The organism is Alkalihalophilus lindianensis, assembly GCF_032843265.1.
Classification (GTDB): Bacteria; Bacillota; Bacilli; order Bacillales; family Bacillaceae_D; genus Alkalihalophilus; species Alkalihalophilus lindianensis.
On sequence record NZ_JAWJBA010000001.1, the window covers coordinates 228,181 to 689,553 of the forward strand.

500 protein-coding genes, 5 tRNA genes, 1 other RNA gene, 3 pseudogenes, 7 riboswitches and 2 other annotated features (2 of these 518 cut by a window edge) are annotated in these 461,373 nt (G+C 39.2%); of the genes and pseudogenes, 391 read left to right on the plus strand and 118 right to left on the minus strand.

Annotated elements, in window-relative coordinates:
* Positions 1–672, minus strand: partial view of an MFS transporter gene (locus RYX56_RS01280; protein ID WP_317120330.1) — the 5' portion only. It extends 570 nt beyond the left edge of the window; 672 of the gene's 1,242 nt are visible here — the first part of the coding sequence; its start codon is at positions 670–672; its stop codon lies off the left edge, out of view.
* A gap of 60 nt (positions 673–732) precedes the next feature.
* Positions 733–1,866, minus strand: coding sequence for a winged helix-turn-helix domain-containing protein (locus RYX56_RS01285; protein WP_317120331.1), 1,134 nt, complete (start codon positions 1,864–1,866; stop codon positions 733–735).
* 242 nt (positions 1,867–2,108) lie between these two features.
* Here RYX56_RS01285 and RYX56_RS01290 point away from each other — a divergent pair, with 242 nt between their 5' ends.
* From RYX56_RS01290 to RYX56_RS01300, 3 genes are all read left to right on the plus strand, one after another.
* The gene (locus tag RYX56_RS01290; RefSeq protein ID WP_317120332.1) at positions 2,109–3,251 is read left to right on the plus strand and encodes a M20 family metallopeptidase; all 1,143 of its coding nucleotides are present in this window, start codon (positions 2,109–2,111) and stop codon (positions 3,249–3,251) included.
* Between the two features lie 124 nt (positions 3,252–3,375).
* Positions 3,376–3,885: a YtxH domain-containing protein gene (locus tag RYX56_RS01295; protein ID WP_317120333.1), complete on the plus strand. Its 510-nt coding sequence runs from the start codon at positions 3,376–3,378 to the stop codon at positions 3,883–3,885.
* A 137-nt stretch (positions 3,886–4,022) separates the two neighbouring features.
* Positions 4,023–4,412 (plus strand): DUF302 domain-containing protein, encoded by a 390-nt coding sequence (locus RYX56_RS01300; RefSeq protein ID WP_317120334.1) that lies wholly within the window; start codon positions 4,023–4,025, stop codon positions 4,410–4,412.
* Between the two features lie 49 nt (positions 4,413–4,461).
* Here RYX56_RS01300 and RYX56_RS01305 read toward each other — a convergent pair whose 3' ends face one another.
* A complete protein-coding gene (locus RYX56_RS01305) occupies positions 4,462–4,815 on the minus strand; it encodes a hypothetical protein (RefSeq protein WP_317120335.1) in 354 nt (117 codons plus the stop codon).
* Between the two features lie 192 nt (positions 4,816–5,007).
* Here RYX56_RS01305 and sigK point away from each other — a divergent pair, with 192 nt between their 5' ends.
* From sigK to RYX56_RS01330, 5 genes are all read left to right on the plus strand, one after another.
* Positions 5,008–5,715: an RNA polymerase sporulation sigma factor SigK gene (sigK, locus tag RYX56_RS01310; RefSeq protein WP_317120336.1), complete on the plus strand. Its 708-nt coding sequence runs from the start codon at positions 5,008–5,010 to the stop codon at positions 5,713–5,715.
* 192 nt (positions 5,716–5,907) lie between these two features.
* Complete coding sequence (locus RYX56_RS01315; protein ID WP_317120337.1) at positions 5,908–6,975, plus strand: acyltransferase family protein; 1,068 nt, start codon at positions 5,908–5,910, stop codon at positions 6,973–6,975.
* A 109-nt stretch (positions 6,976–7,084) separates the two neighbouring features.
* On the plus strand, positions 7,085–7,687 hold the full coding sequence (locus RYX56_RS01320; RefSeq protein ID WP_317120338.1) for a YdhK family protein: 603 nt from the start codon (positions 7,085–7,087) through the stop codon (positions 7,685–7,687).
* Positions 7,688–8,028: 341 nt separating this feature from the next.
* The gene (locus RYX56_RS01325; protein ID WP_317120339.1) at positions 8,029–8,826 is read left to right on the plus strand and encodes an alpha/beta fold hydrolase; all 798 of its coding nucleotides are present in this window, start codon (positions 8,029–8,031) and stop codon (positions 8,824–8,826) included.
* A gap of 29 nt (positions 8,827–8,855) precedes the next feature.
* Positions 8,856–9,923 (plus strand): SDR family oxidoreductase, encoded by a 1,068-nt coding sequence (locus tag RYX56_RS01330; RefSeq protein ID WP_317120340.1) that lies wholly within the window; start codon positions 8,856–8,858, stop codon positions 9,921–9,923.
* 676 nt (positions 9,924–10,599) lie between these two features.
* Here RYX56_RS01330 and RYX56_RS01335 read toward each other — a convergent pair.
* A complete protein-coding gene (locus RYX56_RS01335) occupies positions 10,600–10,839 on the minus strand; it encodes a hypothetical protein (protein ID WP_317120341.1) in 240 nt (79 codons plus the stop codon).
* Positions 10,840–11,117: 278 nt separating this feature from the next.
* Between RYX56_RS01335 and RYX56_RS01340 the strand changes: the two genes are divergently transcribed.
* Positions 11,118–11,759, plus strand: coding sequence for a phosphatase PAP2 family protein (locus RYX56_RS01340; protein ID WP_317120342.1), 642 nt, complete (start codon positions 11,118–11,120; stop codon positions 11,757–11,759).
* A gap of 203 nt (positions 11,760–11,962) precedes the next feature.
* Here the strand turns inward: RYX56_RS01340 and RYX56_RS25795 are convergent.
* Together RYX56_RS25795 and RYX56_RS01345 are read right to left on the minus strand one after the other, a co-directional pair.
* Positions 11,963–12,184 (minus strand): annotated as a pseudogene (locus tag RYX56_RS25795) (YusW family protein); the annotation flags it as partial.
* Between the two features lie 12 nt (positions 12,185–12,196).
* On the minus strand, positions 12,197–12,337 hold the full coding sequence (locus tag RYX56_RS01345; protein ID WP_317120343.1) for a hypothetical protein: 141 nt from the start codon (positions 12,335–12,337) through the stop codon (positions 12,197–12,199).
* Positions 12,338–12,485: 148 nt separating this feature from the next.
* Between RYX56_RS01345 and RYX56_RS01350 the strand changes: the two genes are divergently transcribed.
* The 3 genes from RYX56_RS01350 to RYX56_RS01360 all read left to right on the plus strand — a co-directional run bounded on the left by RYX56_RS01350 (position 12,486) and on the right by RYX56_RS01360 (position 13,645).
* Positions 12,486–12,893 carry a fluoride efflux transporter FluC gene (locus RYX56_RS01350; protein WP_317120344.1) on the plus strand — a complete coding sequence of 136 codons (408 nt, stop codon included), beginning with the start codon at positions 12,486–12,488 and terminating at the stop codon, positions 12,891–12,893.
* A gap of 3 nt (positions 12,894–12,896) precedes the next feature.
* Entirely contained in the window at positions 12,897–13,286 is a 390-nt protein-coding gene (crcB, locus tag RYX56_RS01355; RefSeq protein ID WP_317120345.1) for a fluoride efflux transporter CrcB, read from the plus strand.
* Positions 13,287–13,429: 143 nt separating this feature from the next.
* On the plus strand, positions 13,430–13,645 hold the full coding sequence (locus tag RYX56_RS01360; RefSeq protein ID WP_317120346.1) for a WYL domain-containing protein: 216 nt from the start codon (positions 13,430–13,432) through the stop codon (positions 13,643–13,645).
* A gap of 48 nt (positions 13,646–13,693) precedes the next feature.
* On the opposite strand, the gene RYX56_RS01365 is transcribed toward RYX56_RS01360, so the two are convergent.
* Positions 13,694–14,626, minus strand: a complete 933-nt coding sequence (locus tag RYX56_RS01365; protein ID WP_317120347.1) for a manganese-dependent inorganic pyrophosphatase — start codon at positions 14,624–14,626, stop codon at positions 13,694–13,696.
* Positions 14,627–14,841: 215 nt separating this feature from the next.
* On the opposite strand from RYX56_RS01365, the gene RYX56_RS01370 reads away from it, so the two are divergent.
* The 8 genes from RYX56_RS01370 to RYX56_RS01405 all read left to right on the plus strand — a co-directional run bounded on the left by RYX56_RS01370 (position 14,842) and on the right by RYX56_RS01405 (position 19,948).
* Positions 14,842–15,315, plus strand: a complete 474-nt coding sequence (locus tag RYX56_RS01370) for an RDD family protein (RefSeq protein WP_317120348.1) — start codon at positions 14,842–14,844, stop codon at positions 15,313–15,315.
* Between the two features lie 36 nt (positions 15,316–15,351).
* Complete coding sequence (locus RYX56_RS01375; protein WP_317120349.1) at positions 15,352–17,124, plus strand: M3 family oligoendopeptidase; 1,773 nt, start codon at positions 15,352–15,354, stop codon at positions 17,122–17,124.
* Positions 17,125–17,229: 105 nt separating this feature from the next.
* Positions 17,230–18,060 carry a glyoxal/methylglyoxal reductase gene (gene pgoN / locus RYX56_RS01380; RefSeq protein WP_317120350.1) on the plus strand — a complete coding sequence of 277 codons (831 nt, stop codon included), beginning with the start codon at positions 17,230–17,232 and terminating at the stop codon, positions 18,058–18,060.
* 96 nt (positions 18,061–18,156) lie between these two features.
* Positions 18,157–18,465, plus strand: a complete 309-nt coding sequence (locus tag RYX56_RS01385) for a hypothetical protein (RefSeq protein WP_317120351.1) — start codon at positions 18,157–18,159, stop codon at positions 18,463–18,465.
* A 5-nt stretch (positions 18,466–18,470) separates the two neighbouring features.
* A complete protein-coding gene (locus RYX56_RS01390) occupies positions 18,471–18,605 on the plus strand; it encodes a hypothetical protein (protein WP_317121321.1) in 135 nt (44 codons plus the stop codon).
* A 196-nt stretch (positions 18,606–18,801) separates the two neighbouring features.
* On the plus strand, positions 18,802–19,248 hold the full coding sequence (locus RYX56_RS01395; protein ID WP_317120352.1) for a pyridoxamine 5'-phosphate oxidase family protein: 447 nt from the start codon (positions 18,802–18,804) through the stop codon (positions 19,246–19,248).
* Positions 19,249–19,425: 177 nt separating this feature from the next.
* Positions 19,426–19,626, plus strand: a complete 201-nt coding sequence (locus RYX56_RS01400; RefSeq protein WP_317120353.1) for a hypothetical protein — start codon at positions 19,426–19,428, stop codon at positions 19,624–19,626.
* Positions 19,577–19,948, plus strand: coding sequence for an MFS transporter (locus tag RYX56_RS01405; RefSeq protein WP_317120354.1), 372 nt, complete (start codon positions 19,577–19,579; stop codon positions 19,946–19,948). Before RYX56_RS01400 ends, RYX56_RS01405 begins: the two co-directional genes overlap by 50 nt.
* Before the next feature lie 59 nt (positions 19,949–20,007).
* Here the strand turns inward: RYX56_RS01405 and RYX56_RS01410 are convergent, their stop codons facing one another.
* From RYX56_RS01410 to pssA, 8 genes are all read right to left on the minus strand, one after another.
* Positions 20,008–20,349: a zinc ribbon domain-containing protein YjdM gene (locus tag RYX56_RS01410; protein WP_317120355.1), complete on the minus strand. Its 342-nt coding sequence runs from the start codon at positions 20,347–20,349 to the stop codon at positions 20,008–20,010.
* 150 nt (positions 20,350–20,499) lie between these two features.
* Positions 20,500–21,456: an ABC transporter substrate-binding protein gene (locus tag RYX56_RS01415; protein ID WP_317120356.1), complete on the minus strand. Its 957-nt coding sequence runs from the start codon at positions 21,454–21,456 to the stop codon at positions 20,500–20,502.
* Positions 21,449–22,198 carry an ABC transporter permease gene (locus RYX56_RS01420; RefSeq protein ID WP_317120357.1) on the minus strand — a complete coding sequence of 250 codons (750 nt, stop codon included), beginning with the start codon at positions 22,196–22,198 and terminating at the stop codon, positions 21,449–21,451. Before RYX56_RS01420 ends, RYX56_RS01415 begins: the two co-directional genes overlap by 8 nt.
* Before the next feature lies 1 nt (position 22,199).
* Positions 22,200–22,937 carry an ABC transporter ATP-binding protein gene (locus tag RYX56_RS01425; protein ID WP_317120358.1) on the minus strand — a complete coding sequence of 246 codons (738 nt, stop codon included), beginning with the start codon at positions 22,935–22,937 and terminating at the stop codon, positions 22,200–22,202.
* On the minus strand, positions 22,927–23,604 hold the full coding sequence (tenA, locus tag RYX56_RS01430; RefSeq protein ID WP_317120359.1) for a thiaminase II: 678 nt from the start codon (positions 23,602–23,604) through the stop codon (positions 22,927–22,929). The genes RYX56_RS01425 and tenA overlap by 11 nt, the downstream gene beginning before the upstream one ends.
* Before the next feature lie 254 nt (positions 23,605–23,858).
* Entirely contained in the window at positions 23,859–25,136 is a 1,278-nt protein-coding gene (locus RYX56_RS01435; RefSeq protein WP_317120360.1) for an acetylornithine deacetylase, read from the minus strand.
* A gap of 129 nt (positions 25,137–25,265) precedes the next feature.
* Positions 25,266–25,367, minus strand: a riboswitch (TPP riboswitch).
* A 129-nt stretch (positions 25,368–25,496) separates the two neighbouring features.
* Positions 25,497–25,769 carry a non-specific DNA-binding protein Hbs gene (gene hbs / locus RYX56_RS01440; RefSeq protein WP_317120361.1) on the minus strand — a complete coding sequence of 91 codons (273 nt, stop codon included), beginning with the start codon at positions 25,767–25,769 and terminating at the stop codon, positions 25,497–25,499.
* 288 nt (positions 25,770–26,057) lie between these two features.
* A complete protein-coding gene (gene pssA, locus RYX56_RS01445; protein WP_317120362.1) occupies positions 26,058–26,597 on the minus strand; it encodes a CDP-diacylglycerol--serine O-phosphatidyltransferase in 540 nt (179 codons plus the stop codon).
* 148 nt (positions 26,598–26,745) lie between these two features.
* Between pssA and RYX56_RS01450 the strand changes: the two genes are divergently transcribed.
* Positions 26,746–27,528 carry a phosphatidylserine decarboxylase gene (locus tag RYX56_RS01450; protein WP_317120363.1) on the plus strand — a complete coding sequence of 261 codons (783 nt, stop codon included), beginning with the start codon at positions 26,746–26,748 and terminating at the stop codon, positions 27,526–27,528.
* A gap of 72 nt (positions 27,529–27,600) precedes the next feature.
* On the opposite strand, the gene RYX56_RS01455 is transcribed toward RYX56_RS01450, so the two are convergent.
* The 8 genes from RYX56_RS01455 to RYX56_RS01490 all read right to left on the minus strand — a co-directional run bounded on the left by RYX56_RS01455 (position 27,601) and on the right by RYX56_RS01490 (position 33,954).
* Positions 27,601–28,062, minus strand: a complete 462-nt coding sequence (locus RYX56_RS01455) for a small multi-drug export protein (protein ID WP_317120364.1) — start codon at positions 28,060–28,062, stop codon at positions 27,601–27,603.
* 126 nt (positions 28,063–28,188) lie between these two features.
* The gene (gene mnhG / locus RYX56_RS01460) at positions 28,189–28,548 is read right to left on the minus strand and encodes a monovalent cation/H(+) antiporter subunit G (protein ID WP_317120365.1); all 360 of its coding nucleotides are present in this window, start codon (positions 28,546–28,548) and stop codon (positions 28,189–28,191) included.
* Positions 28,535–28,810 (minus strand): Na(+)/H(+) antiporter subunit F1, encoded by a 276-nt coding sequence (locus RYX56_RS01465; protein WP_317120366.1) that lies wholly within the window; start codon positions 28,808–28,810, stop codon positions 28,535–28,537. Before RYX56_RS01465 ends, mnhG begins: the two co-directional genes overlap by 14 nt.
* A gap of 1 nt (position 28,811) precedes the next feature.
* Complete coding sequence (locus RYX56_RS01470; RefSeq protein WP_317120367.1) at positions 28,812–29,288, minus strand: Na+/H+ antiporter subunit E; 477 nt, start codon at positions 29,286–29,288, stop codon at positions 28,812–28,814.
* A 5-nt stretch (positions 29,289–29,293) separates the two neighbouring features.
* The gene (locus RYX56_RS01475; RefSeq protein ID WP_317120368.1) at positions 29,294–30,775 is read right to left on the minus strand and encodes a Na+/H+ antiporter subunit D; all 1,482 of its coding nucleotides are present in this window, start codon (positions 30,773–30,775) and stop codon (positions 29,294–29,296) included.
* On the minus strand, positions 30,768–31,106 hold the full coding sequence (locus RYX56_RS01480) for a Na(+)/H(+) antiporter subunit C (protein WP_317120369.1): 339 nt from the start codon (positions 31,104–31,106) through the stop codon (positions 30,768–30,770). The genes RYX56_RS01475 and RYX56_RS01480 overlap by 8 nt, the downstream gene beginning before the upstream one ends.
* Positions 31,106–31,540 (minus strand): Na(+)/H(+) antiporter subunit B, encoded by a 435-nt coding sequence (locus RYX56_RS01485; RefSeq protein WP_317120370.1) that lies wholly within the window; start codon positions 31,538–31,540, stop codon positions 31,106–31,108. Before RYX56_RS01485 ends, RYX56_RS01480 begins: the two co-directional genes overlap by 1 nt.
* Positions 31,537–33,954, minus strand: coding sequence for a Na+/H+ antiporter subunit A (locus RYX56_RS01490; protein ID WP_317120371.1), 2,418 nt, complete (start codon positions 33,952–33,954; stop codon positions 31,537–31,539). The genes RYX56_RS01485 and RYX56_RS01490 overlap by 4 nt, the downstream gene beginning before the upstream one ends.
* Before the next feature lie 334 nt (positions 33,955–34,288).
* On the opposite strand from RYX56_RS01490, the gene RYX56_RS01495 reads away from it, so the two are divergent.
* A complete protein-coding gene (locus tag RYX56_RS01495) occupies positions 34,289–34,528 on the plus strand; it encodes a hypothetical protein (RefSeq protein WP_317120372.1) in 240 nt (79 codons plus the stop codon).
* A gap of 72 nt (positions 34,529–34,600) precedes the next feature.
* Here RYX56_RS01495 and RYX56_RS01500 read toward each other — a convergent pair whose 3' ends face one another.
* Positions 34,601–34,741 carry a sporulation histidine kinase inhibitor Sda gene (locus RYX56_RS01500; protein ID WP_317121288.1) on the minus strand — a complete coding sequence of 47 codons (141 nt, stop codon included), beginning with the start codon at positions 34,739–34,741 and terminating at the stop codon, positions 34,601–34,603.
* A 480-nt stretch (positions 34,742–35,221) separates the two neighbouring features.
* Between RYX56_RS01500 and RYX56_RS01505 the strand changes: the two genes are divergently transcribed.
* Genes RYX56_RS01505 through RYX56_RS01545 form a run of 9 tightly spaced genes read left to right on the plus strand, consistent with a single transcriptional unit; the run spans position 35,222 to position 41,131 of the window.
* Entirely contained in the window at positions 35,222–35,737 is a 516-nt protein-coding gene (locus tag RYX56_RS01505) for a YqeG family HAD IIIA-type phosphatase (RefSeq protein ID WP_317120373.1), read from the plus strand.
* A 2-nt stretch (positions 35,738–35,739) separates the two neighbouring features.
* On the plus strand, positions 35,740–36,852 hold the full coding sequence (gene yqeH, locus RYX56_RS01510; RefSeq protein ID WP_317120374.1) for a ribosome biogenesis GTPase YqeH: 1,113 nt from the start codon (positions 35,740–35,742) through the stop codon (positions 36,850–36,852).
* A 22-nt stretch (positions 36,853–36,874) separates the two neighbouring features.
* Positions 36,875–37,711: a shikimate dehydrogenase gene (gene aroE / locus RYX56_RS01515; RefSeq protein WP_317120375.1), complete on the plus strand. Its 837-nt coding sequence runs from the start codon at positions 36,875–36,877 to the stop codon at positions 37,709–37,711.
* Positions 37,712–37,717: 6 nt separating this feature from the next.
* A complete protein-coding gene (gene yhbY, locus RYX56_RS01520; protein ID WP_317120376.1) occupies positions 37,718–38,008 on the plus strand; it encodes a ribosome assembly RNA-binding protein YhbY in 291 nt (96 codons plus the stop codon).
* Positions 38,009–38,039: 31 nt separating this feature from the next.
* Entirely contained in the window at positions 38,040–38,636 is a 597-nt protein-coding gene (locus tag RYX56_RS01525) for a nicotinate-nucleotide adenylyltransferase (RefSeq protein WP_317120377.1), read from the plus strand.
* Complete coding sequence (gene yqeK / locus RYX56_RS01530; RefSeq protein ID WP_317120378.1) at positions 38,605–39,177, plus strand: bis(5'-nucleosyl)-tetraphosphatase (symmetrical) YqeK; 573 nt, start codon at positions 38,605–38,607, stop codon at positions 39,175–39,177. Before RYX56_RS01525 ends, yqeK begins: the two co-directional genes overlap by 32 nt.
* Positions 39,178–39,531, plus strand: a complete 354-nt coding sequence (gene rsfS / locus RYX56_RS01535; RefSeq protein ID WP_317120379.1) for a ribosome silencing factor — start codon at positions 39,178–39,180, stop codon at positions 39,529–39,531.
* A complete protein-coding gene (locus RYX56_RS01540; protein ID WP_317120380.1) occupies positions 39,531–40,391 on the plus strand; it encodes a CvfB family protein in 861 nt (286 codons plus the stop codon). The genes rsfS and RYX56_RS01540 overlap by 1 nt, the downstream gene beginning before the upstream one ends.
* Entirely contained in the window at positions 40,388–41,131 is a 744-nt protein-coding gene (locus RYX56_RS01545; RefSeq protein WP_317120381.1) for a class I SAM-dependent DNA methyltransferase, read from the plus strand. The genes RYX56_RS01540 and RYX56_RS01545 overlap by 4 nt, the downstream gene beginning before the upstream one ends.
* A 64-nt stretch (positions 41,132–41,195) precedes the next feature.
* Here RYX56_RS01545 and comER read toward each other — a convergent pair whose 3' ends face one another.
* Positions 41,196–42,032: a late competence protein ComER gene (gene comER / locus RYX56_RS01550; RefSeq protein WP_317120382.1), complete on the minus strand. Its 837-nt coding sequence runs from the start codon at positions 42,030–42,032 to the stop codon at positions 41,196–41,198.
* Between the two features lie 85 nt (positions 42,033–42,117).
* The gene (locus tag RYX56_RS01555; RefSeq protein ID WP_317120383.1) at positions 42,118–42,375 is read right to left on the minus strand and encodes a DUF2533 family protein; all 258 of its coding nucleotides are present in this window, start codon (positions 42,373–42,375) and stop codon (positions 42,118–42,120) included.
* Between the two features lie 35 nt (positions 42,376–42,410).
* Between RYX56_RS01555 and RYX56_RS01560 the strand changes: the two genes are divergently transcribed.
* The 3 genes from RYX56_RS01560 to RYX56_RS01570 all read left to right on the plus strand — a co-directional run bounded on the left by RYX56_RS01560 (position 42,411) and on the right by RYX56_RS01570 (position 46,006).
* Positions 42,411–43,034, plus strand: coding sequence for a helix-hairpin-helix domain-containing protein (locus RYX56_RS01560; RefSeq protein WP_317120384.1), 624 nt, complete (start codon positions 42,411–42,413; stop codon positions 43,032–43,034).
* Between the two features lie 67 nt (positions 43,035–43,101).
* Positions 43,102–43,671, plus strand: coding sequence for a ComE operon protein 2 (locus RYX56_RS01565; RefSeq protein WP_317120385.1), 570 nt, complete (start codon positions 43,102–43,104; stop codon positions 43,669–43,671).
* A 13-nt stretch (positions 43,672–43,684) separates the two neighbouring features.
* Complete coding sequence (locus RYX56_RS01570; RefSeq protein WP_317120386.1) at positions 43,685–46,006, plus strand: DNA internalization-related competence protein ComEC/Rec2; 2,322 nt, start codon at positions 43,685–43,687, stop codon at positions 46,004–46,006.
* A gap of 65 nt (positions 46,007–46,071) precedes the next feature.
* Here the strand turns inward: RYX56_RS01570 and RYX56_RS01575 are convergent, their stop codons facing one another.
* Positions 46,072–46,209 (minus strand): YqzM family protein, encoded by a 138-nt coding sequence (locus RYX56_RS01575; protein ID WP_317120387.1) that lies wholly within the window; start codon positions 46,207–46,209, stop codon positions 46,072–46,074.
* Positions 46,210–46,627: 418 nt separating this feature from the next.
* Here RYX56_RS01575 and holA point away from each other — a divergent pair, with 418 nt between their 5' ends.
* Entirely contained in the window at positions 46,628–47,659 is a 1,032-nt protein-coding gene (holA, locus tag RYX56_RS01580; RefSeq protein ID WP_317120388.1) for a DNA polymerase III subunit delta, read from the plus strand.
* A 35-nt stretch (positions 47,660–47,694) separates the two neighbouring features.
* Here the strand turns inward: holA and rpsT are convergent, their stop codons facing one another.
* Positions 47,695–47,961: a 30S ribosomal protein S20 gene (rpsT, locus tag RYX56_RS01585; RefSeq protein WP_317120389.1), complete on the minus strand. Its 267-nt coding sequence runs from the start codon at positions 47,959–47,961 to the stop codon at positions 47,695–47,697.
* Between the two features lie 229 nt (positions 47,962–48,190).
* Here rpsT and gpr point away from each other — a divergent pair, with 229 nt between their 5' ends.
* From gpr to RYX56_RS01600, 3 genes are all read left to right on the plus strand, one after another.
* Positions 48,191–49,315, plus strand: coding sequence for a GPR endopeptidase (gene gpr / locus RYX56_RS01590; RefSeq protein ID WP_317120390.1), 1,125 nt, complete (start codon positions 48,191–48,193; stop codon positions 49,313–49,315).
* Positions 49,316–49,683: 368 nt separating this feature from the next.
* Positions 49,684–50,910, plus strand: coding sequence for a stage II sporulation protein P (spoIIP, locus tag RYX56_RS01595; protein ID WP_317120391.1), 1,227 nt, complete (start codon positions 49,684–49,686; stop codon positions 50,908–50,910).
* Complete coding sequence (locus RYX56_RS01600; RefSeq protein WP_317120392.1) at positions 50,907–51,278, plus strand: DUF3679 domain-containing protein; 372 nt, start codon at positions 50,907–50,909, stop codon at positions 51,276–51,278. The genes spoIIP and RYX56_RS01600 overlap by 4 nt, the downstream gene beginning before the upstream one ends.
* A gap of 5 nt (positions 51,279–51,283) precedes the next feature.
* On the opposite strand, the gene RYX56_RS01605 is transcribed toward RYX56_RS01600, so the two are convergent.
* Complete coding sequence (locus RYX56_RS01605) at positions 51,284–51,460, minus strand: hypothetical protein (RefSeq protein WP_317120393.1); 177 nt, start codon at positions 51,458–51,460, stop codon at positions 51,284–51,286.
* A gap of 194 nt (positions 51,461–51,654) precedes the next feature.
* Here RYX56_RS01605 and lepA point away from each other — a divergent pair, with 194 nt between their 5' ends.
* The 25 genes from lepA (at position 51,655) to RYX56_RS01730 (ending at position 75,348) form a co-directional block, all read left to right on the plus strand.
* Positions 51,655–53,475, plus strand: coding sequence for a translation elongation factor 4 (gene lepA, locus RYX56_RS01610; RefSeq protein WP_047973861.1), 1,821 nt, complete (start codon positions 51,655–51,657; stop codon positions 53,473–53,475).
* A 63-nt stretch (positions 53,476–53,538) separates the two neighbouring features.
* Entirely contained in the window at positions 53,539–54,705 is a 1,167-nt protein-coding gene (hemW, locus tag RYX56_RS01615; RefSeq protein WP_317120394.1) for a radical SAM family heme chaperone HemW, read from the plus strand.
* A 108-nt stretch (positions 54,706–54,813) separates the two neighbouring features.
* Positions 54,814–55,845: a heat-inducible transcriptional repressor HrcA gene (gene hrcA / locus RYX56_RS01620; RefSeq protein ID WP_317120395.1), complete on the plus strand. Its 1,032-nt coding sequence runs from the start codon at positions 54,814–54,816 to the stop codon at positions 55,843–55,845.
* A 128-nt stretch (positions 55,846–55,973) separates the two neighbouring features.
* A complete protein-coding gene (gene grpE / locus RYX56_RS01625; protein WP_317120396.1) occupies positions 55,974–56,537 on the plus strand; it encodes a nucleotide exchange factor GrpE in 564 nt (187 codons plus the stop codon).
* Positions 56,538–56,573: 36 nt separating this feature from the next.
* The gene (gene dnaK / locus RYX56_RS01630; protein WP_317120397.1) at positions 56,574–58,409 is read left to right on the plus strand and encodes a molecular chaperone DnaK; all 1,836 of its coding nucleotides are present in this window, start codon (positions 56,574–56,576) and stop codon (positions 58,407–58,409) included.
* Positions 58,410–58,553: 144 nt separating this feature from the next.
* Positions 58,554–59,669: a molecular chaperone DnaJ gene (dnaJ, locus tag RYX56_RS01635; protein ID WP_317120398.1), complete on the plus strand. Its 1,116-nt coding sequence runs from the start codon at positions 58,554–58,556 to the stop codon at positions 59,667–59,669.
* Positions 59,670–59,796: 127 nt separating this feature from the next.
* Positions 59,797–60,729: a 50S ribosomal protein L11 methyltransferase gene (gene prmA, locus RYX56_RS01640; RefSeq protein WP_317120399.1), complete on the plus strand. Its 933-nt coding sequence runs from the start codon at positions 59,797–59,799 to the stop codon at positions 60,727–60,729.
* A 31-nt stretch (positions 60,730–60,760) separates the two neighbouring features.
* A complete protein-coding gene (locus tag RYX56_RS01645; RefSeq protein ID WP_317120400.1) occupies positions 60,761–61,513 on the plus strand; it encodes a 16S rRNA (uracil(1498)-N(3))-methyltransferase in 753 nt (250 codons plus the stop codon).
* A gap of 5 nt (positions 61,514–61,518) precedes the next feature.
* Positions 61,519–62,868 carry a tRNA (N(6)-L-threonylcarbamoyladenosine(37)-C(2))-methylthiotransferase MtaB gene (gene mtaB, locus RYX56_RS01650; RefSeq protein ID WP_317120401.1) on the plus strand — a complete coding sequence of 450 codons (1,350 nt, stop codon included), beginning with the start codon at positions 61,519–61,521 and terminating at the stop codon, positions 62,866–62,868.
* Positions 62,869–63,114: 246 nt separating this feature from the next.
* The gene (gene deoC, locus RYX56_RS01655) at positions 63,115–63,789 is read left to right on the plus strand and encodes a deoxyribose-phosphate aldolase (RefSeq protein ID WP_317120402.1); all 675 of its coding nucleotides are present in this window, start codon (positions 63,115–63,117) and stop codon (positions 63,787–63,789) included.
* Positions 63,790–63,962: 173 nt separating this feature from the next.
* Positions 63,963–64,694, plus strand: a complete 732-nt coding sequence (locus RYX56_RS01660) for a TspO/MBR family protein (protein ID WP_317120403.1) — start codon at positions 63,963–63,965, stop codon at positions 64,692–64,694.
* Between the two features lie 158 nt (positions 64,695–64,852).
* Positions 64,853–65,827: a DMT family transporter gene (locus RYX56_RS01665; RefSeq protein WP_317120404.1), complete on the plus strand. Its 975-nt coding sequence runs from the start codon at positions 64,853–64,855 to the stop codon at positions 65,825–65,827.
* An 84-nt stretch (positions 65,828–65,911) separates the two neighbouring features.
* Positions 65,912–66,589 (plus strand): hypothetical protein, encoded by a 678-nt coding sequence (locus tag RYX56_RS01670; RefSeq protein ID WP_317120405.1) that lies wholly within the window; start codon positions 65,912–65,914, stop codon positions 66,587–66,589.
* A gap of 1 nt (position 66,590) precedes the next feature.
* Positions 66,591–67,106: a TlpA family protein disulfide reductase gene (locus RYX56_RS01675; RefSeq protein WP_317120406.1), complete on the plus strand. Its 516-nt coding sequence runs from the start codon at positions 66,591–66,593 to the stop codon at positions 67,104–67,106.
* A gap of 97 nt (positions 67,107–67,203) precedes the next feature.
* A complete protein-coding gene (locus RYX56_RS01680; RefSeq protein ID WP_317120407.1) occupies positions 67,204–67,464 on the plus strand; it encodes a metal-sensitive transcriptional regulator in 261 nt (86 codons plus the stop codon).
* A gap of 169 nt (positions 67,465–67,633) precedes the next feature.
* Positions 67,634–68,335: an MgtC/SapB family protein gene (locus RYX56_RS01685; RefSeq protein ID WP_317120408.1), complete on the plus strand. Its 702-nt coding sequence runs from the start codon at positions 67,634–67,636 to the stop codon at positions 68,333–68,335.
* 165 nt (positions 68,336–68,500) lie between these two features.
* Positions 68,501–68,761 (plus strand): metal-sensitive transcriptional regulator, encoded by a 261-nt coding sequence (locus RYX56_RS01690; protein ID WP_317120409.1) that lies wholly within the window; start codon positions 68,501–68,503, stop codon positions 68,759–68,761.
* 119 nt (positions 68,762–68,880) lie between these two features.
* Entirely contained in the window at positions 68,881–69,447 is a 567-nt protein-coding gene (locus RYX56_RS01695) for a sulfurtransferase TusA family protein (protein WP_317120410.1), read from the plus strand.
* Between the two features lie 54 nt (positions 69,448–69,501).
* Positions 69,502–70,632: an MBL fold metallo-hydrolase gene (locus RYX56_RS01700; protein WP_317120411.1), complete on the plus strand. Its 1,131-nt coding sequence runs from the start codon at positions 69,502–69,504 to the stop codon at positions 70,630–70,632.
* 61 nt (positions 70,633–70,693) lie between these two features.
* Positions 70,694–70,921, plus strand: a complete 228-nt coding sequence (locus RYX56_RS01705) for a sulfurtransferase TusA family protein (protein ID WP_317120412.1) — start codon at positions 70,694–70,696, stop codon at positions 70,919–70,921.
* An 81-nt stretch (positions 70,922–71,002) separates the two neighbouring features.
* Positions 71,003–72,667: a SulP family inorganic anion transporter gene (locus RYX56_RS01710; protein ID WP_317121289.1), complete on the plus strand. Its 1,665-nt coding sequence runs from the start codon at positions 71,003–71,005 to the stop codon at positions 72,665–72,667.
* The gene (locus RYX56_RS01715; protein WP_317120413.1) at positions 72,664–73,218 is read left to right on the plus strand and encodes a carbonic anhydrase; all 555 of its coding nucleotides are present in this window, start codon (positions 72,664–72,666) and stop codon (positions 73,216–73,218) included. Before RYX56_RS01710 ends, RYX56_RS01715 begins: the two co-directional genes overlap by 4 nt.
* Positions 73,219–73,307: 89 nt before the next feature.
* Complete coding sequence (locus RYX56_RS01720) at positions 73,308–73,784, plus strand: DsrE/DsrF/DrsH-like family protein (protein ID WP_317120414.1); 477 nt, start codon at positions 73,308–73,310, stop codon at positions 73,782–73,784.
* A gap of 24 nt (positions 73,785–73,808) precedes the next feature.
* Positions 73,809–74,189: a rhodanese-like domain-containing protein gene (locus RYX56_RS01725; protein WP_317120415.1), complete on the plus strand. Its 381-nt coding sequence runs from the start codon at positions 73,809–73,811 to the stop codon at positions 74,187–74,189.
* Between the two features lie 196 nt (positions 74,190–74,385).
* Complete coding sequence (locus tag RYX56_RS01730; protein ID WP_317120416.1) at positions 74,386–75,348, plus strand: LLM class flavin-dependent oxidoreductase; 963 nt, start codon at positions 74,386–74,388, stop codon at positions 75,346–75,348.
* A gap of 114 nt (positions 75,349–75,462) precedes the next feature.
* Here RYX56_RS01730 and RYX56_RS01735 read toward each other — a convergent pair whose 3' ends face one another.
* Positions 75,463–75,720, minus strand: a complete 258-nt coding sequence (locus RYX56_RS01735; RefSeq protein WP_317120417.1) for a hypothetical protein — start codon at positions 75,718–75,720, stop codon at positions 75,463–75,465.
* Positions 75,721–75,914: 194 nt separating this feature from the next.
* Here RYX56_RS01735 and RYX56_RS01740 point away from each other — a divergent pair, with 194 nt between their 5' ends.
* From RYX56_RS01740 to RYX56_RS01750, 3 genes are all read left to right on the plus strand, one after another.
* The gene (locus RYX56_RS01740) at positions 75,915–77,051 is read left to right on the plus strand and encodes a YheC/YheD family endospore coat-associated protein (protein WP_317120418.1); all 1,137 of its coding nucleotides are present in this window, start codon (positions 75,915–75,917) and stop codon (positions 77,049–77,051) included.
* 109 nt (positions 77,052–77,160) lie between these two features.
* Positions 77,161–78,483, plus strand: a complete 1,323-nt coding sequence (locus RYX56_RS01745) for a YheC/YheD family endospore coat-associated protein (RefSeq protein WP_317120419.1) — start codon at positions 77,161–77,163, stop codon at positions 78,481–78,483.
* A gap of 101 nt (positions 78,484–78,584) precedes the next feature.
* On the plus strand, positions 78,585–78,824 hold the full coding sequence (locus RYX56_RS01750) for a glutaredoxin family protein (RefSeq protein ID WP_317120420.1): 240 nt from the start codon (positions 78,585–78,587) through the stop codon (positions 78,822–78,824).
* A 279-nt stretch (positions 78,825–79,103) separates the two neighbouring features.
* Here RYX56_RS01750 and RYX56_RS01755 read toward each other — a convergent pair whose 3' ends face one another.
* Positions 79,104–80,042 (minus strand): Na/Pi symporter, encoded by a 939-nt coding sequence (locus RYX56_RS01755; protein ID WP_317120421.1) that lies wholly within the window; start codon positions 80,040–80,042, stop codon positions 79,104–79,106.
* A gap of 216 nt (positions 80,043–80,258) precedes the next feature.
* Between RYX56_RS01755 and RYX56_RS01760 the strand changes: the two genes are divergently transcribed.
* From RYX56_RS01760 to RYX56_RS01980, 45 genes are all read left to right on the plus strand, one after another.
* Positions 80,259–81,494, plus strand: coding sequence for an acyl-CoA dehydrogenase (locus RYX56_RS01760; protein WP_317120422.1), 1,236 nt, complete (start codon positions 80,259–80,261; stop codon positions 81,492–81,494).
* Between the two features lie 3 nt (positions 81,495–81,497).
* Positions 81,498–83,141: a long-chain-fatty-acid--CoA ligase gene (locus tag RYX56_RS01765; RefSeq protein WP_317120423.1), complete on the plus strand. Its 1,644-nt coding sequence runs from the start codon at positions 81,498–81,500 to the stop codon at positions 83,139–83,141.
* Positions 83,142–83,206: 65 nt separating this feature from the next.
* Positions 83,207–83,980, plus strand: a complete 774-nt coding sequence (locus RYX56_RS01770) for an SDR family oxidoreductase (protein WP_317120424.1) — start codon at positions 83,207–83,209, stop codon at positions 83,978–83,980.
* A 14-nt stretch (positions 83,981–83,994) separates the two neighbouring features.
* Positions 83,995–84,741, plus strand: a complete 747-nt coding sequence (locus RYX56_RS01775; protein WP_317120425.1) for an SDR family NAD(P)-dependent oxidoreductase — start codon at positions 83,995–83,997, stop codon at positions 84,739–84,741.
* A 128-nt stretch (positions 84,742–84,869) separates the two neighbouring features.
* Positions 84,870–85,433 carry a TetR/AcrR family transcriptional regulator gene (locus RYX56_RS01780; RefSeq protein WP_317120426.1) on the plus strand — a complete coding sequence of 188 codons (564 nt, stop codon included), beginning with the start codon at positions 84,870–84,872 and terminating at the stop codon, positions 85,431–85,433.
* A 67-nt stretch (positions 85,434–85,500) separates the two neighbouring features.
* Positions 85,501–86,388, plus strand: coding sequence for a 3-hydroxyacyl-CoA dehydrogenase family protein (locus RYX56_RS01785; protein ID WP_317120427.1), 888 nt, complete (start codon positions 85,501–85,503; stop codon positions 86,386–86,388).
* Positions 86,385–87,164, plus strand: a complete 780-nt coding sequence (locus RYX56_RS01790; RefSeq protein WP_317120428.1) for an enoyl-CoA hydratase — start codon at positions 86,385–86,387, stop codon at positions 87,162–87,164. Before RYX56_RS01785 ends, RYX56_RS01790 begins: the two co-directional genes overlap by 4 nt.
* A gap of 12 nt (positions 87,165–87,176) precedes the next feature.
* Positions 87,177–88,238, plus strand: coding sequence for a phosphotransferase family protein (locus RYX56_RS01795; RefSeq protein WP_317120429.1), 1,062 nt, complete (start codon positions 87,177–87,179; stop codon positions 88,236–88,238).
* A 27-nt stretch (positions 88,239–88,265) separates the two neighbouring features.
* Positions 88,266–89,021: a 2-phosphosulfolactate phosphatase gene (locus tag RYX56_RS01800; RefSeq protein WP_317120430.1), complete on the plus strand. Its 756-nt coding sequence runs from the start codon at positions 88,266–88,268 to the stop codon at positions 89,019–89,021.
* A complete protein-coding gene (locus tag RYX56_RS01805) occupies positions 89,002–90,762 on the plus strand; it encodes an acyl-CoA dehydrogenase FadE (RefSeq protein ID WP_439108447.1) in 1,761 nt (586 codons plus the stop codon). The genes RYX56_RS01800 and RYX56_RS01805 overlap by 20 nt, the downstream gene beginning before the upstream one ends.
* 36 nt (positions 90,763–90,798) lie before the next feature.
* Positions 90,799–91,563, plus strand: a complete 765-nt coding sequence (locus RYX56_RS01810; RefSeq protein WP_317120431.1) for an SDR family NAD(P)-dependent oxidoreductase — start codon at positions 90,799–90,801, stop codon at positions 91,561–91,563.
* Positions 91,564–91,579: 16 nt separating this feature from the next.
* Positions 91,580–92,386 (plus strand): enoyl-CoA hydratase/isomerase family protein, encoded by an 807-nt coding sequence (locus RYX56_RS01815; protein WP_317120432.1) that lies wholly within the window; start codon positions 91,580–91,582, stop codon positions 92,384–92,386.
* A 15-nt stretch (positions 92,387–92,401) separates the two neighbouring features.
* A complete protein-coding gene (locus RYX56_RS01820; protein ID WP_317120433.1) occupies positions 92,402–93,385 on the plus strand; it encodes a quinone oxidoreductase family protein in 984 nt (327 codons plus the stop codon).
* A gap of 154 nt (positions 93,386–93,539) precedes the next feature.
* Complete coding sequence (locus RYX56_RS01825; RefSeq protein ID WP_317120434.1) at positions 93,540–94,403, plus strand: branched-chain amino acid ABC transporter permease; 864 nt, start codon at positions 93,540–93,542, stop codon at positions 94,401–94,403.
* 3 nt (positions 94,404–94,406) lie between these two features.
* Positions 94,407–95,408 (plus strand): branched-chain amino acid ABC transporter permease, encoded by a 1,002-nt coding sequence (locus tag RYX56_RS01830; protein WP_317120435.1) that lies wholly within the window; start codon positions 94,407–94,409, stop codon positions 95,406–95,408.
* Positions 95,392–96,162 (plus strand): ABC transporter ATP-binding protein, encoded by a 771-nt coding sequence (locus tag RYX56_RS01835; RefSeq protein WP_317120436.1) that lies wholly within the window; start codon positions 95,392–95,394, stop codon positions 96,160–96,162. The genes RYX56_RS01830 and RYX56_RS01835 overlap by 17 nt, the downstream gene beginning before the upstream one ends.
* Positions 96,149–96,856, plus strand: coding sequence for an ABC transporter ATP-binding protein (locus RYX56_RS01840; RefSeq protein WP_317120437.1), 708 nt, complete (start codon positions 96,149–96,151; stop codon positions 96,854–96,856). The genes RYX56_RS01835 and RYX56_RS01840 overlap by 14 nt, the downstream gene beginning before the upstream one ends.
* Before the next feature lie 35 nt (positions 96,857–96,891).
* Complete coding sequence (locus RYX56_RS01845; protein ID WP_317120438.1) at positions 96,892–98,097, plus strand: ABC transporter substrate-binding protein; 1,206 nt, start codon at positions 96,892–96,894, stop codon at positions 98,095–98,097.
* Between the two features lie 221 nt (positions 98,098–98,318).
* On the plus strand, positions 98,319–98,492 hold the full coding sequence (gene rpsU, locus RYX56_RS01850; RefSeq protein ID WP_003323311.1) for a 30S ribosomal protein S21: 174 nt from the start codon (positions 98,319–98,321) through the stop codon (positions 98,490–98,492).
* A 21-nt stretch (positions 98,493–98,513) separates the two neighbouring features.
* Positions 98,514–98,957 (plus strand): GatB/YqeY domain-containing protein, encoded by a 444-nt coding sequence (locus RYX56_RS01855; RefSeq protein WP_317120439.1) that lies wholly within the window; start codon positions 98,514–98,516, stop codon positions 98,955–98,957.
* A 184-nt stretch (positions 98,958–99,141) separates the two neighbouring features.
* Positions 99,142–100,482, plus strand: coding sequence for an NfeD family protein (locus tag RYX56_RS01860; protein ID WP_317120440.1), 1,341 nt, complete (start codon positions 99,142–99,144; stop codon positions 100,480–100,482).
* Positions 100,483–100,500: 18 nt separating this feature from the next.
* Positions 100,501–101,505, plus strand: coding sequence for a flotillin-like protein FloA (floA, locus tag RYX56_RS01865; RefSeq protein WP_317120441.1), 1,005 nt, complete (start codon positions 100,501–100,503; stop codon positions 101,503–101,505).
* A gap of 37 nt (positions 101,506–101,542) precedes the next feature.
* Entirely contained in the window at positions 101,543–102,097 is a 555-nt protein-coding gene (locus tag RYX56_RS01870) for a YqfB family membrane protein (protein WP_317120442.1), read from the plus strand.
* Between the two features lie 132 nt (positions 102,098–102,229).
* Positions 102,230–102,511 (plus strand): sporulation protein YqfC, encoded by a 282-nt coding sequence (yqfC, locus tag RYX56_RS01875; protein ID WP_317120443.1) that lies wholly within the window; start codon positions 102,230–102,232, stop codon positions 102,509–102,511.
* A gap of 32 nt (positions 102,512–102,543) precedes the next feature.
* On the plus strand, positions 102,544–103,731 hold the full coding sequence (yqfD, locus tag RYX56_RS01880) for a sporulation protein YqfD (protein WP_317120444.1): 1,188 nt from the start codon (positions 102,544–102,546) through the stop codon (positions 103,729–103,731).
* Positions 103,731–104,705 (plus strand): PhoH family protein, encoded by a 975-nt coding sequence (locus RYX56_RS01885; RefSeq protein WP_439108448.1) that lies wholly within the window; start codon positions 103,731–103,733, stop codon positions 104,703–104,705. The genes yqfD and RYX56_RS01885 overlap by 1 nt, the downstream gene beginning before the upstream one ends.
* A gap of 148 nt (positions 104,706–104,853) precedes the next feature.
* Positions 104,854–107,025, plus strand: coding sequence for an HD family phosphohydrolase (locus tag RYX56_RS01890; protein WP_317120446.1), 2,172 nt, complete (start codon positions 104,854–104,856; stop codon positions 107,023–107,025).
* Positions 107,022–107,492, plus strand: coding sequence for an rRNA maturation RNase YbeY (ybeY, locus tag RYX56_RS01895; protein ID WP_317120447.1), 471 nt, complete (start codon positions 107,022–107,024; stop codon positions 107,490–107,492). The genes RYX56_RS01890 and ybeY overlap by 4 nt, the downstream gene beginning before the upstream one ends.
* Complete coding sequence (locus RYX56_RS01900; RefSeq protein ID WP_317120448.1) at positions 107,476–107,865, plus strand: diacylglycerol kinase family protein; 390 nt, start codon at positions 107,476–107,478, stop codon at positions 107,863–107,865. Before ybeY ends, RYX56_RS01900 begins: the two co-directional genes overlap by 17 nt.
* A 41-nt stretch (positions 107,866–107,906) precedes the next feature.
* Positions 107,907–108,653 carry a DUF502 domain-containing protein gene (locus RYX56_RS01905; RefSeq protein ID WP_317120449.1) on the plus strand — a complete coding sequence of 249 codons (747 nt, stop codon included), beginning with the start codon at positions 107,907–107,909 and terminating at the stop codon, positions 108,651–108,653.
* Complete coding sequence (locus RYX56_RS01910; RefSeq protein WP_317120450.1) at positions 108,646–109,044, plus strand: cytidine deaminase; 399 nt, start codon at positions 108,646–108,648, stop codon at positions 109,042–109,044. The genes RYX56_RS01905 and RYX56_RS01910 overlap by 8 nt, the downstream gene beginning before the upstream one ends.
* Entirely contained in the window at positions 109,037–109,948 is a 912-nt protein-coding gene (gene era, locus RYX56_RS01915) for a GTPase Era (protein ID WP_317120451.1), read from the plus strand. Before RYX56_RS01910 ends, era begins: the two co-directional genes overlap by 8 nt.
* Positions 109,949–110,407: 459 nt before the next feature.
* Entirely contained in the window at positions 110,408–110,554 is a 147-nt protein-coding gene (locus RYX56_RS01920; protein ID WP_317120452.1) for a YqzL family protein, read from the plus strand.
* 40 nt (positions 110,555–110,594) lie between these two features.
* Entirely contained in the window at positions 110,595–111,353 is a 759-nt protein-coding gene (gene recO, locus RYX56_RS01925; RefSeq protein ID WP_317120453.1) for a DNA repair protein RecO, read from the plus strand.
* 346 nt (positions 111,354–111,699) lie between these two features.
* Positions 111,700–112,587, plus strand: a complete 888-nt coding sequence (gene glyQ, locus RYX56_RS01930; RefSeq protein WP_012958153.1) for a glycine--tRNA ligase subunit alpha — start codon at positions 111,700–111,702, stop codon at positions 112,585–112,587.
* On the plus strand, positions 112,580–114,661 hold the full coding sequence (gene glyS, locus RYX56_RS01935; RefSeq protein ID WP_317120454.1) for a glycine--tRNA ligase subunit beta: 2,082 nt from the start codon (positions 112,580–112,582) through the stop codon (positions 114,659–114,661). Before glyQ ends, glyS begins: the two co-directional genes overlap by 8 nt.
* 104 nt (positions 114,662–114,765) lie before the next feature.
* The gene (ccpN, locus tag RYX56_RS01940) at positions 114,766–115,410 is read left to right on the plus strand and encodes a transcriptional regulator CcpN (protein WP_317120455.1); all 645 of its coding nucleotides are present in this window, start codon (positions 114,766–114,768) and stop codon (positions 115,408–115,410) included.
* A 26-nt stretch (positions 115,411–115,436) separates the two neighbouring features.
* A complete protein-coding gene (locus RYX56_RS01945; protein WP_317121291.1) occupies positions 115,437–116,252 on the plus strand; it encodes a pyruvate, water dikinase regulatory protein in 816 nt (271 codons plus the stop codon).
* A gap of 354 nt (positions 116,253–116,606) precedes the next feature.
* Positions 116,607–117,056 carry a YaiI/YqxD family protein gene (locus RYX56_RS01950; protein WP_317120456.1) on the plus strand — a complete coding sequence of 150 codons (450 nt, stop codon included), beginning with the start codon at positions 116,607–116,609 and terminating at the stop codon, positions 117,054–117,056.
* 69 nt (positions 117,057–117,125) lie between these two features.
* The gene (dnaG, locus tag RYX56_RS01955) at positions 117,126–118,919 is read left to right on the plus strand and encodes a DNA primase (RefSeq protein WP_317120457.1); all 1,794 of its coding nucleotides are present in this window, start codon (positions 117,126–117,128) and stop codon (positions 118,917–118,919) included.
* A gap of 57 nt (positions 118,920–118,976) precedes the next feature.
* The gene (rpoD, locus tag RYX56_RS01960) at positions 118,977–120,095 is read left to right on the plus strand and encodes an RNA polymerase sigma factor RpoD (protein WP_317120458.1); all 1,119 of its coding nucleotides are present in this window, start codon (positions 118,977–118,979) and stop codon (positions 120,093–120,095) included.
* Between the two features lie 96 nt (positions 120,096–120,191).
* Positions 120,192–120,731 (plus strand): LTA synthase family protein, encoded by a 540-nt coding sequence (locus RYX56_RS01965; RefSeq protein WP_317120459.1) that lies wholly within the window; start codon positions 120,192–120,194, stop codon positions 120,729–120,731.
* Positions 120,732–120,864: 133 nt separating this feature from the next.
* Positions 120,865–121,239 carry a cytochrome c550 gene (gene cccA, locus RYX56_RS01970; protein ID WP_317120460.1) on the plus strand — a complete coding sequence of 125 codons (375 nt, stop codon included), beginning with the start codon at positions 120,865–120,867 and terminating at the stop codon, positions 121,237–121,239.
* 132 nt (positions 121,240–121,371) lie between these two features.
* Positions 121,372–122,082: a tRNA (adenine(22)-N(1))-methyltransferase gene (locus RYX56_RS01975; RefSeq protein WP_317120461.1), complete on the plus strand. Its 711-nt coding sequence runs from the start codon at positions 121,372–121,374 to the stop codon at positions 122,080–122,082.
* Entirely contained in the window at positions 122,079–123,200 is a 1,122-nt protein-coding gene (locus RYX56_RS01980) for a Nif3-like dinuclear metal center hexameric protein (RefSeq protein ID WP_317120462.1), read from the plus strand. Before RYX56_RS01975 ends, RYX56_RS01980 begins: the two co-directional genes overlap by 4 nt.
* 84 nt (positions 123,201–123,284) lie before the next feature.
* On the opposite strand, the gene RYX56_RS01985 is transcribed toward RYX56_RS01980, so the two are convergent.
* The 3 genes from RYX56_RS01985 to vrrA form a co-directional block, all read right to left on the minus strand.
* On the minus strand, positions 123,285–124,229 hold the full coding sequence (locus RYX56_RS01985; protein WP_317120463.1) for a 4-hydroxy-3-methylbut-2-enyl diphosphate reductase: 945 nt from the start codon (positions 124,227–124,229) through the stop codon (positions 123,285–123,287).
* Between the two features lie 105 nt (positions 124,230–124,334).
* Positions 124,335–124,823: a CarD family transcriptional regulator gene (locus RYX56_RS01990; RefSeq protein ID WP_317120464.1), complete on the minus strand. Its 489-nt coding sequence runs from the start codon at positions 124,821–124,823 to the stop codon at positions 124,335–124,337.
* Positions 124,824–124,927: 104 nt separating this feature from the next.
* Positions 124,928–125,512, minus strand: coding sequence for a VrrA/YqfQ family protein (gene vrrA, locus RYX56_RS01995; RefSeq protein WP_317120465.1), 585 nt, complete (start codon positions 125,510–125,512; stop codon positions 124,928–124,930).
* Positions 125,513–125,696: 184 nt separating this feature from the next.
* Here vrrA and RYX56_RS02000 point away from each other — a divergent pair, with 184 nt between their 5' ends.
* Both RYX56_RS02000 and RYX56_RS02005 read left to right on the plus strand, forming a co-directional pair.
* The gene (locus tag RYX56_RS02000) at positions 125,697–127,055 is read left to right on the plus strand and encodes a DEAD/DEAH box helicase (RefSeq protein ID WP_317120466.1); all 1,359 of its coding nucleotides are present in this window, start codon (positions 125,697–125,699) and stop codon (positions 127,053–127,055) included.
* Between the two features lie 15 nt (positions 127,056–127,070).
* Positions 127,071–127,964, plus strand: coding sequence for a deoxyribonuclease IV (locus RYX56_RS02005; RefSeq protein WP_317120467.1), 894 nt, complete (start codon positions 127,071–127,073; stop codon positions 127,962–127,964).
* Between the two features lie 46 nt (positions 127,965–128,010).
* Here the strand turns inward: RYX56_RS02005 and RYX56_RS02010 are convergent, their stop codons facing one another.
* On the minus strand, positions 128,011–128,277 hold the full coding sequence (locus tag RYX56_RS02010; RefSeq protein WP_317120468.1) for a DUF2624 domain-containing protein: 267 nt from the start codon (positions 128,275–128,277) through the stop codon (positions 128,011–128,013).
* 243 nt (positions 128,278–128,520) lie between these two features.
* On the opposite strand from RYX56_RS02010, the gene RYX56_RS02015 reads away from it, so the two are divergent.
* The 4 genes from RYX56_RS02015 (at position 128,521) to RYX56_RS02030 (ending at position 132,562) form a co-directional block, all read left to right on the plus strand.
* Positions 128,521–129,657, plus strand: a complete 1,137-nt coding sequence (locus RYX56_RS02015) for a two-component system sensor histidine kinase NtrB (RefSeq protein WP_317120469.1) — start codon at positions 128,521–128,523, stop codon at positions 129,655–129,657.
* 227 nt (positions 129,658–129,884) lie between these two features.
* Complete coding sequence (locus tag RYX56_RS02020; RefSeq protein WP_317120470.1) at positions 129,885–130,640, plus strand: metal ABC transporter ATP-binding protein; 756 nt, start codon at positions 129,885–129,887, stop codon at positions 130,638–130,640.
* On the plus strand, positions 130,637–131,515 hold the full coding sequence (locus tag RYX56_RS02025; protein WP_317120471.1) for a metal ABC transporter permease: 879 nt from the start codon (positions 130,637–130,639) through the stop codon (positions 131,513–131,515). Before RYX56_RS02020 ends, RYX56_RS02025 begins: the two co-directional genes overlap by 4 nt.
* Before the next feature lie 336 nt (positions 131,516–131,851).
* On the plus strand, positions 131,852–132,562 hold the full coding sequence (locus RYX56_RS02030) for a lytic transglycosylase domain-containing protein (RefSeq protein ID WP_317120472.1): 711 nt from the start codon (positions 131,852–131,854) through the stop codon (positions 132,560–132,562).
* 149 nt (positions 132,563–132,711) lie between these two features.
* On the opposite strand, the gene RYX56_RS02035 is transcribed toward RYX56_RS02030, so the two are convergent.
* Positions 132,712–134,823, minus strand: a complete 2,112-nt coding sequence (locus RYX56_RS02035; protein ID WP_317120473.1) for an RNA degradosome polyphosphate kinase — start codon at positions 134,821–134,823, stop codon at positions 132,712–132,714.
* A gap of 91 nt (positions 134,824–134,914) precedes the next feature.
* Positions 134,915–136,471: an exopolyphosphatase gene (gene ppx / locus RYX56_RS02040; RefSeq protein ID WP_317120474.1), complete on the minus strand. Its 1,557-nt coding sequence runs from the start codon at positions 136,469–136,471 to the stop codon at positions 134,915–134,917.
* Positions 136,472–136,708: 237 nt separating this feature from the next.
* Here ppx and RYX56_RS02045 point away from each other — a divergent pair, with 237 nt between their 5' ends.
* The 5 genes from RYX56_RS02045 to RYX56_RS02065 all read left to right on the plus strand — a co-directional run bounded on the left by RYX56_RS02045 (position 136,709) and on the right by RYX56_RS02065 (position 140,056).
* The gene (locus RYX56_RS02045; protein WP_317120475.1) at positions 136,709–137,491 is read left to right on the plus strand and encodes a metal ABC transporter ATP-binding protein; all 783 of its coding nucleotides are present in this window, start codon (positions 136,709–136,711) and stop codon (positions 137,489–137,491) included.
* Positions 137,492–137,494: 3 nt separating this feature from the next.
* Positions 137,495–138,370, plus strand: a complete 876-nt coding sequence (locus RYX56_RS02050) for a metal ABC transporter permease (RefSeq protein WP_317120476.1) — start codon at positions 137,495–137,497, stop codon at positions 138,368–138,370.
* A 70-nt stretch (positions 138,371–138,440) separates the two neighbouring features.
* A complete protein-coding gene (locus tag RYX56_RS02055; RefSeq protein WP_317120477.1) occupies positions 138,441–139,301 on the plus strand; it encodes a metal ABC transporter permease in 861 nt (286 codons plus the stop codon).
* Complete coding sequence (locus tag RYX56_RS02060) at positions 139,291–139,704, plus strand: Fur family transcriptional regulator (protein WP_317120478.1); 414 nt, start codon at positions 139,291–139,293, stop codon at positions 139,702–139,704. Before RYX56_RS02055 ends, RYX56_RS02060 begins: the two co-directional genes overlap by 11 nt.
* A gap of 133 nt (positions 139,705–139,837) precedes the next feature.
* On the plus strand, positions 139,838–140,056 hold the full coding sequence (locus tag RYX56_RS02065) for a DUF1540 domain-containing protein (protein WP_317120479.1): 219 nt from the start codon (positions 139,838–139,840) through the stop codon (positions 140,054–140,056).
* A gap of 54 nt (positions 140,057–140,110) precedes the next feature.
* Here RYX56_RS02065 and RYX56_RS02070 read toward each other — a convergent pair whose 3' ends face one another.
* Positions 140,111–140,695, minus strand: a complete 585-nt coding sequence (locus RYX56_RS02070; RefSeq protein WP_317120480.1) for a hypothetical protein — start codon at positions 140,693–140,695, stop codon at positions 140,111–140,113.
* 177 nt (positions 140,696–140,872) lie between these two features.
* On the opposite strand from RYX56_RS02070, the gene RYX56_RS02075 reads away from it, so the two are divergent.
* On the plus strand, positions 140,873–141,409 hold the full coding sequence (locus tag RYX56_RS02075) for a DUF4190 domain-containing protein (RefSeq protein WP_317120481.1): 537 nt from the start codon (positions 140,873–140,875) through the stop codon (positions 141,407–141,409).
* A 70-nt stretch (positions 141,410–141,479) separates the two neighbouring features.
* Here RYX56_RS02075 and ispG read toward each other — a convergent pair whose 3' ends face one another.
* Entirely contained in the window at positions 141,480–142,583 is a 1,104-nt protein-coding gene (ispG, locus tag RYX56_RS02080; RefSeq protein WP_317120482.1) for a flavodoxin-dependent (E)-4-hydroxy-3-methylbut-2-enyl-diphosphate synthase, read from the minus strand.
* Between the two features lie 108 nt (positions 142,584–142,691).
* Positions 142,692–143,069, minus strand: a complete 378-nt coding sequence (yqfZ, locus tag RYX56_RS02085) for a protein YqfZ (RefSeq protein ID WP_317120483.1) — start codon at positions 143,067–143,069, stop codon at positions 142,692–142,694.
* A gap of 122 nt (positions 143,070–143,191) precedes the next feature.
* Between yqfZ and RYX56_RS02090 the strand changes: the two genes are divergently transcribed.
* The 3 genes from RYX56_RS02090 (at position 143,192) to RYX56_RS02100 (ending at position 146,356) form a co-directional block, all read left to right on the plus strand.
* Positions 143,192–144,409, plus strand: coding sequence for an MFS transporter (locus RYX56_RS02090; RefSeq protein WP_317120484.1), 1,218 nt, complete (start codon positions 143,192–143,194; stop codon positions 144,407–144,409).
* Positions 144,410–144,541: 132 nt separating this feature from the next.
* Positions 144,542–145,435 (plus strand): DUF1002 domain-containing protein, encoded by an 894-nt coding sequence (locus tag RYX56_RS02095; protein ID WP_317120485.1) that lies wholly within the window; start codon positions 144,542–144,544, stop codon positions 145,433–145,435.
* Between the two features lie 273 nt (positions 145,436–145,708).
* Entirely contained in the window at positions 145,709–146,356 is a 648-nt protein-coding gene (locus RYX56_RS02100) for an NfeD family protein (protein WP_317120486.1), read from the plus strand.
* Between the two features lie 5 nt (positions 146,357–146,361).
* On the opposite strand, the gene RYX56_RS02105 is transcribed toward RYX56_RS02100, so the two are convergent.
* Positions 146,362–147,141 carry a DUF1189 domain-containing protein gene (locus RYX56_RS02105; RefSeq protein ID WP_317120487.1) on the minus strand — a complete coding sequence of 260 codons (780 nt, stop codon included), beginning with the start codon at positions 147,139–147,141 and terminating at the stop codon, positions 146,362–146,364.
* 236 nt (positions 147,142–147,377) lie between these two features.
* Here RYX56_RS02105 and RYX56_RS02110 point away from each other — a divergent pair, with 236 nt between their 5' ends.
* The 6 genes from RYX56_RS02110 to RYX56_RS02135 all read left to right on the plus strand — a co-directional run bounded on the left by RYX56_RS02110 (position 147,378) and on the right by RYX56_RS02135 (position 149,626).
* On the plus strand, positions 147,378–149,003 hold the full coding sequence (locus RYX56_RS02110) for a Na/Pi cotransporter family protein (RefSeq protein WP_317120488.1): 1,626 nt from the start codon (positions 147,378–147,380) through the stop codon (positions 149,001–149,003).
* 167 nt (positions 149,004–149,170) lie between these two features.
* Positions 149,171–149,245 (plus strand) — tRNA-Asn (locus RYX56_RS02115).
* Between the two features lie 5 nt (positions 149,246–149,250).
* Positions 149,251–149,324, plus strand: a tRNA-Met gene (locus tag RYX56_RS02120).
* Between the two features lie 37 nt (positions 149,325–149,361).
* Positions 149,362–149,437 (plus strand) — tRNA-His (locus tag RYX56_RS02125).
* A 5-nt stretch (positions 149,438–149,442) separates the two neighbouring features.
* Positions 149,443–149,519, plus strand: a tRNA-Ile gene (locus tag RYX56_RS02130).
* Positions 149,520–149,533: 14 nt separating this feature from the next.
* Positions 149,534–149,626 (plus strand) — tRNA-Ser (locus tag RYX56_RS02135).
* Positions 149,627–149,685: 59 nt separating this feature from the next.
* On the opposite strand, the gene uppP is transcribed toward RYX56_RS02135, so the two are convergent.
* The gene (uppP, locus tag RYX56_RS02140; protein WP_317120489.1) at positions 149,686–150,498 is read right to left on the minus strand and encodes an undecaprenyl-diphosphatase UppP; all 813 of its coding nucleotides are present in this window, start codon (positions 150,496–150,498) and stop codon (positions 149,686–149,688) included.
* Positions 150,499–150,767: 269 nt separating this feature from the next.
* Between uppP and RYX56_RS02145 the strand changes: the two genes are divergently transcribed.
* From RYX56_RS02145 to RYX56_RS02160, 4 genes are all read left to right on the plus strand, one after another.
* On the plus strand, positions 150,768–151,376 hold the full coding sequence (locus RYX56_RS02145; protein ID WP_317120490.1) for a superoxide dismutase: 609 nt from the start codon (positions 150,768–150,770) through the stop codon (positions 151,374–151,376).
* Between the two features lie 448 nt (positions 151,377–151,824).
* Positions 151,825–153,120, plus strand: coding sequence for an MFS transporter (locus RYX56_RS02150; RefSeq protein WP_317120491.1), 1,296 nt, complete (start codon positions 151,825–151,827; stop codon positions 153,118–153,120).
* An 80-nt stretch (positions 153,121–153,200) separates the two neighbouring features.
* Positions 153,201–153,381, plus strand: a non-coding RNA gene (gene ssrS, locus RYX56_RS02155) — 6S RNA.
* 75 nt (positions 153,382–153,456) lie between these two features.
* Entirely contained in the window at positions 153,457–155,529 is a 2,073-nt protein-coding gene (locus RYX56_RS02160; RefSeq protein ID WP_317120492.1) for a penicillin-binding transpeptidase domain-containing protein, read from the plus strand.
* 38 nt (positions 155,530–155,567) lie between these two features.
* Here RYX56_RS02160 and RYX56_RS02165 read toward each other — a convergent pair whose 3' ends face one another.
* Both RYX56_RS02165 and RYX56_RS02170 read right to left on the minus strand, forming a co-directional pair.
* Positions 155,568–156,071, minus strand: coding sequence for a hypothetical protein (locus tag RYX56_RS02165; protein WP_317120493.1), 504 nt, complete (start codon positions 156,069–156,071; stop codon positions 155,568–155,570).
* A gap of 2 nt (positions 156,072–156,073) precedes the next feature.
* Positions 156,074–156,439 carry a hypothetical protein gene (locus tag RYX56_RS02170; protein ID WP_317120494.1) on the minus strand — a complete coding sequence of 122 codons (366 nt, stop codon included), beginning with the start codon at positions 156,437–156,439 and terminating at the stop codon, positions 156,074–156,076.
* Between the two features lie 353 nt (positions 156,440–156,792).
* Between RYX56_RS02170 and RYX56_RS02175 the strand changes: the two genes are divergently transcribed.
* From RYX56_RS02175 to RYX56_RS02230, 12 genes are all read left to right on the plus strand, one after another.
* A complete protein-coding gene (locus RYX56_RS02175) occupies positions 156,793–157,455 on the plus strand; it encodes a DUF4912 domain-containing protein (protein ID WP_317120495.1) in 663 nt (220 codons plus the stop codon).
* A 14-nt stretch (positions 157,456–157,469) separates the two neighbouring features.
* A complete protein-coding gene (locus tag RYX56_RS02180) occupies positions 157,470–160,259 on the plus strand; it encodes a 1,4-alpha-glucan branching protein domain-containing protein (protein ID WP_317120496.1) in 2,790 nt (929 codons plus the stop codon).
* Positions 160,260–160,275: 16 nt separating this feature from the next.
* Positions 160,276–162,702, plus strand: a complete 2,427-nt coding sequence (locus RYX56_RS02185) for a sugar phosphate nucleotidyltransferase (RefSeq protein WP_317120497.1) — start codon at positions 160,276–160,278, stop codon at positions 162,700–162,702.
* The gene (locus tag RYX56_RS02190; RefSeq protein ID WP_317120498.1) at positions 162,635–163,303 is read left to right on the plus strand and encodes a hypothetical protein; all 669 of its coding nucleotides are present in this window, start codon (positions 162,635–162,637) and stop codon (positions 163,301–163,303) included. Before RYX56_RS02185 ends, RYX56_RS02190 begins: the two co-directional genes overlap by 68 nt.
* A gap of 113 nt (positions 163,304–163,416) precedes the next feature.
* A complete protein-coding gene (rpmG, locus tag RYX56_RS02195) occupies positions 163,417–163,566 on the plus strand; it encodes a 50S ribosomal protein L33 (RefSeq protein ID WP_317120499.1) in 150 nt (49 codons plus the stop codon).
* A 189-nt stretch (positions 163,567–163,755) separates the two neighbouring features.
* Complete coding sequence (locus RYX56_RS02200; protein WP_317120500.1) at positions 163,756–164,316, plus strand: 5-formyltetrahydrofolate cyclo-ligase; 561 nt, start codon at positions 163,756–163,758, stop codon at positions 164,314–164,316.
* A complete protein-coding gene (locus RYX56_RS02205; protein ID WP_317120501.1) occupies positions 164,316–165,101 on the plus strand; it encodes a DUF92 domain-containing protein in 786 nt (261 codons plus the stop codon). Before RYX56_RS02200 ends, RYX56_RS02205 begins: the two co-directional genes overlap by 1 nt.
* Positions 165,102–165,114: 13 nt before the next feature.
* Positions 165,115–166,131 (plus strand): ThiF family adenylyltransferase, encoded by a 1,017-nt coding sequence (locus RYX56_RS02210; RefSeq protein WP_317120502.1) that lies wholly within the window; start codon positions 165,115–165,117, stop codon positions 166,129–166,131.
* Between the two features lie 455 nt (positions 166,132–166,586).
* On the plus strand, positions 166,587–167,966 hold the full coding sequence (gene nhaC / locus RYX56_RS02215) for a Na+/H+ antiporter NhaC (RefSeq protein WP_317120503.1): 1,380 nt from the start codon (positions 166,587–166,589) through the stop codon (positions 167,964–167,966).
* A 53-nt stretch (positions 167,967–168,019) separates the two neighbouring features.
* Positions 168,020–168,220 carry a protein YqgO gene (gene yqgO / locus RYX56_RS02220; RefSeq protein WP_317120504.1) on the plus strand — a complete coding sequence of 67 codons (201 nt, stop codon included), beginning with the start codon at positions 168,020–168,022 and terminating at the stop codon, positions 168,218–168,220.
* A gap of 145 nt (positions 168,221–168,365) precedes the next feature.
* Positions 168,366–169,109 carry an HAD family hydrolase gene (locus tag RYX56_RS02225; RefSeq protein WP_317120505.1) on the plus strand — a complete coding sequence of 248 codons (744 nt, stop codon included), beginning with the start codon at positions 168,366–168,368 and terminating at the stop codon, positions 169,107–169,109.
* An 11-nt stretch (positions 169,110–169,120) separates the two neighbouring features.
* Positions 169,121–170,662, plus strand: a complete 1,542-nt coding sequence (locus RYX56_RS02230) for a rhomboid family intramembrane serine protease (protein WP_317120506.1) — start codon at positions 169,121–169,123, stop codon at positions 170,660–170,662.
* Here RYX56_RS02230 and RYX56_RS02235 read toward each other — a convergent pair.
* A complete protein-coding gene (locus RYX56_RS02235; protein WP_317120507.1) occupies positions 170,659–171,537 on the minus strand; it encodes a hypothetical protein in 879 nt (292 codons plus the stop codon). The two genes, RYX56_RS02230 and RYX56_RS02235, sit on opposite strands and share 4 nt — an antisense overlap.
* 123 nt (positions 171,538–171,660) lie before the next feature.
* Here RYX56_RS02235 and RYX56_RS02240 point away from each other — a divergent pair, with 123 nt between their 5' ends.
* On the plus strand, positions 171,661–173,124 hold the full coding sequence (locus RYX56_RS02240; protein WP_317120508.1) for a spore germination protein: 1,464 nt from the start codon (positions 171,661–171,663) through the stop codon (positions 173,122–173,124).
* Positions 173,125–173,174: 50 nt separating this feature from the next.
* Here the strand turns inward: RYX56_RS02240 and RYX56_RS02245 are convergent, their stop codons facing one another.
* Positions 173,175–173,570 (minus strand): YueI family protein, encoded by a 396-nt coding sequence (locus tag RYX56_RS02245; protein ID WP_317120509.1) that lies wholly within the window; start codon positions 173,568–173,570, stop codon positions 173,175–173,177.
* Between the two features lie 173 nt (positions 173,571–173,743).
* Between RYX56_RS02245 and RYX56_RS02250 the strand changes: the two genes are divergently transcribed.
* From RYX56_RS02250 to RYX56_RS02320, 15 genes and pseudogenes are all read left to right on the plus strand, one after another.
* Entirely contained in the window at positions 173,744–174,244 is a 501-nt protein-coding gene (locus RYX56_RS02250; protein ID WP_317120510.1) for a hypothetical protein, read from the plus strand.
* 19 nt (positions 174,245–174,263) lie between these two features.
* On the plus strand, positions 174,264–174,455 hold the full coding sequence (locus tag RYX56_RS02255) for a YqgQ family protein (protein ID WP_317120511.1): 192 nt from the start codon (positions 174,264–174,266) through the stop codon (positions 174,453–174,455).
* Positions 174,456–174,471: 16 nt separating this feature from the next.
* Entirely contained in the window at positions 174,472–175,440 is a 969-nt protein-coding gene (locus RYX56_RS02260) for an ROK family glucokinase (protein ID WP_317120512.1), read from the plus strand.
* Between the two features lie 130 nt (positions 175,441–175,570).
* Positions 175,571–176,986 (plus strand): aspartate ammonia-lyase, encoded by a 1,416-nt coding sequence (gene aspA / locus RYX56_RS02265; RefSeq protein WP_317120513.1) that lies wholly within the window; start codon positions 175,571–175,573, stop codon positions 176,984–176,986.
* A 242-nt stretch (positions 176,987–177,228) separates the two neighbouring features.
* Positions 177,229–178,350 (plus strand): YqgU-like beta propeller domain-containing protein, encoded by a 1,122-nt coding sequence (locus RYX56_RS02270; RefSeq protein ID WP_317120514.1) that lies wholly within the window; start codon positions 177,229–177,231, stop codon positions 178,348–178,350.
* A 69-nt stretch (positions 178,351–178,419) separates the two neighbouring features.
* A riboswitch (TPP riboswitch) is annotated at positions 178,420–178,528 on the plus strand.
* 79 nt (positions 178,529–178,607) lie between these two features.
* Positions 178,608–179,228 carry a thiamine phosphate synthase gene (gene thiE / locus RYX56_RS02275; protein WP_317120515.1) on the plus strand — a complete coding sequence of 207 codons (621 nt, stop codon included), beginning with the start codon at positions 178,608–178,610 and terminating at the stop codon, positions 179,226–179,228.
* A 12-nt stretch (positions 179,229–179,240) separates the two neighbouring features.
* Entirely contained in the window at positions 179,241–179,438 is a 198-nt protein-coding gene (gene thiS / locus RYX56_RS02280; RefSeq protein ID WP_317120516.1) for a sulfur carrier protein ThiS, read from the plus strand.
* A 5-nt stretch (positions 179,439–179,443) separates the two neighbouring features.
* Positions 179,444–180,223, plus strand: coding sequence for a thiazole synthase (locus RYX56_RS02285; RefSeq protein ID WP_317120517.1), 780 nt, complete (start codon positions 179,444–179,446; stop codon positions 180,221–180,223).
* 24 nt (positions 180,224–180,247) lie between these two features.
* Positions 180,248–181,360, plus strand: coding sequence for a glycine oxidase ThiO (gene thiO / locus RYX56_RS02290; RefSeq protein WP_317120518.1), 1,113 nt, complete (start codon positions 180,248–180,250; stop codon positions 181,358–181,360).
* A 27-nt stretch (positions 181,361–181,387) separates the two neighbouring features.
* A complete protein-coding gene (gene thiD, locus RYX56_RS02295; RefSeq protein ID WP_317120519.1) occupies positions 181,388–182,188 on the plus strand; it encodes a bifunctional hydroxymethylpyrimidine kinase/phosphomethylpyrimidine kinase in 801 nt (266 codons plus the stop codon).
* Between the two features lie 101 nt (positions 182,189–182,289).
* Positions 182,290–183,003, plus strand: a complete 714-nt coding sequence (locus RYX56_RS02300) for an ABC transporter ATP-binding protein (RefSeq protein WP_317120520.1) — start codon at positions 182,290–182,292, stop codon at positions 183,001–183,003.
* Positions 183,003–183,782 (plus strand): ABC transporter permease, encoded by a 780-nt coding sequence (locus RYX56_RS02305; protein WP_317120521.1) that lies wholly within the window; start codon positions 183,003–183,005, stop codon positions 183,780–183,782. The genes RYX56_RS02300 and RYX56_RS02305 overlap by 1 nt, the downstream gene beginning before the upstream one ends.
* A 31-nt stretch (positions 183,783–183,813) precedes the next feature.
* Complete coding sequence (locus RYX56_RS02310) at positions 183,814–184,401, plus strand: hypothetical protein (protein ID WP_317120522.1); 588 nt, start codon at positions 183,814–183,816, stop codon at positions 184,399–184,401.
* A 36-nt stretch (positions 184,402–184,437) separates the two neighbouring features.
* Positions 184,438–185,115 (plus strand): annotated as a pseudogene (locus RYX56_RS02315) (DUF1385 domain-containing protein); the annotation flags it as partial.
* 75 nt (positions 185,116–185,190) lie between these two features.
* Positions 185,191–185,511 carry an MTH1187 family thiamine-binding protein gene (locus RYX56_RS02320; protein ID WP_317121292.1) on the plus strand — a complete coding sequence of 107 codons (321 nt, stop codon included), beginning with the start codon at positions 185,191–185,193 and terminating at the stop codon, positions 185,509–185,511.
* A 37-nt stretch (positions 185,512–185,548) separates the two neighbouring features.
* On the opposite strand, the gene RYX56_RS02325 is transcribed toward RYX56_RS02320, so the two are convergent.
* The 3 genes from RYX56_RS02325 to RYX56_RS02335 form a co-directional block, all read right to left on the minus strand.
* A complete protein-coding gene (locus RYX56_RS02325) occupies positions 185,549–185,971 on the minus strand; it encodes a GNAT family N-acetyltransferase (RefSeq protein ID WP_317120523.1) in 423 nt (140 codons plus the stop codon).
* Positions 185,972–185,980: 9 nt separating this feature from the next.
* A complete protein-coding gene (locus RYX56_RS02330) occupies positions 185,981–186,490 on the minus strand; it encodes a YjcG family protein (RefSeq protein ID WP_317120524.1) in 510 nt (169 codons plus the stop codon).
* Positions 186,491–186,594: 104 nt separating this feature from the next.
* Positions 186,595–187,329 carry an esterase family protein gene (locus RYX56_RS02335; RefSeq protein WP_317120525.1) on the minus strand — a complete coding sequence of 245 codons (735 nt, stop codon included), beginning with the start codon at positions 187,327–187,329 and terminating at the stop codon, positions 186,595–186,597.
* A gap of 158 nt (positions 187,330–187,487) precedes the next feature.
* On the opposite strand from RYX56_RS02335, the gene RYX56_RS02340 reads away from it, so the two are divergent.
* Together RYX56_RS02340 and RYX56_RS02345 are read left to right on the plus strand one after the other, a co-directional pair.
* Positions 187,488–188,039 (plus strand): phosphatidylglycerophosphatase A family protein, encoded by a 552-nt coding sequence (locus RYX56_RS02340; RefSeq protein ID WP_317120526.1) that lies wholly within the window; start codon positions 187,488–187,490, stop codon positions 188,037–188,039.
* Positions 188,040–188,160: 121 nt separating this feature from the next.
* Entirely contained in the window at positions 188,161–188,346 is a 186-nt protein-coding gene (locus RYX56_RS02345; RefSeq protein WP_317120527.1) for a hypothetical protein, read from the plus strand.
* Between the two features lie 42 nt (positions 188,347–188,388).
* Here RYX56_RS02345 and fumC read toward each other — a convergent pair whose 3' ends face one another.
* Positions 188,389–189,771 carry a class II fumarate hydratase gene (gene fumC / locus RYX56_RS02350; protein ID WP_317120528.1) on the minus strand — a complete coding sequence of 461 codons (1,383 nt, stop codon included), beginning with the start codon at positions 189,769–189,771 and terminating at the stop codon, positions 188,389–188,391.
* Positions 189,772–190,165: 394 nt separating this feature from the next.
* Here fumC and RYX56_RS02355 point away from each other — a divergent pair, with 394 nt between their 5' ends.
* The 4 genes from RYX56_RS02355 to RYX56_RS02370 all read left to right on the plus strand — a co-directional run bounded on the left by RYX56_RS02355 (position 190,166) and on the right by RYX56_RS02370 (position 193,824).
* Positions 190,166–191,383 carry a NupC/NupG family nucleoside CNT transporter gene (locus tag RYX56_RS02355; RefSeq protein ID WP_317120529.1) on the plus strand — a complete coding sequence of 406 codons (1,218 nt, stop codon included), beginning with the start codon at positions 190,166–190,168 and terminating at the stop codon, positions 191,381–191,383.
* Between the two features lie 156 nt (positions 191,384–191,539).
* Entirely contained in the window at positions 191,540–191,935 is a 396-nt protein-coding gene (locus RYX56_RS02360) for a GntR family transcriptional regulator (RefSeq protein ID WP_317120530.1), read from the plus strand.
* Positions 191,925–192,800 carry an ABC transporter ATP-binding protein gene (locus RYX56_RS02365; RefSeq protein WP_317120531.1) on the plus strand — a complete coding sequence of 292 codons (876 nt, stop codon included), beginning with the start codon at positions 191,925–191,927 and terminating at the stop codon, positions 192,798–192,800. The genes RYX56_RS02360 and RYX56_RS02365 overlap by 11 nt, the downstream gene beginning before the upstream one ends.
* The gene (locus RYX56_RS02370; protein ID WP_317120532.1) at positions 192,790–193,824 is read left to right on the plus strand and encodes a hypothetical protein; all 1,035 of its coding nucleotides are present in this window, start codon (positions 192,790–192,792) and stop codon (positions 193,822–193,824) included. Before RYX56_RS02365 ends, RYX56_RS02370 begins: the two co-directional genes overlap by 11 nt.
* Positions 193,825–193,862: 38 nt before the next feature.
* On the opposite strand, the gene msrB is transcribed toward RYX56_RS02370, so the two are convergent.
* Entirely contained in the window at positions 193,863–194,297 is a 435-nt protein-coding gene (gene msrB, locus RYX56_RS02375; protein WP_317120533.1) for a peptide-methionine (R)-S-oxide reductase MsrB, read from the minus strand.
* Position 194,298: 1 nt separating this feature from the next.
* On the minus strand, positions 194,299–194,832 hold the full coding sequence (msrA, locus tag RYX56_RS02380) for a peptide-methionine (S)-S-oxide reductase MsrA (RefSeq protein ID WP_317120534.1): 534 nt from the start codon (positions 194,830–194,832) through the stop codon (positions 194,299–194,301).
* 249 nt (positions 194,833–195,081) lie between these two features.
* Here msrA and RYX56_RS02385 point away from each other — a divergent pair, with 249 nt between their 5' ends.
* Both RYX56_RS02385 and RYX56_RS02390 read left to right on the plus strand, forming a co-directional pair.
* Complete coding sequence (locus tag RYX56_RS02385) at positions 195,082–196,377, plus strand: NCS2 family permease (RefSeq protein WP_317120535.1); 1,296 nt, start codon at positions 195,082–195,084, stop codon at positions 196,375–196,377.
* Between the two features lie 89 nt (positions 196,378–196,466).
* A complete protein-coding gene (locus RYX56_RS02390) occupies positions 196,467–196,964 on the plus strand; it encodes a DNA-3-methyladenine glycosylase I (protein WP_317120536.1) in 498 nt (165 codons plus the stop codon).
* Between the two features lie 40 nt (positions 196,965–197,004).
* On the opposite strand, the gene RYX56_RS02395 is transcribed toward RYX56_RS02390, so the two are convergent.
* From RYX56_RS02395 to RYX56_RS02425, 7 genes are all read right to left on the minus strand, one after another.
* The gene (locus RYX56_RS02395; RefSeq protein ID WP_317120537.1) at positions 197,005–198,081 is read right to left on the minus strand and encodes a Ger(x)C family spore germination protein; all 1,077 of its coding nucleotides are present in this window, start codon (positions 198,079–198,081) and stop codon (positions 197,005–197,007) included.
* A complete protein-coding gene (locus RYX56_RS02400; RefSeq protein ID WP_317120538.1) occupies positions 198,078–199,178 on the minus strand; it encodes a GerAB/ArcD/ProY family transporter in 1,101 nt (366 codons plus the stop codon). The genes RYX56_RS02395 and RYX56_RS02400 overlap by 4 nt, the downstream gene beginning before the upstream one ends.
* 17 nt (positions 199,179–199,195) lie before the next feature.
* On the minus strand, positions 199,196–200,710 hold the full coding sequence (locus RYX56_RS02405) for a spore germination protein (protein WP_317120539.1): 1,515 nt from the start codon (positions 200,708–200,710) through the stop codon (positions 199,196–199,198).
* Between the two features lie 42 nt (positions 200,711–200,752).
* Complete coding sequence (locus RYX56_RS02410) at positions 200,753–201,232, minus strand: hypothetical protein (RefSeq protein ID WP_317120540.1); 480 nt, start codon at positions 201,230–201,232, stop codon at positions 200,753–200,755.
* 271 nt (positions 201,233–201,503) lie between these two features.
* Positions 201,504–201,677, minus strand: coding sequence for a YvrJ family protein (locus RYX56_RS02415; RefSeq protein WP_317120541.1), 174 nt, complete (start codon positions 201,675–201,677; stop codon positions 201,504–201,506).
* A gap of 11 nt (positions 201,678–201,688) precedes the next feature.
* On the minus strand, positions 201,689–201,913 hold the full coding sequence (locus RYX56_RS02420; RefSeq protein ID WP_317120542.1) for a DUF2922 domain-containing protein: 225 nt from the start codon (positions 201,911–201,913) through the stop codon (positions 201,689–201,691).
* A 21-nt stretch (positions 201,914–201,934) separates the two neighbouring features.
* Complete coding sequence (locus RYX56_RS02425; RefSeq protein WP_317120543.1) at positions 201,935–202,138, minus strand: DUF1659 domain-containing protein; 204 nt, start codon at positions 202,136–202,138, stop codon at positions 201,935–201,937.
* A gap of 245 nt (positions 202,139–202,383) precedes the next feature.
* Between RYX56_RS02425 and RYX56_RS02430 the strand changes: the two genes are divergently transcribed.
* Together RYX56_RS02430 and RYX56_RS02435 are read left to right on the plus strand one after the other, a co-directional pair.
* Entirely contained in the window at positions 202,384–204,099 is a 1,716-nt protein-coding gene (locus RYX56_RS02430; protein ID WP_317120544.1) for a BCCT family transporter, read from the plus strand.
* Positions 204,100–204,461: 362 nt separating this feature from the next.
* Positions 204,462–205,220: a FixH family protein gene (locus RYX56_RS02435; protein ID WP_317120545.1), complete on the plus strand. Its 759-nt coding sequence runs from the start codon at positions 204,462–204,464 to the stop codon at positions 205,218–205,220.
* Between the two features lie 28 nt (positions 205,221–205,248).
* Here RYX56_RS02435 and RYX56_RS02440 read toward each other — a convergent pair whose 3' ends face one another.
* The 6 genes from RYX56_RS02440 to RYX56_RS02465 all read right to left on the minus strand — a co-directional run bounded on the left by RYX56_RS02440 (position 205,249) and on the right by RYX56_RS02465 (position 212,178).
* Positions 205,249–206,652 (minus strand): sensor histidine kinase, encoded by a 1,404-nt coding sequence (locus RYX56_RS02440; RefSeq protein ID WP_317120546.1) that lies wholly within the window; start codon positions 206,650–206,652, stop codon positions 205,249–205,251.
* On the minus strand, positions 206,649–207,308 hold the full coding sequence (locus tag RYX56_RS02445; protein ID WP_500660126.1) for a response regulator transcription factor: 660 nt from the start codon (positions 207,306–207,308) through the stop codon (positions 206,649–206,651). The genes RYX56_RS02440 and RYX56_RS02445 overlap by 4 nt, the downstream gene beginning before the upstream one ends.
* A 35-nt stretch (positions 207,309–207,343) precedes the next feature.
* Positions 207,344–208,315, minus strand: coding sequence for a YncE family protein (locus RYX56_RS02450; RefSeq protein ID WP_317120547.1), 972 nt, complete (start codon positions 208,313–208,315; stop codon positions 207,344–207,346).
* Between the two features lie 100 nt (positions 208,316–208,415).
* The gene (locus RYX56_RS02455) at positions 208,416–209,531 is read right to left on the minus strand and encodes a Ger(x)C family spore germination protein (protein WP_317120548.1); all 1,116 of its coding nucleotides are present in this window, start codon (positions 209,529–209,531) and stop codon (positions 208,416–208,418) included.
* Positions 209,528–210,655, minus strand: coding sequence for a GerAB/ArcD/ProY family transporter (locus tag RYX56_RS02460; RefSeq protein WP_317120549.1), 1,128 nt, complete (start codon positions 210,653–210,655; stop codon positions 209,528–209,530). The genes RYX56_RS02455 and RYX56_RS02460 overlap by 4 nt, the downstream gene beginning before the upstream one ends.
* Positions 210,652–212,178 (minus strand): spore germination protein, encoded by a 1,527-nt coding sequence (locus RYX56_RS02465; RefSeq protein ID WP_317120550.1) that lies wholly within the window; start codon positions 212,176–212,178, stop codon positions 210,652–210,654. The genes RYX56_RS02460 and RYX56_RS02465 overlap by 4 nt, the downstream gene beginning before the upstream one ends.
* Positions 212,179–212,503: 325 nt before the next feature.
* Here RYX56_RS02465 and RYX56_RS02470 point away from each other — a divergent pair, with 325 nt between their 5' ends.
* Positions 212,504–213,958, plus strand: coding sequence for a SulP family inorganic anion transporter (locus RYX56_RS02470; RefSeq protein ID WP_317120551.1), 1,455 nt, complete (start codon positions 212,504–212,506; stop codon positions 213,956–213,958).
* Positions 213,959–213,984: 26 nt separating this feature from the next.
* Here RYX56_RS02470 and RYX56_RS02475 read toward each other — a convergent pair whose 3' ends face one another.
* On the minus strand, positions 213,985–214,854 hold the full coding sequence (locus RYX56_RS02475; protein WP_317120552.1) for a sulfite exporter TauE/SafE family protein: 870 nt from the start codon (positions 214,852–214,854) through the stop codon (positions 213,985–213,987).
* 181 nt (positions 214,855–215,035) lie between these two features.
* On the opposite strand from RYX56_RS02475, the gene RYX56_RS02480 reads away from it, so the two are divergent.
* Positions 215,036–216,817, plus strand: a complete 1,782-nt coding sequence (locus tag RYX56_RS02480; RefSeq protein WP_317120553.1) for an ATP-binding protein — start codon at positions 215,036–215,038, stop codon at positions 216,815–216,817.
* Positions 216,818–216,850: 33 nt separating this feature from the next.
* On the opposite strand, the gene RYX56_RS02485 is transcribed toward RYX56_RS02480, so the two are convergent.
* Positions 216,851–217,231, minus strand: coding sequence for a PilZ domain-containing protein (locus tag RYX56_RS02485; RefSeq protein WP_317120554.1), 381 nt, complete (start codon positions 217,229–217,231; stop codon positions 216,851–216,853).
* Between the two features lie 77 nt (positions 217,232–217,308).
* Entirely contained in the window at positions 217,309–217,959 is a 651-nt protein-coding gene (locus RYX56_RS02490) for a LysE family transporter (RefSeq protein WP_317120555.1), read from the minus strand.
* A gap of 143 nt (positions 217,960–218,102) precedes the next feature.
* On the opposite strand from RYX56_RS02490, the gene RYX56_RS02495 reads away from it, so the two are divergent.
* From RYX56_RS02495 to RYX56_RS02535, 9 genes are all read left to right on the plus strand, one after another.
* A complete protein-coding gene (locus tag RYX56_RS02495) occupies positions 218,103–218,846 on the plus strand; it encodes a YqcI/YcgG family protein (RefSeq protein ID WP_317120556.1) in 744 nt (247 codons plus the stop codon).
* A 114-nt stretch (positions 218,847–218,960) separates the two neighbouring features.
* Entirely contained in the window at positions 218,961–219,407 is a 447-nt protein-coding gene (locus tag RYX56_RS02500) for a universal stress protein (protein WP_317120557.1), read from the plus strand.
* 33 nt (positions 219,408–219,440) lie between these two features.
* A complete protein-coding gene (locus RYX56_RS02505; RefSeq protein ID WP_317120558.1) occupies positions 219,441–219,854 on the plus strand; it encodes a universal stress protein in 414 nt (137 codons plus the stop codon).
* 186 nt (positions 219,855–220,040) lie between these two features.
* Positions 220,041–220,196, plus strand: coding sequence for a hypothetical protein (locus RYX56_RS02510; RefSeq protein ID WP_317120559.1), 156 nt, complete (start codon positions 220,041–220,043; stop codon positions 220,194–220,196).
* Positions 220,197–220,404: 208 nt separating this feature from the next.
* The gene (locus tag RYX56_RS02515) at positions 220,405–221,238 is read left to right on the plus strand and encodes a transporter substrate-binding domain-containing protein (RefSeq protein ID WP_317120560.1); all 834 of its coding nucleotides are present in this window, start codon (positions 220,405–220,407) and stop codon (positions 221,236–221,238) included.
* A gap of 33 nt (positions 221,239–221,271) precedes the next feature.
* Complete coding sequence (locus RYX56_RS02520; protein WP_317120561.1) at positions 221,272–221,928, plus strand: amino acid ABC transporter permease; 657 nt, start codon at positions 221,272–221,274, stop codon at positions 221,926–221,928.
* A complete protein-coding gene (locus tag RYX56_RS02525; RefSeq protein WP_317120562.1) occupies positions 221,921–222,643 on the plus strand; it encodes an amino acid ABC transporter ATP-binding protein in 723 nt (240 codons plus the stop codon). The genes RYX56_RS02520 and RYX56_RS02525 overlap by 8 nt, the downstream gene beginning before the upstream one ends.
* Before the next feature lie 105 nt (positions 222,644–222,748).
* A complete protein-coding gene (locus tag RYX56_RS02530) occupies positions 222,749–223,717 on the plus strand; it encodes an aromatic acid exporter family protein (protein ID WP_317120563.1) in 969 nt (322 codons plus the stop codon).
* A 39-nt stretch (positions 223,718–223,756) separates the two neighbouring features.
* The gene (locus RYX56_RS02535; RefSeq protein WP_317120564.1) at positions 223,757–224,263 is read left to right on the plus strand and encodes a L,D-transpeptidase; all 507 of its coding nucleotides are present in this window, start codon (positions 223,757–223,759) and stop codon (positions 224,261–224,263) included.
* 37 nt (positions 224,264–224,300) lie between these two features.
* Here the strand turns inward: RYX56_RS02535 and prli42 are convergent, their stop codons facing one another.
* Complete coding sequence (gene prli42, locus RYX56_RS02540) at positions 224,301–224,390, minus strand: stressosome-associated protein Prli42 (protein WP_022626944.1); 90 nt, start codon at positions 224,388–224,390, stop codon at positions 224,301–224,303.
* Positions 224,391–224,555: 165 nt separating this feature from the next.
* Here prli42 and mce point away from each other — a divergent pair, with 165 nt between their 5' ends.
* Both mce and RYX56_RS02550 read left to right on the plus strand, forming a co-directional pair.
* The gene (gene mce / locus RYX56_RS02545; protein ID WP_317120565.1) at positions 224,556–224,990 is read left to right on the plus strand and encodes a methylmalonyl-CoA epimerase; all 435 of its coding nucleotides are present in this window, start codon (positions 224,556–224,558) and stop codon (positions 224,988–224,990) included.
* A 162-nt stretch (positions 224,991–225,152) separates the two neighbouring features.
* Positions 225,153–226,271, plus strand: coding sequence for a tripeptidase T (locus RYX56_RS02550; protein WP_317120566.1), 1,119 nt, complete (start codon positions 225,153–225,155; stop codon positions 226,269–226,271).
* 352 nt (positions 226,272–226,623) lie between these two features.
* Here the strand turns inward: RYX56_RS02550 and RYX56_RS02555 are convergent, their stop codons facing one another.
* Positions 226,624–226,830, minus strand: coding sequence for a hypothetical protein (locus RYX56_RS02555; RefSeq protein WP_317120567.1), 207 nt, complete (start codon positions 226,828–226,830; stop codon positions 226,624–226,626).
* 242 nt (positions 226,831–227,072) lie between these two features.
* On the opposite strand from RYX56_RS02555, the gene RYX56_RS02560 reads away from it, so the two are divergent.
* From RYX56_RS02560 to RYX56_RS02585, 6 genes are all read left to right on the plus strand, one after another.
* Positions 227,073–228,317: a DNA polymerase IV gene (locus tag RYX56_RS02560; RefSeq protein ID WP_317120568.1), complete on the plus strand. Its 1,245-nt coding sequence runs from the start codon at positions 227,073–227,075 to the stop codon at positions 228,315–228,317.
* Positions 228,271–231,063 carry a hypothetical protein gene (locus RYX56_RS02565; protein ID WP_317120569.1) on the plus strand — a complete coding sequence of 931 codons (2,793 nt, stop codon included), beginning with the start codon at positions 228,271–228,273 and terminating at the stop codon, positions 231,061–231,063. Before RYX56_RS02560 ends, RYX56_RS02565 begins: the two co-directional genes overlap by 47 nt.
* Positions 231,060–231,359 carry an EscU/YscU/HrcU family type III secretion system export apparatus switch protein gene (locus RYX56_RS02570; protein WP_317120570.1) on the plus strand — a complete coding sequence of 100 codons (300 nt, stop codon included), beginning with the start codon at positions 231,060–231,062 and terminating at the stop codon, positions 231,357–231,359. Before RYX56_RS02565 ends, RYX56_RS02570 begins: the two co-directional genes overlap by 4 nt.
* Before the next feature lie 64 nt (positions 231,360–231,423).
* Positions 231,424–231,849, plus strand: a complete 426-nt coding sequence (gene fliS / locus RYX56_RS02575) for a flagellar export chaperone FliS (RefSeq protein WP_317120571.1) — start codon at positions 231,424–231,426, stop codon at positions 231,847–231,849.
* A 15-nt stretch (positions 231,850–231,864) separates the two neighbouring features.
* Positions 231,865–233,268 carry a flagellin N-terminal helical domain-containing protein gene (locus RYX56_RS02580; protein WP_317120572.1) on the plus strand — a complete coding sequence of 468 codons (1,404 nt, stop codon included), beginning with the start codon at positions 231,865–231,867 and terminating at the stop codon, positions 233,266–233,268.
* A gap of 108 nt (positions 233,269–233,376) precedes the next feature.
* On the plus strand, positions 233,377–233,814 hold the full coding sequence (locus RYX56_RS02585; RefSeq protein ID WP_317120573.1) for a YaaR family protein: 438 nt from the start codon (positions 233,377–233,379) through the stop codon (positions 233,812–233,814).
* A gap of 35 nt (positions 233,815–233,849) precedes the next feature.
* On the opposite strand, the gene RYX56_RS02590 is transcribed toward RYX56_RS02585, so the two are convergent.
* The gene (locus RYX56_RS02590) at positions 233,850–234,455 is read right to left on the minus strand and encodes a CPBP family intramembrane glutamic endopeptidase (protein ID WP_317120574.1); all 606 of its coding nucleotides are present in this window, start codon (positions 234,453–234,455) and stop codon (positions 233,850–233,852) included.
* A gap of 95 nt (positions 234,456–234,550) precedes the next feature.
* On the opposite strand from RYX56_RS02590, the gene RYX56_RS02595 reads away from it, so the two are divergent.
* Positions 234,551–234,754, plus strand: a complete 204-nt coding sequence (locus RYX56_RS02595; RefSeq protein ID WP_317120575.1) for a hypothetical protein — start codon at positions 234,551–234,553, stop codon at positions 234,752–234,754.
* Positions 234,755–235,021: 267 nt separating this feature from the next.
* Here the strand turns inward: RYX56_RS02595 and namA are convergent, their stop codons facing one another.
* Both namA and cbpB read right to left on the minus strand, forming a co-directional pair.
* Positions 235,022–236,041 carry an NADPH dehydrogenase NamA gene (gene namA, locus RYX56_RS02600; RefSeq protein WP_317120576.1) on the minus strand — a complete coding sequence of 340 codons (1,020 nt, stop codon included), beginning with the start codon at positions 236,039–236,041 and terminating at the stop codon, positions 235,022–235,024.
* A gap of 38 nt (positions 236,042–236,079) precedes the next feature.
* Positions 236,080–236,532 (minus strand): cyclic-di-AMP-binding protein CbpB, encoded by a 453-nt coding sequence (gene cbpB / locus RYX56_RS02605; RefSeq protein WP_317120577.1) that lies wholly within the window; start codon positions 236,530–236,532, stop codon positions 236,080–236,082.
* Between the two features lie 160 nt (positions 236,533–236,692).
* Between cbpB and RYX56_RS02610 the strand changes: the two genes are divergently transcribed.
* The 9 genes from RYX56_RS02610 (at position 236,693) to RYX56_RS02650 (ending at position 243,857) form a co-directional block, all read left to right on the plus strand.
* The gene (locus RYX56_RS02610) at positions 236,693–236,944 is read left to right on the plus strand and encodes a hypothetical protein (RefSeq protein WP_317120578.1); all 252 of its coding nucleotides are present in this window, start codon (positions 236,693–236,695) and stop codon (positions 236,942–236,944) included.
* Between the two features lie 96 nt (positions 236,945–237,040).
* A complete protein-coding gene (locus RYX56_RS02615; protein ID WP_317120579.1) occupies positions 237,041–237,811 on the plus strand; it encodes a DUF4097 family beta strand repeat-containing protein in 771 nt (256 codons plus the stop codon).
* Positions 237,812–238,036: 225 nt separating this feature from the next.
* The gene (locus RYX56_RS02620) at positions 238,037–238,180 is read left to right on the plus strand and encodes a YezD family protein (RefSeq protein ID WP_317120580.1); all 144 of its coding nucleotides are present in this window, start codon (positions 238,037–238,039) and stop codon (positions 238,178–238,180) included.
* 88 nt (positions 238,181–238,268) lie between these two features.
* A complete protein-coding gene (locus tag RYX56_RS02625) occupies positions 238,269–238,994 on the plus strand; it encodes a phosphoadenylyl-sulfate reductase (protein ID WP_317120581.1) in 726 nt (241 codons plus the stop codon).
* A 26-nt stretch (positions 238,995–239,020) separates the two neighbouring features.
* Positions 239,021–240,166 carry a sulfate adenylyltransferase gene (gene sat, locus RYX56_RS02630; RefSeq protein WP_317120582.1) on the plus strand — a complete coding sequence of 382 codons (1,146 nt, stop codon included), beginning with the start codon at positions 239,021–239,023 and terminating at the stop codon, positions 240,164–240,166.
* Between the two features lie 96 nt (positions 240,167–240,262).
* Positions 240,263–241,339, plus strand: a complete 1,077-nt coding sequence (gene cysP, locus RYX56_RS02635; RefSeq protein ID WP_317120583.1) for a sulfate permease — start codon at positions 240,263–240,265, stop codon at positions 241,337–241,339.
* Positions 241,340–241,423: 84 nt separating this feature from the next.
* Positions 241,424–242,029, plus strand: coding sequence for an adenylyl-sulfate kinase (gene cysC, locus RYX56_RS02640; RefSeq protein WP_317120584.1), 606 nt, complete (start codon positions 241,424–241,426; stop codon positions 242,027–242,029).
* An 11-nt stretch (positions 242,030–242,040) separates the two neighbouring features.
* On the plus strand, positions 242,041–243,660 hold the full coding sequence (locus tag RYX56_RS02645) for a nitrite/sulfite reductase (RefSeq protein WP_317120585.1): 1,620 nt from the start codon (positions 242,041–242,043) through the stop codon (positions 243,658–243,660).
* Entirely contained in the window at positions 243,660–243,857 is a 198-nt protein-coding gene (locus RYX56_RS02650; protein ID WP_317120586.1) for a DUF3906 family protein, read from the plus strand. The genes RYX56_RS02645 and RYX56_RS02650 overlap by 1 nt, the downstream gene beginning before the upstream one ends.
* Positions 243,858–243,904: 47 nt before the next feature.
* Here the strand turns inward: RYX56_RS02650 and RYX56_RS02655 are convergent, their stop codons facing one another.
* The 4 genes from RYX56_RS02655 to RYX56_RS02670 form a co-directional block, all read right to left on the minus strand.
* Positions 243,905–245,680, minus strand: coding sequence for a S8 family peptidase (locus RYX56_RS02655; protein ID WP_317120587.1), 1,776 nt, complete (start codon positions 245,678–245,680; stop codon positions 243,905–243,907).
* Positions 245,680–246,249, minus strand: coding sequence for a GNAT family N-acetyltransferase (locus RYX56_RS02660; RefSeq protein WP_317120588.1), 570 nt, complete (start codon positions 246,247–246,249; stop codon positions 245,680–245,682). The genes RYX56_RS02655 and RYX56_RS02660 overlap by 1 nt, the downstream gene beginning before the upstream one ends.
* Positions 246,249–247,070, minus strand: a complete 822-nt coding sequence (locus RYX56_RS02665) for a divergent polysaccharide deacetylase family protein (protein ID WP_317120589.1) — start codon at positions 247,068–247,070, stop codon at positions 246,249–246,251. Before RYX56_RS02665 ends, RYX56_RS02660 begins: the two co-directional genes overlap by 1 nt.
* Before the next feature lie 114 nt (positions 247,071–247,184).
* Complete coding sequence (locus tag RYX56_RS02670) at positions 247,185–247,487, minus strand: MerR family transcriptional regulator (RefSeq protein WP_317120590.1); 303 nt, start codon at positions 247,485–247,487, stop codon at positions 247,185–247,187.
* Between the two features lie 241 nt (positions 247,488–247,728).
* Here RYX56_RS02670 and cobA point away from each other — a divergent pair, with 241 nt between their 5' ends.
* Genes cobA through RYX56_RS02685 form a run of 3 tightly spaced genes read left to right on the plus strand, consistent with a single transcriptional unit; the run spans position 247,729 to position 250,657 of the window.
* Positions 247,729–249,207: a uroporphyrinogen-III C-methyltransferase gene (gene cobA, locus RYX56_RS02675; RefSeq protein WP_317120591.1), complete on the plus strand. Its 1,479-nt coding sequence runs from the start codon at positions 247,729–247,731 to the stop codon at positions 249,205–249,207.
* Positions 249,204–250,040: a sirohydrochlorin chelatase gene (locus RYX56_RS02680; RefSeq protein ID WP_317120592.1), complete on the plus strand. Its 837-nt coding sequence runs from the start codon at positions 249,204–249,206 to the stop codon at positions 250,038–250,040. The genes cobA and RYX56_RS02680 overlap by 4 nt, the downstream gene beginning before the upstream one ends.
* Positions 250,037–250,657, plus strand: coding sequence for an NAD(P)-dependent oxidoreductase (locus RYX56_RS02685; protein ID WP_317120593.1), 621 nt, complete (start codon positions 250,037–250,039; stop codon positions 250,655–250,657). Before RYX56_RS02680 ends, RYX56_RS02685 begins: the two co-directional genes overlap by 4 nt.
* Positions 250,658–250,694: 37 nt before the next feature.
* On the opposite strand, the gene folE2 is transcribed toward RYX56_RS02685, so the two are convergent.
* Positions 250,695–251,585, minus strand: coding sequence for a GTP cyclohydrolase FolE2 (gene folE2, locus RYX56_RS02690; protein ID WP_317120594.1), 891 nt, complete (start codon positions 251,583–251,585; stop codon positions 250,695–250,697).
* Positions 251,586–251,796: 211 nt separating this feature from the next.
* Between folE2 and RYX56_RS02695 the strand changes: the two genes are divergently transcribed.
* Positions 251,797–252,081, plus strand: coding sequence for a hypothetical protein (locus RYX56_RS02695; RefSeq protein ID WP_317120595.1), 285 nt, complete (start codon positions 251,797–251,799; stop codon positions 252,079–252,081).
* A 301-nt stretch (positions 252,082–252,382) separates the two neighbouring features.
* On the plus strand, positions 252,383–253,753 hold the full coding sequence (locus tag RYX56_RS02700) for an aspartate kinase (protein ID WP_317120596.1): 1,371 nt from the start codon (positions 252,383–252,385) through the stop codon (positions 253,751–253,753).
* Positions 253,754–253,787: 34 nt separating this feature from the next.
* Here the strand turns inward: RYX56_RS02700 and RYX56_RS02705 are convergent, their stop codons facing one another.
* Positions 253,788–254,642 carry an ion transporter gene (locus RYX56_RS02705; protein ID WP_317120597.1) on the minus strand — a complete coding sequence of 285 codons (855 nt, stop codon included), beginning with the start codon at positions 254,640–254,642 and terminating at the stop codon, positions 253,788–253,790.
* 168 nt (positions 254,643–254,810) lie between these two features.
* Between RYX56_RS02705 and RYX56_RS02710 the strand changes: the two genes are divergently transcribed.
* Positions 254,811–255,821, plus strand: a complete 1,011-nt coding sequence (locus tag RYX56_RS02710) for an NAD(P)/FAD-dependent oxidoreductase (RefSeq protein WP_317120598.1) — start codon at positions 254,811–254,813, stop codon at positions 255,819–255,821.
* Between the two features lie 31 nt (positions 255,822–255,852).
* Here RYX56_RS02710 and proC read toward each other — a convergent pair whose 3' ends face one another.
* Genes proC through proB form a run of 3 tightly spaced genes read right to left on the minus strand, consistent with a single transcriptional unit; the run spans position 255,853 to position 259,065 of the window.
* Positions 255,853–256,689, minus strand: a complete 837-nt coding sequence (gene proC / locus RYX56_RS02715; RefSeq protein WP_317120599.1) for a pyrroline-5-carboxylate reductase — start codon at positions 256,687–256,689, stop codon at positions 255,853–255,855.
* A 5-nt stretch (positions 256,690–256,694) separates the two neighbouring features.
* On the minus strand, positions 256,695–257,942 hold the full coding sequence (locus RYX56_RS02720) for a glutamate-5-semialdehyde dehydrogenase (RefSeq protein WP_317120600.1): 1,248 nt from the start codon (positions 257,940–257,942) through the stop codon (positions 256,695–256,697).
* A 1-nt stretch (position 257,943) separates the two neighbouring features.
* On the minus strand, positions 257,944–259,065 hold the full coding sequence (gene proB / locus RYX56_RS02725) for a glutamate 5-kinase (protein WP_317120601.1): 1,122 nt from the start codon (positions 259,063–259,065) through the stop codon (positions 257,944–257,946).
* 82 nt (positions 259,066–259,147) lie between these two features.
* Positions 259,148–259,355, minus strand: a binding site (T-box leader).
* Positions 259,356–259,535: 180 nt separating this feature from the next.
* Here proB and RYX56_RS02730 point away from each other — a divergent pair.
* Positions 259,536–260,303 (plus strand): SDR family NAD(P)-dependent oxidoreductase, encoded by a 768-nt coding sequence (locus RYX56_RS02730; RefSeq protein ID WP_317121294.1) that lies wholly within the window; start codon positions 259,536–259,538, stop codon positions 260,301–260,303.
* Positions 260,304–260,313: 10 nt separating this feature from the next.
* Positions 260,314–260,496 (plus strand): hypothetical protein, encoded by a 183-nt coding sequence (locus RYX56_RS02735; protein WP_047974083.1) that lies wholly within the window; start codon positions 260,314–260,316, stop codon positions 260,494–260,496.
* Here RYX56_RS02735 and RYX56_RS02740 read toward each other — a convergent pair.
* Both RYX56_RS02740 and RYX56_RS02745 read right to left on the minus strand, forming a co-directional pair.
* Complete coding sequence (locus RYX56_RS02740; protein WP_317120602.1) at positions 260,481–260,684, minus strand: YqzH family protein; 204 nt, start codon at positions 260,682–260,684, stop codon at positions 260,481–260,483. The two genes, RYX56_RS02735 and RYX56_RS02740, sit on opposite strands and share 16 nt — an antisense overlap.
* Before the next feature lie 94 nt (positions 260,685–260,778).
* Positions 260,779–260,937 (minus strand): hypothetical protein, encoded by a 159-nt coding sequence (locus tag RYX56_RS02745; protein ID WP_317120603.1) that lies wholly within the window; start codon positions 260,935–260,937, stop codon positions 260,779–260,781.
* 224 nt (positions 260,938–261,161) lie between these two features.
* Here RYX56_RS02745 and asnB point away from each other — a divergent pair, with 224 nt between their 5' ends.
* The 3 genes from asnB to RYX56_RS02760 all read left to right on the plus strand — a co-directional run bounded on the left by asnB (position 261,162) and on the right by RYX56_RS02760 (position 266,277).
* Positions 261,162–263,009, plus strand: coding sequence for an asparagine synthase (glutamine-hydrolyzing) (asnB, locus tag RYX56_RS02750; protein ID WP_317120604.1), 1,848 nt, complete (start codon positions 261,162–261,164; stop codon positions 263,007–263,009).
* A 135-nt stretch (positions 263,010–263,144) separates the two neighbouring features.
* Positions 263,145–263,717 carry a TetR/AcrR family transcriptional regulator gene (locus tag RYX56_RS02755; protein ID WP_317120605.1) on the plus strand — a complete coding sequence of 191 codons (573 nt, stop codon included), beginning with the start codon at positions 263,145–263,147 and terminating at the stop codon, positions 263,715–263,717.
* Between the two features lie 70 nt (positions 263,718–263,787).
* Complete coding sequence (locus RYX56_RS02760) at positions 263,788–266,277, plus strand: YhgE/Pip family protein (protein WP_317120606.1); 2,490 nt, start codon at positions 263,788–263,790, stop codon at positions 266,275–266,277.
* Between the two features lie 136 nt (positions 266,278–266,413).
* Here RYX56_RS02760 and RYX56_RS02765 read toward each other — a convergent pair whose 3' ends face one another.
* Positions 266,414–266,833 carry an AhpC/TSA family protein gene (locus RYX56_RS02765; protein ID WP_317120607.1) on the minus strand — a complete coding sequence of 140 codons (420 nt, stop codon included), beginning with the start codon at positions 266,831–266,833 and terminating at the stop codon, positions 266,414–266,416.
* A 339-nt stretch (positions 266,834–267,172) separates the two neighbouring features.
* Here RYX56_RS02765 and RYX56_RS02770 point away from each other — a divergent pair, with 339 nt between their 5' ends.
* The 6 genes from RYX56_RS02770 to RYX56_RS02795 all read left to right on the plus strand — a co-directional run bounded on the left by RYX56_RS02770 (position 267,173) and on the right by RYX56_RS02795 (position 276,152).
* The gene (locus RYX56_RS02770; protein ID WP_317120608.1) at positions 267,173–268,780 is read left to right on the plus strand and encodes a GGDEF domain-containing response regulator; all 1,608 of its coding nucleotides are present in this window, start codon (positions 267,173–267,175) and stop codon (positions 268,778–268,780) included.
* A 13-nt stretch (positions 268,781–268,793) separates the two neighbouring features.
* The gene (locus tag RYX56_RS02775) at positions 268,794–269,849 is read left to right on the plus strand and encodes a HEAT repeat domain-containing protein (protein WP_317120609.1); all 1,056 of its coding nucleotides are present in this window, start codon (positions 268,794–268,796) and stop codon (positions 269,847–269,849) included.
* Between the two features lie 49 nt (positions 269,850–269,898).
* Positions 269,899–271,251 carry a glycosyltransferase family 2 protein gene (locus RYX56_RS02780; protein WP_317121295.1) on the plus strand — a complete coding sequence of 451 codons (1,353 nt, stop codon included), beginning with the start codon at positions 269,899–269,901 and terminating at the stop codon, positions 271,249–271,251.
* Between the two features lie 28 nt (positions 271,252–271,279).
* Positions 271,280–271,642, plus strand: coding sequence for a response regulator transcription factor (locus RYX56_RS02785; RefSeq protein ID WP_317120610.1), 363 nt, complete (start codon positions 271,280–271,282; stop codon positions 271,640–271,642).
* Complete coding sequence (locus RYX56_RS02790) at positions 271,635–274,514, plus strand: ATP-binding protein (RefSeq protein WP_317120611.1); 2,880 nt, start codon at positions 271,635–271,637, stop codon at positions 274,512–274,514. The genes RYX56_RS02785 and RYX56_RS02790 overlap by 8 nt, the downstream gene beginning before the upstream one ends.
* A gap of 153 nt (positions 274,515–274,667) precedes the next feature.
* Complete coding sequence (locus RYX56_RS02795; RefSeq protein WP_317120612.1) at positions 274,668–276,152, plus strand: methyl-accepting chemotaxis protein; 1,485 nt, start codon at positions 274,668–274,670, stop codon at positions 276,150–276,152.
* 6 nt (positions 276,153–276,158) lie between these two features.
* Here RYX56_RS02795 and RYX56_RS02800 read toward each other — a convergent pair whose 3' ends face one another.
* Positions 276,159–276,707, minus strand: a complete 549-nt coding sequence (locus RYX56_RS02800; protein WP_317120613.1) for a glycosyltransferase family 2 protein — start codon at positions 276,705–276,707, stop codon at positions 276,159–276,161.
* 457 nt (positions 276,708–277,164) lie between these two features.
* Between RYX56_RS02800 and RYX56_RS02805 the strand changes: the two genes are divergently transcribed.
* The 3 genes from RYX56_RS02805 to RYX56_RS02815 all read left to right on the plus strand — a co-directional run bounded on the left by RYX56_RS02805 (position 277,165) and on the right by RYX56_RS02815 (position 279,059).
* Positions 277,165–277,914: an SDR family NAD(P)-dependent oxidoreductase gene (locus tag RYX56_RS02805; RefSeq protein WP_317120614.1), complete on the plus strand. Its 750-nt coding sequence runs from the start codon at positions 277,165–277,167 to the stop codon at positions 277,912–277,914.
* Between the two features lie 70 nt (positions 277,915–277,984).
* Complete coding sequence (locus RYX56_RS02810; RefSeq protein WP_317120615.1) at positions 277,985–278,851, plus strand: SDR family oxidoreductase; 867 nt, start codon at positions 277,985–277,987, stop codon at positions 278,849–278,851.
* A 64-nt stretch (positions 278,852–278,915) separates the two neighbouring features.
* Entirely contained in the window at positions 278,916–279,059 is a 144-nt protein-coding gene (locus RYX56_RS02815; protein ID WP_317120616.1) for a YycC family protein, read from the plus strand.
* A gap of 47 nt (positions 279,060–279,106) precedes the next feature.
* Here RYX56_RS02815 and RYX56_RS02820 read toward each other — a convergent pair whose 3' ends face one another.
* Both RYX56_RS02820 and RYX56_RS02825 read right to left on the minus strand, forming a co-directional pair.
* On the minus strand, positions 279,107–280,636 hold the full coding sequence (locus RYX56_RS02820; protein WP_317120617.1) for an NCS2 family permease: 1,530 nt from the start codon (positions 280,634–280,636) through the stop codon (positions 279,107–279,109).
* 12 nt (positions 280,637–280,648) lie between these two features.
* Entirely contained in the window at positions 280,649–281,242 is a 594-nt protein-coding gene (locus RYX56_RS02825; protein ID WP_317120618.1) for a xanthine phosphoribosyltransferase, read from the minus strand.
* A 139-nt stretch (positions 281,243–281,381) separates the two neighbouring features.
* Positions 281,382–281,483: riboswitch (purine riboswitch) on the minus strand.
* Positions 281,484–281,738: 255 nt separating this feature from the next.
* Between RYX56_RS02825 and RYX56_RS02830 the strand changes: the two genes are divergently transcribed.
* Positions 281,739–283,316 carry a glutathione ABC transporter substrate-binding protein gene (locus RYX56_RS02830; RefSeq protein ID WP_317121296.1) on the plus strand — a complete coding sequence of 526 codons (1,578 nt, stop codon included), beginning with the start codon at positions 281,739–281,741 and terminating at the stop codon, positions 283,314–283,316.
* An 87-nt stretch (positions 283,317–283,403) separates the two neighbouring features.
* Here RYX56_RS02830 and RYX56_RS02835 read toward each other — a convergent pair whose 3' ends face one another.
* Positions 283,404–283,520 carry a YjcZ family sporulation protein gene (locus tag RYX56_RS02835; RefSeq protein ID WP_317120619.1) on the minus strand — a complete coding sequence of 39 codons (117 nt, stop codon included), beginning with the start codon at positions 283,518–283,520 and terminating at the stop codon, positions 283,404–283,406.
* 348 nt (positions 283,521–283,868) lie between these two features.
* Here RYX56_RS02835 and RYX56_RS02840 point away from each other — a divergent pair, with 348 nt between their 5' ends.
* The 6 genes from RYX56_RS02840 (at position 283,869) to RYX56_RS02865 (ending at position 289,051) form a co-directional block, all read left to right on the plus strand.
* Positions 283,869–284,387, plus strand: coding sequence for a PTS sugar transporter subunit IIA (locus tag RYX56_RS02840; RefSeq protein ID WP_317120620.1), 519 nt, complete (start codon positions 283,869–283,871; stop codon positions 284,385–284,387).
* A 147-nt stretch (positions 284,388–284,534) separates the two neighbouring features.
* A complete protein-coding gene (gene licT, locus RYX56_RS02845) occupies positions 284,535–285,380 on the plus strand; it encodes a BglG family transcription antiterminator LicT (RefSeq protein WP_317120621.1) in 846 nt (281 codons plus the stop codon).
* 5 nt (positions 285,381–285,385) lie between these two features.
* On the plus strand, positions 285,386–286,324 hold the full coding sequence (locus RYX56_RS02850) for a carbohydrate kinase family protein (RefSeq protein ID WP_317120622.1): 939 nt from the start codon (positions 285,386–285,388) through the stop codon (positions 286,322–286,324).
* 254 nt (positions 286,325–286,578) lie between these two features.
* Complete coding sequence (locus RYX56_RS02855; protein WP_317120623.1) at positions 286,579–286,881, plus strand: CC/Se motif family (seleno)protein; 303 nt, start codon at positions 286,579–286,581, stop codon at positions 286,879–286,881.
* 14 nt (positions 286,882–286,895) lie between these two features.
* The gene (locus RYX56_RS02860; protein WP_317120624.1) at positions 286,896–287,435 is read left to right on the plus strand and encodes a DUF8052 family protein; all 540 of its coding nucleotides are present in this window, start codon (positions 286,896–286,898) and stop codon (positions 287,433–287,435) included.
* Entirely contained in the window at positions 287,432–289,051 is a 1,620-nt protein-coding gene (locus tag RYX56_RS02865) for a carbon starvation CstA family protein (protein ID WP_317120625.1), read from the plus strand. The genes RYX56_RS02860 and RYX56_RS02865 overlap by 4 nt, the downstream gene beginning before the upstream one ends.
* 44 nt (positions 289,052–289,095) lie before the next feature.
* Here RYX56_RS02865 and RYX56_RS02870 read toward each other — a convergent pair whose 3' ends face one another.
* Together RYX56_RS02870 and RYX56_RS02875 are read right to left on the minus strand one after the other, a co-directional pair.
* The gene (locus tag RYX56_RS02870) at positions 289,096–290,055 is read right to left on the minus strand and encodes a TIGR03943 family putative permease subunit (RefSeq protein WP_317120626.1); all 960 of its coding nucleotides are present in this window, start codon (positions 290,053–290,055) and stop codon (positions 289,096–289,098) included.
* A gap of 30 nt (positions 290,056–290,085) precedes the next feature.
* Positions 290,086–291,114: a permease gene (locus tag RYX56_RS02875; RefSeq protein ID WP_317120627.1), complete on the minus strand. Its 1,029-nt coding sequence runs from the start codon at positions 291,112–291,114 to the stop codon at positions 290,086–290,088.
* Between the two features lie 242 nt (positions 291,115–291,356).
* Here RYX56_RS02875 and RYX56_RS02880 point away from each other — a divergent pair, with 242 nt between their 5' ends.
* Positions 291,357–291,905, plus strand: a complete 549-nt coding sequence (locus RYX56_RS02880) for a DUF2179 domain-containing protein (protein ID WP_317120628.1) — start codon at positions 291,357–291,359, stop codon at positions 291,903–291,905.
* Positions 291,906–292,031: 126 nt separating this feature from the next.
* Positions 292,032–292,988: a CobW family GTP-binding protein gene (locus RYX56_RS02885; RefSeq protein ID WP_317120629.1), complete on the plus strand. Its 957-nt coding sequence runs from the start codon at positions 292,032–292,034 to the stop codon at positions 292,986–292,988.
* Positions 292,989–293,050: 62 nt separating this feature from the next.
* Here RYX56_RS02885 and RYX56_RS02890 read toward each other — a convergent pair whose 3' ends face one another.
* Both RYX56_RS02890 and RYX56_RS02895 read right to left on the minus strand, forming a co-directional pair.
* Positions 293,051–293,461, minus strand: a complete 411-nt coding sequence (locus RYX56_RS02890) for a hypothetical protein (protein WP_317120630.1) — start codon at positions 293,459–293,461, stop codon at positions 293,051–293,053.
* Between the two features lie 48 nt (positions 293,462–293,509).
* A complete protein-coding gene (locus RYX56_RS02895) occupies positions 293,510–294,136 on the minus strand; it encodes a pyridoxamine 5'-phosphate oxidase family protein (protein ID WP_317120631.1) in 627 nt (208 codons plus the stop codon).
* 147 nt (positions 294,137–294,283) lie between these two features.
* Between RYX56_RS02895 and RYX56_RS02900 the strand changes: the two genes are divergently transcribed.
* Both RYX56_RS02900 and RYX56_RS02905 read left to right on the plus strand, forming a co-directional pair.
* The gene (locus tag RYX56_RS02900) at positions 294,284–294,922 is read left to right on the plus strand and encodes an SDR family oxidoreductase (protein WP_317120632.1); all 639 of its coding nucleotides are present in this window, start codon (positions 294,284–294,286) and stop codon (positions 294,920–294,922) included.
* Positions 294,923–295,001: 79 nt separating this feature from the next.
* Positions 295,002–295,937, plus strand: coding sequence for an AEC family transporter (locus tag RYX56_RS02905; RefSeq protein ID WP_317120633.1), 936 nt, complete (start codon positions 295,002–295,004; stop codon positions 295,935–295,937).
* A 29-nt stretch (positions 295,938–295,966) separates the two neighbouring features.
* Here the strand turns inward: RYX56_RS02905 and RYX56_RS02910 are convergent, their stop codons facing one another.
* Positions 295,967–296,803: an undecaprenyl-diphosphate phosphatase gene (locus RYX56_RS02910; RefSeq protein ID WP_317120634.1), complete on the minus strand. Its 837-nt coding sequence runs from the start codon at positions 296,801–296,803 to the stop codon at positions 295,967–295,969.
* A 218-nt stretch (positions 296,804–297,021) separates the two neighbouring features.
* On the opposite strand from RYX56_RS02910, the gene RYX56_RS02915 reads away from it, so the two are divergent.
* Positions 297,022–297,537 carry a TlpA disulfide reductase family protein gene (locus RYX56_RS02915; protein ID WP_317120635.1) on the plus strand — a complete coding sequence of 172 codons (516 nt, stop codon included), beginning with the start codon at positions 297,022–297,024 and terminating at the stop codon, positions 297,535–297,537.
* A gap of 59 nt (positions 297,538–297,596) precedes the next feature.
* Here the strand turns inward: RYX56_RS02915 and RYX56_RS02920 are convergent, their stop codons facing one another.
* Entirely contained in the window at positions 297,597–298,292 is a 696-nt protein-coding gene (locus RYX56_RS02920; RefSeq protein ID WP_317120636.1) for a YqjF family protein, read from the minus strand.
* 205 nt (positions 298,293–298,497) lie between these two features.
* Here RYX56_RS02920 and RYX56_RS02925 point away from each other — a divergent pair, with 205 nt between their 5' ends.
* Positions 298,498–299,592 carry a DUF3866 family protein gene (locus RYX56_RS02925; protein ID WP_317120637.1) on the plus strand — a complete coding sequence of 365 codons (1,095 nt, stop codon included), beginning with the start codon at positions 298,498–298,500 and terminating at the stop codon, positions 299,590–299,592.
* A gap of 8 nt (positions 299,593–299,600) precedes the next feature.
* Here RYX56_RS02925 and mciZ read toward each other — a convergent pair.
* A pseudogene (gene mciZ, locus RYX56_RS02930) lies at positions 299,601–299,711 on the minus strand (Z-ring formation inhibitor MciZ); the annotation flags it as partial.
* Positions 299,712–299,791: 80 nt separating this feature from the next.
* On the opposite strand from mciZ, the gene RYX56_RS02935 reads away from it, so the two are divergent.
* Entirely contained in the window at positions 299,792–300,343 is a 552-nt protein-coding gene (locus RYX56_RS02935) for an NUDIX domain-containing protein (protein ID WP_317120638.1), read from the plus strand.
* A 46-nt stretch (positions 300,344–300,389) separates the two neighbouring features.
* On the opposite strand, the gene megL is transcribed toward RYX56_RS02935, so the two are convergent.
* On the minus strand, positions 300,390–301,580 hold the full coding sequence (gene megL, locus RYX56_RS02940) for a methionine gamma-lyase (RefSeq protein WP_317120639.1): 1,191 nt from the start codon (positions 301,578–301,580) through the stop codon (positions 300,390–300,392).
* 204 nt (positions 301,581–301,784) lie between these two features.
* Here megL and spoIIM point away from each other — a divergent pair, with 204 nt between their 5' ends.
* The 9 genes from spoIIM to RYX56_RS02985 all read left to right on the plus strand — a co-directional run bounded on the left by spoIIM (position 301,785) and on the right by RYX56_RS02985 (position 309,199).
* Positions 301,785–302,423, plus strand: a complete 639-nt coding sequence (spoIIM, locus tag RYX56_RS02945) for a stage II sporulation protein M (RefSeq protein ID WP_317120640.1) — start codon at positions 301,785–301,787, stop codon at positions 302,421–302,423.
* A gap of 120 nt (positions 302,424–302,543) precedes the next feature.
* Positions 302,544–303,002 carry a ferric iron uptake transcriptional regulator gene (gene fur / locus RYX56_RS02950; RefSeq protein ID WP_317120641.1) on the plus strand — a complete coding sequence of 153 codons (459 nt, stop codon included), beginning with the start codon at positions 302,544–302,546 and terminating at the stop codon, positions 303,000–303,002.
* Positions 303,003–303,146: 144 nt separating this feature from the next.
* Positions 303,147–303,377, plus strand: coding sequence for a YqzK family protein (locus tag RYX56_RS02955; RefSeq protein ID WP_317120642.1), 231 nt, complete (start codon positions 303,147–303,149; stop codon positions 303,375–303,377).
* A gap of 35 nt (positions 303,378–303,412) precedes the next feature.
* Positions 303,413–304,300: a site-specific tyrosine recombinase XerD gene (gene xerD, locus RYX56_RS02960; protein ID WP_317120643.1), complete on the plus strand. Its 888-nt coding sequence runs from the start codon at positions 303,413–303,415 to the stop codon at positions 304,298–304,300.
* A gap of 108 nt (positions 304,301–304,408) precedes the next feature.
* Positions 304,409–305,587 carry a phosphopentomutase gene (gene deoB / locus RYX56_RS02965; protein WP_439108449.1) on the plus strand — a complete coding sequence of 393 codons (1,179 nt, stop codon included), beginning with the start codon at positions 304,409–304,411 and terminating at the stop codon, positions 305,585–305,587.
* Positions 305,588–305,609: 22 nt separating this feature from the next.
* A complete protein-coding gene (locus tag RYX56_RS02970; protein WP_317120644.1) occupies positions 305,610–306,428 on the plus strand; it encodes a purine-nucleoside phosphorylase in 819 nt (272 codons plus the stop codon).
* Positions 306,429–306,515: 87 nt separating this feature from the next.
* Positions 306,516–307,343, plus strand: coding sequence for a purine-nucleoside phosphorylase (locus RYX56_RS02975; protein WP_317120645.1), 828 nt, complete (start codon positions 306,516–306,518; stop codon positions 307,341–307,343).
* Between the two features lie 20 nt (positions 307,344–307,363).
* The gene (locus tag RYX56_RS02980) at positions 307,364–308,665 is read left to right on the plus strand and encodes a pyrimidine-nucleoside phosphorylase (RefSeq protein ID WP_317120646.1); all 1,302 of its coding nucleotides are present in this window, start codon (positions 307,364–307,366) and stop codon (positions 308,663–308,665) included.
* 111 nt (positions 308,666–308,776) lie between these two features.
* Complete coding sequence (locus RYX56_RS02985; RefSeq protein WP_317120647.1) at positions 308,777–309,199, plus strand: organic hydroperoxide resistance protein; 423 nt, start codon at positions 308,777–308,779, stop codon at positions 309,197–309,199.
* A gap of 43 nt (positions 309,200–309,242) precedes the next feature.
* Here the strand turns inward: RYX56_RS02985 and RYX56_RS02990 are convergent, their stop codons facing one another.
* Positions 309,243–310,142 carry a hypothetical protein gene (locus RYX56_RS02990; RefSeq protein ID WP_317120648.1) on the minus strand — a complete coding sequence of 300 codons (900 nt, stop codon included), beginning with the start codon at positions 310,140–310,142 and terminating at the stop codon, positions 309,243–309,245.
* 114 nt (positions 310,143–310,256) lie between these two features.
* Here RYX56_RS02990 and RYX56_RS02995 point away from each other — a divergent pair, with 114 nt between their 5' ends.
* The 6 genes from RYX56_RS02995 (at position 310,257) to RYX56_RS03020 (ending at position 315,340) form a co-directional block, all read left to right on the plus strand.
* Entirely contained in the window at positions 310,257–311,108 is an 852-nt protein-coding gene (locus RYX56_RS02995; protein ID WP_317120649.1) for a patatin-like phospholipase family protein, read from the plus strand.
* A 153-nt stretch (positions 311,109–311,261) separates the two neighbouring features.
* Complete coding sequence (locus RYX56_RS03000; protein WP_317120650.1) at positions 311,262–311,750, plus strand: metal-dependent hydrolase; 489 nt, start codon at positions 311,262–311,264, stop codon at positions 311,748–311,750.
* Between the two features lie 95 nt (positions 311,751–311,845).
* Positions 311,846–312,274, plus strand: a complete 429-nt coding sequence (locus tag RYX56_RS03005; protein ID WP_317120651.1) for a disulfide oxidoreductase — start codon at positions 311,846–311,848, stop codon at positions 312,272–312,274.
* The gene (locus RYX56_RS03010) at positions 312,271–312,741 is read left to right on the plus strand and encodes a thioredoxin family protein (protein ID WP_317120652.1); all 471 of its coding nucleotides are present in this window, start codon (positions 312,271–312,273) and stop codon (positions 312,739–312,741) included. Before RYX56_RS03005 ends, RYX56_RS03010 begins: the two co-directional genes overlap by 4 nt.
* Before the next feature lie 155 nt (positions 312,742–312,896).
* Entirely contained in the window at positions 312,897–314,105 is a 1,209-nt protein-coding gene (locus RYX56_RS03015) for a threonine synthase (protein WP_317120653.1), read from the plus strand.
* 11 nt (positions 314,106–314,116) lie between these two features.
* The gene (locus RYX56_RS03020; RefSeq protein WP_317120654.1) at positions 314,117–315,340 is read left to right on the plus strand and encodes a dicarboxylate/amino acid:cation symporter; all 1,224 of its coding nucleotides are present in this window, start codon (positions 314,117–314,119) and stop codon (positions 315,338–315,340) included.
* 47 nt (positions 315,341–315,387) lie between these two features.
* Here the strand turns inward: RYX56_RS03020 and RYX56_RS03025 are convergent, their stop codons facing one another.
* Positions 315,388–316,176, minus strand: a complete 789-nt coding sequence (locus RYX56_RS03025) for an alpha/beta hydrolase (protein ID WP_317120655.1) — start codon at positions 316,174–316,176, stop codon at positions 315,388–315,390.
* Positions 316,177–316,488: 312 nt separating this feature from the next.
* Here RYX56_RS03025 and RYX56_RS03030 point away from each other — a divergent pair, with 312 nt between their 5' ends.
* The 13 genes from RYX56_RS03030 (at position 316,489) to RYX56_RS03090 (ending at position 326,711) form a co-directional block, all read left to right on the plus strand.
* Positions 316,489–317,649, plus strand: coding sequence for a D-alanyl-D-alanine carboxypeptidase family protein (locus RYX56_RS03030; protein ID WP_317120656.1), 1,161 nt, complete (start codon positions 316,489–316,491; stop codon positions 317,647–317,649).
* A 135-nt stretch (positions 317,650–317,784) separates the two neighbouring features.
* A complete protein-coding gene (gene spoIIAA, locus RYX56_RS03035) occupies positions 317,785–318,135 on the plus strand; it encodes an anti-sigma F factor antagonist (protein ID WP_317120657.1) in 351 nt (116 codons plus the stop codon).
* Positions 318,136–318,138: 3 nt separating this feature from the next.
* Entirely contained in the window at positions 318,139–318,579 is a 441-nt protein-coding gene (spoIIAB, locus tag RYX56_RS03040; RefSeq protein WP_317120658.1) for an anti-sigma F factor, read from the plus strand.
* Between the two features lie 12 nt (positions 318,580–318,591).
* Entirely contained in the window at positions 318,592–319,362 is a 771-nt protein-coding gene (gene sigF / locus RYX56_RS03045; protein WP_317120659.1) for an RNA polymerase sporulation sigma factor SigF, read from the plus strand.
* 132 nt (positions 319,363–319,494) lie between these two features.
* Positions 319,495–320,139: a stage V sporulation protein AA gene (locus RYX56_RS03050; RefSeq protein WP_439108450.1), complete on the plus strand. Its 645-nt coding sequence runs from the start codon at positions 319,495–319,497 to the stop codon at positions 320,137–320,139.
* Positions 320,129–320,542 carry a stage V sporulation protein AB gene (locus tag RYX56_RS03055; protein ID WP_317120660.1) on the plus strand — a complete coding sequence of 138 codons (414 nt, stop codon included), beginning with the start codon at positions 320,129–320,131 and terminating at the stop codon, positions 320,540–320,542. The genes RYX56_RS03050 and RYX56_RS03055 overlap by 11 nt, the downstream gene beginning before the upstream one ends.
* A gap of 12 nt (positions 320,543–320,554) precedes the next feature.
* Complete coding sequence (spoVAC, locus tag RYX56_RS03060; protein WP_317120661.1) at positions 320,555–321,010, plus strand: stage V sporulation protein AC; 456 nt, start codon at positions 320,555–320,557, stop codon at positions 321,008–321,010.
* A 14-nt stretch (positions 321,011–321,024) separates the two neighbouring features.
* A complete protein-coding gene (gene spoVAD / locus RYX56_RS03065; RefSeq protein WP_317120662.1) occupies positions 321,025–322,035 on the plus strand; it encodes a stage V sporulation protein AD in 1,011 nt (336 codons plus the stop codon).
* Positions 322,035–322,385: a stage V sporulation protein AE gene (spoVAE, locus tag RYX56_RS03070; protein ID WP_317120663.1), complete on the plus strand. Its 351-nt coding sequence runs from the start codon at positions 322,035–322,037 to the stop codon at positions 322,383–322,385. Before spoVAD (RYX56_RS03065) ends, spoVAE (RYX56_RS03070) begins: the two co-directional genes overlap by 1 nt.
* A gap of 4 nt (positions 322,386–322,389) precedes the next feature.
* On the plus strand, positions 322,390–322,965 hold the full coding sequence (gene spoVAEA, locus RYX56_RS03075) for a stage V sporulation protein SpoVABEA (RefSeq protein ID WP_317120664.1): 576 nt from the start codon (positions 322,390–322,392) through the stop codon (positions 322,963–322,965).
* On the plus strand, positions 322,952–324,439 hold the full coding sequence (locus RYX56_RS03080) for a spore germination protein (protein ID WP_317120665.1): 1,488 nt from the start codon (positions 322,952–322,954) through the stop codon (positions 324,437–324,439). The genes spoVAEA and RYX56_RS03080 overlap by 14 nt, the downstream gene beginning before the upstream one ends.
* A gap of 111 nt (positions 324,440–324,550) precedes the next feature.
* A riboswitch (Lysine riboswitch) is annotated at positions 324,551–324,727 on the plus strand.
* A gap of 92 nt (positions 324,728–324,819) precedes the next feature.
* A complete protein-coding gene (gene lysA, locus RYX56_RS03085) occupies positions 324,820–326,142 on the plus strand; it encodes a diaminopimelate decarboxylase (protein ID WP_317120666.1) in 1,323 nt (440 codons plus the stop codon).
* A 134-nt stretch (positions 326,143–326,276) separates the two neighbouring features.
* The gene (locus RYX56_RS03090) at positions 326,277–326,711 is read left to right on the plus strand and encodes a peptidylprolyl isomerase (protein WP_317120667.1); all 435 of its coding nucleotides are present in this window, start codon (positions 326,277–326,279) and stop codon (positions 326,709–326,711) included.
* Between the two features lie 103 nt (positions 326,712–326,814).
* Here the strand turns inward: RYX56_RS03090 and RYX56_RS03095 are convergent, their stop codons facing one another.
* Positions 326,815–327,915 (minus strand): M24 family metallopeptidase, encoded by a 1,101-nt coding sequence (locus RYX56_RS03095; RefSeq protein WP_317120668.1) that lies wholly within the window; start codon positions 327,913–327,915, stop codon positions 326,815–326,817.
* A gap of 235 nt (positions 327,916–328,150) precedes the next feature.
* Between RYX56_RS03095 and RYX56_RS03100 the strand changes: the two genes are divergently transcribed.
* A complete protein-coding gene (locus RYX56_RS03100) occupies positions 328,151–328,771 on the plus strand; it encodes an SIMPL domain-containing protein (protein ID WP_317120669.1) in 621 nt (206 codons plus the stop codon).
* Between the two features lie 53 nt (positions 328,772–328,824).
* On the opposite strand, the gene RYX56_RS03105 is transcribed toward RYX56_RS03100, so the two are convergent.
* The 3 genes from RYX56_RS03105 to RYX56_RS03115 are packed head-to-tail and all read right to left on the minus strand — an operon-like array spanning position 328,825 to position 330,707.
* Positions 328,825–329,517: an ATP-binding cassette domain-containing protein gene (locus RYX56_RS03105; RefSeq protein ID WP_317120670.1), complete on the minus strand. Its 693-nt coding sequence runs from the start codon at positions 329,515–329,517 to the stop codon at positions 328,825–328,827.
* Complete coding sequence (locus tag RYX56_RS03110; protein ID WP_317120671.1) at positions 329,514–329,897, minus strand: GntR family transcriptional regulator; 384 nt, start codon at positions 329,895–329,897, stop codon at positions 329,514–329,516. The genes RYX56_RS03105 and RYX56_RS03110 overlap by 4 nt, the downstream gene beginning before the upstream one ends.
* 3 nt (positions 329,898–329,900) lie before the next feature.
* Positions 329,901–330,707, minus strand: coding sequence for a hypothetical protein (locus tag RYX56_RS03115; protein ID WP_317120672.1), 807 nt, complete (start codon positions 330,705–330,707; stop codon positions 329,901–329,903).
* A gap of 172 nt (positions 330,708–330,879) precedes the next feature.
* On the opposite strand from RYX56_RS03115, the gene RYX56_RS03120 reads away from it, so the two are divergent.
* The gene (locus RYX56_RS03120) at positions 330,880–331,338 is read left to right on the plus strand and encodes an SMI1/KNR4 family protein (protein ID WP_317120673.1); all 459 of its coding nucleotides are present in this window, start codon (positions 330,880–330,882) and stop codon (positions 331,336–331,338) included.
* Positions 331,339–331,413: 75 nt separating this feature from the next.
* On the opposite strand, the gene RYX56_RS03125 is transcribed toward RYX56_RS03120, so the two are convergent.
* Complete coding sequence (locus RYX56_RS03125; RefSeq protein WP_317120674.1) at positions 331,414–332,904, minus strand: potassium/proton antiporter; 1,491 nt, start codon at positions 332,902–332,904, stop codon at positions 331,414–331,416.
* Between the two features lie 196 nt (positions 332,905–333,100).
* Positions 333,101–333,272: riboswitch (FMN riboswitch) on the plus strand.
* 250 nt (positions 333,273–333,522) lie between these two features.
* Between RYX56_RS03125 and ribD the strand changes: the two genes are divergently transcribed.
* The 5 genes from ribD (at position 333,523) to RYX56_RS03150 (ending at position 337,577) form a co-directional block, all read left to right on the plus strand.
* The gene (ribD, locus tag RYX56_RS03130; RefSeq protein WP_317120675.1) at positions 333,523–334,605 is read left to right on the plus strand and encodes a bifunctional diaminohydroxyphosphoribosylaminopyrimidine deaminase/5-amino-6-(5-phosphoribosylamino)uracil reductase RibD; all 1,083 of its coding nucleotides are present in this window, start codon (positions 333,523–333,525) and stop codon (positions 334,603–334,605) included.
* A 1-nt stretch (position 334,606) separates the two neighbouring features.
* Positions 334,607–335,266, plus strand: coding sequence for a riboflavin synthase (gene ribE / locus RYX56_RS03135; protein ID WP_317120676.1), 660 nt, complete (start codon positions 334,607–334,609; stop codon positions 335,264–335,266).
* Between the two features lie 26 nt (positions 335,267–335,292).
* Complete coding sequence (locus RYX56_RS03140; protein WP_317120677.1) at positions 335,293–336,498, plus strand: bifunctional 3,4-dihydroxy-2-butanone-4-phosphate synthase/GTP cyclohydrolase II; 1,206 nt, start codon at positions 335,293–335,295, stop codon at positions 336,496–336,498.
* 93 nt (positions 336,499–336,591) lie between these two features.
* Positions 336,592–337,059: a 6,7-dimethyl-8-ribityllumazine synthase gene (ribH, locus tag RYX56_RS03145; RefSeq protein ID WP_317120678.1), complete on the plus strand. Its 468-nt coding sequence runs from the start codon at positions 336,592–336,594 to the stop codon at positions 337,057–337,059.
* Positions 337,060–337,223: 164 nt separating this feature from the next.
* Entirely contained in the window at positions 337,224–337,577 is a 354-nt protein-coding gene (locus RYX56_RS03150) for a GNAT family N-acetyltransferase (RefSeq protein ID WP_317120679.1), read from the plus strand.
* Between the two features lie 34 nt (positions 337,578–337,611).
* On the opposite strand, the gene RYX56_RS03155 is transcribed toward RYX56_RS03150, so the two are convergent.
* A complete protein-coding gene (locus RYX56_RS03155; protein WP_317120680.1) occupies positions 337,612–338,124 on the minus strand; it encodes a DUF309 domain-containing protein in 513 nt (170 codons plus the stop codon).
* A 235-nt stretch (positions 338,125–338,359) separates the two neighbouring features.
* Here RYX56_RS03155 and RYX56_RS03160 point away from each other — a divergent pair, with 235 nt between their 5' ends.
* The 3 genes from RYX56_RS03160 (at position 338,360) to RYX56_RS03170 (ending at position 340,693) form a co-directional block, all read left to right on the plus strand.
* On the plus strand, positions 338,360–339,121 hold the full coding sequence (locus RYX56_RS03160) for a segregation/condensation protein A (protein WP_317121299.1): 762 nt from the start codon (positions 338,360–338,362) through the stop codon (positions 339,119–339,121).
* A complete protein-coding gene (scpB, locus tag RYX56_RS03165; protein WP_317120681.1) occupies positions 339,118–339,693 on the plus strand; it encodes an SMC-Scp complex subunit ScpB in 576 nt (191 codons plus the stop codon). Before RYX56_RS03160 ends, scpB begins: the two co-directional genes overlap by 4 nt.
* A gap of 112 nt (positions 339,694–339,805) precedes the next feature.
* Positions 339,806–340,693: a superoxide dismutase gene (locus tag RYX56_RS03170; RefSeq protein ID WP_317120682.1), complete on the plus strand. Its 888-nt coding sequence runs from the start codon at positions 339,806–339,808 to the stop codon at positions 340,691–340,693.
* A gap of 41 nt (positions 340,694–340,734) precedes the next feature.
* Here the strand turns inward: RYX56_RS03170 and RYX56_RS03175 are convergent, their stop codons facing one another.
* From RYX56_RS03175 to RYX56_RS03185, 3 genes are all read right to left on the minus strand, one after another.
* On the minus strand, positions 340,735–342,321 hold the full coding sequence (locus RYX56_RS03175; RefSeq protein WP_317120683.1) for an alkaline phosphatase family protein: 1,587 nt from the start codon (positions 342,319–342,321) through the stop codon (positions 340,735–340,737).
* Positions 342,318–343,019 (minus strand): DUF421 domain-containing protein, encoded by a 702-nt coding sequence (locus RYX56_RS03180; protein ID WP_317120684.1) that lies wholly within the window; start codon positions 343,017–343,019, stop codon positions 342,318–342,320. The genes RYX56_RS03175 and RYX56_RS03180 overlap by 4 nt, the downstream gene beginning before the upstream one ends.
* Before the next feature lie 118 nt (positions 343,020–343,137).
* Complete coding sequence (locus RYX56_RS03185; RefSeq protein ID WP_317120685.1) at positions 343,138–343,656, minus strand: hypothetical protein; 519 nt, start codon at positions 343,654–343,656, stop codon at positions 343,138–343,140.
* 113 nt (positions 343,657–343,769) lie between these two features.
* Here RYX56_RS03185 and RYX56_RS03190 point away from each other — a divergent pair, with 113 nt between their 5' ends.
* From RYX56_RS03190 to RYX56_RS03220, 7 genes are all read left to right on the plus strand, one after another.
* A complete protein-coding gene (locus RYX56_RS03190; RefSeq protein ID WP_012958408.1) occupies positions 343,770–343,973 on the plus strand; it encodes a DUF1657 domain-containing protein in 204 nt (67 codons plus the stop codon).
* A gap of 82 nt (positions 343,974–344,055) precedes the next feature.
* The gene (locus tag RYX56_RS03195) at positions 344,056–344,481 is read left to right on the plus strand and encodes a YhcN/YlaJ family sporulation lipoprotein (protein WP_317120686.1); all 426 of its coding nucleotides are present in this window, start codon (positions 344,056–344,058) and stop codon (positions 344,479–344,481) included.
* A gap of 11 nt (positions 344,482–344,492) precedes the next feature.
* Positions 344,493–344,972, plus strand: a complete 480-nt coding sequence (gene spoVAC, locus RYX56_RS03200) for a stage V sporulation protein AC (protein WP_317120687.1) — start codon at positions 344,493–344,495, stop codon at positions 344,970–344,972.
* 1 nt (position 344,973) lies between these two features.
* The gene (spoVAD, locus tag RYX56_RS03205; RefSeq protein WP_317120688.1) at positions 344,974–345,990 is read left to right on the plus strand and encodes a stage V sporulation protein AD; all 1,017 of its coding nucleotides are present in this window, start codon (positions 344,974–344,976) and stop codon (positions 345,988–345,990) included.
* Entirely contained in the window at positions 345,987–346,337 is a 351-nt protein-coding gene (spoVAE, locus tag RYX56_RS03210) for a stage V sporulation protein AE (RefSeq protein ID WP_317120689.1), read from the plus strand. Before spoVAD (RYX56_RS03205) ends, spoVAE (RYX56_RS03210) begins: the two co-directional genes overlap by 4 nt.
* Positions 346,338–346,348: 11 nt before the next feature.
* Complete coding sequence (locus RYX56_RS03215; protein ID WP_317120690.1) at positions 346,349–346,555, plus strand: DUF1657 domain-containing protein; 207 nt, start codon at positions 346,349–346,351, stop codon at positions 346,553–346,555.
* An 11-nt stretch (positions 346,556–346,566) separates the two neighbouring features.
* Positions 346,567–347,424, plus strand: coding sequence for a DUF421 domain-containing protein (locus RYX56_RS03220; RefSeq protein ID WP_317120691.1), 858 nt, complete (start codon positions 346,567–346,569; stop codon positions 347,422–347,424).
* Here the strand turns inward: RYX56_RS03220 and RYX56_RS03225 are convergent.
* A complete protein-coding gene (locus tag RYX56_RS03225) occupies positions 347,421–348,137 on the minus strand; it encodes a DUF421 domain-containing protein (protein WP_317120692.1) in 717 nt (238 codons plus the stop codon). The genes RYX56_RS03220 and RYX56_RS03225 overlap by 4 nt on opposite strands.
* A 219-nt stretch (positions 348,138–348,356) precedes the next feature.
* Here RYX56_RS03225 and RYX56_RS03230 point away from each other — a divergent pair, with 219 nt between their 5' ends.
* The 11 genes from RYX56_RS03230 (at position 348,357) to RYX56_RS03280 (ending at position 359,708) form a co-directional block, all read left to right on the plus strand.
* On the plus strand, positions 348,357–349,508 hold the full coding sequence (locus RYX56_RS03230) for a D-alanyl-D-alanine carboxypeptidase family protein (protein ID WP_317120693.1): 1,152 nt from the start codon (positions 348,357–348,359) through the stop codon (positions 349,506–349,508).
* Positions 349,498–350,091 (plus strand): nucleoside recognition domain-containing protein, encoded by a 594-nt coding sequence (locus tag RYX56_RS03235; protein ID WP_317120694.1) that lies wholly within the window; start codon positions 349,498–349,500, stop codon positions 350,089–350,091. The genes RYX56_RS03230 and RYX56_RS03235 overlap by 11 nt, the downstream gene beginning before the upstream one ends.
* On the plus strand, positions 350,091–350,624 hold the full coding sequence (locus tag RYX56_RS03240) for a spore maturation protein (protein ID WP_317120695.1): 534 nt from the start codon (positions 350,091–350,093) through the stop codon (positions 350,622–350,624). Before RYX56_RS03235 ends, RYX56_RS03240 begins: the two co-directional genes overlap by 1 nt.
* A 171-nt stretch (positions 350,625–350,795) precedes the next feature.
* Entirely contained in the window at positions 350,796–351,524 is a 729-nt protein-coding gene (locus RYX56_RS03245) for a pseudouridine synthase (protein WP_317120696.1), read from the plus strand.
* An 83-nt stretch (positions 351,525–351,607) separates the two neighbouring features.
* The gene (gene resA / locus RYX56_RS03250; protein ID WP_317120697.1) at positions 351,608–352,135 is read left to right on the plus strand and encodes a thiol-disulfide oxidoreductase ResA; all 528 of its coding nucleotides are present in this window, start codon (positions 351,608–351,610) and stop codon (positions 352,133–352,135) included.
* Positions 352,136–352,149: 14 nt separating this feature from the next.
* Positions 352,150–353,814 (plus strand): cytochrome c biogenesis protein ResB, encoded by a 1,665-nt coding sequence (resB, locus tag RYX56_RS03255; RefSeq protein WP_317120698.1) that lies wholly within the window; start codon positions 352,150–352,152, stop codon positions 353,812–353,814.
* 15 nt (positions 353,815–353,829) lie between these two features.
* A complete protein-coding gene (ccsB, locus tag RYX56_RS03260; protein WP_317120699.1) occupies positions 353,830–355,017 on the plus strand; it encodes a c-type cytochrome biogenesis protein CcsB in 1,188 nt (395 codons plus the stop codon).
* A 138-nt stretch (positions 355,018–355,155) separates the two neighbouring features.
* The gene (locus RYX56_RS03265) at positions 355,156–355,872 is read left to right on the plus strand and encodes a response regulator (protein ID WP_047974002.1); all 717 of its coding nucleotides are present in this window, start codon (positions 355,156–355,158) and stop codon (positions 355,870–355,872) included.
* Entirely contained in the window at positions 355,872–357,671 is a 1,800-nt protein-coding gene (locus RYX56_RS03270; RefSeq protein WP_317120700.1) for an ATP-binding protein, read from the plus strand. The genes RYX56_RS03265 and RYX56_RS03270 overlap by 1 nt, the downstream gene beginning before the upstream one ends.
* Before the next feature lie 175 nt (positions 357,672–357,846).
* Complete coding sequence (locus tag RYX56_RS03275; RefSeq protein WP_317120701.1) at positions 357,847–358,314, plus strand: MarR family winged helix-turn-helix transcriptional regulator; 468 nt, start codon at positions 357,847–357,849, stop codon at positions 358,312–358,314.
* A gap of 2 nt (positions 358,315–358,316) precedes the next feature.
* Complete coding sequence (locus RYX56_RS03280; RefSeq protein WP_317120702.1) at positions 358,317–359,708, plus strand: MATE family efflux transporter; 1,392 nt, start codon at positions 358,317–358,319, stop codon at positions 359,706–359,708.
* Between the two features lie 155 nt (positions 359,709–359,863).
* Here RYX56_RS03280 and RYX56_RS03285 read toward each other — a convergent pair whose 3' ends face one another.
* Positions 359,864–360,166, minus strand: a complete 303-nt coding sequence (locus tag RYX56_RS03285; RefSeq protein ID WP_317120703.1) for a spore coat protein — start codon at positions 360,164–360,166, stop codon at positions 359,864–359,866.
* 14 nt (positions 360,167–360,180) lie between these two features.
* Positions 360,181–360,381: a hypothetical protein gene (locus RYX56_RS03290; protein ID WP_317120704.1), complete on the minus strand. Its 201-nt coding sequence runs from the start codon at positions 360,379–360,381 to the stop codon at positions 360,181–360,183.
* 207 nt (positions 360,382–360,588) lie between these two features.
* Positions 360,589–360,771, plus strand: a riboswitch (cobalamin riboswitch).
* 195 nt (positions 360,772–360,966) lie between these two features.
* Here RYX56_RS03290 and RYX56_RS03295 point away from each other — a divergent pair.
* The 18 genes from RYX56_RS03295 to RYX56_RS03380 all read left to right on the plus strand — a co-directional run bounded on the left by RYX56_RS03295 (position 360,967) and on the right by RYX56_RS03380 (position 378,218).
* A complete protein-coding gene (locus RYX56_RS03295; RefSeq protein WP_317120705.1) occupies positions 360,967–361,971 on the plus strand; it encodes an ABC transporter substrate-binding protein in 1,005 nt (334 codons plus the stop codon).
* On the plus strand, positions 361,934–362,992 hold the full coding sequence (locus tag RYX56_RS03300; protein WP_317120706.1) for a FecCD family ABC transporter permease: 1,059 nt from the start codon (positions 361,934–361,936) through the stop codon (positions 362,990–362,992). The genes RYX56_RS03295 and RYX56_RS03300 overlap by 38 nt, the downstream gene beginning before the upstream one ends.
* A gap of 14 nt (positions 362,993–363,006) precedes the next feature.
* A complete protein-coding gene (locus tag RYX56_RS03305; protein WP_317120707.1) occupies positions 363,007–364,476 on the plus strand; it encodes an adenosylcobinamide amidohydrolase in 1,470 nt (489 codons plus the stop codon).
* Positions 364,473–365,435, plus strand: coding sequence for an adenosylcobinamide-phosphate synthase CbiB (gene cbiB / locus RYX56_RS03310; RefSeq protein ID WP_317120708.1), 963 nt, complete (start codon positions 364,473–364,475; stop codon positions 365,433–365,435). Before RYX56_RS03305 ends, cbiB begins: the two co-directional genes overlap by 4 nt.
* Positions 365,422–366,495, plus strand: coding sequence for a threonine-phosphate decarboxylase CobD (gene cobD, locus RYX56_RS03315; protein ID WP_317120709.1), 1,074 nt, complete (start codon positions 365,422–365,424; stop codon positions 366,493–366,495). Before cbiB ends, cobD begins: the two co-directional genes overlap by 14 nt.
* Positions 366,489–367,064, plus strand: coding sequence for a bifunctional adenosylcobinamide kinase/adenosylcobinamide-phosphate guanylyltransferase (locus tag RYX56_RS03320; protein ID WP_317120710.1), 576 nt, complete (start codon positions 366,489–366,491; stop codon positions 367,062–367,064). Before cobD ends, RYX56_RS03320 begins: the two co-directional genes overlap by 7 nt.
* Positions 367,061–368,587 carry a cobyric acid synthase gene (locus RYX56_RS03325; protein WP_317120711.1) on the plus strand — a complete coding sequence of 509 codons (1,527 nt, stop codon included), beginning with the start codon at positions 367,061–367,063 and terminating at the stop codon, positions 368,585–368,587. Before RYX56_RS03320 ends, RYX56_RS03325 begins: the two co-directional genes overlap by 4 nt.
* Entirely contained in the window at positions 368,568–369,359 is a 792-nt protein-coding gene (locus RYX56_RS03330) for an adenosylcobinamide-GDP ribazoletransferase (protein ID WP_317120712.1), read from the plus strand. The genes RYX56_RS03325 and RYX56_RS03330 overlap by 20 nt, the downstream gene beginning before the upstream one ends.
* Entirely contained in the window at positions 369,317–369,961 is a 645-nt protein-coding gene (locus RYX56_RS03335) for a histidine phosphatase family protein (protein WP_317120713.1), read from the plus strand. Before RYX56_RS03330 ends, RYX56_RS03335 begins: the two co-directional genes overlap by 43 nt.
* Positions 369,958–370,356, plus strand: a complete 399-nt coding sequence (locus RYX56_RS03340; protein ID WP_317120714.1) for a bifunctional adenosylcobinamide kinase/adenosylcobinamide-phosphate guanylyltransferase — start codon at positions 369,958–369,960, stop codon at positions 370,354–370,356. Before RYX56_RS03335 ends, RYX56_RS03340 begins: the two co-directional genes overlap by 4 nt.
* A complete protein-coding gene (locus RYX56_RS03345; protein WP_317120715.1) occupies positions 370,353–370,940 on the plus strand; it encodes a cob(I)yrinic acid a,c-diamide adenosyltransferase in 588 nt (195 codons plus the stop codon). The genes RYX56_RS03340 and RYX56_RS03345 overlap by 4 nt, the downstream gene beginning before the upstream one ends.
* Positions 370,941–371,065: 125 nt before the next feature.
* Positions 371,066–372,001, plus strand: coding sequence for a VanW family protein (locus RYX56_RS03350; RefSeq protein WP_317120716.1), 936 nt, complete (start codon positions 371,066–371,068; stop codon positions 371,999–372,001).
* Positions 372,002–372,126: 125 nt separating this feature from the next.
* Positions 372,127–373,620 carry a spore germination protein gene (locus RYX56_RS03355; protein ID WP_439108462.1) on the plus strand — a complete coding sequence of 498 codons (1,494 nt, stop codon included), beginning with the start codon at positions 372,127–372,129 and terminating at the stop codon, positions 373,618–373,620.
* Between the two features lie 13 nt (positions 373,621–373,633).
* Positions 373,634–374,752 (plus strand): spore germination protein, encoded by a 1,119-nt coding sequence (locus tag RYX56_RS03360; RefSeq protein WP_317120718.1) that lies wholly within the window; start codon positions 373,634–373,636, stop codon positions 374,750–374,752.
* Positions 374,730–375,836 (plus strand): Ger(x)C family spore germination protein, encoded by a 1,107-nt coding sequence (locus tag RYX56_RS03365; protein WP_317120719.1) that lies wholly within the window; start codon positions 374,730–374,732, stop codon positions 375,834–375,836. The genes RYX56_RS03360 and RYX56_RS03365 overlap by 23 nt, the downstream gene beginning before the upstream one ends.
* Before the next feature lie 137 nt (positions 375,837–375,973).
* Positions 375,974–376,804 carry a peptidoglycan DD-metalloendopeptidase family protein gene (locus RYX56_RS03370; protein WP_317120720.1) on the plus strand — a complete coding sequence of 277 codons (831 nt, stop codon included), beginning with the start codon at positions 375,974–375,976 and terminating at the stop codon, positions 376,802–376,804.
* A 134-nt stretch (positions 376,805–376,938) separates the two neighbouring features.
* Positions 376,939–377,322: a hypothetical protein gene (locus tag RYX56_RS03375; protein WP_317120721.1), complete on the plus strand. Its 384-nt coding sequence runs from the start codon at positions 376,939–376,941 to the stop codon at positions 377,320–377,322.
* Positions 377,323–377,405: 83 nt separating this feature from the next.
* Complete coding sequence (locus RYX56_RS03380; protein ID WP_317120722.1) at positions 377,406–378,218, plus strand: histidinol-phosphatase; 813 nt, start codon at positions 377,406–377,408, stop codon at positions 378,216–378,218.
* 47 nt (positions 378,219–378,265) lie between these two features.
* On the opposite strand, the gene serA is transcribed toward RYX56_RS03380, so the two are convergent.
* On the minus strand, positions 378,266–379,888 hold the full coding sequence (gene serA / locus RYX56_RS03385) for a phosphoglycerate dehydrogenase (RefSeq protein ID WP_317120723.1): 1,623 nt from the start codon (positions 379,886–379,888) through the stop codon (positions 378,266–378,268).
* 109 nt (positions 379,889–379,997) lie between these two features.
* Positions 379,998–380,229, minus strand: a binding site (T-box leader).
* 137 nt (positions 380,230–380,366) lie between these two features.
* Here serA and RYX56_RS03390 point away from each other — a divergent pair.
* Positions 380,367–381,422 (plus strand): M14 family zinc carboxypeptidase, encoded by a 1,056-nt coding sequence (locus tag RYX56_RS03390; protein ID WP_317120724.1) that lies wholly within the window; start codon positions 380,367–380,369, stop codon positions 381,420–381,422.
* A 47-nt stretch (positions 381,423–381,469) separates the two neighbouring features.
* Here the strand turns inward: RYX56_RS03390 and RYX56_RS03395 are convergent, their stop codons facing one another.
* Entirely contained in the window at positions 381,470–381,718 is a 249-nt protein-coding gene (locus tag RYX56_RS03395; protein WP_317120725.1) for a ferredoxin, read from the minus strand.
* Positions 381,719–382,011: 293 nt separating this feature from the next.
* Here RYX56_RS03395 and RYX56_RS03400 point away from each other — a divergent pair, with 293 nt between their 5' ends.
* The 5 genes from RYX56_RS03400 to RYX56_RS03420 all read left to right on the plus strand — a co-directional run bounded on the left by RYX56_RS03400 (position 382,012) and on the right by RYX56_RS03420 (position 386,001).
* A complete protein-coding gene (locus RYX56_RS03400; RefSeq protein WP_317120726.1) occupies positions 382,012–383,058 on the plus strand; it encodes a YpbB family protein in 1,047 nt (348 codons plus the stop codon).
* A gap of 2 nt (positions 383,059–383,060) precedes the next feature.
* On the plus strand, positions 383,061–384,584 hold the full coding sequence (locus tag RYX56_RS03405) for a RecQ family ATP-dependent DNA helicase (RefSeq protein WP_317120727.1): 1,524 nt from the start codon (positions 383,061–383,063) through the stop codon (positions 384,582–384,584).
* A 5-nt stretch (positions 384,585–384,589) separates the two neighbouring features.
* Positions 384,590–385,174, plus strand: coding sequence for a CPBP family intramembrane glutamic endopeptidase (locus tag RYX56_RS03410; RefSeq protein WP_317120728.1), 585 nt, complete (start codon positions 384,590–384,592; stop codon positions 385,172–385,174).
* Positions 385,175–385,238: 64 nt separating this feature from the next.
* On the plus strand, positions 385,239–385,484 hold the full coding sequence (locus RYX56_RS03415) for a hypothetical protein (protein ID WP_317120729.1): 246 nt from the start codon (positions 385,239–385,241) through the stop codon (positions 385,482–385,484).
* A 55-nt stretch (positions 385,485–385,539) separates the two neighbouring features.
* Entirely contained in the window at positions 385,540–386,001 is a 462-nt protein-coding gene (locus tag RYX56_RS03420; protein ID WP_317120730.1) for a DUF2663 family protein, read from the plus strand.
* 54 nt (positions 386,002–386,055) lie between these two features.
* Here the strand turns inward: RYX56_RS03420 and RYX56_RS03425 are convergent, their stop codons facing one another.
* On the minus strand, positions 386,056–386,277 hold the full coding sequence (locus RYX56_RS03425) for a hypothetical protein (protein WP_317120731.1): 222 nt from the start codon (positions 386,275–386,277) through the stop codon (positions 386,056–386,058).
* A gap of 604 nt (positions 386,278–386,881) precedes the next feature.
* Here RYX56_RS03425 and RYX56_RS03430 point away from each other — a divergent pair.
* From RYX56_RS03430 to RYX56_RS03475, 10 genes are all read left to right on the plus strand, one after another.
* On the plus strand, positions 386,882–388,096 hold the full coding sequence (locus RYX56_RS03430) for a M20 family metallopeptidase (RefSeq protein WP_317120732.1): 1,215 nt from the start codon (positions 386,882–386,884) through the stop codon (positions 388,094–388,096).
* A gap of 154 nt (positions 388,097–388,250) precedes the next feature.
* Positions 388,251–388,781: an RNA polymerase sigma factor gene (locus RYX56_RS03435; protein ID WP_317120733.1), complete on the plus strand. Its 531-nt coding sequence runs from the start codon at positions 388,251–388,253 to the stop codon at positions 388,779–388,781.
* Complete coding sequence (locus RYX56_RS03440) at positions 388,778–389,674, plus strand: hypothetical protein (protein WP_317120734.1); 897 nt, start codon at positions 388,778–388,780, stop codon at positions 389,672–389,674. Before RYX56_RS03435 ends, RYX56_RS03440 begins: the two co-directional genes overlap by 4 nt.
* A 100-nt stretch (positions 389,675–389,774) precedes the next feature.
* Positions 389,775–390,167 (plus strand): hypothetical protein, encoded by a 393-nt coding sequence (locus RYX56_RS03445; protein WP_317120735.1) that lies wholly within the window; start codon positions 389,775–389,777, stop codon positions 390,165–390,167.
* Positions 390,168–390,202: 35 nt separating this feature from the next.
* Positions 390,203–390,961, plus strand: a complete 759-nt coding sequence (locus RYX56_RS03450) for a metallophosphoesterase (RefSeq protein ID WP_317121300.1) — start codon at positions 390,203–390,205, stop codon at positions 390,959–390,961.
* 191 nt (positions 390,962–391,152) lie between these two features.
* Positions 391,153–392,058, plus strand: coding sequence for a MerR family transcriptional regulator (locus tag RYX56_RS03455; RefSeq protein ID WP_317120736.1), 906 nt, complete (start codon positions 391,153–391,155; stop codon positions 392,056–392,058).
* 126 nt (positions 392,059–392,184) lie between these two features.
* On the plus strand, positions 392,185–392,784 hold the full coding sequence (locus RYX56_RS03460; RefSeq protein ID WP_317120737.1) for a genetic competence negative regulator: 600 nt from the start codon (positions 392,185–392,187) through the stop codon (positions 392,782–392,784).
* 157 nt (positions 392,785–392,941) lie between these two features.
* Positions 392,942–393,859 carry a D-alanine--D-alanine ligase family protein gene (locus tag RYX56_RS03465; protein ID WP_317120738.1) on the plus strand — a complete coding sequence of 306 codons (918 nt, stop codon included), beginning with the start codon at positions 392,942–392,944 and terminating at the stop codon, positions 393,857–393,859.
* 226 nt (positions 393,860–394,085) lie between these two features.
* Positions 394,086–395,348 carry a Glu/Leu/Phe/Val family dehydrogenase gene (locus tag RYX56_RS03470; RefSeq protein ID WP_317120739.1) on the plus strand — a complete coding sequence of 421 codons (1,263 nt, stop codon included), beginning with the start codon at positions 394,086–394,088 and terminating at the stop codon, positions 395,346–395,348.
* 90 nt (positions 395,349–395,438) lie between these two features.
* Entirely contained in the window at positions 395,439–396,425 is a 987-nt protein-coding gene (locus RYX56_RS03475; RefSeq protein WP_317120740.1) for a YpdA family putative bacillithiol disulfide reductase, read from the plus strand.
* A gap of 37 nt (positions 396,426–396,462) precedes the next feature.
* Here RYX56_RS03475 and RYX56_RS03480 read toward each other — a convergent pair whose 3' ends face one another.
* Complete coding sequence (locus RYX56_RS03480; RefSeq protein WP_317120741.1) at positions 396,463–397,431, minus strand: asparaginase; 969 nt, start codon at positions 397,429–397,431, stop codon at positions 396,463–396,465.
* A 163-nt stretch (positions 397,432–397,594) separates the two neighbouring features.
* On the opposite strand from RYX56_RS03480, the gene prsW reads away from it, so the two are divergent.
* From prsW to fni, 12 genes are all read left to right on the plus strand, one after another.
* Positions 397,595–398,242 (plus strand): glutamic-type intramembrane protease PrsW, encoded by a 648-nt coding sequence (gene prsW / locus RYX56_RS03485; protein WP_317120742.1) that lies wholly within the window; start codon positions 397,595–397,597, stop codon positions 398,240–398,242.
* Positions 398,243–398,262: 20 nt separating this feature from the next.
* A complete protein-coding gene (locus RYX56_RS03490; protein WP_317120743.1) occupies positions 398,263–398,427 on the plus strand; it encodes a hypothetical protein in 165 nt (54 codons plus the stop codon).
* An 82-nt stretch (positions 398,428–398,509) separates the two neighbouring features.
* Positions 398,510–398,616: riboswitch (SAM riboswitch) on the plus strand.
* Between the two features lie 87 nt (positions 398,617–398,703).
* Complete coding sequence (locus RYX56_RS03495; RefSeq protein ID WP_317120744.1) at positions 398,704–399,837, plus strand: methionine biosynthesis PLP-dependent protein; 1,134 nt, start codon at positions 398,704–398,706, stop codon at positions 399,835–399,837.
* A gap of 2 nt (positions 399,838–399,839) precedes the next feature.
* Positions 399,840–401,669 (plus strand): bifunctional homocysteine S-methyltransferase/methylenetetrahydrofolate reductase, encoded by a 1,830-nt coding sequence (locus RYX56_RS03500; RefSeq protein ID WP_317120745.1) that lies wholly within the window; start codon positions 399,840–399,842, stop codon positions 401,667–401,669.
* Positions 401,670–401,708: 39 nt separating this feature from the next.
* Positions 401,709–405,155 carry a methionine synthase gene (gene metH / locus RYX56_RS03505; protein WP_317120746.1) on the plus strand — a complete coding sequence of 1,149 codons (3,447 nt, stop codon included), beginning with the start codon at positions 401,709–401,711 and terminating at the stop codon, positions 405,153–405,155.
* A 237-nt stretch (positions 405,156–405,392) separates the two neighbouring features.
* Positions 405,393–406,412, plus strand: coding sequence for a cell wall hydrolase (locus tag RYX56_RS03510; protein WP_317120747.1), 1,020 nt, complete (start codon positions 405,393–405,395; stop codon positions 406,410–406,412).
* Positions 406,413–406,430: 18 nt separating this feature from the next.
* Entirely contained in the window at positions 406,431–407,789 is a 1,359-nt protein-coding gene (ypeB, locus tag RYX56_RS03515) for a germination protein YpeB (RefSeq protein ID WP_317120748.1), read from the plus strand.
* A 111-nt stretch (positions 407,790–407,900) separates the two neighbouring features.
* On the plus strand, positions 407,901–408,569 hold the full coding sequence (locus RYX56_RS03520) for a flagellar brake protein (RefSeq protein ID WP_317120749.1): 669 nt from the start codon (positions 407,901–407,903) through the stop codon (positions 408,567–408,569).
* A 124-nt stretch (positions 408,570–408,693) separates the two neighbouring features.
* Complete coding sequence (gene cmk / locus RYX56_RS03525; protein ID WP_317120750.1) at positions 408,694–409,368, plus strand: (d)CMP kinase; 675 nt, start codon at positions 408,694–408,696, stop codon at positions 409,366–409,368.
* A complete protein-coding gene (locus tag RYX56_RS03530; protein ID WP_317120751.1) occupies positions 409,368–409,958 on the plus strand; it encodes a lysophospholipid acyltransferase family protein in 591 nt (196 codons plus the stop codon). The genes cmk and RYX56_RS03530 overlap by 1 nt, the downstream gene beginning before the upstream one ends.
* 89 nt (positions 409,959–410,047) lie before the next feature.
* The gene (gene rpsA, locus RYX56_RS03535; RefSeq protein ID WP_317120752.1) at positions 410,048–411,199 is read left to right on the plus strand and encodes a 30S ribosomal protein S1; all 1,152 of its coding nucleotides are present in this window, start codon (positions 410,048–410,050) and stop codon (positions 411,197–411,199) included.
* Between the two features lie 22 nt (positions 411,200–411,221).
* A complete protein-coding gene (gene fni / locus RYX56_RS03540) occupies positions 411,222–412,271 on the plus strand; it encodes a type 2 isopentenyl-diphosphate Delta-isomerase (protein WP_317120753.1) in 1,050 nt (349 codons plus the stop codon).
* Between the two features lie 49 nt (positions 412,272–412,320).
* Here the strand turns inward: fni and RYX56_RS03545 are convergent, their stop codons facing one another.
* Positions 412,321–412,455, minus strand: a complete 135-nt coding sequence (locus RYX56_RS03545; RefSeq protein ID WP_317120754.1) for a YpzI family protein — start codon at positions 412,453–412,455, stop codon at positions 412,321–412,323.
* A gap of 122 nt (positions 412,456–412,577) precedes the next feature.
* Here RYX56_RS03545 and RYX56_RS03550 point away from each other — a divergent pair, with 122 nt between their 5' ends.
* From RYX56_RS03550 to RYX56_RS03630, 17 genes are all read left to right on the plus strand, one after another.
* Positions 412,578–413,201, plus strand: coding sequence for a YphA family membrane protein (locus RYX56_RS03550; RefSeq protein WP_317120755.1), 624 nt, complete (start codon positions 412,578–412,580; stop codon positions 413,199–413,201).
* A gap of 165 nt (positions 413,202–413,366) precedes the next feature.
* Positions 413,367–414,680 carry a ribosome biogenesis GTPase Der gene (der, locus tag RYX56_RS03555; RefSeq protein WP_317120756.1) on the plus strand — a complete coding sequence of 438 codons (1,314 nt, stop codon included), beginning with the start codon at positions 413,367–413,369 and terminating at the stop codon, positions 414,678–414,680.
* Between the two features lie 24 nt (positions 414,681–414,704).
* A complete protein-coding gene (gene plsY, locus RYX56_RS03560; RefSeq protein ID WP_317120757.1) occupies positions 414,705–415,331 on the plus strand; it encodes a glycerol-3-phosphate 1-O-acyltransferase PlsY in 627 nt (208 codons plus the stop codon).
* A gap of 26 nt (positions 415,332–415,357) precedes the next feature.
* Positions 415,358–416,392 carry an NAD(P)H-dependent glycerol-3-phosphate dehydrogenase gene (locus RYX56_RS03565; protein WP_317120758.1) on the plus strand — a complete coding sequence of 345 codons (1,035 nt, stop codon included), beginning with the start codon at positions 415,358–415,360 and terminating at the stop codon, positions 416,390–416,392.
* Between the two features lie 95 nt (positions 416,393–416,487).
* The gene (locus tag RYX56_RS03570; protein WP_317120759.1) at positions 416,488–416,754 is read left to right on the plus strand and encodes a stage VI sporulation protein F; all 267 of its coding nucleotides are present in this window, start codon (positions 416,488–416,490) and stop codon (positions 416,752–416,754) included.
* A 272-nt stretch (positions 416,755–417,026) separates the two neighbouring features.
* Entirely contained in the window at positions 417,027–417,230 is a 204-nt protein-coding gene (locus tag RYX56_RS03575) for a DUF2768 domain-containing protein (RefSeq protein WP_317120760.1), read from the plus strand.
* A 52-nt stretch (positions 417,231–417,282) separates the two neighbouring features.
* Positions 417,283–418,008 (plus strand): YphF family lipoprotein, encoded by a 726-nt coding sequence (locus tag RYX56_RS03580; protein WP_317120761.1) that lies wholly within the window; start codon positions 417,283–417,285, stop codon positions 418,006–418,008.
* A gap of 313 nt (positions 418,009–418,321) precedes the next feature.
* A complete protein-coding gene (spoIVA, locus tag RYX56_RS03585) occupies positions 418,322–419,800 on the plus strand; it encodes a stage IV sporulation protein A (protein WP_317120762.1) in 1,479 nt (492 codons plus the stop codon).
* 184 nt (positions 419,801–419,984) lie between these two features.
* Complete coding sequence (gene mtrB / locus RYX56_RS03590) at positions 419,985–420,203, plus strand: trp RNA-binding attenuation protein MtrB (protein ID WP_317120763.1); 219 nt, start codon at positions 419,985–419,987, stop codon at positions 420,201–420,203.
* A 193-nt stretch (positions 420,204–420,396) separates the two neighbouring features.
* Positions 420,397–421,185 carry a heptaprenyl diphosphate synthase component 1 gene (locus RYX56_RS03595; RefSeq protein ID WP_317120764.1) on the plus strand — a complete coding sequence of 263 codons (789 nt, stop codon included), beginning with the start codon at positions 420,397–420,399 and terminating at the stop codon, positions 421,183–421,185.
* 5 nt (positions 421,186–421,190) lie between these two features.
* On the plus strand, positions 421,191–421,901 hold the full coding sequence (locus RYX56_RS03600; protein ID WP_317120765.1) for a demethylmenaquinone methyltransferase: 711 nt from the start codon (positions 421,191–421,193) through the stop codon (positions 421,899–421,901).
* A gap of 24 nt (positions 421,902–421,925) precedes the next feature.
* Positions 421,926–422,801 (plus strand): UbiA-like polyprenyltransferase, encoded by an 876-nt coding sequence (locus tag RYX56_RS03605; protein WP_439108451.1) that lies wholly within the window; start codon positions 421,926–421,928, stop codon positions 422,799–422,801.
* The gene (locus RYX56_RS03610; RefSeq protein WP_317120766.1) at positions 422,786–423,388 is read left to right on the plus strand and encodes a UbiX family flavin prenyltransferase; all 603 of its coding nucleotides are present in this window, start codon (positions 422,786–422,788) and stop codon (positions 423,386–423,388) included. The genes RYX56_RS03605 and RYX56_RS03610 overlap by 16 nt, the downstream gene beginning before the upstream one ends.
* A 2-nt stretch (positions 423,389–423,390) precedes the next feature.
* On the plus strand, positions 423,391–424,236 hold the full coding sequence (locus tag RYX56_RS03615) for a menaquinone biosynthesis protein (RefSeq protein WP_317120767.1): 846 nt from the start codon (positions 423,391–423,393) through the stop codon (positions 424,234–424,236).
* A gap of 23 nt (positions 424,237–424,259) precedes the next feature.
* Positions 424,260–425,231 carry a heptaprenyl diphosphate synthase component II gene (gene hepT / locus RYX56_RS03620; RefSeq protein ID WP_317120768.1) on the plus strand — a complete coding sequence of 324 codons (972 nt, stop codon included), beginning with the start codon at positions 424,260–424,262 and terminating at the stop codon, positions 425,229–425,231.
* A 163-nt stretch (positions 425,232–425,394) separates the two neighbouring features.
* A complete protein-coding gene (gene ndk, locus RYX56_RS03625; RefSeq protein ID WP_317120769.1) occupies positions 425,395–425,838 on the plus strand; it encodes a nucleoside-diphosphate kinase in 444 nt (147 codons plus the stop codon).
* Between the two features lie 121 nt (positions 425,839–425,959).
* Positions 425,960–426,748, plus strand: a complete 789-nt coding sequence (locus RYX56_RS03630) for a CheR family methyltransferase (RefSeq protein WP_317120770.1) — start codon at positions 425,960–425,962, stop codon at positions 426,746–426,748.
* A 33-nt stretch (positions 426,749–426,781) separates the two neighbouring features.
* Here RYX56_RS03630 and RYX56_RS03635 read toward each other — a convergent pair whose 3' ends face one another.
* A complete protein-coding gene (locus RYX56_RS03635) occupies positions 426,782–426,916 on the minus strand; it encodes a hypothetical protein (RefSeq protein ID WP_317120771.1) in 135 nt (44 codons plus the stop codon).
* Between the two features lie 256 nt (positions 426,917–427,172).
* On the opposite strand from RYX56_RS03635, the gene aroC reads away from it, so the two are divergent.
* The 22 genes from aroC (at position 427,173) to RYX56_RS03745 (ending at position 448,247) form a co-directional block, all read left to right on the plus strand.
* On the plus strand, positions 427,173–428,345 hold the full coding sequence (aroC, locus tag RYX56_RS03640) for a chorismate synthase (protein ID WP_317120772.1): 1,173 nt from the start codon (positions 427,173–427,175) through the stop codon (positions 428,343–428,345).
* A 1-nt stretch (position 428,346) separates the two neighbouring features.
* On the plus strand, positions 428,347–429,453 hold the full coding sequence (gene aroB, locus RYX56_RS03645; RefSeq protein WP_317120773.1) for a 3-dehydroquinate synthase: 1,107 nt from the start codon (positions 428,347–428,349) through the stop codon (positions 429,451–429,453).
* A complete protein-coding gene (aroH, locus tag RYX56_RS03650) occupies positions 429,437–429,817 on the plus strand; it encodes a chorismate mutase (RefSeq protein WP_317120774.1) in 381 nt (126 codons plus the stop codon). Before aroB ends, aroH begins: the two co-directional genes overlap by 17 nt.
* A gap of 378 nt (positions 429,818–430,195) precedes the next feature.
* Entirely contained in the window at positions 430,196–431,710 is a 1,515-nt protein-coding gene (gene trpE / locus RYX56_RS03655; RefSeq protein WP_317120775.1) for an anthranilate synthase component I, read from the plus strand.
* Positions 431,703–432,728, plus strand: a complete 1,026-nt coding sequence (gene trpD / locus RYX56_RS03660) for an anthranilate phosphoribosyltransferase (RefSeq protein WP_317120776.1) — start codon at positions 431,703–431,705, stop codon at positions 432,726–432,728. The genes trpE and trpD overlap by 8 nt, the downstream gene beginning before the upstream one ends.
* Positions 432,721–433,494 (plus strand): indole-3-glycerol phosphate synthase TrpC, encoded by a 774-nt coding sequence (trpC, locus tag RYX56_RS03665; RefSeq protein WP_317120777.1) that lies wholly within the window; start codon positions 432,721–432,723, stop codon positions 433,492–433,494. Before trpD ends, trpC begins: the two co-directional genes overlap by 8 nt.
* The gene (locus RYX56_RS03670) at positions 433,478–434,116 is read left to right on the plus strand and encodes a phosphoribosylanthranilate isomerase (RefSeq protein WP_317120778.1); all 639 of its coding nucleotides are present in this window, start codon (positions 433,478–433,480) and stop codon (positions 434,114–434,116) included. The genes trpC and RYX56_RS03670 overlap by 17 nt, the downstream gene beginning before the upstream one ends.
* Entirely contained in the window at positions 434,113–435,321 is a 1,209-nt protein-coding gene (gene trpB / locus RYX56_RS03675) for a tryptophan synthase subunit beta (RefSeq protein ID WP_317120779.1), read from the plus strand. Before RYX56_RS03670 ends, trpB begins: the two co-directional genes overlap by 4 nt.
* The gene (gene trpA, locus RYX56_RS03680) at positions 435,318–436,118 is read left to right on the plus strand and encodes a tryptophan synthase subunit alpha (RefSeq protein WP_317120780.1); all 801 of its coding nucleotides are present in this window, start codon (positions 435,318–435,320) and stop codon (positions 436,116–436,118) included. Before trpB ends, trpA begins: the two co-directional genes overlap by 4 nt.
* Before the next feature lie 39 nt (positions 436,119–436,157).
* The gene (gene hisC, locus RYX56_RS03685) at positions 436,158–437,267 is read left to right on the plus strand and encodes a histidinol-phosphate transaminase (RefSeq protein WP_317120781.1); all 1,110 of its coding nucleotides are present in this window, start codon (positions 436,158–436,160) and stop codon (positions 437,265–437,267) included.
* A 100-nt stretch (positions 437,268–437,367) separates the two neighbouring features.
* Positions 437,368–438,465 (plus strand): prephenate dehydrogenase, encoded by a 1,098-nt coding sequence (locus tag RYX56_RS03690; RefSeq protein WP_317120782.1) that lies wholly within the window; start codon positions 437,368–437,370, stop codon positions 438,463–438,465.
* 11 nt (positions 438,466–438,476) lie between these two features.
* On the plus strand, positions 438,477–439,766 hold the full coding sequence (gene aroA, locus RYX56_RS03695) for a 3-phosphoshikimate 1-carboxyvinyltransferase (RefSeq protein ID WP_317120783.1): 1,290 nt from the start codon (positions 438,477–438,479) through the stop codon (positions 439,764–439,766).
* Positions 439,767–440,210: 444 nt separating this feature from the next.
* The gene (locus RYX56_RS03700) at positions 440,211–440,969 is read left to right on the plus strand and encodes a hypothetical protein (protein ID WP_317120784.1); all 759 of its coding nucleotides are present in this window, start codon (positions 440,211–440,213) and stop codon (positions 440,967–440,969) included.
* Positions 440,970–441,138: 169 nt separating this feature from the next.
* Complete coding sequence (locus tag RYX56_RS03705; RefSeq protein WP_317120785.1) at positions 441,139–442,398, plus strand: tetratricopeptide repeat protein; 1,260 nt, start codon at positions 441,139–441,141, stop codon at positions 442,396–442,398.
* Between the two features lie 141 nt (positions 442,399–442,539).
* The gene (locus RYX56_RS03710) at positions 442,540–443,088 is read left to right on the plus strand and encodes a ReoY family proteolytic degradation factor (RefSeq protein WP_317120786.1); all 549 of its coding nucleotides are present in this window, start codon (positions 442,540–442,542) and stop codon (positions 443,086–443,088) included.
* Positions 443,089–443,218: 130 nt separating this feature from the next.
* Positions 443,219–443,680, plus strand: a complete 462-nt coding sequence (locus tag RYX56_RS03715) for a YpiF family protein (protein ID WP_317120787.1) — start codon at positions 443,219–443,221, stop codon at positions 443,678–443,680.
* A 141-nt stretch (positions 443,681–443,821) separates the two neighbouring features.
* Positions 443,822–444,322 carry a Rieske (2Fe-2S) protein gene (locus RYX56_RS03720; protein WP_317120788.1) on the plus strand — a complete coding sequence of 167 codons (501 nt, stop codon included), beginning with the start codon at positions 443,822–443,824 and terminating at the stop codon, positions 444,320–444,322.
* A 15-nt stretch (positions 444,323–444,337) separates the two neighbouring features.
* Positions 444,338–445,009, plus strand: a complete 672-nt coding sequence (gene qcrB, locus RYX56_RS03725) for a menaquinol-cytochrome c reductase cytochrome b subunit (protein WP_012958517.1) — start codon at positions 444,338–444,340, stop codon at positions 445,007–445,009.
* A gap of 86 nt (positions 445,010–445,095) precedes the next feature.
* Entirely contained in the window at positions 445,096–445,878 is a 783-nt protein-coding gene (locus tag RYX56_RS03730; RefSeq protein ID WP_317120789.1) for a menaquinol-cytochrome c reductase cytochrome b/c subunit, read from the plus strand.
* Positions 445,879–445,969: 91 nt separating this feature from the next.
* Positions 445,970–446,569, plus strand: coding sequence for a lipoprotein heptaprenylglyceryl N-acetyltransferase LhaT (gene lhaT, locus RYX56_RS03735; protein ID WP_317120790.1), 600 nt, complete (start codon positions 445,970–445,972; stop codon positions 446,567–446,569).
* A gap of 78 nt (positions 446,570–446,647) precedes the next feature.
* Positions 446,648–447,439, plus strand: a complete 792-nt coding sequence (gene ypjB, locus RYX56_RS03740) for a sporulation protein YpjB (protein WP_317120791.1) — start codon at positions 446,648–446,650, stop codon at positions 447,437–447,439.
* Positions 447,440–447,569: 130 nt separating this feature from the next.
* Positions 447,570–448,247, plus strand: a complete 678-nt coding sequence (locus tag RYX56_RS03745; RefSeq protein ID WP_317120792.1) for a zinc metallopeptidase — start codon at positions 447,570–447,572, stop codon at positions 448,245–448,247.
* 40 nt (positions 448,248–448,287) lie between these two features.
* Here the strand turns inward: RYX56_RS03745 and RYX56_RS03750 are convergent, their stop codons facing one another.
* The gene (locus RYX56_RS03750) at positions 448,288–449,160 is read right to left on the minus strand and encodes a YitT family protein (protein WP_317120793.1); all 873 of its coding nucleotides are present in this window, start codon (positions 449,158–449,160) and stop codon (positions 448,288–448,290) included.
* A gap of 157 nt (positions 449,161–449,317) precedes the next feature.
* On the opposite strand from RYX56_RS03750, the gene RYX56_RS03755 reads away from it, so the two are divergent.
* The 13 genes from RYX56_RS03755 to RYX56_RS03815 form a co-directional block, all read left to right on the plus strand.
* Complete coding sequence (locus RYX56_RS03755) at positions 449,318–449,668, plus strand: nucleotide pyrophosphohydrolase (RefSeq protein ID WP_317120794.1); 351 nt, start codon at positions 449,318–449,320, stop codon at positions 449,666–449,668.
* 1 nt (position 449,669) lies between these two features.
* The gene (gene dapB / locus RYX56_RS03760) at positions 449,670–450,470 is read left to right on the plus strand and encodes a 4-hydroxy-tetrahydrodipicolinate reductase (RefSeq protein ID WP_317121302.1); all 801 of its coding nucleotides are present in this window, start codon (positions 449,670–449,672) and stop codon (positions 450,468–450,470) included.
* 14 nt (positions 450,471–450,484) lie between these two features.
* A complete protein-coding gene (locus tag RYX56_RS03765) occupies positions 450,485–450,901 on the plus strand; it encodes a methylglyoxal synthase (RefSeq protein ID WP_317120795.1) in 417 nt (138 codons plus the stop codon).
* Entirely contained in the window at positions 450,894–451,607 is a 714-nt protein-coding gene (bshB1, locus tag RYX56_RS03770) for a bacillithiol biosynthesis deacetylase BshB1 (RefSeq protein ID WP_317120796.1), read from the plus strand. The genes RYX56_RS03765 and bshB1 overlap by 8 nt, the downstream gene beginning before the upstream one ends.
* Before the next feature lie 2 nt (positions 451,608–451,609).
* Complete coding sequence (bshA, locus tag RYX56_RS03775; RefSeq protein ID WP_317120797.1) at positions 451,610–452,743, plus strand: N-acetyl-alpha-D-glucosaminyl L-malate synthase BshA; 1,134 nt, start codon at positions 451,610–451,612, stop codon at positions 452,741–452,743.
* Between the two features lies 1 nt (position 452,744).
* Positions 452,745–453,938 (plus strand): CCA tRNA nucleotidyltransferase, encoded by a 1,194-nt coding sequence (locus RYX56_RS03780; RefSeq protein WP_317120798.1) that lies wholly within the window; start codon positions 452,745–452,747, stop codon positions 453,936–453,938.
* Entirely contained in the window at positions 453,907–454,884 is a 978-nt protein-coding gene (locus RYX56_RS03785; RefSeq protein ID WP_317120799.1) for a biotin--[acetyl-CoA-carboxylase] ligase, read from the plus strand. Before RYX56_RS03780 ends, RYX56_RS03785 begins: the two co-directional genes overlap by 32 nt.
* A 255-nt stretch (positions 454,885–455,139) precedes the next feature.
* Positions 455,140–455,979: a 3-methyl-2-oxobutanoate hydroxymethyltransferase gene (gene panB / locus RYX56_RS03790; RefSeq protein WP_317120800.1), complete on the plus strand. Its 840-nt coding sequence runs from the start codon at positions 455,140–455,142 to the stop codon at positions 455,977–455,979.
* On the plus strand, positions 455,976–456,827 hold the full coding sequence (gene panC / locus RYX56_RS03795; RefSeq protein WP_317120801.1) for a pantoate--beta-alanine ligase: 852 nt from the start codon (positions 455,976–455,978) through the stop codon (positions 456,825–456,827). Before panB ends, panC begins: the two co-directional genes overlap by 4 nt.
* Positions 456,828–456,830: 3 nt before the next feature.
* Entirely contained in the window at positions 456,831–457,214 is a 384-nt protein-coding gene (panD, locus tag RYX56_RS03800; protein ID WP_317120802.1) for an aspartate 1-decarboxylase, read from the plus strand.
* A gap of 69 nt (positions 457,215–457,283) precedes the next feature.
* Positions 457,284–458,282, plus strand: a complete 999-nt coding sequence (locus tag RYX56_RS03805; protein ID WP_317120803.1) for a tetratricopeptide repeat protein — start codon at positions 457,284–457,286, stop codon at positions 458,280–458,282.
* Between the two features lie 38 nt (positions 458,283–458,320).
* Positions 458,321–461,140, plus strand: coding sequence for an ATP-dependent DNA helicase DinG (dinG, locus tag RYX56_RS03810; RefSeq protein WP_317120804.1), 2,820 nt, complete (start codon positions 458,321–458,323; stop codon positions 461,138–461,140).
* A 99-nt stretch (positions 461,141–461,239) separates the two neighbouring features.
* Positions 461,240–461,373: the beginning of a ComEC/Rec2 family competence protein gene (locus RYX56_RS03815; protein WP_317120805.1), read on the plus strand. It continues 718 nt past the right edge of the window; only the first 134 of its 852 coding nucleotides appear in the window; its start codon is at positions 461,240–461,242; its stop codon lies off the right edge, out of view.

Below are 461,373 nucleotides of genomic sequence, written 5' to 3' on the forward strand. Positions count from 1 at the left end.
GAAACAAAACAGAAGCGTTCTCGTCTTTAAAATGATCCGCCACCCTTCGCGCCAATCACCCCAAAAACTATTTTTCTTTTTAGTCTTACTAGAAGAGGTCGTTTTTCCTTCCTGTAGGACGCTTAATAGTAACAAGCTTGAAAGGATCAAAGTGACGCCATTTATAAAAATACATAAAAGAGGAGAATACAAGGCAGCAAGTGTGGCCCCAACCACAGGACCTATTATTCTAGAAGTTTGAGCAGATAACCCATTTAAGCTCACTGCCCTCATCACGAGTGATTCAGGTACAATTTGCTTAATAATCGCTTGTTCGGCTGGGAAATGAATGGTCGCAATCGTAGAGCGGAGGGAGAGAATGACTAAAAAGAACCAAGTGTTCGAGATGAACAATAATGAAAAGGTGAGAAGAGCCGTACTCACATCAGCAAGCAGCATGATTTTGATTTTATTTTTATTTTCAATAAACACACCTGTAAATTGACTGATTAGCGTTTGCGGTAGAGCGATGGCTACAGCAATGAGTGCAAGCATAAGAGGACGTTCCTGCCATACATAAGCAAACAATAAAAAGATGGCAACGCGGTCAAAATAGATTCCGAGCATAGAGAGACTGTATGAAGTAAACACCCTCATAAATACTTTGTTTGAGAGTAGTGAGTGGGCAGTCATAGTGACATACCTCCTTATCTTTGATGCTTCTTATGATAAAGGAGGTATGTCAGAGGAATATCAGAGGTGAGTTTGAAAAAGAGATTTTAATTGCTCGCGAAGTACTTCTACTTTATAAGGTTTGACGAACTCTTCATAATAAGTGTCTCTTTGCTTTAAAAGGTGTTTGTCCTTGCATTCCTTCTCTAAGTAAAAGGTAAGGATGGCAATGGATAAGCCAATATGGGAGTTGAAGTGGGATCGCTTTAGCGTATCCATTCCTTCTTGAATGTGGTTGAGTCCATCTGTTTTCTTTCCGTCGATTATCTCCATGATTCCTTTAAGTACAGTGAAAATCCCTTTCTCTCTCTGATAAGGGCGTTTTTGAAAAAAATCCTCTAGAAGTTTTTTTTCTGCTAACGTTTGTTGTTTGTTCCCATTGCAAATGGCATACATCATCTTTGTCAGTCTGAAAAATGGATAGAAGCTTTGATCAGGTGAGATTATTTTCGTTTCAGTATAGGCGATGGTCTCAGACGTTTCTTTGATATTTCGACTCAGCAAATTAAAAAGAATGGTGCTAAGTGTTTCGACTTCAAGCTGCTGTTCTGAAGGGAAGAGGTTCTTTTTCCGGGCTTGATTAAAATAATGAACTGTATGCGGAGCGCCCTCAATCAAGAGGTGAATCCACAGTAAAAATAAAGCTTTTTCATGAAAAGAAATGGAAGAATCATTTACGATGGCATGATACTCTCCCGACATAAACGCAAGTGGAATCCGTAAATTTTGAGGTGGTTCGATCCCAAATGCGGGATTATCTAACAAAGATTTGATAGCTAGACCATTCCCGTATAAATGGTAGGTATGCAAGAGTTCTGTGCTAGAAGCAAGAAATGTTGGATCTGTGATGATTGGTTTCACTTCTGAACGTGGAAGGACGGTCAGTTGGTACCCAAGGCCTCTTATGGTTTCAATTTTCACCATATTACTTAGAGGCTGAAGCTTCTTTCTTAGGCGGTAAATATGATCATCTACTGTGCGATCAGTAGGGTAGGCATCACTCCACACAGCCTCAAGAAGAGCATCTCTGCTAAAAACATGATTAGGGTGCAGGTATAAATACTGACATAATTCAAATTCCTTACGCAAAAGCTGAATGCTTTGATCAAAATAACGAATGGTATAGTTAGAAAGTTGAAAGGAAAGGGTGTCCATATGCTCACCTCAAAAAGTATATTCTCTTTCATAGTATAAGATGTGTGCGAGGAAAAATATAGAAAATAATGATTGGTACATTCATTTACATATCAAATTTTAGTCGCATAGGCACTCATGGAATTTGTCATTTTTTACTTTCATACTTGCGAAAAGGGCGCACATCAACGAAAATATAAGGAATAGGTAGCATATAATAGAATGAACGTAAATGTGTAGGAGAAGAAAGAAGGTACGTTAGTATGATCGAGATCCATTCCAAAGAAAGTGAAATGCTTCAATTACTTGAGAAACTGGTCAATATTGATAGTGGTTCAACAAATAAAGCTGGAGTAGATAAAATTGGTGAGATTGTAGCAGCAGAGTTTAAGTCGCTAGGCTATGATGTACGTGTGATTGGAAATAATGAGGTTGGCAACCATTTGGTTATCAATCACCCAGAGGCCGAGCACACAGATATTTTAATTGTTGCCCATATGGATACGGTTTTTGAAGATGGCACCGCGAGCGCTAGGCCGTTTCGAATTGATGAAGAGAAAGGACGTGCCTATGGTCCTGGCGTCATAGATATGAAAGCCAGTCTCGTTTCTGTTCTCTATGCGCTTCGTGCGTTGAAAAATGAGAATGATAAGGCGTATAAAAATGTTCGGATTGTCTTAAATAGTGATGAAGAAATCGGATCGAGAACGTCTCGCTCTTTAATCGAACAAGAAACAAAAGGGATTGCTTATGCGCTCATAATGGAACCTGCTAGAAAAGATGGTTCACTTGTAACGGAACGACGTGGCAGTGGGCGATACAAAATAGAAGTACAAGGCCTCGCTGCTCATTCAGGGATTGAACCGGAAAAAGGCAGAAGTGCGATTGAAGAACTCGCTCATAAAATTGTGAAACTTCATGAATTAAATGATCATGAACATGGGATTTCAGTAAATGTCGGCATCATTGAAGGGGGAAATGCAGTGAATACCATCTCTTCCTCAGCTATAGGACATGTTGATGTACGTGTGGCAACACCTGAGCAAGCAAGTGAGATGGAGTATAAGATTGAAGAGGTATGTGCTTCAACCGATGTACGAGGAACCACGATCGCCTTAACGGGTGATATTAGTCGCCCGCCGATGCTTAAAAATGAAAAGATAGCCAAGTTGTTTCAAATCGTACAAGATGTCGGTCGAGAGCTTGGCATGGAGATTAAAGATACAAAGACGGGCGGCGGGTCAGATGCTTCATTTACGGCTGCGATGGGAATCCCCACCATTGACGGACTTGGGCCGATCGGTGGGAATGCGCATAGTGAAGATGAGTATTTGGAGATAGCATCCTTAACAGAACGAACAAGATTGCTGGCCAAAATTATTCAAAGACTACATGTAGATAAATAGAGTGATCAACTTAAGAAAGAACTTGCCAATTGCTGGTAGGTTCTTTCTTCATGTTTAGAGATCATAAAACAGGGTATTTTTCTATTAACAAACATTAATTTAACTATAACAGGAGGTTCTATCAATGGCACAGTCAAAAGTAACTCATACACCATATGCACAAGCACCCTCAGCTAAAAATGAAAAAGGTGGAAGTTTAGTGAAGGGGATCGTAATCGGAGCAGCAGTCGGAGCAGCTGTCGCAATGTTAGACCCTAAAACAAGAAACCGTATCACAACAGCAACGAGTGACATGAAAGACCAAACGATGGATATGTACACAAAAGTAAAAGAAAACCCTGAAGAAGTGAAAACAGATGTTCAAGCAAGAATTCAATCTGCTTCCGCTGTCTTAAAGGAAGCGATTACAGAGGCAAAGGATTTATATGAACGTGTAAATGGTGACATCAAAGAACAAATCAATGACGTTAAGGAAGACTCAATGGATATTGTAAACCAAGCACAAGAATTAAAAGATGATGTGAAAGATATCGGCGGGAAAGTAGCTCAAGTAAAAGACGAGATCAACCCAGACGCCACACAATCAACTAACACAAGCAATATTCCCGGTGAAGTTGGAAAAGATAAATTTTAATGAAGAAAAAGCGAAGCTGCGTGCTTCGCCTTTTTTTGATTAATTGAACAGTTAGTTGCTTAAAATGTTTAAACGTTCGCACAGTGGGTTATATAGATATAGGGGTATTAATCACCTATAAATAAGGAGGCTTTCAAATGTTCCATGTAACAGTAAAATCACCTGATTCCATTGATGTAGCAGTTGAAAAATTAGTAACAAACTTAAAAGAGCAAGAATTTGGTGTGCTATGGGATTTTGATTTACGTTCCAAGTTAGAAGAAAAGGGACAAACGTTCGATGAGGACTTCCGTGTTCTTGAGGTTTGTAACCCGAAAGTGGCGAAGGATGTTCTTTCAAGGAACTTACTTGCTGGATATTTCCTTCCATGTAAAATGGTTGTCTATGTAGACCAGGGTGTGACGAAGATTGGAATGCCTAAACCAACTCATTTAATCTCAGCACTAGAAGATAAGGAATTAACAAGTCATGCAAAAGACGTTGAAGAGCGTTTAACGATTGCGATGAATCAGACAATAAGTGGATAAATATGGAAGTTGAAGCGACAAGGAATGAAACTTGTCGCTCTTTATCATGTTAATCGTTATGGATCCATTTTCGCACATCAACTTGTAGAAGCTCTTCTAAGTCATCAATCAGTATAACGAAATGCTCGATATTTTCTATTTGTTGATCGCTTCCGTATCGTTGTGTTAAGAATCTACGCACAGAGGGGATATGGACCGAGAAAGATGTCTCGTGATCGGCTACTCGCATCAATTCTCCAAGGGTGACCGTCAAACCTTTAAACTCCTCGTGAAAATCTTCCGCATGAAACCGTTCAAAAGGAACGTCTAGTTGATAGGTAGGTTTCAGCTGATCAGTGGTGGCTGGCACTATGAGCAGCTTAGGGTAAAGATGGCCATCGATTTCATCGTAATACACACGCATGTTTTACACCTCTTTAAATGTATGAATGCTACTATACTATCATCTAACAAGCTACTTATCAGCTCCAGCATATTATCGTGAAACGAGAAGGTGTGACCTCAATAAATTACATAATTCATTTCTGTGTGTACAGACACGGCCAAGCCCAATTCGACATATGAATAAAGAAACGACATATCAGGGGGTGAGGTCGTGTCTGGAATGCTAGCGGCACTTTCTTATTTTATTAAAGAAGTGATTGTGTTTGTTTCCTATGTAAAAAACAACGCGTTTCCGCAGCCATTAAAAAAAGATGAGGAACGGAAATACTTAAAGCTGATGCAAGAAGGGGACGCAGAAGCACGAAATCTGCTTATAGAACATAACTTAAGACTTGTTGCCCATATTGTTAAGAAGTTTGAAAACACGAGAGAAGACACAGAAGATTTGATTTCAATTGGGACGATTGGTCTAATTAAAGCAATTGAGAGCTATTCAGATGGAAAAGGGACGAAGCTTGCAACCTATGCAGCGAGGTGTATTGAAAATGAAATTCTCATGCACCTACGCGCACTAAAGAAAGTCAAAAAAGACGTCTCTCTACATGACCCTATTGGAACGGATAAGGAAGGCAATGAAATCTCTCTTATTGATGTCTTACAAGAAGACGCCGATGATATTGTCGATGTGATCCAAACGAAAATGGAGAAATTGCAAATTTACGAATATATTCATGTGCTCGATGATCGTGAGAAAGAAGTGATCGTTGGCCGCTTCGGACTTGATATGGAAGAAGAACGGACGCAACGTGAGATCGCTAAGGAACTTGGAATATCCCGGAGCTATGTTTCTAGGATTGAAAAGCGGGCATTAATGAAGTTATTTCATGAGTTTTATAAGCATAGTCAAGGAAAAGGTTAGAAGGAACAGCTGGCGTGTGCCGGCTGTTTTTGCTATGTTCGAGACTTGTTACGGATGGTTTTCCAATTAAAAACCAGGGTAATCCTCAACTCATTTGGGTATGAGGATAAAGGCTACCTTATATCTTCTTTCATTTAAGGGAAGAATAATTTCAAGCAAATTTGGTATAGAAATTCCTGGGAGTGTTCCTAATTGAGTAAACAATTTATCAATGAAGCATTTTGGATTAGAGCGATCGCATGTTTAGCTGTAGCAACCACTCACGCAGTTGACACAACGCTTGCTAATTATGAATATAGCGCCAATCAACTAGAAGAGCATCTGTTGATCTTAATTCGATTCATGGCGTATTTTGGTACACCTGCATTTGTTTTCTTATCAGAACTTTTGTTAGCAAGGTCTTATCCAAACTATGTACCACAAGGCTTTTTCAAAAAAAGAATCAAGTTCTTGCTTATCCCTTTTATCTCCATTGGTATCCTATTTGCTTTTCTCATCTCGCATTCCTGGCAAGAAGGCTTACGTCAAGCCTTTGTGCACATCTTTCTAGGAGGATATTATGGGTATTTTATTTTAATCATTTTTCAATTTTATATTTTGCACGTTTTACTGCAAAAGTATTTAAGAAACTGGTCTCCAAAAATAGCTTTAAGTATTGCTTTTGCTATAAATGTATTGTACTTAAGTTTCTTTAATTTTACCGAACCTATGAATAATGCAGCAGCCGAATATATATGGTTAAGAGGCTATTGGGTTCCCTTTCTAGGATGGATCTTCTATTTTGTCCTAGGGTACTATTGTGGCAAAAACTTCGAGATATTAAAGGAGAAGCTTTTTGAAAATAAGAAGAAAATCTTACTTCTTCCGTTTCTATCAATTGCGCTCATTGTCGTATTAGTCCTTACAGAAATTTTGCACGTCGTCTCATCCAAACGAGTGGACATGCTCCTCTACACGATGAGTATGATCTTTGCGATTATTGCTATTACAATGACAATTGACAGGGTTCCTGTTTTTATAAAAATCATTAGTAAATATTCGTTTAATATTTATCTCATACACAAGTTTATTTTATACTTGATGCCAACGATTGATTTTCTAAACCCGCTCCTCTATTTCGTTTTCGTCTATATGGTAGCTGTAGGAGGATCCATCATACTAGCTAAGCTCTTATCTAAGGTGAAATTCAGCCAGTATCTTATTGGAAAGCAATTGGTGGTACCAAACGACTCAGATTTATCACGAGGAAAGGGTAGTTAGTTTAATTCATCAGATAAAAAGGAATAGGAAGATTGAATCTGTTAGAAGAAAGCTTTCGGTGTAAACTTAAATGGTATCTAAGAACTTAGAAAGGTAGAGGTGGTAAGGGATGAAGAAAGCAAAAATAGTAATAGGAAGCATGACCTTAGCAACTGCATTGGCACTGTCTGCTTGTGGTGACACCGAGGATATTAATCCAGATGAGAAAATGAATGCGGATTCGGAGGAAAGTGCTGAGATGGACCATTCTGAAATGGATGAACATGCTCATATGGATCACTCTAGTTCAGGAGAAGTGCCTGATGGTTTAGAAGAAGCAGAGAATCCAACATTTGAAGTTGGGAGCCAAGCCATGATCACAGATGGACATATGCCAGGAATGGAAGGTGCTGAGGCAACAATTGTTGGGGCATATAACACGATGGTATATGCCGTTTCCTACGATCCAACTGATGGTGGACCAAGAGAAGAAAATCATAAATGGGTCATTCATGAAGAGCTTGAAGAAGCACAAGAGGAACCATTTGAAGCAGGAGATGAGGTCACTCTAGAGGCAGACCATATGGAGGGCATGCAAGGAGCAATGGCAGTCATCGATTCCGCTGAAGATACAACCGTATATATGGTTGATTTCACATTGACTGATAGTAGAGAAGAAGTTGAAAATCATAAGTGGGTCACAGAAGAGGAATTATCAGAGATAGATGAGTGATAGAAAAGAAAGAGATAGCCGCAGTGATGCGGCTATCTCTTTCTTTGTATGGGGTTTTAAAATGAAATACTAATATGATCGTTACCTGTCGAATAGTAGATATTAGTAAATGTTTACATTATGAATGTAAGAGTTTGGAAAACAACACAGAGCAAATGGATGTAGCTGAGACCCATAGTAAAAAATAACAAGTTTTCACACAATGTTCTTAATTTAACTCGAACGCATAGCTACACTCATCGTTCGTCACCTTCTACATTCGTTCGACAGGTATCGACGTGACAGACTCTCTGAATGCCTTTATAATAGGGGAACGTATGAGGAAGCAGGTGTTTTAAAAAGTGTTAGATTATACCATTCATAAAAAAGATAGTAGTTTAGAAGATGTTGTTTTCATTCATGGATTTGGTGGGAACTCAAAAATTTTCAATCTACAACTTAAATCATATAAAGAACATTTTAATGTTATTACCATTGAATTACCTGGACACGGGGAGTCAGCTGATGTTGATTCCTATAAGGAGTCATTTTCATGGCAACTCGCTGCGCGGGAAGTGGTGAAAACACTCGAACAATTAGGTGTGAAAAAAGCCCACTTTGTTGGGGTTTCTCTAGGTACGATTATTATTCATCAAATTTTACAAGACACTCCTGCTCGTGTGAAAAGTGTCGTGATGGCTGGTACGGTAACAAGATTTAATTTGACCTCAAAAGCGTTGCTTACATTTGGTAAGCTCATCAAACCTTTCACACCGCATTTATGGATCTACAAGCTTTTTGCCCAGATTATGATGCCAAAAGCAAATCACAAAAAATCAAGAGATAGCTTCATTCGCGAAGCTGTGAAAATGAAGAGGAAGAACTTTATGGGTTGGTATGATGCGGTACAAACGATTGAAACAACCTATACGAAGGTTCAAGAAAAAGCCTCGCATATAAAGAAACTATACATTTCCGGAAGCGAAGATCACTTTTTTATTGATACGCTAAAAGATGATATTAAAACCGATCCCAATGCGCAAATGATTATATTTGAAAAATGTGGTCACCTTTGTAACATTGAAAAGTACCGAAAGTTTAACGAGGTTTCCGTATCGTTTCTACTTGATCAAGTAGAAAAGGTCAGGAAGATTTCTTAATGACAAACACAAATGGAGTGAATAGATAAATGAACATTTTTTTAACGGGTTCTACAGGCTTTCTAGGTGGTAAGCTCATAAAGAATCTAGTAAGCAACTCCTCACATAGCGTATATGTCCTTGTACGGAATGTTGAAAAAGGAGAGCGTATCAAATCGACTTTTACACCTGAAGAACAAGGCCGTATCCATCTCATAAAAGGCGACATTACGCTGCCATCTTGTGGGTTGTCATCTAAAGATTTATTAACAGTGATGAATAAGGTGGATACATTCTACCATTTAGCTGCGCTTGTGAAATTTGATTTGGATTTACGAGAAGAGCTATTTGCGGTTAACTATGAGGGAACGAAGCATGCACTTGAGTTAGCGACTGAAATCGGAGCAAAAGCATTTCATTATGTCAGCACGGCCTATACAGTCGGAAAACGAACTAGAGGTGTTGAAGAATTATACGATCCAGACGTCGCCTACAATAACCCGTACGAAGAAAGTAAAGTAAAATCCGAGCATCTCGTATTCTCTTATGCTGATAAGATGGATGTTTCCATATTCAGACCTTCTATTATCGTCGGTGATTCGAAGACTGGAGAAGCTGATTCGGAATTTACTTTATATGGCTTCATGCGTGCCCTTGATCTTTTCAAACGAAAGGTTAACAGACGGCAAGCAGGTCAAGAGATGACGTATCGCTTAGTTGCGAATAAAGAAGGGACATCAAACTTAGTGCCGGTTGATTATGTAGCTGATATTTTAGCACTTGCAGCAACAGAAGCTGAGCGAAACCATATTTATAATATTACAAATCCTTATCCGCCAAAAAATATCGATCTCCTTAACATGCTTAAGCAAGCATTGCAATTTGATAATTTATCAGTGGTGGAGGATGCTTCCAACTATGAACTCAATCCTGCTGAAGAGAAATTGAATTGTATGGTCGATGTATTTAATGATTACTTAGCAGGAGCGATCCAGTTTGAAGATACTAATACACAAAAGCTCATTAAGCACTCACCTTTAGAGCATTTAAATATGTCTGAAGTAACAGTTAAAATGATTATGAACGCTTATTTTGAAACCCAATTAGTAAAAGGGTAGCACTTAACTTAACTGTATTAATACTTGAAACACCGGCAAATTGCCGGTGTTTTTTGTCGGTGTTGGAGATCTTTATACAAGCCTCAGAAGTTTGAAGACTATAGAACATCAGCTCAACAGCAAAATGCATCAACGGAAGAACTCTCTCAACAGTGAAGTGAGAATTTATTTACAAAATGATATATCAAGTTATTTTATAAAGTAGGAGCAAGAGATAGAGAGCCTCTCTAATTTTTACTAGATAGGAGAGGGTGAAGTTATGACCACCAAATAAAAAAGAGTTTTTCTTATTTATCAGGAATCTACTTTTCGAACGTATATTGCTAAGTAAAGGATATAGTTATGTACACACCCTAGATAAAATCACTCAGTTACTAATTATGTTTCATACATTAAAGCCAGATATCATTTATTTGAAATTGATTCCTACTATCAAATGAAATAAATATATGAGATAGTGAATGATCCAAATATGATTCTATCAAATGCAGATCGTTTGTGGTGTTGTGGTTGGTTAGGGTGAAGACATCCGCTTAACTAGAATTGCGTACATATGTATATAGCAAAACCTTACGATATCAACTATATAACGTAAAAATTTTTAAAAAGATTATTTGGAATGTTGGAAGGAAGGAGTGTTGAAGTCGTTCCGAATTAGTAGGGAATGGGTAGGAGGTTATTTCAAGGATGTGGTTGAGATGTTGCAAATTCCAGAGATCATGGAAAAAGATATCTTTTCAAAATAAAAATAATTAGTAATGTGATTGATACGAACTGTTTTCAACAGAACAGCACTTAATTGAATAATTTCTTCTTTAATTTGTTGCTTAAGTTGATCATTAGGGCAGGCTAAATATTCCTCAGATAATTTTTCGATTTCTCTTTTAAAAATTGCCTGTTCTATCATCGATAACATAGTTAAGCACCTCTTGCATAATAGTTTAGTGTCTGTAAATTAGTACCCTGCTAGCAAAAAGGTTAAACCTATATATGGGCATAAAGTCTGGTTTCTTTTGTGATGAAGTGGTTTTTTATTTAAATATTTTTGAAGAAAATAGGAGAATGAACATTATTTAGCGTTTGAGGACAATGTTCATAGCCCATGTTCAACTTTACACCTTATTGGGTATAGTAGGAGTGAAGTGAAAATGTATTACTCTAACTGTGGCTATTATTCAAAATCGAGGTGTAAACATGCAAGCACATTCACATAAGCATTTTATGGTTGTTTTTTTTCTCATCCTACTTAGTTTTTCGGTGACCACTTATGTTGTCATAATGGGGTATACAGCCACGATTGATCGGTATGTAATAGAAAAGATCATTCCAACTCATACCGAATCATTAACAGCTGCGATGCAATTTTTTAGTTTTATTGGGGATATTGTTCCCGCGGTTATTATTTCACTTATATGTATCATGATCATTTACTTAACCTATAAAAAATGGCAAGAGGTGTTTCTCTTTATTGCGGTTATGATTGGGTCGACAGCTCTTAATACTTTCACGAAGTGGATGATTAAAAGGGAGAGGCCCGAATCAACGTTTGTGTATGAAGCGGGCTTTAGTTATCCGAGCGGACACACGATGGCTGCCATGTCATTATATGGGATTATTATCTTTTTGTTTTGGAAGCATACAAGACATGCAGTTGCACGCGTAAGTATTCTAGTATTTGGTATAACAATGATTGTAACGATTGCATTTAGCCGCCTTTATCTAGGAGTTCATTATATCAGTGATATCATTGGGGGAGTTCTGCTAAGTGGATTATGGTTGTATGTAACGATTTATGTGTATCAATATTTGATCGAAAAACAGTCGGAAGAGTCGTAACAAATGAAGAGGCTGGGAAAAAAGCATTTTAACTAATGGAAAATCGAACATTACTGATGCGGTCTGTATCACCTCTGCTTTTTATCCCGCAGGAGGTCTGCGCATATTTCATCCGCTCATTTAGCGCTTCGTTCGTATCCTGAGTTAAACCTCTTAGATATGTCCTAGCCCCTCAGTATGTCTTTAACCTTTAAACTCAATGTCTAACTCTTGACCATTATCAAAGTCCACTTCAAGCTCAAATTTTTTACGTCATCTTTGTTTAAACCAAGCTGTGATAAAGTAGTGTTAATTACTTCATCACGGTTAGATGATGGGGTTAGAGCTAGCTTAGACATAAAATCTTGTACTTTAGTTGCGGCATCTTGCCCATAGACGACAGGTTCACCAGGAACTTGATACTTAGCTTCAATGGAACTACCTTTTACTTCATACTCTTAATCATATTTGTTGCCATCTTTAAGATCAATTTCTAATTCAAAATCAATAATGCTTGGTACTGCATATCCAACGTTGGTCATAACTCCTGTTACTAAGCCGACAATTAATAATGAGCACAGTAAAAATCGTAACTTCATCGAAAACCCTCTTCAAGCTAAATTTTTTTCATATTTAAGATGCACATTGACTGGGAGATTATGCTGTTTTAATGAAATAGCTTCTTTTTTTATTTCATAACAACTTACGCTACAATAAGGTTTAATTTAAAGAGAGGAGAGTCAACGATTGAACAATACATATAAAAACATACTTGCTATTGGAGTAGGTGGAGCAATTGGGACGTTTCTACGCTATTTCTTTAACGTATTAACATTAGAATTGGGTTATCCTCTTGGGACCATTATTGAGAATCTTGGTGGAAGCTTATTATTAGGCTTTCTAACTGCATGGTTTATCGTCTTTATACCAAGAGAGTGGATAAAAGTAGGGTTAGGTGTAGGTCTTTGTGGCGGTTTTACGACGATGTCAACGTTCGCAGCTGATTCGATTTTCCTTTACAGTCGTACTCCTATAGATGCGATTTTCTATATCGTTCTATCGCTTTTTGGAGGCATCTTATTTGCTCTTGGAGGCTATTTAGTAGCAACTAGATTGGCAACAAAGACGCGACAGAAAATGGAAGGGGGCCGTTAGTTAATGAATGTACTTTTACTTGCACTAGGCGGTGGAATTGGTGCGATTGCTAGGTATCTCGTTGGCTTAGCAATGATGAAACGATATCTAGATCCTCCATTTCCAGTCGCTATGCTCGTGGTTAATCTCATTGGATCCTTTGGCCTCGGAGCATTTTTTGGTGGTTATTTTCAAGAAATTCCTCTAGGAGCTTATGAAGACCCTTTATTCTTAACAGTAGGGATTGGTTTTTTCGGGGCTTTTACCACCTATTCCACTTTTAGTGTTGAAGCATCTATGCTGCTCAAAGCCAAACAGTGGAGAAAATTAAGTCTATACATAGGGTTTAGTATCATTGGATCTATTCTCTTCTTTTTGCTCGGTTTTTCGATGTTGGTCGCATTTACAAGCTAAGAACAGTTCATTTATTGGCTGTTCTTTTTGTCATTATTTCCCTATATTTGCATAAAATAAATACGAACGTGCATTCCTTTTTTGGTTGATTAAAGAACGTTTGTTCGTTTATAATGATGACAAATATATGTGAGGTGCAGACCATGCAAGGGCTATTAATGAGAGCGATGGAACGAAAGGAAAAGGTAGAGATGATTTATCTATCAGCTAATGGAGAACTGACACAGCGAGTGATTGATGTTGTCAACTTGAATGACCAGCATGTTATTGCGTATTGTTATACGAGGAAAGAACGTCGATTATTCAAATTAGACAATATTCTATCTTTAAGTAACAAAGTCAGGCGATTTGCTCAGTAAAAAGAACCTTGCTCCAGGTTCTACGGAGCAAGGTTCATCTAAGATCTATTAACCGATTGCTTTTGTTAAGGCAGGAATGATTTGTTTCTTTCTTGATACAACACCTTTAAGCAGGGCAGTGTTTTCTGTAACAGCAACGTCAAAAGCTTCTTCTACTTTTGCAACGCCATTGCCATACGTTAAAATGGTAGAGTCGCCTTCTAAAATATCTGTAATCGCAAGAACGAATACTTCTAAGTTTTTAGATTCAATCGTCGCATTGATTTCCTCAGCAATTTCTTCTTTTCGTGCTAAGACTTCAGCTACATCCACTGTATTTACTTGTGCAACTTCCACTAACTTTTCACCCATTGGAAATTCTTTACTATCAATGGAGATGATTTGCTTTGCTGAGCGATTTTCAAGCTTTGTACCAGCTTTCAGCATATCAAGGCCATACTCATCAAGGTTAATTTCAGCAATCTCAGCCAGACTCTTTGCAGCTTCTACATCTTCATCCGTGCATGTTGGTGATTTAAATAATAATGAATCAGAAATAATAGCTGATACCATTAAACCTGCCATTTGCTTTGTGATCTCAACATTGTTTTCACGATACATTTTATGAAGAATTGTTGTCGTACATCCAACAGGTTCAACACGGAAGTTAAGAGGTTCTTTTGTTTGGAAGTTAGCGATACGGTGGTGATCAATTACTTCGATAATCTTCACGCTCTCAATATCACTCACACTTTGTTGGAACTCATTGTGATCAACAAGAGCTACTTGCTCCACTTCATTTGACACATTTTCGACTAGACGAGGCTTTTCAGCTTGAAAGAAATTAAGGGCGAAAGCAGTTTCTTCATTGATTTCTCCTAAACGAACTGGTTCGACGTTCATCCCTAATTTACTTTTTAAATCTGCATAAACAAGAGCAGAACAGATCGTATCCGTATCTGGATTCTTATGTCCGAACACTAAAACTTTTTCGTTACTCATTAGTAAGGCACCTCTTTATCAAGTTTTTGTATGTAATTGCCATCCATTCTCACTGATTCATTTTACATGAAAGGTGCTGATTCTTCAATCCTCTCATGGGCTTAAGCATGATCTTTTAAAAATATGAAACCTTTTAAAGCGAGCGACGTAGAAGGGTAAAGTGATTATTTAGAAAATTGTGTTATTGTAAGAAGGATTAGTAAGGGGGGATGTGTATGGCCATTGATTGGAAAGAGAGAATGCTTAATAAAAATGAATGGGCAAATGGTTGGTACAGGTTACTTGCTGCGTTTTATGACTTTTTATTTTTGTCATTAGTGATGATCCTAGCAGCTGCTGGTACGACTTCTTGGTTAATGGTGAAGTCGCAATCTCCATATGATGATGCAGCTGGTTTCTCGTATTATGTGTGGCAAAATGAATTTGATTTGCTTCTGATTAATTGGGGAATATTGGCGATCGTCTTTATTGGTGTGCATCTACTCTATGTCATTCGGGCACGTCGTTCTTTTGGAATGATGATTGTTGACCTACATGTTTACGATGAAAAAGCAGAAAAGCCAAGCGTATGGCGCTTACTGTACCGTGAGCTTTTGAAGTATATCCTTTTTCCGTTTATGATTGTGTCCTTTTTCAAAAAAGAACGACCTATATACGAAAAAATCACCAAAACCTATTTAGTGAAATAGACATTAAAATGATGGTCATAATGGAGGTTTGAGTGAATGAAGTGGGATTTAGATAGGATCAAGCCAAAGGGTCTTCCAGAAATAGAAGTTAAGAAGGCACTAAACGAGGTAGACCAGCGACTGGCAACGTTTGTGGTTGATAGAAATACAGCGAAAGAAGAAGGTATTATCCAAAATGTGCTTGAGGCGCAAGACATCTATCAAGAGTGGTATCAACTCTTTGAATACGTCATCTGCTTACATTCGATTGATACGACCAATGATGATGCAGCAGTTTGGCTTCATTCTGTAAATGAAGTGTATAGCCGTTATCAGATGCTTGAGACGACGTTAGACCAACTGTTTGCCAGTGCTTCAGAAAGAGATTGGGGAGCCGTCCTTCAAGATAGACGAGTAAGAGATATTGAAGTGCTCCTAGATCGCAGACGTCATCAGCAATTACAGTTGAATAATGACTCGATTGAAGCAGCGATGAAGTCCTTGCAAGCAGATGGCCTGCATGCATGGGGAGAGATGAATCAGCTAGCTGCTAGTAAGGTTTCCATTACATTGAATGAAAAGGAAGTCAAGGCACAAAATGTTCCTGCTCTCATTTACTATGGGGCGGACAGGGAGATTCGCCTAAAAGGATTTGAACAGTGGAAAACGGCTTGGGAGAGAGAAGCTCCAATCTGTGCAAAAGCGATGAATCATATTGCGGGATTTCGATTGAGTCAGTACAAAGCACGTGGTTGGGATTCCTATTTAAAAGAATCATTAGATGCTAATCGATTAACAGAGGAGACTTTAGATGCGATGTGGCAAGCGGTACTGGAAAATAGACAGCCATTCTATGATTATATTAAGCAAAAGAAAGATTTGTTTCAGGCAACGGAATTATCTTGGACAGATCAATTTGCTCCTCTAGCATTAGAGCAACAAGGAAAAGTTGTCCCCTTTAAAGAAGGCGTCGCTTTTATTGAGAATCATCTACATTCCTTTGACCCTAAGCTAGCTGAATTTACACGACAAATCATTAAGGACCACTGGGTTGACTCACAACCTAGTGAGCTTAAAAGTCCAGGCGCATTTTGTGCACCGATGCCTATTAATAAAGAATCAAGGATTTTCATGCACTATCATGAGAACCTTGAAAGTGTTGGCGTGTTGGCACATGAAATCGGACATGCCTATCATTACCGATTATTGCAGGAGCTACCTATGTATCGACAGGATTGTCCGATAGTCATGGCTGAGCTTGCTTCTACATTGACAGAGACGATCGTGATGCGAGCAGCGATTGAGGCAGCAACCGATCCAATGGAAAAACTCAACTTGTTAAATCAGCAACTTGTAAGAGACTTAGTTACCATCTTAAATAGCTATATTCGTCACCAGTTTGAAGTCAAACTCTATGAGAAACGAAAGAGTGGCTTTGTGAAAGCGAGTGAGTTGAATCAGTTGATGGAAGATGTCCAAAAAGAGGTAATGGGTGATCTCTTTAATACTTACGATCCAACGTTTTGGGCGTCGTTACGTCATTTTTACTTCACTCATAAGCCATTTGGTCATTATCCGTACACGATTGCCCATTTATTAAGCATCGGTTTTTATACAGTTCTCGAAAAAACTGATCGGCCAGGAGTGTTATTTGACGAAATATTAATCGATGCATCTATTCTTTCAGTTGAAGAGCTTGTAGAAAAGCATACGGGGATGGATCCAACAAGCTCTGAGTTTTGGGCATTGAGTTTAGAGAAAGTGTTTGATGATATCAAATTATTTATTGAAATTAGCGATGGAGTAAAAAAAGGAGAAGCGAATAAATAAGCTTCTCTTTTTTTATTTTTAAATGAATGGAAAATTAAGCTTGTCATTATTGACCGAATTATAGGAAAATAGAAGAGTTCTATTAAATATGAAGGAGATGGCATAATGGTAACGAGCATAAAAGAGACAACGACATTACATAACGGTGTGAAGATGCCTTGGTTTGGTCTTGGCGTATATAAAGTGAAAGATGGCTCTGAGGCTGCTGATTCTGTTCAAACTGCAATGAAAAATGGCTATCGCAGCATTGATACAGCTGCAATTTATAAAAATGAAGAAGGGGTTGGCAAAGGGATTAAAGAAGCTGGTGTTTCCCGAGACGAACTATTTATTACATCGAAAGTGTGGAATGCTGATCAAGGATATGATACGACTCTTGCTGCATTTGACGCTAGTTTAAAAAGGTTAGACCTCGATTATCTTGATTTGTATCTTATTCATTGGCCGGTTGAGGGGAAATTTGTTGAGACATGGAAGGCACTAGAGAAGCTATACAAGGAAGGGCGAGTAAGGGCAATTGGTGTTAGTAACTTCCATATCCATCACTTAGAAGAATTATTGAAAGAAGCTGAGATCAAGCCAATGATTAATCAAGTTGAATATCATCCACACCTCACACAAGTAGAGCTTCGTGAGTTTTGTGAAAAAGAAGGCATTCAGCTTGAAGCTTGGTCACCATTAAAGCAAGGTGAATTATTAGAGGACGAAACGATTAAGCAAATCGCCGAGTCTTATCGAAAGTCACCTGCTCAAATTATTTTACGTTGGGACCTTCAAAATAAAGTTATTACGATTCCAAAATCAATAAAGGATTACAGAATTGCTGCTAATGCTGACATCTTTGACTTTGAGTTAAATGCAGAAGATATGGAACGTATCAATGCCTTAAATAAAAATGAGCGTTGTGGTCCAGATCCAGATCATTTCGATTTTTAATTGATAAAGAGACACCATTCCTTTGGGGTAGGTGTCTTTTTGTTAAATTAATTAACACATCCGCCCATGGGCTCATATAGTGAATATGGGGGTGTGATGATGAATTACTACGGATCGAATCAACAACCTTTTAATCACGCATATACTTTAAATGATTTATTGAAGGGTAAAAACCTAGACTTTATTGCAGCGGCTCTACTCGTAAGTGGGAAATTAAAAGTCGATTCGGTTGAGTTGTTTAGAGGATCCCCGGTCATTGTTGTTTCTTTACTTGGAGCTTATCAGACCTTAGCTGATACAAAGGCTGGGGAGATGGAAGAATTCCTAAAAGAAAATGGTGACGTCACCCTTGATGAACTTTATGAGGGTATGAAAAAGAGAATGCCTAAAAATAGGAAGGGGTAAACCAAGTGATGAAGCCTCCTTGCAATCAACCTCAATTTGATGGAGCCAGTTTTCCAGGATTAATTATTGTTGGCGTATTAATTGCTTTATTGGTGTTTGGTTCGACTGACATTCGAGATTTAACGGATGCTCCAGAATGATAGGGAAATGGGGATTTCATTTGGAGATAATGTCATTCCCCATATTGTTCTCTTTGTATTGAAGGAAATAAACGGAATATGTCGAATACACAGTTTGTGGAAGTATGTGGATAGAATCATAGACGGGTGTAGCACCCAGCATCAAAACAGGTTTTAGTTTGGACAAGTTATCAGTGATTAAGGAGTGTTAAGCTTTATGAAAGTGATACGTAATCAGGGCTCGGTTGATATGGAACAAATGCTATCTAAGCCATTGTTTGCCCACCTTGCAACTGTAGAGGAGGGGGTACCTAAAGATTCTCCGGTCTGGTTTTTATGGGAAGAAGAACACATTTGGATACTTGGCAGTACGTCTGCGGATCGTTTCCCTCATAGACTGAAACAAAACCCTACATGTGCTATCGGCATCATCGATTATGAAAAGGCGACTGGAAAGGTCATACATATCGGTTTCAGAGGGGAAGCAAGCGTTGAACCATTTGACTCTGAAAGGGCTAATCGGTTGTTAAGGCGTTATTTAGGTCCAAATACAGATACTTGGGATTCTCGTTTTACAACTTTTGATGAGCAAACCATCCTCGTTCGAGTGAAGCCTGAGACGGTGGTGGTAAGAGATCAGTCCTACAAAGTGCAAATTACATAGGCTACTAACAGTTTAAAGAGCGTATTCAATACCCCTATCCCAACAAGATAATTTTAAATGTTTTGCTTGGACTTGTTTCTGTTTTTAAAGAGGTGAGGTGATTAAATGTAGGTTTTCTCCTTTATGTCATACCAAGTTTTATAAATACTGGTTCGTACATGTAAAGGGGATAGGGGAATGAAACACAGCTCGTCTTTTCGATTTCTTTGGTTAGGGCAATCGTTTGCTAACCTTGGAGACGTATTATATATTGTAGCGTTGATTACATTAATTTATCAGTTGACCGGTTCTGCTACTTACATGGCGTTGATTACGAAGCAGCAAGCTTTTGAACCGTCGGTTGCCATCTATTATTGTATGGGGGACGTTATCTACTAGTCTACTTACGTTCCTTTTCGCATTGAATACGATCACTTGGGTGGCCCTCTTTCTCTCATTAGTCATTGGGTTGACGGAGCAAGTAAAGGGGATCGCTCAACAAACGACGATTCAAAAAAGTATACAGGATCATCAGTTGCCAAAGGTTTACTCCGCTCAATATGCCGTTGAGTTGCTCACTTTTGGTGTATCGGTTTTGTTATTAGGAGTATTAACGGATGTGTGGGGAGTCAGGATGGCCTTTATATTGGCTTCCTGTTTTCTCTTCCTATCGTTTAGCTTCTCTATTCTAAATCAGAAGCATTTAAAAGGAGCGAATTAAAATAAGAGGTGACATCTCAAAAAGATGTCGCCTCTTTGTTAATCGTCTGAAAATAGAAATTAAATCTTTTTTACAAATTGGGATTTTAATTTCATAGCGCCAAATCCATCAATTTTGCAATCAATGTCATGATCACCATCAACTAAGCGAATCCCCTTTACTCTAGTGCCGATTTTGATAACAGAAGATGTTCCTTTTACTTTAAGGTCTTTAATGACGGAAACGGTATCCCCGTCAGTTAACACATTCCCGTTCGTATCTTTGGTAACTTTATTCTCTTCAACCTTTTCAGGCTCAGCTTCTAACGTCCACTCATGTGCGCATTCTGGACATACAAAAAGGTTTCCATCTTCATATGTATATTCTGAATGACACTTTGGACAGCTTGGTGCATTTGACATATTTTCACTTCCTCCAACTCTATGGGCATCTGTTGTACAATTTAATTGATTATAGCAGAGATAGTCGGAGCTATGAAGATAGGGTTACCCTCCTCGGCTCTTACTCATCGTGGAAGTGGAATGGTAAATGATACATGATACATGATACATCTATTCCTTTGTTTCTTCTAACCATTCTGTAATGGAACTCCAGTGTTCATCACTTTGTTCACCGAATGCTTCATTATCTGTTTCCATTTTTTCAAGCAAGATCGAAAGACTTTCTTCCTCTACTGTTTCTATGAGAGGGAAGTTTGCTTGTTCTTGATTCGCTAAAAGAAGGCCAAGGCTCTCCTCGGGGTCCTCTTTCATGGTTTGATACCCTTTTTCGGCTGCCCGCCAGAACGCTTCCACGGTTTCAGCTTGCTCATTTTTCATTTGTTCATTCGTAATGAGGACCAATTCATAGTAAGGCGGAACGCCATAATCAGTAGGGTTCAAATAATTGATGTCATACCCCTCGTGCTTTAAGACAGGGTACTCATGGTTAATATAGGCGCCAATAATAGCATCTGTTCGCTCGGTCATAATCGCAGGACCAAGCTCAAAGCCGATATCGACCATTTTTACTTTTGAGAAGTCTCCGCCATCCGTTTCAACCATTGTTTTTAAAATTTGTTCATTTAACGGAATGCCAGGATATCCGACCGTCTTTCCTTCAAGATCACGCGGACTCTTAAAGTCTTTATCTGCCAAGAACATCACATGATTCAATGGACTGCGGACAATCGGTGCCACTGCTTCAATAGGGAGACCTGCCTGTTGCGAGGTGATAATATCAGGCTGATAACTTAGCGCAAAATCAAGCTCACCTGCTGCGGTAAGATTAATGGGATCAGTTGGATTGGCTGGGAAGATAATGTTAACGTCAAGTCCTTCTTCCTCAAAGTAGCCATTTTCCATCGCAACATATAAAAAGGTATGAACAGCATTTGGATACCAATCGAGCATAATGTTTACTTCATCTAGTGAGTCTGAATCACTTGCATTTGTTTCATTGGAAGCCCCGCAGCCTGTGAGCAAAACAGCGCTTAAAAGAAAGAAAGCAAGTCCTTTTAATTTAGTCATGTTGATTCCTCCATCGTAATAAATATCGTTCAAGTAGTGTAATCAGTAAAAAACCAGTCATGCCTATTAAAGAGAGCCAGACAATCGGAGCAAATACACCTGGCCCATCAAATTGGGTCATCATCCGTCTGCTGAAATAACCAAGTCCAGCTTCAGCGCCAAGCCACTCTCCAATAGCTGCTCCGACAACGCTTAACGGGATCGCAACTTTCATTCCTGATAAAAAGGATGGCATGCTAGAAGGGACATAGAGCTTAAAGAACATGGCAACCGGACTGGCCTTCATCGTCAAAAATAATTCTCGTAATTCTTTTGGCGTTGATTTAAGGCCATCAAAAGTATTGACTGTAATCGGAAAGAACGTAATTAAGACCGTCACGAATACCTTACTCCAGATCGAATAGCCAAACCAAAGCACAAAGATAGGAGCAAGTGCAATGATTGGGATCGTTTGTGAAACGACTAACAGGGGATAGAGCGCTTTTTCGACGACTTTAAAACGATGCATCAAGATTGCCACGCTCACACCTCCCACAGTAGAGATCATTAGTCCTATGAGAACGACCTCTAAAGTGGCAGGGAGGTGAATAAACATTAGCGTGGAGTTAAGCTCTATCAATTTATGAAAAATTGCCACTGGACCTGGAATGAGATAAGGTTTAGCGATTAGGGCTGCAATCATCTCCCACATCCCCAAAAGAAGGAGCAGGAGGAGAGTAGGGGCTAAGGATTTTTTTACCATATTACCTAGCCTCCATGAAGAGCGTTTGCAGGATTCGTTGTTTATGATCGACTAACACTTTGGATTCTCTTCTAGGGTGAGGTTCTGCAAGGGTAATTTCCTCATATTCTGCAAGTGGAGTGGACGGAAAGACAAAAATACGATCACTTAATCTAAGAGCCTCGTCGATATCATGTGTGACTAGAATGGTCGTTAATTCGAGCTTCTGACACATCTCTTGCAACCAATCTTGCATATGAAGTCTTGTAATCGCATCTAGAGCGCTAAATGGCTCATCTAAAAGCAACACGCGACAACCACCAATGATCGCTCTTAAAAAGGAGACACGCTGCCTCATGCCTCCTGAGAGCTCGTTTGGGTAATGCTCTTGTGTACCTTCTAAACCGAAGTCGGAGAAATAGGGTGCGGCTAACCCTCTAGCCTTCTTCTTTTGGACACCTTTTAATTCAAGAGGGAGAGTGACGTTATCTAAAACAGTCCTCCATTCAAGCAAAAGGTCCCGTTGCGGCATGTAGCCGATCTGAATGTCTTGATTGAGTTCATAAAGGATTTGTCCTTGCTGTGGCCTTTCTAATTCTGTTAATAGGCGAAAAATCGTACTTTTTCCAGCCCCACTTGGAGCAAGGATCGAGAGGAAATCTCCTTCTCTGACAACCATATTTAGTCGTTGAATGGTTGGGATCTCTTTTTTGGGATACGTAAACGTCAGGTCCCGTATTTCAAGTAGATTAACGGACATGTGCTGGCCAAGTCTCCTCGTTATAGGACATCTCCCAGAACATGTACTCAAAGCGACTCGTATGAAGGAAGATCTCTTCAAGTCGTGTAAGTTCATTATCTGGTAAGCCTTCTGCTAGTTGATCAATCAATTTGATTAACCAATCAGCAATCTCGCCAAATTCTTCAGACTGATACATCGTGACCCATTCACCGTAAAATTCATGCTCCATCGCACCAGGGATCTCAGCAAGCTTCTTGCCAATTTCATAATAGCTCCATGCACAAGGAAGAATCGCTGTGACGAGGTCGATTAACGAGCCGCGCTCAGAAACGCTTAGCATATAACTGCTATAAGCAAGAGCCATAGGAGCAGGTTGAGTGTCTTCTAATTCACCATTTGAGATTCCTAGTTTTGCAGCATATTGACGGTGTAGGTCCATTTCGACATTAAGTGTCGCATCGAGCATTTTAGCAAACATCGACATATGTTCAAGTGAGGTCGCTTTCATGCTTGCAAGAGCGAATAGCCTTGCATAATCGATGAGATACACATAATCTTGCTTCATAAAAAATTTAAACTTCTCAAGATTAAGACTGCCATCACCAATCCCTTGTACGAAAGGGTGGTTATGACTGGCCTCCCAAATAGGTTGTGCTTTATCGTGTAAACGTTGTGAAAATGACATGTAGATGTCCTCCTTGTATGTGTAATAGCTTGGGCTAGCTTATGGGTGTTCGCACATAAATTGGGTGTTCGCACATAAATCGGGTGTTCGCTCATAAACCGTAGTAGATCGCACCTATATCGAAAATCTCGCTCATAAGTTGGTTGCTTTCGCGCATAACCCCGTTTATTCGCTCATGAAGGGCCTTTCCTAGCACATAAAAGCAAAATAGCGCACATAACTCTCGTGACATATAAAGTGATTCTATGTGTGATCTATGGCCTTTTCGTACTGCACCACTCGTAGATGAATGTAAGTAAGGTTTTTGTGTAGCTAACTAGTTGATCAATGGATACTTGCTCATCTACTGCATGAGCGTGGGTTAGTTCCCCTGGACCATAGATGACGGTAGGAATCTTAGCTTCGCCTAACCACCCACCGTCTGTAACTGTTGAAGACATCCCAACTGAAGTGGGAGAGCCGAATCTCTTTGTATGTGCTCGCTGCAACTGCTTGAGACCATCCCAATTTCGGTCGATTTTTAATGCTGGGAAAATCTCCCCACGATCTTCAATCATTGACGTGCCACCCCAACGAAAAAGTGGGGGGTGTTCTTTAAGCCAGGGATCAGCAGATGCAACGGCTAGAAGATGCTCTTCAATTTCACGAGTGACCTCCTGATACGTTTCATTTGGATAATAGTGAACAGTGATCCATAGCGAACATTCATCGGCAATAAACGCAGCATGACGTCCGCCTTCAATGACGGCTGGATTAATTGTATTCATCCCAGCAGGGAAGCCTGGATAAGTCTTTGTGACTGCCCAATGACGCTCAAGCTCCGCAAGTCCTGTAATCATTTTTGTCATTTTTTCAATCGCGCTAGCCGCGTGTAATCCACCACCGGCATGAATCATATTCCGTCGTAAGCCATCATGATAGGTTTTGGGACTCTTTAGCGTGACCCACCCTGTGATCACGCCTCCTTGTCCATGAATCTCACAATTACTTGTATCAGCGACAATGGCAAAGTCAGCGCTGTAGCCACGATCGCAGCATTCTTTTGTACCAGCTTCACCAACCTCTTCACCGATGACTGATTGCACGAGTAAGTCTCCAGGCAATTGAATCCCAGCCTCATCTAATAGCTTCACAGCAAACAGACAAGCTGCTAATCCACCTTTCATATCGGCAACTCCACGACCAAAAACAGTTCTGTCTATGGTAGTCGTGGTAAATGGAGGGTAGGTCCAATTTTCATCTTCTGCGACTGAAGCCACATCAATATGCCCGTTTAACAGTAAGCTCCGATGTTGGTTGGTTGCACTCCCGTTTTTTATAGCTACGACATTAGGGTCATTCGGGTACACATCCCACTGATCAATCTCAAAGCCTGCGTCTGCTAAATAATGAGCAATGAATTGTTGTGCTTCTTTTGTGTTTCTAGCAGGAGGGCTCTCTGTTTGGTATTCTACCAGTCTCTTAAGTAAGCTAAGTAATTCTTCTTCCCGTTCGTCAACGAGGTCTACTAATTGATCAAGATCATTCAACAAAGGACACTCCTTTCGATTTTCCACACAAAAAAACCACTTCTATCGATAGAAGTGGTTGATAAACGTCGTATGTACATGAGTGAATAATTGTCTAAGGACATACTAAACAATTAATTAGTCACAAGAGACTGAACGCTCTCACCACTTCCCTACGCTAGTATTATCTAGATCAGGTAAATAGGGTTAAGGTATCAAACCTCTCTCAGCAATTCTGCACCCCTAGTGGTCGATCTATGCAGTTTTTAACACATTCTTGATAGTTAAAACTATTACCAAAATATCATACTTTTCAAAAGGATACAACAGCCGTTTCATGAAAAAAGCGAAGAGAGCTTGTCTCTTCGCTTTTATGGACTGTTCTTAGTTAACAGCGTCTTTCAGTTGTTTACCTGGCTTGAATGCTGGGTTCTTAGTTGCTGGGATTTCGATTTCTTCACCAGTTTGTGGGTTACGGCCTTTACGAGCAGAACGCTCACGTACTTCAAAGCTTCCGAAACCAACTAGCTGAACTTTACCACCTTCAACAAGTGCATTAGTGATGCTGTCAAATACAGCGTCTACTGCTTTAGAAGCATCTTTCTTAGAAAGGTCTGCTTGCTCTGATACTGAATTAATTAGATCTGTTTTGTTCATGAAAAAAACTCCCTTTCATACCTTGTTTTGAAAAACGAATGAAGAAATGAATGATTGCTTCTTCGTTTGTTCGATTGGATTTATTAAGTCTCCCAACAAGCTAAAATAACCTGCCACTCAAATTTACTCATGAAACCCCAATGGTGTCAATACTTTGAGGGTAAATTAAAGCATTAAAAGGCAATTTTTCCACTCTTTTTGACAATTCGACAACAAAATCGACAAGAAATCGAGACTTTTGACGTGGAGGGATCAAAAAAAGCCCGAGCAGCTAGCTTGGGCTTCGTTCTACATTTTTCTTACTTTAAATGAACTTACCATCATTAATGCTAGAATAACTGTTATAAACATAAAGCTATATGCTTCGAGCATTGGTACGAGTAATGAAGAGAAGGTAAGAATACATCCTGCTGCAGTGATTGGTAGACCAACAAAGAATCCATGACTTTCCATCACATTAAATCGAGCTAAGCGAATGGCTCCACAAATTATAAAAATAATCGCAAAAATTGCCCCAACCGAGCCAAATTCGTGTAAAATAGCTTGATGAATCAATAATGCAGGTGCAACCCCAAAGGAAACAATGTCACTTAAAGAATCAAGTTGCTTTCCAAATTCAGACGTACATTGAAAACGTCTCGCTGCTGCCCCGTCTAGTCGGTCACAAACTGCTGCAATGGTAATAAATAACAAACCCATACGTAATTCATTTTGCAAGACAAAAATGATCGATAACGCACCTAGACCGAGGTTCATCAGGGTTAGTATATTTGCAATTTGGCCTTTGGCTTTTTTGATCGTTTGATCGAGATGTTCTAAAAGGAACATTCATTTCACTCCTTAACGCTAGTGGTGGTGAATCGTAACACCACGCTAACGCCCTTTATAAATAAATATCATATCACATAAGACGGGTTTTCACTAGGGAAGGAAGTCGTTAAAACCGCACTATTTTTGTCATAATTTGGAGGGTCTCATGGTAAAGAAATCATTATTTCGTCTGTTTGTAGAATTATCAAATCATAAATTCAATTCATATTTGTTACGGAGGTTTGCTTCAGCGCCTATAAGTAAAAGGCTTAATCGTTCATTTACATCCACTTTTGGTTTAAATGAACAAGAGATGAAAGAGCCAATTGAATCCTATAAAAGCTTGCATGAATTGTTCATACGTGAGTTGAAATCAACTAGTCGACCAATCGATGAGTCACCTAATAGCTTGGTTAGTCCCGTTGATGGCATTCTTGCTGAACAGCATATATTATCACCGGGGGTCACTTTTTCAGTAAAAGGGCAAGATTATACGATTGAAGAGATGCTTGGATCAAAAGAGGCAGCGGCAAAGTATGATGGGGGAGTCGTAATGGTGCTTTATTTAAGTCCAAGCCATTATCATCGTATTCATAGTCCCATCTCAGGAGAAATTCTGAAACAATGGACGCTCGGTGGCAGGTCTTATCCAGTGAACAACTGGGGATTAAAGTACGGTAAAAAGCCTTTATCAAGAAACTACCGCGTGATCACCGAAATTGGTGTAGAAGGCAGACGTCTTGCAGTTGTCAAAGTAGGGGCAATGAACATTAACACAGTAGAGCTTACTCATTCACGACAATCAGTGAAACGAGGCGAAGAACTGGGATACTTCTCTTTTGGTTCTACGGTCGTCTTAGTGGCTGAAAAAAATATGATTGACCTTGCAGATAAGGAAACACCTTCTGAGGTGAAAATGGGAGAGAAGTTAGTTCAGGTGAATCGTTAGTGTAGGTGACATGTCCTTAATAAGAAGAGCCCCTTTGGTTAACAAGGGGCTCTTCTTAATGCTTATTTCACGTTAACTTGTAAACCAACTAAATCCAAAATAAGTGCCCACTGCAAAAACGACAATCCAAGCAACGAGGCTAATCGTCATCCACCATGTGGCAGCTTGTTTTTTGGCCCCTAATGCAAGAGCCATGAGAATCGTTAAATGCGTGCCTAAAATGAGTGGTCCACCAAGCGATAACCCAGGTAGACCATAACGATTCCACACTCGTTTAGCGCGTTCCTGACGCTTTGTAGCGGGCTGCTCTTCGATGCCTTTCTTCTCGCGACGTCGTTTTCTCCATTCTTCAAACTTTTCATAAAAGATAACAACGAGTAAAACCGTTAACATATTTCCAACGAATCCAACAATTGAAACGAGAATAGGATTTAAGCCGCGGATGATCCCGATTGGAATGACCACAATAGCTTCAAGCCAAGGGGTAGCTGCTGCTAAGAAAATCAATATGTACTCTAAAAGTAATTGAACCATAATCCCTCCATAAACTTCCATTTACTAATGTGTATTCTAGCATGTTTTGTTCTATTCATCCATGCTAAAAAGGAAGAGCCCCACCATGTTTAAATGGGGGACTCAGTTAAGTCTGAAGCAATCTACTTAATTGCTTCCTTTCATTTTTTTCTCATACATCTTCTTTAAATCATCTTGTGAGCTCTTCTCCCATAACGGCACTCCCACTCGGTAAGCAGAGCGGCCCATCATCATTCCAGCTACCGGAGCTGTTAAGAACACGAATAGAATTGTTAAGAGTAACTTGCCTACAAATTCACCTTGGACAAGTAAGAAAAACAAGAATGTAGCAAACATGATCGAAATTACGCCGAGTGTTGCGCTCTTTGTCGCAGCATGTAAGCGTCCGTATACATCTGGAAAGCGAATGATCCCGATCGAACCTAGAAGGCTTAGAAAGCCACCTAAAAGGACGAAGAGGCTAATGATGATCTCAACCGCGGTCAAAGACAACACCCCTTTCAATAAATTTAGAAAGCGCAATCGAACCAATGAAGGCTAGAATACTGATGACAAGAACAACTTCTGAATAGGCTAATGTTTCTTGCAGCATCATAATGATTCCAATAAAGCCGATCAAGTTAATGCCGAACGTATCAAGCGCTACGATGCGGTCAGACATCGTAGGGCCGATTAATGTACGAACAAAGCAAATGAATAAAGAGATAGACATGACCACTAATACAATCATTAATAAGGATTGAAACATATTATTTGGTCACCTCCAAAATTGCACGCTCAAACGTATTGTGAATTTCTTTAATCATTGCTTCTTTGTTTGGAACGTCAATCGCATGAATGTAAATATACTTATTATCATCTGAGAAATCCATCGAAAGCGTACCAGGTGTAAGAGAGATGAGAGAAGCTAGTAAGCTTAACTCCCAATCTGTTTTTAACTTGGTAGGAACAGCTACAATTCCTGGTTGGATATTCATCTTAGGGCTTAAAACGATTTTAATAACGTCAATGTTGGCAAGAATCAGCTCTTTAAAGAACAAGCCGATCAGCTTAATAATGGCCCATACACGACGCATGTAAAAATCAAATCGTAAGAAGCGACGAAGAACGAATAAAATAAAGATCCCAACAACATACCCAATGAAGAAGTCTACACCTGTATAGCTATTTTGAAAGTTGACCCAGATGATCGCAATGACAATATTTAATAGGATTTGAAAAGCCATAGCAACTACTCCTTAAGTACAGATTCGATATAAATCGTTGGGTCTAAAATTTGTTCTGCAACTTGCAATGAATATTGGAAAATTGGCTCTGCTGCAAAACCTAGAATGATCGTTAATGCGACAAGTGGAACGATTGGCAACAAGAGCTTTCCAACTTTATAATTTGCTTGTTCTTCTGTATGTTTCTGCTCCCCCCAGAACGCATAGATGAAAATCTTCATCATCGAGAAGAGAGTGAGGAGACCAACTGCTAGTGCCACCGCAGCAATGATGTAGTTCTCTTCTAAGAATGCGGCTAGAATGAGCGCAAACTTACTAAAGAATCCACTTAGAGGCGGGATACCGGCAAGAGAGATGGCTGATATAAAGAACATCCACGCAAGCCAAGGGTGCGTTTTAAGTAAGCCACCCATTTTCTTTAAATCGGTTGTACCTGTAATCTTTTGTGTTGCCCCAGCAAATAAGAACAGGGCTGCTTTTACGATAATGTGATGGGCAATGTAGTAAATTGCACCAGCGATCGCAAGTTGTGTGTAAATACCAAGCCCCATCACCATGTAACCAACCTGACTAATGATGTGATAAGAAAGGATTCGTTTGAAGTCAAATTGTGAAACGGCTCCAAGAACCCCAAAGAACATGGTCAGACCAGCTAAGATCAAGATAAGGGTGTGAGTAAATCCTGGGTCATGTGTGAAGATTAGGGTGAATGTACGCATAATCGCATAAATACCAACCTTCGTTAACAAGCCCCCAAATAATGCGGCAATGGCAGCTGGCGGACCATAGTATGAACGTGGTAGCCAGAAGTAAAGAGGGAATAAACCACCCTTCATTGCAAAGACAAGTAAGAAAATGACCGCAATGACGTTTAATACACCTGTCTGCTCAAGCTGTCCGACTTTAACAGCTAGATCAGCCATATTTAATGTTCCCGTTATAGAGTAGATGTACGCGACTCCGACGAGGAACAAGATTGAAGCAAAAACATTGATAATCACGTATTTTAAAGACTCTCGCAATTGATACTTTGTTCCACCAAGTACGATTAAGATGTAAGAAGAAATGAGCATTACTTCGAAGAAAACAAATAGATTAAATAAGTCTCCTGTAAGAAATGCTCCGTTAACCCCTGCAAGTAAGAAGAAGTAGAACGGATAGAAATAGAACTTCTCACGCTCAGATGAGATTGTCTGAAAAGCAAAGAACAAACAGACAACCCCAACAATACTTGAGAGAATGACCATCATCGTTGCGAACATATCAGCAACTAAGACAATACCAAATGGTGCTTGCCAGTTACCAAGTTCAAGCACGCCAATGCCTTCTTGATACACATGTATGGCAAGATAGACCGATACCAATAACATGGCAATTACAGTAAATCCACTAATCACACGCTGTAAGCTATGATTTTTAGCGAATAAAATGAGAAACGTACCTACAATAAATGGGATTAGAATCGGTAGTATGATTAAGTTATTCATCTGCAGATCCCCTTAATTGGTCTAAATCATCCGTCTTGTGTTCCTTGTACGTACGGTACGCAAGAACAAGTAAGAATGATGTGACCCCAAAACTAATAACAATCGCTGTTAAAATTAATGCTTGTGGCAAAGGATCACTATATGTGCTTGCCTCAAGACCAAGTAGTGGTGGTGCACCTCTTTGTAAACCGGCCATCGTCAATAGTAATAGATGGGCGCCGTGTGAAAGTAAAATCAATCCTACAATCACTCGGAGTATACTTTTTGTAAGAATTAAATACGTTCCGACCATAAAGAGGACACCAACAGTGATGGACATTAATATTTCCATTACATATCATCCTCCGCAATCGTAAGAATTATCGTAAGCGCAATACCAACAACAACTAAGTAGATACCTAAATCAAAAGGCAGAGCTGTTGTTAATTCGGTTTCACCTAAAATCGGTATTTGATAGTACTCAAAGTATTGCGTTAAAAATGGATCTCCTACTAAAAGACCACCAAATCCTGTAAAAATCGCAAGAAGCAATCCTAATGCGATCATTTTTGTGAAATCAAACGGGATTGCTTTTTTAATGCTCTTCATATCAAAACCTAGATACATCAAAAGAAGGGCACTTGCCGTCATTAATCCTCCGATAAACCCTCCGCCGGGGTTGTTATGTCCGGCGAAAAAGAGGTATACGGAAAATGCAAGGATGATGAATGTCACCACGCGAGTGACTGAATGAAGAAGGACATCATTTGAGTTTATTTTCTTCACACATCTTCCCTCCCTGTCATTCGTAACTTAATTAAAGCAATAACACCTAATGCTGCAATTCCAAGAACAAGAACCTCAAGCAAGGTATCGAGTCCACGGAAATCAACTAGGATCACGTTAACCATGTTGTAACCACCAGCAAGTTCTTTCGAGTTCTCAACAAAGAATTGAGAAATTGGCTCAATTCCAGCTTCATTTCCAAGTGCTAAAGAACTTAGCGCAATCGCAGTGACAAGGAAACCGACTCCAATAGAAATCACAAGGTTTACAATATTAAATCGTGGCTTGAATTCTTCTTTACGCAATTCAGGTAAATGGTAGAACGCAAGCATTAATAACAATACGGTTACTGTTTCAACTAGTAATTGCGTTAAGGCAAGGTCTGGCGCTCGGAACACAACAAATAATAAAGCTAGTAAGAAACCGATAACCCCCACGACCACAACAGCGGTAATACGCTTGTTGATGAACGGGATTGAAATCGTTGCTGCAATAAAGACGATCGTTAATACCCAAATATAAGGGGCGATTTCTGATACATTCGTCGTATCAATGGCAAATGCATCGTAACGAATCATCGTATAGGTGAGTAAAAGAATCATGAACACCGTCATATAGGCGAAATAATCGCGTAATAGACCTGTCATTTGAATTCTTGTTACGGCTTGTGAACCAGTAATAACACCACTAAGGGCATTGTCATAAAACCAGTTTAATGGGTCGCGTTCTTTCAAATAGAAAGCAGTCTTTGCCCAGTTTTTCATCAGCAAGAATAAGATGATCCCAAGAGCAACAACACCCATTGTCATAAATAGTTCAGGATTAAACCCATGCCACATATAAATGTCGACATCAAACACCTCACCAGGGCCTAATAATGTTGGTAAGATCGCTTGCATAGCAGGTTGAATAATCGTGTAAGCCAAGATGTTCGGGAAGAAACCGAAGACGATAACAAGTGATCCTAAAATTACCGGACTAATAAGCAGCCCAATAGGAGCTTCATGCACTTTCACATCATAGTTTTCTGGCTTGAATTTCCCTGTAAATGTTTTAAAGAACATAATTAAACAGTACAAGAAGGTAAATACACTAGCAATCCAAGCGACAACGACAATGATGATACCGAATGTTTCCATATTAAAGGCATTCATCTCGGTTGCACGAAGAAGCGCTGTGAAGAACATTTCCTTACTCAAGAACCCGTTAAATGGAGGAAGGCCTGCCATTGATGCTAGTCCTATTAAGGAAACAGTAAAGGTTACTGGCATAATCGCCATCAATCCACCGAGCTTGCGAATATCGCGTGTGCCGGTTTCATGATCAATAATCCCAGCGGTCATAAAGAGACTTCCTTTGAATGTTGCATGGTTAATCAAGTGGAAGATCGCAGCCATAATCGCAAAGGAATAGAATGCAGGATCGACACTATCTCCGAAGTGAATCGAAGCTGAACCTAGACCAAGTAAAGTCATAATTAACCCAAGCTGGCTGACTGTTGAAAAGGCAAGGATTCCTTTTAAGTCCTTTTGTCTTACAGCAGATGTAGATCCCCATAAGAGGGTGACGACACCAAACCCAGTTAGAAGCCAGAACCATTCAGGGGCACCGCCAAATACAGGCGTTAGACGTGCTACAAGGTAGATCCCTGCTTTAACCATCGTTGCTGAGTGTAAGTACGCACTAACAGGCGTTGGTGCTTCCATTGCATCTGGTAACCAGATATGGAATGGGAATTGTGCAGATTTTGTAAATGCACCAAGTAGTACAAGAATCATTGCTGGTAAGAACAATGTACTAGACGTTACTAGATCAACATTCTCGATAATGCCACGAATACTGAATGTGCCAGTCATTACATATAGCAATGAAAAACCACCAAGCATCGCAAATCCACCAAATACAGTGATCAGCATTGATTTTTGTGCACCGTATGTAGATTTTTCACGGTGGTACCAATAACTAATTAATAGCGATGATGCTAAACTAGTTAATTCCCAAAATACATAAAGGACAATAAGGTTATCGGATAAGACAACCCCAAGCATAGCCCCCATGAACATGAGAAGGTACACATAAAAATTGTTCAGGCTTTCGGTCTTCTTTGATAAGTAGAAGATCGAATAGAGGATAACAAGTGTTCCAATACCGGTAATGAGTAGGGCAAATAAAAGACTTAAACCGTCTACGAAGACAGTAAAGTTTATTCCAAGGGATGGTACCCAAGGAACGGTGTGCTCAATGACGCCACCAGATGAGGTCATTGAAAGGTATTGAATGAAATAGATAAATAGTACAAGTGGGAGTACTAATACAAACCAACCTGTATGAATCCGTCTAGCGTATTTGTACAGAAATGGGATCAAAATAGCTAATAGAAAAGGCGAAATCGTAGCCCAATGTAATACGGTCAAATCACATACCTCCTTAAATAGTTACTAGTAGAATTGGTTGGGCCCTATAGTATTTATCCTCTTATCCGTATTTGAAAACCGAACAATTCTTAGACTATGTAGAATTATAACCTAATTTAAATCAGCGTGCATCCTTGCAGCCCTTAGTGTCACCTGCTTTTATAGAATTTATTAAATATGAAGAAAGGCGAAAAATTTAAGCGAATTTTTTTTGGATTGATCGTATTTTTAAGCGTTTACGTAAATGTGGAATTTCCAAAATTCGTGATGGATGTATATTTTTTGGTAGATAACGACACCCTATTAAAAAAGATGAATAGGGAATGGTGGTTAGATGTCTACTAAAAGAAAAAGCATCATAAGTGGGCTCATCTTTGCGTTTATTTTGGTAGCTGGAATTTTAGCGAATGGATTCAATGAAGAAATGACGGAAGAGCGAATCAAAAATATCCCAGGACAAGTGGGAGTACAGCAATATAGAGAAGGCTCTCCTAGATTTGGACCAAGAGAGTATTTACGTATAATTGAAACAAAAGGCTGGCTACACGAAGAAGAAGGAGAGCAACCTAATTAGGGTGCTCTCCTTCTTCACTATGGTAACAACATTTACTTAGTCTGTCTTGTCTTGGGGTGAGTCTTCAAGAAGTCATGAAGAGATTTTAATTTTGTCTGAAAGTGAACGTCTACTAATTTCCATACGGATCAGTTCAATAAAATCAGGGCTCAAGTCAAGCTCGATTGCTTTGTAATACGTTTCAATTAAAAGTTCATCGGATAAATTGTTCATCATCTCTCACTACGAAAGCAGTGAGCTCACCTCCTTAGACATTCAAATTAGGAAAAATTCTTGTTCTATTTGAGTTCTTATATTCATATCATGTAGGTTGCCTTGTCTGTACCTAAATATTACCACGTCTCCTAAAAGAGAACAATCGTTCTTATTATCCACATTTATACGTGGATAACTTGTGGGTTAATTGTTTATTGATGGAAAAAACCCTTATAAATAGAAGTGTAATAAGTGTATAACGTTATCCACAGTGTAGAGGGGTGGCAGAATTTGTCGAAAAGTATTTTAAGGTTTTTTAAACCCTATTCAAGAGGGTTATTTAATTAAATGAAGGAAATGCGTTGAAAATTTTTAAATGTGACGGTATAGTTATGGTTTGACTACGTTTATTAATGGAAACATTTGCCCACCAAATTATTTTACAGTGGGTTCCAATAAAATAATGACAGCGAAGTTGGTTGTTAATGAGGTGAACTGATGATTAAAAACCTGTTGCCAAATAAGTATGTGAAAAGTATTTTTGAAATTAATCTAGAAGAATTAAAAGAGATGGGCATTAAAGGTGTCATTACCGACTTAGACAATACACTTGTAGAATGGGATCGTCCAGAAGCAACGCCAGAGGTTCGTGAATGGTTTAAAAAGCTTCAAGAATATGGCATGAAGGTGACGATTGTCTCCAATAATAGTAGAAGAAGAGTACAAGCCTTTTCTGACCCTGAGAAAGTGGTTTTTATTCATAATGCAAGAAAACCGATGCGAAGAGCATTTAGACAAGCATGTCGTCAAATGGAAACTGTACCGGATGAAACGGTCGTTGTCGGAGATCAAATTTTCACAGATGTGCTAGGTGGAAATCGTGCAGGCCTGCAAACGATTCTGGTCGTACCGGTAGCTAAAACAGATGGGATCGCCACAAAGCTCAATCGCCGCATGGAACGTGTCGTTCTAAACTGGATGAGAAAACGTGGATTGATCCAATGGGAGGAGTAGAGATGGAAGAAACAGTCATTACATGTGCTGGTTGTGGAGTTGAGATCCAAACCGAAGATAAACAGGCATTAGGCTATGCTCCAAAGTCAGCCTTAGAAAGAGATGTGATCATTTGCCAACGTTGCTTTCGTTTAACTCATTATAATGAGGTGCAAGATGTATCATTAACAGATGATGACTTCTTGAAATTATTAAACACATTAGGTCATACCGATTCTCTCATTGTGAAAGTCGTAGATATTTTTGACTTTAATGGCAGCTGGTTACCTGGTTTGCATCGATTTGTAGGAAACAATGATGTTTTGCTAGTCGGAAATAAAGTCGACTTATTGCCTAAATCATTAAAACGCAATCGTCTCATTAACTGGATGAAAAAATCAGCAAAAGAAAACGGCTTAAAGCCAGTTGATGTTCTTCTAATGAGCGCCGACAAAGGAGAAGGTGTTCTTGAGATCGCCTCGGAGATTGATCGTTTGCGTGATGGTCGTGATGTTTATGTCGTGGGTTGTACAAATGTAGGGAAATCAACGTTTATTAACCGAATTATAAAGGAATTTGGTGGAGACACAGAACAGTTGATCACGACATCTCATTTTCCTGGAACTACATTAGATATGATAGATATTCCACTTGATGATGGCTCAGCCCTTTACGATACACCTGGCATCATCAATCATCATCAGATGGCCCATTATGTAGATAAAAAAGAATTGAAAGAAATCACGCCTAAAAAAGAAATTAAACCAATGGTCTTTCAATTAAATGAGGGACAAACCCTATACTTTGGGGGGATGGCTCGCTTTGATTTCGTTTCTGGTGATCGTTCCTCTTTCACATGCTTTACTTCTAACGATCTTAAGATTCACCGTACAAAGCGTGAAAAAGCGGACGAGCTATATAAAAACCATCTAGGAGAGCTTTTAACTCCTCCTGGTAAGGAAAGCGTACTTGATTTTCCGCCACTTGTTAAACACGAGTTTACCATTAAAGAAGTAAAGAGTGATATTGTTATTTCAGGACTTGGGTGGATTACCATCAATGATCGCAATGTGAAAGTGGAAGCCTATGCACCTAAGGGTGTTGGAGTGTCCATTCGTGAATCGATTATCTCGTAAAAGATAGAGGGGAGCGGTTAACATGGGGAAGCGTTTTGGATTGATCGGGCATCCGGTTGAGCATTCGATGTCGCCAGTAATGCATAATGATGCCTTTCGTTCATGTCAAATTGATGCAACGTACGAGGCGTTTGATGTTGGAGCAGGTGATTTAGAAGAAGTAGCAGAGAAGCTACGGAGTGGGGAGTTAGATGGTGTCAATGTAACGATTCCGCATAAAGTGGCGATTATGAACTTTCTTGATGAAATCGATAGAGATGCCGAAGTGATCGGAGCGGTTAATACGATTGTACGCAGAGGTGAGAAGCTGATTGGCTATAATACTGATGGTGCAGGGTATTGGGAGTCACTCGTCTCTTATTTGCCGCATGATACAAGTGCCTTAAATGTACTTGTGATCGGGGCAGGAGGAGCATCTCGTGCTGTATGTGCAGCCTTTTTAAATGCGGGGGTCGCTCATTTAGTTGTAGCGAATCGTACCGAAGAAAAGGCAGCTACTCTTTTAAACCTTATCAATACGAAGCAACAATCAACAGAGGCTTGTTCATTGGCTGAAGCTAAAACAAAGTTAAACCAGTTTGATGTGGTCATAAACACGAGCTCTGTTGGAATGAGTCCTCATACAGACCAACTGCCGCTCTCGCTTGATAACCTAAAAAAAGATGCCGTTGTCAGTGATTTAATTTATAATCCGATGGAGACCGCTTTTTTAAAAGAAGCAAAGGCCAAAGGAGCAATAACAGTAAATGGGGTCGGGATGTTTGTTAATCAAGGTGCATTGTCTTTTGAGCATTGGACAGGGGTAAAGCCGGATCGCTCACGGATGACAAACATTGTGACCAATAAACTTGGAGGGTAACACATTATGTTAACAGGTAAACAAAAACGTTTCTTACGATCAAAAGCACATCACTTAACACCGATTTTTCAAGTTGGTAAAGGTGGAGTGAATGAGAACATGATCGCACAGATCGATGATGTTCTAGAATCAAGAGAATTAATTAAAATAAGCATTCTGCAAAATTGCGAATTCGATAAAGATAAAGTAGCGACTGAATTATCGAAAGGCGCAAAAGCTGAGCTTGTACAAGTAATCGGGAACACGATTGTTCTTTATAAGGAATCAAAAGAAAATAAAGAAATCGTTCTTCCTTAGTTCATAATATGGATGAAAGGAGTGTGTAGATGTGAAGCGAATTGGACTTTTCGGAGGAACCTTTGATCCTCCTCACCTAGGTCATATGATGCTTGCTGAAGAAGTGCGGGTCGCATGCGGGCTTGATGAGGTCTGGTTCATACCGGCATCTACTCCTCCACATAAAAAACGGCCTGACATGTCCTCGATTGATGACCGTCTTGAAATGGTCTCACTCGCGACAAGAAGCAATCCGTTTTTTTTCGTCTCTTCTATTGAAAAAGATAGAGGTGGGCGTTCTTATACGATTGATACAGTTAAGCAATTAAAAGAAGAACATCCAAGTGTGGAATTTTTTTTTATCATAGGTGGAGATATGGTAGAATCACTTTCAAGTTGGGTAGGCATTGATGAGCTCGTTCGCTTGATTACATTTATTGGTGTGAATAGGCCAGGTGCTAAGCGGTCTGCTGCATACAATGAACGTGTTCAACATGTGGATTTTGCCCAGGTTGATCTATCCTCTACAGCCATTAGAGAAAGAGTACGAGAAGGAAAGTCGATTCGCTATATGGTGCAAGATGAAGTGGCGACGATGATAAGGGAGAGTGGGTTATATGGAGAGGGAACTGGCACTTCTGACCGTTAAACCTCACTTAACAGAGCACAGATATCAGCATACACTCGGTGTTGTCGATACGGCTGTAGAATTAGCGAAACGGTTTGGGGCAAATGTAGAAAAAGCAGAGCTTGCTGCTATTTTTCATGATTACGCTAAATTTCGTGATAAATTAGAAATGCGTGCTCTAGTAATATCGACTTTAAACGAGAAAGATATTCTTCACTACGGGGATGAATTACTTCATGCGCCTTGTGGGGCATACTATGTAAAAGAAGAAGTGGGCATTACAGATGACGAGGTACTAAGTGCCATCCGTTATCATACAACTGGTCGTCCGGATATGACATTGCTTGAAAAAGTCGTTTTCCTTGCAGATTATATTGAACCTGGGCGACAATTTAGAGGTGTGGAAGAGGTAAGAGAGGTGGCTCGACTAGATCTAGATGAAGCGATTATTCAATCACTTGAGAATACCATTTCTTTTTTAATGAAGCGACGCCAGCCTGTATACCCGGACACGCTAAACACATATAATAAACTAATTATAACAAGAAGGAGTCATGCATAAATGAATGAATCAAAATTATTAACGCTTGCAATCAATGCAATTGATGATAAGCGTGCTGAGAATATCGTGGGACTAAATATGAAGGGGATTTCTTTAATTGCTGATTATTTTGTCATTTGCCACGGTAATTCTGAAAAGCAAGTACAAGCAATCGCGCATGAGTTAAAGAAGGTTGCTCAAGAAGAGGGGATTGAAATTAAACGACTTGAAGGCTTTGATCAAGCTCGTTGGGTACTTGTTGATCTTGGCGATGTTGTTGTACACGTTTTCCATAAAGATGAGCGTACGTACTATAACCTTGAGAAGCTTTGGGGAGATGCACCTACAATTGAAATTGAAGGGGTTCTAAATTAATGGAATTAAAACCTGGCTATACAGTGACTCTTGAAGTAGCTCGTAAGGCGAAGTTTGGTTATTTTCTAAGCGATGGTAAGACGGATATTCTTATGCATGAAAATGATGTAGAAGAAGAAGTTGAGACTGGAAGCCATATTGAGGTGTTCTTGTACCATGACCACCAAAACAGGTTATCAGCAACGACGAAAAAGCCTCTTATACAAGGTGAAGGATTCGCTTGGCTTGAAGTCGTCTCTGTAAAAACAGGTCATGGTCTTTTCTTATTCAACGGTATCTCGCGTGATTTATTCTTATCAATGGACGAGTTACCAAGTGATCGAAACCTTTGGCCGAAGCCTGGTGATAAACTGCCAGTATCCTATACTTGGGATAAAAAAGGCCGTCTCATGTCACGTCTTGTTAAAGGGCAACCGATTGAAGAGCAATCCGTCCGTGCAACTGAGGACATGATGAGTAAAGAAGTAAAGGGCCATGTCTATCATTATTTAGATGAAGGGGCTGCTATTTTTACAGAAGAAGGGTATTTAGCGTACCTTCATGATAATGAAATGATAAAAGAGCCTCGTTACGGGGAAGAAGTGACGGTCCGTGTCATTTACGTTCGTGAAGACGGTCGTATTAACGTGACGATGCATCCACTTCGCTCAGAGCGTCAAGAAGATGATGCGGAGAAGCTAGTGCGTTATATGGAAGAGAGAGGCGGTCAAATGCCTTACTGGGATAAATCGCAACCAGAAGACATTAAACATCGTTTTAATCTTAGTAAAGCAGCCTTTAAGCGTGCATTAGGTAAATTGCTGAAAGAGAAGAAAATTGAGCAGCGCGAAGGCTGGACATACTTAAAGGAGAAAAAATGAATTATCAAGCCTTTGCAACACTGTACGACCACTTGATGGCAGAGGCTCCCTACGATGAGTGGGTTGCTTTTACAAAACGGTCATTAGGAGTGGATTCCTTACAAGGGTTGTCCGTCTTAGATGTCGGTTGTGGCACCGGTGAGCTGTTGATTCGTTTACTTCAAGAAGGGGCAGATGTCACTGGAGTGGACCTCTCAAGTGAAATGCTTGTTGTCGCTCGTGATAAATGTGCAGCGATAAAAAAGCAGCCACTCCTCTTACATCAGGATATGCGGAATTTAGAGGAGCTTGGGCAGTTTGATATTGTCACCATTTATTGTGACTCGCTTAACTATTTAGAGACGCCAGAAGACGTAATGGTCACCTTTGCATCTGTGTATAACCAATTGCCAGAAGGTGGACTGTTGTTATTTGATGTCCATTCGACCACAAAAGTAGAAGAGGGCTTCATTGGTCAGACCTTTGCTGATGCAGATGACGAAGTTTCCTATATCTGGCATTCGTTTGCAGGGGAGCACGAAGCAAGTGTTGAACATGAATTAACGTTTTTTGTTCAAGATGACAATGGCTCGTACAATCGCTATGATGAGCTCCATAAACAGCGAACGTATTCGATCAGTGACTACACGTCATGGTTAGAGGGAGCTGGATTCACAGTTGAGGGGATATCATCTGATTTCAATGAAAATCCTCCAACGGATGAAAGTGAGCGAATTTTTTTTGTGGCTCGAAAAAAATAAAAAGGATATCGTAGCTTCATGTCGAAATAAAAGCAGGGTAGACATCAGTCTTCCCTGCTTTTTGCTATTTCTTTGTCGGTTGATTTGAAAACGCTTCTGTAATTTTCTTTTGCTCATGGTAATATTTTGCATGTGTTTGTTGAAATAAATGATCGAACATATGCCCAACCTCTTGCTCTAACACCTTAATTCCCTCACCTGTAATACCTCCGGGAACACATACTCGCTTCTGTAAAGTAGGTAAGGTGTAATGCCCCTGCTCAAGTAAACGCCCCATCCCAATGATCATATTTGTCGCTAGAAAGGTTGCATCTTCTTTCGTGATTTCCGTTTGCCGAACAGCTCCATCAATAAATTGTTGAAGTAAATAACTAAAAAAGGCCGGTCCACAGCTGACGATATCAGATGATACGCGCGTAATATTCTCATCGATTTCAAGTGGTTCAGAAAAGTGATTCATAAACGCATGAATCTGAGCTCGATCCCCTTCATTGCAACGTTCTCCATAGCTTATTAAGGTTGAACCGGCAAGTGCACGATTTAATATGGTTGGAATGATTCGTGCTACTTTACAATCAAGCTTAGCTTCAATTTGTTTAACAGATATGGGACTTGTAATGGAAATGAATAGTTGGTCTTGCGTACAGATAGGTTCCATTTCGTCTATCACATCTGCAAATTGAAGAGGCTTTACACAGACAAAGATATAATCAGAGTGCTTAACCACATCTGAGATGGTCTCGGCTACATTGATTTTTGTAAATCGTTTCTTGGCATCTAATACTTTTTCTTTCGATCGATTAACGACCGTGATCTGATCTTGAGTGACCGCACCAGATTCGAGAAATGATTCAAGTAGAATCTCTCCCATGCTACCAAGTCCAATGATGCCAATCCTCATTAAGAATCCCTCCTTCTCCAAAACATCCTGCAAGATTATCGTTATCACAAGCGTATGAAGAAGGAGTCCAAAGTATGTGTGATTATTATTCGGACTTTGTTAAGTAGTCTCGTACCATGTCAATTGTAACTTCCTTACGAGGAGGAAAATGATACGTAGATGCAATGTTGTTCATTTCTTTTGTAATGGAATTAATTTCATGAACGGAAACATGCAGCCCTTTTTTTGCATCTTCTAACACGCGATCGATCGCTTTTTCTCTCTTCTTATCAAGTGCTAGAAATTCTTTTTGAGCTTTGCGGTGATTAGATACTTGCTTAGCAATTTGTAAATGAACGCTCATCTTTGGTGTCGTCCTTTCTATTGGAGGTTGATCAATTGAAAACAAATTGGCAAAATCATTCACTTGTTGTGATTTTAACCATTATTGCTCTTATTGTAAGTGTAGTGTTATTTCTCCATTTTCGCAATACAGGTATGGAAGAAACTGAGCTCGAGTGGAGTTTTGCAAATGATGATACTGAAGAACAAGAAACACAAAATGAGGTGACCGAACCTCAATCCGTTACAATTGATGTAAAAGGAGCTGTTCACTCGCCTGGAGTGTATCAATTAGATGCAGGAAGTCGTGTCCATCAAGCTATTGATGTTGCTGGTGGTCTGACGATAAATGCTTATGGTGATGGAATTAATCTTGCTCAAATTTTATTTGATGAAATGGTTGTCTACGTCCCGGAAATAGGGGAGGCGGAGGATGGTGGGACGATTGAGGTGGTAGGGCCTGCTATAGGGAGTGTGGGAGGTGATGGGAAGATCTCCTTAAATAAAGCGACACAATCTGAATTTGAAACGCTGCCTGGTATTGGACCTGCTAAAGCTGAAGCGATTATTCAATATCGGGAGGAGCAAGGTCGCTTTGACAGTGTTGAGGAGTTAATGAATGTTTCTGGCATTGGCCCAAAGTCGTTTGAAAAACTTCAAGATCAAGTAACCGTTCAATAAGTAATTGACGCGGCTTGTCTTTTTTCTCTACACTAGTAGTTATGAATAACTGTTGGGAGTGGAGAGAATGGAACGTATTTCGTGGGATCAGTATTTTATGGCGCAAAGTCACCTGTTAGCTCTGAGAAGCACATGTACCCGTTTAATGGTAGGTGCAACAATCGTCAGAGAGAAGCGAATTATTGCAGGGGGGTACAACGGCTCTGTTTCAGGAAGCGATCACTGCATTGATAAAGGTTGCTATGTGGTGGATCATCATTGCATCAGAACCATTCATGCGGAAGTGAATGCACTCTTACAATGTGCAAAATTTGGCGTTCCGACTGAAGGAGCCGAGCTTTATGTGACTCATTTTCCGTGTGTACATTGCACGAAATCGATCATTCAAGCGGGAATTAAAAAAGTCTTTTATGCGACTGATTACAAAAATCATCCGTATGCCCTTGATTTATTGAAAGAAGCTGGGATTGAGGTGGCTCAGGTAGTTCTAGATCAGCCAGTTCTTGATATCCATCAACAAGAGAAGCAAGCGTTAACAGAACAATTACTAACGAAATTAAAAGATAGTGGCATTGATGAAGCTGAATTTGAAGACCTACAAGGTCAGGTGACTTCCTTATACCGTACAAAGCCGTAAGGGAGAGGTGCTCATGCTCTACAGTGTAATCGTAGTCATGTCTGCGATGCTCGGTCTCGTATTTATCTTAAGAGGGCCGAGCTTCTTTTTTTATGTAGCCATTATTTTATTGTTGATCTATCTCCTCGTTCATGCAAAGCATTTTAGGGTCAATGGGATGATCGCCGTGTTGGTGTTTTCTCTATATGCAGGGTTTGCCTGGATCGCTGAATCTAGCAATACAACGCACTTAAAAGCGGGAGAACAACAAATCGAAGGTCATATTCACTCTCTTGTGAAAATAGATGGAGATGCGATTGCGCTGAAAGTAAAAAGTGTACATGGTGAAATACTTCAATTGCATGGCTTTATCGAAAGTGAACAACAGCAAGCTCAACTTAAACAACTCCTACCTGGAGATCGATGTATCTTTACGGCTACGCTTTCCCCTCCGTCCTCTCCTACCAATTTCTATCAATTTAACTACAAACAATATCTTTATCAGCAACAAATTCATTGGGTCCTCACCCCTGAATTACAGAAGCTGAACTGTGTGCGAAGTGAGAAGTCCCTTTTCTATCGTCTCCAAACCTTTAGAGCGCATCAAATAAAACGAATAGAAGAGCTCGTGCATCCTGATGCGTCTGGCATCATCATCGCCTTAGTGTTCGGGGAGAGGATGTATGTAGAACAAGATGTTCTCGAAGCTTATCAACGGTTAGGGATCATTCATCTCCTTGCGGTATCAGGGCTTCACGTTGGTCTTATTATTGCGGCAATGTACGGCCTCTTTATTCGAATAGGTCTTACCCGAGAGAGAACGCTTGAGAGTCTTTGTCTGTTCTTACCTCTATACATCATCATCGCTGGAGCGGCACCCTCGGTGATCCGAGCTTCATTAATGACTCTTATTGTGATGGTGTTTCTTCGCTTCAAATGGAATATTCCGCCGTTATTTGCTATTGCTATCGTATTTTTAGTTTATTTAGCGCTCAATCCCTACGCGCTCTTTCAACTAGGTTTTCAATTATCCTTTCTTGTCTCCTTTTCTCTGCTAGTCTCGGCTGAGGTGATTAATAAACGCTATTCTAGCTGGCTGGCTAAGTTAGTTGCTGTTACAATCCTTGCGCAACTTGTCTCCCTTCCACTATTGCTCAACCACTTTTATCAATTTTCTCTCCTCACTTTATTAGTGAATATCCTCTATATTCCGTTTATCTCGTTTATTGTCTTACCACTAAGCTTTTTAGGGGTACTCATGCAAAATGTAATCCCTATTGAATTAAATCTTCCTATTCAGTTAGTAACAGTTCTCATTCCCCCAGTCCATCATGGCTTGGTGCAGCTTGATGCGATCGAACTGTTTAACCTCATTACAGGGAAACCACATTCGATTCCGTTCATTCTATATTTTCTTGTTACGTTAATTGGATTGTTGGTAGGGGAAAGCGGGAAGGACAGGTGGTGGATTGTTCCGCTTGTTGGATATGCAATGGTAGCAGGTGTGCAGTGGACTGTACCTATATGGACAAAAGAGGCTATTGTGACGATGCTGGATGTCGGGCAAGGGGATAGCTTTGTTATTGAGCTCCCGAGGCGTGGTGAGGTGTATGTGATTGATACAGGTGGTACTATTCGTTTTAATCAAGGGGAGGAATGGCGTTTGCGGCAATCAAATTACGATGTTGGACGAGAGGTCGTATTGAGTTATTTAAAAGCCAAGGGGATCCGTCGAATTGATAAGCTCATTCTTACACATGGACATATGGATCATATAGGTGGAGCAATAGCATTGGTAGGAGAAGTGGCGATTGATCAGCTTTTATATAGCGCAGGAGAAGTAGAAGGAGAGTTTGAAAAGCTATTATTAAGGGAATTACAGCATAAAGGGACTGAAATTATATTTGTAAAAAAAGGCAATCGTTGGACCAGTTATGGTTCACAATTTGCTGTCCTCTCTCCACAAGGTCATGAGCAAGGCTTAAATGATCGATCGATTGTGCTCTATGCTGACATTGAAGGCGTAAGCTTTTTATTTACAGGTGACCTTGAAGAAGAGGGGGAGCGACGTTTGCTCAACACATACCCTGATTTATCAGTCGATGTGTTGAAAATAGCTCATCATGGTAGTAAAACATCCACTACTGATAACTTCCTCCTACAGCTTCAACCCTCATTTGGTTTGATTTCGGCAGGACGAAACAACCGCTTTAATCACCCTCATATTGAAGTGACCGAGCGTTTAGATGAACAACATGTGAAGATAATACGTACTGATAAACATGGAGCCATTCAGCTTTATGTAAAGAATGGTTCAATGAAGATGCATGCGACAGAATATAAAAAAGCAGAGTAGCAAGAATCCTTGCCCTCTGCTTATGTACCAATGGTTGGTACGGTTCATGCCTGTTCTTCTTCGGCTTAAAATGCTGAGAATACATCCACAATTGAAGCGATGATAAAAATCGTTGCAAAAAAGCCAAAAGAAACAACAAAGGCAACACCAGAATCGATCGCATCATTACGTTTACTTTGTACGTCTTTTTCAAAATGATTCATCTGGCACCCCTCCTTTATTCAACTTTTAGTATAAGCCAAGCTGTAAAAAAAAGCTATACGGATTCCTCAAACATTTATCCTGAATTACGAAATGTTCAATAATTTGTTTAAGTTCGGAGTGATCTACCTTCATTGTAAAGAGTTGTCACCTATAGTTTCCGTTTGCATAGGATATCATAACTAGTGAAAGCGGTCATGATTATCGTCATGAACGAGGCTTCCCGGGATCTTGGATCATGACGTTTATCATAAATGGGGGTTTGGCACTTGGGGGCTAAACCCCTTTCTCTATTTTCACTTGCTAAAGACGGCTTTTTTTTCTAAGCTAAAGACAGGCATGGAGATGGTTGTCGTATCTCACTAGATAGAATATCCAATAATGGATGAGAATATTGCATGAAAATAGGGGAATGAGCGCATGAATTATTTGCAAGCAAAAAAAGAATTGAAGCAAGGGAAGGTCTCGCCGGTATATTTTATTTACGGCACTCAAGCCTTTTTGATTGAAGATTTCACCCAACATCTTTTAAATCAAGTGATTGGTCAAGATGGGTCTGATATGAACGTGATTACATATACTTTTTCTGAAACGCCGATTGAACTTGCTGTACAAGAAGCAGAGACGATGCCATTTCTAGGGACTAATAAAGTCGTGATTGTAAAAGATTTCCACGCTGTCACCAGTCAGAAAACAGATTCGAAAATTGAGCACGACTTAGATGTGCTCACTCAATATATTGAGAACCCATCTCCTGAGTCTACATTGGTTTTAGTTGCCCCTTATGAAAAATTGGACGAGCGTAAAAGGGTGACAAAACGTTTAAAAAAGGAAGCTACCGTTATTGAAGCGATGCCTTTTGATGATCGTATGATGAAGCAATGGATTGAGGAACAAGCTACTACAAAAGGAATACAAATTACAAAAGAGGCATCTGAAAGACTTGTCGAAAGGCTAGGGTTTGATCTGCTTATGCTTGCAGGTGAACTTGAGAAAATGGCTTTATATGTTGGGGAAGAAGAAATTACAGTGGATGTCGTTGAATTACTTGTAGCGAGAACGCTAGAACAAGATGTGTTTGCGCTAATCGACTTTGCTGTGAAAAAGCGTTTAGACGAGGCACTTGTCATTTATCATGATTTGTTAAAACAAAAAGAGGATCCGTTAAAATTATTAGCGTTACTTGCCCGTCAGTTTCGAATTTACTATCAAGTAAAAGGATTAAGTAAACAAGCTTATTCACAAAAACAAATTGCTACACAATTGAAATTGCATCCCTATGTTGTAAAGCTAGCAAGTGCAAAAGTGAATCAATTTAATGAGCGGACATTGCTGACATTCTTAGAAGCGTGTGCCGATACGGATTATGCGATTAAGTCGGGGAAAATTGATAAAGTACTAGCCCTCGAATTGCTACTGATGAAGATGACTCAAAAAACAGAAACCAAATAAAAAAACGACTCCGAGGAGTCGTTTTTTTACTTCAATTATGCAGAAAGACCGTTAAGCTTTTTAGCTAGACGAGACTTTTGACGTGAAGCTGCATTTTTATGAATAAGACCTTTGTTTGCTGCTTTGTCAAGCTTTTTAGAAGCATCAACGAATGCTGCTTCAGCGTTTTCTTTCTCACCAGCTTCAACTTTAGTTTCAAAGTTTTTGATAGCAGTACGTAGAGCAGATTTCACAGCGATGTTTTGCGCACGACGTTTGTCGTTTGTTTTCACACGTTTGATTGCAGATTTAATATTTGGCATATCTTTCACCTCCTGGTTAAACAACGATTGTCCTCTTTTGTAACCAGTCCATCTTCTATGTTATGAACGGTTTCGCATCCTTTATTCAAGGCAGTGACGACACCCGTTGGTATCATCAATACAACAATCTGCATTCTATCAAAAACAACGGATAAATGCAATAGAAAGAATGAAAACAAAACGCAAGGGAAACACTGAGGATAAGAGTTGAAAGAGGAGAGTGATTCGTTTGTCTGAGGAATTAAACCTTGAAAAGTATCAAATTCGCACTGATTTAGCGATTGAAGCTCATCAATTAGCGGTAGAGGAAGAAGAGAGAAAAGCTCCTGAAGAGGAAGAAGCAAAAAATGTTAGTGGAGTTCAAATTGAAGAAGAAACCATTGATGAAGTAAAAGTGACAAAAGTGATTATTGATGAAGTCGGAGCAAAACGTCTTGGCAAAAAACAAGGCTCTTATTTGACATTTGAATCGCAAGGTATCCGTCGAAAGGATACAGACATTCAAGAAAAGATGGAACGAGTTTTCGCCAATCAATTTCACCAATTCATGACTGATATTGGCATCAAAGAAGAAGATACATGCCTTGTTGTAGGACTTGGAAACTGGAATGTGACACCTGATGCGCTTGGCCCTATTGCTGCTGAGAATCTGCTTGTCACTCGCCATTTGTTTGAGCTAGCACCAGAGCAAGTGCAAGATGGTTATCGTCCAGTCAGTGCTGTCACACCTGGCGTAATGGGTCTAACAGGAATTGAAACGAGTGATGTGATCTTCGGAATTATAGAAAAAACAAAGCCAGACTTTGTGATTGCCATTGATGCACTTGCTTCACGATCTATCGAGCGAGTCAATGCAACAATTCAAGTATCAGATACCGGTATTCATCCAGGAAGCGGTGTCGGTAACAAGCGTAAAGATTTGAGTAAAGACACATTAGGAATTCCAGTGATCGCGGTGGGCATTCCGACAGTGGTGGATGCTGTTTCGATCACGAGCGATACGATTGATTATGTGCTGAAACATTTCGGGCGTGAAATGAGAGAAGGGAATGCACCTTCACGCTCACTTGCACCTGCTGGCATGACATTTGGAGAAAAGCGCGTCTTAACAGAGGAGGATCTCCCCTCTGATGAAAAAAAACAGACGATTATGGGGATGATTGGCACACTTCCAGAAGAAGAGAAGCGACAATTAATTCGAGAGGTGCTATCGCCGCTTGGACATAATTTAATGGTGACCCCAAAAGAAGTTGATGTGTTTATTGATGATATGGCAAACGTCATCGCCGCAGGGTTAAATGCTGCCCTTCATCGTAAAGTAAACCAGGATAACGTCGGTGCCTATACGCATTAATAAGAGAACCCTTCCGCTATGTGTGGAAGGGTTCTGTTGTGTTGATCGACATGGGATGAGGGTGAAGCGCGCTCATATATAAGTCCTATCGCACATAAAAAAATGCGTTCGCACATATTCACGAAATGGCGCACATAAATCACAAGAATTCGCACCGATATCAGTTATCTCGCACATACCCCCGGAAAAAGCGCTCATATAACAAAAATCCCGCACATAACGAACCCAAACTCCAATCTCCTTTCTTAAGCAAATCCCTCCAGCTAACATATGGTTCTAAACATCCCGCTCGCCGCATAAACCTCCACTATCAGGACTTATTTCTAACGCAAAGTCGCATGGACAAGCAAAAGGGAAAGGATGAGAGGATGCGTAGACGGGGATTTCATGGTTTTACCGTTAAGATGAATCGGACGAGCTTAAAGCGTCTAGCAGCGCTAATCATAGTAGGTGTGATGTCCCTTTTTATATTTACTGGTGTGCTTACATCATTTGAACCGGGTTATGGAATGGCCTCATCGTCGGTTAATCAATGGGCAAATGGACTAGAGGGGGCAGATTTTGTTCATCTCCTCGGTATGGAGAATCAATATTTCAAGCAAGCACTGCCACCAGATGCTGAGGCGATGAGTGTTTCAGGTGTCGTATTTCAGGTCGCAACAAGCATCAATCCAGATGATCCGCGGAGTCTTCTTGGGAGGGAGCTGCCTGGGTTTTCCTTATTTGATGGCCAAATTATCGTTGCGGGTGAGGGGACTGATTATACGAACTTGCCATTTGAATCTGCCCCACCCTTAGAAGTGATTATGGCTGAGCGTGAAGCAACAAAGGAAAGTCTCGCAAAACTTGAAGAGTTAAAACAAGCTGGAGATGAATTGCAGGGGTCGACAAATGGAAAAAAAGTCGCGCATATTATTCACTCGCATAATACTGAATCCTTTTTACCGGAGCTGAAAACAAATGTCGTAAATGAAGCCTTCCATGGTGAGGTGAATATTACGCTTGTTGGTGAGAAGCTCTCGCAAGAACTTGAAAAACGTGGAATCGGGACCCAGATCGAGACGCGTGATGTCCAAGGTGAGCTCAAAAATCGTGGATGGCAATATGCACAGTCCTATGATGCTTCAAGAGAATATGTAAAAGAAGCGATTGCTCAAAATGATGACTTACATTTTTTCTTTGATCTACACCGTGATACATTATCTCGTGAAAAGACAACGGTTACGATCAACGGGGTAGAGTATGGCCGTACAGTCTTTGTCGTTGGAGGAGATCATTCTAATTATGAACATAATCTTCGCTTAGCAGAGGATCTTCATGACATGCTAGAAGAAAAATATCCAGGCTTAAGCCGTGGGGTTATTTTAAAAGCCGGAAGAGGAACAAATGGAAAGTTCAATCAAGATTTATCAAAGCAATCGATGCTAGTAGAATTTGGAGGAGTTCATAACTCACTTGATGAGGTGTATCGCTCAGCGGAAGCTTTGGCGGATGTCTTTTCTGAGTATTACTGGAACGCAGAAGCAGTTGATGGTGAGGAGACGGTCACATCAGAAGAAGCGGTTGAGACAAGTAAGGTAGAGGAGGAAAAATGATGATAAAAAAGCTGGCTCTTGTGATGACTCTGATAGTAGGTACCCTATTACTTGGTTCGTTGTTCGGTGTGCAACATATGAACGAAGAATTAGGCATTACAAAGCCAGTTCCTCTTGAAATCAAAACGGATCAATCCGATGATAGTGTAAAACCAGTGGTGCAGAGTGGTGCAACGAAGACTCAAGTGGATGCAAAGAGCGAGCTGATTGATAAGAGACAAAAGGCGGAAGATGTGGGGCGGTTTAACTTTTTTTCAGAGCTGGGATCAAATATGGCAGAAGGGGCCAATCGGTTAAGTCGTCTTGCGCTAAGTCAAGTGATGGCGTTTGTGCATGAAGTACTTAACGGAGAGAGTAGGAGCGAGTAGAGCTTCTACTCTTCCTGTTTGTCGATCAAACTTTTGTTGGTGCTTACATCAGCATACGTTCGAATGATGTGGTAGCGATCGCGGTTCACCCCGTCTATGACGTTAGCTAACATCTCTTTTGATCCTACCTCAAGGAGCGAATCTAAGACGAGCATTAATCGTTCAAATTCTTGTTTCGTCACGTATCCACCTCCTTTCCTTTTTCTTATCAGATTATGCAGCAAAAGGGAGACATGCTTGTGAGAATCCCCCTATTTTTGTAAAAAGAATGAGCGCTTGATTTTTAGCTAACTCTAATCTTGTATTGAAGACGGCCAAAACGATTGGTATAATGAGAAATAGTGTATATGGCACGATTTAGTAGGAGTGATCACTTATGAATAATAAAGACCGTTTAGCGCGTCAACAAAAAATCCGTAACTTCTCGATCATTGCTCACATTGACCATGGTAAGTCAACGTTAGCAGATCGTATTTTGGAAAAAACCGGCGCTCTAACAGACCGTGAAATGAAAGATCAAACGCTTGATGCAATGGATCTTGAGCGTGAGCGTGGGATTACAATTAAGTTAAATGCTGTTCAATTAACATATACAGCAAAAGATGGCGAAGAATACATTTTCCATTTAATTGATACTCCAGGACATGTGGATTTTACATATGAGGTGTCAAGAAGTTTAGCAGCGTGTGAGGGTGCTTTATTAATTGTCGATGCTGCACAAGGAATCGAAGCTCAGACCCTTGCGAATGTATATCTAGCCCTAGATAATGACCTTGAAATTCTACCGGTTATTAATAAAATTGACTTGCCGAGTGCTGAGCCTGAACGCGTGAAAAAAGAAGTAGAAGACGTCATTGGTCTTGATGCTTCAGATGCTGTTCTTGCCTCTGCAAAGAACGGGATTGGAATTGAGGATATTTTAGAGCAGGTCGTAGAGAAGGTCCCTGCACCAACAGGAGATCCGGATGCGCCACTAAAAGCGCTGATTTTTGATTCGCTCTATGATTCTTATCGTGGAGTTGTAGCTTACATTCGTATCATTGATGGTACGGTGAAGCCTGGTCAGAAAATCAAAATGATGGCAACAGGGAAAGAATTTGAAGTCACAGAGATTGGTGTCTTTACACCGAAACCAGCAAAGCGTGATGAATTAACCGTCGGAGATGTTGGATTTTTAACAGCGGCGATTAAAAATGTTGGAGATACACGTGTGGGTGACACGATTACAAATGCGGTTAACCCTTCAACGGAGCCGCTTCCAGGGTACCGTCGCATGAACCCGATGGTGTATTGTGGCTTATATCCAATTGATACAAACGACTACAATGATTTACGTGAAGCATTAGAGCGTCTAGAGTTAAATGATGCATCTCTGCAGTATGAGCCAGAGACCTCTCAAGCATTAGGCTTTGGATTCCGTTGTGGTTTCTTAGGACTATTACACATGGAAATCATTCAAGAGCGTATTGAACGTGAATTTGGCATTTCGCTCATTACGACGGCGCCAAGTGTAATTTACAAAGTTCAACTAACAAACGGGGATGATCTTCAAATTGATAACCCGTCTAATATGCCAGATGCACAGAAGGTCGATTTCGTCGAAGAACCTTATGTAAAAGCAAAAGTGATGGTTCCTAATGATTATGTAGGATCAGTCATGGAGCTTTGCCAAGGCAAGCGTGGTATCTTCATCGATATGCAGTATTTAGATGAAAATCGCGTACAGATTGTCTATGAGATTCCGCTTTCTGAAATCGTCTATGACTTCTTTGATCAATTAAAATCGAATACAAAAGGGTACGCATCATTTGATTATGAGTTGATTGGTTACAAGCAATCAAATCTTGTCAAAATGGATATTCTTTTAAATGGTGAGAAGGTTGATGCCTTATCAGTCATTGTTCACCGTGACTCAGCTTATGAGCGTGGGAAGATTATCGTTGAAAAGTTAAAAGAGCTTATTCCTCGTCAACATTTTGAGGTGCCAGTTCAAGCGAGTATTGGACAAAAAGTTATCTCTCGTTCGACGATTAAAGCAATGCGTAAAAACGTATTAGCAAAATGTTACGGTGGAGATATTTCTCGTAAACGTAAACTTCTTGAAAAGCAAAAAGAAGGTAAAAAACGTATGAAGTCTGTAGGTAACGTTGAAGTGCCACAAGAAGCCTTCATGGCTGTTCTTCGTATGGATGAATAAACGAAACAATAACCGCAGGGATTCCTGCGGTTTTGCTTTTACTAGCGAGAGAGGAGGATACATGTGAGAAATGCAGCTTATATTCACATTCCCTTTTGTGAGCATATTTGTCACTATTGTGACTTTAATAAAGTGTTTTTAAAGAACCAACCAGTAAATGAATACATTGAAGCATTACTTGAGGAAATGCGTTTAACAATGAAACAGTCCCCAATCGAGCAGCTACGCACGATCTACATTGGAGGCGGAACCCCAACTGCCTTGTCTGCCGAACAATTGAAGCGCTTGTTCACTGGGATGAGAGAGATTTTGCCGATGGAAGAACTACTTGAATTCACGGTTGAAGTCAATCCAGATAGCAGTGAGGAAGAGAAGTTAGCTGTGATGAGGGAAGCTGGGGTCAATCGTCTTAGTATCGGTGTGCAGTCATTTGAGAAGGATCTTCTAGACCATATCGGGAGAACTCATTCCAGTGATAGTGTGTATGATGCCGTAACAAGAAGTAGACAAGCTGGATTTAACAATATCTCGCTTGATTTAATGTTTGGCTTGCCGCATCAATCTGTGGACCAGTTTATCGACACGATTGAAAAGGCTTGTGTTTTAGGTGTGGAGCATATCTCTGCTTATTCGTTAAAGGTCGAGGAGAAGACGGTGTTTTTTAATCGACAACGAAAGGGCAAGTTAAGCCTACCTCCAGAAGAAGATGAGGTCAGAATGTATGAAGAGTTACAAGAACGTTCGAAGGCCCACGGATTCACCCAATACGAGATCAGTAATTTTGCAAAAACTGGCTATGAAAGTAATCATAATCTCGTTTATTGGAAGAACGAAGAATATTTCGGGTTTGGCGCTGGGGCTCACGGGTATGTAAATGGAGTCCGCCATCAAAATATCGGAACTGTTCCAAAATATATTGATTCCCTCACTAAAGGGGAGCTTCCCTATCTTAGAGAACATATCGTCACCAAAGTAGAGCAAATTGAAGAAGCGATGTTTATGGGGCTAAGAAAATTAGATGGCGTGGACCTTGGTGACCTCTCGACTCGATACGGTGTCGATCTTACGAAACTATATGCTCGCCAGTTAAACGACTTAAGTGAACGTGGTCTACTATCGTATGAAGATAACCGTGTGAAGCTTACAAATGAAGGGCTCCTCTTAGCCAATGAAGTGTTTGAACAGTTTTTAGCGGTCTTAGATGAGCACATGGTAAAAAAAGAAAGTTGATTTTGTGCGTTTTTTGACGTTTTGAAGTTGACAAATCTTGACCTATTTGATAATTTATCATTAGATTTAGCACTCGTTCATGTTGAGTGCTAACAGAGGTGATGAGAGATGTTAACAGATAGACAGTTGTTAATTCTGCACGCCATTGTTGATGATTATATCCGGTCGGCAGAGCCAGTCGGTTCTCGCAGCATCTCTAAGCGAGAAGACATCACATTTAGTCCAGCGACGATTCGAAATGATATGGCGGACCTTGAGGAGTTAGGGTTCTTAGAAAAGCCTCATAGCTCAGCAGGACGTATTCCGTCGCAAAAAGGGTATCGGTATTATGTGGACCATATGCTTATGCCTCATGATCTGACTGATGATGAGCAAGCGGATATTCGGACGATCTTTTCGGATCGGATGCAAGAGATTGAACAAGTGATTCAGCAGTCAGCAAGATTACTATCGAATATGACAAGTTATATATCGATTGTGCTTGGTCCTGAAATGTTTGAGGCGAGGTTACGCTCTATTCAAATTATTCCACTTGCCAAAGGGTCAGCCATTCTCATTTTAGTCACGGATACTGGTCATGTTGAAAACCAAACGATTCAACTTCCTGAATCGATTGATGCTTCAGATATTGAACGTGTAGTCAATATTTTAAATGATCGCTTAATGGGTGTGCCTTTGTTTAAGCTTCGTCAAAAGCTGAATACAGAGGTTAGTAAAGTGATGCGTGCGCATGTAACCAATTATGAGCAAGTCCTTCAATCGCTTCAAACGACCCTAACGACCGATCGCCCTGAGAAAGTGTTTTACAGTGGGAAAACGAACCTCTTGTCGCAACCGGAGTTTCGTGACGTAGATAAGGTGAGAATGCTTTTGAATATGCTTGAAGAAGATCAGATGATGCAACAGATCTTACGAGCACCCCATCAAGGTATTCAAGTGAAGATTGGGCAAGAGAATAACCTTGAGGCCTTTGATTCCTGTAGTATGATTACAGCGACGTACTCAATAGGTGGGAAGCATATGGGGACGATTGGCATATTAGGTCCGACACGAATGGAATATCGACGTGTCATCGGTGTGGTTGACTCTGTTTCAAAAGACTTAACGAAGCTTTTAACGAACTTGTATCAGGAACGTTAATAGTGGTAATATTGTTTTTTAGTGGAAATGATTTTTGTTAAAAGAACAGTTACGTTTTTCGTAGCGTTTTTTAAATAATTAACTGCGACTATAAGCAGGCGACTTGATTTCGGTAGGAGGTGAAACAGATGACTGAAAAAGACACTCACACTTTAGAAGATGAGAAAACAGTTGAAGATACTGAGCAAGATGTGATAGATACTGAAAATGATCAATCATCAGCATCTGAGGAAACAGTAGTAGAAGAGAATGCAAATCCTCTTGAAGCACAAGTAGTTGAACTTAATAATCGTGTGCTACGCCTTCAAGCAGATTATGATAACTTCCGTCGCCGTTCTCGTGAAGAAAAAGAGGCAGCTGCAAAATATCGCTCTCAATCATTGGTCGAAGGATTACTTCCAGTCGTTGATAGCTTTGAGCGTGCGCTTCTTGTTAAACCAGAAGCAGAGGAAACTCAATCGCTTTTAAGTGGGATCGAGATGGTGTATCGCCAATTACAAGAAACACTGAAAAATGAAGGTGTGGAAGTAATTGAAACTGTAGGGCAATCCTTTGATCCTCATTTACATCAAGCTGTAATGCAAGTGACTGAGGAAGGGTTTGAATCCAATCAAATCGTGGAAGAATTGCAAAAGGGTTATAAATTAAAGGATCGCGTCCTACGACCTTCCATGGTCAAAGTAAACGCGTAATCCTTACATAGAGATATTAACTAGGAGGCATATAAAATGAGTAAAATTATTGGTATTGACCTTGGTACAACAAACTCATGTGTGGCAGTAATGGAGGGGGGAGAAGCAACTGTAATCCCTAACCCAGAAGGTAACCGTACAACGCCATCTGTTGTGGCATTTAAAGATGGTGAACGTCAAGTAGGGGAAGTTGCAAAGCGTCAAGCAATCACGAACCCTAACACAATCATGTCGATTAAGCGTCACATGGGTACTGACTATAAAGAAACAATCGAAGGAAAAGAGTTTTCTCCACAAGAGATCTCTGCAATCATCTTACAAAAATTAAAGTCTGATGCAGAAGCATACCTTGGTGAAACAGTTACAAAAGCTGTTATCACAGTTCCTGCTTATTTCAATGACTCACAACGTCAAGCTACTAAAGATGCTGGTAAAATTGCTGGTCTTGAAGTAGAGCGTATTGTCAACGAGCCAACGGCGGCAGCTCTTGCTTATGGTCTTGAAAAAGAAGAAGATCAAACAATCCTTGTATATGACCTTGGTGGCGGTACATTTGACGTTTCAATCCTTGAGCTTGGTGATGGTTTCTTCGAAGTTAAAGCAACTTCTGGTGACAACAAGCTTGGTGGAGACGACTTTGACCAAGTCATCATCGATCACTTAGTAGAGCAATTCAAAAAAGATAACGGTATTGATCTTTCTCAAGATAAAATGGCGATGCAACGCTTGAAAGACGCTGCTGAAAAAGCGAAGAAAGACCTTTCAGGCGTTACACAAACTCAAATTTCATTACCATTCATCACAGCTGATGCAACTGGTCCTAAGCACTTAGAGTTAAGCTTAAGCCGTGCTAAATTTGAAGAGTTATCTTCTGACTTAGTTGAGCGTACATTAGGCCCGACTCGACGTGCAATGCAAGATGCTGGCCTTTCAGCTAGTGAAATCGATAAAATTGTATTAGTTGGTGGATCTACTCGTATCCCTGCTGTACAAGAATCAATTAAAAAGCTTACGGGTAAAGACCCTCACAAAGGTGTGAACCCAGATGAAGTTGTAGCTCTTGGTGCAGCTGTACAAGCTGGTGTTTTAACTGGTGATGTTAAAGATGTTGTTCTTCTAGACGTTACACCACTATCACTTGGTATTGAGACTATGGGTGGCGTGTTCACAAAGCAAATTGAACGTAACACAACAATCCCAACATCTAAATCTCAAGTATTCTCAACGGCAGCAGATAACCAACCATCTGTAGACATCCATGTTCTACAAGGTGAGCGTGAAATGGCTGCTTACAATAAAACATTAGGTCGTTTCCAATTAACAGATATTCCACCAGCACCACGTGGTGTTCCTCAAATCGAAGTTACTTTCGATATTGATGCGAATGGTATCGTTAATGTTAAAGCAAAAGACCTTGGAACAAACAAAGAGCAATCTATCACGATTACTTCTTCATCAGGTCTTTCTGACGATGAGATCGAAAAAATGGTTAAAGATGCAGAAGCGAACGCTGAGGAAGACAAAAAGCGTCGTGAAGAAGTTGAACTTCGCAACGAAGCAGATCAATTAGTGTTCACAACTGAGAAGACACTGAAAGATCTTGGCGATAACGTTGAACAAGAAGAGAAAGACAAAGCTGAAGCAGCGAAAGATAAGCTAAAAGCGGCAATCGAAGCTGACAATCTTGAAGAAATCAAGACAGCGAAAGATGAGCTTCAAGAAATCGTTATGGCTTTATCTACAAAGCTATATGAGCAAGCGGCACAAGCGGCACAACAAGCAGAAGGCGCTGAAGGTGCAGATGCAAATGGACAAGACGATAACGTAGTCGATGCTGATTACGAAGAAGTAAAAGAAGAAGAGAAGAAGTAAGACACGCAGAAAAGTCAAAGTCAGCTCGTATGACTTTGACTTTTTCTACGAGAAGGCATATATTGCTTGGTCTTTAAAGTTCTTGCGCATCTTAAACAGGTAATGATATGATGAACGTTATGGAATAGAATCGGGAGTGTTGACATGAGTAAACGTGATTTTTATGAAGTTCTCGGTGTCGATCAAAATGCATCGGTTGATGAAGTGAAGAAGGCATATCGTAAGCTTGCTCGCAAATATCATCCAGATGTAAACAAAGCACCAGACGCTGAAGACAAATTTAAAGAAGTAAAAGCAGCATACGATACATTGAGTGACCCACAAAAGAAATCTCATTATGATCAGTTTGGTCACACCGATCCAAACCAAGGCTTTGGAGGCGGTGGAGCAGGTGGATTTGATGGTTTCGGTGATATTTTTGACATGTTCTTTGGTGGCGGCGGTGGTCGTCGTAATCCAAACGCACCTCGTCAAGGGGCCGATCTTCAATACACAATGACGCTTGAGTTTAAAGAAGCTGTTTTTGGTAAAGACACTGAAATTGAGATTCCGCGTGAAGAGACATGTCAAACATGTACCGGATCAGGTGCTAAGCCTGGTACGAAACCAGAGACATGTTCACACTGTGGTGGTGCTGGTCAATTAAACGTTGAGCAAAACACACCATTTGGCCGTGTCGTCAATCGTCGAGTTTGTCATCACTGTGAAGGTACTGGTAAATTCATTAAAGACAAATGTTCAACATGTGCTGGTAAAGGGAAAGTCCGCAAACGCAAGAAAATCAGTGTGAAGGTTCCTGCAGGTATTGATCATGGTCAACAATTGCGTGTGTCTGGTCAAGGTGAAGCTGGCGTAAATGGCGGCCCTGCTGGTGACTTGTTTGTTGTTTTCAATGTGAAGCCTCATGAGTTCTTTGAGCGTGATGGCGATGACATCTATTGTGAGATGCCATTAACGTTTGCACAAGTGGCTTTAGGTGATGAAATTGAAGTTCCAACATTAAACGGAAAAGTGAAATTAAAAGTTCCAGCTGGTACACAAACAGGTACAAACTTCCGCTTACGAGGAAAAGGTGTTCCGAATGTACATGGTCGTGGTCAAGGAGATCAGCATGTTCAAATTCGAGTGGTAACACCGAAGAACTTAACGGAAAAAGAAAAAGAGATGATTCGTGAATTTGCCAAAATGTCTGGTGGACAACCAGATGAGCAAAATGATAATTTCTTTGCGAAAGTTAGGCGTGCCTTTAAAGGCGATTAATTGTTATCAATTAATAAGCTAATAGAAGCAGCAAAGGACTTAAAGCCTTTGCTGCTTTCTCCCTGTTATGTGACGTCTTGATTTAGGAAATAACTAGGAAAAAAGATGAGGATGGAGTTGGAGAAGTATGAAATGGTCGGAATTTAGTATCCATACGACAGAGGAAGCAGTAGAACCAGTTTGTAATATTTTGCATGAAGCAGGTGCAAGCGGGGTTGTGATTGAAGATCCAATCGACCTTATTAAAGACTGGGGTGTACACTACGGCGAAATTTATCAACTTTCTCCTGATGATTACCCTGAAGATGGCGTCATTGTTAAGGCATATTTTCTAGTGAATAGCTTTTTGCTTGAGACAATTGATGAGGTGAAAGAATCAATCAATAACTTAACAACGTATCAGATTGATCTTGGGCATAACAGCGTTCAGTTAGCAGAAGTGAATGAAGAAGACTGGGCAACGGCTTGGAAGAAATATTATAAGCCGGTGAAAATTTCAAAATCGATTACGATCACTCCTACCTGGGAAGAGTATGAGCCAACAGAAGAAGAGATGGTGATTGAGCTAGACCCTGGCATGGCCTTTGGTACAGGGACCCATCCAACTACTGTTCTCTGTATCCAAGCACTTGAGAGTGTGGTAAAAGGTGATGAAGACGTAGTGGATGTAGGAACAGGTTCTGGTGTATTAAGTATCGCTGCGGCAAAGCTAGGTGCTAAAAGCGTCCTTGGCTTAGACTTAGATGAAGTGGCGGTAGAAAGTGCTGCGTTAAATGTTAAACTAAATAACGTAAGTGATGTCGTAAGTGTTCGTCAAAATAATTTACTTGAGCAAGTTGATGGAAAGTATGAGGTCATTGTAGCTAATATTTTGGCAGAAGTCATCGTGCAATTTGTTCAAGATGCGGCAGCGATTCTTAAACCAGGTGGTGCGTTTATCACATCAGGGATCATTAAACGTAAAAAGCAAGAAGTAAAAGATGCTTTAGTAGCTGCTGGCTTTACAATTGAGGAAGTTGTAGAAATGGATGATTGGGTAGCGATCATTTCTAGAGTGTAAGGCAATTTGCTATTAAAGTGAGGACGATAAGATGCAACGTTATTTTGTATCAGAACATGACATGAAAGCAACTGTTATAGAAATTACAGGGGATGATGTGAAACATATCTCGCGTGTCATGCGTATGCAAGCCGGTGATGAAATTATTTGTTCGAATAATGCAGGCCGTACCGTACAAGTATCAATTGAACAAATTGCTGACGATAAGGTAGTCGGTTCGATTAAAGCTGAGTTAGAGCCACAAACAGAATTACCCATTCAGGTAACGATTGCGCAAGGCCTACCAAAAGGTGATAAACTAGAGTTAATCGTTCAAAAGGGAACAGAACTTGGCGTCAGTCACTTCCAACCATATGCAGCTGCCCGTTCGATTGTAAAATGGGAAGCTAAAAAGGCGAAGAAGAAAGTCGAACGCCTAGAGAAAATCGCAAAAGAAGCCGCCGAGCAATCGTATCGAGAGCGTATTCCGACTGTTGGTGAGTCTATTTCTTTTGGACAATTACTTAAAGATGCTAAGGGCTATACGCATGTTATTGTTGCATACGAAGAAGCAGCAAAGTCTGGTGAGGCAAGTGCACTAACTAAAGTATTGAATGGTGTGAAAAAAGAAGACTCGCTACTTGTTGTGATTGGACCCGAAGGCGGCCTTGCCGCTTCGGAGGTAGGGGAACTTGAAGAGGCTGGCGCTATCTTATGCGGGCTTGGTCCAAGAATTATTAGAACAGAAACCGCGCCACTATATGTGATGGCCGCGATTTCCTATCATTTAGAATTAATGAGGTGAAGAAGATGCCTACTGTGGCTTTTCATACATTAGGTTGTAAAGTGAATCATTACGAAACAGAAGCAATTTGGCAGCTGTTTAAAGAAGAAGGATACGAGAAAGTGGAGTACGAACAAACATCTGACGTCTATGTTATTAACACTTGTACCGTAACAAATACAGGTGATAAAAAAAGTCGGCAAGTGATTCGTAGGGCAATTCGGAAGAACCCTGATGCCGTTATTTGTGTAACAGGCTGTTACGCACAAACTTCTCCTGCAGAGATCATGGCGATCCCTGGTGTTGATATTGTTGTAGGCACACAAGATCGTACAAAGATGATTGGTTATATCGAGCAGTTTAAAAAAGAACGCGAGCCGATTAATGGAGTAGGAAACATTATGAAGTCCCGTGTTTATGAAGAGCTTGACGTGCCTGCATTCACAGACCGTACTCGTGCCTCTCTTAAAATTCAAGAAGGCTGTAATAACTTCTGTACATTTTGTATCATCCCGTGGGCTCGTGGCCTCATGCGTTCACGTGATCCAGAAGAAGTAATCAAGCAAGCTACACAATTAGTGGAAGCTGGGTACAAAGAAATCGTTCTTACAGGTATTCACACAGGTGGATATGGTGAGGACTTAAAAGATTACAGCTTGGCTCGCCTCTTGTTAGACCTTGAGCAAGTAGAAGGTTTAAAACGAATTCGTATATCGTCGATTGAAGCGAGTCAGTTAACTGATGAAGTAATTGATGTGATCGATCGTTCTGAGAAAGTCGTGCGTCACTTGCATATTCCGCTTCAGTCTGGTTCAAACACAGTCCTAAAGCGTATGCGTCGTAAGTATACAATGGAATTCTTTGCAGAGCGCCTTGACCGTCTGAAAGAAGCGTTACCTGGACTTGCGGTGACATCTGATGTAATCGTAGGGTTCCCTGGTGAGACTGAAGAAGAATTCCAAGAAACCTTTGATTTCATTGCGAACCATAAATTTAGTGAGCTTCATGTTTTCCCTTATTCAAAACGTACTGGTACACCTGCAGCCCGCATGGATGACCAAGTGGATGAAGAAGTGAAAAATAAGCGAGTTCATCGTTTAATTGAACTATCAAATCAGCTAGCAAAAGAGTATGCGTCACAATTTGAAGGCGAAGTTCTAGAAGTGATTCCGGAAGAGCGCGACAAAGAAAACCCTGATAGTGGCATGTACATTGGATACACAGATAATTATTTAAAAGTAAAAGTGAAAGCTACTGAAGAGATGATTGGTAAGATCGTTAAAGTGAAAATTGCAAAAGCAGGTTACCCATATAATGAGGGTGAATTTGTTCGTGTTGTTGAAGACGAAGCAATGAAACAAGTAGTGAATGGGTAACAGGTAATGGGCCATGAGTAATCATGGCCTTTTTATTATGCAAGAGCATATACACCTTAACATAACGCAATCGCTTTCAATAGCGTGTATGATTCAAGCTCATCAAGGCGATTATTGGAGTGTTTAAGGAGATTTGGGATACATATTTATCATTTGAGTAAAAATAAGCTCGTCTATTAGCCGAATGTATGCTACGATAATAGAGAGGTACGGACAACTTATAAAACGAAATGAGGAGTTGTAATAATGAGTCAATCAATCGCTAATTTAATCGATCACACTGCTTTAAAAGCGGATACAACAAAGGAACAAATTTTAACCCTTTGTGCTGAAGCAAAAGAATATAAGTTTGCATCTGTATGTGTGAACCCAACGTGGGTCAAACTTGCAGCAGAACAATTGAAGGATGCTGAAGGTGTAGAAGTATGTACGGTTATTGGTTTCCCACTAGGTGCTAATACACCGGAAGTAAAAGCATTTGAAGTGAAAAATGCGATTGAAAACGGGGCGACTGAAGTTGATATGGTTATCAATATTGCAGCGCTTAAAGATAAAGATAATGAGCTTGTAGAACGTGACATTCGTGCCGTTGTGGAAGCTGCCAAGGGTAAAGCCTTAACTAAAGTTATCATTGAATCTTGCCTACTAACAGATGAAGAAAAAGTACGCGCTTGTGAATTATCTGTTAAAGCAGGAGCTGACTTTGTAAAGACATCTACCGGTTTCTCAACAGGTGGAGCAACAGTAGAAGATATTGCATTAATGCGTAAAACAGTTGGACCAGAGCTTGGTGTAAAAGCTTCTGGTGGTGTTCGCGATCTTGAGGGAGCTCGTGCAATGGTTGATGCAGGAGCAACAAGAATCGGAGCAAGTGCTGGTGTATCAATTGTAAATGGTGAGAAGTCGGATTCTGACTACTAAAACCACTTAAAGAAAGCAGGTGGAGAGCATCTTATGACATGCTCTCATCTGCTTTTTATTATGCTTCATTATGCGGTATTCCAAGGAAGTTCAAATCGATAACATAATCTCCCAGCTTATCGGGTATATGTATGACATGACGTATTATTCGAATCATAAAAGGAGTGTCCATCATGAGTCGTCGTTTCGCTATCATTAATACCATCGCACTTGTTGCAGTATTAATTGTGAATTATTTATCGAACTCACTACCAATCAATGGCCAAACAGCTGGAGAGATTTCGAATCGTCTTGGCGTGTTATTTACACCGGCCGGATATGTTTTTTCTATTTGGGGTTTAATTTATCTCTTGTTGATCATTTGGGTAGGTGCACAATTTATTCCTAGGACAAAAAACAACCCCGTTTATGAGCGGGTCGGATATTGGTTTGCTATTAGTAGTATCCTTAACATTGCTTGGCTTCTCTTATTCCATTACGAGTTTTTCAATTTAACACTTATCGCAATGGTTGGACTATTACTGAGCTTAATTGTCATTTTTCTACGAATTGAGAAAGTGACAGGTCCATCACTATTCAGAACTCCTTTCTCTGTTTATCTTGGATGGGTGTCAGTCGCAACGATCGTTAATGTCGGTATTGTTTTAACGGTGAATGAGGTTAGTACATTTGGTATTGCACCAGAAGTATGGACGGCCTTACTGTTAGTGGTTGGGGCGGCACTGGCGATTTGGTTTATGATGTATAACCGCGACTTGATCTACCCACTAGTATTCATATGGGCCTTTATCGGCATTGCAGCGGAGCGTTCAGAGTATCCGATCATCGTCTATACAGCTTGGACAATGGTTGCGTTGATCGCGATTGTATGGGTTGTCCAGTTTATTAGAAAACGAGTCGCATAAGGTGAAAAGTGATTCAATAGGTTGCTTCATGCAGCTAGTTTGAATCACTTTTTTTATATGGTAGTTATCTTAGCAAACAAAAGGATCAAATCCTTATTTACATCTGCATATACTTACGTTAAAATAGAAAAAATTTCAAATAAAAAGAGGCGTTTAGTATGAAGGCTATATTGATAGGTTGTCTTGCATCGATTTTTTTCTCTCTTACATTCATTTTAAATCGGTCAATGGAGCTTGAAGGTGGAAGTTGGTATTGGAGCGCATCCTTGCGTTTCTTTTTTATGGTGCCCTTTTTAGTGCTTATTGTGTGGATGAGAGGCGGGTTAGCAGATCTCTTTGTTAAAATGAGACAACATCCAAAAGAATGGTTTATTTGGAGCTTTGTGGGCTTTGTTGTCTTTTATGCACCGATTACATATGCGGCAGGCTTTGGACCAGGGTGGTTAATTGCAGGAACGTGGCAAACGACGATTGTAGCAGGATTACTATTAGCTCCGCTTTTTTATGAGTCAATACGAACGACAGATGGGGTAGTGAAAAAAAGACAGCGGATTTTACTCCATTCCTTATGGCCATCGATGATCATTTTAGGAGGGGTCTTTCTCGTGCAGCTTGAAGCAAGCACCGGGGTAACGATGTTGATCCTACTTGGCAGTGTCGTCCCTGTAGTTGTGGCTGCGTTTGCTTATCCACTAGGAAACAGAAAGATGTTAGAACTTGTAGATGGTTCGCTTGATACCTTTCAACGGGTGCTAGGGATGACATTAATGAGTTTACCATGGTGGTTTGTGCTAGCGGGATATGGATTTGTTGTAGATGGTTTGCCTGAGACTAATCAAGTCGCTCAAGCTTTCATCGTTGCGCTTTCATCTGGTATTATAGCAACGGTATTGTTTTTCTTTGCTACAAATCTCGTCCGTCATCAACCTCAAAAATTAGCGGCAGTAGAGGCTACTCAGTCAGGTGCTGTTGTTTTCGCTTTATTAGGTGAGCTAATATTCTTAGGAGGAGCCTTTCCCTCGTTTATTGGATTGTTCGGGTTACTAACGATAGTAGGAGGAATGGTAATCCATAGCTTTCATTCAACAAAAGTCCCTAGCAGTGAAAAGAGTACAACCAAACAAATCAGTTAAAAAGGCTCGGACCTTCTTTACAAGTGCAAAAGAGCTAGCTATGATACCCCTATAGCTATATAATTGTGTAAAGGTGGAAGTGCAATGAATGAAGTATGGTCAATTGGCCCTTTGTTAGTTAGACAATCATGGGTCGTCTTAATATTAATCGTTTTGATCGGATATTTCTTAAGTGTACAATTTTTCTTTGACATCTTAAAGCGGAAAAAAGAAGAGTCAGAGATGTTTTGGAATGGATTCTTTGCCTTTTTTGTCACATTTCAGTTTTCAAAATTAGTATTAAATCCTTCAGTTGCTCTAAGTGATCCAATTGCCGTATTAGCAACCCCAAGTGGTGCAAATGAATGGATGGTTGCCTGGGTTATAATGAGTATTTATCTATGGTGGAGCACAAGAGTAGATATCACACAGCGTCTTAATCTTTTTACCCATATAACAGGGGCATTCCTTCTTATTGAAACAATGTATTATGCGTTTTTTCCGTTCACTACAATATCAGGAAGCATTCGGACGAGTGTCGTCTTAATGATGATGAACACACTCATTCTTGGATTGATTTATTTTCAACATAGACGTAATGAACAGGTACAACGGGTGCTTGGCCAAGTTCTTGTCTTTTATGGGGGGATCAAAGGGGTATTGTCGTTATTTATTTCAGTTCGAATGCTTGATTATTCGCTTCCGAACTGGTTTTATTTTATGATTTTTATAGCGGGTTTAATTACCTTGTCATCCCAAACGAAGAACAAGGAGGCCTCTTAACATGCGTGCAAAGCTTGTATTATTCATTGTCGCAGGTTTCTTATTATGGGGGATTGTTGATTCGGTAACGAGTGAGACATCTGTAACTGATGAGGCCAATCAACTCGAACAAACTGATCTTGCCCCTAATTTCACCTTGGATAGTTTAACTGGTGAGAGAATGTCACTTACTGATTTTAAAGGAACGCCTGTGATGATTAATTTTTGGGCATCATGGTGTCCACCTTGCCGGGCTGAAATGCCTGATATGGAGTCTTTTTATCAAGAAGCAGATGTCGTGATACTAGCTGTTAATCAAACGGGCTCAGAATCCTCTGTACAGGCGGTCGAATCATTTACAGAAGAACTAGGTCTTACTTTTCCTATCTTACTGGATGAAAAAGGGGAAGCGGCAGCACTATACAATGTGCAACCATTGCCAACTTCTGTTTTTGTTAATCGAGAAGGAGAAGTGCATCATGTGCAAGTGGGTGCAATGAATAAAGAAATGATGAGGCGTGTCCTCGAAGAACTATAGTCAAATTGGGTGTTCATGTACAATTTTTCTCGAATCGGTTAGAATAGAATAAAGAAACTAACGACATAAATCCTTTAGTGGAAAGGGGTTGTAATAGATGGAATACACACAAGAAATGAAAAATCGTCTGAAGCGTATTGAAGGACAAGTTCGTGGTGTTTTGAGATTAATGGAAGAAGAAAAAGATTGTAAGTCGGTCATCACTCAAATGTCTGCAACGAAGTCAGCGATGGATCGTGCAATGGCATTTGTGATTGCGAAAAATATGCAACAATGCATTCTTGATCAAGTTGAAAAAGGTGAAGACGCTGATCAAGTGGTAGAAGAAGCGATTCAATTACTAGTAAAAAGTCGATAAAGTTAAAGAAGAATACCGTTGCGGTATTCTTCTTTTTTGCGGGATTAACTTTTGAAAAACGGGGAACATAAAAAGTGGATGATAAACCATAGGAGGTATAGCTAGAGCGCCTTCATCTTACTTCATGTATAATAAAAATAATTATCTAAGGAAAGGAGTAGGTGGTAATATGGAAGATTTGGTTTCAATGGTTATACATAACCCAGCTCTACACAAATTATCGTTAGCGGCATTAGCAGGTTTGATAATTGGTCTTGAGCGTGAATTAAAAGGGAAGCCGCTTGGGCTTAAAACCTGCCTCATTATTGCGGTGACGGCTTGTTTGCTTACAATTGTTTCGTATGAATCGGCCTTTTTATTTTCAGAAGCCTACTCGCGCCCAATGGACCCAGGTCGAATTCCGTCCTATGTAATTAGTGGAATTGGCTTTTTAGGGGCAGGGGTTATTTTAAGAAGAAACAATGATGCGATCTCAGGACTAACAACAGCTTCACTCGTTTTAGCCTCTGCGGGAATTGGGATTACAATTGGTGTCGGTTTTTATGTTGAAGCGTTCCTTGGTATCTTCTTTATGATTCTTGGAGTGCGGATTATTCCTGATTTAATCAGTTGGATTGGCCCTAAGAAACTAATGGATATTGAGGTCCGAGCAAAAGTATACATTAAAAAAGATACCGACTTAACGAGCTTCTTAAAAGAAGTGAAGAGCAAAAACTTTGGCATTCGTCGCGTGAAAGTTAAAGAAGAAGCGGATGATATCGTCTTAACATGTATTGTTGTGACGAACAAAAAAGTATATACAACGGATGTATTCTATGCGCTGAAATCATCAGAGAATGTCTTACAAGTTGAAGTTGAAAATATTACGTAATGCCAGCCACTATGAAAAGTAGTGGCTTTCAAATTATGAATTATACCCCCTTGTGTATAATAACCCGATATGCTAATATAGGTAATAGGGTATCCGCTATTGGTTATCCGTTACTAATATAGTTTATGAATGACTAATTAAATATAAATAAGAGAGGGGATTTATATGGATTACTCACAAGATATGAAAAATCGCCTTAAACGTATTGAAGGTCAAGTTCGTGGAATTCTCCGCTTGATGGAAGAAGAGAAAGATTGTAAGACGGTTATTACACAAATGTCGGCAGTAAAATCAGCAACTGATCGAGCAATGGCTTACATTATTGCAAAGAACATGCAGCAATGTATTCTTGATGAAGTAGAAAAAGGCGAGCAGGCAGATCAAGTAGTAGAAGAAGCGATCCAGTTACTTGTTAAATCAAGATAAATTTTTTGGTTTTCAATATACCTAAACGGGTATGAGTAAATTATGTGTTGACTTGCAAAAAAATCAATGTGTATAATATAGTCATACGGGTAATGGTATATAAAGAGGAGGCAAACACAATGTCAATTAAAGTAGATCACGTATTAGATGCAAAAGGATTATCATGTCCAATGCCAATCGTAAAAACGAAAAAAACGTTAGATGGAATTGAGCCAGGTCAAGTATTAGAAATTCAAGCAACAGATAAAGGGTCACTCGCTGACCTTAAAGCGTGGGCAGGTTCAACTGGTCACCATTACTTAGGAACAATAGAAGAAGGGGATACATTAATCCACTACATTCGTAAGGCGAGCGCAAGTGAGGAAAAAGAAGAAGTAGATTATCCACATGTGATTGATAATGAGGAACTTGAAGCAAAAATCGGGGAAGACAATGTCACGATCCTTGATGTGCGTGAACCTGCTGAATATGCTTTCTCGCATATTCCAACAGCAACTTCAATCCCACTTGGGGAACTTGAAACTCGTCTAAGTGAGCTAAATCAAAATCATCAAGTATACGTTGTATGCCGTACGGGTTCTCGTAGTGCAATGGCTGCAAAAACACTTGAGGACAATGGATTTTCAAATGTTGTAAATGTGAAGCCTGGTATGACGGCTTGGAATGGTAAAGCAGAAAGTAAATAACGATTAAATAAACCAAATCAAGTAAAATGATCACAATATATGGAGGTGTTTTTCATGGCTGTTAAAGCGATGAAAGCTGGAGAATTAGCGAAAACAGTAATCAATAAAGAAGAGTTATTCATTTTAGATGTTCGTAACACGGATCAATACGATGATTGGAAGGTTGAAGGTGAAGGAATCGTCACAATGAATAAGCCATACTTCGATTTAATCGAGGGAGTGGATGAGATTCTTGAACAAATACCAGCTGACAAAGAGATCCTTGTTGTATGTGCAAAAGAAGGGTCATCCATTTTCGTTGCTGAGCAATTAGCAGAAGCTACTTCACGCGATATCCATTACCTAGAAGGTGGAATGAAAGCGTGGAGTGAACATCTTGAACCAATTAAAGTTGGAGATCTAGAGGGCGGCGGAAGCCTGTATCAATTTGTTCGCTTAGGGAAAGGTTGCTTATCGTACATGATTGTATCGGGTAATGAAGGTGCGATGATTGACCCATTACGCTTAGTTGATCAATATGAAGCGTTTGCCGATAAGCTGGGTATTAAAGTGTTACACATGTTTGATACACACTTACACGCTGATCATATTTCTGGTGGACGTCGCTTAGCAGAGTCAACAGGTGGAACGTACTACCTGCCTCCAAAAGATGCTGGCGAAGTAACATTTAAATTTGAACCACTAGAGGATGGAATGGAAGTAACATTTGGTGAAGCTAATGTACGAGTGAAGGCTGTTTACTCACCAGGTCACACAATCGGAAGTACGTCCCTAATTGTAAATGATACGTACTTGTTCACAGGAGATATTCTATTTCTTGATTCAATTGGACGCCCTGACCTTGCAGGTAAGGCAGAAGATTGGGTAGCTGATTTACGTGAGTCCTTGTATGTACGTTATAAAGCACTGAATCAAGACTTACTTGTCCTACCAGCTCATTTTGCGAAATTAAAAGAATTAGATGATCAAGGGCGTGTATTCGCTCGCCTAGGTGATCTGTATCAAGAAAACCATGGCCTAATGATTGAAGATGAAGAGGAGTTCCGTCGGGTTGTATCTGAAAATTTACCACCGCAACCTAACTCTTATCAAGAGATTAGAAAGACAAATATGGGTATTTTAACACCCAACAAAGAAGAAGAAACAGAGATGGAGATCGGTCCTAATCGTTGTGCTGTATCTTAATCAATAAAATGAAACAAAGAAATAAACAATATTATTAACCAATCTGAGGAGATGATTTTTAATGAATAGTAATAAAATATTAAACGCACAAGGTCTAGCTTGTCCAATGCCAGTAGTAAAGACGAAAAAGGAAATGGATACACTTGAGTCAGGTCAAGTTTTAGAAATTCATGCAACAGACAAAGGTTCACAAGCTGACATGGCTGCATGGTCTAAGGCTAGTGGTCATGAGTTAATTCACCAAGAACAAGATGGTGACGTGTTTAAGTTCTGGATTAAAAAAGGATAATAAAAATAATTGCTTGTGAGTGGGTAAGGTCTAATGAGGGTTAGACCTACTCACTCATTTTAAATGAAAGGGGGCCAAATGATGTTAAAGAAATTGTTCCCGGGTCTTGAATGGATGTTATCGTATCAAAAACATGATTTACGTGGTGATTTATCTGCCGGTTTGATTGTGGCAATCATGCTGATACCTCAAGGGATGGCGTATGCAATGCTAGCGGGGTTACCACCTATTATTGGGTTGTATGCTTCAACGATTCCGCTCTTGATCTATGCACTATTTGGATCATCGCGACAATTGGCTGTTGGACCGGTTGCGATGGTTTCACTACTTGTTCTAACAGGTGTTCAAGGATTGGCAGAACCAGGCTCGTCTGAATATATCTCACTTGTATTATTACTTGCCCTAATGGTCGGGGTTATTCAACTTAGTTTAGGATTATTACGACTAGGATTTATCACTGATTTCATTTCCCATGCTGTGATTAGTGGCTTCACCTCTGCAGCGGCGATTGTGATTGGTTTTAGTCAATTGAAGCATCTGCTTGGCATTCCTTTGCCTTCAACTGAAAATGTATTTGAATTACTTCTTGAGGCTTCAAGACAAATTGGCTCGATCAATTTATACTCTTTTTTTATTGGGGTTACGAGTATTGCTATTTTAGTTTTATTGAAAAAATTCGCACCAAAAATTCCAGCACCATTAGTTGTTGTCGTCTATAGTACAGCGCTTGTGTATCTTTTTAACTTACATGAAAAAGGTGTCAGCATTATCGGTGAAGTACCCGATGGCTTACCATCGCTCTCATTCCCTGTATGGAGTACAGAAGCAATCAGTGCCTTAATGCCAGTAGCAATCACGATCGCGATTATCGGGTTTGTAGAGAGTTTTGCAATGGCTAAAGTTATTGCCACAAAGGAAAAGTATAAAGTAGATGCCAATCGTGAATTAGTTGGTCTTGGTCTTGCCAATGTTTCTGCTTCAACATTTTCTGGTTACCCAGTAACTGGTGGATTTTCTCGATCTGCTGTAAACTACGGAGCTGGAGCTAGAACAGGACTTGCGGCAATTATTACAGCTATTTTAATTGTCTTAACCTTGCTTTTCTTTACATCATGGTTCTACTATATGCCAAACGCTGTTTTAGCAGCGATTATTATGGTGGCTGTATATGGGTTAATTGATGTCAAAGAAGCCAAACATCTATTTAAAATTAAGAAGATCGATGGCTTTACTTTACTTGTGACTTTCATCGCCACTTTAACGCTTGGTGTTGAAATGGGGATCTTCATTGGAGTAATATTCTCCCTTGTTATTTTCTTATGGAGAAGCGCGAATCCTCATATGGCCGAGCTTGGATATGTAGGGAAGTTAGATGCTTATCGTAATACAAAGCGTTTTAATGATGCAAAAACTTATGAACATCTTTCATTTTTACGTATTGATTCACCGTTGTATTTTGCGAATATCCAACGAGTCGAAGCACGCATTCAACAAGCTTTTCTTAAGTCTGATAAGATCAATACGTTAGTGATTGATTTCTCAGGTGTAAATGATGTAGATGCTGTTGCTGTAGATCATTTAGAAGAGTTAATGAATACGTATCGTGATTTAGATAAACGAATTTATCTGTGTGATGTGAAAGGACCAGTTCGAGACACGTTAAAAGAAGCAGGATGGTATGAGACGTTTAAAGGACAGATTGAGTATCAAGATCTAGAGAATGTGCTAGATCACTTGAAGAGGTGATTCTTTTGGAAAAGAAACAACTTCAACAACAGAATGAAGCCTTCTTAAATGAGATGAGGAAGCAAGATCCTCATTTCTTTGAGAGACTAAAAGTAGGTCAGCGACCAGAGATGTTTATCTTAGCATGCAGTGACTCAAGAGTAAGTCCTTCAGTAATCACACAAATGCCGCTTGGTCAGTTGTTTATTCATCGTAATATTGCTAACCAAGTGAATAAGACTGATGAGAGCTTCACAGCAAGTCTTTACTATGCACTTAAACATCTTAAGGTGAAAGATGTTCTAATTCTCGGTCACACGAGCTGTGGTGGTGTGAAAGCTGCGGCTGAGGGGAACCAGGAAGCGGAACTCATTCCATGGTTACAATCAGTCCGTCAGTCAATTGAAGGGGTAGAGTGTACGGATTTATGCGAAAATGGTTCACGCCAAAATGTAAAAACACAAATGGAGCGACTTAAGAAGCATCCGGTGTATGAACAGTACGGAGATGGCGTTGGCGTACTGGGAGCTATTTTTCATGTCGAGAGTGGCGAGTTTGAATGGAGTAACTAAAAAATTTAGTTGACATTATACCTAACCGGGTATAGTATATAAAGTATAAGAAATACCTACGTGAGTATAAAAATAGGAGGAGATTATAAATGGAACAAAAGAAAGCAACAATGATCGTATTTGACGGGGATTTAGATAAAGCCATTGCAAGCTTTATTATCGCAACAGGGGCTGCAGCGATGGGGAAACCGGTAACGATGTTTTTCACATTTTGGGGTTTAAATGTACTTCGTAAGGAGCAATATGTTAAAGTAGAAAAGAATTTCCTTGAAAAAATGTTTGGAAAAATGATGCCACGTGGTCCAGGGAAATTAGGTTTATCTAAAATGAACTACGGTGGAATTGGCCCAATCTTAATGAAAAAAATGATGAGAAAACATAATGTTGTCTCGTTAAATGAATTAATTGAAATGGCTCAAGACCTTGATATCAAAATGGTTGCATGTACAATGTCTATGGATGTTATGGGGATTCATAAAGAAGAGCTAATCGATGGCGTTGAATATGCAGGTGTAGCAACTTATCTTGCAGAAGCTGAAGATGGTAATGTAAACTTATTTATCTAAGGACTGTAAATAAGGGTGTTGCTGATGAAGTATGTAACGGTTACAGTTTTGATTATAATCATTGGAATAGGAGTGTTCTCTTTGTTTAATCAATCATCAAATCCAGTAAAAGAGATAACTACAACTGAACTAAAAGAGCAAATGAAGGCTGATCAAACGGCAGTGTATGTCGATGTTCGCGAGGTTGATGAATTTGAAGACGGGCATGTAGAAGGTATGAAAAATATGCCGCTAAGCAGTTTTGCCGAAACACATGAAGAACTACCAAAAGATAAAGAAATTGTTCTAATGTGTCGTAGTGGGAATCGTAGTATGCAAGCAGCAGATTTCCTTACGCAACAAGGTTATAGTATTGTGACCAATGTTGCAGGTGGCATGCTCTCATGGGATGGTCCAGTTAAATAGTCTCAACGTCAAAGAAGCCCTAATCACCTGCTAATAGGTGGTTAGGGCTTTTGTGTAAGCTAATGCTATTTCTAAAAAGAGAGAGGAATGGTAGTCAAACACAAACACTGGTTTGTCTCTCGATTATGTATAATTATCCCTAGAAATTATGTTGTAAAGTTCTCAGAAAAGTATCTCTATGGAAAGAAGGGTATTTATGAAATTGAGTATATTAGACCAAGCACCGATCTCAGCTGGAAAGGCCCCTAGAGATGCATTAGTGGCCTCATTGAACCTTGCACAAACAGCAGAAAAACTAGGGTATGAGCGGTACTGGATTGCTGAGCATCATGATTTTCCCGCTTTAGCATGTCCAGCTCCTGAGGTGATGCTTAGCTACATTGGTGCACAGACTTCAAAAATTCGCATCGGTTCCGGGGCGGTGCTTCTTCCTCACTATAAACCATATAAAATTGCTGAGACATACAATCTGCTTGCTACGCTATTCCCTGACCGTATTGACCTAGGTATTGGCAGAGCTCCTGGTGGTTCTGCGGAAGCAACAATGGCTTTGTCGGATAACTATTTAGCAGGAGTAAACAAGATGCCTGAAGCCACAAAAGAACTATTGCAGTTTTTACGAAATGACATTTCCTCTGATCCTATGTATTCAAAAGTTTTGGCATCACCGCTCCCCCCTATTGCCCCTTTACCGTGGATACTAGGAACAAGTGAAAAAAGTGCCATTCTCGCTGCAGAGAATGGTACGCCTTATGCCTTTGGACATTTCATGAGTGAAAAAGACGGAGTAAGCATTATGGAGAAATACGTGGAAGAATTTAAAGGAAGCGATCATTCTCAAAAACCTCAATCGATCCTTTGTATATCAGTTATTTGTGCAGAAACCACTGAAAAAGCAGAGGAACTGGCCTTAAGTAATGCTCTTTGGAAAATCAAACTTAATAATGGAGAAGGTAGAGACGGAATACCGTCCAAAGAAGAGGCAAGACAATATTCATTTATTCAAGATGAAAACAATAAATTGAGTCGTAAAATGATTATTGGCAATCCAAAAGAAGTAAAAGAAGAGCTATTAACTTTGCAAACCCAATATAAAGCGGATGAAATGATGATTGTAACAATTACACATCGCTATGAAGACCGAGCTCCTATGAACTAATAGCAGAAGCCTTTTCTAATTAAAGAGGATAATGAATATGCTCTTAGCGTTCCACCTTCTACAGTGAAAGTAAAGAAGCCCTTGACACAAAAGTCAAGGGCCAATTTCATTTAACTACTCTTCTCCTTCTAAAATACCACCAGCACCACCTAAGTTACCAAGTGCAGCAAGGATTCCTTGAAGAACATCAAGTAATTGTTGAATCTGAGCTTCTGTTAACGGACCAGGGGATGTTAATCTTACGCATGGTAACTCAACTTGAAGTTCAATTCCTAAAAGCACAATATCAATTGGGCAAGGAATTCCAATACATAAAATCTCATCTCCCGTACAACAGCTGTCAGGGCAAACGTTGTTGTTGTTGTTTCCCATCTTCTCACCTCCTTTGCATCAAGATAATTCTATCTATATGTTTACTCTTCGATCGTGCTTGTTCTTTCACCTAATCTTCTAATTAATATGCTATAAAACGAAAGTAATAGATTAAAAGGTTTACTGTCCGTTTCCATAAGAAGAAAAGTACATATAATATAACAATTAAAGAAATGTTACCTGGAGGGGAAAATATGAGATTAGGTGAAGATAAGAAGTTATATGAAGATAGGGTTAATAGTCTACTAGATGATCGGAAGGAGGTAGAAAGTAAGGATGTAATCATTGGTATCTTAGTATCTAAATCAACTAAAAAGCTGAAAAGGTTTCTTCCTCATTTAGTAGATCTAGAAATGAACTGTAAGAGTGGAGGTCTTTTTGCTTTTTCTCTTAATGGGATAGATAAAGAAAACCTTAGTATCAAAGGTTATAGCTACTGTAGAGAAAGTAAGAAATGGAATCAATTAATTGTTTCCATGCCTACTGTTATTATTAATCGAATTTCTTTAAATCATAACTGGGAAAGCTTCTTCAAAGAAACAACCGGTTGCAAAACGATAAACAATTTCACTTTTAATAAATGGGAAATGTATGAATGGCTCTCGAAGAAACCGGAGCTAAAAAAACATTTGCCGCTAACTGAGTTATTTAATAATGCACAAGATTTGCCTGGTCTTATCGGAAAATATAAAGAAGGTTATGTTAAACCTATTAGTGGGAGTTATGGAAAAGGAATTTATAAAATTTCTAAACAAGCTGAATCCTTCAAAGTAGCTACAAATAAAGATTTATTTTATCTCAATGAGGAAGAGTTAGTAATGTACTTTAAAGAAAAGTGTAAAAAAAGAACGTACATTTTCCAAGAAGTGATTGACTTGTATATTGGAGGACGTCCAGTAGATATGAGGTTTATTTTGATGAAAAATGAATCAATGGAGTGGCAGGGAGTTGGGTTACTAGCACGAAAAGGCTTGAAAGGTGGAATTGTTAGTAATGAAGGGGTAACAAAGCATGGCAATTCGGCGTTACAAAATTTATTTTCACTCCCCAAGCAGAAAGCTATTGAACTAAGAAAAAAGATAACTGAGATCTCTATAGAGGCTGCTTCAGCAATGGAAGAATTAGGGGGGATTAATAGCAACTTAGGGAACGTAGGAATTGATTTTGGTATAGATAAGAACCAACATCTTTGGATTATCGAAATCAACCATCGAAATCCGAGGCACCGGATGGCGATAGACGCAGGACAAGAGGGGATTTATTTTTATTCTAATAAACTTTTGATTGACTATGCATATAAGTTAGCAGGCTTTTCAACTAGTTCTCAATAAAATCCCTCCTGATTCACGATAAAAGGCAAAACCCCTCATCTATTAGTCTATTTAGGCTACACCTCTTTTTCATATAGTGAAAAGAAGATTAAGAAAAGGAGGAATAGCCTTGTATATTAAATGGATATCCACGGAGGAGGTGGATAGGATTTATCTTCCGAATACAAGCCAAATGAAAGATATTGAATCTGAAGATAAAATCTACTTTCACTTCGGCACATCTACTAGAGAACTATCAGTAAGAAAGACTGATAATCTACCAAGGCAAACAATTGGTTTATCAGAGAATATAAAAAGTGAGGTCTTCATTCCTGAGGACCTATTCTATGATATAAACATAACAGAAAATAGTATAAGTTTAGGGCCCGTTATTTTGTATTTAATTTCAAAGCGATTTTTAACTCGTTTAGATAAAGTGAAAGATCGTCTTGAAAAGTTTGTTCCGGTAAATGGATTGATCATGATCAGTGAGCCCTCGGGAATTAACACAGAGGAACAGTTAATTAAGGGGTATTATTTTCGACCAAGTAATCAAGAAAGGGAAGCTACTTTAAAGGAAGGTGTATTTCAATATCCAGGAGCCATTTTTAAACGAGTACCCTTATCACTTTCGTTAAATGAGCACTTAAAAGAGAGGACGAATGGGTTTATCTTTAATTCTAAATTCTTTAATAAATGGGATATGTGGAAGTGGTTATCCCCTGATCAATCTGTTAGAGGTCATTTGCCTGATACTAAAGAGTTATCAACACTCGAGGAAATTGAAGAAATGGTAAGCCACTTTCAAACCATTTATTTGAAACCTAAAAGTGGTTCACGAGGGAAAGGAATCATTCAGATTAGAGATGAGGGAGGTTCTTATCACATCATTGATGATAAGAATAAAAAGTGGGTTGTGGAGTGTTTAGAACAGCAGCCAGTCATTGATCGGATTTTGAAAAAGAAAGGTGAATATATGATCCAACAAGGGGTCCCTTTAGTGCATGATTCAAGAAATGTTGATTTTCGTATTTACATGCAAAAAGATCAAACAAAAGATTGGAAGTGTACAGGACTCATTGCTCGAGTTGCTAAACCAGGGAGTATCACGACTAATTTAAGTCATGTAGATTATTTACTTAAGGGCAAAGAGGCTTTTAATCCTATCTATGGATTAGACGAAAGGGAAGGAGAGCTCCTTTTTCAAGAGATTGAAGCTACTTGTAAAAAGGCCTGTCAGCTACTAGATCAACAAGGTCATTTTGCTGATATTGCGATTGATTTTATCCTAGACAAAGAGTTACATGTCTGGATTCTAGAAATGAATAAAAGATATGGATATAAAAGCTTCTCAATTATTGAGGACTCTCATTTATTTGGTGACATTATTTCTAATCCATTCTTTTACGCTAGTGCTCTTACGGGTTTTAAAAATGCAAGAAGAAGTGAGTGAAGTAGATTTTAACTTTGGATCTTTTTCTTAGTTAAGAAATGGATTCACTTATAAGTTGATTGAAACGTACGTAATGCAGACAATTTCTCGAGGAGTGGTTAATGGTGGGTAAAAGAGTGATCATCTATTCTAAAGATACGTGTTATTACTGTACAAAGGCGAAAAAATTTTTAGAGGAACTTGGGGTGGAGTACACAGAGATTAATGTAAATCAACATCCTAAGGCATATAAGGAAATAAGAAGTAAAACAGGTACTAAAGGAGTGCCTCAGTTGGTAATTGGAGAGGAAACGGTCGTTGGCTTTAACCCAGATCTAATACGAGAAAAATTAGAAGGCTAAAATTAAAAATAGAGCTATCAGAAGCAAAAAGGATTTAATAACAGGTTAGGAGTTAATTACTGTAACTCTATCGTGCTTCTTTCTATCCCTTAGATCTAGGAGAAAGTGTGACAGGATTTTAAATAAATTTAATCAAAGAAAAGCGCTGGTACATGCCAGCGCGGAATTTCTATTTACTTTTCTGTATAGTAAAGCCGATATATTTTAAAGCGGTCTCAGGGTTTGAGACCGTTTTGACGTTCAAGTGTTTAAGTGGTTGATTGTCAACTAATAATACGATTAGTTTTTAGAATGCAACCACTCGACTCCTCTAGCAAACAATTTGGCAAATGGAAGCATAACAACTGAGCAAAGAGTATTAAAAAGCACACTCGAATGAGCAAGTTGCTGCATCGTATCATCCGTCATCGCTGTAACAATTTGTACTAAAATATCCATTAAAGGTAAAAATACAATGACACCGAGGAGATTTAGCCATATGTTAGCAAAAGCAACTAGCTTAGCATGTTTACTCGCTCCGATGGTAGCGATGAATGCTGTGATGCATGTTCCAATGTTGGCTCCAAGCATTATCGCAATTCCCGCTTTTAATGTAAGGAGGTGATCGCTCATAAACCCCATTGCTATCGCTGTTGTGGCCGTACTCGATTGAACGAGCCCAGTTAGAGCAGCACCAATAGCAACACCTGTAAGTGAATGGGTATTTGTAAATTCAAATAACGTATGCACAGAGGGCAGGCTAGCTAGAGGATAAGCAAGCGATTCAAGCCCATCCATCGCTATAAAAATACAAGCAAGTCCAAAGGTGAAACAGCCAATACTGAATGCCTTCTTCTTTGGGATAAATAAAGCAATCAATCCAGTTAGCAGTAAAGGAATAATAATATGAGAAAGGTCAAATGTAAGGATTTCTGTCGTAATGGTTGTGCCGATATTAGCCCCAAGGATGATGCCAATTGATTGCCTGAAGGTTAATAAATTCGCTGCCACAAGGCCAACCGTCATGACAAGTACAGCTGAGCTACTCTGAAGCATAGCTGTAGCAATTGTTCCAATTAACATTCCTTTCCATGCTTTATCTGTAAAGCGATGAACATTTCGTTGAAAAATTTCTCCACCAAGTGGTAATAATCCAGCGCGCATAATCACCATGCCAAAGAGAAAAAGAGCAATGAAAACGGCGAATAAGGAGAATAGTTCTTTGAACAAATAAATCACCTCTTTCTCACTTTATGGACAAACAACTCTAGTCATGACAGAAAAAAAGTAGATTTAATGATTGAATGTTCAGATATTTTTAGGTATAGTTAGTAATAAGACCAACTCTATGCTACATAGGTAGGTGATTCAGTAGATTGCAAGTTGCCCTTTTTTTTGAATGTAACATACTGACTAGTTAGTAAGTTTGTCGAATCGCAGGGAGGAATGATGGATATGGGATTTTTTTATAGTGAAAAAGTGAAGCGCTTACAACATGATTTGACTGTATTTATGGAAGAACATATTTATCCAAACGAGAAACTATTTGAAGATCAATTGAATCAAATGCCTGATCGATTTGCAGGAAACCCCGAAATTATGGAGGAATTAAAAGCAAAAGCAAAGGAAGCAGGCTTGTGGAATTTATTCTTGCCCGATGCAAAAGAAGGTGCTGGGCTAACGAATTTAGAATATGCTCCGCTATGCGAGATCATGGGACGTTCGTTTATTGCACCCGAAGTTTTTAATTGTAATGCACCAGATACAGGGAATATGGAAGTTCTTGTTCGTTACGGGACTAAGGAGCATAAAGAAAAATGGTTGCGACCTTTGCTTGAAGGGGAGATTCGCTCCGCTTTTGCGATGACTGAACCAGATGTGGCTTCTTCTGATGCAACGAATATATCAATAGACATACAACGCGATGGCGATGAATATGTAATCAATGGTCGCAAATGGTGGTCATCAGGTGCCGGAGATCCAAGATGTAAATTGCTCATATTAATGGGGAAGACCAACCCAACCGCCGATAGGCATAACCAACAATCGATGATTATCGTTCCAATGGACACAAAAGGAGTACAAATCAAGCGAATGCTGCCTGTGTTCGGTTATGATCATGCTCCCCATGGCCACGCAGAAATTGAATTTACGAATGTGAGAGTTCCTGTTTCGAATTTACTATTAGGTGAGGGACGTGGATTCGAGATTGCTCAAGGGCGACTTGGACCTGGTCGAATTCATCATTGTATGCGAACTATCGGTGCAGCTGAGCGAGCGCTTGAACTAATGTGCGAGCGAGCAACTGAGCGTGCTCCATTTGGCAAACCATTAACAAAACAAGGAGTCGTTCAAGAGTGGATTGCAACATCTCGTATAGAAATTGAACAAGCGAGGCTTCTTACATTAAAGGCTGCAGCGATGATGGATACCGTTGGAAACAAAGTAGCTAAAAAAGAGATTGCGATGATTAAAGTCATTGCTCCTCAAATGGCACTTCGAGTGATTGATCGTGCTATTCAAGCATTTGGGGCGGCGGGTGTAAGTGAAGATGTTCCACTTGCAGCCATGTATGCCAATATACGTACATTACGCATTGCAGATGGTCCAGATGAGGTTCATCTTGCTGCGATTGCCAAACAAGAATTGAAGCCGTACGCACGATCACCTATTACTGTTGGGGAGGAATAATAGATGGAAAAACGTTGGTTACCTTTATATGGAAATAATCTTGAAGCGCATTCGACAATAGAAAATCGTTCGTTAACAGATCTCTTAAACGACACGACTGCAAAATATAGTGATAATACAGCAATCACATTTTACGGAAAGACTTGGACGTATAAGGAATTACAAAAGTTTAGTGAAGCATTGGCAGCTTCTCTAAATGGAGATCAATTCAAAAAAGGCGATCGACTTGCCATTATGTTGCCAAACTGTCCTCACTATCTATTCTCTTTATTTGGGACATTTCGTGCAGGTGGGGTTGTGGTTCAAGTCAACCCGATGTATGTCGCACGTGAACTTGAATATATTTTAAATGATTCAGAAGCAACACATATAGTGATTCTTTCAGATTTATATCCTCTATTTAAGTCAGTAAGAGATAAAGTGCCAACAAAAAAAGCCATTGTGGTAGCTTTAAAGCCAGGTGCAGAGATAGAGCTCGAAGCGAACGACTGCTTATTTGAATCGTATTTAAAACAAGCAACGGCGCCAGCTCCAGCAATTACCATTGAGGCTGAGAATGATCTTGCAGTCCTGCAATATACAGGCGGGACTACGGGTGTATCTAAAGGGGTTATGCTTACTCATTTGAATCTTGTATCGAACACCGAACAAACGTATGACTTCATGTTTAGTGGAGAAGTATCGCCACCTCCTAATGCAAGAATAGTTAATGTCTTACCTTTATTTCATATTTTTAGCTTAACTTGCTGTAACTTTGTAACGATTCGTCATGGTGGGAATCAAATTTTAATCCCACGTTTTGATATGCCTGAAGTACTTGAGACAATCAAGAAAGAAAAGCCTTTTCAACTTGGCGGGGTCCCAACCATGTATGTGGGCTTTAATCAAGTAGGAAAGTATAAAGAATTCGGACTAGATCTTGTAGAAAGCTATGTAAGCGGTGGGTCCTCGTTACCAGTAGAGGCGCTAGAAGCATTTGAAAGAGGAACGGACCGCAAGCTTTGCGAAGGGTATGGCTTATCTGAAGCAGCTCCCGTGACTCATTTCAACCCCTCATTCCAGGAAAGAAAAGCCGGTAGTGTAGGCATACCTCTTCCAAATACAGATGCAAAAGTTGTCGTTGAAACAGATGCAGGTTGGGAAGAAGTAGCAGTTGGTGAAGTTGGTGAAATGATCATCAAAGGACCTCAAGTGATGAAGGGATATTGGAGAAAGCCTGAGGAAACAGAGAGAACGTTACGTGATGGCTGGCTCTTTACAGGGGATTTAGCGAAAATGGATGAGCAAGGGTATTTTTATATTGTAGACCGCAAAAAAGACATGATTCTAGCAAGTGGTTACAATGTGTATCCTCGTGAAATTGAAGAAGTTCTCTATCAACATGAAGGGGTGCAGGAAGTGATCGTGTTAGGCATACCTGACCCTTATCGGGGAGAAACGGTAAAGGCTTATATTACGCCAAAGCCAAATAGTACATTAACAAGTCAAGAGATCATCGAATTTAGCCGTAAACAATTGGCAGCCTATAAAGTGCCAAAAGCGATTGAATTCCGTGAAGAACTGCCAAAGTCAGCTGTTGGTAAGCTATTAAAGCGTAAACTTCGCGATGAAGAACTAGCTAAAGTAGAAGCTGAGCAGTCGTCTTAATCTTAACGGGGGCTCCTACCTGAGTTGGTAAGAAGCCCTCGTAACTTAAATGAAGAGGTGATTCAATGAATGCTTTATCCTTATTCGATTTAAAAGGTAAAACGGCGATCGTTACAGGAGGCGGGCGCGGTCTTGGTCGACAAATGGCACATGCTTTCGCTGATGCAGGAGCGAACCTCGTTTTATGCTCTAGAAAAGTGGAAGCGTGTGTGGAAGTAGCAGAAGAATTAAAGCAAAAGGGTGTTGAAGCCATTGCTCTATCTTGTGATGTAACGAATCAAGAAGAGGTTGAAAACGTAGTTAAAAAAACGGTCGATACATTCGGCACCATCGATATCCTAGTGAATAATAGTGGAGCCACATGGGGAGCTCCGGCTACTGATATGCCGCTTGAAGCATGGAATAAGGTAATGAATGTTAATGTGACGGGAACCTTTTTAATGGCACAAGCTGCAGGGAAAGTTATGAAGCAACAGAAGTCAGGGAAAATCATAAACATTGCTTCAGTTGCTGGATTAGGTGGCGCTGATCCAAGGTTTATGGATACGATCGGATACAACACTAGTAAAGGGGCAGTCATTACATTTACCAAAGATCTCGCTACTAAATGGGGACAGTTTGGGATTAATGTTAACGCCATTGCTCCAGGCTTTTTTCCAACGAAAATGTCGAAGGGGTTACTAGAAAAAGGAGAATCTTTTGTTCTTGATCGCACACCTCTTAAGCGTTTAGGAGGAGAGCATGACTTACAAGGTGCAGCATTATTTTTAGCGTCAGGGGCCTCAAATTTTGTGACTGGTGATGTCTTGGTTGTTGATGGTGGTATGCACGCTATGTAAGGGGGAGTCAACAGATGAAAAAAGTAGCCTTAGTAACAGGTGCCACTGGTGGAATAGGCCTTGCCACTGCTAAACGTTTCATCGATAGAGAGATGGCAATCGTATTATGTGATATTGATGAAGAAAAAGGAACTTCCGTAACAGAAACCTTAGTAAACGATGGTGCAGAAGCGATGTTCGTTCGCTGTGATGTCTCAAATGAAGAAGATGTTAGGGATGCATGTCAAAAGGCAGTCGATCAATATGGACGACTGGATGTGTTAGTGAATAATGCTGGAATTGGGAATAGAGAAACGACATTAACAGAGTTGACTTTATCAGAATGGCAAAAAGTCATTGATGTCAATTTAACAGGGGTTTATCTTGGCATGAAGTATGCCATTCCCTTTATGAAAGAAAGTGACGGGGGAGGAGCGATTGTAAACGTTTCTAGCTTACTTGGATTTAAAGGGAAGAAGTTTGTTGCCCCTTATAATGCTTCAAAAGCTGGTGTCATCACGTTAACAAAAAATGCGGCCTTAGAGTTTGGACGCGATCAAATTCGAGTGAACGCTGTAGCTCCTGGTGTGATTGATACGCCAATCGTTGATGGTTGGAGAGAGCAAGAGCAGAAGTGGAAAATAATGAGTTCTGCGAATGCGCTCAAGCGAGTAGGGCAACCAGAAGAAGTAGCGAATGCCATCTCTTTTCTTGCATCAGATGAAGCCTCGTATATTACAGGAACCACATTGATGGTCGACGGCGGGGGATTAACATACTAACGATCTGCATATTAGTAGAACCTCTTTGGCTCACTATGACCAGTTAAAGCTAACCATATCCTGCTAGGTTTTGGCTCGAATTGTGGTATACTAAACGGATCAGTTTAGATAGATAGTGGGGCGTTCGTATGAAAGAGAAAATTATTGAAGTGAGTATTGATCTATTTGGAAAAAATGGATTCACCGAAACATCTATTCAAGATATCGTCGAGGCACTTGGTGTAACGAAAGGAACATTCTATTATTACTTTAAAAGTAAAGAAGAATTATTAATGGAAATTCACCTACGATACATTGAAGATATTTTATCGAGTCAGCGTGAGATTTTAGAGAAATCTAAAACGGCTGAAGCAAGACTTTTTGATATGGTATATATGCTGATGAAGCATATTGAAGGTCAAGGACAAAGTGCGCGTGTGTTCTTTCGAGAAATGCAGCATTTAAGTGAAGCTCACCTAGAAGATATTTTTAAAAAGCGTGATGCTTTTCGAATGAACATGAAAAAAGTCATTGCTGATGGAATTAATTCTGGAGAGTTCCGTCAAGACTTAGACGTCAATATCGTAACATTGGCTATTTTAGGAGCAGTCAACTGGAGTTATCACTGGTTCGATCCAAAAGGCGAGCTTGATGAAAAAGCAGTGTCTACGATCTATATTGATTTCATGTTAAATGGCTTAAAGAAAGCGTAAGAGTCCTAGATAAGGACTTTTTCCACGATTATAATACTAACTGGTTAGTATATAGGAGGAATTCATTATGACATTAGAGAATATTAATCGTATTGCCGTAATTGGTGCAGGTTCAATGGGACATCAGATTGCGATGTTATCTGCTTTAGGAGGCTTTGAAACCTACTTACAGGATATTGAGCAGTCCTCTTTGGATAAGGCAAAAGAAAGCCTTCAATTTCAAATGAATAAATGGGTGACAAAAGGAAAGATCGATCAACCATCCCTTGATGCAGCTTTTTCTCGCCTACATGCTACAACCGACTTACAAACAGCTGTGAGCGAAGCCGATTTTGTGATCGAAGCAGTGGTTGAGAAGCTAGATGTTAAACGAGATCTATTTGCAAAATTGGATCAATTTGCACCTCCTCATGCTATTCTTGCGACGAATTCCTCAACAATCGTGAATTCAAAAATTGCAGAAGTTACTTCAAGACCTGAAAAAGTGTGCAATATGCATTTCTTTTTTCCGCCACTTGTGATGGATTGCGTCGAAGTGGTAAAAAGTGAACAAACATCAGATGAAGCGGCTGATCTTGCAATGGCTGTTAGTAAAAAAATGAACCGTACAGCAGTGTTGCTGCATAAAGAGATCTCAGGATTTATAGCGAATCGTATTTTAGGGGCCTTAACAAAGGAAGCAGTAGAACTGTATGAAGAAGGATATGCAAGTTTTGAAGACATAGATCTTATCTGCAAAAAAGCGTTAAACCACCCGATCGGACCCTTTGCATTGATGGATTTATCAGGAATTGATGTAGCGTACTTTGTTAATCAACAGCGCTATGCTGAAACAAATGACCCAGCTGATCGTCCTGCAGCTTGCATTGAAGAAAAGGTGAAGGCAGGAGAACTGGGCCGTAAAACAGGAAAAGGTTGGTATGATTACTCAAAAAAAGAGGTGAAGCAGTCATGAGCTCAAAAGTAGAGGTTCAAAAAGAGAAAGGGATTGCGGTCATTACGATTAATAATCCACCTTTAAATGTGATGGACAAAGATGTGATCAATGGCCTAAGACAAACATTTCAACAACTTAACGATGATTCAGAAACAGTTGTTGTCATCCTCACGGGAGCTGGTGAAAAAGCCTTTATGGCAGGAGCAGATATTAAAGAGTTTCCCCAATTGATGGATCATCCGAATATGAAAGAGCCAGTTATGGAAACTCATGCGGTGCTTAATCAGATTGATTTCTTTGAAAAGCCGACAATTGCCGTCTTAAATGGTCTGACATTCGGTGGAGGGTGTGAGCTGGCTTTAACATGTGATATCCGAATTGCTGAAGCACATGCCCAGATCGGGTTACCTGAAATAAAGCTTGGTTTATTCCCAGGAGGTGGCGGAACACAACGATTACCTCGCCTTGTTGGCGAAGCAAAAGCAAAAGAACTCATGTTTACAGGAGAGCCGATTGATGCGAAAACGGCCGGTACGATCGGATTAGTCAACCACGTGACGGATCGTGGTGCAGGAATGGGTAAGGCAATGGAGATTGCTCAGCAAATTAGACGCCACTCCTTACCGGCGCTACATTGTATCAAAAAGGCGGTGGACGAAGGCTTGGATATGAGTTTTCCTCAAGCGATTGAGCATGAAGCCGAACTTTTTGCGAAAGTATTTCAGACAGAGGATATTAGAGAAGGTGTGACAGCCTTTTTTGAAAAACGCAAGCCTGAGTTTAAGCATAGATAAGGTGGTGTCGGCATGGAACAAACAAAAACCGTACGTCCAGGTGAAGAGTTAAATACGGAGTCTCTTTTATCGTATCTAAACGAACAGATGGAAGACCTTCCTGATGAGGAGCTTGTTGTACGGCAGTTCCAAGCAGGTCATTCCAATTTAACGTACTTACTTAAAATAGGGAACTGGGAAGCTGTACTTAGAAGACCACCGCTTGGCCCAGTAGCTGCTCGTGCTCATGATATGGCAAGAGAATCAACTGTGATGGCCACATTAGCACCGCATTTATCCATTATCCCAGAGCCGCTCCATTTTTGTTCGGATCAAGGGATCATTGGAGCCCCTTTTTTCCTAATGGAAAGAAAAAAAGGGATCGTTCTAGATACGGAGTTTCCAGAAGACTTAGAAGCAACTCCACAGCTTGCTAGAACGATCTCTGAACAAATGGTTAATCGCTTAGTAGACTTACATGCGATTAACTATGAAAAAACGAAACTTGTTGAATTGACAAAGCCTGAAGGTTTCCTAGAGCGTCAAGTTCATGGATGGATCAAGCGTTATCACCAAGCGAAAACTCATGACCACAAAGGGTTAGAGGAACTAACGACCTTTTTGAGTGATCGAATTCCGACATCTCAAGATGCAACCGTTATCCATTATGATTACAAGCTAAATAATGCGATGTTTTCAAAGGACGGTCAGGAAATGGTTGGGTTGTTTGATTGGGAGATGACCACAGTAGGTGATCCTTTATGTGACGTTGGCGTGGCCTTGAGCTATTGGATTGAGCCCAATGATCCGACCTTATTAAAAAGAGGTTTTGGCAAGCCGCCAGTAACTGTGCAAGAAGGCTTTTTCTCAAGAAGAGACTGGGTAGAGTTGTATGCAAAAAAGAGTGGTCGTCATGTCGATCATATCGAATATTACTTAACCTTTGCTTATTTTAAATTGGCTGTAATTGCTCAGCAAATTTATTATCGCTATCACAAAGGTCAGACAAATGATACGCGTTTTGCACAGTTCGATCAAACGGTAGCAGCCCTTATCCACCATGGAAGAGAAACGGCAACAACAGAGTTAACATAAGGTTTTGTGTGAGAGGACGTGAGGAGTTTGACTCATGTACATGTTCTATTAAAGAAGGAAGAAATTGAGCCGGAAAAGCTTGCGGGAGAGATTGTCATCGTACTCGATGTCTTATTAGCGACTTCAACGATTGCTTTTGCCTTATCATACGGAGCTAAAGCAGTGATCCCCGTCTCTAGTGAAGAAGAAGCGATAAAGCTCTCTACCAACTATCACCCTGATGATTTCATCTTAGTTGGAGAGAAGGAGGGAAGGGTGATAGATGGTTTTCTATCACCCAATCCTTCTCTTTTAAAATCGTTTGTACAAGGCAAGGTGGTTATTTTAGCGACAACAAATGGTACCGTCGCTCTTAATCGATCAGAAGGTGCAGAGATGATCTATCCAGCTTGTTTACGAAATGGAGAAGCAGTGATAGAAGACATTACTACTCATCTTAATCCAGGACAAAAAATCATTATTGTCTGTTCCGGTTCTTCTAATCAGTTCTGCTTAGAAGATTTTTATGGAGCTGGTTATCTTGTTTCGTGCTTAAGAGAAAAATTAGGTGTGATCTCTATAAATGATGCAGGTATAGCAGCAGAAGCTCTGTTTTTAACAGATAAGCAGGGTGGCTATGATTTATTAATCGAGTCTGCTGTTGGAAGATTTATAATCGATCATGGTTTTGAAGAAGATGTGAGGGAAGTTGTTCAAGTAGGGGTCGATTTAGATGTCCCTATTTATCAGAATAAAAAGATTTTTAGAAAAGGAGTTGTTGGTAGTGAAACAAACCAAACGTGAGTTGATGGGCGGTCACTTTCTTGTCAGGAGTGTTGAGGCAAGTGACGTATTTACTCCAGAAGATCTGAATGATGAACAGAAGATGATTGCTCAAACAGCTAAGCAGTTTATAGAAAAAGAAGTGATGCCTAAAAGAGAAGCGATTGAAGACCAAGACTTTGAGGCCATAGTTGGTTTATTGAGAAAAGCAGGTACCCTGGGGCTCCTTGCTCATAGCATTCCTGAAGCATACGGTGGGCTAGGTCTTGATAAAGTAAGCAAAGGAATTGTGGGGGAAGAGCTTGGTGGCTCAAGTGGCTACGGTGTTGCTCATTCGAATCATACTTGTATTGCAACCTTACCAATCACTTACTTTGGAAGTAAGGAACAAAAAGAACATTACTTACCGAAACTTGCCTCTGGCGAATACTTAGGTGCTTATTGTTTAACGGAACCCTCTTCCGGCTCAGATGCACTAGCTGCCAAAACAACTGCTACATTAAATGAAGAAAAAACACATTACCTGTTAAACGGTACAAAGCTCTATATTACGAATGCTGTTTTCTCCGATACTTTTATTGTTTATGCAAAAGTAGACGGGACGAAGTTTACAGCATTTATCGTCGAAAAAGATTTTACAGGCCTCTCACTTGGTCCTGAAGAACAGAAGATGGGCATTAAAGGATCTTCGACAAGAAGTGTAATCCTAGAAGATTGCGAGGTGCCAGTTGAAAATGTTCTCGGAGAAGTAGGCAAAGGTCATGTAATAGCGTTTAATGTGCTAAATTTAGGTCGCTTCAATTTGGGGTCTGCTTGTATGGGGGCTGCAAAAAGCGCACTTCGTCTAGGGATTCAGCATACAAACGAACGCAAACAATTTAAAAAGCGAATAAGCGAGTTTGGCATTACAAAGGAAAAAGTAGCCTTGATGGCTGCTCGTATTTTTGCAGCTGAGTCACTCCAATATCGAACGGCCGATTTGATTGAAGGGGCGCTAGGTGATTTAGATGAGACTGATACCGATGGAACCGTTGGAAAACGAATGATGGAATATGCCCTTGAATGTGCCATCTGTAAAGTGTATGGGTCTGAAACACTTGATTATGTGGTGGATGAATCGTTGCAATTACATGGTGGAGCAGGGTTTATAAAGGAATACCCAATCGAGCAAATGTATCGTGATTCTAGAATTAATCGCATTTTTGAAGGAACAAATGAAATTAATCGATTACTTGTGCCAGGACTCTTCTTTAAAAAAGGAGCTAAGGGTGAGTTACCTGTTCAAGATGCCATTAACGAGGCCATTGACCGTTTGAAAAATGGGGAGGAGGCAACGTATTCAGGTGACCTGGCAGGTGAACGTACGGCTATAGACCATATCCGTACCGTTTACTTGGCATTCTCTGGTCTAGCGTTTCAACAATTTGGTCAAGAACTTGATGATGCACAGGAAACACTTATTAAGTTAGCCGATATCGGTATTGAGCTCTATGCTGCTGAGTCTGCAGTACTAAGAGCTTATAAGAGTAAAAATTCTTTACAGCATCTACTTGCTAAGACAGTCGTTGAATCTTCCTTTAGCCATGTGAAGAGTGTAGCAGGGGAGCTTCTTGGTGGATTTGCACCTACTCCTGAAGTAGAAGGCTTACGTCGTTTAATAGCTCGTGCCCAAGAGGCAGTCGTTTTCTCAGATCGTATTTCACGAAATAGAGAAATTGCAAGTGTTGTAAATGAAAATGGACAATATGTTCGCTTATCTTAGTATGAGTAATGATCTAGTAGAAAGTGAGGGACATCTATGAATCGTTTTCAAGAACAAATCGTCCTTATCTCAGGAGCTGGCAGTGGGATTGGTGCAGCGACAGCTAAGCAGCTTGCTAGTGAAGGAGCGACTTTAATTCTTGTTGGCCGTAGAAAAGAAAAGCTTGAAGAGGTAGCTGAAGAGATTAATAGTGAAATGAATGTGGAGAGTGCCTATGTTTATTCCGCTGATGTGACGATTGAAGAAGAAGTTGAGCTTTTAGCCAATTATATTGAAAGTAACTTTGGACGACTTGACGTATTGATCAATAATGCAGGCACATCTTCTGGAGGTCCTATTCTTTCATTGGAAAAAGAGGAATGGGAGCGAGTTCAAACGACAAATGTCACAAGTGTGTATTTAATGGCAAAGTACTTGGGTGCTTTAATGACCCAGTCAGATTCTTTAAATAAATCGATCGTAAATGTTGCTTCTCTTTCCGGGCATAAAGCAGGAGCAAAAATCCCTAGCTATAGTACAGCTAAAGCTGCGGTTATTCATTTAACCAAATCACTTGCTGGTGAATTAGCTCCTTATCAAGTGAGGGTTAATTCCGTATCACCAGGCTTTGTCGAAACCCCTATGACCGAAGATGGATTAAAAAACCCTAAATTCAGTCAGGCGATTGAACGTCATACCCTACTCGGACGGGTTGGGAGACCGGAAGAAGTTGCGAAGGCGATCGCATTTATTTCTTCTAGTGATGCAAGTTATATCACAGGTACAGATTTATTAATTGATGGTGGATGGCTCACAGTTTAAAAAAGGAGATGAGGACATGAATGTAGAAAGTAGTAAAACAGTAGAAGGAACGAAAGATTTACTTGTACAAATTGATAATGGTGTCATGCTCCTAACACTTGATAGACCAAATGCCTTGAATGCCTTCAGCCCTGATATGATGATGGGCTTACAACAATCAATAAAAGAGGCAGAGACGAATGATGATGTGAAAGTGCTTGTCTTGCGTGGGAATGGGCGTGCCTTTAGTGCTGGCGGAGACGTGAAGACGATGGGAGAAGCTGCTCCTGTAGATGTATACAACCACATCGGACATCTTAATCAATTAATCGAGCAAATGCGTACCCTTGAAAAACCAATAATTGCAGCTGTACATGGGTTTGCAGCAGGGGCTGGGTTTAATTTGGCCCTTGCATGTGATTTGATTGTGGCAGCTGAGGACACATCCTTTATATTAAGTTTTGCCCAAGTAGGACTTGTTTCAGATGGTGGAGGTCATTACTTCCTGCCACGATCACTCACTCCATATCAAGCAAAAGAGCTGCTGTTTAGAGCAGAACCACTTGATGCGAAGACGGCACAACAATGGGGGCTTGTAAATCATATTTACCCATTGGCTGAAATGGAAGAAAAAGTGAAAGAATATGCTGCCTCCTTTACAGTACGCCCGACAAAAGCGATTGGGTTAATGAAGCGATTAACGAATCTCGCAGATACAGCGACCCTTAATGATATTTTAGAAGCGGAGCGTACAACCCAAGCGATGATGGTCACAACAGAAGATCATCTGGAAGGCGTAGCCGCATTTAAAGAGAAACGAAGACCACAATTTAAAGGGAAATAAGGAGGATATGAAGATATGAGAGCTATTCAATTTACGACTTACGGTGGACCTGAAGTATTAAAAATGGTGGATTTAGAGCTACCAAAACCAGAAGCAAATGAAGTCATTATCAAGATTGAAGCAATAGGGGTTAACTACGCAGATACTGCAAGGCGTGAGGGTCAATACGTTGTACCGACACCTCTACCGTTTGTTCCAGGAGCAGAAGTGGCTGGTGTGGTAGATGAAATAGGGAGCGATGTTTCCACTGTTAAAGTGGGCGACCGTGTAGTGACACTTCTTGGCTCAAAAAAAGCGACTGGTTATGCAGAATACTCAATTGCTGATGATAGAGGCTTAATGCCGATTCCAGAAGGGGTAAGTTTTGAGCAAGCCGTTGCTTTGCCATTGCAAGGCTTAAGTGCTTATCATATTTTAAAGACGATGGGTCAGCTTGAAGAAGGCGATACGGTACTCGTACATGCGGCTGCGGGGGGTGTTGGGACGATTGCTGTTCAACTCGCGAAATTAATGGGCGCTGGTAAGGTCATTGCAACAGCAAGCTCTCCTGAAAAATTAGAATTAGCTAGTGAGCTTGGAGCGGATGTTTTAATCAATTACACAGAAGACAACTGGTACGAGCAAGTACTCGATGCAACGAATGGTCGAGGAGTCAACGTTGCTCTAGAGATGGCTGGGGGACGTGTGTTTATTGATACTCTAAAGTGTTTAGCTACATTTGGAAGACTTGTTGTCTACGGGGTAGCAAGTGGAGAACAAAGTCCGTTTAACCCTTCGTCTCTAATGGCGCGTAATCAATCTGTTATCGGCTTTTTCCTCCCGCAGATCATGAGAAAGCCACGACTCTTGCAATCTAGTATGAAAGAGTTACTAGGTTATGTCGGGAGTGGTCAGCTTAAGCTCCAAATAGGTGGAACGTATCCACTTGAGGAAGCAGCTGAAGTTCATAGCTTAATGCAAGGTAGAAAAACTACAGGTAAGCTCATATTAAAGCCATAACACCTAGAGAGCCAGACTTCAACGCGTAAGTCTGGCTTTTTTATGTAGTGTTTTCGGTATAGTTCTTTGGACATGAGCATACATCACTTATATAGATACTATCTAGTAGGTATGTTAATTAAGGTCAGGCAGTTTAACTAAAGGAGGAGAAGAAGTGGAGCTCTTTTTTCAACAAATTTTAAATGGGCTTACTGTTGGAAGCGTTTACAGCCTTGTGGCTCTAGGGTTAACGCTAGTATTTGGGATCTTGCATGTACCTAATTTTGCTCACGGGGCATTGTACATGGTGGGGGCTTATATCGCTTTAACTGTTATGACTGCTTTAGGTATGCATTATTGGATTGGACTCCTCATCGCTGTGTTGATTGTGGCTTTATTATCTGTGGTGATGGAGAGACTAGTGTTTAGTCGCCTTGATTCAAAAGATCCACTGCCTATCATGATTGCCTCAATTGGTATTTTATTTTTTCTGGAATCGTTTGCTCAGTACATGTGGGGGAGTCAGTACCAGAGAATGGTGACTCCATACGGGGATACGATTCAACTATTCGGACTGACGGTTACAATGCAACGCTTACTCGTTTTAGTGGCTGCTGTTTTCTTAATGGTTTTATTGCATTTATTTTTAACGAGAACAATGACGGGAGCAGCAATTGTTGCCATGTCTCAAAGTCGCAATGGAGCCTTCCTAGTAGGGATTAATGCGACTCGAGTATCAATGCTCACCTTTGCCATTGCTGGCGGATTAGCTGCTGCGGCTGCCACTTTAGCCGCACCTATTAATCTCGTTTTTCCTAGTATGGGGAATCTGGTAATCATGAAAGCCTTTGTTATTATCATCATCGGTGGAATGGGGAGTATTCCAGGTGCGATCATTGGAGGTTATATCTTAGGGATGGCAGAGAGTCTTGGAGCTACTTATATCTCTGGTGATTATAAAGATTTAATTGCTTTTGTGCTTCTCGTACTTATTTTAACGATGAAACCGAATGGATTATTTGCTAAGGGGGTCAGGTAAGGAATGAAACGATCTAAAAAAACTTATCTTCTCCTAGCCTTACTTTTAATCGCTATTCTTTTTCCGATTCTAATGCCAAATCAATATTATCTACAAATTTTAATTCTCGTTTTTATTTGGACGATTGCTGTATATGGATTAAACACGATTACGGGGCTCACCGGGCAACTCTCGCTTGCTCATGCTGGATTCTTTGCAATTGGTGCATATGGGCTAGGCTTGTTAACAACTAAAGGAGGCGTACCTTTTTGGTTAGCTTTCGTTTTAGCCATCGCTCTCACTGTTTTCATTAGTTTCTTTATTGGTCTAATCGCACTAAGAACAAAATCTCATTTCTTTGCCATTTATACAATGTCAGTCGGTTTTCTGATCTATCTCTTGATCTATAAATCAGACTTAACAGGAGGTGTGAGGGGATTAATTGGAATTCCGAATCCGGCACCTATTGGCCCACTAACATTTGAATCCATAACTTCCTATTATTACTTGATGTTGTTTTTCTTACTGCTGACGATTTTCTTTATGTATCGCTTATTCCATTCCTTGCTCGGAAAGACGTTTGTAGCCATTCGTAATAGCGAAGAGCTAGCTGAAACATTAGGAATTTCCGTGATGAGAAATAAATTGCTAGCCTTTGTAATCTCTGCAGGACTTGCCGCTCTCGCTGGGGCGTTGTATGCGTCTTACGTGCGATTTATTGGTCCGCAAATGGCTGACATACATGTAGCATTTGAGATTTTACTTTACTTGCTTGTCGGTGGGATTGGTACATTAGCCGGCCCTTTAATTGGTACGTTCATTGTTGTTCTTCTCACGCAAATGCTTCAGTTTTTAGAAGAATTTCGAATGCTTGTATTTGGTCCAATTGTTGTTCTCTTAATCTTATTTTACCCAAGAGGAATTGTTGGAGGGTACTTGATGTGGAAGGCCAAAAGAGCAAAGAAAAAGCAGATACTCCAAGCTCAACATGCCAAAGGAGGAAAAGAGCATGCTGTTAACGATTGACCGTCTAACCAAGAAATTTGGCGGACTTGCGGCTGTTCAAGACGTAAGTGCCAATATTGAACAAGGAAAGATCACAGCCATTATCGGACCAAATGGAGCAGGCAAGTCAACCTTCTTTAACTTGATTAGTGGTTTTCATCAACCAACCACTGGCCAAATTGAGTTTTTAGGGCACGATATTTCAACGATGCGAGCTGATCGAGTTGCCAGGCTTGGAGTAGGACGTACCTTTCAAACCACTCATTTATTCGAACAAGCAACCATTCTTGAAAATGTACTCATCGGTCATAGGCTGCGAACAAAATCAGGTTTATTTGATGCCATTTTTAGAACAAAGAGGGAGAAAGAAGAAGAGAAACGTTGCTTAGAAAAGGCAGAAGATGCTCTTGATTTTGTGGAGTTATCTTCCCTTGCCTATGAATCAGTTGCCCAAATTACTCAAGAACAACAAAAAAGAGTCGCATTTGCCCTAGCACTGGCGACTGACCCTACGCTTATCCTGCTTGATGAGCCAGCTGCAGGTGTTAATCCTGATGAAACTGACGGTCTAGCAGAATTAATGAAAAAAATGGTGAAGCATGGAAAAACGGTTTGCTTAATTGAACATAAAATGCCGATGGTTATGTCCCTTGCTGATCATATCATTGTACTAAATCACGGTGAGCTGATCGCGGAAGGTACACCTAAAGAAATACAAGGAAATGAACGAGTGATTGAAGCGTACTTAGGGGGGAATAGTCATGTTAGTGCTTAAGGATCTTACCGTTTTTCATGGTCCCGAGCGTGTGCTACAGTCGATTAATCTCACAGTAGAAGCCGGGGAGTTGGTCGTACTGCTTGGGGCTAACGGAGCTGGTAAAAGCACGCTTTTTCATACAGTTAGTGGCTTAGTGAAACCTGCTGAGGGTCAATTGCATTTTAATGGGAAGTCACTCATTGGTAAGTCACCTGCTCAAGTTGTAGCAGGTGGGGTGGTTCAATGTGCTGAAGGGCGGATGCTTTTCTCTCAAATGACCGTTCAAGACAATTTAAAAATGGGGGCTTATTCTTATAAACGAAATAAAAAAGCCATCGCAACTCAATTGGATTACGTTTATGAACTTTTTCCTGATTTAGTACAAAAGCGCAACGCATCTGCAGGGAGTTTAAGTGGTGGTCAGCAACAAATGGTGGCGATTGGTCGGGCGCTAATGTCTAAACCGAAACTTCTCTTGTTAGATGAGCCATCGCTTGGGCTTGCACCATTAATCGTTGAGCAAATGTTCTCCATTATAAAAGAAGTGAATAAAGAAGGGGTTACTGTATTACTAGCTGAGCAAAATGCGTATGCAGCACTATCGATCTCGACACGAGGCTATGTATTAGAAAATGGTCGCCTTAGTGTTGAAGGGACCAAAGAGGATTTACTTGAAAATGAAGAAATTCGCAAAGCGTATATTGGCGCCTAGGGTTTCGATAAATTAAAAAAATGGGGGAATTGAGAATGAAGAGAAGTTGGCTGATTTCTGGTGCGGTTGTTGTGTCAATGTTACTAGGTGCTTGTGCGAGTGGAACAACAGGAGGCGATGGGGAGGCTGCTCCTGAAGGCGAGGAAGAGCTACCCGAAGTAAGTGGAGGAGAAGAAATTTTAAACATTGGCTATACTGGTCCATTAAGCGGTCCAGCGGCATTTTATGGTGAGAATACTGTCAGTGGAGTTAGAATGGCGGCTGATGAGATTAATGAGGCTGGGGGATTTGAAGTAGAAGGTACGACATATAAATTAAACCTAGTGACTTATGATGATATGTATCTTCCAAATGAAGCAGCAACGAATGCGCGACGACTGGTGCAAGAGCATGATACCCCAATTGTATTTGTGCCACACAGTGGTGGAGTCTTTGCAACACAAGTCTTTAATGAACAAGAAGACTTTTTAATTGCAGCGTACACAAGTGAACCTGATATTCTTACTCAAGGTAATGAACTAACATTACGTATTCCACCAGCTTATGATCAATACCCAGAACCTTTTGTGAAATACCAACAAGAGCGTTTTGGTAAAAAATTAGCCTTACTTCCGACGGCCACTCAATACGGCAAAGATTGGACGGAAGAATTAGTTCCAGTTTGGGAAGAGCATGGTGGGGAAGTAGTGTATGATGGTGAAGTTGATTTTGGAAAAGACACAGATTTTTTCCCGATTGTGACAAATGCATTGAATCAAAATCCTGATGTCATTTTTGTCGGGGGGCCGTCTGAGCCAACGGCCTTATTAATGAAAGCTGCAAGGGACCTTGGATTTGAAGGTGGATTTATGGTGATGGATCAAGCGAAATTCGAAGAAATGGACGGGGTTCTTGGAAACTATGACGATATTGAGGGTGCAATTGGAATGTTGCCTATTTTAAATAGTGATGCTCTAGGGGCTGAGAGTTTCATTTCCTCCTTTGAAGAGCAAGTAGACCGTGTACCTACTGCAGAATCTGCTTTTAACTACCAAGCTATGTACGTTATTGTGGAAGCTATGAAGTTGGCAGGAACAGTAGAGGACCCGCAAGCGATCATGGCACAAATGGATGCTGGTGTAAAAGCTCTAGATGAAGACAAGTTTGTTTGGCACTTAACAGGTGTAGAAAATAACGGCTTTGATTGGATGGCATCAATTGCTGCAATAGAAGATGGTGAGATTGTCTTAATAGAAGAATAAGTTTTAAAAGGGGAGCCAACTTCATTTCATATGAGGTTGGCTTTTAAATAAGTAATTATTTTTTTAAAAATAGCTAAAAAGTATCGCATAATCCTACTTTAACGCGGAATTAAGTAAATTTTGGGTTGACCTATTAAAAATGCTATATTATAATTTAAAAAGACGTGCACTTCGGATGGATGTGCCGTTTGAGTTGGTTGTTTCGGAGGGAGGGAAATATAATGGCAGAAACTCGTGTTCGCAAAAACGAATCGATTGATGCTGCACTTCGTCGCTTCAAGAGATCACTCTCTAAAGAAGGAACGTTGGCTGAGGTTAAAAAGCGTAAGCACTACGAAAAACCTAGTGTTAAGCGTAAGAAGAAATCTGAAGCAGCAAGAAAACGTAAGTTCTAAAGAAGTGAGAGGGTGTATTCATTGAATCTTCTTGAACGGTTGAACGTAGATATGAAGAATGCGATGAAGAATAAAGACAAGCAAAAACTCTCTGTCATCCGTATGGTAAAGTCGTCGTTGCAAAACGAGCAGATTAAGCTCGGACGTGAGTTGACGGACGATGATAGCCTTACGGTGCTGAATCGCGAACTGAAACAACGCAAGGATTCCCTCCATGAGTTTGAACAAGCAAACCGTGAAGATTTAGCTTCCAAGCTACGTGATGAAATTACTGTGCTTGAAGACTATATGCCAGAACAGCTTTCTGAAGAAGAAGTTTCTGAGATCGTCAAAGAGACGATTGAAGAAGTTGGTGCTTCCACCAAAGCAGATATGGGTAAGGTCATGGGAGCTATCATGCCTAAGGTTAAAGGTAAAGCTGATGGTGGTCTTGTGAATCGTCTTGTGCAACAACACTTATCATAATTAATGACACAAACGCCTCGTTTCTATCTATATAGAAGCGAGGCGTTTTTTGATGAATCATGCTGTAAGTGGAAGTCAACTGTTTATTCGTGTTAAAATGACGTTACATTTTAAAAAAAGTTGAAACTTTTTAGGGATGGCTACGTAGAGGGAGTATGACTAAAAAAGAAAGGAGGTTAGCGTGATGAATACGTTTCGATTAAGAATGTCTCTTCTACTCATTGTGGTGGCCCTGCTTTTAGTTCCCCTACAATCATTCGTTTATAGTGAAACGTCTCCAACCAATGATCCGGTCGTCTATTACATACCTGTTGAACAAACAGTCGAAAGAGGGCTTGCTGCTTTTATGCAACGGTCTTTTCAAGCGGCTGCTGATGAAGGGGCTGACTATATTGTCCTAGAAATCCATACCCCTGGTGGTGCGGTTGACGCGGCTGGTGATATTGCGAGACTCATGCAAAATACGGAAATTCCTATTATTGCTTTTGTTACAAAAGAGGCTATATCAGCAGGTGCTTATATCGCCTTAAATGCTGATGAAATTGTGATGGCTCCAGGTACGACTATGGGTGCTGCTGGTGTCATTGATGGGGCAGGAAATGCAGCCGATGAAAAAGCACAATCGTATTGGCTTGCTGAAATGCGTGCTGCCGCAGAATTAAATGACCGGGATCCTCTGTATGCACTTGCTATGGCTGATCGCTCCGTTGAAATTCCTGAACTTGGAGTAACTGATGAGCGCTTCTTAACTCTATCACCAAGTGAGGCATTAGAAGTTGGTTATGCTGAAGCGGTTGCTTCAAATCGTGCGGAATTAATGGAGCACCTTGATTTAGACCAAGTAACAGAGCGAGAGATGGAAGTCAGTTTTGCTGAACAAATTGCAAGATTTGTGACGCATCCGATCGTTATTCCAATTTTGCTTTCAATCGGGAGTTTAGGGCTTGTTCTTGAATTATACTCACCAGGTTTTGGAGTCCCTGGCTTTATGGGGTTAGCTGCACTGGGGTTGTTTTTCTTTGGACATCTTTTTGCAGGGTTTGCCGGATGGGAATCGATTTTGTTATTTGGAATAGGCTTTTTACTTATTATGATTGAAATCTTTATCCCTGGATTTGGAATCTTCGGGGTCCTTGGGATAGGGGCGGTTATTGGAGGGATGCTCCTAGCATCGTTTTCAATGTCCTCCATGGTTATCTCGATTTTTATTGCCGTTATTTTAACCGCAATTGGAACCGTCTTTATCTTTAGGTATTTCGGAAACCGAGGCCCGTGGAAAAAATTAATTCTCACAGACTCTACAAGCAGCGAGAAGGGGTATATCACAAACCACACCAGAGCGGAATTACTGGAGATGGAAGGGGAAACCTTAACACCTCTAAGGCCATCAGGATCCGCTGTTTTTGATGGAGAACGCCTTGACGTTGTATCTGAGGGAGGATATATTGAACAGGGTAGGAAAATCCAGGTTGTGTATACATCTGGTTCACGGATTGTCGTTCGTGAGGTAAAAGAGAACTTATAATTTAAAGGAGGAAACAAAATGGTATTAGATCCAGGTAGTATTGGTTTATTAATTGGACTAGGGGTTTTAATTATTTTCCTAGCGGTACTTTTTACTTTTGTACCAGTCATGCTGTGGATTTCTGCATTAGCTGCAGGAGTCAAAATTGGTATTTTTGAATTAGTGGGGATGCGTTTACGTCGAGTGATCCCAGCACGTGTTGTTAACCCGTTAATTAAAGCGGTGAAAGCAGGTCTTGACCTAAGCACATCTAAGCTTGAAGGTCACTACTTAGCAGGTGGTAATGTTGACCGTGTTGTTAATGCATTGATTGCAGCTCAACGTGCAAACATTGACTTAAGTTTCGAGCGAGCGGCTGCAATTGATCTTGCTGGACGTGACGTATTAGAAGCGGTTCAAATGAGTGTTAACCCGAAAGTAATTGAAACTCCATTCATTGCCGGTGTAGCGATGGACGGGATTGAAGTGAAAGCGAAAGCGCGTATTACGGTTCGTGCAAACATCGACCGCCTAGTCGGGGGTGCTGGTGAAGATACAGTAATCGCCCGTGTTGGTGAGGGGATTGTTTCGACGATCGGCTCTGCTCACAACCACAAAAAAGTTCTTGAAAATCCAGATATGATCTCGCAAACAGTTTTATCAAAAGGATTGGATGCAGGTACAGCATTTGAAATTTTATCGATTGATATCGCAGACATTGATATCGGCAAAAACATTGGTGCGGAACTACAAACGGACCAAGCGGAAGCTGATAAGAAGATTGCTCAAGCGAAAGCCGAAGAGCGTCGTGCAATGGCTGTAGCGCAAGAACAAGAGATGAAAGCAAGAGTCGAAGAGATGCGCGCGAAGGTCGTCGAAGCCGAAGCGGAAGTACCAATGGCGCTATCAGATGCATTGCGTAAAGGGCACATGGGTGTAATGGATTACATGAATTACCAAAATGTGATGGCTGATACAGACATGCGTGGTTCGATCAGTAAAGCTACAGGAGAAGATGACTCAAACGAGAAGCGTGGGCAATAATGCACCTCTCTTCTAATGGTGGAAGGAGGAGAACATAGTGGAATCTCTGTTTGAATTGATTATGTCAAATCTTTTCTTCGTCATCATTGTCATCGGCGGGCTCATTAGTTTCTTCAACCGAATGTCTAATGGTGGTGAGTCAGACGAACGCCCACAACGACATGAGAGACCAGCTCAACGTGGTCAGCACCCAACAGGACAACGTCAACAAGAAGAGACGGTTGATTGGAGAGAAATCTTCAAACAAGAGCAACCATCTCAACCTGAGGCAACTAATCAGGAAACTGTTAGACCTGTTTCGTTTGAACCTGTTTCTGATGCACGTGAGGAAGTCTCTAAAGGTATCGATCGTCAGCAAGAGTTGTATGATCGCTATGAGCGTTTGAAAGACAAAAAGCGTGATGCAGTGAAGCGATTTGAAAAAACGGTTAAGCCGGACTCAGGGGAGACGAGCCAAAATCGTTCGAAACTTGATTTGCAATTAAATCGACTTTCGAATCAAGAAGCAATGAAAGCAGTTGTTTGGGCAGAGGTGTTAGGTAAACCAAGAGGGAAAAATCCTCATCAAGCATTTATGCAATCAAAACGTTAAAAGAACCATCTAACCCGTACAGAATCTTTTCTGTACGGGTTTTTTTGTGAGCGATTTTTCGCTTATTCACAAGATTTGAGTGATAACCTACCTTTCTCTGACATAAAAATGAGAGAAGGAGGAGGGTCGCCCATGAAAAAAATCAAACAGCAGATGAGAGTATGGATGACTAAGAACATGCAGCTGCCGGCAGATGTAATGATGGACCTGCCACGGATTACCATGATCGGTCAACTACATATTTATATAGAAAATCACCGCGGGGTATTACGCTTCTCCAATCAAGAATTAAGGTTATTACTTAAACAGGGACAGCTCCTAATAAAAGGGGATCAATTTGTCATTAAGACGATCCTACCCGAGGAGTTACTGCTTGAAGGACGTATTGACCAAGTTATTTATTTAAATGAGTGACCATATAACAAAGATGGTAAGGAGGGGCCAGAATGCGGAATAATTGGGTGCAAGCTTTTAAGGGCTATGTTCGAGTGAGGGTAGACGGGGCCTATCCAGAGAGGTTTTTAAATCGTTGTATTGAACAAAGATTATCAATTTGGAAGATAAAAAGAGTCGGGGATGAGCGTATTGTTTTCTACATGGATATTGAAGATGCCAAAAAGATTCGTCCTCTGCTACGGACAACAGATTGCAAAGTGACATTTGCTGAACGAAAGGGCACACCTGCACTGATGAGAAAAATAAGCCTTAGAGCAGGTTTTGTCGTTGGGCTTGCTACCTGCTTAGCGATTGTCCTCGTGTTCTCAAATATGGTGTGGAAAGTAGAAGTGGAGGGAGCCTCACCACATGTCGAGCATGAATTACGGCAAGTAGTAACGGAAATGGGCATTAAGCCATGGACCTTTCAATTCTCTCTACCGAGTGTCGAGCAAATACAGCGGGAGGTAACAGAGCAGGTCAGTGGGGCTACTTGGGTAGGGGTGCGACAAAAAGGGACGACCTATCAATTTGAAGTAGTCGAACAAAAATTACCTGATGAAGCGACACGTGTGAGTCCGAGAAATTTAGTGGCTAAAAAGAAAGCAATCATTCATGATATATTTGTGGAACATGGTCAAGCAGAAGTGAAGCCCAATGATTTTGTTGAAAAAGGAGACATGCTTGTAAAAGGGGAAATTGGAAAAGAGGGCAAAACAGAAATTGTCGCAGCTATTGCTGATGTTAGAGGGGAAATCTGGTATAAATCTGAAGCGTCTATACCACTTGAGCGCTTATTTACAACGTTAACTGGAGAGTCCAAAAACCGTCATTATGTATCTTTTTTTGATTTGGATGTCCCTTTTTGGGGACTTAGGTCTCATGATTTTGAGCAAGTGCAAGAATTTAATGAACAAAAAGAGTTCCACTTTCTCAAATGGGCATTGCCAATTAAGTATATAAGAAAAGAATTTCGTGAAACCTCTTCGTATAACCGAACGTATACAGAAGAAGAAGCGGTTGAAGAAGCAAAAAGGATGGCGCGTGTTGAGCTTGTCCATCGTTTGCCAGAAGATGCAGAGATCCTGGGCGAAAAAGTTTTGCACGAAGCCCTTGAGAATGGTAAAGTAAAATTAAAGATTCACTACCAAGTACTAGAAGATATCACATCGGCACAACCGATCATTCAAGGGGATTGATGTTATTGTCAGACATGAAGTCGATTCAGCTAGAAGTGAAAAACACAAATGAGACACAAGCACTACTCGGACCAAATGACCGACACTTAAAGCGTATTGAAGATTTACTTGAAGTGTCAATTGTCACAAGAGGTGAAGAGGTATCCGTTAGTGGAGATCTCTCTAGGATAATAGTAGTTGAAAAGGTATTAGCTAGTTTGGTCAAGTTAATTCGAAAAGGTATCTCTATATCTGAACGAGATGTAGTGTATGCGGTTGAATTAGCTAAACGCGATCAACTTGATGAGTTACATGAACTTTATGAAGAAAAAGTGGCTACGAATGCAAAAGGTAAAGTCATCATTGCCAAAACTCTCGGTCAACGCCATTATGTCTCAGCGATACGAAAGCGAGACATGGTGTTTGGTATAGGTCCTGCAGGCACAGGGAAGACCTATTTGGCAGTGGTTTTAGCTGTGGCGGCCCTTAAAGACGGACATGTTAAGCGTATTGTCTTAACAAGACCGGCTGTTGAAGCAGGTGAAAGTTTAGGCTTTTTACCAGGTGATTTAAAAGAAAAAGTCGATCCGTATCTTCGTCCGATCTACGACGCGCTGCATGACGTGCTGGGAGTAGAAGCAACAACGCGCTTAATGGAACGTGGAACGATTGAAGTAGCTCCACTTGCCTATATGCGTGGCCGTACTCTAGATGATGCCTTTGTTATTTTAGATGAAGCGCAAAACACAACCCAAGAGCAAATGAAAATGTTCATTACTCGTCTTGGGTTTGGATCGAAAATGGTCATCAATGGGGATTTGACTCAGATTGACCTACCGAAAGGGAAAAAGTCTGGTTTAAAAGTAGCAATTGAGTATTTGAAACCTGTGGGTGACATCGGGTTTATTTACTTGCAAGCAACCGATGTTGTCAGACATACATTGGTGCAGAAGATTTTAGAAGCGTATGAAAAAGAGACCGGGAAAGTTGAATAGCAAGCAGTAGTGGTCACACAACCTTTAGTGAACGCTTCAATAAGACCCTCGCTTGACGGGGGTCTTCTCTGTTCTATAGGAGGCTTACGTGATTCAGGCGCCGTACATATATGAAGGTATCTATTAAGAGAAAGAGAGGTGAGACAATTTGAGAAAGCGCTTTTCGATTGATCATATTTCTTGGTGGAAACGTGTGCGTAATCATAGGTACATACGAACAATTTTATTTATCATTCTTGCGCTTTTCCTCTATCTTTCGATGCTTGGAAATATTATCCCAGAAACGTTAGACGTGCGCTTGTCACAAATAGCAGATAGAGACATACGCTCTCCTATTACGACTGAAAATCGGATCGAAACAGAAGAGCGAAGAAGTGATGCCACAGAAGCCATTAACCCAGTTTATGAGTTGAAACGTGATTATGCAGAGAATCAAGTGGTGAAAGCGAACGATATATTTGAATTAGTTAGGCGGGTTGTTTTTGAAGAGGGAGAGTCCATTGAAGGTATGGGAGAAGGGAAAGATGAAGAAGATATTAGATCTGAACAACTAGCCTATATTAAAGAAGTACTCTCTTCTGGGACAAGCAATGATTTGTCAGATGATACGTTGGTTACGTTAATTGAAGCGACCGAATCTCAACTGCAAATCGCACAAGAAGCGACCGCTAATGCTGTGTTTGAGGCCATGACAGAGCAACAAATCTCCATTCGCAATTTATCAGAGGTGAAAGATTCAGTTGATGAGCAATTTGCGATCTCAACAGTGAGCAATAGGTTACTTGAGGCGATGATTGAGATTGCTCAATTTGCGATCATACCGAATTATATTTACGATATGGAGGCAACAGAGAGGTTACGTCAAGAAGCAAGTGATGCAGTCGAGCCTGTCATGATTCGTGAGGGGCAGCTCTTGGTGAAAGAAGGCGAGATCATTGATTATGAGATCTATGAGCAACTTCGATTAGTTGGGTTGCTTGATGATTCGTTTAACCCCTACCCATACATAGGGCTAGCTCTCCTAGTTTTATTAATAGTTGGTATACTTGCCTATTATTTAAAAGAAGCTAAGACCACAGTCCAACACAATAATAGTCATCTCGTATTGTTTTTGCTTATTTTTGTCGTCACCTTGCTATTTATTAAAATGGCAAGCTTATTAGAGAATTTAGATGTCGTTGGTATCGGTTTTATTGTTCCTGTTGCGATTGGGGCAATGTTGTTAACGTTATTAATCCACCCTAGAGTTTCATTGTTCTCAAGTGTATTATTGGCGGTTATTGGAAGCATTTATTTTAACAATGAATCAGTTGGGACATTTAATTTTACTTACGGGGCTTATATGCTATTGAGTTCGTTTGCCGGAACGTTTTATTTAAGCCAATCCACGCGTGTGTCACGAATTTTAAGAGCAGGCTTCTTTGTTTCCTTGATTAACATAGTGGCGATTATTTCTTTATTATTTATGAGAACGGTTCAAAGTGGTTGGTTTGATATCGGACTTCATGTTGGGTTTGCTTTTCTCTCAGGATTCCTTGCAGCTGTTCTTACCATTGGCCTTATGCCATTCTTTGAAGCTGGCTTTGGGATTTTATCTACATCTCGCTTAATCGAACTCTCTAGCCCTAACCAACCTTTGCTTAGAAAGATATTAACTGAAACACCAGGAACGTATCACCATAGTGTTGTGGTTGGTAACTTAGCGGAAGCGGCTTGTGAAGTAGTAGGGGAAAATGGGCTTTTAGCTCGTGTTGGGGCTTATTATCATGACCTTGGTAAAACAAAGAGACCCCACTACTTTATTGAAAATCAACAAAAGATGGCGAATCCGCATGATCAGCTTTCGCCCCTTAAAAGTACAAACATTATTGTGGCACATCCTTATGACGGGGCAGACCTGCTGCGAGCGCATAAAATGCCAAAAGAAATTATTGATATAGCTGAACAACATCATGGTACAAGCTTATTAAAATTCTTCTATCATAAAGCTAGTCAAGAAACGGATGAAGAACTAGAAGAGGCGCAATTTAGATATCCTGGTCCAAAGCCACAAACAAAAGTATCAGCCATTGTCATGATAGCTGATAGTGTAGAAGCGGCTGTGAGATCGATGCCTAGTCCTACTCCGGAAAAGATTGAGAATTTAGTGAAAAAGATCATTACAGACAAACTTGAAGATGGTCAATTTGATGAATCAGATATTACCTTAAAAGAATTAAGCCAAATTGCAGTCACAATTTGCGAAACATTAAATGGCACATTTCATCAACGAATTGAATATCCAGATGACTCGAAAGAAAAAGGAGAGAAAAAAGCATGAATTTGACGATTGATCTACATGATGAAACGGGTACACTTACTAGTGAACAGGAAAATCTTATTACAAATTTAATAACGAGTGCAGCAGATTACGAAAAGTTAGAGGGAGAAATCGAGCTTTCTATTACCTTTGTAGATGAAAAGCGTATTCAAGAAATTAATAAAGAATATCGTGAAAAGGATGCACCGACGGATGTTATATCTTTTGCACTGAATGATGAAGTCGATGGCGAAATGGATCTTGTGATGGAGGGGATGCCGAATGCCTTAGGGGACATTATCATCTCTGTTGCCCATATTTCAAGACAAGCTGAAGAGTATGGTCATTCTTTTGATAGGGAATTAGGCTTTTTAGCGGTTCACGGATTTTTACATTTGCTTGGATATGACCATATGAGTGAAGAGGATGAAAAAGCGATGTTCTCACGTCAAGAGGAGATCTTAAGCGCATATGGGCTTACAAGATAGAAATAAACGTGGTTTCACACGCTTGTTACGTTCGTTTGGGTATGCCTTTCAAGGATTAAAACATGTCTTTATAAATGAACAAAACATGCAAGTGCATTTTTGTCTAGCTATTATCGTCTTTGCCTTAGCGGTGTGGCTTGATGTTACTCGTATTGAATGGCTGATACTACTTGTAGTTGTCAGTGGGATTTTTGCCCTGGAAATTATGAACACAGCGATCGAGAGGACAGTTGATTTAGTTACGGAGGAATATCATCCGATTGCTAAAAGAGCAAAAGACGTTGCCGCATCAGCAGTATTCGTGTATAGTGTTTTTGCCGTCATCATCGGTTTGGTTTTGTTTATCCCTTATTTACTTGAGATGTTTCTATAATACGTAATCTGTATGCGAACTGAGAGGAGATTCTCTTTACTATGTGGAAGAGATTTCAAAAAAACATTATAGCAGGAATCATCTATTTATTACCGGCCATTGCAACCATCTATGTCATTCAATTACTCTTTACTCTCGTTGACTCGTTTTTAGGTTCATTTATTACCGGGATCTTAAAAGCGATGAATGTGATTTCGAGTGAGGAGGGAAGAATTTACTTTCTCGGAGTGTACACACCATTCTCAGAACGATTGCTGGGGATTGGTTTTGTTTTAACCATCTTACTTCTCACTTGGGTTGGTGCGATGCGATTAAAGGGTCGTGGTGTGAAAGTACTTGATTCAATTGATCAGACGTTTAGAAAAATTCCAATTGCTAATTCAATCTATACGTCCGTTGAACAAATCATTCATGCCTTTGCCCAAGAAAGATCGTCCTTTCAAAATGTAGTTCTAGTTGAATACCCTAGAAAAGGCTTATATACCGTAGGATTTCAAACAGGTGAATCAAAGGGGGAAGTTCAACGAGTTACGTCTAGGGCATGCATCAATGTGTTTTTGCCTACAACACCAAATCCGACATCTGGATGGCTCATCCTCGTGCCTCAAGAGGATGTTATAGAATTAGATATGACAGTTGAACAAGGGCTCAAATTTATTATTTCAGGAGGCGTTGTTGTGCCGCCTGATAAAGAAAGTGACTATGACGCGGAAACAGAAGCAATAGTAGACAAGGAAAAAATGCTAGTACAACTTCGTTCTAAAAGAAAGGAAGATCCTAATGGATAAAAAACAATTAATTGAAAAAGCAATTGAAGCACGCGAGCAAGCATATGTTCCTTACTCAAAATTTCAAGTAGGAGCAGCTTTATTAATGGAAGATGGTACAGTTTTTAAAGGTGCGAACATTGAAAATGCTTCTTATGGATTAACTAATTGTGCTGAAAGAACAGCACTGTACAAAGCATATTCAGAAGGAAACCGACAAGTGAAGGCGATTGCGGTGGTGGCAGATACAGATCGACCTGTCCCTCCATGCGGAGCATGTCGTCAAGTAATGGTCGAATTAATCCCACCACAAGCCCCTGTTTACCTTACGAACTTAAAAGGGGAAATTCAAGAAATGACTGTATCAGAATTATTGCCAGGGGCATTTACAGCGGAGGATATGAATGAATAATACACCTAAAGGATTTAAATCAGGATTTGTTTCAATCATCGGTAGACCTAATGTTGGGAAGTCAACATTATTAAATTATGTAATCGGCCAAAAGATTGCAATTATGTCTGATAAGCCTCAAACGACACGTAATAAAATTCAAGGAGTTTATACGAGTAATGAATCTCAAGTCGTTTTTATCGACACCCCAGGTATTCACAAGCCTAAGCATAAATTAGGCGATTTTATGATGAAAGTTGCTCAAAACACATTGCGTGAGGTGGATTTGATTCTTTACGTTGTGGAGGCAGGCGAAGCCTTTGGACCGGGAGAAGAGTTCATCATTGAACGTTTAAAAGAAACATCAACACCGGTTTTTCTTGTCATCAATAAAATCGATAAAGTGCAGCCGGACGATTTATTGGGCATCATTGAAACCTATCGTACGAAACTTGACTTTGCTGAAGTGGTTCCAGTTTCAGCTCTACAAGGAAGCAATATTCCAACTTTGATGGATCAAATTGTAGGGCATCTTGATGAAGGTCCACAATATTACCCAAGTGACCAAATCACCGATCACCCGGAGCGCTTTGTTGTAGCAGAATTGATTCGTGAAAAGGTACTCCACCTTACACGCGAAGAAATCCCACACTCTGTAGCTGTTGTCATTGATCAAATGAAACGCCGTGATAATGAAATGATCTATATTGGAGCAACGGTCATTGTTGAGCGAACGTCTCAAAAAGGAATTGTGATCGGAAAACAAGGCGGTATGCTAAGAGAAGTAGGGAAACGAGCACGTGGAGATATTGAGGCATTACTAGGCTCAAAAGTCTTCTTAGAGCTATGGGTCAAAGTCCAAAAAGACTGGCGCAATAAACCAACTCACTTAAGAGACTACGGCTTTAAGGAGGATGAATATTAAAAATAAGTTTGAGCAAGGTGAAGGAGAGACATAAACCATTTTATGAGCGTAAATTAAGTAGATATGAGCGTATGCAGGTTACATTTGTGCGCTATCCTGAGCATATGTGCGACCTTAGACTGTTTAAGAGCGCTATATTCAATATAGGTGCGATCGCTATCAAAAAAAGCGATTTCAGCCTATATTTGAGCGAACACCATGACTACTTAAAAGCGGAAAAATCTCCTTGAAACAACTTTGTAACACAATTACCAAAATACTTTCACAATGGCTGGGCGTCTGGCCATTGTGTTTTTGTTTTGAAACGATTATGATGAGGACAAATGAATTTTGAAAAAAATAACAACTCTATTTGTCAAGGCGATTAAATTAACAATTTTTCCTTGACATGATTCCTGCAAACAAGGTCAACCTAGTAACACAGAGCGTTTAAGTCTTGAGAGAAAGGTGGAATCTGAGATGCTCGATTTTTCCTGGAAGGTTTTTTCAATGACCGGCAACTTAGACACGTATTTGTTAATGAAAGAGCTTGAGCGGGATTCGAATGATGAATCTAGCCAAGAAGACGTTGATGCGATTGACACTTTAGACGCTCCGACACATTGACCTTGTTTGCACCTCACAATGAATATGTGGTGATGTAAGCATGATGCAAAAAGTAGAAGCAATCGTGATCAGAACAAATGATTACGGCGAATCCAATAAAATTGTCACATTGTATACGAGAGAGAATGGTAAGGTTGGTGTAATGGCGCGAGGGGCTAAGAAGCCAAAAAGTCGACTTGCGGCCGTTTCGCAACTGTTCATTCATGGTCTTTATTTGTTCCAAAGAAGCAACGGACTCGGTACGTTAAATCAAGCAGAAATGATTCATTCCTTTAAAGAAGTGAGAAATGATTTATTTCTTGCATCTTATGCAACTTACATGGTTGAGTTAACGGATCGATTAACGGATGAAAAAGAACCAAATGAGCCGTTATTTAATTTACTTCAACAAACGTTGCAGTATTTAGATGAGGGCATTGATCCTGATGTTTTGTTACGAATTTTCGAAATGAAAATGATGGCTGTTGCTGGGATTTCGCCCGAGCTTGACCAATGTGCTAGCTGTGGAAGTACAGAACTACCAAGTGGATTTTCAATATCAGAAGCAGGTTTTTTGTGCAGGCGGTGTATGCATAAAGATGAGCGAGCTTTTCCTATTACGCCACATACGGCGAGACTCTTGCGATTATTTTACTACATCGACTTAAATCGTTTAGGGCAAATCTCATTAAAAGATGAAACAAAAAAAGAGATTAAATTGATTATCTCAACGTACTATGATGAGTATTCTGGTGTCACTTTGCGTTCAAAGCGTTTTCTTGAGCAATTAGAGCGAATGGGTGACCTTAGAGGCGAATGATATTGACACCGCCATTGAAATTCAGTATGATGCTAGTATTATCATATGGTGCATTGACGGAAAGAAGTACAATTAAGTCCTGTTGAAAGCGAACCTAGGGTGGTGTGAGCTAGGGCAACAGTTTAATTGGAAGGCATTCCTGAGCATAAACGGTGAAAGTGATTCGTGTTGCAGCTTTGCTGGCGAATAAGTAGGGTGGAACCGCGGGAGAAACTCTCGTCCCTATGTCGATTATATCGGCATAAGGACGAGAGTTTTTTGTTTGTTCCGATCCAACACTTTTAAACGATGCAGTGTGTACCGATGTGTGTAGAATCTTTATTGGAACTTTGAAGGAGGAGTCAAAATGAATGTTCAAACGATGATTTTGACATTACAAGAATTTTGGTCAAAACAAAACTGTATGATCATGCAAGCGTATGACACAGAAAAAGGAGCAGGTACGATGAGTCCTTTTACACTGTTGCGTACAATTGGTCCTGAGCCTTGGAATGTTGCTTATGTTGAGCCATCCCGCCGTCCTGCAGATGGAAGATATGGAGAAAATCCAAACCGCCTTTATCAACATCATCAATTTCAAGTAATTATGAAACCATCTCCAACAAATATTCAAGAGCTGTACCTAGATAGCTTAAAAGCACTTGGTATCGATCCTCTAAAGCATGATATTCGTTTTGTAGAAGATAACTGGGAAAACCCGACACTCGGTTGTGCTGGTTTAGGCTGGGAAGTTTGGTTAGATGGAATGGAGATTACTCAGTTCACCTATTTCCAACAAGTAGGTGGAATTGAGGCAAACCCAGTGTCTGCTGAAATTACATATGGTCTTGAGCGTCTGGCGTCCTATATTCAAGATAAAGAAAACGTATTTGATCTTGAGTGGGTGGAAGGTTTCACGTATGGTGACATCTTTAAACAACCTGAATATGAGCATTCAAAATACACTTTTGAAGTATCAGATAGCCAAATGCTCTTTTCACTATTTGGCACATATGAGCAAGAAGCAAAACGTGCGTTAGATGAAAACCTAGTCTTCCCGGCTTATGATTACATTTTAAAATGTTCGCACACGTTTAACTTGCTTGATGCACGTGGAGCGATTTCAGTTACAGAGAGAACTGGTTATATTGGACGCGTCAGAAACCTAGCTCGTACGGCAGCGAAATTATATTATGATGAGCGTGAGCGTTTAGGGTTTCCAATGTTAAAGAAGGGGGATGCAGAGAATGAGTAAACGTGATTTCTTATTTGAGCTAGGACTTGAAGAACTTCCAGCTCGTTTTGTTACCGATTCAATGAATCAATTAAAAGATAAGGTAGAAGCTTGGTTGAAAGAAGAGCGTTTAACGTATGATGCGGTTGAAGCTTTCTCTACCCCTCGTCGTCTTGCGTTATATGTTACTGGCTTAGTTGAAAAACAACCAGATGTTGAAGCTGAAGCAAAGGGACCTGCTAAAAAAATCGCTCAAGATGAAGAGGGAAACTGGTCTAAAGCGGCTCTAGGCTTTGCTCGCGGGCAAGGTGTGGCAGCTGAAGAACTATTCTTCAAGGAATTAAAAGGTGTAGAGTACGTGTATGCCAAAACCTTCTCAGCTGGTAAGCAAACAGTTGAGTTGTTACCGGAATTAAAATCGCTTGTGACATCACTGCACTTCCCTAAAAACATGCGTTGGAACCAATATGACTTACGTTTTGCACGCCCGATCCAATGGATGGTAGCCTTATTTGGTGAAGAAATCATACCGTTTGAGATTACAGATGTAAAAACGAGCAATGTTACTCGTGGACACCGTTTCCTAGGCGAAGAAGTGAAGCTTGCCTCACCTAGTGATTATGAGACAGCTCTATTAGGTCAATACGTGATTGCGCGTCCGGATGAACGTAAACGGGCGATTCGTAATCAATTAGAATCAATGACTGAGGGCAATGGTTGGGTGATTCCAATTGATGAAGATTTACTTGAAGAAGTAACCAATCTTGTTGAATATCCAACCGCTCTATCAGGTTCATATGATCAAGCATTTTTAGAGATACCAAAGGAAGTACTGATCACTTCAATGCGCGAACATCAACGTTATTTCCCTGTAGAAGATGTGGAAGGTAATCTCTTACCACATTTTGTCACAGTTCGTAATGGAGATCATCAGCACTTAGAAAACGTAGCAAAAGGAAACGAGAAAGTACTTCGTGCGCGCCTTTCTGATGCGGCATTCTTCTATGCTGAAGATCAAAAGCTAAAAATCAGCGATGCACTTACACGCTTAGAAAACATTGTGTATCATGAGGACCTTGGTTCTATCGCTGACAAAGTTCGTCGTGTACGTAAAGCGACTCAATCCATTAGTGAGTTAGTTGTTTTAGATGCTAAAGAACGAGAAGTAGCTGATCGTATCGCAGAAATCAACAAGTTTGATCTAGTTACACAAATGGTTTATGAATTTCCTGAACTTCAAGGCCGTATGGGAGAGGTCTATGCCGAGTTAAGTGGTGAGCCTAAGGAAGTAACAACGGGCATTAAAGAACATTATATGCCTAAGTTTGCAGGAGATAAGAGCCCTTCTTCAAAAGCAGCAACGGTTGTCAGCTTAGCAGATAAGTTAGATACGATTGTTACGTGTTTTGCGATTGGCCTGATTCCTACAGGTTCACAAGATCCATACGCGCTTCGTAGACAAGCAGCGGGAATCGTTCAAATGATTGCTGACTATGACTTTGATGTTGTGATTGATGAGTTAGTTTCAGCTAGTCTAGATGTAGCAGAGGAGCGCGGCTTATTAAAGCGTGACCGCAATGATATTACGAAGGAAGTTATTGAATTTTTTAATATGCGAGTAAAAAATGCTCTCCAAGAAAAAGGTGCTCGTTATGATGTCATTGATGCCGTGATCACAAGTAAGGCGATTCATGTTCCTACAGCGATCAAAAAAGCGGATCTTCTGATGAAGCAAGTGAGTGAACCTACGTTTAAGAAAACGGTTGAGGCATTAAGTCGTGTCACAAACATCGCTAAAAAAGCAGAATCGGATGCAGATATTAACCCAGATTTATTTGAAAAAGAAGAAGAGCACGAGCTATATAAACACTATCAACAATCACAAAAAGAAGTGCATGTAGCGCTTGCTAATGGTGATGTTGAACGTGCATTTACTAGCCTTCAAACGATTGAACCTGCTATCCATGCTTATTTTGATGATATTATGGTCATGGCAGAACAAGAGAATGTTAAACGGAATCGTCTTGCCCAAATGCAGGAGTTGTCAGCCGTGATTTCCGCTTTTGCAAACTTCCAATCAATTGTGTTTAGCTAAAAAATAAATGACTAATAACTACTTTGAGCGATTTTTGTGCAAAAAGTGAACTATTAGTATATAATATTGAGGATAAAGCATAACACATTTGTGTGTTGAAGGCGGTGGAAACAATCGAACTCACAAATCGGCAAGAACATATTGTAGAAATTGTGAAGCAAAATGGACCTATAACAGGTGAACAAATCGCAGAACGTCTTTCATTAACGAGAGCGACATTGCGTCCGGATTTAGCCATTTTAACGATGGCTGGTTATTTAGATGCCAGACCACGAGTAGGATATTTCTATACAGGTAAGACAGGATCTGAATTACTTGGAGAAAAAGTAAAGAACATCACCGTGAGCCACTATCAATCACGCCCGATTGTTGTGCAAGAGTCATCCTCTGTATATGATGCTATTTGCACAATGTTTCTTGAAGATGTTGGTACCTTGTTTGTAACAGACAAACAAACAACGCTCGTTGGAGTACTATCAAGAAAAGATTTATTACGTGCTAGTTTGGGTAAACAAGCACTAGAGTCCATTCCAGTCAGTATTATTATGACGAGAATGCCTAATATCACAGTATGTAGGCAAGATGATCTCATTATAGAAGTAGCTAAGAAGTTAATTAATAAACAAATAGATGGACTACCTATTGTTCAGGATGTTGATTTTGGCTCTGGCTATGAAGTGGTTGGTAGAATTACGAAAACAAATATAACTTCGTTGCTCGTAGATTTAGCGAACGAAGAAACGATCTAGGAAGCAACCGATGTGAGGAGGTCATGATGGTAGAAATGAAGCAGCGTCCTGTTGTATACGTCGTCTCAGATTCTGTAGGAGAAACCGCCGAGTTAGTGGTAAAAGCTGCTGCGAGCCAATTTAATGGTGCAGGTGTAGAAGTTCGTCGCATTCCTTATGTAGAAGATGAGGGAACGATTGATGAAATTATTTATTTAGCTTCACAAGCAAATGCATTAATTGCCTTCACATTAGTTGTGCCGGAAATTAAAAATTATTTGATTGAGCGCGCTGCACTAAGAGGGGTAGAGACGGTCGATATTATCGGACCGATGTTAAATAAGATTGAAACCTTAACAGGGAAAGAACCAAGATATGAACCAGGGCTCGTGTATCGACTTGATGAAGATTATTTTCGTAAAGTTGAAGCAATAGAGTTTGCGGTTAAATATGATGATGGGCGTGACCCAAGAGGGATCATGAGAGCGGATGTTGTATTAATTGGTGTATCTAGAACATCAAAAACACCACTTTCTCAATATTTAGCTCATAAACGACTAAAAGTAGCGAATGTCCCACTCGTTCCTGAAGTGGAACCGCCTCAAGAGTTATTTAAGATCTCAGCTAAAAAGTGTATCGGTCTTAAAATTAGTCCTGAAAAATTAAATGATATTCGGGCAGAGCGCTTGAAAGCATTAGGTTTAAAAGCGCAAGCAAATTATGCGAATATTGAACGAATCAAAGAAGAGCTCGTGTATGCTGAGGATGTAATGAACAGAATCGGTTGCCCGGTGATCGATGTTTCAAACAAAGCAGTAGAGGAAACGGCTAATTTAATTTCTAGTATGTTTCAGCGGAAGTAGGCTATAAGAAGGCACCTTTTGATTAGAAGGTGCCTTTCCTACGTAATAGCCTTACTACAAATGATGTTTAATTGGAATCTTTATAAAATAATACTAGTCAAACCATTTAAAGTTCCGTATAATAAAGAATTGTGTTCTTATTAGTATTGTAAAATGATCATAGTTTAGAAAAAGAACGATTAAATTTTAAAAGTCAAGACTTTTTCTTGTTTTTTTGGTAATGATAGTAAAGGAGAATGTGTATAATTAGTTTGTTGGTGAAAAAAAGTGATACAATTTGTAACATTCGACAAAAAACAGCGAAATTCTTTAAAATGTTTGCAGGAATCTATAAGGGGATGTTGAATTCAAGTTATGAGCGAACAAATAGCACGCGTTTATGTAGATGCAGATTCATGTCCAGTTAAAAACGAGATTGTGTCGATATGTCAAGAGCTTAATCTAAGTGCTGTATTTGTGTCTTCGATTGCTCATCATATCTCCGTTCCAGAAGGTTTTTCTCATGTGACGGTTGATTCTGACAAAGAGGCAGCGGATATGTATATTCTTAATCATACAAGGCGTGGAGATTGCTGTGTGACTCAAGATCATGCGCTTGCTTCAATCCTGCTTCCAAAGGGTGTCAATGTCCTTTCACCGCGCGGATATGTATATCGTGAAGAAACGATCATGCAAATGCTCGATGCTCGTTACTTTTCTCAGAAAGAACGTAGAGGTGGTGGCAAGACAAAAGGCCCAAAAGCATTCACTGAGGAAGATCGTTCACAATTTTGCTATCAATTTACAACAATTTTATCAAAATAAGCAGGAAAATAGCAAAAAAACTCGAACATATATTACACTCATCAGGAAAGAAAAATGGTGATGCAAAGTATGAGTAGTCGCATACCAGAAGAGAAAATTGAGCAAATTCGCAAAACGACGGATATTGTTGAAGTGATTAGTGATTATGTTCAATTAAAGAAACAAGGTAGGCAATACACTGGATTATGCCCCTTCCATGGAGAAAAGACTCCTTCATTTTCCGTTTCACAAGATAAGCAACTGTATCATTGTTTTGGATGCGGAGCAGGTGGGAATGTCTTTTCCTTTTTGATGGAGCATGAAGGATATAGCTTTGTGGACGCAGCTAAACAATTAGCAGATCGAGCCAATATCGAACTGCCTGTTTCAAACCAAAGAGAAGCCAACCCCAATTCTCCTCAGAAGATGATGATGGATGGACACGAGCTTGCAGCTAAACTCTATCATCATGTTTTGACCTTAACTGAGGAAGGATCAGGTGGCAGAGAGTATGCGAAGGCTAGAGCTTTTCAAAAAGAACAGCTTGAACACTTTCAAATAGGATTTGCACCTAATCGTTGGGACTCTCTTAAGATCATATTTGAAAAAAGAGAATTCAATTTAGACGTGATGGCGAACGCTGGTCTACTTGGTACTAGAGAGTCTGATCAAGGGCATTATGATCGGTTTAGAAATCGTCTCATGTTTCCGATTTGGGATGGCCAAGGGAAGGTAATTGCTTTTGGTGGAAGAAGCATAGGGGATGAGAAGCCGAAATATTTAAACAGTGCAGAAACTCCGATTTTCCATAAGAGTAAAACCCTTTATGCGATTCATTTAGCTAGGCCGTCCATTCGCAAAGAAAATGCAGCTATATTATTTGAGGGATATGTCGATGTGGTAGCAGCTTGGGGTGCGGGAGTAAAGAATGGTGTCGCAACACTTGGTACAGCTCTGACTGAAGAGCAGGCTAAGTTGTTAAGGCGCAATGCTGAAACTGTCACCCTTTGTTATGATTCCGACCGAGCTGGTATAGAGGCAGCCTTCAGATCTGCAGGCATCTTAGAGCAAGTTGGATGTCATGTAAAAATTGCCTTAATGCCAGAGGGTCTTGATCCCGATGACTTCATTCGGAAATTTGGAGCTGATCGCTTTAAAACGGATGTAATAGGGGCAAGCTTATCATTAATGGCATTTAAGATGCGTTTCTTGCGAAAGGGAAAAAATCTTCAAGATGAAGGAGAACGCCTCCGTTATATCGAAGAAGTGCTTACAGAGATTGCCTCCTTGCCACGAGCTGTAGAACGCGATCATTATTTAAGGCAAGTTGCTGAAGAGTTTTCGCTTTCACTTGATGCTCTAAAGCAAGAACAATTTCAAATTTACCGTGCTAAAAAGCAACAAAAACGCTCCGATAAAGAGCAACCGATAAAGCGCACGACAACCAAAGCGTTAAGTCAAAAGAAACTTCTCCCTGCATATAAAAATGCAGAACGGTTATTGCTTGCTCACATGATGAGGGATGTAGAGATCGCCGAACAAGTCCAAGAAAGAATAGGCGGCCAATTTAATGTTGATGAATACCATGCGATTGCTGCTTACTTGTTTGCGTACTATGGTGAAGGGAACGAGGCGGACCCAAGTCGTTTTGTTCAGCGCCTAGATGATCCTACTCTTATGCGAATTGCCTCAGAGCTTGCTATGTTACCAATTAATGAAGAATGTTCGGATCAAGAGATAATTGATTACATGAAACAGATTGAGAATTATCCAAAGTGGGTAGACATACAACAGAAAGAATTACTTATGAAGCAGGAGCATGATCCCGTTGCAGCTGCAAGGTTAAAAATGGAGATTATTCAAATGAAAAAACAGCTTCATTAACTCGTTGTGATGTGGACCATGTCAATTGGGTTGTGAACAATGGAAGGAGGGGATCGAATGGCAGAGAAACCATTACGCCCACTAGCGGAAGGTGAATTGTCCATCGATCAAGTTAAAGAACAATTAGTTGAGGTAGGAAAAAAGAGAGGTGTCTTAACATATACAGAGATCACAGAGAAGCTAGCTGTATTTGACCAAGACTCTGATCAAATGGATGAGTTTTTCGAATACCTTGGAGAGCAAGGTGTTGAGGTCCTGAATGAATCAGACGATGTTCCTAATCTTCAACAAGCTGCAAAAGAAGAAGAAGAGTTTGACTTAAACGACTTAAGTGTACCACCGGGCATTAAAATAAATGATCCTGTGCGTATGTACTTAAAAGAAATTGGTCGTGTTCCCCTTCTTTCGGCTCAAGAGGAAATTGAGCTAGCAAAACGGATTGAGCAAGGAGATGAAGAGGCTAAGCGTCGCCTAGCAGAAGCGAACTTACGACTTGTTGTCTCGATTGCCAAACGTTATGTAGGACGTGGGATGTTGTTCCTTGATTTGATTCAAGAAGGAAACATGGGCCTTATTAAGGCAGTTGAGAAATTCGACTATGAAAAAGGATACAAATTCAGTACGTATGCAACTTGGTGGATTCGTCAAGCTATTACTCGTGCGATTGCTGACCAAGCAAGAACGATTCGTATTCCTGTCCACATGGTTGAAACGATCAATAAATTAATCCGTGTTCAACGTCAATTACTGCAAGACTTTGGCCGTGAACCAACGCCAGAAGAAGTAGCAGAAGAAATGGAATTAACGCCTGAAAAAGTACGTGAAATCTTAAAGATTGCTCAAGAGCCAGTATCTCTTGAAACGCCTATTGGTGAAGAGGATGACTCTCATTTAGGAGATTTCATTGAAGACCAAGAAGCGCTTGCTCCGTCTGATGCAGCAGCATATGAGTTATTAAAAGAACAACTTGAAGATGTTCTAGATACTCTGACAGATCGTGAGGAAAACGTTCTACGTCTTCGCTTTGGACTTGATGACGGTCGTACACGTACATTAGAAGAAGTAGGTAAAGTCTTCGGTGTTACACGTGAACGTATTCGTCAGATCGAAGCGAAAGCTCTTCGTAAGCTACGTCACCCAAGCCGTAGTAAGCGTCTGAAAGATTTCTTAGAATAGAACAATACATTTAATAGTCGGTTATAAATGGTTTGCTTATCGATGAGATGAGTAAGCCATTTTTTCCATCACATACAATACCTTAGGAGGAGTGGGATGGATGATTTAAGGAAAAAGGTTATTATTAATGAAATCAAGCACTGGAAACAGTCAAACTTACTACCGACGCAGTATTGTGATTTCTTGTTAACCTTATATACAGAAGGGGAAGAAGATAGTGAGAAACCCACTTCAGGAAAGCGCTTCCTAAACTTCCGGTTGATCTACCCTTTCTTATTTGTACAATTATCATTTTTATTAACTGCTCTTGTCATTTATTTTACTGATTTTTCAAGTGGATTGCAAATGCTTATTGGTTTGATTTTTTCGATAATTGTGTTTTTTGTCGCAGTATCAACTAAAAGAGAGCTTGTTTTCTTTAGACAATTTTATTATTTTATTGGGGCACTTATCTTATTTCTTGTAACGATTGAAGCAGCAGGCCACTTTGCAAATCATAGCAATACAGTGCTATCGATTGCTATTACAGTCCATTGCTTAGCTTGGATTTTAGTCGGCTTCAAGTGGAAAATGCGTTTCTTTACAATCTCTGGTATACTAGGACTTGTCGTACTAAGTGTGTTTTGGTTTATTTAAAAGAGTGACAAAAAAAGCAATTCTGCTCACAGTACTTTTCACCGGAGGCATTTTCGAGTAAAATGGAGAAGGTAATCTTTATCGTCTACATAACTGACGTGAAAATAGTTTACATGCAAAGGAGGGTACTAGCATGAAAGGAAGACCACTCTTACCATTCGGGATTATTGCAATCGTAGGGATTGTAGTAATGATTTCGCTTTCATTCATGGGGTTAAACCAACGTGAAGCGATGAATGCAGATGAAGAAGAAACAGAAGAAGTAACTGAGTTTGAAGATCCAGTTGCAGCAGGTGAAGAATTATCACAAGCTTCTTGTATCGGCTGTCACGGTGGAGATTTAGGCGGAGGTTCAGGTCCTGCTCTAACATCTCTTGAAGGTTCATATTCACAAGAAGAGATCACAGATATCATTCTTAATGGACAAGGCGCTATGCCAGCTATTTCTAATGTAAATGATGTTGAAGCTGATGCAATTGCTCAGTATTTACTTTCCATTTCTGAATAACAAGTAAGAAGCGAGGGGTTCCGATAACTCTCGCTTTTTTTGATCGGCAAATAGCTCGTGTAGTTGCGAAAAATAGCTATTATCGGTAAGATGAAAGACATCAATGACATAGAAATGATAGGTGAGTAAAAAATGAATGAGCGACAATTATCAAGACGTTTACAACTAGTGGCTACATATGTACCTAAAGGAGCGAAAACAGCTGACATCGGTTCTGATCATGCTTATTTACCATGTTATCTATGCCTAACTGACGAGACGGCAACAGCAATTGCAGGTGAAGTCAATGAAGGTCCTTATCAATCAGCACAGTCTCAAGTAAGACAATCAGGGCTTACTGAGCGTGTTTCAGTTCGTAAAGGAAATGGATTAGCCGTTATCGAAGCTCAAGATGGCGTTGATGTAGTAACGGTAGCGGGAATGGGCGGAGCATTGATCACAACCATTTTAGCTGAAGGGAAAGATAAATTAACAAATGTATCACGTCTAATCCTGCAACCGAATGTTTCAGCTAGTACAATTCGTCTTTGGCTAGATCAAAATGGATGGACGCTGAAGGCTGAAGAGATTATTGAAGAAGATGACAAAATTTATGAAATTCTTGTTGCAGATCATGGTGAGAACAAGTCTTTATATGAAACGAACAAAGAACAGAAAATGCTACTTGGCCCCTTTTTAATGGACGAGTGTAACGAGGCTTTTCAAAAGAAATGGACGTATGAAAAAATAAATTGGGAGAGAATTCTAACTCAATTTGAAAAAGCAACTGAGACTGTTGAACTTAAAGAAAAGAAAGAAGAACTGAAAAAGAAGATTGAAATGGTTAAGGAGGTAGTAAAATGACGAAATTTGTGAATGGACAAGCCCTTATCCAACATTTTGAAAGTTGGTCCCCGAAATCATATGCTGTTGAAGGCGATCGAAATGGAGTTATGATTGGTACATTGAATAAGCCGATTAAAAAAGTGATGGTTGCACTTGATGTGTTAGAAGTCGTAATCGACGAGGCGGTAAGTGAAGGAGTCGACCTTATTGTGGCTCATCATCCGCTTTTATTCAGGCCACTAAAAAAAATTGATACAAACACAGCGCAGGGAAGAATCGTAGAAAAAGCGATTAAAAATGATATCACTATCTATGCTGCCCATACAAACCTTGACATTGCCAAAGGTGGGGTCAACGATATGATGGCGGATGCATTAGGTCTAAAGGATACGGAGGTGTTATCTCCGACCCAAGAGGTGGCTTTAAAGAAAGTGGTTGTGTTTGTTCCTGAGTCACATGCAAACGAGCTGAGAGAGGCGTTAGGACGTGCAGGGGCAGGGTATATTGGAAACTATAGTCATTGTACGTTTAACTCTATTGGAGTTGGCACATTCCTGCCTGGTGAGGGGACGCATCCTTATATTGGAGAAGCGAATAAGCTAGAGCGAGTCGAGGAAGTGAAGATTGAAACGATCATACCAGCTCATCTGCAAAATCGTGTGATCGCGGCAATGATTAAAGCGCATCCGTATGAGGAGCCTGCATATGATGTATATCCGCTTGAAAATAAAGGCGAAATACTGGGACTTGGACGCATTGGTTTATTAAGTGAAGAAATGACACTGCAGGAATTTGCTGAACATGTGAAGCGGGCCTTTGATGTAAGTGGCGCAAGGGTAGTAGGAGACCTATCCGGCACGGTCAAGAAGGTGGCGGTCCTTGGCGGCGATGGAAACAAATATATGATGGAAGCTCTTTTTAAAGGAGCAGACGTGATGGTGACAGGAGATGTTTATTATCATGTGGCTCATGATGTGATGATGGAAGGGTTGAAGATTGTTGATCCTGGTCATAATGTCGAGAAGGTAATGAAAGAGGTAGTCAAGCGATTTTTAGATACGTTCCTGAAAGAGAAAGGGTATCAGACTGAAGTCATTGCTTCAAAGCCAAATACCGACCCATTTCAATTTGTATAAAAAATGAACCAACCTCAATGAAAGATGAGGTTGGTTTTTTGGTAGAAAAAAACCGCTGCCTTTAAGTATGCAGCGGTTCAGATCTTATTTCTTTGCCTTCACCTTAGGGAGAATCTTTTGCAAGGCAACTTTACGTTCGAGTTTCCATGTTGATTCATCTTCAAGGTCAAATTTCTCAAGAAACGAAATCACTTCTTTTGTAATAGGTGTTGGGGTTGAAGCACCAGATGTGACACCAACAAGGTTCACGTCTTTAAGCCAATCCAACTCTAATTCAGTGATGTCCCCGATTCGATATGCTCTTGTTCCGGCAATTTGCTCGGATACTTGTGCTAGGCGATTCGAGTTGTTACTTTTCGGATCACCAACCACAATAACAAGGTCACACTCTTTTGCTTGTTCGGCCACTGCTTCTTGGCGAACTTGTGTAGCTAAGCAAATTTCATTATGAACTTCGGCTGTGGGGTAGATTTCCATCGCTTTTTTCATAATGTCGGAAACATCCCACTGACTCATCGTTGTTTGATTCGTAATGATTAGTTTATCAGTCCCTACATTGAGGTTTAACACATCATCTACTGATTCAACAAGATGAACAGCGTGAGGGGCGACACCAATCGCACCTTCAGGCTCTGGGTGGCCTTTCTTACCGACGTAAATGAACTCATGACCTTCCGCTGCTTTTTCACGGATAAGGTCGTGTGTACGTGTTACATCAGGGCAAGTTGCATCAACGACTGTTAATCCTTTTTCTTTTGCTAACTTACGCACTTCCGGAGAAACGCCGTGTGCAGTGAAAATAACAGTCCCTTTTTCCACTTGTTTTAAAATTTCTACACGGTTAGGACCATCTAAAGAGATAATCCCATCATCTTCAAACGCTTCTGTAACGTGCTTGTTATGGACAATCATACCAAGGATATAAATTGGTCTTGGTAAGTCCAAGTTTTGTGCTGCTTGTCTAGCTAATACCATCGCATCAACTACGCCGTAGCAATAGCCGCGAGGTGAAATTTTCATCACTTTCATGACAGGCCTCCTAAAATGAGAGCTCCTGTCCTCAAAAGTTGAGAACAGGATTGTCGATTCGTCCTATATTATAAAGGAGAAACAGAGATGTGACAATCATTTCGCCTAGTTTAGCTCGAGTAAGGCACCATCAATGAACTCATATGCTTGCTCTTCCGTCATATCATTCATCAGCACAAGTTCACTAGCAATCATTTGACGTGCTTTTTGCAAGTGGTTACGATCTTGGATGTGTAAACCATTTGCACGCTCAGCTTGCTTTTTGGAAAGAGAAGAAATTAAGTGTGCAGCATCAACGATACTTCCACTTTTTAATAAGTTTTCTGTTTCACGAGAGAAATGGCTGGTAGATGGTGGTGTCTCAGGTCCATTTTGTAATGCTTCGACAAGAACATCTAACTCTTGTTGATCAATAACCTTTCGTAATCCTGATTGATCAATGCGATTTTCTGGAAGCATTAATTTCACATCAACGAGAGGGAAGTGAAGGATATAATAGGAATGAGTTTCTCCTAAAACATCTTTCTCTTCAATATCTTGAATCGTACCAGCACCGTGGTATGGGTAAACGACGTGATCACCAACTTTAAACATGGGCATTCCTCCATTCGAGTAATACCATTAGTATAACATAAATTGATGCAAATTTAAAATTTTACTATTCGCTAGCGAATGTTGTCAATAAAAAAATACTGAAATCAAATATAAAGTTTTGGACTTGGCAAACCATTGGTAAAAACGGGTGGTTTTGCTGGTCTCGTTGCCACAGGAGTAGACATGGTTGTGCTCTCATTTTGTGGTATGACTGGAACGTGTTGTTGCATAATTGTTTCTTCATTTACAGGCGTTGCTACCTCAGGAGTAGGTATGTCGTTACTTCTCATAATCCTCCAAATGGCAGGCATGTTGCGAATGAGAGGACCGTATTGCTGCACCATAGGTACTACTTGCTGAGTCAAGCCTAAAACACGTTGAGTATTTTGTAAAATAGTCGTGAAGTTCATGGTGCCACTTGCACCAGCTGCTGCCCGGCCAATCCCGCCAGCAAAAGGAGCCCCGGCAGCTTGGGAAGCCCCTCCACCAAATAATCGAGCAAGTAATCCACCACCACGACCAGCAGCTGATAACCCACCAAAACCTCGAGCTAACCCAGCCGCCTGTCCTGCATAGGGTGCAGCTTGTGCTCCTTGAAACATAGGTGCTGCCTGCATGAAGCCGCTTGCTGCTTGAAAAGGTGGTTGCATAGAGAGAGGTCCAAGGGGAGGTCCCATATAACGTTGCATAATATTATCTCCTTTCACGTTCATGAACAATATCCTTATAAGTAGGTATATGCACAAGAGAGAAAAGGGTGAAAAGGGAACAGGATTAAAACTTCATTGGCATCTATAGTGTAAACTATGATAAAATGAACTATTGCATTGAACTATTGCATGAAATAGTCACGGATGAAGGGTGAGAACAATTATGGAAGCAACTAATTTTAAAAGGTTTGAATTAAAACCATTTCTGATAGAGGCGCTATCGGCGCAACGTTTTTCATTACCAACTGAAATTCAAGAACGTTTAATACCAGCTATTAAAAATGGAAAAGATGTGATCGGCCAATCTCAAACAGGAACAGGGAAGACATTATCCTTTTTGTTACCGATCTTAGATAAAATTGATACAACGAAAGATGAAGTACAAGCAGTTATTACAGCTCCAACAAGAGAGCTTGCTTCTCAATTATTTGATGAGTTAAAAAAGCTTATTGAGCATTGTCCAGAAGACAACATGATTCATGCGAAGCTTTTAGTAGGTGGTACAGATCGTCAACGAGCTATTGATAGCTTAAAGAACCAACCTCATATCGTTGTCGGTACAGCAGGCCGTATTGGTGATTTAGTTGATGAAAAGGCGCTGCTTGTATATACAGCGTCAATGCTTGTAGTAGATGAAGCTGACCAAATGCTTGATATGGGATTTATCGCAGATGTTGATAAAGTCGCTTCGCGTATGGCAGAAAACATGCAAATGATGGTCTTTTCTGCAACGATTCCAGAGAAATTACAGCCATTTTTAAAGAAATACATGAATGACCCTAGGCATGTGCAGGTTGAACCTAAGCATGTAACGGCATCAAAGATTGAGCATCGCATTGTGCCTCTTCGTAATCGAGACAAAATGAAATTTGTTGTCGAGCTTGCAGAATCAATTAACCCATATTTGGCAATTGTGTTTACGAACACAAAAGAACAGGCAGATGAAGTGACAAAAGTGATGCAAGAGGCTGGTTTGAATGTTGACTGCATCCATGGTGGATTGCAGCCACGTCAACGTAAACAAATTATGAAGCAAGTAAAAGAAGTGAAGATGCAGTATCTAGTAGCGACTGACCTTGCTGCACGTGGACTGGATGTAAAAGGTGTAACCCATATTATTAATTTTGGATTACCTAAGGATCTAGATTTCTATGTACACCGTGTAGGCCGTACAGCTCGAGCTGGTGCTGATGGGATTGCTTATACGATCTTTGAACAAAATGATCAGCAAGCGGTCGAAAAGTTATTAAAAAGAGGAATTAAATTCACTTATTATGATTTCAAGAAAGGTGAATGGCTAAAGCTTGATAAACCACCACTAGGTGTGCCAGGTAAACGCCAGAAGCCTACATCAAATCAAGAAGCAACAACGAAGGGACCGAAAAAAGAAACCGTGAATACAGGGACAGGAAAAGCAAAAGCAAAGCCGAAAAAAGTAAAACCAGGCTATAAGAAAAAAGCAAAGTTTAAACAAGCAAAAGAAGCGCAACGAGAGCGCCGTATTTCATCACGTAAAAAGTAATAACGGGGGATCAGCATGACGTTAAAAATCGGATCGCATGTATCAATGAATGGGAAACAGATGCTTCTTGGAGCAAGTTTAGAAGCTGCATCTTATGGTGCAAATACCTTTATGATCTATACAGGTGCCCCTCAAAACACCCGTCGGAAGCCAATTGAGGAGTTAAATATTGAGGCAGGGCTTGCTCATATGAGTGAACACGGTATGGTGGATATTGTCGTTCACGCACCTTATATCATTAATATTGCTAATACAACAAAACCAGAGACATTTGAACTAGGTGTTAACTTCTTACGTTCAGAGATTGAACGTACAGAAGCACTTGGTGCTAAACAAATCGTTTTACACCCTGGTGCTCATGTAGGGGCTGGTGCAGATGTTGGAATTGCAAAGATTATTGAAGGTCTAAATGAAGTGCTTGAAACAAAGAATGATGTACAAATTGCCCTTGAAACAATGGCTGGAAAAGGGACAGAGTGCGGTCGTTCGTTTGAAGAATTAGCACAGATCATTAACGGTGTAAAACATAATGAACGTCTATCCGTTTGTTTAGACACTTGTCACGTTCATGATGCCGGATATGATATCGTACAGGATTTTGATGGTGTTTTAGATGAATTTGATCGTGTGGTCGGAATAGATCGACTGAAAGTACTTCACATCAATGATAGTAAAAACATCTGCGGGGCAAAGAAAGACCGTCATGAGAATATTGGATTTGGCCATATTGGGTTTAAGGCCCTCCATAAAGTTGTTCATCATCCTCAGCTAGAAAGTGTACCAAAGATTCTTGAAACGCCATTTGTTGGCGAGGATAAGAAAAACAAGAAGCCTCCATATAAACATGAAATTGAGATGTTGAAAGCAGGAGAATTTGACGAACACATTCTAGGAAAAATAATGGAATAAAAAAAGGGAACATACTCAAATTTTTTGAGTATGTTCCCTTTTTGAATTAAGATAAAAAATGACCAAATTGTTGCAGCAGTTGGGAAACGATGGTAGAGACGTGAGGGTCAACATCTGTTTGTAGGCGTTGGAGAATCCGATTGATTTGTGCTTGATTCCCCACATCAATATGTTCTTCTCGTAAAACGTCGATAACCCCTTCCGCTTGCTTTTGATTAAGCGGAATTTGGTATTGAGAACTAAGTTGCATTAATTCCGCTGCGGTTAATGAGTTTACTTTTTGGTTTACAAGTTGTTGCATAATTGAATTCATCCAAGCACCCCTTTGTTCATAATAAATCTAGGAATAGCAGATTTAGACCATTCTTTTAAATATATGTTCGATTAGTAAAAATGTGCGGAAAAAAAAGGAGATTTCCTAGTTCTTCTAGAATAGATAATAGACATGAGTTGGATGAATGTTTATAGGACAATCAGAAGTTACCTCTATATCTAAGTAGAGAAAGTTCTACTTCAATCTTTAGAACTTGATCATGCAAAGAAGGAGAGGGGCAGAATGAAGAAGTACTATTTAGACAAAATCGCCCCTAAAGGGAGAAATCATATGTACACTCAATCAAACACTACAACTCCTCAAGGCAAGGAGAAGGATGAACCTTTGCTTGGTGCACAATCAGCCACTGATACGAGGAATTATATTGATGAACTTGGTATCCCTTATATTAGGGTTAATCATTATACAGATATCGTCGATTGGAATTATGTATTTATCGAATTAACGGATATGCGTCCGACTTATTTAAATGGTTCTTCTCTTGAAGAATTAGCTACTCACGATGAATTGTTGTCTTTATCCTATCATCTAGTTGCAAAAGTTCATGAGACTAGCAAGGGTACTGAGGCTGACTTTGAAGAAGGTGATATGCTTGTACGAGTGCGCGCCTTAACCCCTTGTGAAAATGGGGACGTGTATGTTGTTTTTGAAGATCGATCCTTACAAAAGCAATTTGAAAACCTGTTAACATTTCATCATCAAATGGAAGCCGTTTCTCATATTGCAGCGGGAGTTGCTCATGAATTGCGTAACCCTCTCTCGGTCATCAAAGGCTTCATGCAATTAGCCAAATTAACAGGAGATCATGAGAAGTATTATGATACGGTTATTTCAGAATTAAACCGAATGAATAATATTATTGAAGACTTCTTATCAGTTTCCCGTAAGAAAATTGATCGTAAACAACAATCTCCAGTACATATTATGGAGTCTTTGATTGAAATTATTAAGGCGGAATGTTTATTACATGATGTGAATTTAACCCTTGAAATAAGCGAGGTAGATCAATTAGTATATGTGAACGAATCGATGGTTAAACAAGTTATGCTTAATTTACTGCGAAATTCAATTGAAGCCTACGGTGGCTCTAATACTTCGCGTGAATTTAAAATTAAAAGCTACCCCTGTGAGACCGTTTATAAAGTAATCATCACCGATAATGGAAAAGGAATGCCGAACCACGTATTAGAGCAATTGGGTAAACCTTTTTTTACAACAAAAGAAAGTGGAACAGGGATCGGAATTCCTTTATGTAAAAAAATCATCGAGGATCATGGTGGCGAGTTCACCATTGAAAGTGAATTAAACGTGGGTACGACTGTTACTTTAACCTTACCTTTTACTTCTTATAATCAATGAGCTTTCCATACAAATATGGAAGGCTCTTTTTGGTTATATCTGAAGGCGTTAAACCTAGGAGTTTACAACAGTCGAAATTGTCTCTATAATTGTACTTAGGAATAAAAGTTTCCCTAAGTAAACTTTTATTCCTGAAACTAATTTGCACATTTAGGCGATTTTGACCATACACTAAGAAGATAATAAGCTAACAGGATTATGTTTAAGGGAATAGGGGGTTACAAATTATGAGTGATGTCATAGAAGTGAGTCAGTTATCTGTCTATTACGAAGATAATGAAGCAATAAAAGATATTAGCTTCAAGGCAAAAGAAGGTCAATTGATCGGCGTTGTTGGTCCAAATGGGGCAGGCAAATCAACTTTAATGAAAGCAATTTTGGGGCTTGAAAAGTATAAAGGGACGATTTCGGTTTTAGGGAAAAAAGTAAAAGAAGTCCGTAAACAAATCTCCTATGTGCCTCAGCGCAGCCAAATTGATTGGGACTTTCCGGTCCTGGTGCAGGATGTAGTTATGATGGGGCGAGCAACGCATATAGTGTGGTATAAGCGTCCTAGCAGCATCGATAAAGAGGTTGTTGCTGCTTGCTTAAAGAAAGTCGGTATGCTTGATTTTGCGAAACGTCAAATAGGAGAGTTGTCAGGAGGCCAGCAGCAGCGTGTGTTTATTGCAAGAGCATTGGCACAAGAGGCAAATGTCTTTTTTCTAGACGAACCATTCGTAGGAATTGATGTGACCTCAGAAGAAATCATTATTGGACTTTTAAGAGAATTAAAAGCAGAAAATAAAACCATCTTTGTTGTCCATCATGATCTGAGCAAGGTTCAAGATTATTTTGATCAGCTTCTTTTAATCAATAAAGAGTTGATTCAATTTGGCTCAGTTGATCAAGTTTACACACCAGAGATCCTTCAAAAAACATATAAAGGTGGGCTTGCATTATTTGGCTCAAATGAAAAACAGATGGTGGTGACACCGCAATGACAAATATTTCTTTCTTTATTGACCAAGTGATGCGCTACCCTTACTTACAACAAGCATTATTTGCAGCTATTCTTGTTGGGATTATTTGCGGCGTAATCGGTTGCTTTATCATTTTAAGGGGGATGGCATTGATGGGGGATGCAATCTCTCATGCCGTCTTACCAGGTGTAGTTGTGTCTTATATGATTGGAGTTAACTTCTTTTTTGGAGCCGTATTGACAGGTGTTTTGACGGCATTAGCAATTGGATATGTCTCGCAAAATAGTCGGATCAAGGATGATTCAGCCATAGGGATCTTATTTACAGCAGCCTTCGCTTTAGGAATAGTGATGATAACTGGTCTAAGGGGAACGGGTGTAGATTTGTGGCATATCTTGTTTGGAAATGTATTAGCTGTATCACGTGTTGATTTATGGATAACAGCCGGAATTGGCTTTTTTGTCATACTTCTAATCATTATTTTTTATCGACCATTATTAATCAGTACATTTGATCCGATAATGGCAAAAGCCACAGGTATTCCTGTTCATTTAATACATTATTTACTCATGCTTTTGTTATCTCTTGTAACGGTTGCTTCGTTAAAGTCTGTTGGGATTGTTTTAGTAGTAGCCATGTTAATCACTCCTGGTGCAACTGCGTACTTATTAACAGATCGACTACCAGTTATGTTAAGTCTATCAGCCCTGTTTGGCGTCATTTCTGCTGTGGTAGGCATTTATTTCTCTGTTCTCTATGATGTAGCGAGTGGAGCGTCGATCGTTTTAGCCGCATCCGTGTTGTTTGGTTTAGCCTTTTTCTTTGCACCAAAACAAGGAGTTATTACAAAAAAATTCCGACAAAGGAAATATAGACATGTTAAAAGCGCTTCTTGATCTTCTCCGAAAATCACCCTTTTATTGTGGAATGGGTGTTTTTTCTTTTTTAAAAGATTGCTAAATGATCCCAAAGAATCAGTAATCATTTCCTTCTCTTCTAATTTCTTTCCTATTAAAACACTGAAAAAGCGAGGATGACAGACGAAAACACTGTTATCTGTATGAAAAGAATGTTCTCTGATTAGGAGAACCCGATTAAAGGGACGACACTAGAGGAGATCCCCTGTCACTCATGTTGTTTTGTCTGATGGATTTCTGTAGGATTATAAGCACTGAAACAAACGTAGCATGTATATTTTATCAAATACATTTACAAAGAGGAGTACTTACACGATGAAAAAACATTTATTTTGGATGATCGCTGTACTAACTCTTGCTATAGGCGTAGGATATTTTTTCTACCAGACGATTCAGCTGCAGGAAACAGTTAAAGAATCAGAGGAAACAATTGAGGAGCTGCAAACAGCTCATGAAGTAAAAGAAATGGAATTATACTATGCCGAGCAAGATGGAGATATAGAAAGAGAAACTGGATACAATTCTTGGATGAGATCTGTAAAATTAGCTGATGATCTTTATGAAGATAGTGAAGGAAGGTTCAAAAAAGAGTGGGGGGTCTTCCTAGGGGAAGTGGCAGAACAACATGATATAGATCCACTGATCGTTTATGAACTTCTTCGTACAGAAACTGGAGGGAAGTTTGACCCGACATTGGTTGGACCAGAAACACGTTATGGACATGCATATGGCATGGCGCAGTTTATGAAAAATACAGCACCATGGATTGCAGATAAAGCAGGGTTGGATTATGCAGATGATCTATTGTATGATCCCATATATTCGATTGAATTAGCGATCGAATATTTAGGGTTTTTACATGATCGTTATGATGATTGGGATCATGCACTAACAGCCTATCACCGTGGGATGTACGGTCTTGAGAAATATATCGAAGAAAACGGTGATGCCGCTAGCTGGTATGCCGTAGAAATTCAAGAAAATGCAGAAGCACTTGAAGGCTTTGCATATTTGAATAAAGAGTAATGTGGGAAGCAGTGAAACCGGATATGGTTTCACTGCTTTTTTTGTCATGAGAGGATGGAGCGAACGATCGATTTACGGTGGAATTTGAAGGATAAGATCAGATAGAGAAGAACTGCCTTTCCATTAAGGTTTTCTTCACTATTTTTTCATCATTCATCGAATGATTCCGCATGCTTAAAGGATTGCTCATAAAACGTTAATTGTGATTGCACAGACGTTTCTGTATCTGCTTTTTTGACATAGTGATAAGTACCATCTGAGTCTTGTTCACGAGCTTTTGTGTTATCAAGAAGTGTAATGTCCAGGATTTCTTTTATGCGGTTTTTTATGGAGGCGTTTAGAATAGGAAACAAAATTTCAATACGCTTTTCCATATTACGTGTCATCCAGTCAGCAGAAGAAAGGTAAACCTTTTTTTCTCCATTATGATGAAAATAGAAAATTCGACTATGTTCTAAAAAACGATCAACGATGCTTCTGACTCGTATGTTTTCACTAACTTTTTTAATGCCTGGTCGTAAGCAACAAATACCTCTTACGATCAGGTCGATTTTCACGCCAGCATTTGATGCTTCATATAGCTTTAGAATAATCGGTTTATCCGTTAGTGAGTTCATTTTGGCGATAATACGGCCATTGCCGTATTGCTGTTGATTCTTGATTTCTTGATCAATTAATTGTAGAAATTGGTCTCTTATTTCAAATGGAGCTGTAGAGAGGTAGTACCATGTCGGTTTTTCACGATAGCCACTTAGATAATTGAAAAAATTTGTGGCATCAATACCCATTTTCTCATTACTCGTCAACAAGCCCATATCTGTATATTGTTTAGCGGTCGAGTCATTGTAGTTACCGGTACCTAGATGAACAAAGCGTTGTACTTCATGGTTCTGATGCCTAACAACGAGGGTGATTTTGCTATGAGTCTTCAGAGAGGTGATACCATAAATGACATGGACGCCAGCCTTTTCAAGTTTCTTTGCCCATTGAATATTGTTTTCCTCATCAAAGCGAGCTTTTAATTCAACTAATACCGTCACTTGCTTTCCGTTTTCAGCAGCTCTTTCTAGGGCATGTATGATCGGGGAATCACCACTGACCCGATAGAGCGTCTGCTTGATTGCTAAGACATCTGGGTCATCCGCGGCCTGAGAGATGAAGTCAACGACTGGCTGGAAGGACTCATATGGATGATGCAAAAAAATATCCTTTCTCGAAATGGCATCAAAAATATTCTCCTCGCCAATCAAATCGAAAGGAGGTTGAGGAATCAGGTTTTCATTTGCTAAGTGCTCATGATCATTGGCAAGTTGCCTGTAAAATTTAAATAAAAAGGAGAGGTCTAGAGGACCTTGAAAGGAGTAGACATCCCCTTTGTGAATCTCAAGCACATCAAGTAATAAGCTCAAAACAGTAGGGTTCATTGTCCCTTCTTGCATCTCAAGTCGAACCCCAGCTCCCCATTTGCGTTTTTTTAATTCTTTTTCAATTTCACGCAATAGATCACGTGCCCCTTCCTCGTGAATAGTCATATCGGCATTTCTGGTTATTCGAAAGGGGGATACGGATACGACATCATACCCAAGAAATAATTCACCAATAAAATGACTAATAACTTCCTCAAGCATAATAAAAGCTTCTTTCTTATTTGAAAAAGGTAAGCTAATAAATCGATTGAGCACGGAAGGTACTTGAACAATGGCTAATTGATTTTTTTGGTCCGATTCATTCTTTAATAATACAGCTAAATTCAAACTTTTATTTAATAGCATTGGAAAAGGCCGATACGCATCAATAGCCATTGGAGTCAGGACGGGATAAATATAATGATGAAATCGTTTTTTAAGAAAGTGAAGTTGATCTTCGTTCAGCTCATTTATGGCTAAAAACTGAAATCCTTCATGATAGAGCATTGGTACAAGAGTTTCTGTAAAGACACGGTCTTGAAGTGTAACGAGTCTGTGATTAACTTTAGCAATTTCTTTTAGCTGTTGCTTTGGGGTTAGTCCAGCTTTATTTTCAGGGCGATTAAATCCAGCCTTAACTTGATCTTTTAACCCTGCAACGCGGACCATGAAAAATTCATCTAGATTCGAACTGAAGATCGCTAAAAACTTCAATCTCTCGAGTAATGGGTTCCTTTCATCAATTGCCTCTTCAAGTACTCGCTCGTTAAAGGCAAGCCAACTCAATTCTCGATTATTGTAATGATGAGGATCATTAAAGTTTATGGGAGCTTGATCGATAAACTCCTTTGACATGAGCGTCAACCTTTCTGTTCTATAGTAGAGAATCAGCATTTGTAATCACAGGTATCCTTCTATATTTTATCAATACAATGTAAATATTATGTTAAGAATACTCGTTCTGACTCCAAGCAGAGATAAACTCTAGGTCAATGTCTAGGTTTGTGATGCGCTCAAGGTGTTTTTTGTGCTTTGTGGCATACTCCATTTCAAACGAACAGTCACTTTCAAAATGAAGGGGTAAAGCAACTTTAGAACCGTTAAAGGTTGGTTCTCCGATGTGTTTTATTAAATGGCGACGCGTTTTATTTAAACTATATGCGAGCTTCATTAACGAACCTAAAAATTCATACCATTTTAACTCTTTTTTCGAGATTACATCCTTATATGGTTTAGCGAGTCTCACTAACTGTGACTTTGATTTAAAGGATGAAATGAAGGCAATCGCTAATCTTTCTTTGTGATTAAGCCCATCAATAGTCATATTCGTTAACAAATAAAACGTGTGGGTGCTACTTGATTCTTTGTTAATAAATTCTCCAATGTACAAAACCTTGGTGCTGTAGCGAAGCAATGTCAAAGCCTCGTCACTATCTGAAATTGGTGCATACTCTTTGAAATGTTGATAGAGCATGCTGACAAGCTTCGTTACATAATTAACATGACTTAACTGGATGTCAAAATTATGACTGAGTTGATGGAAGCTTTCTTCAATAACGACTGGAAAACGATTTGTTTCCATTGGTCGTAGCATTTCTTCATATAAAATACCGTCACGAAGGCCACGACGACTTAAAATAAAGCTTTCTGCTTCGACGTATTGTATAAAAGATGAAATGACAAGAGCTGCAGGTACAATGATGTCTGCTCGGTCTTTAGACAATCCATCAATTGCGTGGCGATCCTCTAAAGATGTACTGGAGAGAGACTCATACAAATGTTTCAGTTCTGTTTGTGACATTTCATATTGGTGAAGACCACCTAGTGGGTATTCAACTTTTTGTTGATGAATAAGGGCTAGGTTTCTTGCACTTCCACCAATGCCTATTACATTCATAGGTTTAACTTCCTTTATCCATGTAAGTTGGTGAAATTGATTAATGATAAAGTCATGCATAGTGGCAAGCTCTTGTTCGGTAGCGTCACTGCCACTAATAAAAGTCGACTGCAGGGTGACTGCCCCAAAGGGGAAACTGTGAAAATGTTTTAATTCTCTATTTTTGAAATAGGTCACTTCCGTACTTCCTCCTCCAATATCGATGGTAAAGCCATCTTTAATGGAAGTAGAATTCACAACAGCTAAATACCCGTAATAAGCTTCCTCGTAATCAGTAAGCACTCGTATTTTAATTCCTAACATATCTTCAATCATCGTAATAATGTCTTGTTGGTTTTTTGATTGACGTAAGGCAGCAGTACCTACTGCGGCAATTTGAGCAACCTCGTGGAAGTTCATCATCTCTTTAAAGCGAACAAGTGTCTCAATTAAGACATTTACACCTTCCTCTGTTATTTCCTTATCTTGATTCAGATGCTTGCTTAAACGAGCGACATTTTTGACGTTATGTAATTCTTTGAAGCGACCTTGGGAATCAAGTTCAGTGATAACAAGGCGAATAGAGTTAGATCCGATATCGATAATGGCAAAACGTTGATTATTCATGGATAGACATCCTCTCTTATATATAGAAGGTAAGCAATAAGGAAATGTAGGTATGGTCTGATTTTTCTCATTATATCAAATCCGTATCTACCTAAGCTAAAAGGGTGGACAGATCACGATTTTGCTTTATAATGAGTAAAGATTGTTTATAAATCGGAATGGTTCTGACTATTTAAATGAATGCATATGGATAAACTTGTATATAAACGAATGAATCGCTGAAGAGGAGGGATATGAGTGGTAACAACACTTACAAAAACAGATACGGTCGTTGAGATCAAAAATGTTTCTTTTCGTTATGGTAACCGGAATGTATTAGAAAATATTACACTTCCCATTGAAAAAGGCGCATTTCTAGGTTTAGTGGGGCCAAACGGTTCAGGGAAGTCTACGTTAATCAAAACAATATTAGGATTAAAAAAACCACAAAGTGGAGAAGTTTACTTATTTGGTGAGCGAGTTGATAAATTTAAAAGCTGGGATAAGATCGGATTTGTTTCGCAAAAAGCAAACAGTTTTAATTCAGGTTTTCCGGCAACAGTATTTGAAGTCGTTTCAATGGGATTATACGGGAAAGTAGGACTCTTTCGTTTTCTAAATCGTAAACATAAAGAAAAAGTACGTCAGGCTATTGCCAGTGTGGCAATGACGGATTACATCCATCAAAATATTGGAGAGCTCTCGGGCGGTCAGCAACAGCGTGTCTTTATAGCGCGAGCTCTCGTGAGTGACCCGGAATTATTAATTCTTGATGAACCGACTGTTGGGGTCGATGCGAAAAGTGTGAAATCCTTTTACGATATGTTAAGTGATTTAAATCGAGATAAAGGGATTACACTTTTAATGGTGACTCATGACATCGGGGCTATGACTGATCATGTGACAAATGTAGCCTGTTTAAATAAACACCTGCATTTTCACGGCAATCCAAAAGAGTTTGAAGAGAATCAAGATCTATCAGCCATTTATGGTCATGATGTTCATCTTCTCACTCATAATCATAGTCACGGGGGGCATTAAGCGATGCTTGAAGCGTTTTTTCGCTATGAATTTTTACAGAACGCTTTTTATGCCGGAATCATGATTGGGCTGTTGGCACCGATGTTAGGTGTCTTTTTGGTTGTCAGAAGGCTTTCTCTTATCGCCGATGCTCTTTCGCATATTACGTTATCTGGTATAGCAGCGAGTTTACTTTTAGGTAAGCACTTCGCCTTCTTTCAAGGAATGAACCCTCTTTATATGGGAATGGTTTTTTCTGTTGGAGGGGCGTTATTAATCGAACAGTTACGAAGTGTGTATCAATATTATAAAGAAATTGCGATTCCAATTATCTTATCTGCGGGAATAGGTCTTGGTGTTGTATTTATTTCACTGGCCGATGGATTTAATAATGACCTATTTAACTATTTATTCGGAAGTGTTATTGCTGTAACACGTTCAGATCTTTGGACGATTTTGGGTGTTACTGTGTTGGTTCTCATTGTTTTAATCATGTTTTATAAAGAGTTATTTTTTCTTTCATTTGACGAGGAACAGGCAGTGGTATCTGGACTGAATCGTAAAATCGTGCACTTTATTTTCATCGTGATGGTAGCGCTGGTGATTGCGGCATCGATGAGAATTGTTGGAATTTTGCTGGTGTCCTCACTGATGACCCTTCCAGTAGCAGCTGCAATGCGGTTTGCTCGTGGATTTAAACAAATGTTTGTCTATTCGATCCTCTTTGGTGAAATCTCTGTTATTGGAGGGTTGATTGCTGCTTATCAATTAGATTTAGCTCCTGGTGGAACAATTGTGATACTTGCTGTTCTCATCTTAATCGTATCGATTTTTATTGATAAGTTTCGAGGTGGACACTCCTTTACGTGGAAAAAACCAAAACAAACACCGGCAGAATAAAGATGCTAAAGCATTGTTGAATGATCAGCAAAGAGGTACAATAGGTACGACATAAAAGGTAGTGGTGAACATGCAAGACTTATTGATGAATTTAACATTTATTGAACGCGGTGTGGTCGCTGGAGTGATTATTGCGCTTATTTGTCCAGTAGTTGGGGCATTTTTACTCGTGCGTCGTGTCTCGATTATTTCAGAATCTCTATCCCATATCACTCTTACAGGGATATCGGCTGGAGTGCTATTAGGATCAACGACTATTTGGTTTACCGATATCAATCCAATGTATGCTGGACTTGCTTTTGCTGTTGCGGGTTCACTTTTAATCGAGAAATTACGAGACATATACAAACACTTTCAAGAATTAGCGATACCAATCATTTTATCTGCTGGCGTTGGCTTAAGTGCAATTTTTATGAGTCTTTCTAAGTCAGGTTATACTGAATGGTATATGTATCTATTTGGTAGTATTGTGAGTGTAACGAGGGAGGATCTGATTTTTATCATCATTACTGCCATTGTCGTATTGATCATGGTTCTCCTATTCTATAAAGAGTTCATTTCAATTTCCTTCGACCAAGAATATGCCACCGTTTCAGGGATTTCCGTTCGACTCATGAATCGAATCTTTGCCGTGTTAGTTGCATTTGTGATTGCCATGTCAATGAAAGTGGTTGGGATTCTTCTTGTTGGAGCAATGGTTGTTTTACCGGTAGCAACGAGCATCCATGTTGCTAAAAGCTTTAAGCAAGTCGTCGGGTATGGAGTTGGATTTGCTCAATTGGCGATGTTAAGTGGGATTTATTTTTCCTATCAGTTCAGTATTGCGACTGGAGGAATGATCGTAGTAATAGGCTTGCTTCAGTTAATAGTGGTTATGATAACAAAGAAGGTTGTAATAAAGTGGCAAGGGAGGGATATACGTGAACATTGATCAAGCGATGACGGCTTTAAAAGATAAAGGATTTAAGCATACGGACAAGCGTGCAGATATGCTTCGCTTATTTTCAGATGAGAAACGGTATTTGTCAGCAAAAGATGTCCTTGAGCACCTTCAAGACGATTATCCAGGACTTAGCTTTGATACAATCTACCGTAATCTTTCGCTGTTTGCTGAGCTTGAAATTCTAGAGGCCACGGAGTTAGAAGGAGAAAAACGCTATCGATTTAGTTGTTCCACTACTGAGCATCACCATCACCTTATTTGTCTTGAATGCGGGAAAACAAAGCATATTCACAGCTGCCCGATGGATTCTCTGGAGGCAGTATACCCTGATTTCGAAGTGACAGGACATAAATTTGAAATTTACGGTAAGTGTCAAGAGTGCAAAGCCTAATTTATATAAGGTCAAGATGATTCAACCTGCAAATTCTACTCCTGTTGCAGGTTTTTTTATTGGGTAGACCACCAACTACTGACAGGTGTGAGGGAAGAAAATGATCACATCCTAATGATAGGAGGGGATGACGATGGCAAATCCGGTTGTAAAATGCAACGTTGCAAACTGTACGTTTTGGGGAGAAGGAAACCGATGTCAGGCTGATTCGATTTTAGTGGAAATCGATAGTCACGCAGAACGCAACTATCATATGGAAACTGGGGAAGAGCCATATGCGGATGCCCTGCATCGTGATGCTGCTAAAAAGAGCGAAGAGACCTGTTGCCATACCTTCCGTGAGAAAGAATAGCTAAAAAAAGAAGGCGAAACATTCATGTTTCGCCTTCTTTGTCGTGGGGCTTCATTATTTTTCTGCCACTTCAAGTATCCATTGGTCGACCCATTCCTTAGCTTCTTGCCAAGTGTAGGCACGGATAACATTATCAGGTGCTGAGAGTCGGTTGTATGGTGTATCCATTAAAATAACAGGAATCTTGAATTCCTCGGCAATCATCACTGCATTATCGTGTTTATCTTCAAAAAAAATATCTAATTGATGCTCACGAACAGCTTCAAGCTTATCGTGTTTACCAACAAGCTCAATATGATCAAAAGGCACTTGGTTCGTTTCAAACCAGCTTTTGGTAATATCATTGAGGTGTTTTCTTCTTGCTGTAATGTAAATCAAGTCATGTTGCTTCGACCAATTGTGTAAGATCGATTCCGCATATGGTGCTAATTTTGCTTCTGTATAAATAGTACCTTCATGCTTAGTCATCCATTCCCAGAATTCCTGTTCTGAAATATTGAGAATGGATGTTAAATCATACTGGGTTAAATCATCGAGTGTGAGCGACTGGTTAAAATGTTTATTTAAATGTGGGACAAATGTATTAGGGTCGGTTACAGTACCATCAATGTCCAACCCAAAACGTTTCTTAGCTGACATACCTTTCACCTCTTAAAAATATTGTTTTACCTATGTAGTTAATCTACCCTTACCTTACACGAAATAAAGGAGATAATCTAGGTCATTTCCTGCACTTGTAAAGATTAACTCCTATATTTTTACCGTATGGCGTCATACTATTACTGCTCCCACAAAATTTGAAAGTGAGGGATTCGTATGGCAGATGATAAGCATCCAAAAGATGAACCCATTCGCTTGTTGGATGAGGATGATCGTTCTTTAACGCTTGTTAACAACCACGTTGAAGGACGAGATGATGACCGTGACCTCTCACTAGCTTTATCGAAAGAAGAAGCAGAGGCAGAAAGTCACGCAGAGGTAGAAGAGGAGCCTGTTAATACGGAATATCCACTTCAACCAAGTTTCCAAGAAGAAAACGCAGCTGAATATGCAGCAATAAATGGAATGGCTGGAGCACGTCCGTTTGATGAGAATCAAACCGTTGAAGCCTCTGAAAGAGAGGAAACAGCTATGAGCAATGAAGGCGACGTCACGGCTGGCCGTGGAGTTGGAACATTTGCGATTGTTCTTTCCATTTTGTCGTTATTCTTCTTACCAGTATTGCTTGGAGCAGCTGGGATTGTTATTGGTTTTGTATCACGTCGCATTGGCTCTACAACGCTTGGTAATTGGGCGATTGGGATCGGGGCCGTGTCGATTTTAATGACCGTCTTTTTCTCGCCATTCTTTTAAGCATGGTGAGTGTGGGAGCGCGGAGTAGGGTTGTTTCACTCCATAAAAAAGAAAGCATAAGCCTTGTGGCTTATGCTTTTTCTAATTGACGTTGTGCTTCAAAATATTCCTCAGCAATTTTGTCAATCTCACGCTTTAATTCTTCAACCATTGTTTCTTCAGGTACTTTGCGGACAATTTCGCCTTTCATGAAGAGTAAACCTTCACCTCTAGCACCAGCTATACCGATATCTGCTTCACGTGCTTCACCAGGTCCGTTTACTGCACAACCAAGAACAGCTACTTTAATTGGCGCTTTAATCGTTGAGATGTAGTCTTCAACTTCATTAGCAATGCTAATCAAGTCAATTTCAATACGTCCACAAGTCGGACAAGAAATTAAGGTTGCTGCATTAGCGGCAAGACCAAATGACTTAAGAAGTTCACGAGCTACTTTTACTTCCTCTACAGGATCTGCACTTAATGAAATACGAACCGTGTTACCGATTCCCATGTTTAAGATTGCACCAAGCCCTGCAGCACTTTTAATCGTGCCTGCAAATAAAGTTCCTGATTCGGTAATTCCTAAATGAAGTGGGTAATCAAAGGCTTTTGCTGCCTTTTCATACGCTTCAATTGCCAAGTTTACATCCGATGCCTTCATTGACACAATAATGTCATGAAAATCAAGATCTTCTAAGATCTTAATGTGATGAAGAGCACTTTCAACCATTCCATCTGCAGTCGGATAGCCATACTTTTCTAAAATACGCTTTTCAAGTGAACCTGCATTTACACCAATTCGAATGGGAATGCCTTTTGCTTTTGCTGCTTTTACAACAGCTTCTACTTTTTCGCGGCGACCAATATTACCAGGGTTGATACGAATCTTATCAGCGCCACCTTCAATTGCTTTTAAAGCTAATTTGTAGTCAAAATGAATATCTACAACAAGCGGAATTGAAATTTGTGCTTTAATATCAGCAATCGCTTCAGCTGCACGCATATCAGGGCATGCAACACGAACAATTTGACAGCCGGCTTCTTCAAGTCGTTTAATTTCAGCAACAGTTGCTTCGACATCATGTGTTTTCGTTGTTGTCATACTTTGTACAACTACTTCATCATTTCCACCAATCGTCAAATTACCGACCTTAACGGGACGAGTTTTTGTACGATGTGTTAATTCGGTCATTGACCAATCGCTCCTTTTATAACAAAAATGGTGATCCACTTTTGTCTAGTCTCTCATGAGATACGTATTCATTCTATCAATCATGGTTTCAATTTGGCAAGAAGAAAGTCATTGATTGGCGTAATAAGGAAATTTATACGTTTCTCCGATCTGAATCATTTCCGGTTCTATCCCTTGATTAAGCTCCTTAAAATCAAAGATTACTTCTTGAATCGAAGCAGGAAAGGGGACAATTCCTTCGTGCAGATGTTCTACAATTGATAAAACGGTATAACCAGGCTCTACCATCACTTCTACATAGGGCTCGATGATCTCTGGTGTGGTTACTTCTATATCACTTGTCATAACAGTATCAGTATTTGTTACTTCCTCTACAGGCTGAGTGGAGGTCGATTCTAGGCCGTTGGGTAAAGTACCTATCGTAAGATCATAATAAACACTATAAAGGATAATAAGTACAAGTAAACCAAGTCCGATCCGTTTCATGCTTGTCCCTCCTAATTAGAGTGCTTACACTCCTTCTTACAGTAAGTGTATGTTTCTTTTGGGAAAGTATGACAAGCATGTGAACAATTTTTCATTACATAAAACAAAGGAAAGTGAATAAAATGAATCAAATCTCTGCTCGTCCATCCATTTTGTTACTTGTTATAGGATTATTACCAATCGTTATGGTGCTTGGTAATTCAATGTTTATTCCTATCCTTCCATTTATGCAAGTGGAAATGGGGATTACGACTGCACAAGCAGGTCTAATATTAACGATCTTCTCAATCCCGTCTGCTCTTTTTATTCCGATAAGTGGGGTTTTAAGTGATGCCTATGGCAGAAGGAAGGTCGTAATGGCCTCTTTAATCGTGGTGATGATCGGTTGTATACTCTCGGCCTTTGGAGCAGTGTATCAGTTGTTTGGATGGGTGCTTGTCGGTCGATTTATTCAGGGGATTGGTGCTGGTGGAGTAACACCGATTGCTATGGTTTTAGCTGCAGATGTGTTTTCGTCTGAAAAAAGAAATCAAGCACTGGCTTCCATTGAGAGCTTCAATGGCATTGGAAAAGTAGTCAGCCCTATTATTGGTGGGTTGGTATTAATGGGTGTATGGTATTACAGTTTTGTTGTTTATTTCGCGGTAGTATTATTTGCTTATATCGGTTTTTATTTATTCATCCCAAAAACGAAACGAGCGAATGTAAGGAGAGCGCGCGCCCCATTTAAAGAGAGTGTAGCTCTGTTGAAAATGGAACGAGAAACGTTGCTTCCGATCTTTACAGCAAGTGGGGTTGGCATGTTTTTGTTGTTTGGATTTTTATTTTTATTATCCTATGAATGGGAACAGGGAGTGGATAGTAATGGCTTGGTAAAAGGATTCATTTTAGCGATGCCTTTACTCGTTTTAACAGTAACTTCTTTATTGGTGGGTAAGTACGGGTTGAAAAATAGCGATCAAACGAAAAGAAGTATTATATGGGGGTTACTATTCGTAACCGGAAGTGTGGCAGGCTTTATATTTTCAAGTCTATTTATCGCCGATTTATTATTAATTAGTATGCTCGCTTTAGGGTTAGGGTTTTTACTGCCAGGCTGCAGTGCGTGTGTAGCCCTGGTCGTCACGCCACAAGTTAAAGGAATGGTGTTCTCTATTTATTCAATGATTCGTTTTCTAGGAGTAGCATTTGGTCCTTACTTTTTTGGCCTTTGGATGGTAGATCGAGAGCAATTAGTGTTTAACGTACTACTTTTAGCCGGTTTGACATGCGTGGTTTTACTATGGAATTGGACCTGTTTACCAATTGGGAAACGATGTGAAACCCATCAAACTTCATGAGATTGATAAGGAAATAAGTCTAAAGTCCCTTTTCTTTTTACTGTAAAAATTGTTTCCTAATGAGTAGAGCATTCGTTATATAGGGGAATGCCATTGACTGTTTTTACGGTCAAAACAAAGGAGTCGATTAGATTGAAACACACTTGGAAGAAGTTATTGTCGCTTGTACTTGTGGTCTCGCTAGTAGTACCAACCGTCCTTCCATCACTTGCTCTTGCTGATGCAGCACCAGGAGATGTGATCGTGACATTAGGAGAAAATTTATCTCCAGCAGAGCGTGAGAAGATCCTAGCTGAGATGAACGAAACGGAAAATACAGAAATCATTACAGTTAGTAACCAAGAAGAAAGAGAATACTTGGGTGATTATATTAGTTCCTCTCAAATTGGAACACGTGCACTTTCCTCAACAAAAATTACATTAGCCGAAGAAGGATCAGGAATTAATGTAGAAACTAACAATATCACGTGGGTATCTGAGGGGATGTATGCCAACGCACTTGTTACAGCAGGGGTTGAAGATGCAGATATTTATGTGACAGCACCATTTCCGGTTTCAGGTACAGCGGCACTTACAGGGTTAATTAAAGCTTACGAAATTGCAGCAGAAATTGAAATTCCAGAAGAGCAAAAGCAAGTAGCCAATGAAGAAATGGTTCGTACAGCAGAACTTGCGGAGTCTATCGGAGTTGAGGAAGCTACAGAGCTTATGAATCGCATTAAGGAAGAGATTGCGAATAACCCAGTGGAGTCAGAAGAGGACTTACGAGAATTAATCCGTCGCGTTGCAGCTGAATTAGGAATTGAACTAACCGAACAAGAATTAGATGGTCTCGTATCTTTATTTATGCGTATGAAAAACTTAAATATTGATTGGAACCAAGTGCAAGATCAAATTTCAAAAGTACGAGATAATTTAGGTGACTTTTTAGCACGTGAGGATACACAATCATTTATTAGCAAAATATTAGAGGTTATAAATCAGTTAATTGAAGCCATTAAAGGTTTCTTTACTTCTGAAGCGTAAGAGAGGGATGTTCCCTCTCTTTTTTCTTTGGAATTCTTTTACACAGGTCGACAAGTTGTAGTACGATGTATGTAGGCAGGGAGTACGTTTGGGGGTTCTGTTTCTTTTCTAACAGTTTTTTTTTCTTGTACTTTTGTTTTCGGCTTTCTCAATATCATCACCCCCTCGTACCATTAGGGTGAGCTTGAAACTGTTCTTTTTATTCATTTTTAAAAAATCTGCAACAATTTCTTCATTCATTCGTATATACATAAAAAGAGGAGGGACGAACATATGGAGTGGCTTGATTCAGCAACAATAGGATTTTTTGTTGTGTTTTTAGGGACGCTTTTCTTATTCGGGGAGCTACTGGTTCGAATGAGAGGGTTATTTGCGGTCTTAGGTGTCGCTATTATGGCTATGTATTTCTCGTACCATTTAGCAGGAGATGTTGGATTTTGGGTAGTAATTCTTTATGTGTTAGGGTTAGTCCTTATTATCGTTGATGGCAAAGTAATCACAGATGGAACCGTGGCTTTGTTAGGGGTATTATTAATGATTACAGGCCTTGCTCTTCCGGCTCCAGACCTAATTTATGGCATTCTAGTTTCAATGGGATTTTTAGTTGGTGGTTTTAGTTCTGGATTATTCTTAAAAGTATTTCCATCTAGAGATTTATGGGCGCGTTTGACGTTAAAAGACCGACTAACTGGAGATATGGGGTACAATTCCCTAAGAGAAGACTATCGCGAATTAGTCGGAAAAGAAGGGATGACACTAAGTGCATTCCGTCCAACTGGAACGGTAGAGATTGAAGATAAACATTATAGTGCAACGAGTGGTGGCCAATGGCTTGAGGCGAATATGCAAGTTAAAGTCATTGATGTCGATGGCACCCGCATAGTCGTGAAGCGTATGAATGATCAAAAAACAAGCGAGTAAGCCTATTACGGCTTCTCGCTTGTTTTTCTTTTCGGGATAGGGATCGAAAAAAGCGCGTACAGCACCATCGTAAGAGTGGCAATAAGTAAGACATAGGCTGGAATGCCACCTATTAGTACATCGACCCAAGCAAAAGCGATGACCGGCATTGTCATGGCGTAGGCCGTGATAAGCCACATATGTCGATATTGAATGTTTTTTCGTTTCCCTCTAAATAATAAGCCGACATAGCCAAAGATTGTTACCCCTAAAAAAGCCACTCCCAACAAGCCGCTATAGATGAGTAAGGAAACAATCAGCAATAATAAAGGGAGGAACCCTTTCACATCCCCAATACGCTCGGTTAGCTCTTCATCTGTTACTTCTTGTAAGCCAATTAGGACATATGATACCGAGTGAGTGGCTCCGTAACGAAACAATAGCGCCTCTTCATGACGAAAAACAACGCCTTCCCCAAGCTCCGCTAATTCAGTACTCGATAATTCATTATGAGGATCTAACACAAATACTCCTTCATTTAATGAGTAATTAAGATAAGGCTCATTAAGATCCGCTTGCAATTTCCCATCTTCTAATGAAAATGAAGGGAGGTCCTTTTCTAAGCTTTCTTCTAATTGACTAATACTAGATGTATAAGTCATCCATAGTGACAAAATAAACGGGATACAAGCAATAAAAATAACTGCTAATACATGAAAGATGGCTTTAGTAATCGGTTGGAATCTGCTATAAGCTAATACTTTCTTGTCATAAAAACTCTTATAAAAAAATTGAAGGCCGTTCATAAATAATCTCCTCTCACACCACTCCATATTTTAACGAAAACTGCTACATTCAACAAGTTTCAAATCAGTGAACAGCTATAATTTTCGTTAGATGGGGAAGTTCAGAAAAAAAATCAAAATTCATATTTACAAAACGTTCATAAATGCTTAATAATAGACAGGGTGTCATTGTTGAGGTTTGTCGAAAGTCGAAAAATTAAATAAGACTGACTTTCTAAATGAGGGGATGAGATTAAGTGGATTTACAGACACTTTTGTTCATGTTTTTTGGAGGCCTTGGAATTTTCCTTTTCGGTATTAAATTCATGGGGGACGGTCTTCAAAAAGTAGCAGGGGAGAGACTGCGCGACTTATTGGACAAGTTTACTACGAACCCTGTTATGGGTGTTTTTGCTGGTTTGTTTGTAACCGTGTTACTACAAACGAGTACCGGAACGACTGTTTTAACGATTGGCCTTGTAAATGCTGGATTTATGACATTAAAACAAGCAATCGGCGTCATTATGGGTGCCAATATTGGAACGACGGTAACAGCGTTCATTATTGGAATTAAAATCTCAGCCTATGCTCTACCAATTATCGCAGTTGGGGCAGCTTTAATTTTCTTTATTAAGCAAAAGAAAGTAAACAATTACGGCCAAGTTATATTTGGATTTGGTGCCTTGTTTTACGGGCTTGACTTAATGGGAGAAGGATTAAAGCCGTTACGTGATCTTCAAGCTTTTGCAGATTTAACGGTGCAAATGGCAGATAACCCATTGCTTGGGGTGTTAATTGGTACAATCTTTACTGTATCCGTTCAAAGCTCAAGTGCATCAATTGGGTTGTTACAACAACTGTACGATCAAGGTGCAATGACATTAGATGCAGCTCTGCCTGTATTATTTGGTGATAACATTGGGACAACGATAACAGCCATTCTAGCTGCTATTGGGGCGTCTGTTGCAGCAAAACGCGCGGCGTTAACGCATGTAATTTTTAACTTGATTGGTACGATTATCGTTTTGATTGTTTTACCTTTCTTCTTAAGCCTGGTGAGCTTCTTGGCACTAGAATTAGGATTGAACCGACCAATGACGATTGCATTTGCTCATGGTATTTTTAACGTTTCCAATACGTTGATTCAGTTACCATTTGTTGCATTACTTGCAGTGATCGTTACAAAGCTTGTACCTGGTGATGAATACAACATCGAATACAAAGCAAAGCATTTAGATCCACGCTTTATCGGAAGATCACCTGCTATTGCACTTGGACAAGCGAAACAAGAAGTGCTACGCATGGCCGATTTTTCTGAGAAAGGGTTAATTGAAGTCAGTCAGTATTTAGAAAATGGACAAAAGCGTCACGCTGAAATGGCTACTCAATTTGAGAGTGCGATTAACAATCTAGATAGAAAAATTACAGAATACTTAATTCAAATCTCCTCCCGTTCGCTATCTGATCAGGATTCAAAAATGCATTCTATGCTGATGGATACCGTTCGTGACATTGAACGTATTGGTGACCATATAGAAAATATTGTGGAATTGAAAGATTATCAAAAAACACAAAAAGTCGTGATGTCTGATACGGCATTAAGTGATTTAAATGAAATGTTTGAATTGACCATTTCGACGTTACAAGAAGCGATTTCGTCACTAGACCTAGGTGATACGGATAAGGCTCGTTCTGTTCTTGAAAAGGAAGACCTGATTGACAAGATGGAGCGTAAACTACGTAAGCAGCATATCCAACGTGTAAACGAAGGAAGATGTTCTGGTGGAGCTGGTATTGTCTTTGTTGATATTGTTAGTAACTTAGAGCGTATCGGTGATCACTCTGTAAATATTGCAGAAGCAGTGATTGGAGAAATACGCTAATAATGGGAAAGAGCAGTGAGTATTTTCACTGCTCTTTTTTTTAGTTCGTGCTATAATAGACAAGCAAGTAGGACAAAAAGAAAAAATTCTAAGAAACAAATAAAAATTTAAGAAAATCTATTGACTTAATCGCAGTAGATTGGTAATATAATTCTTGTCTTTAATATTCCACAGTAGCTCAGTGGTAGAGCAATCGGCTGTTAACCGATCGGTCGTAGGTTCGAGTCCTACCTGTGGAGCCATATTTGGCGGTGTAGCTCAGCTGGCTAGAGCGTACGGTTCATACCCGTGAGGTCGTGGGTTCGACTCCCTCCGCCGCTATTTTTTTAAGAATTACATCTTTACATCTTTACATATGGCGATTGTGGCGAAGTGGTTAACGCACCGGATTGTGATTCCGGCATTCGTGGGTTCAATTCCCATCAGTCGCCCCATATGAGGACCCTTAGCTCAGTTGGTTAGAGCACTCGGCTCATAACCGATCGGTCGTAGGTTCGAGTCCTACAGGGTCCACCATACTTTTTCTTTGCGGAGGAATACCCAAGTCCGGCTGAAGGGATCGGTCTTGAAAACCGACAGGCGGGTTAAACCGCGCGGGGGTTCGAATCCCTCTTCCTCCGCCATATTGAACTTAATGATTGAGTACATAAAAAAAGGCAGCTGATATTCAGCTGCCTTTTTGTTACGTTAAAAAGATCCAAGTGACTAATCCGAGGGAAACACAGTAAACGGCAAAATAGCTTAGCTTAGCTTGTTGGACCATTGAAATAAGCCATTTGATTCCAATAAGAGCAAAGAGAAAAGAAGAGATAAAGGCAATCCATAATTCATTATTTATACCATGTGAAAATTGTCCGATAAGCTCAGGCAGTTTTAAGAGCGTAATTCCAGTGATGATTGGGATTGAAAGTAAAAAGGAATAACGTAATGCTGTTTCTTTACTTAAGCCGCACCATAATGCTGCAACGAGGGTACTACCAGCACGAGAGATACCTGGAATAACCGCGAGAGCTTGCCCTAGTCCAATAAAGATCGCATGTTTCCACGTCATTTCACTTGGTCCACGCATCCCTTGTGAGACCCCGTGCTCAATTAAAATTAAAAAGATACCTGTAATGATTAGAGCCGCACCAATCGTCGCTGTATTGGTAATTGACTCAGCAAGCCACTCTTCAAGTAATTTTCCAACGACCATGGTAATAACAGTTGAAACAAGCATTAAGCTTACAAAACGAAAATGACCCGCCTGGTTTACGTCTTTTTTAATAATGTATGAAAGGGAACCCTTAACGAGGTTCAATAAATCCTCTTTAAAATATAAAAGCACAGCTAGAAGAGATGCTAAATGTAAAAAAACTTCAAAAGTTAAATCGACATCGCCTGTATTTATGTGTAGTAACTTCTCAAAAATAACAAGATGAGCACTACTTGAGATCGGTAAAAACTCCGAAATCCCTTGTATAAAGCCAATGAATAACGCTTCTAACCAAGACATAATAGCCTCCTTTTAAACGAGTTAATTCATCATATGGGACAAGTGGAACTTTTATGAATCTCTCGTTTATTATTAGGCATGTAGGGTATCGTATAAATGTCACGGTATTTGTGATTCGACAAGTCTTTTTTATTGCAAGAAAGTGAAGATTTTGGTAATGTAGGAGACGGACAGACTTAGGAAACATTCATGTTGATTAAGTCGTTGGCCTTTTGGGAAAAGAACGTCCCAAGTTACAATTGTATTCATTATAAGGAGGAGATTTTGAAATGGCTTACGAATTACCACAATTACCTTACGCAGCAAATGCTCTAGAACCTCATATTGATGAGCAAACAATGAATATCCACCACGGGAAGCATCACAACACTTACGTAACAAAGCTTAACGCAGCTCTTGAAGGACATGATGACCTTCAAGGTAAAAGCATTGAAGAGCTTGTAAGTAACCTTGATGCAGTACCTGAAGACATTCGTGGTGCAGTACGTAACAACGGTGGCGGACATGCTAACCACACATTCTTCTGGCAAATCCTTTGCCCGAATGGTGGAGGCACACCAACTGGCGAATTAGCTAATGCAATCAACGAAGAATTCGGTAGCTTTGAAGCATTCAAAGAAAAGTTTGCAGATGCAGGTGCTAGCCGTTTTGGATCTGGTTGGGCATGGTTAATCGTTGATGGCGGAAAACTTGCTATCACAAGTACTCCAAACCAAGATACTCCACTAATGGAAGGTAAAACACCAATCCTAGGACTTGACGTTTGGGAGCATGCTTACTACCTTAACTATCAAAACCGTCGCCCTGACTACATTAACGCATTCTGGAATGTAGTTAAATGGGACGAAGTTGCAAAGCGTTACGAAGAAGCTAAATAATGATTCATAAAGCAAAGCCCCAGTGGCTTTGCTTTTTATTTTATGAAGGGTGGGGGTGCGAGAGTGTCAGGTTCGCACATATAACAGGCCTTCGCACATATTATCAGGAATTCGCACATGTAACAGGCCTTCGCACATATAAATCGTTTTTCGCTCCTATAATTAAGAATCCGCCCATAAATCGATCAACGCCGCACATATATGAACATTTACGCACATAACACATGGAAATCCGCACATAACACCATTTTAGCTAAACAGCCATTTCCGCGTTTATCTTTCTAGCTTCAATGGCTAACTGTTCGAGGTCTTTTCATTCTAAAACTGTTTGGCAAAGAGCGCCAAGCCACTTTAAGCCTGAAAATGACGCAGCTAAACAGCCATTTCCACTTTTATCTGCATAACGGATTTTTGTTAAGACACACTACTGAGTAAGGTGGTGGAGTCGGTGAAGAAGTCCGTAATTCAGAAATTGATCGGCGATATAGAAGTTACAAGGGATTTGGTCCTTCTCCTCACAATAGGAGGATTGTATGCACTGAGTATTGCGCTATCAAACACGTTCGTGAACGTCTATTTGTGGAAGCAATCAGGGGAATTTATTGACTTAGCTCTCTACAATTTAACAGCCGTCATTTTTCAGCCTTTGACGTTTATTTTAGCGGGGAGGTGGGCTAAGAAAATTGACCGTGTGATCGTGCTGCGGCTTGGGGTTATCTCATTATCTGGTTTTTATACAACAGTCTTATTATTAGGAGATGTAGCAAACCATTACTTAATCATTCTAGGGGCTTTACTTGGAATTGGATTTGGTTTTTATTGGTTAGCTTTTAATGTCTTAACGTTTGAAATTACTGAGCCAGAAACACGTGATTTCTTCAATGGATTTCTGGGACTCCTAACATCATTTGCTGGGATGATTGGGCCGATTGTCTCTGGTTATATTATTACGAGAATGGAGAAATTCACGGGATACTCGGTCATCTTTGGGATTTCATTAAGTCTGTTTGTTGTTGCTGTTTTAATGAGCTTTTTATTAAAACGACGAGCAGCAGAAGGGAAATTCTTCTTTAGAAGAATTTTAGCTGAACGAAAGAAGAATCCGAATTGGAGGCATATCTTACATGCCCATTTCTTTCAAGGGTTGCGTGAAGGTACGTTTCTATTCGTCATTGTGGTCTGGGTATATATTGTAACAGGAAGCGAGCTGGCAATTGGCACCTATGGACTGATAGCTTCTGCTGTACAATTTATCGCCTATTATGCTGCTACACGCCTGATTAAACCAAGCTTTAGAAAAAAAGCGATTTTAATTGGGGGCTCCATTTTATATGCGGCCATATACCTTATTGTCTTTGATATTTCGTTTGCGAAATTAATTATGTATGGAGTGGTAATTTCGATTGCTTATCCAATGTTATTAGTTCCGTATATTTCACTTACGTATGATGTGATCGGAAAAGGGTGGAAGGCAGCGGAGATGAGAATTGAATACATCGTCGTACGTGAAGTGTTTTTAAATAGTGGTCGGATTGTATCTGTACTAACATTCATTGTAGCAATCCTTTTGTTCCCTGAGGAAAAGAGCATACCTGTTGTATTAATGATTCTTGGTATTGGCCATTTCCTTATTTATTTCTTCGTGCGACATGTACGTTTTTCAAAACCAAATGGGGGAGAAAGTTACAGTTTTGCACGTCAGAAAAATGGCGATGGAGGCAGCACAGGTGGGACGACAGTTTAATGTGTCGACATCGTGAATTGATGTTCAATTCTTTTGACAAGCTACTTCATTATGATATAATGAGCTTAACTTAAAAAACAGATTGCCTGCCGTGTTAGTGAGCTTCTTATTGTTTCGAACCTTGTGTTTTAAAAGGGAGTTCTACATCGAAGTGGTAACAGCAAGCCAGCTTGTTCTGGACGCTGAAACTATTTCTGCGAACACCCACCTACTGAAGTAGGTTCATGAAACAACTGAAGCAACGGCATACGCGGGTATATATTTTAAAGTGAGAATTAGACACCTACTTAGGTGTCTATTGTCATGTATACACATAAGTTAAGAGGGGATTTGTGTATGGGGAAAAATAAACTGAAGAAAAAAGGACATGTTCCAGCGAGACTCAATATGCTATTCTTTGCCGTTTTCATTCTTTTTTCAGCTTTGATCTTACGACTTGGCATGGTGCAAATTGTACAAGGGGAAGATTTTGAAAAAATAATAGACCGGACAAGCCAAACAACAGCTAGAATCGATGCACCTCGTGGGTTGATGCTTGATCGTTACGGTCATACAGTTGTAGACAATCAATTAGAACTATCTGTTACATATACGAATCCTTCTAGAGGGACATCCTCTGAAACGATGCTTGAAGTAGCAAGAGACTTATCTGAATTAATTGAAGTTGATACGAGTCGGATCACCGAACGTGATCGTAAAGACTTTTGGTTATTGCTTCAAGATAGAGAAAGACGCTTTGAGTTAGTAACCCAAGAAGAAAGAAGTCAGTTAGAAAGTCAGTCTGAGCAGTATCAATTAGAAATAGAACGCATTACAGAAGAACATTTAGCAGAAATTTCAGAACAAGATGAACGTGTCATGGCGATTTTTAGGGAGATGTCACGAGGGTATGCAAACACTCCGCAACGAATTAAACGCGGAATTACAGATGAAGAAGCGAATATTATTAGTGAAAACTTAGATCAATTGCCAGGCATTGATATTTTACGTGATTCACGCCGTAACTATGTGTACGGAGAAGCGTTTAGAACGATATTTGGTTCAACTGGATCGATTCCACGCGAGCAACTTGATTATTTTTTATCAAGAGGTTATGACCGCTCCGATATTGTTGGAACAAGCTATTTAGAAACAGAATATGAGGACGTATTGCGTGGCCAAAAAGCAGTAATGGAAAGTATTACCACGTCCACTGGTGGCGAAGTTGAGCGTTCTGTAAATGAACAGCCCGGCCAACGTGGAAACGACCTCGTCTTGACGCTTGATATGGAAATGCAACAAAAGCTTGATGAGATTATCTCTGAAGAAATAAACAGTAAAAGAAATGATTTTTTAAATGAACGTACGGCCTATGCAGTCATGATGGACCCGCAGACGGGTGATATTCTTGCCATGTCAGGTTATCGAAATGGTAAAGCAGATCATCAGATTGGGAATGTAACCAATGCGTTTGAGATGGGCTCTTCTGTAAAGGGAGCTTCGGTATTAGCTGGTTATCAAACAGGTGTAATAAGCCATGGGCAAACGCTGTATGATCGACCGATCGATCTTCCAGGTACGCCTATAAAGCGTTCTTATACACGTATGGGGTATGTAAATGATATTAAAGCTCTTGAGAGGTCTTCAAACGTTTACATGTTTGAAATTGCGATGCGCATGATGGGGTATAACTATGGTAGTAGCAGAAGTTTCGATAATCAAAAAATTATGGAAGCATATGATCAATCACGCTATCTATTTAGTCAGTTTGGACTAGGCGCTGATACAGGAATTGATCTACCGGGCAGCTCAACTGGTTTGCAAGGTGGGCGAACACAGCCGGGTAACTTACTCGATTTAATGATTGGGCAGTATGATACCTATACACCGTTGCAACTTGTTCAATATGTATCAACGATTGCAAATGATGGCTATCGAGTCAAGCCACGTTTAGTCTCTGAAATAAGAGAGCCAAGTGTATCGGCTGATGAACCTGGTGCAATTTTGCATAAGTTTGAGCCGACCATCCTAAACCGAGTAGATATGTCTGATGCGGATCTTAATCGCGTTCAACAAGGTTTTTATCAAGTGATGAACGGATCACAAGGGACTGCAGCTGGAACGTTTGGAAATGCGTCCTACAATCCAGCTGGGAAAACAGGTACAGCTCAAGTTAAAGTAGCTGTAGGTCAAGGTGCCAATCGTCACAGTGTTGATGGAAACAACCAGATCCTCGTTGGCTATGCACCTTATGATAATCCTGAGGTTGCCTTTGCGATCATCGTGCCGTTTACTAAAGTTGATAATCGAGCTAACTTTGCTCAAAGTATTGGTAAGAAGATGCTTGATGAGTATTTTGATTTAAAAGAAGAGCGCAATGGTCCCATTAAAGCGGATGAGCCGATTCTTGAAGAAATAGAGGATGAATAAATGAAAAAAGCTTGCTACAGTGATGTAGCAAGCTTTTTTTACGTGATGCGGTTCGCGAGATCTTGGTAACTCATTGCACTGTTCACGTCAAATTCTCCAGCACGAACTTTCTCAGCTAAGTTATTGCGATCAAGGTATCGTAGGAACTCACTCGCGCTATCAATAATGTTAGCTTGTTCTAATTGATTCGCAACATCATGAGAACTTGTCCCTTGTGAAATTACCAATGTCATGGAGTAGACATTAACTGTTTCAACCGTTACTGAATCTGGTAAGTCTTCTTCAACTTCTTGAGCTTCTTCTTCTAATTCTTCTGCAGGTATTTCCTCAACCTCAGTTTCCTCTATCTCAGGTTCTTCTGCTGAGACGTAGTAACCTTGTTCTTGTAAGGCAGCCATCATTTCAGAGATCTCTAACTCTTGTTGTTCAACAATTGTAATTGGTTCGACTGTTGCTTCAGGTGAGAAGGCTTGCGTTACCCAAATGATTCCTGTTGCAAGAACAATCCCGCCAGCTAATCCTTTAAGAGCATGTGGTGACATCGTTATTGCCCCCTTGCAGCCGTTGGAGTGCTTGAATCAAGGATACGTTCCACTTCAAGAGGCGTTAAGCCGGTCTTCTCAGAAATGATTTCGAGTGTGTACCCTTTTTGATGCAAGGATTCTACCTCAGCTTGGAGTTTTTGTGTAGAAGCAGAACGTGCTTTAGTCGGAGCTTGGTCACTACTCACTAAAAGTTCTTCTTCTAAAATACGAATCTTTTTCTTTAATTGATAGATCTCTTGCATGAGCGTAATCGAAAAGTTCTCCATCTGCCGTTCCACTTCTGTTGCCTTGTCTTTTCGAAAGAAAGATAACACAAAAAGGAGGATGGCGATTACTAAGAGAATCATGATAGTCCATTCGATCATCTTACAACCCTTCCCTCTATAAAACTATTTTTCCTCTCTATTATACACATAGACAACAGACTTAAAAAAGTGGTTTTCGTCCTACTTCCTCGACAATTATTGAGTGAAGCGTTTACATAAGCGCGATACGCCCTTTGTTCGCATGAATCGACACGACGAAACGACAGCAAAAGCTAGCGAAATAAGGCGAAAAATTTTTTTGTGAGGGCGAAGCATAGATAGCTCAAGTGCATGACAAAAACAGACATTTTACCCTGCTTGTCCGGAGAATTTAAGGTCGGTATGATTAATGTAACAAGATATGCAACGTTTTTTTCATTTATGCATAAGGCATTCATCCTGGAGGTGTTGAAGTGATACAAGACATTTTAGCATTACGAGAAAAAGGATTTTCTTTTCGAAAGATCGCAAAAGAACTCGGAACAACTGTTGGAAAGGTTCAATACCGCTTCCAAAAACATCAAGAAGAAGCAGGGGGAGAAAAAGCAGTGGAACCACCAAAAGCAGTGCAACCACCAATCGTACCAGTGGAAGAGATCAAACCATTAGCAGCCTCATATGATCGGGATGAGGTGATGCTTCTTCCGAGGGGACCAAGTAGTCTCTATGCCTTCTGGGAAACAAGAGAGGTAACAAAAAGAATAATTGAGCATCAATTTAGAACACCATGGCACGAACTAACCAAGGTATTAAGGTTATATGATGTGACGGCGATTCTTTTTAACGGTCACAATGCACATCGTTTTGTAGAAATGGAGATTCCAGAAATGACTAACAATTGGTATTTTCATGGATTAGAAGAAAACCGAACGTTCATCGTTGATTTAGGCGTTAAGACAAATGAACACCACTTCTTTAGTGTCATTCGCTCGAACCCGATCGACACGCCAAGAATAAAAGAGAGCATGAAAGGTCACTATCAAGAAGCTGTTCAAAAGTGGCAAGAAGGACTAGCAAGTGAGCCAGAATGGTTAGAGCATTTTAGTACGTATTCATATTATGAGTCGACGAAATAAGGAGGAGAATTACTTTGAGTAATGGTTACTTTTCATTTGTCCTTCATGCCCACTTACCTTATGTCAGACATGAAGAAGAAAATCGATTAGAAGAAAGATGGCTTTTTGAGGCAATGACTGAAACGTATATCCCCCTGTTATGGGCAATTGATGAGGGGAAAGTTAAAGATGGGATCACCATTTCATTTACACCGCCGCTAATGGAGATGCTAGCAGATCCGCTTATGCAAGAGCGGTACCTTCATTACTTACTCAAAACCGAAGAGCTGCTTAGAAAAGAAGCAACGTACTTAGAAGAGGATCAGACCTTCAACTCACTCATTCCATTCTATCAAAAAAGATATCGAAAAATTCGAGAAACTTTCCTCAACTGGGATAAAAATGTGTTGAAAGCATACAAACAATTAAACGAACAAGGTTACGTCACATTAATGACCTCAGCTGCTACTCACGCATTCCTACCGTATGTAAAAACGAAAGCAGCGCTCCGTTCTCAAATACGAGAAGGTATTCAAGCATTTGAATCCCATTTTGGTTTTAAACCTAGAGGGTTTTGGCTTCCTGAATGTGCGTATGCACCTGGCCTTGATCGCATTTTGATGGAGGAGGGTATTCGATACACCTTTGTCGATGAGCATACGATCCTAAGTGCTGATCCTAAGCCAAACAAAGATTCAGGTGCACCTATTTACTCACCACATGGGTTGATTTTATTCCCGCGACATACCGAACTTTCTAGTAAAGTATGGAGCTCTACGCTAGGGTATCCGGGAGATCCAGATTATCGTGAATTTTATCGTGACATCGGCTATGAGCGCGATTGGGACTACATTGAATCCTATGTGCATGAAGACGGCATTCGTGTCGATACAGGACTCAAATACTACCGGGTAACAGGGTTAACAGAAGAGAAAGAGGCTTATAACAGAGAGTGGGCAGAACAAAAAATTAATGCACATGCCAGTCATTACCTTAAGAGTATAGAAGAATATGGTGGGCAACATGCAACCCAAGCCTTTCCACCTTATTATATGGTTGCTCCTTTTGACGCTGAGTTATTTGGTCATTGGTGGTTTGAAGGGCCAGAATGGATTGGAAAAGTGTTAGAAAAAGCAAATCAAAAGGTCTCTTTTGTTAGTCCGGAAACGTATATTGACCGTCACTTTCAAGACTTTGATACATGCCACATCTCGTATGCCACATGGGGAAGAGACGGGTATGGAGACGTTTGGTTAAACCCCAAAAATGATTATATGTATCGTCATTTGCATCGACTCGAACAAGATATAGCAGCAGCAGTTGCTTTGCATAGCAGTCCTACACCTCTTGAAACGCGTGCGATTAAGCAGATGATTCGCGAGTGGATGCTTGCAGCAAGTAGTGATTGGGCTTTTATTGTAGATGGCGATAGTGCAGTGAACTACGCAAAAGAGAGATTCCATACCCATGTTAATCGGTTTGACCGCTTAAAAGATCGTTTATTCACTAAACAATTAGATACATTATGGCTTGGTGCACAAGAGCAAGCCTATCCATTTTTAAAAGAGATCGATGAAACGGTCTTTCTCTCAAAACATGATTCCTTTGTCCAAAATCGTCACAAGAACACACCAATAGTCCGAAAAGGAAGAACGATATTAATGCTCAGTTGGGAATTCCCGCCGATGATGGTTGGAGGGTTATCGCGTCATGTGTATGATCTATCGCGTGCTCTTGTTCAAGATGGGCACACCGTACATGTCTTAACCTCAGCTGTTGATGGTTATCCGGCATATGAAACGAATCAGGGTGTCCATGTTCATCGAATAAGTGGGCTACAACCTGAAGCGAATACGTTTTTTGACTGGGTTGGTAGTTTGAATGTAGCGATGGCTTTCTATGGTGAAAAGCTAAGTCGAACAGAGCAATTCGATGTGATTCATGCTCATGATTGGTTAGTAGGTGTAGCCGCTAAAGCATTAAAAACATCCTTGAAGGTACCGTTATTAGCAACCATTCATGCAACAGAGCATGGCCGTAATAATGGAATTCATTCAGAGCTTCAATATGAGATTAATCAAAAAGAGTGGGAGCTCACATATGAAGCAGACCGAGTCGTCGTTTGTAGCGACTATATGAAAAATGAACTGCAAACGATTTTCTCTTTGCCAGAAGAAAAGCTGAGTGTTATCCCAAATGGTGTTGATTTAGAGTTGATACGCTCCATTAAAGAGCCTTCTGTTCAATTTGAACCAAATGAAAGATTTACCGTTTTCACAGTAGGTCGAATGGTAAAAGAGAAAGGTTTTCAAACCGTTATCGATGCCGCTGAGTTACTTCGTGAAAGAGGCACCCGAGTTCAATTTGTACTAGCAGGGAAAGGTCCAATGTTAAGAGAGTATCAAGAACAAGTAAGGCATCGCAATTTAGAAGAGTATGTGATATTTCTCGGCTTTATCTCTGATGAAGAGCGCAATAAATGGTTTACAAAAGCAGATGCCGCTATTTTCCCTAGCTTGTATGAGCCGTTTGGAATTGTTGCTCTTGAGGGAATGGCAGCTGGGAAACCAACCATTGTTTCTGATGTCGGAGGCCTTTCTTCGATCATACAACATGGTGTGAATGGCTTGAAAATGATCCCGGGGGATAGAGAGAGCCTAGTAGCTCAAGTGATGTTTTTATATAATCACCCAATCTCACGTGAGGGCTTAGCAACACAAGGCTTGCGTGATGTAGAGACGAAGTTTGACTGGGGTGCAATTGCAAAGCAAACAGAGAGAGAGTTTGAAATGTGTTTAGCCGGACAACTAGTGGCGGCGAATTAAAAGGAGGCGGAGTTAAGTGAAAGGTGTCATTATGGCAGGAGGAAAAGGAACAAGATTACGTCCATTAACATGTCAGTTACCAAAACCAATGGTTCCACTTTTGCAAAAACCGGTTATGCAATATAGTATTGAGCTTTTAAAACAACATGGGATTACAGAAATTGCGGTTACCGTACACTATTTACCTGATGAAATTCGTGACTATTTTGGTGATGGTCAAGAGTTCGGTGTTCACTTAACTTACTTTGAAGAAACAGAGCCACTAGGAACCGCTGGTAGTGTTAAACAAGCAGAAGCATTTTTAGATGAGCCCTTTATCGTTGTGAGTGGTGATGCTCTAACTGATTTTGATTTACAAGCGGGAATTGATTTTCATGAAGAAAAGGATGCTCTTGTTTCAATTTTCATGAAGCAAGTGCCATGCCCTCTTGAGTTTGGAGTGATCATGACCAACCAAGACGATGAGATTGTTCGTTTTCTTGAGAAACCAAGTTTAAGTGAAGTATTTAGTGACACGGTAAATACAGGGATCTATGTAATGGACCCAAGCATCTTCACATACATCGAAGCGGATAAGCCTGTTGACTTCAGTAAGGATGTCTTCCCTAAGGTTTTAGAAGAGAAAGCAGGGATCTATGGGTATGCAGCCAAAGGATATTGGTCTGATATAGGAAACCTTGATCAATACCGTCAAGCTCATATGGACCTTCTAAATCGTGATGTCCGTGCAACAATTGCTGGGAGCGAGATTCAACCAGGTGTATGGGTAAATGAGTTTGCAACGATTGAGGAGGGGGCAGATATTCAAGGTCCTGCCTTTATCGGCACTCATTCAACGATTCGTTCACATGCGAAGCTTGATGAGTATTCAGTAGTTGGGAGAGATTCAATCATCTCCGATTTTGCTACGATCAAGCGTTCAGTGGTCTGGGATGGAGTCTATGTTGGTAGCAAGACAGAGCTTAACGGTGCGACTGTGTGCGACGGAGTCACTATCGGCAGCAAGACGGCCGTTTACGAGCAAGCAGTGATTGGGCGTCAATGCCATATTGCTGATGAAGTAAACATTCAACCAGGAATGAAAATTTGGCCAAATAAGAGAATTCAAGAGGGTTCAGTTATCTCTCAATCTGTTATCTGGAATGATCAAGATACAACTCAACCATTACTAGCAGGTCATCGTGCAGTAGGAGTTGCGAATGTAGAGATCACACCCGAACATATTAGTCGTTTAGGGGCAGGGTTTGCATCTGATTTAGCAGTAGGAGGGAGATTCCTCGTTGCTGGAGATGATCAGCCATTTACGAGACTTCTAAAACTATCCCTTGCTCAAAGTGTACAGGCAACTGGTATGAATATTGTCGATATCGAAAAATCTACTATTCCGATCATGCGAAAGACGATTGCGGATCATGACTTTTTGGGAGGCGCACATATTCGAGTCGGGCACGATCAACGAGTAGTAATAGAGTTGATGGACGCTGACGGTCTCCCAATTTCCACTTTAACTCAAAAAGAAATAGATAAAACAGTCACCTTTAACACGTATCGTCGAGTTGCTTTCGATCAAGTTGGTGAGTATGAGGTCAACAACCAATTCAACGCCGACTATATTCGTCATGTATATAACCAAGTAGACCAGGTCCTAATTGAAAGCCAGAGACCGCACCTTTCATTGTTTGGACTAGAAAAAACAACGACGGCTTTCCTCGCTGATGCACTAAAGGGTCTTGGCTGTCAAGTGGTAGTCTCAACCGGTCATTATGAAATAGATGAGATCTCGTTAGCTATGACTCTATCTAATACTGAATTAGGAATCATTATTGGGGAGACAGGGGAATTTCTGACTCTTGTGACTGCGGACGGGCACATTTTAACGGATGAAGAAAAGCTAGCGTTATTTGTGGACATGCACTTGACTTTTATTGATAAAGATCAAGTGACAATTCCTTTATATGGTGGCAATTCACTTGAAGCATACATTGCTAAACATGACAAAAAGGTGATTCGAACGAAAGCATCTGCTAGAGAGATGATGATAGCAGCTCAATCGGTTCAACTCTATTGTTATGACGCATTCTATGCTTGTGCTCATCTAATTCAAACATTAAGTGTACGTGATGAGTCGCTTCAGAGCTATTTAAGTCACTTGCCAAATGAAAGTTTGTTTAAACAAGAGGTGCCTTGTCAAACAGAGCAAAAGGGCATGGTCATGCGAGCATTGATGGAATCGTTAAAAGAAGAACAAGTTGAATTAATTGAAGGGATGAAAGTCAGTCATCCAGAAGGAGGGTGGACCTACATTGTACCAGACCAAAATGAGCCAGTCTTTACGATCTACGCACAAGCAGATGAACCTGAGATGGCAAGAGTTCATGCAAACTACTACACAGACCAAATACATCAACTCCTTACAAGAACATCAACCGTCCCTTCCATGTAGTGATTCATTGTATGACCTTCGTTCTGAAATAGGCATTTGGAGAGAAGCTCATACGAGTTGGTTGAGAGAAGGAGAGTGGCGGTTTGCTCCTATCTATCGTAGAACAGGTGGAATTAAGTTACTCACAGCTTACCAAACACGATTTCACTTACACGTTACAGTGATTGAGCGAGCTCTTTCGAATCATACAGGATACCACAGACAAGTGTTTATTCGAAATGATGCTACAAGAGAACAAGAGATAAAGGTTGTCCTGCATCAGAAGCCATTTCTAGATCGTAAAGATCCTGCTATGAGTTTTTATGCCCCTTTATCAAAAGCGCTCATTCATTATGATGGAGTGCGATATACAACGACATTTGCCAAAGGGGCAGAAGCCACAACAACGGAATGCGCTGTTGGTGAGCTTGAAAAGGTTTGGCAAGAGAAGAAGGGGCAATTAACTGTTCAGCCTCTCTCGGCTCGTGTGAATGAAAGCACGATTACAACAGCGATTACACTAAGAGCAAATGAGGAAACGAGTGTGGATCAGTGGGTTCATGTTAGTCAGTCTATGGCCGAAAGTGAATCGTTTCTTGCTCAGTTTCATAAAAAAGATTAAATAAATCGTGATAGATTTTATCCTGTAAAGAAAAAACACTTGATCCCTCTCGGTAGATTTGCTATCATATTCAAGTATGAAGTAAGCTATAGCTAAGTTTGGAGGGATATCGGATGCGTGTACAAGTCACTCTTGCTTGCACTGAGACAGGCGATCGTAACTACATTACAACAAAAAACAAACGCGAAAATCCAGAGCGTATTGAACTTAAAAAATACTGCCCAAGATTAAAGCGTCACACTCTTCACCGTGAGACAAAATAAGCAGTTGGATTCTTCCACTGCTTATTTTTGTTTAAGCTGTGGAGGGAAGGGAGAGGTTTTCGCATAAACTGCGGAAGCCTCTTTTTTTGTGATACAATTAAACTGAAACCTAAGTTTGCTTTAATCGTATATAAGGTAGCGTTACATATAGAGTGCATTAGTTGGTAGGGATGGAGGAGAGTCCGTTAAATGAATGACAAAGAAGAATGCAGAAAAATGTTCAAACAATCATTAAAGAACCTCTCAGATCTAGCAGCCAAACAACAGTCAAATGAACTGACAAATCAATTGGTGATGCAGCCTTATTGGATAGAGGCTACAGTGATTGGTTTGACGATTTCAAAAGAGAAAGAAGTAGATACGACAACGTTAATTCAACATGCTTGGGCAGACGGCAAACAAGTAGTCGTACCCAAGGTGAAAAAAGGAACAAGAGAGATGAGCTTCTATCAAATCTCTTCGTTTGACGATTTGGAAGATACTTTTTTTGGATTAAAAGAACCGATGCAAGATTGTTGTAAAAAAATAGAGAAAAACGTAATCGATCTTGTTATTGTACCTGGTCTAGGATTTGATCTCCGAGGTTTTCGTATGGGCTATGGTGGTGGGTTTTACGATACGTATTTAGAAGGCTTTAACGGTGTAACCTGTGCATTAGCCTTTGATTGTCAAGTGGTTCGGAGCATCCCGATTGAAGACCATGATCAACAGATTGATCATTTAATCGTCCCTCATGGAGTGATCCGCTAATGCTCTGGCTATACATAGGGGTTTTGTGCATAGCTTTAGGGGCGTATTACATGAAAAAGCTCTCTAAGTCAGGCGTGTTTGCGGCTATTTTAGTAGGCTGGTCGATTAGCTTTGGTTTAGGCTTTTTTGGACTATTATTATTAGCCATTTTCTTTTTTACCTCAAGTATGTGGAGTTCATTATGGAAAGGTCGCAAAGACAATGGGATCGTTGAAAAAGGAGACCAAAGAGATGCCTGGCAAGTAGTGGCTAATGGAGGAGTGGCAGCTATCATGGCACTTTTATATGGCCTCTCTCCATCACCCATATGGCTGTTTGCTTTTGTGGCGAGTTTAGCCGCTGCTAATGCAGATACATGGGCATCGGAAATTGGTACGTTAAGCAGGCAACGTCCCTTTCATGTACTAACGTGGAAGCGTGTTGAACCAGGTACATCAGGTGCGATAACGGCCCTCGGATCAGCTGCAGCATTTGCAGGGAGCTTTGTGATTTCCTTTTTTGCCATTCTTTCTTGGTGGAGTAGCTATTATAATAGTCATTTATTGCTAATTGCCTTGAGTGTTGTCGGCTTTTTAGGGAATTTTATTGATACGTTAATCGGGGCTTCATTGCAAGTTATGTATCGTTGTAAGGAATGCGGAGTTGAAACAGAGTCTAAGCGTCATTGCGGGCGAAAGACTGAGTATGTATCAGGATTGAAATGGCTTAATAATGATCTAGTAAATATCGCATGTACGAGTGCAGGAGCGCTTTTAGGGATTTTAGTTGCTTTGCTCTTGTTGTAAGGGGAGATTATAAATGGAACAAGCATATGAACGCTATTCTAGACAAATGCTTTTTAAGCCTATAGGCGAAGAAGGTCAGAAAAAATTAAACGAACAAACCGTTCTTGTGGTCGGGGTAGGAGCCCTCGGAACCGTTTTAGCGAATCATTTAGTACGAGCAGGTGTAGGACGCGTCCGAATTGTAGATCGCGATTATGTGGAACAAAGTAATTTACAAAGACAGATGTTATTTGACGAAGAAGATGTGAAGAATCATCTGCCAAAAGCAATTGCAGCAAAAGAAAAGCTCTCAAAAATCAATTCTGATGTAGAAGTAGAAGCGCTAGTAGCTAATGCTTCGATTGAGAATATTGATTCCTTAATGGAGGAAGTCGACCTGGTCTTAGATGGAACCGATAACTTCAAGACGCGTTTTCTGTTGAACGACAGCTGCTTTAAAAATGGAATTCCATTTGCCTATGGTGGAGCTGTGAGTGCCAGAGGAATGTCTGCTTTATTTATACCGAGCCAAACACCGTGCCTTCGTTGTTTTATTGATAATGGAGAAACGCAAGGTCAAACATGTGACACGATTGGCGTCATAAGCCCGGTGGTCGATATTGTTGCATCTTATCAAGTGGTTGAGGTGATGAAGTTTTTAATCGGTGATCTTAAGGCGTTACGAAACACGTTACGTACATTCGATTTATGGGGGAATCATCAATATGATATGAAGATGGCTAAGCCAAAAGAGGGTTGTCCTACATGTCAAAAAGCAGAATACCCAGCCCTTCATGCATCAGAAGATGATATCACCACTTTATGCGGGCGCGAAACGGTTCAAATTCAACGCCAATCTAAAATGAATTTAACAGAGTGGGCTGAGCGATTAGAGCGAGTAGCTGAAGTGAAAAAAACACCATTTCTAATACGAGTACAACTAGTCGAGGGTGAGCGCATTGTCATTTTTCCTGATGGCCGCATCCTGATCCAAGGAACCGAAGATTTAACAAGAGCAAAAAGCTTGTATAGTAAATATATTGGAGATTAACAGAAAAGACGGTTGCGCACCGTCTTTTTCTTATGGATAAATAATCGAGAGCACAGGGTTTGCGCACATAAATCAGCTCTTTAGCACATATTTTTTCGAGCTCGCCCATAAAAAGCAAATCTCGCACATAAATGAGTGAATGTCGCTCATATCCACCGTATTCCGCTCATATATGTCTTCAGTTCGCTCATAATTTCAAAATTTCGCACATACTACTTGTACGGCATAGACAATGGTGAGTCAAACGAAGTCAAAGAGAGACTTCTAATTGCCTCCCCTAAGTTTTCGAATGCCAGACCACTCACCATCACTTTTCTTCTTAACATTATCCTGAAAAAATTGTTGACGGTTTTGATTTGATCATCTACTATAGGGATATTCATTTACTTAACTACGTAAAAGCATAAAAGCATAAAAGTGCGAAAGCGAATAGAGAATGTGGAGGAGAAAGTAGGATGGAGAGAAAAGCGAATGTACCATTTACGATTATCTTGTTAGTCACAATGATGGTACTTATTATTACGAGTATGTTTGTTTTAAAAGTGGAGCCGCATATTCCGCTAGTTGTATGTTTACTGTTAGCTACCTTATTTGGACGGTTTCTTCAAATTAGATGGAATGAGATCGAAAAAGCGATGATTGATGGACTTAAAGTAGGGATAAAGCCTATCTTTATTTTAGCTTTGGTCGGAATTGTAATAGCAGTCTGGATGATGAGTGGGACAGTACCGACCTTATTATTCTATGGACTTTCGGTTATATCTCCTGAATGGTTTGCTGTGAGTACTCTTTTTATTTGTATGATTGTATCTAGCTTTACAGGCAGCTCTTTTACTACTGTTGGAACGATTGGCGTAGCGATGATGGGGATCGGAACAGCATTAGGAATTGATCCCGCAATTGCTGCAGGAGCAGTCGTATGTGGCGCTTGTTTTGGGGATAAGATGTCACCTTTATCTGATACAACGAATTTTGCGCCAGGAATTGTAGGTGTGGATTTATTTGAGCATATTCGTCACCTTTTATGGACAACGATACCAAGCTTTGTGATCACGGTATTCTTATTCTTACTCATTGGTCGTACTCAAACTTCTACTAGTTCAAATGATATTGGTCTGATGCTTGCTTCTCTTGATAGTAAGTTTACAATTAGTGTTATCACGTTAGCATCACCTTTACTTGTGGTCTTTCTGGCAATGAAAAGATATCCAACTATACCAGTATTAGTGATTGGTGTTTTAACGGGTATTATCACCGCAGCGTTTGTTCAAGGAAACAGTGACGTGGCAGAATGGTTTACCGTTGTGCAGCATGGGTTTGAAATTGAGACGGGCAACGAAGTGGTTGATGGAATCGTCAATCGAGGAGGCCTGCAATCGATGATGTGGTCGATATCTCTAGTGATGATTGCCCTGACACTAGGTGGAGTCATTCAGCGCATTGGCGTAATTGATACATTGCTTACACAGCTTAAGAAAAATCTATCTTCAAGAGGAAACTTAATCTCAGCAACTGCCGCTTCTTCTATAGGTGTAAATGTGGTAACAGGAGAACAGTATCTCTCCATTTTATTGCCTGGGAAAACGTTCGAATCATTTTATACGAAGCTTGATGTAGCAAAGAAAAACCTTTCTCGTACATTAGAAGATGCTGGGACATTAGTTAACCCTCTGATTCCATGGGGTGTTAGTGGAGCATTTTTTGCTAGTACATTAGGAGTTGATGTGATTCACTATTTACCTTATGCGTTCTTCCTGCTGTTATCTCCATTCATGACGATTTTATTTGGATATTTAGGGATTGGAGTCGCAGAAGGGAAATCGATTGGTAAATAAGGTGGATAAAAAAACGTTTGATCACGCAAAGTAAGGAGAAGGAGGGGTGCCATATGGTAAATCGGCTTTTTTCAATTGCGACCTTAATCTTATCTTTCTACTTTGCGTACAAATACCGCTATCGCGTTATCAATGCTATCCTTGGACGTCGTTGGCTGCGAAAAATAGGAATTAGTATCGCGATGCAAATTCCAATGATTCGAGACCGGGTACTAAGCACTGTACTACAACCGAATCGGCCGCAAAATAGTTGATTTGTGTGGGTGAGTCTGATGTTTACTTTAATTCGTTTAAAGTAAGGCATCAGACTTTTTGTTATGAACAGAATCTCAAGCCTTTTCGATGTTCTAAGAAGCCCTACTATTGTTATACTAGTAAGGAACGAGGTGATGATTCATTATGAAATGGGATGTCATTTGTTTTGATTTAGATAACACGCTTTATAATCATGAGTTTGCATTCAAACGTGCCATTCTCGATTGCTTACACACAAAGATTGCTCAATGGCAAAAGGATGATCAAATAAATGACCCAATTGACTTTGAACATTGGTTTGCCACATTTAAATATTATTGTGATTCATTATGGCCTCTTTTAGAGAAAAAGCAAATAGATCGCAAAACGTACAGAAGAATACGCTACTTAAAGACGATGAAGAAGTATAACCTGCCATGTAGGGAAGAGGAAGCTGATGACTTTCATAGGCAGTACTACGAACATGTACATAGATTTTGTGAACCTGATGTAGGAATGCGACCTCTACTTAGCTGGTTGTCGCAATCTGCTGTAAAAATAGGGATTTTGACGAATGGTCCAACGGATACTCAGTGGAAGAAAATACAGCACCTGGGATTAACAGAGTTTATTCCTGAGGACCATATCCTCATTTCTAGTGAAGTAAACCTAGAGAAGCCAGATAAACGATTTTTCCATTTGTTTGAACGGAAGCTCGGTTTAAAGAACGAAAGGAAGCTATTTGTCGGGGACTCATGGGAGCAAGATGTTCTAGGTGCTTTGGGTGCAGACTGGGAGGCTGTTTATTTAAATACAAGACATAAGGAGCTCTCCACTAATGCTAATGTAGTCATGGAGCTTCAATCATTAACTGAATTATACGTTTGGTTACAGGCGAATGGAATCTAGGGGGTGAATGAATGACCGTATGGCAACATGATTTATATTACTGGCAGCTCGTTCATCATTATGTAATAGAAAAAGATTTTCGACTACTTTATCAAAAAAACAAAGAAGTATGGCTAGAAGATGAAAATTCTAAGCCCAAGAGAATTATCCGTATTAAGAGGGCTGATTTTGATTGGGGAAATCAATTAAAAAAAGATCTGCTTGAAACCGTGAAAAGAGCAGACTTGTTAAGAAGGCAATTAAAGCAAAAGAAAATCGAAAGTGATACCATTTACGTCATGATGTATCCACCAGTTGATTCGTGGGAAGAGCTGATGCGTCCTTTTTATCTAGGTAAGAAACAGCAAACGATGATGAAGATGACGTTAATCCCATCGGAGCTAACCGAAAGAGAACATGTCATTAACGGTATCCTCGCAAAGGATCAGATTCCATCTTTTCCAATCTATGAAGATGTTGATATGGCCGAAGTCATTATTGGACGGTTAAAACGGGAAGTCAGGCAACATACGAAGAAAAAAGAAGAGGAAGAGCGTTCCTATTTTTTATACGGAAAGCCTATTGCAACTTATGTCCTGCTAGCCCTTATTGCAGTAATGTTTTATATTGTTGAGCAAAATGGGGGCAGCACACATGTTTTAACATTGATCGAATTTGGAGCAAAATATAATCCTGCGATTATTGACGGCGAATGGTGGAGATTTTTTAGCTCGATGTTTCTTCATATCGGTTTTATCCATCTTTTCATGAATTCTCTTGCCTTACTTTTTTTAGGTGGGGCAGTGGAGAGAATGTATGGAACAAGTCGCTTCGTCCTCATATATTTTGTTGCAGGGCTGATCGGATCGATCGCGAGTTTTGCGTTTAATGCTCAAGTGGCAGCAGGAGCTTCTGGAGCGATTTTTGGCTGTTTTGGTGCCTTATTGTATTTTGGAATTTCCCACCCGAAATTATTTTTTAGAACGATGGGGACGAATGTTCTTGTGATTTTAGCGATTAATCTCGTCTTTGGTTTTATGATGCCGATGATTGATAATGGAGCACATATTGGGGGACTAGTTGGAGGATTTTTAGCTGCTGCTGTTGTTCAATTACCTAAACAAAAAGCAAGAATGAGGCAACTACTCTTTTTAGTGGGAACGGTTATCCTTGCAGTCTCTCTCTACGGATTAGGATTTGTAAACGAAGATAAACAGTTGTCGTCTTTATTATCTCTTCAAATGGCACAAGAATATATGCAAGAGGGTCGTCTATATGAGGCATATCCTCTAATATATGAGGTGCTAGAGGAAGAGGAAAGTGCAGAAGCTTATTTTCTATTAGGATACGCTGATTATGCTTTAGAGGACTTTCAGGAAGCGAAAGATTCATTTATGAGGGCTGTAGAATTGCAACCTTCTTTTCATCAAGCCCATTATAACTTAGCTCTTTCCCATTATCGCCTAGGGGATAGAGAAGAGGCAATTGCCGCTGTAGAACAAGCAATTGCCCTCGAGCCAAATGAAGAAAGCTACCAAACGTTTTTAACTGAAATGAAGTCTATTTCTAATTAACGGCTGATCGACTGCATCAGCTGAACAGGTGTATCATCTGTTGTACGAAATAGAATGAAGACATGATCCGGATTTTCTTTTGGAATCACGATTAATGGTTCCGTGCTTCCAAGCGGACTGACTGCTGAACCATTTACATCTATTCCTAACACATAATTTTTATATAACCCCTCCCAGAGGCCGCCAAGAAATTTGGTGGTCTCTTCCATTGTTAAGCCTGGAATTGGTTCAGTTTGAAATTGATCGATTTCGGTCAATGGAACTCTCCGATACTTAGATGTGGGAATTTGATAATATTCATATAAGTCATCCCAGTCATACGCTTGCTGTTGCTCTAAAATATAATCAAGGATTCGCTTGCTTTCCTTATCCTCATCAGACTCAGGAATTTTAAAGGCGTGCAAAGGACTTAGTGGAGAGTCAATAACATACAACTCATCATAACTAATTAGCTGAGCACTCCTAAACTCGTTATTCGGTCTCCTAAGTTCTGCATGGTGAAATGTAATCACTTCATAATGACCACTATCTTCAGCTTGCACTTCTTTTTGTTGGGTAAGTAATTCTGTGTTCTCCTCCCATTTAGACATCGTATCTTTTAGAACCCCATCTTCAAATAAAAGAGAAACATCTTGTCTGATCGCTGCTTGTTCATTTAAAACAGACAATGTGTCCCATCTTAACTTGTATTCATCTTCATCCGTCGATTGAAGAAATTCTAAGTTTGAACTCGCTTCGGTGTAGGTGGCATTTGGATCAATAGGAAAGGTGATTAAGGTTTCTCTAAGGGGGTTTGGTTTGCCATAAATCGATAAAAATAATCCGACGACAAGAGCCGCCGTACAGACTGTGAATAGCATAGTTCGTTTTCTCATGATAAGTCCCTCCATTGGACAAACGGTTGCCTCATGTATATGACTTACCTTTTTGTTTTATGAGAACAATGCATGGTGAGACCTTAATTTGCAAATAATGAAGAGGACCGTGGAGGTGGTTATATGGGATCCGAGACCGTTATTCATCATGTCTCCAATAATTATAATGAAAATATTGCATTTTTGAAAAAGGAATTAGCTGTTGATGATAGCTTTGATATGATCTTTTTAGAGCTTGAACATGGTGGAAGGCAAATGGGTATGTTTTTGGTCGATGGCTTTGCTAAAGATTCAGCCTTAACCGAAATTCAACGCGAGCTTTCACGGACAACAGTTCGTATGCTAGAAGAAAAGCCTTTAGAGAAACTGATTAAAAGTAGAATTCCGTACGTTGAAATTGAAACGACGAATGACTTAGATAATGTAGTCGATCAAGTATTAGCAGGCCCGACAGCTTTAGTCGTTGAAGGTTGCGATTATGTCATCCTACTCGATACGAGAGAATATCCTGTACGAGGACCTGAAGAACCGGACACTGAACAAGTCATACGTGGCTCTAAAGATGGGTTTGTTGAAACACTTGTCATGAATGCAGCCCTGGTTCGTAGACGGGTTAGAGACCGGACGATGCGGGTTGAATACGTTCAGGTTGGCAGACGTTCGAAAACGGATTTAGCAATTACTTATATTGCAGATATTGCCGATCATAAGTATGTAGATGAAATTAAAAGCGCTCTTGAAAGGATTGATACAGATGGTTTGCCGATGGGGGATAAAACGATTGAGGAATTTATTTTTGGTCATCATTACAACCCTTACCCCCTTGTCAGGTATACAGAGCGTCCAGATGTAGCTGCCAGCCATTTATTTGAGGGTCATATTTTGATTATGGTAGACGGGTCACCGAGTGTAATGATAAGCCCGACCACCTTTTGGCATCATATGCAACATGCTGAGGAGTATAGACAAAAGCCTTTGATAGGTCTTGGATTACGTTTGGTCCGTTTTGTAGCCGTGTGGGCCTCGATATTTTTGCTTCCTCTTTGGTATTTACTTGCCACTAATGATGCGTACGGCCCGACAGCTATCGGCTACATAGGTTCAGAAGAAGTAGGGAGTGTCCCTTTGTTTGCTCAGTTTCTCATTGCTGAAATCGGAATTGAAATGCTGAGGATGGCCGCTATTCATACGCCTAATGCCCTTGCAACCGCACTTGGATTAGTGTCGGCCTTACTAATAGGTGAAGTGGCGATCAATGTCGGCCTATTTTCCCCTGAAGTTGTCTTGTATTTAGCGGTAGCGGCAGTCGGTTCTTTTGCGACACCAAGCTACGAAATGAGTTTAGCTAACCGTTTTATACGAGTAGCGTTATTGATTAGTGCAGCCGCTTTTCATCTGGGCGGCTACATGGTTGGAGTTACGTTATGGATGCTCTTACTTATCCGTACAAAAGTACTCGATATGCCGTACTTGTGGCCGTTTATCCCATTTAATATGAGAGCGATGAAAGATGTATTATTTAGAGCACCTATGCCTCTTAAAAATAGACGACCTGTATCCCTACATCCCAATGATCCTGATCGCTAAACCCTAAACGAAAAATCCCAGTCTGCATCATGTGCGGACTGGGATTTTTATTAATTTTCTTCTGTATCCTGTATGTACCAATCATCTTCAATAACAAATGATTGACGACTCACTGCATCTGTTCCATCAGCTAATACAAGGCCAAAAGGAGTATTTGTCGTCGGGGTCACAATCGTAAACGGTACACCATTAGCGTTTGCTTGTTGAATGTAATTGGAATAAATGCTATATGAGAGATTTCCGTTTAAAAACAACTTTAGGTTTCTCTTCGTTTTCATCACGTTTATTACTTCGTCATATGTACCAGCTTTGATTACCTGACTTTTAGTAAGAGCTACGTGGATCCGCTCTCTAAAAGTAGTTAAAAATAGGGCACGCTCTTCGGGTTTAATTTCTGGAGTGCCGTAGATTGCATGATCAAGTATTTCTTTCATTTTTTTATCCATCAAAATCCCTCTTTCGATTTATGACTTTTACATAGAAGATGATTTCTTGTCCTTAAATTTTGCAATGGACATATCATAGCATAGAGAGCTTTACTACGTATACGGAAAAGCATGTGCTATGGTTTCATTTTTTTAGAATGCTTGAGAGGAGAGTTTGTACTATGTGGCTTGGGATGATGATGTTATTTTTTGTTTTTACATTAGGTTTTACGATTGGTGGGTTATTAAGTACGCCTAAGCAACCACCTCAGCTGATGCATGTGATATTGTTTAGTTTTGTATTTGGTGTTCTCTCTTATCTCGGTATGCTTGGCGGAATGTTCTTTGTTAGCTGGTTTTCAATTGGCTTCATTGAAGTTGTAATCGTGGTTCTTACATTCTTATTCATTATAGCCGCTATAACCAATTTTCATCCGACCTTTGGATTTTTTCGACATGGAAGAAGCATAGGATTAGTTTTACTAACAGGGTTATTTGTTATGATGGGTTTTGAATGGGGAGTAGCTGACCATAAAACCTTTTTTACGATAAGTGCAACCGTTTTATTTTTTTGTGCGATGTGTATAGGGTTGTTTATTCAACAACAAATTCAAGCCCTCATGTGGCGTTATTCTTATATGGTTTACATGCCTCTCATTTGGCTTCTTTTCGTAACCATCATAAAGCTGTTATAATGAGTCCGAGGTGAGCGTCATGAAAACGTTGTTTGACGTTATGCAGCTGCTAAAAAAATATGGCATTTTTATTTATACAGGGGAGCGAGCAGTCGACCTTGAATTAATGGAAGAGGAAATTCGTGAATTGTATCAAATGAAAATGATTGAGGCTGAAAAGTTCCAACAAGCATTGCTCATTATTAAGCATGAAGCAAAATTAGCGAAATAGTAAAAGGTGGAGTACGATGACTGAAAAATGGTATGTAGGCGTGGATTTAGGTGGTACAACAATAAAGATGGCGTTTTTAACGTCTTATGGTGAAGTTGTAACGAAGTGGGAAATTCCTACCAACACTGAAGATGGTGGCATTCATATTACAATGGATATTGCCAAGGCCATAGATTATAAATTAAAAGAACTGAATCAAGAGAAACAACATTTACTCGCGATCGGTATGGGGGCACCAGGCTTTATTGAGATGGAGACCGGCTTCATTTATCAAGCAGTAAATATAGGTTGGAAAGACTTCCCGTTAAAAGATCGTCTTGAAGTAGAGACGGGGCTTCCTGTTACGGTTGATAATGATGCGAATATAGCAGCACTTGGTGAGATGTGGAGAGGGGCTGGTGACGGGGCGAAGAATCTACTTTGTGTGACACTTGGTACGGGTGTTGGTGGTGGTGTAATTGCCAACGGTCAAATCTTGCATGGTGCAAGTGGGATGGCTGGTGAGATTGGCCATATTACTTCTATTACGACTGGGGGTTCACCATGTAATTGCGGAAAGACGGGTTGTCTTGAAACGATTGCCTCTGCAACTGGGATTGCCAGACTGGCAACTGAAGCTGTTGCAAGCGCAGATGGAAACAGTATGCTAAAGCAGCTTTTTGATCAAAAAGGAGATCTAACAGCTAAGGATGTCTTTGATGCTGTGAACAAAGGGGATGAGTTAGCAGCAGAAGTACTGGATGAGACAGCTTTCCATTTAGGTTTAGCGATTGCGAACCTATCAAACGCCTTTAACCCAGAGAAGATTATCATTGGCGGTGGCGTCTCAAGAGCAGGCGATGCCCTTCTTGAACCTCTTAAAAAGCATTTTGAACGATTTGCATTAGGGCGAGTCGCAGAAAGTGCAGAATTTAAAATCGCTACATTAGGCAATGATGCTGGTGTCATTGGTGGTGCGTGGTTGGCAAAACAGAAAGTCAACTAATACACCAAAAAAGAATATGTCACATACTATAAAATATAGGACAACTCATATACATGGCAACTCTACGGTTGGTCATGCTATAAATAAAACATAAAAAAGAACGAACGGACAGAGAGGGAGAACAACAACAATGACTGACTATCGAACTGAACGTGATTTATTAGGTGAAAAAGAAGTACCTAAGGATGCCTATTATGGAATCCAAACAATGAGAGCACGTGATAATTTTCCAATTACCGGCTACCCACCACATCCTGAGTTAATTCGCGCATTTGGTTATGTAAAAAAAGCAGCAGCAATGGCGAATCGTGATGTAGGAGTTCTGCAAACAAATATTGCAGATGCGATTATTACTGCAGCAGAAGATGTCATTGAAGGAAAGTTATCTGATCAATTTATTGTTGATTCGATTCAAGGAGGAGCAGGAACCTCGTTTAATATGAATGCTAATGAAGTAATTGCCAACCGTGCGATTGAGATTTTAGGTGGTGTAAAAGGGGAGTACATGAAAGTAAGCCCGAATACCCATGTGAACATGGCTCAATCTACAAATGATGCATTTCCAACAGCAATTCATATTGCGAGCTTGAACTTAGCGAAAGGATTAACAGATGCCCTAAATGATTTGATTGAAGCGATGCATGACAAAGAAAAAGAATTTGACGAAGTGTTGAAAATGGGTCGAACACATTTACAAGATGCTGTTCCGATTCGTTTAGGACAAGAGTTTGGTGCTTATCGTCGTGTATTAACGAGAGATTTAGGTCGTTTGACTCGTTCTGTAGAACATTTATATGAAATCAATTTAGGCGCGACAGCTGTTGGCACTGGCCTAAATGCTAAAACAGAATATATTGCAAAAGTATCGCAGTATTTAGCTGATATCACTGATCACCCATTTGAGACCGCAGAAGATTTAGTAGATGCTACACAAAATACAGATGCTTACACAGAGCTATCTAGTGCAATGAAAATTATGGCGATTAACTTATCAAAAATCTCAAATGATTTACGCTTAATGAGCTCAGGTCCACGTACAGGCTTAAATGAAATTAATTTGCCGCCAAGACAACCGGGATCATCCATCATGCCTGGTAAGGTGAATCCTGTAATGTGTGAAGTGATGAACCAAGTGTCCTTCCAAGTGATTGGAAATGATACCACGATCAGCTTAGCTTCTGAAGCAGGTCAACTTGAATTAAATGTGATGGAGCCAGTGCTCGTCTTTAACCTCCTTCAATCGTTGTCGATTTTACAAAATGGAATGAAAGTGTTCCGTGAATATGCAATTGAAGGTATTACGGCAAACATCGAGCATTGCCGTGAAATGGTTGAACGTAGTGTTGGGATCATCACAGCTATTAATCCGCATGTTGGTTATGAAGTGGCCACGCGTATTGCGAAAGAAGCGATTCAATCGGATCGGCCAGTTCGAGAGATTTGCCTCGAACGTGGTATTCTTACAGAGGAAGAATTAAATGAAATCCTCGATCCAAAAGAAATGACAAACCCAGGGATTGCTGGGGCACGATTCATTTACGGATAACCATCAAAAAGCACATGAACTCTTGTTGAGTTGATGTGTTTTTTTGTTCTCTTTTTTAGGAATTTTTCATAAAAATGAAACTTTTCCCAGCCGAATTCGTCTAATAATAAGGACACTGGATCAGAATGGGTTGAAAGTGAAGAAAAATCCTACATATATCACAAAATAGTGCACTTCGCTTCTTGTTGTTCGTGGTGGTGCGTGCGATAATATGACTTACTAGAAAAAAAGGAGGGGTGAATATGCAGCGGTTATTGATTGTTATTGGTATTTTTATGGTTCTTTTGGCAGGTTGCTCGTTTATGCAACGCGAAGGGCAATTACTTCCTGAAACGAAAACCAATTTAGCCCAAAAGCCAGCTGCTTCCCCTTCGTTTTTTACTAAGACCTCTGTTCATCCACTAAAAGAGCCACGCGGCTTTGCTATGATTAGTGAATGGCTCGATTCAGAAACGATTTTGTATGTGGAAGAGCATGATCAAAAGTCGACTTTGAAAAGCTATCACTTATTTAGCGGTGAAACGGAATCATTCTTTGAAACAAACGAGTGGATCATAGACGTTAAAGGCAATGAAGATCTAAGTTTATTTTCGATTCTTACGTATGATGAGTCTGATCAGTCCTCACTTTATGTCGTCAATGCTGAAGGACAAATGAAACTTGAATTGCAACAATTTGGAGATAGTTATTCGATCTATTGGAATCCTTATAAAACAGATGAAATGATGCTTGTTACATACTTGCCAGACTGGGATTTCGAAGTATACCATATCAATGTTGAAGGGCAGACGATAAAACCAATCGACATTGGGCAAACCTATTTCCAGTGGAACTCAGCCAATGAAGTCGTTTTCTTAGATTGGGATGAATTACAACCGAATTATGAAGCGCCATTGTTTTCCTACAACCTGCAGACTGAAGAACGAGAAGAGCTAGTCAGTCCAATTATTTCAATGATGAGCTTTAGTGACCAGTTACATGTTCAAGTATCTGTTGATTCGATTTATGAGTTGTACTCCAACTATACGTTTTCTGTTGAAGGGGAGTCTGTGAGTAAGCTTGAAATGCCGATTTTAAATACGTATTCAGAGCAATGGTGGGTCCCGTTTTATGAGTATGATCCAAAAGCGAGTGTCTTTTATTATTTAAGACCTAAGTATAGTGGTGATTACTTTAGTTATGAGGACGGATATCAATTGATGGCTTTTGATCCAAGGACAAATGCTGAGGTTAGCATTATAGAAGTCGATCAACACTTGCCAATCAAGCTTTCGCCTGATGGAGAGATGATGTTGATAGGAAACCGTTTAGAAGAAGTGATCATACTGAAGGAAAAAGAAAAAATTTCATTGCTTCAAAGCTAGTGATCTCTAATCGTTGCATTTTCGTTAGACTCTGTCATAATAGAGTTACAGGATAATTGAATAGAAGCTGTAGAAGGCTAGGGGTGCCCACTTAAGTAGGCTGAGAAAAAGGTAGTTTCCTTTTACCCTTGAACCTGATCTGGTTAACACCAGCGTAGGGAAGTCGACTGCTAATGAGTAATCATATGTAGCCGTATTCCATGCGTTTTGGGATAGGGCTTTTTTGTTTTTATTATAAAAATAGAGGTGAAGTGGACATGAAAGATTTTAAATTATATGCGATAACAGGTGAGGAATTCCATCAAGGTCGTGATCTTATTGAAGTGATGGAAGAAGCGATACTAGGTGGCGTTGATATTATTCAATTACGGGATAAAAAAAGCAAAAAAATTGATGTGTTAAAGAAAGCACAAGCCCTTCGTGAGTTAACGAAGAAGCATGGTGTAACCTTTATTGTGAATGATCATATTGATGTCGCACTTGCAGTCGATGCTGATGGAATTCATGTCGGTCAAGACGATCTCCCCTTAAAAGAAGCGCGAAAAGTGATGGGGCCAGAAAAAATTATAGGTATCTCTACCCACAAGATTGAAGAAGCACGAGAAGCAGAAAAGGGCGGAGCTGACTATATTGGGGTTGGACCTATTTTTGAAACGAAAAGTAAAGAAGATGTTGTTGATCCGGTAACGACTGCTTATATCCAGCAAGTAGCCGAAGAAATTACGATTCCTTTTGTCGCGATTGGTGGAATTAAGCTTCACAATGTCGATCAAGTATTAGCTGCGGGTGCGAAGCGAGTATGTATGATTAGTGAAATTGTCGGAGCAGATGATGTACGTGGCACATGTGAAACATTTGTAAAGATCTTATCAAAGTAAGGAGCGAATAAAATGGAGCTAATGATTAATGGTGAGAAGCAGGAAGTAGAGGCAAACACATTATTAGATGTGGTTTCTCATTTTAACTTAGAAAGTCATCTCGTTGTAACAGAGGTAGACGGTGAGATTATTGATCGAGATCAATGGGAGCAAACGTCCGTTAAGCCAGAGATGAAAATTGAATTAGTGCATTTTGTGGGGGGAGGTTGATGAATATGAAATCATCAAAACTAGTGATTGCAGGAAAAGAGTTATCTTCTCGTTTCTTTCTTGGAACAGGGCGTTACCCAAATCCATTTATCCAAAATGAAGCGATTCGTATATCAGAAGCAGAGGTTCTTACGTTCGCGATTCGTCGAGTGAACTTAGATGCACCAAGTGAAGATGCAATCTTACAACATTTAGACCAAAATTCATTTACTTACTTACCGAATACCTCAGGTGCGAGTAATGCCGAGGAAGCGATTCGAATTGCAAGACTTGCTAAAGCCTCAGGGATTAGTAATTGGATCAAGGTTGAAATTAGTGCAGACGAGAAAACGCTATTACCCGATCCAATAGAAACACTTAAAGCTACAGAAACGCTTGCGAATGAAGGTTTTGTCGTCCTTCCATATACTTCTGATGATCCGGTTCTTTGTCGTAAATTAGAAGAAGCAGGTGCAGCAGCTGTTATGCCAGGTGGAGCTCCAATTGGAACGGGGCTTGGTGTGCTAAACCCATATAATATTGGACTAATTGCTGAAGAAGCAAATGTTCCAGTAATCGTTGATGCTGGCTTAGGATCGGCTAAAGACATTGTCGAAGTGATGGAGCTTGGTGTAGATGGTGTATTAATGAATACACCAGTTGCAAAAGCGAAAGATCCTGTGAAAATGGCGCATGCAATGAAGCTTGCGATTGAAGCGGGACGTGCTTCTTATGAGGCAGGGCGTATTCCGATGAAAAAGTATGCGACAGCAAGTAGCGGTTATACTTCACTTATTTCTAGATAAATGGCAGGAAGGATCTGAAGGCAAATGAGTCAACAAGTTATCGTGCTCGGAGGCGGTGTCATTGGACTTGCCATTGCTTTTGAGCTTTCAACGAAGGGGCACGAAGTAACGATCTTAGAAAAAGTGCGTTGTGGAGGCCAGGCTTCGGGAGCTGCGGCTGGAATGCTTGCTCCTTATTCCGAAATTGGAGAAGATCCTGATGACTTTTTTAGATTATGCCTGGAAAGTTTAAGAGAGTACCCAATGTGGCAACAAGAGGTGAAAGCCATTAGTGGAGTTGACTTTGAATATACCAATAGTGGTAGTTTGCATGCGGTCTATCATAAGGCAGATTTACTCGGATTAAAAACGAGGCAGTCTTGGCAAAGTGAGTGGGGAGCAAAAGCAGAACTAGTTGATGGCGCACGTCTTCAACAGCTTGAGCCTCTTTTAGCAGATTCAATCATTGGGGCCATGCATTACCCTGAGGAAAGTCATGTGTTTGCACCCGATTATGTAAAGGCTCTTGAAGGAGCATGCCGTGCAAATGGTGTAAAGATTGCTGAGGAGTTAGAATCAGTCGATATTAAAAGCTGGAGAGATGAAATTGAAGTGGTCTCTAAGGCTGGTCAAACGTTTAAAGCAGAGCGAATGGTTATTGCCTCAGGAGCTTGGTCACAAGAGCTTGAAGAAATATTTGATTTAAGAATTCCAGTGTTTCCGATTCGCGGTCAAATTTGTGCGTATGAATTAGGCGAACACAAGGTGAATCATATCATTTATACAAGCCAAGGCTATTTGGTTCCTAAAGCCAACGGCACACTTGTAAATGGAGCGTCAGAGGATATTGCTGGCTTTAAAACGGATGTAACCGAAAAAGGAATTAACCGACTGACAAATTGGAACCATAATATCTTACCATTTTTGAAAAAGACTGACCCATTTCATAGATGGGCAGGGTTAAGGCCTGCGACGCAGGATGGCTATCCGTTAATTGGGGAGCACCCAGAAGCTAGTCATATCGTATTTGCAACAGGTCATTATCGAAATGGTATTCTTCTTAGTCCGATTACTGCAAAAGTAGTTGCAGCCATTATCACCGACGAAAAAACACCGGTTCCTATTGATCTATTTGCCCCCGGGCGATTTACGATTTAAGAGGAACGTTTAGAAAGGAGCATAGAGATGACAATCCCAAAAGTATTAACAATTGCTGGATCAGATAGTGGTGGAGGGGCTGGTATTCAAGCAGATTTAAAAACGTTTCAAGAGCTTGATACATTTGGTATGAGTGCGATCACAGCTCTGACCGCTCAAAACACATTAGGGGTACATGGTGTGTATCCTCAAACCATTGAAGCAATCGAGGCCCAAATAGATGCAGTCCTATCGGATATTGGTGCAGATGCCATTAAAACGGGGATGTTATTTTCAGCTGATATTATTAAGCTTGTCGCTCGCAAGTTGAGACAGTACGAAGCGAAAAATATTGTCGTGGATCCTGTAATGGTTGCAAAAGGAGGAGCTACACTCCTTCAAAATGAGGCAACAGAAGCTTTAATTCATGAATTATTACCGATTGCTACAGTTGTCACACCAAACTTACCAGAAGCAGCAAAGCTTCTTGGGATAAAAGAGATGGAGACGATTGAAGAAATGGAAGCAGCGGCTAGAGACATTTATAAACTAGGACCGAGCTATGTTGTATTAAAGGGTGGTCACCTTAAGAATGGACCTGCAGTTGATCTTTTGTTTGATGGAGAAAGAAGTTATCTTCTTGAAACGGAACGTATCGATACGAAGCATACACATGGAACAGGTTGTACATACGCTGCTGCAATAGCCGCTGAACTCTCAAAAGGAAAGGCCATTAAAGAAGCAGTTCATGTGGCGAAACAATTTATTACAGAAGCGATCAGGCATTCTCTTTCAATCGGAAGTGGCATTGGGCCTACGAATCACCATGCATACAAAGCATGTCAATAAGCGGACAAAAGTCTATTCAATGCGAATAGACTTTTTGTTTTATTGGCCGTTCCTGTATAATAAGAACATCTTCGAACTTCTAGATGAACTGAGGTGGTACGATGGGGATCGTACAATGGAAAGATGTTAGTAATGATCGGTTGAATAATATTTCATTTACCGTATTGGAAAATCAAATTATAACGATAATCGGGCCATCTGGTGCGGGTAAAAGTAGCTTATTGTATATGATGAATCGCCTGGATGACAAGGATAAAGGAACGATATTATTTAAAGGGAAGGCTGTTGAAGATTACCCTATTATTGAATTAAGACAACAAATCGGAATGGTCTTTCAATCACCTGCATTATTTGAGGGTACGGTAAAGGATAATGTGGCGTACGGCCCGCTATTACATAATCGGGACTGGTCAAATGAACAAACAGTAGAACTTTTAGAAGCTGTACATTTACCTGCAGACTTTCTACATAAACCGATAGAAGAGTTGTCAGGTGGAGAACAACAACGAATTGCCTTTTTAAGGACGTTAGCAAATGAACCCGAAATTCTTCTGCTTGATGAAGTAACAAGTGCGCTTGACTTGCGAAATGTAGAACTCATTGAAGACTTTATTCAGATGCTTCAGAAGAAGGGAAAGACGATCTTAATGGTGACTCATGATGTCGAGCAAGCTGAACGACTTGGTGATCAGACTTTCTATTTAGAAAAAGGGGAATTGATCGAAGTAGGGGAGACGAAGGAATTCTTCCGAGAACCGCAAACCGACCGTGCTAAACGATTTTTGTATCGTGATTCAGATGGGGCGGATGAATAATGGCTCCTGAAATATCAACAACGTCGATGTTGTTTTTATTAGTTTTTGTTTTAATACCAGTCTCGCTTTCTTACATGTATGCTCTTAATTTATCAGGGAGTATTACATGGTCCTCTTTTAGAGGGGCAGCGCAGCTATTTTTAATTGGTTATTTATTAACTTTCTTATTTGAGTTGCCTCCTTTAGTTGGGATACCAATCATGCTTACAGTGATGATTACTGTAGCAGGGTTTCATGCAGCTAAAAAAGGCAAGGGAATACCAGGTGTCATTCTCTTAATCTTTGGCATTTTAGTGACTGTTGAGGTTGTAGTACTCTCTATGTGGTTAGGTTTTGGTATGATTGAATTCAATCCAGAACAGGTCATTCCTATGAGTGGAATGGTGATTGGAAATAGCATGGTTGCCATCGGTCTAGCGTTAGAACGAATGAAAAGTGAATTCAATGAAAATCATAGCCGTCTACTTGCTGCACTTTCACTTGGTGCCACACCGAAAGAGGCGACGCAGCCGATTATTAAACGAATCGTGCGTGCTGCAATGATTCCAAATGTTGATGGCTTAAAGACAATTGGACTTGTCCAGCTCCCTGGAATGATGACGGGATTAATATTAGCAGGTGTATCGCCTCACCTTGCTATTCGTTATCAAATTGTCATTTCCTTAAGTATTTTCGTAGCTGTATCCGTTAGTGCAATGCTTGTTACTGTATTGACCTATCGTCGGTTCTTCAATAAAAACCTACAGTTAACAAGAGTGGAGAATGATGGTTCTGTATAGAAAAGAATGAAAAAAGGGGAAGAAGATTAGGATGTTTAATGGAAATAAACTTGTATTGATTTTACCAGCTATTTTGATGGCATTAATGTTTTGGGGTGGCTATCATTTCTTAGGAGAGAATGAAGCGCTAACCCATGAACAATTAGAAGAGGAAATTGAAATAAATGTTGTCGCATCAGAAAGAGGAGAGGATTGGCTGGTTAAAGTGAATTGGGATTGGACTGCGATGCCTGAAGGCGGATTGTACGGTGACGATTATGTCAGCATTACCGTATTGGATGAGTCAGGAAAAGCCAGAGAAGATGTTTCGCTTACACAATCTGAATTAGAATTGATTTATGCCGATGAAATCATTTATCAAACGGAAGGAGAAACCGTTACAAATGGTGTGATCTTTGCCTACCCTAATCAGTTTGATGAGCATAAAAGTTATGGAAATCTAGGACAAGCGGTCATCAGAGTGAATGGGGAGAACATTCAACAAGAAGATATTTCTGTTCAGATGCTTCACACTTGGATCAATCATAGCCCACTAACAAAAGAAGATGCACAATTAACAAACCCTGACTTCAGTGGTGCGATTAATGTTCCGTATTGGCTTGTTTCAGTTACACCATAATGAATTGGTTGTGTGGAGAGGAGGAGGATCTGAATGATGATTCGTGGCTTGTCTTACCAACGGGGTATCTTCTTTATGGGGAAATCACATGTCGCTTGTGCTTACCATGAAAAAGGAAGGTTAAAGAGTTGGATCAAACCGTATGATACGAAGACGATGTTCATTATGCTTAAGCAAATCATTTCTTCGATGCCATGGTGGTTTAAGCTAGTCGTCTTATCCTGGTTGCTAGCTGTATCCGTTCCAAAGATTCCTTTTACTGATTTTCCACAATGGAGTGGGCTGCCATTTTATACACTCATTTACCTCTTGTTTGGCACACATTTTATCTTTCCAAGAAGCTTGAGAAAGTATCATGGCGCAGAACATAAGGTATTCAGTGATCGCGGTGTAAAGCGCCGTGGGAGATTATATAGAATTAAAAAAGCAGCGATTACAAATCGCTATTGTTCAACAAATATTGTTGTGATTTATTTTTTAAGTATGATACTTCTAACGTTTTGTTTAATCGTAATAGGGTTTAGCCTATTTGATGGAGTAATGTATGCATCATACGCAGCGCTACTTTTTATTCCCTTTGGTCAACGATTAATGAAAATAAAATCGTTTCGTTTTTTACGAATGTTTATTCTTAAAATATCTTACTGGCTACAAGTTAAAGTGACGACCGAGGAACCTGAACATAAACATTTAATTTGTGCTATTCAGTCATATAGAATGCTTGCGAAAGAAGAGTTTCCAGAGCATTTATTAACTAGAAGAGCAATTAAGAAAAAGGAGGAGAAGCACATGGCAATTGTAGATGTTACGGTGATTCCAATCGGTACAGAAACCCCAAGTGTGAGTCAATATGTCGCGGAAATTCAACAGGTGTTGGCTAGCTATGAAGGGAAAATCACATTTGAGCTAACCCCAATGAGCACATTAATTGAGGGTGAATTACCTGTATTATTTGAAGTCATTCAAGAAATTCACGAAGTCCCATTTAAACATGGGTTAAAAAGAGTAGCAACAAATATTCGCATAGATGACCGACGTGATAAGGAATCTACTTTGCAAAGTAAACGTAAATCAGTTGAAGCGCGATTAGAGCAAAAAGTAGAGGAATAACATAAAAACGAACCCATAATGGGTTCGTTTTTTTATGTTATAACGTTTTAGTCATTGTGACATGTGGAATACCAGCATCAAGAAATTCACCTGAAATTGTTTCATATCCTAATTTTGAATAAAAAGGAGCAGCGTGCGTTTGAGCATTTAGTCTAGCTTTTGATAAACCAAGAGAGCGAGCCTCATTTTCTATTTTGCTCATTAGGAGACGACCAGCACCGGTACCTCGTATTTCTTTTGCGATACAAATTCGTTCTACTTTTGCAACCTGATCAACAACACGTAAACGACCAGCACCAACCACTTGATCTTCTTGATACATCACAAAGTGAGTAGCAACTTTTTCAAGATCATCTAGTTCTTCTTCTTCAGGAACATGTTGTTCATCGACAAAAACTTTCATTCTAATAGCATAAGCATCTTTTAATTGTGCATCATTCGTTACCTTTAACACATTCATCGTAATTCATTACTCTCCTAATCGAAATGTCTCGTAGACGGTCCATGATCCATTTTCTAGTTGATACATTAATTGCATGCGATCAATCACTTCGTGGTGCTCGACCTTTTTCATTTTCAAGCGACCTACTATGTCAGCCACTTCATCCTTTGATAAGTCTTGCCCAATCGTTACATGTGGAATGAACTTGTATTTTTTATTTTCTTCAAACGGTTCACTATGAAGCTTTTCGTACAAAGCAGTAAGAGTTTTGTGCTCTCTGATTTTGAAGAAAATGGTATTGGATTGTGGTGAAAACGTATCGACCTTGTATACATCAATTTCAACAGGTGATAAATTAGAAGCAATTTCTCTTAACTTTGCTGTAATGTAAGGAAGATTATCATCACTCACTTCAAATGGTTCTTTTACTGTGATATGTGGTGGAATCCACGCATAATGTGAATCATAACGCATACGGAATGAATTCGCTAAATCTTGCAATTTCTTAGCTGGAAATAATGCAATACCATACTTCATCGTCCTCATCCTCCTCAATCTCGTTTTTATTTATCATACAGATTGTTGGTAAAAATGTCTATTGGCTCTTTGTCACCTTTTTTATAGAATTGATATCTCAATTTTTAATCAAAAGGTAAGAGTGTAGTTAGAGCTCGTGGCAAATCTTTTTGCCAATGAGTCCACGTATGATCCCCGTCGAATTCATAATAGCTATATGGAAAACTCTTTTCCTTTAGTAAAGCATGTAATTCACGATTGGGTGTAAGGAAATCAAGTACTCTTCCATCCGTTGTTTTCACGGTTGTTTCCTTCGTGCCGATTACATGATAGATGGAAATGGCTTCTGATTTTTTGCAAGCCGATACTGCATCCAGAACAGTTTCATTTACATATGGAGAATGCATCATGACTTGTCCAAACAAGCTAGGGTATTTGAGTGCTGACATTAAAGAAATGGTAGCTGCTAATGAATCTCCAGCAAGAGTTCGGCTAGCTGCTAATTGATGGGTTGGAAATTTATCATCCAAGTAAGGAACTAATTCATGAGCAAGAAAACGGATATAGGCTTGAGCTTTCTCGCCATCTGGATGGTAGCGCTTACGTCGTTCATCGACACTAGGATAAGGAACACCGACGATAATCAGGTCTCGTAATTCCGCTTCTTCAATTAAGTCTTCTACTTGTCTTGGAATACGCCCTAATTGAAAGTAATCATTTCCATCTTGGCAAATAAGTAAGTCATATGACTTTAGTGGTGTGAAGTTTGGTGGTGTATAAAATAATAATTTTTGCTCTGTTTCTAAATATTCACTTGTAAATAATTCTTCAGATAATGTACCTTCATATGGTCTCGCCATTCTATGCCAATCCTTTCTGTCTAGCTAAGTTGATTCTTCTATTTTAACATAAGTTGTGTTGAAAAACCTTTTCAAGGAATCGGGTTCTACTTCAACAAAGCAAAATGAATGACTGTTCTGGAAATTATGATAAGATAGAAAAAAGAGGAGGGTTCAACATGAAAATACCGGTACATTGTGAAGTTATTGAACAAGCTGCTAGAGAGAAATTAAAAGAACGTGGGGTAACAATTGAAGATATCGCGAAGATTGTATATGATCTTCAGCTTCCATATAATTCAGAGCTAACATTTGAAGAATGCTATGAAAGTGCAGATGCTGTCCTTCTGAAAAGAGAGATTCAACATGCCATTCTAGTAGGGATTGAATTAGATGTTTTAGCGGAGAAGAAACAACTCTCAGAGCCACTCCAATCGTTAATTGAATCAGACGAAGGCTTGTTTGGTGTCGATGAAACGATCGCATTAGGGTCTGTTTTTGGATTTGGAAGTATAGCTGTGACAACGTTTGGCTATCTTGATAAACAAAAAGTAGGTATTATCCATGAACTTGATAATCGTAAACCAGAGATACATACATTCCTTGATGACCTTGTTGCAAGTATTGCAGCAAGTGCAGCAGCAAGACTTGCTCACAGACTACGTGATAAACAGGAAAATCGTCGCTTAGAAGATATTAAGAAACGTGAAGATGAAGAATTAATTGGATAAGACTGAACGATTAGGACGCCTAGCATAAAATTTGTTAGGCGTTTTTTCTCGAAAAAATTGAGCTTCCTTTTTTGATTAAGTATAATAGAAGAAATTGGATGAAAGAAGGTTTGCGCTAGTTATGAAATCGTTGCCGAAGTGGATCTATTATAAACAAACGTTTCGTACTAAATTTCAAGCTGGCTGTATCAAGGCAAAGCTTGAAGACAATTGGGTAAATGGGTATGAGATTGGTCCTTTAGTAGAGGTTCGTAAACTAAAAACGAATAAATACATTGTTCGCTATACGTATGATGAAAAAATGTAAAAAACGAGCAAAGACTCAATTTGAGTCTTTGCTCGTTTTGTTTTAGTAAGACGAAGAGTTTTGATTTGTCATGTTTTCAGGGCGAACCCATTTATCAAAATCTTCAGCTGTAATATAACCTGTCTCTAAAGCTGCATCTTTTAATGTAAGATTCTCTTGAAAAGCGAGTTTCGCAATTTTAGCTGCTTTTTCGTAGCCGATATGTGGATTTAAGGCTGTAATTAACATAAGCGAATTATTCAAATGATCTTTCATTTTTTCTTCGTTTATCTCTAAACCAGCTAAACAACGTTCATGGAAACTAGCCATACCATCACGTAATAATTCAATCGATTGCAACACATTGTAGATGATAACTGGTTTGAACACATTTAATTGAAAGTGGCCCTGACTAGCAGCGAACCCAACGGTTGTATCATTTCCGAACACTTGGGCACATACCATCGTTAATGCTTCAGCTTGAGTCGGATTTACTTTACCAGGCATAATCGAGCTTCCTGGTTCATTGATCGGTAATTGATACTCTCCAATTCCAGAACGTGGACCTGAGGCGAGGAGGCGAATATCGCTAGCCATTTTAAAAAGGTTTGCAGCCAGTCCTTTCAGGTTTCCATGTAAACCAACTAGTGCATCGTGACTGGTCAAACCATGGAAATAGTTTGTAGATGCTTTGAATAACGTTCCTAATTGTGTTTCAAGTTGTTCACTTACGGCTTCCCCAAACCCATTTGGTGCATTCAAGCCAGTCCCAACTGCTGTCCCGCCGATTGTTAAAATTCGGACATGTTCAAGGCTTTCTTCAATCATTTTTTTACTCGTCTCAAGCATATGGCGCCATCCGCTAATTTCTTGAGCAACTGTGAGTGGAGTCGCATCTTGAAGGTGGGTACGTCCAATCTTTACAACCTGATTAAATTCATTTTCTTTTTGTTTGCATGTATCAATCATTTTATCGAGTTCTTGATAAAGAGTTTTCTCCACTGCAATAACAGTCGCTATATGCATCGCAGTGGGGAAGGTGTCATTCGAACTTTGGGAACGGTTCACATCATCATTTGGATGAATGAGGTCACTTTCAGACTCATTTGCCAAACGAGCGATCACTTCATTTACATTCATATTTGATTGTGTTCCACTGCCGGTTTGCCATACAACTAGAGGAAAGTGCTTACTAGCATTTTGTTCAAGCAAGCGTTGAATAGCATGAATGATTGCAGAAGCTTTTTTCTCAGCAAGGGCACCGACACGTTGATTGACAACAGCACACGCTTTTTTTAATTCGAGAAAAGCTGTAATCATTTCACTTGGAATTTTTTCTTTACCGATTGGGAAATTTTCAAGACTTCTTTGGGTTTGAGCACCCCAAAGCTTATCCTCTTCTACATACATTTCTCCTAGTGTATCTCGTTCTACACGTTTACTCATTTAAAAAACTCCCTTCTACTCTATTAAGATGTTCAAAAAAAGTGCTTCTTCATACATACCCCAAATGAGAGAATATAATTGATACAATTTAAACTGTGATTTCTATTTACTTTTTTTAAGCAAGTTGATATAGTAAGGAAGAAGTTCGGACGTCTGACAACTAGACGAACATTTGCAAAATTCGACACCGCTTTCATACCACTATATCTAATCAGTAAGCGTTTTCAAGGATGCTTTTTGAACCTATATACATAGAGGAAGTGTTCATGAAGCATGCTAAAGACGTTGATCATTCGGTATTGCATGAAGGCGTTTTCTTTTGGAATAGGATGTATATTCGTCTGGCGATTTGAGTGTTATACTCACAAAAAAATGAAAATGAGGTGCGATTGATATGAATTTTTTATGGGGAATGGTTGGGATTATAACGGTCTTTGCGGTTGCTTATCTTTTGTCTTCAAATCGTAAAGCAATCCGCCCGCGGACAATATTAGGTGGACTAGCTATCCAAGTCTTCTTCGCTATAATTGTCTTAAAAACGACAATTGGTCAAAATGCGCTGCAAGGATTAACCGAAGGTGTCCAATGGATCATTAGTGCAGCAAACGAAGGAATTGACTTTGTGTTTGGTGGGTTCTTCGATGGAACTGGAGTAGAATTTGTTTTTGCTATTAATGTTCTCTCGGTCGTTATTTTCTTCTCTGCTCTTATTTCAGTCCTATACTATATTGGAGTTATGCAATTCGTTATTAAATTTATTGGTGGAGGACTTGCGAAGTTGCTTGGTACATCTAAGACTGAGTCAATGTCAGCCGCAGCTAACATTTTTGTTGGCCAAACGGAAGCACCACTTATTGTTAAGCCTTACTTAAATAAAATGTCTCAATCAGAATTATTTGCCGTTATGACAGGAGGACTTGCCTCTGTTGCGGGTTCCGTATTAATTGGGTACGCATTGCTTGGTGTCCCGCTTGAATACTTATTAGCAGCTAGTTTCATGGCAGCACCAGCTGGTTTGATCATGGCGAAAATGATTGTGCCAGAAACTGAACGTACAACAAATGCGGTAGACGATTTCGAATTAGCTAAAGATGAAGATACTGTAAATATTATTGACGCGGCTGCAAAAGGGGCAAGCACTGGGCTAACCCTTGCGTTAAACATCGCTGCTATGCTTATTGCATTTGTTGCGTTGATTGCTTTAATTAATGGTCTTCTTTCATTCCTCGGTGGTTTCGCGGGATTTGAACAGTTGTCACTTGAATTGATTCTTGGTTATGTCTTTGCCCCATTAGCCTTTTTAATCGGTGTACCTTGGGATGAGGCTGTAATGGCAGGTAGCTTTATCGGTCAAAAGCTTGTCGTCAATGAATTTGTGGCCTACTTATCATTTGCACCTGAGATTGAAAACTTAAGTGAAAAAGCGGTTATTGTGATCAGTTTTGCACTTTGTGGCTTTGCGAACCTTTCCTCACTCGGTATTTTGCTTGGTGGTCTGGGTAAGCTTGCACCAGAACGTCGTGGAGACATCGCTCGTTTAGGTCTTCGTGCAGTAGCAGCTGGTATGCTTGCATCATTACTAAGTGCAGCAATCGCTGGTATGTTAATTTAATTATTTACGATCAATCTGTACATTAGCCTTCATGGCAAATGTACAGATTTTTTTGTTTGAAACCTTTTATTGACAATTGAGGAAAGCTTACATATACTAACTGTAATAAGTGTATTACTTGGTGTAGTACACTCAAGACACTAAGGTGGTGAGTAAATGTTCTTAACTATTAATCCGAAGAGTCAAACACCGCTTTATGAGCAAATCGTACAGCAAGTGAAAGAATTGATTGCAAAAGGAATTCTTGAAGAGGGGGAGCAGTTGCCGTCGGTTCGCGAGCTAGCTGCGCAAATTGTAATGAATCCTAATACAGTCAGTAAGGCGTACAAAGAATTAGAGCGTCAAGATGTCATTGTTACGGTAAGGGGAAAAGGGACGTTTGTGGCACAAGCATCAGAGAGAGCGATTGATCCTAGACAACGGAAAATCATTCAAGATCAGTTAAATAAACTCGTCGTTGAAGCTAACTATGCCAACGTTACAAAAGAGGAAATGATTGAATGGGTTGAAAAAGAATTTAAAGCTTTAGGGGGAACTCGTCATGCTGATTAAGGGTGTATCAAAAACAATTAAACAAAAGCCAATATTAAAAGGTATTACATTTGAAGTTGAACCAGGAAAGGTCACTGGGTTAATCGGACGAAACGGCGCAGGAAAAACGACGTTACTACAGCTAATGGTTGGCATTCTAACTCCGGAGGCAGGAGACATCCAGTTAAATGAACAAAGTATATATTCTAACCCTGAAGTGAAACAAGATATTGTCTTTGTTCCTGATTCTCCAGAAGCACTCAAATCTTACTCGATTAAAGAGATTTGTCAGCTCTACAAAGACATTTATCCAAAGTTTGATGAAGAATTATTTTATTCCTTACTTGACCGCTTCACCTTGCCGAAGAATGGGAAGGTTGGGTCTTTCTCTAAAGGGATGAAAGCTTTATTCGCTCTTATATTAGCGTTTTCTACAAAAGCGACATATATTTTACTCGATGAGCCAACCGATGGGCTTGATGTGATTGTGAAAAAACGAATTCTTCAATTTATTATTGAAGCCGTAGCAGATTTTAATGTGGCTGTTGTCATCTCTTCTCACCGATTGGATGAACTCGAGTACCTTGCGGATACGATTATCATGCTAAAAGAAGGTGAAGTCTCTGAAACTTATTCGCTCGATACAATTAAAGAATCCTACAAGAAAGTTCAGGTTGTCTTTCCACATGGAATGCCTGATACAGTGAAGAATCTAGGAACGGTCATCGGTGAAACTGGGAAAGTATATGTCCTTATTTTTGAAGATGAAACAAATCTAGGAATTGAGAAGATAAAGGAAGCACATCCACTTTATATGGAAGAGTTACCACTGACACTTGAGGACTTATTCGTTGCTAAACTAGGAGGTGAGCAGTTTGTCGGTTAAAGGGTTGATTCGAAAAGAGTGGAAGCAGTCAAGAGCGATTTTACTGATGATTGCGTTATTATTTCTGTTTCATTTCCCGATTCGTGCAATGGTTAGCTTAGAAAATTGGCGAGAAGAAATTAGGTTAAATCCAACGGAAGCGATGGAGTATCTAGCGTGGTCGGTTCATAGTTCGTTAGGGATGAGCGTATTTTCAATTGGTATCCTTATTTTACTTGTCACATTAGCAGTTCAATTGATTGGTTCTGAACGCAGTACGAGGCGACAAGATTTTGCTTTTGCCTTGCCATATAAAAGACGAATGATGTTTTTTGTAAAGTGGGTAATAGGAGTGGTGCCTACCAGTGTTATTTATTCTCTTACATTCGCTTGCACTTATTTACTAGTAAATAGCTCTGAATTTGGCTTCCATTTAGAAGGAGTCAATATCGCTAAAGCTTATTTCTTACCTCTATTAGGTTTTGTCGCAACATATAGTTTCACTTTATTGATTGGAACCATTACAGGGGAAATGATTTCACAAATAGCATTAACCTTTATTTTTACTATTTTCCCAGTTGGAATTTTGCTATTACTCGGATACTTTTTTGATATTAACTTCAACAATGGTTTCTTATTAGGAAGAATGTCTGAAGAAGCTGCAAGGTTCATATGGCCAATCTATACTGTTTACAATCCTACAACAGCTATGGGAGATTCTGAATTTATGAGTGTATGGGTTCCGGCTGTGGCAATCATTGTCTTTCTTGTCCTTGGTCAATGGTTGTATGAACGGAATCATAGTGAATACAACGGAGAGTTTCTGATATTCAAACAACTTGAACCGTTTTTTCGCGTCGGTATTATTGTTTGCTTTGCATTACTTGGAGGAATGGTTGGTTCTGGATTAGTTCCATGGAGCTTGCAAAGTGGTGGTGCTTTAATGGTAGTGTTTTACTGGGTAGGGGCTTCCATCTTTACCTACTTGAGTTATTTATTAACCAAGCGTTTATTCTCGATGAACATCACCATAAAAGGAAAGTAGAGTAAAAGCACATCTCCTGGTCGAGATGTGCTTTCTTTTTAGGCTTGAAACAATTTTAAATAGGCTGCGTATCCTTCTTTCTCAAGCTCTGCTTTAGGGACAAAACGAAGGGCCGCAGAATTAATACAATAGCGTAGTCCATTAGGTTCAGGTCCGTCATTAAACACATGGCCTAAGTGAGAGTCTGCTTCTTTACTACGTACTTCTGTGCGAACCATAAAGTGTGATCGATCTTCTTTTTCGATTACTTCTTCATCAACAATTGGCTTAATAAAGCTTGGCCAGCCACAGCCAGCATCGTACTTATCTAAGGAGCTAAATAATGGTTTGCCAGAAACGATGTCTACATAAATGCCGTCATCCTCGACCTTATAATATTCATTGCGAAATGGTGGTTCGGTTCCATTATTCTGTGTCACTTCAAATTGCATAGGGGTTAGTCGTTTTTTCAGCTCATCTTTATTTACACTCATCTTATGCATCCTCCCAGTTGTTTTTGATAAAGGCTGATCGTCCTGAGCCTTTTTGATACATCATATAATGAAAAGGATTTTTCTTGTAATAGTCTTGGTGATACTCTTCGGCAGGGTAAAATGGCTTAGCGGGAAGTATTTCTACTGCAATTGGTTTATTAAAACGACCACTTGAATGTAATTCCACTTTTGATTTTTCAGCGATTTCTTTTTGCTCTACATCATGATAAAAAATCGCTGGTCGGTAGGAGTTTCCGCGGTCATGAAATTGTCCACCTGCATCGGTTGGGTCAATTTGTTGCCAAAAGATCTCGACTAGTTGTTTGTACGTAAATTTAGTTGGATCATACATAATTTCCACAGCTTCATAATGTCCAGTTGTCTCAGAACATACTTCTTTATAAGTGGGGTTTTTAGTGTGGCCCCCTGTATAACCTGATATGACGGATTCTATGCCATCATAGGTGTCGAATGGCTTAACCATACACCAGAAACAACCCCCGGCAAATGTTGCTTTTTTAAAAGAATCGTTCATCCTGCAACACCCCTTAATCTTAATAATTCTTAGTATATCATGATGCACATGTTGCTGACTTGTGATACGCCTAAAGGTTGTTAAATAGTGAAAATTTCATCAATCATGCCTAAAGCTAGGTATTATTTGTGCATAATAAATTTTTCTTCTCACTACATGGAAACCATGCTAATATATAATCTTGGCGCTGTTTCTTGAAACTGACGCTGGGTGGGAGAGGGATTCAACGAAAAGAGTTGAATGTTAATAATGAAAGGGGTATTTGAACGGTTTGATTTAGATGGTCATAATACGACCATCAAACGTGAGGTGACAGCTGGACTGGTGTCCTTTTTAACGATTGTTTATATCGTAGCTGTTAATGGCGTCATTTTAGCTGACGCAGGGATTCCACTTGAGGCAGCCATCGTGGCAACGATTGTCACGTCCTTAGTAGGCTGTGTTTTGATGGGGTTTTGGAGTAACGCACCAATTATATTGGTCCCAGGTATGGGAGTAAATGCTTTATTCACGTATACGTTCGTCCATGCACTTGGACTATCGTGGCAAGAAGCGCTTGCTGCTGTTTTTGTTTCTGGATTGGTTTTTATTGTGATTGCTTTTACAAAGCTTGCACCGATCTTAAGTGCGGCGATTCCTCAATCGTTGAAAGAAGCAATAACAGTCGGAATTGGATTGTTTTTAACCTTTATTGGCTTACAAAAAGGTGGTTTGATTCAAGCGAATGAAGAGACGTTTATCTCTGTCGCTCACCTAGGGGACCCGCTACCTTTAGCTACGATCCTAACGCTTATTATAGCTGTTGTTTTATTCGTACGAGGCGTTCCGGGTAATTTTTTGATTACGATGGTAGCTGGGTCGATACTTGCTTACTTTATTGGTGTTAGACCTAATCAAAATACTTCAGGGGACTTCTCGCTCGCTAGCTACGGTTCGTTGTTTGGAGAACTTTCCTTTGGAGGAATAGCTACTCTAGCTTTTTGGATTGCGGTGTTCTCAATGACTATGGTTCTTGTATTTGAAAATCTTGGACTGATTCATGGCCATTTGCAAATGACGGGTCACCCCGAAAAAGCGAATAAAGCATTAAGAGCTAATGCCGTTTCTGCACTTTCATCTGGTTTATTTGGCACAAGCCCGACGGTTTCGACGGTTGAAACAGCAGCAGGTGTCTCTGCTGGTGGACGTACTGGTTTAACGGCGATTGTAACAGGCTTATTATTTGGGGTTACATTGTTTATGATTCCTCTTATAACCGCTGTGCCAGATAGTGCAATTGCCCCAATCTTACTTGTCGTTGGCGGATTGATGGTTCAAAACATTAAATCGATTCCGTTTCATGATTTTTCAGAGGGGTTTCCAGCCTTTTTAGTGCTTGCCCTCATTCCTTTAACATATAGTATTGCAGAAGGAATGGCATTCGGCTTCATCGCTTATCCCATTTTAAAGATGGCAATTGGGAAGGCGAAAGAGGTGCCAGTGCCACTTTATTTCATTGCCAGCTTGTTTTTGGTTCATATGATTCTCCATTCAGTTGGTGGGTAACACTGGGCTAGATTCCTGTAAAGGGATCTAGCTTTTTTGCGTAAGTTAGTGATTTGATCTACACTAATGTTAAAAAGGAGCGTTTTTAAATGATAAAGCGTTGTAAGTGGTGTAAGGATGATCCTCTTATGATAAAGTATCACGATGAGGAATGGGGAAGACGAGTAAAGGAAGATCGAAAGTTGTTTGAAGCACTTACGCTTGAAGTCTTTCAAGCTGGTTTGAGCTGGAGAACAGTGCTTTATAAGCGTGAACAATTTCGAGTGCGATTTTATCAATTTAATTTAGAAAGGGTGGCAGGACTAACTGAAAAGGATGTAGAGCGACTATTGCAAGATCCAGGAATTATACGCCATCGTAAAAAAATGGAAGCGACGATTGAAAATGCTCAACGTATAGTACGAATCGTTGAATCTGAGGGTAGTTTTTATCAATGGATGAAACAACTCCCCAAAGACCAAGAACAAGCTTGTAAAATAGTTAAAAATCAATTTAAACATGTTGGTATCACCACAGCAGAGAGCTTCATAATAGCAGTAGGTGTTCTACCAACTCCTCATGATGAACAGTGCTTTCTCCATAATTAATAAAGACGCTGAGTGGCACACTACTAAGCGTCTCTGTATCTTATTCCCGAACTCCCGTTTCAGTAATTTCAACTTGAGCTTTCACATTGATCGTGGCATTAGGATAAAAGTCTACCCATTCCTTTAAATCGAAATGATAATTTTTTGCTTTAACACGACTTCCAATTCCAATAGGGTCAATCTCTTTTTCTTGAAAGAGGGCAATCAGCCTATTTGCATCTGCCTCTAATTTTTTTGTTAAAGTTTGTTTGATTTCCTCTAATTTCTTTGGATCAATTTGTTCACCTGAATATTCATTTACTTTTCCTTTGAATTTGATTAAGAGATCTATAGCAGGCTTATTGGTTCCTTTTTCAATCGTGAATTTCGTTTGTGAATCTATATTACGTAGCACGGCAAATTCATCTTTCTCTTTTAGTTTAATTTCATAGGTGCCATGTTTAAATGGTTCAAGTAGAATTTTCATCACAAAAGCATCTGATAGATCTAATCTGTGCACATAGCGGTCTCCTTTAAACAAAGCAACTCCGTCCGCTTGTACATGTTGTTCGTCCTGTTTAATATAGGGGATGAAAGGGTCTCTTCCTTCTTCATAATAATACTTCATAAATAAATGGAAATTAGATTTTGGAATGTTCTGACGGTCCATGTTTTGTTCAATTAATTGTTCAATATACGTTGCTACTTCCATCTCAAGGGGGTAGGAATTACTTAACATCTCTTTTGTGGAACCAGACGTTAAGATGACGTAGTTTCTCATACCAATGGTAGCATCACGTGAGAATGTATCGAGTATAGGCATAATTCCCGTTTTTTCAGCAAGCTCCTCATTAAATAAAATGGAGTTGATTTTACCACTATGAAGGGGTCTGGAGGCTTGGGCATTTAACTCAAGCCTTGCATCACGGCTCGTTTGAGCAATTGCTGATATCACTTCACTTTCAATCGCAGTTTCTACTGTATAAACTGGTACACTGACTGTTGCCTCGATTCTTTCTTCATCATAATAATCATACCCAATCGAATGGATGAGTTGAATTTCATCTAATACTAATGTCTGTACGCAACCGCTTAAGAATAAAAGGGAAATTATATATATCATGAATTCTTTTTTCATTTATTTATTTTCCTCCTTACGTACAAGATTAATGCGAGTAGTGGGAGATAGAAAAAAGCGATATACATTCCGGTTTTTGAGACATTTGTATTTAGGAAGTCAACCTCTGCTCTTGTCGTAAAGTTAATGCTGACGATAAACGCAATCACACTGATCGCAATAATGCTTTTACGATGCGAAATATTGATCTGACGTTTAAGTGCACGACTTGCTCCCCATAAGCCAAGAGTAATATTAGGCATGACAACGAACATCCATGTGGCGATTCCTAAGTACTCAAATCTCTCAATGAAAGGGAGTTCAAGTACTTTCCACGCGCTAAGAGTAGGCCATATCGTCGTTGCTAATTGTTTTTCACTATAGAATACAAACGTGATAAGGGTAACCGTTAAGTAAATAAAAGTAGTGAACATAATAGCAAAATGAGCATACTTCTGTGATTTTCTCGGCTCCTGAATAAATGGATAAAAAACCAACAATAATTCAGGGCCGAGAAAACTTAAGGTCATCGCTTTTGTTGCCTCTATTTGAGAACTAAGAGTTGTATCGAATAAGGGCAATAAATTTCTAAATGTCGCAAATTCAAGTGGCGCTATAGCAGATAAAAAAAGAAAGAAAGGAACAACAACACCTAGAAAACAAACTCCTGCAACGACACGAAAACCACTGGTAATCGCATAATAAGCAACTAAAATAACACTTAATGACATCGCCCAAGTCGGTAAATCAGAAAAGATCCATATTTGAACCACTTCCACATATGTCCGCAATACCGTCATGGCTAGAAACGTTATATAAATAATAAATATGAAAGTGAAAAAGCCACCAATCCATTTCCCGAATGCATGTCGGTGAACGGAAACGATATCCTTATCTTTTTCATTCAATATTTGATACATCACCCATACAACAATATGAAACAGAACACCAGTTAATAAAACGGCCATCCACGCGCGATAACCGGCTATTTCACCTATATAACGCGTGAAGCCGAGAACACCAACCCCAACTTGCATCGAATGGATTAGGTAGAAAACGAGATAAGGAGGAATCATTAGCGCGGCTTTAGGCGTTTTTGAGATTGGGTTTGTGTCCATTACTCTTCCTCCTTTCCTTAAATACCTTCATCAATATCTTTTTTCTTTTTCGCTTTTTTCTTGTTAAATCGTACATTGTTCTTCGTTTGAAGGTGAATAGGGCGTTTAGATTGAAAGGGAAACGGTAATCTAAAAAAAGCATCTTTAAAATCAGCTAAGCGAGTTGGATATAAGGGAGCTAAATAAGGTCTGCCAAGTGAAGTAACCGTTAGTAGATGAACAAGCATAAAGTTAAATAGGATTGCCAACCCGATTAGTCCCCAAAGCTGCGCTGCGAGTATATAGGGAAAACGAATTAAACGAATTGTATTACCCATTCGATAGACAGGTGTAGTAAAGGATGCAAGCGCAGCTAAAGCAACGATAATTAAGAGAACGTTACTTGTTAATCCAGCTTCAACGGCAGCGGTACCGATAACAATCCCGCCTACGATACCAATTGTTTGCCCGACTTTGGTTGGAAGTCTAGCCCCAGCCTCTCTAAGCAATTCAATTGTAAGTTCTAAAAACAATGCTTCAAGTACAGGGGGGAAAGGGATGGCGCTTCTTGAGACGATTAGAGTAACAAGTAGATCTTGCGGTATGATCTCTGCATGATAGGTTAATACACCAACATACAAAGGAGTAGCGAAAATAGAAAACCAAACAGCGAACAGACGTATCAGGCGAAAGGCCGTTGCAAGATGCCAAGATAAAAAATAATCTTCAAATGCAGAGAAAAACTCTACTAAAGTGGTTGGGCCACTGAAGGCTTGAGGCGATCCATCTACTAATACCACAACTTTCCCTTCTGATAATAAGGCGGCAACCCGGTCTGGTCTCTCAGTATCGATAAACTGTGGAAATGGACTGTTCGATTGATCTTCAATCATTTGATTAATATAGGAACTATCATTAATTTGATCGAACTGGATCGTACTTACTCGTTCTACCATCGTGTTTACATTGTCATCATTGGCAATCGAATCAATATACAATACACAAACTCTCGTTCTGGAGAGGGACCCCACGATGAATTCTTTTATTTTTAAATCTGTAATAGGCAGACGTTTTCGGACTAGATTGAGGTTAGTATCAATCCCTTCAACAAAAGATTCTTTTGGACCTATTACACTAAACTCTACTTCTGGAATGGTGATTTGACGATTGTCTTCCGTTTCAATTCCAATAAGGATACAAAGTTCAGCATCCTCTACAAGTTGAATACATACATGCCCACGAGTAAGAGAATCTGCTACTTCCTTTCCATCTGACGTGAGCTTGGTTTCTTTTAGAGGAATAAAGGTTCGTAAATCCTCTGGAGTATAAAATTGATGATGTTGAATTTTTTCAATGACATCATCGTGAAGTTTATTTGTATCGATTAAAGTGTTGAAATAAGAAATCCAAATATTTTTATAAGGTGTGACGATTAATTCATGTTCAAAGTCGTTAGAACTTAAGCAATCTTCTATCACCTGGCTAATGGTGAGGGGTTCCTCGTCTTTTGTAGTTGGAATAGATAACTTCTTTTTCAGAGAAAACCAAGACATATTGAAATCCCTCCTCTCATTTTGTGCCCACTTCTCTTTAAGCTAGGAAACCTTTGTTTGGCGATTTCCTAATGATAGAACGATTGAGCGTAGGAGTAACCCAATCCCAAAGCCGACTAAATGAAATAAAATAGGTGACCATATGACCCCGAGGACATGATCAAATAATTGAAAGCTTCGTGAATAAATCACACCGATCGTTCCGATATATGCAGACACAGCAAATGGTATAAAGGCGTACTTTACATGCTTTCCACCTGCATCTCGATAAGCGTCATACATGGAAAATAAATAAACACAAGGGTAAAACATGATCCATTGATAATTCACCGTATCATTCGCAGCATGTCCATCTCCGTAGAAACTTGGAATAATAGCTAAGTTTAATTTGGCTTGCACATTAATTGTGAATTCTAATAAAACGAAAAAGACCCCTTTTAAAAATTTCTGATTGAGAAATTGTCCAAAACCGGGAAAAGCAATGCTCCAAAGAATTGCTTCCACTCTTTTTTCCTTACTCATTTGGAGGGTGGACCTTCTTATCATTCTTATTTATCAAGAGTATAGGCCTTATGTAAGTGCGATTCAGATATAATAAGTGTTCATTAAATGCTAACGCTTGGAGCGATCTCGTTGCATTCATATCCATTCCTCCGTCCTAACTAAGATATAGGTTATATTAGTGTTAGTTTGTCTTAAGATGATCTTTCTATCCTGACTTTATAGTTATCGATCGTGGTGATTACTATACAAAAAAGCATGAACCAATAAGGAATCGGTCCATGCTTCTTTGTTATTTGATATGATGTTTTGAATAAGAAACAGAGTTTGCAGATGGAATCGTCTCCCGTAAAAGTTGCAAGGCTTCAATGACATGATCAAGTTTACGCTCAAGTCGGTAGAGCAAGTATAACGTGACCATTACGGGAAAGCCGTATTCACTAATAAGTGGGATCCATATCTCCATAGTTGTCATGTTTATGGTGCAGGTAATTCAATCGTTTCAACTGCTCGTTCCGTGATTCGTGCGCCCCGGATACTCACAAAATCACCACCTGATGAAGTATAGACACTTTTTTCGATGACCGTGTTCATCACTTGGTAGATATCTTCAGGATTAACAGGTTCAATTGGATCTTCAATAGAAATGGATACTTGTTTTCCTTCTTGGTTTTCAAATAATAATTCTAATAGTCTAGCCATTGCTTCATCTCCTTTTTACTTTTAAACAAGTCTATAACTGTTATTACGTACTACTGCTTGAAGCGTGTGTTGCTGTAAGGTACCTAATGCAAGAGCCACTTCCTCAATCGCCTCATCTGTAGCCATTCCCTTGATGTTGTTAAAGCGTTTTTCACGGTAAATTTCATCTCCGAATAGGTCTGTTCCTAGATTGAATTGTAAAGTAATTCGCGTTTGCTGAGTCATATTATCACCTCCTTTCATGCTATATATAGCAAGTTGAAAATAAAAGAGGTGATGAAATTTTAAAATATAGGTAACACTTATAGAAATAGGTCCAAGTTATGTGTTTAGTCTGAAAACTTAAATTGAGGTTTCGTTTCTCTTATAAAATGGGTACACTAAAAGGTATACTTTTGGGATTAGAGGAAGAACGCGGGGAACTTTCCATATGCCTAGAAACTACTTATGAAGGGATGCGTATACATTACATGAACGAACAACACAATGACACGGCTAAACCAGGCAGCGTTTTAATCATTTCTGCAATTTTGGTGGGGCTCTTTGTTTTATGGGGAGCACTCTCTCCAAATACGCTCCAATCTGCTGCTGATAGTGGATTAGGGTGGATGATTGAAAATTTTGGTTGGTTTTATATGCTTTCCACAGCATTCTTTGTATTATTTGTTATTGCCATTGCATTAAGTCCTTTCGGAAAAATGCGTTTAGGTAAACCCGATGAGAGACCACAATATACATGGTATTCTTGGATTGGAATGCTTTTTGCAGCTGGAATTGGTGTAGGCTTTGTATTTTGGGGTGTAGCAGAACCGGTATTATATTACATAGACACTCCTATGGGGTACACTCCTGAAACCGAACAAGCAGCAGCTGCTGGCTTACGTTATGCTGTTTATCACTGGGCACTGCATCCTTGGGCTATCTTCTCCATTGTCGGTTTGACTCTTGCTTATGTTCAATTTAGAAAAGATCGACCAGCACTGATAAGTTCAGCTTTTTATCCGCTTATGGGAAATAAAGTGAATGGATGGGCAGGACGTTCAATTGATATCCTTGCTGTTATTGCAACATGTACTGGTGTTGCCACAACATTTGGGTTAAGTGCTTTGCAAATCACTGGAGGACTCTCCTACATATCGGCCATTCCAAATACGGTATGGACGCAAATTACTATCATAGCTATCGTTACCGTATTGTTTATGTTTTCTGCAGGCAAAGGTGTGGACAAAGGGATTAAGAAGCTTAGTAATATCAACCTTGCTGTAGCTGGATTATTATTAGTTTTTGTTATTATCGTTGGTCCTACATTATTTATTTTAGAAAACTTCGTCACAACTCTAGGGGGCTATATCACGAATGTAGCTTCGATGAGTTTAACAATGACCCCTTTCTCTGAAAGTACTTGGCTAGGTACAAATACAATCTTCTTTTGGGCTTGGCATATTGCATGGGCACCTTTTATGGGTCTATTTATCGCAAGGATCTCAAGAGGAAGAACCATTCGTGAATTTATGGCAGGAGTACTAGTTGTTCCTTCATTACTTGCCGTGTTATGGTTCACTACATTTGGGGGTACAGCCCTTAACCTGGAGATTGCTGGACAAGCTCCAATAGCAGACTTGGTTATGAGCAATGTAGAATTAGCCTTATTTGCGACGTTAGGGGAACTTCCGCTTAGTATGATCACGAGTGTGTTAGCGGTAATTGTGATCTTAATTTTCTTTATTACATCAGCTGATTCTGCATCGTATGTTCTTGGAGCTATGACGTCACATGGTAGTCTAAATCCTAGACTTTCAGTAAAACTGCTGTGGGGCTTTCTCATTGCCGGAACAGCAAGTGTACTATTAATCAGTGGCGGTGGAGGGTTAGATGCCCTTCAAACAGCTTCCATTATTGCCGCACTACCTTTTGCGATCATTATGATTGTGATGATTTTTTCAGTTCTTGTTATGTTAGGAAAAGACTACCAACTAGAGCGGAAGAAAACTCGTAAAAAACAGGTGAATGAACTTAAAGAGGAAATTCGAGAAGAGTTTCTAGATGACATGAAAGAAGAAGTGTATGAAGAGCTTCGTGAAGAAGTAAAAGAAGAAGTGATAGAAGAAATGAAAGTAGAAGTCTATGAAGAAATTAAAGAAGACCTTTATGAAGAGTTGAAAATCGATCAAGACAAGAAAAACTAAACAGGAAAGTCAAGAAGATACCAGAATTATTCTCGGCTTTTTCTATTTTCATGAGAAGTAAGTCCTTAAATGTGATATATATTTTTTTGAAAAAAGAGAAGAGATGAAAATAGGGTATAGTACAATAAGTAAAATAAAAAAAGTATCACTTAGGATCGAATGATGAATATTTGGAAAACCTATTGGAGAGGTTTATGTGGAGAAAAAGAAGCAAGATTACGAGTACAGTAATCTTGTTTCTTTCGTATGCAAGCATCCTTCAAGAAAACGTCACAATTCTAGACGTGGAAAGAAGGAGGCTTCACGTTTTCATCACAATATGATGCTACAATCGGTTTAACGAAAATAAAGAGGTGACTAAAATGAAACGATTAGTTGTTTCAATGATTACAGCAATGATGGTGGTAAGTGCATGTGGAAATTCAGAAACAGATGAGATGGAGATGGGTAACCATGATGAACTTGCTCCATTAGAAGTGCAGTTGAACGTACCAGAGCAAGCAGAAGTAGGAGAAGAAGTGCAATTCGAAAGCATTGTGACTCAAGGTGAATCCTTGGTAGATGATGCTGATGAAGTGGTGTATGAAGTGTGGTTAGAAGGGCAAAAAGAGGCAAGTGAGATGATTGAAGCAACTGACCAAGAAGACAATCACTATACACTTACACATTCATTTGAAGAAGATGGCATTTATCATGTCCAAACCCATGTAACAGCTAGAGGTCTTCATACGATGCCAACTTCACAAATCAAGATTGGAGAAGTGAAACAAACGGATGAGGCAGCCGTTCATAAGGAAGAAGATAAAGAGCACGCCCATGAAGAGAGTCATGACCATCACCATCAACATGCTGACGTTGAAATTGATATGGAAAAAACTGATCATACTGTTGTTTTTTCCATCCAAGTTGATGATGAAGTGCTTGAAAATGGAGTTGTTACCATTGAAATGATTCCGCAAGAAGGTAACCAACATATTTGGCTTGATACTGATGAGATCGGAGAGGGCAAGTATGAATTAAAAGAGACTGATGATTACTCAGGCCAATATGATGCAATCATTCATATTGAACGTGAGGAAGATCATCTTCATGAACATATAGAGGTCACACTAGACTTCTAAACAATAACCCCAGCCAACTTGGCTGGGGTTATTGTTGGTTAAGAGGCAATTTAATTGTAATCGTTGTTCCTTGGTCAAATTCGCTTTCTATCTTCATCGAACCACCATGCTTGGCTATAATGGCTTTGGAAATCGCTATTCCTAAACCTGTACCACCATACTTTCTTGTTCTGGCAAAATCAGTTCTATAGAAACGCTCACCAATATGTGGTAATGCTTCTTTAGGAATTCCAGGTCCGCTATCTGAAATAGATAGGGTTACAAAAGCTGTTTCGGATTGAGTCATTGTAATTGTGATGGTGTCTTCTTCCTTGCAATGGTAAAGGCTGTTCTGAATAAAGTTGTGTAACACTTGTTTTATGCGGTTCGGATCAATATTGGCTATGATTGATTCGTCACTTGAAAATGCAAGATTAATCTTCTTATGCTTTGCACTCGGTAAGTAGGAGGTGATTGTTTCCTCAATGAGAGTAGAGAGAACGATTGGTTGCAGCGTAAGTGGATAGGAATCACCTTGCAGTCTGGCTAAGTCAAGTAAATCATTGACGAGATTACCTAAGCGATCAGATTCATCATGAATAATGGATACAAATTCTTTCTGATCGGCACTTAAATCTTTTTCTTCAAGAAGAACTTCACTATAGCCCTTTACATAACTTAATGGAGTCCTAAGTTCATGTGAGACATTTGATAAGAATTCTTGTTTTCTTTCTTCTTCCTTTTGCAAAGCTATTGCCATGTGGTTAAAGGAGCGAGCTAGTTGCCCTAATTCATCATTTGTATGAATGGGAACCACAGTGCTGAAATCGCCTTCTGATATCTTTTGAGTTGCAAGTTGCATCTCATAAATCGGTCTCGTTAGATAATTGGTAAACCTTAATCCAACCATATAAAAGACGACAAATAGAACTAAGATGAGAAGCACGAGAATAGGTGTTGCGGGTAAGAACACTTCCTGGATGGTGGAGATAGGAACGTATACATAAAGGATGCCATCTAATACGCGATCTTCAACTAAAGGAACAATGACTGCTAATACATGACGGTCAAGACGTTCTTCATACCCCATTTTGATAAGCCGCTCGCCACTGAGTAGTTCTCGCCGTTCTTCTTCAGAAATAAACGTTTGATAATCGATTTCAAAAGGAAGGCATGCACTTAACTCTCTAGGGTTCTCTACAGCATAGACTTGTGTTTCAGAGACGTCGTTATGAGCTTCTGCTTTTTGGATAAACACCTCACTCAAACTTCCGGGTTGGTGGAGAGTAGCGAGCTCATTTCCAAGGGTGAGGAGCCGGTCCTCTTCTGCCTTTACATACACTTCTTGATAGATATAAGAGATTAATAAAACAGAGAGCAGGATTGAGCCATAGGTGAAAATCAAAAGAAAGGCCCACACTTTCTTGTGGAAAGACCATAATCGCCAGTTCATTCGTTTTCCACCAATTTATAGCCAATTCCCCAAACAGTTTGAATCAGATGACCATAGGGTTTAAGTTTCATTCGGAGAGTTTTAATATGGGTATCCACCGTTCTCTCGGTTCCCTCATATTCATGTCCCCATATAGAGGTGAGGAGATGCTCTCTTGAAAAGACTTGGCCTTGATGTTGAATTAAAAAGAAGAATAGGTCAAATTCTTTAACCGTTAATGAAACCATTATGTCATCAACCTTTACACTTCTTGCTTTGGGCGTAACTGTAATCCCATCAATAATAATCGTATGGTTGGCTTGATTTGTTTCAAATGCGCTCTTATGTAGACCGTTCGTTCGACGAAGAACAGCTTGAATTCGGGCAATTAATTCTCCTTTACTAAATGGTTTAACTAAATAGTCATCTCCTCCCTTAGTCAGCCCTTCGATTCGATCTTTCTCATCTGAAAGTGCGGTTAAAAAAATGACAGGGAGGGTAGATGTACGCCTCAGTTCTTTAACGAATTCGAACCCGTCCATTACGGGCATCATGACATCCACTAAAGCAAGGTCCACATGATATTCAGTTAATAGAGTGAGAGCCTCTTGTCCATCATCGGCGAACAAGACATCGAAGCCTTCTTTCTTTAAATGAATGTCTAAAAGGCGTTGCATCGTTTTTTCATCTTCAACAATTAATATAGTCGTGCTCAAGGATGAGACGCCTCCTCTCGAATAGTCAAGTGTATCGGTCCTTCTCCTACTGTTAGAGTAGTTAAAGAGCTAACAGTATCTAAATCAAATATCTCAACTGTATTACTATCATATCCCGCAACAAAGAGATACGAATCAGTTGCTGCCATTGAAAAAGGATTGGCAACCGTATCTGTTGTATACGATACTTCGTTTGTATGCGGGTTGATCAATCGGAGTTGATTAGAGCCGTGGCTAAGCACGAGAACTTCATCTGTATGAGGTAAAAACGCAACAGGCATTGTTGGTGCATAAATTTGATTCATGCTTTCTTCCTCATCGATTGCGATCACTTCTACATAATTCGTTATATCCGTTCCTCTCCCGTGACCTCCAACCCAAGCAAGGGTTTCATCAATTAAGATCATGTCAGTTGCTCGGTCGATACTTGGTAAGGTCCTGGACAATGTGAGCGTCTCTAGGTCAATAACAGATATCGTTGCTTCTTCGTAATTTAATACATATAATTCATCTCCACTAGAATAAAGATGCTGAGGAGAATTGCCAACCGCTATTTCTCTAAGTCGTTCACCATTTGTTGAGAAAGTGGTGATTATATTCTGGTCACGTTGAGTAAGGTAGATAGTGTCCCCTATAATAATTGCATCATCGATACCTGAATTCACTTCCCAGGTTTCTAGTTGAGTCCCTGATGATAGTTCGTATACATACAGCATTGACGATGTGGTGCTATATGTTAAGAGCCGGTCATGATCTACTAATAATGTACCAGTCACAGGGTGGGGGGTGTCCCACGTTGTAAGGGTGGAGTGAGTTTTTCCATCTATAAAACTGATGCTTGAATCAAAAGCATTAGAAACAATAACAAGTGAATGATCTTCACTTATTCCATCAAAGGTTGAAGGATTGCATCCACTAAGTACACATAGAGTAGCAAAAACGAACAACCTCTTAAAGAACGTAGACATATGATCCCTCCTTTTATCTAAAGGTACTTATTCATTAATATATACCATAGATGTGATGAAAGAGTGAAAAAGCACGCATTCACTGCGTGCTCCTCTTCTTCTAATTAATAACTCCATGTGTAACAATCTCTGCCTTGATATGTGCATGCATTTCAATATTCGGAAATACTTCTTTCCAATTCTCATTCTTTTTCCAAATGTCTCTATGGTAGGCCATTAATTCTCTACCAATTCCTAAGGCATCACAATTTGCTTCAAGGAGTTCCTGCATCGTTCGATTGGCTACTTCTTGAAAATGTTCCTGAAGTTTCGTGTTTAACATCACAATCGTATCTCGTTCATAAAAGGTATCTTCAGGATATTCAATAGCATTTAACTTTAATGTGAGGTTTACATCTGCATGTACTTTACCTGAAGGGTCTTCCTTTACAGTTAATGCGTGATCAAGATTTGTGACCTGTACAGTAATATAGTTATTGAGTCTTGGGTTTTTATCGTTAGTAACCTTAACTGTGAAGTTAGCGTCTCGTTTAAATTTATTCATCAGCAAAAGGAGCATGGTGCTCTCTTCGGTGCCGATTATACTACTCATTTTCCGTTCATTGAATAAAGCGATCTGATTAGCATGAATTTCTTGCGAGTCTTCTCGTATATTTAAATAAGGTAGAATGACATCTTGACCCGGATCAAATAAGATTGGGCACATAAACTGAATGTTCGTCTTAGGGAGGATCGTCGCTTGTTCTCCGGCATCGATTAAGTCACGTATATATTCACTAATAAGTGGTTGATTTTCTATTTGCAGGTCTAGATACGGTGCTGCATTTCCTTTTGTGATCGCAATGCTTGCATTTAATGGGCTACGAGGGTCTCGGTAAAAAACATCTACATATGAATAAATATCTGTTTTTGCCGCATCCTCACTTATTATGATCACCCTCGTTTTAGCCGCATCAAGCCGACCAGACACTTCTTGGTCAATCCGAAGCCTACTTTGTCGAACTGTATTTCCGATGGCTGATACAATTCGTGCACCTGGTGATTGCTGCACCCCTACTTCAATTTTAGGAATTGAGACGGTCGTTTTAACTTGACCATCCTCTTCTAGATCAAATGCGCCACTATAGATGAGCTGAGTGTCTTTTAAATAATGACTATCCCAGCACCCACTCATAATAATGATACAAAAGAGTAATAGGAAACATCTTTTTATCATGAGGGTACACCTCTTTTTTTAGCTTGGTCATTTTTCTGTTCTTTACGTTTGAAGGTGATCGCTACGAGTAAAATGAAAATCGGAACAAAAAAAGAGAAAATGGTTCCTGCATTTCCAATGACTCCACTAATCGTTGCGATACTTAATACGTTGTGGGGTGTAACACTGAATACAAAAATCAACACAGCGATAATGAATACAAATGGACTATGGCTTGATTTATTAAATAAGGAGGCAACCCCTAAGGAAGCAATATAGAGGTAGCCTATAAATGATGTCATAACTGAGACGATCCAAATAGAGATGAAGATTAAGTCAGTTCTTTCGACTACAACAAAAGAGAACGATTTGATTAGGTACAAAATGGGTTCAGGTACAAAAGCGAGTTCTTCTGGGCTAAAAAAGAGATAACAGACGATCGCTAAATAAGCATAGGTGAACGTAACAGTTGCATTAGCTAGTGTTGCTGCTTTTACTTTTTGTTTAAGAGATCCTTCTGTTGAAGAAAACAAAATGATAAATAATTCAAAACCAAGCAAGGATAACATCGCTGCTTTCACACTCATTACAATATTGGTGACTCCTGTGTGACCGATCGGTAAGATATAGCGTACGTCTATATGGGTAAAAGCTGTAAAGGTTATGGCGATGATAAGAACCATTAATATCGACACTACTACGTGAAAGCGTGCAATGATTCGAACGTTTTCTTTTGCTAAATAAGTAGCAGTAAGAACAGCTAAGCCTATTTTGATAGATTGAGGTGTATTTGGAAACGCCCATATATCTAATATTGAGCTAAAAAGAATTAAAATTAATATACCTACACTAATAAAGTAAATGATGTGGAGAAAAGTAAAAAATTTACCTAACCATTTTCCGAAAACGCCTTCTAAAATCTCGTATAAATTCAAAGTTGGAAAGCGTTTCGCTAATAGCATAAATACAAAAACCATAACTTGTACGAGGACGCCAGCTAGGATAATTGAGATCCACCCATCCGTTTTAGCACCAGCATCAAAAACAGAATAAGGCATCGAAAGCACGCCTACTCCTACTTGTGTTTGGATTATAAATAAGGCGAGCTGACCTGGTGTAATCGTCACTTTCGTTGATTGCTTCATTTCTTTTGCCACCTTCTTGAATACCCTTGCTGTTTAGACTTAATAGGCATGTAAGCGGTTGGTTTCAGATTCATCAGCCATACTGGCAAGCGTAGAAAGGTATCTTTTAAGTCCTTCCGTTTAAATGGAGCGATTGGTGAAAAATAAGGGATACCAAATGATTCTAATTTACATAAATGAATTAGAAGAATCATTCCTGCAAATGAAATACCCAAAAAGCCAAATGTTGCAGCAGCAAACATAAACGGGAAGCGCAGGATCCGCACTGAGGTATTCATTTCTGTCGAAGGAACGACAAAGGCTGCGATTGCTGTTAGTGCCACGACGATAATCATAATGTTGGATACAAGTCCTGCCGTTACAATCGCATCGCCAATTACGAGACCGCCGACAATTCCGATGGTTTGACCGATCGGAGACGGGAGCCTGACCCCGGCTTCACGTATTAATTCGATCGTCAGCTCCATAACAATCGCCTCGATAATTGGCGGATAAGGAATTTGTTCTACGGAACTTTTAACCGGGAGCACCAAATCATTTGGAATAACCTCAAAGTGAAAACCAACGACTGCAATGTAGATGGCTGGTAGTAAAATAGCGATTAAAAAGCTTAAAATTCGAATCATTCGATAAAACGTTCCAACATAGAAGCGACTATTATAATCATCCGGTGATTGATAAAAAGCGAAAAACGTAATAGGAGTAATGATGGTTGTTGGACTTCCTTCGATCATGATCGCCACTTGACCATCCATTAGTGCTGCCATTGTTCGATCAGGTCGTTCCGTATTGAGTACTTGTGGAAAGGGAGAAAATGAAGAATCCTCAATAAACTCTTCAATGAAACCAGGACTGAACGTCATGTCCATTTCAATCGAGGAGATTCGCTTTTCAACTTCTTGAACAATTTTAGGATTGGCAATGTTTTTCATATGTAGCACAGCGACAGACGTATTGGTATCCGTGCCAACCTTATAATAATGAATAGCGAGACTCTGGCTTGAAATTCTTCGCCTAATAAGATGAACATTCGTTCCGAGATCCTCAACAAACCCTTCATGAGATCCCCTTACAACTTTTTCATTCATTGGTTCTGACGTGTCACGTTTGATCACACTTAAAGTATCAAGCAGAAAAATCATTTCGAACTCATCAATTAATAAAACCGAGCGGCCTTCTAGAAGGCCCTCGACAACTTTGTTTTGTGAATTCGTCGGAACAAAGGTCGCTGCATGATCAATCATGTTACTTAATGATCTCTGGCTATCGAAGGCTGAACCAAGCATGCGTTCCACTTTTTCAAAATCGGTAATTGAGCTTAAGTAATAGAGGGTTGCTTTTTTATCTTCAATCTTAAAATTACGTTTTTGTAAATCTCCTGCATCCTTAAACGTGTTTTCAATGAAATCTTGATTTTTAATCAGTAAATTGGACGTTTTTTTTGAGGACGACTGCTGAGGCGAGTTAGCATTCGCTTCACTTTTTTGTCCTTTTTCAAGTTTTAATCGTGTTAAGCGTTTCACTAAGCTTCACCGTCCTTTCATCCAGCATTCGCTCGTTTTATTCCTTTTTATCATTTGCAAATATGGTGAAAACATGCAGAAGTGGATGTCATCAGTTGATGAGAGTTAAAAGATAATGAAAAAGTATTAAAAGAAGGAAATGGAGGAAAGTGAGAGTATAGGGGAGAAAACAGACGGTAAAACATAATATCATACGCTTACATAAGACTTCTAAAAAAGTGATAATCATGCTACAATATCTCTCGTTATAAACGGACCCGGCTTTCGTGAGAGTCGAAAGTCAGAAAGAAGAACGATCTATGACAATAGAAGAAAGAGGTGTCAGATGAACACACAAACATGGAAAGAAAATTGGTTTGGCAATATCCGTGGTGATGTGATGGCTGGTCTAGTAGTAGCACTTGCATTAATTCCTGAGGCGATTGCCTTCTCGATTATTGCTGGGGTAGATCCGATGGTAGGGTTATATGCATCATTTTGTATCGCTGTGGTCATTGCATTTGTCGGTGGACGTCCTGGAATGATCTCTGCTGCAACTGGTGCGATGGCTTTATTAATGGTGACGCTCGTGGCAGATCACGGCTTACAATACTTACTAGCGGCGACAGTTCTAACGGGTATTATTCAAATTATTTTCGGTGTATTTAAGTTAGCGAGGTTTATGAAGTTTATTCCACGCTCTGTTATGGTTGGTTTCGTAAATGCGTTGGCTATCTTAATTTTTATGGCTCAATTTGAGCAGTTTGAAGGTGCTACATGGATGATGTATGGACTTGTAGCAGCAACCCTAGCGATCATTTATTTGCTCCCACGAGTAACAAAAGTTGTGCCTTCCGCATTAGCGGCAATTGTCGTTATTACAGCGATCGTTATTTTTATGAGCATCGATGTTCGTACAGTAGGTGACATGGGGGCATTGCAGCAGGCATTACCTATGTTTTTAATTCCGCAAATTCCTTTGAATTTAGAAACATTAATGATCATCTTACCTTATTCATTAGCTCTAGCTATTGTAGGGTTACTTGAATCATTACTAACAGCGAACATTGTTGATGACATGACAGATACTGATAGTGATAAGAACAAAGAAAGTCGTGGACAAGGGATTGCGAATATCGTATCAGGATTTTTCGGTGGGATGGCAGGTTGTGCGATGATCGGACAATCTGTTATTAACGTGAAATCTGGTGGTAGAGGTCGTCTTTCAGCTCTTGTGGCTGGTGTTTTCTTGATGTTCTTAATTATTGTATTAGGTGGACTTGTGGTTCAAATTCCAATGGCGGCGCTAGTAGGTGTCATGTTCATGGTTGCATTTAGTACTTTTGATTGGGGTTCAGTGCGCCATATTCATAAAGTACCTCGTACTGATGCTGCAGTTATGATTGTGACAGTCGCTACTGTTGTATTTACCCATAACTTAGCGATTGGTGTTTTTGCAGGAGTTCTTTTAAGTGCGATTTTCTTCGCAGCAAAAATATCAAAAGTTGACGTGATTAAAGAAATGGATCAAGTGAATGCAAAAGTGATTTACCGAGTGAAAGGTCAAATCTTCTTTGCTTCCGTTACAGACTTATTAACGAAATTTGATTATAAAGAAGATGTAAAAACTGTTGAGATTGACTTCAGACAATCTCACTTATGGGATGATTCAGCCGTTGGAGCATTGGATAAAATTAAGGCTAAATTTGAACAGCAAGGTATTAAAGTAAATCTTACAGGTATGGATCATGATAGTACAGAACTCGTTTCAAAAATGAGTGGCGTCGGTTCAGGTCACTAAAGCTTTATCAAAAAAGCAAGGGCCCTTCATGTAGAAGGAGACCCTTGCTTTTTTTTGTTTAGGTTGAAGTTTCGAATCACTAATGTAAAGAATGTTAGAGCAAATATACTGATGATAGTTAGTCCAACGATAGATAGAGATAATGTATTCGACAAAACACTTACAATCATACAGATGTATAAAATGCCAAGTAACTTTTTCATTCGCGCTTCATTAAATAATCTAGTCGCCCGAGCGCCTATCGGGGCACCAAAAAATGTACCGATAATTAAGGCGATCCCGATCCCATAGTTAAGGGGACTTGAGAGGCTGTAAGAGATCAGACCTGCTGAAACAATAAAGACAACAGATGCTAAGCTCGTACCGACAGCTTGACTAGCCTTCATGCCAAGCAATGCAATGAGAAGAGGTACGATGAAGAACCCACCACTTACTCCTAATGCAGAAGAGATTAACCCAGCACCAAGACCAATTAATCCTGCAAGAATAGCAGGAGAAAGTTTTTTCTTATTCGTAGGTTTTTCATTTTTGCGTTTATATAGCAATGAAAAGGCAAAATAACTTAACAATACTATGTAGAAAATGGAAATGACGGCTTCGGCAAGGCCAAGTTGATCAAGGTGAATCATAAGAGGGTGAGCAATTTGCGTACCTATAATCCCTGTACAATTTATGATAATAACATAATACCAATTAATGTTTTTTAAACGAAAATGAGATATGGCTCCAGATATCGATGTTCCTAGTGAGAGCATCAAGCTCGTACCGATAACAGTCGTAGGTGGAAGTCCGACCATTAATAATAGGGGAGTAAGGATAATTCCGCCGCCTATTCCAAAGAAACCTGAAAACACACCAATTGCTATTCCTAAAAAGATAGATAAAAGATATTCCATAGAGACCTCCTTACCTCTATTATAGCGGATATTTATGTCATGCAGGGCTCAAGTTTCGAATCCTCCCGTGAAAAATGTCATAAGAAAGAGAAATATGACTAATGAAAAAGGCAGGAATACAAAGAATTATGCAGAACATTACGTAATGCTAGATGTATTTAGGATAGTTAGGAGAATGAAGATGGTTGATACTATGTGGTGTACTGATAGGACCGATTTAAAGGTAGCTCAAGCCTTTTTAAATGAAGAGGGTACCTTCACTGAAGTGGATGCGACCTGGGAGGAATTATTTGGGTTTGATTCTAGTCAGTTATTATTTCACACATTAGATGAAGTGTTCGGTGAATACTTGGCGCAAGAAAACGGAACGCTCTTTCAATATTTAAAAGAACACCATAAATTATTACTTCTCTTGACTCAACTAGAAGAATGCCATCAACACGCACAATTGCATCTTACTCCTTTAAATATAGGGGAAAGACAGTATTTACTGCAGTTGAAAGTTGAAGAGAACGTAAATGGAGATGCATTACATGCTCAAACTAAGGAACAAGTGGGGAGTCAACTTTATTGGAAGATATTAAATGGAATTAAGGATGCTATTATTACGATAAAACTAGATGGGACATTTTTATTTGTTAACGAGAAAGCAGAAAAAATGTTAGGTCTCGCTTGGGATCAGCTGAAAGTGCGAGACTTTTGGTCTTTCTTACAAATGGATCAACAAGGACTTTCAAAAAAAGTTTATCAACTCCTATCTGGCCAAGAAAGTGTACAAGTAGAGTACTATCTAGAAAAGACAAAATGTTGGTACGATGTTCGTGCCTATAGAGTCGAAGATCAAGTCACTCTTTACTTTACCAATAGTTCAACTAGAAAAAAGATTGAACATGACTTAAGAGAAAGCGAACGAAGGTACAAAAGTCTTGTAGAGCATACGCCTGAGACGATCTCCGTTCATGATGGTAGACGATTAATTTATATTAATCCAGCAGGCGAAAAGCTCTTTAAGGCAAATAGTCGTCATGACTTACTTAATAAGAGAATCGATACCTTATATAAGGCAAATGACATCAAACGGATAAGCGAAAATGCAAGGCTTCTTATGTCTGGGAAGAAAAAGCTGACGACTTCATTATTCCAGTTGCAATGTTTAGATGGTACAACAGTGGATGTTGAAGCAACGTCAACGATCATCTTGTTTAAAGGAAAACCTGCGTTTCGAACCATCTTAAAGGATGTCTCAGAGCGTAAAAGAATGGATGATTTAATAAGAAAATCGGACAAATTATCGATGGTCGCCCAACTTGCAGCAGGTGTTGCTCATGAAATAAGAAATCCTTTAACAGCCATTAAAGGATTTTTACAGCTGTTTCAACGTGAACGGGAATTTAATGAACAGTTTCTTGAATTAGTGATGGAGGAGCTTGAGAGAGTAGAAGGTATTATTTATGAGTATTTAACATTAGCTAAGCCTAATCATGAATCAACCTTTCAAACATTGAAACTCCAGCCAATAGTACAGAAAGTAATGACATTGGTAGAAACTCAAAGCATCATGAAGAATGTTCAAGTTGATTTTGAGTTTGAGGATGTACCGACGATCTATGGTTCTGAGAAGCAATTAAAGCAAGTGTTCCTAAACTTGCTTCGAAATGCGATTGAAGCTGTCGAAGAAAATGGAGAAATTACGATTCGTCTTTTAAATCACCCAGAAAATCAAATTTGTATTCAAATCGAAGATAATGGTTGTGGTATACCAAAAGAAAGAATTGAGCGATTAGGTGAGCCTTTTTACTCAACGAAAGAAAAAGGAACTGGTCTCGGATTGATGGTCTGTTATAAAATCATAGAACATCATGAAGGGCTAGTAACCATTCATAGTGAGCTTGGAAGAGGAACGAAAATTGATGTGATCCTACCAGAATATTCACGTACCAAACAGTTACTTCAACAAAAATAAAGGAAGAACATGGCTCGCTCATGTTCTTCCTTTTTATTCCTCTTTTGGTTGTTTTGACTGTTTAATATGTTTTTTTAAAAGGGTGATGAGTTCTTGACTTTCTTTGTCTGTGTAGGTGAAATCGATCCCGTACTGAAACGAACTATTGTAGGAGTTCTTCCAAACAACCTCACCTTGAACTTCTAGCGTTTCATTTGCTAATTCAATATCCATTTCGATCGATGTTTTAGTCGTTTTTGGGTCAGGTAACTCTAAGTGAGAGCTCATTTTTAGTCCGCCGCCACTAATATCAATGATTAACATTTTTCCTTCATTACTATCGACGTCGGCAGTGGCAAGTTTAATGAGTTTAAAAGTAGCATTCAATGGTGAATTAAATTCATATCGAAACGATTCTTCACGTTTATATTGCATCCATCTCGCTCGCTTTCAAGTTGTTTTTCTTAGTATACAAGAAATTAATTATTTAGTAAGGTTTAAGATGTAACTTTTTAGTGAAATAAACCATTATATACTGCTAGCATCGCTCTTAGAAATTCAACAGCGAAATGCAAGCTGTAATACATAAGTAATACCGCAGCAAATCCATGAATCCACTTGAACAATTGCTTGCTTAAAACAAAGGAGGTTAATTTAGCTAGAACAGAAATAATTACATTCCATGTGAGTATACCTAAAAAAATAAAGGAAGTCTGAACTAAAATATGATCAAGGGAACCTGATTGTGTGGACTCACTTAAGACGGAACCATAGATCCCAAACCAAAACAAGATATTGATCGGATTAATAAGAGCGATGGTTAAACCAGTTAGAAAACATTTAATGACGAGGTTTTTTGAGTAGGGTGAAGGGGCCTTATCAATTTCTGTGGAATGAAACATACTCATGACGGATTCGTAGGCTAAGTACCCTAAAAAAAGAGATCCAAATAAAAATAATAAAAGGTGCACAGCTGGGATGGCCAGGATATGAGAAGTACCTTGATAAATAAGGGCCATAAAGAGTGCATCGGCTGACAGACCACCTAAGCCTATAGCTAACGCACAAAAAAAGCCATACTGCACTCCTCGTTTGATCATCTCTAATGTAAGTGGGCCAACGGGTGCGGCTAATGCAATGCCTAATAGCATTCCTGATAACAAAGTAGCTTCTCCTCCTTAATACAAGGTCCTACTTTAAGTAAATGAAGGAGTAAGACAAGTTATACATGAAACTTATTCATCATGAGTGAAATGATTCTAAGACTACACATGCTTTCATATAGTTATTTTCGGGAGGGCTCAATATGAAAAATCTATCAGACTACTTGTTAACAAGTGAGCAAATGCAAGATGAAAAGGTTGTACCCCAATGGGTCAAAAATGAGTATCATAATTATCGAGAAGTGGTACTAGAACCATCATTCCCATGTTTCTTTGGTAGAACGGGTGAAGAGCGTGGAGAATTGCGGTATTCCTACCTTTCTCATTCAGATTGGTCCCACTTACCAAAGACCCTTTCAACCTTTTTAGAGTTAGTTAAAGAACCACCTTTAATTAGGAGAGGGTTGTTTATATTTGTAGAACCTGAGGATAAAGAACAATCCCTATCTTACTACCGAAATTATTTCTGGGATGTGTTGCAATATTTGAATAAACATGACCCGAAGAGTTGGCCAGACCATACACCAGCAGATCCAGATCATTTTCTCTGGTCTTTCTGCTTTGATGATGAATCCATTTTTGCGTTTGGTAACGCACCAGCCTATAAGCAACGTATAACAAGAAACTTAGGTAATAGTATGGTAATAGGTATCCAACCTCGAAGAATATTCGAAGGATTAGAAGGAACTGAACCAAATGGAATCAACTCACGAGAAGCGGTAAGAAAACGAGTAGAAGCGTGGGATCAGCTTCCGAAACATCCTGATATTAGTCATTATGGTGATCCTGAACATAAAGAATGGAAGCAATTTTTCATTGGAGATGATTGTGAACCGATTGAATCAAAATGCCCATTCCATGCTTTAAATGCCACGAACCAAAAATAAATGTGATATAGCCAATTGATTCGGTCGTGATCAATTGGCTTTTTAGGACTAGATAAAGGAATTCGCTTCTTAATGTGGAATGGGTTAAGACATGATTTAAAAGGGAGGGCGGATATGATTAATTCCATTCTACTATGTGCAGATGGCTCACAGCATTCCATGCGTGCTGCAGATGGCTCACAGCATTCCATGCGTGCTGCAGAGAAGGCTATTGAGCTTGCGATGAAAAGTAAAATCCCTCTAGATATTGCCTACGTGATAAGCGGAGCAACTTCAAAATCTGATGTTCTATATTGCCATGATAAGTCTGATATTAGTCAAAGTAGACAAGCTAAGTTACAAATGATTCAAGAACGGTGCTTTGTCAAGAAAGTTCCTTGTCATATTCATTTATTACGTGGTGAACCAGGCCCGACAATTGTCCAATTCGCTAACAAACAAGCGTATGATTGTGTCATTTTAGGAAGTAGAGGCTTAAACCCATTTCAAAGCATGGTACTTGGAAGTGTTAGCCATAAAGTGGCAAAACGAGTCAAATGTCCAGTCTTACTAGTAAAGTAATCGTTTGACAAATAAAGTAATGGAGGCATAAACATGAGTAAAATATTATTACCATCGGATGGTTCTGAACATTCCATACGTTCAGCTGAAAAGGCCATTGTGCTAGCAACATTATACGAGGCACAAATCGATGTACTTTATGTAATTGATGGAGCTACATCGAAGAAAGATGTCTTACAGCATACAGATAAATATGTCATTGAAAAACGACGAAAAGAGCGACTCCAACCAATTGAAGAACGACTTAACCAAGCATCGATTACGTACAAAATTCATACGTTACATGGTGAACCGGGCCCAACCATTGTCCACTTTGCTAATGAAGGCGATTACGAATATGTTGTACTAGGTAGCAGAGGACTTAACAAGCTACAAACGATGGTTCTTGGGAGTGTTTCACATAAAGTGGCTAAACGAGTTGATAAACCGGTAATGATCGTGAAATAAAGAGTTTTAATGGTTAAAATAGATACTATTAGTATGCAAATAATAGATTGTGAAACTCTCAAATAATTTTGTGAAAACTTGTAATTATAGGAAAAAGACTTATAAAGTCCTGATTCATTTAGTATGATGGGTGTAGTTCGAAGCACATGATAAAAAATTTCAACTTATATGAAGGAGGAATTTTCAATGAGCAAGAAACTACTTTATGCAATTTTAGCAGGTGCACTATCAGTGAGTGTGTTAGCAGCTTGTGGTGAACCAGCCGATGAGCCGGCTCCAGCTGATGACCCAGCAATGGAAACAGAAGATGATATTGAAGTTGAAGAAGAAGACGCAGAATAAAGCTTAGAAAAAGGTGATCGCTATTAGCGGTCATCTTTTTTTGTGAGAAAAAACATCAAACTAGTTGTAAAAAGGGGAATTTTCTGATATTAATTAAAAAAGAATTTTTTTTAGGAAAGTTATTTTCATGCATAAAACTATGTGTTATTATGCATCTACAAGCATAATTATTATATTACTAGAAAGATAGTTGGGGGTCTGAAGAAAAATGAAAAAGTACAAATGGAGTGTAGCGGGTTTAACAGCAGTACTATCAGTAGGGTTATTAGCAGGTTGTGGAGCAGAAGGGGATGCGCCACCAGAAGTTGAAGCGCCAGCGGACGAGCCAACTGAGGAAGTGGATGAAAATGCAACGACTGGGGATGGTGATACATTGATCATGGCTACATCGGCTGATTATCCACCATATGAGTCGGTTGAACTAGAAACAGGTGAAATTGTAGGCTTTGATATCGATATCGCTGAACATATCGCTAGTGAATTAGGTTATGAACTTGAGATTGAAGATGTTGATTTTAATGGTCTCATTCCAGCGATGGAAGCAGGACGTGCAGACTTTGTTCTTGCGGGGATGACACCTACACCAGAGCGTGAGGAAAATGTTGATTTCTCTGATATTTACTATGAAGCTACAAACTTAATTGTTACGAAAGAAGATGCAGAGATTTCTTCATTAGAAGATTTAGACGGTTTAACGGTAGGGGTTCAACTAGGTTCAATTCAAGAAGGTGAAGCAGAGGATTTAGCAGAAGAGATTGGTTTTGAGGTGGAGAAGCGTGATCGCATTCCAGAATTGATTCAAGAATTACTTGCAGGACGCCTTGATGCAATCTTGATGGAAGATACAGTAGCCGATGGTTATATGGAATCACAATCTGGTCTTGCTCAATTTGAAGTACCTAGTGAGGAACTTGCAGGTTCGGCGATTGCTTTCCCTAAAGGTAGTGAGCTTAGAGAACCGTTCAATGAAAAATTAAATGAAATGATCGATAGTGGTCTAATGGACGAGCTGATCATTAAGTGGTTTGACACAGAAGAATAAAGAATACGTCGTGTAGGAAGGACAATTTCAGTCATGAATATCGATTTTAGAGTGATTGAACCTCACATCCCTTTTATTTTAAAAGGGATAGGGGTTACCTTACAATTTGTATCAACTTCATTATTAGTCGGTCTCATATTAGGGGTTATTTTAGCAGTAATGAAAATTGGGAAAGTGACCATTCTCAGATGGTTTGCTCATGCTTATACATCCGTGTTTCGCGGTACGCCTTTAATCTTGCAGTTATCCATTATTTATTACGGGGCTCCGCAATTCGGAATTGATATGAGTGCATTTTTAGCAGGGGTATTAGCATTCGGTTTAAATTCATCTGCTTATGTATCAGAAATTATTCGTGCAGGGATACAAGCGGTCGACAAAGGGCAAAAAGAAGCAGCGGCTGCTCTTGGAATTCCTGAGCGTCCAATGATGATCAGAATCATTTTGCCACAAGCATTTCGTAATATTCTACCTGCTCTTTTTAATGAGTTTATTAACTTAACGAAAGAATCAGCCATTGTCTCTATTATTGGTGTGTGGGATATTATGAGACGTGCTCAAATGGTAAATGCACAAATTTATAAGTATTTTGAGGCGTTATTGTTTGTTGGACTGATTTATTATGTGATGGTAATGGTGTTGACCATTATTGGACGAATGATTGAAAGGAGATTGCAACGTAGTGATTAAGGTTGTTGATTTGCATAAATCCTTCGGGAAAGTAGATGTATTAAAAGGGATTTCAACTGAAGTGAATAAAGGAGATGTGGTCGCAGTCATCGGGCCTTCTGGTTCTGGTAAATCAACGTTCTTACGTTGCATCAACCTTCTGGAAAGGCCGACTGCAGGTACGATTCTAGTTGGAAATGAGGACCTTACTAATAAAAAAACAAATGTGTTAAAGGTCCGTGAACAAATCGGGATGGTATTTCAGCATTTTCACTTATTTCCGCATATGACAGTCCTACAAAACTTAACGTATGCACCGATGACGGTAAAAGGGCTTTCTAAAACAGATGCGACAAAGCGTGCTGAAAAGCTTCTTGATAAAGTAGGCTTAAGTGAAAAGAGAGATGAATATCCTAATCGTCTCTCGGGTGGTCAAAAGCAACGTGTTGCGATCGCACGTGCTCTTGCGATGGAGCCTGAGGTCATGCTCTTTGATGAACCAACATCGGCACTTGATCCTGAAATGGTAAAAGAAGTACTTGCTGTTATGAAAGATTTAGCGCATACGGGCATGACAATGATGATTGTGACCCATGAGATGGGCTTTGCACGTGAAGTGGCAGATCGAGTGTTATTTTTAGATGGAGGAAAGCTCGTTGAAGATGCTCCTCCTGAAACATTCTTTTCTGCCCCTAAATCTGAAAGAGCAAGAGACTTTCTTGAAAAGGTATTGTAATTAAGGGATTCACAGTTTTTATAACTGTGGGTCTTTTTTAATTTGGGGAGGAAGGTTAAAATAGATGGTAAACTAAAGCAAAAAAGAAAGGCCTGTGGTTCATGAATGAATTTTAAAATTGGCTACCGAACCTTAAAAACAGCCGTAGGTGCTGCAATTGCTATTGGAATTGCACAAATGCTACATCTTGATTTTTATGCATCTGCGGCTATCCTCACCATCCTATGTATATCAGTCACGAGAAGGAAGTCATTAGTCGTCTCATGGCAACGGTTTGCCGCCTGTTTAATTGGGATGGCCTATAGTGTGATTATATTTGAACTGATCGGCTATCAACCTTGGTCATTAGGGATATTACTTCTTCTCTTCATCCCGACAGCTGTTATGCTAAGAGTACAGGAAGGGATTGTGACAAGTTCCGTTATCGTCTTGCATTTATATACACTCCAACAAGTGTCAGTTGCTATTATCATCAATGAAGTGCTATTAATCATTATTGGTATTGGGGTTGCCCTCGTAATGAATTTATACATGCCAAGTAGTGAAAAGGTTTTAAGGGTTTATTTGCGTGATATTGAAGACCACTTTAAAAAGATCTTGCATGAAATGGCTGAATATTTACGTCATGGTGAAAGTGAGTGGGACGGAAAAGAGATTCCAGAAACAATAGAGCTTCTTAAAGTTGGTAAGAATGAAGCGCTTCGTAATGTCCATAATCATATTATGCGTTATGAAGATCAGTACTATCACTACTTTAAAATGAGAGAGAAGCAATTTGAAATTGTCGAGAGACTTATGCCGTTTGTCTCATCCTTGGAAAAGTCATTGCCCCAAAGTATAGAACTAGCCGACTTTCTAGATGAGTTAAGTAAATCGTTAAGTCCTGCTAATCATGTTGTCTATTTTCTTGAGCGACTTGATAAGATGGAGGCAGAATTTAAAGAAATGGACCTACCTCAATCAAGAGAAGAGTTTGAAATTCGGTCATCGCTTCTCTACATCATGCATGAGCTTAGACAATATTTACACATAAAGGACCGCTTATGGAACCACGTGGATAAACGATCCATATAAAACACACACTATCAAAAAAAGTAAAGACGGTGATCTTAGATGGTAGCAGTGTGTTTAGCTTTATTGATGATTGCCTCACCGATTTGGCCACTTGGAGAAAATCCGAGCTATGGCGATCCATTTATTATTGTGAATGTAGCTACTAATGAGTTGGCCTATATCCATGACGGAAGCTTACAAGAAATACTTCCGGTCGCAAGTGGAAAAGAAGGAGATCGAACACCTACGGGCTTTTTTTCGGTTGTGGTAAAAGCCAAAAATCCTTATTACAGAAAGTTAGACATTCGAGGTGGAGACGTTCATAACCCTTTAGGAACACGATGGATTGGTTTTGATGCGAGGGGAACGGACGGTAGAATTTATGGGATACATGGCACAAACCGGCCTGATTCAATCGGGTCGCATGTAACGGCGGGTTGTATTCGCTTACCAAATGAAGTAGTGGAGAAACTGTACGAGGATATTCCTTTGGGAACAAAACTGTATATCACAGATAAAGTAGATGCATCATTTGAGGAACTTGCGAAAAAAGCAGGAGCTATGTAAGAAAGTCGTTGCCATTTGGCAACGACTTTTATTTGTTTTAGAACAATGATACACCCATTAAAAGTGTTCCAACGACCATTGTGAAAATCATAATATAAATGATTGTTTTTTGGAATTTACGTGGCATTGCATAAACCCTCCCTCATATGTCTCTTATTCTATATTACTAATTTCTGACGCTAAGGACAAGAGGTAGCTTCTTTATCGAGAAATTTTGACAAGCTATGCAGGAGATTTTAGACCTATGACGAATTAGTTTAAGTAGATTGTCATGATTGGAGGAGTGGTTCCTTTGAGTGAAAAAACACCGAAAAAAATTGACCATATCGGAATTGCAGTTACATCGATTGAAGAGGTTCTCCCTTTTTATGTTGGAAGTTTGAAATTGAGATTAATCGATATTGAAGAAGTTCCATCACAAGGGGTCAAAGTTGCTTTTTTAGGAATTGGAGAATCAAAAATTGAGTTACTTGAGCCCCTTTCGGAGGAAAGTCCGATTGCCAAATTCATCGCTAAACGTGGAGAAGGCGTACACCATATAGCACTTGGTGTAACAAGTATTGAAACTAGAATTGAAGATATTAAAGAAAATGGTGTGCAAATGATTCATGAAGAGCCGGTACCTGGCGCTGGCGGAGCGAAAGTAGCCTTTTTGCATCCGAAATCAGCAAGAGGTGTCTTGTATGAATTTTGCGAGAAAACAAATGCTACTATAACTAAAGAATAAATCATAAAGCGCAAACGTTTAGGTTTGCGCTTTATTTAGCTTTTTTTAATAAAAAGTACCTATTACTACACCTTTAAAAACCATGCTAAAAAGGAGAAAAGGTGAAAAAAATCGCAAAATCATGTACCATTAAGCTGACACTATAAATTGGAGGCTTACATAATGATTAATGAACAACGTTTAGTTGACGAGTTTTTGGAGCTTGTACAGATTGATTCTGAAACAAAATTTGAGCAGACTATTGCTCCGATCTTAAAAGAAAAATTTACTTCTCTTGGTGTAGACGTATTTGAAGATGATGCTGCCGATAAAACAGATCATAGCGCAGGAAACTTAATTTGTACCCTACCTGGAACAAAAGACGGTGTAGACACGATTTATTTCACTTCACATATGGATACAGTTGTACCAGGTATTGGTGTGAAGCCATCCATTAAAGATGGATATGTCGTGACGGATGGAACGACAATATTAGGAGCGGATGATAAAGCAGGAATTGCTGCGATGCTTGAGGGCATTCGAGTTCTAAAAGAAGAGAATATTGAACATGGAACCATTCAATTTATTATTACGGTAGGGGAAGAATCAGGGCTTGTAGGAGCTAAAGCTATGGATCCATCTCTTTTAAAAGCGAAATACGGATTTGCTCTAGATAGTGACGGTCCTGTTGGAAACATTATTGTAGCAGCGCCAACACAAGCAAAGGTTCGTGCAGTTGTTCATGGGAAAACAGCTCATGCTGGTGTAGCACCTGAAAAAGGCATCTCTGCGATTACAGTAGCTGCTAAAGCCATCTCTAAAATGCCATTAGGTCGTATCGATAAGGAAACAACGGCAAACATCGGTCGATTTGAAGGTGGAAGTCAAACGAATATCGTATGTGACCACGTGGCGATTCTAGCTGAAGCTCGTTCATTAGTAAACGAAAAGATGGAAGCGCAAGTAGCTAAAATGAAAGAAGCATTTGAAAATACGGCAGCAGAAATGGGCACAAAAGCTGATGTTGAAATTGATGTGATGTATCCAGGGTTTAAATTAGGTGATGGTGATGAGGTTGTCGAGGTGGCTAAGCGAGCAATCACTTCAATTGGGCGTACACCTGAACTATTGCAAAGTGGTGGCGGTAGTGATGCCAATATCTTTGCTGGACACGGTGTTCCAACGGTGAATTTAGCTGTAGGATACGAAGAAATTCATACGAAAAATGAGCGTATGCCAATTTCAGAGCTCGTAAAATTATCTGAAGCTGTTGTTGCGGTAGTTAGGGAAGCAGCAAAATAACGAATAGATCCGGTGAATCTCAAAAGATTCATCGGTTTTTTTGAAGAATGACAGCCGATGATGAGAGAGGCTATGCTAGGTGAGCTTGCATGCGAAAAACCATAATACAAGGTGTGAAATAATTCTAGTTGAAGAATGGAAGAACATGATCAAGGGACACCTAGAGTAACCTCAAATCCTTCGCTAAAAGCATCTATTAATCGGCTTGTCCGAACACTCGGCAGACATTATAAAAATCAGGCCTTATGCCAATATGATCATGCGAACTTATACGTGGGCTAACATAAACATAGAAGATGAAAAACGCTTGTGGAATTATTGTAAAACATTCAAAATGCCCTCAAACGGATTCTTAATGCAAGAAAGGTGAATGGTTTGAGAAGTATTTACCAAACTCTAAACTCTCTAACACTACTTCCTCTGTATCACCAATCATTGAGGCAATTTGTGCGATGGTTGGCGATCTGAAGTTTTCTTTGCGGTAGTCGTGGAGGATAACAACAATGCGGTCGAATACATCGGCATAGCGCTGATCACATTTCAACTGATAGTGGGTCATTGTAAGACACCTCCAATTATGCAGGCCCTTCGACAAAATGGGAATCATTTCGCCTGCTACTTAAACCTTATCTGATAGAACGGGAAAGTGCAATGTTTTTTTCGAAAAAAGATCTTGACTAACCCTTTATAAACTTGGTATGATGCTAGTTTTAACAAAAAAATTAAAAGTGTGAAATTTGGTTGCTTTGCATGACGAACGTTCTTTCGTATAATAAATGAGTAGAGAAGGAGGGGATAGGATTGAGTCAAAGACGAGTCATTTTTCATATTGATATGAATAGCTTTTATGCGTCAGTTGAGATGTCCTATGACCCTACCTTGAGAGGTAAGCCGTTAGCAATAGCTGGTAATGTGGAAGAGCGAAGAGGCATTATTGTCACAAGCAGCTATGAAGCGAGGGCTAAGGGTGTTAAAACAACGATGCCAGTTTGGAGGGCAAAGCGTTTATGTCCTGAGTTACTGTTGATGAAGCCAAATCATGAGAGATATCGTCAAGCTTCTCGTGCCCTTTTTGAGTTGTTGGGAAGTTATACTCCACTTGTTCAACCCGTTTCAATTGATGAAGGTTATTTAGATGTCACATCCTATTTACCAATTAAGCATCCATATGAACTGGCTAAGGATATTCAAACTCGTATTAAATTGGAATTGGATTTACCTTGTAGCATTGGGATCGCGCCGAATAAATTTCTTGCAAAAATGGCAAGTGATATGAAAAAGCCAAATGGAATCACGATATTAAGAAAAAGAGATATAAAGCAGATGTTATGGCCTCTTCCAATTAGTGAAATGTATGGAATTGGAAGGCGTACTGTAGATAAATGGGAAAAGCGCGGGATTAAAACAATTGGAGACCTTGCAAATGCAAATCAATTAGATGTTCAAGGATGGTTTGGTACAAATGGGCGAAAGCTTCATGACCGTGCGAACGGGATTGATGATCGACCAGTTGACCCAGAAGCTATTTATGAATTTAAAACGATCGGTCATTCCACCACGCTTAAGCAAAACACTAAAAATATGGCACTGATTGAAAGGTCCTTTGAATCCTTAGCTGAGTCCGTCAGTAAAAGGTTAAAGAAAAAAGAAGTATTAGCGAGAGGCATTCAAGTGACGATCCGTTATCATGATTGGAAAACAGTCACCAGAAGTCAAAAGGTTACAAACCCTATTCAAAGCAGTGAAGAGATTTTCGAGGTAGCAACTGCTTTATTTACTAAGGCATGGAATCAAGAATCAGTTAGGTTAATTGGAATAAGTAGCTATGATTTAATTGAGCAGCAGCATGCGTATAAACAATTAGATTTATTTCATTATAAAGAAGACATGAAAGAAGAAAAAATAGCGAACACGTTAAAAGAAATTCATGCTCGATTCGGTGAAGATATACTTCACAAAGGGACTGCTTCAACATGGAAAAGTAAAGATGAGTCTGCTCGTGAGTCAGGATCTAGCTTTCGAAAAGATTTTCTTGAACCAGAATGAACGAATTCTGGTTCTTTTTTATGCATTGATTAACTCTAGTAGCACGAATGCCGATAATAAGAATAAGAACGAAGATGATCGGGAGCGTGAGCGTATGCAAGTCAATCACCTAAATCAAACTCAGAGTCAACCAGAGCGGTCGGTACCGTTACGTGAAGGTGATGTTTATAACGCAGTAATGAAAGAAAGACGAGATAATCAGGAAGCTGTTTTACATATAAGGGGCAGGGAGGTCGTCGCAAAGTTTGAAGGGAAGATGCCTGAGAGTGATCGTATGACCATTCAAATTGATCAAATAAAAGATGATATTATTAGGGTGAGAACGGTCAGTGAGGAGTTACGCAATGGCAGGGCTGCAACTACTAACCAACTAAGAGATGTGATGACGAACACTCTGAGACAATTAGGTGGGGATCCCACTTCTCCTGTCCTAAGACAAGCTGCTCAAACATTAATGGATAAAGGAGTCCCTCTGACAAGAGAGGGTGTGCAAGGGCTACAACGATTTCTAGGCAGTGGAAATGTAGACACTAGTCGTCTTGAAACGGTTAAGGCTTTAGCAAATAAACGATTAGAAGTGACATCCACCCACCTAAGAAGTGTCCATGAAGCCTTGCACGGGAGACCCTTGACTCATGTATTGAACGATCTCGCAAAAGAAGTATATCCTAATTTCAAAATAGAATCTCGTGAGAAAGTAGATAGAGCGGAACCTTCAGAAAGCACGCGGAATGGTAGGGAGATTAGACAAGAAGGCAATAACACTCCTAAAATCAACAGAGACCAACTAATGGACATTCGTAATTTTGTTCAAAGGGAACCCTCTATTCAAAAGGCAGCCGAAGAGCTGCGAACAAACGTAGTTAATCAACCAGCGATGTCACGAGAAGTTTCACAACTTATAGAGAGAGCGACAAGTGAAGCCCTTCATCTTGATAAAGTAGGAAGAGAGAGACTAACCGAAGCGATAAGACAAATAGAAATTCAAGCCTCAACAAATAGTGAGAGGCAATTGTCACGCAATATGCAAGCAATTCTTCAAAAAGAACCATCGATCGAGAGAGTGGTGAATGAAGTAAGAGGGCAGCTTGCTGAACAGAAGGCTCATTTTTCAAATCAGCAAAAACAAACGCTTGAACGAGTATTAACTCAGGTAAGTCAACTATCTCAAGTTGGTAGAGTGCAAATGATGCAGGCTTTAATAAGAGGGGAACAGCAATTTAGTGCTGAACATAATACATCGGTGTCGGAAGTGAAAATCGGAAGAGATGGAAATAACCAGCAGCAAACCTTATCCGATTTGGTGTCTAAAGCAATCAATACGCTTCAAAAAGAACCAAATGTTCAAAAGGTCATCCAACAAATAGAGTCTAATCTTATACAGCATCCTAAGTTACTTGAGGATACCAAATCATCCATTCAAGATAAACTTAATCAGGCCAGTGAACGAGCAGGTAAGGGGAGAGAGCTTGCTGCAAGACAGCTTGTGAGTCAAGTATTACAGCAGACAGAAGAGGTAGCTCGCCAACTAGAGCCGGCTCCAATTAGACATACTGTTGAAAGCCAAACCTATATTCAAAATGAGCAATTCCAGACAAGTATGGAAGTAGCCAGTAAAAATATTGCAGTCACCAGCGTCACTCAGAAGCTTGCAGAAGCAACTGCAGATTTCAAGCAATTTCAAAGAGAGATAACAAGAACGCTAGACCAAGTCTCGCGCCAAATTGAGCAATTTAAAAACCATGCACAACCTATTGCAAAGCCCTTGCTTGAAACAACCATCAAAAAACTAGACACAGCCATTCTTCGTTCGGAAATGATGCTGTTAACTGATATGAAAACAGAACGCAGCCTCATGCAAGCAAGCGGGCAGTTAGCCGAAGCTAAGAAATTGTTGGCTAAAGGGCAACACCGACAGGCCAACCAAATCGTTCGTGAAGTTACTCAATTAATGGAACGTTTGAATTTCAAACCATCTGAAACGAAAGTAAAGCATTATGTTGCCATAAATGAAAGAGCTGGACAAGAAGGGCGTCTACCTTCTACATCCCTTCCACAACAATTTTCAGAGACGGTTCGAACACCGATACAAGAAGGATCACCACGTGCTATGTTTGAGATGGTCCGTGGGATGGGACTTAATCGTGATAGCGAAATTGCTCAATTTTTAGCATCAGGACGTGAACAACAGCAGGAATCTAGTGAGAGAAATATGAAGTCTGCTTTAATGCAATTAGCACGAGGGGAAGAAGAGGGAACAAGAACGAGCCAACTTGCAAATCAAGCTCTAAACAATGTGACTGGACAACAGTTATTAAGTAGGTCAGATCAACAAGCCAATATGCAAAGTTTGTTTTTTACTCTCCCAATGCTGTTAGAAAATAAAGTAGAGAACCTCCAAGTATTTGTAAACTCTCGCAATGAAGGCGAGAAAGTTGATTGGGAGAATTGTAGTATCTTTTTTTTAATGGAAACACCTAAGATGGGCGAGGTCGGTATATCAATCTCAGCAGCTGATCGCCAATTATCTGTCACTTTAAAAAATGATGACGAAACATTCCCTAATCGTATGGCTCCTCTAGTCGATAAAGCTGTAGATAAATTAATGGAAATCGGTTACTCGATTAAAGGAATAAATTATACAAAATTGCATCATGAAATAGTAGAAAAAGCAGGCAGGGAAGAAACCCAGTCTAAAAAGATAAAACCAATTTTCACTGAGGAAGGGTTTGATTATAAAATATGATCGTACAAAAACATTTTAATCAGACGAAAAGACGTGTCCAAAATGGTCCGACTGCCGCAGTAATTCGTTATGATAAAGAAGAAGGCGGGGCTCCAAAAGTAGTTGCACATGGGAAAGGTCAGCTTGCCAATCAAATCATTGAGCTCGCTAAAAAAAATGAAATTCACATGCAAGAAGATGCTACCCTTGTTTCAAATTTACTAGATATGGATCTTGGAGATAATATTCCGCCACAACTTTACTCGGTTATGGCAGAGATTTTACTTTTGATTGAAGATATGGAGAAAAACTATTAAACAACGTTCGACAACAGCCGATAATACTAGTGTGAATAGAAAATATAGACGGAGGTGGAAAGGTTTGACCACTTTCCTAACGAATGAAGCCTTACATCAAAAGTCTCCTCAAGAGCTAACTGCCCTATTATACGAGGCATGCTTAACGAATTTAGAAGATGCTATGGCGTTGATTGATCAAAAAGAGTTTACAGAAGCGAATGAAAAATTAAAAAAAGCTAGTGATATTGTACATCGACTAGGTACTGGAATTAATTATGAAGCTGGCATTATTGCTGACCAGCTTGATCAAGTATATAACTATCTCGCTGATCAATTAGTAGAAGCGAATATAAGAAAAGATAAAAACATCATTCAAGAAGCTATCACCATTTTAGAGGCTCTCATGTCTTCATGGAATGAAGCGATGAAATCCAAAAAAGATTCACAGCCAAAAATGATGAAGCAAAAGGCAAATGCTTACGAGTCCACTGCTATTTACCAAGATTAAAGGAGCCTATCCAAAATGAAAATTAACAATAATATCCAAGCCCTAAATTCTTACCGTAATCTCTATCAAAATCAATTCCAAACTTCAAAAAACTTAGAGAAGCTATCATCAGGTCTACGTATTAACCGTGCAGCCGATGATGCAGCTGGTCTAGCTATTTCTGAAAAAATGCGTTCACAGATTCGTGGTTTGAAAATGGCAGAGCGTAATGCAATGGACGGTATTTCCTTAATGCAAACATCTGAAGGAGCCATGCAAGAAGTACATACGATGCTTCAACGTATGCGTGAATTAGCTGTTCAAGCAGCGAATGACACAAATACAGAATATGATCGTGAACAAATCCAAAAAGAAATCGATCAGTTAAAATCTGAGATTGATTCGATTTCTGAGAAGACCGAGTTTAATACACGCAAGCTTTTAAATGGTTTTAGTGCAGTGTTGACGACGTATGAGAATGATGCAAATGAGATTAATTTGGTTGGATTTCCAAAAGTCACTGATGCAAACTTAAAGTCTGGAGACTACCAAGTTGAAATTACTGATCCTACAGCGAAATATACTTTTACACAAAAGGCAGCTGGTTTAGGGTCTGATGAAGCGAACGATGTGACATTTACAGAAGGTCTTGGGGAAGAGCCAACGATGTTATTTGGTGAATACACAATTATGATTCGAGAAGTGAACACCGATAGTGAAGATGCAAAAATTGAAATCTTAGATCCTAATGGCTTATCAATTGGAAATAAAGTAGTTAATATTGGTGGACATGCTGATGCAGGTAAGGTAGATATTTTTGGGTTGACTATAGATACTTCTAAAATTAGCTCTGCTGGTACTGTTAAGGTGAAGATGGAAGTTGAAGCAGAAATCGTCTTGAGAGACAATAATGATTCTGAAGAACCTACTGATATTCAAGCATCAAGAAAACTAGTGTCAAATAATGGTCTATTTAAGCATGGTGGGATTGAGTATCAATTTAATACAAGTATCGAGGCAGGGGAAATGGACTTTAACATCACCAACAACGCCCTTTCTTTCCAAATCGGACCTAATACGAATCAAAATGTAATGATTGATATTCCTCGTATGGATATTGTGACGTTAGGTATTGAGGGTATTGATGTGTTATCAAATGAAGGAGCAAGTCAAGCAATCTTCCAATTAGATCAAGCGATCAATAAGCTTTCTGATGCTCGTGCAAAGCTTGGGGCAGTTCAAAACCGTATGGAGCACACGATCAATAACCTTCAAGTAACGCATGAGAACTTGACAGCTTCGGAGTCTCGTATTCGTGATGCCGATATGGCCCTTGAGATGACGGAATTTACTCGTAATAATATTTTAAATCAATCAGCAACTGCAATGCTTGCGCAAGCTAACCAATTGCCGCAAGGTGTATTGCAATTGCTCCAATAATACTGATCTTTAAAGGGCGGGGAGACAATTGTCTTTTCGCTTTTTCTTATCTCAACAGTAGATACTTGTGCTACACTAGTGACAAGAATATCGTAAGGGTGTGAGTGCATGGATGTTCAACGAATTGCTCGGACTGGGCTTGGGAAGGTTGAACCGAAGAAACAAGAACCGACTGCTAAAGTTTCATTTCATGAAGTGATGGGAAAGCAGCGAGATGACAAAGCGTATGAAAAATTATCTCAACTGATGCACAAAATCGATGACCAAGGGAAAGTGCTTTCCGAAACACGTACAGTTGAAGAATTACGAAAATACAAACAGCTTGTCAAAGAATTTATGGAAGATGCTGTTCAATTTGGCTTGAGCCTTGAAGAACGTAGAGGTTTTAACCGGAGGGGCCGGACAAAAATCTATAAAATTGTGCAAGAGGTTGATCGTAAACTACTCGATTTAACAGATGCAGTCCTTGAAAAAGAGAAAAAAGGGCTTCAAATACTGGATATGGTTGGGGAAATTAAAGGATTGCTCGTTAATATTTATGCTTAAAGAAGACCTATGTCTGCCACAGGTCTTTTCTTCATTTATAAGAGTGGAAATAGCAGTAATAAAAACAAGTCAAACACTAAATGGGAGAGGATCGCGACCCAAAGGTTCCTTGTTTTGACATAAATGCAGGCCCATACGAAACCAGCAATCAAGGCAGCTAAGAAGAGTAGAATACTTCCGGCAAATACATGAGCGAGCGCATACAACCCAGTTCCAATAAGAGCTGCTTTTAATGGTGTGTTTTTAACAAGCAGACGTTTTACGAGGAAGCCTCGCCAAAACCATTCTTCACCAGGGATGATAATTAAAAACAACCAAACATAGTGAAAGGAAGTCGTCGGTTGGACTAAAGTATATAGAGATTGAAGTTGCTCCATCAATGGGAGTCCAGATACCTCGATGAACCATTTTCCACAAGCGAATAGTACATAAAGACCAATCCCGCTCCCAACGCCAAGTATGATCCCACCTGTAGTAGGAATAGAAATATCCATTTTAGTAGTAAGCCACGCATAGATTGTTAAAATAGAGAGCGATACAGGAAATAGTATCCAAAAATCAAACGGTTGCCATGAAAAACTCATAAAGAGTAGGAATACAGCTAATACATATCCAACTACTGTGGTCTGAGCAATGCGCACGATAAAAACGTCCTTTCGAAGCGATGAAGCTAGTTATTTGTATGAATCTGTTCTTCTGATTATACTAAATAAATACTAATCAAGGGGCGATCACGATGAATACTTACTTGTTTACCCATGAAACGAAAGTAGAAGCTCGACTTGAAGAGGTGTGGTCTTTTTTTTTCACCGCGGAAAACCTTGTTAAAATAACCGATTTTCCAACCATTACCCTCCATTCTAACCCGTTGACAAGTGAAGGAAATACCATCCAAATGAAAATCGGTTTTGGTCCGATTAAAGCCAATTGGCACTCCTAAATCGAAGAGGTGAAACTGCTCGAGTATTTTATCGATGTAGGGGTAAAGGTTCCTTATCCAATTCACTCTTGGCGCCATAAACATGCTTATGTAAGCCAACCCAATCATACGCTTATGAAGGATACAGTAGAAATACAATCTGTTTTGCCTTCAATTATATTAAAATCAGCACTTAAGAAGATGTTTACTGGTCGTGAAAAAGCCGTACAATTGCATTTTCTATCAGAGAAGAAGCCCGAGTGATAATATATCACTCGGGCTTCTTGCTTAATTCCAGCCTCGTTTATAGGGGGTTGGAGCTTCTATCTCGGTGTTTAACTCAAGGGCTGCTTGGCGAGCCCAATAAGGGTTACGCAATAATTCACGGCCAATAAAGATAAGGTCAGCGCGTTCATTCCGCAAAATTTCTTCAGCTTGAAGGCCAGAAGTAATCATTCCGACTGCACCTGTAGGAATATCAGCTTCTCTTCGAATCGTTTCAGCATATTTAACTTGATAACCTGGGAATACAGGGATCTTCGCTGGAACAACAGCCCCCGAACTGCAATCAATTAAATCAATTCCTTGCTCTTTTAACCATTGTCCTAGTTGAACAAAGTCCTCTATCGTGTTGCCACCTTCTGCATATTCGGCTGCAGATAATCGAATCAATAACGGACCATCCCATACGGTTTTCACTACGTCGATAATGTTACGAAGGAACATGTAGCGACCTTTAAGATCTCCTCCATACTCATCTTTACGTTTATTGGTTAATGGTGAGAGAAACTCATTGATTAAATAACCATGTGCACCGTGTAATTCAATGACATCAAAGCCTGCTTTTTTGGCACGGGTAGCACCATTTTTAAAGGCTTCAATCGTCTCTTCAATCTTCGTTTGTGTCATTTCTTTTGGAGTACGCATATCTTCTTGAAAAGCAATAGCTGATGGGGCAAAAATATCACCATCGACCATTGCTTTACGCCCAGCGTGAGCGAGTTGAATAGCAGCTTTGGCACCATGTGCTTGAATGCGTGAAACGACCTTCTGCAATCCCTCGATATGGTCATCATCCCAAATACCAAGGTCCTGGTCAGAAATACGACCTTGTGGATCTACTGCAGTAGCTTCAATCATCACCAGTCCGACTTGTCCGATTGATCTCGCTTCATAATGAGCAAGGTGGAAAGGCCTTGTATGGCCGTCTTTTGTGTCACTAGAGTACATACACATCGGTGACATCACAATTCGATTTTTAATCGTTACATTTTTTATTGTATAAGGGCTAAAAAGCATTCGGCTCAATTGTATCGTCTCCTTTAGTGTCAGGTGTAGGCAAGAAATTAATTACTTGCTTCTACTTGATGTAAATATTTACTTACTAAAGCCAGGATCGACCTTCTAGTTAAAAGGGCGATAAAGGATTGTTCCTCGTCTAGAACACAGATGAACGGATGGTTAATCACGAGTGTTAACGCTTTAGCAAATGTTTCATGGATGTAAATGGTCGGCACATTCTGCTCCATTACATCACCAACATTTTTCTCCGCTAATCGATCCATTTCAATTTGTTCAAGTCCAAGTAACGAATCTAAAATTAAAGATTTACTTATTAATCCATGTAGTTTAAAGGAAGGATCAAGTACAGGGATCGCAGTGTAACCTGATTTAATTAGAACAAGGAGAGCGTGCTCTAGTGGGTTTGCAAGTTGAACGTGAGCTACTTTTTCACTAGGAATAAGCATGTCGAAAATCTCTTCATCTGACAGAGGCTTATTTTTTAAATGCTGGATCATCTTAATCACTTCTTTATCTAGGATTTGGAAAACATCACAACACTTCTATCCTACTAGTGGGAATGGAATATTGTCAACGAAACAGCACTTTTTTATTGCTTAAAAAAGTATGGAAAACCATTGATATGGCTACACTATTAAGCAAAAAAGGTGTGGTCTAATGCATTCAAAACAAACGGTAAAATACATCTGTAAAACCTATCCTTCTGGGAATCAGTATTTCTATAAAAGTGAGTTGATCACACATGATTCTTGGAATAACATTCAATCATTAAGTTGGTCGACGCCAAGACCGATTTCAAAAAGGACATTTCAAAAACGGGAAAAAGAAGGATATAAAATTGAAGAGAATTTTATTAATCAAAGGCCGGCACAAGTATTAGCTTTCCCAAAAATCTTGAACAAATCGTGAACTTCCTAACTATTGAGCGCCTTCTAATGACTTATAGCTATGATTGGGCTACACTAGATGGAGTGGTATTAGATAGAATGGAGCGATTAATTAAAGATGAAGCAAATAGTTAATAAGGTAATGGTGGGCATAGTGGTGGCTGTTGTGTTAACGGGCTGTAATCTAGTCACATTTGTAGAAGAAGAAACATTTACTCTTCCAGTGGAGGGTCATCGTTCATTAGAAGTGATGCATGATGAGGGTGAAGTGACGATTACTGGTGAAGAGGGTCTAGAAGAGATTATTGTCGATGTCAGATATGAGGTACTTGGTGAAGAATTAGAAGAAGCAGAGACTTTCTATCAGTCGAATACATCCATTTCACTTGAGAGTGAGGGAGAGGTAGCAAAGCTTGTTACTTCTATTCGGAGAGGTTCTGAAAAAGAACAGGCCAATATCCACCTTGATATTCGGACCCCTTCAAATTATCCAATACAGTATCGTCAAAATGAAGGGGGATTAATCGTTTCCAACTTTCAAAGTGACTTAGAGATCCAACATGGTTCTGGCGCCCTTACAATTACGGATGTAACGGGTGATGTAAGGTTAACAGACGGAGCTGGAAAGGCTACATTTGAAAGAATAGACGGAAAGTTGCAGCTTAACATCAATTCAGGGGCAACGACCATTCAAGAATCGACTGGAGATCTTTCACTTACAGCGGGTTCTGGTGATGTCGGCATTAATGATCATAGCGGAAATATCACTTTACGAAGTGGTAGCGGTGATGTTGAAATATTAGCAGTTGATGGAGATGTAACCATTTTAGAGACTCGCGGAGGAAAGCTTGAGCTAGACGGTATATCAGGTGAGGTCATCACACCTTAACGACAAAGTTGTAAACATGAACTGCATCTCAATTGTTAGACACCACTAACAATTGGAGATGCAGTTTTTTTGTATGTAAGAAAAAAATAGATAAGCCTATTTTTTCAAAAAAGTTCGATCGAGCGTTGACAATTTGGGGAATGATGGATAGAATACTATTAAACTAATAATTCATATCAAAATACAAGGAATTAAAGTTCTCCTAGGAAGAAAAAGGAGGTCAATATGGATAGACACTCAGAATGGCAACTCCTTAGCGATCGTTTACAAGAAATGTTAAAGGATTTGAAATATGGATCTGTAACGATTGTGGTGCAAGATGGAAAAATCATTCAGCTTGAGAAAAATGAAAAACAACGATTAAAATGAGCAGCTGACTAGACAAACTAGAGGCGGCATTCAAAGAGATTCTCTCTTTTTGAATGTCGCTGTTTTGTTGCAAAAGGAGGGACTCAATTTGTCAATTTCTTATCAAACATTAGAAGATGCAGATTATAAAGGATGGAACGAGCAGCTAAATCAAAAAGATAGCCTAGATGTATTAAAGTGGGCATTTGCTACATTTGGTGATGAGCTAGTTTATTCCTGTAGCTTTGGAGCGGAGGGGATGGTGTTAATTGATCTCATTAGCAAGGTGAAAAAAGATGCAAAAATCATCTTCTTAGATACAGATTTTCATTTTAAAGAAACCTATGAGCTAATTGAAAAGGTGAAGAATAGGTATCCTGAGCTTCAGATAGAATTAATCAAACCATCATTAACACCAATTGAGCAAGCAAGTGAATATGGGGAAGTCCTATGGAAAACTAACCCCGACCTATGTTGTCAAATTAGAAAATTAACCCCATTAGAAGGTGTTTTAAGTAAACATCGAGCATGGATTTCAGGGCTAAGAAGAGAACAGTCACCCACTCGTGCGAATACACAATTCATTAATCGAGATGATCGTTTTAAATCGATAAAAGTTTGCCCGTTGATTCATTGGACGGAAGAAGAAATCTGGATGTACATTAAGTTACATCAATTGTCCTATAACGCCCTTCATGATCAGAATTTTCCGAGTATTGGCTGTGAATACTGTACAAAAGCTGTATTGCCAGGAGAAGATCCTCGTAGTGGCAGGTGGGCAGGCACACAGAAAACAGAATGTGGATTGCATCTTAACAATCAACCCAAAAAATAACCTGATAAATCAAGGAGGAATAACCTATGTCAACGATTACCCCACACGGAGGAACACTTATTAACCGTTTTGAACCAAATATCGAACTTGATTCCATTACTAAAGAGATTGAGTTAGATTCTTTTGCTTTATCAGATTTAGAACTAATTGGGATTGGAGCCTTCAGTCCATTAACAGGTTTCTTAGGAAGTGAAGATTATCAATCAGTTGTTAATGAGATGAGATTAAAGGACGGCACAGTTTGGAGTATCCCGATCACACTTCCAGTAACCCCAGAAGTTGCGGATGAATTGTCCATCGGAGAGCCTGTCAAATTAACATTTGAAGGTGAAGTCTACGGAACAATAGGTGTTAGTGAAATCTATGAACCTAATAAACAAGTAGAAGCGCAGAATGTGTACCAAACAACCGACCTTAACCACCCAGGTGTAAAAAAGCTTCTTGACCGCCCGTCTATTTACGTAGCAGGACCGATTACATTAATGAAACGAGTTGAGCGTGGTCGCTTTCAATCCTATCATCTAGACCCTAAAGATACACGAGCGACATTTGATGATCTTGGTTGGAAACGTGTAGTTGGCTTCCAAACACGTAACCCTGTGCATCGTGCACACGAATACATCCAAAAAACGGCTCTCGAAATTGTAGACGGATTATTTTTAAATCCTTTAGTTGGAGATACCAAATCAGATGATATTCCAGCAGATGTTCGAATGGAAAGTTATGAAGTGCTATTAGAAAAATATTACCCAAAAGATCGTGTGTTTCTAGCAGTCTTTCCAGCAGCGATGCGTTATGCAGGACCTAGAGAAGCCGTATTCCATGCTTTAGTTCGTAAAAACTATGGATGCACGCACTTTATTGTAGGGCGTGATCATGCGGGTGTTGGTGATTACTATGGCACGTACGATGCTCAGTTGATCTTCAATCATTTCACAGAAGATGAGCTGGGAATTACGCCTTTATTTTTCGAGCATAGCTTTTATTGCAAAGCGTGCGGAAATATGGCTTCCACCAAAACATGCCCTCATGGAAAAGAAGATCATATGATTCTATCAGGAACAAAAGTGAGAGAAATGTTAAGCAATGGAATCACGCCTCCTCCTGAGTTTAGTCGCAAAGAAGTTGTAGAGGTTTTAATTAAAGGCATGCAAAAACAAGTTCATGCTTAATCGATACGTTTTGATTTGAGCAGTCGTCGTTGTCTGATTGAACGATCAGACAATCCTGCTTTGTGTGATATGAAATAGGAAAGTAGGTGAGCAGAAATGCTGACGATTGTAGCATTTAGTATTGCTTTTTTCTTCGCAATGAATATTGGAGCAAGTGGCACAGCTGCCGCGATGGGGCCGGCTTATGGAAGTGGAGCAGTACCCAATAAACGCATAGCAATGATTCTTGTCGGGGTCTTTGCCTTCTTGGGGGCATTGGCTGGTGGCGAAGTCGTTCGAACGATCGGAAGTGGCATCATCCCAGCTAACATTGTTGATGTTGAACTGGTTATTATTATTTTGGCTTCAGCATGTTTAACCTTATTTATTGCGAACTTAATTGGTATTCCATTATCAACGAGTGAGGTTGTAGTAGGGGCTATTGTTGGAGCTGGTATTGCTTATCAAGCACTCTATTTTGATCGGTTAATCATTATCGTTTCATTCTGGGTAATTGTCCCGATCGTCGCCTTTATCGTTGCTTTTGCTTCAGGTCATATCGTGAAGAGGGTGGAAGAGAAGTGGCCTCATTTAACAGGGAAAGGGAAGTGGCGTAAACCACTTGTTCTCCTCCTTATAATTTGTGGGTGTCTTGAAGCCTTTGCAGCAGGAATGAATAATGTTGCCAATGCAGTAGGACCACTTGTTGGTGCAGGGTTGATTGATGTGACATCAGCGGTACTATACGGAGGTGCATTTGTCGCATTAGGAGCCATTCTTTTAGGCGGGAAGGTTCTTGAAACGAATGGGAAAAAGATTACTCGTCTCTCTTTATTACAAGGTAGTACCGTCTCAATAACAGGTGGAGGGCTAGTAATTGTCGCTTCGATGTTTGGGTTACCGGTGCCATTAACACAAGTAACGACAGGAGCGATAGTTGGAATCGGTACAGCTAAAAGCGGATTTAAATTATGGCAAAAAAGTATACTGAAGCAGATTGTGAAAGTGTGGGTTGTCTCACCTGTATTTTCTCTAGTGATGAGTTATGGATTGATCCTGCTATTTAGACAGGCTGATTATTATACATTTTTTGTTATAGTCAGTGTATTCTTAGCCACAATAGGTTCCATTAGCCTTTATATTTCAACGAGAGAAGAACGACGTACTACGTATGATGAAGGTGGCGGGATTTAACAGAATATATGATTGACAGAACCTTTCTTCAAGTCTTTCTTAAAACATAGTAATTCTATCAAATTAATGTAGGATGGTGGGAAAATGTCGAATCAAGAAATGAAAAATATTGTCTGGCATGAAGTTGCAATTACCAAAGAACAACGTCAGAAAAGAAATGGACATCGTAGTGCGATCCTTTGGTTTACCGGATTATCTGGTGCAGGGAAATCAACTTTAGCAAATGCGCTTGAACAGGAATTATTTAAGCGAGGTTTAAGTAGCTATATCCTAGACGGAGATAATGTCCGTCATGGTTTAAATAAGGGATTAGGCTTTAGTGATGAGGATCGAAAAGAAAATATTAGACGAATTGGGGAAGTAGCAAAGCTGTTTGTAGATGCTGGTTCTATTGTCTGTACTGCATTTATTTCTCCTTTTAAAGAAGATCGAGACAAAGTTCGTCATCTTGTAGCTGATGGTGAATTTATCGAAATTTATGTTCAGGCTCCTCTTGAAACATGTGAAGAGCGTGATCCAAAAGGGTTATACAAAAAAGCTCGTACTGGTGAGATTCCAGAATTTACAGGGATTAGTTCTCCGTATGAAGAACCTGATCAAGCTGAATTAACAATTGATACGGGGCGACTTTCTGTAGAAGAGTCAGTTGAGGAAATCATCACGTATTTATCAAATCGCAATATCTTGTAGGAGGTAGACAAGTGGCTTATGAAAAATTCTGGGCAAATAAGTCCGAAAAACTAAATAAAGATGAACATTTGAAATTAAGAAAAGACGGCCTCGACATTCTAAATGACATTGACCGTTTTGCGAAAGAAGGATTTGACTCGATCCCCAAAGAAGAGTGGAGTTTATTTAAATGGGCAGGGCTTTATTTGCAAAAGCCTAAAGAAGATGGGTACTTCATGATGCGGGTGAATATTCCATCTGGATTCATTACAAATGAACAGGCCGAAGTCATTGCTGGTATTGGTCGTGATTACGGTCGTGATGTGATTGATATTACGACACGACAAGCGATTCAATACCACTGGTTACGGATTGAGGAGCTTCCAGACATTTTTAATCGTCTTGATCGTGTCGGATTGTCATCTGTCGGAGCCTGTGGGGATATTCCTCGAACAATTATGGGAAATCCACTTGCTGGTGTTGACCCTAATGAATTATATGATACAAGAGAAATTGTTGAGGATGTTTATCGCTTTTTCCAGCGTAATCCAGACTTTTCAAACTTGCCACGTAAATACAAAATGTCGATCTCGAGTAATATACACAATGCTGGTCACGACCGTATTAACTGTGTAGCGTTTACACCAGCTGTAAAAGAGATGGACGGCAAAGAAGTAATCGGCTTCCATGTAAAAGTCGGAGGCGGATTAAGTGCCAAGCCATATTTAGCCCAAGAACTTGATGTGTTTGTTGAACCTCAACGTCTTAAAGAAGTAGCGATTGCAATTACGACGATTTATCGTGATTTTGGTTACCGTGAAAAGCGTCATCGTGCACGTCTTAAGTTCTTAATAGCAGATTGGGGCGTTGAGAAATTCAAAGAGAAATTATTTGAATATACAGGTGATCTTCCTTCAAAAGGGATAGACAAAACAGAAAAGTGGAACGGTGGCTTCTTCTACGGGGTTCAACCTCAAAAACAAGAAGGCCTAAATTATGTAGGCTTTAATGTTCCAGTTGGTCGAATGAGTTCAGATGAATGGTTTGATTTAGCGAGAATCGCTCGAGAGTATGGAAATGGCGAAATACGTACATGTAACTCTCAAAACCTCATTATTCCTAATGTTCCAAATGAAAAGACAGAGGCACTCCTAGCTGAGCCTTTATTTGAACGTATTAAACTCGAACCTAAGAATTTCATCGGCTATGCGGTTTCCTGTACAGGGATTGAATACTGTAACTTAGCTCTCGTTGAGACAAAGGAAAGAATGCGTCGTGTTGCTGAGTATTTAGATGAGCATATCTCCATTGATGTACCGGTTCGCATACACATGATCGGTTGCCCAAATGCATGTGGACAACGTCAAATTGCTGATATCGGCTTCCAAGGTGTGAAAATGAAAACAAAAGATAAACGGATGGTTGAAGCGTTTGAATTTTATGTCGGTGGAACACTTGAGAAGGACGTTGCCCAATTTAACGAAAAATTAAAAGGGAAAGTAGAAGCAGAGGAATTGGCTCCTGCTCTTGCTGCATTCTTACGTTACTTTGAAGAGAATAAAGAACCAAATGAATTCTTCTTTGACTTCAAACAAAGAGTAGGCATAGAGGCTCTTCAAAAAGCTCTTGATGAAATCTTAGGTGTTGCTTAATGCAACTGTATCGTTTTGAAGTAGAGACGACCGAAACAACTGATCAAGTCGTTGTCATTGCACAAAGTGAAGAAGAAGCATTTAGAGTGGCTGAAATAGAAGTAGAGAAGCATTATTTGAAATTACCAGAGATCAATGAAGTTACTTTATTAGAGCGAAAAGCGGTCCATAAAGCGACGGGGTTTGTTATCTCTTAATAGTAAAAACACGGTAAGCGAGCTTGGATGCTTACCGTGTTTTTTTGTTAATTGCCTGCTAATGATTGCAGAGTACCTGCAACATCAATTTCACCATGACCATAATATTCGTCATGTCCTTCTGTTCCGAGATCCCTAGCTGAATTACGAATGACTTCATATACTTGCTCAACCGATAAGTCAGGTCGCATCGCTCGTACGAGGCCAGCTAGACCAGCTACGTGCGGTGCTGCCATTGATGTACCAGACATTACGGTATACTGATTGTTTGGAAATAAGCTCGGAATATGAGCTCCTGGTGCTGCTACATCAATATGTTGACCATAGTTCGAGAAGAAAGCTCGGTTTCTCGAGTCATCTACTGCGGCAACGGTTAAAACTTCCTCATATTGCGCTGGATACATTGGATCTTGAACATTGTCATTTCCAGAAGCGGCGATGAGTACGACATCATTCTCGTAAGCGTAACGAACTGCGTCTTGTAATACATCAGCATGATAATAATCACCTAAGCTCATGTTAATCACATCTGCACCGTTATCTACAGCCCAATAAATTCCTTTTGCGACTTCATAGGACGAACCTTCTCCGTTATCATTCAACACTTTGACAGGCAGGATGTTACTATTCCATGAGACGCCTGCAATTCCTGTCACATTGTTCGTAAGTGCTGCAGCAACCCCGGCAACATGTGTCCCATGACCATGAGCGTCTGAGTGGTCAGAGGAGTCGTCAAAAGCATTGAATCCTGTAAGTAATTTGTCCTTAAGATCTTGGTGATCTGGATCTACCCCTGTATCTAAAATGGCAATCGTCACATCATCTCCACCTGATAGGTTCCAGCCTTCACTCATTTCTATTTGCTCAAGATTCCATTGGTAAGGAGCAAAGAACTCATCATTCGGTACAGTTGATAATGCAGTCGTGCCAGTTTGTGAAAACACATAGTTTGGTTCAACAAAAGCAAGGTCGTAATCACGTTGCAACCTCTTAATTAGTGTTTCCGTTGATTCTTTGTCATTTTCTACAACATAAAATGGATCATTTTGCCTAACAACATCTAAGTCTGGGTGGTCATCAAACCACGTAAAGTTAGATTGAGGTCGTTTAAATTTAATAACTGCTTGATGCTCTACATACGTTAGTTTTTCCTTTTCCGGTTGTTCTGATTGAACAGCAATTTGCCAACCGAGTTCAGGTACTGTTTCTGAGCGTATCGACTCAGGGAGGTCTGCTGTGGTTTTCCAATCAATATTAGGATTATCACCTGAGACAAAGAAGTTACCGCTTGCATCTGCAACTGCTGCAGTGTTTCGAATAAACGCTTTCACAAATGATAAATCAATCTCACCTAAAATCTTTTGTCCACCTTTAGTCTCTTCGCCCATCAACATATACATTTTACCGTCAACTTCATACGGATCAGAAAACTCTGAGCTCATATGGTGATGAGTTAATAAATTTGGGTTAGATACCGACATATCACCAACGGTTACATCTGTTTGGTCATTGTGTAGAAGAGCAAATCCGTTGAAGTGAGGGTGTTCTGATACTTCTTCTTCAAAACGATTTTGTATTTCATCCTCAGATAGATCGGCATCTGCCCATCGTTGAAGTTGAGCAGATAATTGTTTTAAAAACATCGAGGTTGTTAGGGCTAAATCCTCCGCCATTAGTTGATCCATGGCATTCGTTTCGAGTTTTTTAGGGATTTCTTTTTGTTGTATTGCGTATTGGTTATCATCAATTAATGCTCGTCCAATCATAGCTAATGCAAGACCTACTAAAGCTACAATTGCCACCGTTTTTGCCATTCTCCACATTATAATTGCTCCTTTTTTTGTTCGTTTTCAAAGAAATAGGCCATAAAGATTTCATCGTCATACTGCCCGTTTAAAAAGGCTTGTTCCTTTTGGGTGCCTTCAGTCACAAATCCATACTTTTTATATAAAGTTATCGCTACGTCATTTGATGCGAATACGGTTAGACATAACTTATGAAGGTCATGGATTCTGCACCACTCAAAGGTATACTCCATAACTTTTTTACCTATCCCTTTGCCTTGGGCATCTTCGTGCAACCAGGTGCGAAAGATGCCAGTATGTTTTTTCATTTCTAACTCACCACGGACAACCCTGGCAATTCCTCTAGCAACACCATCTACTTCGACAACAATGTACATATTGTCATTAGCATTCATCTCTTCAATAAATTGATGCTCTTCATCAAATGTACGAGGACGTTCTTTTTGAATGTAAGTACCATCTTTAATGATGGAGGCAACAGACGTTATAATGTCATACGCATCACTTTTTTGAACTGGACGTAACGTGACGTCTGTATCGTCTTTTGCTGTAAAGGTCACAATTAAGGGCTCTAGTGTAACAGTCATTATTCCTCCTCCTTTCCTCGTGTTGTTGGAGTCCAAAAGTGGGTAGGGTCTTGGTCGATTTCAGTATCAATAATGTGTGATGCTGGAACGATTTTAATCTTGTTTTTCTCGAATTCACGTAAAGAAGAAAGAATACCTGCTGCTGTTTCGTCGCCTTTAATACCTACATGACCAATACCAATTGCATTTCCGTCGTTTGATGCTACTTTTTGCAAGACTTGCATTTGCTTGAAGACATGCTGCCTTGAGGAAAGCGTATCGTCTAAGAACACATCACGGGTGGAATGGGGAATGTTTTTCAATTCTGCAAGCTTTGAAATAACGGATTTATTGCTTGTTCCACTATCAATGACATACAGACCGTGTTCTCTTACAACATCTAAGATTACGTTCATAATGCGCTCGTCCTCAACGATTTTGCTTCCCATATGGTTATTGAGACCAACTGCATGAGGGACATCTTCAATCGCTTCTTCTACACGACTACGAACTTCAGCATCCGATAGGTCGCTTGTAATTCCTTTTGGCCCTAACCATGAAGCTTTACCTTTCTTAGGCTCTAGCGGCATGTGAATAATGACTTCTAATCCAGCATGGTGGGCTTGTTCAGCTTGTTCAGTCGAATATTCTAAAAAAGGCATAACGGCCACGGTAATGGGAATATCTCCTTTTAAAAAAGAGTCTACTCCTTTAACATCTCCACCAAAGTCATCAATCACAATCGCAACTTTTTTCCAATCTTCAGACGCGGCAATTGAGGGGGAGGGGAGAAGGATTGTAGCAATTAAGATAAGGATTAGAGGAATTTTAGGTTTGCTCATGCATGAAGCTCCTTTCTAAGTCGTACTTTGATAATAGTGTTCCATTCGTCGAGGATTTCTATGAACGAATTTACAACAAAAAAACTCATGTCAGGCTTTTAGCCAAACATGAGCTTATTTTCGAATATTAAAGGCTGCATTAAGCTGCCCTCGTAACATCTTTTCGCGTACTTCCTGCTTTTTCATTAGCTTTTGTTCTTGTTTTCTAATTTCGAATGTTTGCATTCCATCTTCCATTTTGTTCGCAATATCGATTAATCTTTCAACATCGACAAATGAGTATTTTCTAGTTCCACCTTTTGATCGATCTGGATAAATTAATTTTCGCTCTTCATAATAACGTATTTTTCTCTCGCTTAAACCTGTTAGTTCACTCACAACCCCAATAGTTATTACTTTTTTATCTTTATAAGACATGACATGCCTTCCCACCAATCACTGTGAAGTTAGAATGTTCTGACCTTTTGTCATACTATATCACATTGAGCTTGCTTGTGTGACTGCGTTTGTTAGATTATCTTACAAATTAAATTCAATACTAACTTCTAGGGAATGAAAATGAAATAGTCGTTGCACTCTCTTTAAATTTTATTATATACTTTATAAAACATATCAAATAACTCGGAATAAAAATAGGTTTACATAAGGAGATGAGCATATGAGTATGGAGGGCTATGTCTACCTAGTCGGTGCAGGACCTGGTGATTTAGGACTTTTAACAATAAAGGCGAAAGAATGTTTGGAGAAGGCAGATGTCATTTTGTATGACCGTTTAATCAATCCTTTATTGCTTGAATGGACAAAGCCAGAGTGTGAGCACATTTATTGCGGTAAATTACCTAAACGTCATATTGTAAGACAAGAGGCGATTAATGAGAAGCTTATTGAATATGGAAAACAAGGGAAAGTGGTTGTGCGACTTAAAGGGGGAGACCCTAGTGTATTTGGTCGTGTTGGAGAAGAAGCGAATGCCCTTGATGAAGCTGGTGTTCCTTATGAAATCATTCCTGGAATCACAGCCGGCATAGGAGCTGCGACGTATGCAGGGATTCCTGTTACCCATAGAGAGCACGGGGCTTCTTTTGCGGTAGTGACAGGTCATGATAAGTCAGAAGACGGTCAGCCATTAATTGATTGGAAGGCGTTAGCTACTGGTATTGACACGATCGCTTTTTATATGGGTGTTAAAAACCTTGAATATATTTCGAGTCAGTTAGTCCGTCATGGAAAGCCACTCCATACACCAGTTGTGCTTATTCAATGGGGTACACTTGGGGGACAACAAACGGTTGAAGGTACGTTAGAAACGATTGCTGATCGAGTACGTCAGTCAACATTAACGAACCCTGCTATCACTTTAGTCGGAGAAGTTGCCTCCTTACGCACGCAGCCAAGTTGGTTTGAACGTAAGTCCTTATTTGGAGAGCAGTTGTTATTTGCACGTACAAGCTCTCAGTCAAGTTCAATAGCAAAGGAACTAACTACGGAGGGAGCAGAAGTGTTTGAGTTTCCTCGTTATTCAACAGAAAGAGTTGAAAGTCCCGCATTAGATGTAACGAGGTATGAAGACATTCTTTTTTTACAACCAGAAAGTGTTTCAGCTTTTTTTAAATGGTTAAGAGATGAAAAAATAGACCTCAGAAATTGTCGTGCTCGCTTTTATGTGCGTTCAAAAAAGTCACAAGAAGCTGTAGAACAGCATGGATGCAATGTTTCCAATCTTGAAGAACGAAATGAATGTGTTAATTTCTTAATTATTGGTGAAGAGCAATGGAGTAAGAAGGAGATCGAGCTTACTGAAACATATGGCAAACATGATTTCCTTGTAAGTCATCGAGAGGTGCTCATTACATCATGTGAACGCACATGTGAACGATTAAATGAAGAAGGACGTTTGAAGACAATGGTTTTCCCGAGTGCAGAGTCCGTAAAAACGGTGACAAAGAGCTTCCTATCATTAGGCTGGACTCCAGAAGATATGAGCAAAGAAAGAACGGTGATTTGCTTTGGTCCAACTTCAAAAAAAGCAGCAGTTGAAGCTGGTTATAAGGTAGCTGCTACCCTAGACACCCCATCAAAAGAGGCATTAATAGAGCAACTAAAACTCTTTAGAAATCAAGAGGTGATAAGAAGATGAATGCGATTCTGTATGTAGGACACGGCAGTCGAGTACAAGCAGGCAATCAAGAACTTATTTCGTTTATTGAGTCCGTTAAAGTATATTTTAAAGAGATCCCTATTCAAGAGCATGCTTTCATCGAGTTGGCGGCTCCTTCGATAGCCGAGGGAATCACCGCCTGTATTGAAAAAGGCGCTACTCGGATTGCGGTGGTTCCAGTATTACTATTAACGGCAAATCATGCGAAGCTCGATATTCCACGTGAAATTGATGAGGCTAAAAAACGGTATCCACATGTTCATTTTGTCTATGGACGTCCCTTTGGGGTAGAAGCAACGTTGATTTCCATATTGAAAAAACGGTTAGAGCAAAAAGGCTTACCAATGATCACTGCTCGGCCAGAGGAAGAGGAACGTGAGGAGGCAATGGTATTAGTTGTTGGCAGAGGTAGTAGTGACCCTGATGCCAATAGTGATTTAATGAAGATCTCGCGTCTGCTATGGGAAGAGGCGCCAATTGCCGATGTTGAAGTATGCTATATTGCTGCAACAAGGCCTACTGTGGACCAAGGGCTTAAAAGGATTATGCGTTTCCCATATAAAAAAGTGTATGTGCTTCCCTATTTATTATTTACAGGGGTCTTAATGAAAGGGTTGGAGAAGAAACTCGATCAATGGTCGGCAAAAACGGGTATTGAGTCTGTATTGTGTTCCTACTTAGGATTTGATGATGATATGAAGGAAGTATTAATAAGACGAGTTGAAGAAGTGTTGAATGAAGCAGTTTTAGTTAATTGTGACATGTGTCAGTACCGGCTTACAGCTGAAGAAAAGCGAGCATCTTCTTCATGACAAGTCATATGATGCTTAAGCTTAAAGAGAGAAGCATGGTCTTTATCGGCGGGGGGCAAGTAGCCACAAGACACTTGGTAAGATGCCATCAGGAAGGGGCAAAGATTACAGTCATTGCTCCAACAATTACCGACACCATCGCTTATTATGTTAAGGAGGAAAAGGTTTCTTTTGAGAGGAGAGTTGTATCACCTAATGAATCATTTATGTGCGATATTTTAATGCTCACGACGGACGATCCTATATTAAATGATTGTCTTTACCGCAGTCGGATTGAAAGACAATGGGTCTATCTTGCATCAGATGGTGAAAAAAGCGATATTCAATTCCCTCTTTCAAAGGTTAAAGGAGACTTGTCGATCGCCCTTTCTACAAATGGGGCAAGTCCCACGTATGCGAAGCACCTAATGAAGCAGTTCTTAGAGCGATTACCTCATAATGTAGAAAAGAAGGTGGATTTTTTAAAGCGTGCTCGTCAGCAAGTTAAAGAGTCGACTTTACTTCCAAGTGAGAAGCGACAATTGCTTATTCAAATTGCTAATGACGAGTGGTTAAAGCAGGGCGACTGTGATGACCGCTTTCTACTATTGCTTCAGCAAATACAACAATCAAAATAAGCCCGATCCACTTGTTGGATCAGGCTTATTTGTAATCTTACTTTTCTTTTGAAAAAGATAACTGGGCAATGGCATCATGTTGATGAATGGATTCTTCATTTCTACATTCAATTTCAAATGCTCGAATCGCTTCATTTTCATATAAATCACTGGCAACAAGACGCACTAAGTCTTCGACAAAGCGTGGATTTTCATATGCATGCTCTGTAACAGCTTTTTCATCTGGACGTTTTAATACCGGGTAAAGAATCGAACTGGCATTACTTTCAGCAGCTTCTAGAAGGGCTTGTTTCCAGTCAACATCAGCATGGTCATCTACAATAGCTGACATTGTAACAAAGCCTCGTTGATTATGAGCGCTGTACTCACTGATTTCTTTAGAGCACGGGCAGAGCGTCGTTACAGCAGCTACTAGTGTGATTTTTGAAGTGTATCCTGTTTCTTCATTAAAGCTTACATCCAACGTTACATCCGCGTGAGCCATCCCTTCCTTATTCATGGAAGGACTTGTTTTGGTGAAGAACCATGGGAACGTTACGGTAACATTTGATGCTTTCTGCTTCATTTCTCGAGCTAAGATAGCTGAAAACTCACGTAGAGTTTCAATAGAAAGCAGATGTGTTTGGAAAAATAAATGAAGCTGCTCTGTTAGGCGACTCATGTTGATCCCCTTAAACTCTGCATCTAGACTCGTTGTCATCGCAAATTCTGCTGTTGTTGTTTGTGTAGTAGGAACTAGAGCCGATTCAATCATCACTGGATATTTGACTTTAGAAATTCCAACTTTTTGGATAGGAAAGTAATAGTCATCAGGTTTATTTTGAAGATCGGGCATTTTTTCTTTTTCTTTTGGTTTCAAACCTTCGATCGGTTCAACTGAGCCAAAATGACGATGGCGTTCAGCTTTTGGTGGCAATTGTCTATTCATGATTATCACTCCTGATTTATCCTCTAACATCATTCATTAAGTAGAGTAAAATTACATAAGAAATACGAAGTTATCATACCACACTTCACTATGTGCAGAAAACAACTTGCTCAATCGTATTACAAAAAACTTATACACGTTGTAAAGGTTGCACGTCTGACTACTACATATTACACTACATAATGAAATGTAGACAAGGAAGTGAGCACGATTGAAAAAAGGAACAGGAATTTTTATTATTATCGCTTTAGTGTTACTTGTACTAGGGTTAAGCATCCAGACCACCGTTCAACCAAGTGATGCAAGAGTTATTGTCGATCACACAAAGAAAGTTTATAGTGCACCAGAGTGCTTTGACCAAGCGGATCTATCCAATTATCTTGAAGAAGTCACGTATGGCTATGCAATCGATTTGGGATATGAAGCAGAATCCTCATGCACGACTGAGGCTACAAAAGGTGAAAGGAAGTCATTATTAGTTTCATGGTTTCAATAATCGATTAAGACCCCCTACAACTTACATTGTAGGGGGTCTTATATAGGAAAAGGTGTTTTTAATATGCAATTTTTCATATTTAGCTATTGGATGTGTGAGCATATGGGAGAGATATTGTATGATTGGCGTTAATTGTGTGAACAAGATGGGTGAGGTCGCTTGAGCTAAGATAAGCGTAATGAAAGCGTACTATCAACGCTAGAATCGTTTTGCGCCAAAAGAATGATTGTGCTATAGTTAGAATGTTCAAATAATTAGATAAACAGAGAATATGAGAGATGATAGGAGCTGGAGTGACAAGATGAAAGTAGCTAAATTTGGGGGGAGTTCTGTAGCGAGTGCAGAACAAATCAAAAAAGTAGCAGCCATTGTGTCTGAGGACCATGATCGTAAAATTGTTGTCGTTTCGGCACCTGGTAAAAGAGATAGTGCTGACACGAAAGTTACGGACTTATTAATTCAACTTGGAGAAACTTATTTAGAACAAGGAGCAGTAGAAAGTGAACTGAAAGCCGTCATAGAACGATATGAATCGATTGCAGTAGGTTTAGAGTTAGATAGTAGTATTATCGCCACGATCGAAGCTGACTTACGCGAACGTTTAACATTTGATCGCAGTCGTCCAGGTTCATTTATGGACCTTATTAAAGCAAGTGGGGAAGATAATAACGCAAAATTAATTGCAGCATACCTACAAAGCTTAGGCCTATCTGCGAAATACTTAAATCCAAAAGATGCAGGTTTATTAGTAAGTGATGAACCTGGTAATGCGCAAGTGTTACCTGAAGCATATGACCATTTAAAAGAATTGCGTAATACAGAAGAAATCATTGTATTCCCTGGCTTTTTTGGTTATTCAAAAGAAGGAACCCTCGTTACATTTCCGCGCGGAGGATCTGATATTACAGGTTCAATTGTCGCGGCTGGAGTAGAGGCTGAGCTTTATGAGAACTTTACCGACGTTGATTCAGTGTTCGCAGCAAATCCAAATGTTGTATATGAGCCAGTGAAAATTAAAAAAATGACTTATCGTGAAATGCGAGAGTTATCATATGCAGGATTTTCAGTCTTTCATGATGAAGCACTTATCCCTGCTTTCCGTAAAGGAATCCCGGTTTGTGTGAAGAATACAAATAACCCATCTTCGTCAGGAACGATGATTATTGCAGAGCGAGAATATTTTATGAATCCAGTTATCGGGATTGCTGCTGATGAAGGCTTCTCAACGATTTACGTTCGCAAGTATTTAATGAATAGGGAAGTAGGTTTTGGTCGTCGTTTACTTCAAATTATTGAAGATGAAGGTCTATCTTATGAGCACATTCCATCTGGTATTGACGACACATCAGTCATTTTACGTCAATGTCAATTAACTCCTGACATTGAAGAGCGAATTGTTAATCGAATTTCCGAAGAGTTAGCTGCCGATGATGTTTATATTGAAAAAGATTTTGCGATGATTATGATTGTTGGTGAAGGTATGCATAATACAGTTGGAGTCTCAGCGCGTTTGACGGCTGCACTAGCTCGTGCAAATGTAAACATTGAGATGATTAACCAAGGTTCATCAGAAGTTAGTTTAGTGATTGGTATTCATGCAAAAGACACAGATCGTGCTGTTAGAGAGCTTTATGCAGAATTTTTTGGAGCTGTTGTAGAAGTCGTTCAATAATAGTAAAAGGAGCGTCTGTAGACGCTCCTTTTGTTTATCCTTTTTTTGTTTGCTGCTTATACATCTGTTTAATGAGCTCGTTCATTTCAGAGACTTCACTTCGTAGAGATGCAAGTTCTTCTTTCGTTTCTGCTGCAGCTTTCATTTCATCTGATAATTGTTCTTCCTCGTTTGCCTTCTCTACATTATTTACGATTACCCCGATAAATAAGTTAAAGACGATAAAGGTTCCAACTAAAATAAAGGCTACAAAGTAAATCCATGACCACCAGACTTCTGCAAAGATCGGTCTCATAACTCCACTTGCCCAAGATTCGAGTGTCACCACTTGGAATAAAGTAAGAAGTGATAATTGTAAATTACCGAAGAACTCTGGAGCAACTCCTGCAAATAACATCGTCCCAATGACTGCGAAGATGTAGAAGATGATGCTCATTAAGATCATAATGTTTCCTAATGCAGGTATAGTCATTAACAAAGCATCTACTAACCGGCGTAAGGATGGGATAACAGAAATAGCGCGTAAAACACGAAGTACACGTAAAATCCGTAAAACTGTGACAAAATGTGCACCAGCAAATATATGCCCTGCTGCTACAATTAAGAAATCAAACCAGTTCCAACTACTTTTAAAGAACTCTCTGGTTGGCCGTGTCGCGATAAATCGTAACGTAATCTCAACAGTGAAAATCCATAGCAATGCTTTATCAGCTGCATAAAACCAACCACGATATCCCTCGTATAAGGAAGGATAGGTTTCAAGACCAACGATAATGGCATTGATTAAAATTAATGCGATGATGGTTGGTGTAAATGCTTTATGAAAAACAATACGTTGGACGGCCGCTATAAAAGGGGGTATTGATTGTTGCTTTTTTTTGTTCTCCATTAACTTCGAAACTCCTTCTTCATTTCTCCTATTCACTTCTACTATTCTACTAGAAAGTAAGTAGAGTAGACAAGGAAGCATTTCATTAGCGAGCGAGTTGAATTATTTCGAGGCAGGAAGAATATCTGCTATGATGAAGATATTGATGTAAATCGAGAGGGGACAATCATGATGCAGGAAGCACCAGTAGTCATATTCGGAGCAGGACTTGCAGGTTTATTTGCCGCTAAAAGGTTACAGGAAAATGGTATTTCTTATAAGTTAGTCGAAAAGGGTAGAAGTGTAGGGGGCCGTATGGCAACGAGAAGGATAGATAATGGAAGAGCTGATCATGGGGCTCAATTCTTTACAGTCCGTTCACACGAAATGAAGACACTGATTGAAAAATGGAGCAACGAGGGACTTATAAGTGAATGGACGAGAGGGTTTCATCAAATGAATAGTGAGGGCCAAGTCATCCTTCAAACTGATAGATACCCTCGTTATATAGCAACAAACGGTATGAATGCGCTTACTAAAACGTTAGCTCAACCTGAAGATCTTATCCTGAATCATCGAATAAGCTCTTTAAACTATCAAGATAAAGCATGGGAAATAACCATTTATGATGAAAAAAATCAGACAACAACGTTACTAAGAGCCAAAGGAGTGATCTCTACAATTCCTGTACCCCAAGTGTTAAACTGGCTTCGGCTCGATGGGATTGAAAGTGATATTAAAGCGGAATTAGCTAGTATCGACTATGAACCATGTATTTGTTTAATGATTTCATTACCTGGAGGGAGCTTAGTGCCTAAAGAAGGTGGAATTCAAGGGGAAGGGGATATTGCATTTATTGGTGATAATCAACAAAAAGGCATTTCGACCAAACCTATTCTTACTGTTCATGCTTCAGGTAAGTGGAGTGAGGCTCACTATGAAGAATCGGATGAAGACGTAATTGCGCTATTACTACCTAAAGTAAAACCGTTTATTAAAGATGGTAAGATGGAGGGGATTCAAGTAAAAAGGTGGCGCTATGCAAAACCCAAAACTCTTTATCCAGATCGGATGGTAGCAACAACTTATCCCAGCCCAGTAGTATTTGCCGGAGATTGCTTTAAAGACGGGAAAGTGGAAGGGGCCATTCTCTCAGGAATGTCTGCGGGAGATTGGATGAGTAAACAAATAAGAAAATAGGGGTTGCACATAATGTGCACCCCTATTTTTCTTATTTAGATTCTGTAAATACGGATCCTAATTCTTTTGAACGGGCAATCGCTTTAATAATGGCATCGTGCATCGCATCTTGACCATTTCGTTCACTTAAAAGCGTAATACCTGCTTCAGTTGTACCATTAGGGCTCATAACTTCTTTATATAATTCACGAGAGGTTTTAGAGGTATCTTGTAATCTTTTCCCAACACCAACAACTGTTTGAGTAATTAATGAAGTAGCTTCCTCGGGTGTAAGGCCACTTTCAACTGCCGCTTTTTCCATCGCCTCAATTAAATAATAAAAATAAGCAGGACCACTACCAGCTACACCAGTTACAGCATCCATCTTGCTTTCTGGCACAACTGTAACCGTCCCAACTGCTGAGAATAAAAGAGAAACCGTATCAAGGTCTTCATCTGTTGCAAATGTGCCAGCACTAATGGCTGTAGCAGATGCACCTACTTTTGCTGACGTGTTAGGCATCGTTCTAACCACACGAGCTTGACCGCCGGATAAGTCCTCAATGTAGGAAGCTGGAATACCTGCAATGACAGAAATAAATAGCTGTTCCTTATAAATAACGGATTTAATTTCACGAATAGCTTCCTCGACATTTTTAGGTTTCATGGCTAGCACGACAAAATCAGCTTGTTTAACTGCTTGCTCGCGGTCACTAGTCGTTTGAATGCCGTATCGTTGCTCTAGTCTTTCTAACTTAAAGGTGTCAGATAGGTTGGTTGCAATAATCTGCTGTGGTGTGACAATTTGATTGCGAACAAGTCCTCCGATGATTGCTTCAGCCATTGCGCCTGCACCTAAAAATGTAATCGTTTTATTTGTTAACATCATGTCACCTATCCTTTTATTTGTCCGTTACCTGTTAGGAGGTATTTATTTGAAGTTAAAGCTTTCAGTCCCATAGGTCCTCTTGCATGGAGCTTCTGTGTACTAATGCCAATTTCAGCCCCAAAGCCAAATTCAAACCCATCTGTAAAACGGGTTGATGCATTATGGTAAATAGCTGCAGCATCGACGGACTGCTGAAACCTACTTACATTGGCTGCTGTTTCACTTATGATTGCTTCTGAATGCTTTGTACCATATTGGCGAATATGATTCATTGCCTCATTTAAGGAAGGAGCAATCTTCACGGCAAGTTTTAAATCAAGGTATTCATCGGCCCAATCAGTCTCGCTTGCTTCTTTAATCCGCTCATCCATAGCCATTGATGCAGTGTCACCATAGAAAGTAACACCTTTGTGGTCAAGGGCATCTAGCAACTCTTTCAAGTGTAGTCTTGCCCACGTTTCATGGACAATCACTGTTTCTGCTGTATTGCAAACGGATGGTCTTTGTGTTTTAGCATTGACAACAATTTTCTTGGCTAATTCAATCTCTGCTGAATCATCAATGTAAATGTGACAATTACCAACACCTGTTTCAATAACAGGAACCGTCGCCTTTTCAATGACTGCTTGAATTAATGTAGCGCCCCCTCTAGGAATCAATACATCAACATATTCGTTGCACGTAAATAAATGTTCGGCCGTTGCTCTACTCGTATCTTCTATCAGTTGAATCGCCTCAATAGGGAGGGAAGCGTCTTTAAGTGCTTTTTGCAAAACAGAGACAAGCGCAACATTGGAATGGATGGCAGTTGAGCTACCTCGTAAAATAACTGCATTTCCCGTTTTTAAACAAAGACTAGCAGCATCTACTGTCACATTCGGTCGAGCCTCATAGATCATACCGATTACACCAAGAGGGACCCGTACATTTTGAATGTTAAGACCATTTGGACGATCCCATTCTTCAATCAACTCACCAATTGGGTCACGAAGCGAAGCTACTTGCTCAACTGCACTTGCCATTTCATTTAGTCGTTCAGCTGTTAATGTAAGACGATCAAGCATGGTTTCACTCATGCCGTTTTTTCTGCCAAACTCAAGGTCCTTTTCGTTCTCTTTGATTAAATAGGATTGATTCTGACGAAGGCAAGTTGCGATCAGTGTTAATGCGTGATTTTTTTCGTCGGTTGTTAAATTAATTAGTTGGTGTGTAATCGATTGTGCCTCTTTGGCTTTAGAATATACCTCATTCATTTTACATTCTCTCCTTTGCTAATGTGACCCATTGATCACGATGAATGGCAACTGCTTTATTTAGTTTCACTTGTTCACTAGCCTCATTGCTTGACATCCCCTTAATAAGTGTTAAATCAACAGAGGATAATGTACTTTGTCCTTTTCCAATTACTTTCCCTTTTTCATTAATGATCTCCACCACATCATTTGGGCCAAAGGAGCCACTAACAGAAGTGATCCCTACTGGTAACAAACTTTTCCCTTCATACATCAATGCTTTTTCTGCACCTTTGTCAATTTTTATTTGACCATTAACATGTGAGTGAACGGCTAACCATTGTTTAGAGGCCGGCATAACAGTCTCGTGTTTAAAGGAACCGATATATGTTCCGTCGCCTTTTCCTGCAAGGAGATCTTGTAGAGTTGACTGGCCACTCGTTTTACCAATGAATACATTTACACCGAAAGGAAGAGCCGTCTGAGCAGCAAGTAATTTCGATTTCATTCCGCCTGTGCCAACTTTGGAGCCAGCGTGACCAGCAACCATCAGCAAGTCATCCGTTACATTAGGTAGGAAATGATACTTCTTTGCATTTGGGTTTTGCGTTGGATTTGAATCATAAAGACCATTTACATCAGTAATCATGCAAAGTGTATCTGCGTGAATAAAGCCACTTACTAAAGCAGAGAGCATATCATTATCACCAAATGTTAGTTCTTCTACTGAAGTGGAGTCATTTTCATTAATGATTGGAACTGCAGAACGCTTTAATAATTCCGTAATTGTTTGTAGGGCGTTCTGGTACCGTTTTTGATCAGCAAAATCTTCGCGCGTTAATAAAAGTTGAGCAGCTGTAAGGCCGTGTTTAGCAAACTCAGCAAGGTAGGCTTGCATCAAAAGACCTTGACCAACGGCTGCAGCTGCTTGTTTACCGGCGACTGTGACGGGGCGACTTGGGTAACCAAGAGCCGAGAACCCAGCAGCAATCGCACCTGATGAGACGAGAATGACCTCGTGACCTTGTTTTTTAATAGAGACAATGGCTGCCACATGCTCCCGTAACTTCGTTAAACTTAACGCTCCGTTTGCCTCTGTTAGAGAACTGCTGCCAACTTTCATAACTATTCGTTGACGATTCATATTGATTGCCTTCTTTCTATCGTTGAAATCGACCACTAATTGGTCGTTTGTCTTGACAATAAAAAACCCTTCCGTCCTTAATATTAAGGACGGAAGGGTTATATCCGCGGTACCACCTTGATTGGCATAGTTATGCCCACTCGATATCCGTATCGTGGAAAGACGGTTAGGGTTTAACCTAACAGCTCAAGGGCAGGTTCAGCTACAACAGCGGTGATGGTCCTTTCAGCCGGTGAGACCACTCTCTTATCACATGTTGTCCGCGTACTATTCCCTCTCAACGCTTCTGATTTGATTTTTATTATTATAATCAAGAGACAAGCTACTCGTCAAGTGGAAATCTGAAGATTCACACAACTTTAAAGCGCTTACATAGAAATGTTTTGCTTCGTGTATGGGTTCTCGATTACACTAAATGGAGTAAGGGTTCATTTTAATTAGGAGTGAAAGCATTGGATATTAAAAACAAAATGATTTGGATTACAGGTGCCTCAAGTGGGCTAGGAAAGCAATTAGCCATTGATGTTGCAAAAGCTGGAGCAACCCCTGTGCTGTTTGCTAGAAATGAAGAGAGACTTCATGAGGTTAAACAAACGATCGAAAGTGCAGGAGGCACAGCTTATATTTATAAACTTGATATTAGCAAAACTGAGGCTATAGAAGCAAGTGTCAAAGATGTAGTCGGAAAAGTGGGAACAATGGATATTCTGATTAATAATGCAGGCTTTGCACTTTTTGAATATGCAGATCAGACTGCGCCCCATGAAAATCAAGAAATGTTTGCTGTGAATGTGCTAGGATTAATGGCGATGACCAATGCAGCTTTGCCATTTATGAAAAAGGAAAACTCTGGTCATATCATTAATATTGCTTCACAAGCTGGAAAATTAGCGACGCCTAAATCGAGTGTGTACTCAGCAACAAAGCATGCCGTCTTAGGCTACACCAATTCTGTCCGACTTGAACTAGCGGATACGGCTATAAAGGTAACTGCGGTTAACCCAGGGCCGATTCGCACACCGTTTTTTGAGCGAGCGGACCAAGAAGGTAGTTATGTAAAAAACATAGAAAAATTTATGCTAGCACCCGAATTTGTCTCAAGTGAGATCATCAAAGTCATTAAAAAGCCTAAGAGAGAATTGAACCTTCCAAAATGGATGGGAGTGGCTACTAAGATGTATCAACTCATGCCATCACTAGTTGAGAAGCTTGCTGGAGAAAAGCTACGTCAAAAGTAAGGAGGTAGATATGCAAAACGAATTTCACTGTTGCGCAACGTGTATTCATTTTCAAGCGATGAGAAGAGGTGAGGCGATGCACTATTTATGCAAACGCCTTGGTTTTGACACAAAGCCAACGTATCAATTTTCGTGTTGGGAGCCTAAGGAAAATGTAAAGCAATTAATGAAAAAGCGTCAGTCCTCGGAGTGATCTGTAAAATAACTATACATGACATCATGCACGATGGCTGAAGGAGCTTCTAGTGGTGTTTCCGTTAAACGTAATTGTATGGTCGTTGCTAACTGATTGAGCTCATCATCTGAGATGGCAAGCGGATGACCATTAGTATACGTTTTGCTTACTTGAGCCATCATTTTTTTGATAAGACATTTGTCCATAATTAGCCTCCAAGGTTAGTCTTATTTTCTATTGTAGACGAGTTGTCAATCCATACAAAAAAGCAAGTCCCTGATTGGGACTTGCTTTTTATGGTTAGAAATAGTCTAGATCACGATGCTGATTGATTTGTTCTGGGCGTTTGCCTTGCTCTTGTTCAGGATGATAGGCAATTAAAACAACACCTAAATCTTGTTCAAGCTGACGGATATGTTGCAGTTGTTTTTGCTCTAAGTGAGCGACTGGATAGTTCATGAAGATCACCTCTTCTCAATAGCTTTTACGCATTCTCTCATTTATAATCAATGTTTTTTTGGTGGATTTTACTAATTACTTCAACAATAATCCCTTGAGAAAAAGATCGCACTTTTAAGATATTCTCTGAATAACATAGGTTATGGGTAGAGGGCCTAAGAGAGGCACGGTGTTCCAAAAGAGAGAAAAAAATAAAGAATTATTTCCCAAGAGGGGCTGATAAAATGTGTGGTATCACAGGGTGGATTGACTGGCGACGCGATATGAGGGAAGAAGATTCAGAAGTAATGAAGATGGCAAATACGTTGAACAGACGTGGACCAGATGATTTGAATGTTTGGACATCGAAGCATGTTGGATTTGGTCATGCTAGACTCATTGTTGTTGATCCTGAAGGTGGGATTCAACCGATGAGCAGGACGTTTAAAAATAAAACATACACGATCGTTTACAATGGAGAATTGTACAATACGGAAGACATTCGAACGGAGTTACTGCAAAGAGGGCATGATTTCAAGGGGCATTCGGATACAGAAGTGCTCTTGAAATCTTATATTGAATGGGGTTATCAATGCCTAGAAAAATTAAACGGGATTTTTGCCTTTGCGATATGGAATGATAAAGACGAAAGCTTATTTATGGCAAGAGATCGTCTTGGTGTAAAACCTCTTTTCTATACCGTTCGAAATGGTTGCCTATTGTTTGGTTCAGAGTTAAAAGCGCTTCTTGCTCATCGAGATATTGATCCTATTGTGGACCGTGAAGGAATCGCTGAAATTATGGGACTTGGACCGTCACGAACACCAGGACATGGTGTTTTTAAAGATATTAATGAGCTAAGACCTGCACATATGCTAATTTATGATCGGAACGGGGCAACGATTAGCAGGTATTGGACGTTGAAAAGCAAGCCACATCCACATACAACAGAAGAAACGGCCACTCATATTAGAGAATTAATGGAAGATATTGTTGAGCGTCAATTATTTGCCGATGTACCAGTTGGATTATTTCTATCAGGCGGAGTTGATTCAAGTGCTTTAACAGCCCTAGCTGCTAAAGTGTATGCACGCCAAGGGAAAGGTTCAGTTAGAAGCTATTCAGTAGATTATGATGAGAATGATAAGTATTTTAAAGCGAATGATTTTCAACCTAATGCAGATGGACCATGGATTAAGCTTGTTTCGGATTCTTATAATACGAAGCATTACAATGCCGTCATCTCAATTGATGAGTTAGCTAATCAATTGAAAGAAGCAGTTCGTGTCCGGGATTTACCAGGAATGGCTGATATCGATTCCTCTTTACTTTGGTTCTGTAATGAAATCAAAAAAGATGTTACAGTCGGTTTGTCAGGGGAATGTGCCGATGAAATTTTTGGTGGATACCCTTGGTTTCATAAACCAGAAATCATGAACATTGACATGTTCCCTTGGATGCGCTCCATTGATGAACGTCAAGGTTTATTAAATGAGAAATGGCAAAAGAAAATCAATTTAAAAAATTATGTTCATAGTCGCTATAAAGAAACGATTTTAGAAACGCCAAGGTTTGCAGCAGACACGCCTGAGGAAGCAAGAAGACGTGAGATTTCTTATTTGAATATCATATGGTTTATGACCAACCTGTTAGACCGTAAAGACCGAATGAGTATGGGAGCTAGTCTTGAAGTGCGCGTTCCATTCTCTGATCATCGCCTTGTTGAATATGTTTGGAATATCCCATGGGAGATGAAGCAGCTTGGCGGCAGAGAGAAAGGAATATTGCGTAAAGCATTAGAGGGCATCTTACCGGATGATATCCTTTATCGTAAAAAGAGCCCATACCCTAAAACCCATCACCCACGTTATACGGCCGCTGTTCAAAAAGGGATACAAGACATATTAGCGCAAAAAGATGCGCCAATCTTTGAGTTTATTAATAAAGAGATATTAAGAGAAATTGCTCAAAGTGGTGGTTTATCAACTGGAACACCTTATTTTGGACAATTGATGGCCGGTCCGCAATTGTTAGCTCATTTTATACAGATGGACTTTTGGATGAGGGAGTATGGAGTCATTATAGAAGAATAAAATACTCGACCTTGCTATAAAAGCGAGGTCGTTTTAATTTTGTCTAGCTACTTGCAGACTATGAATAAATGAGGTACTATCGAGATAATTAATTAATGACTATTTTATTCATTTGGTCATTTAGAGGGTGGTCGAATGTTAGAAAATAAAAAAGAAATAATATTAGAGGCAGCAACCAATTCATTTTCTATGTTTGGGTACAAGGGTACGACGATTGATCAAGTGGCTAAACTTGCAAATATCGGGAAAGGGACCATTTATACATCGTTTAAAAGCAAAGAAGAATTATTTGATGCAGTGCTAGGACGGATGATTATTGAAATAAAGGGTGTCTTCGAACGAGCATTTTTAAATGAACGTAATATGCATGATAATATTACATTTGCTTTATACGATTTACTGGAATTTAGACAAAAACATCACTTGCTCAAGAAATTAGGTCAAGAAGTAGCTGCATTAGGTTCACTTCATGCGAAAAAAGCGTTAGCCGAAGTAGAAAAAGTGATTATTTCTTGCATTGAAACTCAAATTGAACGAGGAAAAGAGCAAGGCAAGATAAACGTCACTCACCCAAAAGTAACAGCATTTATGGTTTATAAATCATATATGGCGCTTGCCGTTGATTTTTCAGAGATGTTTGAGGCTCTTAGAAAAGATGAGATTATAAACATTTTTAAAGATCATTTAACTAAAGGGTTGTTAAGTTAAGGAGGGGCTCCCTCTTTTTTTGTGAAAAAAATGACTAACTGGACAATATGGTCAAAAATAGGAGATGCGTATGAGAGGATATTTAGGAGAATTAAGAGGGATATGGAATCAAAAAAAAATGGTCATTGCATTACTGGGGATTGTCTTTATGCCGCTTTTGTATGGCGGGGTATTAGTTTGGTCATTCTGGGACCCATATGGACAACTTGATCAATTGCCTGTAGCTGTCGTAAATGAAGACCGTGGAGCCATAATTGAGGGAGAGCAGCTTAATGCCGGACATGATTTTGTGGATGAATTAAAAAAAGACCCCGTACTTGATTTTCATTTTGTATCAAAAAATGAGGCAGAGCGAGGGTTATCAGAGCACGACTATTATTTCTACGTGGAAATCCCAAAAACATTTTCAGAAGATATATCTACATTAAAAGAGTCTAGTCCAACAAATGCGCGAGTGTTTTATGAAGTGAATGAAGATTATAACTACGTATCCTCTCAAATAGCAGCAAATGTAGTAGAAGAAATGGAAAAAGAGCTTTCCTCGACACTCACCTTAGCATACATTGAAATCGCAAACGATGCATTTAGTGATTTAACAGATGCCGTTATTGCACTTGAAGAAGGGTCGAGTGAAATTGCTGTAGGAAATGAGAATGCATCTGAAAGTATGAATCGGCTCAAAGATGGTTTAATGAGCATAAAAGAAGGTGCTGCTGATCTTCAAAGTGGTATGTCTGAAGCAACTGAGGGCTCAGATGAGTTAGAAGCTGGATTTGAGAAAGCTCGCCGAGAAATATTGGCTTTTACAGACTCTACTAACGTTGATGAAATGTTTAGAGACACAAATCAACTAGTAACAGAAGCAATTACTCACTTAGAGTCGTCTGACACAGAAGAACTCGCAAAAGTAATCGATAAACTTGATGGGCATTTAAGAGAAGTCAATGTTCAATTGAATCAAGCTGATGAACAAGTTCAAGTCCTTTCTGAAAAAGTGGTAACGATTCAAAATCAAGTGAATTTATTTCAACAAGAGTTAGATCTCGTTTTTACTACATTAGATAAATATTCCCAGGAATTAACTATCGGGTTGGATCATTCATTGGATGAGTTAAAGCAATGGAATGAGACCATTCAGTCTACAAGTGAGAAATTGAATGGGTCTTTGGGTGCGTTTGAGGATCTACAACTACAGATAGAACAGCTTCCAGCGATACTTGATGGGATATATCCTGATTGGAGAGAGCATGAGGAGCTTGTAAATTGGTTTGAAGGAGCAAACCAAAGAGCAATAAAGTTTGGGGAGGTCCAACGAGAGTTTAAGGAATCATTTAAAATGATCCAAACAAAAACACCAGAGTTAATTGAAACTCTAGAAGAGCGTCAACAGAAGATAAATAACGAACTAGTAGCGGTTAACTCAAAAATCGCAGAATCACAATCGACTCTAGATCAATTTTTCCAAGAAACAAACGAACAGTCAGAAGAATTACTACGTGTATTAAATCAATTGTCAGATGCCTTGCAAACAGTTGAAAATGCACTGCCGAATAGTCTCAATGGAGAGGAAGTCACTAAAAATTTTACGAATCAATATGACGATGTGTTAAACACGCTTTATCAGGTGGACGAAAAGATGAATTCTGCACAAAGTTTATTCCAGAAAAGTCAAGAAGCAAGTAGAGATGCATTTAGTGGAGTACAACAATTAAACGCAGGTCTTCATGAATTATTAAATGGGACAGATCGTTTACATCATAGTTTAAAGGACGCGAGTGCAGGTAGTGAGGATCTAGTCGATGGTCTTATTACACTTCGTGATGGTTCTGACGACTTGGCGTTTAAAATGAATGAATTAAAAGATGTCCTTTTAAAAGTAAATCCCAATGAAGAGCAGGAAAACATGGTTGTAAGTCCGGTGCAATCTAAAAGTCACTCTCCACTTGAAGACCAGTCTTATGGTGTAGGGTTAAGCCCATATTTCCTATCGATTGGGTTATATGTGGGCGGGTTAACGTTATCCATTATTTATCCTTTCAGAGCGCCACTGGCACAACATCAAACCGCATGGCAATGGTATAGTGGCAAACTAGGGGTCGTTCTTACAGTTGGTTTTTTACAGTCCTCACTTGTGACACTATTTATGTTGTATGTTCTTAAGCTTGATGTAGCAAGTAAGGTAGCATTTACTTCATTCACAATATTTACAAGTATGGTGTTTTTATCACTCATCTTCTTTTTAGTGAGTGTACTCGATAACCCAGGGCGATTTATAGCGATAATTCTCCTGATTCTCCAATTGGGAGGTAGTGCGGGTAGCTTTCCAATTGAGATGCTAGCTTCCCCCTTACAAACATTGCATGGCTGGTTACCAATGACTTACTCAGTACTAGGTTTTAGGTCTGTAATCTTTATGGGAGTAACTACATTTTTGTGGAATAGCGTTGTTTTTATGCTCATTTTAATGGTGCTTACGTTAGTTGGGGCATTTGTTTACTTTCATTTCGCATTTAAAAGACAAGGTATTAAAAAGAAGAACCTGAAAGAAGCAGTGTCATAAAAAAATGCATGTCCATTCCATGGAGGGGCACATTGGATGGGAGAGCCGCTACAGATGCGGATCGAAGGGCATTAATAAAAGCTGAAAAATAGCATTAGACCAGCAAGTGGGATCACTTGCTGGTCTCTTTCTTGTTTTAAAGGTTTTTATCAGCTTGTTCAATTAATGTTTCAATAGTAGCGTGATCATTTGGTGCCTGGTCAATGTGATGCCATTTCACATCTTTTTGTTGATCATATAACCATGCCCCTCCTTGGATATAGACATCAGAGGTTTTCATGGCTTCAAGTACAACTTCTTTTTCCTGTTTGTTTTTAGGTAGTATGCCTTTTAGTTGTCTGGTAAGAAAACCTAATGCCGTTTTTCCGAGTATCTTCCACTTGGGCAGAGTTTGATGCCCCATTTGTTTGTATAGTTTTCTTGAGGGATCACCATAAAATTCAAACGGATAAGAGTCGAAAGTATTTGAAAATTTTTCAAGATACTCTCCTTTATGGGGTGAAATGATGATGATATCGACCCCGCGTTTTTCAAATACATTGTAATGCTCACGCACCTGCGCAAGGAAATCTCTGTAAATAGGTCATCCAAGATGACGAACAAATAAAACATAACACGGAGCTTGTTCAAGTAACTCATTATAGGATCGTTCTGTTCCATCTCTATGCTTAAGCATGTAATTCATTCACTTGACCTCCTTTGTCAAATAGCATAAAAGTTCACAATCAAAAGAGCAACTATTAACTATTATCAACATAGTGTAACAAGTAGAAATTTCACCTTAGGGGACATGGTATTCTTTGATAAATTATGAGAAAATCAGGATGAACGCTAGAAAAATATGGATAGAACATAACTAGATTAGGGAAATGATTGGTCGATTTAAGGAGGTATCATGCAAAAGTATCAAACGAAATTCAAAGAAAGAGTGAAAAAACTATTAAATGAATGGAAGGAAGGGGTAGTGAATGAAGATCAGCTGTATCGATTTCTCCATTCGGTAGCCGGGACCGCTGCTTCTATAGGGTTACCAAGTTATTCAGAAATCGCAAAAAATAAATTAAACCAACTTAAAAACGATACGAACGATTCATGGTCTTATGAGGAATTAGTAACGAGCTATATCGGTGAATTTATAGAAGACCAAGCCATAAATGAAGTCGAAGTGGGGCTGGTTTCGGCTGTTTCAGCAGAAAAGGATGAAACGATCCCAGTCGTACTCGTGATCGATGATGATATTGATTTCGTAACATATGTAAAAGAAGGCTTGGAGTCTAGAGGGTTTATGGTTCTTGCAGCTGTTACAGCCGAAAAAGGATTAGACCTCTTTTTAGAGCAAAGGCCTAATTGTGTCATATTAGATTATCTACTTCCAGGGGTCAAAGGATTTGAACTACTTCAATCCATTATTACCAGAGCTATATCTGAGTTTATCCCTGTATTAATGGTGACGGCAGTGGCAGCAAAGGAAGTAAGACTTGAGGCTTATAAACTAGGAATCTCAGATTATATAATTAAACCTATTGACTGTGAGGAGCTTGAAATACGAATAAACAATCGGTTGAGGATTCAAACAGTGGTCCAATATTCAATAATGACTGATGAATTAACAGGTGCCTATACGAGACGGTACCTTAATATAGAAGGGAATAAGCAAGTCAACCAATTTAAAAGGACGAAGCAACCTTTATCAATTGTCATGCTAGACCTCGATTATTTTAAAAATGTAAATGACACTTATGGACACTCTGCAGGGGATATTGTTCTTAGCAGATTTGCAGCTGTTATCTCTGATTTGAAAAGAGATTATGATCGTTTTTTTCGACTTGGGGGAGAGGAATTTCTTCTAATACTTCCTAATACATCAGGAAACGAAGCAAATAAAGTGATTAATAGGATACGAAATCACTTTTCGAAGGAAGTATTTCGCTCAGATGAAAAAGAGTTCGTTGTGACATTCTCAAGTGGAATTGCAGAGATGAACAACCAAATCAATAAAATGACAACATTAATTGAACAAGCTGACCAGGCTCTTTATGCAGCAAAGAAAGGTGGAAGAAATCGTTCTGTTGTGTATGAAGAACTAGGAGTAGTAATGAGCTCACGTACTATCTATATTTCTATTATTGATGATGATGAGGTGCTTAGGAGAATCCTTTTTGACCGAATTGATGAGCTTTCGTCTATTCAACTAAGTATTAAAGTCAATACTTTTAAGGATGGCGAAGCTTTTCTTGAATCGAATTGGTATAAAGCAAGAGAGAAACACCTTGTGATTCTAGATCGGATTATGCCAAAAATGGATGGCCTAGAAGTACTAGCGAAACTAAGAACAAATTATCCTGAAAATGAAGTGATGGTACTAATGCTAACAGGACGCAAGCAAGAACAGGAAATTGTTAAAGCCTTAGAGTTAGGTGCGGATGACTATTTAACGAAACCTTTTAAAGTAGATGAAGTAATTGCTAGAATCAAAAGACTAATTAAGCGCTCCTTGCTGTAAAGGGGATATACGAATGAATTTACAATTTTTATTATGGCTTATAACATCTCTAATCTTGATTCACATCGGAACCCTTATTTATTTACTTTGGGTAAAGGAGAAATGGATTCGTCGAGAGCAGAAGAAGGAACAGTTCAAGCCAATAATCGAAAAACTAGTGGCTGAAGCTCTTTTTAATGAGAATAGACAGAGTGATCAAATCACTCGTCATTTCAAGTCAAGTTCGATTACGTTTGATTTACTTCAAGAGGCACTTGATAAGTATCAGCAGCTTTTTAGAAATGAAGCGACCGAAGAAAGAATGACAGAGTTAGCGGAATATTTTCTAAGTGAACAATACGAGCAACAACTGCTTAAGGGTAACTGGAGTACCAGAATGAATACACTTTATTTTATTGAGGATTTCAAAATGAGAAGTCTTGCTAATACCATATGGATGCTTAGTCAATCAAATTCGAAGTGGGATGAGGAAAAAGAACAAATGATCCGCACTTTAGCCGCCCTTCAAGATAAACGTCTTTTTGACTTCTTAATGGAAAAGAAGCCTCAATGGTCCTCTACACTATATAAAGAAGTTTTGAGAAGAATGAATCCACAATTGTTTAGACAGTATGTGTTAGGGGCGAGCCAATATAGTGACCCTATTGGATTAGCAATGCTCGATGTTGTGCGAGAAGGTAATGATGATGACCTTTTTGGATTGTTTGAAGAGTTATTGTTCTCTTCTGAGCTTGAAGTTAGAATTAGAGCATTAAAAGGGATCTATGCAAGGGAAAGTATTTCTAACTCTCATTTTTTGATCCCTTTTGCAACCTCTAACGAATGGATAGAGAGAATGTTATTTGCAAGGATTGCAGGAAAGTTAAAACAAAAACGTATGATTGAACCTCTCCAACACTTAATCGGAGATACCAGTTGGTGGGTCAGGCGAAGTGCTGCTGAATCTTTACTAGGTTATAGAGATGGTGTGTATATTCTAGCGCATATTGTAGCAACCCACCCCGATACTTATGCAAGGGACATGGCTTACCAATGGCTTGGAGAGGGAGTGGGAGATCGTGACGATTGAAACAGTTGAAAATATATTTTTTTACCTAGGTGTATTGATTATTGCTTATATGGCCTTCGCTTCGCTGTTTTATTCGGTGTTACTTCTCTTTTCAACTGGCACATTGCGAAAAGAGAGAGGATTAAATAAGGGAGAGCCCTACGAAGACATTCTTTCTTCAACAGATACAAAACCGATTTCTATTCTTGTCCCTGCTTATAACGAGGAGGCAGGTGTAGTAAATAGCGTTCGATCCCTCCTAAGCATGAATTACCCGGAATATGAAGTGATTGTCATAAATGATGGTTCAAAAGACCAAACCTTAGAGCTTTTAATCGAAGCATTCCAAATGCAGCAGGTCGACCTAGTGAGTCGTAAGCAACTTTCAACCAAAAAAATAAAAGCCATCTATCGTTCTCGGTTATTTCATAATATCTATGTTGTTGATAAAGAAAATGGTGGAAAAGCAGATGCGCTAAATGCTGGAATTAATGTTTCAAGATATCCTTATATTTGCTCACTTGATGGTGATTCAGTATTGGAGAATGATGCGTTATTAAAAGTTATGAAGCCGATCATCGATTCTAATGAGACGGTCATTGCTACAGGAGGAAGTGTCCGCATCGCAAATGGAAGTGAGGTGGAGCGAGGTCAGGTTGTTCAAGTAAACCTCCCAACTAATCCCTTGGCGATTATGCAAGTTATTGAATATTTACGAGCGTTTCTAATGGGGAGAATCGGTCTTTCGAAATATAATTTACTCCTTATTATCTCGGGTGCATTCGGTGTATTTAACAAAAGCTGGGTAATAAAAGCTGGTGGGTACAAGGTCGGAACAGTAGGGGAAGACATGGAGCTTGTTGTAAGGCTTCATCGGCAAATAAAAAAAGAGAAAGTTAATCGAACAATCAAATATATCCCAGATCCTGTTTGCTGGACTGAAGCACCAGAATCACTAGCTGTGTTACGAAGCCAGCGTACACGATGGCAAAGAGGATTATTTGAAACAATACGCCTCCATTGGAGAATGTTGTTTAATCCAACATATAAGCAAGTTGGACTGATCTCGATGCCGTACTTTCTATTAATTGAATTGCTAGGAGCTGTGGTCGAATTCGCCGCATATCTCTATATTTTCCTCGGTATTATTCTATCTTTTGTGTCGCTAGAGATGAGTTTATTTTTATTTATCCTTACATGGGTGTATGGATCATATTTATCAGTGTGGGGAGTACTTTTAGAAGAGTGGAGTTCAAGGCGATATCCAAAGAAAAAGCATCTAATCATCTTATTTTTATATGCATCAAGTGAAGTGTTTTGGTATCGTCCCTTAACGATAATTTGGAGATTAGAAGGGATTTGGCAAGCCATTAGAAAGAATACTGAGTGGGGAGTTATGACAAGAAAAGGGATTTCGAAATAAAAAAATATCTAATGAAGGAGAGAATGGGTTGAAGAGGTTACTAGTTGCAGACGATGAAGATGTGTTACGAATGCTAATTGTAGATACACTTGAAGAGGAAGAATATCATCTAGAAGAAGCAGAAGATGGTGTAGAAGCGTTTGCTCTCATTAAAAAAAATATGTATGATTTAGTCATTTTAGACTATATGATGCCTAAAATGACTGGGGTAGAAGTTTTGATTGAAACAAGGAAGCTACAGAAAGTCCAACCGAAAATACTCATGCTAACAGCTAAGAGTCAACAACAAGACCAAGAAAAAATGTTTAAAGAAGGAGCCGATTATTTCCTTGCCAAGCCATTTAGTCCGATGGAGTTATTGGATATTGTGGAGGAAATTGTAGGTGAATAATTATTTTAAAAAAACGCTAAATAGGCAATTCACATTTTTATTGTTAGTAGTTGCATTGGTCATAACCATAGTAGGTGGTTTGCTTGTAGGTTACGGTCTACACATTCAATCGAATTATGAGCAACAACGAGCCGAAATGCTAGAAAAACAAGAGGTCGTTTTCGAAATAGACTCTCATGCTAAGCAGATGCTAATAAGAGCTAGAGGGTATTATGCATTTCAAGATAATGACGAATTAAATGCTCTTTATGAAGAAATGGATGCTCTTAAACGGTATGTCGACCGCTTTTCATCCTTAAATCTTTCGGCGGAAGATCTCGCATTATTAACAGAAATAAGAACGACAATTCACGTATATCAAGCTGTCCATTTACCTCAAGCCCTAAACTTAGTAAGAACTAATGATCTTGCTGGGCTAACCGATTATGCCAATAGCGGAGCCACTGATACGGTAAATCAGTTAATTATCAATACGTCTAATTATGTAATAGAGATCGCAGAGCAAGGCGCTGAGGCGAGTAGGGTTTATACAGATAATGTCAATCAATTGGTGCTTTTATTTGTTAGCTTTATGATCATCGTTATTCTAGTTTTATTTATCGTATTAAGACAGATGATGAAAAGAGTAGGGCGTCCTATCCAAGAGATCACCAAAGCTGCTGCAAAATTAGCAATAGGCAAAGAGGTCACGATAGTAGGTCAAAAACGTTGCGATGAAGTTGGCGTTTTATCACGAACCTTTCTTGAGATGATTGAGACAATCCAATCAAAAGAAGATGAGATGATACAACAAAACATTGAGTTAAAAACCCAACAAGAAGAACTTGAAAGTAAACAAGAACAGCTACTCAAATCCTTACATGAAACAGAAGGAATGCGCAATGTCTTAGTGAAATACAATTCATTAAATCACGCCATTTCTGTTACATTGAACAAGAAAGATTTATTTGACCAACTCATCGATCATTTAAGTGATATTTATCCTGTTGACAAAATGTTGCTATTCTTAACAGAAGGGTCATTATACCGTTCAAGAGGGATTCATGAAAAATATGTTCAACAAATCTTGACGCATTTTAATGATGGGATCGGAACCATTTTAACAGAGAAGAAGGATTTTCACCTTGTTGAAAGAAAGGTGACCGATGTTGAAAGAGGGATAGCTGAAGGATCATTATTGGCTTATGATCTCTACATCCCGATTTTCTCATCCACCCATGAACTACGGGCAGTATTTGCTACTAATCGAGTAGGTAAACCATTTACAGAAGTAGAAATCAACGAATTACGTGGAGTAATGAACCATTTAGCTATCGCGATTGATAAAGTCTTGTTGTACGAACAAACAGAAAAGGAAAGACGGCTTAATCAAGATATTATAAATTACGTGAATGAAGCGATTCAATTTGTAGATGAAAAGGGAACCCTTCTACAGTATAATAAAGCCTTTTGCGAATTAGTTTCATGTCAACCTATTACTCAAGCAAGAGCTCCTTATTCTAAGTGGTTTGAGGCCTTTAGTCAAATTGTGGAAAAGAAAGAAGAAGCAGTTCGTTTCTATAAAGAAGCACTCAATCAACATAATCGCTCGTCTTCTTCTATGGATTATGAAACAATCTCACCACAAAAACGGATGTTCAAGGTATATGCAGAGCCGGTCTTCAATCACAATCAAAAAGTGGGAACTATTTTTGTTCACAGAGATATTACTCAACAATATGCAGTTGATCAGATGAAATCGGAACTAGTAAGCACTGTCAGCCATGAGCTTCGAACGCCTTTATCGAGTATTTTAGGATTTACTGAACTCATGATTCAGCGTGACTTAAAGCCAGAAAGGCAGCAGAAATATTTACAAACGATTCATAAGGAAGCAAATCGCTTAACAAATCTTATTAACGACTTTCTGGATCTACAGCGAATGGAATCTGGTGGTCAAACGTATGTAAAAGAACGAATTGATATTAAACCTACGGTCGATGAAGTGGTATCAAGGTTTGAACCAAATACAAAAAAACATTCATTTATAGTTGAAAACCAAGCAAGGATGACGACTATTACTGGAGATCGGGATCGGATAGATCAAGTACTTACAAATCTTATTAGCAATGCGATTAAGTTCTCACCTGAAGGCGGTCTAATTAAGATTATCTTGCAGGCTGTGGATAAACAATTACTTATTTCGATTACAGATCAGGGACTAGGGATACCAGATGAAGAGATGAGTAACTTATTTCGCAAGTTTTACCGAATTGATAATACAGACCGGAAAAAAATTGGTGGTACGGGTCTAGGGTTGCCTATATGTAAAGAAATCATTGAAGCACATAACGGTATGATACGAGTCGAGTCAAAAGTCGGTCAAGGAAGTACATTTACAATCGAACTGCCATTGAGTGATCACACTTCCACTATATCTTCGAGCTATCTAAATAATGAAGAGAAAAGAACCGTTTTAATGGTTGAAGATGATCAAAGTCTTGCCTTATTGCTTGCAGAAGAGCTCATAGCTAATGGACTAGAAGTACAACAATTCTCTAATCCTAAAAAGGCACTCGAATATATGAATCTGCATTCAATTGATGCAGTGGTTGTTGACTTAATGTTAGGAGATGAAATGGATGGATGGGAGTTTATTCGCTTTTTAAAAAATAATGAAGAATTCAAGCAAATTCCTATCTTTATATCATCAGCTCTAGATGAAATTGTACAAACAGCTAGAGAGCATGGAGTAGAGGAATACTTAACGAAGCCTTACCCACCAAGTGAACTTTCTATAACGATCTTAAAGACACTTTTACAAGCAAAGAGTAAAGGTGAAATTTTAGCGCCGAGCCAATCTATCGATCCAAACCCAAAGGTCAGTGAATAATAGCTGACCTTTTTTCCTTTATCTAGTATTCGAAAATAAAAAAGGATTGAGAGTATTCTGATCATTATGGTATGATCAGATAGATCATAAAGAATAGGACATTAGATGTAGATATATGAATGATTATTCATTCATTGGGAAGGTGTGAATCATGTGCTTGAAACAAATAAGTCATTGTATGAGCGAAATAAGTTATTAACAAAATTAATTTGGGCAATGTTTAGTCTTGGTTTAGCTAGTAATTTCATAAGTGGAGTACATATAAATGGCATTCTTGCTTATGCGGTAACAGGGGCCTTATTATCAACAATTATTACTTTTTTGACGTTTCAGAAGACTATGCAACTATATGTCCCATATGTCGTGACGGTATCATTCTCTATCTTAACGTTCGTACTTGGGACAACCTCACCGAAATTATCTAACTATTTATTAGTTTATGTTAGTTTAGCGATTGTTACTTTGTATCATCAATACCACTTAATTGCCATTTCCGGAGTGCTTGGCTTGCTCATAACAAACTATTTCTTTATCAATTTAAATCAGCAGATGTTTAGTGGGCTCGGCCCAGATGTTTTAATCTCTTTAAATTTATATGTACTGTTGTTGACCTTAATCTTAATGGCGCAAGCAAAAATTGGTACGAATATGCAGCGGAATGTTGAGAAACAAGCAATAGAGGCAACAAAAGAAAAAGAAAAAGTAGAGAATCTATTAGTAAAGGTTTCGGAATCTCAATTCGTGATTACTCAGTTTAGTGGGAAAGTAAAAGAAGATATTGAATCCACACAGCAAGTTTCGAATCAACTTTATCAAACTTTTAAAGAAGTATCAGGTGGAATTGAACATCAAGCATCAAGTGTAAGTGAGATGAATGAATTGATGAAAGATCAGGATCACTCTGTTGGCTACATCTCTAGTTATGCGAAGACTGTTAACACCGCTGCAAATGAGGGCTTAAGGGAAACTGAAGCAGGGTATAAACGTCTAAGCGATCTTACGAAAGAAATAAGTGACGTGCAGAAAATGGTTGAAAATACTACGACTAATATGAATGACTTAACGGATAAAACGAAAAATATTGGGACGATTTTGCAAACTATCGATCAAATTGCGGAGCAAACCAATCTTTTAGCATTAAATGCTGCGATAGAAGCAGCCCGAGCTGGAGAACATGGTAGAGGGTTTGCCGTTGTTGCGGATGAAGTGAGAAAGCTGGCCACACATTCACAACAATCAACAAAGGAGATTTCTCAATTACTTTATGACATTCAACAAAAAACTGAAACGGTATCCTATGAAGTAGAACGAAGTGAAGACGCAGTGAACCGAAGTAGGGAAATGACAAAGCAAACAGAGACCAGTTTGCATTTTTTACTCGATCAAATGAAAAAAATGGTTCATACTGCAGGAGCTTTCCACGAATTAGTTAAAAAATTGAAAGATTCATCAACTACCATTACTGATGAACTATCAACGGTGACAAGTGGTACGGAGGAATCTCATGCAATGGTAGAGGAAGTATTTGCGAGTGTGGAAGAACAAAATGAATATATGTCGGCGATTAATGAGAGGTTTAAGGAGTTAGAAATATTAACACAAGAACTCTCATTACTTATCGATCAAACAGGAGAATAATCTAGATCACACACAAAAGGAAATTTGGACCTTTTGTGTGTTTTTCTTTAATTTGGAAATAAGTTCAATGGACCCGGTAATAAAACCCACGTTTTTATCTTCCATTAAATGGAGTGTTTGATTAAGTGTAGTCGGGGCCAAACGAATATCAGCATCTATAAAAGCTAAATAGTCACCGCTTGCCTCACGTCCTAACTGATAGCAAGCATGAACTTTTCCTATCCATCCTTCAGGCAATGGCTTCCCTTTTAGAATTTTTACAAGCTTAAATGGTTTGCTATGCTGATATAGAAGAGAGTTTGTACCGTCTGTAGAACCATCATCAAGAAAGATAAATTCAAGGTTTGGATAGCTTAGGCGTGATAGTGAAGCTAATAAGTCGGCTACATTCCGTTCTTCATTTCGCATTGGAACCAAAACAGAGATTAATGGTTGGTCATAGTGTGTTCTTCTTTTTGCGGAAGATTTGGAATGAACAAGCGGTTGATGAGCGTCCAGATTAAAAGAAGAACAAGGATGATAATAAGTGTGATAACCATTTAGCGCTTCCTCCATCTTTTTTTAAACGTGTCTAACCATTCGCTAGCAGTTCTATTACCTCTAATGAGCGAAGAGTATTCCTCAATTCTTTCTTGAACAATGTATTGTTTTTGTTTATCAAGTTGAGAAGTTAGAATATGTTCAAGTATCGTTGTCAGTTCTTTTCGATCTTGATTCATTTTGTCTTTAAAAGAAAGGCCAGGGCCGACTTCAATAAATAGTTCGGGTCGTTGTTCATGTCTGAACGTATAATAATAGGTTATCGGTACTTTGCCCATTCTAGTGCAGGAGGCAGGATGTCAAAGGTAAGTAAAATAACTCCATTTATGTACCAAAAAAGAAAGAGTCTAAATATGTATCGATCAAATGTATGTGACATGACTTTCGCCCCCTTATCTACTATGATCATTATAAAGTGATTCTCTAAATTGTACAAATGTTGTACAGTTCGTTGAATAGGATGGAGGAAAAAATGAGCAAAGAAGTTGTTATTGTTACAGGAGCAGGGAATGGAATAGGGCGAGCGATTGCAAAAGAATATGCCGAAAATGGAGCAATTGTGATTGCGACAGACATTGATATAGATGCAGTGAAGGAGCTCGTAAACGAAGAAGGACCTACAAATGAAAGAGGCGGAGCAATTCATGCTTTTGCATGTGATGTGCGAGAAGAAAGTCAAATTACAGAAGTGGTTAGTCATGTAAAGCAACAATTTGATCGGATTGATATCTTAATTAATAATGCAGGTGTATCTACCTTCAAGTCACCTTTTGAACTCTCTGTAGACGAGTGGGATGATGTGATAAATACTAATTTACGGAGCGTGTTTATTTGTACTAAAGAAGTAGCAACGACCATGAAACAAGAGGGGTACGGCTCGATTGTCAATATTGCCTCAACACGAGCATTTATGTCTGAACCAAACTCTGAGGCTTATGCTGCTTCAAAAGGGGGTATTGTTTCATTAACACACGCTTATGCGGCTAGTCTACAGGGTGAGGGAATTCGTGTAAATGCCATTAGTCCGGGATGGATTCACACAGGCAGTATGGATGAATTGAGAAGGGCGGATCACGAACAGCATTTCTCCAATCGTGTAGGGACTCCTAAAGATATAGCGTTAGCATGCTTATACTTAACAAATAGAGAAAATTCATTTATTACGGGTGAAAATATCATCTTAGACGGAGGCATGACTCGGAAAATGATTTATAAACATTGATCACTTACAATCTTTCTCTCATGTTTTAACAAATCAGTGGGAAGCTTAATGGAAAAGGAGTGTAGTATAAATGGCAAATAAATCATACCCAACGAGTCAACCGGCTCAACATCAAAATCGACAACCGGGCTTTGAAGAGGATATGGAACCAAAACCAATTTATGATCGTCCTCGGTACAAAGGAAGTGGAAAGCTTGAAGGGAAGGTAGCTCTTATTACTGGAGGGGATAGTGGGATCGGAAGAGCAGTCGCGATCGCATTTGCAAGAGAAGGAGCTGATCTTGTGATCGGTTACCTAGATGAACATGATGACGCTCAGATTACAAAGCAATTAGTTGAAAAAGAAGGAAGAAGCTGCCTTTTATTTACTGGGGATATTGGCGAAGAAAGTATCGCGAAACAACTAGTTCAAAAAACGATCGAGACACATAACCAATTAGATATTCTCGTAAATAATGCAGCAGAGCAACATCCTCAAACATCATTAGAGGCTATAACGACTGAACAATTGGAGCGAACATTTAAAACAAATATTTTCTCCTTTTTTCACGTAACCAAAGCTGCCCTCCCTCATTTGAAAGCAGGTGCGAGTATTATAAATACAGCATCTATTACTGCTTATCAGGGCAATGATCAGTTGATTGATTATTCATCGACTAAAGGAGCGATTGTCAGCTTTACTCGTTCGCTTTCAGAATCCTTAATAAAGCGTGGTATCCGTGTTAATGGGGTGGCACCTGGTCCAATTTGGACGCCGCTGATCCCGGCAAGTTTTGATGCGAGTCATGTGGCTTCGTTTGGTCAAAATTCTCCGATGAAACGCGCAGGACAACCAGAAGAACTTGCTCCATCGTATGTCTATTTGGCTTCAGATGATTCTTCTTATGTGAGTGGGCAAATGCTGCATGTAAATGGAGGAACGATCGTGAATGGCTAAGTAAAGATGAGTGTTGCATATCATTAGTGCTATCCGCTACACTTAATTGTGAGGAGTGATGGAGATGAAACCTTTACAAATTTCAGCAGAGACTGCACAAAAATTATCAAAATCGTTAAATGTTCCGATTGAACAAATTATGCATATGCCACAGCATATTCTACTTGCGAAATTGGCGGAGCTTGAAAAAAAAGAAGAGTCAAATTAAAAAAGCAAGCGTATCCTTTTAGTGAGGATACGCTTGTGTTTTGTTTATTAAGAGGCAACTTGATGTTTTGGTTGAGGGAGTTCTGAGTTTTGAGTTTCAATAGCTGTTGCTTGTTTATAGGCACAATAGATAAAGAATACAGCAACTAACACATAACCTATCGCAAAATCTGGAGCAGCATTAACAGCTAATGCCGGTGCATGCATAAATCCAACGAAGGAGAGGAAGGCAGCGATTAGTGAGAAGATCGTTGCTTGTTTAAAGTTGCGATCAATAATAGCAACAGTAATGGCTCCTAATAGAATCGCTGTAAACATCGCTCCTTGACCTAAAGGTACAATCCCTTCCGAAATACCAGCGACGACCTCACCTGCAGCGTTATTAAATCGCGTCATCACATAGTTTGCAAAGTAGGGTAGCATAGCAATCGCTACAGCTGGATAATATTTTTTCTTGTTTGACTCAAAAGCAGTTGTGACCATTGAAAGACCAACGAACACCAGGATTGGTGCAATCGCTGCTAGTGGAATAATCGCAGCAAGGCCTGCAATGACGCCTGTAACTGCGGTAAGACCAAATACGATCGCATTTAAGATACTATAACCACGTCCTGCCCCCATTTGCTTAGAGCCTACCGTAGCAATATACACGGTAGTAGGGAACAAGCCACCAAAAATTGCACCAATCATCGTACCTGCACCATCCACCGCTTGACATTCACGTACATCATAAGAATCTCCCGCAGCAGACATTGCGTCTACATTGTTCATTGTTTCAATCGCATTATATAACGTAATGGGTAAAAGGACTGCCAGTAAACCAATTAAAGCACCGAATAAATACGTCATCCCTTCAAATGCGGCAAGTGATGGAAGGATAGGATAAAATCCGACATTGGCAATCCCTTCAGCAATACTTCCTGGAGATTGATACCCAAGTGCAAAAGCTAAAGCAGTACCAATTATTACTGCAAAAAGTGAAGCAGGAACTTTAAATGGCATTGCTACTTTTCCAACAACTCCAACTAAAATAATAGCAAGTGCTACGAGACCAACAACTGGAATCGAAAAAGTATTAAATAACATTTCACCAGCAATAAACGTAATCGCAACCCCTGCAAGAGCACCTAACATTGCCGCACGAGGGAGGTGGTCACGAACCCAATTTCCAGATAAACTAACCAACGCTTCAACAAGTCCACTTAAAAAGGCTGCAGCAACGGCAATTTTCCAAGCAAGTTCAGGGTTACCTGTTAACGCATTAGCAGGCGCCAACACTCCAAATAAGAAAACAAACATAACGGGAGTACTTATTCCGTAAGATAGGGCAGTAACATCTGTCCGATTTTCTTTTACCGCTAATCGCTTTGCCATATAAGCATAGTAAAGATTACCGACCATAACGGCTACCGCTGCACCAGGAATCACTTTTCCAAAGACAATACTAGCTGGAAAGCCCATGCCAAGCATGGTGACAGCGATAATGACGAAGTTTGCTAAGTTGTTTTGAAAAAGTGCGAAAAACGCATCAGTATCTTCTTTTTTATATAGTGGATAATGGATTGTATTCGTTGACATATTTGTTCCCCCTTATGATTGGACAGAAACTGTTTCATCTAAAAATGTTACCTTACCATCCTCTAGGGAATGAAGACGAGCTAATGATTCAACGCGATATCCCTGCTCATCAAGTTTTACCCTTCCTGGTTGAAAGGATTTTTCGATCACAATGCCAATTCCACTCACATGTGCTCCGGCTTGTTTAACAATATCGATTAATCCAAATGCCGCTTGTCCATTTGCTAGAAAGTCATCAATAATTAATACGCGATCATCCTCAGTTAGAAAATCTTTTGAGACGGAAATGTCATTTGTTTGTTGTTTCGTAAAAGAGTAGACCTGACTAACTAATAAATTATCTGTTAAAGTAAGGGATTTTTTCTTGCGTGCAAAGATTAGAGGGACCCCTAAATCAGTCGCTGCCATAAAACTCGGAGCAATTCCTGATGATTCAATCGTTAAAACTTTGGTGATACCATCTTCTTTAAATCTTAAAGCAAATTCCTTACCAACCTCAGCCATCAAGTGGGTATCAACCTGATGGTTTAAAAAGGTATCGACTTTTAACACCTCATCTGATAATACCTTTCCTCTCTCACGAATTGCTTTTTTTAGTTGTTCCATATGACACCCTCCCCATAAATTACAACAAAAAACCCGAATCCCAAGGTACCTGCATGACAACAAGTGATACCTTGACATTCGGGTTTACAAAAACCTATCGAGAAGGAAGCCACGGAAATAGGCCAACATACTCAAAAGACGGATGTCAAAAATCACTCATAGTCAAGCCATTTACGGTAGCTTGGTAGAAACTTGTGAGCCATATCCCCACGATTATACGAGTTCATTTTATTTAATGTTTGTGTATACGGGTCATTATAGAGGATTATTTATCGTATTAAAAGAGTTTTTTGAGAAAAACGAATAAAAGAGTTAAATTCCGAAAATTCATTCGTTTTTATAGGAGTGTGATATCTATAAAAATTTGTAATGTAAATATGGTATATATTCTAAATTTGAGTAATCCTACCTTTTTACTTGTCTTTGGGTGTGATCTCGCTATAATATAGAAATATATTTAAAATTGTTAAAGAAAGAGGGAATTACAGTGGGGAAAATGAGTAAGTATTCAGTATGGTTAATTTTTGTGATGGTGAGTGCGTTGTTCGCTGCATGCTCAAGTAACGATTCAGTAGAAGATAATGGTTCCCAAGGGACGGAGAGATCAGGTGGAGATTTAACTATTGATGTTCAAGCTGATCCCCAAACACTAGACCCTCATCTTGGAAATGATCACCAAACGCTAAACGTAGGACGTACAATTTACGATACATTAGTTTATACAGATCAAGAATTAAACATACATATGGGTCTTGCAGAAAGTTTTGAGCCTATTGATGATACAACATGGGAAATTAAACTTCGTGGCGATGTAGTATTCCATGATGGTTCACAATTAAATGGAGAAGTGATCAAAGTAAATGTAGAACGCATACTGGATGCAGATATAGCTTCACCAGTATCATTTTTGTATGACATGATTACAGATATTGAAGTAGTTGATGAGTACACAGTACAAATAGAAACTGAGTATCCTTTCGCACCTCTTCCTGCTCACTTTGCTCATCCTGGCGGACATATTATTAGTTCAGAGGCAATCGCTGCTGATTACGAAGCGATGGAAGGAGGAGAAGAGCCTGGAAGTGTTATTAACGCGCAGCCAGTCGGCTCTGGATATTTTAAATTTGAAGATCGAGTACATGGTCAATCAGTTAAAGTTGTGAAAAATGATGAGTATTGGGGCGAAAAAGCGAAAGTAGATTCTATTACTTTTAAGGTTGTACCTGAAGATCTTACGCGTGTGGCAGAACTTGAAACGAATTCAGCTCAAATCATTGGTCACTTGAATCCTAGCGATGTGACACGCGTTGAAGAGACTGATGGTGTGAAGGTTTCAAGACAAGATAGTGTAAGTTTGGCTTATCTAGGATTTAATAACACTAAAGAACCTTTTACAGACCAACGAGTAAGACAAGCCATCTCAATGGCAATTGATAAAGAGCAGATAATTGATGGAATTATGGACGGTGCTGCTCTTCCTGCAAAGGGTCCACTTGCTCCTCCTGTATTTGGTTATAGTGAGGAAGTAGATGGAATCAGTTATGATGTAGAAGAGTCGAAAGAGTTATTAGTTGAAGCTGGATTTGCTGAAGGGTTCGAAACAACGATCTGGACCGATGATGCACGTATTCGTATTGATGTAGCAGAGTATCTTCAAAATCAATTAGCTGAAATTGGAATAAAAGCAGAAATTCGTTCAATGGAATATGGGGCATTTTTAGATAGTATTACAAACGCTGAACATGATTTAATGATTGGTGCTTGGGGAACTGTAACGGCTGATGCTGATTATGGACTTTACCCAATGTTTCATTCATCTAACTTTGGTATGACCGGTAATCGTACGTTTTATTCAAATGATGAAGTGGATGAATTACTGATTCTAGGTCGTCAAGAAACGGATGAACAGGCGCGTCTAGAGATTTATAAAAAAGCTCAAGAAATCATTATCGATGAGGCTCCACTCGTGCCACTTTATCATACTGAGCACCTTGCTGGATTACGTGAGGATGTAGAAGGATTCTGGATTCATCCAAGCAGCTTGTATTTCCTACGTGATGTTTCCGTTCCATAATCAAGGTATGTAACTCCACTAACCCCCAAGCATTTCGCTTGGGGGTTATATGCGTTCATAATAAGGAGGGGGGTGCTTAATGATGAATTAGCATACGTAAGCGGAACCGACAATTACTAATAAGATGAATAATACGACGATTAACGTAAAACCACCTTGATAAGAGTAACCCATATCTGTCAACTCCTTTCTGCTCTGTTCCATACATACTATGTCAAAGCGCTGAGTATGGTTGGGCTAATTCGAAAATTTTTAGGTGAAAGTCAGTATTTCTTAGATCTTGTCTTTTCTTGTTTGAGAACACTCTTTGAAGGGAATAGTACAACCAAGCCTTCCCTTAGTGCGACAATATTTGACAAGGTCCTGCGTTCATATTAAAATATGTAAGCGAAATGAATAGGGCAGGATTGTAACTGATTAGATCAGGCAAGACCTTGAGAAACGAATGGGGAGCACGAGGCTATCTTTGTACGTTTTTTTGGGTCTTTTTTCTTTTGTAAAGTAAAAGACGACAAATCCATGTCATGAAATTAATTGAGAGGTGTTTTGAAAATGTTAAAGAAACTATTCGGACTTGATAAGAAAGAAGCTGCACCAGTTCAACCTAAACAAGAAATTGTTCACTCTCCAATGACGGGTAAATCAGTGGCAATCGAAGCTGTTCCAGATCCAACGTTTGCTGAGAAAATGATGGGTGATGGAGTCGCAGTTGAGCCAACTAGTGGGACAGTTGTTGCCCCAGTATCTGGTGAGATCATGCAAGTTTTCCCTACTAAGCATGCGATCGGTATTAAAACAGTAGGGGGTGCTGAGATTCTTCTTCATATCGGCCTTGAAACAGTTAATATGAAAGGAGAAGGATTTATAGCCCACGTAAAAGAAGGTGACAAAGTGAAAGTAGGAGACGCATTAGTGGACTTCGATCTTGACCTTGTTAAAGAAAAAGCTGCTAGCATTATTACACCAATCGTTGTGACAAATCAAGACGATTTAGATAGTGTTGTGAAAGAAACAGCGACAGATGTAGTTGCAGGTGAAACACCTCTACTTACATTAAAGATGAAAGGGTAATGACATGTAAGTGAAGCCATTCGCTGGCTTCACTTTTTTCGTGCTACCCTTTAATGAATCTAAAGCAAGGAGAGCTTTCGCTTTTCTCTAATTTCCGCTACAATAGTTTGGTGTATAGAGTATGTCGAAATAACTAGGAGCATATTGATGAAGATTAATAAAGTGTTGAACAACAATGTAGTCGTAGTAAAAGAAGGTCATGAGGAAATCATTGTGATGGGGTCAGGACTTGCTTTTGGAAGGAAGAAAAATGATGTCATTAACCCTGAGAAAATCGAGAAAGTATTTGTGATGCAAGATAAGAACGAATACGAGAAGTTTACACAAATCATCCATATGCTACCGGAAGAGCACATCTCACTAGCTGAGCAAATTATTACGTATGCAGAAAAATACTTGCGCACGAACTTGAATGAGCATGTCCATATTGCCTTAGCTGATCATTTATCCTTTGCCATTGATCGTATCAAACAAGGGTTTAGCTTACATAATAAACTTCTCCATGAAATCAAGGCATTGTATCCAACTGAGTTTGAAGTTGGTAAATGGGCAGTCGAGCTTGTATATGATCAAGTAGGCATTCGATTACCAGAGGATGAAGCAGGTCATTTGGCTCTACATATCCATACAGCTAAAATGAATGGCTCCACTATGAATGAAGTAATGAATACAACTGTAATATTGCATGAGCTCATCACACTAATTGAGGAGACGCTTCAAGTAAGGGTGGAAGAGGAGTCTATCTCATATCAACGGTTAATGACTCATCTTAATTTTGCTTTGAAAAGGGTCGTTGAGCAGCAGCCTTTTCAAGATGTGGACCCTGAAATGCATGATCTAGTAAAAGATAAATATCAACAATCCTATGAAACGTCATTAAAGCTTGCAGAACATGTAAAAGATAGGCTTGAACAGAAGCTCCCACCTTCAGAACTTGTCTATTTGACGTTGCACATACAAAGGATTGAAAAGAAGAAAGAAAATGAGGTGTAAGAAGAATGAAAGGGATTATTTCACTTGGTGAAGCTCTAATAGATTTCATCCCATTAGATGCAGATAATACGACGTATCAAAAAAGCCCCGGCGGAGCCCCTGCAAATGTCGCAGTAGCGTGTGCAAAGTTAGGAGCTAAGTCAACATTTGTAGGTAAGGTAGGTCAGGACGTGCTAGGGGACTTTATGAAAGACACATTGAAGAGGAATGGGGTCGACGTTTCTTCTATGATATTAACAGAGGAAGCGAGAACGGGAGTGGTATTTGTCACGTTAGATTCTGATGGCGAACGTAACTTTAGTTTTTATATCGACCCAAGCGCGGATCGCTTTTTAGCAAAAGAAGATCTTAATGCAGACATTTTTACTACACATAACATCCTTCACTTTGGTTCAATTTCAATGATAAGTGAACCTAGTAAAAGTGCGACAATGGAAGCCGTCAAATTAGCGAAAGAAAACAACCTCATTATTTCATACGATCCTAATTTACGCTTAGGGTTATGGCCTTCAGAAGAAGAAGCAAAAAAGACAATTACCTCAATGTTACGTGGAGCAGATGTTGTAAAGATTTCTGATGATGAATTACACTTTATCACAGGGGAAAACGAGCTTCAAAAAGGAATTGAAAAGTTAGCTCAATATGAAATTCCCGTTCTTTTAGTTACATACGGAAGCAAAGGGAGCTATATACATGTAAAAAATGAAACGTTGCATGTACCGGCGCGAAAGGTTAAAACCGTTGATACCACTGGTGCAGGGGATGCTTTTGTATCAGGTATTCTATACCAACTTAGTGAGCGGAGCGAGAAAGTTATTGAACTTTCACAGCAGGAATGGAAAGAAATCATTCAATTTGCATCTGTTTCAGGCTCGTTAGCTGCATCAACGCGTGGTGCAATGACGGCACTTCCTACATTAGAAGAAGTAAAAAAAGAACTTTAGTAAAAAATAAACCCTCGAACACCGATAATTGTTCGAGGGTTTATTTATGAAGAATCACCAATAATTCTATTATGTCTTCAGAATATGTCGATATTGTTAGAAAATCCTACAATTTCTTCAACTTACCCTTGTTTTCTATTTCTATTTTTGTATAATGATAAATAGTTGGTAGAAAAGTTTGAAAATTGTTAATACTATTAGGCATAAGGTAATATGCTTCAAAAGAAGGCATGTTTCAGTAAGAGGTGATCAAGTTGGCTTCGGATGTTCCTATTACAATCTCAGAAAAGGCATATGACTATATCAACGAACAAGGAGGTACCTTATTCGTCTCATTATTTCATGGGAATGCGTCTTGTTGTACGGGAGGCATTACTGAATTAGTTTTGTCAACCAAGAGACCTAGTGGTAGTAATAAATTTCAGAAAATTCAGCATAAAGAAATAGAATTGCTACTTGAGCCGAATCTTCCTCTAAAAGAAAAAGGATTACAAATCCACCTTTCTTCATTTGGTTGGATCAAGAGATTACAAGCATCAGGCTTACAGAGATTTTAATGAGGAGTTAGGTGATGGTAATGAAGAATATTGAAATGAAAGAATTTATTAATGAAATGGCTAACCAGTATACGATGCAATTCAATGTGTATCGTGAAGAAAAGCTTGGGAAGACTGAATTAGATTTTTATGCAGAATTTCAACGACGTGATGAGAAATATCTTATGACTAAAACAATTAAAGTGTGGAGTGTAGAAAATCAACAATATGCGTTTGTGAAGAGCCAAGCAAATGGTATCTCGACTGAAGACATTAAGCAATTTGCAAAAGAAATTGATACACGGATTAAGGAATTTGTACCAGCTAAGCGCGATCATATGTCAACGTATTTTGTCGGATTTATTGTGACCAATCAACCAGTAGATAAAAAGGTAATGAAGGAGGTGAGGAAGGCACGGAAGCTGCAATTCTTAAATTATGGTTTACATGGGTGGGCAGATCGATATATTGCCATTGTCGACCTAACAGAGAGAAAAGTATATGTAAATAACAAAGGTAGAGAGTTTGTTAAGGGATTTGAGGATGCCTTACTAAAGGGGGAAGCTAGAGTATGAACTTTTTAACATTAATGATGATCTCAGGTGTGATTTTACTACTCGCTTATCGTATTTATGGACGCTTTTTAGAAAAAGAATTAAAAGTTGATCCGAATCGTGTTACACCTGCTGTGGAAGTAAATGATGGCGTCGAATATGTGCCAGCGAAAAAACCGGTTTTATTGGGGCATCATTTCGCTACTATTGCAGGAGGTGGACCGATCACAGGACCGATCACAGCGGTTGTATTTGGATGGCTACCTGCTGTACTGTGGATTATTATCGGAAGTATTTTTATTGGTGGAGTGCACGATTATACATCCCTACAAGCATCCATTCGTCATAAAGCTAAATCAATTGGTGCTGTTATTAAAGAGTATATGGGTGGAAGAGGACAAATTTTATTTCTTACATTCTCGATTGCTACGTTAATTCTTGTGGTCGGCGTATTTATGATCCTTGTAGCTAACACATTCGTTTCTGTGCCTGAAGCAGCTACAGCTTCAGTATTATTCTTAGGAATTGCTCTTATTTTTGGATTCTTTGTCAACCAGCTTCGTGTCAACCTAGTTATTGCAAGTGTATTTGGTATTATTGCTATGCTCTTATCGATCTGGGTAGGTATTAACTTCCCGATTCACTTAAGCGCGACAACGTGGTCACTTATTCTACTAGGCTATGCGTACGTGGCTTCAGTTATGCCAGTATGGTTATTATTACAACCACGTGATTATTTAAATGCATTTTTATTGTATGGAATGATTATTGGTGCTGTTATTGGTATTTTAATTGCATCTCCAACCATTCAATTACCTGCATACACAGGATTCCGTCATGAAACAATGGGCTTTTTATTCCCGATTTTATTCATTACGATTGCATGTGGAGCTATTTCTGGATTTCACTCCCTTGTTTCATCTGGTACTACTGCGAAACAGCTTGATAATGAGAAAAACGGAAAGTTCATCGCTTATGGTGGGATGTTGCTAGAAGCATTTCTTGCAATCATTGCCATTGGTTCAGTGGCTTATCTATCGCAAGCAGAGTTCGCAGCGAGAATGGATGCACTTGGTGGTCCAATTGGAACATTTGCTGCAGGGATCGGTCACTTCATGTCATTCTGGGGTATCCCAGAAACTACAGCTGTCACATTTGCTGCGTTAACTGCTTCTGCTTTCCTTTTAACAACGCTTGATTCGGCAACCCGTTTACTACGGTATGCTGTTCAAGAAATTTCAGAAGATCGTGCACCTAAGGCTTTCCAAAACTCACACATTGCAACTGCTACTGGACTTGTAGGTGCTGCAGCCCTTGCCCTCTCTGGAACTTGGAGTCAAGTATGGCCGCTATTTGGTTCAGCTAATCAAATGCTTGGTGCATTAGCTCTTCTTGCAGTTGCGGTATGGCTAAAGAAGACTGGAGCACGTACATTCTATGTAATTATCCCAATGTTCTTCATGTTCTTTGTGACAGTTGCTGCACTTGGGGTCCTTATGTACAATAACTTTGTCGCAAATAACTGGTTGTTATTCGGCTCTGCGTTTGTCTTATTTATTCTTTGTATTTTCCTAGCTATTGAAGGCTGGAGAGCACTGACAGAGAAAGAAGAACAAGATCGAACAGTTAAAATGTAAAAAAAGACGAGTCATTTTAAGTAAATGACTCGTCTTTTTTACGTTTATATTCCGAAGCTTGGGAAGACATATGGTGTTTCAGGTTCTGGAACCTCTGTTATCTTATCAAGGTGTATAAGAGGGATGTGAAAATCATTATACATCGTTTTTCCGATTGAGCCTCTAATGTGAACCCATGTGTCATTTTCATAGTGTGTTGCCTCGCTCGTTTCAATCATCGTTCCATATACAGAAGCATCCGCGACACAGCATGTCATCCCAAATCTAGCTACCACTAATTGATCATCGTCAAAATCTGGTTCTCGGTAAACAAAACCTACCATTTCAATTTCTTTTCCTTCGAAACGATCCAAATGTAAATCCAGTACAGTCATAACATCTAGATAATTTTCCTCGGTCACAACTAGGCGATCTTCTTGAAGTAATTCTTCAGCCAGCTCATCATAATAAGAGTTAAATCCTTCTTCGGTATAAAATTCATCTGCACTAAATTCATCGGTCTCATCAGGTTCAGACGTTAAATTATCCATGTAGCCATCTGGATCATTTAAGTAAGCTTCAGCTCTAGAAGTAGAAGAAGAAGTGGATTCAGTTGCACCTTGGGCAGTCGGTTTTGTTAAGATACCAGATCCATATTGGATCCCACGATTTTGGGCGACGCTACTATCAAGAACTTTATCTGGTAAAACAAATCCAAGGATAATAGGTACTATGAATATAGAATAAATGAAAAGTTTTCTAACGGCTGACCCTTCCATACTGTGATCAGTACCACAATCACATAATTGTTCTTCTTCTTGCCCTTTAGATGTACTTCTAATTATTTGGATCACGCCTAGTAGTAAGAACACTCCTGTTGCAAAGTAGATAAATGGCATCATATTCGTCGCAATGTAGTAACGGATGTTACCGGTAATAATAAAGGCAAGCATTAATAGCGCAAACCCAATTAATATAATTCCCCGTATATAAGCATGAAATCCTAAGTCCGTCTCTTTCTTCAAATTAAAACACCTCCTACTAAAGTTCTTATCTTAAAGGACTAAAAATTGAAAGGTCATGACAGCAGCAAATACTGATACTGTTACAACGATCATAAATGTGACAACAAAACGAGCTTTAAAGAAAGCAAATAACATGATCGTATTTTTTAAATCGAGCATAGGTCCATACACTAAAAAGGCAATCAATGAACCAGTTGTAAAGGTATTTCCAAATGAGGAAGCTACAAATGCATCCGCTTCTGAACAAAGGGAAAGTAAGAAAGCAAAAGCCATCATTACTGCAGTCGAAGACCACTCATTGCTACCAATTGTTAATAGGATCTCTCTATCTAGGAACGTTTGAAATAACGAAGCAATGAAAGCTCCTAATATTAAGTATTTACCCATTAAGAAAAATTCATCTGAAGCATGATAGAGTGTTTGTTTAAAACGATTCATTTTCCGCTTAGGGGTCTGTAGCTCAACAGGCTGAACTCCTATTAATTCATCTTTAGATAATTTGAGTTGATCACTATTTCTAAAAATCACATATAAAATAGCTCCTATAAGGATGGCGAGGAGAAAAGCCAGTCCCATTCGGGCATAGAGGACGGTAAGGTCTGTTCGAAAAGCAAAGTATGTTGAAGCGGCTACAACAGGATTTAAAATAGGTGCCCCTACCAAAAAGACAACCCCTACATGAAGAGGCATCCCTTTTTTGATTAACCTGCGCACAATCGGAACAATGGCACATTCGCAGATTGGGAAAATAGCACCTAAAAACGCAGCGGGTAAGAGAGCAGCAAAAGCATTTTTAGGCAAGTAGCGATGAATCCATTCTTCTTTTACATAGATTTGAATTAAAGCCGAGACGAATACACCGAGTAAAATAAAAGGTACGGCTTCAATAACAATGCTTAGGAAAATCGTATTTACCGTTAACCAAGTATCCGGTACACCAAGACCTGCTTGATCATTTTTGAATGATTCAATGTTAAAAAATAAAATTAAAAATAGTAAGAGCAAGACAAATCCAATCATGTCTTTGCCAAACGAAATAAATGCTCTGAGGACTTTCATAATAGGTGGTATCGACTCCTTTAAACAGTCTATTCATTAACTTATGTAGAGAAGGGAATATCTATGAGAGTTCCTTTGATAGTTTATCATAATTGAACTTTAAAAAGGGAGAAGATTCGAATTCGTAACAGGATTGAAAAAATAGCGAAAAACGTCGAAAAAAAGTGCTAGATTCATGGAAGCTTTCCTGTTACACTACGGGAGTTGCCCGATGGATATTTGAAAAAGGATGGTGATTGAACATGGTTCAGGCTTTAATTATTTTTGTTGCGCAACTGTTATTTGTGCCAGTCTTAACCTTACGTACGATTATGATGGTTAAGGGGATGAAAGAAAAAGCAGCTGCTATGGGGATGCTAGAAGGTATTATTTATGTTGGAGCACTAGGACTAGTGTTCAGTGACTTATCCAACTATTTAAATATGGCATCATATGCGCTAGGTTTTGGGGTAGGTCTTTATATAGGTGCTATTATTGAGCAAAAGCTTGCAATTGGCTATGTAACGATTGAAGTTAATATTATGCAACGTAATGAAGAGTTAACAAATCGCTTAAGAGAAGTAGGTTTTAGTGTTTCTACTGCTGAGGTAGAAGGCATGAGCTCGTCACGTTTTAGATTGGATTGCACAGCAAGAAGAGATCGAGAACGCGAGTTTATTGACATTGTTAATTCATATGAGCCAAGTGCATTTATTGTCTCATTTGAGCCTCGTAATTTTAAAGGCGGTTATATTACAAAAGCAATGAAAAAACGCAAGGATAATTTCTTGAAAAAGAAAATGAGTGCTTAATAAATGAAGAACATAAGGTTAGCGATTAGCGGTCCTTATGTTCTTTTTATTGTTGCAAATAAGAATGATTTTGATTTATAGTGGTGTTTATGCTAATTTAATAGAAAAGAATGTGAGGTGTTAGAGGTGAACAAACAGATTCCAGCGTATGTTCTAACAGGATTTCTTGGAAGTGGTAAAACAACGGTACTACTAAGGATGATTGAGGTAGCCAAGGCAAAAGGAATGCAGCCTATCATTGTAATGAATGAATTGGGTGAAACCAATGTAGAACGTCATTTATTTAAGGACATTGAAATGGTTGAACTTTTAAATGGATGTATATGTTGCACGATTCAAGATGATATGCGAAGTGAGCTTGAACAAATTCTACATACAGAAAATAAAGGAGATATCTTATTCATTGAGGGCACTGGAGTTGCGAACCCGGAGGAAATAATTGAAGCTCTAACTCACCCTCAATTAATTGACCGAGTAAAATTGCAATCGGTTATTAGTGTAATTGATGCAAGTAAATACGTAGACTATCAGAGTAGGTTTCAAAGTGCCAAGGAAGTAAGAGAACTATTAAAACAGCAGGTGACACTTGGAAGTTTAATTGTTTTGAATAAAATCGACTTAACGAGTGATCGATTGTTAGAAAAAGTGAGAAGGAAGGTACGGAGTGGTAAAAGCGAACAGACCCCGATCGTTGAAGCTTCAAATGGGCTTATTGAAGAAGAGGACTTATTTGCTACACGATTTAAATGGGATGAAATGAATTTTCATCATACTGAGGAAGATGAACACGAACACCATCATCATCACAACCATTCTTTCCAAGCAATTAAAGTTTCCAATGTAGGAAAAGTAAATCGAGTGAAATTTGAAAAATGGTTAAAAAAGCATGATGAAAAGTTAGTACGTGCAAAAGGGATGATACAGTTAAGTGAAACCCCGAAAGCTTATAATTTTCAATATGCATCGAAGCAGCTTCAACTCACACCTACGTCTTCTCATGAAGAGTTTGTCATGATATTTATTGGAATTGGGTTAAATAAGGAAGAACTGATAAATTCTTTTAGGGAAGAGGTTGTTGAATAAATAATGTGGAAGAAGCGGAGCTCTTAAGCTTCGCTTCTTTTTGTACTATTTTGCATGTAAACTCAGGACATCAATTCTTTTTCAGATTGTATTGCTTTTGCTTCTTTTAAACAGATCTGTTTCGCTTCCTCAACAGAATGAGCTCTCAGCGCTCGGGTAACTACACGATTGACACTAGTAGAAATAGGCCCTTTCGCTAGCTTACTTGTGCAAAGGTAATCACGTTTTGCGCAGAGTTCGTCTAAAAATAAGTCAAGTTGATTTGATTGCTTAAACTGACTCCACAACACTAACCCGAATGCAGAGGCTACTTCAACTTCTGAATGCTTTTGGATCTTTTGAAAAGTGATTGCTTCCCATACTTGTTCAATTGATTGAAGCTCTTGATAAACTTCTTTTTGGGGGATGTGACGTTGGTCTATTACTTTCAGCGAATGAGTTGTATCATTCCAATCAACATTTAATGAGCTCATTTATCCACTTCCTTTTATAATACTTGATAATTGCTCTAACAAGAGAACTTAATACAATCTTTTTGTATAACTTTCCTCTAGTTGTTCTTGAACTTTTTTCACATTTGTCTGCAAGCTTTTAGCATGAGTAACGAGTATCTTAGCTGCATTAGGTAATTCACTTTTCCAACTTGTGGAATCCCATAGATTAGAACGAATAAATGCTTTTGCACAGTGAACAAAACATTCGTCTACTTTCACAATAATGCCAAGCTTTGGTGTCTTTTCTGTTACATTCATCTGCTCTAATAAATATCGATCTTTTGTGATAAATGCTGATCCATTAATGCGTAATGTTTCATTTAAACCAGGGATCAGGAATAGTAAACCTATTTTAGGGTTGTGTAAGATGTTACGTATCGAATCAAGTCGTTTATTTCCTGGTCGCTCAGGGATGATGAACGTATGGTCATCAATGACTTTAATGAAGCCAGCGGCATCTCCACGGGGCGAGGCATCGCAAAAACCGTTGGAATCAGAGGTAGAAAGAATGACAAAAGGTGATTTTAATAAAAAATCAATGACATGTGAGTCTAAGTAGGAAATCACTTTATTTTTAGCTAAAGGACTGGGCTGACCAATCAATTCTTCTAGCTCATCAACTGAATGAACGAGCGATTGTGTATTGATATCCATATTCCGCTCCTATTTGTTTGAATTATTTGATTAGTTCTTATCTTACTTTACTCTGCTGATTGCGTAAACAGCGAGCTAGCAAATAAGTTTAAAAATAACTTATTTAGGGAAACGAATAAGGGATATAGATAAAAGGAGTGAAGTTTTATGAACGTACTAGTAGTTGGAGCAAATGGAAATGTAGCTAAACAAGCCATTACTGAATTAAGTCAAACAAGCCATAAAGCAATCGCCATGATTAGAGATGAGAAACAAACTGAATCTCTTTTGGATGCAGGAGCCGATCAGGTAGTCATTGCAGATTTAGAAGATGAGATTGATCATGCTTTTGATGGAGTAGATGCAGTGATTTTTGCAGCAGGTTCAGGTGGACATACGGGTGCTGATAAAACGATTTTAATTGATATGTGGGGTGCGATGAAAGTTGTCGATGCTGCAAAGAAATATCAAGTTAAGCGATTTGTGATGCTTAGCTCAATGGGGACGGTGGATCCAGATAGCAGCGACCGTATTAAACCTTACTTGGTTGCTAAAAAAATCGCAGATGATTACTTAAAACAATCTGGGTTATCCTATACCATTGTTCGACCGGGTAGCTTAACAGATGATGAAGCTACTGGAAACATTAAATTAGAACATGAAATTGAAGTTCGTGATACGACGATAACTAGAGCAGATGTAGCGAAAGTCTTAGCTGGTGTTGTTGATCGTGTTAATACGTTTGGTAAGACCTTTGAAATTTTAAATGGAGATACACCTATAGAGGATGCATTAGATCGCGTTTAAAATAATGATGAGTAAGCACAAGAAATGTGCTTACTCATTTTTTTTATTTACCTTCATACATATAGATTGAGGTGGTTGCATGGGGGGAGTATTTGTTCTTTTTTATGAAATGCTCGCTTTATTAGCTATAGCAAGCATTGGTTTTATTGCAAGAAAGTATACTATTCTACCTAAAGAGTCAAACCAAGTTATTACAAACGTCATTTTATATATAACGCTTCCCGCCTTAATTCTTTATGCGATGGATATTGTAGTTACGTCTGATATTTTAGTTGAGTTTATTCTTTTATTCGGTTTATCCATTTATGCTCTTGGTACAGCAACGATTGTTGGGTATGTGATGAGGAAAAAATCTTCAATTGGTTCTGAACAAAAAGGGGTGTACGAGGCCTTAATAATTTTTGGTAATCAAGGGTTTATTGGATATGCCGTTACTTACCATTTATTTGGAGAGACAGGTATTTTATATACAGCGATTTTTATGTTGCTTTATCTATTCTTAATTTGGACCTATGCCATTTATTTAGTAGCAAGAAGCTATCAAAGGCTTAACATGAAGTTACTATTAGTCAACCCTGGTGTTTTGGCCACCACAGTAGGCTTAGTATTTATGATGTTACCTGTTAGCTGGCCTCCTTCAGTTTCCACTTTGCTTCTAACACTGGGGGAGATGACGATGCCATTATCAATGCTGCTTATTGGAAGTCTTTTGGCAGGGATTTCTCTTTCAGCTTATAAATCTATTCTATTTTCAAAGTATATTTGGTTGGCTGTGCTAGCCAAACTTATTATTATTCCAATGCTCCTACTTCCGTTTTTGTATCTGCCAATCTCTCTTACGGTAATTGGGGTCGCTATTTTAGTCACTGCAACACCATCAGCACCGACGATTTCAATGTTTGCAGAAAAGTATGGAGGAGATGCCAAGTTTGCAGCTTTAGTGGTTGCACTGAGCACGATGTTCTGCGTAGTGACGATTCCACTATTTTATGGAATGATTTTATGGCTAATATAAAAAGCGATCCCAATAGGAATCGCTTTTCTTTATTCAAGCTCCATAATAAAGTTGGCATCAAAATAAAAGAAAATGAAAATAGCAGCTACAAAACAGTAGATAGCAAAGTAGATTAGCTTGCTTTTCTTTAAAAATTCAATTAACCATACTATCCCTAACCAGGAGAAGATAAAGGTTGCAAGGAAGGCAACAACTAATGAAAGAAGTCCTATATCTGCTACTAAAGAACCGTCAGCAAAATCTCCAATTGCAAACACAGATGATCCTAGGATTACAGGAATTGAGAGTAAGAATGAATAACGAACAGCAGTTTCTTTACTTAACCCAGCAAATAAAGCTGTAATTAACGTTGCTCCTGACCTCGAAATTCCGGGGATAACTGCTAGTGTTTGTCCTAATCCAACAATGACTGAATCAAGGAATGTCATATTTTCCACTGTGCGATTTCCGTATTTAAAGAAACGCTCAATAATAATCAAAAATAATCCTGTTGTAGCTAGTGCAATCGCAATAAATGGTGGAGTTTTTAAGAAATTCCCGATTGAACCTTCGAGTAATATCCCTAAAACGCCTGTAATACCCGTCGCAACAACAATGTAGAGTCCAAATAAAAATTGAACACGATTTTCTTTTGAACGATTACCTAAGAATGAAAAGAACCCAACAATCACTTCTACTAAGTCTTTTCTAAAATAGATAATAACTGCCAAGATAGACGCTAGATGGAGAAAGATCTCAAAGCCAAACCCTGGGAAAGAATACCCTAGTAACATTTGAGTAATAATAATGTGAGCTGTACTTGAGATTGGAAGAAATTCAGTAATTCCCTGAACTATTCCAAAAATAATCGCTTCAATTAATGACATAACCAAGTTCCTTCCTTTTGTGAAGATAAAATGTGTAAGTAGTTTTGTTTGCTAGTTTAATAACTGCTTCATTCTAGCAAACTTTTAGCTAATAGAAAAGTGTTTGTCCAATAACTCCATCATACGTTCACTATTTTGTTCCTTGCTACTCTATAAATAACTTCCTATACTATAGAGAGATTTAAGTGGAGAACGTGTTAGAGAATGGATGTGAATACATGAAACGAAAAAGAACGCTCATTGTGCTCGTGATTGCTTTTGTTTTAGCGGTGGTAACGACCCTATCCATGGACCGCCAAGAGGTAGGGAATGAAGTAGGTATGATCGCTGAAAACTTTGAGCTGCCGACCAATGATGGGCATCAATCCGAATTTAGTGAATATGAAGGCCGTGTAGTCGTGTTAAATATGTGGGCATCTTGGTGTGAGCCATGCCGTGATGAGATGCCTGATCTAATGTCTTTACAAGACGATTATAATAGTCAGGGCTTAGATGTTGTGACCGTCAATATGCAAACGTACGAACGCACGTTAAATGATGCACCTGAATTTATAGAAGAAATGGGCCTTACTTTACCGGTTTTCTTTGATGAAGATGGTGTCGTGTCTGACCGATATGGAATACGTGTGCTCCCGACAAGCTTTATCATTGATCGAGATGGGGAAATAAAGCATGTCATCGCCGGTGAAGTAAATTATCAAATGTTAGAAGAATTGATAGGCCCACTTTTATAAGCCGAGTACATGCTACTCGGCTTTTTCTACTGGGAATGAAAGTAGCAGGAGATAGGTTTCTAATACTTTTTAATTTGACCAATATCAACAGAAACCTTAGGACTGTAAAGAAGGTGAGGTTGACTATTTGGCAGATTGAAGTCAGCTGCTTCGACCAAAGTATTTTTCTCTACGCTTAATGTTGCATATTGCAACGGCCATTGTTCATGTTTGATGTCACCGTACTGAATCTCTCCATTTTTTTTCGTCTGGTACAAGCGATACCTCTCTGTTAACCAGAACTCAAGTGAATCCTTTTCTGCTTTGAAGACCTCTCCATTAGGTAAATAATTTCCCTTAAATATGGCTTCACTTGATTTACGCTTGCTTTCAAAAAAGACCTGATCCTTTTTTGTTTCCATGTGGATGTCAGAATAATAATAAGGCATATCGACAAAAATATTCGCCCCAAGCACACTCATCCTACTTTCAGTATCGAGACTGAAGAAGAAAACCCCCTTTTTCCCATCCACTTCTACATATGTCCGAACATTGATCTCAGGTAAAGAAAAGCTTATCATCTCAGGCAATATAGTCGGGTGAATTTTATTCATTAAAAAAGACACCACTCCGATATACGCCTTTCCATTATAAGTATCCACTTTCATCCCTTTAGGCAGCTTCTTTTGCACCACTTCAGGATGCATTGTCCAGTGCGCAAATAAAACATTTTCCCAATTCATAGATACCATGGCTATTGCATCTTTTTTTAACATCTACACCTCTCCATTCCTGTTACCTCTTTACTCTTATATTTCATTTTTTTAATTTCTCTAAACCCTTACAGCAATTTTTTTCACACAAACACATGCATCAGTCGCACTGATGCATGTGTGGATTAAGATAGGTTCCGATAAAAAAGAATAAATACGTTCTAATCCATTCATACTATAAGGAAAGACTCGAAATGATAGGGGGAGTATGATGTTTGCAGAACACTGGTCGCAAGTGGAGTCGATTGAATATGAAGATGATACCATTCAAATACTGCATACAGCATCGCCCCGAAAACAAGCCATTTTGTATAAATCTTTAATGGGGAAAGTAGAAATTGGAGATAAGGTGTTGTTAAATAGTACAGCTACTTCACTCAAATTAGGGACGGGTGGCTATGATTTTGTAAAGAGTGTAGCTAAAATTGAACCGGGTAATGTTCCGTATACAGGTGATGCTGGACATATTCTGAAGTTGCGCTACACTCCTATGCAGCATCAGGTGTTGTCGATTGAGGCGCAGGAAAGTCCGTTTCACTCATTATTTTTACAACCGTTTTCGTTAAATGGAAAGCCTATTTTACTAGGTGAATTACATAGTATGATTCCTCTTGTGTATGCAAGCTCACAAGTTATAAAAAAAGATGCACTTGTATGTGTCATTATTGACGATCAAGCGGCGCTGCCCTTGGCTTTTAGTGAACATATGAGAGCGCTAATGAAGGAAAAAAATTTCACAACGATTACAGTTGGTCAAGCTTTTGGCGGAACGTATGAAGCAATCACCATTCAAACAGCTCTTCAGTTTGCTTATACCCATCTTAAGGCGGATGTCATTATGATTTCTGTTGGACCTGGAGTAGTTGGTACGGGTACTTATTACGGATTTACAGGAATGTCATTGGCGAATTGGTCGAATAATGTTGCTGCGCTTAAAGGGCTCCCTCTTTGGATTCCGAGAGTATCATTTGCTGAGAAAAGAGAACGACATAAAGGTATTAGCCATCATACGTTAACACCTCTGAAACAAGCGACACTATCAAAAGTATTATTAGCATTGCCTCGATTTGATAAAGAGGATCATGAGGTAGTTGTTCGTCAGCTAGAGTCCTTAAAACAAGCACTTAACGAGCCGGAAATTAGATGGGTTGACCAAAAAGAAGTAGTTGAACTAACTAAAGAGGCACTGAATCAATCTTCTAGAGTGATCAAAACAATGGGAAGATCCTATCAGGAGGACCCTGCTTTCTTCTGGTCGGTAGTAGCTTCCTTACTGACTAGCTTTAACATAGCGGGAGAATGAATGGTATTCACCCAATCTTCAACATATTTGTAACGGTTCATTGATTCTTTTAATTTGGCCCTCACTTCCCATGCTTTACCGGCAAGCACGATCCCATTTTCATGTATATAAATCTTCATTCCTCCCACATCCCCTTCATTGAGTTGTATGGTAAACTCATATGTAAGCTGAAAGTCAAAAAGAACAAGGAGCGAGATGTGTGGATCATTTGAATGAAAAAACGATTCAATCAACCTCTATTTATAAGGGGCGTATTATCGATTTACAAATTGATGAAGTAGAGTTGCCTAATGGTAAAACGAGTAAAAGAGAGATTGTAAAACATCCTGGAGCTGTGGCGATTATTCCTATTACTAAAGAAGGGAACATTATTTTAGTAAGACAATTTAGAAAAGCATTAGAGAAAACAATTATCGAAATACCTGCTGGAAAATTAGATGAAGGGGAGGCACCACTAATGTGTGCCAAAAGAGAGTTAGCTGAAGAAACGGGCTATCAATCTTCAGAACTTGAATTCCTATTATCTTTTTATACATCACCAGGGTTTGCAGATGAGATCATTCACCTCTATGTAGCATCAGGGCTTAGTGAGGGGACTACGAACCGAGATGAAGATGAGTTTTTAGATGTGATGGAAGTGACATTAGAAGAGGCAGAGGCTATGGTAGGTGATCAACAAATACATGATGCTAAAACAGCTTATGCAATCCAGTACTTGCGGATGAAAGAATGGACCAAAAATCAAGATTAATACAAATAAGAGCGTTTCTCCATAATAGGAGAAACGCTCTTTGAAATTAAGAGAGTGCTTGTTGTACGTCATTAATAATGTCTTCCACATTTTCGATACCAACAGAAAGACGAATAAGCCCATCAGCAATTCCCATTTTGATACGCTCTTCTTTGGGAACAACTGAATGCGTCATAGAAGCCGGGTGCTGAATAAGTGAGTCTACATCTCCAAGGCTTACAGCTCGTTTTAATAATTCCAGTTTGTTCATCATAGAAAGACCTGCTTCTAAACCATCTTTTAATTCAAAGCTGATTAATCCGCCAAAACCATCCATTTGTTTTTTAGCCAGTTCATGTTGTGGGAAGCTTTTAAGTCCTGGATACATTACATTGGTCACTTTTGGATGGTTTTCGAGGAATGAAGCTACTTCGAGTGCGTTTTGACAATGGCGATCCATACGGACACCTAAGGTCTTAATTCCTCGTACAAGCAAAAAGGCATCAAATGGAGCAAGAATACCGCCGATATCTTTTAGTGTCGTGAAACGGATCTCTTCAAGAAAGTCTTCTTTTCCTACTGCAATTCCAGCTATCAGATCTCCATGACCACCAAGGTATTTTGTAGCGCTATGAACAACGACATCACATCCGTATTCGAGTGGACGCTGTAAATAAGGAGACATAAATGTATTATCTACAACCGTGGTGATTTGATGCTCTTTCCCGATTCGTCCAATCATTGTGAGATCAATGATTTGCATAGTAGGGTTCATAGGCGTTTCAATATAAATTACTTTTGTGTTTTTTTGAATACTACTAGTGACGCTTTCTTCATCTCGCATATCGCATAATGTGTAATCCACATTGAATTTATCTTTTAAGATGGATAGAAAGCCAAAGGTACAACCATAAAGGCCTCTTGAACAAAGAATATGATCACCAGAGCGGACAAGGCCAAGAAGTATTGCAGAGATGGCAGCCATACCGGAGGCGAAGGCTAAAGCTTTTTCTCCTTTTTCAAGTGCGGCGACTTTTTCTTCAAGTGCGGCAACAGTAGGATTGCCTAGGCGTGAATAGACATAACCAGCTTCCTCACCAGCAAAACGCTTCCCGCCAACTTCTGCACTAGGAAAAACAAACGTTGAGGTTTGGTGAATTGGAAGGGCTAATGAACCAGTTTGTGAATCAGGTTCATAACCTTTGTGAACGGCTAATGTGTGAAATCCGTATGGTTGTTTCGAATCTTTAGATGACATAATATCCCTCTTCTCTATTTTGTAAACGTTTTCATTTTTAATGAAAAATATAAAGAACTTTCCTACATAAATGATTCGTTCTTATCTACTATACTAAAAAAATGCTTTTAAAAAAAGAGTATACTCAATCTAGTAACTTCTAGTGTCATAGACACACCTAATACTTCATAGAGTAAGGTAAGAGTGTTTAGGGGAGGTTATTAGATGTTTAAGTATGGAATAAGAGATATGATTACGATCCATTTACAAGAAAATAGATCAATTTATTTGTTTATTACGATTCTGTTTTTGATTGGGATCATTTTTGGAGCCATTGTAGTGAATAGCTTAAGCTTAACGCAGAAGCATGATTTATACATGTATTTGGGGCAGTTTTTCGGACAAGTGTCAGAAGGAAATCTAGCAGAGTCCACAGCAATTTTTAGTCAAAGCTTTGCTCACTATGCAAAATACTTTGGTCTTATGTGGTTATTAGGACTTTCCGTCATTGGGCTCCCAGTTATTTTAATATTATTATTTTTAAAGGGAGTCGTTGTAGGATTTACAGTAGGGTTCCTTGTAAACCAGATGGGAATGTCAGGTTTCTTCTTATCCTTTGTTGCTATCATGCCTCAAAACTTCATTCTTGTACCAGCTTTTGTGATTGTCGGTACAGCCAGTGTATCTTTCTGTTTGAAGATGATTCGACACCAATTTCTTAAGAAAACAACCGTTCCATTCTTTCCAACCTTTATTAAGTATTCTACGTTAATTTTGTGTGTAGGTGCCACCTTGGCTGTGGCATCAGCGATAGAAGCATATATTTCGCCAATGTTAATGAGGTTTGTACTAAGTTCTTTTTAATAATTATTATAATTAAATATTGATTATCTGATTATAAATAATAATCATTATCGATTGACACTAATTTTGTAGATGATTATAATGTAAGGAGGTAAAAGGCTTGGGAGGGACGCATAAAACATGGAGAAAAGACTAGAACGAATTAAAAAACATTTGCACTCACAAAGCTATAAACTAACACCGCAACGTGAAGCAACTGTGCGTGTGTTACTTGAGCATGAAGAAGATCACTTGAGTGCAGAAGATGTATACCTCCTTGTAAAAGATAAAGCACCAGAAATTGGTCTAGCAACTGTATACCGGACGCTAGAGTTATTAGCTGAATTGAAAATTGTTGATAAAATTAACTTTGGTGATGGGGTATCTAGATTTGATCTACGTCAAGAAGGGGCAGCCCATTTCCACCATCATTTAGTGTGCATCGAATGTGGTGCAGTAGATGAGATCCAAGAGGATTTACTTGGTGATGTTGAAGAAATTGTTGAACGTGATTGGAACTTCAAAATTAAAGACCATAGACTCACATTTCACGGAATCTGCCATCGTTGCCATGATAACGAAGAAACAAACAACGAGTAAAAAGAGTTCCGTTCACGAGGTGAATGGGCTCTTTTATTTATCCAAAATAAATAGGAATAGATTCAGTTTGTGAGGTATAATCCCTTTACTTTTTGGCATAGCTTGTAAGTAATAGCTATTCCAAATTAGTAAGAGGGTGAGAAGATGAAGCAATGGTTCCTCCTTGTTTTACAAAGTATTAAAGTATTTCTCCTATTTATGGGATGCACACTTCTCTTTTATTATGGTATTCTATGGGTGAGTGCTGAATATGAAAGTTACCATCGATATGATGAACCACAAGGCAAAGCAATCAAGGTGATGAGTTATGAGTATGACCAAGTTGATTCCTCTTGGATAGATCGATTAATGCTGTACTATCAATTTGGCGAATAGATTCCTAATCTTGTTTGATTGAGGAGAGGGTGTAGTTGAAAAATGATGTAAGCGAATTTCTACATTACATCCAAATTGAACGTGGACTTGCCGATAATACGATTCAGTCGTATCGTCGCGATCTAGCGAATTATGCAAAGTTTCTAGAAAATGTAGTCAATATTTCTTCTTTTAATGAAGTATCCAGACATATGATTGTAGACTACCTATTTTTTTTGAAAGAACAAGGACGAGCAGAAGCTACGGTAGCTAGAACGATTGCTTCGATTCGTTCATTGCATCAATTTTTACTGCGTGAGAAGCTTTGTGAATCAGATCCATCTGTTCATTTAGATATACCAAAAGCTTCAAAGCGTTTACCAAAAGTGTTATCATTAGAAGAGGTAGAAGCACTACTTACAATTTCTGGTCAAGAGCCTCTAGATTTTAGAAATCGTGCCATGCTTGAAACCCTTTACGCTACGGGGATGCGCGTTTCTGAAATGATTAACCTTACCTTATCTGATACCCATTTATCAATGGGGTTTGTTCGATGTGTGGGTAAAGGGAATAAAGAACGAATCATACCATTAGGCGGGGAAGCAACGAAAGCGCTTAAATTATACTTAGAAAAAGCAAGACCGAATTTGTTGAAAAAGCATAGCCATGACCTATTATTTGTTAATCATTACGGAAAGCCACTTTCTAGACAAGGGTTTTGGAAAATCGTGAAAAGGCTAGCCGAGATGGCGAATATTCAAAAGGAATTAACGCCACATACATTGAGACACTCTTTTGCAACACATTTGTTAGAAAATGGGGCTGACTTAAGAGCCGTTCAAGAAATGCTTGGGCATGTTGATATTTCAACCACTCAAATTTATACCCATGTAACGAAAACGAGAATGAAAGACGTCTATGCTAAGCATCATCCCAGAGCATGATCGTTTTTTTATTTTAAGAGGTCAGACTTCTGACATCTTATGATTTGAGCAATCAAATCAGTAAATAGAGGCAATACTACAGTGAGGAATGTGAAGGAGGCACTTATAGTGAGTAATCGATTTAAGCGTGTATTTTTAATCGTGATGGATTCGGTAGGGATTGGAGAATCTCCTGATGCAGCAAAGTTTGGAGATGCGGGTTCTCATACACTGGGTCATATCGCTGAAAAAATGGATGGTCTAAACATGCCGAACATGGCAAAGCTTGGCCTGAGTTACATTGAAGAAATAAAAGGTGTTTCAAAAGTCGACACACCCATGGCACACTTTTCAAAGATGCAAGAAGCTTCAAATGGGAAAGATACGATGACGGGTCATTGGGAAATTATGGGTTTGAATATCCAAGAACCTTTTCAAGTCTTTCCAAATGGATTCCCACCGGAATTAATTGCTGAGCTTGAGCTTCAAACGGGTCGTAAAATTATCGGCAATAAAGTCGCTTCAGGAACTGAGATTTTAGATGAGTTAGCCGATGAACATGTACGAACAGGTGCTTTAATCGTTTATACGTCGGCCGATTCTGTATTGCAAATTGCTGCTCATGAAGATGTCGTTCCGATTGAAGAGCTATATGATATTTGTGAAAAGGCAAGAGTACTAACATTGGATCCTAAGTACATGGTTGGTCGTATCATTGCTCGTCCTTTCTTAGGGATAAGTGGGAATTGGAAGCGTACTGCTAATCGTCATGATTATGCGCTTAAGCCATTTGAACGAACGGTTATGAATGAATTAAAAGATAATGGACTTGATTCGATTGCCATCGGTAAAATTTCTGATATTTATGATGGTGAAGGAATTACTGAAGCCATTCGAACAATATCCAATGATGATGGTATGGAGAAGTTAGTCGGTACGATGCAAAAAGATTTTACAGGAATTAGTTTCTTGAACCTTGTTGATTTTGATGCATTATATGGCCATCGCCGAGATCCAATTGGTTACGGAAAAGCACTAGAACAGTTTGATCGTCAGTTAGAAGAGGTATTCACTCTACTGAAGGAGAATGATTTACTAATCATCACTGCCGATCACGGTAATGATCCAACGCATCCAGGAACCGATCATACGCGTGAGTATGTACCGTTACTTGTTCACTATAAAGGTCAAACAGAATCAAAAGATTTAGGTATTCGTCAAACATTCGCTGACATTGGTGCTACGATTGCTGATAACTTTAATGTAGAACTACCTAAGCATGGTACAAGCTTTTTAAAAGATCTTTAAAATTTAAGGGGGAACTAACATAATGGTTAACAAACAAGCACTAGAACAAGCAGCAGGTTATTTGCGCGAGAAAATGGACAAGGCGCCAACAATTGGATTAATTTTAGGGTCAGGTCTAGGCGTATTAGCTGAAGAAATTGAAAATCCAGTGAAAATTCCTTATAACGAAATTCCAAACTTTCCAGTCTCTACAGTTGAAGGTCATGCAGGACAGCTTGTTGTAGGTCAGCTCGAAGGAAAACAAGTCGTAGCGATGCAAGGTCGTTTCCACTTCTATGAAGGCTACAGCATGGATGTTGTGACATTCCCAGTTCGTGTGATGAAAGAAATTGGAGTGAAGCAAGTCATTGTTACGAATGCAGCAGGTGGCGTAAATGAATCATTTGAAGCTGGCAACCTAATGATCATTCGTGATCACATCAATAACATGAATGCTAATCCACTAATCGGACCTAACGATGAAGCGTTTGGTGTTCGTTTCCCAGATATGTCAAATGCCTATTCAAAAGAGTTAAGTGCACTAGCGAAACAACAAGCATCAAATCTTAACATTGAACTTCAAGAGGGAGTGTATGTTGGGAACTCAGGCCCTTGTTATGAGACACCAGCAGAAGTACGGATGATCCGTAAAATGGGTGGAGATGCAGTTGGAATGTCTACAGTGCCAGAAGTCATTGTGGCGCGTCATGCGGGGCTTGAGGTTTTAGGGATTTCGTGTATTTCTAATATGGCAGCTGGTATTCTACCACAACCACTTACACATGATGAAGTGATCGAAACAACGGAACGTGTAAAATCAGACTTCCTATCACTTGTAAAATCAATCGTCGAAAAGATGTAAGGAAGCAAATACGTCATTGCAACTAGCTAATTTCCAAAGGCAATTTTCTAGAAGTTAATAAGTATACAAACTAAAGGAGCGGTTATCATGGAAAACATGTTAGATAAAATCAAACAATCAGCTACATATTTAGAAGGAAAACTTTCAACAAAGCCTCAAATTGGATTGATTCTAGGTTCTGGTTTAGGAGAGCTTGCTGATGAAATTGAAGATGCAGTAAAGATCCCATACTCAGACATTCCAAACTTTCCAGTATCTACAGTAGAAGGTCACGCTGGTCAATTAGTGATTGGTACGCTTCATGGTAAGGAGGTTGTCGCGATGCAAGGTCGTTTCCACTACTATGAAGGATACACAATGCAGGAAGTGACATTCCCAGTACGTGTTATGAAACAAATCGGTGTTGAATTAATGGTTGTTACTAATGCTTGTGGTGGGATGAATAAAAACTTTGCACCGGGTGACTTAATGATCATTACCGATCAATTAAATATGACGGGTGATAATCCGTTAATTGGTGCAAACTTTGAGGAGCTTGGACCACGTTTCCCTGACATGAGCAGTGCTTATACAGCGCAATATATTGATTTCGTTGAACAAACAGCAAGTAATCTTGATATTAAAGTTCAAAAAGGGGTTTATGCTGGAGTAACAGGTCCTACGTACATGAGTGGGGCAGAGCTTGTGATGCTTCGTAACTTAGGCGGAGACGTTGTTGGTATGTCAACGGTTCCTGAAGTAATTGTAGCTAGTCATGCAAGTATGAAAGTGATCGGTATCTCTTGTATTACAGATATGGCTATTGGTGAAGATCTTAAAGGAATTACGCACGAAGAGGTAGTAGAAGTGGCGAATCGTACTAAACCAAAATTCATTAAACTTGTTAAAGAAATCGTTTCAACAGTAGAGCTGTAAGACAAAGGGGATGTTTCGATATGCGTATGGTAGATGTTATTGAGAAAAAGCGTGATGGGTTAGAATTAACAAAGGAAGAAATTCAGTTTGTGGTTGAAGGTTACACCAAAGGCGACATTCCTGAATATCAAATGTCTGCTCTTGCTATGGCGATCTTCTTTAAGGACATGACGACAGATGAGCGTGCTCAATTGACGATGTCTATGGTGAAGTCTGGCGATCAAATTGATCTTTCCGCTGTGGAGGGTGTGAAAGTTGATAAACACTCTACTGGTGGTGTAGGTGATAAAACGACGATTGCCCTAGCACCTTTAGTTGCTGCACTTGGAGTGCCGGTTGCAAAAATGTCCGGCCGTGGACTTGGTCATACAGGTGGAACAATTGATAAGCTTGAAGCAATTCCTGGTTTTAGCGTAGAGATCGAAACAGATACATTTATTGACCTAGTCAATAAAAATAAACTAGCAGTAGTCGGTCAAACAGGAAACCTCACTCCGGCTGATAAAAAGTTATACGGCTTACGAGATGTAACGGCTACTGTTAATTCCATTCCACTAATTGCAAGCTCTATTATGAGCAAAAAAATTGCCTCAGGTGCCGATGCCATTGTACTTGATGTGAAGACAGGTTCTGGTGCATTCATGAAGGAGTTAGACCAATCAAAAGAATTGGCTAAAGCAATGGTTGAGATCGGAAACAGCTTAGGTCGTAACACAATGGCGATCATTTCAGACATGAACCAACCGCTTGGTCTTTCAGTTGGTAATGCGCTTGAAGTGAAAGAAGCGATTGATATGCTACGTGGTGAGGGGCCTGAAGATCTACGTGAGCTATGTTTAACGCTTGGTAGTCACATGGTTTATTTAGCGAAGGAAGCGAGTTCTGTGGAAGAAGCGCGTCAAAAGCTAGAAGATGTGATTGCTTCAGGAAAAGCACTTGAAACATTAAAGACATTTATTGAAGCTCAAAATGGTGATGCTTCTATTGTCGACCAACCAGAAAAATTACCAAAAGCTAAGCACTTAATTGAAGTGAAAGCGAAACAATCAGGTTCAGTCTCTGCTATTGTTGCCGATAAAATTGGTACAGCAGCGATGCTCCTAGGAGCGGGACGAGCAACAAAAGAGTCTGAAATTGACTTAGCTGTTGGACTTGTTTTAAATAAAAAGATTGGTGATAAGGTAGAAGTTGGTGAATCAATTGTGACTCTCCACAGTAATCGTGAGGATGTACAAAATGTCATTGATATGGTGATAAATGCTTATACGATTACAAATGAAGATGTTAAACAACCTACATTAATTTATGATGAAATTCATTAATCAAAAACAACCTCTCTCTGGGAGGTTGTTTTTTAAATGTTTAATTTTCCTCAATTAGGTAATAGATAATGGAGCAACATTTTAGATTGATATTAAAGGAGAGTGTACGTCATGGCAGAAGTAATGTTTACAGCACAAGCAAAAGCTAAGAATGGTAGAAACGGACATGTAAAATCTGATAATGGTGTGATTGATCATAAGTTAGTTATGCCTACAGGTGGCAATTCAGATCAAGATGGTACAAACCCTGAGCAATTATTTGCAGCTGGTTACTCAGCATGTTTTGATGGAGCACTAAATTTAATGGCTAAAAATGATAATCAAGATATCGATTCTGAAATTGAAGCAGAAGTTAGTCTTCTTAAAGATCCCTCTGATGACGGTTTTAAAATTGGTGTCACATTAAATGTTTCGATAAAAGGTGTTTCACAAGCAGTAGCTGAAGAATTGACACATAAAGCACATGAATTTTGCCCGTATTCCAAGGCGACTCGTGGGAATGTTGATGTGAAATTAAACGTAAAAGCAGAATAAACGTAAGCCCTCCTTCTACTTAAAATGGAAGGAGGGCTTTTGGCTAATATAAATACCATGAGATCCGCCCACTGATCGTATATGGAGTACCATCATAGTCTGATTGTAATTGGTTCTCTTGAAGCGTATAGCTATTGCCAAGCTTTATGTAATACTGTTCATCTACTTCCTGTATTAAATAATAGGAATCGAAAAGGCTGTAACGACTTATGCCCATTCGAGACACATTTGCTTCTTCTTCAAGGTTAATTTGATATCTTTCTTCCGTTTGACAAATCGTTAGGTCATCTAACTGATGGCATTCTTCTACATTTACTTCTTCAAAAAGAAAGAGTCCATCACTAGCTTCAAAAGCCTCATTCATCGATTCGTCAACAAAATTTTCTACTAACATTTTATGTTCATTTCTAATAGCTTTAAGCTTCTTTTGCTGGCCTTTATCTATATGACTATCTGGAGCTAATAAGCGTGATAAATGATTTTGAGAACGTTCAATCTCTAATTCAATGAAAGAGATACGAGTTGAAGTACTTGAAATCTCACGAAAAGCTTCATCAGCTGAAACGTAATCCTCATGAAGGATCTGTTGTTGAAGGGTTTCATATGTCTCTTCAAGATCACTAAGCGTATATGTTGGCTCAGGTATAAAATTCGGAGTAAAATAAACAAACGCATAATATCCTACTAAGCACAAACCAAGCGCACCTAGTCTTTTTGGATAAGAATTAAGTGTTAAAGCATATCCAATAATGCTTGCGACTCCACATAATATCCCAAATAAGAAGAAGTTGTACGAAATGAATTCATGGAACACTAATGTGGCTGAACTGAATTGTATGAAAAAGAATAAAGATCCTCGATGTATACCTTCTTTTTTTGTTACTCTCATTGATGAAAAAAGAAGAACACTAAAAAAAAGGAATCCAATCACAAAATAAAGCAAAAAAACACCTCAATCTAATAATGTAATGGAAACATTTAAACAATACCATATTTTGCAAATTATTAAAATGATGATAAGCTAAGAGTAGCAGAACATTATCTAGGAGTGGATATCATGGATAAAGTAAGTCTTGTCTTAGAAGGTGGGGGCATGAGAGCTGTTTATACAGCGGGAGTTCTCGAGGCGTTAATGAAACATGAGATTGAAATTCCTCATGTAATAGGTGTTTCAGCCGGAGCATGTAATGGCTCATCCTATGTGTCTAAACAAATAGAGCGGAATAAAAAAGTAAATATTGATTATATTGATCGACCAGAATACTTAAGTTTTAAAAATCTAGTGAAAACGAGATCGATCTTTGGCTGGGACTTTATTTTTAATACGTTACCGAATGAATTGGAACCTTTTGATTTTGATACATTCAATCGTTCAGAACAAACATTTACGATCGTTACGACAAAGCTAGATACAGGTGAACCTTTTTATTTTGATAAAAATCTACCAAAGGATGATCTTCTTACCGTCTTGAAAGCCTCAAGTAGTATTCCTCTTCTTGCTCCACCGGTTGTTTATAAAGATCAAACGTATTTTGATGGAGGTGTGGCTGATCCTATTCCGGTTGAACGTTCACTTGCAGAAGGTCATAAGAAGCACTTAATCATCTTAACTCAAAATGCAGGCTACCAAAAAACACCGATGCGCTTTACTCGTTTTGCAAGGTGGTCATTTAGAAACCATCCCGCATTTCTTAAAACGATGCTAACGCGTTATCAACGCTATAATCAATCATTAAAGAAAGTCGAAGAAATGGAAGCGAACGGAGAAGCATTTGTGATTCGTCCGAAAATGCCCATACGTGTATCACGTTTAGAGAAAAATAAAGATCGCTTAGAAGCACTCTATAATGAAGGTGTTAAGGATATGGAAAGTGATTTAAATAAGGTAGAAAAATGGTTAGCACAATAGGATATTTAATAGACTAGGGGATTTGGCTCTAGTCTATTTTAGTTTCTCATACAATTTCCTCTTTCTTGAGTAATGGAAATATGATATTCTAAAATAACGCTTATAGGAACAAATGTTTCTATTGTGAACGTTAATAGAAAGAGAGAATTTAAAATGACTGGAAAAACTCATCTTACAGGAGGTCTTGCTCTTTGTGTAGCTGCAGACACATTTTGGTTAACGAATAGTGCAACTCCCATCTATTATGTTGCAGGTATGGCAGGTGCTTTAATACCTGATATCTGTCATATTCATTCAAAAATAGGGAGGAGGTTACCTTTACTATCAAGGGTTATTTCATCTTTATTTGGTCATCGAACATTTACACATAGTCTATTATTTTTAGCCATTTGGGCTTTAATTTTCTATCTCTTTTTTGGAGACTATTTAATGGTGAGGGATGGTTTAATGCTTGGTATGATTAGTCATATCCTTTTAGATGCTACTACCATTCGAGGAGTGCGATTATTTTATCCTCTAAATATAAGGTTTCGTCTTCCGCTTTATATACGTACTGGAGGAGCAATCGAACGAGTGATTTTTTTTGGTTTATCGATTTTTATTCTATTTTATTCGATTGAAACCATTATTAAATGGCTCTAATAGACTGGTTTTGATTATTAACAATTCGTTCAATCTTTTACCTACCGTTTTATGATAAAGTGTTTGTCATAGGTGTGAAAGGAGGGCCATCCATTTTGAATAAAAAGGTAGAAAATACATTATTAATTGCCTGGCTAATGTCATTCACGGCCATGCTTGGTTCACTTTATTTTTCAGTGATCCGACAATATGAACCATGCACACTTTGTTGGTATCAAAGGATGTTGATGTATCCACTTGTTATCATTTTACTAATAGGGATTATCAAAAAAGATGCAAGTGTCGCTCTTTACTCGCTTCTTTTTTCGATAATTGGACTTCTTCTATCAAGTTATCATTATGCTAATCAAAAGCTATCTTTTTTCGCAGAGGTAGCACCTTCGTGTGGAAGAGTGCCATGTACTGGACAATATATTAACTGGCTTGGTTTTATTACTATACCATTTCTTGCTTTTACAGCCTTCCTCATTATTGCGATCTTAAGCTACATTACTTTACGAATGACTAAGGAGAGAAAAGAATGAAAAAGATCATCATTTTCGGTGGAATCATTGTACTAATATTTGGTTTATTAGCACTTGTTACGACAATGAAGCAATCAGAGCAAGCTGCTGGTAATCAATTTGGGAAAGAACGTATTCATCCTGAAACAGCTAAATTAGTCGATGATCCAAATTATCAAAATGTCATCCTACCTGAAGAGTTAGATGAGACGATTGCAAATGGGGGGGAAGCAACTGTTTATTTTTACAGCTCTACTTGCCCTTATTGTAAAGAGGCAACACCTCGTCTTGTTTCTTTAGCTGAAGAGCTTGATGTCGATCTTGTTCAATATAACCTCCTTGAATTTGATGATGGTTGGAATCAATACAATATTGATTCAACACCTACTGTTGTTCATTATGAAAACGGTGAAGAAGTAGAAAGAATCGAAGGTAGCACCTCAAATGAGGAGTTCACTGCATTTTTCGAAAAGCATGTGATTAATTAATAAGAGTGATATAAGAACAGTTAGCGATGTGCTAACTGTTCTTTTTGTTTTGACAAACAATTATGAAAATATTGACAAAAACATGTAATCAATCCTATAATCTGATAAAACAAAGTTGTTTAGTTAGTTTTAATTACATAAAGGATGTGTGTAGATTGCGTTTTAGTTATGTTAGTCATTTGTATTGTCCGAAATGTTCCAAAAATTATTCTGTAGACGATAAACAAAATTTATGTGAATGTGGGTCCCCCCTACTCGTGAGCTATGATTATAAAGCACTGAAAGAAGAATGGACAAAAGAAGATTTGGTACATAGAGAAGCAGATTTATGGCGTTATCACGAATTATTACCTGTGAAGAAAGAAGAGAATATCGTATCACTCGGCGAAGGTATGACCCCTCTTCTAACGATGTCTGAACTTGGTAAGGAGTATGGGATAACAAATCTCTTAATGAAAGACGAGGGATTAATTCCAACTGGTTCTTTTAAGGCGAGAGGATCTGCTGTGGGTGTATCAAAAGCGAAAGAACTAGGGGTAGAGGAACTTGCCATGCCGACAAATGGAAATGCCGGTGCTGCTTGGTCACTTTATGCCGCGAGAGCAGGGATTAAAAGTCATGTTGTTATGCCAGAAGATGCTCCAATGATTACCAGGCAGGAAGTCCATGTAGCAGGTGCTGATTTAATTGTGATTGATGGGCTGATTAGCGATGCAGGAAAACTTGTGAAGGAAGCTGTGGATCAATACGGATGGTTTGATGTATCTACATTAAAAGAACCCTATCGGATTGAAGGAAAGAAAACAATGGGACTTGAGATTGCTGAACAACTAAAATGGAATCTTCCAGATGTTATTTTGTATCCAACGGGCGGGGGAGTCGGTCTTATTGGCATTTACAAAGCGTTCAAAGAATTGGTTGAGCTTGGCTGGATTGAACCAGAAAAACTGCCGCGCTTAGTAGCCGTACAAGCAGAAGGGTGTGCACCAATTGTAAAAGCATTTAAAGAAGGGAAAAGAGATTCAGAGTTTTGGACCGATTCTACAACTGCTGCATTTGGAATTAATGTTCCTAAAGCTCTTGGTGATTTCTTAGTGCTAGAAGCGGTTTATGAAACAAATGGATGTGCAGTTGCTGTTAGTGATGACACGATTTTAACAGAGCAGCACCATGTTGCAGAACTAGAAGGTGCGTTTATTTGCCCTGAGGGAGCAGCTACATTTGCAGCTGCAAAAAAATTACGCATTGATGGATGGATTAAAGAAGAAGAGAGCGTCATATGCTTAAACACAGGCATGGGAATCAAATACCCTGAAACGGTTCCGATGAATGTGTCCGTTCGTTCAAAAACTGAACGTTTATAAGGGGGATGAAGATGAGAAAACCAACATTATTAACCCAGATTTTGCTAGCCTTTGTGTTAGCAATTATAGTTGGTTCTATTTTTGGCTCATCAGCTGAAGTGGTTAGTCCGCTAGGGACGTTTTTCTTACGTCTTATTCAATTTGTAATCGCTCCTTTAATATTGGCTACTCTCGTTACGGGAATTGCGAGCTTAGGTAGTGGTCAAAAATTAGCGCGTCTTAGTGCAAAAACAGTTGGGTTCTTTCTAACCACAACACTAATAGCCGTCTCACTAGGTCTTGCTATTGGATTTTTATTTTCGCCTGGTGAGGGGTTAACTATAGAACCACCAGCAACAGGGTCGGTTGCGGTAAATGAAACAGAAGGTGTTGTCACCACTTTACTGAATATCATTCCAACGAATCCGTTTGCAGCCCTCGCCGAACAGAATATATTACAGATTATCTTCTTTGCTACTGCACTAGGAATAGGAATTACGGTAGTGGGAGAGAAAGCCATTCCCGTTAGACGATTTTTTGAAGGCTTTGCCGATGTGTTATTACGAATCACAGGCGTAATTATGAAGCTTGCTCCAATTGGAGTATTCGGAATTATGGCGCCGATCGTTGGGAACTATGGGTTGGCTGTATTATTACCGCTTGGGAAGGTGATTCTCGCTGTAGCGATTGCATGTATTCTTCATGTGATTATTGTTTATGGCTTAGCGGTAAAGACGTTAGGTAAAGTTAGTCCGCTTCATTTCTTTAAAGGTATGGCCCCTGCTGCTCTTGTTGGCTTCACAACATCAAGTAGTGCTGCAACGCTTCCAGTCACATTGAAGAATGCTCAAGAGAGAGTAGGAGTTTCAAAAGAAACAAGTAGTTTTGTTCTCCCGTTAGGAGCAACGATTAATATGGACGGGGGAGCAATTTATCAAGGGATTGCCGTTTTATTTATTGCACAATTTTATGGTATCGAATTAACGATGCTTCAAATCCTCACTGTCATGTTAACTGCGACACTAGCTTCTATAGGTGCTGCTGGGGTTCCTGGTGCTGGATTGATTATGCTTGCCATGGTTCTAAATTCTGCAGGCTTACCAATTGAAGGAATTGCTTTAGTTGCAGCCATTGATCGTATCCTCGATATGTTCAGAACAGGAACGAATATCTTAGGTGATGCTGCAGCAGCTGTAGTGATTGATCGCTCGGAGCAGAAGACTCAACCAAAGGAAAAAAGGGAATTAGCTTCATAAAAAAACGAAGCCTTTGATAAGGCTTCGTTTCTTTATTGTTAGAAGGATTAATTAACTGTTTTTTGCTCTAATGTTAGATATTTAAGCCACTTATTTGTTTGATGAAATAATGTGTCTTCAAAGTGATGACTGGAAAAGGTGTGATCAGCATCTTTAATGATGTAACGCTCTGCTCTATTTGTGGCATGGAAATATTCATCCGCATTTGTGTAGGGCACGTCTTGGTCTTGGTCCCCGTGGATAATGAGTAAAGGCCCACTATATAATGAGACGGTTTTTAGTGGACTATAAAGTTTGAGGTCCTCAAAGAAATTGTGGCTGATTTCAAAACCATTAAAGTCATATTTTCCTTCTTTCTTAGCTAGAACGACCGCTTCTTCTGATGTAATGGAAACAATATCTTTATAAGGTCTCGCAACAGGTGCCCATAATACGATTTTATTTATGTTTGTTAAGGTGGGAGCGACAATGGCTGTGACTGCTCCCCCTAAACTGTGACCTACAAGGGTAATATTACGATTGTCGATCTCATCAAAATGTGAAATATAGGAAATGACAGCCTTGAGCTCAGTTACTTTTTTACTGAAACTCAGCTCTTTGTAGAGTCCATCACTTTCCCCGCAACCACTAAAATCAAAACGGAGACAAACATATCCCAATGAAGAGAAGAAGTTTGCTGCTTTCACAAACATACGGTGTTCTCCTATTTTATTACCAACAAACCCATGAACAAATATCATAACTGGTGCCTTATCTTCTGCGTTTATAGGAAAGTGGATTGCTGCTGATAATTCATAAGATTCTACAGGGATTTGAATTAATTTGGCTGCCGTCATGATCAAACTCCTTTATGAAATACTCTTTTAATAAGTATAAAGAATATAATAATAGATTACAATCATTATTCTTACTAAACAACTTCGTTTTATCGGTATTCGATTTGTCCGAAAGTATATTTGTACTGATTAAATGATTACATGACCGGACTTACTAGTTGAAGCATCACTTCTCATTCTTCCTTTTTATCGATACAAATGTATAAAAAAGAAAAGATTGGTAAAAATGGTGGGTAGCAAACTTAGGGATTCTTTGTTGATGAAAGCTTCCTTAAGAGTACTATGAAAATGATGAGATGGAGGTCGGATGGGATGCGGAAAGTCTTATCTACACTATTAAGTTTAGTCCTAATAAGTAGCGTGTTGGCACCAATGACACATGCGGCAGAGAAACAAGCGAATTTAGCAGAAAATGCATCTTCTGCTATTGTTATTGAGCGTGATACGGGGGAAGTGTTATTTGAAAAAAATAGCCATGATCAATTACCACCAGCTAGTATGACGAAAATTATGACAATGTTATTGATTATGGAAGCGATTGATGAAGGTTCTCTTTCTTATGATGATAAAATCCGTACTAGTGAAAACGCTGCCTCGATGGGTGGTTCGCAAGTGTTCTTAGAGCCGGGTGAAGAAATGACGGTAACCGATATGCTAAAAGCGATTGCGGTAGCATCAGGTAATGATGCCTCTGTTGCGATGGCTGAACATTTAGGTGGAACAGAAGAAGAATTTGTTTCAATGATGAACGGAAAGGCTAAAGAACTCGGCTTAGAAAATACTAATTTTATGAATTCAAATGGTCTTCCTGCAGAGAATCATTATACGACAGCGTATGATTTGTCGATGATCTCAAAAGAATTATTGAAATATGAAGATATCACTAAATTTACTGGGATCTATGAAGATTATTTACGAGAAGATACGGATAATAAATTCTGGCTTGTGAACACAAATAAATTAGTGAAGTTTTATCCAGGTGTGGATGGGTTAAAAACAGGATTTACAAGAGAGGCGATGTACTGTTTAACGGCTACTGCACAAAAAAATGATATGCGTGTCATAACAGTCATCATGGGTGCGCCAACTCCTAAAGAAAGAAATGCACAAATTACTGAGATGCTTGATTATTCATTTAGTCAGTTTAAGACTCATAAATTATATGAGCGTGACCATGTGATGGCAGAGGTAAAAGTAAGCAAGGGTGACAAAAATCAAATTCCTGTTCAAACCTCAGAGTCAGTTTCTATTCTAACGAAAAAAGGAGTTAATATTGATGATGTTACCGAACGAATGGAAATAGATGAACAGCTTAGAGCTCCAATTGTGAAGGGTGACCAAGTAGGAACGTTATACATTGAAAAAGAGGGAGAAATTTTAAGCGAGACTCCTCTTGTAGCAGGTGATGATGTATTTGATGCGTCATGGTGGAAATTATTTAAGAATGTTTTATCGAAATATAGTGGGAAGTAAGGCGAATTTAGGCTAGTTTTTGCGAAAGTGAACTAGTTTTGTCACTAAGCAGGTATCAAAGAGCTATAAGGCGAAATTCTCTCTAGCAAAACAGACAGGTTATCCTGTATGTAAGACATAGAGGGAGTGATATCGATGAGTTTAGTGATGGATTTAGAGCGGAAGGGTAGTGTGTTGCTCGTCCGACTTGAAGGAGAGCTTGATCACCACACTGCAGAAAAGTTACGAAAGCAAGTAGAGGGTCACCTTACCGATGCTAACGTCAAACATATTGTACTGAATCTTAAGCAACTATCTTTTATGGATAGTTCGGGACTCGGTGTCATACTTGGACGTTATAAACAAGTTAAGGCAAATGGAGGAGAGATGGTCGTTTGTGCGATCTCACCGGCAGTAAAACGCTTGTTTGAAATGTCAGGATTGTTCAAAATTATTCGCTTAGAGGAAAGTGAACAATTTGCATTAAAGACATTGGGGGTGGCCTAAATTATGCGTAATAAAATGGATTTAACCTTTTCAGCTTTAAGTGAGAATGAATCGTTTGCCAGAGTCACAGTTGGCGCTTTTATTGCTCAATTAGATCCAACGATGGATGAGATGACAGAAATTAAAACAGTTGTCTCAGAAGCCGTCACGAATTCCATCATTCATGGCTATCACAATGAGCCTGATGGGATGGTTTATATTCATGTCACGCTTGATCAGGGAACCATTGAACTAACCGTTCGAGACGAAGGTATGGGTATTGAAGATATTGATGAAGCAAGACAACCTCTCTATACGACGAAGCCTGAATTAGAACGTTCTGGCATGGGCTTTACGATTATGGAGAATTTTATGGATGAAATCAAAGTCATCTCTGAGCCGATGATTGGGACAACTGTTTATTTGAAAAAGCACTTAACTAATAGCAAAGCGATTTGCAATTAAGGAGTTTTGCCTATGGATGTAGAGGTGAAACAAACAAAGAAGAAGAAGGAAGCTCACTTTACTGACAAAGAGGTCAAGGAGCTCATTGCCCGAAGTCAGGAAGGTGATCAGGAAGCACGAGATCTGATCGTCAATCGAAACACAAGGCTTGTTTGGTCGGTTGTACAGCGCTTTATGAACCGTGGTTATGAAGCTGATGATCTTTTTCAAATTGGCTGCATTGGGTTAATTAAATCAGTCGATAAGTTTGATTTATCGTATGACGTTAAATTCTCAACGTATGCTGTTCCGATGATCATTGGGGAGATTCAACGATTCCTACGTGATGACGGTACAGTTAAGGTGAGTCGATCAATAAAAGAGCTTGGTAATAAGATTCGGAAAATGAAAGATGAGTTAACGAAATCTTTGGGACGTGTTCCAACGGTTAACGAAATCGCTGAACAACTTGAAATCACTCCAGAAGAAGTAGTATTTGCTGGTGAAGCAAGCAGGCAATTAACGTCTATCCATGAGACTGTGTACGAAAACGACGGTGATCCTATTACATTATTAGATCAAATCGCCGATCAATCAGAGACGAAATGGTTTGATAAAATTGCCTTGAAAGAAGCAATTCGAGATTTAGATGAACGCGAGAGGCTCATTGTTTTCCTTCGTTATTATAAAGATCAAACCCAGTCAGAAGTGGCGACCCGTTTAGGGATCTCACAAGTTCAAGTGTCTCGTCTTGAGAAGAAAATTCTTGAACAAATGAAAGAAGTAATGGGTGAACAAACTTAAAAAAAGCAGCCAATTGGCTGCTTTTTTGTATTGGTGGCATAACGCAAGCTTCCTGAAAAGGGAGGCTTTTTATATGGAGGGAAACATCTGCATGTTTTTGAAAGGTTCTCCTCATACTAAGGGATGACGATAATGACAATTGGTGGTGAGGGAATGATTGGAAATGATGTGTATATAAGGATGAGGCAACGAGTTGTTGCGGGTGAAGACCAACAATTAACTGTAGGCGATGTTGCTCAGTTGATTGCTGATGAAACGCTCTTAAACCAACTAAAAAACATCCCTATTCATCACATTTCAAAACAAGACCATAACCGAGTTGTGATCGATGTGATGCAAGTCATCCGGATGATTTCCTCTCATATTCCTGCATTAACCTATCAGACGATTGGTGCTGCCCAGGCTGTTGTGGAGGTTGAGGTTAAAAAAAAGAAGATCACCCTTATCTACATTTTGCTCATTTGGTTTTTGTTATTTGTGGGGGCTGCTTTAGCGATTATGAACTTTCATGAAGATGTCAGTATGAGAGAAGTTCATGGGCAAATTTTTAGGTTGATTACCGGCAATGAACTAGCAAGACCTTTGCTTCTTCAAATTCCATATTCAATCGGGCTAGGGCTTGGGATGATGCTATTTTTTAATCATTTCTTTAAGAAGCGTTTAAATGAAGAACCAAGTCCATTAGAAGTTGAAATGTTTAATTATCAACAAAACTTAGATCAATTTGTGATTATGCATGAATTAATGGAAAGTGGTAAGAAGGAAAATGGTCATTGAAGCCATTTTAATCATCTTTATTGGGCTTGGTGGTGGTCTGGCAGTTGGAAGTGGTTTTGTCGCATTTTTAACTGTGCTAGGAATTGCACCTCGAATGACTCAGTTAACAAAAACGGAAAAATCGATTCGGGTGTATGAGGGAGCCATTATCATAGGAGCTCAAGTTGGGACATGGGCAAGTTTTTATTCTATTTCTCTTCACTTACCAAGTCTTTTATTAATTCCAATTGGTCTTGCTAGTGGAATGTTTGTTGGAATGCTTGCTGCTGCTTTAACAGAAGTCTTAAATGTGTTCCCGTTGCTAGCAAAAAGAGTGGGGGTAACGGATAAAATCATTTTGTTGATGATGGCAATCGTTTTAGGGAAAATGATTGGCTCCCTTATTCAATGGATCTACTTATAAGGAGGTCGTAAAATGTTATCTGATGAACAGAAACGCTATCAGGCCAATATTGAGTTATATCATTCAAAAAGACCTGTTATTTCAAATAGTATTAAAGCTTTTGTCATTGGTGGTGGAATTTGTGCATTTGGTCAATTTTTAAGTAATTTTTATATGACCTTTTTCCCGCTCTCGCAAAAAGAGGCAATGAGCCCCACGCTTGCCACTTTGATTTTACTTGCAGCCTTGCTTACGGGCTTTGGTGTGTACGATAAAATAAGTCAATTTGCTGGAGCGGGTTCTCTTGTTCCTGTGACTGGGTTCTCAAATGCGATGACAAGCTCGGCGCTTGAACATAAAAGTGAAGGGCTAGTATTTGGGATAGGAGCAAATATGTTTAAGTTAACAGGTGCCGTCATTGCCTTTGGGGTGCTATCTGCATATGCAGTCGGTTTAACTCGTTTGCTTGTTCAAATGCTTATACGGTAAAGGAGTTCATTGTAATGAGACTAGGAAAACAAACATGGGAATTTAAACAACCCGTTTATATCCAATCAACAGGAACCGCTGTTGGTCCTCTAGAAGGGGAAGGCCCTCTTGGCACGAGTTTTGATAAAATTTTTGACAATCTCTACTGTGATCAAGAGAATTGGGAGCTAGCGGAACGAGCTTTAATGGAAGAGGCTGTGCGCCTCTGTTTAGAGAAGGTTAATCGCAAGCCTAGTGATGTCGATATCATGCTAGCTGGAGATCTATTAAACCAGATCGTCACTTCTAATTATGCAGCTAGACAATTAGGAATTCCTTTTCTAGGGATGTTTTCTGCTTGTGCAACAGTGATGCAATCAGTTGCAGTTGCAGCCATGTTCATTAATGGTCATTATGTGGAAAATGCACTCGTTGCCGTAAGTAGTCACCATTCAACAGCTGAACGTCAATTTCGCTACCCTACAGAATTTGGAGGGCAGAAGCCAGAAACAGCAACTTATACAGTGACTGGTTCAGGTGCCGTGCTACTTAGTAATCAACCTAATGCAGTACGAGTTACACATGCCACACTTGGACAAGTGGTAGATATGGGGGTTGCTAACCCACTTGATATGGGCTCTGCAATGGCTCCAGCTGCGGCGAAAACAATGTTAACTCATTTTAAAGAAACACAAAGAGAACCTTCATATTATGATTTAATCGTAACCGGAGACTTATCACGTGTAGGAAGTTCAATTTTGCGCAAGCTAGTAGAAGATGAGGGGATAAAGTTAAGAAACAACTATGAAGATTGCGGAGTAATGATTTATCACCAGGAGCAACCGGTTTTTGCAGGAGGCAGTGGCGCAGGATGTCCTGCGGTTGTCACATTTGGTTATTTGATGAAGGAAATGGAGCGGGGAATCATCAAACGATTACTAGTTGTGGCAACAGGTGCTCTATTAAGTCCATTAATGATGCAACAAAAGGAAACGATTCCGTGTATTGCGCATGCTGTTTCATTTGAGTTAGAGGAGAGGGGCTAATGGAATATATAAGTGCGTTTGTCGTAGGAGGGTTGATATGCATCTTAGGTCAATTGCTTCTAGATATAGGAAAGCTCTCGCCTACTCATACGTTGAGTACATTGGTCGTTCTTGGAGCGTTGCTAGATGGATTTCATTTATATGATCGCTTGATTGATTTCGCAGGTGCAGGAGCTACAGTTCCAATTACCAGCTTTGGGCATTCTTTAGTCCATGGAGCCATGGCTGAGGGGGAACGTTTTGGATTTCTCGGTGTGGGGATGGGGATGTTTGAAGTGACTTCTGTAGGGATTTCTTCAACGATTTTATTTAGTTTCTTAGTCGCATTAATTTTCAAACCAAGGGGGTGAAGGTGTGAATGAATCAAGAAAAGTTATATTAATTACGGATGGGGATGAGCATGCGAAACAAGCGGTGGAAATGGTAGCGAGTGAGATTGGTGGAAGGTGTATTAGTCATTCTTGGGGTAACCCTACACCGGTTTCAGGGGAAGAACTTGTTGATATGATATTAAGCACACCTTCAGACCCTGTTCTTGTCATGTTTGATGATTGTGGTTATCGCTATGAAGGTCCTGGAGAACAAGCTATGAGAGTTGTAGCGACGCATCCACAAATAGTGGTTCTTGGTGCGATTGCGGTAGCGTCTGCTACTCATTCGTGTGAATGGACCAAGGTTGATATTAGTATTACGCGCTATGGTGAATTAACGGAGTATGGTGTTGATAAAGACGGTGTCTCTGATATGGAGATTGGCAGGATCAACGGGGATACGGTGTATATACTCGATCAACTAGACATTCCTTTTATTGTAGGGATTGGTGATATCGGTAAAATGGCCGGTCAAGATACATTGAAGCGAGGTTGTCCTGTCACAAAGCAAGCAGTAAATCTCATCTTAGAGAGGAGTGGTTATCGTGAGTCAAGCTAGTGAAAAGCATGAGGAACATTTCACCCGAGATTTTACCAAGAACGAGACGCGATTAGCAGAAAGGCTTGGGTTAGGAGAGTCTTTTGATGTAGGTGTCCGTACGTTATCCATATTAGATCGAAAAACGAGTATTTATTTTGTTAATGGACTTATTGATAGCTTATATGTAATTGAATTAATGAAAGAGTTGATGGACCTAGATGTTCGTCATCGTAAAACACATAATATTAAAGAAGCTTTTAAAAACCATTTAACGCATGTGCAAGTTGAAGAAACGAATTCAATGGATAATGCAATCACCCAAATGCTCTCGGGACTTATCTTTATTGTAGTTGAAGGTGAAGAAGAAGCCTTTGTCATAGATGTTCGCCAATATCCAGGCAGAGGACCAGAAGAGCCTGATACAGAGCGGGTCGTTCGTGGTGCGCGAGATGGATACACTGAAAATATCATAATTAATACAGCTCTGACACGACGGAGAATTAGGGATGAACGTCTTCGTAACGAAATCCTGCAAGTAGGAGTTCGTTCAAAGACAGATATTTGTATTTCTTACATTGATGGAATCGCTGATCCAACTCTAGTGGATATAATTAAGAAAGAATTAGATGCGATCGAAGTTGACGGTCTTACGATGGCTGATAAAATTGTTGAAGAGTATATTGTAAAGCAAGGGGCTAATCCATTTCCGCTTGTACGCTACACAGAAAGACCAGATGTAGCAGCGACACATTTACTTGAGGGACATATTGTCATTATTGTGGACACGTCTCCAAGTGTCATTATTGCACCGACTACCTTATTCCATCATGTTCAGCATGCTGAGGAATATCGTCAATCTCCAGCAGTTGGTACCTTTTTACGTTGGACACGCTTCATAGGGATTTTCTTTTCGTTATTCATCTTGCCTTTTTGGCTCTTACTAGTCGTGCAGCCAAGTCTCCTTCCAGCAGGTCTTGATTTTATTGGTCCAGAAGAGACAAACAATATTCCAATCGTTGTGCAAATTTTATTTGCAGAAATGGGAATCGAATTATTACGGATGGCGGCGATCCATACTCCATCCCCACTTGCTACTGCACTTGGTTTAGTTGCCGCACTTTTAATTGGAGAAATCGCTATTCAAGTAGGCTATTTCACACCAGAAGTAATTTTGTATGTGGCACTTGGAGCAATTGGGATGTTTGCAACACCAAGTTATGAACTAGGGATAGCCTTACGGATAACCCGTATCGCTTTAATTATTCTAGTAGCATGGTTGAAAGTTCCAGGGTTAGTAATAGGAACAACATTATTTGTTCTTTTATTAGCAGGATTAAAAACATTCAACAAGCCTTATATGTGGCCATTCTTGCCGTTTGACCCACCGGCTGTTTGGCAGATTTTAATTCGAGCAACCGTTCCATCCGTTCGTTGGCGCCCAAGTATTGTCAATCCACAAGATCCCATTAAACAAAAGCCTAGTGGAAGATAACAAGAAAAAATTTTCACTGATAAACGAGGATTTAACTCTTCTCTATTTTAAGGGTTGATGACTCCTGAAGAGTGTGCTACAGTAATTACAATAATTTAATGAACCTCATGAAAATGGGGTAGAGGCGCAAAACGAAAGAGTATATTTGGGGAGCTTATGGCAGCTTTGAACCAAATGGAAAGGTCAATTTGCCGAAGTACTTATTGGTTGCCAGAAAAATAAGTGCTGGGTCGTTCTTGAATAAAGAACGAACTGTCACTACATTTGTAGTGGAGGACTATTCTAAAAGTGAGGTTACTCTTGCGCATTCTAAGTAGCTAGTGTAACAACATTAGCTGCTTTTTTTGTATAGATGGGAGATAAAAGGAGAGATAGTATCAATGTACATGCATGGTTCTAGTCAGATTAATGAAAAAGGTCATTTAGAAATCGGTGGAGTCGATACAATTGAATTAACTAATAAATATGGCACCCCTTTATTTGTCTATGATGTAGCTCTTATTCGAGAGAGAGCTGAACAATTTCAACAAGCTTTCAAAGATGAAGAGGTTAGCTATCAAGTCGCATATGCCTCAAAAGCATTCAGCTGTATTGCTATGTTTCAATTAGCGCATGAGCTAGGTCTAAGTTTAGATGTTGTCTCTGGCGGAGAATTATATACAGCTATTCAAGCGGGTGTTCCGATGGAGCGTATTCATTTTCATGGGAATAATAAGAGCATCGCTGAACTTGAAATGGCAGTGAAGGCTAATATCGGATGTGTAGTTGTCGATAATTTTTATGAATTAAAGCAGCTTGGACGTATTTGTGCAGAACGTGATGTAAAAATGGATGTGTTGCTTCGCATTACTCCTGGTGTGGAAGCCCATACGCATGATTACATTTCAACCGGACAAGAAGATTCGAAGTTTGGATTTGATTTAGAGAGTGGGCAAGTGGACCAAGCAATTCAACTATCATTGCTTGACCCGCATATAAACTTACTTGGTATTCACAGTCATATTGGCTCTCAAATCTTTGAGACAAGTGGATTTGTAATGGCAGTGGAAAAAATTTTTGAATACATTGAAAAATGGCGAGATTCTTTAGGGTTTATTCCAACTGTGTTAAATCTTGGTGGGGGCTTTGGAATTCGGTACATTGAAGGAGATACACCGCTTCCGGTTGGTGATTATGTAGCGAAGATGGTTCAAGTGATTAAAGAAAAAGCAACACTACACCAAATGGCGATTCCTGAAATTTGGATTGAGCCAGGTCGCTCATTAGTTGGCGATGCAGGAACAACGCTATACTCTATCGGATCGAGAAAAGAAATTCCTAATGTTCGTCATTATTTATCAGTCGATGGGGGCATGAGTGATAACTTACGTCCGGCCCTTTACCAAGCAGAGTATGAAGGGCTGCTTGCAAATCGTGCAACCGAAGAGGCGAAGGAGACTTTCTCAATTGCCGGGAAATGCTGTGAAAGTGGAGATATGCTTATTTGGGATCTCCCTTTACCAAAAGCTGAACATGAGGATGTATTAGCAGTCTTCTGTACAGGAGCATATGGGTATTCAATGGCGAATAATTATAATCGTATTCCTAGACCACCGGTTGTCTTTGTTGAAAAGGGTGAATCTCAATTAGTCATTGAACGTGAATCATACGAAGATCTTGTTCGTCTGGACTTACCATTAAAGCACGTGCTGAAGCAAGTTTAAGTGAAATAGCTGGAACCGGTTTGACGTGGATCCCTTTGTCGAACCGGCTTTTTTTGAAGTCGGTGATAACTATTTCACTTTCGGCTAAGAATCGTGTACAATAAGGTGAATCTTAACATTTGGAGGCTATACATATGAAAAAAGGTAGTATTGCATTTGAAAATGGCGAAAAGCTAGTTATTGAATTTTACCCAGAAGAAGCACCAGGTACGGTTGCAAACTTCGAGAAATTAGCAAACGAAGGCTACTACAACGGCCTTACATTCCATCGTGTTATTCCTGGTTTCGTAGCACAAGGCGGTTGCCCAACTGGAAATGGTACAGGAGGTCCTGGCTACACAATCAAATGTGAAACAGAAGGAAACCCTCATAAGCACGTTCCGGGTGCACTTTCAATGGCGCATGCAGGAAAAGATACAGGTGGAAGCCAATTCTTCATTGTTCACGATTCACAACCTCACCTTGATGGTGTTCACACTGTGTTCGGACAAGTTGTGGAAGGTCTTGATTCAGTAACGCGTATCAAACAAGGCGATGTTATGCAAGAAGTAAAGGTTTGGGAAGAATAATCTCAACGAGTAAAGGGCCATCAATGATGGCTCTTTTTCAATTATGATTAGCACTCTGCTTATCATACAAAAAGCGATAGCACTTGGATGCTATCGCTTTTTATTAATTAATTATAGTCAATTCTTTTGATGTTTTAGTAAGGGTGATATGACCTTCTTTTGTGATTAATACATCATCTTCAATCCTTACACCACCAAGAACCGGATCATAAATACCTGGTTCAATTGTATAAACCATCCCAGCTTGTAAGGTTCCATCATTTAAATGGCTCATAGAAGGGAATTCATGAACATTGATTCCGAGTCCATGTCCTATACGATGTGGGAAACGATCGCCGTAACCAGCCTCTGTAATTACATTGCGTGCTGATTGATCTAAATCTCCAATGCGTGTGCCAGGCTTACTGATTTCAAGGGATGCAAGTTGTGCTTTTAGAACGGTGTTGTACAGTTCTTTTTTCTCATCACTTATTGAACCATAAGCAAATGTACGAGTAATATCTGATGTGTATCCGTCGAGTACGACTCCTAAGTCAAATAAGACAAAATCTCCATCATTCAACTTGCGATTGCCAGGATTCCCATGAGGCGCTCCTGATTTTTCACCAAATAACACCATCGTTGAAAAAGACATTTCACGTATGCCTTTTTTCTTTAATTCATATTCAATTTTAGCTAAAACTTCCATCTCAGTAATACCCTCTTTAAGGGCATTTTTGCCGACCTCAACACCGTAGTCAGCCATTTGGGCTGCGCGCTTCATGATCGCAATTTCAATCTCATCTTTTACAACACGCATCTGATTTAATTGGTGCTCTACTGCAGTGATCGCAGCTGAAGGGAATACGGCTAGTAAATCATTCATTCTTGAAACTGTTAGAACATCCGTTTCAATTGCAACATTCTCTATCAAGCTTATATTACGCTGTTCGATCGATCGACTAAGTAATTCCCAAGGACTTTCATGATCTGCATAACCAATGATTTCATCCGACCAGCCAGCGTCTTTTACTTGAGATGTTTCCATACCCGGTACAATTAAAATTGGTGATTCATTTGGGAAAAGAATTAATCCAACTAATCGTTCATGGGGATCTGTATAAAAATTTGTTAAATAAAATATGTTTTCCTTAGAGGTGATAAAAGCAGCATCTTTTTTCTCGTCTTTTAGCCATTGTGTTAAACGCTCAATACGATGTTTCAAAAGTGTAGCCTCCTTTAGCTATAGAAATAACAGTAAATCAATAAAATTGTTTGAAAGACTATAAGTGTTTTCTTTCAATAGATATTCTCTACAAAGTAATGATAAAGCAAGCAGCCAAAGCTAGCAACAGTCCACTGATAGCTTAATGCATCATTGAGGAGTCTTGAGACAAGTTTTTCTTGAATAGACTACTAGAAGGTAGTGGTGTATGTAAAAAAGGAGGTTGAATAAGCAAATGACTGATCAACAAGTAATAACGGTTACTGGAGAAGGTGTTGTGCAGGTGGTTCCTGATCGTGCGCAACTAATTTTAGGAGTGGTCACTGAGGATACCACCGTTAGTAATGCCCAACAAAAAAATAATGAGCTAATCACAGAAATCATTTTAGCTTTGAATACTTTAGGTATTCCAGAAGATCAAATTAAAACTGTGACCTATCGAATTGAACCTAAATATGATTTTATTGATGGCCAGCAACAGTTTAGGGCATATGAAGTAACCCATATGGTCCAAGTGGTTGTCGAAGATCTGACCCAAACAGGGGCGGTGGTTGACGTAGCTGTTGAAAATGGAGCGAATATGGTTACATCGATTCAGTTTACAGTGGCTGACCCGACTAATTTATATCGTGAAGCCTTACAATTGGCGCTTGAAGATGCTAGGGGGAAGGCTAATGCAATGACAAATACATTAAATGTATCCTTAGTTGAAACGCCTGTAAAAGTAATAGAGCGGTCAGTAGGTGGACCTGTTAGGTTTTATGATGGGGCAATGCTGAGTTCTGCTGCTACTCCGATACAGCCAGGCTCCATTTCCATTCAGGCATCGGTTGAAGTCATTTACAGTTTTCAATAATATGTAAAAAAATGAGCTAGTAGCTGTTATCGTTACTAGCTCTTTAATCAATTTCACTGGTTATAGATTTTTGTCATCCATTCCACAATACTTACATTTTCTTTGAAACGTAGATCTTCTACATTATGATGGCCAATAATGTCTCCATCTTTAATCGCAATCACTTCATCCAAAATCGTTTCAACTTCTTTGATTTCGTGAGTTGTAATGATGATAATTTGATTTTCGAGGTCAACAAAGGAAATAAGCCCTTGAACGATCGAATCGCGAACCATCGGATCAAGTCCCGAGAAAGGTTCATCCATTAAGATTACAGGTACTTCACGAGCTAATGTCAGAACAATTTTTAAGCGACCGCGATTTCCCTTCGATAAATGCTTCAATTTTACATGTCGGTCTAGTTTCATGAATAAACGAATTTCCTCTGCTTTTTCCATATTGAAATCAGAAAACTGAGAGGCATAGTAGTCAATCGTTTGCCCCACATTGTAAAAACCATAATATTCATCAAGCTCTGATAAATATGTTACATCAGTTGCAATCCGACGATTGACGCTTTTCTCATTCACTGTAATCGTTCCTTTTGAGGGTTGGGTCAGTCCAGCAATTAATTTAAGAGTGGTTGATTTTCCGCTCCCATTTTCGCCAACTAATCCAATAATTTTCCCTTTAGATAACTCTAGATTGATATTTCTTAAGGCAGTCTTTGTTAAATACTTTTTTGACACATCACGGAATGTAATCATTGGTTTTTCTCCTCTCCTTCGGTTTTTAAGAAGGCTACTAATCCAGCTTCAATTTCTACATCTGAGTATCCCATTTGATGCATACCTGATACAAACCGGGAAATTTCATCGTTCTTTAGGGATTCTCGCATTCTTATCAACACTTCTTCGTTTTCTGTTACAAAAGTGCCTTGACCTCGCTTTGTTTCCACAATATTCATCCCCTCTAATTCTCTATATGTGCGTTGAACTGTGTTTGGATTGACGTTTGATTGAATCCCCATTTCACGAACAGATGGAAGCTTATCTCCAGGAGCTAGTTCTCGCCGTAAAATTTGACGCTGTATTCGTTCAGCTAGTTGACTGTAGATTGGTTTTGAAGAATGGAACGTATCAGTCATAACTTACACCTCAATTTTTCTATCTAATATCCAGCAAGTGATAACGAACAATGCTAGTGCAAAGATGGTTTCGTATAATAAGGTACCGAAATAAAATGAAATATTCCCAGTTTCTGTTGCTATTTCTGTTCCGCCAGTTAAACTCGTTTCAAAATCGATGCTCTGTATCATATGGCCGAGTTTAATTTCTCCCCATTCTGTTAATCGTGCAAATACGTTCGTTAAACTGAACCAACCTACGAAAAGGAACATGGCGATCACACTAACTGCCGTTAATGCGAAACTAAAAAAGCCATTCATTAGTTTTGATAGCAATAAGAAAATCATCCAAAATAACATCACCCAAACAACAGCAGATAAAGAAAATAAGTAAAGGGCTAAGCCGCCATACAATCCAACCTCCATGAGCTGAAAGGTTGAAATGTACTCAGTCACACCGCCCCACATCTCAGATTGTGTGATAGAAAATAACCCAATACTTCCCACAATGATTGTGGTGATCAGCATAGATATAAGTCCAGCTACTAACTTAGCTGATAATAATCCATAAGCAGGAAGAGGGCTATGGAGCCAAAGATGAAGTTTTTTATGCTCAGCTTGTAAGCTGAAGAACATATAATAGGCTAGATAAAATGCTTGTAGTCCAATCGCTAATACGACAACGCCAACTAGTGCTTCCCACATAAAGCCGTTGCGATTACCGAAATACCCTGCGATTGCACAAATGACTAAAAAACCAATGATAGGTACTAGGAATGTAGGAATCCCTAAACGAATTTCCTTTTTTAATAAATTTACCCATACAGACATGAACATCACTCCATTATTTTATTTTGTCTTAGTGTATTAGTTAAATGGTACACTAATACAAAAGTACAGTCAATAGGTTTTAAATTTTTCTGAGCCCAATATATAATACTGGTTGTTTCAGTTGCTGAAATAAGTAACAATAAAGAATAGAGCAAGTGGGGAGGAAATGCAGATGTTGAAAAGATACGAAGGAAAAGGTTTTTGGAAACGTCCTACAACATACAAGCCAGGTGAGCAGTTAACAGAAAAGCAGATAAGTGAAATTGAAGAGTTTTTAGATGTAGAACTTCCACAACCATATATTTCATTAATGAAAGAACAGAACGGTGGAGAGCTTTATTATCGATATGTTTTATTCAATGATGGGGAGGCAGCCTTGATTCCTTATTTTCAAGAGCTTGACCTAGAAACAGGAGTGGGGCTATCATCCATCTTCTCTGAACAATTTGGTTTACCAAGTCGACAAATACTATTAACGGGTGACATGCACACGTGGATTACATTAGATTATCGTTTTAGCAATACGCCTAGAGTATGTTATTTTACAGAATTAGAGAATGGGAGATGGGTAGAGGAAGTTATTGCTGAAACATTTGAAGACTTTCTTTGGAAGTTGTTTTCAAAAGAGTAATTGTAAATGAAGCAGTGTTGCCTCAATGAAATAAGAAAGATCATGGAACCTAGCTCTAGATTGGATGAGCTAGGTTTAGTGTGCGGAAGGTAACTGATTGGTTCTGTGAAGAAGGTTTTTTAACTCTTGTTCGCTTTTTCGCGATACAAGAATGTATAACGTATCTTCAATTTCTATTTTTGTCTCACCTGTTGGGGTTATTAATTCACCATCTCTGATGATGACATTAATTAATACATCTTTAGGGAAAGAGATATCTTTTAATTGCTGACCAACGATCGCAGTCTCTTCATTTACTTCATATTCGATAATTTCAGCATTCGCTTTACCTATTGAGATGAGTTCAAGTGTATGCATAGGGGTTACTTTTTTAGGTCCAGTCAGTGAAAGAATCTTCGCGAAAAAGTGAATGGACGATCCTTGTATCAAAGTTGATGTTAAAACGATAAAAAAGATCAAATTAAAAAACAATTGACTATTTTCTAGCCCGGCTATTAATGGAAAGGTGGCCAGCACGATTGGAACCGCCCCGCGTAAACCTGCCCAAGATAGGAATACTCTTTCTCTCCAATCGAATTTCATCCCCCAGGTTGTTAGAAACACAGCGATTGGTCTTGCAATGAAGATTAAGATGGTTGAAATCAATAGTCCAATGACAATGATTTTACCGTCCAGTAATTGACTTGGATACACAAGTAAGCCTAAAATCACAAACATAGAAATTTGCATAATCCATGCAAACCCCTCATTAAATCTGAAAATAGAATGTTTATAGGTTAAATCATGGTTTCCGATCACAAGAGCACATATATACACAGCAAGCAGGCCACTTGCTCCTATTAATGCGGTCAAACTATAGGTTAATAAGGCAAAAGCGACGGTGAAAACAGGATACAAACCACTTGAATCGAGATTAATACGGTTAATAGCGATGGATGCTAATTTTCCTAGTGTAAGGCCTATTATAAGGCCAGCCCCCATTTGCCAAACAAAGCTGAGTAACATTAACAAGACATGAGTTGATTCTGTGATAATGAGTTGAATGAAGGATAACGTTAAAAAGACGGCCATCGGATCATTTGCTCCAGATTCTGCTTCAAGCGTAGCACCTAGTCGCTCACGGATATTATGGCCTTTTAAAACGGCAAATACTGCAGCGGCATCAGTAGAGCCAACAATTGCTCCAAATAACATGCCTTCTAACCAACTAACCCCGAGGATGAATTTAGCAAATACCGCTATTATACAAGAAGTAAGACAGACACCAAGCGTAGCTAGAGAGATGGAGGGGAGTAACACGGGTTTTACAGTTTGCCATTTCGTTTGGAGCCCACCTTCAAACAAAATAATAACCAATGCGAAGATCCCAAGTAATTGGGCAATTTTTGTATTTTCAAAATGGATAAATCCAATTCCATCACTTCCAACTGCCATTCCAAGAAGAATGAAGAGAACAAGAGCGGGTACACCGAAACGCGAGGAGAATTTAGCGGCTAATACACCTGTTATAAGAAGTAAGGCGGCCAAGAGTATAAAGTAATCATTTGAGGAGATCGTTTCAAACAAAGCAAATTCCCCCCCTTTAGTAGACTTGTACCTTAATCCGGTGGAGTTCGATTATATAAAGTATATGTAGACATTTGCCTATATGTTCATCTTTTACACTCTTTAAAGGAGGGGGAATTCTTCTTGAATTCAAGATGTTATAGTTGACGATTTGTAAGAAAACAAGATACAATGACGGTAGTTTAAAAATTGAATGATGTTTCTTCGGGGCGTGGTGAAATTCCCGACCGGCGGTGATGAAGTATAGCTTCTTAGTCCGTGACCCGTTTTCGCCTTTAGAGGTGATGTTGATTGTGACATCTTAGAAAACGGTGGACCTGGTGCAAATCCGGGACCGACAGTGAAAGTCTGGATGGGAGAAGGAACGAGAGCATGATGAATAGGAGAAGTGTATCCTTTTCTATTAGAATTATAGGATGTAAGCACTTTCAGACATGCCTTATTGAAGTCTATCTTTTTAATAGGATAGCATCTACAATAGGATCAGTCTGCCTTCCTTCCATTCGTTACATAATGGTTCGTTCATGCTACTCTTCTATGTAAACACTCCCCCGAATGACTAGTCGTTCGGGGATTTTTGTTTTCCGAATAGGAACGTTGTATGAGAGGGATGGCACCATGAATGATCAAGATTATATGAAACTAGCCTTGCAATTAGCAAGCCATACAAAAGGTCAAACATCTCCAAATCCAATGGTAGGTTCCGTCGTAGTAAAAGACGGGTCCATTGTCGGTATGGGGGCACATCTGAGGGCCGGAGAAGGACATGCTGAAGTAGAGGCGTTAAAAATGGCGGGTGAACAGGCAAAAGGAGCAACTATATATGTCACCCTTGAACCTTGTAGTCATTTTGGAAAGACACCACCATGTGCCAACCTCATTATTGAAAGAGAATTAGCAAGAGTAGTCGTTGCCACTGTTGATCCAAATCCCGAAGTGGCAGGTCGTGGAATTAAACGGCTGCGTGATGCCGGGCTTAAAGTGGATGTTGGAATATGTGAGCAAGAGGCGATTGAATTAAACCGCATGTTCTTTCATTTTATTCAAACAAAGCGTCCCTTTGTCACAATGAAAACAGCTACAACTTTAGATGGGAAGACTGCAACTGTTACAGGAGAAAGCAAATGGATTACAGAAGAAGCTGCACGTGAAGATGTTCATCGTGATCGGCATGTCCATGATGCAATATTAGTTGGAATTGGGACTGTGCTAGCTGATGACCCTGCCTTAACGACAAGGTTGCCACTTGGTGGGCGTAATCCAATTCGAATTGTATTAGATCGACATTTGCGCCTGCCTCTTACTGCACAAATGGTAACAGATAAAGCGGCCCCGACTTGGGTGTTTACAACGTTAGAATCCTCTAATGAAAAGCAAAAAGAGCTAGAGCAGGTAGGAATAACTGTGATTCGGCTGCAAGCGTATAGCATTGAATCTATCTTAATAGAATTAGGTCAAAGACGGGTCATGTCTTTATATGTAGAAGGTGGACAAGAAGTAAATGGAAGCTTTCTTAAAGAAGGTGCTGTGAACCAGGTGATTACCTATATAGCTCCTAAAATGGTGGGCGGAAAACTCGCAGCAACGGCTGTTGGTGGAGAAGGAATAGAGGACATGAGCGAAGCGGTTCAATTTGATATAGTAGATGTTTCTCGTGTAGGGCGAGACCTGAAAATAACATCTATAGTAAAGGAGGGGTAACATGTTTACTGGAATCATTGAAGAAATAGGTACAATTGAAGAATTAAGACAAAGTGGAGAAGCGATTGTCATGAAAATCACTGCAGCAAAAGTGCTGAATGATGTTCATCTTGGCGATAGTATCGCAGTAAACGGTGTATGCTTAACTGTAACCTCCTTTACTCCAAGATCCTTCACAGTTGATTTAATGCCAGAAACAGTCCGTGCAACAAGTTTAAATGGGTTAGGAAGAGGAGCAAGAGTGAACCTTGAGCGAGCAATGAGTGCCGGTGGTCGTTTTGGTGGTCACTTTGTCTCCGGGCATGTCGATGGTGTAGGAAAGATCCTTTCAAAAGAACCACAGCATAATGCTGTTTATTACACCATCGGAGTCAATCCCGCCCTAAGAAACTATCTAATCCATAAAGGGTCAGTAGCTGTTGATGGGACAAGTCTTACGATCTTTGGAGTGGATGAGGATTCGTTTACGATCTCCATTATTCCCCATACGATTGAAGAAACCATTATCGGCTCAAAAGGTGTAGGGGATATTGTAAATATTGAATGTGATATGATCGGAAAATATATAGAGCAATTTATTACGAGACGTACACAAACTAAATCAACATCAACAAAATCTTCTTTAAATGAACAATTTTTATCAGATCATGGATTTAACTAGGGAATAGGATAAGGACGGTGAGGGTAATGTCAGAAAAACTGTTTGACCCAATTGAAGAAGCAATTTATGAACTTATGCAAGGAAATGTTGTCATCGTCTGTGATGATGAAGATCGTGAGAATGAAGGGGATTTTGTTGCGATCGCTGAGAAAACTACTCCGGAAGTCATTAATTTTATGGTCACTCATGGTCGTGGTCTTGTATGTACACCGATCACAGAAGAACGCGCTAAAGAATTAGACTTAGTACCGATGGTTGATCACAACACTGATCCACACGGAACAGCATTTACAGTAAGTATTGACCATCACACCTCAACGACAGGTATTTCTGCTCATGAACGTGCGGATACGGTACAGGCATTAGTAGCTGATGAAACGAAAAAACATCATTTTAAACGCCCAGGCCATATCTTCCCGCTTGTTGCAAAAAGTGGTGGAGTGTTGCGCCGTGCTGGCCATACAGAAGCTGCAGTTGACCTTGCTAGATTATCTGGAGCGAAGCCTGCTGGTGTCATTTGTGAAATCATGAATGAAGACGGCTCGATGGCACGTGTTCCTGAGCTTCGTAAAATTGCTGACGAGCATGACCTTAAAATGATTACCATCAAGGATCTGATCCAATATCGCCATCGTAAAGATAAATTAGTGAAACAGGAAGTGGAAATTAAACTACCTACTGTGTTCGGTGATTTTCGTGCAATTGGCTATACAGATGTTCTTGAAGGTAAAGAGAGTGTTGCCTTAGTTAAAGGGAAAATCAGAGAAGATGAGCCAACGCTTGTGCGTGTACATTCCGAATGTTTAACAGGAGATGTATTTGGTTCTAATCGCTGTGACTGTGGTCCTCAATTACATGCTGCTCTTGCTCAAATTGAGCAAGCAGGGTCAGGGATTCTCTTGTACATGCGCCAAGAAGGGCGTGGAATTGGATTAATGAATAAACTAAAAGCATACAAGCTTCAAGAAGAAGGGTATGATACGGTTGAGGCGAACGAGAAGCTTGGGTTTGGACCAGACCTTCGTGATTATGGGATTGGGGCACAAATCTTACGAGATCTTGGCGTCACTCAAATGAAGCTTTTAACGAATAACCCTCGTAAAATTACGGGTCTTAAAGGGTATGGCTTAGAAGTTGTCGATCGTGTGGCTATTCAAATGCCTCATAATATTGATAATGAACGTTATCTACGCACGAAAAATGAAAAGCTTGGTCATATGTTACATTTTTAAGAACATGAAGGCTTGTGAGAAGAGTCACCACTAAAGGTGCCCCTTCTTCATAAATACAATATGAAGTTACATATATTCTAGGAGGAATTTATCATGGGTAAAGTATACGAGGGTAGTCTAGTAGCATCAGGATTAAAAGTAGGGATCGTTGTAGGTCGCTTTAATGAATTCATTACAAGTAAATTATTAGGTGGAGCAGAAGATGCCTTAAAGCGTCATGGTGTAGCTGAAGCGGATATAGATGTTGCTTGGGTCCCAGGTGCATTTGAAATCCCATTTGCAGCTAAGAAAATGATTGAAAGTGGTAAGTATGATGCCGTTATTACACTAGGAACCGTAATCCGCGGAGCAACTCCTCACTTTGATTATGTGTGTGGAGAAGTAGCAAAAGGTGTGGCTTCACTATCATTATCTTCAGGAAAGCCAGTCATCTTCGGAGTACTAACAACAGATACGATTGAGCAAGCGGTAGAGCGTGCTGGAACTAAAGCTGGTAATAAAGGCTGGGATGCAGCAACTGCAGCAATTGAGATGGCTAATTTAGGACGTTCGTTTGAATAAGTAAATCAAGCAGCATGACGCTATGCGTTATGCTGTTTCTTTACGTAAAGATGAACAGATTTATTAATTTGTGATGAAATACACACGCAAAATATGTATGAATATGATAAAATGATTTCTGTGAAAGCGGATACGTTGATTTTAGCTTGATAGGAAGAGGAGAAATGATGCTCATACCATACAAACCATCTCAAAAAAAGATAGCGATGGGGCTTCTATCGTATATGCCTAAAGAAAAAGATGTGAAAAAATTAATTAAGACGATCGAACTTTATGAAACAAAGCAGAATTGGAAACTATTTTTCTGGCGAGAAGAAGAAGATTTAGTCGGTATTCTTGGAATTGAAGTAGATGAGGATGAGACAACTCTGCACCATTTAAGTGTAAATCCTTCATACAGAGAAGAAGGGTTAGGTACGAAAATGATTTTTGCCTTAGAGGATCGTTTAGAGATAAGCTTAGTCCCGTCAAAAGAAACAAAAGACTTTCTCGCTGGCTGCAAGGAAAAAAATGAATAGGTAGATAAAAAGTAGGAAGCTAAATGGGAGCGTCCTACTTTTTTTGTTTTTTAAGTAATTTTCGTTGTCTTTCTTCAATGACATCTGTTCGGTCACGTAATGTGTGCTTATGAATAAGTCGATCTAGTTCAAGGGAGCTTTTCTTTCCCCATATTAATTGACGCTCACTAGAAAGCTTCTCGCACTCTAGTAACAATTGGTCATCAATAATTGGTATCGTAAAATCGATAAACACTGCATCTGTTTGGTTCAAGCGATCGAGAATCATTTTTTTTAGTAGGACAACATCAATTCCAAGCAGTTCAAACTCTTTTTGCTCTAGCTCAATAATTCGAAGCGAGCTCCGAAACATCCGTTTAGCGCCTATTATGTTTTTTCTTCGTTCATGATAAAGGGCAACAGCTAGCTGAATCAAACCTACCCAATGTAGCTTTCTTTTCCCAGGTGGGTCTTGCTTCCAATGTTCTTCTAAAATCTCATGACATTCAAAATAATCACGAGTTGCGTGAAATTCAATTAAATAATCAAGGTATGCAGATGAATACATCGTAAAAACTCCTTTAGCTGAACAATTCAGCACCAATTGTTGAGGTGACCTTTATTTTAACAATAATCGTTATCCAATGTAAGGGAAACGGGTGGTTGGAAAGGTCAAATTCTTTTTATATTACTGACTATAACCCCAGTTGCTTTGCCTGTTACACGATGTTTAGAAGTGTGGTATAATCTCCTCTAGCGCAAAAAAATCGAGGCTAGTGGTGAATGAATTGAATTCTAATGAAATAAATCCTTACAATGTGAAGATAGAAACGTTTGAAGGGCCTCTAGATTTACTCCTTCATCTGATTAACCAAGCAGAGGTTGATATTTATGATATTCCGGTCGCCCCTATAACGGACCAATATATGACATATGTGCAAGCCATGCAGGAATTACATCTTGATATAGCAAGTGAGTATTTAGTGATGGCAGCAACTCTACTGGCGATTAAAAGCAAGACCTTGCTCCCTAAACAAGAAGAACTCTTTGATGAGGAGATTTTGATGGAAGAGGAAGATCCGCGTGATGAATTAATGAATCGATTAATTGAGTACCGTAAATACAAAGAAGCTGCGACTGATCTGAAAGAAAAAGAAGAAAAGAGAAGTCTCGTACATACAAGACCACCAGAAGACCTTGAACCTTTAATCAGTGAGGCAGATAAGAGCGAGGTAGCCATTCAAGGGGTTTCTTTATATGATATGCTCTCTGCTTATCAAAAACTTATGAAGCGCAAGTCTCTTAAAGCCCCTCGGATGACTACCGTAAAAAATCAAGAATATTCCATTGAAGATCGAATGAATGAAGTGATTGAGTTTATTAACCACCTTCCTTCGCACTCATGTAAGTTTGAGGATTTGTTTCCGGTTCCTGAAAAAGGTCATGTAGTTGTTACCTTTCTAGCCATTCTCGAACTGATGAAAACGAAAACCATTCGATGCGAACAAGAGGGGAATTTTTCTGATATAACTATTTTTAAACAGGAAGGAGGTCCTTTAGAGTGACTCATTCAGAAATAAAAGCCATTATTGAAGGTTTGTTGTTTGTGACGGGTGATGATGGTATGACTTATGAGCAACTGGCTGAAGTAATAGAATTAGAGGTTGATACGATTAAAGATGTTGTAAACGATCTCGAGGCTACTTACAAAGAACAAGAACGAGGATTACAAATCGTTGAAGTGGGAGGTGCATTTCGTTTTCAGACGAAACCCGAACATGCTTCCTACATAAAGAAATTAGCGACATCCCCTTTGCATTCAGGACTTTCACAAGCTGCTCTTGAAACTCTTGCTATTGTTGCTTATAAACAACCAATTACACGAGCGGATATCGATGATATTCGCGGTGTGAAATCTGAGAGGGCCTTACACTCCCTCACCTCAAAATTATTAATTAAAGAAGTGGGCAGAGTAGCTGGAACTGGTCGACCAATCCTATATGGTACAACGACTCAATTCCTTGATCACTTTGGGTTAAAGCATTTAGATGAACTTCCACCTTTACCAGAGGATCTAGAGGATGATATGGAAGAAGAAGCTGACTTATTTTTTAAAAATATGGAAGAAGGATTGTAATCTTTCTAAGCATGTCTCCCTGTGAGCCATGCTTTTTTTAGGTAGTCAAGTTCACAAAAAGTCTCTTTATTCATAGGATTTAACGATTAGTAAACAAAGGGAGGGTGATTTGATGAACGATAAGAAGGAGCTAGTAGAATGGGCGCACCAATTAAAAGACATATGGAATACGCAAGGAGCTTTTATTGAGGGGCAAGTGGGACAGGAGAAAACATCCCCATTCATTCGGAGCCTTACACAGCTATTAGACACATTAGAAGAAGATTATCGAATAGAAGGAGAATATCAGGACAAATTAGAACATTCAGCTTTGGAAGTATTTAAAGCATGGAATCAAATGATAGGGGAAACTAGAAGCGAACTTGGGAATAGTCCCGTTCCGATAGGGGGGCACTCATTGCCTCCTCTCCCATATCCCTATAATGCATTAGAGCCTTATATTTCAGAAGAAATCATGCGTCTTCATCACGACAAGCACCATCAAAGCTATGTCGATGGATTAAATAAAGCTGAGAAAAAAATGCAAGAAGCAAGACGGTCAGGAGATTATGACCTAATTAAACATTGGGAGAGAGAAGCAGCATTTCATGGTGCAGGTCATTATTTGCATTCTATTTTCTGGGAGGTAATGAGTCCTGAAGGTGGAGGTGAGCCAGATGGAGAATTGCTTGATCAAATTCAGACTGATTTTGGAAGCTTTGATAAAATGAAAGAACATTTTTCAGCAGCTGCTAACGCTGTTGAAGGTGGAGGGTGGGCGATCCTTGTATGGTCACCGAGGTCTAGACGGCTTGAAATCTTACAAGCAGAAAAGCACCAGAACCTTTCTCAACAGGATCAAATTCCATTACTCGTATTAGATGTATGGGAGCATGCTTATTACTTGCAATACAAAAATGAAAGGAAACCATACATCAAAAATTGGTGGAATACCGTTCATTGGCCTGAAGTCAAGAGGCGCTATGAGACTGCTAGAGGAGTACAATGGCACCCCTCCTAAGAAAATAAGGGATAAGAGTAATCACTTATCCCTTACTTTTTCTAGTTTTCAGAAGGCTGCTTAAGCAGAGATAAAAAATATGGCTTTAAATCCCTTATTCTTCGAGAGGTTGGGTATTGATCAGTTCCGGTAACAATTAAGACCGTTTTCGTATCTTCTTCATGGAGACCTCCATGTTCACCTCCATTATAATGCACAGGGGCTCCTTCTGTTTTTAAAATATAGCCTGGTTTGGCTGTTATAATTAATGAGCCTTCTTGACTTTTCAGAGCAGAGTGTATTTGCTCTAGACCATCTGGGTAATTGCCATATTGCACAGTTTTCGTACTATCATCTAGCGAAAGATCTAATACATCTACATCACCTTTTAATGACCAGGTTTGTTCGTATTGATCCTTCCAAGGTCCTCCCTTTTTAAACAGGAGACTTGTAGGGGTAGTCCCTTTTTGGATAAGAGTATAATCACTATCTCTCCATGCCACTTGATCAATTCGTTCATCTTTTAATAACTGAGAGGCTACCTCTTCAAACGAAATGTTCGAATCGGTCTTATGCAGGTAAGCCATTCTGTGGTTATTTGCAATAATAAAGTCACCCATTATTGGATCATCTAAAAGATTGGCTATCGTCCATGGCTCTAATAGTGGCTCAAGCTCAATAGCAGTTCCTTCCCCTTTACCGTATAACTTCACTTGGCTATGATCGCCCAGGATAATGAATATATTTTCTTCAATTGCTTCCTCCCAGCTTGAATAACTATTTAAGATCGTCTGTAAATGGTAATCTGCTTTGGCAAAACCATCTAAATAATAAGGTCCATGCTCATGAGCCTCTTTATCAAAATCAGGAAGGAAAGCCATTAGAAAATCAGGTTGTTGATTTGCCTTAATTAAAGCTTGGATGACCTCTGTTGAATACTGATCATTAAGGCCATATTGATTGTAGATCTCATCTGGAAATGATTGGTCCTTTGCAGCTGTTGGTTTAATAAGCTTACCGAATGCTAGTAAGTCCGGTCCTTTTGTTTTATATTTATCTTTCATGTGTAGACCATGATGGACAAGAGGGGGAATGGCTAAGGTATGTTCTTTGGGTCCTCTATATAGCAACATGTTAAATGAGCCAGTTGTTGCCCCTAAAGTGGAAGCATCATCGTATATAGTAGAGATTTCAGGATTTAAATGTAGGTTGTTTAAATTCGAAAGGGAGTCTTCAAGTATTTGCTCAGTCCCAAGTTTGAAAGTTCTATAAGTAGTAGTTCCGTAATCGACAAGTCGGTTTTCCGTTTGGTTATACCACATCAAACCTGGAATGTGATGATCTTCTGGTCCTACACCAGTAATAAGGGAACTTTCGATGACTACAGACATAGAAGGAAACGGTGAAATTAAGTCATTAAACACTTTTCCATGATTACTTAAAAAAGCAATGGCGGGGGTTCGTCCTTCTTTTATTCCTTTTCTAACCAATTCAGGCTTCATGGAGTCGACCATTACAACAATAATTTTCTTCGAAGGGCCATCATTAGATTGAATACTAGCTCCTTTAGGAGAATCATTCGATGTGTTTTGGCAACTACTAAGAATTAGAAAAATGCTAAATAATAATAGTAAAAGATATATCCTCAATTTTTACCCTTCTTTCGTTCATAAGTCTGTATTTCAAATCCTTTTCCGTCTAACCATTCAGCGTATAATACCGCATTTACACCTGGGATTCCTCTGTTAAGTAGTTCTTTTGTGAGCCATTCTTCATTTTGGTTTAATAATCCTAAGCTCTCAGGAATAAGTTCTCCATCAAGAATAAGCAGGATCGGAAGTGTGACTGATTTTGCAGGTATGTTTAAATCTTTATTGATAGGAGTATCAAAAGGTTGTTTTTTAAGTACACTTACGGATCCGTTTGTTTCAAGAATGCCATATTGGACTTCTCGTATTGAAAACACGTCCTTTTCGCGTAAGAGATGTTGTAGTTGATTTAAATCAAGTTTGTTTTTTTTGAGCTCTTCATATTGTATTTTCCCTTTAGAAATAACAAGCGAAGGTGTGCCTTCGAGCCAGGCTCTCGAACCTCTAAATTTTTGAGTAATCATTTCGATAAAATAAATTAATGTACCCCAAAACACGATTGCATAGAGGACATAATGAAGACCTATTTCTTTATCATAAATCGCATTACCGACGAGCTCCCCTAATACAAGTGCTGAGATGAAATCAAAAGGTGTGAGCTGTGTTATTTGGTTTTTACCTAACAATTTCGTTAACACTAATAAAGCAAAAAAACCGACAAGTAGTTCTGTGGTCAGCGATAGGAAATTAGTATGCACAGCAATACCCCTTTAAATTTAATCCTCCTTAGTGTTAACAGAATAACTGTTTTTATGATAAAAGTAATAAAGCCCATTCAGAATGTATTTTACTTTTGAATGGGCTTTTTCTTTATTTTTATTTTTGAATATCAATTAAAAGCTGGTCTATTTTTTTAACTAGTTGACGTGAAGCACTGTGTAGTTGGGATAGTTCAGAGGAAGGGTCTTCTTTAGTACCTCGAAAGAGATTCTTCGGCTGCTTTTGTTCTGTTAACCAATAGGTATCCACGTAATTACGAAATAGTATGAAGAGATTCTCCACTGCTAGAGCTTGTTTTGTTGAGAAACTACGAGCCATCTCTTCGTTACTCATTCCATGTTCTAAAGGTGCGTCTTCAATCACCCTTGCATGAATGTCTTCGGTTTGTTTATCAACTGCCTCTCTAATTCGTAGTGCTAGAAGGAGCATATGGGTCCGTTGTTCTTTAGCCAGTTCTTTATTTTTCTCGCTATTATAACGCTCCCGTTCCTTTTGGATTAGTGCAATTAAATGAAGTCTTTCATGAGCTTGCTTGTTCTGTTTAATAAGAAGAATGAATAGAAGCACTGTATTTCCAATCAAAAATATAAAAATAATTAGTGAAGAGATTGACATGATAAATTCCTTTCTATGTGTTCAATAATTACAATTTACAAAAATTGTATCTAATAAAATGGACGGTTTTATTTCATCCTATTAACGATGCTAAAGAGAAAGGGTGTGACATGATGACTGTAGCGAACAAAATGAAACAAACAATCTCAGGTTTAAAAAGTGCACAGGCAAGTCTAGAAACATTTGCTCTTGAAACAGACAATCAACAAGCGAAGCAATTATTTCAACAACTGGCTACGCAAACTCAAGGAATTGTTGACGGATTAAATCCGCGTCTTCAAGAAATTGAGCAAGAAGAACCGCAATATAAACAATAATTTTAAACGGCGCTAAGCATCCTTCCGAAAGATGCTTAGCTTTTACATACATCATTTTATCAAAAGAAAGGGTGGTGTGAAGGTGAAACATTTCATAGCAATCATAATTGGTGTAATGATTTTGGGTGGATGTGGTCCACAAGCTGAAACGATTCAACCACTGCAGGTAGGAAATCAGACTATTGTGGCTCAAGAAAAGGCAGATGAAGCCAAACAAATTCTATTATCAATGGAAGAGGTCCTAGAAGTAAAAGGTGTGGTAAATGAACAGGGTATTTACTTAGCTCCGCGTGTGAAGCACTTTGATCGTTTTCACTTAAATGATATTAGAAAGCGGGGTCACGAGAACGTAGCGAAACGCTTTCCAAAAGAGACCGTTCATGTCTCGACTGATAAGAAAATTTATATGGAATTAGAAAAGTTAGAGCAAGAGCTGAAGAAGAAAACGATTAGTGAAAAGCGTTTTTCAACCAAATTAAAAGAATTAGAAGAAAAAATGAAAGGGTAGGAGGTGAGAATATGTCTTCTAGTAAGATGAAAAATGTTACACCAACTCAACAAGCCTATCAACGCCTTGCTCAAAAGCATGAATTAAAACGACCTGTAGGGAAAAATTGCATCCGAGCCTTTTTGATTGGTGGATTAATCTGTGTTTTTGGTCAAGGCATCCAAACGATGTTTTTTACTTTTTTTGATTTTACAGAACGAACGGCAGGGAACCCTACAGTGGCAGTTTTAATCTTTCTTTCCGTTTTACTAACTGGCTTCGGTGTGTATGATCGATACGCACAATTTGCCGGTGCAGGTACAGCTGTTCCGGTAACTGGGTTTGCAAACTCAATAGCATCTGCGGCTATCGAGCATCGTACAGAAGGCTATGTACTCGGTGTTGGGGGTAATATGTTCAAATTAGCCGGTTCGGTTATCGTTTTTGGGACAGTGGCAGCCTTTTTGATTGCAATTGTTAAGACGATTCTTATTCAGTGGGGAGGGTTATAGGATGTTAAAAGGTCATCAATCGTGGGTGTTTGAGAACAAGCCTGTTATCACTTCTACTGGGGTAGTAGGTGGGCCATTTGAAGCGAATGGAATGTTAGCCAATGATTTTGATCTTCTCCATGAAGATCTATGGTTAGGTCAGGATTCATATGAAAAAGCTCAAAGAGTGTTATTAGAGGAATCTGTAACTAGAGCCATTGAAAAAGCAGAGTTAACGAACGGCGATATACAATTTATGTTAGCGGGCGATCTACTTAATCAATTGACTCCATCAAGTTTTGCTTGCCGAATGCTTTGTATCCCATACCTCGGTATGTTCGGTGCTTGTTCAACTTCAATGGAAGGACTTGCATTAGCGGCATTCTTAGTGAATGCAGACGGAGCAAATCATGTAGTGACAGCTGCAACAAGTCATAATGCAGCGACTGAAAAGCAATTTAGATATCCCACTGAGTATGGTGGGCAAAAGCCACCTACTGCACAATGGACTGTTACTGCATCAGGTGCTGCTGTTGTCTCCAAGCAAGGGGAAGGTCCTGTTGTTACGTCTGCTACGATAGGTAAAGTTATTGATATGGGGATGTCGGATCCTTTTAATATGGGTGGTGCAATGGCACCAGCTGCAGTAGATACCATTGAATCGCATTTCCGTGACCTTAGGCTGCCAATCGATCATTATGATTTAATTGCTACAGGAGATTTAGGACATATTGGATTACCAATTGCCAAAGAAATGTTAGAAGAACGCGGAATGAATCTTGCAGAAGGAGTGTTTCAAGATTGTGGCCTGATGATTTATCGCGAAGGTCAACCAGTATTAGCAGGTGCTAGTGGGCCTGGATGCTCTGCCTCAGTCACTTATGGGCATTTACTGAATCGAATGAAACGTGGAGAGATTAAACGGATGCTCATTGTAGCAACAGGAGCCTTGTTGTCTCCATTATCCTTTCAGCAAAAAGAGACGATTCCTTGTATTGCGCATGCAGTCGCAATTGAAGCGGGAGGGCTCATATCATGATATTTTTCTGGGCATTTATAGTAGGTGGGTTGATTTGTGTTATAGGTCAATTATTAATGGATGTGGGAAAGTTAACACCAGCGCACACAATGAGCACACTCGTTGTTACAGGAGCAATATTAGATGGGTTTGGGCTATATGAGCCCTTAATTGATTTTGCTGGAGCCGGTGCTACCGTTCCAATAACAAGCTTTGGTAACGCGCTTGTACACGGTGCAATGGCTGAAGCAGAAACGAATGGGCTTATCGGTGTGATTACTGGTATTTTTGAAGTGACAAGTGCTGGGATATCAGCCGCTATTATTTTTGGCTTTCTGGCTTCTCTTGTTTTTAAACCAAAAGGTTAGGAGCGTCTATTATGTCTGTAGCATCACAAGTGAAAGGGACACTTTACTCATTAAAAGGGATCGAAGCAACATTATCAAAGTTAGCCCTACAATCATCAGATAACGAGTCTGAAAAAGTGTATCATCAAGCTTCTTTGAAAGCGAGAACAATTATTAGTGAAATAGAGAAGCAGATCATGTTTTTAGAGCATGAAGAGCCACAATATAAAGGGAACTAAGGAGGGGTAGTATGCCTGGCTGGCTAGAAGTCGTAATCCGCAGTGTGAGTGTCATCATTATTTTGTTCGCCTTTTCCAAAGGGTTTATTCGCAAACCAATAGGAGAATGCTCTTCTTTTGAATTTGGATTAGTTGCTGGCATGACGATCATTGGAGCAATTGGAGCATTTAATCTTCAAATACCGATTGCCTTTGTGTTAACAGCACTTGTTGTATGGGGTTTATTTACCATTGGTTTATCAATTTTAGTAGAGAAGAGCGCGTCTTTTCGCACGTTTATGTATGGACGAGGTGTTCCTCTCATTAAGGACGGTAAAATACTAGAAGATAACATGACAAAGCAACATGTAACGAGCGATGAACTTCTTAGAAGGTTGCGTTCAAAGGATGTCTTTCAGACAGCAGATGTTGAATTTGCCGTTCTTGAGTCGAATGGAGAATTAAATGTATTACTGAAATCTGACAAGCAACCACTTAATCCAAGTGCACTACAGATGAAAGTTGCTTCCACAAAAGAACCGGAGACCGTCATTAAGGATGGCGAAATTATGGATGAGCCATTAGCTACAAGAGGGTTGAACCGTACATGGTTGGAAACTGAACTTGCCAAAATAGATGCATCTGTTGAAAATGTTTTCCTTGCTCAAGTAGATAAGGATGGTCAATTAACGGTTGATTTATTTGACGATCAATTAACCGTACCAGAACCAGTTGAGTTAGCTTTACTTGCAGCTGGGTTAAAAAAAGTACAAGCGGATTTTTCTTTGTATGCCCTAGATACAGATAATAAACGATCAAAAGAACGTTATGAGTGGTGTGAAAAAGAAATAACGGAGCTTATGAACCTTTTAAAGCCGTATACTTCTTAATGTTGAACAAGTTCATGTGACTCATCTTTACTTGAGAAGGCTAATTGTAAATCTCCTTCATGATTGATGGTGCATAAAAATATTGTATCTAGTCGAATCACTCCCATCCCCTCTAGTTGTTTACGGAGTGATTCTTTTGTTAACCCTAATTCCTTCATAACTTCTTCTCTCATCTTTCCTTCAATAATTACTGGGTAGGAAATACCAAGATTCTTTTTATTTATCCCTAAATCTTCCATATTCGGAATGGATTTCTCCGGTTTTCGCTGTACACTAATATCCCCGTTTGCTTCAATAATAGCAAGCTTCACATCACCTATGTCAAATACATCTTTTTGTCTAAGCATCTGTAAAATATTATCAATCGAATAACGGATCGATGCGACATTATCGACTATAATTTTCCCATCTTTAACTACAACGGTCGGTTCAAAAGTGATCCATTTTCCAAAAGGACGGTTTCGAATCACGTTCAATGCAACAATTTTTTGAAAGAGTGCAATAGCGACAATCGCATATGCTGTATGGATGTGACTTACAGAAGGGTCGGCAATATCTGCTCCAGTTACTGAAGCCAAAGTCACAATAACTAAGAAATCAAAGATAGGAACTTGCCCAATTGAGCGTTTCCCCATCGTTAACGTCATAAACAACAATAAAGGGAGGATCGTCAAAATACGACCGGTCACAAGTGCAAATTCTTGAAAAAGCATATTTTTCCTCCCTTTCTATTTAATATGAAATGAATCAACAGTTAGTATGTTCTACTTAAAGGAGCTGTATGCATACAGAAAGGTGTTGTCCAAAACTTAAGTCATATATGGGCTCCTCATGCATAAACTTGTCTTACAGATATGTAGATTAGACTCTAATTCGTAAGGAAGGTCGACTACTCATCAAAGATATCTAACGAGACGGGGTGGGGATAATATATGCATAAAAAAGGAATAACGTTTGGTCTTATTTGTTTACTCTTTCTTACTTCCGTTATAACTCCAGCGCAAGTAGAAGCTAGAAATTTTTCAGTATCAGCTGAAGCGGCAATACTAATGGAGCAAGAATCAGGACGAATACTCTATTCTAAAAATGCTGAACAGTCTCTAAGAATTGCAAGTATTACAAAGATCATGACCGCTATTTTAGCGATTGAATCAGGCAAAATGAAAGAGTTAGTAAAGATCTCATCTAATGCAGAAGGTACAGAAGGATCTTCGATTTATTTAAGAGCTGGGGAAGAGATCTTATTAGAAGATTTAGTATATGGTTTAATGCTTAGAAGCGGGAATGATTCAGCAGTAGCGATTGCTGAACATGTTGGAGGTAGCTTAGAAGGATTTGTCTATTTGATGAATGAAAAGGCAAGAGAGCTCGGCATGTTAAGCACTCAGTTTCAAAACCCTCACGGTCTAGATGACCATGAAGAGCATTATTCCTCAGCTTACGATATGGCTCTTCTCACTAGATACGCGATGAATAACTCACACTATCAAGAAATATCCTCTACGAAAAGTCATCGAGTGGATGGGGAGCAAATTCGAGTTTGGCATAATAAAAATCGCTTATTAACAGAGCTATACCAATATTCAACAGGTGGAAAAACTGGTTTTACAAAACGTGCTCGCAGGACCCTGGTTTCCACAGCAAAGAAAGATGATCTTGATTTAATAGTGGTAACGTTAAATGCTCCAAGTGATTGGCATGATCACATGAATCTTTTTAATTGGGCATTTAATTCATATTCATTAAAAACATTAGTCGAAGAGGGCGAATTTAAAGATATAGAAGACGAGTTTTATAAAAATCATGTGTATAGTCCATACACGTTTGAATACCCTTTACTTGAATCTGAGGTAGGCTTAGTAGAACAAAAACTAACCCTTTATCGCCCTCCGACTGAAGAAAAAAGAGAAGGGTACATTCCACCACAACCTGTAGGTAAATTAGAAGTTACGCTCTCTGGAGAGAAAATTGGTCAAGTGCCACTCTATTATGATGCGCCTGAAGTAGAAGAAAAACAGGGGTTTTGGTCAAGGTTTCTTAGTATTTTCTCAATGACGCTTGGAGTGAGGACCTTTGATAAATAAGATATGGGTAGCCATGCTTGTAATCGGAATCGTTTTCGCTGCATTTAATGGGACGATGGCAGAGGTGAATGAAGCCATTTTTGCAGGAGCAAAAGATGCGGTAGCTATTTGTATAGGACTGATCAGTATCCTTGTATTCTGGTTAGGATTAATGAGGATCGCTCAGGTAGCTGGAATGTTAAGAGGGTTAGCGAAGATAATGAAACCCATTGCTACTAAACTGTTCCCAGAAGTGCCTCCTAATCATCCTGCAATGGGCTATATTCTCTCTAACATGACGGCGAATCTCTTTGGGTTAGGAAATGCAGCGACTCCGATGGGGATTAAAGCAATGGAGCAATTAAAGGAACTAAATGGTGGAGCAGATTCAGCTAGCAGGTCAATGATTACGTTGCTTGCGATTAATACGGCTAGTATTACGCTTATACCAACGACTGTCATCTCAATTCGTATGAGTTATGGATCTGTTTCCCCAACTGAAATTGTAGGGACAACGCTCCTTGCTACCACATGCTCAACGTTAGGTGCTATCCTGATCGATCGGTATTTTTATTACCGTAGGGTAAGAGGAGGGAGAGTATAGTGGGTATATTAACAGTTGTTTCAGTCTGGTTTATCCCTATTCTTATCGGTACTGTTTTGTTATACGGTACTTACAAACGGGTACCCACTTATGAAACCTTTGTCGAAGGAGCAAAAGAAGGATTTGGGATGGCAATCTCTATTATTCCCTACTTGGTAGGAATGCTTGTAGCGATTTCAGTCTTTAGGGCATCTGGGGCAATGGAGTTTTTAATTGAATTCATGAAACCATTGTTGCAACTTGTAGGTGTACCTTCAGAAATAGTTCCTCTTGCTATGATTAGACCGATTTCAGGTACAGGTGCACTTGGTATGACGAGTGATCTTATCGCGACGTATGGTCCTGACTCTTTTATCGGAAGGCTAGCATCGACCATGCAGGGAAGTACGGATACAACTTTGTATGTATTAACGGTTTATTTTGGAGCGGTCGGAATTAAAAAGATGGGTGATGCATTAAAAGTTGGCCTTTTAGCTGATGTTGTTGGAATTATTGCTTCCATCGTTATTGTTTCGATCGTATTCGGTGTATAAAAAAGCCTAACAAACTGATAATTTATCAGAGTTAGGCTTTTTAAATGCAATAAAATTCCTTTTAATAGGTGATAATGGTGACAAATAGATGAACCCTTAGTAGACAATGTGTCTTCTGCTTGAGAATTACTACTTTGGGGAGTATGATGGAACATGAGGTGAATGAATAGAATGGAACGGTTACAAAAAGTAATAGCACAAGCAGGTATTACGTCAAGACGTAAAGCAGAGACGTTAATTACCGAAGGAAAAGTAAAAGTGAATGGGCAAGTTGTTCGTGAGCTAGGTGTAAAAGTGAATGCAAAGAATGATCAAATCGAGGTTGAAGGTGTCCCAATTGATCGAGAAGAGCCAGTATATTTCTTAATGTACAAGCCACAGGGTGTGATCTCAAGTGTGAAAGATGAAAAAGGTCGCAAAGTGGTGACTGATTTTATCGATATTGAACAACGCGTATTCCCAATTGGTAGATTGGATTATGACACTTCAGGATTAATTCTTTTAACAAACGACGGAGAATTCGCAAACCAATTAATGCACCCTAAATTTAAAATTGACAAAGTGTATGTAGCAAAGGTAAGAGGCATTCCAACTCGTGAAGAATTAAAAAGACTTCAAAATGGTGTGGTGTTGGAAGATGGCAAGACGGCTCCGGCAAGAGTCAAACTCATTTCAATGGATAAGAAAAAACAAACGGCTATCGTTCAATTAACAATACACGAAGGTAGAAATCGTCAAGTACGTCGTATGTTTGAAGCGATCGGTCACCCTGTGATGAAACTTAAACGTGAACAATACAGTTTCTTGAACATCCGTACAATGAATCCTGGAGATGTACGTCCACTGAAACCAATTGAAGTGAAGCATTTACGTGAATTAGCTGTCACGAAACCGTCATAAAGTGAAACAGTGTAGAAAAGGAACAACGCTATAATAGTGTTATTCACTATTTACTTAGTGTAGAAAGGGGAGATGTACAGAAAATGAAACGTAATCGTTTAATTATGCGAACGTCCATACTTGCAGTAATTGCAATCGCCCTGGTCTATACGTTTTACTCAAACTTTATTGCTGATCGTAGTGTCGCAAGAGCGGGGAATGATGCAGTTAATTTTGCATTACAAGACCTTGAAGGTGAGCGCTTTGAATTAGATGAGTATCGAGGTCAGGGAGTTTTCTTGAACTTTTGGGGCACATACTGTCCACCTTGTGTAAAAGAAATGCCAATTATGGAAGATCTATATGAGGAGTACAAAGAACAAGGTGTAGAGATTATGGCTGTCAATGTTAATGAGCCAGAGTTGACCGTAAATCAATTTGTCAATCGTCTTAATCTAACATTCCCTATTGCGATTGATAAGGGGATGCGCGTAAGTGATGCTTATGGTATTTCACCACTGCCTACGACGATTTTGATAGATGAACATGGCGAGATTGTTAAGGTGCACACTGGTGGCATGACGGAAGGTCAAGTAAAAGAATTTCTAGAAATGATAAAACCGGGTACTTAATTGAGGTGTAAGGCATGAAAAAAGTTACCTGTGAATGTGGACACAAAAACCCGCATGGTACAGAGATTTGTGAGTCGTGCGGAAAGCCTATTGAGGAGAATTTAGAACAGAAAAAACTTCTTGATATGAGGTATGAAGGTGTAGCAAGACGTTCACAAACATACACAACAACAATTATTGATAAAATATGGATGTTTTTCTCTTCAGTAAAAGTGGGGATATGGCTAATTGTTTTAACATTATTAGCTTCAGCACTCGGAACATTATTTCCGCAAGAAATGTACATTCCTCCAACAGCCAATCCATCAATCTACTATGCTGAAGAGTATGGATACTTAGGTGAGATTTATTATTTATTAGGTCTTCATAATTTGTATAGCTCATGGTGGTACATGCTTTTAGTGGCAGGACTTGGAGTTTCTTTAATTATTGCAAGCCTTGACCGCGTAGTACCTTTGCACCGTGCTTTGAAAACACAACGAGTGACCCGTCATGCCAATTTTATGAAGCGTCAACGTGTTTTTGGAACTTCTTCCATTTCACAAGAAGAAGTAGATTCGACGTTTAGTGAAGTGCGCGAGAGACTAGAAGCAAATAAGTACAAGATCTCTGAAGAAAATGGAAATCTTGTAGCGGAAAAAGGACGTTTCGCAAGATGGGGTCCTTATGTTAATCACATTGGACTTATCCTATTTTTAATTGGATGTATGCTTCGCTATTTTCCTGGAATGTATATTGATGAGCATGTTTGGATCCGTGAAGGAGATCAAGTAGTTGTTCCTGGAACTGAGGGACAATACTACATTGAAAATGATCGTTTTCTATTAGAGTTTTATGATGAAAATGATGAAACATTCGGTGAAGCTATCGAACGTTCAGGAAATCCGGTCGTTAAAAATTATCAAACCGATGCTAGGTTATATGAGCGAACAGATGCGGAAACGGTAGGTGACCTTGGGGAATTAGTAGAAGTGGCTGAACACCCAATTCGAGTGAACTTCCCAATGAGTCATGATGGGTTTAATTTCTATCAACTTGATTATAAGTTGAATGAATTAAAAACAATGAGTTTCACACTTGAAAATAAAGAAACCGGAGATACTTACGGTCGAATGGATATTGACCTGTATGATCCTGAGCCGAGTTATGATCTAGGTGATGGGCGTGAAGTAATTATTCGTGATTATTTCCCTGATTATTTCTTGAATAACGATAATGTCCCTTCAACTCGTTCGAAAATACCAGATAATCCAGTCTTTATTTTTGAAATGATTACACCAGATACACCTGAGGGAGAAGTTAGTTTTGTAGGTATTCGTCAAAACCTTGAACCACTTGGTGAAAATGACTATAAAATGACCTTTGTTGATGTGGAAACAAATAATGTAACGGCCCTTGGGGTGAGAAAAGATCGTACATTGCCTATACTCATTGCAGGTGGAGTTATATTTATGATCGGGTTAATTCAAGGATCATATTGGGCACATCGCCGTGTATGGGTTCAACGAATTAATGGTGAGGTATGGATTGCTGGTCACACTAATAAGAATTGGCTAACCTTACGTAAAGACATTGATGAAGCGATCAAAGAAACTAATTTAATGTCTCCTCTCGATCAAGTTGAGGAAAAAGAGAAAGAAGTACAAGTTCCAAATCAAACTAATAAGAACGAAGATTAGCAAGGAGGGTAAAAAATGGCAGCTTTAAGCGGAAATTTATTATACGTTGCCTTTTTCCTCTATCTTGCCGCGACAATTACCTTTGCTGTTTCAGTAACCGGTAGAAAATGGCGTGACAAGGCAGGAGAAATGACTGGGAATAAATGGGGGTTTATAGGGTATCTCTTATCTGTTGGAGCGTCCTTATTTGCGATAGCTTATTTTATTACAAGGTGGGTGCACGCAGGACATGCTCCGGTCAGTAACATGTTTGAATATATGACCTTCCTTGGGATTGCCATTGGGATTGCCTTTAATGTTATTTATGCAATCTATCGCTCGAATGTCCTTGGGATGTTTACTTTACCACTCGTTATGTTGATTGTAGCCTATGCATCATTATTCCCAAGAGAGGTAGAACCGTTAATCCCAGCTCTTCAAAGCAGTTGGTTAACGATTCATGTTATCACAGTTGCCTTAGGTCAAGGTGTGTTATCAATTGGTATGGCAGCTGGTTTAGTTTATTTAGTTCGTACATTAGATTTTACTAAAGCAAACAAACGAACACGTGCTTTTGAATTTGTCATGTATTCCTTAATTAGTTTAGTTGGCTTCATTTTAATCGGGTACCTCTTCAATGCGATGAACTATGAAGCTACATTCAGTTATGTGAATGAACAAGGCGTAGAAGCTCAGGTGGAATATAATCTTCCTCCTCTTGTAGGACCAAATGAAGGTGAATTAATCACTGAAAATAGAATGGAGCCATTTTTTAATGCACCAGCGATTATTCGTAGTAACGACTTAAATACTGTGATTTGGTCATTAATTTCAGGTCTCATTTTATATGTGGGCCTCCGATTGATTTTACGTAAGCGTCTTGGTGGGGCCATACAACCATTATTAAAAGGTGTTAGTCCTCAAGCCGTTGACGAAGTGAGCTATCGTGCAATTGCGATCGGTTTTCCAATATTCGCACTAGGTGGATTGATTTTTGCGATGATTTGGGCACAAATTGCTTGGTCTCGTTTCTGGGGTTGGGACCCTAAAGAAGTATGGGCTCTAGTCACATTTTTATTTTATGCAGCGTATCTACATCTTCGCTTATCAAAAGGATGGCAAGGAGAGCGTTCAGCTTGGTTATGTGTGATTGGATTTGCAATTATTATGTTTAACCTCGTTTTCGTTAACTTGGTCATTGCAGGCTTGCATTCATACGCATAAGCGATTTAGACCCTCGTTGATTTGCGAGGGTCTTTCTTTATGTTTACTTATTTAAAACATGATATTTTATTTTTTATCATTGGTCATGCTACACTTAAAGGAATGAATCTTATTTACATAATAGGAGGTTTCATACATATGGAAAAAGAAGCAAAGATTTTAGTAGTTGATGATGAGGATCGTATTCGCAGGCTCCTGAAGATGTATTTGGAAAGAGAGCAATATGAAGTGGAAGAAGCTGAGAATGGTGAACAAGCTTTAAGCTTGGCGCTTGAGGTGGATTATGACCTGATCTTGCTTGATATTATGATGCCTGGTATGGACGGGATTGAAGTATGCCAAGAATTGCGTAAGACAAAAGCGACCCCAGTGATGATGTTAACAGCTAAAGGAGAAGAAGCAAATCGAGTACAAGGATTTGAAGTCGGAACAGACGATTATATAGTTAAGCCATTTAGCCCCCGAGAAGTAGTATTACGGGTAAAAGCTCTTTTACGACGCTCTTCTACAACGAAATTTTTACAAACGGATACTCAAACTAAAGATGTTCTTGTCTTTCAACATTTAACAATTGATAATGATGCTCACCGCGTATCTGTTGATGGTGATGAAATTAGTTTAACACCTAAAGAGTATGAATTGCTTCATTACTTAGCACAATCTCCGGATAAGGTCTTTTCACGTGAACAACTGTTAAAAGATGTATGGAATTATGATTTCTTCGGAGATCTTAGAACAGTTGACACTCATATTAAAAGATTGCGTGAAAAATTAAACCGTATTTCTCCTGAAGCAGCGGCAATGATTTCAACTGTATGGGGAGTTGGATACAAGTTTGAGGCACAGAAAGAATAATGTTGTGGCGAAGCGTAGTAGGGAAGCTATGGTTTACGATATTATTACTTGTTTCGGTTGTTTTAACGATTTTGATGGTCTTGCTTCTTCAATCATTTGAACGTTTTCATGTGAACGAAGCAGAATCACAACTAGTGAATCATGCCAATATGATTGCCGCAATTTTTGATGGGTACGATGAACAAGACGATGCGCTTAGAACAATCTCTCAATATGGTTCATCCTTTGAAACACATGCGCTCATTTTTGTGGAGGGAACGAAGGTTTGGGGAACGAATAATGCCGCTAATGATGACATTTATGCGCAACTATTTATGGCTAATCCAACATTGAGTGAAGTTTTTAACGGGGAGCAAGTAGTTGCAACGGAAGGTGACTTTCCTTTTCAAGAAGACGGAGAACTCAGTCGTACAGAAATGATGGTTGTAGGAGTCCCACTTCAACCAACAGAACTAGAGAATAGTGCTGTTTTTTTATACCAATCATTGTCTGCAATAGAAGAAACGTCAAATGAAACGAAGAGAATAGTTTATTTTTCAGCAGGAATTGCCATTGTATTAACGACTATTTTTACTTTTTTCTTATCGACTAGAATTACAGCACCTCTTCGGAAAATGAGACAAGTTGCTCTAGAAGTTGCGCAAGGTGAGTTTAAAACCAAGGTGCCTATTCTAACCCACGATGAAATCGGTCAACTGGCGATGGCTTTTAATCGAATGGGACGTGAATTAAACCGGAATATTCATGCTCTTAATCAAGAAAAAGAGCAACTTTCTAGAATTCTAGTAAGTATGGCAGATGGAGTTATTACGTTAGACCGTAAAGGTAAGCTTGTTGTCACAAATCCTCCAGCTGAGCGATTTATGCAGTCGTGGTTTTATGAACAAGGTGTTACTGAAGATGCCTCTGAATTACCACAAGCGGTTCAACAACTTTTTCAAAGAGTCGTTTCAGTCGAAAAAGAACAAATGATTGAAATTGATGTTCAAGGTAGAAGCTGGGCTATTTTAATGACACCGCTCTACGATAGAGAGTATGTACGGGGAGCTGTGGCTGTTATTCGTGATATGACGGAAGAACGTCGCCATGATAAATTACGTAAAGATTTTATTGCGAATGTGTCTCACGAATTGCGTACTCCGGTTTCCATGTTACAAGGATACAGTGAAGCCATTATTGATGACATAGCGGGTTCTGAGGAAGATAAAAAAGAGTTTGCTAAAATTATTTATGATGAATCATTACGTATGGGGCGTCTTGTCAACGAACTACTTGATTTAGCTAGAATGGAAGCTGGTCATATAGAGCTTCATAAAGAAAATGTAGATCAGCGGGCTTTTACAGATCGAATTGTGCGTAAGTTTCAAGGTTATGCAAAAGAGCAAGGTGTAACGTTAGTGTTAGACATTAAAGGAGATGATCAGCAGGTCGCATTTGATCCTGATCGAATCGAACAGGTTCTTACTAATCTCATCCATAATGCTATTAGGCACACAAGTGAAAATGGGAAAGTAACATTGAAGGTAAGACCATTTGAACAAGGTATCAAATTGGATGTTATTGATACAGGTTCTGGTATACCGGAAGAGGATTTGCCATATGTATTTGAACGTTTCTATAAGGCTGATAAAGCACGGACTCGTGGTCGTGGGGGTACAGGCTTAGGGCTTGCAATTGCAAAAAATATTGTCGATGCCCATAAAGGACAAATTTCAGTTCATAGCAAAATGGATGAAGGTACGACATTTTCCTTCTTTCTTCCTTCCTTGTTAACCGACGAAGACGAAATATCCCGATAAATCTTGTTTCATCTGAAACATTTATTAGATGGCAGTAACCAATTGGTTGCTGCCATCTTTTTAGTCGATAAATGATTAGTATCCTAATAGTATTCTTGTGGTAAATCATTTAAATTGATTAAATTATTTTGAGTTGATACAATAATAAAGGAATTTTTGATTAGGAGGCTAACTAATGTCGTTGAGGCAACTGGATAATAGAATTGGCTATCATATTGGTCTGGTAGCTCATCAAATTCATAATCAATATAACCAAAAGTTAGCAGAGTTTGAGTTAACTGTAGCTCAAGCAAGAGTACTCTATTTACTAGCCTATTATGGAGCTCAAACTCAAGTTGAACTTCAAAAAAGGTTATTTGTTAAAGGCTCGACAATGAATGGCGTCATTGATTCGCTATTGAAAAAAGATTTTATTAAAAAAGTAAATAGTGATGTCGATAAGCGTGCAAAGTATATTCATCTAACGAGCAAGGGAGAAGCGATCGAAGGAGAGCTTTGGGAGGAAATGAATCATTTTGAATCAAACTTAATGATTGGCTTTTCAGATGAAGAAAAAGCCTTGCTTTTATCGTGGTTAAAAAAAGTAGAAGGAAATATTCAATGCGAGTCACTGAAGAAAGAGGATAGACGAGAGGAAGAATAATAATGGAACATAAGAAACAAAGTGAGAAGCTAGGTACGGAATCCATTCCAAAGCTTTTACGAGATTTGTCAGTCCCGGCCATGATTGGGATGTTTGTGATGGCTTTATATAATGTAGTCGATACGATCTTTATTTCTTATGGAGTAGGAATCGATGCAGTTGCGGGTGTTACGATTGCTTTTCCTGTCATGATGATTATTATGGCCGTGTCAGCAGCAATGGGGATCGGAGGAGCTTCGGTTATTTCAAGGCGTTTAGGAGAAAAGCGAGATAATGAAGCCAACCAAGTGTTTGGAACGATTATTTCAATCATCCTCTTAATCAGTATTATTGGTGTGATAGCATCCTTTACCTTTTTAGAAGAGATGTTGATTTTATTTGGAGCAAGTCCTGAAATTCTTCCTTATGCAGTGGAGTACATGTTTCCAATTATGCTAGGAACATTTTTCTTTTCTTTTGCGTTTGCGACAAATAATATTGTTAGATCAGAAGGAAACGCTAAATTTGCGATGATGACGATGATTATTCCAGCCGTCATTAATATCATTTTAGATCCAATTTTTATCTTTGGATTAAATATGGGCGTCCAAGGCGCGGCCGTAGCTACCGTCATATCACAAGCTGCAGTCACGGTGGTCATTTTAAGATATTATCTAACAGGAAAAAGCTCACTCACACTCAAGTGGAGTGATCTAATGATTAAATGGAGTATTGTAAAAGAAGTGGTATCAGTCGGCCTACCTGCATTTGTACAACAAGCATCAGGGAGTATTATGATGATTGCTATCAATACGATGCTGATTCAATACGGAAGCGACTTATATGTTGGTGTGTTTGGAATTATACAACGAATTCTGATGTTTACCGTCATGCCGATAATTGGCGTGATGCAAGGCATGATGCCGATTGTAGGGTACAACTACGGAGCGAAGCAATATGGACGGATGCGAGAAACAATATGGTTAACACTAAAAGTCGTCATTATTTCATCGGTTGGTATTTTCATATTGATGATGATCTTCCCATGGATTTTCATGCGCGTCTTCACCTCAGACCTAATTGTCATTGATGCTGGTGTTGATGCGATGCGGATTATGTTTTTAGGTTTCTTTGTAGTAGGGGTGCAAGTGGTAGCTGGAGGATTGTATCAAGCACTGGGGAAACCGAAGCCAGCATTGATTTTGTCACTATCAAGACAAATTTTATTCCTCATCCCTCTTGTGTTGATCCTGCCTCATTTCTTTGGAGTAAGTGGGGTGTGGATGGCCTTTCCGATTGCAGATGGACTGTCTTTTGTCTTAGCAACTGTCCTGTTATATAAAGATCGAGATACCATTTTGGTGAAGGGGGAAGAAGAACTTAATCAGATAGAAGCAGCTACTTTAACAAATTAATAGAAAAAGAAAAAGAGGCTGGGACATATCTAAGAGGTTTAACTCAGGATACGAACGAAGCGCTAAATGAGCGGATGAAATATACCGCATCAGTAATGTTCGATTTTTCCATAAGTTAAAGTACTTTTGTCTCAGCCTCTTTTTTATAGACTCAATTATTTTTTAGTAGGCATCTTTAATGCTAATTCTGCTTTTTCCATATCATGGTCTACTTGCTCCTCAATGTCATAAGCATGATACATTTCATTTTCAATCATGTATGTGGCTACTTGATGATGAAGATCAATAGCTTCATCTAACTGCTTTTTTAAGATTTTATGAACTTTTGGACTAGCTGTCTCAGTAATTGCTACAGCATAACTTCTAACAGCTGCTTTTGAAGTTACTAAGAGGTCTGTAGCAATTACTTCATCGTTTATTAATTCTTTATTATTAATTTTATCTAAAATACTAGCCATAGTTAACGCCTCCCTTATTTTACTTCCTTTAAAATAGTGCTTAATTCTTCGATTGCTTTTTGAGATGTTTTAGCATCCTTATCAAGTAATTCTTTTAACTTGTTATCCGAGGCGAGCCCTTGCATCATAGAAGATTTAGCTGAGCTTGCAGATTTAATGGTGAGGATCTCGTGAACTTCCAAGATCTCATGAGTTGCATAGTTTGTATTTTTCACGGTCAGTACCTCCTGTATTTTTTGAGAATGTATTATATTGAATACCACACTCTAAAAAATTAAAACATGATGATAAAAAACGAGATATAACTGGTATAAAAATAAGTTGTAATAAGGTCTATAAGGTTTTTCAATTCCCTAAAAATTCTCGAAAAATACTGTCGAATAGTATGGATTCATGTATAATAAAGATACTTATTAACAATCTCATATAGCGCACATCTAGGTCACTCAATAATCGGGAGTGATAATAGGGAAGTTGGTGTAATTCCAACACGGTCCCGCCACTGTAAATGCTAGATTGTTTCACTACGCCACTGTCACTTTGATGGGAAGGAGAAACAATTGCAAAGCATGAGTCAGGAGACCTGCCTAGGCGTTTGTTGTGAAACCTTCGAGGAAAAGGGGAAGCGGTCTAACATACTCAGGTAATTATTATATTAGAGTAAGTTTAGTACTACTTTTATTATGTAAGCACTCCTCGTTTTGGAGTGCTTTTTTGTATTGATCGATTCCTGAACTTTTTTGTTCCACACAGTAGCTAAAGAGAAAATAAGTACTATTATATATTTGGGAGAGTGTCGTATGTTTAAGAAGTGGAATGTGTTACTAGCAGCTATGATGATGGCATTAATCATCACAGCATGTGGAGAAAGTGAAAGTACGGAGGAAGTAGAACCAAATATTGAACAGGGTGAAGCAACAACGGAGGAAGAAAATGAAGACAGCGCCGATGGTACAGCAACCGATGATTTTCCACGTACCGTAACCGATGCTTTAGGGGATGAAGTGACAATTGATGAAAAGCCAGAGAGAATGATTTCATTGATTCCAAGCATTACAGAAACTCTTTATTCACTTGATCAAGGTGACAATGTAGTAGGAAGAACAGATTGGGATAACTACCCTGAGGAAGTTCTTGAGGTTGAGAGTGTTGGGGATATGACATTTGATGTAGAACGAGTGTTATCTTTGCAGCCTGACCTTGTTTTATCACATGAGTCAAGTGCCCATAGTTCTGAAGAAGGATTAGAACAAATTCGTTCCGCTGGTATTCCGGTTGTAGTTATTAATGATGCGACTTCCATTGATGCTGTGTACGAGGCAATTACTCTTATCGGAGAAGCATCTGGTGCCGACGAGCAAGCAGAACACACAGTAGAAGAAATGAAGGAACGCTTTGCTGGTGTGGAAGAAAAGGCTTCTGAGATTAATGAAGAAGAAAAAGTCAGCGTATGGGTAGAAGTTTCTGATGAATTGTACACAGCAGGAAGCAATACCTTTATCGATGAAATGCTTTCAATGATCAATGCTAATAACATAGCTAACTCAGAAGAGGGCTGGCCACAATTTACAGAAGAGGAAGTTGTGTCATTAGATCCTGAGGTAATCATCACAACATACGGTTATTATGTCGAAAATGCTGATGAGAAAATTAAGGATCGAGCAGCTTGGCAAGATGTTACAGCAGTAGTAAATGATCGTATTTATGATGTTCAATCAGATGAAGTAACGAGATCTGGCCCACGTCTTGTAAAAGGAGTAGAAGAACTTGCGTCAGTCATTTATCCAGAGGTATTTGGCGAATAATCACGTTATTGCTTATACCTCAGTTATACTTTTTTGTGCATTCGCTTTAATTATAAGTATTGGAAAGGGAAGCGTAGAGCTTCCCTTCTCTACGGTTATTTTAATTGTCTTAACAGAAGGTTTACATATTCCCTTAAGTGTAGAATTAGACCCGATGCATATCAACATCGTAATGGAAATAAGACTACCTCGCACCTTACTTGCGATGATGGTAGGGGCATGCTTAGCGGTAGCAGGCGCAGCATTCCAAGGTTTTTTAAAAAATCCATTAGCCGATCCATACACATTAGGTGTCTCTTCAGGTGCAGCAGTAGGAGCAGTTGTGGTATTGTTTTTTGGGTTAAGCTTGCCTTTAGTTGGCCGGTTTACTCTTCCATTTGTTAGTATCATAACAGGATTCTTGACTTTGTTTTTAGTTATTGGCTTTGCAAGAGTCGTTCAACGGTCCATGTCTGCAGAGACCATTATATTAGCAGGTATTATATTCAGTTCATTTTTAGGAGCTTTTATCTCTTTAATGATCTCTCTAACAGGAGATGAATTGAGACAGATTATTAATTGGTTGATGGGTAGTGTGGCGCTCAGAGGATGGTCGTATGTATGGATGATCCTCCCTTGTTTTGTAATAGGCTTTATCCTACTATTCTTTAATCGTCATGAATTGAATGCTCTAGCTTTTGGAGAGGAAACAGCTCGTCAATTGGGTGTGAACTTAAAAGTACGTAAACTAATGATTTTATTAGGGGCAACCGTTGTAACTGGTGGTGCGGTTGCTGTATCGGGGACAATTGGCTTTGTAGGGTTAGTGATCCCGCACTTAACAAGGCTGATATGGGGAAGTGATCATCGTCATTTAATTCCACTATCCATGTTTGTCGGGGCCGGATTCCTAGCATTAACCGACTTAGTCGCCAGAACCTTATTGGCACCAACAGAATTACCAATCGGTGTGATAACAGCAATGATTGGTGCTCCAGTATTTGCTCTTATTTTATTAAGACAAAGGAAAATAGCTAGTTAGAGAGGAGGCAAGAGATGATTACAATTGATAATCTTACCCTTGGATATGGTGAGAAGAAAGTAATTGAATCCGTTTCATTTGCAGTGGAGAAAGGTGAAATATTTGGCATTGTAGGTCCAAATGGCAGTGGTAAAACGACTCTTCTAAAAGCTATAAGTGGAGGTCAGGATGTGAGAGAGGGTTTTATCGAAATAAATCAACGCTCTCTTGCTTCTTATCATTCAAAAGAATTAGCGCAAATCATGGCAGTTCTACCGCAACAGTCTGAAACGGCCTTTACGTATGCTGTATGGGATGTCGTAGCTCTTGGGCGATATCCTTATCAAAAAGGCTGGCTGCAAGGATTAACCGCTGAAGATAAAGACATTATTCATAAAGCTTTAATTCAAACCGGAACAGAACCGTTTAAAGATAAACCTCTTCAAGCTCTAAGTGGAGGAGAGCGTCAAAGGGTCCTACTTGCTCGCGCATTAGCACAGGAACCAGAAATATTATTATTAGATGAGCCAACCAATCATCTTGATGTTTCCTACCAAATGAGTTTAATGAACTCGCTCAAGCAATGGTCCCGTGATCGGAATTTAACGGTCATTGCGGTTTTACATGACTTGAATATGGCGAGTCTGTATTGCGACCGCGTCTTATTATTAGACGAGGGCCAAACGATTGCTTTAAATGAACCACGTCATGTAATGAAGACGGACCACCTTACACATGTATATAAGACGCCATTAGAATGTGGAGAGCATCCTTCCGTGCCCTCTCCACTAATCACCTTTGTACCAGAACAAAATCACGAAACTAACTTATCACCTATTGACCAACTGACGATTGACCGAAATGAGAAATGGATTAAAGTCACAAGTCCGACGAGGTGGAAAGCTTTATCATCGGCTGTACTTGGTGCAGGTTTTAGTTGGCATAATACGTTCGTCAACAGGCATGTGCATAAAGACTATCAATGTGACGATGTTGGAGAAGAATTTAAACATTTTCTAGAAGCCCATCATGTAAGTGCAACAGATGTCCTTGGGATGATGACTGCTGCAATGCTTGAAGATGGGACGATACTTCGATCAAATGAGAAGGATATGAATCTATTAGTAATGGTTACAGCAGGGACTTCTAATGCTGTCGATGCCGCAAGAGCCCATGAGCATCCGGCTTTTGTTCAGCAAATTGGAACGATAAACACATGGGTATTTATTGAAGGTAAGCTTCCCGAGTCAGCATATGTCCAAGCCTTAATGACCGTAACAGAAGCAAAAGCCAAAGCCATGCATGATGAAGAAATCATGGATGCTTCGACTCAAACAATTGCAACAGGGACCTCAACAGATAGTGTCATGATAGCTGCAACACAGGAAGGAACAAAATTTCCATATGCAGGAACGATTACACCGATTGGAAAAGTTGTAGCAAAGTTAGTTTACGATGCAACAAGAGAAGCGATTGTTCGAAATAAAAGAAGGAGAGGCGTATGATTGTTCTCTATCATTTACTGTCAATCACGCTTGCAGTTGTGATCGACCGTATCTTAGGTGATCCACGTTCTCTTCCTCATCCCGTCGTTGGTATGGGAAGAGTCATTACATTTTTTGAGAGAAGACTCAATCACGGTACTCATAAGTATTTAAAAGGGTGGCTTATGATGCTGGTCTTATTAGCACTAAGTGGGGGTTTTGCTTTTATACTGATCTATATTGCTTTTTCCATCCATGTCGCACTTGGTATTTTCATTGAAGCGTGGATCATTTCAACGACCATTGCAACAAAGGGGTTAAAAAAAGCAGCCATTGATGTGGAAGAGCCTCTTTTGGAAGGTCGTTTAATAGATGCAAGAAGGCATCTTTCGTATATTGTTGGACGTGATACGACTGAATTAGATGAAGAAGAAATCAGCCGCGCTACAATTGAAACCGTTGCTGAAAATACGAGCGATGGAATTACGGCCCCGTTATTTTATGCGCTAATAGGAGGCGCTCCATTAGCAATGATCTATCGAGCAGTTAATACTGGAGATTCAATGGTGGGATACCTCAACGATCGATACAAAGAGTTTGGGTATGCTGCAGCAAAGTTGGACGATGCTTTGAACTTTATCCCTAGTAGACTAAGTGGGATCGTGATGATTGCCTGTAACCAACCGCATCTAAAACGTACGAGGCGTCAATGTTTGAACGTGCTCTTCCGTGATGCAAAGAAACACCCTAGTCCAAATAGTGGGTGGGGGGAGGCCGCGATGGCTGCCATCCTTGCGATTCAACTTGGAGGTAGAAATATGTACTTTGGCGAAGTTTCAAACCGAGCAAAAATGGGTGATCCTCTTATTCCGATTAATGTTCACCATATTTCAGTAGCAACAGAAGTGATGACACGTACGGTGTATCGTTTCACCATTTTATTATGGATGATTGGTGGTGTGTGGATTGTCATTACCTAATCATGGTGCAAACCCCAAACATTTAACAAAAGCGTTAGGCCTTACATATGAAGAAGACTCCATTGATTTTAGTGTGAATACCAACCCACTAGGAGTTACACAAGCGGCTTCCCTACAGATTGACCAGCTTCAATCTGCCATTCAGCATTACCCTGAACCTTATGCTGAAACACTTTCGAGAGCGCTTTCAGAGAAGTTGAATGTAAATGATAATGAAGTAATCGTTGGAAACGGAGCAGCTGAATTAATCTTTCATTTAGCTCATCTTTACCAAGGGAAACGAGTACTGATTGTTGAACCAACCTTTTCAGAATACCGTGATGCGTGTCATGCTAACCATTGCTACATTGATTCACTTGTATTGCATGAACCATGGAAATTATCCATTACGGATTTGGAAGGTCGTTTGGAGAGTTTTGATCTACTATTTATTTGCTCTCCGAATAATCCAACTGGAACAAGCTATTCAATCAATGAAATGAAAGTGATCATTGAATGTGCAAAAAGGAACGGAACAAAAGTGGTCATTGATGAAGCTTTTTATGATTTTCAACTTTCGAAGCAATCCATTCTAAACCAAGGAGTGGACTTAAATGACATTATTATTTTGCGTTCGATGACTAAGATGTATGGAATTGCCGGGGTTCGCCTAGGCTACTTGATGGCAGATAAAGTAACTATTTCTAAGATAAAGCAGTTTCAACCGCCTTGGAGTGTAAACGGGCTTGCTCAAAAAATAGGACTTCAGATCCTAAATGATGAGCCTTTTGTTGAAATGTCGACTAAATATCTTGCTAAAGAACGTAGACGGGTGAAAAAAGAGCTCGAACAAATAGGTTTTTGCATCTCTGATTCAGTGGTTAATTTTTATTTGCTTTCGGAACCGGCTAAACAAGATTTACAGCCGCTTTTAGAGTTTCTTATTCAGCATGGGGTCATTCCTAGACACACCTATTCGTTTAATGGGCTAGATGGGGCTTATATTCGATTGGCTGTAAAAAAAGAAGAGGAAAACAACCAGCTCCTTGATGTACTAAGGATGTGGAGAGAGAAATGTTGATTTTTATTACGGGCGGAGTTAGAAGTGGAAAAAGCACTTATGCAGAAAAGCGAGCAGTAAAGCTGCATGATCAATTACATACAAACTTATATTATGTGGCGACAGGCAAAGTCGAAGATGATGAAATGAAAGGAAGAGTAAAACAACATCAGCGACAACGACAGCAATCATCAAATCACTGGCACGTCATAGAGAAGAATAAGGATCTTCATGAGTTAGTGGATGAATTTGGACCGAATGAGGTCGTGTTAATCGATTGCTTAACGACACTCCTAACAAATGAGTGGTTTTCTGGGTGGAAGGATGATCCAAAACGATGGAGTGACGAAACATTTCAGCAAGCACTCTTATTAAAATTACAATCGTTGTTATTGCAGCTTGCTAGTGCCCAATGGATAACCATCCTTGTAACAAATGAAGTGAGTTATGAGTCACATGTAGACGAGCTAACGATTAGCTACAAAAAAATGCTCGGCTTTCTTCATCAATATGCTGTGGCTCTTTCAACTGAAGCTATTTTAGTAGAGTCAGGTATACCCATTACAATGAAAGGGAGTGAGTCAAATTGAGAGGAGTTATGATTCAAGGTACAGCGTCTGATGTTGGAAAGAGTGTAATTTGTACTGCTTTATGTCGGATCCTCGCAAGAAAAGGGATACGTGTTACGCCTTTTAAATCTCAAAATATGTCTAATAACTCCTATGTGACGATTAATAATGAAGAGATTGGTCGGGCACAGGGTATTCAAGCGGAAGCTGCTAAAGTCGAAGCGACCGTCTTTATGAATCCAATTCTTCTAAAACCAACGAATGATAGGCAGGCAGAAGTGGTTCATTTAGGAAAAAGACTTCAAACACTATCAGGAAGAGGATACCGTGAAACTTTTTATGAAACCGGGATAAAAACAATTCATTCTTCGCTTCAAAAGCTCGAACAAGAGTATGAATTTATCGTGATTGAAGGGGCAGGAAGTCCGGTTGAAGTGAACTTAAATGATCGGGAATTAGTTAATATGAAAGTGGCTGAAATGGCAGATGTCCCTGTCATTCTTGTAGCGGATATTGACCGTGGAGGTGTATTTGCTAGTCTAGTAGGAACGATGCAACTACTTGAACCACAAGATCGCAGTCGTGTAATTGGGGTCGTCATTAATAAATTTCGTGGAGATCCTAGTTTATTTGAACAAGGGGTTAAATGGATTGAAGAACATTTGAATGTACCGGTTTTGGCTGTATTACCTTACATGAATGACATAAGGATTGAGGCAGAAGATTCATTAGCGTTAGATCATTATAAAAATAAAGAAAAGAATGGTAAATCCTCTTTAGACATTGTCGTGATCGACCTTCCATATGTATCAAACCATACTGACTTGGAACCATTCCTAGTTGAAGAGGATGTCTCGCTTCGTTTTGTATCAAGAGGAGAAAAATTGGGGAAACCTGATGCGGTCATATTACCAGGTACGAAAAGTACAATCGAAGCACTTACATGGATGAATGAAACTAAGCTCACTTACGAGGTGCAAAGGTATATAGAAGACGGAGGCACCATCGTTGGAATTTGTGGAGGCTATCAATTATTAGGTGAGACGATTATAGATGAGGCAGGATCTGACACGGGAGTCAAAGGTAAAAAAAGTAAAGGTTTAGGCCTGCTCGCATTAGAAACCAAGTTTAAAGATTTAAAAACAACCGTCAGATCGGCAGGGAACCTTTTGTACCCTTCAAATTTAAGTAATTCTGCTATAAAAGGTTATGAAATTCATTTGGGACAAACAAAATTATTAGATAACAAGATAGCATCATTTATGAAGCTTAATGGGAGGAATGAAGGGGTGTATGCTCAGGAAGGGCGTATCATTGGAACGTATCTTCATCATCTCTTTTTTCATGATGAGTGGAGGAATAGATGGCTTAATCGACTAAGAGAGAAGCGGGGGTTACCATCTAAGCCAATACTCTCTTATATGTCAATGCAAGAGAATGCCTACGATGAACTAGCAGATGCTTTTTTAAAAGAGTGGGATTGTGATCACTTATTAGCACTAATCGAGAAGTGGGAGAGTCATAATGTTGATCGAGTTTATTAAAAATAGTGTAAAAGGCTGCCTGCTAGCTTTTCAATTGCTCACATCGATTCCCATTCGAGTGCAGTTGGGCTGGAATGAAAATCTTGCTAAATTTTCAGTGGGTTTTTACCCATTTACAGGGCTTGTTTTAGGTGGATTATTAAGTATGCAAGCTTATGTGTTACTTAACTTCACCTCGATATCAGTTTTAATGATCACTGCATGGTTAATAACGTTTACATTTATTTACTCAGGTGGACTGCATCTTGATGGGTGGGCAGATTTTAGTGATGCCATTTTTTCAAGACAATCTTTGGAAAGAAAGCTTGAAATTATGAAAGATTCCAGAGTCGGTGCATTTGGTGTTCTCTCCCTTTTAGTTCTTATTGGGTGGAAGTTTTTATTTGTGTATGAAATTCTTCAATCACCTCTTAATTTGTTTTGGTTCTTGCTTGTCCCATTTTTATCACGGCTTGTGATGGGTGGACTAATTGTGGTTGGTAAGTTTGCTAGAAATGAGGGAATGGCGATTGCTTTAAAGCCGGCTCAAACGACTTCGGTTAAATGGGTGTATACTCTTTGGATTGTGGCTACATTCGTTGTGGCATGGATGAATGATTCAGCTTCTTTTATTATTATCATGCTGGCAGGGTTCTTTTTTATCAGTTGGCTCATTTTTAGTTACAAGCAAATTAAAGGCATAACTGGAGACACAGTTGGTGCAGGAACTGAGGGGAGTGAGACCTTTTTATGGGGAATGATTTGGATGTTATCCTCATTCGGCATGGTTTAACGCAGTATAATGCAGAAAGACGTTACCTTGGTCATCATGATCTTCCTTTAATAGAAGACGGTCTCAATCAAATGCGAGATCTTCGACGTCTATGTCGTACTCAAAGGGTTGATCGAGTGTTTACGAGTGATCTCACACGTTGCCAACAAACGGCAGCTATAGTTTTCCCATCGGAAGAACCACTTCTTGTTCCGCTTTTGCGAGAATATCATTTTGGTGATTTTGAAGGTTATCGCTATGAAGATTTGTGTAACCATACTCTTTATCAACAGTGGTTACAGCAGCCACAACACATTACGCCTCCAAATGCAGAGACTTTTCTGGAATTTACTGAAAGAGTGGTAGAAGGTTTAAAGCATTGTCTCGACGTGGCATTTAACGAAGAGTACACTAAAATTGCGCTTGTTACTCATGGAGGGGTGATTAGGTATTTACTAAGTGAGTATGCACCTATTGTAAAGCCCTTCACAGAGTGGCACGCTAAAATTGGAAGTGTTTACCGTTTAAATGGACATGCATCCAAATTAAGGAGGGGAGAACGATTCACTTCATTACAGGTGGAGCCTATCACGGGAAAAACGATTGGCTTCGTAGACAATTGATAAAGTGCGAATATTCTAATGTAAGGTGGTATAATGGCTATACCGATGAAAGCGTAACGAAAGGTCTCTCGTCAAACACAGGGGTATTTATTATTTATGGACTTGAGCAGGTCGTTAAACGGTTCATAAATGGCAATGAAGTTGAGCATGCAAGAAACGAATTTAATACATGGCTTAATCAATTAATTATATGGGAATCACAATCTATAGAAAATCATCTCTATTTGATAGGGTGTGACATTGGCAAGGGAATTGTACCAATTGAAGCGTCTCATAGAGAATGGCGTGATCTTGTTGGCTGGTGTTATCAAGATATCGTAAAAAATGCTACTAAGGTATCTTTGATTTGGTATGGAATTGAACAAGAGTTAAAAAATGAGGAGGAAGACAAATGAAGCTATATACAAGAACGGGCGATGAAGGTAAAACGAGTGTGATTGGTGGTCGTCTTTCCAAAGATGATATACGTGTTGAGGCTTATGGAACAACCGATGAATTAAATAGCTTTGTTGGTCAAGCCGTTACTCAGCTTGATAAGGAGTTATTTTCAGATATTCTAGCTGAACTAGAGAAAATTCAACATGAGCTCTTTGATTGTGGAGGGGATCTCGCAATGTTAAAAGTGAGTGAAGAACGTCCCTATAAAGCTAAGCAAGACATCGTTGACTTTCTAGAAGAGCGCATCGATGTCTATATTAAAGAGGCACCAGAACTAGAACGATTTATTTTGCCTGGGGGCTCAGCCGCGGCAGCTACACTTCATGTATGTAGAACGGTCACAAGAAGAGCTGAACGCCTAGTAACTAAACTGCATCAACAAGCGCAAACGAATCCAATTGTTCTCAAATATCTAAATCGACTTTCAGATTATTTCTTTGCTATTGCACGAGTAGTAAATGCAAGATTGCAGGTGAAGGATGTTGAATATGAGCGAAGCGCACTAGTCTTTCGTGGAGGAAAACGCAAAGAAGATAAATGATAAAAAACACGAGGAGTGATGATTCCTCGTGTTTTTCCTTTATTTAGAAAATTTTATATGAACACTCATACTGCACTCTCTTAAATCATATCGTAGAAATGGAGTTTATAAGGGAGTGTGAGCAGATGCGCAGAAGATTATTAACGGTGGGTTTCGTTTTTTTAATAGGAACCCTTCAGGTTAGTGCTGAAGAGAATCTAAAAGCGAAAGATCATTTTATTTATGATCTCAATACGAACAATTGGAACTTGAGGACACCAGTGATTTGGGAGGTAGCACTTGTAGATGAACGTGATCAATCGATTCAGTTGATTGCATTAAATGAATTTGGTTATCAACCAGGTGTCGACGTTCAGGAAGAGGAATTAAGAGCATTTGCGAGTGAGCTAGCCCAAACCATCGATACGCCTATGCGAAACCCTACGATTAATAAAGAAGGAATCATTACTCCGGGTCAAGCGAGAGTTATTTTAGCGGAGGAAGAATTAGTAGAGCAGTTAATGAACGCCTCCTTTCTAGAAACACAATTACCTCTGCCTATTTATGTGGAAGAACCAACTGTTAGTGAAGAGGAGCTAGAAGGAATTGATCTTTATGAGATAGGATCTTTCACAACGTATTTTAATTCTGGCGTTCAAGGTAGGTCAGAGAATATAAGAAGGTCAGCAGAGTCGATTCAAGATTTTGTGCTCGGGCCTGGTGATCACTTTTCATTTAATCAAATAGTGGGAGAGCGAACCCTTGAACGAGGGTATAAAGAAGCAAAAGAGATCGTCAATAAGCAATTTGTGATGGGAATAGGCGGTGGGATTTGTCAGACTTCTTCGACTCTATATAATGCGGTGGATGCAGCTGGTCTTGAAATGGTTGAACGTATTACTCATTCAAAAGAGATTGGATATGTCCCAGCTGGTAGAGATGCTACAGTCTCATGGGGAGGACCTGATTTCAAATTTAAAAACCCTCATACATACCCAATTATTATACGGACGGATGTCTCTTTAGAACGAGGGGAAATTACTGTTAGTGTTTATACAAATAATGAATCGCCTTCAAGCTAAGCCACTATGCTTAGCTTTTTCCATGTTTAAAGAGAGCATTTCTAATTGTCCGCATAATTCTTATCCTTCCATTTCATACTAATGATAACGAATTTAGGATTTTTTAATTAAGGAGGTGACGCATGATGCTCGTGAAATGGATGAAGCAACGCAAGCAAAAACAACCAAGTGAAACAATAGAAGATATCTATTTAATATTTGATAAGTCGAGTGATTACTCGAAATATAAACGAAAGCTTAATGATAAAGAGTTTGAGATTAGCTATTTTCAAACAATGATTGATATTGATCGCTTGCATCGAGATGTGTTGCCTTACTTAACGGAAGCTGAAACAAGCGACTTAGATTCGATGATTGAATTGGTCCCTATTCAAAATAAAATGATAACGACTAAGCCACAAGATCTCCGCAATAAAGTAATGGAAGGGTTTATTGCGATTCGAGACCTAGAAGACCTTTCAACTGTAGCTCTTATCGAGGCTGGTCTTGCCTCGGACCGTGAAGTAACGACTCCAGAAGTGGAATTTAGTGTAGCGGGCCCTCAAGAATCTTTTATCGAGTCAATTGATACTAATATCAACTTAATTAGAAAGCGTTTGCCACTTCCTCAACTGCAAATAAAGGAATTCACACTTGGGAAAATAACCAAGACCCGGGTGGCTGTTTTATATGTAGAAGGGCTTGTTGATCAAGAAAACTTTGATACGATGATACAGCGTTTACAAGACTTGGAATTTGATCAAATTCTCGATTCCAGTAGCTTAGCCCAGATGATAACAGATAAAACAATGTCCATTTTTCCACAACTTATTAATACTGAACGACCGGAGAGGGTATCTGCTGTGCTGGCAGAAGGGAAAGTAGCATTCTTATGCGATGGATCTCCAGAGAGCGTATTTGGTCCTGTTACCTTGGTTGAATTTTTCTCTTCATTGGAGGATTATTACTTACCGTGGCAAATTGCCTCTTCTGTTCGATTGTTACGCTTCTTCTCTGTTGCGTTCTCTATCTTAGCAACGCCCATTTATGTTGCAGTTTTAACATACCATTATGAATTGATTCCAAAAGATTTATTAGCGACCGTGATGGCATCAAGAAGTAATATTCCATTTCCTCCAGTTATTGAAGCTGTATTTCTTGAATTGACAATTGAATTGCTTCGTGAAGCCGGGGCAAGGTTGCCAACGAAGGTTGGTCAGACCATTGGTATCGTTGGAGGGATTGTAATTGGACAAGCGTCGGTTGAAGCAGGGCTAACGAGTAATGTTCTGCTCATCATTGTTGCCCTAGCTGCACTTGCATCTTTTACAACACCTGTTTATCAAATGGGTAATACGATTCGTTTAATTCGCTTTCCGTTTATCCTATCAGCAGCTCTATTTGGCGGTATCGGAATCGCTTTTTGTGGTCTTTATACGTTAGCTCATCTGCTTCATCTAACGTCACTTGGAAGACCATATTTAGAGCCTATTTTCCCTCCGAGAGTGAGAGATTGGCGAGATGCTTTTATCCGCATGCCATTTCGGTATATGTCTACAAGACCCGTGTATTTACGACCAAGAGACAAAGGACGCTTTAATTTCTTTAGGGCGAAAGAGAAGCATGATATCGATGAATGAAGGTGGCGATTAAATGGATAAGCCTATAAAAGACCAATATCTTGTTTCTGGATTTCTAGTCTTTTTCCTAATTCATGGGATGCAAATAGGGATTGGCATTTTAGGATTTCAAAGAGGAGTTGTGAAGGAAGCCGGTTATGATGGATGGATTTCCGTATTGTTAGCTGGTTTAGCCGTTCACATCATTATTTTTTGTATTTACTTGCTGTTGAAACGAGCAAATGGAGATCTGATTTCTATTCATCAACAGCTTTTTGGTAAATGGATTGGAAATACATTTAGTCTTCTCGTTTGTATATATTTAATCTCGCTCGCAGCGATTGTGCTTCGGGCTTATATTGAAATTATTCAAGTGTGGATCTTTATTGATCTACCAACATGGGTGATGGCACTTATTGCTTTTGGTTTATTGTATTACGTAGTTGCTGGGGGGTTTAGGTCGGTTGTCGGTTTAACCTTTTTAGGGGTCATTATCCCAATACCCCTATACTTTATGCTTTTAATGCCATTAGAATTTGCACATTTTATAAATTTAGTTCCAATATTCAAACACACGATTTCAGAAATTGCGTTAGGTGCTAAAGAAACGACGTTAAGTTTTTTAGGGTTTGAAATTTTACTTCTCTATTATCCTTTTTTGAAAGACCGTCAGTTCACCCAAAAATGGGCACAGTTAGGCGCTTTTGTTACAACTTTAGTTTATACCAGCATCATGCTAATCAGTCTCGCTTTTTATTCGGAAGAACAATTAAACAAAACAATTTGGGCAACCCTTACTCTATATAAAGTTGTTCAACTCCCTTTTCTTGAACGTTTTGAATATATTGGGATATCTCTTTGGGTGTTATTTATTGCACCTAATATCGCCTTAGCACTTTGGGCTGCTAGTCGTGGGGCGAAGAGAATTTTTAATATGAATCAACGAATTACTTTATTTTTCGCCTTAGTAGCTGTTACGGCAATCGTTATATTTTTACCAACAAGACAAGAAATTGGCTTATTTGGAGAGTGGGTAAGTAATTTTGGGTTTTATTTTGTCTTTGCTTATATTCCATTGCTCGTTGTTATTCAAACGATTGTGATGAAGTTTAAAAAGGGGAGTAAAGGACATGAAAACTCTCGTACGATGTAAAATATTTTTGCTCGTCTGTTTAGTTTTATTAACTGGATGTTTGCAAACACGTATTATTGATGAGATCGCTGTCATACGGACGGTAGGCGTTGATGTAGACGGTGAACAAGGACTTAATATGACTGTCAGTTTTCCTACTTTCCTTGAACAAGGAGAACAAAACGTACAAGAGCGAGACGTAATAAATGCGAATGCAGAAACAGTAAAAGGAGCAAGGATATTACTAAATGAAAAATCTCAAAAGCCGTTGGAATTTGGCCAACTAAATACTCTGTTAATAGGTGAAGAATTAGCGAAGCGGGGAGTAGAGGATTTTATTGATTCTTTATACCGGGATGTTTCTGTGGGCAACAGGATCACCTTAACTCTTGTGGAGGGGAAAGCAAGTGAGATCATTTCAGGGAATTTGGGCGGTGGAGAGCAAACGGGGGTTTACTTATCAGATTTAATTCAACAAAATATGGAGATGAATACCGTTCCTACAACGAACATGCACGAATTTCTTTTTAGTTTATATAATGACGCTAGAGATCCATTTTTGCCAGTTCTTACGATTGAGGATGAACGAGTGGGTATTAAGGGTACAGCTCTGTTTAAAGATGACAAATATCAACGTATGTTAAATAATGATGATTCGTTTATATTAAAGCTTATGACCACTCCTACAAAGCAAACTTCAAAACAATTTCATTTAGATATGGAGGAAGAGGAATCAATTGTGGTGTTAGAGAAGATCTTTAGTAAAAGAAAAAGGTCGCTGGATCGATCAGGATCTAATCCAGTTTATAAGATAGAAATTGATATTAAAGGTGAAATCATTGATTACACTGGTAAAAATAATCTTGAAGAAGAGAATTTAGTTGATGAGATTGAAAAGGTCATTGAAGAAAAAATCGCCAAAAGAAGTAAGACCCTTCTTGAAGAATTTCGAGATGAAGGCATTGACCCTGTTGCTGTTGGTGAAAAGTATAGAAGTACGTCGAGAGATTGGCAACCAGAGGTATGGATAGATACGATTTATCAGACTGTCGAATTTGACGTGATTGCGAATGTAGAAATCTTAAGTTCTGGGGCGATAGAATAGATGTTTATGAATAAAAAAGCCATTGGTATCATAAGCTAGTGAAAGGTTTGCAAATAGAGGAAATGAGTACCAATCATCAAGAGAATGTTATGAACAAGCTTTAGAAATTGGTTTTCCTAATTTTTGAGGAGGAAATAATGGTAGATCTTATTAGACGTGTCTGTATTGCACTAGCGATAGGAGTGTGTATCAGCATCTTATTTCTAGGAACTCAAAGCGCCAAGGCGGCCGGAAAAGATGAAACAAATAAAATCACTTCATCTCTTATCTGGCCGACAGTTGGTGAGGTAACTGATACATTCGGAACAAGAGATGGAAAGCATTATGGGATTGATATCGCTGCTGTTGAAGGGACCCCAGTCGTTTCAATAGCCTCTGGAACAGTAAGTAAATCATACTATTCTGATACATATGGTGAAGTGGTCTTCATTGAACATGATAACGGGCTTGAGACGGTCTATGCTCATTTGCATGACCGCCTTGTTGAGATTGGACAAGCTATTGATATAGGAGAAGAGATAGGAACCGTTGGAAATACAGGTCGCTCATCAGGAAATCATCTCCATTTTGAAGTTCATAATGGAAATTGGAATATCGAAAAGACAGATGCAATGGACCCGATGCTTGTATTATCGAAGGAAAAAGAGTATCGATATGCCTCCATGGGCGCAGCCTCTCCATATGGTGAATCATGGAAGAATCATGATCACGAGGAAGTGATTTATGTGATGGCACACATGCAGAATGAGGATAAAATGGATTCTTCGATAAATGAAGATATTGAACAGGAAAAAAAGGGACAAGATGAATTGAAAAAAAAGGATGAACCGTTATCAATCACGGTTAAACAAGGTGACACGCTTTGGAGTTTAAGTGTGAAATTTGAAACAAGTATTGAACAAATCAAAGAATGGAATGAACTTGCAAGTGATTCCATTTATATCGGTGAGGCTTTAGTCGTAAAATAGGAAGAATCAAGCATGCTTCGCTAACTCTGAAGCATGCTTTTTAAAAATAAAAACACGATTTCTACCTATAAAAAGAGTGTCGAATATGGTAAAATGAGGTCTATGAAACTTGGAAAAGGTAGAAGGTATAAGACATGAAAGAACAAGTAATCGTTAGCACGGAACTTTTTCAATGGTTGAATGAACAAACGGACTTAACATCAAATCAAGTTGACTTAGTTGATGGCTTTGTTTTCATGCTACATAAAATTAATAAGCATTCCTCTATCCGTTTAATTGGGGAACGGAAGCTTCATCCACGTTTTTGGCGAACGCATGATAAGACATTCGGCTACCGGTTAATGGGTAAAAAGAAAAAGCATATAGCACTTCTTTATCAATTTTACATCGATGTAGCCTATGCAGAGAAGCTTGTTTATTCAAATGATGATGCATTATTTCTGACTGAAAGAGGGAAGATCTATTTAAAAATGCACCGAGAAGACCAGTTAGAAACCTTATTTCAACATATTTGGTAAATTGAACGCCTCTCTCTGTCAGAATTTTTATACATTTGGTACAATGGTTGTTACAAGACATAATTCACAACTGGAGGATGACAATGAAAACCGATTATCATAATCACCTAGAAAAAGGCGAACTATCTCTTGAGTATTTAAAGCAATTTACAGACCAAGCAAAAGCAAAAGGGATTGAACACTTCGGAATTTCAGAACATGCCTATCATTTTTATCAAACAAGTGATATTTTACGTAACCCTTGGGTAGATGAGCGAAGATATTATGATATGGGAGACTATGTGAATCTGTTCAAACAAGCATGGGATGCCAATATTGATGTGAAAATGTCGATTGAAATGGATTATACTCCAGGAAAGCATTCAGAAATGAAGACATTTATTGATCAATATGATTTAGATTATGTCATCGGTTCTATTCATTGGGTAGGGGATTTCGGAATTGATTTAGCTGAATTTCGTAGTGAATGGGACAAGCGAGATTTATATGATACATACCGTGGCTATTACGATCAAGTTGTGACGTTAGCCGAATCAAATCTATTTGATATTGTCGGCCATATAGACCTCGTTAAGATTTTTAAATATGTACCTGAAGATGAAGCATTTTTATTAGAACAGTACGACCGGGCTACAACAGCATTAGCCAATTCAAAAACATGTGTAGAGATTAGTACAGCTGGTCTTAGAAAACCAGTGGGAGAATTATATCCTGATCCAAAATTATTACAGATGTGTTATGACAAAAACATTCCAATTGTATTGAGTTCAGATGCACATGAGCCGGATCATGTGGGAGCTGACTTTGACCAGGCGATTGACCTGGCAAAATCGATTGGATATAACTCATTAATGACGTTTGAAAAAGGTAAGCGTAAGGAAGTACCATTAGGATAAAAGAAAGCAAAAAAAAAAAGATGGCAGCTGCCATCTCTTTTTTTTGCTTAACCTTCAATCTTATCAGCGAAATGAATATCATCAATTTTGCGAATAGCTTCTAGTACATTTTCATCCACTGTTTTATCTACGCCAATCATCATAATGGCTTCTCCGCCTTCTTGTTTACGACCTACTTGCATCGTTGCAATGTTCACATCATGTTCAGCAAGTAATTGTCCCATACGGCCAATCACACCAGGTTTATCATTGTGCTGAACATAAAGCAGGTGGCCCTGAGGAATAAAATCAACGTTAAAGCCGTTAATGCTTACAATGCGTGCCCCGTATTCTTTAATATAGGTTCCTTTAATCTCAAATTTACGATCCTCGCCATGCACTACAGCGTGAATTAAGTTTGAGTAGCCAAATGTATTCTCTACATGCTTCTCACCATAGGTAATGCCTCTTTCTTTTGCGATAAGAGCAGCATTAACATCATTTACGGCTGCATCTACACGAGGCTGTAGGAAGCCAGCTATTAAACTACGTGTAGTAATTGATGTTTCAAGATCATTTATTTTACCACCATAGAAGACTTCAATTTCCTGAACTGGAGTTTTCATTACTTGTGATAATAAATTACCCATACGCTTAGTAAGGTCATAGAACGGTTGGATCTTATCATAAATTTCTTTTGATAAGGTTGGGAGGTTGATTGAGTTTGTTGCAGGTTCTCCTTCAAGGAATCGAATGACTTCCTCAGATACTTGAGATGCTACATTTAATTGGGCTTCTTTTGTAGAAGCAGCAATATGTGGAGTAGCAATAACATTGTCAAATTTAAGAAGTTCTTTATCTTGTGCAGGTTCTTCTTCAAAAACATCTAAAGCTGCACCAGCAATATGCCCGTTAGCCAAATAATGCTTCAGAGCTTGTTCATCAATGATACCACCACGTGCACAGTTTATTAAAAAGACACCTTTTTTCGTTTTCGCGATATTTTCCATACCGAGAATTCCTTTGGTTTCTTTTGTGAGCGGAGTATGCACAGTAATAATATCAGATTGAGCCAATACATCATCTAAAGTCGCTGGAATGACACCAATTTTTTCTGCTCGTGCTTTCGTTAAAAATGGATCAAATACTAAAAGTGGCATCTCAAATGCACGCGCTCTTTTAGCAATTTGTGTACCAATACGTCCAAACCCTACGATACCAAGTGTTTTTCCACGAAGCTCAGATCCTTGGAACGCTTTTCGATTCCATTCTCCAGATTTAATTGAAGCATTCGCCTGAGGGATTTTTCTAAGTAGAGAAATGATCATAGCAAAGGTGTGTTCGGCTGTTGAAATAGTGTTTCCATCAGGAGCATTTACAACGACAACTCCATGCTTTGTTGCAGCATCTAGGTCAATGTTATCCACACCAACACCAGCACGAGCAACAATTTTCAAATTAGGCATTTTTTGAAGCAGTTCCTCGGTTACTTTTGTTGCACTTCGAACGAGAAGAGCATCAAACTGAGATAAATCATCAACCTCATCAACATAAGCCTCAACACAATGAACATCCGTGTTTTCAAGCAAAGGAAGCAACCCTTCTTGACTCATTGCATCTGAAACTAAAATTTGGTATTTTGCTGCTTTCCCTGTGATTTCTTCCTTTTCAATAACTGCTTGCTTGTTCATTCTCAACCACTCCCTTAAGTAATCTTTTTCTATTTTGATAAAAAGAGCAACATGGTATAACCATGAAAGCGCTACAACAAAAAGAACCTTCTGCCCACACGACGGAATCGTGAGGGGCGGAAGGTTCTAACCGCGGTGCCACCCTCATTTATGTGTTGCGCACAACACACCTCAGGGGAGAATTATCTCCAAAAGATAACGGATTATCCGGATCAATCTACTGCCAAAGGGTTCAATTGATCAACTCAGAAGGGCTATCGAAAATGATCCATGTTAGTTTGCACCAACCACTAACTCTCTGAAATGGAAGTCATTTTTTCATTCTTCATCAACGTTTAACATCATATTAAATATATCTAATTGTTTGATAATTTAACATATTAAATTCTTTCTGTCAAATGTCGAATCACATTCTAGTGAGCTTTACTTCTGAACAAGAATGAATTGACATAATGTATTAAAAAGGGGGTTGATCAAAATGGATTACGTCGTTCAACATGGCGATACGATTGCTAAAGTCGCAAAAAAACATGGGGTACGTCCATTTGATTTGCTTTTATTTAACCAAAACATTCAAAGTGAAATTGATTATCTCATCCCTGAACAGTTGTTACATATCCCTTCTCTAAACAACATAAAAGATAACAGGGAGAATTCATGGACGGAATATGGTCCGGTTGATCTGGAAGAAGATATTTCGATTCTAAAATCTATGGGGGCGAGAGTAGAGATTATTGGTTATTCGGTTATGAAAAAGCCCATTTATGCTTTTTCAATAGGCACTGGAAAAACATCTATTTTTTATTCAGGTGGTTGGCATGCAAATGAATGGCATACAACTAAATTTCTCGTTCAATTCATGAAAGAATGTTTGGTAGCAAATAAAGAAGAGAGCTTGCTTTATCAATATAATATAGTGAAATTATTAAGTGAAGTGAAGTTATATATCGTCCCGCTTGTCAATCCAGATGGGGTAGAGCTCGTCTTACAAGGGATTTATGAAGAACATCCCCACTATAAAGAAGTATTAGAAATCAATAAGGGAATGAAGCGTTTTGATCATTGGTCAAGTAACATCCGAGGAGTTGACCTCAATCACCAATGGCCAGCAGGCTGGGAACTAGAAGCGAGTGAGAGTCCGCAAAAACCATGGCCAAGGCACTTTAGTGGCAAGGCGCCGTTAACTGAACCAGAAGTAAAAGCGATTCATCGGCTCACACTACGAACTGACTTTAGATATGTACTCACTTTTCATTCACAGGGACAAGTGATTTATTGGGGATATAGAGGGTTAGAGCCTAGAGAAAGTGAAGAAATGGTTAACCGTTTATCACTAGCAAGTTCCTATACACCAGTCCATACAGCTGATAGTGACGGGGGATATAAAGATTGGTTTATACAAGAAACAAGAAGACCTGGGTTCACAATCGAGGTTGGAGTAGGAGTCAATCCACTAGCCAAACATGCTTATGCAGAAATTTGGTCAAATGCAAGTATGTTAGCACTAGAAGGATTAACACTTCATATAAAATAGCAAAAATAAAACAGGCTGCCTATTCGGTAGCCTGTTTGTGATGAACTCTATTCGTATTTTAACGCATCACCATCAAAGGATTCATCGGCCACTTTGATCGAATCAGTTGGACATCCTTCTTGTGCGTCAATCATGTCCTCTTCAAGCTCTTCTGGTATTGCTGCTGTTCCTTGGTTATCATCAAGAATAACAAATGCAATCCCCTCATCATCATAATCATAAATATCTGGAGCAGCGGCGCCACAAGCTCCGCATGCGATACAAGTATCTTTGTCGACAATCGTATATTTAGCCATGATATTCCCTCCATTTAGTTTCTATTAAATAAAATCCAACACTAGAGAAATCTATGCAGTAGTGTATTCGCATTTATTCACTAGGGTGATTTGATTTTGTACTTACTTATTGTAAAGCCGATTGAAAAACTTTTCAACCAAATCATTCCTAAATTTTTTAAATAGATGAATGCTCCTTCATTATGCCCTCACAGAATCTATTTAGCCACTAAATAAGCCGATAATTTGATACAATAACAGGTAAATAAGAAGTGGCATAGGAATAAGTGTGATGTCAATGGGAGGGGGCATAAATGAATGATGTAATTATTTTAGCTGTGTGTAAAGCTTTCAAAGGAGAACGTACGATCTATGGAGCTTATCATTTACTCCAAGGTAAAAAGTCTGCACAAACCATTCAGGATGGGCATTTCTTCTCGGTTCTGTCATACTTCGGCCTTTTTCCAACGATGAAACGTAATGACATGACAAAAATTGTAAAACGCCTAACGACTGAAGGGTATCTACAGGAAATAGGCGAAGATCGTTACTTAATTACAGAAAAAGGGGAAAAGAAACGATCCCTTGCAATTGAAGAGACTCCATTGCTTTTACAATTAAATGGGTGGCTTTACGGAAAGCTTTCACTTGTATTTTGGCAAAGGTTGACACTGTGGATTCAAACTATAACGCATATTCAATCAGGCGAGAAGTCATTTATTCCGATCATTCAAGAGCGTTTTGTACAAGCCTGGGTTAGACATGTTCTGCCAAAGAACCACCAAACCAGAGATAAAGCGCTTAGCAATTTACATCAGGAATTACAAGCTCTTCTAATACGATATGAACCGCAATATGCGTTATTTTTTGTATTACAATTAACGACTGATAAAAAGATTGGATACACGGCAAGGCAAGCAGCTCATATTTGTTCGATCACTGAGAAAGATGCCGTCATCATTCATCAAGCATTGCTCCATGATCTATTAAAAGAAATTGAAGCAAGACACAGAGATTTTCCTATCCTTTTTAGGTTTATTGATCAATTAGAAAAGGGGTCAGGTTGGACAAGGTCTGCAGATCAGACATCGCAACTTTTAGAGCAAGGATTAACAATAAAAGAGATAGCAACGAAAAGAAAATTAAAAACAAGTACAATAGAGGACCACATCATTGAACTAGCCTTACAGAAACCCAACTTTCCTGTCCATGACTACATTTCTATAGAGCTTCAAGAAAAAATTGAAGCGCTCATACAGTCAAAAGGTGAATTAGTGAAATTGCGGGAACTAAAAGAGGCTTTAGGTGATGAAGTGAGTTATTTTATGATTCGATTGGCACTAACTAGAAGGAAGGGATAACAGTGAAACTAGAAAGAGAATTAGAAAAATGGTTTGGCTACCCTTCATTTCGCCCGGGGCAAGAAGAGATTATTCAAGCTGTCATGGAGGGGAAAGATGTGCTTGCAGTGCTTCCGACAGGCATGGGGAAGTCAATTTGTTACCAATTGCCAGCCCTTTTAAAAAAAGGAACCACGATTATTGTATCTCCTCTTTTATCGTTAATGGAAGATCAAGTTCAACAATTACGTTCAGAAGGGATCAAGAACGTGGTTGCGATTAATAGCTTTATGAGTTTAGGTGAACGAGAAGAAGTTCTACGTTCGCTCTTTGACTATAAATTAATTTACATTTCTCCTGAGATGTTGCAATCAGAGTATATACAAAGGAAATTAAAGGACCTTTATATTTCGTTGTTAGTTGTAGATGAAGCACATTGTATTTCGCAATGGGGACATGAATTTAGAAGCGATTACTTGCGTTTAGAAGCAGCTAGAAAACAAGTAGGTAATCCACCTTGTTTGGCGATTACGGCTACCGCTACGCCTCATGTGCGAAAAGATATATGTACATATTTAGGGATGACGGAGTACGCGTCCTTTATCCATTCAGTAAACAGGCCTAATATTGCGATTGCAGTGGAATCCTTTTTAGGTATAGATGATAAACTGCAAAGATTATTTGAACTTGTTGAATCGCTAGAGGGACCTGGAATGGTTTATTTTTCTAGTCGTGCATGGACTGAGGCAACAGCAAGAAAACTCCAAGAAAGAGGGATGAAAGGTGTCAACTTCTATCATGGTGGGATGACAAATGAAGATCGCCTATTGATTCAACAGCAGTTTATGCATGGAGAACTAAACGTGATCTGTTGTACAAGTGCTTTTGGAATGGGGATTAATAAAAATAACATTCGTTTTGTCATTCACTTCCACTACCCCACTCAAATGGAGTCCTATGTGCAAGAGGTTGGTCGAGCAGGACGTGATGGAGAGAAAAGTATCGCAATCGTATTATTTAGTGAAGATGACCGAGGACTTGCCCGGCTATTGTCTCAAAGAGAGCAACTGAGTGAAGAGCAAATACGTGAGCTTCTAATGTTATTAACGAAAGAAACACACATAAGTACTGGATTTGAAGCAAAACTTTGTGCACATGTTGGTTGTAGTGAAGTAGCCTGGAACAATGTAAAGGTTTCTTTAGAAGAAATTGGTGTCGTAAATGAGGGAGAGATCCGGCGTTTTTCCCTAGATTCTGTAGCAGATATGTTGACCAAGAAATTCTCACGTTACCATCGAACGAAACAAAAGCAATTAACAACGTTTGAAAGTTGGCTACATAGTAGGGCATGTAGAAGAGCAGGATTAGTCCATTATTTTGAGGAGCATACTTTTCAAAAACAGCTAGATTGCTGTGATCGGTGTGGCGTAACCTTTGAACGGTATTGTACTCAAGAGAAACAAAAAGATCGCAAGCCTGACTCAAACGATTTGAAACTTAATTGGAAAAGTGAATTACAGCAGAGATTGTTTGGGGAAAGCAGGTAAACTAAATGAGTGAAAACCAAAGATCAATTAATGATTTGAGTGATAAAGAGATTCTAACTAGTTTATATCTTTCTCAACTCGGTATGTTTATGATCGCTTTGATAGGAGCTTATTTCCTGTTTGAAGATATAAATGCATTCTTTCAATTGTTTTCCTTTAATTGGTATGAGCTTACCGTCTTTGGAATAGGCTTTGCTGTTATTGTAGTTAGTATAGATCTCATCCTTCATCAATTTGTACCTGCAAGACATTTGGATGATGGGGGAATAAATGAACGTGTATTTAAAGAGCGTACAACCCCACACATGATTATTCTTTGCTTGGTGATTGCGGTCGCTGAAGAGCTATTATTTAGGGCCGTTCTACAAACAGCTTTTGGATTGGTTATCGCCAGCCTCATTTTTGCTCTCGTTCACGTTCGTTATATAGCGAAACCGATTTTGTTTTCATTCGTATTAGTAGTAAGTTTTTCATTAGGATTTCTATTCGAGTATACAAATAGCGTGACGGTAACGATCACTGCACATTTTCTGATTGATTTTATATTTGGTATGTTTTTGAGGAATAAAGCGCGTAAAATAAAAAAATGATTCATTTGATTCATTTAATCAACCGTTATTTATCCGATACTAAATAATAGAGAGGTGGGACGTCATGAGCGAACAACAACGTATACAAGATCAAGCAGAACCATTAAGAGAACATATGTCTCGAATGGAAAAAAAGCAATCGCAACAAGAGGAAGTTGTTCTTCCGTCGAGGAAAAAAGTACATCGTAATCGGAGTAAAAAGAAAAAAAAGGGTGTTACGGTGAGCTTTCCGCTTGTTCGGTTATTACTAATGGCTTTTTTGCTAATTGTTTTGTTATTGGTGTTCTCACCTTATTGGTTGAATTTTTAAATGCTTTTGTTCTAGTTTGTCCTCTCCTTCATAATGTGTAAATAAAGGAGGAAGGATGATGAATCAATTTAAAGAATGGAACATAGACCCTAATGCCTTAACAAAAGTTAGCCTGGTTATGTTAGATGAAATGGTGACACGTAAAGAAAAGTGGGATCAATACAAGAAAGCAAAAGATCATTGGAGTTTGTTTACTCTTTTGTCTCTAGGGTTATTTTTATTATTTGGTGCTCAAGTGATACGGTCAGTCGGAGGAGCCATTGGGCCAAATTTATTATCAATTCTAGTAGGAAATGTCTTTCTCCTATTATTAATTCTTTTATTTGCAGTTGGACTTGTACAAGTGAAACTGTTTACGAAGAAGGTTACAAAAGCAGAAGATGAATTTGAATCATTGCGAATCGAATGTATTGATCGATCAAGTGAATTATGGGAAGAGGATCAAGGCTGGAAATATCGTGATGATGTCTTTACTTATATGAAAAAGAACCATGATGTTAATCTATACTACAAATAAAAACCACTGCGTCATTCAGGGAGCGTGCTGAATGATGGAGTGGTTTTTTTGAGCTTATGCTGTGAGATGGGGGTGCCCAAAAAAGAGATGATTCTCCCGACAAAATGATTGGCCACCTACGAAAATAATCGTATCCGTATACATTTCTATCTTTCCGAAAGCTAATGTTGCGCACCGTCTTGAACAATATACTTCAACAGGAAGACCGATCCGTTGGTTAAAGGCAAGATCCTGGTTTGTAATAAGGGACTTATCCGTTAATTTTGTCAAAAACATATACTCTCACACCTTTCTTTATAATTGTATTTAATACCATTTATAATTGTAAGCGTTTTCTTTATCTCTGTGTCTTCAGTATATCTTAATTAAACTGAATATTCAATCATGTGGTAAAGGAATCTTACATAGGGTTTTTGACATATTTAGGTGTTTTTCGACGCTTTGTGTATCAGTTAGTTTCGCTACTTATATGTATGTAATGTTCGAGAGATTGTCACAAATGTTTTTGAAGCGAGAAGTCTAGCTGTGATAGGATTAAGTTACAAATTATTAATAAGAAACATTTGCATATGGGGAGTGTTGAATCATGACATTAGTACAATTAGTAGCGGTGTTAGGTTTCGGTATTATGGCAATGGTTCTTGCTGTTGTTATGGCAATTGGACTTTTAAAAGTATCTGAGTATTCTGAGTGAAAATGTGATCAAGCTGGTATCCAATAGGGTATCAGTTTTTTTATTTTTATTTAGTTGCATGAAAAAATAAAGTCATTCATATAAACGAATATAAAATAATAATTCTGATAATTAGGAATATAGTTTTCTTTTCGTTAATCGAAATGTACAATTGAAGAAATACATGTATAGAAAAGGAGTGCTGACATGATTGAAAAACTACATAAGTCATTAGAGTCATATTATTCTGAAATGGTTGAATTAAGAAGGACCCTCCATCAACATCCTGAACTTTCCTTTGAAGAAGTAAAGACTCCAGAATTGATTGCGGATTACCTTGAGGCATTAGGTGTTGAAGTGAAACGAAATGTTGGAGGACGTGGTGTTGTAGGTTATATTCGAGGTGGAAAACCTGGTAAAACGGTAGCTCTTCGTGCCGATTTTGATGCCCTGCCTATAGAGGAAGAAACAGGTCTTTCGTTTGCATCAAAGGTACCAGGTGTCATGCATGCTTGTGGTCATGATGGTCATACAGCTACGTTACTTGTGGTGGCAAAGGTGCTAATGAAACATCAACAAGACCTAGAAGGAACGGTTGTATTAATTCATCAATTTGCAGAAGAATTAGCTCCTGGTGGGGCGATTGCGATGATTGAAGATGGATGCTTGGAAGGCGTCGATGCGATTTTTGGCACACATTTATGGTCAACCATGCCATTAGGAGAAATTGGGTATCGTAGAGATGCTATTATGGCTGCAGCCGATCGATTTGAAATTGAATTTCACGGAAGGGGAGGCCACGGTGCCTCACCACATGAAACAATTGATGCAATAGCAGTTGGGACTTCAGTTGTTCAAAATTTGCAACACATCGTCAGCCGAAATGTAGATCCATTGAAGTCAGCCGTACTTAGCGTAGGTTCTTTCCATGCTGGTGGCGCCTTTAATGTAATTGCTGATCGGGCAAAGGTCGTTGGAACCGTACGGACATTTGAAAGTGAAGTACAAGATATGATGATTGAACGGCTGGAGCAAGTGACAAAAGGGGTTTGTGATGCGATGGGAGCAACGTATCAATTTGAATATAAAAAAGGGTACCCTGCTGTTATTAACGATCCGTTAGAAACAGATCGGTTTGTACGAGTGGCAATTGATTTACAAGGTGAAGAATTGGTTAAAGAGATGGCTCCTGTTATGGGTGGAGAAGACTTTGCATATTACTTACAACATGTCCCTGGAACTTTTTTCTTTACGGGGGCAGGGAATGTTGATCAAGGAATCATCTACCCGCATCACCATCCTAAATTTGATTTTGATGAATCAGCGATGCTTGTTGCTGGGAAGTTGCTAACAAGTGCAGCCATTGATTTTCTATTAAACAGTACAAAAGAAAATCTTCACTCTCAAGTAGATGCAAATTAAGAACGTACCTTCGCGCTTACCCTAACTAGGTAAGCGTGTTTTTTAACGTGCAATGTAACTTATTTACCAGTTCTGTCGTTATATAATTGAACTAATTAACAAACCTTTTTATAGAATGAGAAGTCTGTGAAACATGACGCCGGGGGTACTCCTAATGGAAAATCACTTAATAATGCGAGCAAAAAAAGGAGATGATGAGGCTTTTCAACAACTAATTGAATTACATGTCAAAACAGTTGAAAAGTTTGCCTTTCAACTTGGTGTACCAGAATCAAGTGTGGAAGACATCACTCAAGAAGTCTTTATCAAGGTGTATCGATTTTTAGATAAACATACAAGAGGGAAGTTTACTACTTGGCTATATTCCATCACGATTAATGTAGTACGTGATTTATACCGAAGAGAAACTAGACAAAGAAGAAAGCTTAAAGCCTTTCAACAAGCACAGGAATCATCTATATACATTGAACAATTTTACGATGAAAGTACGAAAGCTTTGCATGAACAGATTCAAACTTTAGAAGAAAAATATAAAGTACCGATCATACTTCATTATTTTCATGATCTCCCTTATCAAGAAATTGCAGACATTCTTGGAGTTTCTGAGGGTGCTATTAAAACAAGGATGATGAGGGCAAAAAAACAACTTAAAGAGAAGTTAGAAAAAGTAGGTGAAGTACTATGAACGACAACCAATTTGACCAACAAATGAAGAAATTAAAAAAACAATATGAGCAAATGCCTACTAAAAGTTCAACTGATCATATTATGTCTGCTGTCCTGAAGGAGAAAAAGCCACGTCGGACTACTTTATTTCGTAACTGGCGAGTGGCCGCGTCGTTAACTGCTGCAGTCGGAATTGGTGCTATTTTAAGTATGGGTGGCTTTTTTCAGGGAGGTACAGATCAATTTTCAACGATTGAAGAAGAAAGGGCACAAGAGCAAAATGATGAAGAAGTAGCTATCTTTCAATCTGATATAGAGGGTGAAAATGTAATAAATGAAAGTGAAGAAGAAGAGACGGACTCTAATGAACCTTCAGACGCGAGCTCAATTGAATTAGAAAACCCTGTTGAGTTAGGAGAGACGAGAGAAGAAACGTTCCTCATGGAGGGGCAAGAAGATGTAAACGAAGTGATCGAGTTTACAGATCGAGAAATAGGATTTCGTTCAGTTGTCCAAAGTGGGTTTGATATAGAAGGAGAATATAGGGAAAACGACTATAGTCTCCAACTTAGTGCTGATTATGGCGATGGAATGATTGAACCTCCCTTTTACACGATGAGGAAATATCATAATGGATCTGCAGAAGAGGTTGCAGATGGATTGTATAGTGAATTAGAAGAAGATGGATTTGTACGATATGAAGAGTCTTCTTTGACGATTACTGGTAGGCAGTCTGCTTTTGAAGTGACCGATGAGCGTTTATACATGAGAGGAGACGAGTCTGTACAGCTTGCTGTGATCTTAAACGACGATACTGTTTACTCTATTAAAATTCATACAACTACAGAATATACAGAAGGCTTGCAAATTCGGGTAGGGCAGGTGTTAGAGCATTTTCAATGGATCAATTAAATTGAACCTCTCAGTTGATGCTGAGAGGTATTTTCTTTTGGGATCTAGCATACCTTACAGAAGTAGCCAAAGTATGTGACAAAGGAAGGGTGGATGGCATGTGGATGTATATGCAGTCTATAAAAAAACCTTACTTTTAATCATCGCTTATGGTGGAACGCTTGCGTCATTTTCCCTTTTTCCGTCTCCTAGAGGCTGGGGGTTAGGAGAGTTCATTGGAGCACTTTTGTTTTCACCACTTCAAGTACTAGCTGCATCTTTTTGTTTTGTTGCTGGTTTTTTAGGTTATTCTATATTTGTGCAAGATTTGATCAGACTCGTCTATCAAACGCACATCAATCCACTGGTGCTAAAAGAAAGAGTGTTATTTTTACTTGTAGCTCTGCTTTCGATCTTACACCTTCTGTTTACCAATTGGCTTGCTACCTTCCCAATACTTATTCTTGCTAGCTTATATGGTATAATGGATGCTGACTTAAATAGTAAAAGGTAAATAAATATTAGCCTTATAAGGAAGTAGGAAGTGTGATGATTGTTTTATATTTAGTTCTCGTAGTTGGACTCATTTTACTTTCTTATATGTATGTTGAAGCGTTTCGAAATCGACTTCGGATACATAAACTCTCGTATGATACTCTTCCAAAAGCGTTTGATGCGTTTCGAGTATTCTTTATTTCTGATTTACATAGGAGAAAACTTTCTCCGAAACTGTTAGATCAAATGGATCACAAGTGTGATCTTGTCATTATTGGCGGCGATTTGGTTGAAAGAGGGGTTAGTAAAGAACGATATAATGAAAACCTTCGCTTACTTACACAATTAGGACCGACCTATTTTGTCTGGGGGAATAATGATATGGAAGTAGATCAAGCTACTTTCGAAGATAGTCTATCGAGCCATGGTGTGGTTGTGCTTAGTAATTCAAGTGATTATTTCGAAGTGAAGGATGAGCAGATTCGGATAATTGGTCTTGAAGAAAACTGGGAAGACTCTGCAATTGATGAAAAAATGAGTGGTGAAGAAAAACAAGATTTTACGATTTTGGTTAGTCATTATCCTGATGTAATAAGAGAAGCCCAGGAAATTCTCTTCCCACATTTATCGCTAAGTGGCCATACACATGGGGGCCAAATTCGATTTTTAGGAATTGGCATTGCTGAGAAGGGTGGTCTGAAAAAAGAAAAAGGATCTTGGCATTTAATAAGCAATGGGTATGGGACGACATCCTTGCCCTTGCGCTTATGTGCCCCTGCTGAAGCTCATATGATTGTGGTGAAACGAAGGTAGGAGACCGTTTATTTGACAAAGAAATGTTATCAGATACTTATACAAAGTTTACACAGGCCTATTCCTTCGCTATACTTAGCTGAAAAGAATCACTTTTAGGCAAGGTCTGAAGGCGAGGTTCTCTAAGCAAGTAGATCGAATTAAAAAGATCTCAGAATGAAGCTATTATAGCTTGTATAGGGGGAGAGAATATGGCTTCTACTGAAGGGAAGTATAACATAAAAGCAATATCAACTATGCTCGGGATCCAACCGGGAACACTTAGAGCCTGGGAGCGTCGCTATCAGATAATAGAGCCCATTCGAAACACAGCGGGGCACCGTTTATATTCAGATGAGCATGTGGCTATCTTACGATGGTTAATTGATAAGGTGAATAAAGGATTTACAATTGGACAAGCTGTAGGTTTGTTTGAAAAGGGTAATATTGCGTTGCAATCACCGGAAAGTACAAATCACAGTGATTATTCCGTTCAATTATCAGATGACATCTTACATGCTTTATTATCATTTGAAGAGATGAAGGCACATCAACTTCTTAATCAAGCATTTAGTCTTTTTAGTATAGACAAAGTGACCATTGATATATTAGGAACCTTACTTGTAAAGGTAGGGCATATGTGGGAAAGTAATGAAATCTCAACGGCACACGAACATTTTGTAACATCTTTTTTACGAACAAAAATCGGTAATATTTTTCATGGGTTGCCTGTAGATGGATTCTTACCTAAAGTAGTTGCAGTATGTGGACCAAATGAAACGCATGAGTTAGGGTTGCTGATTTTTACTCTCTTTCTACGAAGAAAAGGTTTTGAAGTGATTTATTTGGGAACAGGAATACCAAATCAGGATGTAGAACTAGTTTTACGCGAGGTTGATGCTAAGTTGTTCTTTACCTCATGTACAATAGAACAGAATACAAAAGCAACTTCTGATTTGATACATCATCTTAAGGGATGTTTTCCAGACCTTATTATTGGTACAGGTGGTTATGCCTTTGATCAAATCGAGGGTGACATGAAACAGGATTTAGAGTCGCATATAGTTGGTAAGACGAAAGCAGATTGGGAAGGTTGGCTGCGGTCAAACCTTCAGTAAATAAATAGGTTTGTTTACGCTTCGTGTTTGTGAACCTTCTGTAGCGTCCTCACATACCGTATAGAAAGACGATGTTTACGGAACGAGTAAGCCCATAAGCGGCTCTCGGATAAGGGAGGGTTAACAATGCGTCTTGAGCGTTTAAATGTGGATAAATTTAAGGTGTTTCTTACGTTTGATGATATGCAAGAGCGGGGGATTACGAAAGAAGATTTATGGCAGGATGTTCCGAAAGTACATGATTTATTTCGAGATATGATGCTTGAAGCTGATGATGAGCTTGGGTTTAAAGTAGATGGACCTATTGCCGTTGAAGTATATGCTATGCCAGCACAAGGAATGGTGATCATTGTGTCAAAAGGATTACCAGATGAAGACTTTGACATAGAAGGATTTGAAGAAGGCTACATCGAGATGCAAGTAACCTTAGATGAGAGTGATGACATCTTTTACACATTTAGAGAGTTTGAAGATGTAATTGGGTTAGCTTCTCGTCTCTATCCTTTTGGGGTTATTGGAGGTCGTCTCTATTCCTTTGAAGGCCGTTATTTTATGAAATTTGAAGATATTGATTTGAATGATAAAGATGAGGAAGCGTTCATCGCTTTATTGTCAGAGTTTGGCCATTCATCTACCGTGTCTTTTCATAGAGCTGCAGAATATGGCAAATGTTTGATGGATCATGAAGCGATCTATCAGCTTTATCACACGTTTATAAAGCGCTAAAAACTGGTGACAATAGGTCATCAGTTTTTTCTTTCTGTAATTTGTAGTTTCAAAGAGCGGGGTTAAGTGTATTATGGTACAATAACCGAGACTAGTTCCGAATACTAAGTAGGCGAATATACTAGTGGTACATAATGTGTAGTAGGAGTTGAGCCATATGAAAATTGCTGTCTTATACGGAGGAATTTCAGCAGAGAGAGAAGTATCGTTGTCATCAGGAAAAGGAATCATTAAGGCGTTAGAAGCTAATGGACACGACGTTGTAGGTATTGATTTTCATCCTGATAGATTAGAAGAATTATTAGCACTTGACGTCGATTTAGTCTATATTGGGCTTCATGGTCGATATGGAGAGGATGGCAAGGTGCAGGCATTACTAGATATGTTAAATATCAAATACGTGGGCTCTGGAGTTGCTGGATCTGCTCTCGCAATGGATAAAGCAAAGTCGAAATTATTTTTTGAGCGTGAAGGAACAAGAGTGGCTAAACAACATGTTTTATATAAGCACTCTTATGATAAGCAAGCAACTAAAATCGAGATTCCATATCCGATCGTTGTAAAACCGAACCAAGAAGGGTCTACGATTGGGATCACATTTGCTGAAAATGAAGAAGAATTATTTAACGGAATTGAGGCAGCGTTTGAACTTGATGAGACAGTTTTACTAGAAGAGTTCATTAAAGGCAGAGAAGTAACCGTTGCAGTAATGGGTAATAAAGGTAAAGAGAAAGCTCTTCCTGTTGTCGAAATCGTTCCCAAAAATAAATATTATGACTATGAAGCAAAGTATGCTGTTGGTATGAGTGAACATATTGTTCCGGCTCGTCTGACGGATGAACAAACTACTTATGTAAAAAAGCATGCAGTTCTTGCACATCAATCATTAGGTTGTGACATTTATTCGCGTGTTGATTTTATCATTCCGGATGATGGTGGAGACCCAGTAATTTTAGAAGTCAATACATTACCTGGTATGACACCTACAAGCTTGTATCCAGACGCTGCGCGTGAAATTGGATTGTCCTACGATCAAATGATTGAAACATTTATACAACTATCATTGAATAAGTAATATTAGAAACAGACTGGTTGCTTAAATCAGTCTGTTTACTTTATGGCTATCTGGGTAATAATTAGTATGAATAGTTTGAATAGGACGGAAATACAACTTATCTTGTTTTTTTTACTGAAAAGGTGGAAAAATGAGAGCTCTTTCATTATAGTTAGTAGTGATGAAAGATGCCGCAGTTAGATGCGGATTATAATAAAACATCGAACACTGGCTAGAGGTGAAACAGATGGAAGGTAATGGTAAGCAAGCTGAAAATTTAGATGTGCTTGTTTCAACGCAGAAAGTAATTAAGAAGGCTTTGGACAAGCTTGGTTATCCGGACGAAATGTTTGAATTAATGAAAGAGCCAATCCGTATGTTGACCGTACGAATCCCGATTAAGATGGATGATGGTTCTACAAAAATCTTCACAGGTTTCCGTGCGCAACACAATGATGCTGTCGGACCTACAAAAGGTGGAGTTCGATTCCATCCAAATGTAACCGAAAAAGAAGTGAAAGCGTTATCTATCTGGATGAGTTTGAAGGCTGGTATTGTTGACCTTCCTTATGGTGGAGGGAAAGGCGGTATTATTTGTGACCCGCGCGATATGTCTTTCCGCGAATTAGAACGCTTAAGTCGTGGTTACGTTCGTGCAATCAGTCAAATTGTTGGACCTACTAAAGATATTCCAGCACCAGATGTCTTCACGAATTCTCAGATTATGGCTTGGATGTTAGATGAATATAGTCGTATTCGCGAATTTGACTCTCCAGGATTTATTACAGGGAAGCCACTTGTACTAGGGGGCTCACACGGACGTGAATCTGCTACAGCTAAAGGGGTAACGATTTGTATCCGTGAAGCTGCTAAGAAAAAAGGAATCGACATTGAAGGTGCAAAAGTGGTTATCCAAGGTTTCGGAAATGCAGGTAGTTTCCTTGCTAAATTCATGCATGATGCCGGTGCCATAGTTGTAGGAATTAGTGATGCTAACGGCGCACTTCATGATCCAGAAGGTTTAGACATTGATTATTTACTTGATCGTCGTGATAGTTTTGGAACCGTGACAAACCTTTTCAAAGAGACGATTTCAAACCAGGAATTGTTAGAACTTGATTGTGATATTTTAGTACCTGCTGCAATTGAAAATCAGATTACAGAAGAAAATGCTGACCGCATTAAAGCATCGATTGTAGTTGAAGCTGCTAATGGTCCAACTACAATGGAAGCAACTCGTATTTTATCTGAGAGAGATATTCTACTCGTTCCAGATGTATTGGCTAGTGCTGGTGGAGTAACCGTTTCTTACTTTGAGTGGGTTCAAAATAATCAAGGTTATTACTGGACGGAAGAAGAAGTAGAAGGCAAATTAGAAAATGTAATGGTGGGCTCGTTTGAGAACATTTATAATTTATCTAAAAGCCGTAAAGTAGATATGCGTCTTGCAGCTTACATGATTGGTGTGCGTAAAATGGCTGAAGCCTCTCGTTTCCGTGGCTGGGTTTAATTTGCTATACTATTAGTAAGTACGATCTTACCCTTGTGTCATTGATGCAAGGGTTTTATTTTTATGTAAAGCACGTGAGGTGAATGTAGATTGAAAAAAGAAGATATCATTATAATTGGTGCCGGGCCATGCGGACTTTCAACAGCAATCGCATGCCAAAATAAGGGCTACAACCCGTTAGTCATTGAAAAAGGAAATATCGTACATGCGATCTATCGTTATCCTACTCATCAAACGTTCTTTAGTACGAGTGAAAAGCTTGAAATAGGTGATGTAGCATTTGTCACAGAGGAGCGTAAACCAAGGCGTAATCAAGCGCTCGTTTATTACAGAGATGTGGTGAAACGTAAGGATATTCGTGTTCATACGTATGAAGAAGTTAGAAGTGCAACCAAACAACCCGATGGTCGCTTTCAAGTTAAAACATCTAAGGGCGAATACGAATGCAGTCAAATCGTTATTGCTACAGGATATTATGATAGTCCGAATAAAATGAATGTTCCAGGAGAAGAGCAAGATCATGTGTATCATTATTTCAAAGAGGCTCACCCTTTCTTTGACCTAGATGTTGTAGTTATAGGTGGAAAGAATTCGGCCATTGATGCTGCGCTTGAATTAGAGAAAGCAGGGGCACGTGTAACAGCGTTGTATAGAGGTCAGGACTATTCAAGCAGCGTAAAACCATGGATTTTACCGGAATATGATTCCTTAGTGCGAAATGGTAAGATTTCTTTGTCTTTTAATGCAGATGTACAAGAAATAGAAGAAAAAGAAGTCATATACACAGTTAATGGAGAAGAGTTTACTGCGAAAGCCGACGCTGTTTTTGCGATGACGGGCTACCATCCTGATCATTCTTTTCTAACGACTATTGGAGTATCAGTTGATGATCAAACTGGAAGACCAGCTTTTAATGAGGAAACGATGGAAACAAACATTGAGGGTGTATATATTGCTGGGGTCATTGCTGCCGGTAATAATGCAAATGAGATTTTTATTGAGAATGGTCGATTCCATGGACCTCTCATTGCTGAAAACATAACAGAAAAAGATCAAGCAGAAGCAAAAAAGCCCTAATTTTAGGGCTTTTTTTGTAGTTAATGGAGTTAATTCCTTAAGTCAAAAATAAAGTCTGTAATTGATCATTATCGTTTGTTTTCTCAAGTGCTACCATCAATTTCAATCTTGCTTTTTGACCATTTAAGCCATTGGTAAATATTACGCCGAGCTCTTTAAGTGTACGGCCTCCACCATCATATGCATAAGTATCTTGAACGATTCCGCTAAAACAACGAGATACCAATACTACAGGGATACCCCTATTAATAAGTCGATCTAATGCAGGCATGATGGTTGGAGGGACATTACCTTGGCCAAAAGCTTCAATCACTAACCCGTGTATGGATGTTTCAGAGATGGCATCAATTGTAGTGGCATCCATACCTGTGTATGTCTTTAACAAGACCACTCGTTTTTCTAATGAAGTGATAGCGTAGCAATCTCTTTTCGCAGGTGTATGGTGAAAATTAACACCCCGTTTTGTAACAATTCCAATAGGCCCATATTGAGGGCTTTGGAATGTAGCAATGTTAGAGCTATGCGTTTTTGTGACGTTTTTAGCTGTATGGATTTCATCATTTAAAACGACTAGAACACCCTTGCCATATGCGTCTTCACTAGCTGCTGTTTTAACCGCTGATATTAAGTTATGAGGTCCATCAGAACCTAATTCATTACTAGAACGCATCGCTCCTGTAACGATTACAGGATTATTGATATCCAGTATCAGATCAAGCAGATAAGCCGTCTCTTCAAGTGTGTCTGTACCGTGCGTTACGACAATGCCATCCAATTGTTCAGATTCCACTCTTTCCTTTAATCGATGTGCTAAGTTGACCATTAAAGAAGGGGTCATATGTGGAGATGGGATATTCAGGTAATCGTCAACCACAACGGAGGCGATGCTTGAAAGGGATTCGATTGTGGAATATAATGGATTTACTAGATTAGGGGTTACAGCGCCATGTTCATCTTCTTGCATTGCGATTGTACCGCCAGTATGTAAAACAAGAATTTTTTTCATCTTCATTGCTCCTTTATTTCATACTATTACATCCATCGAATAAAATCTTCTTTGATGTTATGATCGTATTTTAACATATTTTTCATACCTCACTCACCATGTGAATTATTTTACTTGAATGAAAAATCAATGTGTGCACAGGATAAGAAAGGTAGGCTTTAAATTGTTTGCCATATTGACAGCCGCGATCGCACCAGCAATGGCGTTATTATCATATTTTTATTTGAGAAATGATTATGAATCAACCGTAAATGCCTTAGTTTTTCGAACCTTTATTATTGGACTTATCCTTGTTTTTCCTGTTATGGTATTGCAGTACGCATTTACCGTAGAGGGCTTTTTTGAAAGAGATTTACTTAAGGCTTTTGTCTTATATGGGTTTTTTGAAGAATTCTTTAAATGGTTTATGCTTTATTTTTTTGCTTATCAATATGGGCAGATGACACGGAGATATGATGGAATTGTCTATGGCGTATCTTTATCTCTTGGATTTGCATCAATGGAAAATGTATTTTACATGCTTGCTCATGGACTCGAAACTGCTGTAGCTCGGGCTTTATTACCTGTATCCAGTCATGCACTATATGGAGTCATAATGGGTTATTATATTGGACGAGCAAAAATGGAAGCATCAAAACGAAAGTGGTTTTTAATGCTTTCTTTAGTAACTCCTGTTGTATTACATGGGTTATATGACTTTATTTTACTGACGTTTGGTATGTATTTTCTGATTGGTTTAGTGCCATTTATGATTGGACTTTGGATCTTGGCTCTAAATAAGGTAAAATGGGCTAATAAGCTTGATCATTAAATTTGAAAGGGGAATGAAAGATGGTCGGAGAACGTTATCGTATAGTCATTCGTTGCCCGAAGTGCGGAGAGAAGTATATTTTGCGTGGCAAACAGAATGATGAAGGGGAATATGAAACAGGATTTAAGCAATGTGTGTGTGGAAATAATGATGATTTGAAAGTTGACGCAACCCCTGAATCTTAAAAAAGACTTGCAAAATCTTTTGAATTGTTGTAATTTTAGTTCAACGTAAAAAGTTTATTTCGAAATTTCATAAAACATATAATTCTTATCAAGAGAGACGGAGGGAATGGCCCGAAGAAGTCTCAGCAACCAGCCTTTTTGAAGAGGTCAGGTGCTAATTCCATCAAGCGTAGGCTTGAAAGATAAGAAGAAGCCAATGAGTGAATGGACACCTTCTTCTTATTTTATAAGTTGAGGTGTCTTTTTATTTAGGTACTGGTATTAGGAGGAGAGAACATGACAAAAGAGAAACATGCAACTGACGTCGTTCAAATTGGGAATAGAGGAAAAGAACATACAGGTACAGTTAATACGCCTATCTATTTATCAACAGCATACAGACATACAGGTATTGGGGAATCAACAGGATATGATTATGCTAGAACGGGTAACCCAACACGTGAAGTGGTGGAACAAGCTATTGCCTCTCTTGAAGAAGGAGATCGTGGATTTGCTTGTAGCTCTGGGATGGCTGCCATTCAAACTGTCTTTTCTTTATTTGAAATGGGAGATGAGATTTTAGCTACAAAAGACCTTTATGGTGGAACGTATCGCTTGTTTGAAGAAGGTTGGAAGCGTTGGGGATTAACATTTTCTTATGTAGACCCAAGAGAGCTCGACCTTGTTGAGGATGCAATCAATGAAAAGACTAAAGCTATTTTTATAGAAACACCTACTAATCCTTTGATGCAAGAAGCCTGTATCCGCTCTTTAGCTGATATTTGTAAAAAGCATCAAATTTTATTAATTGTAGACAATACTTTCTACACGCCGTTAATCCAGCAGCCTATTGTAGAGGGCGCGGACATTGTAGTTCATAGCGCTTCTAAGTATTTAGGTGGACATAATGATGTCATTGCTGGTCTTGTGGTCGCAAAAGGCAAAGAGCTCTCAGAGAGAATTGGCTACTACCATAACGGGATTGGAGCAACGCTTAGTGCATTTGATTCTTGGTTATTAATTCGGGGGATGAAAACACTTGCGCTTAGAATGGAAAAACACGAGCAAAATGCGAAGGAAATCGTCCGTTATTTACAAAAAAGTGAATGTGTAACGGATGTGTTATACCCAGGTCGAGGGGGAATGGTCTCATTTAGAATTCAGGATGAACAATGGGTCAATCCGTTTTTACAGCAGTTGAAACTGATCTCTTTTGCCGAAAGTTTAGGGGGCGTAGAGAGTTTAATGACGTATCCTGCTACACAAACACATGCCGATATTCCAGAAGAGGTTCGAGTTCAAAATGGCGTATGTAATCGATTGTTACGATTCTCTGTGGGGATCGAAAGAGCTGAAGATCTCCTTGAAGACTTAGAGCAAGCATTTCTTTATGTGGCAAAGAATAAAGTGACTCAATCAAGAGGGGTGTAACGATGACGTTTCTTGAACGATTAAAAACAGAAGTATTAGTTGGAGACGGAGCTATGGGTACACTCCTCTATGAACAAGGTGTTTCTCAATGTTTTGAGGAGCTAAATCTATCTGATCCTAAAAGAATAATAGATGCCCATAACCAATATGTCGCTGCCGGTTCAACCATTATTCAAACGAACACTTATGCAGCCAATCGACTTAAGCTGGAAAAACACGGGCTTGAAGATAAAGTAGAAATCATTAATAGAGAAGCAGTAAAGTTAGCACGCAAGGCAACAACTAAAGGTGAACATTTCATTGTCGGAACAGTCGGTGGATTGCAGAACTTACACCAGGAAGATTGGTCCCTAGAAGAAGTGAAAAATGCCCTTGATGAGCAACTTGAAATTTTGTTAGATGAAGAAATAGATGGAATTTTATTAGAGACTTTCTATAATTTAGATGAAATTATCCTGGCGATTCAATTAGTAAGGAATAGGTCGGATCTCCCTGTGATCGCCAATGTATCTTTAGGTGAAATAGGTGTTTTACATGGGGGGGTAACACTGAAGAATGCCATTGGCGAGATGGTGAAGAAAGGAGCAAATATCGTAGGGATCAATTGTCGTATGGGTCCTAGTCATATGTTGCGATCACTTGAAGATCTTCCTCTTCCTGAAGGGGCATATTTATCCGTTTATCCCAATGCAAGCTTACCTGAATATCAGGATGGCAGGCTGTTCTATCATTCAAATCCAGATTATTTTGAAAGTATGGGTGAACAGTTTGTTAATCAAGGAGTGAGGTTACTCGGAGGTTGCTGCGGGACAACACCGGAACATATTAAAGCTTTTGCCACAGTTACAAAAAGACGTAAACCAGTACAGGAGAAGTGGGTCACTTCTTCGTTGGAGCACCCGAATTCAGTCATTGAATTTAAACGTAAGGATAAGACCTTACCGGAATTAGTAAAGCAAAGAAATTCAGTTATTGTAGAACTTGATCCGCCAAAAAAATTAAATACCGATACTTTTATTAAAGGAGCTAAAGCTCTTAAGCAGGCAGGGGTAGATGCAGTAACCCTAGCGGATAATTCGCTTGCCTCTCCAAGAATTGATAACATGGCCCTCGCATCAAAAATAAAGGAGGATGTTCGACCGCTTGTACATGTAACATGTCGCGATCGAAATTTGATTGGGTTGCAATCTCATTTAATGGGTCTTGATGCTTTAGGAATTAATGATGTGCTTGCTGTAACTGGAGATCCAACAAAAGTGGGTGATTTTCCAGGAGCCACATCCGTATATGATGTTACCTCTTTTCAATTGATTTCTCTTATGAAACAACTAAATGAAGGGATTTCATTCTCAGGTAAAGATCTCGGTCAAAAGGCTAATTTCTCGATTGGGGCAGCTTGTAACCCTAATGTCCGTCATGTAGACAAAGCAGTAGGACGAATGGAGAAAAAAATAGATAGTGGCGCAGATTTTTTTATGACACAGCCAATGTATAGCGAAGAGCAAATTGAAGCGTTTTATCATGAAACAAAACATCTTGATACACCGATTTATCTTGGTATTATGCCGTTAATAAGTTCAAGGAACGCAGAATTTCTTCATAATGAAGTACCAGGTATCAAGTTAACTGATTCCATTCGTCAGTCAATGGCTGATTGTGAGGACCCTAAACTTGCACAAGCAGAAGGAATTAAGATTGCCAAATCATTAATTGATACTGCTACGGAATTTTTTAACGGAATTTATCTTATCACCCCATTTTTACGCTACGGTATTACAGTGGAATTAACGACTTATATTGAGCAGAAAACAGCTACTGAAATTATCAAATAATTGAACCATATTGGATGGACGGAAAAAAGGAGAGTTATCATGCCAAAATCATTATTAGAACAACAACTTGAAGAGAGAATCCTTGTTTTAGATGGAGCAATGGGTACGATGCTTCAACAGGCAAATCTTACGGCAGAAGATTTTGGCGGGGAAGAGTATGAAGGTTGTAATGAGTACTTGAATGAAACGGCTCCACATGTAATCGAGAAAATACATCGTGATTATTTTGCTGCAGGTGCAGATATTGTTGAAACGAATACATTCGGCGCTACTGATATTGTGTTGGATGATTATGACCTAGGCTTCAAAGCAGAAGAGTTAAATCGTGTCGCAGTTGAAATTGCTAAAAAAGTAGCGAGCGATTTTTCAACACCAGAACGCCCTCGATTTGTTGCTGGGGCAATGGGGCCAACGACTAAATCACTTTCCGTTACAGGTGGGACTACATTTGAAGCCCTCATCAATTCTTATCATGAACAAGCAAGAGGGTTGCTTGTGGGTGGTGCTGATTTATTATTGCTTGAAACGAGTCAAGACATGCGCAATGTCAAAGCTGCATACGTGGGAATCGAACGGGCATTTGCTGAATTAAGTGTAGAAGTTCCAATTATGGTATCGGGAACGATTGAACCGATGGGAACAACACTTGCGGGTCAAACGATTGAAGCATTTTATTTATCTTTGGAACATATGAAACCAACGGTTGTCGGTTTAAACTGTGCAACAGGTCCAGAATTTATGCGTGACCATATTCGTTCGCTTTCAGAACTCTCGGAAACGTATGTAAGTTGCTACCCCAATGCAGGCTTACCAGATGAAGAAGGACATTACCATGAGTCTCCAAGCTCGCTATCAAAAAAATTAATGGGCTTTGCTGAAAAAGGTTGGTTAAATATTGTAGGTGGTTGTTGTGGTACAACCCCTGAGCATATTAGTGCAATGGTTGAGGCGGTAAAGGGACATGCGCCAAGGCCTCTAAAAAAGAATAATGTACATGCTGTATCTGGAATTGAACCACTTGTTTATGATGATAGTATGCGACCGTTATTTGTTGGAGAAAGAACAAATGTGATTGGCTCAAGAAAATTCAAGAGGTTGATTGCTGAAGGTAAATATGAAGAAGCATCAGAGATTGCACGTGCTCAAGTGAAGCGTGGAGCTCATGTCATTGATATCTGTTTAGCAGATCCAGATCGTGAAGAGATTGACGATATTGAAGATTTTTTAACTCATGTTGTTAATAAAGTAAAAGTGCCCTTGATGATTGATTCAACAGATGAGGCAGTGATTGAAAAGGCTCTTACTTATTCACAAGGAAAGGCTATTATTAACTCCATTAACTTAGAAGATGGGGAAGAGCGCTTTGAGGCGATCGTGCCATTAATAAAACGGTACGGTGCAGCGGTTGTTGTAGGTACTATTGATGAAGAAGGAATGGCGGTATCAGCCGAGAGAAAGGTAGAAGTAGCAAAGCGTTCCTATGATTTGCTCGTAGGTAAATATGGTTTAAAACCAACTGATATTATTTTTGACCCACTAGTGTTCCCTGTAGGAACAGGGGATGAGCAATATATTGGATCGGCAGAAGCAACTGTTGAAGGAATTAAAAAAATAAAAGAAGCATTGCCTGATTGTTTGACGATTCTTGGTGTTAGTAATGTCTCGTTTGGGTTACCTCCTGTTGGACGAGAAGTATTAAATGCAGTGTACTTATATCACTGTACACAAGCTGGCTTAGATTATGCTATTGTAAACACTGAGAAATTAGAGAGGTATGCTTCCATTCCAGAAGCAGAAAAAGAAATGGCTAAAACGTTACTATTCAAAACAACTGATGAATCGCTTGCAGAATTCACGGCTTTTTATAGAGGGAAAAAGCAAGAAAAGAAAATTGAAGCTTCTTCTATGACATTAGAAGAACGTCTCGCTTCGTATGTAGTTGAGGGAACGAAAGAAGGCCTTTATAAAGATTTAGACGAAGCGCTGCAATCTTTTAGTGATCCATTAGAGATTATTAATGGGCCACTTATGGTTGGCATGGATGAGGTAGGACGACTTTTTAATAATAATGAATTAATTGTTGCGGAAGTCTTACAAAGTGCAGAAGTAATGAAAGCGTCGGTTGCTTACCTTGAGCCTTATATGGAGAAAAAAGCAGATGATAATGGAAAGGGGAAGATCCTCTTAGCGACGGTGAAAGGCGATGTGCATGACATTGGTAAAAACCTTGTTGAAATCATTTTAGGAAATAATGGCTTCAAGATTGTCAACCTTGGAATAAAAGTTACTTCTAATGAATTAATTGAAGCAATCAAAAAAGAGAACCCGAAAGCGGTCGGTTTATCGGGTCTATTAGTAAAATCAGCTCAACAGATGGTTTTGACTGCTCAAGATATGCGTCAACAAAACATTTCTATACCAATCTTGGTCGGAGGGGCTGCTCTTACTCGTAAATTCACAGATACAAAGATTGCTGCTGAGTATGAGGGCCTTGTCCTCTATGCGAAGGATGCAATGAATGGGCTTGAGCTTGCTAATAAGTTAGTAAAACCAGAAGATCAAGAAAAGTTAACTGTCGAGCTTCAAGAAAAACGAAATCAAAAAGAACAAGCCAGAGTAGAAAGGAAATCGTCTGTTCAAGTTCTTGAAAAGCCGGTTCGTTCCAAAGTAGCACTCGATAGTCCCTTATTTATACCAGAGGACCTAAACGAGCACATTTTAAGGGATTATGATCTCAGTCATCTAGAACCATATGTGAATTTGCAAATGTTGCTTGGAAAACATCTTGGATTGCAAGGGAAGGTGAGCCGTCTACTTGAAGAGGGGGATAAACGAGCTCTTGATTTAAAAGAAAAAGTAGATGAGTTGTTTAAGCGAATTAAAACAGAAGGAATTATAAAAGCGAACGGAATGTATCGATTCTTTCCTGCCCAAGCCGATGGTGATGATGTCATCATCTATGATCCGCAAGATCGAAAAACAGTTATTAATCGATTTACTTTTCCAAGACAAAATCATGAACCGTTCTTATGTTTAGCTGATTACTTACGTCCTGTTGAAAGTGGAGAAATGGATTATGTAGGCTTTTTAGCTGTAACAGCAGGGAATGGCGTACGTAATTTAGCTGAAGAAGCTAAAGAAAACGGTGATTATTTATTTAGTCATCTTATTCAAGCCGCAGCGCTTGAAATTGCAGAAGGTTTTGCAGAGCGTGTTCATCAACTTATGAGGGATAAATGGGGGTTTCCTGATCCGACTGACTTTACAATGTCAGAACGTTTTGCTGCTAAATATCAAGGAGTGAGAGTTTCTTATGGTTATCCAGCATGCCCGAATTTAGAAGACCAAGAAAAATTATTCTCACTACTTTCACCAGAAAAAATTGGTATTCAGTTGACGGATGGGTTTATGATGGAGCCTGAAGCTTCTGTAACAGCAATGGTATTCGCTCATCCTGAAGGCAGGTATTTTAACGTGTTAGCTTAAAAATTTGATAGACATAAGAATGCCTACTCTTTCCATGGAGTAGGCATTTTTTTCGTGAAGAGCATTATAATTGGTCATTTTGTACAGGATTTTAAGTTTGACATGAATAGAACAATTAAAGAAATGTAATCAAATTCGTATAAAAATTGGGTGTGTACAAACAATACGTTTACAAGTAGTGAGATTTATGAACTCACTTCAAAAAATGATTGAGGACATAAGGAGGGTACTTACAACATGAAGAGTCATCTGTTCATATCGAAACTTACTCTTGCTCTCATTATGGTTTGTGCAGTAGCTGTAGTGGCGCAGTCAACACCCACTCATGCATTCACAGATCAAGTGATTCAACAAGGAGCAACAGGTGATGACGTGGTAGAACTTCAAGCGCGTCTACAGTATATTGGGTTTTATAATGGGAAAATTGATGGAGTCTATGGTTGGGGCACATATTGGGCCGTTAGAAATTATCAATATGAATTTGGATTAGATATTGATGGATTAGTTGGTCCTGAAATGAAAGATAAGTTAGCTAAATCAACTGAGTATAACGAACAATTTGTTCAACGTGCATTAAATGAAGGTCGGAAGTTTACTCATTACGGAGGGACCCCCAAAAAAGTACAGCAAGGTCCTAAAGGTAGTCGAAATAAACAAAAAGGTGGAGAGCAAGCCGGGCAACAGCCTGCTCCTGCTAAGGGTGATCAACCAGCACCGACACCAGAGCAAGGTCAAGCAGGAGAGCAGCCAACACCAGCACCCGAAGGCGGTCAACCTCAACCAGGTGGAGAGTCGCCAGCTCCAGAAACGCCAGAACAAGCGCCAGTCCCTGATGAAGAGGCACCGGTAGATCAAAATAACGATGCTGATATTGAAAAAGCTACTAATGTGCCGCCTGGTTATTCAGACAATGATCTGCAATTAATGGCTCAAGCTGTTTATGGTGAAGCTAGAGGAGAGCCTTATGTAGGTCAAGTTGCCGTGGCAGCCGTCATTATTAACCGTATTAACAGTCCGACTTTTCCTAATACCGTTTCAGGAGTTGTTTTTGAACCAAGAGCGTTTACAGCAGTAGCTGATGGACAAATTTGGATGGCTCCAGATGAAACTGCTAGACGTGCTGTGCTAGATGCTTTAAATGGTCAGGATCCGACCGGTAATGCAATTTACTATTTTAACCCGGATACAGCTACATCAGGTTGGATTTGGACTAGACCACAAATCAAGAAAATTGGTAAGCATATCTTCTGTCATTAATTTTTGGAGGTGATAAAAATGTTGCGTAACATAATTATTGGGCTACTAGCTGTTGCAGTAATTGCACTAGGTTACTGGGGTTTTCAAGAACAAGAACAAAAACAAGTACTTTCAATAAATGCGGAAAACAATTATCAGCGTGCTTTTCATGATTTGACGTTTCATTTAGATCAAATCGAAGACGAATTAGGAACGACGCTGGCAATGAACACTCGCCGTCAACTAACACCAGCGTTAGCTGAAGTGTGGCGGATCACAAGCCTTGCTCAAGCAGAACTAGGCCAACTACCTTTAAATTCTTTACAGCTAGGGAAAACGGAAGAGTTCCTTTATAAAATTGGGAAGTTCTCTTATCGAACCTCTATTCGTGATTTAGATAAAGAACCACTAACAGATGAAGAATATCAAACATTACAAACACTTTACGACCATTCACACGATATTCGAGAAGAAATGCGAGAAGCGCAAGCTTACGTTTTAAAGAATAATCAAAAATGGTTAGATATTGATAAGGAATTGCAAGCGACTACGGAAGATGAGCCATCGGATAATTTAGTCATTAATAACTTTGAAGTGATGAACAAGAACGTCGAAGGGTACAGTGAAGTGGAGTGGGGCGCAGGTCTTGCTTCAATAGAAGATTTGAACGGGGAAATGAAGCGCGCGTTAGCGGGCGGCAAGAAGTTTTCAAAGGAAGAAGCAAAAGATGTTGCAAGAAAGTACCTTGATTTAAATGAAAATGCAGCTGTACATGTTGCAGACACAGGATCAGGGCTTGAGTACCCTGCTTACAGTTTAGTGATTGATGATCCAGATCATGAGGCTCATTATTATATGGATATGAGTGTAGAAGGTGGACACCCGATCTGGTTCTTGCAAGAACGTCAGATTCGTGATCAGAATATAAGCTTAAAAGAAGCTTCTGATGTCGCGCAAGCGTTTTTAGAGGAGAACGGTAAAGAAGGTATGCAATTGATTGAAAGTAAACAATATGATTCAATCGGGCTGTTTCAATTTGTATACTTGCAAGATAATGTACGAGTCTATACCGATTCCATTATGGTAGAAGTCGCATTAGATGATGGAAATGTGATTAGTTATGAAGCGAAGGATTATCTGATTAACCACCAAGAACGCTCTATTGATGAGCCGGCGGTTTCGTTAGAAGAAGCAGAAAAAAGTGTGAATCCAAAAGTAGCGATTATGGAAGATCACCTAGCATTAATTGAAAATGAACTAGGCGATGAAGTATTATGTTATGAGTTTTTCGGAACGATAAATGATGATACGTATCGAATCTTTATTAATGCAGATGATGGCCAAGAGGAAAAAGTGGATCGTTTAGAGCGAGCAGAAAGAGTTTATGATTTTTCATAAAAAATTTGACAGAAGAAGCAGCTAATGCTTCTTCTTTTTTTTGTTACGTGAGATAATGAGTAAAAATATATAGGACTATTTTAGTTGTATGTAGTTGCAGGAGGGAATGCAATGATTGCGATTGGAACAACAATGCAAATAGAAATGGAAGATCATACAGATGAAAAAAAAACAAAAAAGCTGCGCTGCCGTTTAGTAGATAAGTCAAAAGGATATCTTGTGATTGATTATCCAATTAACGTTGAAACAGAGAAGCCTAGCTTTATTCTAGATGGGACGAAATTAAAGGCTTCTTTTATATCAGAAAGTTCAACCGTTTATGAATTTCAAACTGAAGTAATGGGTCGAGAAAAAAGAAATATACCGGTTTTACTATTAAAGGATCCAGGTAAAGAAAAGTATTATCGTATTCAGCGTCGAAATTATGTACGAGTTGAGGCGACTACAGATGTTGCGGTACACCCAGTTGGCGATCGTCTTCCTGCATTTACGACAGTTTCTGTAGATATTAGTGGGGGTGGTTGTGCGATTTTGATCCCTAAGGGTACAGTACTTCCGATTCAAGCTGAAGTAGATATAACGATGGTATTACCGATGCAAAAGACTGAACAAAAGTTTGTAAGAGCTCGTTGTAAGGTGATAAGAACCTATCAATCGAGGCCTGAAGCAAAAATGAGAGCCTCTTTACAATTTATAGATCTAGACCAAAAAGACCAGGACCAAATTGTAAGATATTGTTTTGAACGTCAAGTGATTTTAAGGCGTCAAAAACGTGATTAAGATTAAGAGAGCAAGTATTAGACCGACCTTAGTGAGTGTGATATGATTATTGTATATAAATAGTAAAAAGTTTTAAGTATTATTGCTTATTAAGTTTGTTGGAAGATGTATGAGGTGTGGGAAAATGATGAAATTGATGAACATTGCAATTGATGGACCTGCAGGGGCAGGAAAGAGTACTGTCGCAAAGCTAGTGGCTGAGCAACTTCAGTTTTTGTATATAGACACTGGAGCGATGTATAGAGCGCTTACTTACGCAGCATTGACACAAAACGTGAATCTTGAAAATGAGGATGAATTAGATTCTTTACTTGAAGGAATTCAAATTGATCTGAGGCATACAGAAAGTGGCGTCTTAGTGTATGTGGATGAAAATGATGTAACTGAGTTGATTCGAACAGATGAGGTGAACAAGCATGTGTCACTTGTAGCAAGTCATCCATCCGTTCGAATTGAAATGGTAGAGCGTCAACGAATTCTTGCTACTGGTTCGAATGCGGTTTTAGATGGTAGAGATATTGGGACATATGTACTCCCACAAGCTGATTTAAAAGTTTTCTTAACCGCATCAGTTGAAGAGCGTGCAAGAAGAAGGCACGAGGAGCAAGTGAAAAGAGGATTTCCATCTGAATTTGAGGAATTAAAAAAAGATATTGCCAGACGCGATGAGTTAGATTCAACTAGAGAGTTTGCTCCATTAAAAAAGGCCGATGACGCGATTGAGATTGATTCTACTTCGTTGACTATTGCAGAAGTCGTAAAATCAATTATTGATTTAGCGAAGGAGCGTGCTTCTTAATGGGCTTATATCAACTTGGCCAGCGTATTAGCAGACTGTATCTTTCAAGTAAGTATAAAGTTGAGATTATTGGTGAAGAAAATATTCCAACTGATGGTGGCGTTTTATTATGTTCAAATCATATTAGCAACTTAGACCCACCTTTACTTGGAGCTTATATTAAACGCCCGATTCATTACATGGCAAAGCAGGAGCTATTCGAAAAACCGATTCTAAAGTCATTGTTGCCTAAATTAGGTGCTTTTCCTGTACGTAGAGGGATGAGCGACAAGCAAGCTTTGCGTAAGGGTATTGAGTATCTTAAGCAGGGTGAAATGCTAGGTTTGTTTCCGGAGGGTACTAGAAGCAAAGATGGCAAACTTGGAAAAGGGCTTGCTGGAGCTGGTTTCTTTGCACTTCGAACGGATGCGGTCGTTATGCCATGTGCAATTGTGGGTCCTTATGAAAAAGGGGAACCCTTAAAATTAATATATGGGAAACCAATAAATTTTGAAGAAATAAGAAAAGAAAAACCAACAGCTGATCAAGCAACTCAACTGATTATGGATGAGATTGGTAAGTTAATTGAAGCTCATTCATCTCTAATGTAGGTAGAAATTTCTCACGCTTTGTGAGAGTTCAAATTATACATTACGTTTACATACCGCTACAAAGCGGAGATTGAAGGAGGCAAAAGTCAATGGGTGAAGAAATGAACAATGAACTAGCAGAATTGAAATCATTAACTGTAGGAGATGTTGTTACAGGTAAGGTAACGAAAGTTGAAGAAAAACAAGCATTAGTTGATGTAGGTTTTAAAGTTGAAGGCCTTGTGCCAATCAGCGAGCTTTCAAGTTTACACGTTGAAAAAGTAAGTGATGTCCTTTCTGTTGACGATGAATTGGAAATGAAAATTCTTAAACTAGAGGACGATGAGCTTATCCTATCAAAACGTGCTGTACAAGCTGAAAAAGCGTGGGAGCAATTACGTAAACAACAAGAGTCAGGGGAAATCATAAAAGCTGAAGTGGCCGAAGTTGTTAAAGGTGGACTAGTGGTTGATGTTGGCGTAAGAGGGTTCATTCCTGCTTCGCTTGTTGAACGTCACTTTGTCGAAGATTTTTCTGATTACAAAGGTCGTGAGCTCCGTTTAAAAGTTGAGGAATTAGATCAGGAAAACAATAAACTAATTTTATCTCAACGTGCTGTACTTGACGAAGAATTACAAGAAAAAAAGAAGTCAATCCTGCAATCTTTACAACCAGGTGATACGGTAGAAGGCACTGTCCAACGTTTGACTAGCTTCGGTGCATTCGTTGACGTTGGTGGGGTAGATGGGCTTGTCCATATTTCTCAATTAGCTCATCATCGTGTTGAATCGCCTTCTGAGATTGTAAAAGAAGGAGAGCAAGTGAAAGTCAAAGTTCTTTCAGTTGACCCAGATAGCGAACGTGTATCGTTATCAATCAAAGAAACACAACCTGGACCATGGGAAGAAGTGGCTGGTGAAATTTCAACAGGTGATGTAATTGAAGGAACGGTTAGGAGACTAGTTTCTTTTGGTGCGTTTGTTGAGGTAGCTCCAGGAGTAGAAGGTCTTGTACACATTTCTCAAATTGCAAACCGTCATATAGGAACGCCTTCTGAAGTTCTTTCTGAAGGGGAGAAAGTGGAAGCGAAAGTCCTTGATGTAAATCTTAATGAAAAACGTATTTCATTAAGCATCCGTGAGCTTCACAAAGAAGATACGCATGATCAAGATTATCAAGAGTATGAAGCGAAACGAACTGATGAGCCTAGTGGTTTTTCCCTTGGAGATATGATTGGAGATCAATTAAAGAAGTATAAATAATGATAGATGAGGTGGTAAGAGCATGAGCCGTGCAGCTAGAAAACTAGATCATATTCATCATGCCTTATCAACAGGGCAATCACAAACTCATGGTTTTGAAGACATTCGTTTTGTGCACAATAGTATTCCTGAATTAAGTGTCAATGACGTGGATTTAACTTCTAAAATCGGTGAACTTAAATTAAGTTCACCGATTTTTATCAATGCCATGACCGGTGGTGGTGGTGATGATACTCGATCAATTAATCAACAATTAGCTGAAGTAGCACAAGAGTGTGGTATTGGAATGGCAGTAGGTTCTCAAATGGCTGCAATCCGAAATACTGAAGAAAGAAAAAGCTATGAAGTAGTAAGAGAAATGCACCCAAATGGGATAATCTTCGCTAACTTAGGCAGTGAAGCAACAGCTGACCAAGCAAAGGATGCCATTGACATGTTAGAGGCATCGGCCCTGCAGATACATGTGAATGTGATTCAAGAACTCGTGATGCCTGAAGGGGATCGAGATTTCACTAATACTTTAAAGCGAATTGAAGAGATTAACCGTGAAATTGATGTTCCTCTTATTGTAAAAGAAGTTGGGTATGGCATGAATAAGAATACAGCCGGACAATTAGAGAGTGTCGGAGTAAAAATTGTGGATGTTGGCGGATTCGGAGGGACGAATTTTTCCAAAATAGAAAATGAACGACGGGTCCGAAAGTTACGATATTTTGATGATTGGGGCATTGAAACGACAAGCTCTATTATTGAAGTAACTAAAGGAGATCAAAACCTTTCTATTATTTCTTCTGGAGGTCTGCAATCTGCTTTAGATATTACAAAGTCGATTGCCTTAGGAGCAAGTGCTACAGGATTTGCAGGTTACTTTCTTAAAATTCTGATGGGAAGTGGGCAACAAGCTCTTATCGATGAGATTAATGAAATGCATGAAGACCTTAAAATGTTAATGACTGCTCTAAATAGTAAAACATTGAATCAATTACAAGGTGTCCCCCTAGTGATTAGCGGGAAAACCCGTGATTGGTGCGAACAAAGAGGTATTAAACTTGATCGTTATACTCAACGCTAAAAGGTTGAATGGGGAAAAGGTTCCTCACTCAACCTTTTTTATGCTTTTTTTATGGTCGTTGATTAGCTCTTGCTTCGTCTGGACTTTGAAGTTTAGTTGCACCTTTATTCGTTAAGCTTTGATCTCGATCAGATTCTACTTTATGTGATTCTCTTAATTTACGCTCTTGACGGTCTTTACCCATTTTTACTACCTCCTTTCTTTGTTGAATGGTTAGTATCTCCATGTCGTTATTTTTGTATGTATCATGATGTTTACTTTTAAGAGAAGCGTCGATACTAAGAAGAATGGGGAGGTGGTTTATAAATGGATGGGGTTTATTTTTACTGGGTAGGATGGATTTATCTTTGTCTAATCACATTTTTTTGGCCGAAAAATAGTCGAAGAACCGTTGTCGCCATATTTATGTTTACTTTATTAATTGTTAGTCCAAAATTTGTAACGGTTCAATCAATACAAGTAAGTTTAGGATATGTTTTTATGATTGGCGTTTTTTATGGGTATCTCACTCAAATGAAGACAAGGAGCCTCTTGTATATTTTGCCGACATCATTAATCGTAGCAGCGAGTTATGCTTCCTTTCAACTTGTATCAATCTATGATCCCGTTGTTCATTTAATTGACGGACGTTTTATGTCTATGGCTATCGTTGTAACCCTATCATGTATCATGACAACAAAATGGTCGTTACGATTACTAATTGCTATCTTAGGATTATTACATGGAGAGCTTCTTTATGGTCTAACCGTTTCACAAACATTTATGGTGTATTCATTTGGAGAATTTTATTTGTTAGATGTTATGGCTCTTACCTCAGCGCTCATTGGAAGTGGTTGGTACTTACATCATCTATCGTCTATTGTACATGCATGGTCGAAAAGGAGGAATTCACACCATTTATCGGATGAATTATACTTAACGAAAGATTGATTGTCGAGTAAGTCTCGACAATCTTCATTAGTTTTAGTAGAATAAATAGGTTGCAGGTAGCAAACAAGTTCAAAAATGCTTCCTCAAATACAGGTTTTACCCAATTTATCGGATATTTGATGAATTCATTTATATATTATACATAAGAAAGGTCGTGGGGCAATTATGACTAAACCAGTCGTTGCAATTGTAGGACGTCCCAATGTCGGGAAATCAACCATTTTTAACAGAATAGTAGGAGAACGGGTAGCAATTGTCGAAGATATGCCAGGAGTTACACGTGATCGCTTGTACAGTCATGGAGAATGGTTAGATCGCGATTTTAATGTCATTGATACTGGTGGTATTGAACTTGCTGATGAACCGTTATTAAACCAAATGAGAGAACAAGCAGAATTAGCCATTGAAGAAGCTGATGTCATTGTCTTTATTGTAAATGGTCGAGAAGGAATAACGAGTGCCGACCAAGAAGTAGCAAAAATCTTATTCCGTTCTAAAAAGCCAGTTGTTTTAGGCGTAAATAAAGTAGACAATCCTGACATGCATGATTTGTTATATGAATTTTACTCACTCGGAATAGGTAACCCATACCCTATTTCCGGTTCACATGGCCTCGGTTTAGGGGATCTTCTTGATGAGGTGCTCAAGCACTTCCCAGAAAAAGCAGATGATGATTATGATCCAGATACGATCCGTATTTCATTAATTGGTCGACCAAATGTAGGTAAATCATCTTTAGTCAATGCCATGCTTGGTGAGGACCGAGTCATTGTAAGTAATATTCCAGGAACGACCCGAGATGCGATTGATACGTCATTTACTCGTGACGATCAAGATTACGTTTTAATTGATACAGCAGGGATGCGTAAAAGAGGAAAAGTGTATGAAAGCACAGAGAAATACAGTGTGCTTCGTTCACTTAAAGCAATCGAACGCTCTAATGTTGTACTAGTTGTCATTAATGCTGAAGAAGGCATTATTGAACAAGATAAAAAAATTGCTGGCTATGCTCATGAAGCTGGTCGTGCCATTATTATTGTAGTTAACAAATGGGATGCAATTGAAAGAGACGACAAAACAATGCAAAGATTTGAGCAAAAAATTCGTGATGAATTTTTATTCTTATCTTATGCACCAATTTTGTTTACATCGGCAAAAACTAAACAACGTTTACAACATGTATTACCAACCGTTAAACGTGTATCTCAAAATCATAACTTACGTGTACCGACTAACGTTTTAAATGATTTAATTATGGATGCTGTTGCAATGAACCCAACACCAACAGATAAAGGAAAGCGACTTCGTATTAATTATGTTACTCAAGTCGCCGTGGAACCACCTGCCTTTGTATTCTTTGTAAATGAGCCTGAGCTTCTACATTTCTCTTATGAACGTTTCTTAGAAAATCGTCTCCGTGCCACATTTGAATTTGAGGGGACTCCAATTAAGATTATCGCTAGAAAGAAAAATGACTAATCATAGTTAGAATTGGGGGAGACTATGAATATTTTTTTGTTGCTCACTGTTATTTTAATTGGTTATTTGCTTGGTTCGATAAGCTTTAGTTATTTAATTGCAAAAAAAGTTAAAAAAGTTGATATTCGTCAACATGGTAGTGGAAATGCGGGGGCAACGAACACATTGAGGGTGTTAGGGGTAGGTCCTGCGGTTACGGTTTTGTTACTAGACGTATTAAAAGGAATAGTAGCAGTATGGCTCGCGTTATTCCTTGCACCAGATCAAAGTGGTATTTTCCCTGCTATGGCAGGACTTGCAGCCATTCTTGGACATAACTGGCCCCTTTATTATGGCTTCCGAGGAGGAAAAGGTGTTGCTACAACAATAGGTGTGCTCGCAACACTCGTTTTCTTTCCCGCTCTATTTGCTGGAATCATCGCTATTATTAGTATTGTACTTACACGTTATGTTTCATTAGGATCACTCTTATTTGCTTTAGGTACACCTATTTTTGCTTATTTTCTAATGGAAACGTATCAAATACCAACGATGTATATCATCTTATCAATTTTTGTAGCCATCCTTTCTTTCTGGCGTCACCGTGCAAACATCCAACGTTTGGTGACGGGAACAGAAAGTAAAATTGGGAAGAAAAAAGAAGCTTCCTAAAGTTAATGTTTAAAGGAGTTGGTCACATGTCAAATGTTACTGTAATTGGTGCTGGGAGCTGGGGTACAGCACTTGCGATGGTTTTAGCTGATAATAATCATCAAGTGAGATTATGGGCTAGAAGAGATGAACAAATTAATGAAATAAACCAACAACATCGGAATGAAGCTTATTTGCCAGGTGTTGAATTACCTCAACAAATTATTGGTTATACAGATCTCGCGCAAGCTGTAGAGGATGTTGAGGTGCTATTGTTGGTAGTTCCAACAAAAGCTATAAGAGAGACTGTTCGTTCACTTCGCGAAGCTTTAACAACCCCAGTCACAATCATTCATGCGAGTAAAGGAATAGAACCTGGAACTCATAAGAGAATTTCAGAGATGATTGAAGATGAATTTAAAGGAACAGACTTTTTAAGGGATGTTGTTGTCCTATCAGGGCCAAGTCATGCAGAGGAAGTAAGCATGCGACAACCAACAACTGTAACGGTATCTTCTTTAAATCATGAAGCTTCTTCACTCGCTCAAAATTTATTTATGAATCAACATTTTAGAGTCTACACAAATCAAGATTTAATCGGGGTTGAAACAGGTGGGGCTCTAAAAAATATTATTGCTCTTGTATGTGGGCTAACAAACGGTTTAGGGATGGGCGATAATACGAAAGCTGCGATCATGACAAGGGGCTTAGCAGAAATTACCCGTCTTGGTGTCAAGCAAGGTGCTAACCCGTTAACATTTGCTGGGCTTTCTGGATTAGGTGATTTAATTGTAACGTGTACAAGTGTGCATTCAAGAAATTTCCGTGCAGGTAAAATGATTGGTCAAGGTCAGTCACTTGATGAAGTACTTCGCAATATGGGAATGGTTGTTGAAGGCATTCGAACAACGCAAGCTGCCTACGAACTTGCTAATGAATTAGATGTTGAGATGCCAATTACCTCTGCTTTATATGAAGTATTATTTGAAGGGATTCACCCTAAAGAGGCTTCTGAGAAGTTAATGGGAAGAGTCAAGAAGCATGAGGTGGAACAAATTTCTGACTTCCTAGAAAGTGAGTAGTACCAGTAAGGAATGAAAAACTAGGCGTAAGTCATGCACCAACTCTTCGTTCATGCATAGAATATCTCTATATTAAGAACGAAGGAGGACGCGTGATGTTTCAAAAAAATGACCCTTCATTTATGGATCAGGTTCAGAAGAAAACAAGCGTCAGACCAGATGAACTAATGAAATTGGCTAATTCTGTGAGTCAGGCTAACTTACAAGATGAAGCGACTGTTCGTAGTTTAATCTCACAGGTTGCAAAGCTAGCGAATACACCAGTTTCAAAAGAAAAAGAAGATCAGATCGTTCAGGCAATTGTAAAAAACAATATGCCGACTGATTTTGCTTCTCTTGCTAAAATGTTCAACAAAAAATAGGTGTAACTATAGGCAAATGCCGAACGCAAAAACTCCTATTTTGCATATACTTTATGGAACGAACATTAAAATAGGGCTGTGCAACACGAAGGCTTTAGTTGAGTTAGAGAAGTGCGCCCCGCTTCTCTAACTTTTTTCGTCTTTTTGTAGCTGAGTTAACTTTAGAGGTTAAATAGCTGAGCTTGTAACGGAATGGACAAGCAATTTAACGTTAAATGGTTTATGCTTGTGATATAATGTACTATGTATTTTAAGAAAAAAGGATGATGGTCATGTCTGATGCAATGTTAAATATGTGGATTTCTTTCTTTGCTCTAGCTTTAATGTTTATCTCTGCTGGGGCAGCAATCTTTAGTCGTGAGAAATTAAGAGGCGTCGTTCAAAAAATAGTATTAGCTTTTTCGTTTATATGTTTAATTATTTCTGGACTCATTGTGTTTTTAATTGTAATAGGTGGACCTACAGCAACAATGTAGGGCATTAAGTAGTAAAATGTAAAGTAACAAAACAGAGTAGGAGTTTGATTGGATGAAATGGACCATACTATCTACCTTACTAGTAAGCTTGATACTCGCAGGGTGTATGTTACCAAGTGAGCAACGAAGTGAAAATCAACTTGCTTATCCAGATCAGTTGCAGTCTGTAGAAAGTGCAGCAAAACAATTCCAGCAAGATACCGGTGTTCTACCCATTCGAAATTTTGATGAAACGACATCGTTCTACCAACGTTATGTGGTTGATTTTAATCAGTTAGTTCCAAGGTATTTGCAACAACCCCCCGGTACTGCCTTTGAGAATGGGGGCGTGTTTCAGTACGTTCTTGTAAATGTAGAAGAAGAACCTGAAGCAAAAGTGATTGATCTAACAAGTCAACGTGAAATCCAACAATTTCAACAACGTATTAATGAGTATATGAGAAAGCATACTTATGCTCCAATTGATGAGATGGTTGATGTAGGACTGTTTAAATTAGATCATGAAGCATTGAATTATAAAGAAGCTCCTCATGTGAAGAGCCCTTATTACGACACGTTATTGCCGCTGTTATATACGAATGATGGAGACATTGTCATCGATTACCGCATTGATTTGAATATGGCGTTGAATGAGTTTAAGCATGATTTTAACGAAGATGAGGATATTCGTTCGATTCTTGTAGATCATTTTCCAATTGTTCCAGTTCGATCTGTTCCATATACTCTTGATGAGAACGGCGAACCGATGTATAACGTTAGCCTTTCAAATAACGAATAAAAAATTGGTCTAAAGCCCCTTAACCATTGATATACATATCAAAGGAAGGGGCATTTTTTCTTTCTACCCCTTCTCGGCATTCATATCGAGGTCGGTCTAAACGAAGTAAACAAAAGACTACTGCCAATGAAATCATTCATTCTTCATTTCTTAAATCTTTTAAAAAGGTTGCTTAGAAGATGGATTTAAAAAATAAAATGCTTCTTTCCTGGCAGTTGTCATAAATTGTGGACAACATCATAGAAATGATAGTGTCTAAGTTTTACGGGTTTATGACTAATCTCATATCTTTACTTGATCGGGAGGGGATCACGTGGAAAAGGTTGATATTTTTAAAGATATTGCCGAACGAACTGGTGGTGATATCTATCTAGGAGTCGTAGGTGCTGTTCGGACAGGGAAATCGACATTTATTAAGAAATTTATGGAGCTTGTCGTACTCCCGAATATTGAGAATGAATCTGAAAAGGCTCGAGCTCAAGATGAATTACCGCAAAGTGCTGCTGGTAAAACAATCATGACAACAGAACCGAAGTTTGTACCGAACCAAGCTATTTCGATTCATGTAGATGAAGGGTTGGATGTAAATATCCGTCTGGTAGATTGTGTTGGATATGCGGTACCTGGAGCAAAAGGTTATGAGGATGAAAATGGGCCAAGAATGATTAATACTCCTTGGTATGAAGAGCCAATTCCTTTTCAAGAGGCAGCAGAAATTGGTACAAGAAAAGTTATTCAAGAGCACTCTACACTTGGAGTAGTTGTGACAACAGACGGCTCAATTGGAGAAATTCCTCGTTATGATTATATTGAATCTGAAACAAGAGTCGTTGAAGAGTTAAAAGAAGTTGGGAAACCATTTATTATGATCGTAAACAGTGTAAGACCTCATCATCCTGACACGGAAAATCTTCGTCGCCAGTTATCAGAGGAACATGATATCCCTGTTCTTGCGATGAGTATCGAGAGTATGACTGATCATGATATTAATAATGTCTTAAGAGAAGTATTGTTTGAATTCCCAGTTCATGAGGTCAATGTGAACTTACCAAGTTGGGTCATGGTGTTAAAAGATGATCACTGGTTAAGACAAAGCTATGAGGAATCGGTTCAAGAAACGGTAAAAGATATCAAGCGTTTACGGGATGTCGACCGTGTAGTTGGACAATTTACGGAGTATGAATTCATTGATGATGCTAGGTTAGCTGGTATTGAAATGGGTCATGGTATTGCAGAAATTGACCTATACGCACCAGATGACTTATACGATCAAGTTTTAAAAGAAGTAGTGGGTGTGGAGATCAGAGGGAAAGATCATCTCCTACAATTGATGCAAGATTTTGCTCATGCAAAATCTGAATACGATCAAGTAGCAGAAGCCCTTAGAATGGTCAAACAAACTGGCTACGGAATTGCAGCACCAGCTCTTTCCGATATGAGCTTAGACGAACCAGAAATCATTCGCCAAGGATCAAGGTTTGGTGTACGTCTAAAAGCAGTTGCACCTTCCATCCATATGATCAAAGTAGATGTCGAGTCTGAATTTGCACCTATTATTGGCACAGAGAAACAAAGTGAAGAGCTTGTACGCTATTTGATGCAAGACTTTGAAGAGAATCCATTGTCAATTTGGAATTCAGATATTTTTGGTCGCTCATTGAATTCAATTGTTCGAGAAGGAATCTCTGCTAAACTATCCCTCATGCCTGAAAATGCTCGCTATAAATTAAAAGAAACACTTGAGAGAATTATCAATGAGGGCTCAGGTGGATTGATTGCCATTATATTGTAAAATGAGCAAGTCTTAAGCAAAAGGTTCCTTGATTTATAAGGTTCCTTTTGCTTTTTCTTTTCCTTCTATGCTAAGCTTTATATAATATAATTGTTAGCAGAATCACTATAAAAACCGTAGAGTTTGGGTTAAGTTTTACATATATTTAGGTTTCGACAATGGATAGGTTTAAGGAGAGATAAGGATGAGTAATGAAAATCAATTTTTTGTCATAAAAGCAAAAGAAAATGGAGTGAATGTCATTGGATTAACGAGAGGTTCTGATACACGCTTTCATCACTCTGAAAAGCTTGATAAAGGCGAGGTCATGATTGCTCAGTTTACTGAACACACTTCCGCTGTGAAAATTCGTGGTAAGGCAATTATTCAGACAAGCCATGGAACAATGGATACAGAAGAGTAAGGCAGGAGTGATTCCTGCTTTTTCTTATCCACCGCCTTTCTTAGTAAGGGACGGGAGAATAACGTACATTAAGTTTTTCATTCGTAGGATTATGTATATTATGCTATAATAGATTCCGGCTTAAGACATAACAAAGTGTAAGTAAGGCTTACATTCGTTTTATTAAGATTGTAGTGATTTGGAGGATGTGGGAATGGTGAGGATGAGTCAATTTAACGACAAAGTGAAGGAATTTAAAAAAAGCTTCAATAGCTTAACGAAGCACTCTTATTTAGAACGATACATACAGGTCCCAATTATAGATGAAGATAAATTACGTTTGTTGTATGCAATGTTAAGTGAACATGCCACAAAAAATGAAGCTAAAGTCTTTACGTTGTCAGCTTTACTTGTACAAGCAGCCCTAGATGTACATGAAGACGTTTCTCTCCAAAAACTCCAATCAGATTCTACTCGTAAAAATCGTCAACTGACAGTGCTTGCGGGTGATTATTATAGCAGTCTTTATTATTATCTATTAGCAGAAGGTAAATATCATCCAATGATTCAAATCTTTAGTCGGTCTATCCAAGAAATCAACGAGCACAAAATGAACTTATATGATAAGGATGAACGTTCATATGACGAGATTAAATCAAATGTTGAGAAGGTTGAATCGATCCTTATGCAGAATATTGCACATTATTATGAGCAAACAGATTGGAAAGAAATCTTTAATGATTACTTCTATTTAAAACGACTGGTGAGAGAGAGAGAGCAATATAAAGTTGGTAAAAAATTACCATTAATTCATTCACTCTATCAAGAAACCAAACATCCTGATTTGATGATTGGTTTATGGGAACAAAAGATAGAGGAAGTTAAGGACCGCTTGTTAAGTACAAGCAAACGCCTTCATAAATTTGAAGGGTTTATTATTGAGCATGTAGATCGATTAGTTTGCACAATAGAATACGATGAATTTTTAGCAGAAAAAGGGTGAATGTAATGAGTCAGACGAAAGAAGAGCGTGTTCACCAAGTCTTTGAATCCATATACAAGCGTTATGACATGATGAATTCGGTCATCTCGTTCCAACGACATAAAGCTTGGCGTAAAGACACGATGAAAAAAATGAATGTACAAGCAGGTGACCATGCTCTAGATGTGTGTTGTGGTACCGCCGACTGGACAATTGCATTAGGTGAAGCTGTGGGGCCAACGGGTAAAGTTGAAGGACTTGACTTCAGTAAAAACATGTTATTAATCGGTGAAGAGAAAGTAAAAGAAAATAAGCTACAACATGTCTCGTTAAGACATGGCAATGCAATGGAGCTGCCATATGAAGATGAATCATTTGATGTTGTCACCATTGGTTTTGGATTACGCAACGTTCCAGACTACATGCAGGTTCTAAAAGAAATGCATCGTGTCGTAAAAAAGGGTGGGAAAGTCGTTTGTCTAGAAACATCTCAACCTACGATTCCGATATTTAAAAACCTTTATTTCTTTTATTTCAGACGAGTGATGCCGGTATTTGGGAAGTTATTTGCTAAAAGTTATGATGAATATTCATGGTTACAAGAGTCAACGATGTCGTTTCCAAATCGAGAGAAGCTAGCTGACATGTTTCGTGAAGCTGGATTTGAACGTGTTGACGTTAAGGCCTACTCTGGTGGGGTAGCTGCTATGCACCTAGGAGTTAAGTCTAAAAATTAGTCAATTAGAATTGGAGCAGATATCGTGATTAGAAAGATAAAAATCATCTTAGAAATGATTAAATTTGAACATACTGTTTTTGCCCTACCTTTTGCCTACTTTGGAGCTATATTAGGTGGGTTTATTGTCAACGAAGCATGGCCCACCTTCATGCAATGGGTGTGGATTACGATTGCAATGGTTGGAGCGAGAAGTGCGGCTATGTCTCTTAATCGAGTGATTGATGAAAAAATTGATAAGTACAATCCAAGGACTGCTAATCGCGCAATTCCATCTGGATTAATTTCAAAGCTTGAGGTGCTAGTCTTTATTTTTGTCTCCTTTGGAATGTTAATCTATGCTGCGTTTCAATTAAATCAATTAGCAGTTTATTTATTACCCTTAGCGGTCTTTTTTCTTGTTATTTATTCCTATACGAAGCGCTTTACATGGTTTTGTCATATTGTACTTGGAATTACAATAGGAATTGCCCCATTAGGTGGTTGGGTAGCTGTAACGGGTACTTTATCCATTGAAGCCTTTCTTTTGTTTGCAGCGGTTGCCCTTTGGACGGCTGGGTTCGATGTGATTTATGCAACACAAGATGCTGATTATGATCGTGAGCGAGGCCTTTATTCGATACCAAGTCGATTTGGCATTAGACGTGCACTTATTCTTGCTAAGTTATTCCATGTCATTAGTTTCTCGGCCTTTTTATCGCTGTTTTTGATTACGCCACTGGGTTGGTTGTATTTACTAGGGGTAATCATTGCAGGTGCAATCATGATTTATGAGCATTCGCTTGTTTCGGCCAATGACCTTTCAAAAGTTGGCGTTGCCTTCTTTACCATGAATGGCATTTTAAGCCTTGTCATGTTTATCTTTACCGTAGGGGATGTGTTACTATGGATGAACGCGTAAATCGTATAATGACTGTAGGCATCACGGGGGCAAGTGGGGGAATGTATGGAGTAAGACTCACTCAAGAGCTCTTAAGACAAGAATATAAAGTCCATCTCGTATTGACGGAAGCAGCTTGGCAAGTGTTTAGGGAAGAGTTACTTCTCGATACAAGTAACCGAGAAGCCGTTTTAGATCAACTGTTTTCTGAATTGCCAGGGGAGTTACACATACATGAGCTTCATGATTATGCGGCTCCGATTGCCAGTGGTTCATACAGAAGTGATGGCATGGTCATTATTCCATGTTCGATGGGTACTCTCTCCGGTATTGCTCATGGTGCATCCGGAAATTTATTAGAGAGATGCGCCGATGTTATGTTAAAGGAAAAACGTAAATTAGTCGTTGTCCCTAGAGAGACACCTTTACATGAGATCCATTTAGAGAATATGCTTAGACTGACAAAAATGGGTGCGACGATTTTGCCTGCTATGCCTGGTTATTATCATCTACCTAAGACGATTGATGATTTAATCAACTTTTTAGTTGGTAAAGCACTAGATAGTCTCGGTGTGGAACATGAGTTATTTACCCGCTGGGGGGAATAAAGATGTCATTAATTATCGGTGAGATTTCTTATACAAATATATTACCTCTTTATTATCATTTAGATCGTGAATCTTTAAGGGAACAAGGCTGTTCGATTATTCCTCAAGTTCCCTCACAGTTAAATAAAGCGATGTCAGATGGGCTTGTGGATGTTGGAGGGATTTCTTCATTTGCTTATGCAGAAAACACAAATCAATTTACGTTACTCCCAGACTTGTCTGTGTCAGCATATGAAAAAGTGGGGTCGATTTTTTTATTTTCTAAAGTACCAATCGAAGAGCTTTCAGGTAAATCTATTGCTCTAACGTCAAGTTCGGCTACTTCTATCCATCTATTAAAGGTTATACTTGAGCGTTTTTATGAGCATACCGTTTCTTATGAAATGATGAAACCAAATTTGGAAAAGATGCTTCTGGACCATGATGCATGTTTGTTAATTGGCGATGATGCGATTATGGCAACATGGAGGAAAGCTGAAACTCTTTACCAATATGACCTTGCCTCTTTATGGTATAAGCACACAGGAATGCCTATGACATTTGCAGTCGTAGCTGTGAGAAATGATGCGATCGAACGCGATAGCCACTTAGTGGGTCAATTATATCGTTCGTTCATTCATAGTAAAAGTTTAAGCAAGGAAAAGAATTATCAGCCAATGATTCAAGATATCCTTAAAACCTACGGTGGTGAGAAGGCTTTTTGGGATGATTATTTTCAAGGGCTATATTATGACTTTAGTAAAAGAGAACAACGAGGATTAGAGCTTTATTATCAGCTTGCTTATGAATTGGGCTACTTAATAAAACCAGTAGAATCCATTCATTTGTGGGGAGCTGTCGAAAGCTAACCCTACGTAGTAAGGTGGACGAGATGAAACTAGCCGATATTTATTTAAAATTTCAATCAGACATAACCATTATTGAACAAGAGCTTGAAGCGACAGTACAAGCACGGCACGATGTTCTTAGAGACGCCTCAACTCATCTACTTAAAGCTGGAGGCAAAAGAATTCGTCCCGTATTTGTCTTGCTTGCTGCTAAATTTGGACATTATGATATTAATGTCTTAAAAAACATTGCTGTTCCTCTTGAACTTGTTCATATGGCATCACTAGTTCACGATGATGTGATAGATGATGCTGAACTACGTCGTGGTCAAAAAACGGTAAAGTCACAATGGGATAATAAAGTAGCTATGTATACAGGTGATTATATTTTCGCTAAAGCCGTTGAAACGTCTGCTTATTTTGATGATCCACGTATTCACCAGATTCTTTCTAACACACTTGTTGAGATGTGCATAGGTGAGGTTGAACAAATTCGAGACCAATACAATTGGGGTCAAAATTTACGTAATTATTTTAGAAGGATTAAACGTAAAACTGCATTATTAATTGCAGTAAGTTGTGAGCTAGGCGCTTTAGCAGCTAAGGCTGACCCAAAGATTCAAAAGCATTTATATGATTTTGGTTACAATGTTGGAATGGCCTTTCAAATAACAGATGATATTTTAGATTTTGTTGGGACCGAGAAACAATTGGGGAAACCAGCTGGTGGGGATCTTCGTCAAGGGAACGTGACACTTCCTGCGTTATATGCGATGCAACATGATCGTGAGGCTGCGACACTTATTAAAGAAGTGCTAAAAGATGAATATCCAGGAACCTTCGATGTAGAACCGATCATTAAGGCTGTAAATCAATCAGGTGGGATTGAATTTTCACTTAAAATGAGTGAGCGTTTTCTGAATAGAGCTTATGATGCCCTAAGTAAACTTCCCGATTCTGATGCTAATTTCTACTTTAGAGAAATTGCAGCTTATATCGGTGAACGTAAATTTTAAAGTAAAGAGAGCCTTGAAGGCTCTCTTTTACTTGTCTATACAACTGGAAATGAATACGTTTTATTGAATATTTCTGTAAAATAATGATTGAGAGTGTTTAGAATGTTTGCTATACTAATTAGGGCAAGTTATACATAGACTATAAGAATGAGGGTGTTTTTAAATGGAACGTACATATTTGATGATTAAACCTGATGGAGTTCAACGTAATCTTATTGGAGAAGTAGTCTCACGCTTTGAAAAGAAAGGGTTTACATTAGTGGGCGCTAAATTGATGACGGTTACAAAAGAGACAGCTGAAACTCATTATGCAGAACATAAAGAACGTCCTTTCTTCGGAGAATTGGTTGATTTCATTACTTCAGGACCTGTTTTTGCAATGGTTTGGGAAGGTGAAAATGTCATTTCAACTGCTCGTACAATGATGGGTGCTACAAACCCGGCAGAAGCTGCACCAGGGACAATCCGTGGAGATTACGGTGTCCAAGTTGCAATGAACGTTATTCATGGTTCTGATTCAACTGAGAGTGCTAAGCGTGAAATCGGTATTTTCTTTGAAGATGCTGAATTAAATAATTATGAAAAAGTAGTTAATAAGTGGGTGTAACTATATATTCATAGGATTAGGTACCTGTTCTGTTGAGCAGGTACTTTTTTGTTGTTAACATCTTTTATAGTAAGGTCGATATAGAATATGAACTGATTGACATATTAAGGAGAAACTACATATGACTGCTGACTACCATTTATTCATTAATCAAGTAAAACGCAAAACTGGAATTGATTTAGCACTTTATAAAGAGGCTCAAATGAAAAGAAGACTGGAGTCACTCAGAGATAAACGTGGGTTTGGAAGTTTTGAGTTGTATTATCAAGCTATGTCCAAAGATCAATCAATGTTTAATGAGTTCTTAGAGAGAATGACCATTAATGTGTCAGAATTTTATCGGAATAAGAAACGGTGGGAAGTACTGGAGGAAAAGATTTTACCACGATTACTGAAAGAGAACACTCGTTTGAAACTATGGAGTGCGGCTTGTTCAACTGGTGAAGAACCTTATACATTAGCGATGGTTATGGCTTCGTTTATGCCTTTATCTCATGTATCTATTCTAGCGACAGATTTAGATAAAGAAATATTAAAAAGAGCCAAAATAGGTTTATATACAGATCGATCACTTAAAGAAGTGCCAAAGGATGTTTTATCTTCCCATTTTATGAAAGAACCAATGGGTTACAAAGTGGTTGATGAGGTAAAAAGAACAGTCAACTTTAAACAACAAAATTTACTTTCTGATACGTTTGCTTCCCAATATGATCTTATCATTTGCAGGAACGTGATGATCTATTTTACAGAAGAAGCAAAGCATAAATTATATCAAAAGTTTAGCAATGCATTAAGGCCAGGTGGGGTACTGTTCGTTGGAAGCACAGAACAAATTTTTCATGCAGAAAAATATGGATTTGAAACAGAGGATACGTTCTTTTATAAGAAAAAAGAAGAAACCAGCTCTTAATAGGATGCTGGTTTCTTCTTCATCTATTAATTGTTAATTGGAATCCATCTGTTTTTTAATATACGCTTCTAGCACTTTGTCTTTTACTTCATTATAAGTTAATCCTGATTGTTTATTCCGTTCCTTCACTTCTTCAATATCAGTTCCAGTCTTTGTAGTTTTCTTCATGTTGCCACACCCCTTTACAAAAGAAATTCCTATAGTAGTATAACCAATTTTTCTTTTTTCTAGCATTCTTTTCTCATGAAGTAGGAGGAAGAGTAACATCTGGTTCAAAAATTGCTTAGACTCGGACAACGGTTTTTGATACAATGACTAATTAATAACGAAATGTTCCGATTTTATCGAGACATAGAAGTTCATGCATGTTATAATTTAACGCATAAAAGCGATAAAGAGAGAAGGACTTGGAGGAGGAGACGAGATGAGATATTTAACAGCAGGAGAATCACACGGACCACAATTAACGACGATTGTTGAAGGGGTACCAGCTCAACTGGAGTTAGTAGCAGAAGATATTAATGTCGATTTGAGAAGAAGACAAGGTGGATATGGTAGAGGAAGACGAATGCAGATCGAGAAAGATCAAGTCCAAATTTTAAGTGGTGTTCGTCATGGAAAGACAACGGGTGCTCCAATTACATTAGTAGTGGAAAACAAAGATTGGACTCATTGGACAAAGGTGATGGGTGCTGAACCTTTAAGTGAAGATGAAGAGAAAGAAGTGAAACGTCAAGTAACCCGTCCGCGTCCTGGACATGCCGATTTAAACGGAGCTATTAAATATGGTCACAGAGATATGAGAAATGTGCTCGAACGTTCATCAGCTCGTGAAACGACTGTTAGAGTGGCTACAGGTGCGGTAGCAAAAAAGATTTTACATACATTTGGTATTCAAGTAGGTGGACATGTATTAGAAATTGGGGGAGTAAAGGCACATGAAACCCAATTTGAGTCTATAAAAGATTTACAAGAACGTACAGAAGCATCTTCTGTACGGTGCCTGGATAAAGAGGCTGAAAGTGCAATGATCGAGGCCATTGATAAGGCAAAGCTAGAAGGAGATTCTATTGGTGGTGTAGTAGAAGTCGTCGTTAGTGGCGTACCTATTGGCTTAGGAAGCCATGTACATTATGATCGAAAGCTCGATGCGAAATTAGCTGCTGCGATCATGAGTATTAATGCGTTTAAGGGAGTCGAGATTGGTATTGGATTTGAAGCTGCTAGACGTCCAGGGAGTGAAGTCCATGATGAAATTCTTTGGAATGAGGAAGATGGTTATTCAAGAAAAACAAATAATTTAGGCGGTTTTGAAGGTGGGATGACGAATGGTATGCCAATTGTCATTCGTGGTGTAATGAAACCAATCCCAACTCTATACAAACCATTGCAAAGTGTTGATATCGATTCCAAAGAACCTTTTGCAGCAAGTATTGAACGTTCTGATAGCTGCGCGGTACCGGCTGCATCTGTTGTGGCTGAGTCTGTGATTGCTTGGGAAGTAGCCAATGCTCTTCTTGAAACATTTGGGCATGATCGTATTGAGGCAATTGATCAAAACATTAAGAGTCATAATGAACATGCGAGGGATTTCTAGTATGTCGACTGTACGGATTACAACGAAGAGTCAATCGTATGATGTTGTCGTCCAAACTGGATTAAGACATCATGTATACGACCTTTTGAAGCAGAACGAAATAGGAAACTATTCATCTGTCTTAGTCATAACAGATGAACATGTGTACTCATTGTATGCTTCTGAGGTGGTTGCTAGCTTTCCTGAAGATACTCGTATCTATACGGAAGTTGTTCCTGCAGGGGAAGCATCTAAATCGTTTGATGTATTTAAACGATTGCAAGAGCGAGCCCTAGAACTGGGTCTTGATCGTCATTCTATTATCATTGCTCTAGGTGGTGGAGTGATTGGGGATTTAGCTGGCTTTGTTGCGGCTAGTTATATGAGAGGCATTCGCTTTATCCAAGTACCTACAACTCTCTTAGCACACGATAGTAGTGTAGGAGGAAAGGTTGCCATAAACTTACCTCAAGCTAAAAACATTGTTGGTGCTTTTTATCAACCTGAACTCGTTATTTATGATACAGAAATGTTACGTAGTTTACCTGAATTAGAATGGCGATCTGGTTTTGCGGAAGTTATTAAACATGGCTTTATACGGGATCAACAATTTTTAAAGTGGTTAACAGAACATGTTCATTCGTTCGTGGACCTTCCGGATGATGTCTTGGAAGAAATATTGGTACGATCTATTGGTGTAAAGGCTGCTATCGTTAAAGAAGATGAACGCGAACAAAGCGTCCGTGCTTTCTTAAACTTAGGTCATACATTAGGTCATGCCATTGAAGCAGAATTAGGCTATGGGAAGCTTGCCCATGGAGAAGCAGTTGCGATTGGGATGATTTTTGCCCTACGTTTATCTGAGCAGAAATTCAAGATTGATTTACCCATTAATCAGTTGTTAGTTTGGTTACGTCAATTAGGTTATCAAACAACTATTCCTAATGGCCTTAAGCCACACCAATTACTCGCTTCTATGAAAAAAGACAAAAAAACTACTTCTGGTCATATTCGTATGGTTCTGCTTAAAGAAGTTGAAGATGTGATTCTTACAGAAGTGTCAGACGAACTATTATTTCAATCACTAACATATGCAATTAAGGAGGGGTTTGATGATCCGTGGAATTAGAGGGGCAACTACAGTTACAAGTAATGAAGAAGAAGAGATTCTAGAAGTAACCGAAGAATTAGTAAATGAGATTATCGCTCAAAACTCTTTTTTGCCAGATGAGGTCGCACAAGTTTTAATTACAGTAACAGAAGACCTTAGTGCAACATTTCCAGCTAAAGCTTTAAGGCGGTTCGAAGATTGGACATATGTACCTGTAATGTGTGCAACTGAAATTCCAGTACCGGGAAGTTTGGAAAAATGTATAAGGATTCTTCTAACTGTCAACACAACTGCTGCTCAAAATGAGATCAATCATATTTACATGCGGGAGGCGATTAAACTTCGCCCTGACCTATCATCAACCAAGCGGTTAGCACAATAGAGTTTTTCTGCATAAGATGAATTTGTGTGAAAATTCGGAACGGATTGTAACTAAGAGTGATTTACCCTTGACGAATCCTTCACTAAGAGGTTACACTAATAAAAATTGCGCATTTCATAACAGTATGAAGTGGCAACAGAGCCGAGTAACGCTTCTTTGGGAGCAAGTAGAATTAGATGAAGAATATACAATAAGAAATTTAACATAAAAATAGTTGAGTTGAGAATGAGTTGAGTTGAGAAGAGCCGAGTTATAGTTAGGGGTACATGTTTAACACCCTAGGACTCGTTGGTCTTAGGGTGTTTTTGTCGTACCTTAAAACCACTATCCCCTCTTTACCTCCTCTCATTCATTCCAAATATAGTAGGAGTGAGTGATATGAACTGCACAACCTTTACGTCTTTTCAGCAAGCAGCACAAACTTATGACACGGTACCAGTGTTTAAAAGGTATTTTGCAGATGGATTAACACCTGTTCAGATTGCCTACCAGCTGCAAGACCAATTAACCTTTTTACTAGAGAGTAAAGATGACGCATCTCCTTGGTCAAGATATTCTTTTATTGGCTTAAACCCAATGTATCAATTAATTGAAGAAAATGGTGATTTTAATACGTATACATCGGGAGATGAGAAAGTCATAGAAGCTAAGACATTCGAAGAAGCATTTGATCAAACATTAAACCATATCAATGTTGAACCCCTTGACCTACCGATCCCTTTTCGTGGTGGTGCAGTAGGCTTTATGAGCTTTGAAGCAATTGAATCGATTGAACCGTCGTTGAAACAAGAAAATAGCAACAATGAGCAACCGGCTTATCATTTCTTATTCTGCGAAACATTAATTGCTTATGACCATGTTAAAAAAGAATTAATGATCATCATTCATGTACCGACCAATCAGTCTCATGACCTTAAAGCTGATTATCAAAAAGCTGTTGAGCAAATCGATCGGCTGTTCGCTTTGCTTGAGCAACCAACTATAGGTTTAATGGTGCCTGCTACAACTGAAACGAGTGAGGAAGTTTCATTTAACGACATTACTTCTTCTTACACAAAGACAAGATTTATGAATGATGTAGAGAAAATCCAAGAATATATTTTGGCAGGAGATATTTTTCAAGCAGTATTATCCCAGCGTTTTGAACTTCCTGTAACGGCTAAAGCGTTCGATATTTACCGAGTGCTAAGAATGGTTAACCCTTCTCCGTATTTATTTTACTTAAATATCGGTGATGTGGAAGTTGTTGGTAGTTCCCCAGAGCGTCTCGTTCAAGTGGCTGATAAACATGTAGAGATCCACCCGATAGCAGGAACAAGGCCAAGAGGAAAGACTGAAGAAGAAGACTTGTATTTTGCAGACGATCTTTTACAAGATGAAAAAGAGCGAGCGGAACATTATATGCTAGTGGATCTTGCGAGAAATGATGTAGGTAAAGTATCAAGTTATGGATCTGTTAAAACGCCAACATTACTTGAGATTGGGCGTTTCTCCCATGTTATGCATATTATTTCTAAAGTAACTGGTGAATTAAAAGAAGGGATTACTCCAGTGAAAGCATTGATGTCGGCTTTTCCTGCTGGCACGGTATCTGGTGCTCCAAAGATTAGAGCTATTGAAATTTTACAAGAGCTTGAACCTACAAAAAGAGGTCTCTATTCTGGAGCTATTGGTTACATGAGTTATGATGGACACATTGATTCTTGTATCGCTATTCGAACGATGGTTATTAAAGATCAAACAGCTTATATCCAGGCGGGTGCGGGAGTCGTAGCTGATTCAAAACCTGAGAGTGAATATGAAGAAACGAAAAACAAAGCGAAAGCATTAATACGGGCTGTGCAACTTGCTGAGAAAATGTTTGGAAATGAGGCGGTGGTTTCTAATGTTTAAGCAATTACTTCGTACATGTATGGAAGGTGCTACTTTAACAGAAGGTGAAGCTCAATTTGTAATGGATCAGATTATGGAAGGCAAAGCCACGCCAAGTCAAATTGCAAGTTTGTTAACCGTTTTGCGTTTTAGAGGAGAAACAGTGGAGGAAATGGTGGGATTCGCCCGCTCAATGCGCTCACATTCATTGAGGATTCCACATGAGTTAACAGGTGTCGTTGATACATGTGGTACAGGTGGAGATGACTTAGGGACATTTAACATTTCCACTGCAACCGCTCTTGTTCTTTCTTCTATGGGAGTTCCAGTAGCTAAGCATGGAAATCGTGCTGTTTCTTCCAAGAGTGGAAGTGCAGATGTTCTTGAAGCATTAGATATTGATATTCAGAGTACACCAGAGTTAGCAGCGGAGTCTTTAAAAACTCGTCAATTGTGTTTCTTATTTGCGCCACTCTATCATCAGTCGATGAAACATGCTGTTGCTCCAAGAAAAGAAATTGGATTTAGAACGATTTTCAATTTGCTAGGTCCGATTACAAATCCAGCTCGTGCCCAACATCAACTAATCGGTGTGTATAATGAGGATTTTGCGATGAAAATGGCTCATACATTGTCTAAACTTGGAACAAAGCATACGGTTTTTGCTACAGGTGGAGAAGGTTTAGATGAGTGTTCTATTACAACGGAGACCACGTTAATCGATGTTAAAGGGGACTCTATAAATAAGATGAAGATCACGCCTGAAGAGGTAGGATTATTGCGCGGAAAACTTGAAGATATTCAAGTGCAACATGCAACTGAAAGTGCGGAAGTAATCGAGCAAGTTATAAAAGGAGAAGCAAACGCATCTGCCCAAGGGATTGTCACTTTAAATGCAGCTGTTGCTCTATATGCAGCTGATCAAGTTATGACGATTAAAGAAGGCGTTATGATGGTAAAAGAAGCAATTGATTCGGGTGTTGTGTATGAAAAAGTGGCATCATTAAGAGCTGATCGGAGGCATTCACAGCATGCTTAAACAAATTATTGAGACAAAGAGGAAAGAATTAAAAGAGTTAGTACAGCCAGATGAAATCAATGTATCGAGAAAATCACTTTACAAAGCATTAGCAACCCCAAAACGTTCGATCGGTTTAATATCAGAAGTGAAGAAAGCTTCTCCATCTAAAGGGATCATTAGAGAAGATTTTCACCCTGAGTTGATTGCTAAAGGGTATGAGGAAGGAGGAGCGGACGCATTATCCGTTCTAACTGATCAAGTATATTTTCAAGGGCATAGAGATTATTTATCAGCGATTAAACAATTGGTTGATCTTCCTATTTTACGTAAAGACTTTATCATTCATCCTATTCAAATTGAAGAGAGCGTTCGAATGGGTGCCGACGCGATTCTCTTAATTGCAGGTGTGATGCCTAATAAGGACCTAAAAAGACTTTATGAAGAAGCAACTGCAACTGGGCTGGAATGTTTAGTTGAGGTGCATGAAAAAGAGGAACTCGAGTCCCTACTTGAATTATTTACACCAGCAATCATTGGTGTAAATAACCGTAACCTAAAAACCTTTACAACAGATTTAACACAAACAGAATTAATAGGAGAACAGGTCCCTAAAGAAAGCCTTTTTGTTAGTGAAAGTGGAATTCACACATACGAAGACTTACAAAAAGTTAGAAATGCAGGTGCTAACGCTGTATTAGTAGGTGAGTCACTTATGAGGGCTGATACTCCTCAAAAAGGTATTCAAACATTATTTGGTGGTGAACCCGTTGAAGCCACTTCTTAAAATATGTGGAAACCACGATGAACGAGATGTGGAGACTGTGATCCATAGTGAGACAGATTATCTAGGATTTGTATTTGTACCAAGTAAGCGACAGGTCACGATCGAAATGGTTGAAAAGTGGTTAGCGAAATGGCCTAATCGTAAACAGAAAATGGTGGCGCTTTTCGTTAATGAATCTGTAGATGTCATTAAAGATGTGGTCGAAACATTGCCTATAGATGTTGTGCAATGTCACGGAAATGAATCCCCAGAAGATCTAAAAGAATTAAAAAAACATCTACCATGTCCTATTTGGAAAGTGATTCATGCAAAAGATGACGCCCTCTTTTACATGAGGCAATTTAAGGGCTTAGTAGATGGATATATTGTTGATTGTAAAGTTGAAGGTCATTGGGGAGGGACCGGTCAGACATTTGATTGGGAAATGATTCCTGCGTTTTTAGCAGAAGGGAAAGCACAAAACGTTAAAGTGATGATTGCCGGTGGCGTCAGCCCTGATAATATTGACAAGCTAGTAAGCTATCAACCCGATGGCATTGATATATCGAGTGGTGTAGAGAGTAATGGTCGAAAAGATCGACATAAAATAGAGCAGATTGTAGAGAGGATGACCCACAAATGAACGCAACAACAACGGTTTACCCAGATAAACGTGGTCGATTTGGAGAATTTGGCGGGAAGTATGTCCCGGAAACACTCATGAGTGCGATAGAAGAACTAGAAGAATCTCTAGATCAAGCAATGGATGATCCTGAGTTTATGGAAGCTTATAAAGATCACCTACGAGAGTTCGCAGGAAGACCTACTGCATTAACTTATGCAAAAAACATATCAGAAAAAATTGGTGGGGCGTCGATTTATTTAAAGCGCGAAGATCTGGTTCATACTGGTGCTCATAAATTAAACAATGCCATTGGTCAGGCTCTCCTTGCAAAACGAATGGGCAAAACAAAAATCGTCGCAGAAACAGGTGCAGGTCAGCATGGCGTAGCAACTGCAACGATAGCCGCTCGTTTTGGATTATCGTGCAAAGTATTTATGGGTGCTGAAGATATGGAACGTCAAGCGCTAAATGTGTTTCGGATGGAATTGCTCGGTGCGGAGGTAGTGCCTGCTAATTCCGGGAGTAAAACATTAAAAGATGCTACGAATGAGGCCATTCGTTATTGGGTAACTCATGCAGAAGACACTTTTTACTTAATTGGTTCAGTCGTGGGACCTCACCCATACCCCAAAATGGTTAGAGATTTTCAACGAATTATTGGGGATGAAGCACGGGCTCAATTTTTAAAACGTGAAAATAGATTGCCTACTGAAGTTATTGCATGTGTCGGTGGAGGAAGCAATGCGATTGGAACCTTTTATCCATTTATTGAAGATGATGTCAAACTTATTGGTGTTGAGGCTGCAGGGAAAGGTATAGATACTGATCAACATGCTGCTACCATTACACATGGCAGAAAGGGAGTTATTCATGGTTCATTAACGTATTTACTTCAAGATGAGGCAGGACAAATTACAGAACCTTACTCCATTTCAGCTGGGCTTGATTATCCTGGAGTAGGACCTGAACATGCATACTTAGCAAGTACAGGACGCGTGCGTTATGATGCAGTTAGTGATCAAGAAGCATTAGATGCTCTAAAACTCTTATCTACAGAAGAAGGCATCATCCCTGCGATTGAAACAGCTCACGCCTTGGCTAAAGCATTTGAAAGAGCGGAGGAGTTAACACCCGAAGATACAATCCTCGTTTGCTTATCGGGTCGCGGTGATAAAGATGTTCATACACTAATGAAGCATTTTAAGGAGGATAAGCAGTCATGAGTCAGCGAATGAACCTACTTACAGAAAAAAATGGTGGATTATTCATCCCTTTTATTACTGCAGGTGATCCAAGTGCAGAAGCGACGGTCGAGATTGCTCTAATGTTAGAGGAGGCTGGTGCTGATCTTTTAGAATTAGGAATTCCCTATTCAGATCCTCTTGCAGATGGACCTACCATTCAAGAAGCATCTAAGCGTGCACTTGAAAGTGGAATAACACTTGAAGGAGCAATGAAGCTAGTTCCAATCATGAGAGAGAGAGGGTTAACAATCCCTGTGGTCGTCTTTACTTACTTTAACCCGCTCCTTCAATATGGGGAAGAACGGTTTACGCGAGTTGCCAGTGAAATGGGTATAGATGGAATCTTAGTACCAGACATACCATATGAAGAAAGCGAAGAATTAACAAATTTATGTGCAGAAAATGAGTTGGCGCTCATTTCCCTTGTGGCACCAACATCAAAAGCTAGGATCCAAAAAATCGCAAAAAGAGCTCAAGGGTTCTTATATTGTGTTTCTTCATTAGGTGTGACAGGAGAACGAAAGAAGATTGATGAAAGAGTATATGAGTTTTTACAAACTGTAAAAACATCAAGCCCAGTTCCTGTAGCGGTTGGATTTGGAATTTCTTCTTCCGAGCAAGTGAAGGAAATGCATAGCCATGCTGATGGAGTGATTGTAGGGAGTGCACTTGTTTCTGAAATCGCCAAGCACAAAGATGCATTAAAAGATGAAAAAAACAGAAAAGATGCACTATTACAATTAAAAACGTTTGTCACCTCGCTCATTTCATCGTAACATAGAGAGAGAATACTTTCACAAGGTGAGGTGCTAAAGATGCAACCTAAAGCTCAATTACTTGGCTTGCCTTCTTATGAGCCAGGTAAACCAATAGAAGAAGTAAAAAAAGAGTTGGGTTTAACTAAGATTATCAAGCTTGCTTCTAATGAGAATCCGTTTGGGTCATCTCCTAAAGTTACTGAAGCGATAAAAGACGCCGCAAGCCAAACGGCAATCTATCCAGACGGTTATGCAAGGACTTTAAGGCAAGCTGTAGCAAAAACGTATCATGTCAAAGAGGATCAACTTATTTTTGGAAATGGCTCGGATGAAGTGATTCAATTTCTATGCCGTACTTTTCTTGAAAAAGGGACGAACACAGTAACAGCCCATCCAACATTTTCTCAGTATAAGTTAAATGCTACGATTGAGGGGGCCAGTATTCGAGAAGTTCCTTTAAAAGATGGTGTTCATGATCTTGATGCTATGCTTGAGGCGATTGATGAAAACACTAAAATTGTTTGGGTTTGTAATCCTAATAACCCAACAGGAACTTATGTAAATAAAGAGGCGTTCGAGAAATTTCTTAACCAAGTTCCACCTCATGTGATCGTGGTCTCTGATGAAGCGTATTATGAATATGTAACGGCAGACGATTACCCAGAAACGATTCCAATGCTTGAGCGTTATAAGCAGTTAATTATTCTGCGTACCTTCTCAAAAGCTTATGGACTGGCTGCATTAAGAGTTGGTTTTGGTGTTGCTAATAAGGAGCTTATTTCTTATTTACAACCTGTACGCCCACCATTCAACAATGTCTCATTCGGACAAATTGCTGCTGCTACGGCGCTTTCAGATCAAGGATTTATTAAAGAATGTGTGGAGAAAAATAATGCTGGAATGAAGCAATTAGAGTTGTTTTGTGATAGACACCGCTTAACGTACTATCCTTCCGAAACGAATTTCTTGCTCATTGAACTCGGACGGTCGGGTGATGAAGTGTTTAAAGCTCTGCTTAAAGAAGGCTTTATTGTGAGGTCTGGCAATCCGTTAGGCTTTTCAACGGCGATTCGAATCACAATCGGAAAAAAAGAGGATAATGAAGCACTATTTCAAGCGTTAGAGCGAGTATTATTTCAAACACCTCTTACTACGCAACCTTCATAATGGCAAATCGTCTTTCAAGCTAGATCTGAAAGGCGGTTTTTAGCATATGATGTAACTGTTATAGAAGAATTGGACATGTCTTGTTTAGAAGGAGAAAAATATGAAACGGACGGCATTTATAATAGGATTAGGCTTGATTGGCGGTTCAATTGCCTTGGCCATTAGAAAAGAACATGATGTACATATAATAGGGTTTGATATTCATAGTGATCAATTAAAGATGGCTCACTCTTTAAGGGTAATAGATGAATCCGTATCCTCGATAAAAGAAGGAGTTGCAAGGGCAGATTTAATTATTTTTGCAACTCCCGTCTCTCGCACGACCGAATTGTTAAAAGACTTGGTAGACTACGACATTAAACCAGGCGCTATTATTACGGATGTAGGAAGCACAAAGAGAAAAATTTATCAACAAGCTGAGTGTCTCATTGAAAAAGGAATTACTTTTATTGGCGGACATCCAATGGCAGGTTCCCATAAAAGTGGGGTAGAAGCAGCTCGTGCTCATTTGTTTGAGAATGCTTATTATATATTGACACCTAGTGAAGATGCCGATGCTAGAGCAATTATCCAGTTGCAAAATTGGTTAAAGGGTACAAAAGCAACTTTCATTGAAATGACTGCAGACCAACATGACCATCTCGCTGGTGCTATTAGTCATTTCCCTCATATTGTTGCAGCAAGTCTAGTCCACCAAGTAGCAAACTTAGAAGAAAAAGATCCGCTCGTATCTAGACTAGCTGCAGGTGGCTTTAGAGACATTACACGAATAGCTTCGGCAAGTCCGGTTATGTGGAGGGATATCTTGCTTCAAAATAAAGATAGCCTTCTCCGTTTACTTGAATCGTGGATGCATGAGATGAAAAATGTGAAGACATTAATAGAAGAAGAAAACGAAACAGATATTTATACATATTTTGAAGAAGCCAAAGCTTTTCGGGACGGTTTACCAGTTAAGAAAAAAGGAGCTATTCCTTCTTTTTATGACTTATATGTCGATGTTCCTGACCATCCGGGGGTCATATCAGATGTAACAAGTATCTTGGCTCAACATAAGATCAGTATCACCAATATTCGGATTTTAGAGACGAGAGAAGATATTATGGGGGTTCTTAGATTAAGCTTCAGATCAGAAGAAGATCTTGACCAAGCAAAAATTCAGCTTCAACATCATATGTACGAAACGTACCGTTTATAAGGGAGGATACTATGTCAAAAAAAATTGTGCAATCCATAAATAATGGTCTGAAGGGACATATTCAGGTTCCAGGAGATAAATCAATCTCTCACCGAGCTGTTATGTTTGGTGCAATCGCAAAAGGCAAGACGACCATTGAAGGATTTTTAAGTGGTGAGGATTGTTTAAGCACCATCTCTTGTTTTAAAAAACTTGGCGTTTCAATCGAACAATCTGGTGATCGTGTAACGGTGGATGGTAGAGGTTGGGATGGTTTAAGTGAACCAACTGAGATTTTAAACGTTGGTAATTCCGGAACGACAACTCGTTTAATGCTTGGCATCTTAGCGACAAGACCTTTTCATTCCGTCGTCATTGGTGATGATTCCATTGCAAAGCGTCCAATGTCCCGTGTTACGGACCCTTTAAAAGCAATGGGTGCTGAGATTGATGGGCGGGAAAACGGCAATTATACACCTCTATCGATACGTGGCGGTCAAACAAAAGGTATTTCATTTACTTCAAAGGTAGCAAGTGCTCAAGTGAAATCAGCTATTTTATTAGCTGGCTTACAGAGCGAAGGGGTAACGACTGTAACGGAGCCTGCTCTTTCACGTGATCATACAGAACGCATGTTAGAAGCATATGGTGTCAAAGTGATTCGGGACGGGTTAACTGTTTCTGTTGAGGGGAGTCAATCACTAAAAGCCAATCATATTATTGTACCGGGAGATATCTCATCTGCAGCTTTCTTTTTAGTAGCAGCAGCAATTGTTCCGAATAGCCAAGTGACTTTAACGGGAGTTGGTATGAATCCCACACGTTCTGGAATAATTGATGTATTACGAGAAATGGGAGCCTCTTTAACGGTTACAAATGAAAAAGTAGTGGGTGGAGAACCGATTGCCGACCTGGCTATTGAAACGTCCCAATTAAGAGGAGTAGAGATTAGCGGAGAGATTATCCCCCGGTTAATTGATGAAATTCCGGTGATAGCTGTTCTAGCAACACAAGCGAATGGCAAAACCGTTATTAAAGATGCTGAGGAGTTAAAAGTAAAAGAAACGAATCGAATTGATACCGTGGTAAGTGAATTGACAAAACTTGGAGCTCAAGTAGAGGCGACTGAGGATGGGATGATTATTCATGGCAGTCAGAAGCTTACAGGTGGGGAAGTCGATAGCTATGGGGATCATCGTATCGGAATGGCTATGGCTGTTGCAGGCTTAATCTCAGAAGGAGAAGTATTGATAAAAAGAAGTGAAGCGATATCTGTATCTTATCCAACATTTTTTGAGGATATTATGAAGCTTACTTTGTAATGGTTTAATAGAGCTTATGATCATGATCATAAGCTCTTTTTCGTTAGAAGACAAAAAAAGTCCCTAATTCGAAAATGTAAGCGTTTTCGAATTAGGGTTTAGCAAAAGCTACATATAGTATGGATAGGAGTGGAGAGAAACCATACGCTACTTTTATTATAACGATATGACGAGGAAAGTCAACAGATTAATTAAAAGATTCTAATTATTAAATAAAAGCCCTTTGTTCTCTTTTTCTGATCCTTCTCATAGCTTGTCTATAAGTGAAAAAGTTAGGGAGGGATCAATCTGTATTTACTAAGTGATATCGAAAAAAACAATGAAGTGCGTTCGTATTTAATAAAGCAGGGATCCATAACCTATATAAATAAAGAGATGACAAAATGGATTGGGAAGCGAGTAAATGGGAAGGGTTTTGAGATTAAACCGGGAGTAATCATGAATATGCCTAAAGCTATCGAGCAATCAAGCTTTCAGCAGCTTAAGCAATGCCAAATGGAACTGATTCGTGAGGGGTGTACGAGTGTCATTACATATGCAAAAACCGAATACGAACGCCAGATTGCAACTTCTTTAAAAATAAAAAAACATCTAATGATAAATAGTACGCTTGATTACTTAATTGGATTAACGATTCCCCTTTCACTATTAAGACCAACTGTTATAAGAGAGTGTAAACGTCAAAAGATTCCTATTTTAGAGGTGAAAATAGATTCGTTAGATGCATTAAGGTTAGTTCCATGGGATCATATCTCACAAATGATGGTAACGTATCCGGTCGTACTTGTCCCGCGGTTGGAGACTGATGATAAAAAAATAGCGAAACAAATTGTGAATCTTTGGACGTTTTATTGCATTCAATACCGCATTCAAACTGAAGATTCACCAGGAAATTCAAGTTGGTCAAAAGAAGCGCTTCAAAAAATAGGTCTTTACCCTAAAAAAGGAGACCTACTTGTGTCAAGTGACTTTGATTATCAACTCTATCTTCATAAGCAGACTGAAGAAAATAAAGCTTTTTTTCTTGATGAGAACAAAAAACTTGATTATGATAAAAGAGAGCCAGAAATTGTAGCTCTTAGAGACCGGATTATTAAAGTGAATCAAAAAATAGACTTCAATCCGGGTTATGGCAGACAACTTGTAATATCAACACCTAAACGTTTCTTGACAATAGATGCAGCAGGCAAAGCTATTTATTGACTAAAACAATCTGGGATAGAATTTGATGATTGCCGTCATTCAATTTGAATGAGGGTCTTCTTTAACTTTTCCGGTGTATCAACAAGAATAAGAATAGGAATTAAAAGGTTTTTATACAACCAACTAGAAAGATGTAATAGCAATGTATAAAAGCCGGGAGGAATGGACGATGGACTTACTGCAACAGGCATTAGAAAAGATTGAATCAGGGGAAGTTGAACTTGGCTTAAAAAAACTTAAGCAAGCAGAAAATCAAGCAGATCACGACTATAAATTTGCAATTGCTGAAGTTTATTATGAATTAGGACATTTAAAGGAAACAGAAAGAATCATTGAGGAACTATTAGCGCTTTATCCTGACGAAGGAAGTCTCATCGTATTCGCAGCTGAAGTAATGATTGATGGAGATAAAGAAGATGAAGCAATCGAGTGGTTACAAGAAATTCAAGAAGTAGATCCTGCCTATCTTCAAGCTCAACTTTTGCTTGCAGATCTTTACCAAATGCAATCTTTAGATGAAGTAGCCGAGCAAAAATTACTAGCTGCAGCCCGAATAGCTCCAGATGAAGTGATTATCTCTTACGGACTTGGGGAATTTTATTTAGAGCGTGGAGATTATAATAAAAGCATTCCATATTTGAAAAAAGCTGTGCATGCAAAAAATGATCTGCCTAATGTGCAAGTTGAACTGAAAATGGCAGAAGCCTTCAGTGCGAGCGGTCAATTTGAGGAAGCTCTCCAGTACTATGAGAAGGGTCTTCGTGATCAGCTTGAACCACATGCTCTATTCGGCTACGGTTTTACAGCGTTTCAAGTTGGGGATATGACCCTTGCAATCGAACAACTCGAAGCACTTAAAGCCCTTGATCCTGACTTTTCAAGCTTGTACCCTTATTTAGCTAAAGCATTTGAGGCGGAAAATCGTTTAGATGAAGCTATGGAAACCTTGAAAGCTGGAATGTCTGTAGATGAATACAACGAACAGCTATACATTTTGGCGGGTAAATTATCTTTTAAACGACAAGCTCCGGAAGAAGGAGAACTATATTTGCGTAAAGTGATAGCGTTAAATCCTTCAAATATGGAAGCAGTTCAAACGCTAGCTGCCTATTTAAAACATACGGATCAATTTGAGGAACTTGCCGAACTTATTTCTCATACAAAGTCATACGGAGAGGTAGACCCGTTATTAACGTGGTATGAAGGTTCAGCCCTTCGTGAGACGGAAGAATACGACGAAGCTCTTAAATGTTATTCAGAAGTAGCTGATCATTTTGTTGAAGATGAAGATTTCCTCTTTGAATATGGAACCTTTTTATTAGAAGAAGGGTCAAGGGAGAAGGCTCTTTCTAGTTTTATTCAATTATTAAAAGTCAATCCTGACCGTTCTGATGTGAAGGAAATCGTTGGTAACTTACAACTTGATTAAAATTGACTTTTAACAAGGAATTTTCGTAACCCATAGCGAATTTCTATAGTATAAGAAAAACGTTAGTTAAATAGCAAGGATACCTAACATCAAGCGTGGCTAAAAGAGAAAAAGCATTGAAATCACGAAGGAGGATGGAGCATGGGCAGCATCATTCCAGTAGTGGAGAAAAAAGAATTTCTTCGGGGCTTTTTACAGCATTATGAATTAAAGAGACGAGAGTGTGCGTGGTTGTTAAATTATTTAATGAGTGATGATGAATTAATGGAGAGAGTCCATTTTGTGGAGCGAGCAGCTTCGACCCCTAAAGCATTAGTTATTTCAGCAACTGGTGTGGATACTGTTCCTTTCTCATTTCACAAATTTAAACACATAACGACTGATGCCGAAAAAGCATTTCACGATATCCGATTAAATCAAACAGAAGACATTTACATTGAACTGCATTTTGCAAACCCTAAGATGTACCCACCATACTTAGCTGTTTTAGAAGATAACCCATACTTGCCAGAGAATGAAGAGATTGCTCAAGTCCATCAACGTATGGCAGAAGATTTACTTGAAGCTTCTATTAAGTCTTTTCGTAAAAAGGATCTACGTAAACGCATCGATCAAGCATTAGATACTCTTGATCACCATACGTTTATGCAGTTAGCTAATGAATTAAAAGAATTAGAAGCAGAACGCTAATAAATGACTTACACCCTTACTTTTTAAGTAGGGGTGTTTTATTGTTTTAGCTTCTAATAGAATGTTTGTCTAATCCCTTTGAAAAAGGTAGAATGTCTTTGTATACACAATAGGAATTTGGGGTGGAAATATGAAATGGCAAGCAAATGAGATGGATAAATATCTACAAGCTAAGGAGTATGTGGATACGGCAATTGTACCGTTAGTGCCGATCTCTTGGCAAAAAGAAGTGAAATCAACTGTAGCAATGGGCGAGTTCATATCAATTATTAGTGCGGAGCTAGAACGCCAGTTTCAAGGGAGAGTGGTGTTATTCCCTTCCTTTACTTATTTAGAAAAAGAAAAGGGAGAAGATTTAACCATCCGATTAAAAAAATGGTCAGAAGAATTACGTTTAGGCGGCATGAACCATATTGTCTATGCGAGTTCAGATAGCTGGTGGAAAACAGTAGAACAAGATCTTGAGGAATGGTTAATTTGGTTACCTTCTGTTCCACTGGAACACCTTTCAATGGAAAATAGACGCGAGGTGATTTCGCAGCAAATTAAACAATTAGTACCGATTATGACAAACAAGTGGCAAAATCGATAATCGTGGCAAAATCGTGTCGTTTTACTTCTTGAAACAATTGACACCACCATGTCATTAAGCTATCATGGGTATGTCCTAGTATTATATGTGTCTAACTATGCCCGAATAGGGTCTATTTTATAGTGTAGGGGGGGAAAACTAGTGAGCGAAAAAGACCACAAAGTTTCACGACGACAATTTTTAACGTACACGCTTACAGGTGTTGGTGGCTTCATGGCTGCGGGAATGATAATGCCAATGGCACGCTTTGCCCTTGATCCTGCGTTGAAAGCTGGAGCAGATTCTGACTACGTGCCAGTGTGCTTCGTTGAGGAATTAACTGAGGAACCACAAAAATTCCAATTTAGCTTCGAGCAAACGGATGCTTGGTATGAATCAGAAGTGACACGTGAGGCGTATATTTATATCCGTGAGAATACGGTAACAGCGCTTTCACCAACATGTACACACCTAGGCTGTACAGTATCGTTCGGTTCTAATGATGAGCATCCTGAGCGCTTCTATTGCCCATGTCACTTTGGTATGTTTGAAAAAGACGGTATCAACGTACCAGGTACACCGCCGCAGCGTCCACTTGATGTGTACGATGTATTGGTGGAAGATGGAAAAGTATACTTAGGTCAAATTAATCAGCGAACATAAGGAGGGGCGTAATCGATGCTTCAAAAAATTTACGACTATGTTGATGAGCGTCTTGATATTACGCCTATGTGGCGCGATATTGCTGACCACGAAGTGCCAGAGCATGTTAACCCTGCTCACCACTTCTCTGCGTTCGTTTACTGTTTTGGAGGACTAACATTCTTCGTTACAGTGATTCAAATTTTATCTGGTATGTTCCTAACAATGTATTATGTCCCAGATATTATTAACGCTTATCAATCAGTAGCTTACTTACAAAACGAAGTAGCTTTCGGTGTGATCGTACGTGGGATGCACCACTGGGGAGCTAGCTTGGTCATTGTTATGATGTTTTTACACACGTTACGTGTATTCTTTACAGGTTCTTATAAGAAGCCACGTGAATTAAACTGGGTTGTCGGTGTACTTATTTTCTTCGTTATGCTTGGTTTAGGTTTCACAGGTTACTTATTACCATGGGATATGAAAGCATACTTTGCGACTGTAGTAGGTCTGCAAATTGCTGAGAGTGTTCCACTCATTGGTGGATTTGCGAAAACATTACTTGCCGGTGGAGAAGTCATTGGTGCTGCAACGCTTGCTCGTTTCTTCGCGATTCACGTATTCTTCTTGCCAGGTGCCTTACTTGGTTTACTAGCGGCTCACTTCTACATGATCCGTAAACAAGGTATTTCTGGTCCATTGTAAGATGTAATAATGGTGTGTTTGAAAGTTTCATTAATGATTGACCTTTTAGACACCCTCTAACGTGATAATTAAAAGGAGGGAACGAGATGGAACGTGGTAAAGGAATGCAGTTTGTCGGTGACTCCCGTGTCAAGGCAAATAATCGCAAACCCAATATTCCAAAAGATTACTCAGAGTATCCAGGTAAAACAGAAGCGTTCTGGCCGAACTTCCTCTTAAAAGAGTGGATGGTTGGTGCGGTCTTCTTAATGGGTTATCTTTGCTTAACTGTTGCTCACCCGGCTCCTCTAGAGCGTATGGCTGATCCGACAGATGCAGGTTATATTCCATTACCTGACTGGTATTTCTTATTCATGTATCAATTACTAAAATACCAATATGCTTCCGGTGACTTTAACGTAATCGGAGCTGTGGTTATTCCAGGTCTTGCATTTGGTGCGTTATTAATCGCTCCTTGGTTAGATACTGGTAAAGAGCGTCGTCCATTGAAGCGTCCAATTGCTTCTGGTATGATGATGCTTGCGCTTGTTGCAACGATTTACTTAACTTGGGAATCAGTTGACCAGCATGACTGGGAAGCTGCTGCTGAGCAAGGCGCAATTGCAGAAGAAGGCGAGATTGATACGGAAGCTGAAGGGTATGCTATTTACACAGGTCAAGATTCGTGTATAGGCTGTCACGGAGACACTTTAGCTGGTGGAGCTGGTGGTCCATCGCTTCTTGAGACGGAGAAAGATGCTGAGGCTGTTATGGAAGTAATCATTAATGGTCAAGGTTCAATGCCAGCTGGATTGTTCGAAGGATCGGATGAAGAGCTTGAGATCCTTGCTGAATACATCGCTGCTCACGGTAACCCTGAAGAAGAATAAAACATACTTAGTATGGAAAGCTGACTGCTACAGTCAGCTTTTTTCTTACATATAAAACAAAATACATAAAGCAAAGGAAGGGTGGCTACCTGTGAAAACTCAATTATTAACGATATTTGGTCATCGCCTAACAATCATTCTTATGCTTATCATCAATATACCTGGAACGATTTATGGGTATATGTGGTATGCAAATCAACTGGAACGAACACCATCTCAATTTTTGTTGTTCGTTCCAGATAGCCCTACTGCTAGTTTGTTTTTTGTGATCGTTTTAATTGCTTTTTTGTTCAAACGAAACCTTCCTCTCATTGAAGCATTAGCAGCTGTTACGTTAATTAAATATGGGCTATGGGCAGTAGTTATGAACATCGCTTCCTTTGGTGTAGGCGCCACACCACATTGGACGAACTATATGTTAATTGCCTCACATGCGGGTATGGCAATTCAAGCGGTGATATACGCACCATATTTTCGTATTAAACCATGGCATCTTGTCATAGTTGCAATTTGGACCTTGCATAATGATGTTATCGACTATGTCTATATGATGCATCCGGGATTACATCCATATTTAATGCCTTATATTACAGAAGTCGGCTACTTTACGTTTTGGTTGAGTGTTTTTTCCCTTTTAATTGTTTATTTACTATGTATTCGCAATAAAACATATAAATTAAACCTCTTATAAATCGGGTCTTGTCTTTCTTTTTTGGTCTACTCTTGTCCACCTTTTCATAAGATGGGAGAAGAAGAAGGAGGGACAAACATGCGTAGAGTCTTTATATGTATTCTTTTTGTTAGCATTTTTTTAGGATCTACTGGAATTGGGTATGCGACTGAAGTGAATGGAAAACATACATGGAAAGAACTAAATCAAACAACTGATCACGTACTTCAGCTAGTAAAGCAAGAAAAGTTTGAAGAAGCTAAGCAGCTCCTTGATTATTTTTCTGAAGCCTTTATCGAAATCGATTTTAAAGAGCAAGGGTTCACTATGAATGACATGCGTACAATTACCTTAACTTTTGAAGCGGCAGTAGAGGCAGTAACCGCTACAGAGAGGCCTTTAGATGAAAGAATTTTTACGGTAACTTCTTTTAGATTAGCTGTGGATGCCCTCTCGAGTGAACATCATCCACTCTGGTTACAATCAGAAGAGACCATACTTGCGACCCTTTTGGCCATCAAGGAAGAGTATAGTCAAGAGAATCCAGAGGCCCTGCAGCATCGAATGAATACCTTTTTAAGACATTATCAAATGATAAGACCAGCCTTATTGATAGACTTGGAGCCACAAGTGCTGCAAAGAATTGAATCACAAATCACTTATTTGGACAATCTTCGCGTCGATGGTGTAGGAAGTAACAAGTTAATCCCTCATATTGAATTGATGGAATCTGATTTTCGAAAAATGTTTGAACGTGTTAAAGAAGATAGTACTGATCCTTCCTTACTATGGGTCATGTTCACTATTGGTGGAATGATCATCATGTCCTTATCTTATGTAGGTGTAAGAAAATACCGTGCTGAAAAGAGTAAAGTAAGAATGAAGGAATAATGTGACAATGATGTGAATACAAGTGAAAACCCAGCTATGGTAAGAGATAGCCTAGCTATTTTGTTTGACTTTATTTGATGTATTACGTACACTAAAAATAACTAGACTACAACAGAGGTGAGACAGAAGAATGGGTTTTCTGATTTATTTTATTTTACTTCTCATTATCCCAATATGGGCTCAAATGAAAGTGAAAAGTGCTTACAAAAAGTACTCAAAAGTTCAGTCGTCATCTGGAATGACAGGTGCACAAGTAGCTCGTAAAATTCTCGATGATAACGGTCTTTATGATGTTCGAATCGAAGAAGTACAAGGGAAGTTAACGGACCATTATGACCCTCGTAGCAAAGTTGTTCGTTTATCAACTGATAACTACTATGGTACATCTGTTGCTGGTGCAGCAGTAGCAGCACATGAAGTTGGTCATGCCATGCAAGATGCAGAAGATTATGCATTCCTACGCTTTCGCCATGCATTAGTACCAATAGCAGGATTTGGTTCAAACATTTCATTTTTCCTTATCTTAGCGGGTATCTTAATGGGTGCTTCAAATCTCTTATTACTCGGGATCGTTTTCATGGCAGCGGCTGTATTATTCCAGGTTGTAACATTGCCTGTAGAATTTAATGCTTCAAGTCGTGCAATGGAGCAAGTCGTTTCCGTTGGAGTCATTCGAAATGATGAAGAACGTGAGACACGTAAAGTATTAAACGCAGCAGCATTAACGTATGTTGCAGGTGCGTTAGTAGCGTTACTAGAGCTTGCTCGTTTTATTTTAATGTATATTGGTATGAACAACGACGATTAATAACGAAGAACACAGGATTCGCTGGAATCCTGTGTTCTTTTTATATCCCTATTGGTTTTTTATTCTCATCTAACGTAAAGCCCTCACCGATCACATCCTGTACATCGTTAACCGTCACAAAAGCATGGGGATCGATCTTCTCGACAAGTGTCTTAAGTCGAATTAATTCATTTCGTCCGACTACACAATAGAGTACCTCCCGTTCAGATCGAGTAAAGCTCCCTTGTCCTTTTAATAAGGTAGCCCCCCGGTCCATCTCCTTCATAATCGTTTCAGCTATTTCCGGAACAGCATCGGAGATAATAAAACATGCTTTCGCAGAGTAAGCACCTTGCTGAATAAAATCAATCACTTTTGCAGCAACAAATACAGCTAATAATGTATACATCGCTTCACGGTAATTTAAATAAATGAGGGAGGATGCGATCACGATGGCATCGAAGATAAACATCGTTTTTCCCATGCTCCAGCCGAGGTATTTAAAACCTAATTTAGCAATGATATCAACTCCACCAGTCGTTCCGCCATATCTAAAGACAATTCCTAGCCCAACCCCAATAAAAACGCCAGCAAAGAGTGCCGCCAATGTCATGTCATCGTGAAGCGGAATCGAAATAAGGGAATTTCGTTGAAAGATCTCAAGAAAAATGGAAACTCCGACTGTTCCGATAATCGTATAAATAAAAGTCGTTTTCCCAAGAATTTTCCACCCGATGAAGAAAAGGGGGATGTTTAATAGAAGGTTTGATATAGCAGGGTTAAAAGCAAAAATAAAATAGAGGATGAGCGTAATCCCTGTAAATCCTCCATCTGCTAAATTGTTTTCCATATTAAAATAAACAAGACCAAATGATAAAATAGCACTCCCTAATAAAATAAGTAAAACATTTTTAATCTTAATACGGTAAGCCACTAATACGTCCTCCTTACTTGTCTTTTGCAAAAATTTGTCGATACAAGTGCATTATTAGTATAAAGAAGTCCTAACAGAAGAGCAATCTAGTGAATAAGATTTGTCAAATCGGCCTAGATTCGCTAACATGGATGGTGGAAGACTGTGAGGTGGAAAAATGAGTGATCCTAATAAATCAATGAAAGACATGCAAAAGGAAGTCGATCAATTTATTGGTCAATTTAAAGAAGGGTATTTTAGCCCGCTGGCGATGCTTGCACGTATGAGTGAAGAAGTTGGGGAGCTTGCTAGAGAAGTAAACCATTATTACGGAGAGAAGCCAAAAAAATCTTCAGAAGAAACAAAATCTATGGAGCAAGAAATGGGAGACATTTTATTTGTTCTCATTTGTTTTGCAAACTCCTTACATATTGATTTAGAGGAAGCGTTTGATTTAGTAATGAATAAATTTGAAAACCGTGATAAAGATCGGTGGACTAGAATTGAAGAGAGTGGAGTAGATGAATAAGATGGAAAATGTAAATGTTGTAATTGCAGGACCAAGAGGAAATATGGGGCGTGAAGCTGTAAGGATGGTAAATGAAACAGAACATTTCACTTTACAAGCGGTTGTTGACTCGAAGCATGATGGTATGAAGATTGCAGACATCGATGGATTACCGGCATTGGATATTCCCGTCTATACAGATATGGAACATTGCTTTAGCGAACAAAGCGTGGATGTGCTTATTGATCTTACTTCGCCTGCATTCGGCCGAAAGCATATGGAAGTAGCCTTTAATCATGGAGTAAGGCCTGTTGTTGGAACAACTGGCTTTTCTGATGAAGATATTAAGGAGTTAAGACAATTAGCAGAAGAAAAAGGAATAGGTGGAATTATTGCACCTAATTTTGCAATTGGTGCCATTTTAATGATGAAATTTTCACAAATGGCGGCAAAATTTTTACCAGATGTGGAGATTATTGAACGTCATCATGATCGTAAACTAGATGCCCCATCAGGAACAGCGATTAAAACGGCACAACTTATTTCAGAAGTACGTGAGGCAAGAAATCAAGGTCACCCAGATGAACATGAGGAATTAAAAGGGGCACGTGGCGCCGACTTTGAGGGAATGAAAATACATAGTGTTCGCTTACCTGGCTTAGTAGCGCACCAAGAAGTGATCTTTGGTGGAGAAGGACAAACGTTAACGATTCGTCATGATTCTATGAACAGAGCTTCGTTTATGCCAGGAGTCCGTTTGGCTGTTGAAACAGTACTAGGTATAGATACACTCGTATATGGATTAGAAAATATTATTGACTAAGGGGAGTACCACAAATGAGGATTGCCTTAATCGCACATGATAAGAAAAAAGATCAAATGGTTCAGTTTGCAATCGCGTTCGAACAAACCCTAGCAAAACATGAACTATATGGTACAGGTACGACAGGAACGAGAGTGATGGAAGCTACTGACCTTTCTGTTACTCGTTTTAAGTCTGGTCCTCTAGGCGGGGATCAGCAGATAGGTGCACTTGTGGCAGAAAATAAATTTGATTTAATTGTATTTTTCCGTGATCCTCTAACAGCTCAACCGCATGAACCTGATGTATCAGCACTCGTTCGATTGTGTGATGTTCAAAATGTGCCGCTTGCGACCAACCTCGGAACAGCTGAAGTGTTAATTAAAGGCTTAGAAAGAGGCGATTTAAAATGGCGCGAGGTTCTACACGCAGAGGAAAATAGAAATGACTAAGTTAGATATATTAGCGTTCGGTGCTCATCCGGATGATGTTGAAATTGGAATGGGTGGTACGATTGCTCTTTATTCGAAAAAAGGATTTAAAATAGGTGTATGCAATTTAACTCTAGCAGAACTTTCTTCTAATGGAACGGTTGAAACAAGGCAAAGAGAGGCGAGTGCTGCTAGTGATATATTAGGGGTGAAGAAAAGAATTCAACTCGAACTGCCTGATCGAGGTCTAACCTTTTATACCACCGACCATTTGCAGCAGATTGTGTCGATCATTAGAATGTATAAGCCGAAGCTCGTATTTGCGCCTTTTCATATTGATCGTCACCCGGACCATGGGATGACCACTTCCATTATCAAAGAAGCAATCTTTAACAGTGGCATACGGAATTATCCTTGTAAAAGTAAATTGCCTGCTCATCGGATTGATGACTACTATTTATATATGATTAATTCTTATGAGCGTCCTGATTTTATTGTCGATATATCTTCAGAAATAGAAACGAAAAAGAGGGCATTAGGTGCTTTTAAAAGTCAATTTGAAAAGTCTGACCAATCTGTAGATACACCACTAACGAACGGATATATTGAGAAGGTAGTAGCTCGTGAGCAATTATTCGGAAGTGAAGCTGGTGTAGGCTTTGCAGAAGGGTTTAAGACGACTAAACCAATGCTTATTGAAAATTTACTCGAAATGAGAGAAGAATAAGTATGAAATTAAAAATAGGCATAAGCTGTTATCCGACGGTAGGAGGCTCAGGAGTTATTGCAACTGAGCTTGGAAAATTATTAGCTGAGCGTGGACATGAGGTTCATTTTATCACCTCTAGTATTCCGTTTCGCCTAGATCGAGTCTACCCAAACATCTATTATCATGAGGTAGAAGTCAATCAATATTCTGTTTTTCAATATCCACCTTATGATTTAACATTGGCAAGCAAAATGGCAGAAGTAGCTAAACGTCAAAAATTAGACTTGCTTCATGTTCATTATGCGGTACCACATGCCATATGCGCGATTTTAGCAAAACAAATGAGCGATCATCATTTTAAAATTGTGACGACACTACACGGTACGGATATTACTGTTTTAGGCTATGATCCTTCATTGCGTGAGTTGATTCGATTCGCGATGGAACAATCAGATCGAGTGACGGCGGTTTCAAATGATTTAGCTAAACAAACACATGAGTTAGTACATACTAAAAAACCGATTGATACTGTGTATAATTTTATTGATGAGCGCATATACAAAAAGTCTGAAGTAAGCGGATTAAGGAAACATTATGGAATAGGTGAGGATGAAAAAGTCCTCATTCATATCTCGAATTTCCGTGGAGTGAAGCGTGTTTGTGATGTGGTGAAAAGCTTTGCCCTAATTCAAAAAGAAGTCAATTCAAAATTGGTTTTAATAGGGAATGGACCAGAGTTGACGGTTGTTCGTGAACTAGTAAAAGAGTATCAAATAGAGGATTATGTATTATTTCTTGGAAACCAAAAACATATTGCAGAGCTACTTTCAATGAGTGACTTAAAACTTCTTTTAAGTGAAAAGGAAAGCTTTGGCTTAGTGGCTCTAGAGGCAATGGCTTGCGGTGTACCTGTAATAGGTACGAACATTGGTGGGATTCCAGAGGTAATTACCCATGGTGTAAATGGCTATTTATGTGAAGTAGGAGACATCGAATGTGTAGCGAATTACGCAGTTAAGCTACTTAAAGACGATCAATTGCATGCTCAATTCGCAAGTTCAGCAGAACAATCGGTTCAAACAACTTTCTATTCACATAGCATCGTGGAGCAATATGAAGCGATCTATCGTGACGTTATAGAGGAGTCAATCTAATATGGAGATTGAACAAATCACTTTACAAAATAAAGCGATCATTCAACGGGCAACTCCTGTTTTAGAGAAACTTGAGGCACATGGTTTTCGTGCCCATATCGTAGGTGGGGCGGTACGTGATTTATTAATGGGACGACCAATCGATGATGTTGATATTGTAACCTCTGCTAAACCAGTTGTAATCTGTACACTTTTCCCGAAAACATTTACGATGAATAACCAACATGAGACGGTTATCGTTCGACACGACCATCATTTATTTGAAGTGACAACGGAACGAAATGGCAGTTTACAGTCGGACCTTATGGCAAGAGACTTTACGGTTAATAGCATAGCCTTAAAAAGTGATGGTTCACTACTGGATCCTTTAAATGGACAAGCGGATTTAGATGATAAGGTTTTAAGGTCTTATCAGCCTATGAAAAGGATGACTGAAGATCCACTTCGTATGCTCCGAGCTGTTCGCTTTATGAGTGATCTGGGTTTTTCGCTGGATCGTGAGTTAATGAATACGATTAAAACGGAAGCCTCAAAGCTACAATATATGGCGATTGAGAGAATTGTAAAAGAATTCTATAAGCTTATTTGTGGAAAGCATAGAAATGAAGCTTTAGAAATATTACGTGAAACGAAGCTGTATCAATATTGTCAAATACCTAGCCTAAATAATGAAACGATTAATAAACTGAAACAATTGCCCTCAGTTGGAGTTTATTCTGAAGAAATCATCTGGACCTTGATCAGTAAAAGCTTAGGTCTAGATGAGACTGGCCCACTTAAATCGTTACTGCTATCAAATCAGTTAACAAAGGAAGTAAGAAATCGTCTTCTTGCCCTTTCTTATCGTGAAAAGAATGACTGGGACCTTCTAGCGTTGTATACAGCATCAAGAGATGTAGCCGAAGATGTTGAGGTAATTAGGCAATTAAGCTGCCAATCCTACTTTTCATTAAAGGACTTAAAGGCGATGTGGAACGATTTACCAATAACATCCAAAAAAGATCTTAATATAACGGGTACCGATTTAATTGCCCATTTTCAAAAAGAGCCAGGTCCATGGGTGAAGGACATATTGCAATTTATTGAGCAAGAGGTTGTGTTAGGGAGAATGGTAAACGATAAACATGAAATTCTAGATGCTTTAAAGGTTAGGGGGAGCAAGAATGAAAGAGAAACTACTGAAGATCTTTCTTGAGCATGAAGGAGAGTATGTCTCTGGAGAGAAAATTAGTCAAGAGCTAGGTTGTTCTCGTACAGCAGTTTGGAAACATATCGAAGAACTAAGGAAAAATGGCTATAAATTAGACTCAGCTCCTAGGAAAGGCTATAGAATGGTCACGAAGGCCAATGGGATACATTCTCATGAGATCAAGCAATATTTAAAAACGAATTATTTAGGTCAGGAATTAACATATTATGATGCTATTGATTCTACACAGTATGCAGCGCATAAATTAGCGCAAGAAGGCATAGGAGAAGGACATGTTGTCATAGCAAATGAACAAACTGCAGGTAGAGGGCGTTTAGGGAGAGTGTGGCATTCAAGATCTGATACAAGCATTTCAATGAGTTTAATCTTAAGGCCAACTTTACCTCCGCAGAAAACGCCTCAAATTACCTTGCTTGCAGCTGTGGCTGTTGTACGTGCTATCAAAAAGAATACAGGTTTAACCTGTGAGATTAAATGGCCAAATGATATTTTGCTAAATGGTAAAAAGCTCGTTGGAATTTTAACAGAGATGCAAGCTGACCCTGACTTGGTTCATTCCGTTATTGTTGGGATTGGATTAAATGTGAATCAACAAAAAGAGGATTTTGGTGAAGACATTGAAGAAATTGCTACTTCTCTTTCGATAGCGGGTGGGAAGACAATTGACCGTGCTCGCTTAATTGCTGATATCCTTTCTGAGTTTGAGTGGTTATATGAGGAGTACCTTAGTAAAGGGTTTAGTACCATTCGTCCAATGTGGGAAGCTTATTCGATTAGTGTAGGAACCTATATCTATGCACGTATGATTAAAGACGTAATTTATGGTTATGCAAAAGGGATTACAGATGATGGCGTTTTACTTGTTGAAGACGAACATGGCAAAGTTCATTCTATTTATTCTGCTGATATTGAAATTGATACCTCTAGGTGACGATTTTCTGTTATACTCAGATTATGGGCTGTATCCTCGGAACAGCACCTATAGATCAAGTGGTATAGACAAAATAGTTCTGCCTTGATCCCAAAAGGACTAGGACAGAGGGATTCAGTTATACAATGTGTAGACCGATGTGCGAGATCGTCTGGTTTATTTCTGATGCATGAAATCCTTCTTCCGAATAGGGAGAAGGATTTTTCTGTATGAAACATTGTAATGGAGCCCTCCTCTAAAAAAGGAGGAAGAGAGATGAAGACAACAACAAGTTTTAAAAAGATGAAAGAGGAAAAAGAGAAAATTGCGATGGTGACCGCTTATGATGCACCATCAGCACGTCATCTTGAACAAGCAGATGTGGATATGATTTTAGTTGGGGATTCCTTAGGCATGGTTGTCCTTGGTTATGATTCCACCATCCCAGTCACACTTGATGACATGGTTCTACACACACGTGCTGTTAAAAGAGGGGCACCTCATACGTTCATCGTAACAGACCTACCTTATTTAACCTATCATGCAGATTTGGTTAGTACCTTTTCAAATGCGAAGCGATTAATGCAGGAAGCAGGAGCGAATGCAGTGAAACTTGAAGGTGGCGGGGATGTGATCCCTACTATCAATAAGTTAACAGAAGCAGGCGTACCAGTTATGGGGCATCTAGGATTAACTCCACAATCTGTGGCGGTAATGGGTGGCTATAGAGTCCAGGGGAAAGAGCTCGATGCTGCAAAAAGCTTATTAGAAGATGCTAAAGCTGTAGAAGACGCTGGGGCCTTTGCATTAGTGCTCGAATGTGTGCCGGATCAGCTGGCTGCGCTTATTACAGAAGAGATCAGCATTCCTGTGATAGGGATTGGAGCAGGAGTTGACACAGATGGACAGGTCCTTGTTTATCATGATGTAATTGGGTATGGCTCAACTCATGTTCCTAAATTTGTTAAAACATATGCAAATGTATCAAATATCATTCAACCTGCTATCAATCAATATGTACATGAAGTCAAGCGCATGGAGTTCCCCGAAGAAAAACATCGTTTTACGATGAAAGAAGAAGTTTTGGTAGGGTTGTATGGAGGACGATCAGAATGAAGATCATTCAAGAGATTCCTGCCTTAAAAACTGAAATACGCTCGTATAAGCAACAAAATCAATCGATTGGATTTGTTCCAACAATGGGTTTTTTACATGAAGGACATATCAGCTTATTAGAAGAAGCGCGCAAGCATCATGATAAAGTGGTGCTAAGCATTTTTGTAAATCCGTTGCAATTTGGACCTACTGAAGATTTAGATCGATATCCACGTGATTTTAAGCGCGATGAACAGATCGCTAATGAGCTTGGAGTGGATCTTCTCTTTTACCCTTCAGTTGAAGAAATGTATCCGACGACTCCTTCGATGACCATTCACGTAACACAAGGGGTGAATGTTTTATGTGGCGCTAGTAGACCAGGGCACTTTGATGGTGTTACGACGGTAGTCATGAAGTTGTTCATGCTTGTTCAACCAGATAAGGCTTATTTTGGGCAAAAAGATGCACAACAAGTTGCGGTCATAACGAATATGGTCAACATGTTTAACGTTCCTGTAGAAATTGTCCCTTGTCCAACCATAAGAGAAGAAGATGGTTTGGCTAAAAGCTCTCGTAATGTCTATTTGAGCGCATTAGAGCGTCTCGAAGCCCCTTCTATTTACAAAACTCTACATGAAGCTGTTTTGCTTATGGATGAAGGGGAGACAAACCCATCACGAATGATTCAATTTGTGCAAAATAAGCTTCAAGAATTACCGTTAGCCGAGATTGATTACATTGAATTATTAGCCTATCCATCCTTACATGAAGTTGATGAAATAAAAGAAGCGATTGTACTTGCTGTGGCGTTAAAATATAAAAAAGCACGTTTAATTGATAATGTGATCGTTAATAAAGGAGAATAAACCATGTTTCGTACGATGATGAAAGCAAAAATTCATAGAGCACGTGTAACGGAATCAAATTTAAATTATGTTGGCAGTATTACAATAGATGAAGATATTATGAATGCTGTTGATATTGTTGAAAATGAAAAAGTGCAAATTGTTAATAATAACAACGGTGCAAGATTTGAAACCTACGTGATTAAAGGGCCAAGAGGAAGTAAAGTCATTTGTTTAAATGGTGCTGCTGCCAGACTTGTGCAAAAAGATGATGTCGTGATTATCCTGACTTATGTTCTTGTTGAAGAGGCAAAGGTTGCCACTCATGAACCGCGTGTGGCAATAATGGATGAGAACAATCAAATTGTTGAAATGTTAGCGACAGAACCAGCTTCTACCGTTTTGTAGGTCGCATATTCCCCTTCTATTCGTTGAACACTGAGCAAGAGGAGTGGCACGAGAGGAGGGTTTTTTTTTATGAGTAATTTCATTCATAATTGGGAGAAAGTGTATCATACGATCAATAAAAATTGGTTTCATTATTCTAAAAAAGAAAAGGAAGAACAAATGAATTTTTTAGAGGAGTCTGCTCAATCTGTTCTAGACTCTTGGGGTGAAATGGAGGAGAAGCTGATTGCCCTTAAACAAAAAGGTGAAATAGAGGAGGCAAAACCTCTTTCTTATACTAGTATTGGAACTAGTTATTATACTTTAGAGATGTTTGAAAAGGCATTTCAAACACTAAAAAAAGAAGAAGAAATCGGGGAAGAAAACGACCTAAGGTTACTTTACCTTGGTTTTGCAGCTGTTTATAGTGGCGAGTCCAACCAAGCGATTGAAACATTCCTATACCTCATTCAAACAACAACTTCAATTATGACTCGCCATTTTGCTTATGTTGGTTTAGGGTGCCAGTATGCTCAACTTGATCAAATCGACCATAGTATTGAAACATTTCAACAAGCGAATAAGCTTACATCAAATATAGATGTTGTGTATAATTTAGGGGTATGTCATTATGTGAATAAAGAATACAAAGAAGCAAGTATTTATTTTAAAGAGGCTATTGACTCGATGCCAGATGATGGTGAGGCGTACTTTTTCTTAGGGTGTTGTCAGTGGGAAATGGGTTGTCAAAAAGAAGCTTGGGATTGTTTCCTCTCTGCATTGGGATTACTGTATTCTGATGAAGCACTTCACGCTTTTGCTAAAATAAGTGAATGGCATGGGCACCATCGACTCGCTATTCATTGCTACGATCGAATAGAAGCATTAAAGAGTCGATCCAATCAAACCCTGCATGGATTAGCTTGGAACTACGCTCTTTTAGATGAGTATGACATAGCCCTTCGTTTATTTGCTGAGATGGAGGCACCGTGTGCTTTTAATCACGAGGTAAACACATCGGTTGAATGGTTAATGAACCATTGGCCACATGGGAAGTCTGTACAACTCTCAATCCTTTTTAACAGATGAGTTGTATAAGATAAGGTTACGATTAATTGAGGTGTAAAATGAACGATCGCTTTATTGTAGTAGATGTTGAAACAACAGGTCATTCAGTAGCAAAGGGTGATCGGATCATTCAAATTGGTGCGGTAATCATCGAAAATGGGGAAATCGTGGAACGGTTTGCATCTTTTGTAAATCCTAATGTCGATATACCACCTTTTATTGAAGAACTAACGGGCATAACGAATGATATGGTACAAAAAGCTCCGACATTTAAAGAATTATGCCCTGAACTTCTTCCGTTATTCGATAATGTCGGATTCATTGCGCATAATGTACCGTTTGATTTCTCTTTTTTGAAAAAACAATTCGATTTAGAGGGCTATCAAATGCCTAAAATGAATTGCTACGATACGGTAGAACTTTCACGATTGCTTTTACCGAAAGAAGAAAGTTTTAAATTAGGTCACTTAGCATGGCAATTAGGACTCAGCCATGACCGTCCGCATCAAGCTGATAGTGATGCAGAAGTAACAGCTGAACTTTTTCTACATTTATTGAATAAACTGGAGCAACTACCCATATTGACCTTACAACAACTCATTCCGATTGTGAGGCATTTCAGAAGCAAGTTAGAACCGATGATTTCTTCCTTTATTGCCACTAAACTGTTACATGGGACTGAAGATGAAGAAAAATTTGATTGTTATCGTCAATTAGCTCTGAAAAAAAGGAATGAAAGTGTTGAGGAGACATCCTCTGATAAACCAGTCACATTCAAAGATTATAGGAATGATCTTTTAAGTGAAAAAAAAGGCCTAAACGAAGCTTTTAAGAAATATGAAGCAAGAGAAGGTCAGGTCGAGATGATGGATGAAGTCGATCATGCTTTTCACGAAAATGAGCATATATTAATTGAAGCAGGGACGGGTACTGGTAAGTCTGTAGCCTATTTACTACCTGCAGCTATGTATGCCCAAGAGGTAAATAAGCCGGTCGTGATCTCTACACAAACGATTCCCCTGCAAGATCAATTACTTCAACGAGATCTACCACTACTTCAAAAGCTTTTGCCTTTTCCTGTAACAATTGCTTTATTAAAGGGAAGAAGTCATTATCTATGTTTACGCAAATTTGAACAGGCACTTGAAACGGTAGCAGACGATACGTATGATGTACGGTTAATGAAGGCGCAAATTTTAGTATGGTTAACAGAGACTGATCATGGCGATGTAGAAGAACTTAATTTGTCTTCAGGCAATCGTGGATTTTGGTTTGATGTTCAAAGCGATTCAAAGTCTGATTTAGGGAAGAACAGCCCTTGGTTCTCTCGTTGTTTCTATCACCGCGCTAGAAGGCGAGCTAGAGTTGCTCATCTTGTCATTACGAACCATGCTTTATTGTTAACAGACTTAGTTCGCGAACAACAGATACTCCCTGCCTATTCACACGCGGTTATAGATGAGGCGCATCATCTTGTTGAAGCTGCTAGTGACCATTTAGGAATGAATACAGATTTTGTGACGTTCTCTTATCTATTACAGAGGATTGGTCTCGATAAAGATTATGGTTTATTTCCGCATTTTGAACGTTTAATAAACGAGTATAAGGTTGGGAATTCTCACCTGGTTAGTGAGGCAGTATCGCATTTACAAGTAATGAAAGAAGAGCTTGATGAGCTTTTTCGAATGTTAAATAATTATGTTGCTGATAAAAGTAAAACAGTCGCTTCTGATGTAGGGCGAATAAGTTATCGTTATCAAAGTTTTGATGAGTCAGGCAGTATATGGAACGCAATATTAGAATGTACAATGCGCGTTCACATGTTTATGAAAGATATCACAAAGAGTCTTCGTACGATTATTCATCAATTTGGGGAAGTGAAGGATTCAATAAGTTATGGTGATCACGGTATTCTTACTGATGCAGAACGACTATTAGAGGCATTAGCTGATGAGGAACAAACTCTTTATGAATTACTTCTTGAAGCAGATCCTGATTTTGTCTATTGGATTGAAATTGAACCACGTGGAGCTAAAAATGCTACTTTCATCTATAGTAAGCCTATACAAGTTGCTGAAAGACTGGCCGACGATTTCTTTGCAAAGAAAAAAAGTGTCATTCTAACTTCAGCAACATTATCAATAAATGGTTCTTTCGATTACCAGTTAGAAAAGCTTGGACTTTTTGATTTTGGAACGCGAGTATGTACGATCGCTTCTCCATTCTCTTATCAGGAGCAAGCCAAGTTGTTAATTCCCACTGATATGCCTAGTATTAAAGATGTCTCAGATAAACAATTTGCCATGGATGCAGCTATTAAGGTGTGGAGAATTGCCGAGCGAAAGCGTGGTAAAATGCTTGTACTATTCACGTCCTATGAGATGCTTAAAATGGTGTATGAATATATTCGGGATTTAAGTGAAATGGAACCCATGCCACTTATAGGTCAAGGGATAACAAGTGGCTCTCGAGCTAAATTAATTAAAAGTTTTAAGCAAGCAGAAGAGGCTATACTTTTTGGAACAAGTAGTTTTTGGGAAGGGATTGACCTGCCTGGAGATGAACTTACTAGCTTAGTGATTGTGAGACTGCCTTTTTCTCCTCCTGACCAACCACTTTTACAAGCTCAGCTGCAGCGAGCTAAGGATGAGGGTAAGAATCCATTTATGGATGTTTCACTTCCTCAAGCGATTATTCGCTTTAAGCAAGGGTTTGGCCGTCTCATTCGGACAAAGGAAGATAGAGGTTGTGTATTCGTGTTAGATCGTCGCATTTCTACAACGAGGTATGGTAGTGGGTTTATTAAATCATTGCCGGATGTACCAGTACATGAAGACAAACTCGAAGTTTTATTAGATCTTTATGAGGATTACTTATAAGCATTTAAAGAGGGCACATATCGAATCTCGTTTTATCGCATACTAGTCTAAAAGCTTAATTCTTTAGTTCAGAATGAATCAAGTTGGAGGGTGTACTAGATGCGAATAACAGCATTTTTATTCGTGAGATTTAGTTTGATTATGCTTTTATGGGTGATATGGAACCCTCTTATAGGGTTTGCTTCACAACATGTCGAACTCGGTAAAGTTCTCGAAGGGGCAAGTGGAGAAGT

What these genes read in the sequence shown, in the direction of transcription:
- RYX56_RS01285 (WP_317120331.1), bottom strand. Translation starts at nt 1,866, where the DNA reads ATGGACACCCTTTCCTTTCAACTTTCTAACTATACCATTCGTTATTTT.
- RYX56_RS01290 (WP_317120332.1), top strand. Translation starts at nt 2,109, where the DNA reads ATGATCGAGATCCATTCCAAAGAAAGTGAAATGCTTCAATTACTTGAG.
- RYX56_RS01295 (WP_317120333.1), top strand. Translation starts at nt 3,376, where the DNA reads ATGGCACAGTCAAAAGTAACTCATACACCATATGCACAAGCACCCTCA.
- RYX56_RS01300 (WP_317120334.1), top strand. Translation starts at nt 4,023, where the DNA reads ATGTTCCATGTAACAGTAAAATCACCTGATTCCATTGATGTAGCAGTT.
- RYX56_RS01305 (WP_317120335.1), bottom strand. Translation starts at nt 4,815, where the DNA reads ATGCGTGTGTATTACGATGAAATCGATGGCCATCTTTACCCTAAGCTG.
- RYX56_RS01320 (WP_317120338.1), top strand. Translation starts at nt 7,085, where the DNA reads ATGAAGAAAGCAAAAATAGTAATAGGAAGCATGACCTTAGCAACTGCA.
- RYX56_RS01330 (WP_317120340.1), top strand. Translation starts at nt 8,856, where the DNA reads ATGAACATTTTTTTAACGGGTTCTACAGGCTTTCTAGGTGGTAAGCTC.
- RYX56_RS01335 (WP_317120341.1), bottom strand. Translation starts at nt 10,839, where the DNA reads ATGTTATCGATGATAGAACAGGCAATTTTTAAAAGAGAAATCGAAAAA.
- RYX56_RS01340 (WP_317120342.1), top strand. Translation starts at nt 11,118, where the DNA reads ATGCAAGCACATTCACATAAGCATTTTATGGTTGTTTTTTTTCTCATC.
- RYX56_RS01345 (WP_317120343.1), bottom strand. Translation starts at nt 12,337, where the DNA reads ATGAAGTTACGATTTTTACTGTGCTCATTATTAATTGTCGGCTTAGTA.
- crcB (WP_317120345.1), top strand. Translation starts at nt 12,897, where the DNA reads ATGAATGTACTTTTACTTGCACTAGGCGGTGGAATTGGTGCGATTGCT.
- RYX56_RS01360 (WP_317120346.1), top strand. Translation starts at nt 13,430, where the DNA reads ATGCAAGGGCTATTAATGAGAGCGATGGAACGAAAGGAAAAGGTAGAG.
- RYX56_RS01365 (WP_317120347.1), bottom strand. Translation starts at nt 14,626, where the DNA reads ATGAGTAACGAAAAAGTTTTAGTGTTCGGACATAAGAATCCAGATACG.
- RYX56_RS01370 (WP_317120348.1), top strand. Translation starts at nt 14,842, where the DNA reads ATGGCCATTGATTGGAAAGAGAGAATGCTTAATAAAAATGAATGGGCA.
- RYX56_RS01375 (WP_317120349.1), top strand. Translation starts at nt 15,352, where the DNA reads ATGAAGTGGGATTTAGATAGGATCAAGCCAAAGGGTCTTCCAGAAATA.
- pgoN (WP_317120350.1), top strand. Translation starts at nt 17,230, where the DNA reads ATGGTAACGAGCATAAAAGAGACAACGACATTACATAACGGTGTGAAG.
- RYX56_RS01385 (WP_317120351.1), top strand. Translation starts at nt 18,157, where the DNA reads ATGATGAATTACTACGGATCGAATCAACAACCTTTTAATCACGCATAT.
- RYX56_RS01395 (WP_317120352.1), top strand. Translation starts at nt 18,802, where the DNA reads ATGAAAGTGATACGTAATCAGGGCTCGGTTGATATGGAACAAATGCTA.
- RYX56_RS01400 (WP_317120353.1), top strand. Translation starts at nt 19,426, where the DNA reads ATGAAACACAGCTCGTCTTTTCGATTTCTTTGGTTAGGGCAATCGTTT.
- RYX56_RS01410 (WP_317120355.1), bottom strand. Translation starts at nt 20,349, where the DNA reads ATGTCAAATGCACCAAGCTGTCCAAAGTGTCATTCAGAATATACATAT.
- RYX56_RS01415 (WP_317120356.1), bottom strand. Translation starts at nt 21,456, where the DNA reads ATGACTAAATTAAAAGGACTTGCTTTCTTTCTTTTAAGCGCTGTTTTG.
- RYX56_RS01420 (WP_317120357.1), bottom strand. Translation starts at nt 22,198, where the DNA reads ATGGTAAAAAAATCCTTAGCCCCTACTCTCCTCCTGCTCCTTCTTTTG.
- RYX56_RS01425 (WP_317120358.1), bottom strand. Translation starts at nt 22,937, where the DNA reads ATGTCCGTTAATCTACTTGAAATACGGGACCTGACGTTTACGTATCCC.
- tenA (WP_317120359.1), bottom strand. Translation starts at nt 23,604, where the DNA reads ATGTCATTTTCACAACGTTTACACGATAAAGCACAACCTATTTGGGAG.
- hbs (WP_317120361.1), bottom strand. Translation starts at nt 25,769, where the DNA reads ATGAACAAAACAGATCTAATTAATTCAGTATCAGAGCAAGCAGACCTT.
- pssA (WP_317120362.1), bottom strand. Translation starts at nt 26,597, where the DNA reads ATGTTCCTTTTAGAACATCTCGATCAAACGATCAAAAAAGCCAAAGGC.
- RYX56_RS01450 (WP_317120363.1), top strand. Translation starts at nt 26,746, where the DNA reads ATGGTAAAGAAATCATTATTTCGTCTGTTTGTAGAATTATCAAATCAT.
- RYX56_RS01455 (WP_317120364.1), bottom strand. Translation starts at nt 28,062, where the DNA reads ATGGTTCAATTACTTTTAGAGTACATATTGATTTTCTTAGCAGCAGCT.
- RYX56_RS01465 (WP_317120366.1), bottom strand. Translation starts at nt 28,810, where the DNA reads ATGTTTCAATCCTTATTAATGATTGTATTAGTGGTCATGTCTATCTCT.
- RYX56_RS01470 (WP_317120367.1), bottom strand. Translation starts at nt 29,288, where the DNA reads ATGGCTTTTCAAATCCTATTAAATATTGTCATTGCGATCATCTGGGTC.
- RYX56_RS01475 (WP_317120368.1), bottom strand. Translation starts at nt 30,775, where the DNA reads ATGAATAACTTAATCATACTACCGATTCTAATCCCATTTATTGTAGGT.
- RYX56_RS01480 (WP_317120369.1), bottom strand. Translation starts at nt 31,106, where the DNA reads ATGGAAATATTAATGTCCATCACTGTTGGTGTCCTCTTTATGGTCGGA.
- RYX56_RS01495 (WP_317120372.1), top strand. Translation starts at nt 34,289, where the DNA reads ATGTCTACTAAAAGAAAAAGCATCATAAGTGGGCTCATCTTTGCGTTT.
- RYX56_RS01500 (WP_317121288.1), bottom strand. Translation starts at nt 34,741, where the DNA reads ATGAACAATTTATCCGATGAACTTTTAATTGAAACGTATTACAAAGCA.
- RYX56_RS01505 (WP_317120373.1), top strand. Translation starts at nt 35,222, where the DNA reads ATGATTAAAAACCTGTTGCCAAATAAGTATGTGAAAAGTATTTTTGAA.
- yqeH (WP_317120374.1), top strand. Translation starts at nt 35,740, where the DNA reads ATGGAAGAAACAGTCATTACATGTGCTGGTTGTGGAGTTGAGATCCAA.
- aroE (WP_317120375.1), top strand. Translation starts at nt 36,875, where the DNA reads ATGGGGAAGCGTTTTGGATTGATCGGGCATCCGGTTGAGCATTCGATG.
- yhbY (WP_317120376.1), top strand. Translation starts at nt 37,718, where the DNA reads ATGTTAACAGGTAAACAAAAACGTTTCTTACGATCAAAAGCACATCAC.
- yqeK (WP_317120378.1), top strand. Translation starts at nt 38,605, where the DNA reads ATGGAGAGGGAACTGGCACTTCTGACCGTTAAACCTCACTTAACAGAG.
- rsfS (WP_317120379.1), top strand. Translation starts at nt 39,178, where the DNA reads ATGAATGAATCAAAATTATTAACGCTTGCAATCAATGCAATTGATGAT.
- RYX56_RS01540 (WP_317120380.1), top strand. Translation starts at nt 39,531, where the DNA reads ATGGAATTAAAACCTGGCTATACAGTGACTCTTGAAGTAGCTCGTAAG.
- RYX56_RS01545 (WP_317120381.1), top strand. Translation starts at nt 40,388, where the DNA reads ATGAATTATCAAGCCTTTGCAACACTGTACGACCACTTGATGGCAGAG.
- comER (WP_317120382.1), bottom strand. Translation starts at nt 42,032, where the DNA reads ATGAGGATTGGCATCATTGGACTTGGTAGCATGGGAGAGATTCTACTT.
- RYX56_RS01555 (WP_317120383.1), bottom strand. Translation starts at nt 42,375, where the DNA reads ATGAGCGTTCATTTACAAATTGCTAAGCAAGTATCTAATCACCGCAAA.
- RYX56_RS01565 (WP_317120385.1), top strand. Translation starts at nt 43,102, where the DNA reads ATGGAACGTATTTCGTGGGATCAGTATTTTATGGCGCAAAGTCACCTG.
- RYX56_RS01570 (WP_317120386.1), top strand. Translation starts at nt 43,685, where the DNA reads ATGCTCTACAGTGTAATCGTAGTCATGTCTGCGATGCTCGGTCTCGTA.
- RYX56_RS01575 (WP_317120387.1), bottom strand. Translation starts at nt 46,209, where the DNA reads ATGAATCATTTTGAAAAAGACGTACAAAGTAAACGTAATGATGCGATC.
- holA (WP_317120388.1), top strand. Translation starts at nt 46,628, where the DNA reads ATGAATTATTTGCAAGCAAAAAAAGAATTGAAGCAAGGGAAGGTCTCG.
- rpsT (WP_317120389.1), bottom strand. Translation starts at nt 47,961, where the DNA reads ATGCCAAATATTAAATCTGCAATCAAACGTGTGAAAACAAACGACAAA.
- spoIIP (WP_317120391.1), top strand. Translation starts at nt 49,684, where the DNA reads ATGCGTAGACGGGGATTTCATGGTTTTACCGTTAAGATGAATCGGACG.
- RYX56_RS01600 (WP_317120392.1), top strand. Translation starts at nt 50,907, where the DNA reads ATGATGATAAAAAAGCTGGCTCTTGTGATGACTCTGATAGTAGGTACC.
- lepA (WP_047973861.1), top strand. Translation starts at nt 51,655, where the DNA reads ATGAATAATAAAGACCGTTTAGCGCGTCAACAAAAAATCCGTAACTTC.
- hrcA (WP_317120395.1), top strand. Translation starts at nt 54,814, where the DNA reads ATGTTAACAGATAGACAGTTGTTAATTCTGCACGCCATTGTTGATGAT.
- grpE (WP_317120396.1), top strand. Translation starts at nt 55,974, where the DNA reads ATGACTGAAAAAGACACTCACACTTTAGAAGATGAGAAAACAGTTGAA.
- dnaK (WP_317120397.1), top strand. Translation starts at nt 56,574, where the DNA reads ATGAGTAAAATTATTGGTATTGACCTTGGTACAACAAACTCATGTGTG.
- dnaJ (WP_317120398.1), top strand. Translation starts at nt 58,554, where the DNA reads ATGAGTAAACGTGATTTTTATGAAGTTCTCGGTGTCGATCAAAATGCA.
- prmA (WP_317120399.1), top strand. Translation starts at nt 59,797, where the DNA reads ATGAAATGGTCGGAATTTAGTATCCATACGACAGAGGAAGCAGTAGAA.
- RYX56_RS01645 (WP_317120400.1), top strand. Translation starts at nt 60,761, where the DNA reads ATGCAACGTTATTTTGTATCAGAACATGACATGAAAGCAACTGTTATA.
- mtaB (WP_317120401.1), top strand. Translation starts at nt 61,519, where the DNA reads ATGCCTACTGTGGCTTTTCATACATTAGGTTGTAAAGTGAATCATTAC.
- deoC (WP_317120402.1), top strand. Translation starts at nt 63,115, where the DNA reads ATGAGTCAATCAATCGCTAATTTAATCGATCACACTGCTTTAAAAGCG.
- RYX56_RS01660 (WP_317120403.1), top strand. Translation starts at nt 63,963, where the DNA reads ATGAGTCGTCGTTTCGCTATCATTAATACCATCGCACTTGTTGCAGTA.
- RYX56_RS01665 (WP_317120404.1), top strand. Translation starts at nt 64,853, where the DNA reads ATGAAGGCTATATTGATAGGTTGTCTTGCATCGATTTTTTTCTCTCTT.
- RYX56_RS01670 (WP_317120405.1), top strand. Translation starts at nt 65,912, where the DNA reads ATGAATGAAGTATGGTCAATTGGCCCTTTGTTAGTTAGACAATCATGG.
- RYX56_RS01675 (WP_317120406.1), top strand. Translation starts at nt 66,591, where the DNA reads ATGCGTGCAAAGCTTGTATTATTCATTGTCGCAGGTTTCTTATTATGG.
- RYX56_RS01680 (WP_317120407.1), top strand. Translation starts at nt 67,204, where the DNA reads ATGGAATACACACAAGAAATGAAAAATCGTCTGAAGCGTATTGAAGGA.
- RYX56_RS01685 (WP_317120408.1), top strand. Translation starts at nt 67,634, where the DNA reads ATGGAAGATTTGGTTTCAATGGTTATACATAACCCAGCTCTACACAAA.
- RYX56_RS01690 (WP_317120409.1), top strand. Translation starts at nt 68,501, where the DNA reads ATGGATTACTCACAAGATATGAAAAATCGCCTTAAACGTATTGAAGGT.
- RYX56_RS01695 (WP_317120410.1), top strand. Translation starts at nt 68,881, where the DNA reads ATGTCAATTAAAGTAGATCACGTATTAGATGCAAAAGGATTATCATGT.
- RYX56_RS01700 (WP_317120411.1), top strand. Translation starts at nt 69,502, where the DNA reads ATGGCTGTTAAAGCGATGAAAGCTGGAGAATTAGCGAAAACAGTAATC.
- RYX56_RS01705 (WP_317120412.1), top strand. Translation starts at nt 70,694, where the DNA reads ATGAATAGTAATAAAATATTAAACGCACAAGGTCTAGCTTGTCCAATG.
- RYX56_RS01710 (WP_317121289.1), top strand. Translation starts at nt 71,003, where the DNA reads ATGTTAAAGAAATTGTTCCCGGGTCTTGAATGGATGTTATCGTATCAA.
- RYX56_RS01720 (WP_317120414.1), top strand. Translation starts at nt 73,308, where the DNA reads ATGGAACAAAAGAAAGCAACAATGATCGTATTTGACGGGGATTTAGAT.
- RYX56_RS01725 (WP_317120415.1), top strand. Translation starts at nt 73,809, where the DNA reads ATGAAGTATGTAACGGTTACAGTTTTGATTATAATCATTGGAATAGGA.
- RYX56_RS01730 (WP_317120416.1), top strand. Translation starts at nt 74,386, where the DNA reads ATGAAATTGAGTATATTAGACCAAGCACCGATCTCAGCTGGAAAGGCC.
- RYX56_RS01735 (WP_317120417.1), bottom strand. Translation starts at nt 75,720, where the DNA reads ATGGGAAACAACAACAACAACGTTTGCCCTGACAGCTGTTGTACGGGA.
- RYX56_RS01740 (WP_317120418.1), top strand. Translation starts at nt 75,915, where the DNA reads ATGAGATTAGGTGAAGATAAGAAGTTATATGAAGATAGGGTTAATAGT.
- RYX56_RS01750 (WP_317120420.1), top strand. Translation starts at nt 78,585, where the DNA reads ATGGTGGGTAAAAGAGTGATCATCTATTCTAAAGATACGTGTTATTAC.
- RYX56_RS01760 (WP_317120422.1), top strand. Translation starts at nt 80,259, where the DNA reads ATGGGATTTTTTTATAGTGAAAAAGTGAAGCGCTTACAACATGATTTG.
- RYX56_RS01765 (WP_317120423.1), top strand. Translation starts at nt 81,498, where the DNA reads ATGGAAAAACGTTGGTTACCTTTATATGGAAATAATCTTGAAGCGCAT.
- RYX56_RS01770 (WP_317120424.1), top strand. Translation starts at nt 83,207, where the DNA reads ATGAATGCTTTATCCTTATTCGATTTAAAAGGTAAAACGGCGATCGTT.
- RYX56_RS01775 (WP_317120425.1), top strand. Translation starts at nt 83,995, where the DNA reads ATGAAAAAAGTAGCCTTAGTAACAGGTGCCACTGGTGGAATAGGCCTT.
- RYX56_RS01780 (WP_317120426.1), top strand. Translation starts at nt 84,870, where the DNA reads ATGAAAGAGAAAATTATTGAAGTGAGTATTGATCTATTTGGAAAAAAT.
- RYX56_RS01785 (WP_317120427.1), top strand. Translation starts at nt 85,501, where the DNA reads ATGACATTAGAGAATATTAATCGTATTGCCGTAATTGGTGCAGGTTCA.
- RYX56_RS01790 (WP_317120428.1), top strand. Translation starts at nt 86,385, where the DNA reads ATGAGCTCAAAAGTAGAGGTTCAAAAAGAGAAAGGGATTGCGGTCATT.
- RYX56_RS01795 (WP_317120429.1), top strand. Translation starts at nt 87,177, where the DNA reads ATGGAACAAACAAAAACCGTACGTCCAGGTGAAGAGTTAAATACGGAG.
- RYX56_RS01810 (WP_317120431.1), top strand. Translation starts at nt 90,799, where the DNA reads ATGAATCGTTTTCAAGAACAAATCGTCCTTATCTCAGGAGCTGGCAGT.
- RYX56_RS01815 (WP_317120432.1), top strand. Translation starts at nt 91,580, where the DNA reads ATGAATGTAGAAAGTAGTAAAACAGTAGAAGGAACGAAAGATTTACTT.
- RYX56_RS01820 (WP_317120433.1), top strand. Translation starts at nt 92,402, where the DNA reads ATGAGAGCTATTCAATTTACGACTTACGGTGGACCTGAAGTATTAAAA.
- RYX56_RS01830 (WP_317120435.1), top strand. Translation starts at nt 94,407, where the DNA reads ATGAAACGATCTAAAAAAACTTATCTTCTCCTAGCCTTACTTTTAATC.
- RYX56_RS01835 (WP_317120436.1), top strand. Translation starts at nt 95,392, where the DNA reads ATGCTGTTAACGATTGACCGTCTAACCAAGAAATTTGGCGGACTTGCG.
- RYX56_RS01840 (WP_317120437.1), top strand. Translation starts at nt 96,149, where the DNA reads ATGTTAGTGCTTAAGGATCTTACCGTTTTTCATGGTCCCGAGCGTGTG.
- RYX56_RS01845 (WP_317120438.1), top strand. Translation starts at nt 96,892, where the DNA reads ATGAAGAGAAGTTGGCTGATTTCTGGTGCGGTTGTTGTGTCAATGTTA.
- rpsU (WP_003323311.1), top strand. Translation starts at nt 98,319, where the DNA reads ATGGCAGAAACTCGTGTTCGCAAAAACGAATCGATTGATGCTGCACTT.
- RYX56_RS01860 (WP_317120440.1), top strand. Translation starts at nt 99,142, where the DNA reads ATGAATACGTTTCGATTAAGAATGTCTCTTCTACTCATTGTGGTGGCC.
- floA (WP_317120441.1), top strand. Translation starts at nt 100,501, where the DNA reads ATGGTATTAGATCCAGGTAGTATTGGTTTATTAATTGGACTAGGGGTT.
- yqfC (WP_317120443.1), top strand. Translation starts at nt 102,230, where the DNA reads ATGAAAAAAATCAAACAGCAGATGAGAGTATGGATGACTAAGAACATG.
- yqfD (WP_317120444.1), top strand. Translation starts at nt 102,544, where the DNA reads ATGCGGAATAATTGGGTGCAAGCTTTTAAGGGCTATGTTCGAGTGAGG.
- RYX56_RS01885 (WP_439108448.1), top strand. Translation starts at nt 103,731, where the DNA reads ATGTTATTGTCAGACATGAAGTCGATTCAGCTAGAAGTGAAAAACACA.
- ybeY (WP_317120447.1), top strand. Translation starts at nt 107,022, where the DNA reads ATGAATTTGACGATTGATCTACATGATGAAACGGGTACACTTACTAGT.
- RYX56_RS01900 (WP_317120448.1), top strand. Translation starts at nt 107,476, where the DNA reads ATGGGCTTACAAGATAGAAATAAACGTGGTTTCACACGCTTGTTACGT.
- RYX56_RS01905 (WP_317120449.1), top strand. Translation starts at nt 107,907, where the DNA reads ATGTGGAAGAGATTTCAAAAAAACATTATAGCAGGAATCATCTATTTA.
- RYX56_RS01910 (WP_317120450.1), top strand. Translation starts at nt 108,646, where the DNA reads ATGGATAAAAAACAATTAATTGAAAAAGCAATTGAAGCACGCGAGCAA.
- era (WP_317120451.1), top strand. Translation starts at nt 109,037, where the DNA reads ATGAATAATACACCTAAAGGATTTAAATCAGGATTTGTTTCAATCATC.
- RYX56_RS01920 (WP_317120452.1), top strand. Translation starts at nt 110,408, where the DNA reads ATGCTCGATTTTTCCTGGAAGGTTTTTTCAATGACCGGCAACTTAGAC.
- recO (WP_317120453.1), top strand. Translation starts at nt 110,595, where the DNA reads ATGATGCAAAAAGTAGAAGCAATCGTGATCAGAACAAATGATTACGGC.
- glyQ (WP_012958153.1), top strand. Translation starts at nt 111,700, where the DNA reads ATGAATGTTCAAACGATGATTTTGACATTACAAGAATTTTGGTCAAAA.
- glyS (WP_317120454.1), top strand. Translation starts at nt 112,580, where the DNA reads ATGAGTAAACGTGATTTCTTATTTGAGCTAGGACTTGAAGAACTTCCA.
- RYX56_RS01945 (WP_317121291.1), top strand. Translation starts at nt 115,437, where the DNA reads ATGGTAGAAATGAAGCAGCGTCCTGTTGTATACGTCGTCTCAGATTCT.
- RYX56_RS01950 (WP_317120456.1), top strand. Translation starts at nt 116,607, where the DNA reads ATGAGCGAACAAATAGCACGCGTTTATGTAGATGCAGATTCATGTCCA.
- dnaG (WP_317120457.1), top strand. Translation starts at nt 117,126, where the DNA reads ATGAGTAGTCGCATACCAGAAGAGAAAATTGAGCAAATTCGCAAAACG.
- rpoD (WP_317120458.1), top strand. Translation starts at nt 118,977, where the DNA reads ATGGCAGAGAAACCATTACGCCCACTAGCGGAAGGTGAATTGTCCATC.
- RYX56_RS01965 (WP_317120459.1), top strand. Translation starts at nt 120,192, where the DNA reads ATGGATGATTTAAGGAAAAAGGTTATTATTAATGAAATCAAGCACTGG.
- cccA (WP_317120460.1), top strand. Translation starts at nt 120,865, where the DNA reads ATGAAAGGAAGACCACTCTTACCATTCGGGATTATTGCAATCGTAGGG.
- RYX56_RS01975 (WP_317120461.1), top strand. Translation starts at nt 121,372, where the DNA reads ATGAATGAGCGACAATTATCAAGACGTTTACAACTAGTGGCTACATAT.
- RYX56_RS01980 (WP_317120462.1), top strand. Translation starts at nt 122,079, where the DNA reads ATGACGAAATTTGTGAATGGACAAGCCCTTATCCAACATTTTGAAAGT.
- RYX56_RS01985 (WP_317120463.1), bottom strand. Translation starts at nt 124,229, where the DNA reads ATGAAAGTGATGAAAATTTCACCTCGCGGCTATTGCTACGGCGTAGTT.
- RYX56_RS01990 (WP_317120464.1), bottom strand. Translation starts at nt 124,823, where the DNA reads ATGTTTAAAGTTGGTGATCACGTCGTTTACCCATACCACGGTGCTGGT.
- vrrA (WP_317120465.1), bottom strand. Translation starts at nt 125,512, where the DNA reads ATGCAACGTTATATGGGACCTCCCCTTGGACCTCTCTCTATGCAACCA.
- RYX56_RS02000 (WP_317120466.1), top strand. Translation starts at nt 125,697, where the DNA reads ATGGAAGCAACTAATTTTAAAAGGTTTGAATTAAAACCATTTCTGATA.
- RYX56_RS02005 (WP_317120467.1), top strand. Translation starts at nt 127,071, where the DNA reads ATGACGTTAAAAATCGGATCGCATGTATCAATGAATGGGAAACAGATG.
- RYX56_RS02010 (WP_317120468.1), bottom strand. Translation starts at nt 128,277, where the DNA reads ATGAATTCAATTATGCAACAACTTGTAAACCAAAAAGTAAACTCATTA.
- RYX56_RS02015 (WP_317120469.1), top strand. Translation starts at nt 128,521, where the DNA reads ATGAAGAAGTACTATTTAGACAAAATCGCCCCTAAAGGGAGAAATCAT.
- RYX56_RS02020 (WP_317120470.1), top strand. Translation starts at nt 129,885, where the DNA reads ATGAGTGATGTCATAGAAGTGAGTCAGTTATCTGTCTATTACGAAGAT.
- RYX56_RS02025 (WP_317120471.1), top strand. Translation starts at nt 130,637, where the DNA reads ATGACAAATATTTCTTTCTTTATTGACCAAGTGATGCGCTACCCTTAC.
- RYX56_RS02030 (WP_317120472.1), top strand. Translation starts at nt 131,852, where the DNA reads ATGAAAAAACATTTATTTTGGATGATCGCTGTACTAACTCTTGCTATA.
- RYX56_RS02035 (WP_317120473.1), bottom strand. Translation starts at nt 134,823, where the DNA reads ATGTCAAAGGAGTTTATCGATCAAGCTCCCATAAACTTTAATGATCCT.
- ppx (WP_317120474.1), bottom strand. Translation starts at nt 136,471, where the DNA reads ATGAATAATCAACGTTTTGCCATTATCGATATCGGATCTAACTCTATT.
- RYX56_RS02050 (WP_317120476.1), top strand. Translation starts at nt 137,495, where the DNA reads ATGCTTGAAGCGTTTTTTCGCTATGAATTTTTACAGAACGCTTTTTAT.
- RYX56_RS02055 (WP_317120477.1), top strand. Translation starts at nt 138,441, where the DNA reads ATGCAAGACTTATTGATGAATTTAACATTTATTGAACGCGGTGTGGTC.
- RYX56_RS02065 (WP_317120479.1), top strand. Translation starts at nt 139,838, where the DNA reads ATGGCAAATCCGGTTGTAAAATGCAACGTTGCAAACTGTACGTTTTGG.
- RYX56_RS02070 (WP_317120480.1), bottom strand. Translation starts at nt 140,695, where the DNA reads ATGTCAGCTAAGAAACGTTTTGGGTTGGACATTGATGGTACTGTAACC.
- RYX56_RS02075 (WP_317120481.1), top strand. Translation starts at nt 140,873, where the DNA reads ATGGCAGATGATAAGCATCCAAAAGATGAACCCATTCGCTTGTTGGAT.
- ispG (WP_317120482.1), bottom strand. Translation starts at nt 142,583, where the DNA reads ATGACCGAATTAACACATCGTACAAAAACTCGTCCCGTTAAGGTCGGT.
- yqfZ (WP_317120483.1), bottom strand. Translation starts at nt 143,069, where the DNA reads ATGAAACGGATCGGACTTGGTTTACTTGTACTTATTATCCTTTATAGT.
- RYX56_RS02090 (WP_317120484.1), top strand. Translation starts at nt 143,192, where the DNA reads ATGAATCAAATCTCTGCTCGTCCATCCATTTTGTTACTTGTTATAGGA.
- RYX56_RS02100 (WP_317120486.1), top strand. Translation starts at nt 145,709, where the DNA reads ATGGAGTGGCTTGATTCAGCAACAATAGGATTTTTTGTTGTGTTTTTA.
- RYX56_RS02105 (WP_317120487.1), bottom strand. Translation starts at nt 147,141, where the DNA reads ATGAACGGCCTTCAATTTTTTTATAAGAGTTTTTATGACAAGAAAGTA.
- uppP (WP_317120489.1), bottom strand. Translation starts at nt 150,498, where the DNA reads ATGTCTTGGTTAGAAGCGTTATTCATTGGCTTTATACAAGGGATTTCG.
- RYX56_RS02145 (WP_317120490.1), top strand. Translation starts at nt 150,768, where the DNA reads ATGGCTTACGAATTACCACAATTACCTTACGCAGCAAATGCTCTAGAA.
- RYX56_RS02160 (WP_317120492.1), top strand. Translation starts at nt 153,457, where the DNA reads ATGGGGAAAAATAAACTGAAGAAAAAAGGACATGTTCCAGCGAGACTC.
- RYX56_RS02165 (WP_317120493.1), bottom strand. Translation starts at nt 156,071, where the DNA reads ATGTCACCACATGCTCTTAAAGGATTAGCTGGCGGGATTGTTCTTGCA.
- RYX56_RS02170 (WP_317120494.1), bottom strand. Translation starts at nt 156,439, where the DNA reads ATGATCGAATGGACTATCATGATTCTCTTAGTAATCGCCATCCTCCTT.
- RYX56_RS02190 (WP_317120498.1), top strand. Translation starts at nt 162,635, where the DNA reads ATGCAAACTACTACACAGACCAAATACATCAACTCCTTACAAGAACAT.
- rpmG (WP_317120499.1), top strand. Translation starts at nt 163,417, where the DNA reads ATGCGTGTACAAGTCACTCTTGCTTGCACTGAGACAGGCGATCGTAAC.
- RYX56_RS02200 (WP_317120500.1), top strand. Translation starts at nt 163,756, where the DNA reads ATGAATGACAAAGAAGAATGCAGAAAAATGTTCAAACAATCATTAAAG.
- RYX56_RS02205 (WP_317120501.1), top strand. Translation starts at nt 164,316, where the DNA reads ATGCTCTGGCTATACATAGGGGTTTTGTGCATAGCTTTAGGGGCGTAT.
- RYX56_RS02210 (WP_317120502.1), top strand. Translation starts at nt 165,115, where the DNA reads ATGGAACAAGCATATGAACGCTATTCTAGACAAATGCTTTTTAAGCCT.
- nhaC (WP_317120503.1), top strand. Translation starts at nt 166,587, where the DNA reads ATGGAGAGAAAAGCGAATGTACCATTTACGATTATCTTGTTAGTCACA.
- yqgO (WP_317120504.1), top strand. Translation starts at nt 168,020, where the DNA reads ATGGTAAATCGGCTTTTTTCAATTGCGACCTTAATCTTATCTTTCTAC.
- RYX56_RS02225 (WP_317120505.1), top strand. Translation starts at nt 168,366, where the DNA reads ATGAAATGGGATGTCATTTGTTTTGATTTAGATAACACGCTTTATAAT.
- RYX56_RS02230 (WP_317120506.1), top strand. Translation starts at nt 169,121, where the DNA reads ATGACCGTATGGCAACATGATTTATATTACTGGCAGCTCGTTCATCAT.
- RYX56_RS02235 (WP_317120507.1), bottom strand. Translation starts at nt 171,537, where the DNA reads ATGAGAAAACGAACTATGCTATTCACAGTCTGTACGGCGGCTCTTGTC.
- RYX56_RS02240 (WP_317120508.1), top strand. Translation starts at nt 171,661, where the DNA reads ATGGGATCCGAGACCGTTATTCATCATGTCTCCAATAATTATAATGAA.
- RYX56_RS02245 (WP_317120509.1), bottom strand. Translation starts at nt 173,570, where the DNA reads ATGGATAAAAAAATGAAAGAAATACTTGATCATGCAATCTACGGCACT.
- RYX56_RS02250 (WP_317120510.1), top strand. Translation starts at nt 173,744, where the DNA reads ATGATGATGTTATTTTTTGTTTTTACATTAGGTTTTACGATTGGTGGG.
- RYX56_RS02255 (WP_317120511.1), top strand. Translation starts at nt 174,264, where the DNA reads ATGAAAACGTTGTTTGACGTTATGCAGCTGCTAAAAAAATATGGCATT.
- RYX56_RS02260 (WP_317120512.1), top strand. Translation starts at nt 174,472, where the DNA reads ATGACTGAAAAATGGTATGTAGGCGTGGATTTAGGTGGTACAACAATA.
- aspA (WP_317120513.1), top strand. Translation starts at nt 175,571, where the DNA reads ATGACTGACTATCGAACTGAACGTGATTTATTAGGTGAAAAAGAAGTA.
- RYX56_RS02270 (WP_317120514.1), top strand. Translation starts at nt 177,229, where the DNA reads ATGCAGCGGTTATTGATTGTTATTGGTATTTTTATGGTTCTTTTGGCA.
- thiE (WP_317120515.1), top strand. Translation starts at nt 178,608, where the DNA reads ATGAAAGATTTTAAATTATATGCGATAACAGGTGAGGAATTCCATCAA.
- thiS (WP_317120516.1), top strand. Translation starts at nt 179,241, where the DNA reads ATGGAGCTAATGATTAATGGTGAGAAGCAGGAAGTAGAGGCAAACACA.
- RYX56_RS02285 (WP_317120517.1), top strand. Translation starts at nt 179,444, where the DNA reads ATGAAATCATCAAAACTAGTGATTGCAGGAAAAGAGTTATCTTCTCGT.
- thiO (WP_317120518.1), top strand. Translation starts at nt 180,248, where the DNA reads ATGAGTCAACAAGTTATCGTGCTCGGAGGCGGTGTCATTGGACTTGCC.
- thiD (WP_317120519.1), top strand. Translation starts at nt 181,388, where the DNA reads ATGACAATCCCAAAAGTATTAACAATTGCTGGATCAGATAGTGGTGGA.
- RYX56_RS02300 (WP_317120520.1), top strand. Translation starts at nt 182,290, where the DNA reads ATGGGGATCGTACAATGGAAAGATGTTAGTAATGATCGGTTGAATAAT.
- RYX56_RS02305 (WP_317120521.1), top strand. Translation starts at nt 183,003, where the DNA reads ATGGCTCCTGAAATATCAACAACGTCGATGTTGTTTTTATTAGTTTTT.
- RYX56_RS02310 (WP_317120522.1), top strand. Translation starts at nt 183,814, where the DNA reads ATGTTTAATGGAAATAAACTTGTATTGATTTTACCAGCTATTTTGATG.
- RYX56_RS02320 (WP_317121292.1), top strand. Translation starts at nt 185,191, where the DNA reads ATGGCAATTGTAGATGTTACGGTGATTCCAATCGGTACAGAAACCCCA.
- RYX56_RS02325 (WP_317120523.1), bottom strand. Translation starts at nt 185,971, where the DNA reads ATGAATGTGTTAAAGGTAACGAATGATGCACAATTAAAAGATGCTTAT.
- RYX56_RS02330 (WP_317120524.1), bottom strand. Translation starts at nt 186,490, where the DNA reads ATGAAGTATGGTATTGCATTATTTCCAGCTAAGAAATTGCAAGATTTA.
- RYX56_RS02335 (WP_317120525.1), bottom strand. Translation starts at nt 187,329, where the DNA reads ATGGCGAGACCATATGAAGGTACATTATCTGAAGAATTATTTACAAGT.
- RYX56_RS02340 (WP_317120526.1), top strand. Translation starts at nt 187,488, where the DNA reads ATGAAAATACCGGTACATTGTGAAGTTATTGAACAAGCTGCTAGAGAG.
- RYX56_RS02345 (WP_317120527.1), top strand. Translation starts at nt 188,161, where the DNA reads ATGAAATCGTTGCCGAAGTGGATCTATTATAAACAAACGTTTCGTACT.
- fumC (WP_317120528.1), bottom strand. Translation starts at nt 189,771, where the DNA reads ATGAGTAAACGTGTAGAACGAGATACACTAGGAGAAATGTATGTAGAA.
- RYX56_RS02355 (WP_317120529.1), top strand. Translation starts at nt 190,166, where the DNA reads ATGAATTTTTTATGGGGAATGGTTGGGATTATAACGGTCTTTGCGGTT.
- RYX56_RS02360 (WP_317120530.1), top strand. Translation starts at nt 191,540, where the DNA reads ATGTTCTTAACTATTAATCCGAAGAGTCAAACACCGCTTTATGAGCAA.
- RYX56_RS02365 (WP_317120531.1), top strand. Translation starts at nt 191,925, where the DNA reads ATGCTGATTAAGGGTGTATCAAAAACAATTAAACAAAAGCCAATATTA.
- msrB (WP_317120533.1), bottom strand. Translation starts at nt 194,297, where the DNA reads ATGAGTGTAAATAAAGATGAGCTGAAAAAACGACTAACCCCTATGCAA.
- msrA (WP_317120534.1), bottom strand. Translation starts at nt 194,832, where the DNA reads ATGAACGATTCTTTTAAAAAAGCAACATTTGCCGGGGGTTGTTTCTGG.
- RYX56_RS02385 (WP_317120535.1), top strand. Translation starts at nt 195,082, where the DNA reads ATGAAAGGGGTATTTGAACGGTTTGATTTAGATGGTCATAATACGACC.
- RYX56_RS02390 (WP_317120536.1), top strand. Translation starts at nt 196,467, where the DNA reads ATGATAAAGCGTTGTAAGTGGTGTAAGGATGATCCTCTTATGATAAAG.
- RYX56_RS02395 (WP_317120537.1), bottom strand. Translation starts at nt 198,081, where the DNA reads ATGAAAAAAGAATTCATGATATATATAATTTCCCTTTTATTCTTAAGC.
- RYX56_RS02400 (WP_317120538.1), bottom strand. Translation starts at nt 199,178, where the DNA reads ATGGACACAAACCCAATCTCAAAAACGCCTAAAGCCGCGCTAATGATT.
- RYX56_RS02405 (WP_317120539.1), bottom strand. Translation starts at nt 200,710, where the DNA reads ATGTCTTGGTTTTCTCTGAAAAAGAAGTTATCTATTCCAACTACAAAA.
- RYX56_RS02410 (WP_317120540.1), bottom strand. Translation starts at nt 201,232, where the DNA reads ATGAGTAAGGAAAAAAGAGTGGAAGCAATTCTTTGGAGCATTGCTTTT.
- RYX56_RS02415 (WP_317120541.1), bottom strand. Translation starts at nt 201,677, where the DNA reads ATGGAGATATGGATCCCACTTATTAGTGAATACGGCTTTCCCGTAATG.
- RYX56_RS02420 (WP_317120542.1), bottom strand. Translation starts at nt 201,913, where the DNA reads ATGGCTAGACTATTAGAATTATTATTTGAAAACCAAGAAGGAAAACAA.
- RYX56_RS02425 (WP_317120543.1), bottom strand. Translation starts at nt 202,138, where the DNA reads ATGACTCAGCAAACGCGAATTACTTTACAATTCAATCTAGGAACAGAC.
- RYX56_RS02430 (WP_317120544.1), top strand. Translation starts at nt 202,384, where the DNA reads ATGAACGAACAACACAATGACACGGCTAAACCAGGCAGCGTTTTAATC.
- RYX56_RS02435 (WP_317120545.1), top strand. Translation starts at nt 204,462, where the DNA reads ATGAAACGATTAGTTGTTTCAATGATTACAGCAATGATGGTGGTAAGT.
- RYX56_RS02440 (WP_317120546.1), bottom strand. Translation starts at nt 206,652, where the DNA reads ATGAACTGGCGATTATGGTCTTTCCACAAGAAAGTGTGGGCCTTTCTT.
- RYX56_RS02445 (WP_500660126.1), bottom strand. Translation starts at nt 207,308, where the DNA reads ATGCAACGCCTTTTAGACATTCATTTAAAGAAAGAAGGCTTCGATGTC.
- RYX56_RS02450 (WP_317120547.1), bottom strand. Translation starts at nt 208,315, where the DNA reads ATGTCTACGTTCTTTAAGAGGTTGTTCGTTTTTGCTACTCTATGTGTA.
- RYX56_RS02455 (WP_317120548.1), bottom strand. Translation starts at nt 209,531, where the DNA reads ATGATAAAAAGATGTTTCCTATTACTCTTTTGTATCATTATTATGAGT.
- RYX56_RS02460 (WP_317120549.1), bottom strand. Translation starts at nt 210,655, where the DNA reads ATGAAGCAATCAACGAAAGTGACGATTACACCAGGTCAGCTCGCCTTA.
- RYX56_RS02470 (WP_317120551.1), top strand. Translation starts at nt 212,504, where the DNA reads ATGAACACACAAACATGGAAAGAAAATTGGTTTGGCAATATCCGTGGT.
- RYX56_RS02475 (WP_317120552.1), bottom strand. Translation starts at nt 214,854, where the DNA reads ATGGAATATCTTTTATCTATCTTTTTAGGAATAGCAATTGGTGTGTTT.
- RYX56_RS02480 (WP_317120553.1), top strand. Translation starts at nt 215,036, where the DNA reads ATGGTTGATACTATGTGGTGTACTGATAGGACCGATTTAAAGGTAGCT.
- RYX56_RS02485 (WP_317120554.1), bottom strand. Translation starts at nt 217,231, where the DNA reads ATGCAATATAAACGTGAAGAATCGTTTCGATATGAATTTAATTCACCA.
- RYX56_RS02495 (WP_317120556.1), top strand. Translation starts at nt 218,103, where the DNA reads ATGAAAAATCTATCAGACTACTTGTTAACAAGTGAGCAAATGCAAGAT.
- RYX56_RS02500 (WP_317120557.1), top strand. Translation starts at nt 218,961, where the DNA reads ATGATTAATTCCATTCTACTATGTGCAGATGGCTCACAGCATTCCATG.
- RYX56_RS02505 (WP_317120558.1), top strand. Translation starts at nt 219,441, where the DNA reads ATGAGTAAAATATTATTACCATCGGATGGTTCTGAACATTCCATACGT.
- RYX56_RS02510 (WP_317120559.1), top strand. Translation starts at nt 220,041, where the DNA reads ATGAGCAAGAAACTACTTTATGCAATTTTAGCAGGTGCACTATCAGTG.
- RYX56_RS02515 (WP_317120560.1), top strand. Translation starts at nt 220,405, where the DNA reads ATGAAAAAGTACAAATGGAGTGTAGCGGGTTTAACAGCAGTACTATCA.
- RYX56_RS02520 (WP_317120561.1), top strand. Translation starts at nt 221,272, where the DNA reads ATGAATATCGATTTTAGAGTGATTGAACCTCACATCCCTTTTATTTTA.
- RYX56_RS02530 (WP_317120563.1), top strand. Translation starts at nt 222,749, where the DNA reads ATGAATTTTAAAATTGGCTACCGAACCTTAAAAACAGCCGTAGGTGCT.
- RYX56_RS02535 (WP_317120564.1), top strand. Translation starts at nt 223,757, where the DNA reads ATGGTAGCAGTGTGTTTAGCTTTATTGATGATTGCCTCACCGATTTGG.
- prli42 (WP_022626944.1), bottom strand. Translation starts at nt 224,390, where the DNA reads ATGCCACGTAAATTCCAAAAAACAATCATTTATATTATGATTTTCACA.
- RYX56_RS02550 (WP_317120566.1), top strand. Translation starts at nt 225,153, where the DNA reads ATGATTAATGAACAACGTTTAGTTGACGAGTTTTTGGAGCTTGTACAG.
- RYX56_RS02555 (WP_317120567.1), bottom strand. Translation starts at nt 226,830, where the DNA reads ATGACCCACTATCAGTTGAAATGTGATCAGCGCTATGCCGATGTATTC.
- RYX56_RS02570 (WP_317120570.1), top strand. Translation starts at nt 231,060, where the DNA reads ATGATCGTACAAAAACATTTTAATCAGACGAAAAGACGTGTCCAAAAT.
- RYX56_RS02580 (WP_317120572.1), top strand. Translation starts at nt 231,865, where the DNA reads ATGAAAATTAACAATAATATCCAAGCCCTAAATTCTTACCGTAATCTC.
- RYX56_RS02585 (WP_317120573.1), top strand. Translation starts at nt 233,377, where the DNA reads ATGGATGTTCAACGAATTGCTCGGACTGGGCTTGGGAAGGTTGAACCG.
- RYX56_RS02595 (WP_317120575.1), top strand. Translation starts at nt 234,551, where the DNA reads ATGAATACTTACTTGTTTACCCATGAAACGAAAGTAGAAGCTCGACTT.
- cbpB (WP_317120577.1), bottom strand. Translation starts at nt 236,532, where the DNA reads ATGATCCAGCATTTAAAAAATAAGCCTCTGTCAGATGAAGAGATTTTC.
- RYX56_RS02610 (WP_317120578.1), top strand. Translation starts at nt 236,693, where the DNA reads ATGCATTCAAAACAAACGGTAAAATACATCTGTAAAACCTATCCTTCT.
- RYX56_RS02615 (WP_317120579.1), top strand. Translation starts at nt 237,041, where the DNA reads ATGAAGCAAATAGTTAATAAGGTAATGGTGGGCATAGTGGTGGCTGTT.
- RYX56_RS02620 (WP_317120580.1), top strand. Translation starts at nt 238,037, where the DNA reads ATGGATAGACACTCAGAATGGCAACTCCTTAGCGATCGTTTACAAGAA.
- sat (WP_317120582.1), top strand. Translation starts at nt 239,021, where the DNA reads ATGTCAACGATTACCCCACACGGAGGAACACTTATTAACCGTTTTGAA.
- cysP (WP_317120583.1), top strand. Translation starts at nt 240,263, where the DNA reads ATGCTGACGATTGTAGCATTTAGTATTGCTTTTTTCTTCGCAATGAAT.
- cysC (WP_317120584.1), top strand. Translation starts at nt 241,424, where the DNA reads ATGTCGAATCAAGAAATGAAAAATATTGTCTGGCATGAAGTTGCAATT.
- RYX56_RS02650 (WP_317120586.1), top strand. Translation starts at nt 243,660, where the DNA reads ATGCAACTGTATCGTTTTGAAGTAGAGACGACCGAAACAACTGATCAA.
- RYX56_RS02655 (WP_317120587.1), bottom strand. Translation starts at nt 245,680, where the DNA reads ATGTGGAGAATGGCAAAAACGGTGGCAATTGTAGCTTTAGTAGGTCTT.
- RYX56_RS02660 (WP_317120588.1), bottom strand. Translation starts at nt 246,249, where the DNA reads ATGACTGTTACACTAGAGCCCTTAATTGTGACCTTTACAGCAAAAGAC.
- RYX56_RS02665 (WP_317120589.1), bottom strand. Translation starts at nt 247,070, where the DNA reads ATGAGCAAACCTAAAATTCCTCTAATCCTTATCTTAATTGCTACAATC.
- RYX56_RS02670 (WP_317120590.1), bottom strand. Translation starts at nt 247,487, where the DNA reads ATGTCTTATAAAGATAAAAAAGTAATAACTATTGGGGTTGTGAGTGAA.
- cobA (WP_317120591.1), top strand. Translation starts at nt 247,729, where the DNA reads ATGAGTATGGAGGGCTATGTCTACCTAGTCGGTGCAGGACCTGGTGAT.
- RYX56_RS02680 (WP_317120592.1), top strand. Translation starts at nt 249,204, where the DNA reads ATGAATGCGATTCTGTATGTAGGACACGGCAGTCGAGTACAAGCAGGC.
- RYX56_RS02685 (WP_317120593.1), top strand. Translation starts at nt 250,037, where the DNA reads ATGACAAGTCATATGATGCTTAAGCTTAAAGAGAGAAGCATGGTCTTT.
- folE2 (WP_317120594.1), bottom strand. Translation starts at nt 251,585, where the DNA reads ATGAATAGACAATTGCCACCAAAAGCTGAACGCCATCGTCATTTTGGC.
- RYX56_RS02700 (WP_317120596.1), top strand. Translation starts at nt 252,383, where the DNA reads ATGAAAGTAGCTAAATTTGGGGGGAGTTCTGTAGCGAGTGCAGAACAA.
- RYX56_RS02705 (WP_317120597.1), bottom strand. Translation starts at nt 254,642, where the DNA reads ATGGAGAACAAAAAAAAGCAACAATCAATACCCCCTTTTATAGCGGCC.
- RYX56_RS02710 (WP_317120598.1), top strand. Translation starts at nt 254,811, where the DNA reads ATGATGCAGGAAGCACCAGTAGTCATATTCGGAGCAGGACTTGCAGGT.
- proC (WP_317120599.1), bottom strand. Translation starts at nt 256,689, where the DNA reads ATGATGTTAACAAATAAAACGATTACATTTTTAGGTGCAGGCGCAATG.
- RYX56_RS02720 (WP_317120600.1), bottom strand. Translation starts at nt 257,942, where the DNA reads ATGAATGAGGTATATTCTAAAGCCAAAGAGGCACAATCGATTACACAC.
- proB (WP_317120601.1), bottom strand. Translation starts at nt 259,065, where the DNA reads ATGAATCGTCAACGAATAGTTATGAAAGTTGGCAGCAGTTCTCTAACA.
- RYX56_RS02730 (WP_317121294.1), top strand. Translation starts at nt 259,536, where the DNA reads ATGATTTGGATTACAGGTGCCTCAAGTGGGCTAGGAAAGCAATTAGCC.
- RYX56_RS02735 (WP_047974083.1), top strand. Translation starts at nt 260,314, where the DNA reads ATGCAAAACGAATTTCACTGTTGCGCAACGTGTATTCATTTTCAAGCG.
- RYX56_RS02740 (WP_317120602.1), bottom strand. Translation starts at nt 260,684, where the DNA reads ATGGACAAATGTCTTATCAAAAAAATGATGGCTCAAGTAAGCAAAACG.
- RYX56_RS02745 (WP_317120603.1), bottom strand. Translation starts at nt 260,937, where the DNA reads ATGAACTATCCAGTCGCTCACTTAGAGCAAAAACAACTGCAACATATC.
- asnB (WP_317120604.1), top strand. Translation starts at nt 261,162, where the DNA reads ATGTGTGGTATCACAGGGTGGATTGACTGGCGACGCGATATGAGGGAA.
- RYX56_RS02755 (WP_317120605.1), top strand. Translation starts at nt 263,145, where the DNA reads ATGTTAGAAAATAAAAAAGAAATAATATTAGAGGCAGCAACCAATTCA.
- RYX56_RS02760 (WP_317120606.1), top strand. Translation starts at nt 263,788, where the DNA reads ATGAGAGGATATTTAGGAGAATTAAGAGGGATATGGAATCAAAAAAAA.
- RYX56_RS02770 (WP_317120608.1), top strand. Translation starts at nt 267,173, where the DNA reads ATGCAAAAGTATCAAACGAAATTCAAAGAAAGAGTGAAAAAACTATTA.
- RYX56_RS02775 (WP_317120609.1), top strand. Translation starts at nt 268,794, where the DNA reads ATGAATTTACAATTTTTATTATGGCTTATAACATCTCTAATCTTGATT.
- RYX56_RS02780 (WP_317121295.1), top strand. Translation starts at nt 269,899, where the DNA reads ATGGCCTTCGCTTCGCTGTTTTATTCGGTGTTACTTCTCTTTTCAACT.
- RYX56_RS02800 (WP_317120613.1), bottom strand. Translation starts at nt 276,707, where the DNA reads ATGGAGGAAGCGCTAAATGGTTATCACACTTATTATCATCCTTGTTCT.
- RYX56_RS02805 (WP_317120614.1), top strand. Translation starts at nt 277,165, where the DNA reads ATGAGCAAAGAAGTTGTTATTGTTACAGGAGCAGGGAATGGAATAGGG.
- RYX56_RS02810 (WP_317120615.1), top strand. Translation starts at nt 277,985, where the DNA reads ATGGCAAATAAATCATACCCAACGAGTCAACCGGCTCAACATCAAAAT.
- RYX56_RS02815 (WP_317120616.1), top strand. Translation starts at nt 278,916, where the DNA reads ATGAAACCTTTACAAATTTCAGCAGAGACTGCACAAAAATTATCAAAA.
- RYX56_RS02820 (WP_317120617.1), bottom strand. Translation starts at nt 280,636, where the DNA reads ATGTCAACGAATACAATCCATTATCCACTATATAAAAAAGAAGATACT.
- RYX56_RS02825 (WP_317120618.1), bottom strand. Translation starts at nt 281,242, where the DNA reads ATGGAACAACTAAAAAAAGCAATTCGTGAGAGAGGAAAGGTATTATCA.
- RYX56_RS02830 (WP_317121296.1), top strand. Translation starts at nt 281,739, where the DNA reads ATGAGTAAGTATTCAGTATGGTTAATTTTTGTGATGGTGAGTGCGTTG.
- RYX56_RS02835 (WP_317120619.1), bottom strand. Translation starts at nt 283,520, where the DNA reads ATGGAACAGAGCAGAAAGGAGTTGACAGATATGGGTTACTCTTATCAA.
- RYX56_RS02840 (WP_317120620.1), top strand. Translation starts at nt 283,869, where the DNA reads ATGTTAAAGAAACTATTCGGACTTGATAAGAAAGAAGCTGCACCAGTT.
- licT (WP_317120621.1), top strand. Translation starts at nt 284,535, where the DNA reads ATGAAGATTAATAAAGTGTTGAACAACAATGTAGTCGTAGTAAAAGAA.
- RYX56_RS02850 (WP_317120622.1), top strand. Translation starts at nt 285,386, where the DNA reads ATGAAAGGGATTATTTCACTTGGTGAAGCTCTAATAGATTTCATCCCA.
- RYX56_RS02860 (WP_317120624.1), top strand. Translation starts at nt 286,896, where the DNA reads ATGGTAATGAAGAATATTGAAATGAAAGAATTTATTAATGAAATGGCT.
- RYX56_RS02865 (WP_317120625.1), top strand. Translation starts at nt 287,432, where the DNA reads ATGAACTTTTTAACATTAATGATGATCTCAGGTGTGATTTTACTACTC.
- RYX56_RS02875 (WP_317120627.1), bottom strand. Translation starts at nt 291,114, where the DNA reads ATGAAAGTCCTCAGAGCATTTATTTCGTTTGGCAAAGACATGATTGGA.
- RYX56_RS02880 (WP_317120628.1), top strand. Translation starts at nt 291,357, where the DNA reads ATGGTTCAGGCTTTAATTATTTTTGTTGCGCAACTGTTATTTGTGCCA.
- RYX56_RS02890 (WP_317120630.1), bottom strand. Translation starts at nt 293,461, where the DNA reads ATGAGCTCATTAAATGTTGATTGGAATGATACAACTCATTCGCTGAAA.
- RYX56_RS02895 (WP_317120631.1), bottom strand. Translation starts at nt 294,136, where the DNA reads ATGGATATCAATACACAATCGCTCGTTCATTCAGTTGATGAGCTAGAA.
- RYX56_RS02900 (WP_317120632.1), top strand. Translation starts at nt 294,284, where the DNA reads ATGAACGTACTAGTAGTTGGAGCAAATGGAAATGTAGCTAAACAAGCC.
- RYX56_RS02905 (WP_317120633.1), top strand. Translation starts at nt 295,002, where the DNA reads ATGGGGGGAGTATTTGTTCTTTTTTATGAAATGCTCGCTTTATTAGCT.
- RYX56_RS02910 (WP_317120634.1), bottom strand. Translation starts at nt 296,803, where the DNA reads ATGTCATTAATTGAAGCGATTATTTTTGGAATAGTTCAGGGAATTACT.
- RYX56_RS02915 (WP_317120635.1), top strand. Translation starts at nt 297,022, where the DNA reads ATGAAACGAAAAAGAACGCTCATTGTGCTCGTGATTGCTTTTGTTTTA.
- RYX56_RS02920 (WP_317120636.1), bottom strand. Translation starts at nt 298,292, where the DNA reads ATGTTAAAAAAAGATGCAATAGCCATGGTATCTATGAATTGGGAAAAT.
- RYX56_RS02925 (WP_317120637.1), top strand. Translation starts at nt 298,498, where the DNA reads ATGATGTTTGCAGAACACTGGTCGCAAGTGGAGTCGATTGAATATGAA.
- megL (WP_317120639.1), bottom strand. Translation starts at nt 301,580, where the DNA reads ATGTCATCTAAAGATTCGAAACAACCATACGGATTTCACACATTAGCC.
- spoIIM (WP_317120640.1), top strand. Translation starts at nt 301,785, where the DNA reads ATGTTTAAGTATGGAATAAGAGATATGATTACGATCCATTTACAAGAA.
- fur (WP_317120641.1), top strand. Translation starts at nt 302,544, where the DNA reads ATGGAGAAAAGACTAGAACGAATTAAAAAACATTTGCACTCACAAAGC.
- RYX56_RS02955 (WP_317120642.1), top strand. Translation starts at nt 303,147, where the DNA reads ATGAAGCAATGGTTCCTCCTTGTTTTACAAAGTATTAAAGTATTTCTC.
- RYX56_RS02970 (WP_317120644.1), top strand. Translation starts at nt 305,610, where the DNA reads ATGGTTAACAAACAAGCACTAGAACAAGCAGCAGGTTATTTGCGCGAG.
- RYX56_RS02975 (WP_317120645.1), top strand. Translation starts at nt 306,516, where the DNA reads ATGGAAAACATGTTAGATAAAATCAAACAATCAGCTACATATTTAGAA.
- RYX56_RS02980 (WP_317120646.1), top strand. Translation starts at nt 307,364, where the DNA reads ATGCGTATGGTAGATGTTATTGAGAAAAAGCGTGATGGGTTAGAATTA.
- RYX56_RS02985 (WP_317120647.1), top strand. Translation starts at nt 308,777, where the DNA reads ATGGCAGAAGTAATGTTTACAGCACAAGCAAAAGCTAAGAATGGTAGA.
- RYX56_RS02995 (WP_317120649.1), top strand. Translation starts at nt 310,257, where the DNA reads ATGGATAAAGTAAGTCTTGTCTTAGAAGGTGGGGGCATGAGAGCTGTT.
- RYX56_RS03000 (WP_317120650.1), top strand. Translation starts at nt 311,262, where the DNA reads ATGACTGGAAAAACTCATCTTACAGGAGGTCTTGCTCTTTGTGTAGCT.
- RYX56_RS03010 (WP_317120652.1), top strand. Translation starts at nt 312,271, where the DNA reads ATGAAAAAGATCATCATTTTCGGTGGAATCATTGTACTAATATTTGGT.
- RYX56_RS03020 (WP_317120654.1), top strand. Translation starts at nt 314,117, where the DNA reads ATGAGAAAACCAACATTATTAACCCAGATTTTGCTAGCCTTTGTGTTA.
- RYX56_RS03025 (WP_317120655.1), bottom strand. Translation starts at nt 316,176, where the DNA reads ATGACGGCAGCCAAATTAATTCAAATCCCTGTAGAATCTTATGAATTA.
- RYX56_RS03030 (WP_317120656.1), top strand. Translation starts at nt 316,489, where the DNA reads ATGCGGAAAGTCTTATCTACACTATTAAGTTTAGTCCTAATAAGTAGC.
- spoIIAA (WP_317120657.1), top strand. Translation starts at nt 317,785, where the DNA reads ATGAGTTTAGTGATGGATTTAGAGCGGAAGGGTAGTGTGTTGCTCGTC.
- spoIIAB (WP_317120658.1), top strand. Translation starts at nt 318,139, where the DNA reads ATGCGTAATAAAATGGATTTAACCTTTTCAGCTTTAAGTGAGAATGAA.
- sigF (WP_317120659.1), top strand. Translation starts at nt 318,592, where the DNA reads ATGGATGTAGAGGTGAAACAAACAAAGAAGAAGAAGGAAGCTCACTTT.
- RYX56_RS03050 (WP_439108450.1), top strand. Translation starts at nt 319,495, where the DNA reads ATGACAATTGGTGGTGAGGGAATGATTGGAAATGATGTGTATATAAGG.
- RYX56_RS03055 (WP_317120660.1), top strand. Translation starts at nt 320,129, where the DNA reads ATGGTCATTGAAGCCATTTTAATCATCTTTATTGGGCTTGGTGGTGGT.
- spoVAC (WP_317120661.1), top strand. Translation starts at nt 320,555, where the DNA reads ATGTTATCTGATGAACAGAAACGCTATCAGGCCAATATTGAGTTATAT.
- spoVAD (WP_317120662.1), top strand. Translation starts at nt 321,025, where the DNA reads ATGAGACTAGGAAAACAAACATGGGAATTTAAACAACCCGTTTATATC.
- spoVAE (WP_317120663.1), top strand. Translation starts at nt 322,035, where the DNA reads ATGGAATATATAAGTGCGTTTGTCGTAGGAGGGTTGATATGCATCTTA.
- lysA (WP_317120666.1), top strand. Translation starts at nt 324,820, where the DNA reads ATGTACATGCATGGTTCTAGTCAGATTAATGAAAAAGGTCATTTAGAA.
- RYX56_RS03090 (WP_317120667.1), top strand. Translation starts at nt 326,277, where the DNA reads ATGAAAAAAGGTAGTATTGCATTTGAAAATGGCGAAAAGCTAGTTATT.
- RYX56_RS03100 (WP_317120669.1), top strand. Translation starts at nt 328,151, where the DNA reads ATGACTGATCAACAAGTAATAACGGTTACTGGAGAAGGTGTTGTGCAG.
- RYX56_RS03105 (WP_317120670.1), bottom strand. Translation starts at nt 329,517, where the DNA reads ATGATTACATTCCGTGATGTGTCAAAAAAGTATTTAACAAAGACTGCC.
- RYX56_RS03110 (WP_317120671.1), bottom strand. Translation starts at nt 329,897, where the DNA reads ATGACTGATACGTTCCATTCTTCAAAACCAATCTACAGTCAACTAGCT.
- RYX56_RS03115 (WP_317120672.1), bottom strand. Translation starts at nt 330,707, where the DNA reads ATGTCTGTATGGGTAAATTTATTAAAAAAGGAAATTCGTTTAGGGATT.
- RYX56_RS03120 (WP_317120673.1), top strand. Translation starts at nt 330,880, where the DNA reads ATGTTGAAAAGATACGAAGGAAAAGGTTTTTGGAAACGTCCTACAACA.
- ribD (WP_317120675.1), top strand. Translation starts at nt 333,523, where the DNA reads ATGAATGATCAAGATTATATGAAACTAGCCTTGCAATTAGCAAGCCAT.
- ribE (WP_317120676.1), top strand. Translation starts at nt 334,607, where the DNA reads ATGTTTACTGGAATCATTGAAGAAATAGGTACAATTGAAGAATTAAGA.
- RYX56_RS03140 (WP_317120677.1), top strand. Translation starts at nt 335,293, where the DNA reads ATGTCAGAAAAACTGTTTGACCCAATTGAAGAAGCAATTTATGAACTT.
- ribH (WP_317120678.1), top strand. Translation starts at nt 336,592, where the DNA reads ATGGGTAAAGTATACGAGGGTAGTCTAGTAGCATCAGGATTAAAAGTA.
- RYX56_RS03150 (WP_317120679.1), top strand. Translation starts at nt 337,224, where the DNA reads ATGATGCTCATACCATACAAACCATCTCAAAAAAAGATAGCGATGGGG.
- RYX56_RS03155 (WP_317120680.1), bottom strand. Translation starts at nt 338,124, where the DNA reads ATGTATTCATCTGCATACCTTGATTATTTAATTGAATTTCACGCAACT.
- RYX56_RS03170 (WP_317120682.1), top strand. Translation starts at nt 339,806, where the DNA reads ATGAACGATAAGAAGGAGCTAGTAGAATGGGCGCACCAATTAAAAGAC.
- RYX56_RS03185 (WP_317120685.1), bottom strand. Translation starts at nt 343,656, where the DNA reads ATGTCAATCTCTTCACTAATTATTTTTATATTTTTGATTGGAAATACA.
- RYX56_RS03190 (WP_012958408.1), top strand. Translation starts at nt 343,770, where the DNA reads ATGACTGTAGCGAACAAAATGAAACAAACAATCTCAGGTTTAAAAAGT.
- spoVAC (WP_317120687.1), top strand. Translation starts at nt 344,493, where the DNA reads ATGTCTTCTAGTAAGATGAAAAATGTTACACCAACTCAACAAGCCTAT.
- spoVAD (WP_317120688.1), top strand. Translation starts at nt 344,974, where the DNA reads ATGTTAAAAGGTCATCAATCGTGGGTGTTTGAGAACAAGCCTGTTATC.
- spoVAE (WP_317120689.1), top strand. Translation starts at nt 345,987, where the DNA reads ATGATATTTTTCTGGGCATTTATAGTAGGTGGGTTGATTTGTGTTATA.
- RYX56_RS03215 (WP_317120690.1), top strand. Translation starts at nt 346,349, where the DNA reads ATGTCTGTAGCATCACAAGTGAAAGGGACACTTTACTCATTAAAAGGG.
- RYX56_RS03220 (WP_317120691.1), top strand. Translation starts at nt 346,567, where the DNA reads ATGCCTGGCTGGCTAGAAGTCGTAATCCGCAGTGTGAGTGTCATCATT.
- RYX56_RS03225 (WP_317120692.1), bottom strand. Translation starts at nt 348,137, where the DNA reads ATGCTTTTTCAAGAATTTGCACTTGTGACCGGTCGTATTTTGACGATC.
- RYX56_RS03230 (WP_317120693.1), top strand. Translation starts at nt 348,357, where the DNA reads ATGCATAAAAAAGGAATAACGTTTGGTCTTATTTGTTTACTCTTTCTT.
- RYX56_RS03245 (WP_317120696.1), top strand. Translation starts at nt 350,796, where the DNA reads ATGGAACGGTTACAAAAAGTAATAGCACAAGCAGGTATTACGTCAAGA.
- resA (WP_317120697.1), top strand. Translation starts at nt 351,608, where the DNA reads ATGAAACGTAATCGTTTAATTATGCGAACGTCCATACTTGCAGTAATT.
- resB (WP_317120698.1), top strand. Translation starts at nt 352,150, where the DNA reads ATGAAAAAAGTTACCTGTGAATGTGGACACAAAAACCCGCATGGTACA.
- ccsB (WP_317120699.1), top strand. Translation starts at nt 353,830, where the DNA reads ATGGCAGCTTTAAGCGGAAATTTATTATACGTTGCCTTTTTCCTCTAT.
- RYX56_RS03265 (WP_047974002.1), top strand. Translation starts at nt 355,156, where the DNA reads ATGGAAAAAGAAGCAAAGATTTTAGTAGTTGATGATGAGGATCGTATT.
- RYX56_RS03270 (WP_317120700.1), top strand. Translation starts at nt 355,872, where the DNA reads ATGTTGTGGCGAAGCGTAGTAGGGAAGCTATGGTTTACGATATTATTA.
- RYX56_RS03275 (WP_317120701.1), top strand. Translation starts at nt 357,847, where the DNA reads ATGTCGTTGAGGCAACTGGATAATAGAATTGGCTATCATATTGGTCTG.
- RYX56_RS03280 (WP_317120702.1), top strand. Translation starts at nt 358,317, where the DNA reads ATGGAACATAAGAAACAAAGTGAGAAGCTAGGTACGGAATCCATTCCA.
- RYX56_RS03285 (WP_317120703.1), bottom strand. Translation starts at nt 360,166, where the DNA reads ATGGCTAGTATTTTAGATAAAATTAATAATAAAGAATTAATAAACGAT.
- RYX56_RS03295 (WP_317120705.1), top strand. Translation starts at nt 360,967, where the DNA reads ATGTTTAAGAAGTGGAATGTGTTACTAGCAGCTATGATGATGGCATTA.
- RYX56_RS03305 (WP_317120707.1), top strand. Translation starts at nt 363,007, where the DNA reads ATGATTACAATTGATAATCTTACCCTTGGATATGGTGAGAAGAAAGTA.
- cbiB (WP_317120708.1), top strand. Translation starts at nt 364,473, where the DNA reads ATGATTGTTCTCTATCATTTACTGTCAATCACGCTTGCAGTTGTGATC.
- RYX56_RS03320 (WP_317120710.1), top strand. Translation starts at nt 366,489, where the DNA reads ATGTTGATTTTTATTACGGGCGGAGTTAGAAGTGGAAAAAGCACTTAT.
- RYX56_RS03330 (WP_317120712.1), top strand. Translation starts at nt 368,568, where the DNA reads ATGTTGATCGAGTTTATTAAAAATAGTGTAAAAGGCTGCCTGCTAGCT.
- RYX56_RS03335 (WP_317120713.1), top strand. Translation starts at nt 369,317, where the DNA reads ATGGGGAATGATTTGGATGTTATCCTCATTCGGCATGGTTTAACGCAG.
- RYX56_RS03345 (WP_317120715.1), top strand. Translation starts at nt 370,353, where the DNA reads ATGAAGCTATATACAAGAACGGGCGATGAAGGTAAAACGAGTGTGATT.
- RYX56_RS03350 (WP_317120716.1), top strand. Translation starts at nt 371,066, where the DNA reads ATGCGCAGAAGATTATTAACGGTGGGTTTCGTTTTTTTAATAGGAACC.
- RYX56_RS03355 (WP_439108462.1), top strand. Translation starts at nt 372,127, where the DNA reads ATGCTCGTGAAATGGATGAAGCAACGCAAGCAAAAACAACCAAGTGAA.
- RYX56_RS03360 (WP_317120718.1), top strand. Translation starts at nt 373,634, where the DNA reads ATGGATAAGCCTATAAAAGACCAATATCTTGTTTCTGGATTTCTAGTC.
- RYX56_RS03365 (WP_317120719.1), top strand. Translation starts at nt 374,730, where the DNA reads ATGAAAACTCTCGTACGATGTAAAATATTTTTGCTCGTCTGTTTAGTT.
- RYX56_RS03370 (WP_317120720.1), top strand. Translation starts at nt 375,974, where the DNA reads ATGGTAGATCTTATTAGACGTGTCTGTATTGCACTAGCGATAGGAGTG.
- RYX56_RS03375 (WP_317120721.1), top strand. Translation starts at nt 376,939, where the DNA reads ATGAAAGAACAAGTAATCGTTAGCACGGAACTTTTTCAATGGTTGAAT.
- RYX56_RS03380 (WP_317120722.1), top strand. Translation starts at nt 377,406, where the DNA reads ATGAAAACCGATTATCATAATCACCTAGAAAAAGGCGAACTATCTCTT.
- serA (WP_317120723.1), bottom strand. Translation starts at nt 379,888, where the DNA reads ATGAACAAGCAAGCAGTTATTGAAAAGGAAGAAATCACAGGGAAAGCA.
- RYX56_RS03390 (WP_317120724.1), top strand. Translation starts at nt 380,367, where the DNA reads ATGGATTACGTCGTTCAACATGGCGATACGATTGCTAAAGTCGCAAAA.
- RYX56_RS03395 (WP_317120725.1), bottom strand. Translation starts at nt 381,718, where the DNA reads ATGGCTAAATATACGATTGTCGACAAAGATACTTGTATCGCATGCGGA.
- RYX56_RS03400 (WP_317120726.1), top strand. Translation starts at nt 382,012, where the DNA reads ATGAATGATGTAATTATTTTAGCTGTGTGTAAAGCTTTCAAAGGAGAA.
- RYX56_RS03410 (WP_317120728.1), top strand. Translation starts at nt 384,590, where the DNA reads ATGAGTGAAAACCAAAGATCAATTAATGATTTGAGTGATAAAGAGATT.
- RYX56_RS03415 (WP_317120729.1), top strand. Translation starts at nt 385,239, where the DNA reads ATGAGCGAACAACAACGTATACAAGATCAAGCAGAACCATTAAGAGAA.
- RYX56_RS03420 (WP_317120730.1), top strand. Translation starts at nt 385,540, where the DNA reads ATGATGAATCAATTTAAAGAATGGAACATAGACCCTAATGCCTTAACA.
- RYX56_RS03425 (WP_317120731.1), bottom strand. Translation starts at nt 386,277, where the DNA reads ATGTTTTTGACAAAATTAACGGATAAGTCCCTTATTACAAACCAGGAT.
- RYX56_RS03430 (WP_317120732.1), top strand. Translation starts at nt 386,882, where the DNA reads ATGATTGAAAAACTACATAAGTCATTAGAGTCATATTATTCTGAAATG.
- RYX56_RS03435 (WP_317120733.1), top strand. Translation starts at nt 388,251, where the DNA reads ATGGAAAATCACTTAATAATGCGAGCAAAAAAAGGAGATGATGAGGCT.
- RYX56_RS03440 (WP_317120734.1), top strand. Translation starts at nt 388,778, where the DNA reads ATGAACGACAACCAATTTGACCAACAAATGAAGAAATTAAAAAAACAA.
- RYX56_RS03450 (WP_317121300.1), top strand. Translation starts at nt 390,203, where the DNA reads ATGATTGTTTTATATTTAGTTCTCGTAGTTGGACTCATTTTACTTTCT.
- RYX56_RS03455 (WP_317120736.1), top strand. Translation starts at nt 391,153, where the DNA reads ATGGCTTCTACTGAAGGGAAGTATAACATAAAAGCAATATCAACTATG.
- RYX56_RS03460 (WP_317120737.1), top strand. Translation starts at nt 392,185, where the DNA reads ATGCGTCTTGAGCGTTTAAATGTGGATAAATTTAAGGTGTTTCTTACG.
- RYX56_RS03465 (WP_317120738.1), top strand. Translation starts at nt 392,942, where the DNA reads ATGAAAATTGCTGTCTTATACGGAGGAATTTCAGCAGAGAGAGAAGTA.
- RYX56_RS03470 (WP_317120739.1), top strand. Translation starts at nt 394,086, where the DNA reads ATGGAAGGTAATGGTAAGCAAGCTGAAAATTTAGATGTGCTTGTTTCA.
- RYX56_RS03480 (WP_317120741.1), bottom strand. Translation starts at nt 397,431, where the DNA reads ATGAAAAAAATTCTTGTTTTACATACTGGCGGTACAATCGCAATGCAA.
- RYX56_RS03490 (WP_317120743.1), top strand. Translation starts at nt 398,263, where the DNA reads ATGGTCGGAGAACGTTATCGTATAGTCATTCGTTGCCCGAAGTGCGGA.
- RYX56_RS03495 (WP_317120744.1), top strand. Translation starts at nt 398,704, where the DNA reads ATGACAAAAGAGAAACATGCAACTGACGTCGTTCAAATTGGGAATAGA.
- RYX56_RS03500 (WP_317120745.1), top strand. Translation starts at nt 399,840, where the DNA reads ATGACGTTTCTTGAACGATTAAAAACAGAAGTATTAGTTGGAGACGGA.
- metH (WP_317120746.1), top strand. Translation starts at nt 401,709, where the DNA reads ATGCCAAAATCATTATTAGAACAACAACTTGAAGAGAGAATCCTTGTT.
- RYX56_RS03510 (WP_317120747.1), top strand. Translation starts at nt 405,393, where the DNA reads ATGAAGAGTCATCTGTTCATATCGAAACTTACTCTTGCTCTCATTATG.
- ypeB (WP_317120748.1), top strand. Translation starts at nt 406,431, where the DNA reads ATGTTGCGTAACATAATTATTGGGCTACTAGCTGTTGCAGTAATTGCA.
- RYX56_RS03520 (WP_317120749.1), top strand. Translation starts at nt 407,901, where the DNA reads ATGATTGCGATTGGAACAACAATGCAAATAGAAATGGAAGATCATACA.
- cmk (WP_317120750.1), top strand. Translation starts at nt 408,694, where the DNA reads ATGATGAAATTGATGAACATTGCAATTGATGGACCTGCAGGGGCAGGA.
- RYX56_RS03530 (WP_317120751.1), top strand. Translation starts at nt 409,368, where the DNA reads ATGGGCTTATATCAACTTGGCCAGCGTATTAGCAGACTGTATCTTTCA.
- rpsA (WP_317120752.1), top strand. Translation starts at nt 410,048, where the DNA reads ATGGGTGAAGAAATGAACAATGAACTAGCAGAATTGAAATCATTAACT.
- fni (WP_317120753.1), top strand. Translation starts at nt 411,222, where the DNA reads ATGAGCCGTGCAGCTAGAAAACTAGATCATATTCATCATGCCTTATCA.
- RYX56_RS03545 (WP_317120754.1), bottom strand. Translation starts at nt 412,455, where the DNA reads ATGGGTAAAGACCGTCAAGAGCGTAAATTAAGAGAATCACATAAAGTA.
- RYX56_RS03550 (WP_317120755.1), top strand. Translation starts at nt 412,578, where the DNA reads ATGGATGGGGTTTATTTTTACTGGGTAGGATGGATTTATCTTTGTCTA.
- der (WP_317120756.1), top strand. Translation starts at nt 413,367, where the DNA reads ATGACTAAACCAGTCGTTGCAATTGTAGGACGTCCCAATGTCGGGAAA.
- plsY (WP_317120757.1), top strand. Translation starts at nt 414,705, where the DNA reads ATGAATATTTTTTTGTTGCTCACTGTTATTTTAATTGGTTATTTGCTT.
- RYX56_RS03565 (WP_317120758.1), top strand. Translation starts at nt 415,358, where the DNA reads ATGTCAAATGTTACTGTAATTGGTGCTGGGAGCTGGGGTACAGCACTT.
- RYX56_RS03570 (WP_317120759.1), top strand. Translation starts at nt 416,488, where the DNA reads ATGTTTCAAAAAAATGACCCTTCATTTATGGATCAGGTTCAGAAGAAA.
- RYX56_RS03575 (WP_317120760.1), top strand. Translation starts at nt 417,027, where the DNA reads ATGTCTGATGCAATGTTAAATATGTGGATTTCTTTCTTTGCTCTAGCT.
- RYX56_RS03580 (WP_317120761.1), top strand. Translation starts at nt 417,283, where the DNA reads ATGAAATGGACCATACTATCTACCTTACTAGTAAGCTTGATACTCGCA.
- mtrB (WP_317120763.1), top strand. Translation starts at nt 419,985, where the DNA reads ATGAGTAATGAAAATCAATTTTTTGTCATAAAAGCAAAAGAAAATGGA.
- RYX56_RS03595 (WP_317120764.1), top strand. Translation starts at nt 420,397, where the DNA reads ATGGTGAGGATGAGTCAATTTAACGACAAAGTGAAGGAATTTAAAAAA.
- RYX56_RS03600 (WP_317120765.1), top strand. Translation starts at nt 421,191, where the DNA reads ATGAGTCAGACGAAAGAAGAGCGTGTTCACCAAGTCTTTGAATCCATA.
- RYX56_RS03610 (WP_317120766.1), top strand. Translation starts at nt 422,786, where the DNA reads ATGGATGAACGCGTAAATCGTATAATGACTGTAGGCATCACGGGGGCA.
- RYX56_RS03615 (WP_317120767.1), top strand. Translation starts at nt 423,391, where the DNA reads ATGTCATTAATTATCGGTGAGATTTCTTATACAAATATATTACCTCTT.
- hepT (WP_317120768.1), top strand. Translation starts at nt 424,260, where the DNA reads ATGAAACTAGCCGATATTTATTTAAAATTTCAATCAGACATAACCATT.
- ndk (WP_317120769.1), top strand. Translation starts at nt 425,395, where the DNA reads ATGGAACGTACATATTTGATGATTAAACCTGATGGAGTTCAACGTAAT.
- RYX56_RS03630 (WP_317120770.1), top strand. Translation starts at nt 425,960, where the DNA reads ATGACTGCTGACTACCATTTATTCATTAATCAAGTAAAACGCAAAACT.
- RYX56_RS03635 (WP_317120771.1), bottom strand. Translation starts at nt 426,916, where the DNA reads ATGAAGAAAACTACAAAGACTGGAACTGATATTGAAGAAGTGAAGGAA.
- aroC (WP_317120772.1), top strand. Translation starts at nt 427,173, where the DNA reads ATGAGATATTTAACAGCAGGAGAATCACACGGACCACAATTAACGACG.
- aroB (WP_317120773.1), top strand. Translation starts at nt 428,347, where the DNA reads ATGTCGACTGTACGGATTACAACGAAGAGTCAATCGTATGATGTTGTC.
- aroH (WP_317120774.1), top strand. Translation starts at nt 429,437, where the DNA reads ATGATCCGTGGAATTAGAGGGGCAACTACAGTTACAAGTAATGAAGAA.
- trpE (WP_317120775.1), top strand. Translation starts at nt 430,196, where the DNA reads ATGAACTGCACAACCTTTACGTCTTTTCAGCAAGCAGCACAAACTTAT.
- trpD (WP_317120776.1), top strand. Translation starts at nt 431,703, where the DNA reads ATGTTTAAGCAATTACTTCGTACATGTATGGAAGGTGCTACTTTAACA.
- trpC (WP_317120777.1), top strand. Translation starts at nt 432,721, where the DNA reads ATGCTTAAACAAATTATTGAGACAAAGAGGAAAGAATTAAAAGAGTTA.
- trpB (WP_317120779.1), top strand. Translation starts at nt 434,113, where the DNA reads ATGAACGCAACAACAACGGTTTACCCAGATAAACGTGGTCGATTTGGA.
- trpA (WP_317120780.1), top strand. Translation starts at nt 435,318, where the DNA reads ATGAGTCAGCGAATGAACCTACTTACAGAAAAAAATGGTGGATTATTC.
- hisC (WP_317120781.1), top strand. Translation starts at nt 436,158, where the DNA reads ATGCAACCTAAAGCTCAATTACTTGGCTTGCCTTCTTATGAGCCAGGT.
- RYX56_RS03690 (WP_317120782.1), top strand. Translation starts at nt 437,368, where the DNA reads ATGAAACGGACGGCATTTATAATAGGATTAGGCTTGATTGGCGGTTCA.
- aroA (WP_317120783.1), top strand. Translation starts at nt 438,477, where the DNA reads ATGTCAAAAAAAATTGTGCAATCCATAAATAATGGTCTGAAGGGACAT.
- RYX56_RS03700 (WP_317120784.1), top strand. Translation starts at nt 440,211, where the DNA reads ATGCCTAAAGCTATCGAGCAATCAAGCTTTCAGCAGCTTAAGCAATGC.
- RYX56_RS03705 (WP_317120785.1), top strand. Translation starts at nt 441,139, where the DNA reads ATGGACTTACTGCAACAGGCATTAGAAAAGATTGAATCAGGGGAAGTT.
- RYX56_RS03710 (WP_317120786.1), top strand. Translation starts at nt 442,540, where the DNA reads ATGGGCAGCATCATTCCAGTAGTGGAGAAAAAAGAATTTCTTCGGGGC.
- RYX56_RS03715 (WP_317120787.1), top strand. Translation starts at nt 443,219, where the DNA reads ATGAAATGGCAAGCAAATGAGATGGATAAATATCTACAAGCTAAGGAG.
- qcrB (WP_012958517.1), top strand. Translation starts at nt 444,338, where the DNA reads ATGCTTCAAAAAATTTACGACTATGTTGATGAGCGTCTTGATATTACG.
- RYX56_RS03730 (WP_317120789.1), top strand. Translation starts at nt 445,096, where the DNA reads ATGGAACGTGGTAAAGGAATGCAGTTTGTCGGTGACTCCCGTGTCAAG.
- ypjB (WP_317120791.1), top strand. Translation starts at nt 446,648, where the DNA reads ATGCGTAGAGTCTTTATATGTATTCTTTTTGTTAGCATTTTTTTAGGA.
- RYX56_RS03745 (WP_317120792.1), top strand. Translation starts at nt 447,570, where the DNA reads ATGGGTTTTCTGATTTATTTTATTTTACTTCTCATTATCCCAATATGG.
- RYX56_RS03755 (WP_317120794.1), top strand. Translation starts at nt 449,318, where the DNA reads ATGAGTGATCCTAATAAATCAATGAAAGACATGCAAAAGGAAGTCGAT.
- dapB (WP_317121302.1), top strand. Translation starts at nt 449,670, where the DNA reads ATGGAAAATGTAAATGTTGTAATTGCAGGACCAAGAGGAAATATGGGG.
- RYX56_RS03765 (WP_317120795.1), top strand. Translation starts at nt 450,485, where the DNA reads ATGAGGATTGCCTTAATCGCACATGATAAGAAAAAAGATCAAATGGTT.
- bshB1 (WP_317120796.1), top strand. Translation starts at nt 450,894, where the DNA reads ATGACTAAGTTAGATATATTAGCGTTCGGTGCTCATCCGGATGATGTT.
- bshA (WP_317120797.1), top strand. Translation starts at nt 451,610, where the DNA reads ATGAAATTAAAAATAGGCATAAGCTGTTATCCGACGGTAGGAGGCTCA.
- RYX56_RS03780 (WP_317120798.1), top strand. Translation starts at nt 452,745, where the DNA reads ATGGAGATTGAACAAATCACTTTACAAAATAAAGCGATCATTCAACGG.
- RYX56_RS03785 (WP_317120799.1), top strand. Translation starts at nt 453,907, where the DNA reads ATGAAAGAGAAACTACTGAAGATCTTTCTTGAGCATGAAGGAGAGTAT.
- panB (WP_317120800.1), top strand. Translation starts at nt 455,140, where the DNA reads ATGAAGACAACAACAAGTTTTAAAAAGATGAAAGAGGAAAAAGAGAAA.
- panC (WP_317120801.1), top strand. Translation starts at nt 455,976, where the DNA reads ATGAAGATCATTCAAGAGATTCCTGCCTTAAAAACTGAAATACGCTCG.
- panD (WP_317120802.1), top strand. Translation starts at nt 456,831, where the DNA reads ATGTTTCGTACGATGATGAAAGCAAAAATTCATAGAGCACGTGTAACG.
- RYX56_RS03805 (WP_317120803.1), top strand. Translation starts at nt 457,284, where the DNA reads ATGAGTAATTTCATTCATAATTGGGAGAAAGTGTATCATACGATCAAT.
- dinG (WP_317120804.1), top strand. Translation starts at nt 458,321, where the DNA reads ATGAACGATCGCTTTATTGTAGTAGATGTTGAAACAACAGGTCATTCA.